We start from the raw sequence: 461,373 nt of genomic DNA, 5'->3' as shown, positions 1-461,373 counted from the left end.
ACAAACCGGACACGCGCAAGAATTAGCGGCCCCGCTGAGCCTGCTGGTTGATCATTTTGGTTTACCGGCCGAAAGTTTCCTGACCCAGGTGGCATTGACCGGCAATAATGAGGCGCAAAGCGATGTGGTGGTTCATCCCATTGACAATCATCAGTTGCTCAATGCGGTCAGCCTTTCTTTGTCGTCACTGGCGCTGCTCACGCGCGAGCTGGTCCTGACGGTTGAAGACGCGGTGCTGGAGAATGTCGATCTGCTCGATATCCCCCTCGCCCCGGATGCTCATCCTCATCCACTGTGGCAGGCAAAATTAGGCTGGATGCTGGAACATTATCGCCAGCACCTGCAACCGGATGTGCTCTTAATCTGCAACGCGGTCTCTGCCCGCGCCCAGACGCCCGCCATCACCCGCAAGCTGTTGGGCTGGGTCAACGATACCCAACCTGTTCATGATGCCGCATTACCGGGCGTGGTTTGGGCCATTACCCCGCAGGATGCGCGTTTTAGTACCCAGCAAAACCTTGATGAATCCGTGCAGCAATTAATGGGCAAGCCCGGGCTGCATTGGGGTACGTTGCAGGCGCTGGATAAACATAGCTTACAACGTCTTGTCGAATGGCTGACTCAGGCAACCTCACCACAGCAGCGCCAGGCCAGGTTGACTTCTCTACGCGAGCAGCATCAACAGCGCATCCGCGAAACTCTGAAAAGCTGGATTAATCCCGCTCAAGCTGAATCGGATAGCCACGAGTCGGTGATCCGCCAGTTACAGGCGCAAGCGGCAAAACATGGCGAACTGCTGGATGGTTTGCTCCCGCCGATGCGCATTTTTGAGTCGCTGCTGCGTATTCAGCAACCTCGCGAGGAGCAGGTAAGCGGTTTATTTAATGAAGAGATTGACCTGTTTGCCGAGGTGCGTGACACACTACACTCGCCGGAAAGTCAGGAGACCGGATATCAGGCACACAAAATGTGGATTAACCACGTGCGCCAGTGGTGTCGCGATGAAAATAATGCCCGCCGTTTACGACTCGATCCCCGTACGTTAAGGCAGGTTGCCGACATTCTCGTCACCACCAGCTATCGCCTGGAGATGCCACAACGCTTACAGCGCATTATGCAGCGCGAAAATGTCTGTGCCGCGCAGTTACACGCCGATATTGGTGATTTTATTACCTGGCTTGGATTTGCCGACGTTGCTGAGGAACAGCGCCCTGCCAGCAGGATCCAAAAAGGATCGGCTATTTTTAGCGCGCCGAAGCAATCGCCGATGTTACGCCTGACGAAGCTGGATGAACAACCCTCGCATGGTGCAAGCCGTTACGTTTACGACTGGCTGGTTGCCTTGTACACCCGTGCGAATGAGAATGCGGGATATCAGCACCCACAGGATGTCTCTGAAACCGACAAAAAACGATTAGATGCCCTGCTTTTCTCCTGAAACGGCGAATACGCCGTCATCAGAAAAGAGAAAACATCAGCGCAACGGGAAAACTCATCGGCCAGGTCGCCCCGACTAATACCGCGCTAAGAAAGCGGATCCGCTTTTTATCGCGGGAAAGAAACCAGGTGATGATTGCCGTGATGACGGCCATCACCGCATAAAAAACCAACATTTTTTGGTATAGGGACATTTAAGGCATCCTGGCCAGAAGAGAAAATCGCGCGCAATATGCTCTTTTTCATGACTCACATCAAGTTTTATTAATTAATTTAAGAAAAACGGCTGTAAAACAACCCATTTTCATTATGTTCAGAATTCGTACTATTGCGGATAGTTATAAGCCGTACTATACCCATAAGGGTTAAAACGAAAGGTGGCAAAAATGAATGTTTCCAGTAAAACTGTGGTGCTGATAAATATATTTGCTGCTGTAGGACTTTTCAGTCTGATATCCGCAAGGTTCGGCTGGTTTGCTTGATGTAACTCTTCTTGATTAATTGCAGCGTCCGCTGGCAGAGAGGATCTTCTCTCTGCCATCAGTAAACAATCTTCCCACTCTGCTATCACTGGGTAAATTATCCTTAATATGTAATACCCCTAATCCTTCTGCGGCATTATATTGCCCGAATAACGGCCAGGTGTTGTGCCGGTATGTTGATGGAAGAAAGCAATAAAAGCACTGTCGCTGACAAACTCCAGATATTGCGCGACCTGGCTGATATGGCATCCATCAGCCAACATTTCCATGGCTTTTAACAACCTAAATTGCTGCCGCCAGTCCTGATAATTCATCCCGGTATCCCTGATAAATATTCGGCTGATCGTCCTCTCGCATGCCCCAACCTGTCGGGACAATTGATTCAGTCGTGGTGGCAATTCACCCATGCGTAATCCCTTGAGCCACTCGTTAAGCCGTGGATCTGAGGGGTACTGCAATGTCCAGTTTTCACTGCGGGCGGCACGCATTTCCTCACAAAAAACGGCAATGAGGCTGGACTGCTGTGCGGCAGGCATTTCCCATGACCAGAAGGCCATACGTTCTATCACTTCAAAAAACAGCTGATTAACTTCGACTATCTGCAGCGGTAACTCAGATAACGGCAATGTGGTTGAAAAGTACAAAGAGCGATAAGCCATCACACCACGCATTATGGCGCGATGTACCGTGCCTGCCGGGATCCAAACCGCACGGCGTGGCGGTAGCAGACACAGGGCCTGCTCCAGTTCAATCGTAATACTTCCCGCCGCCGAAAAAAGTAGCTGATGACGAAGATGACTATGCCGCCCGGAATCATGTACGCCCATATCGGCAGCAATACCGATTACCGGTTTATCAAAACTATCCGCATCAAAAGCATCATCAGGGGCAATTTTCATTATCTGTCTGATATTTGATATTTAAAGTCCTGATAATGGTAATACGACATATTCCTTTCAGCAATAATGCCCGCCTATTTTCTGTCTCTTTGGATATTGCTATGAACACACTTCGTCGCCCACCGCTGTGGCTTCTTACGCTACTGATTATGTTTCCACAACTGGTGGAAACCATTTACAGCCCGGCATTGCCGGGTATCGCTACCTCTTTTCACGTAAGCAGTGAGCGCGCGGCTCAAACACTCTCCGTTTATTTTGTTGCCTTTGCCGTCGGCGTAGCGATGTGGGGTTGGCTAAGTGACTGCATCGGACGACGTTGGGCTATGCTGGCAGGGCTTATCTGCTATGGAACAGGTTGCGCATTGGCCGTTGTTGCCACCGACTTCAGCGTTTTGCTGCTGGCGCGGATGATCTCCGCCGTCGGTGCGGCTGCGGGGTCGGTCGTGGTACAGACCATGCTAAGGGACAGTTATGAATCAACTGCGCTATCCCGCGTCTTTTCCGTGATGGGGGCCGCGCTGGCATTGAGTCCAGTTTTTGGCCTGCTAAGCGGAGGTTGGTTAGTGAGTCTGTATGGCCATACCGGTGTCTTTGTTGCCCTAGTGCTGTTGGCGTTGCTACTGCTAATACTGACAGCGACCATGCTGCCAGAAACCCGGCCCGAACATACGCTCAGCCCGAAGCTTGCCGCGCTGTTTTCCCGCATGATGCGGGACAGTGAGTTGCGGAAAAACGCCTTGCTGGTTGCCCTACTGAACACCATGCTGTTTAGCTATTACAGCCTGGCACCGTTTCTTTTTGGGCAATTAGGATGGAGCTCCAGAGCCTTTGGCTGGACGGGGTTGCTACTTGCGTTTGCTTCTCTGTCAGGTAGCCTGCTGAACCGAGGACTGTTAACGACAGGTCTGACGCCGGAGCGACTTGTACGTTATGCCTGTGTGCTGGCAGCGTTGTCAGGTCTCGTCGCGTGGTGTTTACAGCACTCCGCGTGGATCCTGATTCCGGTGTTCGGCGTGGTGATTGCCTATGGTATCGCCATTCCCAATGTGCTGAGTCAGGCGCTGCGTCACTACCGTGAACAGGCCGGTGCCGCAGGTGCTTTGTTCGGATTAAGCTATTACCTGTTACTTGGGATGATGCTGGGTTTAGCAGGCATGGTGCAGCAACTGGGGCTGGTTCTGAGCGTCTGTGCCCTACTCGCCTGGCTTTGCAGCCTGGGCCGCAGATAAACCCGATGGCGATCCTGAAAGCACAAAGCCCCGGCTATATGCTGGGGCTTTGTTGTATCAATTAGCCTGACCTCGCGGATATTTCCAACTTACCGCCGTCCGATGGCGACGAGGCCAGTGGCGCGAATAGTATAGACACACGTATGCCAATATTTAGCTATCCGTGCCCCATTCGCCGATCGCGCTTAAGATACTACTCATGCTTGATCATAACATGGCGAATAACCGTGTAATCCTCCAGCCCATAAACCGACATATCCTTTCCATAGCCGGACTGTTTTTGCCCACCGTGCGGCATCTCGCTAACCAGCGTGAAATGGGTATTGACCCAGGTGCAACCATATTGCAGGCGAGCGCTAAAGCGATGCGCTCGCCCAACATCCCGGGTCCAGACGGAGGATGCCAGGCCGTATTTCGAATCGTTGGCCCATGCCAGCACCTGATCTTCATCATCAAATACGGTCACGCTGACCACCGGACCGAAAACTTCCCGCTGTACGATGGAATCGTCCTGCTTCGCCCCAGCAAGCAGCGTCGGGGCAAAATAGTAGCCTGAACCATCCACTTTTTTACCGCCGGTGATGACCTTAATATGGCCCAACGCTTTAGCCTCATCGACCGCTTTAGTCACGCGATCGAGATGTGCCTGCGAGCTCACTGGTCCCAGCTCGGTCGATTCATCATTCGGCGGACCGATTTTCAGGCTGGCAACGGCGGCGCCAAGTTTCTCGACCAGTGCATCATAAATGCCTTTCTGGGCATAAATTCGGCAAGCGGCGGTACAGTCTTGCCCGGCGTTGTAATAACCAAAGGTCCGCACGCCACTCACCACTGCATCCAGATCGGCATCATCAAAAATGATCACCGGAGCTTTTCCGCCCAGTTCCATATGCGTACGCTTAATTGACGGCGCGGTGTGCTGAATAATGTGTTCGCCGGTTGCAATGGAGCCGGTCAGCGAAACCATACGCACTTTTTCATGACCGGTCAGCGGATCGCCCACCGTTTTACCGCGACCAAACAGCACGTTAATCACGCCAGCCGGATAAATGTCTTTGGCGAATTCGGCTAATTTAAGCGCCGTCAGCGGGGTAATCTCTGACGGTTTAATCACCACGCAGTTTCCCGCCGCTAACGCTGGAGCCAGCTTCCACGCCGCCATCATCAGCGGATAGTTCCACGGCGCAATAGAAGCCACTACGCCCAGCGGATCACGGCGAATCATCGAGGTATGCCCTTCCAGATATTCACCGGCCGCCTGTCCTTGCAGGGTACGCGCCGCACCGGCGAAGAAGCGGAAAACATCGACAATAGCGGGAATTTCATCGTTGAGAACACAGTGCAGCGGTTTACCACAGTTAAGTGATTCCAGCTCAGCGAAGGTTTGCGCGTTATCAGCAATAGCATCCGCCAGTTTCAGCAGCAGTTCAGAGCGGACTTTCGGCGTGGTTTGCCCCCAGGTGGCAAACGCGGCGTCTGCCGCACGTACAGCGGCATCAACCTGCATGGCTGACGCCTCAGCAATCTCCAGAATGAGTTCACCAGTGGCAGGGTTATAGACTGGCTGCTTTTCACCTTCACCGTTGACCAGCTCGCCATTAATCAGTAATTGATGTTGCATAGCAATTTCCCATATCGTCGTTTATTTACCGTTTCCGGCGAGAGTGTCGCCTTCACGCGTTAGCCACCAGGCCCCTAAAATTGGCAGTGTTGTCACCAGCATTACCAGCAATGCCACAACGTTGGTGACAGGCACATCCCGTGGACGGCCCAATTGATTGAGCAACCACAGAGGAAGTGTTCTTTCATGTCCGGCGGTGAACGTTGTCACGATGATTTCATCAAACGACAAGGCAAACGCCAGCATCCCCCCCGCCAGAAGTGCCGATGCCAGATTTGGCAGCACGACATAACGAAAGGTTTGCCAGCCATTGGCGCCAAGATCCATAGACGCTTCGACCAGACTCCATGAGGTACGGCGAAAACGCGCCACAACGTTGTTAAACACCACCACCACGCAAAACGTCGCATGGCCCACTACGATCGTGAGAAAACCCGGTTCCAGGTTGATGGTTTTAAACGCCGTCAACAGCGCAAGGCCGGTAATAATGCCCGGCAGCGCGATCGGCAACAGTAGCAACAGCGATATTGCACTTTTGCCAAAAAAGTCCCTACGCCACAGCGCGGCCGCGGCCAGCGTCCCCAGAACAAGGGCAATAGCTGTCGCCAACGCTGCGATCTTAAGTGACAACGTCACAGATTCCAGGATATCGCTACGCTGCGCAGCAACGCTAAACCACTTCAGCGTTAATCCCTGGGGTGGAAAACTAAAAGCAGCCTCCTCAGTATTAAAAGCATAGGTGGCGATGATGAGGATGGGAAAGTGCAGGAAAATAACCCCGCCCCATGCCGCCAGTTTGAGTAGCCAGGGTGCGCGTTCAGAGTGCATCGAAAGCTCCCAGACGCTTCACGAACGCCAGATACAGTGCGATTAACACAATCGGCACCAGAGTAAATGCCGCCGCCATCGGCATATTGCCGATCGCCCCTTGTTGCGAATACACCATGTTGCCGATGAAATAACCCGGCGGTCCCACCAGTTGCGGCACAATAAAGTCACCCAACGTCAGAGAGAAGGTAAAGATCGAACCCGCTGCAATACCCGGTATCGCCAATGGAAGCACCACATAGCGGAAGGTTTGACGCGGACGCGCGCCCAAATCAGCAGAAGCCTGTAACAGCGACGGCGGAAGTCTCTCCAGCGCGGCCTGTACCGGCAGGATCATAAACGGCAGCCAGATATAGACGAACACCAGGAAACGCCCTAACCCTGAAGTCGACAGCGTATTGCCGCCTACCGCAGGCAATGTCAGGAACGAAAGCAGCAACGGCTCCAGCCCAAGGTGGGTTAAAAACCACTGCGCCACGCCGTCTTTAGCCAACAGCAGCGTCCACGCATAGGCTTTAACGATGTAGCTGGCCCACATTGGCAACATTACGGCAATGTAAAAAAAAGCCTTCATTTTGCCGCTGGTATAGCGAGCCATATACCACGCCATCGGAAACGCCAGAATCGCGCTGGCGATGGTGACCGCTACCGCCATCGTCAGAGTGCGCAAAATGATGTCGTAGTTAGCGGGATTAAACAGCGCCTGCAAATTCGCCAGCGTCAGGTCTGGTGTGACCGACATGGTGAAATCGTCGAAGGTATAAAAACCTTGCCACAACAGCGTCAGTAATGAGCCAAAGTAGACGATGCCAAACCACATCAGCGGTCCGAGGAGCAGCAAAAACAACCCCAGCCCCGGATTACGCCAGAAGTAACCTGAGATCCGGTTCAGGTTGGTCGACTGTGGAGGCGCATGTAAGACGTTCATAGCCATTCACCTCTCCTCAACCAGCGGTACCATCACGTCGCGTGACCAGGATGCCATCACCTGCTGACCTGGCGACAACGTTGACGGTAGCATTTCTCCCGTCAGGTTCGCCTGGCTAACCAGCAATTTTTCCCCTCCGGCGAGTTTTAGCTCAAACCGCGTCGCCGCCCCCTGATACTGCACCGCCTGAATAACCCCCCGGGCCTGAACTTCTCCTCCGGTATCATTCAAGCGAATGTGTTCCGGACGCAGGGAGAACATCCCCTGTAGCCCACAAACGTTCGCCGACATCGTCGCATCGAAGACATTGGACGTCCCGACGAAACTTGCCACAAACGGCGTACGTGGACGCATATACAGTTCACGCGGAGAATCTACCTGTTCAATGCGACCGTTATTAAACACCGCCACACGATCGGACATCGACAGGGCTTCCCCCTGATCGTGGGTAACAAAAATGAACGTGATGCCAAGAGATTGCTGTAATTTTTTCAGTTCCAGCTGCATCTGTTCACGCAATTTAAGATCCAATGCCCCGAGCGGCTCATCCAACAGCAGGACGCGCGGCTCATTGACCAGCGCCCGGGCAATCGCCACGCGCTGACGTTGCCCACCGGAAAGCTGCGACGGTTTACGCTCATGCACAAAACCGAGTGCGACCTTATCCAGCGCTTCACGTGCTTTCGCGTGGCGCTGTTTTTTATCGATGCCTTTGACCATCAGCCCGTAGGCGACGTTGTCGAGAATCGACATGTGCGGGAACAACGCGTAATCCTGAAATACCGTATTGACGTCCCGTTCCCAGGGCGGCAATTCGCTGGCCTGCTTACCAAAAATGGTAATTGCGCCGCCTGACAGCTGCTCAAACCCGGCAATCAGGCGCAGACAAGTGGTCTTGCCGGAGCCGGATGGCCCCAGCATAGAGAAAAACTCACCGTCGTTAATCGCAATACTTACCCCATCAACTGCACGAACATCCCCATACAAACGCGAGACGTTATGAAACTCCACTGCGTACGTCATAAAACCCCCAGTGGAATTAACGACCGCCCATAATGGCGATGTAATCCTGCGTCCAGCGACTGTAAGGAACGAATTTTCCACCTTCGGCAATCGGCGTTTTCCAGAAGGCAATTTTGTCAAAGTAGCTATAGCCGTTGGTTTCACAACCCTTTTCACCCAACAGAGGGCTGGCTTTACAACCTTCAGGTACCACTGGCAGAGAACCAAACCAGGCCGCTACGTCGCCCTGTACTTTCGGGGTTAATGACCAGTTCATCCATTTGTAAGCACAAACCGGGTGTTTCGCTTCACTGTGCAGCATGGTGGTATCAGCCCATCCGGTAACCCCTTCTTTTGGGAAAACCGTGGCAATTGGCTGACCTTCGCCTTTCAAGGCGTTAGCCTGATAAGGCCAGGCACTTGACGCCACCACGCCTTCGTTTTTGAAATCGCTCATTTGCACGGTGGTATCGTGCCAATAGCGATGGATCAACGCGTGCTGATCGCTCAGGACTTTGATCACCGCCTGATACTGTTTTTCAGTGAGCTGATAGGGATCGGTAATACCCAACTGCGGCTGAGTGGCTTTAACGAATAACGCGGCATCGGCAATATAGATCGGGCCATCGTAGGCCTGAACGCGACCTTTATTGCTTTTCCCATCCTCAAGTTTTTGCTCAACAAACACCACACTCCAGCTATCCGGCGGCGTTGGGAAAATTTTGGTGTTATACATCAGCAGGTTTGGTCCCCACTGGTACGGTGTGCCGTAAACTTTTCCGCCAACGTTAAACCATTCGCCTTTTACCACCCGTGGATCGATGCTTTTCCAGTTAGGGATCAGCGCGGTATTAATCGGCTGAACGCGTTTTCCCATAATCAGGCGCAGTGAGGCATCACCAGAAGCGGTAACCAGATCGTAACCGCCTTTTGCCATCAGGCTGACCATCTCATCGGATGTGGCTGCCGTTTTGACATTAACCGCGCAGCCGGTATCTTTCTCAAACTGCGAGACCCAGTCATATTGTTTATCGGTTTGTCCACGTTCGATATAACCCGGCCAGGCAATAATATCCAGGCGGCCTTCCGGTTTATCTAATGATGTGGGGGGTTCGGCTGCCTGCGCAGTCATCAGCGTCATACTGAGTGCGCACAGGCTACTGAGGGCAAACTGCTTGCTCATAACGTCTTACTCCTGTCTAAAAAATATTGAGCGGCAGCCTTGCCGTAAATATATGTCCTTTTCTAAAAATAGTCGGGGTGTTGTAAGCGTTCCTGCTGGCGCAAGGAAATTTAATCAGGTTGTGAGCTAACGCTCATTACGCTACAGACTCTGACCTGGGGGTAATCTTCTGGAGTATAGACAAGGAGTTAGATGCAGAGGTGGCAATAGTATTAACTATTGATATTTTGTATGGACGCACCCGATATAAATAATACCGTGGTTCAGCATTCACTATTTCGAAAATAAGAACGCGCTATTCATTTATATTGAATAGCACGTTATGGTTTATTTCATCATTTCACGAATTAATTTACCAAGCTGTTTTACGGCCTGCTCTTCGCGATCTCCCCAGTGCCATGCAGTATTAAAACGAAAAAAACGAGTCCAGCTTCCCGAGGTCGAGAACATTTTCCCCGGCGCAATACTGATGTGGTGTGCCAGCGCATGGGTACTGAGCACACCGGCATCAAGCGGTTCCGGCAGCTCCAGCCACAGAAAATAACCGCTGTCGTTGTGGTGAATTTTGACCTCCGCCGGAAGATGACGCAGCAGCGTTTGCCAGGCCTGTTGTTTACGTTCCGCCAGTTGCCGACGCAAGCGCCGCAGATGCGCGTCATAGCGCCGGGTTGAAAGATAATCAACAAGGGCAAGCTGCATGGGCGAACTGGTAGATAAGGTGCTCATTAGCTGGAGTCGCTGAATACGCCGGGCATGTTTCCCTGCTGCTACCCAGCCAATACGAAATCCTGGCACCAGGCACTTGGAGAAAGACGAACAATGCAGAACGCTGTCGGCGCGATCCCAGGCTTTGGCGGGCAACGGTTTTTCGCGGCCAAAGTACAGTTCGCTGTAAACATCATCTTCAATCAGTATTACGTGGTATTTTTCCAGCAAGGCAACCAGACGCGCCTTTTTCTCTGCGCTGAGCGTAAAACCCAGTGGATTTTGGCTGTTTGTCATTAGCCAGCAAGCTTTTACCGGGTACTCCTGCAACGCCTGCTCCAGCGCGGTGAGATCGATCCCCTCTTTTACGTCGGTGGCAATCGAAAGCGCCTTCAGACGTAATCGCTCCAGGGCCTGCAACGCCCCGTAAAAACAGGGGTTTTCGACAATTACCCAATCACCCGGTTCGGTGACTGCTTGCAGGCTCAGGTTGAGGGCTTCCATCGCGCCGGTGGTGATGACGATTTCGTCCGGTGAAATGGTCATCCCCTGTTGAGCATAGCGACGGGCAATGGCATGACGCAGGTCAGCATTCCCCGGCGGCAGGTTTTCAATCACGCTCATGGCGGTGGCGGTTTTACTCACCTGCGCCAACGAGCGGTTCAACTGCTGAAGTGGAAACAGACGCGGGTCGGGGAATGCGGAGGCAAAGGGCATCACTGACGCATCCCGGCTGGCCTGCAACATATCAAAAATGTAGGTATTGATATCCACCGCTTCATCGCGCATGACCTGCACCTGCGGCGCAGCAAATTCACGTTCGGGGCGCGCGGCGACATAATAGCCAGACTGCGGTCGGGCAATAATCCGCCCCTGGCTTTCCAGCAACTGGTATGCGTGTCCGACGGTCATAAAACTCAGTCCGCTGCTGACCACCTGCTCACGTAAGGATGGCAAGCGATCGCCTGGCTGCCATACGCCAGACGCAATTTGATCGCGAATTTGCTCTGCCAGTCGCTGGTACTTTTTCATTCTGAAAATCCGTTCAGGTAACCACCATCATGTATATCAGTTTACATAATCTCTACATTTTTACTAACTGTTATGAATAGTTTTGTTTCAATGCCGAAGTTGCAGCCTGCCAAGTGAAACCTAAACTGTTATTGTCTTAAATCTCATATCCTGACTTTTCACTAAACACATTTTCAAATGCTGTGCGCAATTTGTCGGTCACCGCATCAAAATCTTTGAGTATCTCGGTGTCATTAAAACAGGTTTGAGCAGTTCCATCGGTTAGTGTTTTGATAGCATCGTTTATGCTTTTAGAGGATAAATTGAAATACTTACCTCTCTTTATAGGGTTTTTAGGGTTAAATTTCCCATTCGCCAACTGCCAATATCGGAATAAGTATTGCGTTAAGCACAAAGGCTCGCGGAATTTCTTACTGACTGTTTCCCTCAGCAACTGTTCTTCCACCTGCCATATCTCATTGAACGTACTTTTCAAAAATGGTTGCGGAATGTGTCGACTATAAAACCCTTCGAAAAACTTTTCTTTTCGGTTAGCGAAATTTTTCAGTAGCCGTCTTTTATAACACATGCTGTAATATTTATTCTTATTTTCCTGCATCATCGCACGCTTGCTAAAGTGGCTATTTAATATGCTGATGTTGAGAAAATCTGATGAGGCCATGATGAGATTATCTTTGTTGGTTGGAGGGTTTTTCTTTAAAATCAAAAAGTCATTTGGATTTCCATTATCGAAGTAGAAATCTTCAGCCAGCGGTGCCGTAATGAACATATCATCATTAAACAAGACAAATTTGTCGCTCAAATCATTTATCTTATGAAGATTAAGCTCTATCGCATTAGAGTTAAATGTAGGCAAGTACTTGTTTTCGATAAACTGTTCATGAAAAACAATGTTTAACTTTTTATGATTCACATTAAGCCATGCGGGAATCTGTCCGCATGTAACTAAATGTATCTTTCTTACCCATGGCGCATATTTTTCCACACACCTGAACCAATAATTAAAAATACCCATATCTCTGAAACGCGCCGGATGCATAGCCCCCTCAGCATGGCAACCCGCCGCTTTATGCTTGGCAAAACTCGCCTGCCAGGCTAAATCACTTGAGTCAACCCACAAAACGACAAAGTCGATTCCGCTCATTTTATTGTTCCAATGAATAATTTTCGGCGAATATAACAAAGTGCCAATTCAATGTTTGAACTAATCAAGGCATCAATATTGAAGACTCCATCTTTTGTGAAAGCTATAGCAATTGTGCAACTGTTATGGTTAAAAAGAACTGTTCTGTTTCTGCCTTCCATTGCTCCTCAGACTTAGAATTGCGCTAAATCAATTTTGCCTGCGGAGTTAAGCATGTTCGGTCTTGACGCGTTTCACCTGGCAAGGATCCAGTTCGCGTTTACGGTATCCTTTCACATCATCTTTCCGGCTATTACTATCGGGCTCGCCAGTTATCTGGCTGTGCTGGAAGGGCTATGGCTAAAAACGAAAAATCCCACCTGGCGATCGCTTTACCATTTCTGGTCGAAAATATTCGCCGTAAATTTTGGTATGGGTGTAGTTTCCGGGCTGGTGATGGCTTATCAGTTCGGCACCAACTGGAGTGGTTTTTCCGAGTTCGCCGGGAGTATCACTGGGCCGTTGCTGACCTATGAAGTATTAACCGCCTTCTTCCTCGAAGCTGGTTTCCTTGGGGTGATGTTGTTTGGCTGGAATCGGGTTGGTCCAGGACTTCATTTCTTTGCCACCTGCATGGTCGCACTGGGTACCATTATTTCAACCTTCTGGATCCTCGCCTCCAACAGCTGGATGCAGACACCGCAAGGCTATGAAATAGTTAACGGCCAGGTCGTTCCCGTCGACTGGTTCGCCGTTATTTTCAATCCCTCATTCCCCTATCGTCTGCTGCATATGTCGGTTGCCGCCTTCCTGAGCAGCGCGTTGTTTGTTGCTGCCTCGGGGGCATGGCATTTGCTGCGCGGGAATAACACACCAGCAATTCGAGCGATGTTTTCGATGGCGCTGTGGATGACATTAATCGTCGCTCCACTGCAGGCCTTGATTGGCGATATGCACGGTTTGAATACGCTGAAGCATCAGCCGGTAAAAATTGCTGCGATTGAAGGACACTGGGAAAATCGCCCCGGTGAACCGACTCCGCTGCTGCTGTTCGGCTGGCCGGATATGGAGCAGGAACGCACCCGCTATGGGCTGGAAATCCCGGCGCTGGGCAGTCTGATCCTGACCCATAGTCTGGACAAACAGGTCCCGGCCCTAAAAGAGTTTCCTAAAGAAGACAGGCCCAACTCCACTATGGTGTTCTGGTCGTTTCGCATAATGGCCGGGCTAGGCATGCTGATGATCCTGTTGGGCGCGTTTGCCCTGTGGCTGCGCTATAAGCAGCGTTTATACACCTCGCGCCCTTTTCTGCGCTTTGCCTTATGGATGGGTCCTTCCGGTCTGATTGCCATCCTTGCCGGTTGGGTGACCACTGAAGTTGGCCGTCAGCCGTGGGTGGTTTACGGTCTGCAACGTACGGCGGATGCGGTTTCTGCACATGGCGATTTACATATGAGCATCAGCCTGCTGTCCTTCTTTGTGGTGTACAGCTCAGTGTTTGGCGTGGGTTACAGCTACATGATCCGCCTGATCCGTAAAGGGCCACAGGAAGATGACCCGACTATTCCGCCAACAGGCACGCCTGCCCGGCCGCTTTCAGCCGCCGTCCTCGATTCTCAACCGGAGGCACATCGCTAATGGGTATCGATTTATCAGTTGTCTGGTTTGTAATTATCGTCTTCGCCACGCTGATGTATATCGTGATGGACGGTTTTGATCTCGGGATTGGCATTTTATTCCCAGCGATTCAGGACGCTGACGACCGCGATGTTATGGTCAACAGCGTAGCCCCGGTATGGGACGGCAATGAAACCTGGCTGGTGTTGGGCGGCGCAGGATTATTCGGCGCTTTCCCCCTGGCCTATGCGGTGATTGTCGATGCGCTGACGATTCCGTTGACCCTGATGCTAATCGGTCTGATTTTTCGCGGCGTCGCGTTCGAGTTTCGCTTCAAAGCCACACCGGCTCACCGACCATTCTGGGATAAAGCCTTTCTCGGCGGTTCAATCCTCGCGACATTCACGCAAGGTGTCGTGGTGGGTGCCGTACTCAACGGATTTTCCGTTACCGGACGCAGCTACAGCGGCGGTCCTTTCGACTGGTTGACCCCGTTCACGTTGTTCTGCGGCGTTGGTCTGGTCGTGGCTTACGCCCTGCTGGGGGCGACATGGCTGGTGATGAAAAGCGAAAATCCGTTGCAGGATAAAATGCGCAGTGTGGCCAAAAAACTGCTGCTGGCAATGTTGGTTGTGATTGCCATTATCAGCCTGTGGACACCACTGGCACATAGCGCGATTGCCGAGCGTTGGTTTAGCCTGCCCAACCTTTGGTTCCTGATGCCGGTTCCGCTGCTGGTTGCGCTTATCAGTCTCTGGCTGTGGCGTTCGCTGGGGCAACATAATTGCCATACGCTGCCTTTTGTATTAACGCTGGGGCTGATTTTTCTCGGGTTTAGCGGGCTGGGGATCAGTATCTGGCCACATATCATTCCACCGTCTATTACGCTCTGGCAGGCGGCGGCTCCGGCACAAAGTCAGGGCTTTATGTTGGTTGGCGCACTGCTGATTATCCCGATAATCCTGGTGTACACCTTCTGGAGCTACTACGTTTTCCGCGGCAAAGTTCAACATGGTGAGGGGTATCATTGATGCAACAAACAATCTGGAAACGCCTGATGTGGCTGGTGATCCTCTGGGGCGGCAGCGTGCTGGCCCTGGCCGCCGTTGGCATGTTCTTTCGTCTCCTGATGACGGCCGCCGGATTTAAGTCCTGAATCTCGCCCTGATAACACCCGGTCAGCGCGCTGCACTGCCCGGGTGTTACAAATCCCAACATCGACTAAACAAAAATGTAAAAAACATCGAAATGGCAAAACAGAGATTGTCATTAACCCGATTAAAATATTGAATAGTCACCGGGCGAAATTATCGCCAATTCCGCAGCTAACGTACCAGAGGGTGCATGATGTTTAAGAAAGGGTTAACGGTGTTATTGCTGGCCAGCGCGCTTTTTTCCGGTCAACTTTTCGCTACTAATCAGGGACATGAATATCTTCAGGTGCAGGATGCCGATCATTTACTACGACACACGGCCGACAGCGATGAACTTCGAGTGACGGCGGAAGAATCCGCCGCCGATCTTCGTGAGCACCATCACTGGCAAAAATCACGCAAACCCGATACACATCTGAGCTAACGATTAACCTTTGCGCTTCGGCAGTGTCTTCATCAGTTCTTCTGGACTGACCGAAGCCACGACGCTGCCCGGCAACGGCATCTTCAGAATGTGATGCTTCATCTTGCCGATTACGTGCATTTCGCACGGTCGGCAATCAAATTTCAGCGTCAGGACTTCATCGCCGTTAACCAGTTGCATCGGTGTTGCTTTCCAGCTTTTGATGTTACCTTTCGCCTGTTTCGGACACAGGTTAAAGGCGAAACGCAGGCAATGTTTGGTGATCATCACCGGCACTTCGCCCTTTTCTTCATGTGCTTCATAGGCTGCATCAATCAACTGAACGCCATAACGGTGATAAAACTCACGCGCTTTTTGGTTGTAGACGTTAGCCAGGAAACTCAAGTGCGTTTGTGGATAAACCGGCGCTGGCTGAGATACCGGTTTGCGGCTACCGCGCTGATAGCTTTGCAAGCGCGCTGCATCCAGCATATCAACGGCTTCACGCCGGAACTGATTTAGTTGACCGTTTGGCACGAACAGCGCGCCCGGCAGATTCACCTGAATATTGCGGGCGTAGTACATCGTCTGACCAAGTTTTGCCAGTCCGTCCTGTAGGTTACTCAACGCTTTTTCCGCATTGTTCGCTTCCTCAAACTGGCCGTCCAACGTATGGGTGATACTCACGCCCTCTTCACTGGTGAGCGTCAGAATCAACTGCTCCTGCCAGCCGCCGAGCTCAATATCGATCGCAACACGGCGTTCGCTGGAAGTTTTTGTTAACGCTTGCTGCCAGTTATGATCGAGGTTGCGATTCAGCGGATGATGCGGACGCACTTTGTGCAGGTCGGCGGGCATTTCATTCGGCCATACCCGATAACGATTGTTCCCCGTTTTTTCCACGGTGTTGGCGCGAAATCCAACAACCTCACGTTTGATTAACACGTTCAGGCCATCCCCGTTTGCCAGCGGTTCAGTCACCTCAACATCGAGATGATCTTTCGCCACCTTCAGGACTTCGCCGACCGGCAAACCGATAAACTTTGGTGAGTCGAATGCGCCGATATCCCCTTTACGGGCATTCACAAAATAATCGGTACTGCCGCGATGGAAGGTTTTCTCTGTGGATGGGGTAAAGAAATGTTCGGTACGTCCCGCTGATGAACGGGCCAGATCGCCGCGTTCTTCAATGATGGCGTCGAGCATCTGGCGATAATGCGCGGTAATATTCTTCACATAACTCATGTCCTTATAGCGCCCTTCAATTTTGAAGGAACGCACACCTGCGTCAATCAACGCACCCAGGTTGGCGGTCTGATCGTTATCTTTCATCGACAGCAGATGTTTTTCATAGGATACCACGCGCCCCTGATCGTCTTTCAGGGTATACGGCAGACGGCAAGCCTGGGAACAGTCGCCGCGGTTAGCGCTGCGTCCGGTTTGTGCATGTGAAATATAACACTGCCCTGAATAGGCAACGCACAGCGCACCGTGAATGAAAAACTCAATGGTCGCATCGGTAGCCTGATGGATAGCGTTAATCTGCTCAAGGCTCAGTTCGCGCGCCAGCACAATCTGGGTGAATCCCACATCGGATAGAAATTTCGCCTTCTCAACGCTGCGAATATCGCACTGGGTGCTGGCGTGCAGTTCAATCGGGGGAATATCCAGTTCCAGAATCCCCATATCCTGCACGATCAGGGCATCAACGCCGGTCTGATACAGATCGGTAATTAACCGTTGTGCGGGCTCCAGCTCATCATCATGCAAGATCGTGTTTAGCGTCACAAAGATTTTTGCCCCGTAACGATGGGCAAAAGGCACTAATTCGGCTATATCTTTCAGGCTATTACTGGCGTTATGACGCGCGCCAAAACCTGGTCCACCAATGTAAACGGCGTCTGCGCCGTGCAAAATGGCTTCGCGCGCAATGGCGGTATCCCGAGCCGGGCTTAACAATTCAAGGTGATGAGGCTGCTGGCGCATACAGTTGTTACCATCCACAAGCGGTAAAAATGGCGGTTATTGTAGTCACAAGCGCGGCGTTTCGGAATAGTTTTCCCGATTAACCGCGTGGGTAATGGATCAGCGAATGAAAATGAACCGTTTGCTCGCTACTGTTACGGTAACTATGTGCCGTATCTCCGGCGAAACGGACACCTTCACCGGATTTAAGGGTGCGCCACTGCCCCTCAATACACATATCCAGCAGACCACTAATCACCACCACGTGCTCAATTACGCCGGTTTCATGCGGAGTAGATTCACTGAGCGCGCCGGGTGCCAGCAGTATCGAAAAATGATCGAAGCACAGTTGCGGATCCCACGGGAACAACGGCGTGACGACCATCGCCTGCTGCTGGGGATCGAATGTTAGCGAGCCTTCTGACTCTGGTGGTGAAATAAACGTTGAAAACGGGACGTTCAGTCCAGTGGCAATTTTCCACAATGTCGCCACCGTTGGACTGGATTCGTTGCGCTCAATCTGCCCCAGCATCGCTTTTGACACGCCAGTTTCCTCCGCCAGACGCGAAAGGCTCCATTCACGCTGGTGACGTAGCGTCTTGAGCGTTGTGGCCAAATAGTGGGTTAAGTTGTCCATTTTTCTCCTTCGTCGCTCTCCTTTCTCAGGGCTACAGCTTAGCACTTGTACGCTATAACGCACAGTGCTACAGTGACTGACCGTTATAACGCACGCGGAGTTGCTATGCGCACATTTTCCATCCCCCTGCCTACAGTTTTGTCGGGTTTTGTGGCGGTCCTGGTCGGCTACGCCAGTTCAGCGGCCATTATCTGGCAAGCGGCGCTCGCCGCAGGTGCGACGACCGGACAAATCGCAGGCTGGATGACCGCACTGGGGCTAGCAATGGGGGTCAGTACGCTGGCGCTGACATTGTGGTATCGCGCCCCTGTACTCACCGCATGGTCAACGCCCGGTGCCGCGCTGCTGGTGACGGGCCTGCAAGGGGTATCGATTCAGGATGCTATCGGTGTTTTTATCGTAGCTAATGCATTGATTGTGCTGTGCGGTATAACCGGGCTGTTTGCCCGCCTGATGAAAATTATTCCCCACTCGCTGGCGTCGGCCATGCTGGCCGGGATCTTGCTGCGTTTTGGTTTGCAGGCGTTCAATAGCCTGAACAGTGAGCTTATCTTGTGCGGCAGCATGCTGCTGGCGTGGTTGGTACTAAAAGTAATCGCCCCACGGTATGCCGTTATCGCCGCAATGTTGGTAGGTATAGCCATCGCCCTGGTTAAAGGTGACATTGTCACCGATGGTGTTAATCTGTCACCGGTGTTGCCAGCGTTTATTGCACCACACTTTTCATTAGCCCACAGTATCAGTATTGCGCTACCGCTGTTTCTGGTCACTATGGCTTCGCAAAATGCCCCCGGTATTGCGACCATGAAAGCATCTGGATATTCGTTACCCGTTTCACCCCTGATTGTTTTTACGGGTCTGTTGGCACTGCTATTTTCGCCGTTTGGCGTCTATTCCATCTGCATCGCCGCCATAACCGCAGCAATTTGCCAAAGCCCCGAAGCCCATCCAGATGTAAATCGACGCTGGCTCGCCGCAGCCGCAGCGGGTGTCTTTTACATTCTGGCTGGGGTGTTTGGCGGTTCGGTCACAGGACTGATGGCAGCCCTGCCCGTAAGCTGGATCCAGATGCTTGCTGGTCTGGCATTACTCGGCACGATTAGCGGTAGTTTATTTCAAGCCTTACATAATGAAGCAGAACGCGACGCGGCCATTGTGACTTTTCTGGTTACGGCCAGTGGCCTGACGGTATTTGGCATTGGGTCTGCATTCTGGGGGCTGGTCGTCGGCGGTATCTGCTACTCAGTGTTGACATTATTTCGCCGCGCGTAGCTGCGTTGGCGTCTTACCCGTCACTTGTTTAAACCGGTTACTGAAATGGCTCGCCGAACTGAACCCGCAGGCCATTGCAATATCCGACAGGCTGCGTGATGAACAACAGACCAGTTGCTGCGCCAGCGCCATACGGCGTTGCATGACGTACTGATGAGGCGCCATATTCATCGACTGGCGAAACATTCTGGCAAAATGGAATTCACTTAGCGCTGCCTCGCTTGCCAGATCGCTCAACGTTATGGGATACGCCAGATGTGCTTCAATATAGGCCAGCACGTTGCGCAATGTGGCAGGCGCAAGCCCTCCGGTGACGACGGGAAGTCGCCATTGCACATTGCTGTAATGCTGGATCAGATGCGTTAACAGTAGTGAAGATGCCGCGCTAAGCGTGAGGTGATTGGCCGGTTGCTGCCAGTCATTACCAAGCAAAAACTGACGGTAAACCGCCGTGATCCCCGGGTCACTGCCAAACGTATGCTCGTCCAGCGTGAAGCTATAGGGGCTTTTGTCCCAGACTTTTTCACCCACTTCGCGCAAATGCGCGTCCGTACAATAGAGATGAACAAAGGAAAGATCGTCACGAATATCCCAACTGGACTCACTCTCTTTCGGCATCAGGCAAAAACGGTCTGGTCCCCCGCCATTCTTCCAGCCTCCCGCCGTCTTGTGGTAACTCTCGTAACCATCTGCGATGTATAAACTGAGCGTATGGTGATCGCAATATTGGGTGATGGTATCGCGTTTGTTCGACCAGGCCGCCAGTTGGATCCCTGAATGTAACGCAACCGATTCATGCAGCACGGCATTATGTTTGCGCAAGTTTTCAAAGGCACCGTAGGGCTGAGACATACCATCACATTCAAAATAAGTTAGCAGGCTTTCAGTCTATATCAGCTACATATCGTTAACAGCTGCCTTTTCACTATTACGCTAAAAAAAGCGCAAGATTTTGCAAGTCCACCGCAAGCCGATGAAAGCCTCCTGCATTCCGTCGTGACACAGTGTAAGTCTGAATGAATAAAGAGAGAGTCGTATGAACGCACTGTTGTACTGCCTGGTAGTGGTTATTTGGGGAACGACATGGATTGCGATTTATTTGCAGCAAGGTCCGGTTTCTGCACCGGTTTCTATCTTTTGGCGCTTCGCCGTTGCCAGCTCGGTGATGATAGTGATCCTGTTGCTAAGCGGTAAATTACGCAAACTGTCTGGCCGCGATCATCTGTTTTGTCTGTTACAGGGCGGATGCGTTTTTTGCTTTAACTTCTGGTGTTTTTATACGGCTGCGGCGTGGATTAATACCGGCCTGGAGTCGGTGATTTTCTCGATGGCCGTCCTGTTCAATGCAGTCAATAGCTTCATCTTTTTTGGGCAAAAACCACCGCTGCGCTTCTATATTGCAGCGGGTTTGGGACTGACGGGCATCGTGACTCTGTTCTGGCAGGATTTGCTCAACAGCGGGTTTAATCATTCACTGCTGCTGGGCATCGGCTTAAGCGCCCTCGGGACCTTCGGCTTCTCACTGGGCAATATGATCAGTCTGCGTCACCAGAAAAAAGGGTTAGAAGTGTTAACGACCAACAGCTGGGCCATGCTGTACGGCACATTGCTGATCGCGGCCATTGCGCTGGTGCGCGGCGACAACTTCACGCCACAGTGGACATTCAGCTATCTTAGCGCGCTGTTATATCTGGCTATTTTCGGCTCAGTGATTGCCTTTGGCGCTTATTTCACGCTGGTAGGTCGCATTGGTCCCAGTAAGGCGGCATACAGCACGCTGCTGTTCCCGCTGGTGGCGCTGACGCTGTCAACATTGTATGAAGGATACATCTGGCAAGTTAATGCAATTGCCGGATTGGTGTTGATCTTACTGGGAAATCTGGTGATGTTTGCCCGACCGGAAGCGCTGATGGGTAAACTACTCTATCGTCGTCGTGTGGCATAAAAAAACGCACCATCCTGAGATGGTGCGTTCATCATTTTTATTGTGGTTTTTGGTTCACATCAAACATGGAGGCATCGGTCGCCATGTCATCAACAACTTTCTTCAACGTTTCGAACGCCATCGGCGTGCTTTCGTTGTTCAGGTCTTTACCTTCACCCTTACGTACAACTTTAATCACCGGTTTATTGGTCGCTGCATCAATCAACTCACCCTCGAAATAGAGGTTGGTATCCATGGTACGGTGACCCGTCGCCATTTGCGTTCCCGCAACGAGCAGTGCAACCGGGACCACTTCATAGAACTGCAGTCCTTCTTTGCTGGTCGCTACACCGGTAATCGCCCCGCGGAAAATCAGGCTACGCGGTCCAGGGGTCGTAACCAGAGGCTTACGCTTGCTGATGGCGGATTTCAACTGTGTATTGGTATAGGTCAGTAATTGATCAAGAACCTGCTGCCCTACCTGCGTAGTAGGTTTCGGAACCGGATAATACGTTACCGGGTTATACACGATGTTGTCATATTTGGATTCGTTGTAGCTCGGGTCAACCCAACGGAGTACCGTTTGTCCCGAGGCTGATTTTGTTTCCTTCAGATCAGAGTAATTTTTTAAAAACCCAGAATATTTATCCGGCTCGGTCACTTTTGACGCACAGCCGGATAATGCCAACAAGCCAGTAAGCGCTGCAACTTTAAATAAAGTTTGAGTACGCATGAAACGATCCCTTTAGTTTTCGCAATGATGCCTAAAAAGGATAGCAAAACAGTTTCATTTTGGATGTACTAAAAATGGTAAGCACCGCACAATTTTATCTCTGCGCTCAGCACAAAAAATGCTGAACGCAGAAAGAGTTAACCCAGACGCGAGGTTCAGGCAGTTTTGCGTGCCAGCATGGTGGCAAAGCGCAGTTTAATTCGATTACCGTTTTCATCTGTACGATGAAGTTCACCTACGTCTTCGTTATATTTCAGCAGATCCCACCCACTGTAATAGTTGCGTAATTCTCCGGTTTTAAACGCAAACGGAAAACCAACGGTGCACGGAAAATCATCAGTATCCATCGCTGCGACGATTAAGTTATATCCACCCGGTTTAGTACAACGTTGCATATTCTCAATAAGGCCAGGGATCGTTTTGGCTTCAAGAAACATCAGTACAACGGTAGAAAGAATAAAATCGTATTCACCCTCAAAACGCAACGCATTAAGGTCAGCGACCTTCGCGTTCAGGTTGGTCAGCCCCTCAGCCGCTTTGATGCGCTCAAGGTTAGCGATGCTCATGGGGTTTTTATCCCATGCGGTAACGTCATAGCCATTTGCCGCCAGGTACAGGCTGTTTCGGCCGTTACCGCAGCCCAGATCTAACGTTTTACCTGGTGCAACCACTTTTGCCGCTTCAACGACATCGGAATGCGTACGGGTTAAATCATATTTTTCAGTAAAGTAGTTTTCGTCGCAAAGGGTCATTATTTATCCTCAGATTTCAGTAATGCAGCACGCTCCGTGCGGATGAGCAGTTTCCCCTGCATCAGCAATGCAAACGTACGTATCAGTAATAATGCAATGATAAAATTGGTAAAAATAAACAGTGGGATAGACAGCGTATGAAAAAATCCTGATTCGCTGCCGTGTCCAAGATGCAATCCCGTTGTCGCCAGGGCCGACACGCCAAACGAGAAGCTCCAGAAAGACGCATTAAATGGCTGTGACAAATACCACGGCATAAGGCGTAGCATGAACAGAAGTTGCAGCAAACCATAGCCGAACAACATTTTGGCTAACGTATCCCCCTCGCCACCGTTGACGCTAAGCCAGGCGCTACAGGCGACCAGCGCGGGTGCCAACTGAATACCAAGTGAAGTCCGTAAAACCGTCGGCAGCTCGCCGCAGCTTCGTAAACGTTGCAGAATCACTGGCTCCAGGCTGAGCCATGAAAATACCCCGGCGCCCAAAAATACCAATCCGGCATCGTTGAACCCAAGTGCACCACAGGCCATGGCGCTGATAAAGTTATTGGCAACGGTTGGCAGATACAGACCCGGCGTGGTGGCCTCTTCCGGATGCTCCCCACGCCACAGCCCTGCCGTTTGCCAGGCTGCGTATGCCAGCTGTATGACCACGCCAATACTGAATAACCCAATCGCCAGAGGTCGATACCACGGAACAAATCCAATCGCGACCAGCATCGTGGTGGCCGGAAACAGACTGACAAAGCTACTCATCACCGGATGACGAATTTCCGCCAGTACGCTATGCGGAAAACGCAGTAAACGGCTCAGAAAGGCCAGCGTCAGCAATCCCCAGATGACCATTGCAAGGATGACTAAGCCATCACCAATCCAGTGGCTCACCGGCCACACCTGGCTGGCGTAACGCCACGCAAATCCCATCCCAATTGTACCCAGTACCATGCCAAAATAACCGGCCGGAAGATTGAGGACCCGTTCACTCTGTTTGTTCTTACTCATTTTGTTTATTTTTTAAAGTATATTTGAAATGCATTTTATGGAATATCTGCCGGTTTAGCCAGTACAGAAAACTTTGCTACGTTTAACTAAGGTGCGCAACATGGAAATGAGCTATGACCAAATACCGTCTAAGCGATGAATCTCGCTCCTTTAGTTACCTGGATAATGGCAATAAAAAAAGTGTATTACTACGCCAAATCATCGCACTCATTGATTTTAATGATGTTAGATCCGGTACGCTCGGTGGCTGGATTGATGATGAAAGCGTTCTGTCGCAAAGCGGTAATTGCTGGATATACGATGAGAATGCGCTCGCGTTTTCCGGCGCGACGATAACCGGAGACGCCCGTATTACACAGGCAAGCGTGGTCAGAGATGGCGCGCAAATTGGTGATGCCGTCTGGATTGACCGAGCAGAAATCAGCCATAACGCGCAAATACGTGACAACGTCACCATTCAGGATTCTGTCGTTCGCGGTGAGTGCCTCATCTGCGGTGATGCACGCATTGTGTGTGACTCTGAAATCATTGCGGCCAGAGGGTTAACCCGTGAAAGCGACCAGCTCCTGCAAATTTACGAGCGGGCGGCAGTCAGCAATTCACGCGTGGTGCATCAGGCGCAAATCTATGGCGATGCGATGATCAATTATGCCTTTATAGAACATCGGGCTGAAGTTTTTGATTTTGCACGGATAGAAGGCAACGAAGAGAATAATGTCTGGATCTGCGATTGCGCCAAAGTCTATGGGCATGCACGCGTCATCGCCGGAACGGATGAAGACGCCATTCCTACCCTGCGCTACAGCTCGCAGGTGGCGGAACACGCGGTGGTTGAAGGTAACTGCGTGCTGAAACACCACGTGCTGGTTGGGGGGCATGCGCAATTACGTGGCGGACCGCTCCAGCTTGACGGTCACATCCTGATTGAAGGCTATGCCTGTATTCTGGGTGAAGTGCTGATCGAGCATCATATTGAGATAACCGATCAGGCCCAAGTTGAAGCCTTTGATGGCGATGCGATCCATCTGCGCGGGCCAAAAGTGATCAACGGCGAACAACGTATCACGCGCACCCCTATCGCCGGTTTATTCTGAAGAGCCATCAATGATGCGGGCGTAGAGATTCACGTCATGGTAATCGCCATTAAGGAACTCCGCCTGTTGCATACATCCTTCCAGTCGGAAGCCATTGCGCAGTGCAACCTGGTTGCTTCTGACGTTATCTACACGACATTTAATCACGAAGCGGCGAATCTCCTGGCGCTGCGCATAATGACGAATCATTGCCTGTAGCGCCTGAGACAGAATGCCTTTGCCCTGGTGCTCTTCATCCAGCCAATAACCAATATAAGCGGCTTTGTTCAGCGGCTCTATCTGGTTAAACGAGATAACGCCAGCCACCTCCCCATGTTCGAAAATAAGGAACATTTTGGCGTAGCCGCGCTGGTGCAACATCATATTCCCCTGCACGTTCTTACGCGTGTCGTCCTCAGATTCGACAAACTGCGGCCAGTTCAGTGACTGTTGGAGCCAGGTTTTATTTTTAAGCACCAACTGATGCAGAGGGGTGACGTGGTGTTCTTCTACCGCCCGCAGTTCCAGCGCGTCACTAACGATAATTATTTCTGACATGTTTATCTCCTTTGCGATCGTAAACGGGGCATTTCTGACTGGCAGTAGCCGATATTACTCTGTTTAGCACCGAGGATGTCTTATTTTTATGCTGTAACAGCAATCACTTAGAAAGAATCTCTGGCGTGGAACCCGTTACTCTGGTGATCCGGGTATCCCCTCATGGATAGACCGTAATGATGACAATAACACTTTCATTCTATTGCTAAGGAGCAAGCATGGCAGCACCTTTGGGTCGTTTAGCACTTATTCCGCTTTTACTGATTACCGCCTGTCACCAACCTGTTTCTACCACGCAAGCGGGCCCCGTTCCCTTTGCCGTCAATAAGCAACAGGTCGTGGATAATACCACGCTGGAAATTTCCCGTAGCGCGCTGGAATATAACATTCATAAAGTTCAGCAACTGCTGGGAGATAAAACCCGGATGTGCGCCATTCTTAAAGGCGACGCGTATGGCCACGATCTCTCACTGGTAACACCGGTGATGATGCAAAACGGCGTACAATGTATTGGCATCGCCAGCAACGAGGAGATTAGTACCGTTCGCCAGTCAGGCTATACATCGCAGCTCATGCGCGTGCGTAACGCGACGGAAAAAGAGATGCGCCAGGCGGCGGATTTCGATACCGAAGAGCTTATCGGTAATCTGGATATGGCTAAGCGTTTAAGTGCAATCGCTCAGGAGAAAGGTAAAACTATTCGTATCCATCTGGCGCTGAACTCTGGCGGTATGTCGCGTAACGGTCTGGAAGTCAGTACCGCTGCAGGTCTGGAAGAAGCACGCGCTATTTCCGCATTACCCGGCCTGAAAATTGTCGGCATCATGTCGCATTTCCCGGAAGAAGATGCGGCAGTGGTAAAACGCGATCTGGCCCGTTTCAATACGCAATCAGCCCAGGTACTGAAAATTACCGGTCTTAAGCGCGAAGATGTCACCCTGCATGTCGCGAATACGTTCGCTACCCTGACCGTTCCAGAATCCTGGCTCGACATGGTGCGTGTTGGCGGTATTTTCTATGGCGATACCATCGCCAGCACCGAATACAAACGCGTCATGACGTTTAAATCTGCCATCGCGTCGGTAAACCATTACCCCAAAGAAAACACCGTCGGGTATGACAGAACCTATACCCTTAAACGTGATTCCGTTCAGGCCAATATCCCGACAGGTTATGCCGATGGTTATCGCCGTGTGTTCAGTAATGCGGGGCACGTGCTGATCCGCGGCCAGCGGGTTCCGGTACTGGGTAAAACATCCATGAATACCGTGATCGTCGATGTAACCGATTTGCCGCAGGTTGCATCCGGTGATGAAGTGGTGCTGTTCGGTAAACAGGGAAATGCGCAGGTTAGTGCAGAAGAAGTCGAAGAAATTAGCGGCGCGTTGTTCACTGAAATGTCGATCCTCTGGGGGGCGACGAACAAACGCGTGATGGTCGATTAACACCTAAAAACAGGAAGGGCTTCCGTTTCTCGCAGGAAGCCCTTTTACACAGCAAGCGCCGTTCTACTTAGCTCTCACTGACACTCTCTTTTTGCAATATTTTGAGCAGATCTTCCTTCAGGTGGAGTTTCTGTTTCTTAAGACGAACAATGTCCAAACTATACCCCCGACCATCCGAACCTTCCAGTCTGGAGATCTCATGATCAAGGCTGTTGTGTTTTTCGAATAAGGACAGAAAGCGAGGGTTCTCGGATTTCAGTCGGGAAATAAGGTCTCTGTATTCTGGAAACATACTTTCTCCCTGTTAGTGGACAAGAACGTGTATAAGAAATACACACCCACAGAGTACCCATTTGCCATACAGAAAAATGCGAACAGGATCGAGTAAATAGTGTACAGAGTCGTTATGAGGATGAATGCAGATACGGCTCCCCATCAGGAGAGCCGTAAAGGGCGTGATTAACGCATCTCGCGGTCGTCAACGTACTGACGTTTATCCGGCGCTGGCGGGAAGTACTGATACAGCCAGGTTTCGCTGATGGCGTCACCCTGACAACGCAGGAACATACGCATATCTACCGGATCGGTTGAGTCAGAAGTCGGATACCAGTCAAACTGAATGCGATAACCGTCGATAGGCTCCACGTAGAGGATCTCAATCTGTTTCGCTTCACCGCTGGAGAGCGTAATCACCGGTTCAATGCCTTTCGGCGCAGCCGCTTTTAGATCACCACCAACGAAGTCAACGGCAAAACGACGCGCCCATTTTTCCGGGTAATGCTCGCCCGGTGCCCATCCTTCCGGGAAACCGCCCATGCCTGTCCGGGTCGCCATCACGCGAGCCAGCGGCGAACGCACCGGCGGCTGAGCGCTCCAGTACAGGCGATATTTGAATTCCAGCTCATCGCCGGCTTTGATCTTCTTGTCCGGCTGCCAGAAGCAGACAACGTTATCCAGCGTTTCGCCGGTCGTCGGGATCTCCATCAGACCGATGGTCCCCTTGCCCCACTGGTTGCGCGGTTCGACCCACAGGCTTGGGCGCTTGTTATACCAGCCCATGATGTCCTGATAATGGGAGAAGTCGCGATCGAGTTGCAGCAAGCCAAACCCTTTCGGGTTGTTATCGGTATAGGCGTTGAACTGCAGCTTTTGCGGGTTATTCAGCGGACGGCAGATCCACTCGCCATTGCCCCGCCACATCGCCAGACGATCGGAGTCATGGATTTGCGGGTGAATAGTGTCGCACATACGACGCTCGTTGTTGCCGCAGCTGAACATGCTGGTCATCGGCGCAATGCCGAGCTGCTTGATGTCTTTGCGCGCATAGATGTGGTTTTGTACATCCATAATCACCTGCGTTTTCTCGCAGTGGATCACGAACTTGAATGCGCCGGTTACGCTTGGGCTGTCGAGAAGCGCATACACGGTAAAGGAGGTTGCGCCCGGTTTAACCGTTTCAAACCAGAAAGAGGTGAAATCAGGAAACTCTTCTTTGCTGTCGGTATAGGTATCTACCGCCAGACCACGGGCCGATAAACCGTACTGATAGGTGTCATCCACGGCGCGGAAATAGCTGGCGCCCAGGAAAGAAACGACGTCGCGGCGGGCCAGTTCTGGCGCTTTAAACACGCGGAACCCAGCGAATCCGAGGTCAGTCTGCCCTTCCAATTGTTTGGTATCCACACCCGCGTCGTTGTATTTAAACAGTTCCGGACGGAAGTGAATTTCACGCGCCATATGCGTACTACCATCAACCGAGAACATGCGTACACGGCGACGGAAGCCCATTCCCACGTGGAAGAACTGCGCATCAAGCTGACGATTTTCAACATTGTTCCACAGAGACTGCTCTGCGTCATATTGAATGCTGTTGTAGGCCTGCGGCGTCAGTTTCGCCAGCGTGTCCGGTAACGCGCGTGGTGCACCGCCCCAGGGTTTCTGTGCTAAGTCATGGGCCATCGATTGCAGAACGGAAAAATCAAAACGTACGGTTTTTCCGTCTGCAATGTCAGACTCTGCCGCAAAGGCGGCGCGGGAAAAGAGTGATGCAATACCACTGGTTCCGCACACGGCGGCCATTGCCATTGAACCTTTAATAAATCGTCTGCGATTCATGCCTGAAAGTGAGTCCTTCTGGTCGTGTAAATGGTCCCGCGCCGGTCAAAATCTGCGGCATGAGAGTGCACATTTCTGACCGCTCACTCTAGACAAAATTCATTAATAATCCAATTGTTGGTCGCCGATTATCTGTACAAAATCGAAAATATTTTATGTCGATGGGAACAGACCGAATCCCATGTAAATTCCATTAAAGTAAACCACACCGACGTTTACTTCGCTCTTGAGCCTCCTGATACAGCGCAAACTCATCATAAACCGCGCAACCCAGCGCCTGTTCAAACGCGTCGCGGCTGGAATTTCCGTGGCTGCGAGCCTGTGTTTCATTGCCCAAATTGGACTGGAAAATTCCTGCGGCGCTCACCGGTAAAAAATCTTCGTAGGTGATGGGTTGCGCAACCAGCCAGCCCCGTTCAATAAGCGGCTGCGGATCGTCATCAGGGCGAATCGCCTGCCGATGCGCTTCACCCGATGGCGTCAGACGATAGCGGAACCAGGCTAGCCCCTGCTGGCGCAGCAGGAATTCGCTGTCCGGGAAGGCTTTAAACACCTCCTGAAGATGTAGCTGGTGCGTCAGATTGTCTTTCCCCGTTCCCGCTTTATTCAGCAATTCGTCGTACAACGCCCTACCTTTCGGCGTCAGGGCCACGCCGCGCTGTTCGATCTCACCAAAACGTGCCGTGTGAGTGCCGCGCATTTCACCGGCAAACAACACCGGTTCTTCCAGCGCTTTGAAACTGGTCTGACGCAATAAAATGGGCACCTCGCGGCGCGGCGGCCCTTCAATCAGTATTTTCGGTTCAATGCCGCATTCCGGCATCATCGACTGCACCCGGTCAATATCCAGCGTTCGCGGTGTCAGATGGTTGATATGACAACCGGGGAAGCACACCACATCGGCAATCAGCCGGTGTTCGTTGTGTAATGCGTGATAGGTCGCTTCATCGACCGTGGCATGCTGATGCCAGCGGAATGTTTCCAGCGCTTCATGCACAAATTCTTGCGCCTGTTCAGATGTAAAACTGCCCTGCGCATCAAATTCATCCAGCAGTTCGTGGCAACGGCGAGTGAAAATATCGCGTTTCGCGAGGATCTCAGCGGCTTTTTGCCGCAGCGCGGCGTTTTCGATTAGTTCGAGCCGTAATAACGAGGTGAATACCCGAAACGGGTTGCGCGATAGCGAGGCATCGTCGATGGGACGAAAGGCTGTGGAATGTACAGGGACGCCCGCCTGGGAGAGATCGTAATAACTCACCGGATACATGCCCATAACGGCAAACATCCGGCGCAGCGTAGAAAGCTCCTGCGCGGTACCCACTCGAATGGCACCATGACGCTCAACGTTTAGCCGGGCCAGTTCATCCGCATTCGCCAGTTTTTCATGCAGCGTCGGATTATTTTCCAGTACCGCCAGATTCACATCAGCGACAAGTTCCAGCAACGTGCCGTACTGCGGGACTTCCTGCTGGTACATTGCTGACATTGCCTGCGAAAATTGTTCCCGAATCTCATCTGCCGTGATGGTGTTCGCCATAATGTCATGCCTCCAGTGAATATTACCTGGAGTGTAGAAAACGCCGCTGACTCCGGTGGGAAGAATTTACAAAGTGTGACCCCGCGTAAACTTCCCACCCATACAAAAGATGAACAGTACCTACTGGCGTGGTTTCAAATGACTTTCCAGCCAGGGCAGCATCTGTTTTTTACGGCTAAGCATACCTTCGACCTTGCAAGGCTGCGGGATGTCTGAAAGTTCTGATCCAGCAAACCATAGGCTGGTGTCACCCAGATTGATGTCAGTGAGCATCAGCACGACTAACGCAGCGTTCTTTTCTTCTGCATAGCGCGCCATTTCCTGACGGAGATCGTCCAGCACCGCATCCACCTGTTGCAGCGCATAGAGTTCGAGCTGCGCGACACAGACTGAATGTCCATGGATGGTGAAGGTTTTAATGTCTTTCTGCAAAAGTTCCCGGGCGCTCATCCCTTCCACACTTGTTTTAGCTGACAGCAGGTCGCGACTGAAAGCGTCAAGATCCACTCCGGTTTTTTGGGCCAGCGCATCAACCGCCAGGCGATCGTCAGTGGTCGTCGTTGGTGAACGAAGCGTGACAGTGTCACTCAATACGGCGCCGAGCAGTAAAACAGCCTCAGCTGAAGATAATTGGTTGCGTTCATCCTCCGTCATCAGTTGCCACAGCAGGGTTGCGCTACTGCCGACAGGCTTCACCCACACTTCCGGTGGCAGACGGGTGACTAACCCACCAAGTCGGTGATGATCGATAATTCCCACCACGTTACTTTCTGTTAACGATTCCGGTCCCTGGGCCGGCTCGGTGAAGTCGACCAGCCAGACATCATGATCGGTCAGTTCAAACGTCAACCGTTCAGGCATTGTCAGCCCCGCATGCTCAAAGATAAACTGCGTTTCGCGGTTAGGCTCGCCCAAACGCCATGCCGTCGCCTGCTGGCCACGTAAACTAAGCCAACGCGCCGTCATTGCGGCGGTGCAGATGGCATCGCTATCGGGATTAAGGTGCCCTATTACATGTATCATTCATCAGTGCCTTGTGAAGAGAAATCGTTCAAAAGTAAACAATCACCAAAGTATAACGACTGGCCACACTCCCTTCCATGATCCCACCACCCAGCAATGCTGTACAAAACATAAGCAAAATAAATCAGTTGTAAGTAAAACATGATAAATGTTAATAATATTTTGCTATCAGGTTATCAAAAACAAACAACTTTACTTGTCACCGATACGGCTCTGTTTTTAACATCGCTTATGGAAAAAAATGTTCTGTTCAATCAGCGCATTCGCTTGCGCCACCTTCATACTTTTGTCGCCGTTGCACAGCAGGGAACGTTGGGGCGCGCGGCTGAGACCCTTAACCTGAGCCAACCGGCTCTCTCCAAAACGCTAAATGAACTGGAGCAACTGACCGGTACCCGTCTCTTTGAGCGTGGCCGCCTTGGCGCGCAGTTAACGCTGCCCGGAGAACAGTTTCTTACCCATGCGGTAAGAGTGCTGGATGCGCTCAACACCGCCGGACAAGCGTTAAATCAGCGCGAAGAGTCGCAGACTGATGTCGTACGGATCGGGGCCTTACCCACCGCGGCACTGGGCATTCTGCCTGCGGTAATTGGTCCTTTCCACAAGCAGCAAATGGAGACCACGCTACAGGTCGCCACCATGAGCAATCCGATGATTCTGGCAGGTTTAAAATCCGGGGAAATCGATCTTGGCATTGGTCGCATGGCCGATCCGGAATTAATGGTCGGTCTGAACTATGAATTGTTGTTTCTGGAATCACTTAAACTGGTCGTGCGCCCTAATCATCCGCTGTTGCAGGAAACTATCACGTTAAGTCGGGTAATGGAGTGGCCGGTGGTGGTTTCGCCAAAAGGAACCGCGCCTCGCCAGCACGCAGAAGCATTGTTGCAAAGTCAGGGTTGTAAAATGCCGCCAGGCTGCATTGAAACGCTGTCAGCATCGCTTTCCCGCCAGCTGACGGTTGATTACGACTATGTGTGGTTTGTACCTTCAGGCGCGGTTAGAGAGGATTTACGCCAGGCGACGCTGGTGTCGTTGCCGATACCTACCCACGGTGCGGGTGAGCCCATCGGTATTCTTACCCGTGTCGATGTGCAACTCTCTCAGGCCGCGCAGATCCTTATCGCCGCAATACGCAAAACCGTACCGTTTTGATGCCAAATATTAAGGGACCATCAGGTCCCTTAATTTATTGTTAAAACGTTTCCCAGTTATCGCCACTGGCCGTTGCCGTCTGCGGACGCGATTGGTCAGGCGTAGTGGTTACGGGAGGGCGTTTAATTGCACTCGTTCCCGTTAAGCGAAATGTACCTACGGCTTCCGTTAAGCGCGCCGCCTGCTCTTCGAGAGATGCCGCCGCAGCCGATGCTTCTTCAACCAGCGAGGCATTTTGCTGCGTAACCTTATCCATTTCTGATATCGCCTGGCTCACCTGTACGATACCCCGGCTCTGCTCATCAGAAGCCGCCGCAATTTCCAGCATGATATCGGTCACGCGTTTTACCGCGTCGACAATATCCGTCATCGTATTGCCCGCCGCGACGACTTCTCCGGAGCCCTGGTCAATCAGTCGGACCGATTCGCTGATCAATCCTTCAATCTCTTTTGCCGCCTGAGCGCTGCGGCTTGCCAGCGTACGGACCTCACTAGCGACCACGGCAAATCCACGCCCCTGCTCTCCTGCCCGCGCCGCCTCAACCGCAGCGTTCAGTGCCAGGATATTGGTCTGGAAAGCAATGCTATTAATCACGGCTGTGATTTCGGAGATTTTCTTCGAACTCGTTGAGATATTACCCATGGTTTTCACCACGCCAGAAACCATCTGACCGCCCCGACTGGCCTTACCGGACGCATCTTCCGCCAGTTTGCTTGCGTGATGCGCATTGTCGGCGTTTTGCTTCACCGTGGCGGTCAGCTCTTCCATGCTGGCTGCCGTTTGTTCAATCGCTGCGGCCTGTTGTTCAGTACGTGAAGACAGATCGGTATTACCCGCCGAAATCTCGCTGGTACCGCGGTAGATTTCTTCCGCGCCCTGACGTACCGTGCCCACCGTTTTCCCCAACGATCGTTGCATTGTCTGTAGGTGACGGCTCAGACGGCCAATTTCGCTACGCCCGGTCGGTTCATCGTGCATCGTCAGATCGCCTGATGAAATTCGCTCAATACGCTGGGCCGCGCGTAGCAGAGGGTGAATGACGGTACGACGCAGAACAATGAACGTCATCACGGTTAGCACCAGCGCAAGAACGAATGCACCCAGCATAAAAGCCATGCCGAGTTGTGTACGCTGATGCGCCTGTTCGCTTAACTGGTTCGCCCTTGCGGTACGAATGTCGATCGCTTTTAACAATACCTTATTGTAAGCAGAGTCCAGCGGTCGGGCCTGTTCATTTTCATGGTTGATGATCGCTTCAAACATGCCGTTTTTAGCGTACTTCAACATAGGCTGTAAGCCGTCGATATAGGCTTTGAAGCTGGCGCTCAGTTCAGCATCTAACGCTTCATCGGCAGACGTTTTTACCGCGCGTGACATATAAGCATTGAAACCGTCCTGCGACTGCTTGATCCGTTTTTCGGCCTCGGCAATATTGGCCTTCATGTCATCCATTTCGGCAATACGGCTCGCCGCGCCGGCGTGGATCATGTTGATACGTGCGGTACGTAAATGGTTAGAGCTGTTAGATAACCCCATCCTGACCTGAATCTCATCGGTCACGTCGCGCTGATCGCGATCGGCCTGCATAAGAAAATAGCTTGCCAGTCCGGAACTTAAGGCGAACAGCAGAAGGATGCCACCGAGAATGGAGGAAAACAGCGGAACCAGCCGGATTTGATGCAGAAAGCCCAGTTTATGCTGGGCTTGCATCGATGTAGTGTTGTCCATGACCGTCGACTCTCTTGTAGGGTTTATGCGTGAAAACACGCCCGTTAGATAGTCATCGGCAATCCGGGAAGTTTACTTACCGTGAAAAGCGCCGGATTCGTCACACTTTCACAACATAATTCTAAAAAATTCAGGAAAGTGCCAGCGGTTAAATCCGCTGGCCAATGAATCAGTTATCGCCAAAGTGGATAACGGTACGGATGGACTTACCCTGATGCATTAAATCGAACGCTTCGTTAATCTGCTCCAGCGGTAAACGGTGGGTAATAAAGGGATCCAACTGAATTTTCCCACTCATTGCTTCTTCAACCATGCCAGGAAGTTGAGTACGCCCTTTCACACCGCCAAACGCGGAACCGCGCCAGACACGCCCGGTAACCAACTGGAACGGACGCGTTTTGATCTCTTGCCCTGCTCCCGCCACGCCAATGATGATGCTTTCGCCCCATCCTTTATGGCAACATTCCAGTGCCGCGCGCATCACGTTAACGTTGCCGATACATTCAAAGCTAAAATCCACGCCGCCGTCGGTCAGCTCAACGATCACATCCTGAATCGGTTTGTCGTAATCCTTCGGGTTGATGAAATCGGTCGCGCCCATTTCACCTGCCAGCTTAAATTTTTCCGGATTGGTATCAACGGCCAGAATACGCCCGGCTTTCGCCTGCACCGCGCCCTGAATTACCGCCAGACCAATACCGCCCAGACCAAATACGGCGACGGTGTCGCCTTCTTTCACTTTTGCGGTGTTATGGACTGCTCCGATACCGGTGGTCACGCCACAACCCAGCAGACACACTTTGTCCAGCGGGGCCTGCGGGTTAACCTTCGCCAGAGAGATCTCCGCGCAAACGGTGTATTCGCTGAAGGTGCTGGTGCCCATATAGTGATAAATCGGCTCACCGTTATACGAGAAGCGCGTTGTGCCATCCGGCATCAGACCTTTGCCCTGGGTCGCACGTACGGCCTGGCACAAGTTGGTTTTACCCGATTTACAGAACTTACACTCGCCGCACTCTGCGGTGTACAGCGGGATCACATGATCGCCCGGCTTCAGACTGGTGACGCCTTCGCCTACTTCAACCACAATGCCGCCACCTTCATGGCCAAGTACCGCCGGGAATACGCCTTCCGGATCGTCGCCAGAGAGCGTAAAGGCGTCGGTGTGGCACACGCCGGTATGGGTAATTTTAACCAGCACTTCACCTTTCTTTGGCGGTGCGACGTCGATTTCGACAATTTTTAACGGTTGGCCGGGGCCGAATGCAACTGCTGCACGTGATTTCATTTGTCTCTTCCCATTATTGCGAGGTGATGATGTTATTTTAGATAAGCACGCAGAAGATGGCCGATTTCAGCCATGCGCACGGCACGCTGGTCTGGCGTTGTTTCTCCGCTGACCAGCTCGTCTTTCAGATGGATCTCAACCATTTCGCCCATCAGGCCATTGGATGCACCGCGCACGGCGGCAATTTGCTGCAGGATTGCCAGACACGGTTCGCCTGATTCCAGTGCACGCTCAAGCGCATCAACTTGACCGCGAATACGGCGTACACGGGTGAGAATGCGTTTCTTGTCTTCAGGTGAATGCGGCATACGCCCTCCAGATACTATAGGGGGGTATACTATCAGATTTGTTATTTCATTGTAAAATATAAGACTTATTTAATATCAGTAGATTAGGTTAAGTCACTTTCAGCCATGTGTGAACATATGCAGCCTTTCGGTGCCCCATACGTGCACTCAAGGGTGCTGCTCGATGCATACAATGCCCTTTTTATTCCAGCATTTTCAAAGTCGATACCAACTTATATGCAAGACGAGGCAGGATTTAAGAATGGCATTGCTTTATTTTCTCTGCAATGAAAGTATCACCATCAGATTCTTAACACGTTTAACTAGCCAATTTAATTTTTTATACAATAAACAATTAAATAACAACATTCATTAATAATCATCTGCATGAATAGTATTTGGCTTTATATTTCCTTCCGTGTACATTCCAGAAATATCAACTCAACCCTATACCCTTAACCGTCCAAAGAGCCAGCATGATAATTTTATTTGTTTTCGCACTATTAACTATTACCGTTATAATTCATACGTTTTGGATGTTATGGGTAATGGAAAAACTACGTATAAACAAAAAATCAACATTTCACTTCATATTCAGAATATGTAATTGTTGTTGCAACTGCTCTTATGGCACACCTCGCAGAAGCTGGCGTTTTTGCAATTTTTTACATAATTTCTGGTGCGCTAGAAAACTGGGAGTCAGCCAGTTACTTCTCTCTCGTAAGCTATGCAACTCTTGGCTATGGTGATGTGACATTACCGGCAGAATGGCGATTGATTGGCGCAGCTGAAGGGCTTGTCGGTGCCCTCATGGTAGGCTGGTCCGTAGCCGTACTGGTGGTGTTTCTTCAGCAATTAAAATTCATGTTTAAAAAATAATAAAGTGACAATTTGAATGTGCGGTTCGGCGATCTGACAGAAACACGGTGGCGTAGCATCTCGTGAAGCCCCTGTCGGATCGCCAGAAACAAAACGACTATTGATGATTATTATCATATTAGTTTGAACAACACACGGATGGGTTTTAATTGTGTTAGATGCTCCCAAAGATTAAGTAAATTAATAAGACCTGCCTGAGCTAATATTGCTATCGTGATCATCAATGTGGATGCAGTAATTACAAGCATTAAGCGGTTAATGTTTCGTTGGATCCTGAAATGTTGCTTGTCCCTTCTCTCTTCAGATTCCCATGAAACAATTGTTGAAATAGCCTTGCCTTGTATATAATATTTTTCATCACTAAATCTGACATCTTCTGTAATTACAAGTGACTGGAGAAGCAGAAAGACCTTCCTCCTGAAATCTTCATTCTTGATATGTTTATACCAAAGCGTCCCGTACAATAGATCAATAACCTCATCACATGTTACTCCAGTGTGAGTTTTCTCTGGCGATTGATGTACATATTCGTTCACCAGCATCTGTAGCAACATTATACGATCAAGTCCACTCAACGCCTTGTTACTGGCGAATGAAGAAAAGAGATTGCTTTTTGCTCTCGTCAGAGCATTTTTTGCATAAGCAATACGTGTAAAATAATTTACTGCAAAAAGAAAAATCGAATCAAACCTTAACGGACCTTGCTTTCTCCAATGAATAATCTCAACATTCATTTTTTCAATATCATTGAGTGGAAGGTTTATTTTCTCCATATAGGCGTGCTGCTCAGCATGCCATTTTTCAAGCACAACATTTTTGCCTCTTAGGCTCACAAGCTGATATTTTTCTTGTTTTACATCCGAAAAATAAACACCATAGTAATTATATACTTGATCATCCACATGATTTTTCAGAGTAAACCGTGGCAGAAAATAACGCCATAATCTACCTTTAGCTCTCGAAACTAAGGATTCTATGAACATAATTACGCTCTAACATCTTTAATTTGTCACAGTTAATGATAGTCCACTGTGCGAATAAAAAAGCCCTCCCCATTCGATAATGTGGAGGGCTTTTGTACACCGATTTAGTACTTATCAGTGATCTCAACAACGACATGGCGATCTGGAGCAAGGCAATTAATCAGCTGCTGTCCGGTCTGCCCATCACAACTGGATCCCGTGACAGAATCACTCGAACCATGTCCTTGTGCAGTAATATTTGCAGCTGGCATGCCTAACGCGACTAATTCATCGGCAACAGCCTGCGCGCGCTGGGCTGACAGTTGCTGGTTATAATCTGCGGCTCCGGTGCGATCGCTATAGCCAATAACAACGGTCGCTTTGTCTTTGGCCGGTTGCAGACCGGGATTTCGGTATAACTGCGCAATCGCCGCTTTCCCTTCTGGGGTTAATGCTGCTGAATCATAACCAAACATCACATCAGATTTTAAGTTAAAACGCTGAGGTTCAGGCGCAGGAGTTGCGGCAACTGCCGGTGCAGGCGTAACCTCCGCGTCGTCATGCTGGCCAAAGCGATATGACAACCCAGCGGTAACGGAACTAACATCGCTTGATACGCCAATCTGGTTTTCATTACCCACATTGCTCACCCATTGATATTCCACGCGGCCAGCCCAGTTCTTGTTAAAGGCATATTCCGTACCAACAGCCACAACCGGACGCACACCGGTATCAAAGCGGTTATTGCCTTTAATATCTGACTCCGCGCGATATCCCATTGCCCCTGCACGGCCGTAGAGATCCCAATTATCTGTCAGACCATAACTTGCCTTCAGAGATAATTGCAGGCCCTGACTTTTCATTTGAGAACCAGATGCGCCATTTTTACCGTTGAATTGCATGTTGCCTAAATAGTCATAACCGCCTTCAACTGCCAGCCATGGAGTAATCTGATAGCCTGTAAATACACCACCACCGACGTTATCGCTATCAAAACCAACATCACCATATTTATTACCATTAGCCCCCGTTTGCTGGCTTGCGCTGGTATCAAAGTAATGCGACCAACCAAATTTCCCACCAGCATACCAGGTTCCCGCATCCGCTGCGGCAAATGCCGTAGTCGCGGTCAGCGCATTTGCAATAATGAGTGTAATAAGCGTCTTTTTCATAAATTTCCTATTATAGACTTGCCGTTTGTCAGTTAGTTATCTGTTAGTCGGCGCTACAATAAGATTTTTAATGAAGGCTGATAATCGTTTTTTTATTTATTTCTGGACAGTTTTATAATCGCTCTGGACGCTTATTTACGATAACAATGGCTATCCCACCCGCAGTAAATCGCTATATCTCGTTGTATAACGCGGTGAAAGCATATCTCGCTTCATTGCCCACGGTTGTTGTATACCTTGTCCGGCAAAATAGAGTGTTCCTTTACCCTTTTCAGCATTGAGTGTATCCAGAACGGCCATCAGCTTATCGCTGTTATGCCGTGGGGCGTTGTCATCAAACAGATTCAACTGCGCAACGCCAGAACTAAAAAAATCGCCCAGCATAACCCCTGCTTTTTGATAACGCAGCCCCTCCCGCCATATTGCGTCCAGGCTACGTGTGGCCGCCCTTATAATTTCCCGACTATCCTGGGTTGGTGTCAGCAGTTTTATCGATGCGCTGTTACCGTAATACGGTTCATTCAGGGAAAATGGGCTGGTTTTGATAAACGTAGAGATAAACCGGCAGAACTGGTGCTCTCTGCGTAATTTTTCCGCAGCACGTGCAGCATAGGTACAAATAGCCTCTCTCATCGCATTGTAATCCGTGAGTTTTTCACCAAACGATCTTGAACAAATGATCTCCTGCTTAACTGGCGCAAACTCTTCCAACGCCAGGCACGGTTCACCGCGCAATTCCCGCACAGTGCGCTCAAGCACAACGTTGAAATGTTTGCGGATAAAGCGAATATCGGTATCCGCCAGGTCGCAGACCGTTTTAATGCCCATAGCGTCCAGTTTTTTACTGATACGGCGTCCGACACCCCAGACTTCATCAACCGGGAGCGCAGCCATCAGCTTACGCTGACGCTCAATATTCGAGAGATCCACCACCCCGTCAGTCTGTTCCTGCCACTTTTTGGCAGCATGGTTCGCCAGCTTGGCCAGGGTTTTGGTCTGGGCGATACCGACCCCAACCGTGAGGCGCGTTTTCTGTAAAATGGTTTCTCTGATTTCACGACCAAAATCTGTAAGATCCCTGCAGTTTCGCACGCCAGTTAAATCACAAAAGGCTTCATCGATACTGTACATTTCCACGCGCGGAGACAGCTCCTCCAGAATCGACATTACCCTGCTGCTCATATCCGCATACAGCTCGTAGTTCGAACTAAAGCAGAACACGCCGCAGCGCCTGAACAGATCTTTTTGTTTGAAGTATGGTGCTCCCATATTGACGCCAAGCGCCTTCGCTTCCGCGCTGCTGGCAATGACACAACCATCATTATTTGAAAGAACAACAACGGGTTTACCTTTCAGGTCCGGTCGGAATGCCGATTCACAACTGGCATAAAACGAATTAACATCCACCAGCGCAAACATAATCAGCCCGCGGATTTAATGATAAATGTCACCACGCCAAATATATCCAGCGTGTCCTCGCTGCCGATCATGATCGGTGCGTAGGCGCTGTTCTCTGGCTTCAGCATCACCACCGGATGCAATTGCAGGCGCTTAACGGTGAATTCGCCTTCAATAGCAGCAATCACAATGTCTCCGTGGGCCGCTTTTCTGGCACTGTCGACTACCAGCAAGTCGCCAGCACCGATCCCTGCCCCCATCATGGAGTCGCCAGACGATTTAACAAAATAGGTTGCGCTGGGATGCTGCACCAACAGGTCGTTAAGATCGATACGTTTCTCAACGTAATCCTGCGCCGGAGAAGGAAAACCGCAGGGCACGAGATCGCTAAATAGCGGGAATTGTTTGATTTCGCGATGTTCTACTGGCTGGAAAAACAACATAATAATCTGCCTCTCATATAACTGTATTTATATACAGTAGTTTTAATGAGGACAGTGATCAAGTGACAGACGTGGCGAACTGAGCGTTGTTTAATCATCTTGCCGGTAAGCGTTTATGCTATCTGGAAAAATAATTTTCGGTTTTATTCCACAGAAGAAAGTACAAATTTTCGCGACATGTACTCAGCCGGAATGATAACGACTACGGCGCCCTGAAAGCGCGTATAGTGGCGTACTAAAATCATTAAAACGGACACATTATGACCACCGCAGGGAAAAGTCATCCGCTGGCCATTGGCGGCCTCATCACCTTAACGCTCATCTGGAGCTACAGCTGGATCGCGATGAAACAGGTCACGTACTACATCGGCGCGTTCGACTTCACTGCACTACGCTGTTCTTTTGGAGCATTATTGTTATTCATCGTTCTGTTACTGCGTGGCCGAGGAATGCGCCCGACACCTTTCGGCTATACGTTAGCGATCGCCTTACTACAAACATGCGGCATGGTTGGATTATCACAATGGGCGCTAGTCAGCGGCGGTGCAGGTAAAGTAGCCATACTGAGTTATACCATGCCATTCTGGGTGGTGATTATGGCCGCCATTTTCCTCGGTGAACGCATGCGGCGTTTACAGTATTTCGCCATTGCCGTGGCAGCTGCGGGATTATTGCTGGTTTTACAGCCATGGCAACTGAACTTTGCCTCAATGCAGAGCGCGCTACTGGCGATCCTTTCTGGGATCAGTTGGGGGGGCAGCGCGATTGTCGCCAAGCGAATGTATACCCGCCATCCGAATATCGATCTGTTAGCGCTGACCGCATGGCAGATGCTGTATGCCGCGCTGGTGATGAGCCTAGTGGCCTGGCTGGTTCCACAGCGAGATCCAGACTGGCAACCTGTCGTTTTCTGGGCATTAGCTTATAGCGCCGTGCTGGCGACGGCGCTGGCATGGAGTTTATGGCTGTTTGTGTTGCGTAACTTACCAGCCAGTATTGCCAGCTTAAGTACGCTGGCGGTACCTGTCTGTGGCGTTCTGTTTTCCTGGTGGTTGCTGGGTGAAGAGCCTGGCGTTGTTGAAGGCTGCGGTATTGTGCTGATTGTTGTTGCGCTGGCTATCGTCAGCCTGAAAAAACGCGTCTCCCAGGTTCAAAGCGTACGAAAAGCACCACCCTGCGAAAATTAATCGGCTAAAAAAATGCCCCGCATTTGCGGGGCGTTACCTCAGGAGCGTTTACGCGGCATCATGCGCAACAGCGTATTATCCTTCCAGAAATAGTGATGCATCAGGGCGGCAACGGCATGCAAACCAATAACAAAATAACCCAGGTTTGCCAGCGTCACGTGCCAGGACTTCAGCATATCCACTAAATCAAAGTTAGCCTCTGCCGCATGCGGCATAACGATGCCGAATGCAATCCACGGATTACCCCGGTTGTACATCATCACCAGCCCAATAATAGGCAGCACAATAAACAACAGATAGATAACCAGATGCCCCAGATGCGCCATGCCAGTCATCATTGGCTTTGGTTTTGGCACAATCGGCGGTGCCGGATATTTCAGCCTGACCAGCAGACGCGCCACCATCAGCGTTAATATCGTGATACCACAGGATACGTGCACCATGTTGAATAAGGGACGATAGCTGCGCGGGAAAAATCCGCGAAACTCCATGGCGCTATAGGCCACAATAACTAACAAAAAGACCAGCCAGTGAATACCGATTTGCAGGCCAGAATACTTATTCCCCATAACACTTCCTGAATAAAAACAATAATGCGTCAACATAACGGGCTTTTGTTAAAAATTCATTAACTTTTGTTCACCCATTTTCAGTCGCTTACGCTTAACAGCAAGAACCGCTATTGCCGAGGATGCCTGTCTGGACTAAGCCTGGTAAGGAAAATATGTCGTACCGCCTCATCCTGACAGGAGAAAACCATGAGTAAAATTGGCATTAACGGTTTTGGTCGTATCGGTCGTCTGGTATTGCGTCGGCTACTGGAAGTCAAAAGCAACGTGGAGGTTGTGGCCATTAATGACCTCACCTCGCCCAAAATTCTCGCCTATCTGTTAAAGCACGATTCAAACTACGGCCCGTTTCCCTGGAGCATCGACTTTACCGAAGACGCGCTGATTGTCGACGGTAAAAAAATCGCAGTCTACGCAGAAAAAGAGGCCAAAAATATCCCGTGGAAAACCACTGGCACTGAGATAATCATCGAATGCACCGGTTTTTATACCTCGACAGAAAAAGCCAACGCACACCTGAATGCAGGGGCCAAAAAAGTGCTGATATCCGCCCCGGCTGGCGACATGAAGACCATTGTCTTTAACGTCAACGACGACACAATGGATGCGAACGATCGGATTATCTCGGTCGCATCGTGCACCACCAACTGCCTGGCACCGATGGCGAAAGCGCTGCACGATAGCTTCGGTATTCAGCTTGGCACTATGACCACCATCCACGCCTACACGGGAACGCAGTCGCTGGTTGATGGTCCACGCGGGAAAGATCTGCGCGCCTCACGGGCAGCAGCAGAGAACATCATTCCCCATACCACTGGTGCCGCCAAGGCCATTGGTCTGGTTATTCCGGCGTTGAGCGGAAAATTAAAAGGCCATGCCCAGCGTGTTCCGGTGAAAACAGGATCTGTCACGGAACTGGTATCGATATTGGGGAAAAAAGTCACTGCTGAAGAGGTCAACAACGCGCTGAAAAAAGCCACGCAAAATAATGAGTCGTTTGGTTATACCGACGAGGAAATCGTCTCGTCAGATGTCATTGGCTCGCATTTCGGTTCGGTATTTGATGCAACACAAACCGAGATTACCGAAGTGGGCGATCTGCAACTGGTAAAAACCGTCGCCTGGTACGATAACGAATACGGTTTTGTCACCCAGCTTATTCGTACGCTGGATAAATTTATCAAGCTCTAATGTTCTGGCGGAGGCCTGCCTCCGCCCTCTTTCATTTCCCGCGAATTCAATACGTTGTGAGTCTCTCCCCGTTTTCAATTCACTGACTGTGCTATAGCTAACCTTTGCCACTGAGGGAGCATAGTAATGGAAGCACTGAGTCGTGAAACGTTAGAAAACATGATGGAGCAAGCCGTTGCCCACGCAACCACCGTCTCATTCTGGCCGCAGAGTGAAGCCCCCGGAGCAAAAAACAGCGATGCGGTCTTTACGCCAGAACACCGACATACAGGAACATCTCAGTATGATCGTGCGGTCACCGGTATTCGTGCCCCGGAAATTACCGTTTATGCCCCCGAAAAACCTAACGGCGTAGGGATCCTTGTTACACCGGGAGGTTCTTACCGTCGCGTGGTGATGGATAAAGAAGGCAGCGTACTGGCACCATTCTTTAACGCCCGCGGTTATACCCTGTTTGTGATGACCTACCGCATGCCGGGTGATGGCCATGAGGAAGGTGCAAACGCGCCGCTGGCCGATGCCCAGCGCGCCATGCGCTACATTCGCGCCAACGCCCATGAATGGAAAATTAACCCTGATCGTATCGGTGTGTTGGGCTTCTCTTCCGGTGGTCACGTAGCCGCCAGTCTGGGAACCCGGTTTGCCGAACCGGTTTATACACCGATTGATAGCATAGACGAGCAACCAACGCGTCCTGCGTTCATGGCGTTGGTCTACCCGGTGATTACTCTGCGTGAAGACATCGGCCACCCGGGCTCTCGTCTTGAGCTGGTTGGCGCTACGCCCGAAAAGGAAGATCTGCGCCACTATTCTCTGGAAGAGCGAGTGGATAACACGACACCGCCGACATTCCTGCTACACGCCATCGACGATCCGGCGGTGAAAGTAGAAAACAGCCTGGTTTTCTTTAATTCGCTACGTGGGCTGGGCGTTCCGGTCGAAATGCATCTGTTTGAACGCGGTAAGCACGGATTTGGTATTCGCGATGCGCAAGGGTTACCGCTGGCCATCTGGCCGGAAATGATGATGAACTGGATCGCCACCAAAGTGTGAGAATTGCGCCGGGTGGCGTACAGGCTCACCCGGCGAAAAACTTAAGACTGCAAATACACTACCTGTGTTTGCAGGTATTCATTCAGACCGTGTTTACCATCTGCCCCGCCAATCCCGGACTTGCGCCAGCCAGCGTGGAAGCCCTGCATCGCCTCGAAGTTTTCGCGATTAATATAGGTTTCGCCAAACTTCAGCCCCTTAATCGCCTTCATTGCCGTATTCAGATTCTGCGTATAGATCGATGAGGTCAGTCCGTAGTCACTGTCATTGGCCATCGTCAACGCCTGTTCCAGCGTATCAAATGACACCACCGGCAGCACCGGACCAAACGTCTCCTCGTGCATAATCGCCATATCCTGGCGCACGTCTAACAGTAATGTCGGCGGATAGTAATAACCTTTACCGGCAACGGCTTTACCACCCAGCACCACACGGGCGCCTTCCTGAACCGCTCGCTCGACTTTTTGCTCTACACGCGCCAGCGCAGCGGCATTAATCAGCGGCCCCATCGCAATGTCATTGCGTTCGGCCGGATTGCCAAACTGCACGGCTTTCATCGCCTCACCCAGACGATTAACGAACTGGTCATAGATACCTTTCTGAACGTATACACGCTCGGCACAGTTGCATACCTGTCCGGTATTGATCACCCGCGAGTCAACAATAGCCTTCACCGCCAGCTCAAGGTCAGCATCGTCCATCACGATAGCCGGGGCCTTGCCACCCAACTCCAGACAAACTTTGGTGATGTTTTTGGCCGCTGCGGCCATAATTTTCTCACCCGCACCGACGCTACCGGTCATGCTCACCATGGCGACCTTCGGGTTTCCGGCCAGCTCCTGCCCGACCGTTTCACCGCGTCCCAGCACCAGGTTAAAGACCCCGCGCGGTAAACCAATGTCATCAACAATTTTGGCAAAGGCGATGGCGTTATTCGGTGTGAATTCACTCGGCTTAACGACGATGGTATTTCCCGTCAGCAAGGCGGGAGCCAGTTTGCGGGCAATCAGGAAAAACGGGAAGTTCCACGGCAGAATGCCCGTCGTCACGCCCAGTGCACGCTTAAACAGCAGGATATTCTCACCCGGACGATCGCTTTGCAGGATCTCGCCTTCATAGCGACGCGCCCACTCCGCCATGTAATCGATATAGTCGGCGGTAAACGCGACTTCAACGTCAGCCAGTTGTTGAATTTTTCCACCTTCCGCCACAATCAACGCGCTGATTTCATCGGCTCGCTGGCGGATACCTGCAGAAATTTTGCGTAACCAGTTTGCCCGTTCAATGGCAGGCAACGCTTCCCATTGCGGCTGAGCGCGATCCGCGGCATCGATCGCTTTACGCGCATCTTCGGCACGCCCATCGGGAATACGCGAGATAACCTCTTCCGTGGCCGGATTGACGACATCAATCCAGGCGTCATCGTGCCAGGTCACAAACTGCCCATCGATATACATAGGATGTTGTACGGGTACTGACATGCGGCTCTCCTGTGACTGATTTGTTTTTAACAAGTAAAACTATTGTTAATTAATATCAATCATGCATGACGCATTATCGCTGGAGTGGCGGTTCTGTGAACTGCTTCATAAAAGCGTCTGGAAAAGTAAGAATAAAGAGAAAAACCAAGTAGGATTTCTGCCCGTTTACCGTAAAACGCCGACAAACGGGCAGCAAGAATTACAGAGAACGGCTCTCCAGTAAGTCGGTCAGCGCGGTATCATTTTTTAGCTGCAGCCAGGCTTGCTCGACGTCCTGGGGTATATCAACATGTACGATAAAATCGTGTCCACAGGGCCCGTAGCCGGTTGCATCATCACGCAGACGCGGAAGTTCACCGGTAATGAGAGAAAGATAGCGTTCTACCGGCCACAGACCTTCTGCGGCGGGCACAAAATCCACGCCGTTGTGCTGTTGGGCCAGTTCAGGGATGAAACCAGGGAAACTCAACCAGCGCGGCGCATGCGGTTCATCGCGGGTGACGCGCTGAAACGTGGCCATTGTGCGGCGTTGCATCGTGGGATCCTGCACCACAATGACGGTATGAATACTTTCTGCCGCCTGATTCAGTAATGCACAGCTAAACCGGGCATTCTCACCGCAGTTTGTCGACTGATCTTCCACCCAAATTTTCTCACCCGGAATTTGCCAGAACTGGTGAGCAATATCGGCAAGGATCGCCGCTTCCGCGCGTCCGGTAGTACGAATGATGCTATAACGCGGATGCTGGGCAATCGCATCATACAGAAAGCGCGTGGAATGACCGATACCACCGCTAATCAGCAAGGGAACCTGTTGCTCTTTCGCGATCCGACAGGCGGCGTCGATGGTAGGAATAACCGCGTTTCCTGCCAGAATCACGCAATCTGACTGAACGGTGATATTCCCCGTAAAATCATTCTGCGCCAGCCATCGCCCTACGGTATTGATAGCCGCAAGGGTGGTTGCGGAAAGTGTCGGAAACTGACTCATATTGATGACTCCTGGTGTTTATTCGTCGCAGAATACGGCACTCTATCACAATGGCCAGGTGAGAGCGCTGAAAGACGAAAAGGGAGCCAAGTAGGGCAAGATTACGAAACCCCGCGCCCCGCAAGGACTGACGCGAGGTACTCTCTGTCCATCGTCGCTCTTCTCAGCCCTGCTTTGAATTCCTTATTTTCTGTCAAAATATTTACCGCAATATGTCTTATACCAGAAAATATGACCACATATTACTCACAGCATCCCAGCCTGCACCTCAAGGGCGACTGGCTGAAAGAGGCAGGATTTGAGACCGGACGCGGCGTGACGGTGAAAATTTCAGACGGATGTATTGTGCTGATGGCGGATAATAACGAGGTGCAGGAGTTGCGCGAGCAGCTTTATCAGGCTAAACAGGTGGTTAGGGGAATTAAGAACGGGATGTTTAGTGTGCTGAACGAGGGCTAAATAATAAAAAAGCCGGGAAGATTTAATATCTCCCGGCTCTGATGAAATCACCCATTTTTTCTTGCGTAAAAGAAATTTTCCTCATAAGAGTAAATAATTTTATCTCTATTTGGAATTAAAATAATACACGTTTCATCGCTAGGATAGAAAAAATCATCCCATGCTTTTATAAGGACATCTGATGGAATAATAGCACAATCGTTTCTCCCCCAGAAGAAGAATAATATTGATACATCATTTAATTTATCAGAGAAAAATATTGCTGACTCCTTCACTTCATCGAAGTCCAATTCTCTTTTTTCTAAGAGGGACATAAATGAGTAATCAATATCCATTAACTTTTTAAACGGAAAAAATAAATCCCAGAGATTTTCAGATTCAACCTCACCAAGAAAAACTACCTTCCTTTTATCTTCTGAAGTGAGCCTACAATCCTCAGAGTTCAGACGCCAGGCCATCGGATAGAGAGCCTCATCAAAAATGATATCATTAATCATAAAAGATATGTCCTTTTCCGCTGCCTGGAGCCTTTTTACCCGCACTATAATCAGACCATTTCACATGTGGTAAATTATTTTCTGGTGCATTTGCTGTATGCGATTCATTAGGATGATGCTCATATCCGGCCTTGTTTCGATAATTCTTTGACCCTGTATATTGACCATACTCTGGTATTTTTGGATTAGCATCTTTCAATAATTTTTCTGCGGCATTTCTATCAGCAACCCTAAAATTAGGTTTGCCACTGCCATTATTCCTCATCGTATCAACAGCCAGTTTCCATTCTTTAGTGCCGGGTTTTATTACAGGCAGATTTGAAGCATCACCGACTTCATTACCAGTAAGTCCACATTTTAATAATCCAAGCGGATCGATCCAGCTCAGCGGATTAGGCGCGTAACTATAGAGATTTATCCCCCCCGCCAGCCCTATCGGGTCCGGCGTAATAAACCGTCCCATATCCGGCGCATAATACCTGAATGTATTATAATGAAGTCCCGTTTCCCTGTCCAGATACTGACCCGCGAACCGCAGGTTTTCTTCCGGCGCACCACCCCATATCTTCCGCCACCTGCCTCCCTCTTCATCCGCGTATTCCGACCGCGTCTCTCCCCACGTCTCCACATCCTGACGCCAGTGCAGTTTCCCGTCCTCATCCGTCAGCGCCTGCGGCATACCGTTATGGCTGCAGCGGTAGTAGTCCACACGCTGTTTGTCTCCGGTGCCGTAAACCCTCGCCAGCGGCGTGTAACTCCCCGCCCCTTCATACACGTACACCAGCGACTGTCCGTTGCGGGTCTCCGCCAGTAGCCGGAACCCTTCCCACACAAAGGTTGTCACCTCCTGCGCCCCGGTGACACGCCCGTCATCCGGCGCAGATACCGTCACCTCGCTGCGCTTTTCTGTTCGCCTTCCAAACGGGTCGTAGGTAAAAATCACCCGGTGTCGCGTATTTCCGGCCCCGGTTGCGTCCGGTGTGTCCAGTACCGCTTCCGTCATCCGGTGTTCACTGTCATAACCGTAGCGCCACATCCCTCCCGGGCCCGGTTTCTGCACCATCCGGCCGTAAACATCATACCTGCACGCACCATTACCGCACTGCGTCTGCCGGTTATGTGTCAGCGACTGCCCTGCCTGCGGGGCAGTCAGCAGGTTACCTGCCGCATCGTACGTATGATGCGTCACCCCACGAAAACTGGTGTCGTGGCGACAGACGCGGTCACCGTCATCATAATGGTAGCCCTGATAGCGGTAGTCGCTGATTTGCGTTTCACTCAGCAGGTTGTGACGGCTGTCGTACTGCCAGTGCCACGCCTCCACCGGCCGCATCCCGTTCTCTTTGCGGTAGATATCCCGGCGCGCCTGCCGCCCCAGGCGGTCATAACGCGTGCGTGTCGTCAGGCCGCCCTGCGTTCGACTGATTTCCCGGTGCAGGTTGTCACGGGTAAATTCCGTAATCAGCCGCTCATCCAGACTGATACTCAGCGCATGACCGCTGCCGTAATACAGCGTCTTCAGGCTGCGGCCATCCGGTAGCTGAACGGATGTCCGGTTACCCAGTTCATCCAGGCTGTAGCTCACCCGGCCAGAGTCGTTCTCCTCCGCCGTCAGCCGGCCGAGCCGGTCATGCTCCAGCAGCACGCGCTGTGCAGGACTCTCTGCTCCCGGCGGATAAAACAGCGCCGCCTGCAGAGTCCCTCCCGTCGTGTACCGGTAGACCGTGTGCCCGTCCGGCGTTTGCTTATCGGTCACTTCCCCGGCTGCGTTATACTGCCAGCGGTGCGTCAGCGCATCCGGCGTGCCGGCCGCCCAGGTTTTACTGACCACCCGGTCACAGACATCGTATTCGTAGCGGGTGATAATACCATCCAGACCCCGCTCTTCCGTCAGATGCCCATTTATGCCGTGGATAAACCGGTACAGCTCACCACTTTCGTTATACAAACGCGTCAGCCGGTTGCGCGCGTCATATTCACGCCGCACGGTATGGCCCAGCGGGTCAGTCACCACGCTCACCCGACCACAGGCATCATACTGCCAGCGCACCGGATTATTGTGTCCCACCCGGTAGCTTTCCGGCAGCCCCTGTGCCGTCCAGGACAGGCTGGCCGTCCAGTCCTCGGCACCGGAAACCGTTTTTAGCCTGCCTGCCGGGCTGTAAACATAGCGGGTACTCTCCCCGGCCGCATCCACCTCTTCGGCCAGCCGGTAAGCCGCATCGTACCGGTACTGCGTTGTTTTCCCGGAACAGTCCTGAACGCTGATAAGCTGCCCACGCTCATTACAGCTAAAGCGTTGTACGCCGCCCTTTTCATCTGTGAATTCGACGACCTGGCCCCATTCATCACGACGGTAATAGCAGCACAGCCCGAGTGCATTGATTTCTGCACGCAGACCAAAGTTCGCATCATAAAAATACTGGTGTACGCTTCCCTCCGGCCCGCTGACCTGAACAGGCAGCGCCCGGTCTTCAAGCCAGCGTGTACAGACGGCCCGGCCCAGCGGGTCGGTCTCCAGAATCATGTTTCCCGCATTATCATAGTGATATGCTCTGCTGGCACCCAACGGGTCGACGGTACGCGAAAGCTGCCCGTCCTCGTTCCAATCATAGCCCCATACCTGCCCGGATTCATCGGTGTACTTCTCCACCAGATAGCGATGATCCCATTCATGCCGGTGCGTTTCGCCACCGCCATGGGTGACGGTGGTCACGCCCTGTGTCAGGTCATAACCAATCGTGGCGCTGTCGCCTCCACTGGACTCATAGGCCACCACCCGCCAGCCGTCGCTGAACTTTTTCCACTGATAGCGGTGACGGGCCCCGCCGGGCATCCGGTGCCCTGCCATCAGGGCGTCCGGGGTGTAATCAAATTCACGCAGGCAGACATCATCCGCATCGGTCACACGGCACAGTTCCCCCTGCGGGGTGTAGTCGTAGGACATCAGTAGCCGATGAACCGGCTCGCCACCGGGGGGGGCCGGGGTGAGCATGTGCTCAGTGATCCGGGTCGGACGCTGCGGGGAGTGTAAGTCCTGATAATGCAGCACCACCCGCAGGCTTTCCTGGGTATCGGTAATCGCCTGCAGGCGATCCTGTTCGTCATAATGGAGCCGCAAGCCATTGCCATAATTATCCGACAGCAGGTGCAGGCGCAGCTGCGAGGGCGCTAGCGGGTGCGGAAGATAGAGCCGCCAGGTGGCGCCGTCCAGATCACCAATCACCACCATGCCCTGTTCGCTCTGCGCAAATAACAGTCCTTCATCGGGACTGAACCCTGCCTCACCCGGCGGGGGACAGACAAAACGGAGTTCACGCCCCCCTTCATCATGGAAGCAGGTGTATTCCTCCTCCCTGACCACGCGGGTTTCAAATGCGGTGCGCCAGCCGCGACCAAAGAGCCCTTCATGCGGGTTACAGCTGTTGTAGATGCGCTGCCAGATGAGAGGGAAACGGGCCGGGAGCTCAAAATCACAGTCCTCTTCCCCGCTCAGAACCTTCGCGCCCGTCGCGGCATGTACCGGATTCCACAGTGCCCGCACAGATTCGCCAATCTTACTGGCAAGCATTGCCGCCGCCATCCCCATTATCATGCAGGGAAGCTGTTTCAGTAGCTTAGTGGGGCGGCACGTCAGGACGGAAAGCGCGAGCAGCGCGGTTTCCACGCCGGGTGATTTGCCGCTATGAATAGGGCGAACCACAACCGGTTTACCCCCGATGATGACGTTGGGAGAGACCACCGTGGAAACGGTGCCGCCGCAGGTTGTCCGGTCTCCGGTGCGGACGGCAGGCAGACCATTGATACTGACCTGAGAGGAGCCTTCGGCCATAAACTGTATCGGGTTCGGTGGGTGTTTTTCGCATAGCACCACATCATGCTCAGCTTCCACCACCCCGCCTGACGGCCCGGCCACGACAGGGTTAATCAACTCACCCAGCAGTTCGCTGCCATAGCTGAACAGTGCAGACACCCCGTTCAGCACTTTCATCCCTGTGGACATCCGGGCGTCCTCTTCTTCCCGCCGCGTCTTCTCTTCCGCCTCCATTTTTTCCCGCGTGGCATTTTCGGCGGCGGTCATCAGACGCCCCGCAGCTCTGGCGGCAGGCAGACCATTGGTCTGCACATTTAAAGAGCCTGTCGCAATTTTCCCCTGCGGTGACGGGGGGGAGATAAAGTTTGCCGCTCCCTGAGCAATATCGCCGACAACTTCAGCGGCCCCCGATAACGAAACGGTCAGCCCTCCGACAATGCCCGCGGCGGTACAGGTTGTTGCGGCGACTGACGCTGCCGCAACCGTCGCAGCTGACACGCCTGCAGCAGTTGCCGCCGCGGCGGCAAGAGGGGCTGCAGCAGCAACCACGACGACCCCAACAGCAACGCAAATAGCCGCTTCAAAAGCTCCCTCCAGTATATCGGCCAGAATACTGGTATGAATGATGTCGTCGCCCAGACGGGCGGCGTTCGGATTGCTCATGGCAAAACGTCCTCTGTCTGATCTCAGTCCCTGTCCAGCGTATTTTTAACCTGCAGCCAGAACCGTTCGTCCTCTTCGCTAAAGGTATTCAGTGCGGTGCAGGTCAGCATCAGCAGCCGCCGTTCTGGCATCAGTACGGCCAGCTGGCGCTGGCAACAAAAATAAGGTTCACGAAGATATGTAGCCGTCGTTTCCCGGGCGGGACAGTCAGGCAATAAAGGCAACGTTAATGTGACGGGTGGCGTCTGTTGATAGTTATCGATCTGTGCAGCCACCTGTGCCCACTGGAATACCAGTTCGTCATCAAACGACCTGTCCCCGGCAATAACTGCGCGGGTGATCACCAGTGAGGTGTGGGTGCGGGTATTGCGGATAACCTGCATCGTGCAGTCAAGCCAGTCTTCCCCGGTCAGCGCCAGATGTCCTTCATTCATGCGGTAAATGGCGTTCATTTTCCGCCCCCTGCCTCTTCGGGGAATAATCCCTGTATAATGCTGGTTAAGTCTTTTTTATGGCTGTCACCGACAACACCAATAGCCGGGGCAGGCTCTTCCGGATTCAGGCCCAGCATAGCTGTGCCTGTCGTAATGAGACTGTTACCCTCAGCCACGATGTTAAACGCCTTGCCCTTAAGGTTAATCACGCCCCCGGCATGTAACTCCAGTGCACTCTCCCCACATTCCAGCCGGATCATGGAACCTGATCCGATGACTACGTTTCCCGCGCTTTGCATTATCCTGTCGCCGCCGTTAAAACAGGTCACATCGGTTTTGACATTCACTTCCTGAAACTGCCTAATATTGAGCAGCTGGTACCCATCAATTTTGACATCTTCGTTGGCGGTCACGACTTTCAGCCGGTTATTGCCCACTACCAGACTCTGGTTACGAATGATCGCCGTACCCTGATCGTTGAGTACCGTCGTCTTCATGTCCTTCTGCGCATGCATAGACAACAGTTCCTGACCTGTTTTATCCTCGAACATCAGCTCGTTATACCCGCTACCTTTATAGGTTTTCGAGCGGATGGTCATCTGCGTCTTCGTCCCCGGCAGCCCCCCCGGCGGCGGGTTATCCGCATGGTACGTCCGTCCCATGATTATCGGCTGGTCAGGGTCCCCGTTCAGGAAGTCCACTATCACCTCCTGGCCCACCCGCGGTATCGCCAGGTTGCCGAAACCCGGCCCCGCCCATGCCTGTACCACCCGTATCCAGCACGAGCTGTCCTGGTTCGCCGGGTTATACCGGTCCCAGTTAAACTTCACCCGCACCCGGCCATGTTCGTCACAGAAGATTTCCTCCCCCTCCGGGCCGGTAACAGTGGCTGACTGCGGGCCGTCCACTGACGGCTTTTCCATTGGCCGGGGCCGCCACGTCCTGTCCGCCGGTATCACCGTAAAATCATTCTCAAGAGTGGTCCCTGAACCGGAACGCCCCGCCACCGCCTGCGGCTGTTTCCCATGCAAATCGCTGCTCACCACCTGCCATTCCCGGTTCAGGCCCGCCTGCGGATGTTCCGTCAGCTGAATACGCCGCCCCGGCCATATTGCCGGAGAACGACTTTTTCCCTGCGCCTCTTCGGCATTATTGCGCCAGCCCTCCACCTGCCAGCGGGCGAAGTTCTGCCCGTGGCCGTCCTTGAAGCGCCCCGGATAATCAAACACTTCATACTGTGTACGCTGATAATCCTGGTTCTGCCCCTGCTGCTCAAAGCGGCCCGCCCAGCCAGGACGTTTGAAGGTGTAGTCCTTGCCAATGACAGAAGAGGGGCGTATCTGTGCGCTGTGGCGGAACTGGCTGATGCACGGCGTGCTCACTTCGGTCCGGGTATTCGGGTTCCACGGGATGTCAAACGCCTCCGGCAGAAAGCGCACCGTGTCACACAGCACCAGACTCTGGTCGTCGCTGTCAGGCGAGTGCTCTTCGTAGAAGAACAGTCCTTCCTCCGCCGCCATCCGCGCCAGAAAGTCATAATCCGTTTCACCGTACTGCACGCAGAATTCCCGCGCCGGATGCGCCTCACTGAACAGCGGACTCCAGTCCGTCACCCCGTTTTCCTGCAATATCGTCCCCAGAATGCTTTTAATGTCCTCATTCTGAAAAATACGGGAGTTCTGCCGCAGGGCGGCACGCCACACCGGTGGCCGGACAATCATGCTGTACAGCATCTGATGTCCATCGTTTTCCCCCTGCTCAAACCAGGTCACAATACCGTTCACCCGGCGCTGTATCTCCGTGCCCTGCCAGATTTTAAGATGGGCTGTTTTTTCCAGAACCTGAGAGAAATCAATGCTGAGAAGCTGCTGGCTGACCAGCGAAATATTGAGGGTGAACAACGAGGAAAGGGACTGCTCCAGGTGAAAGGACGCCACGGCCAGCGCATCCGGTGGCAGGCCGTCCACCTCCAGTGTGAAACGTAATCCTGTTGACATAAAAAAACTCCTGGGATAAAGCAGTAAACACACTCATATCGAAAGCTATTGTGAGTGATTTTTATTTACTATTTCGAGTATTAACCTTTTTATATGCAATCCGAATAAATTCATCATGAGAATATTTAAAAAACAACTTAATGAATTATTAAAAAACATATAAATTACGTTACATAATGACGTTGAGTATAATTATAAAAAATAATCTTTTCATTCACTAAATAAATGAAATCATTGCAATACAGACTTTTAAAAATCGGATTCACAGAACAAAAGGAAACAATATTAAGTATATGAATAAATGCCATCTATATATACAATGCTACCGCCACACCATGATTATCTATCTGCACCCTGGCAGCATACTCTTATTATATTTTATTCAACATACTTCGTATTATTTTCAGAATTCATAAATAAACCCGGCGCTTATGCTAACCGGGTTTATTAAAGAGCAAGAAAATGTATAACGTAGTCAGCCGCTAATCTGCTCCATCGCCTGCAGAATACGTTTATCGGAGATCGGATACGGCGTACCAAGCTGCTGGGCAAAATAGCTGACGCGCAGCTCTTCTATCATCCAGCGGATCTCTTTGACATCGGCATCTTGACGGCGCGCGGGAGGCAGTTTATTGAACCACTGCTGCCAGGCCTGGTGCACACTGTCCACTTTCAGCATCTGTGCACGGTCACGGTGCGGATCGATAGCCAGTTTTTCCAGACGTTTTTCAATAGCCTGCAAATAACGCAACGTATCGCCCAGACGTTTGAAACCATTGCCGGTAACAAACCCGCGATACACCAGTCCGCCCATTTGCGATTTGATATCCGCAAGACCCAGCGCCATGGTCATATCCACGCGCCCTTTCAGACGTTTGTTGATATTAAACACTGCGGTCAGGATCTGTTCGACCTGCTTCGCAATCTCCACCACCGTATCGTTCAGTTCAGCCCGCACTTTCTCATGCAGCGCGGTAAAGCCTTCTTCAGTCCACACCGGGCCACCGTTGGCGTCAATTAACTGATCCACACCGCAGGAGATACAGTCGTCAATCAAATCCAGAACTTTACCGTATGGGTTAAAGTACAGCCCCAGCTTGGCTTTATTGGGCAGCTTCTCGTGCAAATATTTGATTGGCGAAGGAATATTCAGCAGCAACAGGCGGCGTAAACCGCACCACATCGCCTGCTGTTGTTCCAACGGATTATCAAACAGTTTGATGGCAACGCTGTCACGCTCATCGACCAGCGCCGGCCACGCTTTCACCTTATAGTTACCGCGTTTTTGTTCGTAACTTTCCGGAAGTTGACCGAAGCTCCAGATGTGCAACCCGCTCTGTTCGATGCCGTCATCGGCCACCGCAGACAATGTTTCCTGAACTTTACCCTTCAGCGCATCCTTCAAATCTTGCAGCGAACGCCCTTCCTGTAGCTTCTTATTTTTATCATCCACCACCCGGAAGGTGATTTTTAGGTGATCGGGCACCTGATCCCAGTGCCAGTCTTCACGGTCAACGGTAACGCCGGTCATGCGGCGCAGTTCACGCTCCAGCGAGTCCAGCAGCGGCAGTTCCAGCGGTGTGACGCGGCCTAAAAACGCTTCCGCATAGTTCGGCGCGGGCACAAAGTTGCGTCGTACCGGTTTTGGTAACGACTTAATCAGGGCAATCACCAGTTCGCGGCGCAGCCCCGGGATTTGCCATTCAAAACCGTTCTCTTCGATCTGATTAAGCAGCGGGAGTGGAATATGTACGGTCACACCGTCCGCATCGGCTCCAGGTTCGAACTGGTAGCTCAGGCGCAGCTTAAGGTTACCCTGATGCCAGAAGTTCGGATAATCCAGCTTACTGATTTTCTCCGCACCCTCTTTGATGAGCATGCTCTTTTCAAAGTTGAGCAGATCCGGTGTTTCACGGCTGACCTTTTTCCACCAGCTATCAAAGTGACGCGCAGAAACCACGTCATGGCTGATGCGTTGGTCGTAAAACTCAAACAGCGTCTCATCATCGACCAGAATGTCGCGACGGCGTGATTTGTGCTCTAACTCTTCCACTTCAGCCCGTAACTTCAGATTGTCACGGAAAAACGCATGGCGCGTTTGCCAGTCACCTTCCACCAGCGCATGACGAATGAACAGTTCACGCGACAACGCGGGATCGATCTGGCTGTAATTTACCTTACGGGCCGCAACAATCGGTAAGCCGTAGACAGTGACTTTTTCTGTCGCCATCACAGCACCCTGCGCGCGTTCCCAGTGCGGTTCGCTGTATGAACGTTTGAGCAGATGCTGCGCAACTGGTTCCACCCACTCGGGATCGATACGTGCGGCAATACGTCCCCACAGGCGACTGGTTTCCACCAGCTCTGCCACCATCGTCCACTTCGGCGGTTTTTTGAATAAACCTGACCCCGGGAAGATCGAGAAGCGAGCGTTACGCGCCCCGGTAAACTCCTGTTTATCGGTATCTTTCATCCCGATGTGCGACAGTAAACCGGTCAGCAACGCGACGTGGATCTCCCGATATTCAGCAGGTTCGCTGTTGACCGGAATACCCAACTCTTTCACCACCTGGCGCAGTTGCGTGTAGATATCCTGCCACTCACGCACGCGCAGGTAGTTCAGAAAATCAAGTTTGCACTGGCGACGGAACTGGTTTGACGACAGCGCTTTTTGCTGCTCGCCGAGATAGTTCCACAGGTTCACAAATGCAAGAAAATCAGACTCTTTGTCGTGGAAACGGCGATGCTTCTCATCGGATGCCTGCTGCTTGTCCATTGGACGCTCGCGCGGATCCTGAATGGACAGTGCCGAGGTGATGATCATCGCTTCGCGCACACAACCATGTTTTTGCGCTTCCAGCACCATTCGCGCCAGCCGTGGGTCTACCGGAAGTTGCGACAGCTGACGGCCCAACGGCGTTAACTTGTATGCAGTTGCCTGTTCGTCGGTGGTTATCGCCCCCAGCTCTTCGAGCAGGCGTACACCGTCCTGAATATTGCGCTTATCCGGCGCTTCAACAAACGGGAACGCCGCGATATCGCCCAGCCCCAACGCGGTCATCTGCAAAATAACGGATGCCAGGTTGGTACGCAGGATCTCCGGGTCGGTAAACTCCGGGCGCGACAGGAAATCGTCTTCGGAATACAGACGAATACAGATCCCTTCCGAAACACGACCGCAGCGACCTTTACGCTGGTTAGCAGAGGCCTGCGACACCGGTTCAATCGGCAAGCGCTGAACTTTGGTGCGGTAACTGTAACGGCTGATACGCGCGGTGCCCGGGTCAATTACGTATTTGATTCCCGGAACGGTCAGCGACGTTTCCGCCACGTTGGTCGCCAGCACGATACGGCGACCGCTGTGCGACTGGAACACGCGGTTCTGTTCGCTGTTTGAAAGACGCGCATACAGCGGTAGCACTTCGGTATGGCGCAAATCCAGCTTATTCAGCGCATCGGCGGTATCGCGAATTTCACGTTCGCCGCTCATGAAGATCAGAATGTCGCCAGGCCCTTCACGCCCCAGTTCATCTACGGCATCAAAAATTGCCTGCAGCTGGTCACGCTCAGTGTCATCTGCATCTTCAACAATTGGACGATAGCGCACTTCCACCGGATACGTTCGGCCGGAGACTTCGATAATCGGCGCGTTATTGAAATGCTTTGAAAAACGTTCAGGATCGATGGTCGCCGAAGTGATGATAATTTTTAGATCCGGGCGACGCGGTAGAAGTTCTTTCAGATAGCCGAGTAGAAAATCGATATTCAGACTGCGTTCATGCGCTTCATCGATGATGATGGTGTCGTACTGCATTAGCAGCCGATCCTGTTGGATTTCTGCCAGCAGGATACCGTCCGTCATCAGCTTGACCATGGTGTTATCACTGACATGATCGCTGAAACGTACCTTATAACCGATACAGCCGCCCGGCTCGGTCTGCAGCTCTTCCGCAATACGGTTCGCCACGGTGCGCGCCGCCAGACGACGCGGCTGGGTATGGCCTATCAGCCCTTTTACCCCGCGCCCCAGTTCCATACATATTTTGGGTAACTGGGTGGTTTTCCCCGAACCGGTCTCACCGGCGACAATCACCACCTGATGGTCGCGAATAGCCTCCAGAATATCCTGTTTTTTCTGGCTGACGGGCAGGTTTTCCGGGTAGCTAATTTCCGGACGCGCCGCTTCACGCAGCACAACTTTACCGGCTGCCAGCTCAATCTCTTTCGCCATCTCCTGGTAAATGGCCTGTTGTGCATCAGGATTTTTAACCTTCTTCACACCGTGCAGGCGGCGGGCAAAACGCTGTCTGTCACGCAGCATCAGTGAGTCCAGCTGTTGCTGCAACATGTTGAAGGTTAATTTTTGTTGTTCTGTCATAGCGTTAAAAGGCAGTGCTCTGCCGGGTTAAATCTCTTTTAGATGATGGGTATAGAGTACCACATCGGCGCTTTTCATGTGTTGTTCAATAATTTCGAACATAGGATTCGATATATTGCGCTATCACTGCGACAGGATTGTGAATAAAGTGTCAACAAGCAACGGGGCACTACCCCTTCAAACACATAAAAGGAAACACCCATGAGCAAGGTATTAGTTCTTAAATCCAGTATTCTGGCAGGGTACTCTCAGTCTGGTCAGTTGTCTGATTATTTTGTTGAACAGTGGCGTGAAAAGCACTCTGCTGATGAAATCACTGTCCGTGACCTGGCTGCAAATCCTGTACCGGTACTGGATGGCGAACTGGTGAGTGCGATGCGCCCGAGCGATACACCGCTGACGCCGCGTCAGCAAGAAGCGCTGGCGCTGTCCGATGAGCTGATTGCTGAGCTGAAAGCGCATGATGTGATTGTTATCGCCGCGCCGATGTACAACTTCAACATCCCAACGCAGCTGAAAAACTACTTTGACCTGATTGCCCGTGCAGGTGTGACTTTCCGTTATACCGAGAAAGGCCCGGAAGGTCTGGTGACAGGTAAACGCGCGGTGGTGCTGACCAGCCGTGGTGGTATTCATAAAGACACACCAACCGACCTGATCACGCCGTACCTGAACGTATTCCTGGGCTTTATCGGCATTACCGACGTGAATGTCGTCTTTGCTGAAGGTATTGCTTACGGTCCGGAAGTGGCATCTAAAGCACAGTCCGATGCGAAAGCTGCTATCGACAGCGTGGTTGCTGCCTGATAATTCCCCCTCTCACCAGCCGGTGGGAGGGTTTCTCGGTACTTACTTCTTTGTCTGCACATGTATCTGCTTGCCGTGAATGCGATTAATATCACGCCAGATAGGTGCATAATCCCTGCACTTCGCCAGATTTTCTTCCCAGCAATGAGCTAAAAATTGTTCCGGTTCCGCGACATCCCGGCTTAACAGCTTGAATACCCAACGATTCCAGACATACCACTTGAAAAGCCACATGATTTCACCCTACGACGCGACCGGTGTTGGACTATACCAGCATCCATTTTATGCCGTGTGGCAACTATTGCGATGTCGAGGAATAATCCAGCGTCGTGTCCCTCTGGCAGTGTGAAAAAGCGATTTACTCTTTTCTCAACCACTTACCATTTATACCCTGCACATACTCTCCCGGTTTAGCGCGAGCAACCAGCTTTTGCCCGGCCATTTTCGCCACTTCATCTGGCGGAATATTATTGCTCTCAGCCAGTTGCTGATAGCTGGCGTGGCGCGCTTTATTAATCTCACTCACCAGCGTCTGCGTTTCGGCATCGGTTTTCAATGCAACCAGATAGCCATTGAGCGTTTCCCCTACTCGCCCCTGAGTTCTGGCTTCATTCAGGGTCAATGCCCACGCATTGCTGCAGAGTAAACTCAGGACGACCAGCGCCACTGCAAACTGTTTTCTCATCATGACCTCAGAACAAATCGCTGCGCGATTTCAATAAGCTTTCGACGTCTTTATCAACTTTGATATGGATCTCATGCTCGATTTTGACGTTCATATTAATGGTGATGGGCTCTTTTGGCGCAGCCACTTCGATTCTGGGAGTACATCCTACCAGCAGAGATGAAGTCAGCAGACCCAGCATGGCAGCTATCGTTTTCATTGTTGTTCCTCACATTCCTTGCCTTCCGGGCAATGGGTTTCCGGCAGCGCTGCATTTTGTTCAAGCCATGCCTGTAAATTGTCGCCAAAACGCAAACTGCGCCATAGCGTAAAGACGTTTTCCTCGTGGGTATAATTCAAATTAACCGTACCTACTTTGCCATCTACCCGACTATTGCCAGTCACGGTTGACTGCATGGTTAAGACACCGAGGTTATCCAGATTTATTTTCGTCCACGAATGGCTTATTTCCATATAACGCAGCCAGTTAATGGCCGCCCCCGCCGCCATGTTATCTTTGACGACCGCATCCGCTGTGTCCTTATCAATACGCAACGTCATCGGCCCTGGATTAGTCAACCAGCCGTCTTTAATGATCCATTTTTCGTTATCCAGCCATAATGGCAACGCGCCACTGACCGGGCCAGACATGGCGAACTGTTTGGGGTTAACTGCACTGATAAGCTCGCTGGAAGAGATATTCTGCACCCGCAATAAGGCCGGGTCGTGCTGCGGCATCCGCAGTTGCTGCATGATGATTTTGCCACCCAGCAGGTCGGCACTGACATCGCTCAACAGTAACGGGTTGTTTTCACTCCAGGGGTACGCCCCCTGCAGATCGGCGGCGATATTCTTCACCGTCACCTGATTCACCACTTCCGCAATACGCAGTGAGATAGGTCCACGCGTACCCAGTTGCCATGCGCCTTCACTGAACCGGAAAGGCAATACAAAATCGACACCGTTGATTTGGTTATCGGGCATCCAGGCGCTACCGCCTTTTAACACCCCATGACCGCCTGCTTCAAAGCCCTGCTCCGGGGCTGCCGAAAACGCGACCTGCGCATACAGATCACCTTCACGTAGCTTCATTTTCCAGTCAGGTGGAACCAGAGGTTGGAATACGGTGAGCGATTGTTTTGGCCACCATGCCTGTCCGCGCAGGCGGATACCGTCCCAACGACCATTCAGTTGTACGGGCCCAATCGCCCCTGCGTGAAGCTGGCCTTTGAACTGGAAAATTGTCGGATCGCTACCTTCCACGCTGAACTTCAGCGTCGATGGTGGTAACACGCTTCCCCCGGTGAAGGTGGTGTTCCCTGCGTCCAGCGACAGCGCGCCGCTAAATGTCGGTTTGGTTGCATCCCGTACCCAAACTATCGGTTCGTCCATCACCAGACGCGGATTTTCCACCTTCATCGTGCCGTATTGCAGATGATCAAATCCGGTAGAAAGATCAAATAGCTTCAGGGTGTTATCATGCCATTCTCCCTTACCCGCTACGTCCCAACGGGCATGCATCGGCGTAAAGCTGCCTTCCCCCCAATATCGCCACTGCCAACGACCGGCATCAGGAAGAAAATCATTTGCCAGGCCATCCAGATGCAGTTCAAAGCCCCCCATCTGGTTTTCATGCGCACGTAAAATAGCCTGCAGACGCCCATCCACACCACGTTGCGTGACTTTTACGCCTGCCAGCGGCCAGCGAATCTCGTCAATATCCAGCGAATCAATCACCCGCCCACGTGAGCGCAGCAGCGCTCCTGGCTCAAAAGCCAATTGTGGATCGTTCAGACTTCCGCTAAGTCTGGCGGGCAATTTCGCGTAGAAGATCAGATCGCCCTGTTTCGCTTCACCGATCAACTGTAGCGGCATCTCGCTACTATCCATGCCAAGCTTACCCGGCCCCAGCGTTAATACGGCATTTCCTTTACCGGCGTCGCCATGCGTCAGAACGTTCAGACGCCCGCTCACCACCGCGTTTTCCAGTCCGGCCTGCCAGTTTTCAATTTTTATGCCCAACCGCCCGCTTAAGGGGAATCCCTGATAAGGCCAGTTCCAGCGTCCGTCGCTGATGGTCAGGTGCTGGCGTGTTATTTCCCACGGAAGGTCAAGCAGCGGATCGGCATTATCACGCGCCATGACGATCAGTTGTCCGCTGTTTTCTTGCCACTCCAGTTCGGCGTCCACAAGCGTAGGCTCTTGCGGCAGACTTAACGTCGCAACCGCATGACCGCTTACCGGTAGTCCATCGGGCACCAGTGGCATAGTAAATTCACCGACCAGTTTTACCGGCGGCTGGCCTTCAAATGCCGCAACATCCAGCTCCGTTACCGTGAGGTTTTGCCCGTGCAAACGCCCCTGAAATTTAACTTTTTCACCCTGGTAACGCAGCTGTTGAGTAGAAGGAGTGAGCGAGAGTGACAGTTTTCCCTGCCATTCCTGCCATGGAGAAAGAATAAGTTTGTCGATGTTAATCCAGGTATTGGGCAGCATTGACTGCCATTCAGCCAGCGTTTTAGGCGCTGCTGGCGACGGCTCTGCCTGCGGCAATTTGGCCAGGCAAGCTGAATCCAACTCAATGGTCCCGACATTCAGCGCCCAGCGGCTGGGGTGAGACAGATCCGCCTGAGTGATGCGTGCTAGCGGGCAATCTTCAACCAGATAGCGGAGTTCAGGTATATGCAACCCATGCCGTGTCAGCCGCGGGCTCTCATCCAGCGCGATGCGTGTTCCAACGGGTAACCAGATACCCACCAACGTAGGCACCCACAGGCCAAGCGTCATCACTAGCGTCAGCGGCACGAGAATCAATAATAAGAGGAGTGCCAGAACGGCTTTATATTTACCCTTCATGGGTAGTTAATATCCTGATTTAGCAAAAATTTAAGCCGGTTTAGGCCTGTATTGTGGCATGTTTAACTGGATATGCCCACATTAAGGATAGATAACCGATTTATAGGCACGCTGTTACACGTGCCGTCGGGGATATTAAGATTCAGACTCAATGAGGCCTCAGTTGTCCATCGCTATGTTTAGGTCCGATACGACCTGCTTCTATCAGAATTTCCTCAATGAGTTCTTCGAGGCACTCCCTACCATGATGATCGCAGACCAGATGTACCTGCCGGGAAATCTCATCAGGTTTCATACCATCGCATAATGCCGCCTTGAGCATTAGGGTGGCCCATCGTTTTGCTTCAGAGTGAGTCAGCATAACCCCTCCCGATAATTGCTACCTGTATAAGCGTAGCTGTCCGGATGTGATTCGGCTGGCTTTTTACCTGCCGCGATATTCGGGTGTTGAGTTGGATAGAAAAATATCCAGTTGTTGAAATTGTGTAACCTGCCCACACTAACAACAGATACGCTGAAATTATTCATTACGCCTATGACTATCAATAACTTTTTAGATTTTGTAAAATAATTTGAATTGGATTAATGTGACGTCAAAATCACTGGAGAAAGTCTTATGAAACTCGCCATCTATAGTACAAAACAGTACGACAAGAAGTATCTGCAGCAGGTTAACGAGGCTTTTGGTTTTGAACTTGAATTCTTTGACTTTCTGTTGACGAAAAAAACAGCGAAAACCGCCCATGGCTGTGAAGCTGTGTGCATTTTCGTCAACGACGATGGCAGCCGCCCCGTTCTGGAAGAACTGAAAAAGCATGGCGTGAAATACATTGCGCTGCGTTGTGCCGGGTTCAATAACGTCGATCTCGACGCAGCAAAAGAGCTGGGTCTGCAGGTGGTGCGTGTTCCAGCTTATTCACCAGAGGCCGTCGCTGAGCATGCGATTGGCATGATGATGACGCTGAATCGCCGAATTCACCGCGCCTACCAGCGTACCCGTGATGCCAATTTCTCTCTTGAGGGGCTGACCGGTTTTACTATGTATGGCAAAACCGCTGGGGTGATCGGTACCGGTAAAATCGGTATTGCTGCACTGCGGATCCTGAAAGGTTTTGGTATGCGTCTGCTGGCGTTCGATCCTTACCCGAGCGCTGCTGCGCTGGAGCTAGGCGTTGAATATGTCGATCTTAAAACGCTGTTTGCCGAGTCAGATGTCATCTCTCTGCACTGCCCGTTAACACCGGAGAATTATCATCTGCTCAATCACGAAGCCTTTGAACAGATGAAAAACGGCGTGATGGTCATTAACACCAGTCGTGGTGCATTGATCGACTCACAAGCCGCTATCGATGCGCTGAAAAACCAGAAAATTGGTTCTCTGGGTATGGACGTGTATGAGAACGAACGCGATCTGTTCTTTGAAGATAAATCTAATGACGTCATTCAGGATGATGTATTCCGTCGTCTCTCAGCCTGTCATAACGTGTTGTTCACCGGACATCAGGCATTCCTGACAGCTGAGGCGTTGACCAGTATTTCTGAGACTACGCTACAGAATCTGGCCCAAATCTCCAAAGGCGAGACCTGTCCAAACGCCCTCTTCTAATTCCTGTGCTCCCCTGGCGTCAGGGGAGCATTTTCAGACAATCACCGATGATAAAACAGTCAGTATCATTATTATATTGAATGTATTCCCGTCACAAACGTAGAGAAATTAAATGAAGAACGTTGTCACGTTGATTGCGCTCAGCCTGCTGATGGCGGGTTGTGTGAGCAATGGAAAAGTTTCCGTCAATCGCGAACAGTTGCAGCATCACCGCTTCGTTTTGCAAAGCGTGAATGGTAAAGCCGTCACCGCCACCAACCCACCTGAGTTAAGTTTTGGCGAAAACATGACGGTATCAGGAAAGATGTGTAATCAATTCCACGGTCAGGGCAAGCTGTCCGACGGTGAGTTGAAGGTAAAAGATATGGCGATGACACGTATGATGTGCGCCGATCCACAGCTTAACGCGCTCGACGGGATCGTCAGCGAAATGTTTAAGCAAGGCGCACAGGTCGATCTGACTGCTGACCAGTTAACGCTGGCGACAGCAGAACAAACGCTGACGTATAAACTCGCGGATTTAATGTAGGAAACGTGGTGGCTTAATAGCTCCCACAACTTCCGGCGGCAAGCGACTGCTCACTACAGCGTTTGCCGTTGGGTAGCGCACACATCCCGATAGCAGAACCATCCAGTTGACGAGCAACAGAGAGCGAACCGCCAATCATGGCGCAATTAGCTTCTCCTGAACTGGACATTGCTGCCTTCATGCCCGGTGCGACATGCGCGGCGGTTGCCTGCTGAACAGGTTCGCTGCTACAAGCCGATAATAATAACGCGGCACATCCTACCCAAAACGCTGCGCGCATCTTACTCCCCTCTGAATATTAACCAAACGACACAGCCATAAATAATAGGCAGCGGAAACACCGCCGTCGAGAGGCAAAATACGCATTTATGCGTACTGTTTACATTTTCTGGCAATTTTTTGCCTGCTCCTTTGATCAAACCATTCATTCTGTTTATTCCAGGGACACAAAAGCGAAAATCTGTCTTTAGCGCTTTTGCTAAAATAGAAAGATAACTACAGGATTCGCCGCTGTTACGCGTGTCCCTCTTTTTGCGCAATGTAAGGGTGTCAGTATGATCACAATTGACGGTAATGGTGCGGTTGCTTCAGTCGCATTTCGTACCAGCGAGGTTATCGCCATCTACCCGATTACGCCCAGTTCGACGATGGCTGAGCAGGCAGATGCCTGGGCCGGGAACGGGCTTAAGAACGTGTGGGGGGATACCCCTCGCGTCGTAGAAATGCAGTCAGAAGGCGGTGCGATCGCAACCGTTCATGGCGCGTTGCAGACCGGTGCGCTCTCTACGTCGTTTACCTCATCGCAGGGCCTGTTGCTGATGATCCCAACGCTGTACAAACTGGCCGGTCAGTTGACCCCGTTTGTACTGCACGTTGCGGCTCGTACAATTGCTACTCACGCATTATCGATCTTTGGCGATCATTCCGACGTGATGGCGGTGCGCCAGACAGGATGTGCGATGCTGTGTGCCAGCAGCGTTCAGGAGGCACAGGACTTTGCGCTGATTTCGCAAATTGCCACCCTGAAAAGCCGGGTTCCGTTTATTCATTTCTTTGATGGTTTCCGTACATCCCATGAAATCAATAAAATTGTGCCACTGGCCGACGACACGATCCTCGGACTGATGCCGCAGACGGAAATCGATGCTCATCGCGCTCGGGCGCTTAATCCTGAGCATCCGGTTATTCGCGGTACGTCTGCGAACCCGGACACCTATTTCCAGTCACGCGAGGCAACAAACCCGTGGTACAACGCGGTTTACGATCATGTAGAACAGGCGATGAACGATTTCGCCGCAGCGACAGGTCGCCAGTACCAGCCATTTGAATATTACGGCCATCCTCAGGCTGAGCGCGTCATTATCTTAATGGGCTCGGCGATTGGAACCTGCGAAGAAGTTGTTGAAGATCTGCTGGCGCGTGGCGAGAAAGTCGGCGTTCTGAAAGTGCGTCTGTTCCGTCCATTCTCTGCCGGACATTTACTGCGCGCGCTTCCGGAAACCGTACGCAGCATCGCCGTTCTTGATCGCACCAAAGAACCCGGCGCACAGGCAGAACCGTTGTATCTGGACGTAATGACCGCGTTAGCAGAAGCCTTTAACTGTGGCGAGCGAGAAACGCTACCGCGCGTGATTGGCGGACGTTATGGCCTTTCTTCCAAAGAGTTCGGTCCAGACTGCGTGATGGCGGTCTTTAATGAGCTGAGCAGCGCGAAGCCGAAACCTCGCTTTACGGTCGGTATCTATGATGATGTCACCAACTTGTCGCTACCGTTACCGGAAAACACCCTGCCCGGTACGGCTAAGCTCGAAGCGCTGTTTTACGGGCTGGGCAGCGACGGTAGCGTGTCAGCCACCAAAAACAATATCAAAATTATTGGTAACTCGACGCCATGGTATGCGCAAGGTTATTTCGTCTACGACTCGAAAAAAGCAGGCGGTCTGACAGTTTCCCACCTGCGCGTTAGCGAGCAGCCTATTCGATCAGCGTATCTGGTTTCACAAGCCGATTTTGTTGGCTGTCACCAGCTGCAATTTATCGATAAGTATCAGATGGCCGAGCGCCTGAAACCAGGCGGTATCTTCCTGCTTAATACGCCATACAGTGTGGATGAAGTCTGGGGTCGTCTGCCACAGGAAGTTCAGGCGGTACTGAATCAGAAGAAAGCCCGTTTCTACGTGATTAATGCGGCCAAAATCGCCCGCGAATGCGGTCTGGCAGCGCGTATTAACACCGTTATGCAAATGGCCTTCTTCCATTTGACGCAAATCTTACCCGGCGACAGCGCGTTGGCTGAATTGCAGGGGGCGATTGCGAAAAGTTACAGCAGTAAAGGACAGGACCTTGTTGAACGTAACTGGCAGGCTCTGGCCCTGGCGCGCGAATCCGTCGCCGAAGTAGCACTCCAGCCGGTTGATCCGCACAGCGCAAACCGCCCACCGGTGGTTTCTGATGCCGCACCTGATTTCGTGAAAACCGTCACCGCGGCAATGCTCGCCGGGCTGGGTGATGCCCTCCCCGTATCAGCGTTGCCGCCAGACGGCACCTGGCCAATGGGCACCACGCGTTGGGAAAAACGTAATATCGCCGAAGAGATCCCCATCTGGAAGGAAGAGCTGTGTACCCAGTGTAACCACTGCGTTGCCGCGTGCCCGCACTCGGCAATCCGCGCCAAAGTGGTTTCACCTGAAGCGATGGAAAACGCCCCTGCCAGTCTGCATTCTTTGGATGTGAAATCACGCGATATGCGCGGTCAGAAGTATGTCCTGCAGGTTGCACCAGAGGATTGCACTGGCTGTAATCTGTGTGTCGAAGTTTGCCCGGCAAAAGATCGCCAAAACCCGGAAATCAAGGCCATCAATATGATGTCGCGTCTTGAGCATGTTGAAGAAGAAAAAGTTAACTATGACTTCTTCCTCAATCTGCCGGAGATCGACCTCAGCAAGCTTGAACGCATTGATATCCGTACCTCGCAGTTAATCACTCCGCTGTTTGAATATTCCGGCGCCTGTTCTGGTTGTGGTGAAACGCCGTATATCAAACTGCTTACGCAGCTGTATGGCGACCGCATGCTGATCGCTAACGCGACCGGCTGTTCATCGATTTATGGCGGTAACCTCCCTTCAACGCCATATACGACCGATACCAATGGTCGTGGACCTGCGTGGGCAAACTCTCTGTTCGAAGATAACGCCGAGTTTGGTCTGGGCTTCCGCCTGACGGTGGATCAACACCGTGTGCGCGTCATGCGTTTGCTGGAGCAGTTTGCGGATAATATTCCGTCTGAACTGAATGACGCCCTGCATGCTGAAGCGACGCCAGAAGTACGCCGTGAGCAAGTTGCTGCGCTGCGCCAGCATCTGAAAGATGTCGAAGGTGCACAGCAACTGTTAACCGATGCCGACGCGCTGATCGAGAAGTCCATCTGGCTGATTGGCGGCGACGGCTGGGCTTACGATATTGGTTTTGGCGGACTGGATCACGTCCTGAGTCTGACCGAGAACGTCAATATTCTGGTGCTGGATACCCAGTGTTACTCCAACACGGGTGGACAAGCGTCGAAAGCCACACCGCTTGGGGCGGTTACCAAGTTTGGTGAGCATGGCAAGCGCAAGGCTCGCAAAGATCTTGGCGTCAGCATGATGATGTACGGGCATGTTTATGTCGCACAGATTTCTCTGGGCGCCCAGTTGAATCAGACGGTCAAAGCTATCCAGGAAGCTGAATCCTACCCCGGCCCGTCGCTGATTATCGCGTATAGCCCATGTGAGGAGCATGGCTATGATCTCGCGCTAAGCCACGATCAGATGCGTCAACTCACGGCTACCGGATTCTGGCCGCTGTACCGCTTTGACCCACGTCGAGCAGACGAAGGTAAGCTGCCGCTGGCGCTCGACTCGCGCCCACCGTCAGATGCGCTGGCCGAAACATTGCTTAACGAGCAGCGTTTCCGCCGCCTGAACGCCCAACAGCCAGAAGTTGCAGAACAGCTGTGGAAGGATGCGACGGCTGATTTGCAAAAACGCTACGACTTCCTGGCCCAACTGGCAGGCAAAGCGGAAAAGAGCGGTACCGAATAATACGTTTTTCTCAGTATTAGCCCGGAACCAAAAAAAAAGCCCGAACAGTTGTTCGGGCTTGTCAATTTATTCGCTGGCTAATTAATAAGTGTCATCAATATACCAACAAAAAATAAAACGTGACAATAAAGGCATATAACACGCGCAGAATAGCCCAACAAAATTCAATTGTATAATTTTTATTTTATATATATTTTCATTAACTCATTCATGTCAACTATCACTATTTCCGTAGAATTATTTGTTTAAGGTTTTACTTAAGACGTAACAATTCATATTTATCTCTTTACGGAACTTCTCCTTTAGCATGCTTTTACTCCCTACATGGGTAGTCACAGGTTAATAAAAAAACTAAAGGATTATTTCAATGAACAGAAAAGTACTGGCTCTCGTAATTCCTGCCCTGCTGGCTGCAGGCGCTGCTCACGCTGCAGAAGTTTATAATAAAGACGGCAACAAATTAGATCTCTATGGCAAAGTAGACGCCCTGCGCTATTTCTCTGATGATGCCAACAAAGATGGCGATCAGACTTATTTCCGTGGCGGCTTCAAAGGCGAAACTCAGATTAACGATATGCTCACCGGCTATGGTCAGTGGGAATATCAGGTTAATGCCAACACCACTGAAAGCAACCGCAGCAACAACTTTACTCGTCTGGCCTTTGCCGGTCTGAAATTCGGCGATTACGGCTCATTCGACTACGGTCGTAACTACGGCGTACTGTACGACGTGGAAGGCTGGACCGATATGCTGCCAGAATTCGGTGGCGACTCCTACACCTACTCTGATAACTTCATGACCGGCCGTGCGAACGGTGTAGCAACCTACCGTAACACCGACTTCTTCGGTCTGGTTAATGGTCTGAACTTTGCACTGCAGTATCAGGGTGCGAATGAACAAGCGGGTGATGAGCAGGAAGGCACCGGTAACGGCAGCGACCGTAACATTCAAAACTCTAACGGCGACGGCTTCGGTATCTCCTCTACCTACGATCTGGGTATGGGTGTAAGCTTCGGTGCGGCGTATACCACGTCTGACCGTACTAACGACCAGGTTAACGCGGGTAAAATCGGCGGCAACGTTGCCGGCGGTGATACAGCCGACGCATGGACTACCGGTCTGAAATACGACGCCAACAACATCTACCTGGCAACCATGTACTCCGAAACCCGTAACATGACTCCGTACGGGGACAGCGGCGTAGCCAACAAAACTCAGAACTTCGAAGTAACTGCACAGTACCAGTTCGACTTCGGTCTGCGTCCGGCAGTGTCTTTCCTGATGTCTAAAGGTAAAGATCTGAACGCTACCGACGGCGACAAAGACCTGGTTAAATATGCTGATATCGGCGCTACCTACTACTTCAACAAAAACATGTCCACCTATGTTGATTATAAAATCAACCTGCTGGACGAAGACGACAGCTTCTACACTCGTAACAACATCTCTACTGATGACGTAGTTGCATTAGGTCTGGTTTACCAGTTCTAAGTTCGTCAGCCCGCTGGCAACGGCGGGCTCTCTTTACGCTCTAATAACTCTGTTTTATCCAGATCAAAACATTATATCTGTTGCGTTAAAACACATCTCTGATAGATGATATCTTGCATTAAGTCTGTAGTAGAGGATACCAGCAATGAATCATCATCCTGTAAAATCATCCCGTATTGCATCCGTCGGCTATGACGAATCCTCTTGCACGCTAGAAATTCGCTTTCACCAGTTGGCTACCCTGCAATATCAGCAGGTCCCTGCCCGTATTTTTCGTGATTTCCTGATCGTGGTCTCTAAAGGCCGATTTTACGATGGGGTTATAAAAGGCAAATTTCCTGAAATCAAAATAAAGTGATGCCAAAATGTGATCGTTGTCATTGTACATAAAGTGCCATTACGCGGTAAGCTTTACGTGGATACTTAAACAGGAGGTTTTATGAACAGAACGATTCTTGTACCCATCGATATTTCAGATTCAGAATTAACTCAACGCGTAATTGCCCATGTTGAAGCAGAAGCAAAGATCGACGATGCACAGGTTCATTTTTTGACCGTCATTCCGTCATTGCCCTATTACGCTTCCCTGGGACTGGCCTACTCGGCAGAGTTACCGGCCATGGACGATCTGAAAGCCGAAGCGAAATCTCAACTGGAAGAGATTATCAAGAAGTTCAATATCCCAACGGACAGAGTGCACGTTCATGTCGCAGAAGGTGCGCCGAAAGACAAGATTCTGGAGATCGCTAAAAAATTACCGGCTGATATGGTCATTATTGCCTCACACCGACCTGACATCACCACCTACCTGCTGGGCTCTAACGCCGCGGCGGTAGTGCGTCACGCGGAGTGTTCGGTACTGGTAGTCCGCTAAGCTTTCTGGCCCGCACATCGTTGCGGGCTTTTTGTTTCTACGCCTTATCCCCCACGATTACTGTCTTAAACGTGCTGATATTTTTCCCGCCAGAACATTCAGCACGTTGCCGCAAAAGGCAAACTTACTTGTTCCTTTATTAAGCGCCTGTAGTTTCAGTTTTATGAAATTTGATAATGATCCACTTGTGCAAGCAACCTACGCCCCTAATGCGACAAAATCTACAGTTTTTGCCGCAGGTGGAAAACCAGATAGTGAGATAAATATTCCGGAAATCAATGGGACTTGCATCAACTACACCTTAAGAAAAGATGCAGAGACAATGCCTTTTTATGTGGCATTCGATAAGAATGGGAATAAAAAACATTTTGGCTATATCTCCTGCCAACAGGCGAGAGATAGGGGATATTTAGCCAATAAGGAAGAATCCTGGCAAGGAGCCATTTAAACAACCCGTTAAGCGATGAGAGTATCATTACTATTTTTTAAATGAGGATAATCAAAAAGAATAAATCGGCCCGCAAAAAGATATATTACATAATGGACCCTGTGTTTCTACGCATCTTTCCTACATGACTATCCTAAATGACAGATCGATGCACAGATAATATCGATGGTAAGGTTCCCGCTTTCCTGCGTTGATGTGTCGCTACATCGCGACAACATTACGTCCTCTCTTGAAACCCAGGTAAAAACAGAGTATATACTGTATATATATCCAGCAAAAGAGCGATGAGCAATGTTCGTAGAACTCGTTTATGACAAAAGGAATTTTGATGGTCTGCCCGGCGCAAAAGATATTATTCTCGGCGAATTGACCAAGAGGGTTCATCGGATCTTCCCCGATGCTGAAGTTCGGGTTAAACCGATGATGACACTTCCGGCGATCAACACTGACGCCAGCAAGCATGAAAAAGAACAGATAAGCCGAACGGTTCAAGAAATGTTTGAAGAGGCTGATATGTGGCTGGTTTCAGATTAAGTACCTTGAACCGTCATATTGCTTAAGTACCATCCGCTGTGACTGGCAATCATTCAATACTCGCACTATCGGACGTTTGCCGGTCGGCCGCAGCCATGCTCTTGCATACGGCATGGTTGCGGCAGTTCGCCACACCCTGCGTTTTTCGCTCCCTGACATTGCTCGTTGATAGTTCAGAACTGAATTATCTGGCGGTGAACTGCTCCACAATTTTCTTCAACGCTTCAATATCTGCTTTCAGCTGATTAATTTCTTCCTGTCCGGGACCATGTACCTTTATTCAATCTTTCGGTTCACAGTTTATTTTGGTCTGGTCACGAAGAGCAAAAATCTTACTACTCTATGAGTAGCATAGGTGCCAGATAGAACTCAGCTGTAAAACGTGCTGGTATTCGTCGCCGTAATCCGTACCATACGCGGCATACTTTTGCCTGCTGGCTGTAATCGGCTGGAGCGAACCCATCATTTATAGCTAATCAGATGGGGCATGAAAACGCGCAAATAGTGTACGACGTCTACAGTACATGGATTGAAGAAATGAATGACGATCGGGTTGCAATGTTGAATAGCCAACTAGCCCTGTGATTGAAGTTTGCCCATTATATGCCCCTTTTGGTTTTTGAGAACGGTAAGAATGCAAGATAATCAACAAGTTACAAAGAAAGAACAATACAACCTGAACAAACTGCAAAAACGTCTGCGTCGTAACGTGGGCGAAGCCATTGCCGATTTCAATATGATCGAAGACGGCGATCGCATTATGGTGTGCCTTTCCGGCGGGAAAGACAGCTATACCATGCTGGAGATCCTGCGTAATTTGCAGCAAAGCGCCCCGATCAGTTTTTCCTTAGTTGCGGTTAACCTCGATCAAAAACAACCCGGTTTCCCGGAGCACATTCTGCCAGAGTATCTGGAACAGCTGGGCGTTGAGTACAAGATTGTCGAAGAAAACACCTACGGGATCGTCAAAGACAAAATCCCAGAAGGCAAAACGACCTGCTCGCTCTGCTCTCGCCTGCGTCGCGGCATTCTGTACCGTACGGCAACCGAATTAGGAGCCACCAAGATTGCGCTCGGCCACCATCGCGACGACATCCTGCAAACGCTGTTTTTAAACATGTTCTACGGCGGGAAAATGAAAGGCATGCCGCCGAAGCTGATGAGTGATGACGGTAAGCACATCGTGATCCGCCCGCTGGCTTACTGCCGTGAGAAAGATATCGAGCGTTTCTCCGAAGCGAAAGGTTTCCCGATTATTCCGTGTAATCTGTGCGGCTCACAGCCTAACCTACAGCGTCAGGTCATTGCTGACATGCTGCGTGACTGGGACAAACGCTATCCAGGCCGCATTGAAACCATGTTCAGTGCGATGCAAAACGTTGTACCTTCACATCTGAGCGATATCAATCTGTTCGATTTTAAAGGCATTAAGCACGGTTCAGAGGTTGTGGACGGCGGGGATTTAGCGTTCGATCGTGAAGAGATCCCGCTGCAACCTGCGGGCTGGCAGCCAGAAGAAGATGATGCTCAACTGGATGAGTTACGCCTGAACGTGGTGGAAGTGAAGTAAGCGTCTGTCAGGCCTACAACGTGCATAAGCGCCTGTAGGCCTGATAAGCGGAGCGCCATCAGGCGCCCCAACGGGTAGTTATTTCAATAACCGGACCCGGCAAGTCTTGCCTTTGATCTTACCGTTTTGCAATTGTTTCCACGCCTTGTGCGCTATGTTCTGGCGAACGGCGACATAGACGTGTGCCGGATGAACAGCAATTTTGCCGATATCTGCGCCATCCAGACCAATATCACCGGTCAGAGCCCCCAGAACATCACCAGGACGCATTTTCGCTTTTTTACCACCATCAATGCATAACGTCGCCATCTCTGCTTCCAGCGGCAGGATTGAGCCGTTAGCTGGCGCAGTTAGCCAGTTCAGCTTCAGTTGCAGCATTTCAGAAAGAATGTTGGCACGCTGCGCTTCTTCCGGCGCACAGAAGCTAATCGCCAGACCGCTGTTGCCGGCACGCGCAGTTCGTCCGATACGATGGACGTGGACTTCCGGATCCCACGCCAGTTCGAAGTTAACTACCAGCTCAAGTGATTTGATATCCAGGCCACGTGCAGCCACATCGGTTGCGACCAGGACGCGCGCGCTACCGTTGGCAAAACGAACCAGCGTCTGATCGCGATCGCGTTGTTCCAGGTCGCCATGTAATGACAGTGCGCTTTGCCCTGCCGCATTCAGTGCATCACAAACGGCCTGACAATCTTTTTTGGTGTTACAAAAAACCACGCACGATGCGGGTTGATGCTGGCTAAGTAGCTTTTGCAGCAGCGGAATTTTTCCGTGGCTGGAGGTTTCGAAAAACTGCTGTTCAATCGCCGGTAACGCATCGACCGTATCAATTTCAATCGTTAATGGATTTTGCTGTACCCGGCCACTGATAGCAGCAATGGCTTCCGGCCAGGTTGCGGAAAACAGCAAAGTCTGACGTGACGCAGGCGCAAAGCGAATGACATCATCAATCGCATCGCTAAAGCCCATATCCAGCATGCGGTCGGCTTCATCCATAACCAGCGTATTCAGGGCATCCAGAGAAACGGTGCCTTTTTGCAGGTGGTCAAGTAAACGACCCGGTGTGGCAACAATAATATGTGGTGCATGTTGCAGGGAGTCACGCTGTGCGCCAAAAGGTTGCCCACCGCACAGCGTTAAGATCTTGGTGTTTGGCAGGAAGCGCGCTAAACGACGCAGTTCACCCGCCACCTGGTCGGCAAGCTCGCGCGTTGGGCACAGTACCAGAGACTGCGTCTGAAACAGCGCGGCATCAATATGCTGTAATAGCCCAAGACCAAAAGCAGCCGTTTTGCCACTGCCGGTTTTAGCCTGCACGCGAACATCTTTACCCGCCAGGATTGCCGGTAACGCAGCAGCCTGAACAGGCGTCATTTCAAGATAGCCCAGCTCGTTAAGATTCTCGAGTTGAGCAGCAGGTAAAACATTCAGGGTTGAAAAAGCGGTCACAATTTAATCTCACGGTAAAAACTCACATTCAGCAGGCGCGTATCCTCGCAGATATGTGCCCGTGATGCGACAATTTAATCGGTTCTTCATCCGGCGGTGGATCCGGCATGGGCTGCGGACGAGGTATGGAATCGGGAATGGGAACCGGATCGGTCGGTAGCGAATCAGTGTTCGACGTTGCAATCAGACAGGTCATATACCCCTCCAGTCATTCATGTTGACTCTTTTAGGGTAGACGCTGATTTCCTGCAGGCAAAAAAAAGCCGACTAATCTAAGTCGGCGTCGTACGAATCAATTGTGCTATGCAGTAATTCAAAAAAGGAAGTAAGACAATATGGAGCGCAACGCCCATCGCTTGACGTTGCATTCACCTGCGAGAGAGATATTGCCCCGAATAGGTAGATGGTTTATTGACTTCGCTCAAAAATCAGGACGTTTTCATGCGCAAAAGCCACTAAAAAACGTTGTTGTTACAACCATTTACTACGATGCAACCATAAAGTAACACCACCAATCAGGACCACTAACAGAATACAAAAAAGTGAGAAACCAAACTGCCAACCACCGCCGGGGATACCGCCGAGGTTAACGCCGAAAAGCCCGGTTAAAAATGTGCTGGGAAGAAAAACCATTGCCATCAATGACATTGTATACGTTCGGCGAGCCAGAGACTCCTGCATCACCTGCGCAATTTCATCCGCCATAATACCGGTCCGGGCAATACAGGCGTCTATTTCATCCAGCCCTCTCCCCAGCCTGTCAGCGATATCCTGCATCCGTCTCCGATGGTCGTCGGTCATCCAGGGTAAACGTTCACTCGCCAGACGGGCATAGACATCACGCTGTGGTGCCATATAACGGCGCATCACAATTAGCTGCTTACGCAGTAAAGCCAAAAAACCACGCGGTGGGATCTGCTGATCGAGCAGGTTATCTTCCAGATCAATAATCTTGTCGTGCAGCTGTTCGATAAATTCGCTGGCATGGTCGGTTAGCGCATCACAAACATCCACCAGCCAACTGCCACAATCAGCCGGTCCCGTCCCTTCCTGGAGATCGCTGACCACATCATCCAGCGCCAGCACTTTGCGCTGGCGGGTTGAGACAATCAGACGTTCATCCATATATAAACGCATCGCCACAAGTTGGTCAGGACGCTCGTCGGTGCTGCCGTTAATGCAGCGCAACGTGATCAAGGTACCTTCCCCGACTCTACTGACGCGTGGGCGTGTACTTTCGCCTGCCAGCGCATCACGCACATTGTTGGGAAGAAGAGGTGTTGTCGCCAACCATTGGGCACTTTCAGGATGAGTGTAATTAAGGTGTAACCAGCAGGGATGCTGACTATCAATTACATCATTATCGCTCAGCGGTTTTACTCCACCTCGACCATCCAGCAGCCAGGCAAACACGGCATCTGGCACATTAACATCCGTTCCCTTAATGGCTTCCACAGCGCCTCCACAAACATTCAGCCTTTTTCGTTAGTCTAGCTGTCAGAATATGTTAAGCAATATCTCATTGTCCCATTGTGCTGAAATGATTCATAAAAGTCTCTGATAACAGGAAAAGCTCTGACGAATACGACGCTTGCTTCGAGATACCCGGTTAAGCCCGCTGCCATCTCGCTGACTCAAGAGTGTTACTTAAGCGAAATTTATGTGTCCGCGACTGGAGATCAATCACCTGGTTTTTCAGGATACCCGAGGAATCAGAAAGCTCATCAACCATAATGGCATTACTTTGGGTTACATTCTCCAGTTCGGCCAGTGCATGAGTAATTCTGATAATTCCTTTCTCCTGTTCCTGTGTAGTGGTTAATATCTCGCCCATCAGTTGGTTTAATTGACCGGCACCACCGACAATATCATGCATATTTTTTTCTGCTTCACGCACAATAGCTGCACCTTGCTGAACATTTTGATGGGTTTGCGCAATCAGCTGCTTAATATTCTTAGCAGCATCCGCACTACGGTGTGCAAGCATTCTGACCTCACCGGCCACCACGGAAAAACCTTTGCCATGTTCACCGGCCCTCGCCGCTTCCACGGCAGCATTCAATGCCAGAATATTTGTCTGGAATGCGATACCATCAATTAGCGTAATTATTTCCGTCATCTGCTGTGCACATTCGGTGATTGAACGCATATTTGTCGCAACCTGCACCATTAATTCTCCACCCTGAATGGCGCATTGCGTGGCAACTGTTGCCTGGACGCTGGCGATCTGCGTGTTGTCAGCATTATTTCGCGTATTAACGGCTATTTCATCCATATTAGCAGCCGTCTGCATCAATGCTCCGGATTGTTGTTCCGTTTTCACTGAAAGCTCGGCGCTGCGTTCCGCAAGCTGTTCAGAGAGCGCCATCGCCGTTTGTGAGGATGTTCTGATCTCATTAACGAGTGTTGAAATATTACTCGATAAACTATTGATGCCCGGTATTAGTCTACCCGCACAATTATTACCAAACTCAGGAATACTGATCGCCAGATTCCCAGACGTCACTTCCTCAATGCTCCTTTTTACCGTATTGATCGGCATGACCAGGTATTTCGTCATATACCACCATAAGCATAATATAGAAATAACGCTTACCACATTCGTACCAATTATAATTTCCGACGTGGCCGAGAAAATCATCTCAACAATATTGAGAGCAACCGCCGAAATGAGCAGAAATAAAATAATAAAGGTTCTGACGCTAATATCATTTAACATTTTAGTCCTGTGCACTAAGAAATTATGTAGATATTATTTTTTATAGCACCTGCAATGCAGAATGCCATTGCTCTGCGACGAAAGCTGAACTTTCAATGAGAGCCTGCAATCCTTTTACTTAAGGCAAGAAATTACACCTTTTATTCCCGTTAGTTCAGTGTTTTATTCCATCAAATGGCTGTGATGGCGCCAGTCATCAGGTTATTGTGATGACAAGCACATGGAGAGCATAAAACACACAGAACTATAAATTTGGTGAATGTTTATATAAGTAATGGCTCGTTATTTTCACTATCTTCCTGTTTCCTCTAATACCAGTGTAAAAACATAAGAACATTCCCAGTTTTATCATGTTAACTGGACAAAACCTGCTAGATTTATTACCACGGCTTTTTTTCGATAGGTAGTATGATGTTGAACGTGTCGTGGGACCCTGTATTGATTGGGATTTCCTTTGTTGTCGCGTTTATTGCCTCTTTTATTGCTCTCGATAGTGCGGGCAAGGTGGCAATCTCCAATCGACGTGAATCAACCTTCTGGCGCCTGTCTGGCGGGGCTACGCTAGGGATGGGGATATGGTCAATGCATTTTATCGGTATGCTGGCCATGAAAATGAGTATGCCTATCAATTACCATTTTTCGCTCACGGCATTTTCTTTCTTTATTGCGCTCATTTCTGCAACTCTCGCCATTAATATCGCCATTTCCGGTAATACGCTTTCAACAAAACGATTAGTCGTAGCCACAGGAATATTAAGCGCCGGTGTCGTCACCATGCACTACGTTGGCATGTATGCCATCATTGAGCATGTTGCCATCCTATGGAGTCATTCGCTGATACTGCTCTCAGTGATGATTGCCATCGTTGCATCTGGTGTAGGTTTGTGGCTGGCGTTTCATTTGCGCCAAAATACCCGTCGAGCCCTGATCAATCGGCTTGTCGCCGCCCTTATTATGGCGCTGGCGATTGCCTCTATGCATTACACCGGGATGGGAGCGGCAACATTCACCCATTTTGGACACACGGTACACAATGGACTCAGCACACTGGAACTCTCTGTCTGGGTCTGCGCCGTCACGCTGGTTATTTTGGGTATCATGCTGGTGGTGTCGATGGTGGATTCGCAACTGCGTACCTCCCGACTGGCAGACAACTTACATCAACTTAACTGCCAGCTTGAGCATCAGGTCCACTTCGACGCACTTACTGGACTTGCCAATCGCACACAGATAGATGCCTGCTTACAGGCCTGTCTGCAGCATTCCAAACTGCATCAGCATCAATTTGCTCTGGTATTCATCGATCTCGATCGCTTCAAAGTCGTTAACGATACCTGGGGACATCACATCGGCGATCAGTTGCTGATCGCCAGTACGCAGCGAATCTACAGCTGCCTTGATGACACCATGACGCTGGCGAGGCTGGGGGGAGATGAGTTTATTCTTCTGGTTCCTGACTGTAATAAAAAGGATATCACCGCTCTGCTGACCCGGATTGCCGCTGCGATTGGTGATCCTTTCACGCTGTTTGGGTACACCATTCGGGTTTCGTTAAGTGCGGGAAGCAGTATTTATCCTGAACATGGTTCCACGTTGCATGAGTTAAAAGTAAAGGCTGATATGGCGATGTATCATGTCAAACAGGCTGGCAGAAACGGTTGGGCTATTTATAGCCCGGAAATGGAAGCTATCGCCGATACACCGCCGACATTTTTACAGGAACTGTCACAAGCACTGGAACACGATCAATTTGAGCTTTGGTACCAACCCAAATACACCGCCGGGGATCATTCCCTGACCGGTTTTGAAGCGTTATTACGCTGGCATCACCCGGAACGCGGCATGCTGTTACCCGCAGAGTTTCTGCCTGCGCTGGAAGAGACAGGCCTTATCATTCCGGTCGGGAAATGGGTTATCCAGCAGGCATGCCAGCAGTTACATCAATGGAAGTTACAGGGCCATGCGGAATGGACCCTCGCCGTTAATCTTTCCCCTTCCCAGTTTGAACAACATGACATCGTTGATGTGGTTTGCAGCGCCCTTGCACAATATCAACTATCACCTGCATATCTCACGCTGGAATTGACTGAAAGTACAGCACTTAAAAATTTAAAACGTAGCGCTGAAGTTTTAAATGCATTTTCAGCTTTAGGGATCACCGTTTCTATTGATGATTTCGGTACCGGTTATTCAAATATATTGATGTTGAAGTCTCTTCCGGCACGGAAATTAAAAATTGACAGAGTATTTGTCAAAGACATCAGCGAGAACAGCAAAAATACAAAGATTGTGTCTACTATTATTGACATAGCCCACTCCATGAATATGCAAGTGGTGGCTGAAGGAATAGAGACCCAGGAGCAGGAAATACTCCTGACCCAGATGGGATGTGGCGTGCTGCAAGGTTTCTTGTTTGCAAAACCGTTGCCTGCGCATCAGATCCATGAATTGATTCCAACGGAAAGTAACATTAAGCAGCAGCGAATCGTACAGTCTTTGTCTCCTCAACAATCAATAACATTATGAGACTGTAATATAAAAAACAGATGCCATTAAACGGGCAACACAGCAGATAAAGATAACGGGATTATCGATGAGCACAACCGAGCTGCATTCACTGGATTTATTAACCCTGCCGGTGTGGATTGTTTCGCCGCATACCGAAGAACTGGTGTTCGCTAATACCATTGCACGGGAACTGATGCAGGCCCCCTGCTTTTCTCTACTCCGCAAGGGCATATTTTCAACTCATGCCCAGAATGATTTAACCATGTATCTCAGCGATTTGAGAAATCATCACGACATTGTAGAAATCCTTACGGTTTGCCGCGAAGGTGAAGACGTCGCGATGGCCAGCCGCCTCTCCATCCGCTCTCTGCCGGAATCAGGTGACGTTATTCTTTTCGAAGGCATTGAAACACCGACTTCGCAAGGTCTGAAAGCGAGCCGTTCAGCGAATTATCAGCGAAAAAAACAGGGATTTTACGCGCGTTTTTTCCAGACTAACTCGGCCCCAATGTTGCTTATCGATCCGTCCCGTGATGGGCTTATCGTTGATGCAAATCTCAGTGCGCTAAATTTTTATGGCTATAGCCATGATACGATGTGCCAGAAACATACATGGGAAATCAATACGCTGGGCCGTCATATACTCCCGGTGATGCATGAAATCGCCCATCTTCCCGGTGGCCATAAACCTTTGCATTTTGTGCATAAACTGGCAGACGGCACATCCCGTCACGTACAAACCTACGCCGGGCCAATCGAAATCTACGGTAATAAGCTCATGCTGTGCATTATTCATGATATTACCGAGCAAAAGCGGCTGGAACAGGAGCTTGAGCGTGCGGCCCTGCGTGACGCCTTAACGGGATTGCTTAACCGCCGACATTTTTATCAGGTAACCGAGCCGGAACAGACCCACGCGATGTCATTGACACAGGATTACAGCCTGCTGTTGATCGACACCGATCGCTTTAAAAGCATTAACGATCTTTTTGGTCATTTAAAAGGTGATGAAGTACTTTGCGCTCTGGCACGCACACTTGAATCCTGTGCAAGAAAGGATGATCTGATTTTTCGCTGGGGAGGTGAAGAATTTGTGCTGCTGCTGCCGCGAACCTCGTTAGATATTGCCCTCAATCTCGCAGAAGTGATACGGGCGACGGTGGCCAAAGTGACTCTCCCGGGCCTTCCCCGCTTTACCGTCAGCATTGGCGTAGCTCGGCACGAAACAAACGAAAGCATCGATGAGTTATTCAAACGCGTTGACGACGCGTTGTACAAAGCCAAGAACGAAGGCAGGAACAGAGTGCTGGCCGCCTGATGTTTACGTCGTTCAGCGACTACGTTTAGCGTGACGCTCCCAGTTGTCCTGTTTTGCCTGTGCGGTTTTACGCAATGCCACATAACATGCCCCGCTGCCGCCGTGATGCGGCAGTGCGGCGCAGTATGCTTGCACGTCGTCAAATTCCGTCAACCAGCGCGCCACGTAGCTGCGAACAATATTGGCATGGGAGTTATCGTCACGTCCCTTGCCGTGTATCACCAGCACGTTACGCAACCCTTCCTGCTGCGCCTGCAGAATAAAGCTAAAGAGCATCTGGCGACATGTTTCAACAGGTTGGCGAATAAGATTAAGGCTCGCCTGCTGCGGGTATTTTCCGTTTCGCAGCTTGTCAGTCACGCCGTTCTGTAAACCTTCGCGACGAAACTCGAGCGGCACATTCAACGGGACAATATCGAGAAATCCCGTCGAGAGATAATTATCCAGTTGTAGCGTATCGATACGCGCCGGAGTGCGAAGATTGCGCATGGGCTGCCAGTGCACATCGGCATGGTGTTTCAGCGGTTGAACATCCCCCATTGCGTCAAGAAACAGCGATGCATCATCAAGGTTCATGTTTCATCCTCCAGCGTATTGCGACGGGCATTATCATAACCGCGCACTATTATACCGACAACTGTACCGGTAACGGTTTACGATTATTTCCAATAATTAACCGGATCCTCCGCGCTGAACCGATCTACCCACGACAAGTTGATATCCGTTTTTAGGGGTATAGCTGCGACGGTCACTGGCGTGATAATGTGTAGCCTCGCCTGAATGCTGTAATGAGAGAAACGGATGCTTAACTTACTGGAAGACACCATCGACACGCCGCTGGGCCCGCTGTGGGTTATTTGTGATGAGCAATTTCGCCTGCGCGCAGTGGAATGGGATCAGCACAGCGATCGCATGGAACAATTGCTTGATATTCATTACCGTACAGAAGGTTATCAGCGCATTGCCGCCAAAAATCCTGGTGGATTAAGCGACAAACTCTCTGAATATTTTGCCGGAAACCTCAGCATCATTGACACGCTGGAAACGGCAACCGCTGGGACGCCTTTCCAGCGTGAAGTCTGGCAAGCATTACGCACTATCCCCTGCGGGCAGATCATGCATTATGGTCAGTTGGCCGAACAGTTGGGGCGCCCCGGCGCTGCAAGAGCCGTCGGCGCAGCTAATGGCTCCAATCCAGTAAGCATTGTGGTCCCCTGTCATCGCGTCATTGGACGTAACGGCACCATGACCGGATATGCTGGCGGTGTACAACGAAAAGAGTGGTTATTGCGCCACGAAGGTTATTTGCTACTCTAGATTCCAGGCAATTAATGCCTTATTCATCACACTTCCGCATAATGCGACCCCAAATTAAGCGTGGTTAATCAAGCAGATACAAACATTCGCTCCAGTTATGCCTGAATTATTCTCTATTGGGAGTAGCTCAGGCTTACGTGCTCACCAAAAAGATGTTAAAATTGACAAATATCAATTACGGCTTGAGCAGACCTATGATCCCGGAAAAGCGAATTATACGGCGCATTCAGTCTGGCGGTTGTGCTATCCATTGCCAGGATTGCAGCATCAGCCAGCTTTGCATCCCGTTCACACTTAACGAGCATGAGCTTGACCAGCTCGATAACATCATCGAGCGCAAAAAGCCTATCCAAAAAGGGCAGACGCTCTTTAAAGCAGGTGATGAGCTTAAATCACTCTACGCTATCCGCTCCGGAACGATAAAAAGCTATACCATTACCGAACAAGGCGATGAGCAAATTACCGGTTTCCATCTGGCGGGTGACCTGGTAGGTTTTGACGCCATTGGCAGCGGCCATCACCCGAGCTTTGCTCAGGCGTTGGAAACCTCAATGGTATGCGAAATTCCTTTCGAAACCCTTGATGACCTGTCCGGTAAGATGCCGAACCTGCGTCAGCAGATGATGCGTCTGATGAGTGGCGAAATCAAAGGCGACCAGGATATGATCCTGTTGCTGTCGAAGAAAAACGCTGAAGAGCGCCTGGCGGCCTTTATCTACAATCTGTCTCGTCGCTTCGCCCAGCGTGGGTTCTCGCCTCGTGAATTCCGCCTGACCATGACCCGTGGCGACATCGGTAATTACCTCGGTCTGACGGTTGAAACCATCAGCCGCCTGCTGGGTCGTTTCCAGAAAAGCGGCATGCTGGCGGTTAAAGGCAAATATATCACTATTGAGAACAGCGACGCGCTGGCAGTTCTTGCCGGCCACACGCGTAACGTTGCGTAATCTTTCCGCAAGCCTCTCTGTTATCCTTCTGTCAAATCGCTAAATTTTCCCGATTTATTGATCTGGCAGGAGGTTATTCCCTGTTTCAAACCACATTATTGGGTTACTCTTTTAGTTACAAACTGCGATGACAGTTGTAAGGAGACCCTGTATGGCTATGTATAAAAATATGCTGGTCGTCATCGACCCTAACCAGGACGATCAACCAGCATTACGGCGAGCTGTTTATTTGCATCAACGGATTGGTGGCAAAATTAAAGCCTTTTTGCCGATCTATGACTTTTCCTATGAGATGACTACCCTGCTGTCGCCTGATGAGCGTACGGCAATGCGTCAGGGGGTCATCAGCCAGCGAACTGCATGGATACGTGAACAAGCGAAATACTATATCGAAGCAGGGATCCCTCTGGATATTAAAGTGGTCTGGCATAACCGACCCTTTGAAGCCATCATCCAGGAAGTCATCAGCGCCAGGCATGACCTGGTCCTCAAGATGGCGCACCAACACGACCGCCTCGAAGCCGTAATATTTACGCCAACCGACTGGCATTTATTGCGTAAATGTCCAAGTCCGGTATGGATGGTGAAAGACCAGCCATGGCCTGAAGGGGGTAAAGCACTGGTTGCCGTAAACCTCGCCAGTGAAGAGGCTTATCACAACGCGCTCAATGAAAAACTGGTTAAAGAGACGCTACAGCTTGCAGAACAGGTTAACCATACCGAAGTGCATCTGGTTGGCGCCTACCCTGTCACACCAATCAACATCGCGATTGAACTGCCTGAATTTGATCCCAGCGTTTATAACGACGCAATCCGTGGACAGCATCTGCTGGCCATGAAGGCACTACGCCAGAAATTCAGTATTGATGAGAAAGTGACGCACGTTGAAAAAGGCTTACCTGAAGAGGTCATTCCTGATTTAGCCGAGCACTTGCAGGCGGGTATTGTGGTATTGGGGACCGTCGGACGTACCGGTATTTCTGCTGCGTTTCTTGGTAATACCGCGGAACAGGTTATCGATCATCTACGCTGTGACCTGCTGGTCATCAAGCCGGATGAATATCAGACGCCAGTTGAACTGGACGACGAAGAAGACGATTAACCACACAATGAAATGCCGGATGGCGATATCATCCGGCATTTTAAACGCCTAGTGTTGCTCCTCACCGCCGAGGAAATAGATACCAAGCGGGATAGCCAACAGAATCGTAAACACCATGCTGTAGACACAAATCATTGCAGATTGAATGGCGTACATTGAAGCGGTCCAGTCGGATAGCGGAATGTCATACTGTTCAATAACGCCACCGATCGTCGCTCGCGTCACGACCGACGCTGCGATAATAAACACCCCAAGCAGACACAACAGAAACTTCCGTCCCTTCGCTGTTTTCAGCTTAGCCATGATCATAGTACTGTCCTTTTGCAAATGAAAAACCTTGTTACTTTGCGCTAACAATACCATGACATCAACTGACTGTCTGCTACATAAACCGCATACAGGGTTGACGTCAGCGTTATTTCGCTGAAAATAGCGCTGATTGCATTATTTATCTCTCCTTTTGATTAATGATCTGACCGCCTTAACTGAGTAAAATATCTGGGGATTAGGATGTCAGATGATATTTAGCTAACACGGAGTTGCCAGGAAGAATCATGATCGCTGAACTGTTTATGAATAATGCGTTTAATTTGACGGTAATTCTTAGCTGCTGTGCCGCGCTGGTCCTGATGAGCGTCTGGTATCATCGTGGAGAGCGTCGCTGCAAAGGATTCATATTTCATGCCGCACAATTTTTTGTCTATGCCATTATCATTGGGACGTTTGGCAGCATTGCTAATAACGTTATCGAAAGTTACAGCCTGAAATTTATCTCCCCCAGCGTGGTCGACTTTATCTGCACCTCGTTGATTGCGTTGATCCTGACCATCAAACTTTTTCTGGTGATTAATCAGTTTGAAAAGACGCAGATTAATAAAGGCAGAGATATCACCAGCGCGAGGATCCTGTCGCGTATCATCAAGATTACCATCGTGGTTGCCATCATTTTACTGTATGGCGAACACTTCGGTATGAGCTTATCCGGTCTGTTAACCTTTGGCGGTATTGGCGGTATCGCAGTGGGTATGGCGGGGAAAGATATTCTGAGCAACTTTTTCTCAGGCATTATGCTCTATTTCGACAGACCGTTTAGCATAGGCGATTGGATCCGCTCCCCGGACCGCAATATTGAAGGCACGGTAGCAGAAATTGGCTGGCGAATGACTAAAATAAACACCTTCGACCATCGTCCGTTGTATGTGCCAAACTCGATTTTCTCCTCCATCAGCGTAGAAAACCCAGGGCGCATGACCAACCGGCGAATTAAAACGGTGATCGGGTTACGATATGAGGATGCCGATAAAGTCGGTGCCGTTGTCGAGTCGGTCAGAGAAATGCTGCAAAGCCATCCTGGAATAGACCAGAAACAAACTCTGTTGGTCTATTTTAATGAATTTGCCGATTCATCGTTGAATATCATGGTGTATTGCTTCACGAAAACCACCGTCTGGAAGGAATGGCTCGCGGTACAGCAAGACGTTTATTTAAAGATTATCACGATAGTCCAGGCAAACGGCGCCGACTTTGCATTCCCCAGCCAGACGCTGTATATGGATAATCCTGAAGCATCGCCATCGACACACTAACAAAAGAAAAGACGCGGAAATCCGCGTCTTTTTTGTACTTATTTCAATGAGGAAATATCAATTACAAAGCGGTATTTCACATCGCTTTTCAACATCCGCTGCCAGGCACGATTAATATCCTGAATATCGATCACTTCGACATCGGCGGTAATACCATGCTGACCGCAAAAATCCATCATCTCCTGCGTTTCAGCAATGCCGCCGATAACTGAACCCGCCACAGACCTACGCCCAAGGATCAGGGGAACCGTATTCAGAAACGGATCCAACGCACCAAGATAACCGACCAGCACCAGCGTACCGCTTAGCGCCAGGGTTGGGATATAAGGGTTCAGGTCATGAACGTAGGGCACAGTATCGATAATCAGATCAAACTGATTCGCTGTCGCTTTCATCTGTTCACTGTCAGTGGAAAGCACAACGTGACTGGCACCCAAACGTCTGGCATCAGCTTCTTTGCCCGGTGAACGCGTAAACAGCGTAACTTCCGCGCCCAGCGCATTAGCAAGTTTGATTGCCATATGCCCTAGTCCACCCAGACCGACAACCGCGACTTTACTGCCCTCGCCTACCTGCCAGTGGCGCAGAGGCGACCATGTTGTGATCCCGGCGCAAAGCAGCGGCGCCGCACCGCGTAAATCGATCCCTTCAGGGACCTTCACCACAAACTTTTCGGTAACGACAATTTTGTCAGAATAGCCGCCGAAAGTAGGCAGACCGTCATGACGGTCGATATCGTTATACGTTAGCGTGTTACCTTCTTCGCAATACTGCTCTAGCCCCTGCTCGCAGGCGCTACAGTGTTGACACGAATCAACCATGCAGCCGACCCCTGCGAGATCGCCCACTTTGAATTTTGTTACCGACTTACCAACATGCACCACGCGGCCAATGATCTCATGCCCTGGTACCATCGGATATTTAGCACCGCCCCAATCGTTGTAGGCGTTGTGAATATCCGAGTGGCATACACCGCTGTATAAAATATCGATAACCACATCATCTTCACGCGGATCGCGACGAACAAAATTATGGGGGACTAAATCTTCTTTCACCGCCAGAGCAGCATAACCCTTCACATTCATGACCATTGAGATCTCCTCAGGGATTAGGTGTTACCAGAACCAGCATAGTTCAGGGCAGCAGGTTGTACTCAGCGTCGCTAACCGGTTCCAGCCATTCGTTCGACGCGCCAGGGGCCGGGATTTCCACGGCGATATGGGCAAACCAACTATCACGCGCGGCGCCGTGCCAGTGTTTCATTCCCGCCGGAATGTGCACGACATCGCCGGTTTTCAGCTCACGTGCCGGTTTATTCCACTCCTGATACCAGCCTCTGCCACCGGTCACCAGCAATATTTGTCCACCCTCATGATGAACATGCCAGAAGTTACGACAACCCGGTTCAAATGCGACATTGCCAATTACCACGCCTTCCATGGAGAGCATGGTCAGATAGCTGTCGCCAGTGAAATACTTCGCATACGCTTCATTTTTCTCTCCACGTGGAAAGACGCTGTTACCATCAAATTGTTCGTTCATAGTGACTCCAGTATGGATAATGTCCGCGGTGTTCATACCAGACATTCATCAAGAACCGTACGGGCATTTTCCCCAATCCCGGCTCCACAGTGCTGTTCGAGTATCGTAATAAACTCACTGAGTTGCTCAGGGAGGATCCCGATGTTAAGGCATATCGCAAAATGGCTTTTCAGTTGGCTGTTAACGCCGCCCAGAACGGCCAGCGCCGAAACGGTCGCCCATTCACGGTCCTGCCAGTCAAGTACATCTCGCTGAAAAATATCGCCAAACAGATGTGCTTTAAGCCAGACATCAATAGCGGGTGCAAAGTCAAACAGCGGACCGCTTACAGGCTGTCCAACCAGTTGCGTCTGAGTCAGGCTCCCAGCCTGAACACTGTTCCAGTCTGCAGGTGGCGGCGTGGCCGTTCTACCTTCGTCGTCTGAAAGCCCTTTCTCGCTTCGACTTTTCACCACCGACATAAAGCAGGACAGACCGTTCAGGCTGCGAGGGAAACCGCAGTATGCGTAGAGCTGTAGCAGGATCTCTTTTACTTCATTGAGCGTGAGTCCCGCATCCAGTCCGGCGTTGAGCGCGACGTCCAGCTTTTCCATCTGTCCTGTGGCAGTGAATGCCGCAATGGGAATGATTGCCTGTTGTCTGGCATCCAGTTGGTATTGCATATTCGACTCTCCAAAACGGTGGCAACATTGCACCACCGGGGGCTGAAAACAGTAAAATTATAGAGACTCGACGTGTCGGTGATTAGAGAGGAAAAGAAGGACAAACTTATGAGCTGTGCTCATCAATAATCAGCAGCAGGTACTCTTTATTTGCAGGTAACTGATTGAAGACTTACGCCACAATCTCAATTAAATTGCCGTCAGGATCTTTTATCACCGCTTCGTAATAACCATCGCCAGTAGTGCGCGGACCTGAGACTAATATCCCCTGTCCCTGCGCTTGCATTGCAATGGCATCAACATTTTCATTGCCGCCAACAGAAATGGCGAGGTGTACCCATCCGCAACGATTATTGTCAGGTTGCTGCCCGATAAGACCCGGTTTGGTCATTAACTCAATCGCAATTTCCTCGCCAATTTTGACAAAATAAGATTCAAACCCAGGATTGGTTTTACTGCGGTATTTCTCGTTGATCTTGCCGTCAAAAAACGAGACCCAGAAGCGAGCTTGCTGCTCGAGATCCTGTGTCCATAACGCCATATGCGCAATCTTCATAGCGAACCTCTTCCTGTTGTATCCAGAATAGTACGGCCCCTGTAAGGGATGTTGACATCGTTAATCATAATGCACGATCATGCACTTTATTGCTCGATGTTTATTTCACCTGGAGTATCCATGCTCGATTACGCCGCATTCCCGGAACAGCGCCAGGCGCTTATCTTTCAGATCCTGCAAGAAAACGGCAGGGTCATTTGTTCTGAACTTGCTAACCGATTAGATGTTTCTGAACACACAATTCGTCGTGATTTGCATGAATTGAGCAAAGATGGCGTGTGTAAAAAAGTCTATGGTGGCGCGGTCATTACACTCCCTGAATCCGAAGACATCGACGTGCGCAAGAGTATTAATGTAGCCAAAAAGAGCAACATCGCGCAGAGATGTGCCCGACTGGTCAAATCTGGAAGCTGTATTTTTATCGACACGGGTAGCACCAATCTGGCGATGGCAGAAGCTCTGCCCGCCGAACTGGCGTTAACCGTGGTGACAAATTCACCGGAGATTGCCGCCGTTTTGCTAAAAAAACCGCTGTTTGAAGTCATTATGCTGGGTGGCGTGGTGCAGAGATCTTCAGGTGGGTGCGTGGGAGCTTCCGCCATCGCACAAGTGCAGGACATTTTATTCGATCAGGGATTTATTGGCGGCTGCGCGATGTCGCCTGAATCCGGCTTAACGGGATTTGATTATGCGGATTGTGAGTTCAAAAAAGCGGTGATTAAACAATGTAATGAAACTATCGTCGCGCTAACGGCTGAAAAAATCCCAGCCGTCGCCCGATATGTCGTTACCGAAAGCAGCAATATCGATGTGATTGTTGTAGAGGACAACATCAGCAAAGAGTACGCCACAGCGTTCCAGGCGCACGACATTCGAATTTATACCGTCTAACCGCGGTAGACTCGCTGAAAATTTACTGTGCTAAACGTCGCTCCTGGCGTCAGCGCGGTGATCGCTGACAGATAATCCAGACGGATTTTTTGCTGGTTTTCAGATTGTTCCACTACCAGAAATTCTTCTTTTTCCACGGTGGTACACGTTGTCAGCGCTTTAGCATCAAAACATGTGCCATCCGTTAGTTCAATGCGCAACCAATAGTGGTACATGCAGGCGATTTCCAGATAATCATGAAGATCGCAATCTATCGGGTGATACTCTTCGGTCGTTTTCATCATGCTACCTTCCCCAACGTCTTGTATATTCGGGAAATCGCCAACGCAACTTCCCGAACTATCCAGCTATTTCAACGCTTCAATAGGAGCGCCGAAATTAATATGCAGCACATTGCCGTCAATCACCAGCGCCGGAACAGATTTCACTCCAGCCACTTCAGCCTCAGCAACCCGATCAGGTTGCTCTCCCAGATGAACCACATCGATTTCAACATCCGCAGACAAATGCTGCAGAAGTGTCTGTTCTGCGGAAACACAAACCGGGCAACCTGCATGATAGAAACGAGCTTTAGTCATGATACATCTCCTTTAAATTATAGTATCGATTCGATACTATAATTCATGCTACGCTGCTTTTACCCTTTGTCAATATAGTTTTTAATCGATACTATATGCCGAGGAGGATTTGTTATGCCCGACATGTCACTTTTCGACGTACTTGACCGGCTTTCCAGCCTGACAAGGATGTGGTTTCGCCAGCATCCTTTACTGGCGGATCTACAGCCAGTACAACTCAGCGCGTTAATGTATCTGGCCCGTTGCAACCGTTATTCCAATACGCCGCTTGGCGTAACGGACTACCTTGGCCTCACCAAAGGCACCGTATCGCAATCGCTGAAGCTGCTAGAAAGCAAAGGACTGATTGTTCGTAAGCAGGATGCCCGCGATAAACGCAGCGTACATTTACAGTTAACTGAATCAGCCGGTACGTTACTGGACGCCCTGCTCCCGCCAACGTTTTTGGTGGCGGGTGAAACGGCGATGGGTGAACGCGCGACTGTACTTAAGGAGCTACTGTTTGAACTTTTACGCGGGATCCAGAGGACCAACAATGTGCCTGGCTTTGGACTTTGCCATAGCTGTCGCTTCCACCAAAAAATTGATGGTCAGGGATTTTGTAATCTGACGAAAGAGAGATTGAGTGAAGACGATTCATTGCTGATTTGCCGAGAGCATCAGCCGCCGGAAACATAAAATGGTTGGTGCAAAATCACACCAGCCATTATCTCTGTTAGTGTTTGATTATAAATGAACATGGTATTTCATTGTTCTAAATGGATAAAATTACGAATACAGACAACCAATATCGTCAATTAATGTTGTTGTTTGCCGCGACGACTATTCTTGCTGGCTATGGCTCTCACTACGATGAAGAGAAAGCGCTGGCCCGCAGTGCTCAAACTCAAGCGGCTAAAGAACAACATAACATCATCGCATAAGGCTTCAATTCTGTACTGAATGCCTGGAATTGTACTAACGCCAACGGGAGTGGTGAATCAATACTGGCTGTGCGAGGTATGATGAACGTGGTCAGGATATGCCCCTGATGATCACCCGTGCTGGCGTTAAAAACGCTATACAAGTACGACGCAGGGATGGTGGAAGGTGTCCTATATTTAACCGACCCTAATGGTGAGTCTAAACATTTAGCCCGTTTTAAATGGGGGGCTTACGCTGATAGCTACGACATACTGGTCCTGCGAGATACAGACTTCGAGTCTGAGTGAATCGCCACGGATAATCTAGACACTTCCGAGCCGTTGATAATACTGGTTTTCATATTCTGTCGGTGACATCTGATTGCTCGAACCATGCCGACGCTTACTGTTATAAAACATTTCGATGTAATCAAAAATATCGCTGCGGGCTTCTTCCCGCGTTCCGTAGATCTTTTTCTTTATCCGTTCGCGTTTCAGCAACTGGAAAAAGCTTTCTGCAACCGCATTATCGTGACAGTTACCGCGACGGCTCATGCTCCCCTCCAGGCCGTGTGATTTCAGGAACGACTGCCACTCATGGCTTGTGTACTGACTGCCCTGGTCCGAATGAACCAAGCACCTGTTTTTGGGGATTACGCCGCCATACAGCCATCAGCAGTGCGTTCAGGACAATGTCCTTTGTCATCCGGGATTGCATTGACCAGCCGATAATTTTGCGTGAGAACAGATCAACAACCACAGCAAGATACAGCCAGCCTTCGTAGGTCCTGATGTAGGTTATGTCCGTTACCCAACGCTTATCCGGAGCATCCGGATTGAACTGTCGCAGGAGCCTGTTGGGCGATACGATACTGGCCTCGCCTTTGCGTGCCCGCGGGCTCCGGTACCCGACCTGAGCCTTTATCCCGGCACGATTCATCAGTCGCCAGACTCTGTTCACTCCGCACTGTTGACCGCTATCCCGCAAGTCCAGATGGATCTTGCGATAACCATAAACGCAACCGGACTCCAGCCAGAACTGTTTGATCTGTCCCGTCAGTCTCAGATCTACCTGGTGGCGCTGAGAATACGGTTGCTTAAACCAGGCGTAAAAGCCACTGGGATGAACATCCAGCACCCTGCAGAGCAGACGAACAGGCCAGCAACGGGAGTTGTCACGAATAAAGGCGTACCTCAGTCGGACAGCTTTGCGAAGTACGCCGCGGCTTTTTTTAATATGTCTCGTTCGTCAGTAACCCGCTTCAACTCCTTCTGGAGTCGGCGGATCTCGGCCTGAGCATCTGACTGTTCTTTATTAGTGGATGAGTCCGGACCGTACTTCTTTATCCAGGCGTAAAGGCTGTGGGTGGTGATATCGAGACGTGTTGCAACGCTGGAAACAGAATGACCGCGATCAATAACCTGTTTGACTGCTTCAATTTTAAACTCTTCGGGATAACGTTTACCGCTCATGGGCACCTCTCTTTAAGTCATCTTAAATGACTCCGAGGTGTCTGTTAAACCCGTGGCGATTCAGAGTTACATTGCAATCAGATTAAGGATCAATCCCTTAAATCCAAGAACATAGTGGCGAAAGTGATCCCTACCGTAGCGGAGGTCACCCCACTGGCAATTATGATTGGCTCAGACATAGTTATTCTGTGTGTAGAGGATCAGGCTTCACCGGCTGGATTTATCAACAAAGCACGTAGTGGTTGATTCCCATGAGTCTGAAGTAGAAAAGGCCGACATATGGCGACCGCTAAACTTTGAATAGGATTTTCTCAATGAACTGCTTCGTGATAAATAATCTGTGCGCCCATACCTGAAATCAGCTTATCTACGCGAATATAATCCGTATAGAAAAAAGATGGAGCATCATCCCAGTGACAGAGTGCGATTTCACGCTTCAGATATGTGTCATAGTAGATAACATGAGCCTTACATGACCTGGTTTTTCCTCCAGATTGTGTTGGGTATCTCATCTTGAATCGGTAATTGTCACTCACATGCTTATTAGCTGATGAGATCATTAGTAACTCTGGAACGTTCCAAAAGATAAAAGTCAGGTACATCATAACGGTGAGGCAAACGCCAAAAAGCCTCTTAACCATACCTGCAGCGAACTTATTCTTTAGGTACACACGCCAAGCAATGAACATTCCTATTAGGAAGGAAGTCCCAACAATTACTGACTTATAAAGCCCCTCATCAAAAAGGTACGTGTCGTGAGTGATTTTGTCTGCCCATGCACACCAAATAACCCAAATGACTGCACAGCAGAATGAAATCAGCTCTATCTTTGTTGGCAACCTTATTATCATTAATATTTTTCTCATCTTCCTTGCGAATACGCCCATAGAGTAATCTTCACCTGATTATCCCAGTCCAGCTGCGGTACTGCTGGTAGTGGCATCCAATGACCCTCTTCCCGTCGCTCTGTTTCAAAGAAGCCATCATCCACTACGATTATACGAGAGGTGCTGGCGCTGAAATCCGCGCCAGCTCTGGTTTTAGATGAGGTTAACGAAGGTTATCAGGAGAGTGTATTCAACTAGTGCTTAACGATATACATTGTGCGGCTATAGGCCACATCTTCAGGGTTAGTAATCGGATACCCTTTCAGCCACGGTTTAATTAAACGCCCGTTGGTATACTGATAAATCGGTGCAATAGGTGCCTGTTCCATCAGAATTTTCTCCGCGGCGTTATAATCGGCATTGCGCGCTTTCTCTGTATTCTCCAGAGTTGCCTGGGTCAACACTTTGTCGTACGCCGGATCATTAAAGCGGGAGATATTGCCCGTATGGGTCGATGTTAATAGCGACAAGAACGTAGAAGGCTCATTGTAGTCACCCACCCATGAGGCGCGGATCACATCAAAATTACCGGTATTACGGCTGTCGATATACGTTTTCCATTCCTGATTCTGCAGTTTTACGTCAACACCGAGGTTCTTCTTCCACATAGAAGCCACTGCGATAGCAATCTTCTGATGATTTTCTGAGGTGTTGTACAGCAGCGTCAGTTTAAGCGGTTTCTGTGGGCCATAGCCCGCCGCACGCAGCAGCGTTTTTGCCTGCGCGTTCAGTTCTTCCTGACTCATTTGCTCAAACGGTGAAGGTTCCGGCACAAATCCTGCCGTTACATCCGGCGTAAAATGCCATGCCGGCTTCTCACCTGTACCCAATACCTTCTCCGCCATCAGACGACGATCGATAGTCATGCTGAGTGCCAGCCGCACGCGTGAATCGGCGGTCGGTCCCTTCTGGGTATTGAAAGCATAATAATAAGTACCAAGCTGCGGCGGGGTGTAAACCTGACCCGGGATATCCTTCAACAGTTTCTGGTACATATTTTTCGGGAAGGATTCCGTGATATCAATATCACCAGCAAGATAGCGCTTGGTGGCAGCTGATTCCTGGTTGATCGGCAGGAAGGTGACTTTTTGCAGCACCGTTTTGGCGTTGTCCCAATAATGTGTGTTTGGTACCACTTCCAGTTTTTCGTTCACGACGCGATCTTTGAGCACATAGGCGCCGTTACCAATAAGATTGCCTGGTTTGGTCCACTCTTTGCCGCTCTCAACGTTAGCTTTTTGTACCGGATAGAATGCAAAACTCGCTGTCAGATTGGCAAACCAGGGCAGCGGTTTATCCAGTTGAACTTTCAATGTTCGTGCATCGACAGCACTAACGCCAAGTTTATCAGGCGTGGCTTTGCCATCGATAATAGCCTGAGCATTATTAATACCCGCCAGCGCAGCAAACCAGGCAAACGGCGACAGCGTTTTTGGGTCAACCAGACGCTGCCAGCTATAGACAAAATCCTGCGCCGTTACCGGCGTACCATCCGCCCATTGCGCATTGTCACGCAGCGTAAACGTCCAGATGCGGTTATCGTTACTCTTCCACTGGGTAGCGACGCCAGGCACGATCTCACCCTTCTCATTCTGGTTGACCAGCCCTTCAAATAGATCACGAATAACCTGTATTTCAGGCAGCCCTACGGCTTTTGCCGGATCAAGCGACGCCGGTTCGTCTTTTATATGACGCACCAGTTCTTGTTTCTCTGCCAGTACCGTTCCGCTGGGAACATCAGCAGCCCAGGATAAAGAAATGCTGCTAACCAACAACGCACAACAGGTTACTGAAACAGAATGCTGCATAAGATACCCTCAATTCCGGCTACTAAGTGAATGTGTAATTATTTGTATCGCCAGCAGGAAATGCAATTAACTTCCGACAAGAAAGTGATATTACACCTGAAAAGATAAGTGTGTGAAAACGATTTGATTATCCATACATTTTGCACAACACTGCGAGTAACAATCCAAGCATTCAGAGATGACTATGACCGTTACCCGTCCCCGTGCCGAGCGCGGCGCATTCCCACCTGGAACCGAACATTACGGACGTTCATTGTTAGGCGCACCGCTAATCTGGTTTCCTGCACTGGCAGCCGATCGTGAAAGCGGCCTGATACTGGCGGGAACGCACGGCGACGAAAACTCCTCGATCGTTACCCTTTCTTGCGCATTGCGTACGCTTAACCCTTCCTTGCGTCGCCACCATGTAGTGCTGGCCGTAAACCCTGACGGTTGCCAGCTTGGACTGCGCGCAAATGCGAACGGCGTCGATCTGAACCGTAATTTTCCCGCCGCAAACTGGAAAGCGGGAGAAACGGTGTATCGCTGGAACAGTAGCGCAGAAGAGCGTGATGTGGTGTTGTTGACCGGCGAAAGTCCGGGTTCGGAACCAGAAACCCAGGCGTTGTGTCAGCTTATTCACCGAATTCATCCCGCCTGGGTAGTCTCTTTTCACGATCCACTGGCCTGTATTGAAGATCCCAGAAGCAGCGAGCTGGGTTCGTGGCTGGCACAGTCGTTTGAATTGCCTCTGGTCACCAGCGTAGGTTATGAAACGCCCGGCTCTTTTGGGAGCTGGTGCGCAGACCTGAATTTACACTGCATAACCGCCGAATTTCCGCCCATTTCATCGGATGAAGCGAGCGAAAAATACCTGCTGGCCATGTCCAATCTGCTGCGCTGGCACCCTAGAGATGGAGCTGCCCGGTCGTAAAATGTAGGGCTGGCTCCGCATCGCTGGCCAGCCACGTAGGACCATCAAGATCGGCAAAGTTAACCTGCGGCGTAAGCGGTAACGCCGCACCAATAGCCCGGGAGGTACACAGCATGCAGCCCAGCATCAGCGCAAATCCCTGCTCGCGGGCTTCCGTTGCCAGCGCCAGTGCTTCCGTCAGACCGCCTGTTTTGTCCAGTTTGATATTGACCATTTCATAGCGTCCGTGCAGCGCTTTCAGGCTACTGCGAGTGTGGCAACTTTCATCTGCGCAGATGGGCAGCGGATGCACAAAATTCTCCAGCGCGGCATCATCCTGGGCCGGCAGCGGCTGCTCCAGCATCGCCACCCCTAAATCAGCCAGAAGCTGACAGCGTGCCGCAAGGCCTTCTGCCCGCCAGGATTCGTTGGCGTCGACAATAATCGTGGCGTCAGGAACAGCCGCACGAATGGCAACCATCCGCTCACTAATTAAGCGAGCATCCAGTTTAACTTTCAGCAGTTTTGCGCCATTTCCCCACAGCGCAGCCGCGCTCGCAGCCATTTGTTCCGGCGAGCCAATCACTACGGTTTGCGCCGTCGTCACCACTTCCGCCAGTTCACTTCCCACCAATTCCGCCAGCGACTTCTGCTGTTGACGCGCACTTAGATCCCACAACGCGCAGTCTACGGCATTTCGCGCAGCCCCTGCTGGCAGCAGCTTTTGCAGCTCTTCACGCGTCAGTCCGTTTTCCAGTTGTGGCGCAATGCTCATAATTTGCGCCAGGACAGAGGCATCGCTTTCACCGTAGCGCGGGTACGGTGTGCACTCGCCAATACCTGTGACGCCATTTTCTGTCAATTCGACGACAACCACATGCGCTTCGGTCCTGCTCCCACGGGCGATGACAAAGGGAGTGTGCAGCGGCCAGGCTTCCTCATATACCTTAACTGTTCTCATTTGTTTTCCTTAATGCAGTCCCTGAAGCGGATATCCGCAAATAGCGTTTGCCGTGTTAACTGTTGATGGCATAAACTAGCCTCGACGTTAACTATATGTAAACAGGAAGATAACCATGTCACAAACCGTTCATTTCCAGGGCAACCCGGTTGCAGTTGCCGGCTCCATTCCTCAGGCTGGAAGCAAAGCTCAGGCTTTTACCCTTGTGGCTAAAGACCTGTCTGACGTTACGCTGGGCCAGTTTGCAGGCAAGCGCAAAGTGCTGAATATTTTCCCAAGCATCGATACTGGCGTTTGCGCGGCATCGGTACGTAAGTTTAACCAACTGGCGACAGAAATCGACAATACCGTCGTACTGTGTATTTCGGCCGACCTGCCATTCGCCCACTCTCGTTTTTGCGGCGCGGAAGGTCTGAGCAACGTTATCACGCTGTCCACCCTGCGCAACGCAGAATTCCTGAAAAACTACGGTGTTGAAATCGCTGAAGGCCCGCTGAAAGGTCTGGCCGCACGTGCCGTAGTTGTTATCGATGAAAATGACAATGTTGTTTTCAGCCAACTGGTCAATGAAATCACCAACGAACCAGACTACACAGCGGCGCTGGACGTACTGAAAGCGTAAGCTGCGTTTGCATACAAAAATGCCTCCGGATGGAGGCATTTTCATTTACGGTATTACTCTTCGCTTTTTTTCTGTTGGCTCAGGCCGTACTCGCGCAATTTATTGGCAATCGCGGTATGCGAAACGCCGAGGCGCTTGGCCAGCTTGCGTGTGCTGGGATAATTCATATACAGCTGCGTCAGCACGGAGCGTTCAAAGCGGCTGGTAATTTCATCCAGCGACCCTTCCATCACCTCTTCTCCGACCGCAACCGTTGCCGCATCATAATCCGGCAGCAAAATATCCTGTGGCCGCAGCTCATAGCCTTCAAGCTGGGTCAGCGCCCGGTAGATAGCGTTTTTAAGCTGACGCACGTTGCCCGGCCAACCGTAACGGGTTAACACCGTGCTGAGATCGGCGGACAGCTTCGGACGCGGCACGCCCTGTTCATCGGCAAAACGCGCCACAAACAGTTCGGTAAGCGGCATAATATCTTGTGGGCAATCGCGCAGCGGCGGCAGGTTTAGCGTCAGTACATTCAGACGATAATAGAGGTCCTCACGGAAAAGTCCTTTCTGCACCAGCTCCACAAGGTTCTTTTGCGTCGCGCAAATCACACGGACATCAACATGAACTTCGTGATCTTCTCCCACGCGACGGAACGTGCCGTCATTGAGAAAACGCAGCAATTTGGTCTGCATACGCGGCGACATTTCGCCAATTTCATCTAACAGAACCGAACCGCCATTCGCCTGCTCAAAGAACCCTTTTTTGCCTTCCGGCGCATGGCCAAACAGCTCGCTTTCAACCGCATCTTCAGGGATTGACGCACAGTTCAGCGCCAGATACGGTTTCGACGCACGTGGGCTTGCCAGATGGCAGGCGTGAGCAAAGAGATCTTTGCCGGTGCCGGTATTACCAGTAATCAGCAGCGGCGCGCTCAGCGTCGCCAGCTTGCGCGCCTGTTCTACGACGTGTTTCATTTTGGCGCTGACGGCAATAATCTGGCTAAACGCACTGAGATCCTGCGTTGTCATATTTTGCAGCTGACGTCCCATTCGGATGGTGGAGCGCAACATCACCACCGCGCCGGTCAGCATCTGCTCCTGATTTTCGCCCTGCAAATGGACAGGCGTAATTTCCATCAGGAAATTCTGCCCGTTAATCACGACATGTTCGCTATGGGAATCCTGCGGATTGCTTTCCAGCCAGCGCTGAAAGTTAAACCCATTGATTAACTGGGCTGCGGTATGGTTGCGCATCCGCTCCTGGGTGTGCGCAAAAAGTTGACAGCTCGCAGGGTTCGCCATCTCAACTTTGCTTTTCATATCAAGAGAAAGGACCGGTTCTGGCAACGCTTCAAGCAGAGCACTCAGCGCCAGATGTTCACGTTCGGAAGGCATCCAGGGTACGGTACGCACATCCGTAACCCCTGAAATACGGCGGATTTCAGCCATCAGACTGCTGAAGTTGGTGAACTCCAGCTCCGCAAAATTAAGGTAAATTCGCCCGATGGGATCAATCTCGATACCGCGTAAATCAATGCTTCTCAGCACCAGTAAATCGAGCAATTCGCGGGTCAGACCAAGACGGTCTTCACAAAAGACTTCCAAACGCATAGGAACCTTCACCTGGACAAGGGATTATGTGTTAAATGATAAGACAGTATTTGGTTTGCAGGAAGAACTCTGTCAACAAATATTGACAGCGCGCTGGAAAATTAGGCGCCGGGGCGTAAAGTTATACGATCGGCGCCTGTTTTATAGCTAACTTTCGCGCGGAGATTTGTTCTTTTGTAAGGTCTCTTTCACCTGACCAATCAGTTGACGGCGAAAATCGCCCAGTCGTGGCTTATCATCATCGATCCACGGCAGCGGTCGGCAAAGCTCCATAGCTTTAATGCCCAGACGCGCCGTTAATAACCCCGCGCCAATGCCCTGTGCGGCACGCGTTGATAAGCGGGCGGCTAAATCCTGCGACATCCAGTCCATCCCTACTTCCCGCACCAGCTCACTGGCCCCGGCAAAAGCGATATTCAACAACACCAGGCGGAACAGGCGCAGACGGCTGTAATAACCAAGTTCAATGCCATACAGCGATGCAATGCGATTAATCAGGCGCAGATTGCGCCAGGCGATAAACGCCATATCCACCAGTGCCAGCGGGCTGACGGCAATCATCAGCGTGGACTCTGCCGCTGAACGACTGATCTCACGCCGGGCTTGCGCATCCAGCACCGGCTGCACCAGATGGGCATACAGGCTGACCACTTCGCGATCGTTCTGTGTTTCATGAATTGAGGCATACCAACGCTGCAATGCTGGATGAGACTGATCGATACCCGCCTGCTGCGCCAGTTTTTCACAAAATGCACGACCTTTTCCGGTTCCATGGCTGTGGAGCAAGTCTCGCGCTTCATCACGTTCATGCGCTCGCTGGCGCAAACGCCACAACCTGCGCCACTCGGTCGCCACCGACCCCACGCCCGCGCCGACGATCAGCGCGCCCGCGGCGCACCCTCCCAGCGCGATCCAGTCCTGGGTCTGCCAGGAGTTCATGGTCCACTGCACACCCTGAGCAACAACGCTCACGCCGAACAGCGCCAGTCCGCCCATCACCATTTTGCGCCACAAACTGCGTTTAGGACGCAAGGCAGCATCAATCACCGCTTCTGCCTGACCTTCGTCTTCCAGAGGCTCATCCAGTGTCGCCGGAGCAAAGGTCTGCGCTTCCGTTTCATTGAACATTTGCTGCGCTTTAAACGCCGTGTTTTGTTCCACGTCCAGCGGACCTGAGAAGTCGATACGCGGTTTTAACGGCTCGCTCATCGCAATTTATCTCCTATTAAAAACTCCAGCGCGGCATCGAGGCGGATATGTGGTAAGGGTTTATCGACATCCATAACCTGCGGGCGAAATGCTTCAAACTGAAATCCCTGGCGGTCCCAGAACGCCTGTCCTGGCAGTCGCGCGGGCACTTCACCAGGATAAACGGTCAGCGGTTCGCCATCGCTCAGACGATTACCACGCAGCGCCGGGATCTTTTCACCTTTCACATCGATCAAGCCGCTGGTGGTTGCCTGCACCGATGCCAGCCCCAGACAATCCATGCTGATACCTTCGAACGCCGCGTTTTGCCATGCGTCCTGGATCAGCTGCTGCAATAACGACACCATATTGGCGTGCTGATCGACTGTGACGTGGTCGGCTTTGGTGGCGGCAAACAGCAGCTTGTCGATCACTGGAGAAAATAACCGACGAAACAGCGTACGCTGCCCGTAATGGAAGCTTTGCATCAACTGGGTAAGCGCCAGGCGCATGTCGTTGAACGCCTGTGGCCCGCTGTTGAGCGGCTGCAGGCAATCGACCAGCACAATCTGGCGGTCAAAGCGCAGGAAGTGATTCTTATAAAACCCTTTGACGACCTTTTCGCAGTAATAATTGAATCTTTCGCGCAACATGCCCGCGTTGGTGTGTTTGTCAGCCTGCGCCAGCTTTGATTCACCCCAGGCATCGACATCCGGCCACGGGAAGAATTGCAGCGCAGGCGCGCCCGCCATATCCCCGGGCAGGACAAAACGGCCCGGTTGAATAAAATGTAGGCCCTGCTGTTTACACTGATGCAGATACTCCGTCCAGGCGGCAGCAATTTCCGCCAGACGGTTTTCATCAGCAGGCGCCAACGGATCCAGCCCCTGGCATAACTGCCGCCATTTTGCCGACCATTCGCCCCGCTGCCCCTGCAATAATCCGGTCATTTGCCGCGACCAGCTCAGATAATCCTGGGCAAGCATCGGTAAATCGAGCAGCCACTCCCCCGGATAATCGACGATCTCCAGGTACAGCGTGGAGGTGTCTTTAAAGTGGCGCAGTAATGAGTCATTGGATTTATAGCGCAGCGCCAGACGTATTTCACTCACGCCACGCGTAGGGGTCGGCCAGGTCGGCGGAGAACCGTACAGCTGTGCCAGTCCCTCATCATAGGTAAAGCGCGGAATGCCAAAATCGCGTTGAGGAACCCGTTTCACGCCAAGCAGACGCTCTTCGCGCACGCAACTGAGCAACGGCAAGCGCGCACCGGCATGAATATTAAGTAACTGGTTTACCATCGCGGTGATAAACGCCGTCTTACCGCTGCGGCTAAGTCCGGTAACAGCCAGGCGTAAATGCCGGTCTACCCCGCGATTAACCAGCGAATTGAGTTCATTTTTAAGTCGCTTCATCGCCATCCCGTTTTGCTGAAGGAACCGAAGAAATTATAACAAACAGGAAGTAAAGATAGGGGTCAATTCTTACTTATCAACTACCTGGGCGGTACCTGGCGGCATTATTCTTACCGCCAGGAGCAGAAGAACTGCGTACGGCTTATTTATTCTCTACTTTAGGAAGCGAGATCTGGTTGATGCCACCTTCATTCGTCACCTGCGTATAGCCCATTTCAGTCAACATATCCTTCGCTTGTCCCGATTGACGCCCGGAGTTGCAGTACAGCTTCACAGTGTCGTTCTTATCAGGAACTTCAGCTGCAATACGTGCCTTCATTTCTTTTAACGGAATATTGACGGCCCCCTGAATATGCTGCTGTTGGTACTGTTCAGGAACGCGAACATCGATCCAGTGTTCGGCTGCGTAAACCGGCATGCCGATGACCAGAGCCAATGCTAATACACCTTTTTTCAACATAATATCTTCCTGACTGATAGTTGGATTTACCTCTACACTATACGCCAGTTCTTAAGAAAATATTGCGACTGCATTATCATCGTACACGTCAGCAAATCACATTGCTCTTCAGGTAACACATTGTGCGGTGTGCCTTTTGATTTTTCTGCCAGCATTCCGAGATTGTTGTCATTCGTCAATTAACTCCATAATATGTCCGCCATTGACTCTCGGACGGAGCTTGGGATCTATGTCTCCTACCATTTATGATATTGCACGAGCCGCTGGCGTATCAAAATCCACGGTATCGCGCGTGCTTAATAAGCAAACCAACATCTCGCCGGAGGCGCTTGAAAAGGTGCTGCGCGCAATTGATGAGTTACAGTATCAACCTAATAAACTTGCTCGCGCGCTGACCTCTTCCGGGTTTGATGCAATAATGGTGATATCTACCCGTTCTGCAAAAACAACTGCCGGTAATCCGTTTTTCTCTGAAGTGTTGCATGCAATTACTGCCAAGGCTGAAGAAGTCGGTTTTGATGTCATATTGCAGACGTCGCGAAGCACCGAAGATGATTTACAAAAATGTGAGAGCAAAATTAAGCAGAAGTTGATCAAAGGGATCATTATGCTGAGCTCTCCTGCCGATGAATCATTTTTTGCTAGTCTTGATAAATACAACGTACCGGTTGTGGTTATTGGGAAAGTTGAAGGTGACTACGCCAATGTCTATTCTGTAGACACCGATAATTATCGCGACAGTATTACGCTGACAAATGCGCTGATTAAGAGTGGCCACCGTAATATAGCCTGTTTGCATGCACCGCTTGACGTCCATGTTTCTATCGACCGCGTTAACGGTTATAAAGCCAGCCTTCAGGCACATAACATTAAAATGCGCGATGAGTGGGTTATTGACGGCGGGTATACTCATGAAACCGCCCTGCTTGCTTCTCGAAAATTACTGAGCCAGCAGCCGCTACCCGATGCCGTATTTGCGACAGACAGCTTAAAGTTAATGAGCTTATATCGCGTGGCGGCCGAGAAAAACATTGACATCCCACAACAACTTGCCGTTGTAGGCTATAGTAATGAGCTACTTTCTTTTATGCTCACACCAGTTCCTGGTGGAATTGATGTACCTACTCAGCAGTTGGGTGAACAAAGTTGTAATTTATTATTTAATCTGATTGCAGGTGAGAAAGGATTACAGAATATAACTGTAAGCACGCAAATATCTTTGGCCGACTCACTGGTGTAAAAACAGGGGCATAATAATGCCCCTGTTCTTTTTTAGAATGCGTAGTTCACGCCTATACCAGCATAATGGAACCTGTCGCTTTCGCCTTCGTCATGATCTTCCCATTCATAAGCATACTCCAGAGACATTGATAAACCGTTCTGGAAATCATACGCATACAGTAAACCGAGACGATTGAAATCATGGCCTTCGCGTTCAGGATCATCCTGCCAGTCCCAGTTTGACCAGCGATCAAGCCCCAGGCGGGTATACGGCGTCAGGGTTGTATTGCCGAAGGACAGAGGCAAATAAGCACGAATTTCCTGGGTTGAGAACTCACCATTATTACGCGAATCTGCCAGATTAAAGCCGCGTTCAAGGTAATAGTTCACAGTTAACCCTACTGTTTCGTCAAACGTATAATTCAACCCGCTCTCACTTTCGACGCGGCTATCAGAGTAGCCGGTGGTGCTCAAATCATTAACGAATTGATACATCGCAAACCAGCCGCTAAAGCGCAGGTCATCGGTAAGTTTAACATCCCAATCTGGCTGCACTTTCCAGCGCTGCATATTAGCTGTGTCTTTTCCGGGTTCATTCACATAGTGATAACCGTAATTACGGAAGCCACCTGTCAAGCCGAAATTAACATTCTCGCTTTCGAGGAATTGATAGCGGACTTCCAGTTCAGGTCGGTCAAACCACGTACCGCGCTTACCCTCGCTGTAATCAACCGGCCCTTCCTGGTAATAGGCCAGCGATATTTTCCACGGCCCATTGGACGCATTAAAATAGACGGACGGCTCAGCCAGTCCATCCATATCTTCGCCCTGACCTTCAACGTTTTCTATTTCGTACATAGCACCGATGTTAAAGTGCCAGTCATTCTTTTCAGCAGCCTGCGCGCAGGCCATTCCTGCGCTCATAATCAGCGCAGTAGCGGACAGTAGGGTTTTCATTATTATTCCTTGTTAAAATACTCGCAAAAATGCCCCAAGGCGTGGGGGATTATTATCCCCCCGGAATTTTATTGAATAGCCACTTCAGTTTCAGCATCAAAGAAATGGCATTTCGCCATATCAAAATGAATAGTGATTTTTTCTCCTGCGTGATAATCATTCACTGCCCCAGCACGGACCACTAACTCATGCCCCCCAACAATGGTATAAAGCATAAATTCAGCGCCAGTTAATTCTGCAACGCTAATTTTTGCCGACACACTATTTTTATTATTAACCTGCGGATGTATATCTTCAGGACGAATTCCCAGCGTGACCGCCTGATGTTCATAACCCTGTAGTTTTAATTGTGTTAATTTATTTTCTGGAATCGTTAATTTCAGTGTTTCAGTAACAAACTTATCACCGTCAATTGCGCCACGAATAAAGTTCATGGCCGGTGAGCCAATAAATCCTGCGACAAACATATTTGCTGGGTGGTTATAAACTGTTTTCGGCGCACCAACCTGCTGAACAATGCCATCCTTCATAATCACAATACGCGTCGCCATGGTCATGGCTTCGGTTTGATCATGGGTAACATATATCATGGTGGTATTGAGTTTCTGATGCAGCTTGCTGATTTCTGCCCGCATCTGTACGCGAAGTTTGGCATCGAGGTTCGATAAGGGTTCATCCATCAGGAAGACCCCTGCCTCACGAACAATCGCACGCCCCAGTGCCACACGTTGACGCTGACCACCAGATAACGCACCCGGTTTACGTTGCAGATAATCGCGCAGGCCAAGGATTTGCGCCGCCCAGTTGACACGCTCCTCAATCACGGCAGGGGGAATTTTCTGCATTTTCAGGCCAAACGCCATGTTGTCATAGACTGTCATGTGTGGGTACAACGCGTAGTTCTGAAAAACCATCGCAATGTTGCGCGATTTCGCCGGCACATCGTTCATCCGTTTACCGTCAATCAGCAGATCGCCGCCACTGATCTCCTCCAGACCGGCGATCATGCGCAACGTCGTTGACTTCCCGCAACCGGAAGGTCCAACAAAAACAATAAACTCTTTGTCTTCGATTTCCAGATTGAAGTCTTTAACGACGTGCACCTGGTTGTCGTAAATTTTTTGAATATGCTGCAACGAAAGCTGTGCCATGTTGAATCCTTTACTTGTCGTGTTGCCAGAGAGCCGATAAGCACGGCCACGTCAGAAATTCGGTTGAAGGAAATTGCAGGCTTGCCCCGTTCAGCCCCGTACCGATGCCGACAGAAAGCATGCCGCAGGCGTTGATTGCATCAATTCCTGCTTGTGCATCTTCTATGCCAATGCACTGTTGCGGTTCAACGCCAAGCCCCGCACAGGCCGCCAGAAAAATCTCCGGATCCGGTTTTGAATGGGTAATCAGCGCCGCATCCGCACAAAAGTCAAAACAAGCGCTAAGATCAAGCGACTGTAAAATAGTGGGCGCATTGAGCGACACGGAGGCCAGCCCCACTGGAATCCGCTCTTCCCGCAGCGTCATCAGCAGCTCACGTATTCCCGGCAGTACCGAGTTCACCGTCAACTGGCGCAAAGAATGGACATACAGCCTGTTTTTTCTCTCGGCCAATTGTGCGCAAACTTCAGGTGTAAATTCCCCCGCTTTCCCGCCATATTGCAAAATACGCTGTAGCGATTCGCCGCGACTAATCCCTTTCAGGCTGTCATTAAATGTTTCGTCAATCGCAATCCCTACTTCGTTGGCTACCTGCCGCCATGCCAGAAAATGCAAATGTGCGGTATCGGTAATCACGCCGTCCAAATCAAAAATGATGGCCTGTGGTTTGAGTATCATTCATCATCCCTTTTTGTGGTAGCGGTCCCATAAATAGACGTAATAACACCGTCATAAGTAATCGCTGACTCCCCCTGGACGGCGATCTTTTCGCCATTAACCCACAAGGTAATACGCTCAGCGGTGCTAATGCGGATTTCAGCGTTATTGATAGTGACCTGCATATCAACGCCCTGCCAACGCAGTGGGAAAGACAGAGTTTGCCAATGGTCCGGTAATACAGGGGTAAAATGTAACTCCCCGTGGCGAACATTCACGCCGGCAAATCCCTGGATTGCGCCCAGCCAGATGGCCCCCGTCGCTGCTGCGTGAATACCGTCATCACAGCTATGTGGATCGTCTCCGAGATCGATAAGCGATCCTTCACGCCAGAAGCGATACCCCTGCACTGAATCACCACAACGCGCAGCCACAATCCCATGAATCGCCTTACTCAAAGACGAGTCATGAATGGTGCGCGGCTCGTAAAACCGCAGGTTCGCCAGACAGGTTTGCGGGGTAAATTGCTCCGGCAGCATATAGGTCAGCATCACGACATCGGCCTGTTTGAGAATTTGCATCTCGTTGACTTCTGCACGGGAGTAATCGAGCAAAATCGTCTGCTTGCCCGCTTTCGCTTTGTAACTGGACAGATCGATAACCGGTTTGCTCAGGAAGGTGTCATCCTGAGGTAACACACCATCGGACAACGCTTCCGGACGCCAGAGATGGCGTAAAAAATGCTCAGCACGATGAATAAAGATCTCATCGTTACAGCCCAGGCGACGCGCAAAATCCAGCGCCTGCTCTACGTTGTACCAGGCCATGTAGTTGGTGAACGCATTGTTGTTCACATGCTCAGTGTATTCATCCGGACCAATCACATCGTGGATCTCTAAACGATCGTTGACCATGACAGCCCTGCTTATCCAGAACTTCGCTGTTTCCAGAAGCAGCGTTATACCTTCACGAGACATAAATTTCATATCCCCGGAGGCATGCCAGTAATTGATCACCGCCCAGGCAATATCCGCCACGAGATGATGCTCAGCCTGGGCGGAGGCCACTTTCTGCCGCAGTCCGGTACGGATGTTGATCGCCGCGAATTCAGGCGTCTCCTCCTCACCGCTGCGCGCGCTCTCCCAGGGAAACAGCGCCCCCTGCCAACCGTTGCGGCGGGCTTTCTCACGCGCGCCCGACAAATTATGCCAGCGGTAACGCAATAAACCTCTTGCGGTTTTCGGCTCGGTGAAGAGATGGAACGGAAACAGAAAGACCTCGGTATCCCAGAAAACGTGGCCTTTATACCCTTCTCCCGTCAGACCTTTCGCCGCAATACTGCTGCGCTCATCGTGATCTGGCGTCATTACACGCAAATGATAGAGCGCATAATCCAGCGCTCGCTGATCGCTCATATCATTACTGGTGACCTGAACACGATGGCTTTGCCACCAGGCATGCCAGTTAGCGGTCGATTCCGCCAGCAGCGCGTCATATCCCTGCTGGGCGCACGCTTCCAGATTACGCAGCGACTGACGTCCCCAGGTTTCCAGCGACAGGCTGCTCTCGCTCGCCCAGTCGATCCAGCTAATTTTCGTCAGCGTAACGCGTTGTCCAGTTTTCGCCTGCACGCTATTGTGTTGTAACAACCGACGTTCTTTCGCGGTAAAGCAGCGCTGCGCCGTACCGTCTACGTCGCAAAACGTCGTGATCGCGATATCGTTGCGATTGTCCTGGGTGGTGTAAATGCCTTGCAGCAGATGCTGACCAAATACCCGGACCTGCGTTTCATCCAGATGCTGACGTCCATGATTGGTGATCGTGGCATCAATCCCGGTTGAGATGCCAATACTCGCATCATCATCCAGCGGGGTAACGGCAACTTCCATAGCAAACAGCGGCAGTTTTTGCGCCGAGACAAACCGCCGACTCTCAATAGCGAAACGTGCGCCGCTGGGCGCTCGCCAGACCAGGGTACGGCGTAATTCTCCGCTGGCAAAATCCAGTTCACGATGCCAGCGCTCAATCACGCCGCTGGTTAGCGAGAAAATCTCGCCATTAAGCGTAATCTCCACGCCCACGACATCAGGCAGATTAACCAGTTCATTAATTTCGCCTTTCCCTGCCCGGTGATACAGTCCCGCCAGATACATGCCGCGAGTTTGTAAGGTGTAGGCTTCTTCGTGGCTGGCGCGAATTCCCATATAACCGTTGCCGGTCGTCATGAGTGAAGCGAATTTATTCAGACTGTGTGGGCAAAAAGCCGGTTCGGTTAGCATTACTGGCTCCGTCATAAGTCTACATATGTTCCTGTTTCAGCCGATTCATACAGTGCGGCAACCAGTTGTTGAATAACGACGCCCTGCTCTGCGTCTGCAATAGCGACAGGCTCGCCCTGAACGTGATTCACGAAAGCCTCCATGCTGCGAAAATGACGATTGTCATCGGCTATTTCGCGCTGGAACAGCACATCCAGCGTCCCGTCACGATCGGTATATACCTGCGCCGGAAATAAGGTCGCCCCGGCAAGATCGCCACAGAAATTGACGTTCATAATCGATTGTTCAGGAATATTCAGCGCGAAAGAGGTCTCAAGGCGCAGGATCCCGCCGTTATGAAATTCGATCGTGCCGAACAGAGAATCCTCAACGGTGTACGTCGCGGGATCCCATTCCCCAAACTGGCCGCTGTTCTTACGCGTACCAATACGTTGATAGCTATGCGCGTTAACGCGCTTTACCGCCGGGAATCCCAACACATACATCGCGGCATCAAGCATATGGATACCGATATCAATCAGCGGCCCGCCGCCCTGCAGTTCCTTGTTGGTAAAAACACCCCAGCCGGGTACGCCGCAGCGGCGCAAGGCGCGGACATTAGTGACATAGATTTCACCCAACACGCCGCTCATTACCTGTTCGCGAAGCAGTTGTGTATCCAGTGCGAAACGATGATGAAAATCATAAGCCAGTACCTTCCCCATACGCCGCGCCGTTTGACACATCTCCAGCGCCTCGTCTGGCGTCATTGCCGGAGGCTTCTCGCACATCACATGACAGCCGGCGTTCAGCGCCAACATGGTGTGTTCGTAATGAAAACGATTGGGCGAACAGATGCTGACGATATCTGGCTTAGCCTCGCGTAACATCGTTTGAGGATCGTCCCAAACCTGCGGATTACCGTATTTCTCTGCCAGCACCTGCGCCTGTGACAGGCGGCTGTCACAGACAGCCACCAGTTCCAGATCGTTGCGGGTGCAGTAGTACGAAGCATGAACTTTATCCGCTACCTGCCCGGCGCCGATAATGGCGACACGTAGCGGAGCGCTTGTCAGTGCACTTTTCACGGAAATCCTCTTAGCAGGTACGCAGCCAGGCCAGCGACTGACGGTATGCTTCCGGCAGGTTCTCCGCCCGTACGCGCCCTTCATACACTACATAGCCCTGATAATTATCTTCACGCAGTTGGTCAAAAAGCGCAGAGAAATCCAGCGTACCGCTCCCCGGCTGATAACGATGATTATCCGCAATATGCACGTGTCCCAACAGATCGCGATTGTCATGCAGCGCCTGTGCCATATCATCTTCTTCGATATTCATATGGTAAAAATCACCAATGATTTGCACATGCTTCAGGTTGTTCTCCACGATATAGCGGCGAGCATCCGCCAGGGTGTTGATCATATGATCCTGATAGCGGTTGAGCGGCTCGAGATACACCACCGTCCCCGTACGCTCGGCAACTTTATCGAGATAAATCAATGAATCACTGACGGCTTTGCGATCGCCTTCCAGACTACGCGGAGAGGTCATCGGCGGTAGGCGGAAGGTAAACATGCCCCAGGCGGCAGGGACAATAATGCCTTGCCCGCCTACTTCGGACAGCGCTTCGAGAATGCGGGTAATCTGCTGTAAACCATTCAAACGACGTTCTTCGATAAAATCACCGATCCAGCCGTCATACCCCCCGCAGGCGGTGGTAACAGGCAGACCCGTTTCTTTGATCGCCGCTTTCACTTCCTCAAGATTGTTGACCAGCAATTTGCCGTCAATTTCAAAACCATCAAAACCCATCTCTTTGATGTAACGGAATTTCTCGAGAATATTTTCCGGGAAAAAAGCCTGATTCTGTGTTCCGATTTTCATTTTCTGTATTCCTTAATTAAAACGTCACGCCCATTTTGATGCTCTGTTCCGGATGGCGATCGACATACTGCATATAGCTTTCCGGGCTGCTGGCGAAGGTGACTACCGGGTCGATAAGCTCTTCACAGTTCAGATAACCGTTCATCAGCAGTTCCCAGCAGGTCTCCTCAATGCGCTTGCGGCTCCAGCGCGGATAATCTGGATTTGGTTCACTGCAGGCCCGGGAGAAGACTATTTTGGCGTTGTTGAAGTGCGCTTCACGGCCCAGGTTAAACCCTTCAGCAAAAGGTTTTGCGAAGGCGACATAGGAGATGGTTCCGCCATAAGCCAGACCGCGTAGCGCCGATTGCAGCGCATCCGCATAGCCGCTGGTTTCGATAATCACATCCGCGCCCTGTTTGCCGGTCAGCTTTTTAATTTCCATGCCCACGTCGGTGCCAATCGGATCCAGACAGAAATCAGCCCCATGGCGACGCGCGATATCACAACGATGGGCAATCGGATCCACGCCAATAACCACTGACGCACCCGCTTTCTTAGCCAGTTGTACGGCGATCTGGCCAATTGCCCCTAACCCGACGATGACAACAAAGTCGCCGACGCGCACATTGGCATCGCGCACACCGCTCATGGCGAACTGTGCTGGGTCATAGCACACGGCATTTTTCCACGAACTGCCTTCAGGCATTTTGCGCAGTTTGTAGTTGTTCACCGCATTAAAAATAACCGTCTCTGCCAGAGGACCGTAGCCGCAAACTGAATCGCCAACGGCGTATTCGGTCACATCGCTACCACACTCAATGACATCGCCCACTACCATGTTGCCAAGCTGGAACTTACCGAATTCGATCCCGCGCGGTGCACCTTCCGGACGTGGCATGAACATTTGCCATTCACCGTTAAAATCTTCGTCAATAAACGGGCTGGCAGCGCGAAAATCGACCACTTCCGTGCCATGTTTCGGCGCGCCAAATTTAACGCGAACTTTCACTTCATTGGCGGATACCGCTCTGTCTTCATATTCCACCAGCGCTGCAACACGCGGTTCGGTGGCAACTAACTTCTTCATTTACAACTCCTTAATTAAACTGGCCGCTTAGCCTTTCACGCCGCCTGCGGTCAAACCACTTTTAATAAAACGTTCGGAAAGCGCATACATAATGACAACCGGCAATGCGGTGACTAACGACGCGGCCATCATGCGTCCCCAGATATAGTCAGGCGTACTGAACAGCGCGTTCAGACCGACCGGTAAGGTAAAATTGCTGGCGCTGGAGAGGAAAATCGAGGCGAACAGATAGTCATTCCACGCCACCATAAAGCAGTACACAAAGACTGAAACCAGACCGGACATGGCCAACGGCACGGTGATGCGAAAGATAATTTGCAGACGATTTAAACCATCCATCATCGCGGCCTCTTCTATCTCATCCGGAATGGTGTCGAAGTAGCTTTTCAGCATAAACACGGCTGTCGGCAGCGTTTGGGTCACCATGGTGATAATCAACGCCATTTCGGTGTCATAAATGCCGAGGGCCGTAATGATTTTGAAAAGCGGCACCACCAGCAAAATCCCCGAAAACATGTACACCGTGTAAAAACTGGCATTGATGGTCATCCGTCCTTTAAAACGCAGACGGGAAAGCGCATACGCCCCGAGCACGCCGAGAAACACCGCGACCACCGATGACGTGACCGATACCACCAGGCTATTACGGAAGTAGTCAACAAACGGGAAGATCATCGGGTTAAAAATGTCGATGTAATGTTCCAGCGTCCATTGCTGAGGTAACAGCGTGGGATGCAGCGAGATCGCCTCTTTTGCGCTTTTGAATGAGGTCATCAGCATCACAAAAAACGGAAATAACGTGATGCCCAGGAAGACAATTAATCCACAGTAAAAGCCGATGCGGCCAAGCGTGCGTTTATTTGTTGCCATTGAGGTTCACCCGTTTTCTGGTCAGCAGGATAACAGCGAAAATGATGACGAAGAGGACGACAGAAATAGCGGCCGCTTTGCCTAAGTCATTAAATGCAAACGCTGTTTTATAGAGATAGACCCCGAGAATATCGACTTTAGTGGTCAGCAGATAAACATCAGCGAACATGTAGAACATCCAGATCGTACGCAGCGTGACTACGGTCGCCAGCACCGGCATGATCGCTGGCAGCGTGACGATACGAAACCGTTGCCAGGCGTTCGCGCCATCCATTTCCGCCGCTTCATACAGCGATTTATCAATAGTCTGTAAAATCGCCAGAAACGAGATAAAGGCATACGGGAAGTAGCGCCAGATGGCGAACAGCACGACCAGTGCGAAGCTGCTGCCGGGATTGTCGAACCATAACGGCGCCTGCTCGAACAGATGCAGCAGATCCACGCCGAGATAGTTCACAATGCCGTAGCCGTTGTTGAACATGTATTTCCAGGCAAACACCAGCGAAATAGATGGCGTTACGTAAGAGAGGATCACCAGTGAGCGCGCCGTTTTCCGCAGACGAAACTCACGGTTAAAAAACATCGCCACTCCCAGCCCCAGCACCGTGCTCCCGGCAACAACCAGCGCGGTATACCAGACCGTCATCCACAGCGAATGCCAGAATCCGGGATCGGATAAGATACGGATATAGTTACTCAGGCCGACAAATGTTGACTCAATTTGCGGATTGAGCGGCAGACGCATAAAGCTGATTTCGATGTTAGATATCATCGGCCATGCAACTAACCCCCCCAACAAGAGTAAGCTAGGCGCCAGCAGCAGCATGGCAAATGGCATATCCGATCGACCTGAAAAGAACTTATTCATCACGGCTTTCCATTTCCCCATTAGCGCTGTTCAACAAGGTCATCCAGTTTGGTCTGGCTGGCCTTCATCGTCGTTGAAAGGTCAGCTTTTCCTACCGTGACGTTGTGCACCATGGTACTCACGATACCGGAGCCGGTTACGTCGCCCATGCGGGTAAAGTTCTTATCACCGACGGCGCCAAAGACCTGAATATTTGGCAGTTCGGCAATCAGTTGATTGGGTAATTCACCCAGCGCTTTGATAACGGCGTTATCTTTCCACGTCGAAGTATTCACCACCGCTTTGTTGACCGGCAGCGCCGCTCCTGGCGACATCATGACCCAGTCCGCAATGTTGTCTGCCTGCTCCATAAAGGTGACAAATTTCTCTGCCGCTTCTGTTTCTTCGGTTTTTTGACCTGCGGTAATGGTTAGCGACGTCAGCATGCCGTAAACAGCGGAATCTTTTTCCGTCGGCACCATAAAGCCAACATTTTTAGGATCGCCCTCTTTGATCACCGCCGGGAGGATATAGGTGGAATAAATCGCCATTGGCGCCGTGCCGTTCATGAAAGCATCTTTGACTTCCATGATGTCGTTCGAGCCAGGCATGGTGTTCATGGCAAGTTGGCGGTAATACTGCAACGCCTGCGCCATTTCAGGTGTGTCGAGCGTAATCTTTCCCTGCGCATCAAAAACGTTGGCCTGGTTAGAAAGCGCGAACTGGGAGAATGACTGTTCGGTCAGAACGCTTTCTGCCGTAGGTAGCGCAATGCCGTATTTCTTACTGCCAGGATTGTTGAGCTTCTGCGCCACGTTCAGCAATTGCTGCCAGTCTTTTGGCTCTTCCAATCCCGCTTTTGCCAGCACATCTTTGCGGTACCAGATCCCGCCAATCCAGGCGCTGACCGGAACCCCGGTCCATGCACTACCGTCTTCAGTGCGGACAATACGCAGGATGCCATCATAAAAAGTACCCTCACCTACGCCGTTGATGACCTGCGCTACCGCTTTACGGTCGATGAGGGACTCTTTGTCCATAACTTTCGCGTAGTCATGGCTGGTTTCAATGATTTCAGGCAGTGAACCGCTACGCGCCAAGGTGATGACCTTGGTGTTGTAAGCATCTTCTTCCACAGGGACCTGTTTGACGCTGATGCCCGGGTTTTCTTTTTCAAAACGCTCAATCAGTTTTGCGATAACCGCTTGCCGCTCCTGCTCAACAGAAGAGTGCATAAATTCAATCGCGACAGAGGACTTTTTATCATCCTTACACCCGGAAACCAGAGCGCAGGAAACCAGTGCTGAAATCAGCACAATTTTAGCTTTAAGCATGAAATGTTCCTTTTTATTACTTAACCCACATGACCTGCCAGGCGTACAACGTTAATTCCTTACCTGAAATAGTTTTACCGCTAATCAAATCAACTCCATTTTCAATGTCAATACGAATGGTTTGAGTATGACCGCTGACATTAAATAATCCGATAACTTGCTCACCTGTTTCCGCCATACGTTTAATTTGCATTACGGCCGGTGTAATACTGCTAATTTGAAAATCACTATCAGGATGAAATGCTTTATTATTGCGACGTATTACAATTAGTCGGGATAACTCATGATAAATAGTGTGACGCAAACTGGTTTCATCTTTCAGCTCCGTTTCTATTTGTCTTACCTGATATTTTTTGCGGTTAATCGCACGGTTATAACCGAACGTCTCAACACCTTTATAATCATTGCGTGACCCAAGGATGCTTTGAATGTAAACCGCCGGCACTCCTGGAAAACTCAGCAAAATGGCATGTGCGAGAATAAAGCGAGAAAACCGTTCGGCATCGCTACAATTACCAGGCGTTAGCGCATCCATATATGTCACGTTAATTTCATACGGACTGCGACTGCCATCAGGATTATTTTTCCAGTTAACCAGCGCGCCTTCCTGTTGTAGTTCCGTCACCAGCCGCATGATCTCGTCTTCAGGCAACAAACCGCGTAATGGGTTGAGACCAATGCCGTCATGCGATGCGAGAAAATTAAACCAGGTCGTCTCACCAGACGGCAGCTGCAGTGATTGCGCCCACTGGCACAATATCGACGTATCCTGGCGTTGTACCGCATGCAGCACCAGCGGCGGCAGCGAGAACTGGTACACCATATGCGCTTCATCATGGCCATTACCGTAGTAGGACACGTTATCCTTATGCGGGACGTTGGTTTCGGTAATAATCGCCGTACCAGGCGCCGCGCAGTCAGCAATAGCGCGTAATAGTTTGATAAGCTGATGCGTTTTTTCCAGGTGAATACAGGTTGTCCCTGGCTCTTTCCACATAAAACCAACCGCATCCAGGCGGACATAATCAGCGCCCTGCTCAAGATAACTTAGCAGCACATCGACCATCGCCAGTAATACTAATGGATTGGCATAGTTGAGATCGATCTGGTCGTCGCTGAACGTCGTCCAGAGATGACGTACTGTATTATCTTTCAACGTAAAAGGTGTCAGTAACGGTAATGCGCGTGGACGTGTGACGTTGCTCAGGTCCGTATCAGGATCCATTGCAATAAAGAAATTTTCATAACCGTCAAGCTGTTGCAAATAATTATTAAACCACTCGCTTTTAGCTGACATATGGTTACAAACAAAATCAAACATCAGTCGACTGGATTCACCTAATTCCTTAATATCATTCCAGTCACCGGTTTCTTTGGCAACCTGATGGTAATTAATCACGGAAAAACCATCATCCGATGACCACGGATAAAATGGCAGCAGATGCACATGAGAAAATGTCGACTTAAGCCATTCATTATAAAACTGATTAAACGTCGGTAGCGGTTTTTTACCAGCCCCGTGGAATTGATCGGCGTAGGTAATAAGCACCACATCGCCCTCGTCCCAATGCGCTTTACGGATTTTTTTAATTAATCCCTGTGATTTCTCTAAACGTGCAAACAGCGCTTCATAGTGGCATGAAGTAAATGTATGACCATAAACTTCTGTCAGGCATTTTTGGATTTTTTGGTTCACCTTCGATTCTCGTGGTAGCGGTCCCATGAATCAAGAGACTACTCTGCGGGAAATAAGCTGTCAATCAGCTAAGGTGGTCTTGAGGGGGGTAAAAAAAGAATTTTGGCAGCCAAAAATCGTATTTGTGAGCTGCCGCAAATTAACTGAGGGGATGTTGATTAATTGTTGCTTGCTTTTGCTGATTCAAATATCAGGGTTGATTACCTGAATAACGTTTCGACAATTTTGCCGCAGCCCGACTCAACACCGGTTCCAGAACCAACGCCAGCAGCATTTTTAGCGGGCGTCGGGCGACGGACTTCACCGCCCACCCTGCTACACCCGCCGGGCCGTAGCGCAGCGCGGTCAGGAGCACCAGCTTACCTGCTATTTTAAAGCCCGGCTTAACCCTTTGCCCGGCACGTTGCCAGCGATTGTTCATTTCTGTCCTCACAATTGACGGAAGCGACTACGTAAGGAAAAAGTATCGGACGTCACATAACGCTCCATTTCACGTAAACGCTTTTCACTAGCCGCCAGCTCGCGATCGACGGCATCCAACAGCTCACCGCTTGATGGCTGCTGCTCGCCGGAAACCACATTATCCGGCATCGGATCCAACACAAACGTCAGCACGATGTAGGCGACGAAGGTGAAAAAGGCCAGGCCAAAAAAGACTGACAACACCACCAGGATCCGTACCAGCTTCACAGGCACATCGAGATAATGCGCAATACCTGCGCAAACCCCCTTCACCATGCCCTGCTGCGGAATACGCCACAGTTTTTTGTTCAGGTTAACGCCTCCCATTAGCGGTCCCTCCAGTTTGGATGTTCAGCATCGAGGATGTCTTCCAGCGCCTGAATGCGCTCGCGCATCCGCTGTGCGTCATCGTTGAGTTCAACCAGGCGTTGCTGTTCACTTTGCGACAGTTCGCCACGACTGGAACGGTTGCTGTAGTGCAGCCAGAGCCAAATCGGTAAAACGAACAACACAAAGATGGTTAACGGGATAGCCAGAAATAGCGCGCTCATGAGTACTCCTTACAGGTGATGAGCGGCGGCGCGTTCGGGCGCCGCCAGATGTTATTATTGCTTGTCTTGCTGCATTTTGGCTTTAAGTTGCGCCAGCTGCTCGCTGATTTCATCATCTGCTTTCAGGTCAGCAAATTGCTGATCCAGAGACTTCTGTTTACCGAAGTTATGGCTTTCAGCCTCGGCTTCCATCTGATCGATACGACGCTCGAAAGATTCAAAGCGCGCCATCGCTTCATCGAGTTTACCGCTGTCCAGTTGACGACGAACATCACGCGAAGAACTCGCTGCCTGATGACGCAGCATCAACGCCTGCTGACGAGCACGGGTTTCACTGAGTTTATTTTCCAGCTCACCGATCTCTTTTTTCATACGCGCCAGCGTATCGTCAACCAGCGTCACCTCATGCTCCAGAGAGGCAATTAAATCGGTCAGTTTCTGCTTTTCAATTAACGCAGAACGCGCCAGATCTTCTTTCTCTTTACGCAGCGCAAGTTCTGCTTTTTCCTGCCACTCTGCCTGTTGGGCACTGGCCTGTTCGATACGGCGAGATAATTGTTTTTTTTCTGCCAGCGCACGCGCTGAGTTAGAACGTACCTCAACCAGCGTGTCTTCCATTTCCTGGATCATCAACCGCACCAGTTTCTGCGGATCTTCAGCCTTTTCCAGCAACGCATTAATGTTGGCGTTCACGATGTCGGCAAAACGAGAAAAAATACCCATAATGTAATCCTCACTTACTGTTCTGATATCGGGCTATGCCCTGCTGCTTTCGTAATGCACGTGACGTGCCAACTTTTTATATAATTGATTTTATTGTAATTATATAATTTTACCTGCCAGGCTAATTAGCGTAAATTGGTGAATAACACTAACAAATGGTGAATTTCATCATGGCTGGATACAAAGATAATCTTCTGGGTGAAGCGAACAGCTTTATTGAAGTGCTGGAGCAGGTTTCTCATCTCGCGCCGCTGGATAAACCTGTACTGGTTATAGGTGAGCGCGGGACCGGGAAAGAACTTATTGCCAACCGCCTGCACTACCTCTCCACCCGCTGGCAAGGCCCGTTTATTTCGCTTAACTGCGCGGCGCTAAACGAAAATTTGCTTGATTCCGAACTGTTTGGTCACGAAGCGGGTGCCTTTACCGGCGCGCAAAAACGCCATCCGGGACGTTTCGAACGCGCCGACGGCGGTACGCTGTTTCTCGATGAACTGGCAACCGCCCCGATGTTGGTACAGGAAAAATTACTGCGGGTTATTGAATATGGCGAGCTGGAGCGCGTTGGCGGCAGCCAGCCGTTGCAGGTTAACGTACGACTTGTTTGTGCGACCAATGCCGACTTACCTCGCATGGTCAGCGAAGGCACTTTCCGCGCTGACCTGCTGGATCGCCTGGCCTTTGACGTGGTGCAACTCCCACCGTTACGCGAGCGTCAAAGTGACATTATGTTAATGGCCGAGCATTTTGCCATTCAGATGTGCCGCGAGATCGGATTACCTCTGTTTCCGGGTTTTAGTGCCGAGGCCAGAGAAACGCTCCTCCACTACCGTTGGCCGGGCAATATTCGTGAACTGAAAAACGTCGTGGAGCGATCCGTTTACCGGCATGGAACCAGTGATTACCCGCTGGATGAGATAATCATTGACCCCTTCCTCCGCCACACTACTCAGCCGCAGGCGCCGGAAACTAAACCGATGTCTGTAGGTTTACCGCTGGATCTGCGTGAATTCCAGCAGCAGCAAGAGAAAGACTTTCTACAAACCAGCTTACAGCAGGCAAAATTTAACCAGAAAAAAGCCGCTGAATTACTGGGGCTGACTTACCATCAGCTTCGCGCTTTGCTGAAAAAACACCAGATTTAACGCACATTTGCAGATGTCATATTGGCGGATTTGACGCATAACCTCATCAGGGTTTACCATGACGCTATTACTGTATAAAAAAACAGGTACAAATATGGCACTGGCACTCGTTGGCGAAAAAATTGACAGAAACCGCTTCACCGGTGAGAAAATTGAAAATAGTACATTTTTTAACTGTGATTTTTCAGGTGCCGACCTGAGCGGCACTGAATTTATCGGCTGTCAGTTCTATGATAGTGAAAGCCAGAAAGGGTGCAATTTTAGTCGTGCGATGCTGAAAGATGCCATTTTTAAAAGCTGTGATTTATCCATGGCGGATTTTCGCAATGCCAGTGCGCTTGGCATTGAAATTCGCCACTGTCGTGCGCAAGGCGCAGATTTTCGCGGCGCAAGTTTTATGAATATGATCACTACTCGCACCTGGTTTTGCAGTGCATATATCACTAACACAAATCTAAGCTACGCCAATTTTTCGAAAGTCGTGTTGGAAAAGTGTGAGCTGTGGGAAAACCGTTGGATGGGGGCCCAGGTACTGGGCGCGACGTTCAGTGGTTCAGATCTCTCCGGCGGCGAGTTTTCGACTTTCGACTGGCGAGCAGCAAACTTCACACATTGCGATCTGACCAATTCGGAGTTGGGTGACTTAGATATTCGGCGCGTTGATTTACAAGGCGTTAAGTTGGACAACTACCAGGCATCGTTGCTCATGGAACGTCTTGGCATCGCGATTATTGGCTAGTCTTCAGGGAGCGGTGAATTTTCCGCCCCCTGCACTGTTTTTTACCCCTCAGGCATCGCTGAAGAGTGGTGTGTGGAAATTTTCCACTCTTTACCGTCCCATGCATAAGTGAATGTGTAGCGGGCTGAAACCGTTGATTTGTCCGCGAAGGTAAATGTGTAGGTACCGGTGTCTATCGCCTTATTACACCCCAGGCGAATGGTACGCTTGTCAATTTTCCCGGTCGGCTTTTTCGCAAGAAAATGCTCGAAATAATCAACACGTTCAGCGTCCGTTAAACGCGCTTTATTGGATACAGTAGGCAACAATACCGCATCGCTAAGATAATTTTCAGATACCGTCTGCGCGTTACCTGTTTTCAATGACTCGTTCCACTTATCAAATAGCGCTTCGATTTGCGCTTTATTCACCTTCACACAGTCTGGAGTCGACGCTGCAAAAACGGCTCCAGGCAATAGGGCAAGTGAAACAACAAGGCTCAGTAATTTATTCATACAATTCATTCCATTAGAAGTTAAATGGCAACAGAAAACCGTTCATAACCAGGATCAAAGCCAAAATGCATTTAATAACCAATGGAAATCATCACCATAAATGGGTGAGAAGATTAAGATGCCATGAAGAAAAAATGGAATTAACATATTGAAATAATTATAGATACTTTAGCTATTACAACTCACATAACGTGTACTGCTTCCTGAATGATTATAGTTCAGCATTGATAGTGACACTCTAAATGCTCGCTCCACACTTCGTTATCGATGCCATACTCCATCTTCCGAGCACATACTGATATCAATCAGTAAACAACGACAGGTACGCCCCCACGTTTATAGCAAGTCAGATGGGCCATGAAAATGCTAAGATAGTTAACAGAGTAGATTCAAAGTGGATAGCAGGTATGAATTTTGACCATGTCGCGGTGTTGAACTCGCGCTTATCGAGCCTGTTACTCCCAAAAACAAACGGTAATGGCAAATGTCATTAAGTATTAGTAAGATAGCCTCTTTATATAATCCATTAAAATTATGCGCCTGGTTTTATCATCTCTGATCGTGATGGCTGGATTTCTGAGTGGTCAGGCTGCTGCTGCGCCTGAGCAAGCTCCGCACGCTGATATCCGTGACAGTGGGTTTGTCTATTGCGTCAGCGGGCAAGTCAATACGTTCAACCCACAAAAAACGAGCAGCGGTCTCATCGTCGATACGTTAGCGGCCCAATTGTATGACCGACTGCTTGATGTAGATCCCTACACCTATCGGCTGGTGCCTGAGCTTGCTGAAAGCTGGGAGGTGCTGGATAACGGCGCAACCTACCGCTTCCATCTGCGTCGTGACGTTCAGTTTCAGAAGACGGCCTGGTTCACCCCCACCCGCAAACTGAATGCAGACGATGTGGTGTTTACCTTCGAGCGCATCTTTGATCGCCACCATCCGTGGCACAATGTGAACGGCAGCAGTTTCCCCTACTTCGACAGCCTGCAGTTTGCCGATAACGTCCAAAGCGTGCGCAAACTGGACAACAACACCGTTGAATTCCGCTTAACGCAACCGGATGCCTCCTTTATGTGGCACCTTGCCACGCACTATGCCTCCGTAATGTCGGCGGAATATGCCGCTAATCTGGCAAAACAGGATCGCCAGGAGTTGCTCGACAGACAACCCGTCGGCACAGGCCCGTACCAGCTTTCGGAGAATCGTGCCGGCCAATATATTCGGTTGCAGCGACATGAAAAATTCTGGCGTGGCACTCCTCTGATGCCGCAGGTCGTAGTGGATCTCGGCTCTGGTGGAACCGGACGCTTATCGAAATTACTCACTGGCGAGTGCGACGTCCTGGCCTGGCCTGCCGCCAGCCAGCTCAGCATATTGCGTGATGACCCTCGCCTGCGTCTGACGCTGCGCCCGGGGATGAACATTGCCTATCTGGCGTTCAACACCAATAAACCGCCGTTGAATAACCCTGCCGTGCGGCATGCGCTGGCGCTAGCGATCAACAACCAGCGCTTAATGCAGTCTATCTACTACGGGACGGCAGAAACCGCGGCATCTATTTTGCCTCGCGCCTCGTGGGCTTATGATAACGAAGCTAAAATTACAGAATACAACCCGGCAAAATCGCGCGAGCAGCTAAAAGCGCTGGGGCTGGAGAATCTGACGTTACAACTTTGGGTCCCTACCAGCTCTCAGGCCTGGAACCCCAGTCCGCTGAAAACCGCCGAGCTGATTCAGGCAGATATGGCTCAGGTGGGTGTAAAAGTGAAGATCATCCCGGTAGAAGGTCGTTTTCAGGAGGCGAGATTAATGGATATGAACCATGATCTGACGTTATCTGGCTGGGCGACGGACAGTAACGATCCTGACAGTTTTTTCCGGCCGTTGCTCAGCTGTGCCGCCATCAATTCACAGACCAACTTTGCCCACTGGTGTAATCCGCAGTTTGACAGCATTCTGCGCAAGGCTCTCTCTTCGCAGCAGCTTTCATCGCGAATTGATGCCTATGACGAAGCGCAAAATATTCTTGCCCAAGAGTTACCGATCCTGCCACTTGCCTCTTCACTGCGTCTGCAGGCTTATCGTTACGACATCAAAGGGTTGGTGCTCAGTCCATTCGGTAATGCCTCTTTTGCCGGCGTGTCCAGGGAAAAGAAAGATGAGGTGAAAAAACCATGATTATCTTCACCTTGCGTCGATTTTTATTGCTACTGGTAACCCTGTTCTTCCTGACCTTTATTGGCTTCAGCCTGAGCTACTTCACGCCTCATGCGCCGTTACAGGGTGCATCGCTGTGGAACGCATGGGTATTCTGGTTCAATGGTCTCATTCACTGGGATTTCGGCGTATCCAGTATCAACGGTCAGTTGATCTCAGAGCAGCTGAAAGAGGTGTTCCCGGCCACAATGGAGCTGTGCATTCTTGCCTTTGGTTTTGCACTAATGGTTGGGATCCCCGTTGGTATGCTGGCCGGTATCACGCGGAACAAATGGCAGGACCGCTGCATCAGCGCATTGGCTCTGATGGGGTTTTCTATCCCCGTTTTTTGGCTGGCGCTGCTGCTGACATTGCTCTTCTCGCTGACCCTCGGCTGGTTACCCGTTTCCGGGCGTTTTGATCTTCTCTACGAGGTGAAACCTGTTACCGGTTTTGCCATTATTGATGCGTGGATCTCCGACTCGCCCTGGCGCGATGAAATGCTGGTCAGCGCTATCCGTCATATGGTGCTCCCGGTGCTGACACTCTCCGTTGCGCCCACCACCGAAGTCATCCGCCTGATGCGTATCAGCACCATTGAGGTCTTTGATCAGAACTACGTCAAAGCGGCGGCCACGCGCGGTTTGTCACGATTAACGATTCTGCGTCGTCACGTCCTGCACAATGCCCTTCCGCCGGTGATCCCGCGTCTGGGCTTACAGTTTTCCACCATGCTGACATTGGCGATGATCACCGAGATGGTCTTTAGCTGGCCAGGTCTTGGTCGTTGGCTGATTAACGCGATTCGCCAGCAGGATTACGCGGCGATTTCAGCGGGAGTGATGGTGATTGGTTCACTGGTTATCATCGTTAACGTCATCTCTGATATTCTGGGTGCTATGGCTAACCCTCTGAAACATAAGGAATGGTATGCCTTACGATAGCGTCTATAGCGAAAAACGCCCGCCAGGTACGTTGCGCACCGCATGGCGCAATTTCTATGGCGATGCGACTGCGATGATTGGCCTGTACGGCTGTGCGGGACTGGCTATTCTGTGTATTTTTGGTGGTTGGTTTGCCCCTTACGGCATCGATCAGCAATTTCTCGGCTATCAGCTTTTACCGCCGTCATGGTCGCGCTATGGCGAAGTCTCATTCTTCCTCGGGACAGACGATCTGGGACGTGACGTTTTAAGTCGTCTGCTCAGCGGCGCGGCCCCGACCGTTGGCGGCGCGTTTGTCGTTACTCTTGCCGCCACGCTGTGTGGCCTGGTATTGGGCGTAGTTGCCGGTGCGACGCACGGCTTGCGCTCTGCGGTGCTGAACCACATTCTGGACACCCTGCTGTCGATCCCTTCTCTGCTGCTGGCGATTATTGTGGTGGCCTTTGCCGGGCCGCACCTGACACACGCCATGTTTGCCGTCTGGCTGGCGCTGCTGCCGCGCATGGTGCGCTCCGTTTACAGCATGGTGCATGACGAGCTGGAGAAAGAGTACGTCATTGCCGCTCGCCTGGACGGTGCAACCACACTGAATATTCTGTGGTTCGCCGTTCTGCCCAATATTACCGCTGGCCTTATTACTGAAATCACCCGCGCACTGTCGATGGCGATTCTGGATATCGCCGCGCTGGGTTTTCTCGACCTTGGCGCACAGCTGCCGTCCCCGGAATGGGGAGCCATGCTCGGCGACGCGCTGGAGCTGATTTATGTCGCACCGTGGACGGTGATGCTGCCAGGCGCGGCAATTATGATAAGCGTGTTGCTGGTTAACCTACTGGGTGACGGCGTGCGCCGCGCAATTATTGCGGGGGTGGAGTAATGCCATTACTGGATATCCGCAACCTGACCATTGAATTCAGGACCGGTGACGACTGGGTAAAGGCTGTTGATCGTGTCAGCATGACCTTGAATGAGGGCGAAATCCGCGGGCTGGTCGGCGAATCTGGCTCCGGCAAGAGTCTGATCGCTAAGGCCATTTGCGGGGTTGCTAAAGATAACTGGCGCGTAACCGCAGACCGTATGCGTTTTGATGATATCGATCTGCTACGCCTTTCGGCGCGTGAACGACGCAAACTGGTCGGTCATAACGTCTCCATGATCTTTCAGGAGCCGCAGTCATGTCTCGATCCGTCCGAGCGTATCGGACGTCAACTGATGCAAAATATTCCGGCATGGACCTACAAAGGTCGCTGGTGGCAGCGCATCGGTTGGCGCAAACGCCGTGCGATTGAACTCTTGCACCGCGTCGGGATAAAAGACCATAAAGACGCCATGCGCAGCTTTCCATATGAGCTGACCGATGGCGAATGCCAGAAGGTCATGATCGCTATCGCATTAGCGAATCAGCCGCGTTTGCTGATTGCCGATGAACCAACGAACGCGATGGAGCCAACCACCCAGGCGCAAATTTTCCGTCTGCTAACCCGTCTGAATCAAAACAGCAATACCACCATTTTGTTGATAAGCCATGACCTGCAAATGCTCAGCCAGTGGGCTGACAAAATCAACGTGATGTACTGCGGACAAACGGTCGAAACCGCGCCAAGTAAAGATTTGGTGACCATTCCTCATCATCCTTATACTCAAGCGTTGATTCGCGCTATTCCTGATTTTGGTAGCGCAATGCCGCACAAAAGCCGCCTGAATACCATGCCAGGAGCTATTCCATTGCTGGAACAATTACCCATCGGCTGTCGTCTGGGGCCACGCTGCCCTTATGCACAACGCGAATGTATTGAAACCCCAAGACTGACCGGAGCAAAGAATCATCTCTACGCCTGTCATTTCCCGCTGAACATGGAGAGAGAGTGAGATGGTAGAAACCCTGCTCGAAGTTCGTAATCTGAGCAAAACCTTTCGCTACCGGACAGGTTTATTTCGCCGCCAGACCGTTGAGGCCGTTAAGCCCCTGAGTTTCACCCTGCGTGAACGTCAGACGCTCGCCGTCATTGGTGAAAACGGTTCGGGGAAATCTACGCTGGCAAAAATGTTGGCGGGTATGATTGAACCCACCAGCGGTGAGCTGCTGATTGACGATCATCCGTTAAAATATGGCGATTATTCATTTCGTAGTCAGCGGATCCGTATGATTTTCCAGGATCCGTCAACATCGCTTAATCCGCGGCAACGTATCTCGCAGATCCTTGATTTTCCGCTACGTCTGAATACCGACCTCGAGCCTGAGCAGCGTCGTAAACAGATCGTGGAGACCATGCGCATGGTCGGGCTGCTGCCCGATCACGTAAGCTATTACCCACATATGTTGGCCCCAGGGCAAAAACAGCGTCTGGGTCTTGCCCGTGCGCTCATTTTACGCCCCAAAGTCATTATCGCCGACGAAGCCCTGGCCTCTCTGGACATGTCGATGCGTTCACAGCTCATCAATCTGATGCTGGAATTGCAGGAAAAACAGGGGATTTCGTATATCTATGTGACCCAACATATTGGCATGATGAAGCACATCAGCGATCAGGTATTAGTCATGCATCAGGGCGAAGTGGTAGAACGCGGCAGTACAGCGGATGTTCTGGCGTCCCCGCTTCATGAGCTTACCCGCCGCCTGATTGCAGGTCATTTCGGCGAAGCGCTCACCGCTGATGCCTGGCGAAAAGATCGTTAGCAAACGGCTGCCCTCCTCAACCGGGGGGCAATCTGTCATCAGTGACACAACGTGGGTAAGAGCAGCGTATCAACTTCGGTAAACGCGACTGACGGGTAAAGGGCACCACCTTGCATTGCCCAGACACCTGCGGTACTGGCCTCGTCAATAAGTCGTACTGTTTCTACTCCCTTCACCACAACACGGTCGCAATATTCCCTGATATTTTTGATCAGCACCGGGAACATCGGTTTTTCTACCTGTTCCAGGAAGAAACCGCGATCCAGTTTCACAACGTCAAAATGACCGCAAACCAGCGGACTGGCCCCTACGCTGCCGGAGCCAAGATCGCCCAACCACAATGCGTTTGGGCCGTCGCGAAGTGAATTAACCAGCAGATTATTCAGGCACACGGTATTCGACAGAAAACGTTCTGAAAGTTCCAGTGCAATAAATGGTAGAGCATGTAAGGCCGACTTGATGGCTGGATCACCAATCGCCAGCAGTGCCATTTCGTCAATGAGGTTCAGGGTGCAAATAAGGCTGTTGCGCTCAAACCAGTCACGCTTTTCGGCAATTAGTCGAATTTGCTCGAGCATGAAATTACGCTTTTGTTCGCTATCCCACGCTGAAATGATGAAATCTGGATGCAACGGGTGAACCGTATCTGAAGTAAACCGGGCGTTAATCTCTACACCCAGTAATTTATCTGTTGTGTCTCTCATCGGTTCCGCGATGAAATGATAGTGCATAAGACCACTCCAATTGATCATAACATCCTGATAATGCACTTCCAATCACAATCAATCAATAATATCGATCAATGAATCGATATTGATCGATAAAAACAATATATCATAACAAGCTGAATATTGTCATGTTTTATGTTTTAAGAAAGTTCCTACCTTGCTATGTTTATTAACATCAGCTAGCAATGAAATAATACCATTTCAATGCCTTTGAAACCTCGTATTTTCTCTGATTCACCGACGTTAGATGCCTGAACGAAGCATAAGCGGAGGGGGATGATATACTCCTCACATGTAAAAACGTGACAGGTCACGTGAGGCGGATAACCATTCTCCAGGGAAAAAGCGTGGGATATAATTTCAGGCCAATTTCGAGTGTGTTTGATGCGTCAATCATAACTCATTGATTGATAAAAGATAAGTGTTAACCAAAAGGATTAAAGCCATGGGTTTTTTATCAGGTAAGCGCATTCTGGTGACAGGCCTTGCCAGTAAATTGTCTATCGCATGGGGAATCGCTCAGGCGATGCATCGCGAAGGTGCCGAACTGGCGTTCACCTACCAGAACGACAAGCTGAAAGGTCGTGTGGAAGAATTTGCAGCGCAATTAGGCTCCAACATTGTTTTGCAGTGTGATGTAGCTGAAGATGCCAGCATTGACGCCATGTTTGCTGAACTGAGCAAAGCCTGGCCGAAATTCGACGGTTTCGTACACTCCATCGGCTTCGCACCTGCTGACCAACTGGATGGTGATTATGTGAATGCAGTTACCCGCGAAGGATTTAAAATTGCGCATGACATTAGCGCTTATAGCTTTGTTGCGATGGCAAAAGCATGTCGTTCTATGCTAAACCCTGGCTCTGCGCTATTGACGTTGTCCTATCTGGGCGCAGAGCGTGCAATCCCGAACTATAACGTGATGGGCCTGGCGAAAGCCTCATTGGAAGCAAACGTCCGTTATATGGCTAACGCAATGGGGCCTGAAGGCGTACGCGTAAACGCAATTTCCGCAGGTCCAATCCGCACCCTCGCCGCTTCCGGTATCAAAGATTTCCGTAAAATGCTGGCCCATTGCGAAGCTGTTACGCCGATTCGCCGCACTGTTACCATTGAAGATGTGGGCAACTCTGCGGCATTCCTGTGTTCCGATCTTTCTGCCGGTATCTCAGGTGAAGTTGTACACGTTGACGGTGGTTTCAGCATCGCTGCAATGAATGAACTAGAACTGAAATAATCATCCACTCTTCTCTGGGCGGCCCACCGTCGCCCGTGATGCTCGTTTTTAATTCCCCTCTACCCTGTCCCATATATGCTTTTCTGATATTTATTATCACGTAACAATCTTTCATCCCCTCTTCTGCTTACGTCAGGATATTGCAGCGCAAACGATCCGGCGTAGTGGTATGACGACGTGTCCGGGTCGCCACTTTTTAGACCAAGGACCGCCCATGGAACAACGCCGAATTGAAGGCAAAAGCCACTGGTATCATGAGACGCAATCCAGCATGTATCCACAAGATGTTATGCCGCTGGTGCCGGAAGCCGCTCATGTCGACGACTGCTTTTTACTGGATCTGGCGATATCTGATGACGCCCTTTTACCTTTTCAATCTTGGTTAATCCCTGCCCGTAAACTTGCACAGATCCTCTTCCCGACCCACGTAAATCTGAGTCAGATGCACACATTCAGTGCCTATGAACGGATGAGTACGGCGTTAACCGTCGCTCAGGTATATGGCGTCCAGCGATTATGTAATCACTATGCCGCGCGTCTAACACCGCTTCCTGGGCCGGACTCCTCGCGGGAAAGTAACCATCGACTGGCGCAAATCACCCAATATGCTCGTCAACTTGCCAGCTCTCCAGCCGTGATAGGCGCGCGCGATCGCCAGCATCTGAATGCAGTCGGGCTAACCACCAGCGATAGCATTCTGATGAATCAAATTATCGGATTCGTCGGTTTTCAGGCCCGTATCGTGGCCCTGTTTCAGGCCTGGTGTGGACATCCGGTGCGCCGAATTCCGGGTCTCGATATACAACAATTCGCTCACGCTGCGCCATTTAATGCAACAAACACAACCTGGCACGCTGCGCCATTCCCGATAGAAAAACATCTTAATCATGATGATTCGATAGACAGACGTTATCCCGAGGAACTGCAAGCGTTACTGCCATTACTGATACATTCCCCCGTCATTTTGGATTTACTCGGGTCACTCATTTCCAGCACGCAACATAGCGGAATACCAGTGCAGGCATTTTCATTGGCGACGCTGATGACTTCACGGATTAATGGCAGCGTGGCCTGTTTTAATGAACATGCGTATTCAGCTCATGAATTAACCGAGGCCATTACCGTTCTTCGTCAGGATGAACGTGAATTACAACGTTGGGAACAACGACATCCGGTTGAGCGCGTCACCCTACAGGCGGTACAATGGCTGACCCGGGCGCCCGACCGCTTTAGCACCGCACTGTTAACGCCTTTGTTCGATCAGGGAATCTCTTCAGAGCAGGCCATTAACCTGCTAGCCTGGAGTGGATTGTGCGGATGGTTGAATCGCTTGAAAATCGCGCTGGGCGACACTGATTAACCGATCCACTTACTGAAAGAGCGCTTGCTGCAACTGGCAGAATCGCGTAAAACTGTCAGCCGCTCTTTTAGCCACGAAAATAGACAATTATGCTTCAGGACAACCCGCTGCTAGCGCAGCTTAAACAGCAACTACATTCCCAGACGCCACGTGCTGAAGGGGTGGTAAAAGCCACGGAAAAAGGCTTTGGCTTCCTGGAAGTCGATGCACAAAAAAGCTATTTCATTCCACCGCCGCAGATGAAAAAAGTGATGCATGGCGACCGTATTGTTGCGGTTATCCATACAGAAAAAGACCGTGAGTCTGCTGAGCCGGAAGAACTGATCGAACCCTTCCTGACGCGCTTCGTGGGTAAAGTTCAGGGCAAAAATGACCGTCTGTCCATTGTGCCGGATCATCCGTTACTGAAAGATGCTATTCCTTGTCGTGCAGCCCGCGGCGTTGAACATGAATTTAAAGAAGGCGACTGGGCTGTTGCAGAAATGCGCCGCCATCCGCTGAAAGGCGATCGCACCTTCTACGCCGAGTTAACCCAATTTATCACTTTTGCTGATGACCACTTTGTCCCGTGGTGGGTCACACTGGCACGCCATAATCTGGAAAAAGAAGCACCAGACGGTGTAGCAACCGAAATGCTGGACGAAGGCCTGGTTCGTGAAGATTTAACCGCCCTCAATTTCGTCACCATCGACAGCGCCAGCACCGAAGATATGGACGATGCGCTGTATGCTGAAGAACAAGCTGACGGCACGCTACAATTAACCGTCGCCATTGCCGACCCAACAGCCTGGATTGCAGAAGGCAGCAAGCTGGATAAAACGGCAAAAATTCGCGCGTTCACCAATTATTTACCGGGGTTCAATATCCCGATGTTACCACGTGAATTGTCTGACGATCTCTGCTCTCTGCGCGCGAACGAAGTGCGCCCGGTTTTAGCTTGTCGTATGAGCATTACCGCCGATGGCACGATTGAAGACAACATCACCTTCTTCGCCGCAACCATCGAGTCTAAAGCGAAGCTAGCCTATGATAATGTTTCCGACTGGCTGGAAGGTACTGGCGAGTGGCAACCAGAAAACGACGCGATTGCGGAACAAATCCGTCTGCTGCATCGTATTTGCCTGAGCCGAGGAGAGTGGCGTCATAACCACGCGCTGGTCTTTAAAGATCGCCCGGATTACCGTTTCGTTCTCGGTGAAAAAGGTGAAGTACTGGACATCGTCGCTGAGCCACGCCGCATCGCAAACCGTATCGTGGAAGAATCCATGATTGCGGCAAATATTTGCGCCGCCCGTGTGCTTCGCGACAAGCTGGGCTTCGGTATTTATAACGTCCATATGGGATTCGACCCGGCCAACGCCGACGCTCTGGCCGCGCTGCTGAAAACCCACGGTATGCACGTCGATGCCGAAGAAGTACTGACACTGGAAGGTTTCTGCAAACTGCGCCGCGAACTGGATGCACAGCCATCCGGCTTCCTCGACAGCCGAATTCGCCGCTTCCAGTCTTACGCTGAAATTAGTATTGAGCCAGGTCCACACTTTGGGCTGGGTCTGGAGGCATATGCCACCTGGACTTCCCCAATCCGTAAGTACGGCGATATGATCAACCACCGTCTGCTTAAGGCTGTCATCAAAGGCGAAAACATCGCCCGACCTCAGGATGATACCACCGTGCAAATGGCGGAACGTCGTCGCCTGAACCGGATGGCTGAGCGTGACGTGGGTGACTGGCTATACGCCCGTTTCCTGAGTGATAAAGCCGGAACCGACACCCGCTTTGCGGCCGAGATCATCGACGTCAGCCGCGGCGGCATGCGCGTACGTTTGGTTGATAATGGCGCTGTTGCCTTTATTCCTGCACCCTTCCTGCACGCCGTGCGTGATGAACTGGTCTGCAGCCAGGAAAGTGGTACCGTACAAATCAAAGGTGAAGTGGTTTACAAAGTCACTGATGTGATTGACGTAACTATCGCCGAAGTTCGCATGGAAACCCGTAGCGTTATCGCGCGTCCAGCAGCGTAAACTGACAAATCCAACGACCTTTCTCTTTTTTGAAAGGTCGTTTTCTTTTTTTAGCGGCCAAATTTCAACCACACACTACACTTCTCTTATCCAGTCAAAATTTTTTTTTACTATTTTTCAGTTCCGCTGGCTTTGCTTTTTATGGATTCTGGATTACATATAAATATATAAATAAAACAATACGTTCAGCCATAATCACCCTGAATGAATCATGGCTACCCTTACTTTTGAGGCTTTATGCGCTTTAAACGGGATAGTACACATCATGAAAGACGTCCGGGAGCTGGTTACGTTGTATAGCTATGTGGGCACTCATAACCCCTACTGGCGTTTGTCAGAGGATTGCAACATCCTGCATTTCTCTATTGACGAAACAGCAGACGCTGAGCAGACCATCGAATTATCACCCGAGCAGGCCGACCGCATTCGCGAGATGACGGTAATTACGTCAAGCCTGTTGATGACGTTACCCATTGAAGATGACGATATTCCGGTACATTTGGTCGGGCGGAAAATCAATAAGCGCGAATGGGCCGGCAGCGCATCAGCCTGGGATGACACCCCTTCCGTCGCACGCGACCTGGCTCAAGGTCTCTCTTTTGCCGAACAGGTGGTTTCAGAAGCCAATTCCGTTATTGTCATTCTTGACCGCATGGGCAACATTCAGCGTTTTAACCGTCTGTGCGAAGAGTACACCGGACTCAGAGAACGTGAAGTCATTGGCCAAAGCGTATTCACACTGTTTATGAGTCGACGTGAAGCCGCAGCCTCCAGACGCAACATCGAGGTCTTTTTTCGCGAAGGCAACTCATATGAAGTCGAACGTTGGGTGAAGACCTGCAAAGGTCAGCGCCTGTTTCTTTTTCGCAATAAGTTTGTACATAACGGTAGCGGCAAGAACGAAATATTTCTGATCTGTTCCGGCACCGATATCACTGAAGAACGCCGCGCGCAGGAACGCCTGCGTATGTTGGCTAATACCGACTCCATCACCGGATTACCGAACCGTAACGCCATTCATGAGCTGATAAGCGACGCGATTGAGAACGCAGGTGATACTCAGGTTGGGATTGTATATCTCGATCTGGATAACTTCAAAAAGGTGAACGATGCCTACGGGCATATGTTTGGCGATCAGCTATTACAGAGTGTGTCGCTTGCAATCCTCAGTTGTCTTGACGACAACCAGCTATTGGCTCGGTTTGGCGGTGATGAATTTATCGTCCTTGCCACCGAAACGTCCCAGAGCACTCTGGAAGCTACCGCATCGCGCATTCTGACACGCCTGCGTCAGCCCTTTCGCATTGGCCTGATTGAAGTCTATACAGGCTGCTCTATTGGTATTTCCCTTGCTCCACAGCATGGTCAGGACTGCGAGAGCGTCATTCGTAACGCCGATACGGCCATGTACACCGCGAAAGAAGGCGGCCGCGGACAGTTTTGTGTTTTCTCTCCGGAAATGAATCAGCGGGTATTTGAATACCTGTGGCTGGATACTAACCTGCGCAAGGCGCTGGAAAACGATCAACTGGTTATCCATTATCAGCCAAAGATAACCTGGCGAGGCGAAGTGCGCAGCCTGGAGGCGCTGGTACGCTGGCAGTCTCCGGAACGCGGCCTCATTCCGCCACTGGAATTTATCTCCTACGCCGAAGAATCAGGGCTTATCGTTCCGCTGGGTCGCTGGGTTATTCTGGACGTTGTGCGTCAGGTCGCAAAATGGCGCGCCAAGGGAATCAACCTGCGCGTGGCGGTAAACGTTTCTGCCCGCCAGCTCGCCGATCAGACGCTATTTACCGATCTCAAACAGGTGCTTCATGAACTCGACTTTGAATATTGCCCCATCGATGTCGAGTTAACGGAAAGCAGTTTGATTGAAAATGAGCAGTTGGCACTGTCCGTCATTCAGCAGTTTAGCCAGTTGGGGGCGCAAATCCATTTGGATGATTTTGGTACTGGATATTCGTCACTGTCTCAACTGGCCCGCTTCCCGCTTGATGCAATTAAACTGGATCAGACCTTTGTCAGGGATGTACACAAACAACCTATTTCGCAGTCGCTGGTACGTGCCATTGTTGCGGTCGCACAGGCACTCAATCTGCAGGTCATCGCCGAAGGTGTTGAAAGCGCGAAAGAGGATGCGTTTTTAACCAAAAATGGTGTCAACGAGCGTCAGGGTTTTTTGTTTGCCAAACCAATGCCAGCGGCTGCATTTGAACGTTGGTATCGACGACATCTGAATAAAAAAACGCGCTAATGCTGTGGGATCAAACGTCATTAATAGCCATAAATGGACATTACGTAACGATCCTATCTGCATGTAATCACAGAATATATAATATTCTTCTATCATTGATAGTTAATACTATTTTTCCCTTCTCTTTTGCCATGAAATTCTGCATCATGAAATTCAAACTCTATTGCTATTAGGATGATAACCATGTCTGATATCGACGCTCAGCGTCTGGCCGAACGCATTGATACCGTGCTGGATATCCTCGTTGCAGGTGATTACCACTCAGCCATCCACAATCTCGAAATTCTGAAGGCTGAGCTGCTAGACACGGCCAAAGAAGATGCCGAGTCTTTGCCCAAAAAGCACAAGGCTCCTTGGGAGATCTGATGACATTAACCCTTTAATGTCGCTGCTATAAGCAAACTGCGTATGAAGCAGTTTCCGTTTAATTTCCGATACGATATCGCAATAAAATTAATATTATGAATTCCCGACAACAATCTATTTTGCAGATGGTGACTGATAAAGGTCAGATGAGCGTTGCCGAACTGGCAAAAATCACCGGTGTCTCAGAAGTGACGATTCGACAGGATCTGAACACACTGGAAAAACAGAGTTATTTACGCCGTGCGCACGGTTTTGCCGTTTCATTGAACAGTGATGATGTGGAAACGCGCATGATGACTAATTTTACGCTGAAGCGTGAACTGGCCGAATTTGCCGCATCTTTGGTAAGCCCTGGCGAGTCCGTATTCATTGAAAACGGCAGCAGCAATGCGCTCTTGGCCAGAACGCTGGCGGAGCAAAAAGATGTCACCATCATTACCGTCAGCAGTTATATAGCCCATCTGCTGAAAGAAACCCCCTGCGAAGTGATTCTCCTTGGCGGCATCTATCAGAAAAAAAGCGAAAGCATGGTGGGGCCCTTAACTCGCCAGTTTATCCAGCAGGTACATTTCAGCAAGGCCTTTATCGGCATTGATGGCTGGCAGGCTGACACCGGCTTCACCGGACGCGACATGATGCGTTCTGATGTGGTTAACGCGGTGCTGGAAAAAGGTGCAGAAGTTATTGTACTTACTGACAGCTCAAAATTCGAAGCCATTCACCCTTACACGCTGGGTCCATTAGAGCGATTCAGCCGCGTAGTCACAGATTCCAGACTCAGCGCCAGCGTACAAATGCAGCTCGAGCATTCAGGATTAACCGTCAATATCATTGATGCGCACGCATAAAATCTTCAGCAGATGATTTGTCAGTCGGCAAATCATCCCCTCTCTGAGAGTTATCTGACAGTCCAATTAAGACTTTTTACCTGTCGTTAACAGGATTAAGTCGTAAAATAAATGTTAGCGATATAACAGGAACGAACCTCCAATCTCAGGATAGTGTTTGTCATGCCTTCGCTAAACGGTTTCACGGAAATATCTTCGTTAGCCTAAATTTAGCGCTACTCTTAAAGAACACTGGATTCCGTGAATCAATAATTCAGGAGAAAGTATTATGTTAGTAACGAGCAAAAAAATGACCGCTGCCATTTTGGCAATTACTCTGGCAATGTCGCTGAGTGCCTGCTCTAACTGGTCCAAACGTGACCGTAACACCGCAATTGGTGCTGGTGCTGGTGCAATCGGTGGTGCAGTCCTGACTGACGGCAGCACGCTGGGCACGCTGGGTGGTGCTGCAGTAGGTGGTATTATTGGCCACCAGGTGGGTAAATAATTTACGGTTAAACGGCTCGATATAATAATACGTTTACTTTTTCAGGTCTGTATTATTAAAAAGCCACGGAAAAATTCCGTGGCTTTTTTTATTAACCGCCAGCCAATTTAACTTTCATTCCTTTGGCTTCCAGCAGCGATTTAATCAGGTCGCGTTTATCACCCTGTATCTCAATCACGCCATCCTTCACTGCCCCGCCGCAACCACATTTTTTCTTCAGTTCCGCAGCTAATTTGGTCAGTTCAGCATCGTCCTGATCTATTCCAGTAATCAGGCACACGCCCTTACCTTTGCGGCCACTGGTCTGTCGCTGGATACGGACAATGCCATCGCCTTTGGGACGCTCTGGGACGGCTTTCGGTTCATCAATACGCCCGGTGTCAGTTGAGTAGACCAGACGAGAATTTGAGTCGTTCATTTACGCACCTCGTTTCAGGGAGGCATTGATCATCTTCAGCGTCTGAGCCGGATCTGCCGACTGTGTGACCGGACGACCAATAACCATATAATCCACGCCAGCTGACTGTGCCTGTTCCGGCGTCATAATGCGACGCTGGTCGCCTGCCTCGCTACCTTCAGGGCGAATACCCGGGGTAACCAGTTTAAATGCCTGGCCAAATGCCTGCTTGAATCGCACTGCTTCCTGCGCGGAGCATACGACGCCATCCAAACCACAATGTTGGGTTAAACGTGCCAGCCTTTCCGCATGCTCCGCAGGTGACAACGTCACGCCAAGGTCGGCAAGATCGCTGGCTTCCATACTGGTCAGAACTGTTACTGCAATCAGCAGCGGCGCATCCTTGCCAAAAGGCACCAGGGCTTCACGTGCGGCGGTCATCATACGCGCCCCACCTGAAGCATGAACGTTAACCATCCACACGCCAAGCTCAGCCGCCGCCGCAACGGCATGCGCGGTAGTATTGGGAATATCATGAAATTTCAAATCAAGAAAAACGTCAAAGCCACGCTGTTGTAAATCGCGAACCAACTGAGGTCCAAAAAGCGTGAACATCTCTTTGCCCACTTTCAAACGGCAATCACGAGGATCAATTCTGTCGACAAAAGCTAATGCTTTATCACGATTGGAATAATCGAGAGCGACAACGACAGGAGAATCAGTAACAGCACGAGAAAAAGATGAAGCAGTAAACGTCATGACCAGACCTTCCTGAGGATGGGCGCCATCGGCGGCGCAAAATGGGTAAACGGCGTGCATTCTACCTGCGGCAATAGAAAATTAACAGGCGCGATTACATTTCTGTCAGGCGAATTTGGCAACGGAGGTTGAAGATGGATTGGTTACACATCATTAGTATGTTGTAACTAAAGTGAAGTTTTTTTTATAAATTACAGCCCATCAAGTCCGCGAATAGGCTTAATGGTTGACCATGAGCGACAGGATGGGCAGTGCCAGTACAGTGTATATGCGGTAAATCCGCACTTCTGGCAACGATACCGAGGCTTGCTGCGCACCTGCTCCCCGACCATATCGCGCAGAACCATCAGGCTCTCTTTCGCGCGCCCTTCTTCTGCTTCGTTAAGATGGTAATCCATCAACTTGTGGAACACGCGCATCGTAGGATGGCGTTGTAGCTGGCGGGTAATATAAACCTGAGCGGTATCAGTCCCCTCACGCGCTTCAAGAATATCGGCCAGCATCAGTTCTGCGGCGGCGCCAGTATTCTCCTCAACGGCCCGACGTAAAAACTCGGCCCACTCATCGTTTTTCCCCAGATGCTGGTAGCAGCTTTGCAGCATTTCCAGCGTTTCGCTGACCAGTTCTTTATCCTGAGAAATCACGCGTTGCAGACTTTCAACGGCCTTCGCGTAATCGCCTTTCACCATGTACACACGGCCCATCATGATGGAAACACGTGCACTGTTTTTGTCTGCCGCAGCCCCTTTTTTCAACAGCGTCATGGCGCGATCCATATCGTCGCTGCCCATCTGCTGTAAGGCCAGTTCGCAGTAGAAGTGGGCGATCTCAATACGCTGTTTATCTTTACCGAGCTTCACCAGGCGTTCTGCAACATCAATCGCTTTCTGCCATTCGCTGGTCGCCTGATAAATTTGCAGCAGTTGCTGTAATGCACCGACGCGAAAATCTGTTTCATCGGTAAGCTGATTAAACATGTCTTCCGCGCGGTCGTACAGACCTGCGGCCATGTAGTCGCGCCCCAGCTGTTGTACGGCCAACAAACGCTGCTCGTAGGTCAGCGAAGCACTTTCCATTAACGTTTGATGGATGCGGATTGCGCGGTCGACTTCACCGCGCGAGCGAAACAGGTTTCCGAGGGTGAGATGAGCCTCAACGGTGCCCGTATCCTCTTTTAGCATATCGAGGAACAGATCCACCGCTTTGTCTTGTTGGTTGCTCAGGAGGAAGTTAACCCCGGCGACATAGTCACGGGAAAGACGGTTAGCTTCATCCTGCTTGGTTTGTTGCGCACTTCTGCGACCCATATACCACCCATAGGCAGCGGCTACAGGCAAAAGCAGAAACAACAACTCCAACATAAATAATTATTCCTTCACAACCGACGAATCGGCAGAAACCGCAACGTCGGTCGCAGGCGTAAGCTGGTTTTCCAGTCGTTTGATTTTACGTTCGGCGCGCGCAAGAGACACACGAACCTTCAGCCAGAAAAGGCCGCAAATTAACCAACCAATCGCGAAACCTGCGGCAAACAATACAGCAAGCAGCGTAGAGATACGATACTCACCCTGAGCCAGCAGGTAATTAAACGTAACCTGTTGATCGTTTTGCGCACCTAATGTCACCGAAATAACAAAAATCGCCAACACCAGTAAGAAAATGAGTAAATATTTCACATTACTTCCCGTTATGTGGTTTGAGCGAATAAATCGTGTACAACTTACCGCGTTGAGCCCTTTAAATTACCATTTTCACAACGAGTGCGAAACGGAAAAGCGCTTTCCCCTTTCTGATTTAAGGGCAAAATTCGAAAAATCAATCATGGCTAACTTTCTTGTTCACGCTGAGCGATTTCTTTTTCCTCCTGCACAGGCGGCGTTAATGGTCCGCATACCCGCTGCGCAAGCCACGTCGCCAGTGTTACCAGCAACCATGAAATCAGCGTTGCAACGACCAAATCACGGGGCCAGTGCATGCCTAATAGCAAGCGGCTGCCCATAACGCCCGTAGCCCAGATAAGTAAAAACACAATCGTCAGCGTACGTCGGCGTGGCCATAACAGCCCTACTGCCAGTAAAGCCCAACTGGCGGCAAACATCGTATGCCCTGACGGAAAGGCAAAACCCGTTTCTTTTTGCCAGTGCTTACGTAGAAACGTCGGAATATCCTGTTGTTCTGCCAATTGCTCTTTAACTAAGTGACCACGATCTTTACGTTTTAAAGTGTAGAACTCATCAACCGGAATATGGTGCGTTTTTTCCAGCCACACGACAAAGGGCCGAGGTTCCTGCACCCTGTCTTTAACCCAGGACTTCACGCCCTGACCGACTAAAATTGCCGCAGCCAGGATCGCAAACAGCATTACCGCAGCTTTCAGACGAAAACGCAGACACCACAGAAACCATGCACAGAGAACAACGTGAGTGATAATGCCCCACGGCTGCGTCACCGTTTCCGTTATCCAGTACAGAGATTTTAGCCACCAAACGTTATGTCCCGGCTGCCAGCTCCAGCCCGATACCCATACGGCAACCGGCATAATAAGTAGCAGCCCGGCCCCGACCGCAGTGCGCTTTGCAATTGACAGCATTGCCTCTCCTTTCGTCGATAAGTCTCACAATCATAACTGAAAAAAGCGCATGCCGGGAAAATTGACAATTTTGTGCCATTCCAAAAGCGAATCCGTTGTCGCGATTAGGTGAACATCGTTGCCTTATGGCAAAATAGTGCAATATAGAACAGAAGCCAACAGGCGACGGCACGACAGTGCCAGCATAATCTGGAGAATTACATGCAGCTTAAACGTGTGGCAGAAGCCAAACTGCCAACCCCCTGGGGTGATTTCCTGATGGTGGGATTTGAAGAACTGGCAACCGGACACGATCACGTCGCACTGGTTTTTGGCGATATCACAGGCCAAACGCCTGTCCTGGCGCGTGTCCACTCCGAGTGTCTGACTGGCGATGCATTGTTTAGCCTGCGTTGCGATTGCGGCTTCCAGCTCGAAGCGGCTCTCACCCATATTGCTGAAGAAGGGCGCGGTATCCTGCTTTATCATCGTCAGGAAGGACGCAATATCGGCCTGCTCAATAAAATCCGCGCCTACGCGTTGCAGGACCAGGGTTATGATACCGTTGAAGCTAACCATCAGTTGGGCTTTGCGGCAGATGAGCGTGATTTCACGCTGTGTGCGGATATGTTCAAGCTGCTTGGTGTGGACGAAGTTCGTTTGCTGACCAATAACCCGAAAAAAGTGGAAATTCTGACCGAAGCGGGAATCAACATTGTTGAACGCGTGCCGCTGATTGTGGGTCGTAACCCGAACAATGAACATTACCTGGACACCAAAGCCGCCAAGATGGGACATTTGCTGGGCAAGTAATAATTGTTACCGCCGATAAAAAAGCCTGCTCTCGCAGGCTTTTTACATTCTAGCTCAACATATTACGAATCACGTAGTGCAGAATGCCATCGTTTTGGTAGTACGTTAGCTCCGTCGCGGTATCGATACGGCAGCGGCATAAAACAACTTCTTTACGTCCATCTGAGCAAACCATACTCACCGGCACTGTTGCACCCGGTTTGATGTTTTGCAGATCCGTAATATCGATCGTTTCCTCACCGGTTAGTCCCAGCGTTTTACGCGTGACGCCCTGTGGGAATTCCAGCGGCAAAATCCCCATACCAATCAGGTTAGAACGGTGAATTCGCTCAAAGGATTCAGCGATAACCACGCGAATCCCCAGCAAGCGCGGGCCTTTTGCCGCCCAGTCGCGACTGGAGCCAGAGCCATACTCTTTCCCGGCAATAACCGCCAGGGGAATATTCTCCTGTTGATATTGCATAGCCGCATCATAGATAGCCACTACCTCAGTTCCCGGCAAATGACGCGTCATCCCACCTTCCACGCCAGGTACCATCTCATTGCGAATACGAATATTGGCAAAGGTACCACGCATCATGACTTCATGATTCCCGCGTCGTGAACCGTAGGAGTTAAAATCTTTACGCTCTACGCCGTGGCTTTGCAGATAACGCCCCGCCGGGCTGTCCGGCTTAATACTACCTGCAGGAGAAATATGGTCGGTGGTGACGGAATCTCCAAGCATTGCAAGGATACGCGCACCATGAATGTCCTGAACCGGATCCGGCGTCGCCTGCATACCATCGAAGAACGGCGACAAGCGGATATAGGTTGAGTCAGACTGCCAGCCATAGGTATCAGCCCGATCGACCTGGATTGCTTTCCATTCTGGCGTGCCTTCAAACACTTCAGCATACTCTTTATGGAACATGGCGGTAGAAACCTGCTCCACGGCACGGGCAATTTCCTGAGCCGTCGGCCAGATATCTTTCAGATATACGGGATCGCCCTTTCTGTCATGCCCTAAAGGATCTTTAGTCAGATTGATATTCATATTCCCCGCCAGCGCATAGGCCACCACCAGCGGCGGAGACGCCAACCAGTTGGTCTTCACGAGCGGATGGATACGCCCCTCAAAGTTTCGGTTGCCGGAAAGCACAGCACCAACGGTGAGGTCGCCTTTTTTGATAGCTGTCTCGATAGGATCGGGTAACGGACCCGAGTTACCGATACAGGTGGTACAGCCATAACCTACAAGGTTAAATCCCAGCTCATCAAGGTATGGCGTGAACCCTGCCTGCGCCAGATAATCAGACACCACCTTCGATCCTGGAGCCAGCGAGGCTTTCACCCACGGCTGACGTTTCAGACCAAGCGTCACTGCTTTCTTCGCCAGCAGCCCCGCCGCCATCAATACGCTTGGGTTAGAGGTGTTGGTACAGGAAGTGATCGCCGCAATAACCACAGCACCATCCGGCAGCTGGTACTGGTGACCGTTCATTGTATAGTCCACTGGCTGGCGATCTTTCAGTGAGCTATTCACTTCGAGTTCATTACTCGCCGAAAACGCTTTCGGGACATCAGCCAGTGCCACCCGATCCTGCGGACGCTTCGGTCCGGCAAGGCTAGCTTCTACACTGCCCATATCCAGCTCCAGTGAACTGGTAAATACGGGTTCATCCCCAGGATTACGCCACATGCCCTGCGCTTTGGCATAGGCGCTGACCAGCTCAACCTGCTCCTCACTGCGCCCACTCAGACGCATATATTCAAGAGTGATGCTATCGATCGGGAAGAAACCGCAGGTTGCGCCGTATTCCGGTGACATATTCGCAATGGTTGCCCGGTCGGCCAGCGGTAAGGTGTCCAGGCCATCACCGTAGAATTCAACAAATTTACCGACCACGCCGTGCTTACGCAGCATCTGGGTGACGGTCAGAACCAGGTCAGTCGCGGTGATACCTTCCCGCAGCTTGCCCACCAGTTTAAAGCCCACAACATCCGGGATAAGCATAGAGACGGGTTGGCCCAGCATTGCTGCTTCGGCCTCAATGCCTCCAACGCCCCATCCCAGCACACCGAGACCATTAATCATTGTCGTATGGGAATCGGTTCCGACCAACGTGTCAGGGTAAGCCACCCACTCACCGTCCTGTAACTCGCTCCAGACGGCTTTGCCGAGGTATTCAAGGTTAACCTGGTGGCAAATCCCCGTTCCTGGTGGTACAACGCTGAAGCGACTAAATGCCTGCTGTCCCCATTTCAGGAACACATAACGCTCATGGTTACGTTCCATTTCCAGGCGTACGTTTTCTTCGAAAGCATCATCATCACCAAAACGGTCCACCGTTACCGAGTGGTCAATGACAAGGTCCACCGGCGAAAGCGGATTCACTTTTGCTGTATCTCCGCCCAAACGTTTCACCGCTTCGCGCATGGCGGCCAGATCGACCACCGCCGGCACGCCGGTAAAATCCTGCATCAGAACACGAGCGGGTCGATAGGCAATTTCACGATCGGCATGGGCAGTCTTCAGCCAATGCGCGAGCGCATGAATATCATCTTCGGTTACGGAATTACCATCCTGCCAACGAAGCAGGTTTTCCAGTAACACTTTCAGCGATTTGGGTAGTCGGGTGATATCACCCAGTGATTTAGCGGCCAGAGGTAAACTGTAGTAGCGGTAGGTTTTATCTTTAACCTGCAATGTGTCCTTACTGGCTTCTCGTAGGGTCGACGACATAGCTCCTCCTTAAATGACAGGGTTGGATCCCCTGATTTCCTCAGGGTTAGTATTAAAGATAACACAAACAAAATGTAACGCTTTGATAACAACTCAAATTGATAAAAGTAGCGCGCGATACAAAAGCGCGAAGTGAGGTCAATGGTAGGGAAGAAGGTCTAGCCGTGTAGATTAATAGGATGAATATTCAGCAGGCAATAGCGCAATCGATAATACGTTGATTAGGTGGCTGATGGTGAATACATGGGATAAACAATTCGATATTTAAGGCCACGAGGTAATCGTTATTATTATAAAATACGTACGAATTATTGTTTCTGTTCATCATCACCGGTTAACAGATCAATAAACGCCCGTTGTTCAGGAGAAAGATTCCAGGATTCGGGTATCTTTGGCTCCTTCTCGGCGACGGTTTTGCTCTCTTGCTCATGGTCATGAGACGCTGGCGTCACGGTAGAGTGCTGCTCCGGTGCGGACATACTTACCCCCACACGTTCCAGGCCACGAGTGCGACAATAATCCAGAATATCGCAGAGCCAAGAAACACGGCGAACCAGGCTTTACGTTTCATCGCGGGATCCCGGCGTGCAGGCTGGTTTCCTGAAGGCATCGCTAACCTCATACTATCGAAATCACTTATCATTTAGGCACCAAACAATTGGTACAATTAATCATCAGATAGGAGGAATCCTAATAAAAAAGGCAAAAAAAAGCCAGTTAATTTTCGGACTCGATCTGATAAATAAATCAATTGTTTGATCAATTATGAATATTTGAGCGTGATTTTTGGCAAGCTGACTAATTTGAAACTACTTTAGAGAACTTTTTCCATAAATAATATATGGTTAATATATAGGAGGAGAAATAATGAATTCAGACTCCCCCGTCGGTATCACTTTATGCTTATAGATACCGACGAGGTAACAACCGTTATTATTTCTCAGGCAATTTAATATCTTTAAACATGGCTTCAATATCATCGTTGGAACGCAGCGCCACCGCCGTGTCCACCACATCACGCGTCAGATGCGGCGCGAAACGTTGAATGAAATCATACATGTAACTACGTAAGAAGGTGCTGCGACGAAAACCAATTTTGGTGGTGCTATGGCTGAAGATATCGTGCGCATCCACACGTACCAGGTCAGGATCGGATACAGGATCAACCGCCATACTGGCAATTACACCCACGCCGAGACCCAGACGGACATAGGTTTTAATAACATCGGCATCGGTTGCGGTAAAAACAATACGCGGCTCCAGACCCGCACGGTTAAACGCGGTGTCCAGCTCCGAACGCCCGGTAAATCCAAAGGTGTAGGTCACCAGTGGATACTGTGCCAGTTCCTCAATAGAAACCGAGGATTTTCCCGCCAGCGGATGATCCGGCGTGACGACAATCGAACGGTTCCAGTGGTAGCAAGGTAACATCACCAGATCGTCATACAGATGCAGGGCTTCCGTCGCGATGGCAAAATCCGCATTCCCTTTCGAGACGGCTTCGGCAATTTGCGTCGGCGATCCCTGATGCATATGCAATGAAACACGAGGATATCGCTCAATAAAACCCTTAATCACGTTCGGCAAAGCGTAACGTGCCTGGGTGTGCGTGGTGGCGATATACAGCGAGCCTTTATCCGGCCAGGTATGTTCGCCAGCAACGGACTTAATAGCATCTACCTTAGACAGTACTTCGCGCGCAATACGGATGACTTCCTGCCCCGCTGGCGTAACCTGGGTCAGATGCTTACCACTACGGGCGAAAATCTGGATGCCAAGTTCATCTTCCAGCATACGAACTTGCTTACTGATACCGGGCTGAGAGGTATAAAGCCCTTCCGCCGTTGAGGAGACATTAAGGTTGTGGTTCACCACCTCAACAATGTAGCGAAGCTGCTGTAATTTCATGTTATGCCATCCCGATTCGCGCCATCAAATCATCGTTTCAGTGCAGGCTCGTGGGCGCTGCTAATACGATTTAATAATAAAAAGTCTGTTAACTATAACCACTATATCATTTATATGTACGCTGTATAGGTATGACAAAAAATAATATGCCAGAAACAAAAAGGGCCGCTTACGCGACCCTTTGAGGAGAAATTCAGCCGTAACGCTGTTATTTCTTCCCTTCTACCCATTTACCGTCAACGAAGAACGCGGACCAGCCAGTCGCCTTACCGTCTTTCTCAGCGGCAACGTATTGCTGCTTGGTTTTACGGCTGAAACGAACCATAGACTTGTTACCATCCGGGTCTGTTTGCGGCGCATCTGCCAGATAACGCAGTTTTTCCGGCAGGCGATCGCGGAAGCGGTACAACTCTTCCACCAACGGCGCACGAGTCTCACGTGATTTCGGGAACGTATTGGCCGCCAGGAAGATACCTGCAGCACCATCACGTAACACGAAATACGCGTCAGATTTTTCACACGGCAGTTCCGGCAGCGGAACCGGATCTTCTTTCGGCGGAGCAACTTCACCGTTACGCAGGATCTTACGGGTGTTTTTACACTCGTCGTTAGTACACGCCATGTACTTGCCGAAACGTCCCATTTTCAGGTGCATTTCAGAACCACATTTTTCGCACTCTACGATAGGACCGTCATAACCCTTGATACGGAATTCACCCTCTTCGATCTCGTAGCCGTCGCAGGTTGGGTTATTACCACACACATGCAATTTACGCTTAGGATCGATGAGATAACTGTCCATTGCCGTACCGCACTTCTGGCAGCGGCGTTTGGCGCGCAATGCGTTCGTTTCCGCGTCATCGCCTTCCAGCACGTTCAATACTTCGTTTTCCGGCACCAGGTTAATGGTGGTTTTGCAACGCTCTTTCGGGGAAAGTGCGTAGCCGGAGCAACCAAGGAAAACGCCGGTACTGGCGGTACGAATACCCATCTTGCGTCCGCAGGTCGGGCAATCAATGCTGGTCAGCACCATCTGGTTTGGACGCATACCGCCTTCTTCAGGATCTTTCTCGGCTTTATCTAACTGCTGAGTAAAATCAGTGAAGAAGTTGTCGAGTACGCCCTTCCATTCGGCTTCGTGATTCGCCACCTGGTCGAGGCTGTCTTCCATCTGCGCGGTAAAATCGTAGTTCATCAGCTCGCGGAAGTTTTCTTCCAGACGATCGGTGACGATTTCACCCATTTTTTCAGCGTAGAAGCGACGGTTTTCAACGCGAACATAACCGCGATCCTGAATCGTAGAGATGATCGACGCATAGGTGGATGGACGACCAATGCCACGCTTTTCAAGCTCTTTAACCAGCGAAGCTTCACTGAAGCGTGCAGGCGGCTTGGTGAAGTGCTGCGCAGGTGTCAGCTCGATAAGCGTCAAGGTATCGCCTTTGTCCACCGCCGGTAAGATGCGATCTTCATCGCCCTTACGCAGTGCTGGCATCACTTTGGTCCAACCATCGAAGCGCAGAATACGACCACGCGCTTTCAGACGGAAATCACCCGCACCCACGGTCAGGGTGGTAGAGTCATATTTCGCTGGCGTCATCTGACAAGCAACAAACTGGCGCCAGATCAGCTGATACAGTTTTTGCGCATCGGCTTCCATATCTTTCAGCGACTCCGCCAGTACGGCGACATCGGAAGGACGGATAGCTTCGTGTGCTTCCTGCGAGTTCTCTTTGCTGGCGTACTGGTTCGCGCTCTCCGGCAAATATTTTTTGCCAAAATTATCACTGATGTAATCGCGAACCATGGTGACAGCATCCTGGCTCAGGTTGGTTGAGTCAGTACGCATGTAAGTGATGTAACCCGCTTCATACAAGCGCTGCGCCATCATCATGGTTTTCTTCACACCAAAGCCCAGACGCGTACTCGCAGCCTGCTGTAGCGTGGAGGTAATGAACGGTGCGCTGGGCTTGCTGCTGGTCGGTTTATCTTCACGTTCCAGGACGCTATAGCGCGCTTTTTCCAACAGGCTAACCGCGGCAAGCGTTTGTTCCCGATTTACAGGACGGAACGGTTTATCATTTTGATGCGTCACCTCAAGCGGCAACGCGTCACCGCCCGGCGTGGTCGTGTTAGCATCAATTTCCCAGAACTCTTCTGGAACAAATGCTTTGATTTCGCGTTCACGCTCAACCACCAGACGCACAGCCACAGACTGTACGCGACCGGCAGACAGACCACGCGCAATTTTTTTCCACAGCAGTGGCGACACCATATAGCCCACCACACGGTCCATAAAGCGGCGCGCCTGTTGCGCATTAACACGATCGATGTTCAACTCGCCCGGTTTTTCAAACGCCTGGCGAATAGCATTTTTGGTAATTTCGTTAAACACCACGCGGCTGTAGCGGGTGTCGTCGCCACCGATGACTTCCCGCAGGTGCCATGCAATGGCTTCCCCTTCGCGGTCAAGGTCGGTTGCGAGATAGATGTGGTCGGCTTTTTCAGCCAGTTGCTTCAGTTCAGAAACAACTTTCTCTTTACCAGGCAGCACTTCATAGCGCGCATCCCAGTTGTGCCACGGGTCAACACCCATACGGTTGACGAGAGCGCCACGTTCATCCTTTTTGGGCTTTTTAGCCGTTTTGGTGGAGGTTGAGTCGGCGCTCTTTTTAGTTGCTGAGCCACTGGTCGGCAAATCACGGATATGACCGACGCTGGATTTCACCACGTAGTCATTACCCAGATACTTGTTGATCGTTTTGGCTTTTGCCGGGGACTCAACGATGACAAGAGCTTTACCCATATTCACCTTTACCTAATTTGATTCTTCCAGAATGCGTCGCACGTTGATTCACCTTCCACTGGCGACGAGACATCGATATGGTCTCTGCGTCGGCGGATATCAACCCCTTAAACTGTTTCGCGCTTGTAATGTAACTCTCATGTAACTGAGTTAACAGGCTTTTTTTCTCACAAACGCTCTAGCACGACGAAGTATTGGTCGAATGTCAAGCAAATCTGTTGCCAGATTGACGAAAGCGTCACACTGTACCTGATAAAATGCGTTACGCAACTTTATTAGCATGCAAAAACAAATCTCGCCAGTTGTAACACTGTCGTAAAACCTTCATTTATGTCAGGGAATATTTGCCCATAAGGCGGGCTCAGCGTAGACTAATGTCCTTGTTTAAGGAGTAAATCATGCATAAAGACACTCAACCCATCGATCGCGAAACACTGCTGATTGAAGCCAACAAAATCATTCGTGAGCATGAGGACACGCTGGCGGGGATTGTCGCCACCGGCGTTACGCAGCGAAACGGCGTGCTGGTTTTCAGCGGAGATTACTTTTTAGACGAGCAAGGGCTACCAACGCCCAAAAGTACGGCTGTGTTTAATATGTTTAAACACCTGGCGCACGTACTTTCTGAAAAGTATCACTTGATCGATTAACTCGAGAAATAATTTGCCGGATGGCGGCAACGCCTTATCCAGCCTACATTGATGCCTATTTGTAGGCCGGATAGGATATGTGAGCATCGCTATCCGGCAATGACAATTTTACATCAGTGGCTTCTGCCCCCGCTGCCACCAGCGCATCAGCAAACGATCGGCGCTCTCCGCCGCACTACCGGTAAAACGATCCATCAGCTTTTTACGCTGCAGATAGCGAACGTTCAACACTTCACGACCTTCCATCAGCCCGAGGATCACCTCATCGCTGGTATTGATCTCATCCACCAGCCCATTTGCCAGCGCCTGTTGACCAAACCAGTGTTCACCCGTGGCAACCTGCTCAATGTCCAGAGTCGGGCGCATACGATGGACAAAATCTTTAAACAAATGATGTGTTTCGTTCAGATCTTCACGGAATTTCTGCCGCCCTTCTTCCGTGTTCTCGCCAAGCAGCGTCAACGTACGCTTGTACTGTCCGGCGGTGTGCAGTTCGATATCAATATCTTTCCCTTTCAGGAAGCGGTTAAAGTTCGGGATCTGCGCCACCACGCCAATTGAGCCGACGATAGCAAACGGCGCCGAAACTATTTTATCTGCCACGCAGGCCATCATATATCCGCCGCTCGCAGCGACTTTATCTACCGTGACGGTCAGTGGGATCTGCTTATCGCGCAGGCGTTGTAACTGGGACGCAGCCAGGCCATAACCATGTACCACACCGCCCGGGCTTTCCAGACGAACCACCACCTGATCCTGAGGTTTAACAACCGCCAGCACCGCCGTCACCTCTTCGCGTAATGCGTTGACCTCGTGGGCATCCATACTGCCTTTAAAATCAAGCACCCATACACGGGGTTTATCTGATGGCGTACTGTCACCCAGTTTCGCTTTTGCCTTGGCGGCCTTCGCCTCCAGCTTCTGTTTCTTTTTCTGCGCCTTATGCCAGAATTTTTGCTGATGCCCATCCAATAAGGCCAGCGACAGGTCTTCCTTCATCTCTTTATATTGATCGCTGAGGTTAATAACCCGCAATTCCCCACGCTGACGTTTGCGTTGTGTCGCGTTTACGATCAGCATCACCACCACTGCAATAGCCACCACGACAGTGACAATTTTTGCCAAAAACAGCCCATATTCAGACAACAATTCCACGAGACCCACCTTGGTTAAACAACGCGACTTCCGCTCAGTGTACAACAGGCGTGTCACCTCGTCTTGCTTCATACATCCAGTGCTGAATCAGTAAAAAGCATGACAAAGCGTTCATTTTGCGGTGTTATTGCCTTTGGCTGATTGAAAAAGAACAGGGTTTAAGGCATAAAGCCCAAAAGTTATTGCGAACGAGATGGCCAGGGCGTCGCCGAGGAGTAGCCGTGCATTACCAACCTAAACAAGACCTTTTACAGGGCCGCATTATTCTTGTCACCGGTGCCAGCGATGGTATCGGACGCGAAGCCGCGCAGACCTATGCACGCTATGGCGCGACCGTTATCCTGCTTGGGCGTAACGAAGAAAAACTGCGTCAGGTTGCCCGCACTATCGCCGATGAAAACGGAACACAACCACAGTGGTTTACACTGGATTTACTGACCTGTACCTCTGAAGAATGTCACCAGCTTGCACAGCGCATTGCCGCACATTTCCCACGTCTGGATGGCGTACTGCATAACGCCGGATTACTCGGCGATATTTGCCCAATGAGTGAACAAAACCCGCAGGTCTGGCAGGATGTGATGCAGGTAAATGTGAATGCCACTTTTATGCTGACTCAGGCATTGCTGCCGTTGTTACTCAAATCCGATGCCGGATCGCTGGTCTTTACCTCTTCCAGCGTCGGCCGCCAGGGACGCGCCAATTGGGGGGCGTATGCCACATCAAAATTTGCTACCGAAGGGATGATGCAGGTTCTGGCTGATGAGTATCAAAACCGTCATCTGCGCGTAAACTGTATCAATCCTGGTGGAACACGAACTGGCATGCGAGCCAGCGCATTCCCCACGGAAGATCCACAGAAATTGAAAACTCCCGCCGATATTATGCCGCTCTACCTGTGGCTGATGGGCGATGACAGCCGCCGTAAAACCGGTATGACTTTTGACGCCCAGCCGGGCCGTAAACCAGGAATTGTCCAATGAGTGAAGAACGCTATCAGCAACGTCAACAGCGCGTAAAAGATCGGGTTGACGCACGCGTTGCCGCCGCTACGGACGAGCGCGGGATCATCATCGTATTCACCGGAAATGGTAAGGGTAAAACCACCGCCGCATTCGGTACCGCCACGCGCGCGGTGGGCCACGGTAAAAAAGTCGGCGTCGTACAATTTATTAAAGGTACGTGGCCAAACGGAGAACGTAACTTACTTGAACCCCACGGCGTAGAGTTTCAGGTTATGGCGACAGGATTTACCTGGGAAACGCAAAACCGTGAGTCCGACACCGCGGCCTGTATGGCCGTGTGGGAACACGGTAAGCGGATGCTGGCCGACGATAAACTGGATATGGTGGTGCTGGACGAGCTGACCTATATGGTGGCATACGACTATCTGCCGCTTGAAGAGGTCATCACTGCCCTAAACGCGCGCCCTGCCCATCAAACGGTGATTATCACCGGCCGTGGATGTCATCGCGATATTCTGGAGTTAGCGGATACGGTCAGCGAGTTGCGCCCGGTCAAGCATGCGTTTGAAGCGGGCGTGAAGGCCCAGATAGGGATTGATTACTGACAGTAGGCCGGATAAGGCGCTTGCGCCGCATCCGGCTCCACGCTAAGGCCTGATGGCGCTTTGCTTATCAGGCCCACTCATAATTAACCGTTGTTGCTACGACCACCCGGACGACGGCTGCTACCGACCTGTGAGTGCCGCTTCACCGCACGACGGATCTGATTTGCCTTCATGCGACGACGATCTTTCTCGACGGCAACTTTAGATGTCGTTTCCGGCTTAAGTTCCACCAGTTCACGCAGATAGTTGGTTTGCGCGAGGTCAAGCTCTGTCCAGCCACCACGCGGCAGGCCTTTCGGCAGCGGGATATCACCGTAACGAACACGAATAAGACGGCTTACCTGTACACCTACAGCTTCCCACAGGCGACGGACTTCACGGTTACGCCCTTCGGTCAGCGTGACGTTATACCACTGGTTGATCCCTTCACCACCGCTGAACTTGATCGTTTTAAATGCCGCCGGACCATCTTCCAGCTGTACGCCACGACTCAGATCGCGCAGTTTTGCATCATCAACCTGACCAAACACACGTACCGCATATTCACGTTCGACTTCACGGCTTGGGTGCATCAGACGGTTAGCCAGTTCACCATCGGTGGTAAACAGCAGTAAACCGCAGGTATTCACGTCCAGACGCCCTACGGCAATCCAGCGCGCATCACGCAGTTTTGGCAAACGATCGAACACGGTCGGACGACCTTCCGGGTCGTTGCGGGTACACAGTTCACCTTCTGGCTTGTAATAGGCCAGAACGCGGCAGATTTGCTCTGCAGACTCTTTAACCGAAATCAGATGACCGTCGATACGGATTTTCAGACCCGGAGTGACTTCAACGCGATCGCCGAGCGTGGCAATTTTGCCATCAACGCTCACGCGACCCGCGGCAATAATAGATTCGATTTCACGGCGAGAACCGTGGCCAGCGCGCGCCAGCACTTTTTGTAACTTTTCGCTCATAGAGCTTCCTTTAGATGTCGCCTTCACAGGCGTCGAACAGGAGAATCAACGGCGCCAGTCAGCGCCATTTTAAGGCCGCGTAGTATAGCGGTTCGCGCCCTTATAAGAAAGGTTTAACGTCGCCGACGCCTTCACGCAACACCACCGGGGAATCGTCGGTTAAATCGATGACCGTGGTCGGCTGCTGACCGAGATAGCCACCATGGATAATCAAATCCACCAGTTTTTCCAGACGGTCTTTAATCTCTTCAGGGTCTGACTCAGTAAATTCACTGCCCGGCAGCATCAGCGATGTAGATAGCATCGGCTCGCCCAGTGCTTCCAGCAGCGCCAGCGCAATCGGATTCGATGGCACACGCAGGCCGATGGTCTTACGTTTTTCCTGCAACAAACGGCGCGGAACTTCTTTCGTCCCTTTCAGGATGAAGGTGTAGTTACCCGGCGTGTTGTTTTTAATTAAACGGAATGCCACGTTGTCGACAAACGAATAGGTCGACAGTTCGGACAGGTCACGACACATCAGCGTAAAGTTGTGTCCGTCCGGCAGGTGACGGATGCGGCAAATGCGCTCCATGGCGCCTTTATCTTCAATTTTGCAGCCCAACGCATAACCGGAATCGGTTGGATAGACGATCACCCCACCTTTACGCACGATTTCAACGGCCTGATTGATCAGTCGCTGCTGCGGGTTTTCGGGATGAATATAAAAAAACTGACTCATACTTTCCTCTCTGTGATCTCGGGCTGCTCCCAAAGTTGCCAGACGCCTTCTACGCCTGCGGGCAACCAAAGTTTACGGCCCAACTCAATCCATGGGCAGGGTAGATGAAAATCAGACCCTTGCGATGCCCACAGTTGATGCGAACGCGCAAGCGTCGCCAGATGGGTGCGTTCATTGGGAGACTGCTGGCACTGTGCTACTTCCATCGCGTCGCCGCGATGTTCAGCAAAATGTGCAACCAGTCTTTTCAGCCACTTAGCGCTAAGATCGTACCGCCCAGGATGAGCCAGAACAGCCTTACCGCCAGAATGATGAATGACATCAATAGCTTGTTCTATTGTACACCACTGTGGCGGAACGTAACCGGTTTTCCCACGGGCAAGATATTTTTTAAAGACATCCGCCATGGTTGTGGCTTTTCCACATTCCATCAGGAAACGCGCAAAATGGCCCCGCGTAACCGCCCCGCCATCAGCCAGGCGTAACGCCCCTTCCCACGCGCCGGGGATATGCGCTTTGTCGAGTCGTTCAGCAATCAGGCGTGCACGCTGCTGACGACGTTCCGTTTGTTGCGCCAGAAACTCACACATCATGGGATGGGCGATATCAATGTTCAGACCCACTATATGGATCTCATGGTTTTCCCAGACCGTTGATATCTCGACGCCAGGGATCAAATTTAAGGCTAAACCTGAACGTGAAATTTCTTCTCTTGCCGCCGCAATGCCGGCCGTGGTGTCATGATCGGTGATCGCCAGTGTACCGACTCGCATCTCTACCGCACGGTGTACTAAGGCTTCTGGCGTTAATCGCCCATCGGAGGCTGTAGTATGACTGTGCAGGTCATAAATCACTGCGTAATTCGTGTCGCTCAAGGCGGCTCCCGTTTCAATAAATGTCGTATCACGCCCATCATAGCGGTTTCGACAAATATACTGAAATCAGGTGTTGACTTTATTCCATCGAACTAGTTAACTAGTACGCAAGTTCACATGAAGAAGGTATCTGAGATGAAAGCAACATTTGTTCTGCACGGTTGGTGGCGCACTTCCTGATTTCGGGCAGTGTCTTACGTCTGCAATATGCAACCAGATACCCGGCCCGCCAAATGAGCGGGCTTTTTTTTGAACAAAATTAATGAGAATAACGATGCAAACTCAAAAACCGACACTCGAACTGCTTGCCTGCGATGCCGCCTACCGTGAGAATCCGACCGCGCTGTTTCATCAGGTGTGTGGCGCACGTCCAGCAACACTGCTGCTGGAATCTGCAGACATCGACAGCAAAGACGATCTGAAGAGCCTGCTGCTGGTCGACAGCGCATTACGCATTACCGCTCTAGGTGACACTGTCACTATTCAGGCTTTGTCCGCAAACGGCGCATCGCTGCTGTCCCTGCTGGATGCTGCCCTGCCCGCTGGCGTTGAGAACGAACAACAGCCGAATGGTCGCCATCTGCGATTCCCTGCCGTCAGCCCACTGCTCGATGAAGACGCGCGCTTATGCTCCCTGTCCGTATTTGATGCATTCCGTTTATTGCAGGAGCTGGTGAATGTTCCTGTGCAAGAACGTGAAGCGATGTTCTTCGGCGGTCTGTTTTCTTACGATCTGGTTGCGGGTTTTGAAGAGTTGCCACAGCTTGAAGCGGGCAACCGTTGCCCTGACTACTGCTTCTATCTGGCAGAAACGCTGATGGTTATCGACCACCAGAAAAAAAGCACCCGTATTCAGGCCAGTATTTTTACCCCCAATGATGCGGAAAAACAGCGTCTTAACTCTCGTCTGGCGCAGTTGAGCCAGCAGCTTACCGAGCCTGCGCCGCCGTTGCCGGTCACTGAAGTCCCGCAGATGCGCTGCGAGTGCAATCAGAGCGATGAAGAGTTTGGCGCCGTAGTTCGTGGCATGCAAAAAGCGATTCGCGCGGGCGAAATTTTCCAGGTGGTGCCATCCCGCCGTTTCTCGCTGCCCTGCCCATCTCCGCTGGCGGCCTACTATGTGCTGAAGAAAAGTAACCCCAGCCCATACATGTTTTTCATGCAGGACAACGATTTCACGCTGTTTGGCGCCTCCCCGGAAAGCTCGCTGAAATATGATGCCACCAGCCGCCAGATAGAGATCTACCCGATTGCTGGTACTCGCCCGCGCGGTCGTCGTGCGGACGGTTCGCTTGATCGCGATCTCGACAGCCGTATCGAGCTGGAGATGCGTACCGACCATAAAGAGCTTTCTGAGCACCTGATGCTGGTTGACCTTGCGCGTAACGACCTGGCGCGCATCTGTACGCCTGGCAGCCGCTATGTTGCTGACCTCACAAAAGTCGATCGTTACTCCTTCGTTATGCACCTGGTTTCGCGCGTGGTCGGCGAGCTGCGTAGCGATCTGGATGTGCTGCACGCTTACCGCGCCTGTATGAATATGGGCACGTTAAGCGGAGCGCCAAAAGTTCGCGCCATGCAGCTTATCGCCGAGGCAGAGGGTCGTCGCCGTGGCAGTTACGGCGGTGCGGTAGGTTACTTCACGGCGCATGGCGATCTGGATACCTGTATTGTCATTCGCTCCGCCCTCGTGGAAGACGGTATTGCCACCGTACAAGCCGGTGCCGGGATTGTTCTGGATTCTGTACCGCAGTCTGAAGCCGATGAAACCCGTAATAAAGCGCGCGCGGTTCTGCGTGCTATCGCTACCGCGCACCACGCACAGGAGACCTTCTAATGGCTGACATTCTGCTGCTTGATAACATCGATTCTTTTACCTATAACCTGGCGGATCAGCTGCGTACTAATGGTCACAACGTGGTGATTTACCGCAACCATATTCCGGCCCAGACGTTGATTGACCGCTTAGCAACCATGAAAAATCCGGTGCTGATGCTTTCTCCAGGACCAGGCGCGCCAAGCGAAGCGGGTTGCATGCCGGAGCTGTTAACCCGTTTGCGCGGCAAGCTGCCAATCATCGGTATTTGTCTGGGACACCAGGCCATTGTTGAAGCCTATGGCGGATATGTGGGCCAGGCCGGAGAGATCCTGCACGGCAAAGCGTCCAGCATTGAACACGACGGTCAGGCGATGTTTGCTGGTCTGGCGAATCCGCTGCCGGTGGCACGCTATCATTCACTGGTTGGCAGCAACGTACCTGCTGGGTTGACCATTAACGCCCACTTTAACGGCATGGTGATGGCGGTACGTCACGATACCGATCGCGTCTGCGGCTTCCAGTTCCATCCGGAATCAATTCTGACCACCCAGGGCGCGCGTTTGCTGGAACAAACGCTGGCCTGGGCGCAACAGAAGCTTGAACAAACCAATACGCTGCAACCCATTCTGGAGAAACTGTATCAGGCCCAGACGCTGTCCCAGCAGGAAAGTCACCAGCTGTTTTCCGCAGTCGTTCGCGGTGAACTGAAGCCGGAACAACTGGCTGCGGCGCTGGTGAGCATGAAAATTCGTGGCGAACACCCGAATGAAATTGCCGGTGCGGCAACCGCGCTGCTGGAAAACGCCGCCCCGTTCCCGCGCCCTGATTATCTGTTTGCCGATATTGTCGGTACCGGCGGCGACGGCAGCAACAGCATCAATATTTCTACCGCCAGCGCCTTTGTTGCGGCGGCTTGCGGACTGAAAGTTGCCAAACACGGCAACCGCAGTGTCTCCAGCAAGTCTGGCTCTTCGGATCTGTTAGCGGCATTTGGCATCAATCTGGATATGAACGCTGATAAATCCCGTCAGGCGCTAGACGACCTCGGGGTGTGCTTCCTGTTTGCGCCGAAATATCACACCGGTTTTCGCCATGCCATGCCGGTACGCCAGCAGCTGAAAACCCGCACGCTGTTTAACGTGCTCGGCCCGTTGATTAACCCGGCGCATCCGCCGCTGGCGCTGATCGGCGTTTACAGCCCGGAACTGGTGCTACCGATTGCTGAAACGCTGCGCGTGCTGGGATATCAACGAGCAGCCGTGGTGCACAGTGGCGGCATGGACGAAGTTTCGCTGCATGCGCCGACCATTGTGGCAGAGCTGCACGATGGGGAAATCAAGAGTTATCAACTGACGGCAGAAGACTTTGGTCTGACGCCTTATCACCAGGAACAGCTGGCTGGCGGCACGCCGGAAGAAAACCGTGACATTCTTAGTCGCTTGTTACAAGGTAAAGGTGAAGCCGCTCATGAAGCTGCTGTTGCCGCGAATGTCGCCATGTTAATGCGCCTGCACGGTGAAGAAGATTTAAAAGCCAATGCGCAAACCGTGATTAATGTACTGCGTAGCGGTGCGGCCTATGACCGCGTCACTGCACTGGCAGCAAGAGGGTAAATGATGCAAACCGTTTTAGCGAAAATTGTCGCAGACAAGGCGATTTGGGTAGAAGCCCGCAAACAGCAACAACCGCTGGCCAGCTTTCAAAATGATGTTCAGCCTGGCTCACGTGATTTCTACGATGCGCTGCAAGGTGCACGCACCGCCTTTATTCTGGAGTGCAAAAAAGCATCTCCATCAAAAGGCGTGATCCGTGATGACTTCGATCCGGCACAGATTGCGAGCATCTATAAACATTATGCTTCCGCGATCTCCGTACTGACCGATGAGAAGTATTTCCAGGGGAGCTTTGATTTCCTGCCTATCGTCAGCCGCATCGCACCGCAGCCGATTCTGTGCAAGGACTTTATTATCGATCCTTACCAGATTTACCTGGCGCGTTTCTACCAGGCGGACGCCTGTTTGCTGATGCTGTCGGTGCTCGATGATGAGCAATATCGTCAACTCGCCGCCGTCGCCCACAGCCTGAAAATGGGCGTACTGACCGAAGTCAGTAACGAAGAAGAGCTGGAGCGTGCTATCGCACTGGGCGCCAAAGTCGTTGGTATCAACAACCGTGACTTACGCGATCTGTCGATTGATCTGAATCGCACCCGTCAACTGGCGCCGCGACTAGGGCACGGTGTGACCGTCATCAGCGAGTCCGGCATCAATACTTACGGTCAGGTGCGCGAGCTCAGCCACTTCGCCAACGGTTTTCTGATTGGCTCTGCGCTGATGTCGCATGATGATCTGCACGCCGCCGTGCGTCGTGTACTGCTCGGCGAGAATAAAGTCTGCGGTTTAACCCGGGCTCAGGATGCAAATGCGGCATACGAAGCAGGCGCCATTTACGGCGGCTTGATTTTTGTCCCCACATCCCCGCGCGCGGTCAACGTAGCACAGGCGCGAGAGGTCATGACCGGCGCGCCGCTGCAATACGTCGGGGTGTTTCGCAACTCAGATATTACCGACGTGAGCGCAACAGCGGCGGAGCTGGGACTAACTGCCGTGCAACTGCACGGTAACGAAGACCAGTCCTATGTTGACGCCCTGCGCGACTTACTGCCCGCACAGGTGCAAATCTGGAAGGCACTCAGCGTCAGCGAGACGTTGCCAGCCCGTGATTATCAGCATGTCGATAAATACGTCTTCGACAACGGCCAGGGCGGCAGCGGTCAACGCTTCGACTGGTCACTTTTAGGCGGACAATCGCTGGATAACGTTTTACTGGCTGGCGGACTCGGCGCAGATAACTGCGTTGACGCGGCAAAAACCGGCTGTGCCGGTCTCGATTTCAATTCTGGCGTAGAGTCACAGCCGGGCATCAAAGATGCACGTCTTCTGGCTTCGGTCTTTCAGACGCTGCGCGCATATTAAGGAAAAGGACATGACAACATTACTCAATCCGTACTTTGGTGAATTTGGCGGTATGTATGTGCCACAGATTCTGATGCCTGCCCTGCGCCAGCTGGAAGAAGCTTTTGTCAGCGCACAAAAGGATCCTGAATTTCAGGCGCAGTTTACAGATCTGCTGAAAAACTATGCGGGTCGCCCAACCGCACTGACCAAGTGCCAGAACATTACTCAAGGCACCAACACGACGCTGTATCTCAAGCGCGAAGATTTACTGCACGGCGGCGCGCACAAAACCAACCAGGTGCTGGGTCAGGCGTTGTTGGCGAAGCGCATGGGTAAAACGGAAATCATCGCCGAAACAGGTGCGGGTCAGCACGGTGTTGCATCTGCTCTCGCCAGCGCACTGCTGGGGTTGAAATGCCGTATTTATATGGGCGCGAAAGATGTTGAACGTCAGTCGCCTAACGTTTTCCGTATGCGTTTGATGGGCGCTGAAGTTATCCCCGTTCACAGCGGTTCCGCGACGCTGAAAGATGCCTGTAACGAAGCGCTTCGCGACTGGTCTGGCAGCTACGATACCGCGCACTACATGCTCGGTACGGCGGCTGGTCCGCACCCCTTCCCGACCATTGTGCGTGAGTTCCAGCGCATGATCGGTGAAGAAACCAAGGCGCAGATTCTGGAAAAAGAAGGCCGTCTGCCGGACGCCGTTATCGCCTGCGTGGGCGGAGGTTCTAACGCCATCGGGATGTTCGCCGATTTTATTAATGAAACCAGCGTAGGTCTGATTGGCGTAGAGCCAGGCGGTCACGGGATTGAGTCTGGAGAACACGGCGCGCCGTTGAAGCATGGTCGTGTCGGGATATACTTCGGCATGAAGTCCCCAATGATGCAGACTGAAGAAGGACAGATTGAAGAGTCTTACTCTATTTCTGCAGGGCTGGATTTCCCGTCAGTGGGGCCACAGCATGCATACCTGAACAGCATTGGTCGCGCCGATTATGTTTCAATCACCGATGATGAAGCACTGGAAGCCTTCAAAACGCTGTGTCTGCACGAGGGAATTATCCCGGCACTGGAGTCCTCCCATGCCCTGGCGCACGCGTTGAAAATGATGCGTGAGAATCCAGAAAAAGAGCAGTTGCTGGTGGTTAATCTCTCCGGTCGCGGCGACAAAGACATTTTCACCGTACACGATATTTTGAAAGCGCGAGGGGAAATCTGATGGAACGTTACGAAAACCTGTTTGCACAGCTGAAGGACCGCAAAGAAGGCGCTTTTGTCCCCTTCGTAACCCTGGGCGATCCGTCTGTTGAGCAGTCACTGAAAATCATTGATACGCTGATTGAAGCCGGTGCCGACGCTCTTGAGCTCGGCATTCCGTTCTCCGATCCGCTGGCAGATGGCCCAACTATTCAGGAAGCCACCCTGCGTGCGTTTGCCGCCGGCATTACACCGTCGCAATGCTTTGAAATGCTGGCGCTGATTCGCCAGAAGCATCCGACGATTCCCATTGGGTTGCTGATGTATGCCAACCTGGTCTTCAGTAAGGGCATTGATGAATTTTACGCCCATTGTGAGAAAGTCGGTGTGGATTCTGTGTTGGTAGCCGATGTGCCGGTTGAGGAGTCAGCTCCGTTCAGAACTGCAGCGCTGCGCCACAACATCGCGCCGATTTTCATCTGCCCGCCGAACGCTGATGAAGAACTGCTACGCCAGATTGCCTCTTATGGTCGTGGCTACACTTATCTGCTTTCACGTGCAGGTGTGACCGGTGCCGAAAATCGTGCGGCATTACCGCTGCATCATCTGGTCGAAAAGCTGAAAGAATATGGTGCGCCACCTTCTTTACAGGGCTTTGGTATTTCTGCGCCTGAACAGGTCGCTGGTGCTATTGAAGCCGGTGCCGCCGGTGCAATTTCCGGCTCGGCAATTGTGAAAATCATTGAGAAAAATGTTGCGGCACCGGAACAGATGCTGGCTGAGCTGAAAGCGTTTGTCAGCACGATGAAAGCCGCCACCCACCAGTAAGCTAAATCAACCGCCAGAAATTTCTGGCGGTTTTATCCTTCTTTCGTGTGCTTCATTCTATACATAGCGCTATCCGCATTCTGAATGGCCGCATCAAGTTCACCATTCACCTCTGCAATCCCCCACGATACTGACAATGGCACGGTATGGCCATCCACCACAAACACATGGCTGGTCACCTGCCCACTAATACGTTGCGCGATTGCTATAGCGTCAGTTGCCTGCGATCGAAACAGCAGGATCATAAATTCATCCCCGCCGGTACGAATCACAATATCGTGACTGGTGCGGGTGTTTGACAGCATTCTGTTGGCGATAATTTGCAGCGCACGATCGCCTGCCGCGTGGCCCCAGGTGTCATTGACGGCCTTGAACTTATTACAGTCAAGTAGCACCACCGAGCAGTGTGATAAATCCCGACGCTTGATGATGTCGAGAATTCGGCGGTTAAAACAACCGGTCAGGGTATCAATATAAACCTTGAGGTCACTTTCGTTCAGCCATGTTTTTAACGAGAAGCTGATCATGATGAAGAAAAACGGCGCCAGCAGAATCACGATACCTGCATGCGTGTCGCGCGTCATAAAACGACCTAATGATAACGAATAGTGCAGCGCATATTTCTCTGAAAAATTACGCACCATAAAGCGGGATTGACCGGTACATTTACCGGATAAACAGAGACTCTCATGGTTTGTTAAATTCACCAACTCCACATTCAGCTCCGGTGGAACTTGATAGTCAAATGCCTGCGCCAACGCTTCCTGCAATTCGGATTTTGAATGGTCATAGACCAGATAGGCTACGATTTGGTCTGATATCTCTTTGCCAGACAGATCGTAGATATAACTCACCACGCTGTAAGCTTTTTCACCGGTAATTTTATCGGTATAGAAATTCGTTGAACTGAGGGCTTTGTTTTTGACGTTTTTTTGCAGCAATCGGGTATAGAAATCGACGGGCGGGTAGAAAAATTGAGTGATATCCCGCGCCATTTCAGAATTTGAGAAGCTGAAATTGCGTGAATCGGAAGCCATAAACCAGTAAAAATAATCTGAATTTTTGGCGATGATATAACGATGTGCATCGAAGCTGCCCGGGTTTAGCTCATTGACCATACCGCGAATAAATTCAGCCGCCGTATACATACACAGCGCGTTGTGACTGGTTTGCTGGGCAACCATTGTCCCCGTCGCCGAATGCAGTCGCTTTGGATCGGCGTTAATTCCCCATTCATCCTCATCCCGGAGAACAAATTTTGAAATATCGCCGCATTGTTCCCCCGTTTTGATATGGTGATAACGCTCACCAATCGCATCGGCGATCAGCTCGTTATCGTTAAAAATGTCCATCATGCGCGCTTGCAGGCGGTTGACACCTTCGCTGGCAGCGGCCATTCGCTGTTCATAAATAATAAACAGAAACAACGAAGTAAATATCAACGTAATGAGCCCTGATACCAGCAGTGCCTGCCTGTTTCTGAGCTTATCCTGCACAATCTTCACGAGTCCACCCTGATAGTTAACAGTATTGCCAAATCGGTTACCCGTTTATGTTGTTGCATAACAGCGTTGTACGTTGATAGAGAATGTTTGCCACTCCGAAGCAGGTAAGTTGATGTAGCCCGCAGTCGCGCGCTTAGGTTACAGATTTATACATTAAAAGCACATATTTGTTAACATAAGCGCAAACTAATCATCACCTTCGATAGGATATCCTGCCCGCCGGATGGCCTCGCGGCAGTCGTTTACGCCTGCGGCATAGCCCGCCTCAATCTCACAAACCGGACTTGCGCTGCAATAAGGTAGTGTAACCGGAGTCGCAATAATTTTCTCCAGCGCCTCAATTTTATCCATGTAAAGCAATAACTCACGTGCAGCACTCACGGCAAACGCTGCCGTTTGGTCTTCGGAGAACGGTTCCAGAAGTGTGATTTTTTGCTGTAGCAGATGGCGGGTCAACATCATCAGCAATACCCTCAAAGTTGGTTTGCTTAAAGAGTAGCACTACATCAAAGGGGAGAAAGGCTCGATGTTTTCCCCAGAATGTTTAAATGAAGAACGAGGGGAATGTTTCCTGGTTGCTAACCACTATCAGGCATGCTCGGAATCTATACAGTTCAATCATCCTGGTTGTGCAGCTATTAATTAAGTTGACTTCAAAAAGTCCCTTGCGAGACACTGCTTTAAAGCATGCCAAATATGGGTGAACTTGTTGAGACATCTGTTGATTAAATTAGTTGTGTTAAGCGTTGGATTTTTAAGCGCTGGGGACATACTGGCAAATACTCCGGAACAGGTAGTCACCGCTTTCCAGAGGGATTATAAATATTGGAATGACCAGTCATTTCAGAGAAATCAGAACGATGGAAAGCAAGAAGTTATGCTCCAGGCCCAGAAGGGTTGGAATGAGCTTTTGAAAAAATATACAAAACCTGGTTTTCAGGGCGAGCCTATAGCTTTTGGTTCTGAGTCTAGTCATGACCCTGAGCAAGAGAAGATCATATCGGTTCAGATTACTGAAAAAATAGCGGTCGTAACGACAAAATTATCAAGGCAGTATTATTCACCTATTTATGAATATCAGTTGTCCAAAGAAAATGATACCTGGTATCTATCTCAGATTTTTTTAGTTGATGACGATGGAAAATATCCGAGTTTGTAATAACAGTGTACTTGTACTCATTGTTTCCATACTGCCTGAGACTGTCAATCGCTGGACGACTCTGAGCGTGAAGCGGACCACACTATCTGATGAAAAGCTTCACTCATAATGTCGGGACAGCGATAAGTGAGGAACTCACGTTGTGCTTGCATCAGAATGATCTGGAATGATGGAGTTAACATCTCAATTGTTCATAGCGGCGCTGAGTGGATGCAGGATATCGCGTACTTATAAAGTTAAGGCCAGAGATTTTAATTATTACATTTTCTTTTTTAAGATAGTGGTTTTTATCTATTTTTTAGAATAGACATATCTGGCCAGACATTCTTCTTCATAACAACTCTATGAGTTAAAAAAATCTGCCATAATGACAGATTCCTTTAATCTATCATTAGAGATTTGCAACGTTATGATATACTTTTTGAACATCATCGTCATCTTCAAGGGCATCAACAAGCCCTGCAAAGACTTCTAAATCTTCTGGTGAAAGTTCAATTTCTGATTGAGCAATCATCTCTAATTCTGTGGTAGAGAATTCAGTAATCCCTGCTGCTTTTAGAGCTGCAATGCCTTTGTGAAGATCTGTAGATTCAGTATAAATAACGATGTTTCCTTCTTCTTCGGTTACATCACGAACATCTACTTCAGCATTAAGCAAAATTTCAAAAATATGATCAGGATCTGTTCCTTCGAATACAATCACTCCGGTATTGTCAAACATATAGCTGACAGAACCAGCCGCCCCGATATTCCCACCTTTTTTATTAAAAATTGAGCGGACATTAGCAATCGTACGGTTAACATTTGAAGTCAATGTTTCAGCGATAATCAGTGAGCCACTGGGACCAAAGCCTTCATAACGCCCTTGCACGAACGTTTCATCGCTGCCGCCTTTGGCTTTATCAATGGCTTTATCAATAACGTGTTTTGGAACCTGCGCTTGTTTCGCACGTTCAATAACGAATTTTAAAGATGTATTTAATTCTGGGTCTGGTTCGCCTTGTTTAGCAGCTGCATAAATTTCTACACCGAATTTTGCATATACATTAGACGTTGCACCGTCTTTAGCTGTTTTTTTAGCAACAATATTTGCCCACTTACGTCCCACTGGAATGATCTCCTCGAAAATTCATTTACATAGTCGACAGGTAAATAACCTAGCATTACATTATATCATGATGTATAAATCCTCGTCCATGAAAAATAAAATATCCAAATTTTACGATATGTTACTTTAATTTTATCAATAGTTAACATTTTGGATAAATTATCCCCTGACTATCTTCAGGTTTTTTTGTGCGTAATAAATGAACCGCAACAATAATGCATAAGAGAAGAGAAACAAAAGTAATATTCCAGACAAACACTTCTACTATTAAAGTTGCTGCTGCACTGCTTATAGCGAGGTATCGACACACAAATTTTGTCAGGCCAGAGGCGCAAAATAATGGCCGATCAAGACAACGACACGCGCGGAAAAGAATGAAAAAAAACTGGTCATTTGATGACCAGTTTTGCAGGGGTTTTACAGAAGAACTTAAAAACGATAACCCGCAGAGAACATAAACACCCACGGATCGAGGCGTACACTGTCTCGCTGCTGGACGCCACCCATTTTATAGCTTGCGGTGGTATCGATATCCATGTACCAGACCGACATGTTAATCAGCCAGTCGCGGTTAATCAGATAGTCCATACCGACTTGCCCTGCTGCCCCCCAGGAATCTTTCAGACTCAGGTCCGATAACCCTGTTTCTTTACCGTTATCGTTAAAGCCTTCATCGAAGAAGGTCGTGTAGTTCACCCCAACACCTACGTACGGACGCAGTTTACTGCTGGAGTCACCGAAGTACCACTGCGCCATTAACGTCGGCGGTAAATGATGTACGGTGGCAATATCACCCGTTGCAGCAGTGCCGATTTTATGGCGGAACGGCGTAGCTGCCAGTAATTCAACACCGATATTGTCGGTTGCCATGTAGGTAAATGTCAGACCCAACTGCGTGTTATTGCTGACATCAAAGCCACCTAAGCTGCCCAGCGTACCACCTGCACCTTCCGTCGGCCTGACGGTGGCAGAACCCGCACGAATAAAGAATTCTCCAGCTTCATGCGCAAATGCGTTACCAGAGAGAAGAGTTGTTAAAGCCAATGCTGCAACTGTTAATTTTTTCATGTCCGCTCCATCGTTATGGTTATAAAAGCGGAACGAATATACCCACATTGGAGTAATAAGTGATCTAACATGGATCACATTGACTTTGATAATTTAACATTTATTGATCCAGATTAAGTTAGAACTTGCATTCAAAATCCTGGTTAAATTAATTCAGATCAATTTTGATATATTTTCAATGTGCAAGTACCTCCAGCTCATTGCTGATGGTTGATGGATATCTGCGCGTGATGCGCAGATAACAAACAGCGTTCATGCACGACGCTGAAGTCATAGCCAAAAATTACTGCAGCTTTACAAAGATATGCTTTTCCATACATCGCGCGATGCTGCCACTGTAGAGTTATCCAGGGTACAATTGCCCGCAAATGAACACCTGCAAAACTCAAGGAGAGTGCATGTCTATCACGGCGAAATCCGTTTACCGTGACACGGGAAACTTTTTCCGTAATCAATTCATTACCATCTTGCTGGTATCGTTGTTGTGCGCGTTTATCACAGTGGTGTTAGGGCATGCCTTTTCCCCCACTGACGCACAAATTGCGCAACTCAGTGAAGGCGATCAGTTAACCAGCAGCGTGGGGCTGTTCGATCTGGTGCAAAACATGACCCCGGAGCAACAGCAAATTTTGCTACGCGCATCCGCAGCGTCGACGTTTTCCGGTCTGATTGGTAATGCCATCCTCGCCGGGGGGGTCATCCTGATGATTCAGCTGATTTCAGCAGGTCATCGCGTCAGCGCGTTACGTGCCATCGGCGCCAGTGCGCCAGTGTTACCGAAGCTGTTTATTCTGATTTTTCTGACTACTCTGCTGGTGCAAATCGGTATTATGCTGGTTGTTGTACCCGGTATTCTGCTGGCGATCCTGCTGGCACTCGCACCGGTGATGTTGGTACAGGACAAAATGGGTGTCTTTGCCGCGATGCGCAACAGTATGCGTCTGGCGTGGTCCAATATGCGACTGGTTGCGCCGGCAGTGATCGGTTGGTTGCTGGCAAAAACGCTGCTGTTGCTTTTTGCGCCAAGTTTTGCAGTACTTACGCCGAATGTAGGCGCGGTATTGGCGAATACGCTGAGCAATATGATCTCCGCCGTGTTGCTGATCTATTTGTTCCGCCTGTACATGCTGATTCGCCAATAAACCCTGAACGCATTCCGGGCTTGTACCCGGTGCTTTTGATGACGGAATCGAAGAATGAAGCAGTTTCTTGATTTTTTACCGCTGGTTGTCTTTTTTGCTTTTTATAAGCTTTACGACATCTATGCGGCGACCTCGGCGCTGATTGTCGCGACGGCTGTAGTGTTGATTTACAGCTGGGTTCGCTATCGCAAGGTCGAAAAGATGGCGTTAATCACCTTTGTCCTGGTGGCCGTATTTGGTGGCCTGACTATTTTTTTCCACAACGATGAATTCATTAAGTGGAAAGTAACGGTGATTTACGGGCTGTTTGCTGGTGCTCTGCTGGTTAGCCAGTGGGTGATGAAAAAGCCGCTGATTCAACGCATGTTAGGTAAAGAGCTGACCCTACCGCAGTCAGTGTGGTCGAAACTTAATTTAGCCTGGGCCGTCTTTTTCATCCTGTGTGGCCTGGCGAATATCTATATTGCATTTTGGCTACCGCAGAACATTTGGGTCAACTTCAAGGTGTTCGGCCTGACCGCCCTGACTTTATTCTTTACGCTGCTGAGTGGGGTCTATATTTACCGTCATCTGCCGCAAGAAGATAAATCATAATTCATGCTCGCCAGATCTGCGGATCTGGCGAATTTTTATCCCCTCGCGTTCCATTGTGCTGACAACCTGACTTACATCTGCTCTGCACGCCGCATCACCTCTGTTCTCAACGCACAAATTCTAGTAGCATCGCGCCTGTAATCTTTCTCTATAGTCGGTTCTACAATGACAACAACGAATAACACTCCCCAGGGTGAACTGGTTTTACGTACTCTGGCCATGCCTGCCGATACCAACGCGAACGGTGATATTTTTGGCGGCTGGCTGATGTCACAAATGGATATAGGTGGCGCGATTCAGGCCAAAGAGATCGCACATGGTCGTGTGGTAACGGTGCGAGTGGAAGGGATGAGCTTTTTGCGCCCGGTCGCCGTAGGTGATGTGGTGTGTTGCTATGCGCGCTGTGTGAAACGCGGGACAACCTCGATCAGCATCAATATTGAAGTTTGGGTGAAGAAGGTCGCTTCTGAACCTATTGGGCAGCGCTATAAGGCCACCGAAGCTCTGTTTATCTACGTTGCCGTTGATAAAGACGGGAAACCGCGTCCAATTCCCACGTTGGTCTGATAGCACACGTCAGTACTGCTATCCGGCAATCATCACTCTTGATCATTGCCGGACGGCCTGATGCTTACTCGATCTGCGTTGTGCCGTTTAATTTGAAAACAATATTCACCACAAGCCCGGAACCGGGTTTGCCTGCTTCATAACGCCATCTACGCATCGCATTTTTCACTTCACGCTCAAACATATTGGCAGGCTGTGCAGACAGGATCTCCACATTTTCAACCCGGCCATCCGGCGTTACGTTAAATTTGACCTTTACCCGGCCTTCAATGCGCAGCGCCTGAGCTCGCGCCGGATACTGAGGCTGATTACGGCTTAAAGCGCGTGGACCCGATGGCGCACTGACCACCGGTTTGCTGGTAGTTGCCGGCGCGGTATTGGTCATTGTGCGAGTAGGTGCCGTATTTTCCACTGGGGAGGCCGGGCGCGGTTCTGCTGGTTTAACATCGCGTTTCGGTTGCTCTTCCACCTTTTTCACCGGTTTTGGCTTCGGTTTAGGCTTGGGCTTCGGTTTTTCAATCACCACCGGCGCCTCTTTTGGTGGCTCTGGAATCGGTTCAGGTTCCGGTTCAGGCTCGACAACGGGTTCCGGCGGCGGCTGAACGGCCTGAGGCGGTTCGAGATCGGCAGGCGCGACCATCGTGACAGAGATCGGCTGCGCTGGCGCAGGTAGTTCAATAACCTGATGTACCGAGGTATACAGCAAACCAGCCACTACGGCACCATGAATGCCGACAGACAGTAACGTTGGCCAGGGAAAGCGACGAGGTAAATCAAGGGTCATTGAAGTCATAATCGTTTCAGTAAAAAAACCAGGCCCTGATTTTAAATGCAAATAGCAATCATATTCAATAAGCCCGTGATGCTAACTGACATTTAAAACGCGATTTTATGATAAAAAACCACTTTCAAAGTATGGCCTTAACATATCAGTTATCTTTCCGTTGCAGTTGTTAGGCCTTTCCAATAACGTTATTAACGACTTTTACCGTTCAAGGAGCCCTACCCGTGTTGTATGTTATTTACGCTCAAGATATCGCAGACTCTCTCGAAAAACGTCTTTCCGTGCGCCCTGCTCATCTGGCTCGCCTGCAACTCCTTCATGACGAAGGTCGTTTGCTCACGGCGGGCCCCATGCCAGCAGTCGACAGTAACGATCCCGGTGCGGCGGGTTTTACCGGCTCGACGGTGATTGCCGAATTTGAATCTTTGGAGGCGGCACAGGCGTGGGCTGATGCCGATCCGTATGTTGCGGCGGGCGTTTATGCGCAGGTTTCAGTAAAACCTTACAAGAAAGTATTTTGACAAAACAAAAAGCCATTTTCATTTATAAAAATACTGAACAGTAAGCAAAATACATAGCCATTGAGGGCGCATTTAGGTGCACATTAGTCTAAACGCCCTCACTTCTCGTCTCTATGCATTAATTCAGCATATCAAAGCAATGATAAGTACCCTTATAAAAGGTAGCTACGACCGTTTATTAGCGTGTCATTGATTGTTTCTTACTCAACCTCAGTGTATTTTATTATCTGTCGAGATTAATTTGTCACAATGCAGACAGGCTGCGTTGTCACGATATACGGGATTTTAGTCAATTATGGCTTTTGATTCGTTCCGTCCCGCCTCTCCCTCTCCTAAAGCATTCCGCCATGATATCAATGGCCTGCGAGCATGGGCTGTATTAGCGGTCGTATTTTATCACTTTGGCGTACCTGGATTTAGCGGTGGCTTTATCGGCGTTGATGTTTTTTTTGTTATATCAGGTTTCCTGATGACCGCCATCATCGTGAACGGCCTTGAACGTGGCAATTTTTCATTATGGAGTTTCTATCTGGCACGTGCCAGACGAATTATTCCTGCCTTAATTGCATTATGTAGCACGTTACTTTTCTTGGGTTGGTTTTGGTTGCCCACCGCTGATTATCATGTGCTGGCAACCAATGCGATCACAGCGCTTACTTTTGTTTCCAATCTCAAGTTTTGGCGTGAAGCGGGTTATTTCGATATCACTTCCAGAGAAAACTGGTTGCTGCACACATGGTCTCTTTCGGTGGAGTGGCAATTTTACATTTTGTTGCCTGTTGGCTGCATTTTACTCTGGCGCTGGTTTGGCCGGCAGGGTGTTAAGTTTGCACTTATCGCCGCAGGCGTACTGTCATTAGCTCTATCAATTTACGTGAGCCCTCGACTCCCAGGTAGTGCGTTTTATCTACTCCCCACCCGCATTTGGGAATTATTAGCTGGAGGAGCTGTATGGTGGCTAACTCGTCGGCATTCTATGTCGCAACGCCCAGCCCGGATACTAGAGTTGGTGGGTTTTATTTTAATTGCCCTGTCAGTCACACTCCTGGATGCGACACGACCATGGCCGGGAAGTTATGCCGTGGTCCCTGTGCTGGGGACCATGCTGGTTCTTGCGGCTAATCGCCAGCGATCATTTTTTACATCTACGGCAATTTTTCGCCAGATAGGTGCCAGTTCTTATTCAATTTATCTGTGGCACTGGCCGCTTGCGGTGCTGCTCAGTTATGCCGACAAACATCACAATCCCTGGTGGATTGCTACTGGCATTGTAATGAGTGTGCTATTGGGAAAGATCTCTTTATTGCTCGTAGAGATTCCGACACGCAAACAGCTTGCGCTAACCCCTGCACGCAAACAGAGCTGGATACTATTACTGTTAATTTTGAGCACTGGTGGAATGGCCGCAGGGGCTCGTTATCAGCAAGTCGATGGTAGAATTAACCCGGCAATTGAATTAGCGATGATCCCGAAACTTGATTACGCAGTCCGATTTGAAAAATGTCTGCTCGCGCCGGGTAAAGGAAGCGAGTCTCCTATGTGCAGATATGGCAAAGGAGAGTTAACGGCCATTGTCCTGGGAGACAGTCATGCAAGCATGCTGGTTTCAGCTGTCGCAGAGGCTGCACCCGGTGCGGTTGTTGAGATGACCTATGCGAGCTGTCCGACAGTGTTAGGCATGAAACGAAGAGAGGATATTAATAATGACTGTAAACTATTTAATGATCGAGCTATTAATTTACTAAATAATGAATATAAAAATAAACTCGTCTTTATCGCCAACAGAAGCAGCCTCGCTATCCTGGGACAAAATGAAAAGGACGATTTTTTTAATATTCCTATGGGATTTTTTGATACACCGAATGAACACCCCAATCAGAATTTAACACAGCAGTTTAGCCAGCAACTCGTAAAAACTCTGTGTTCCATAGAGAATAGTCAGAGGGTATTTCTGGTCCGCCCTATTCCTGAAATGGCAGTCGATGTGCCTAATGCAATGGCCAGGGCACTGATGTTTGGTAAGTCAGACAGTACAGTATCTATTTCTCTCGATGAATATTACCAGCGACAAACAGCCATTTGGGCAGCACAAGATGAGGCGGCCCTGCGCTGCGGCGTCAATATTCTCAATCCGTTACCCTATCTTTGCAAGGATGGGCGGTGTTGGGGAGATGCTGGTGGACGTCCACTTTACTCAGACAGTAACCACCTAAGTGCATTTGGCAGTACGCTTTTACTCCCCATGTTTCAACGCGCATTTAAACAAGCAGAACATACCGAGGCAACTAACGCCCTGCAACTTTGACGCTTGACCAGAAACATGGGGATCATATCCATTCGGATACTAATATTCACTCAAGTAAAAAAGCCGCAGATAGCGGCTTTAGTTGTTACTTTTTCTCGTCAGTGTAGCGACGAGCGTTGTCAAAAAGATTTGTACACATAATGACCTCCCTCAAAAGACAATAAACTAACAGAATAGGATAACGGGTAATACCTGACCACACTATTATGAACCACTAGCCCCAGATTGTAGAATCATCGTATTGATAATAAAAAGAAAAGTATAATCAGCGAGAAATTTACGCTGCTGTTTTTTCAACAGTTCTTTCTTGAAACAACGGTGCTTTATTCATTACGTCTGGGATGCACCCGGTTTTAACAATCACACCTGGATTACCAACAACGATAGAAAAAGGCGGGATACTTTCGGTCACAAACGCCCCGGCAGCAATTTTACTCCCTTGCCCAATGATAACCCCGCCGACGATGACAGCATTTGGACCAATCCAAACTTCATCTTCAATAATGGGGTAACCCGTGATGCGGGTTCCTGCTCCCTGAATAGTATCTCGCTGACCGATGGTTACACCATGAAATAAGGTAACGTTCTTTCCAATTCTTGCACTCGGCGATATCACTATCCCCCAGCCATGAGTGATAGCCAACCCGGCACCAACCTGTGTGCTCGATGGAAAATCCATCGAGCACATGTGAGCAGCACACCGATGCAAGATCTTAAATGGATAGAGCATGATACGCAGCGGTGTGCGCGAAACCGCACAGTATTGGCATAAACGCATCATCACAATGATACGGAATGTTCTGCTAATTACTGTACCAATTATTAGTTTACTCCATGAGAAATAACCAAATTCACGGTGGGTATCGGCTTTAATTTTGTCGAATGCCATCATACTGTCTCGTTGTTTAATCGTTAAAATGTATCAGTTCTCACTGAAATAAAAACATATTTTCTTGTCACCAGCATTCTTCTTTTCGAGTAAATACGGCACCTGAAAGATGACAATAATATAAATAATGAAATGGTTATCTCTTACCTGGACCAAAAACAATAATGACGGCAGGAAAGTATTTAAGAATCAATACGGGAAAACAGACATTGGGCACCGCCAGCGGTGCCCTTTTGGGATCAGATGCTGTGGATCGCAAACAACAACGAGTTACGCTGGTGGTTGAGAACGCACTTCCTGATGGTATGGATACGCATATTACGACGCGATTGTCCTTCAAGCCAACGTGCTTTACGGCGGCTAGCCTGACGCAGCATCCGCCAGCGTCCCACTTCCGTTCTACTACGCTTCATGTTAACTACTCTTCCAGTCACTGAGCGGCCATTATAACGCCAGACCGAATGCAGACCAGTGGTTTTCCCGTGTTTTTATTTGCCAGATTAATCCTGATGCGTAAACTCTTAACAATACGCTTTCAAAAGGATTTTTAAATTTATGACAACCTTCTACACCGTGGTGAGTTGGCTGGTCATTCTGGGTTACTGGGTACTCATTGCTGGCGTAACGTTACGCATTCTGATGAAGCGACGCGCAGTGCCCTCCGCAATGGCCTGGCTGTTGATCATCTACATTCTGCCATTGGTAGGAATTATTGCTTATCTGTCCTTTGGTGAACTTCACCTGGGCAAGCGACGTGCCGAACGCGCCCGGGCGATGTGGCCTTCAACCGCCAAATGGCTGAACGACCTCAAGGCCTGCAAGCATATTTTTGCCCAGGAAAACAGCAGCGTCGCCTCTTCGTTATTTAAACTGTGCGAGCGTCGTCAGGGTATAGCTGGCGTAAAGGGAAACCAGCTGCAGTTGCTCACCAGTTCAGATGACGTGATGCAGGCGCTGATCCGTGATATTCAGCTGGCGCGCCACAACATCGAAATGGTGTTCTACATATGGCAGCCAGGCGGTATGGCCGATCAGGTAGCCGAGTCGTTAATGGCTGCCGCGAGGCGTGGCATTCACTGTCGCCTGATGTTGGATTCCGCAGGCAGCGTGGCGTTTTTCCGCAGCCCTTGGGCAGCGATGATGCGTAACGCAGGTATCGAGGTTGTAGAAGCGCTGAAGGTGAACCTGATGCGTGTATTTTTACGCCGTATGGACCTGCGTCAGCACCGCAAAATGATCATGATCGATAACTACATTGCTTATACCGGCAGCATGAACATGGTCGACCCGCGTTTCTTCAAACAAGATGCGGGCGTCGGGCAATGGGTTGATTTAATGGCCAGAATGGAAGGTCCTGTCGCCACTGCTATGGGCATTGTCTATTCCTGCGACTGGGAAATTGAGACCGGAAAGCGCATTTTGCCTCCGCCACCGGACGTCAATATCATGCCGTTTGAGCAGGCCAGCGGCCACACCATTCACACTATCGCCTCGGGTCCTGGTTTCCCTGAAGATTTGATTCATCAGGCGCTGCTAACCGCTGCTTATTCAGCGCGTGAATATTTAATTATGACCACCCCCTACTTCGTCCCCAGCGACGACCTGTTGCACGCGATCTGCACGGCGGCGCAGCGTGGGGTTGACGTCAGTATCATTCTTCCACGTAAAAATGACTCCCTGCTGGTTGGCTGGGCAAGCCGGGCCTTTTTCACCGAACTGCTGGCGGCTGGCGTTAAAATTTATCAGTTCGAAGGTGGCTTGCTGCACACCAAGAGCGTACTGGTCGATGGCGAGCTGAGCCTGGTCGGTACGGTTAACCTGGATATGCGCAGTCTGTGGCTCAATTTTGAAATCACGCTGGTCATTGATGATGCCGGATTCGGTGGCGATCTCGCGGCAGTGCAGGATGATTATATTTCGCGTTCCCGCCTGCTTGATGCCCGTTTGTGGGTAAAACGACCACTCTGGCAGCGGATAGCAGAGCGACTGTTTTACTTCTTTAGTCCGTTGCTGTAAAACGTGCCCATCAGACAGTAAACAGGTAGTCATTATGGATATGGATTTGAACAATCGCCTGACCGAAGACGAAACGCTTGAGCAGGCTTATGACATTTTTCTCGAACTTGCTGCGGACAATCTGGATCCAGCCGACATCATTCTGTTCAATTTGCAGTTTGAAGAGCGTGGCGGTGCCGAGTTGTTCGATCCGGCAGAAGACTGGCAGGAGCATGTTGATTTTGACCTGAACCCTGACTTCTTTGCCGAGGTGGTGATTGGTCTGGCAGATACAGAAGACGGCGAGATTAACGATATTTTCGCGCGCGTTTTATTATGTCGCGAAAAAGATCATAAGCTCTGCCATATTCTCTGGCGCGAATAATCAAACAAAAAAGCTGCTCTCGCAGCTTTTTTCATTTTTAACCCGGCAGTTTACTTCCACAACGGTTACAAAATTGCGCACTATGTTCGTGCTGCGCCTGCTGGCACTGCGGACATTTTCGTTGGTGCCCGCGCTGCTGGAACGCACTGCTCATGTGCGTGGTAATCAATCCCGTCGGTATTGCAATCACCGAGTAACCAATCAGGATAAGCACAGACGCCACCATGCGCCCCAACGGTGTGTGCGGCGTGATATCGCCATAGCCGACGGTGGTTACAGTAACAATCGCCCAATACACCGACGCATTCAGCGTAGTAAACCCATATTTTGGCCCTTCAATCAGATACATCATCGCGCCAAAAACCACCATCAGGATGGCGATAAAGGAATAGAACAGCATCAGCTGATGTCGGGCGCTTTTTAACGCATTCCAGAACACCCGTAGAGAAGGCATAAAGCGCAGCAGCTTGAGAATACGCAGGACGCGCAGGACACGCATCGCTCGCCAGGCGAAAACATAGCTCAGACTGATTTCCGGCCATAGCCACATCACATACAGCGGCAGAATGGTGGCAAGGTCAATTATCCCCCAGAAGCTGAACACATATTTAGCAGGGTTAGCCCAGCAACATAAGCGCAGAAGATATTCGAGGGTGAAGACCAGAGTAATAAAGATCTCCAGCCAGACAAAAACGCGCCATTCCTCAAAGGTTAAATGGTATTGCGTCCCTACTCCGGACTCAATGAAGATAACGATAACGCTGAGCAAGGCAAATAGCGCACACATACCTTCAAAGCGACGCCCTGAACGGGTGTTTAAATCAAATAATTTGCGATAGAGCGCACGGCGGACAGAAGAGACTAAACCTGGCACAGATACCTCACCAAAAAAAGGGCTGACCTTTGTCAGCCCTCAGGATTATAGCGGGTCTACTTTCAGGCAGGAAACTGCATGTCGGAAACTTCCTTCCAGAACCGGGCGCGTTTTTGCGCATTCCGGTCCAGCAATCGGACAGCGCGTACGGAACACGCAACCGGAAGGAGGATTAATCGGGGACGGTAACTCGCCTTCCAGCAACTGGATAACCTTGTTCCTTTCCTGATCCGGATCGGGGATCGGCACCGCAGACATCAGCGCTTTGGTATAAGGATGCAGCGGGTTATGGTACACCTCGTCATAAGTCCCTAATTCCACCGCATGTCCGAGATACATAACCAGCACACGGTCGGAGATGTGTTTAACCACCGCGAGGTCGTGAGCAATGAAGATTAACGATAATCCCATTTCGCGCTGAAGCTGTTGCAGCAGATTAACCACCTGGGCCTGGATTGATACATCCAGCGCCGAAACCGGTTCATCGCAGATAATCAACTTTGGTTCAAGGATCAGCGCGCGGGCAATACCGATACGCTGACACTGGCCACCGGAAAACTCATGTGGGTAGCGGTTAATCAGGTTGGGCAGTAATCCAACCTTCATCATCATCGCCTTCACACGGTCGCGGACTTCCTGACCAGGAAGATTCGGATGATAAGTTCGCAGCGGTTCGGCAATGATTTCACCAATGGTCATGCGCGGGTTTAACGATGCCAGCGGATCCTGGAAAATCATCTGGATATCGCTGCGCACTTCCCGCCACTCATCGGGTTTCATGCCCAGTAAATCTTTACCCAGCCAGGCAACCTTTCCATCGGTGGCCTTCACCAGGCCGATAATCGCACGGGCAAAGGTCGATTTCCCGCAGCCTGATTCACCGACCACGCCCAGGGTTTCGCCCTCATACAGTCGCAGGGTTACGCCATCAACCGCCTTCAGGGTTTTAGACGGTTGCCAGAACCACTGTTTGCCATCTTTAATATCGAAATGGACTTTAAGGTCGGCAATCTCAAGGAGCACTTTACGTTGTTCGGTCACCGTATTCATACCAGTTCCTCCACCGGCTTAAAGCAGGCACGCAGACGGCCTGGGCTAAATTCCTCCAGTGGCGGAGCACTGCTACAGATTTCCATCGCATGCGGGCAACGCGGCTGGAATGGACAACCTTTTGGTAGACGCAGTAAGTTCGGTGGGTTGCCAGGGATAGTGAGCATCTCTTCCCCTTCGGCATCCAGACGAGGTACGGCATTTAGCAAACCAATCGAATACGGATGAACGGGTTTATAAAAGACATCCCGCGCACTGCCGTATTCCATAGTACGTCCGGCATACATCACCAGGACTTTATCGCAAATACCGGCAACAACCCCCAGATCGTGGGTGATCATGATAATCGCGGTGTTGAATTCACTTTTCAGTTCATTCAGCAGCGTCATAATTTGCGCCTGTACCGTCACATCGAGCGCAGTGGTTGGTTCATCGGCAATCAGTAATTTGGGCCTGCACAGCAGCGCCATGGCGATCATTACGCGCTGACGCATACCACCGGAGAATTCATGCGGATACATTTTCATACGCTTACGCGCTTCCGGCATCTTCACCGCATCCAGCATTCTGACCGACTCTTCAAAAGCTTCCGCTTTGCTCATGCCTTTATGCAGCATCAGAACTTCCATCAACTGCTCCCCGACCCGCATGTACGGATTGAGAGACGTCATCGGGTCCTGGAAAATCATCGAGATTTGCTCGGCGCGCAGTTTGTTCAGTTCACGTTCCGGTAAATTCAGAATTTCACGCCCGTTGAACGTTGCGGAGCCCCCGATACGACCATTCGCCGCCAGCAGCCCCATCAGGGCAAAGGCCGTTTGCGATTTACCCGAACCGGATTCACCGACAATACCCAACGTTTCTCCGGCCCGCAGAGAAAAGTTTAAATCGTTGACCGCAGTTACATCGCCGTCGGGGGTAGCAAACGTCACGCGCAGATCTTTTACGTTCAGCAGTGCGTTAGCCTGTTGTTGCGCGAGCGGCGCGGTTGAGGTTTCAATTACGCTCATGGCTGCACTCCTTAACGGTCTTTCGGGTCGAGGGCATCACGCAGGCCATCGCCAATAAAGTTAAAACAGAACAAAGTGACCACCAGGAAACCAGCCGGGAACAGCAGCAGCCATGGTGAGACTTCCATAGAGTTGGCACCATCACTGAGCAGCGCACCCCAGCTACTTAACGGCTCCTGCGTACCTAGTCCCAAAAAGCTCAGGAAGGATTCAAACAGGATCATGCTCGGCACCAGCAATGAAGCGTAAACCACCACCACCCCCAGCACGTTCGGCACAATATGGCGGATAACGATACGCACGGTAGACACCCCACCCACTTGCGCCGCTTCAATAAACTCTTTGCGCTTGAGACTCAGCGTTTGTCCACGCACGATACGCGCCATATCCAGCCAGGAGACCATCCCGATAGCGACAAAAATCAGCAGGATATTTTGCCCAAAGAAGGTGACCAGCAGGATCACGAAGAACATGAACGGGAAGGAGTTGAGGATTTCCAGCAGACGCATCATCACCGAGTCAATTTTTCCGCCGAGGTAGCCCGACAGAGAACCGTACAGCGTACCAACAACCACCGCGACTAACGCCGCCGCAATGCCGACCATCAGCGAAATGCGCCCGCCAATTGCCACGCGCACCAACAGGTCTCGTCCCGAAGAGTCAGTACCGAAATAGTGGCCTGATTCCGTATCCGGCGCGCTGGACATCATGCCCCAGTCAGTATCGAAGTAGGTAAACTGCGACAGCATCGGTGCCAGCGTCACGAACAGCGCAATAATTACCAGCACCACCAGGCTTGCTACCGCCGCGCGGTTATGCATAAAGCGTCGACGCGCGTCCTGCCACAGGCTGCGGCCTTCGACCTCCAGCTTTTCACTGAAATTCTCCAGCGCCTCGCTGTTTTTCTTACTTAACATCATAGCGAGCTCCAGTATCAGTAACGAATTTTCGGGTCGATAACGGCATACAGCACATCGACAATCGCGTTAAACACGATGGTCAGCGTACCCACCAATATGGTCAGACTAAGAACCAGCGAATAGTCGCGGTTTAACGCCCCATTGACGAACAACTGGCCAATACCCGGCAAACCATAAATGGTTTCAATAACCATCGAACCGGTGATAATGCCGACAAATGCCGGTCCCATATAGGACAACACTGGCAACAGCGCAGGTTTCAACGCATGGCGGAAAATAATCCGCCGCATCGGCAGCCCTTTAGCGCGTGCGGTACGAATAAAGTTAGAGTGCAGTACTTCAATCATCGAACCGCGAGTAATACGGGCGATACTGGCGATGTAGGCCAGTGACAAGGCTACCATCGGCAGGATCATAAATTTCAGCGCCCCGCCGTTCCAGCCCCCGCCGGGTAGCCATTTCAAGGTTATGGCAAATATCATGACCAATAAGGGAGCGACCACGAAACTGGGGATAACCACCCCGGTCATTGCCACCCCCATCACCGTATAGTCCCAACGTGTATTTTGCTTCAGCGCGGCTATCACTCCGGCGCTAACACCGACGAGCACCGCCAGAATAAAGGCTGCCGCACCCAGCTTCGCAGAAACCGGGAAGCTCGAGGCAACGAGGTCGTTAACCGTGTAGTCTTTATATTTAAAGGATGGTCCAAAATCGCCGTGCGCCAGCTGTTTCAGATAGCTGAAGTACTGCGTCGAGATGGGATCGTTGAGATGATATTTCGCTTCAATATTCGCCAGCACTTCTGGCGGCAATGCGCGTTCCCCGGTGAATGGGCTACCCGGCGCAAGGCGCATCATAAAGAATGAAATCGTAATAAGAATAAACAGCGTCGGAATCGCTTCCAGACAGCGACGTAATATAAATTTTAACATTGCCCGTACCTTCTGGCGTGTGCCTTTATACCCGTCATACTTCAAGCTGCAAGTGCGTTGGCTTTGCTCGCTCACGCCAGTCACTTACTTAAGTAAGCTCCTGGCGATTCGCTGCGTTGCCGCCTTCCTGCAACGTGAATTATTTAGGGTATACCTCTCTTTGTCTAAAGAGGTATATATAGTTCGAAGAAAAAGACACTGTGGGGCAATATGATTGCCCCACGTCTTGCCATTAATGCTTGATAATATACAAGTCTTTAACGTGGATATTATCCATCGGGTCTTTACCGGAGTATCCGCCAACCCATGGTTTCACCAGGCGGGCGTTAACATAGTAATAAACCGGTACAATCGCAGAATCTTTATCCAGCTGCTGTTCCGCTTTCGAATACAGTTCGCTGCGCTGCGCTTCATCCGTCACTTTCAGCGTATCCGCAATCAGCTTATCAAATGCCGGGCTCTTATAGTGGACGGTATTATTGGAGCTGTCGGACAGCACCATATTCAGGAAGGACGTCGGTTCGTTATAGTCCGCACACCAGCCCGCACGTGAAACATCATAGTTGCCCTGATGGCGCGTATCGAGGAACGTTTTCCATTCCTGGTTTTCCAGCTTCACATTAGCACCCAGATTTTTCTTCCAGATAGATGCCGCGGCAATAGCCAGCTTCTTATGCAGGTCTGAGGTGTTATACAGCAGATCAAAGGTCAGCGGTTTCTCAGCGGTATATCCGGCCTCAGCCAGCAGTTTCTTCGCTTCTTCATTACGTTTTTCCTGAGACCACTTGAACCACTCTGGCTCAACCAGTTTCGCACCATCGGTGTATGGAGGAGTAAAGCTATATGCTGGCAGGTCACCCTGGTTTTTCACTTTATTGACGATAATGTCACGATCCAACGCCAGCTTCAGGGCGGTACGAACACGAACATCGTTGAACGGTGCTTTCTGGTTGTTGATTTCGTAATAATAGGTGCACAGATACGGGTCAACGTGGACTTCGTTCGGGATCTCTTTTTTCAGTTTCTGGAATAACTCAATCGGCATGTTGTTATAGGTCATGTCGATTTCACCGCTGCGATAGCGGTTAACATCAGTCACTTCAGAAGAAATAGGCAGGTAGGTTACCTGGTTAATAACCGTTTTGGCGTTGTCCCAATAGTTGGTATTACGCTCAAGCACAATGCGCTCGTTCACAACCCAGTCTTTCAGTTTATACGCACCGTTAGTAACGATATTAGCGGGCTGGGTCCACTTCTCGCCGAATTTTTCAACAGCCGCTCTGGGAACCGGTGAAACGGAAGAGTGCACAAGCAGTTTGTAGAAATAAGGAACGGGTTCGCTGAGGGTAACTTCAAAAGTATGATCGTCGAGAGCTTTTACGCCCAGATCGGTGACCGGTTTTTTACCGGCGATAATATCATCAATGTTGACAATATGACCGTACTGCAAATAACTGGCATACGGTGATGCAGTATTTGGATTAGCCAAACGTTGCCAGCTATACACGAAATCTTGCGCGGTAACAGGCGTGCCGTCAGACCACTTAGCATCTTTACGCAGATGGAATGTCCAGACTTTAAAATCTTTATTTTCCCATTTTTCAGCCACGCCAGGCGATGGTTTGCCATCGACATCACTGATTAATAAACCTTCAAACAGGTCACGGTTAATGTTGGATTCAGGTACACCTTCGATTTTATGGGGATCGAGTGATTGCACTTCCGAACCGTTATTACGCACCAGAGTCTGCTTTTCAGCAAGCTGCACACCCGCTGGCACTACTGCCGCCGTGGCAACATTTCCTGCGACTAGCGCAGTTAAGATCCCCGCAGCTACTAAACTTTTTTTAGTGATGTTAGTCATTGTGTTGTACTCCCTCATTATTATGGCTGGTTTTTTAACCAGACTGTTAATCCTGTTAGGATCCCTGTACGGCACCGGAGATTTTCTGCCGTCAGGTGGTTTATTGTTTTACTGCTTGCTATCACCGACTTTATTTATTCTGGCGATTCGTATGATCGCCTTGCGTCGATTCTCTACGTGCCTCCCCTGCCGGAAACACGCTATTACCCTGTTGAGAGAAACTAACTGCAAATGATTCTCATCAACGTGAATTCTTCTGCATAATACTTGGCCGGAAAGTATCAAATGCGTTTCTTAACCGCCAATACATTTTACAAATTTGTTAACCAATTCTCTTTTATTGGAAATAAATCTCACTTAAAAAGTCTTACGAATGAAGATTTATTATGGGAAGTTCACAAAAATCAATGCATTATGTCGACCATGGTGTTAACCATCCTTTCCTAAGTCAACGCCATGTCAAAATGCACATAAATTTAACAATTGGTTATTAATTAGCACATTCATCTGAAATAAAGGCTGAAATAACTAATAACATTTCGATAATCCTTCAGCAAGCCCCACAGTATGATGTTAATAAAATAACAGCAGTATCGGTCTTCGCCGGGCGTACTGGGACGTGTTATATCTTTAGAATCAATGGCTAACAGGAGAGTTAATCATCAGCATTTTTTATTATTGCTCTGCTGATTTTCAACTTTAGTGAGAAGTTTTACTGATAATGAAAGGAAACGGAGCCGGACACGACTCCGTTTGCACAGAAGAGAGGTTTCAGGCCAGCAAACCAGGGAAAATGGATTTGATGCCTGTAACGATAAATTCGATACCCAAAGCCATTAACAGCAGCCCCATAATACGCGTAATGACGTTGATACCGGTTTGGCCCAACAGGCGCACTAACCATGGTGCCATGCGGAACAGCCCCCAGCAGCACAGGGCAAACAACGCAATCGCTACAAAAAAGCCAAACAGGTTAATCGCACTATGATATCGCGTCCCCCAAACAATAGTTGAGCTTATCGCCCCCGGCCCCGCCATCAACGGCAATGCCAACGGCACAACGCCGATACTTTCACGGATTGCGGTTTCTGATTTTTCCTGTTTGTTTTGTTTATCTTCCCCTAGTTTTCCGCTAATCATTGACATCGCGATAGTCACAACCAGAATGCCGCCAGCGATCCTGAACGAGTCAATTGAGATGCCGAAGAGTTGCAGAATACCATCACCAAGAAACAGCGAAGTCCACAGGATGATTGCGACCGAAAGGTTTGCCGTGAGGTTGGTTTTGTTTCGTGCTGCGGCAGTTTGATAGCTGGTCATACTGATAAAGACGGGGATGATCCCTACCGGGTTGACCAACGCAAATAACCCAATGAAAAATTTAAAATAGACAGGAAAATCAAATAGCGTTTGGATCACGGTTAGCTCCGAAGCGTTAGCCGGATAAAATGAGTCATAAAATTGATAAAATCCGCGCTGAAGATACGCCTTTTGTCAGCATACTTCACCTTCTATCTTCGTATATCAATGTAAATACGCTACCAATACTCAGTGTTATTAATATGTATTAAATATGCTAATGTTATTAGCATTCATTACGCCAATTTATTAACACTTAACGAGAAACGCTAAAAGGGCCTGCTGAAAGGTGTCAGCTTTGCGAATTTTTGATCCAGATCACGCAATTACTACTCAGAAGTGAGTAATCTTGCTTACGCCACCTGGAGGTAACGCGTTAGAGTTAACAGGCGCTAGCGTATAAGCTCTTTTAGTAAATCAAAGTAAAGTGGACGTTAATTAACCGTTTGATTTTCAAACCATTACACAAATTTTCGTCGGTCTGTCTATACTCTCGTATCGAGCAGATGATTTACTAAAAAAGTTTAACATTATCAGGAGAGCATCATGGCTGTTACTAATGTCGCTGAACTTAACGCACTTGTAGAGCGCGTAAAAAAAGCCCAGCGTGAATATGCCAGTTTCACTCAAGAACAGGTTGACAAAATCTTCCGTGCCGCCGCTCTGGCTGCCGCAGACGCTCGAATTCCTCTCGCGAAAATGGCCGTTGCCGAATCCGGCATGGGTATTGTCGAAGATAAAGTGATTAAAAACCACTTCGCTTCTGAATACATTTACAACGCTTACAAAGATGAAAAAACCTGTGGTGTGCTGTCTGAAGACGACACTTTTGGTACCATTACCATTGCTGAACCGATTGGTATCATCTGCGGTATCGTTCCAACCACTAACCCGACTTCTACTGCAATCTTCAAATCACTGATCAGCCTGAAGACCCGTAACGCCATCATCTTCTCTCCGCATCCGCGCGCAAAAGATGCAACTAACAAAGCAGCTGACATCGTTCTGCAAGCAGCAATCGCTGCTGGCGCACCGAAAGATCTGATCGGCTGGATCGATCAACCTTCCGTTGAACTGTCTAACGCGCTGATGCACCACCCGGACATCAACCTGATCCTTGCGACCGGTGGTCCAGGCATGGTTAAAGCGGCATACAGCTCCGGTAAACCGGCTATCGGCGTAGGCGCAGGTAACACCCCTGTGGTTATCGACGAAACCGCTGATATCAAACGTGCTGTTGCATCTGTTCTGATGTCTAAAACCTTCGATAACGGCGTAATCTGTGCTTCTGAGCAGTCTGTCGTCGTGGTTGACTCTGTATATGATGCAGTACGTGAGCGTTTTGCGACTCACGGCGGCTACATGCTGCAGGGCAAAGAGTTGAAAGCAGTTCAGGACGTTATCCTGAAAAATGGCGCGCTGAACGCAGCTATCGTTGGTCAGCCGGCATACAAGATTGCTGAACTGGCAGGCTTCTCCGTACCAGAAACCACCAAGATCCTGATCGGTGAAGTGAAGGTTGTTGACGAAAGCGAACCGTTTGCTCACGAGAAACTGTCTCCGACGCTGGCAATGTACCGTGCGAAGGACTTCGAAGACGCAGTCATCAAAGCTGAAAAACTGGTTGCGATGGGCGGTATCGGTCATACCTCTTGCCTGTACACTGACCAGGACAACCAGCCAGAGCGTGTTGCTTACTTCGGTCAGATGATGAAAACCGCACGTATCCTGATCAACACCCCTGCTTCTCAGGGTGGTATCGGTGACCTGTACAACTTCAAACTCGCACCTTCCCTGACACTGGGTTGTGGTTCCTGGGGTGGTAACTCCATCTCTGAAAACGTTGGTCCTAAGCACCTGATCAACAAGAAAACCGTTGCTAAGCGAGCTGAAAACATGTTGTGGCACAAACTTCCGAAATCTATCTACTTCCGTCGTGGCTCTCTGCCAATCGCACTGGATGAAGTGATTACCGATGGTCACAAACGTGCGCTGATCGTGACCGACCGCTTCCTGTTCAACAACGGTTATGCAGACCAGATCACCTCCGTTCTGAAAGCTGCTGGCGTTGAAACCGAAGTGTTCTTTGAAGTTGAAGCTGACCCGACTCTGACCGTTGTTCGCAAAGGTGCTGAGCTGGCTAACTCCTTCAAACCAGACGTAATCATCGCACTGGGTGGTGGTTCCCCGATGGACGCCGCGAAAATCATGTGGGTTATGTACGAGCACCCGGAAACTCACTTCGAAGAACTGGCACTGCGCTTTATGGACATCCGTAAACGTATCTACAAGTTCCCGAAAATGGGCGTAAAAGCGAAGATGGTTGCAGTTACCACCACTTCCGGTACCGGTTCTGAAGTGACTCCGTTTGCGGTCGTTACCGACGATGCAACTGGGCAGAAATACCCGCTGGCAGACTACGCGCTGACTCCGGATATGGCGATTGTTGACGCCAACCTGGTTATGGATATGCCGAAGTCACTGTGTGCGTTCGGTGGTCTGGATGCCGTCACTCACGCTCTGGAAGCTTACGTTTCAGTACTGGCTTCTGAGTTCTCTGACGGTCAGGCTCTGCAAGCGCTGAAATTGCTGAAAGAAAACCTGCCAGCGTCTTACCATGAAGGTTCTAAGAACCCGGTAGCGCGTGAGCGTGTACACAGTGCAGCAACTATCGCTGGTATCGCGTTTGCTAACGCCTTCCTGGGTGTATGTCACTCAATGGCGCACAAACTGGGTTCTCAGTTCCACATTCCTCACGGTCTGGCGAACGCCCTGCTGATCAGCAACGTTATTCGTTATAACGCGAACGACAACCCGACTAAACAGACTGCATTCAGCCAGTACGACCGTCCGCAGGCACGCCGTCGCTACGCTGAAATCGCAGACCATCTGGGTCTGAGCGCACCGGGTGACCGTACTGCCGCGAAAATCCAGAAACTGCTGGGCTGGTTGGAAGAAATCAAAGCTGAACTGGGTATTCCTAAGTCTATCCGTGAAGCTGGCGTTCAGGAAGCTGACTTCCTGGCACACGTGGACAAACTGTCTGAAGATGCGTTTGACGACCAGTGTACTGGTGCTAACCCACGTTACCCGCTGATTTCTGAACTGAAACAGATCCTGCTGGATACCTACTACGGTCGTGAGTATAGCGAAGGTCAGACCGCCGCTAAGACTGAAGCAGTAGCTGCACCGAAAGCAGAAAAGAAAGCGAAGAAATCCGCTTAATTTGCTCAGATAAGTTTTAGCTTCATCATAAACGGTCCCAATTGGGGCCGTTTTTTTCGTCTTGTGTTATGAAAATCGGGGAATACACAATTTAACCATGTGAATAGAATGGCAGTGTAAGAGATGTATTCAGGAAGATGTGAGACCAGCCGTCAGAAAAGAGTCTGACAGGGTAGAGAACATTGACGAAGGTTCCGGCCTACCCTGTGTTTATAAGCGCTCAGAAGCGTACAGGGTTAATCGTGGCTGTGTCGTTCTTGTATCGCCGTCAGAGAGCCCTCAGACTGCGCTTGTTTGTAGTGTTTACGACATACCGACACATAGCGTTCATTCCCGCCGATAACCACCTGCTCGCCCTCGTTATAAGGTCTTCCAGCCTGATCAAGGCGTAATACCATGCTGGCCTTACGGCCACAGAAACAAATGGTCTTTAATTCAACCAGTTTATCTGACCACGCAAGCAGGTATTCGCTGCCGCCAAATAACTCACCACGAAAATCAGTGCGTAAGCCGTAACACAAAACAGGAATATCCAGTTGATCGACAACTTCAGATAATTCATAAACCTGTTGTCGGGTCAGAAACTGAGACTCATCGACCAGTACACAGTGAATTCTTTGCTGCGCATTCTCAGCGCGAATCTCTTCGAACAATGATGAATTTTGGTTAAACAATTTTGCAGGTGACGACAGACCTATACGTGAACTTACTTTTCCAGCACCAAAACGGTCATCAATTTCCGCTGTATATACAACGGCACGCATCCCACGTTCCTGATAATTGTACGAAGATTGCAACAAGGCAGTCGACTTACCTGCGTTCATTGCAGAATAGTAAAAATATAGTTGTGCCATTGACCGAAGGCCCTCACGAGGGGAAATAAATATGGGCTGGATTGTATCATATTTCACGAACATGTCGGTGTAGCGTTGGCCGCAAAGGCGTATAAATGAGCGGGCAAGCTCGCACAGTGCCGCCTGAATTTAAGTAACGGATAGTGAAAGAGCATACAACCATCGACCAAACAGCCTGTGCTCGGACGCGTATATACACACTCTTTCACAAATAGTGCTCATGAAATTTATCAATGTCACTTATCATCATACGGCAATAAAGAAACCCTTCCCATATTGTTATTGAATCTACCCACTGTCGCCATGTATTAGCGAATTCACGTAAGCAAAACTAATACAAAAGGTTGAAATCACTGCAAAGAGATACTATTTGTACACCATAAAATGTGACCTGAATCTTGAATTTTTACTCTCAGCCGCTGAGAAGCCCCCTCGCCAATAAGCCTTTTTTATGCCCAACATCATGGGGAATTTAAGACAGGAGAATTAATTCTGATACTAAATAAAGCGCAATTTTGAATTCCTTACATTCCTGGCTATTGCACAACTGAATTTATCGCTCTATTATTAGCTCAACAAACCACCCCAATATAAGTTTGAGATTACTACAATGAGCGAAGCACTTAAAATTCTGAACAACATCCGTACTCTTCGTGCGCAGGCAAGAGAATGCACTCTGGAAACGCTTGAAGAAATGCTGGAAAAATTAGAAGTTGTAGTTAGCGAGCGTCGCGAAGAAGAAAGCGCTGCTGCTGCTGAAGTTGAAGAACGTACTCGTAAACTGCAACAATATCGTGAAATGCTGATCGCTGACGGCATTGATCCGAACGAATTGCTGAATAGCATGGCTGCTGTTAAATCTGGCACCAAAGCTAAACGCGCTGCACGTCCGGCTAAATATAGCTATGTTGACGAAAACGGTGAAACTAAAACCTGGACTGGCCAGGGTCGTACACCGGCAGTGATCAAAAAAGCGATGGAAGAACAAGGTAAACAACTGGACGATTTCCTGATCAAGGAATAATTCAGAAATAGTTTGCTTAAAATCCCGCCACTGGCGGGATTTTTTTTACCGGTACTTCGTTCAACCCTACCCGGATTAGGTATAAAAAAAACGGCGCTGTTAATACAGCGCCGTTCTGACCAGATAATACCAGAAGGTTACTTCTTAATACCCATCTCGTCTTCCAGCCAGGCTTTAAATTCGGCGCCGAGAGTATTATGGCGAATACCATATTCAACGAACGCCTGCATATAGCCCAGTTTATTACCACAGTCATGGCTTTTGCCCTTCATGTGATAAGCTTCAACCGTCTCTTTTTCAATCAGCATATCGATAGCATCTGTCAGCTGAATTTCATCACCCGCTCCCGGAGGGGTTTTAGCCAGCAGAGGCCAGATATCGGCACTAAGAACGTAACGACCCACAACGGCCAGATTAGAAGGCGCAACATCAGCTTTTGGTTTTTCAACCACGCCAACCATCGGAACGCTTTCGCCCGGGGATAATTCAACGCCTTTACAATCAACAACACCATAAGCCGTAACATCTTCTACCGGTTCAACCATAATCTGGCTGCTACCTGTTTCATCAAAACGATGAATCATTTCGGCAAGGTTGTCGCGGGATAAATCAGATTCGTATTCATCAAGAATTACGTCCGGCAGGATTACAGCTACCGGTTCATCGCCAACCACAGGGTGCGCGCACAATACCGCGTGGCCCAGACCTTTAGCCAGCCCCTGACGCACCTGCATAATAGTCACATGTGGCGGACAAATAGATTGCACTTCTTCCAGCAGCTGGCGTTTTACACGTTTTTCCAGCATCGCTTCAAGTTCAAAGCTGGTATCAAAGTGGTTTTCAATGGAATTTTTAGACGAGTGAGTTACAAGTACAATTTCAGTGATGCCCGCAGCAATACATTCGTTTACGACGTACTGAATTAATGGCTTATCAACCAACGGTAGCATCTCTTTCGGGATTGCTTTCGTAGCCGGTAACATCCTGGTTCCTAATCCCGCAACCGGGATAACGGCTTTTTTGACTTTTGAATTAAGGGCAGCCATTTAAAACTCTCCTGGACTGTTCATGTATTGAACGTGTTCATCATTCTGTATCGCATCCGAGTATATCAGTACAGCGACAAGCTTCTGGTCTGAAAAGGACGCGCGTCGGTATAATTAAGATAAATACGAATAAAACTGGCGCTGATAGTAGCACTCACAGCATGAGGAGGGTGAACCAATTTCATTTACACGCCTCTCAATTGTTCATTCTGCAGACAACATCAAGCGCAGGCGACCTCCCGCCCCCCAAATTTGGCATTGCCATGACTCACAATGTTGGCTCAGCTGATTAAGATACGTATTACCTAAGGTACCCAGCGGAACGCCATTGCTGATTTGCACTTGGTGGGAACCTGTATTTAATGTCGCATTCAGCCCTGCCGATACCAGAATCAGATTTTTTAATCCGCTGTGGTAATACCCCACCAGCAAGGGAAACTGCCCTGGTAAATTGGCTTGCCGCAACAGATGATTTACCTGTTTCAATAACGTACCTAGCTCTGGCAACCGTTGATTTTGTTGTGTCAGTTGCTCCTGCAGTAAACCATTAAATAGCGCTCGCAGTAATAATGCAGCCAGCACGCCATTATCCCCTGCCCGCGTCACATCAAGGCAATAGAATGCAAGGTCATGATCCGACAGCGGCGCAATATCCAGCACCAGCCCCGGTTGGTCGGCTGCCACCAATTGCCGATAGTTAATGCGACAGTGCGAAATCACTTGCGACACTGGAGGCTGTAATTCTTTTAGCAGCTTCGCGGCGGCGGCAGGATCGTCCACCATCGCATCCCAGTCGCGAAATAGCCGCTCTTCTTCTTCCACACGTGAATTAAACATATTGGGATAAAGACAGGCAAAGACGGTTTCTCGCAAGCGATTAAGGTCTTTCACCGGCTTCAACAGGACGTCATCCACACCGAGTCGTAGCGCTTTGGCTATGTCGGACATGTTTTCCGTCGCAGAAATCACCAGTATCGGGGTCTGATCGCCACGATTGCGTAAATACTCAACCAGTTTGAGACCGTTCATTCTTGGCATAGCCAGGTCGCAGATCATCAGGTCGGGTTTAAAATGCCCAAGCAAGTCCAGTGCTTCAAGTCCGTCACCAGCTACCGCCGTTGTCGCTCCCAAAGAGGAAAACCATGAGTCCATGAGTGAGCGAAATACCGGCTCATCCTCAACGATAAGAATCTGTTTTCCGACCAATGGCTGCGTCATATTCTCCCCCCTGACTGGCTTTAATAAATAGTGGCATGCTATTGCCACTCACGCCTGTCAGAATTAGCTTAAGTGTTGATAAAAAATGCGTTAGACGTTGGTTTTCACTAGGGGTAGAAGCTCATCCATTTTCTTCTCGACCGCTAACTGCCCGGCAGCAATTGCCGCACTGGCGCGGTGAAAATCCAGCGTGGATATTTGTGGACAAAACGGCTGAATCAGAATGTCTGGAGGGTCACCGGCCATGCGATTACGTTTCAGTCGGTTTTCCAGAACCTGAATAGACGTCGTCATAATCTCCATCGCCGTGGGTGCAGTTACTGCACGCCTGGCCGTAATGTTGCTCAAGCGTTCTTTCAGACGGGCATGCCATGAGAGTTCGTCAGCATCATCACCCGATTCGGCATCGCTATTGACGTTGAAGGAGAGTAAATCTTGTTGCATGAGATGCGCATCGTGTTGCAGGTCGACCGCTATAACAATATCGGCCCCTAACGCGCGAGTCAGGGAGACAGGGACAGGATTCACCACCGCACCATCGACCAGCCAGTAACCATTGTGCGCCACAGGTGACATCAAGCCAGGAATACTGCAGGAGGCCCGGACAGCCAGATGTAAATCACCTTCGGTGAACCAAAGTTCCCGACCCGTACTCAGATTGGTAGCCACTGTTGCGAAACGGCGAGTACATTGCTCAATTGCTTCTACCGGCATCACATTACGGTACTGATTGAATACCCGTTCACCGCGCAGTAAACCTCCCCTGCGCCACGAGAGATCCATCAACCGTAAAACATCCCAATAGCTGAAAGAACAGACCCACTTTTCGAGAGCAGGCAGCTTATTGCAGGCGTAGGCAGCGCCAACCAACGAACCGATGGAGCACCCTGCCACGATATCAACATCAATGCCCATATGCTTAAGGGCTTTAATAACGCCAATATGCGACCAACCTCGCGCCGCGCCGGAACCTAGCGCCAGCCCAATTTTTATTTTTCTCATTATACGTACAAACTTCCCCTGGCTTGCAGACGTAGCAACATAGCTACCGCTCAGTTAACATAGTGCCACTCTGGCGTTTTTACGCCGTTTTTATATTCCAGGGAGTACTTTGTGTCTCAGCTTTGTCCCTGTGGTAGCGCTGTCGAGTATAGCCTATGTTGCTACCGTTATGTGTCCGGCGCGCAAGTAGCACCTACGCCGTCACACCTCATGCGTTCTCGTTACTGTGCTTTTGTGATGAAAGACGCAGATTACCTTATCAGGACCTGGCATCCGGATTGTCATGCGGCCGAGTTTCGCGACGACATTATCGCAGGATTTACTCATACCGAATGGCTTGGACTGACCGTTTTTGAACAAGAGACGGCAGACACAGAAAATATCGGCTACGTCAGTTTTGTCGCACGGTTTTCTGAACAAGGTAAAACAGGTGCAATTATCGAGCGCTCTCGTTTTTTAAAAGAAAACGGTCAGTGGTACTATATAGACGGTACACGCCCTCAAATTGGACGAAACGATACCTGCCCTTGTGGCTCAGGTAAAAAATTTAAAAAGTGCTGCGGCTAATCAACGCCCGACAGTATCAATTTTGCAAACATTCTCAACAGGATCACCGCTGCAAATGCATTCATTACAACGAAAAGTGCTGCGTACTATTTGCCCGGACCAAAAAGGTCTGATCGCGCGCATTACGAATATCTGTTACAAGCATGAACTGAACATCGTGCAGAACAATGAGTTTGTGGACCACCGTACCGGACGCTTTTTTATGCGCACCGAACTGGAGGGCATTTTTAACGACGTCACGCTGCTTGCCGATCTGGACAGCGCCTTACCTGAAGGCTCGATTCGTGAATTAACCCCAGCAGGCCGCCGCCGCATCGTCATTTTGGTCACCAAGGAAGCGCATTGCCTGGGCGATTTATTAATGAAGGCCAATTATGGCGGGCTGGATGTTGAAATCGCCGCGGTGATCGGCAATCACGAGACCTTGTGTCCTCTGGTTGAACGGTTTGATATTCCGTTTGAGCTGGTGAGCCATGAAGGTTTAACACGTGACGAACATGATCAGAAAATGGCTGATGCTATCGACGCCCACCAGCCGGACTATGTCGTGCTGGCTAAATACATGCGCGTTCTGACCCCGACATTTGTTTCACGCTTTCCGAATAAAATTATCAATATTCACCATTCATTCCTGCCAGCATTCATTGGTGCTCGTCCATACCATCAGGCTTATGAACGCGGCGTGAAGATCATCGGCGCGACGGCCCACTACGTGAATGATAACCTCGATGAAGGCCCAATCATTATGCAGGACGTGATCCATGTTGATCACACCTACACCGCCGAAGATATGATGCGCGCGGGTCGCGACGTTGAAAAAAATGTATTAAGCCGTGCGCTGTATCAGGTTCTGGCTCAACGCGTCTTTGTTTACGGTAACCGAACGATTATTCTGTAATCGATTGATAAGTTAATTGGTTACCTTTACATCTTTACGTGTAAAAATCAGGCAACCAGTTCTTTTTTATCAACGGAATGCTTTACAGGGGCGCATCATTTGATATGATGCGCCCCGCTTCCAACGGAAGCAGGCCAGTAATTAGCATTACCCCGTGGTGGGGTTCCCGAGCGATCATAAGGGAGCTGACTGCAAATCTGCCGTCATCGACTTCAAGGTTCGACTCGAGCGATAGTGAGAGAACGTTGCCGCAGGCAACGGCCCGAAGGGTGAGGAGCTTTAGCTCCGAATAATCCTTCCCGCTATAGAATGCAAGCAGCATAATGAATTTACCCTGTGGTGGGGTTCCCGAGCGGCCAAAGGGAGCAGACTGTAAATCTGCCGTCATCGACTTCGAAGGTTCGAATCCTTCCCCCACCACCACTCATTCCTGTAGATTCATAAAATTAGTATACCCCTGGTGGGGTTCCCGAGCGGCCAAAGGGAGCAGACTGTAAATCTGCCGTCATCGACTTCGAAGGTTCGAATCCTTCCCCCACCACCATCACTTCATAAAGCACCAACAGCAAATCAATCTCTAATGCCCCATATTCCACCCATGCGGGAAGGATGAGAAGTTTCGACTAAGGTTCGATTCGAGCGTAGCGAGAAAGCGTTGCCACAGGCAACGACCCGAAGGGCGAAGCGCGTAGCGCTGAGTAATCCTTCCCCCACCACCATCACTTCATAAAGCAACACACTCAATTCCTCTGCAATGCCCTTTATTTGTCTGATGCGCTGCACTTATCAGGCCTACAGCGCTCGCTGATACCTTCGTAGGCCGGATAAGGCGCTTGCGCCGCCATCCGGCAAACAGGCATAAAAAAACCCCGCCGAAGCAGGGTTTTGTCACTCTCAAATATACGATTAGTGACGCGCGCGAACAATCTGGTATTTGCGTGTCAGATATTCGACCGGGACGCTCCAGATGTGTACCAGACGAGAGAATGGGAACAACAGGAATAGCGTCATACCCAGCACCAGGTGCATACGGAAAATGAACGCAACACCATCGAGATATTGAGACGCTCCGCCCTGGAAGGTCACCACTGTCTGCGCCCAGTTCACCAGCTTCATCATCTCGCTACCGTCCATATGCTGGGCGGAAAACGGAATGGTCAGCAGGCCCAGCGCACACTGGATCACCAGCAGTGAGAGGATCAGAATATCCGCCCCGGTGGTGGTGGCCCGCACGCGCGGGCTGAACAGACGACGTTTCAGCAGCAGTACACCACCAATCAGACACATCAGGCCACTGGCACCGCCCGCAAACATTGCCATCTTTTGTTTCACTTCAAGCGGTAGCCAGGCTTCATACATCCAGTGCGGCGTCAACATGCCAAGGAAGTGCCCAGCAAAGATACCCAGGATCCCGATGTGAAACAGGTTTGACGCCAGGTTCATCCCTTTGCGATCCAGCATCTGACTGGAAGCTGCACGCCATGTATATTGCCCATAGTCATAACGCAGCCAGCTGCCGATCAGAAAGACAGAACCCGCGATGTACGGATAGATGTCAAAGAAGAACGTATTCAGGAAGTGCATTATTGCTGTCCTCCGGTGGTGATATTCAGATACTGCGGCGCAACGGCCCCGGCAAAACGACGCTGGTGAGCGGAGATTTCCGACTCGCCACACCCCTGATCGGCGAAGAATTTCACCTGCTCTTCTTCCCAGACCGCATCCAGCGCTTGTGGAGTATCGTCACGGGCTTCATCCGCAATTTTTTCAGCCACTTTATCGCTGTCGATAACGGTATTCGCCAGTTTTAACAGCAGATCGAACAGCACCGCATAACGGCTTTCACGCTGTTGCAAACGAGCGCTAAGCAGCGCCAGAATCGGCGCAATATCCTGTAAGCCACCTAGCGCTTCGCTTTTCGGCAGTTGCGCAAGGTATTCCAGATACAGCGGCAGATGATCGGGAAGTTCGCGGCTGTCGAGCTGTAAACCGTGCTGCTCATACTGTGCCATCAGGTCAACCATAGCCTGACCGCGATCGCGGGATTCACCATGAACATGTTCAAACAGCAGCAGCGATGTCGCACGGCCACGGTCAAACAGTTCGCTGTAGGCAGCCTGCACATCCAGCATGTCCTGCGAGGTTAGATCGCGCAGGAAAACGCCCAGAGTCTGGGCATCCTCTTTATCCAGGTTCTCAGATGACGCGAGTGCATCGAAAAGTTCCTGCTGATGCTGCCACAAGGCAGCATCCGGGTACTCGAGCAGACGCGAAACAATGACGAGTTCTATCATTGGTGCGGCTCCGTTTTGCTGGTCACATCGACAGCGTCGATGCGGCGGCTGTTGAACAGATTGAATTTAGTATCAGAACCGTGGCAACCGTCGCCGAAGGTAAAGCCACAACCGCTTTTCTCCGGGAACGCGTCACGTGCCAGTTCACGATGGCTGCTCGGTACCACGAAACGATCTTCGTAGTTTGCGATCGCCAGGTAACGATACATTTCCTGTGCCTGCGCTTCGCTTAAGCCCACCTCTTCCAGCGCACGGGTATCAACTTTGCCGTCAACAGTTTCCGCACGTTTGTAGTGACGCATCGCCAGCATACGTTTCAGCGCCAACAGTACCGGCTGGGTGTCACCTGCAGTCAGCAGGTTCGCCAGGTACTGAACCGGAATACGCAGGCTGTCAACATCCGGCAGAATACCGTTGCTGCCCAGCTCGCCCGCATCAGCAGCTGACTGAATCGGTGACAATGGCGGCACGTACCAGACCATCGGCAGTGTGCGGTATTCCGGATGCAGCGGCAGCGCCAGCTTCCAGTCCATCGCCATTTTGTAAACCGGAGACTGCTGTGCGGCATCAATGACGCTCAGCGGAATACCATCTTTCAGCGCCTGTTCAATAACAGCCGGATCGTTCGGATCGAGGAACACGTCCAGCTGACGCTGGTACAGATCTTTCTCGTGCTCGGTGCTTGCTGCACTTTCGATCGCATCTGCGTCATACAGCAGTACGCCGAGGTAACGGATACGACCTACACAGGTTTCGGAGCAAACGGTCGGCTGACCAGCTTCGATACGCGGGTAGCAGAAAATGCACTTCTCCGATTTCCCGCTCTTCCAGTTGAAGTAGATCTTCTTGTACGGGCAGCCGGTGATACACATACGCCAGCCGCGGCACTTGTCCTGGTCGATCAGCACGATGCCATCTTCTTCACGCTTGTAGATAGCGCCGCTCGGACAGGTCGCCACACACGCCGGATTAAGGCAGTGCTCACACAGACGCGGCAGGTACATCATGAAGGTGTTTTCGAACTGACCGTACATCGCCTTCTGCATGTTTTCGAAGTTCTGATCTTTGGCGCGTTTTTCGAACTCGCCGCCCAGAATTTCTTCCCAGTTCGGACCGCTGGTGATTTTATCCATTCGCTGACCGGTGATCAGCGAGCGTGGACGAGCAATCGGCTGCGCTTTGCTGTCTGCCGGGGCGTTATGCAACGTCTGGTAGTCAAAATCAAACGGCTCGTAGTAATCATCCATGCCCGGCAGATGCGGGTTAGCAAATATTTTACCCAACAGCAGCGCTTTGTTACCCATGCGCGGCTGCAGTTTGCCGTTGATTTTACGGATCCAACCGCCCTTCCATTTTTCCTGGTTTTCCCAGTCGTTCGGGAAGCCAACGCCAGGCTTACTTTCGACGTTGTTGAACCAGGCGTACTCCATACCTTCACGGCTGGTCCAGACGTTTTTACAGGTCACTGAACAGGTGTGGCAGCCGATGCACTTATCGAGATTCAGCACCATGCCGACTTGTGAACGAATTTTCATTTTACGCTCTCCTGTACCTGGTCATTGCCTTCGCCATCCAACCAGTTAATGTTCTTCATCTTACGTACAACTACGAACTCATCACGGTTTGAACCGACGGTGCCGTAGTAGTTAAAGCCGTAGGCCAACTGCGCATAGCCGCCGATCATATGGGTCGGTTTCGGCGTAATACGGGTCACCGAGTTGTGGATCCCACCGCGCTGCTGGGTGATTTCTGAACCCGGCAGGTTAACGATACGTTCCTGCGCGTGGTACATCATGGTCATCCCGGCCGGTACACGCTGGCTGACAACTGCACGTGCCGTCAGCGCACCGTTGCTGTTGAAGACTTCGATCCAGTCGTTATCTTCGATTCCCAGATCCTTCGCATCGACTTCGCTCATCCACACAATCGGGCCACCGCGTGACAGCGTCAGCATCAGCAAGTTGTCGCTGTAAGTGGAGTGGATACCCCATTTCTGGTGCGGCGTCAGGAAGTTGAGCGCTTTTTCCGGGTTACCGTTAGATTTCTCGCCAATCACCGCTTTCACCGAACGGGTGTCGATTGGCGGACGGTAAACCAGCAGGCTTTCACCAAAGTCACGCATCCATTGATGATCCTGATACAACTGCTGGCGACCAGACAGCGTACGCCATGGGATCAGCTCGTGAACGTTGGTATAGCCGGCGTTATAAGACACGTGTTCATCTTCCAGTCCTGACCAGGTCGGGCTGGAGATAATTTTGCGCGGCTGCGCCTGAATATCGCGGAAGCGAATTTTTTCGTCTTCTTTATTCAGCGCCAGATGCGTATGGTCACGACCGGTAAATTCACTCAGCGCAGCCCAGGCTTTAACGGCTACCTGACCGTTAGTTTCCGGCGCCAGCGTCAGGATCATCTCGGCTGCATCAATTGCGGTATTAAGCCAAGGCTGGCCTTTTGCCGGACCTTCAGCCTTGGTGTAATTGAGCTTACGCAGCAGATCCATTTCGCTCTGGGTATTCCAGGCAATCCCTTTACCGCCGTTACCGATTTTTTCCATCAGCGGGCCGATGGAGGTGAAACGCTCGTAGGTTGCCGGATAATCACGCTCAACGGTCATGATGTGCGGTGCGGTAACACCAGGAATCAGGTCACATTCACCTTTTTTCCAGTCCTTCACGTCCAGCGGTTGTGCCAGTTCTGCTGCAGAGTCGTGCTGAATTGGCAGCGTAACGACGTCGGTTTCTTTACCGAGATGACCCACGCAAACTTCAGAGAATTTCTTGGCGATGGCTTTGTAGATTTCCCAGTCGCTCTTCGATTCCCAGGCCGGGTCAACTGCCGCAGACAGAGGATGAATAAACGGATGCATGTCCGAGGTATTCATATCGTCTTTTTCATACCAGGTTGCGGTCGGCAACACGATGTCGGAATACAGACAGGTGCTCGACAGACGGAAGTCCAGCGTGACAACCAGATCCAGTTTGCCGTCCAGGCCGTTATCCTGCCATTCCACTTCTTCAGGCTTCACGCCGCTCTGCTGGCCGAGATCTTTGCCCTGAATACCATGTTCAGTACCCAGCAGATACTTGAGCATGTACTCGTGGCCTTTACCGGAAGAACCGAGCAGGTTAGAACGCCAGATAAACAGGTTACGCGGATGGTTTTTACCGTTTTCCGGCTGCTCTGCCGCAAAGCGAATAGAACCTTCTTTCAGGGATTTAACGGTGTAATCCACCGGCGTCATACCTGCTTTCTGCGCTTCTTCGGCGATACGCAGTGGGTTAGTCCCTAACTGCGGCGCAGATGGCAACCAGCCCATACGTTCAGCGCGAACGTTAAAATCAATCAAATGACCGCTGTAGCGGGATTTGTCTGCCATCGGGGAAAGCAGTTCCTGCGCAGTAACCGTCTCATAGCGCCATTGGCTGGAGTGGTTATAGAAGTAGGAAGTGCTGTTCATATGACGAGGCGGACGCTGCCAGTCAAGAGCAAACGCCAGCGGCTGCCAGCCGGTTTGCGGACGCAGTTTTTCCTGGCCGACGTAGTGGGCCCAACCGCCGCCGCTCTGACCGATACAACCGCAGAACACCAGCATATTGATCAGGCCACGATAGTTCATATCGAGGTGGTACCAGTGGTTCAGGCCCGCACCGACGATGATCATCGAACGACCGTGTGTTTTATCGGCGTTATCCGCAAATTCACGGGCAATGCGCACGATCTGAGAACGTGATACGCCAGTGATTTTTTCTGCCCATGCCGGCGTGTACGCTTTCACGTCATCGTAGCTGGTCGCGCAGTTTTCGTCGTTCAGACCACGTTCCAGGCCATAGTTAGCCATGGTCAGGTCGTAAACGGTGGTCACCAGCGCGGTAGAGCCATCGGCCAACTGCAGGCGTTTAACCGGCAGTTTGTGCAGCAGAATATTTTCCAGCTCTACTTTACTGAAGTGCTCGGTACCTTCGCCGCCAAAGTACGGGAAGCCCACTTCAGCGATATCGTCCTGGCTACCCAGCAGGCTGAGTTGCAGTTCGGTTTCATCACCGGACGTACCGTCGCGTTGCTCAAGGTTCCATTTGCCCTTTTCGCCCCAACGGAAACCAATTGAACCGTTTGGCGCAACCATTTCGCCGTTGCTGTTGATAGCGACGGTTTTCCATTCTGGGTTATTTTCCTGGCCCAGAGAGTCGACCAGATCCGCCGCACGCAGCATACGACCAGCAGCATAGTAACCGTCACGCTCTTCGAGCATCACCAGCATTGGCATGTCAGTATAACGACGAACGTAGTCGGTGAAGTACTGGCTCGGGTTATCGAGGTGGAACTCGCGCAGCATGACATGGCCCATCGCCATTGCCATCGCAGCATCGGTTCCCTGCTTCGGTGCCAGCCACAGGTCGCAAAGTTTGGCGATTTCTGCGTAGTCCGGAGTAATCGCTACCGTTTTAGTGCCTTTATAGCGAACTTCAGTAAAGAAGTGTGCATCCGGAGTACGGGTCTGCGGTACGTTAGAGCCCCATGCAAGAATGTAGCTGGAGTTATACCAGTCGGCAGATTCCGGTACGTCGGTTTGCTCGCCCCAGGTTTGCGGGGAAGCCGGCGGCAGGTCACAGTACCAGTCGTAGAAACTCAGGCAGGTACCGCCAATCAGCGACATATAGCGTGCGCCGGAAGCATAAGAAACCATCGACATCGCCGGAATCGGAGAGAAGCCTGCAACGCGGTCAGGGCCATAGGTTTTGATGGTGTAAACGTTAGATGCAGCAATCAGTTCATTCACTTCCTGCCAGGAAGAACGAACAAACCCACCACGACCACGCGCTTGTTTGAAGCTTTTTGCTTTGTCGGCGTCTTCGATGATGGATGCCCATGCGTCTACCGGATCGCTGTGCAGTCTTTTTGCTTCACGCCACATCTTCATCAGACGTTTGCGCATCAGCGGGTATTTCAGACGGTTAGCGCTGTAGAGATACCAGGAATAGCTTGCACCACGTGGGCAGCCGCGAGGCTCGTGGTTAGGCATATCTGGACGCGTGCGTGGGTAGTCAGTTTGCTGGGTCTCCCAGGTCACCAGACCATTTTTCACATAGATTTTCCAGCTGCATGAGCCCGTGCAGTTTACCCCGTGGGTTGAACGCACGATTTTATCATGCTGCCAACGCTGGCGGTATCCGTCCTCCCAGTCCCTGTTGGTATTGAGAAGCTGGCCATGCCCATCGGCAAAGGTTTCGCCCTTCTGCTTGAAGTAGCGAAACCGGTCCAGGAATTTACTCATCGGTTTTCTCCTGTAGGAGCCTGACGGCTCTCTGATAAATCGACATTGCTTGATTGAGAGCGAAGGTAACGCTCTGAAAGGGCGTGAGAATTGATAACGATCAAGGCATGCAGGGATGAAAAATGGAGGTTGGTTTTTACATACCCCCAAAGTGGGATATTGTTTTTTAGCGTAATATTCTGAATTTAAAGGATTTTAAATAATTCACTTATCATACAAATGTTAAATTCTTTATAAGTGGGTATTAAGGGGTATCCCCCCTGCTTAGCATATTACCAGAACCGTTTTCGCAGACTTTCGTCATGAGCTCACATATAAGTATGTTGTAACTAATTTAGAACAAAAAAAAGCGCGGTCTAACACCGCGCAATGGATAATCAACTGCTACTACTTTTTTACTTTTTAGAATGACGTCCGTATACCGCCCAGGTGATGACCACACAAGCGACATAGAAGATCAGAAAGACTTTCATCGCATCGACCGGCGAACCAGTTAACGCCAGAGACGTTCCAAATGCTTTCGGGATAAAGAAGCCGCCAATCGCACCAATGGCTGAGATAAAGCCCAACGCTGCCGCGGTGTCGGTTGCTGCTTCGCGCATTGCTTTCTCTTCTGAACCACCTTCAGCTTTCACTCTGTCCATCGTCAGCTTGCGGAAGATAACGGAGATCATCTGGAAGGTTGAACCACTCCCCAGACCAGCCGTCAGGAACAATGCCAGGAACACCGCGAAGAAGGCGATAAAGTTGCCACCGACACCGTTTGATGGCAGCGTCAGGAACAGTAAGGCACTGAAAATAGCCATCAGCACGAAGTTCACCAGCGTTACACGGGTTCCGCCCAGACGGTCAGAGATTGCGCCACCCGCTGAACGAGCCAGCGCGCCAATCAACGGTCCAAAGAAGGCGTAATGCAGGATCTGTACCTCAGGAAACTGCGTTTTTGACAACATGGCAAAACCGGCAGAGAAACCGATGAATGAACCGAAGGTTGCCAGATACAGCAGGCTCATAATCCACAGATGCCCACGTTTCAGCACCGGCAATTGCTCTTTCAGCGACGCTTTTGAGGTTGCCAGTTCATTCATACCAAACCATGCAGCCAGCGTTAACACCGCAAGGAACGGTACCCAAATCCATGCGGCGTTTGCCAGATACAGCTGCGTACCATCAGGTTGTTCAACCCCGTGGCTACCAAATGCGGCAAAGATTGACAGTGAAACCACCAGCGGCGCAACCAACTGCATCACGCTGACGCCCATGTTGCCCAGGCCACCGTTCAGACCCAGCGCACCACCCTGTTTCTGTTTTGGAAAGAAGAAACTGATGTTTGCCATGCTGGACGCAAAGTTCGCACCGGCGAAACCGCACAACAGAGAGATAATAATAAAGGTACTAAACGGCGTGGAGGTATCCTGCACCGCAAAACCTAACCATACGCAAGGAATGATCAGGATACCGGTGCTAAACGCTGTCCAGCGACGTCCACCAAACAGGGGAACCATAAAGGAGTACGGAACACGCAGCAGCGCGCCGGACACCGAAGGTAATGCCGTCAGCATGAATAGCTGTTCAGTGGTGAAATCAAATCCGACTTTCGGTAAGTTCACCGCCACAGCGCTAAATAACATCCACACGCAAAACGCCAGCAGCAAGCAAGGGACGGAAATCCACAGGTTACGGCTGGCGATTCGTTGACCACGCTGCTGCCAGAAGGCGGGATCTTCCGGCCGCCATTCGGTAATTACAGCTCCAGATGCCCTTTCCGGGGCAGATGAGTGACTCATAGACACCTCTGATACTTGTTTCGATGCCTGCAACATTAGGGTTTACAGCTGGAGGTAAGTTGATATAAATCAAAGGAAAAGGTGTCATTATTCATGCCTAAAATTTATCATTACCCTAAATGAGTACATAACTTCGGTAAAAAAGATGTGGTTTTTCACGCTTCTGTCGTCCCCTACTCCCCCTCGCCCGGGATCTCTCCCTCCACTGGCAATTAAGAGGTAGCCCGTTTGAGGTATGGGTATACTCCAGTGTATCGCCGAGAATAACGCCACTGCCTGCAGCAGAATCGTCATTCAATAAGGTTTTCTGTTCGACGAAAACCCGAAGGAACAAGTCACCATGTTTAAACGTTGTCTCTCCCCGCTTACGCTGGTCAACCAGGTGGCGCTGATTGTTTTATTGTCCACAGCCATCGGCGTGGCTGGTATGGCTGTCTCCGGCTGGCTGGTTCAGGGCGTTCAGGGTAGCGCCCATGCAATCAACAAAGCGGGATCGCTGCGCATGCAGAGTTATCGCCTGCTGGCAGCCGTACCGCTGGACGCTAGCGATCAACCGCTTCTGGATGAAATGGAGAAAACGGCGTTTAGCCCGGAGTTGACGCGTGCCGCAAAGCGAGACGGACAACAGGCGCAGTTAAAAGCACTACAGGATTACTGGCACACTGAACTGGCGCCGGGACTTGCGCATGCGCAAACGCCTGATGCGGTAGCGCAGGATGTAACGCGCTTTGTAGGCGGTCTGGATAAGCTGGTTACCGCCTTTGACCATACCACCGAATTACGCATTGAACGCGTCGTCCTGCTGCATCGCCTGATGGCCATATTTATGGCATTGCTGCTGGTTTTCACCATTATCTGGCTGCGCGTGCGCCTGTTAGAGCCGTGGAAGCAGCTGCTGGCGATGGCGCGAGCCGTCAGCCAACGTGATTTTACCCAACGCGCGCGTATCAGCGGGCGTAATGAGATGGCCGCTCTGGGCTCGGCACTGAATAATATGTCGGAAGAACTGGCCGAAAGTTATGCCGTGCTGGAACAGCGGGTGCAGGAAAAAACGGCGGGACTGGAGCACAAAAATCAGATCCTTTCTTTTCTGTGGCAAGCCAACCGCCGCCTGCACTCTCAGGTGCCGTTGTGCGAACGCCTCTCTCCGGTACTGAACGGTCTGCAAAATTTGACCTTGCTACATGATATTGAACTCCGGGTTTACGACCTGGAAGATGAAGACAATCATCAGGAATTTACCTGTCAGTCCAATGCCAGCTGTGATGAGAAAGGTTGCCATCTGTGTCCTCGCGGAACGCTGCCCGCGATTGACGGCGGGATCACATTGAAATGGCGGCTGACCGATGCGCATACCCAATATGGTATTCTGCTCGCCACCTTGCCGAACGGACGCCATCTCAGCCACGATCAGCAGCAGCTGGTTGATACCCTGGTTGAGCAACTGACCGCAACGCTCGCGCTCGACAGACATCAGGAGCGTCAGCAGCAGTTGATCGTGATGGAAGAGCGTGCCACCATTGCACGCGAACTTCATGATTCTATTGCACAATCGCTCTCTTGTATGAAGATGCAGGTTAGCTGTTTGCAGATGCAGGGCGATGCGCTTTCAGATAACTGTCGCGAGTTGCTCAGCCAGATTCGTAACGAGCTGAATGCTTCGTGGGCACAACTGCGTGAGCTGTTAACCACCTTCCGTTTACAGCTCACAGAACCTGGATTACGGCCGGCGCTGGAAGCCAGCTGTCAGGAGTACAGCGCCCGTTTTGGATTTACGGTTAAGCTGGATTATCAGCTACCGCCACGTCTGGTCCCTTCGCATCAGGCGATTCACCTGCTACAAATTGCGCGCGAAGCCCTGAGTAATGCACTTAAACACTCTCAGGCCAATGAAGTGGTCGTGACGGTGGTGCAAAATGGCAAGCAGGTCAAACTAACAGTGCAAGATAACGGCTGCGGCGTACCGGAAAACGCCGAACGCAGTAACCACTACGGCATGATTATAATGCGCGATCGTGCGCAGAGCTTGCGCGGCGATTGCCGCGTACGCCGTCGCGAGACGGGCGGTACTGAAGTTGCTGTCACTTTTATTCCCGAAACAAACTTCACAGAAGTCCAAGGAGATACCCATGAGTAATCTGGAACCGGCAACCATCCTGTTGATCGACGATCATCCGATGCTGCGAACCGGTGTAAAACAGCTTGTCAGCATGGCGCCCGATATTACCGTTGTCGGCGAAGCCAGCAATGGTGAGCAGGGTATCGAGCTGGCTGAATCCCTTGATCCCGATCTGATCCTGCTTGATCTCAACATGCCCGGCATGAATGGCCTGGAAACTCTCGATAAGCTGCGTGAAAAGTCACTGTCGGGCCGTATCGTTGTGTTTAGCGTATCCAATCATGAAGAAGACGTAGTTACCGCACTGAAACGCGGCGCTGATGGTTATCTGCTGAAAGATATGGAGCCTGAAGATTTACTCAAAGCCTTACAGCAATCAGCGGCCGGTGAAATGGTGCTGAGTGAAGCCTTAACGCCGGTTCTGGCCGCCAGCCTGCGTGCTAATCGTGCAACGTCGGACCGTGATGTCACCCAACTGACACCGCGTGAGCGCGACATTCTCAAGCTCATTGCCCAGGGGCTGCCGAACAAGATGATCGCCCGTCGTCTGGACATCACTGAAAGTACGGTAAAAGTCCATGTGAAGCATATGTTGAAGAAAATGAAGCTCAAATCACGCGTCGAAGCCGCGGTATGGGTACATCAGGAACGCATTTTCTGATAACGCGTTGATGCTTCATTGCTAACGAGGATCATTTTCCGAAACGGTAATAAACGGTTCGGTCAGTGATAGCGTGATCTCATTGGAAGAGACACGCTGACCCTGCTCATCTTCTACCACCACAGACAACCGCCAGCGGTTTGTCGCGCCTTCGCTGCTGTCCCACTTCGGCATAATAATCGTCCAGCCTTGCGCGCTTCGGTTATCGCTACCCGCCGTTAAACTCAACGCCTGGGTATCACCCTGCCAGGTCAAATGGCGGATCCCATGCAAACTACGCACCTGCAGCTTCAGCGCCACCGTCTCACCAGACTTGAGATCCCAGGGCGGCGTGGCCAAAAATACCGACAATGTTTTACGCTGGCGATATTCCAGCGTCGGCAGATTGTTACGCTGCGGATCGTCATAACGACTGCCGCGCAGCGATCGGCTGTTTGCCACCTCGCTGACCATCAGTTGTTTTTTTAGCGGCACGCCAAAGCGGTAATTCAGCGTTAAGCCAAGGTTATTCTGGCTGACTCCGCTTTCGCCCTGCTTATGTTGTGCTGTCACGGTGATCAATGGCACCGGCGTATAGCTCAATCCCAGATTCACCGCCACAGGATTGTGGTACCCGGTTCCGGAATGAAACAAATCCACCCGGTCGCCAAAATACTGTTCCACGCTGACGCTGGTATTGAGGTGTTGATAGAACGGCATGCGCATTTGCGCAGTCAGGTCGTAGCCGCGGGCCATCCGTTGTTCCTGGGTTGCGGAACGCTCCTGCCAGGAGGACAACGGTTGGTAATAGTTAGCGGATAAGCGCAAGTATTCGCCCCACGCCTCGGCGCCAAGGCCTCCCCGGGGCAGATTTTCATCCAACAGGTTGTCATAGAAAGTGTTGTAACCCAGAAACCAGCCGTCGCGTACCCAGCGCTGCCCAATCCCCGCATTGCTGACTAAACCTTCGTCCTGTTGCGTCAGCCCCAACTGGCTCCAGGTTAAATATCGTTGATTGTCCTGCCATGGGATAAACCAGCTTCCCCGACTTCCGGTAAAGCTGCCTTCGTTATCCACCTGCAATCCAACGCTGGCGTTTCCCCAGGGAGAGAGCCAGGATTCCAGTTGCTGATTAACCTGTTCGCTGACCGTGTCACGCACCTGACCAAACGCGAACTGCTTCGCCTGTTCACCCGTATCAAGCCCGTTATCGGTCATGCTGGCTTCACCAAACGCTTTGACCATTTCAGCAAAGTGCTTTTCGCCTGCCCGCGACTCCGGCGCCATACCGAGCTCGGGTAAGCCATCACTATTGTTATCGAAAGGGTTTTCAGCCTGGTGAATAAAAGATGTCCGTGCGTTGGCAATACCGCCTGCCAATGGCAAGAGTGAGAATACAGCGAGAGAAAAATAAATATTACGGCTCAAATCGTCAGTTGTTTCTTACATCAATTAATTAGACACACTTAACCTAAACCATAACGTCTTCGGCTGTTAATTGCAGCCTTTATCCCCGTTTTCGGGATTTTCTGACATGGATAATTAGAGGTACCCACTCCTGCAACCATGCTTTCTTTCCCACATCAGGAACAGGGAGTAACATACACGCCAGGAATTATCCCTTCCATCTGACAACAGGAGTAATAATGCAAAAGATAGTGATCGTCGCGAACGGTGCAGCCTATGGAAGCGAATCGTTATTTAACAGCCTGCGTCTGGCCATCGCCCTGCGCGAACAGGATGCGGAACTCGACCTACGTTTATTTTTAATGTCGGACGCGGTAACGGCGGGGCTTAGCGGTCAAAAACCTGCGGAAGGATATAATATTCAGCAAATGCTGGAGATCCTGACGGCGCAAAATGTGCCGGTCAAACTGTGTAAAACCTGCACCGATGGCCGCGGGATCACGACGCTTCCGTTAATTGACGGAGTAGCCGTCGGCACGCTGGTAGAACTGGCTCAATGGACGCTGGCTGCAGATAAAGTGCTGACCTTCTGATACACCGTTTTCAGGCAAGCACACTGAAAGTGTCGATAATTTCCGGATTTAATCGTAGATGGGCGCGGTTTCGTTGAACGTTAGCACGCCCTTTCAACCCTTTTGAGGGATTTTGTCACTTTTGTTTAATCGTTATGCCATTTTTTGATCAAAATCAGCATCCTGTTGCTCCCCCTTTGGTGTTATGCAATGAGTGAAATGTGAACAACATCACGCAGCACTTTCGACAGAAAGTACGTTGTTTTCAAGAACGGGGTGAAAAATGGCATTAGTGAAGGCGAGTTTAAAGTTATTTGGTGGTGATACGGTGGTAGTGCGCTGTTCTGAGCGCTGCCACATCCACCTGATGAGCGAGAAAAATCACGTCAAAGACACGCAGTCCGACATCTTAAGCGTGCAGGATCGTGATAACGCATGGTTAACCGTACCGTATACCGGCGTCTGGAATGTGCTGATCGACAGCCATAGCCAGTCGCTCGAGCATTCGATAAGTTTTATTGCAGCCTAAGCGTTAAACGCCCGATAAGCACCTGGCTTATCGGGCATACAACATCGGGCGATATTAGGCAAATCCTGGACGCATAACACCTTCCGGCAGGTTCTCTCCCAACAATCGTTTGACTGTGATCACCAGATCGTTAAGACAGTCATCCTGCATCCCCAACTTGACCAGCTCTTGTTCCAGTGAGAACAGATACTGGGCATTGGTGCCTAAAGGTCCGCTCGCCGCGGCGATAAGCGGCGCAATCACCTGCGCGCGCGTATCTGACTCAAACAGCGGATGACGCGGATCCATAATAAAGACCAGCGCGTTTACCGCCCGACCGTCATCCAACGTCAACTGGCACCAGGTTGGTAGATAGCATCCGGTGATCATTTCACGCTTCCACAGCAGAGAAAGCTCTTGTTCCAGCGACGCGTCCGGCAAACGGTAGGCCACACCGGTGGTGCGTCCGCCCTCTTTCAGGGCCAGCATACGTCCTGGCTGACACGCCGTTCCTCGCCCCGCCGTCAGACGCAGGCAAAAGGCACGGTGCCAGCCGACTAACGTCCCGGTACAGGACTCTTCAAACTCTAAGGCCGGGTTCCACATCAACGATCCATAACCGAAGATCCACACCGGTCCATCATCTGGTCGGCATGCAAGCGTGGCGGCCAGTGAGGCTGCCCGTTGTTCCGCTGACCAGAGTAGTGATTCTTCAATAGCACCAAATGCCGTCTTACAGTCGGCATTCAATAAAAAATCACGCGTTAACACCTTACACCTCCGCCACTGCTGCTTCCCTGCGACAACTTTTTTGACGCCTTCCGGGCTTTTTTACTGCTCATTTTGAAACCAATAGCTGGACAATAGGCAATTCACCGCTCGCTTGCAAGGGAACAAAGTGTCAACGGCACTTTATATCCTCTCGGGGTGGTACGTCCTGCACTATCATTTGTATCAGTACGCTCATCAATTTTTGTGGACGCTAAAATCTAATGTGCTGTTATTTAAATATTCTCTAAACAAGATATGCAATTTCATTCGCTCGGATGCAAAAAATGGTCCATGCCGTAAAATTACGTAAAATCAGATCGGAAATACCGAAAGTTCTGTTATTTTTTACATTCTTTAATACTTTTATAATTATAAATACCTGCAGAGATGGAGAATTAGTTCAATGACACACGTACAAGAGGCGGTAAAAACCCGCCACAAGGAGACTTCTCTCGTCTTCCCGATTTTGGCACTGGTAGTACTGTTCTTATGGGGGAGCAGTCAGTCACTACCAGTGGTCATCGGCATTAATGCGCTGGCCCTTATTGGTATATTAAGCAGTGCATTCAGTGTTGTCCGTCATGCGGACGTATTAGCACATCGACTTGGTGAACCCTACGGGTCGCTGATCCTCAGCCTGTCCGTTGTTATTCTTGAAGTCAGCTTAATCTCCGCATTAATGGCGACCGGCGATGCTGCGCCTACGCTCATGCGCGATACGCTATATTCAATCATTATGATCGTAACCGGCGGCCTGGTCGGTTTTTCATTACTGTTAGGTGGCCGTAAATTTGCCACTCAGTATATGAATCTGTTTGGCATTAAGCAGTATTTAATTGCACTGTTCCCACTGGCCATTATTGTACTGGTGTTCCCAATGGCTTTACCGGGTGCGAATTTCACTACCGCACAAGCGCTGTTGGTGGCGTTAATTTCTGCGGCAATGTACGGTGTATTTTTGCTGATCCAAACTAAAACGCACCAGAGTCTGTTCATTTACGAGCATGAAGACGAGGGTGACGACGACGACCCGCATCACGGTAAACCGTCAGCACATAGCAATTTGTGGCACGCTGCCTGGCTTATCATTCATCTGATCGCCGTTATTGCCGTGACTAAAATGAACGCCAGCCCGCTGGAGACATTGCTGACTGAACTGAATGCCCCAGTGGCATTTACCGGTTTCCTGGTCGCATTGCTGATCCTCTCTCCTGAAGGCCTCGGCGCGCTGAAAGCGGTTCTGAGTAATCAGGTACAGCGGGCGATGAATTTATTCTTCGGTTCGGTGTTAGCCACCATTTCACTGACCGTTCCGGTAGTGACCCTGATCGCATGGGCAACCGGGAATGATTTGGTCTTTGCGCTGGGCGCGCCAGAGATGATTGTGATGGTTTCATCACTGGTACTGTGCCACATCTCTTTCTCCACCGGGCGCACCAACGTGCTTAACGGTGCGGCGCATCTGGCGCTGTTTATCGCCTATCTGATGACGATATTTGCCTGATTAGTCTTTCTGATAGAACCCACGGCCCTTCTCAGGGCCGTTTTCTTTTACCGCTCACTGCTCCGGATAAACCTGTTGACCATCGACAAACGTTAATAACGACTCCGTTTGGTGCAATTTGTCTGCCGGAATAGCCATAATATCCTGATTAAGCACCGCAAAATCGGCGAGCTTACCTGCCTGCAAACTTCCCCTCTGCTGTTCTGCAAAAGCTATCCAGGCGGCATTGAGGGTATACATTTTTAATGCATCTTCTCGGCTTAACTGGCGCGTATCATGACGTACCGAACCGTCGAGCGCTTTACCTGTTACATGATATTCAATGGCATGCCATACTCCTGCAACGCCAATCCGCGTCGCATCCGTACCACCTACTACGATAACCTCCTGCTCTAACGCGGGTTGAACTGGTGATGATAGCGCCGCCACCGTTTTACCATTCGCGCGCTCAATGGCGGGAGATTCAAAATAGGGTCCCATTTGAACAGAGTAGGCTACGCCTAATTTCTTCATACGGGCAATCGTTTCAGGCGTACCGGTATTGAGATGAGCAATAGACCAGCGCAATGGAGCAATATCATGCGATTTAGCCACCTCGCTGATCACATCTAAAATCGCAGCGGCGCTGTCATCGGTATAGGCATGTATTTCAACGGCAACCCCTTCCTGTGCGGCAAGTTGTAGCACCTTAAGTTGTTCTAGGTGGGATTCGGTTGAAGACTTAAATCCAGATGACATCTGCACGCCATCATTCATTGCCATCACCAGGCTTTCACCGAAGCCCAGGAAAGCCATTCTGCCGTCATCATGCATTGGAGGGCGAAATGCCAGACGTTGTTTAAACCACTCCGATTCATTACCAGGCGGCGCCGATAAACGATATCCGACACGTATCCTGAGAGGTGGCTGTTGCTGTAGTTTAAAAAAATCACGATAAGCTTGCTCATGCCCGGCTGAAGGATCAATAAAACCGACCACGCCGCGTTGATTTAAATAATGAACAAATGCGTTAAGGTTCTTTTCAACATCGCTAGTCTGGCTAATCTGGGCAAAAAGCTGATTAAAACTACCAATTGTCCCGCGCAACGTCCCCGTTGCCAGCCCTTTGTCATCGCGTTCTATCACGATCCCTGCCGGAACATCCGGCTGTGGACTATTAAGTTTTAGGGTCTCGATAGCCTTTTGATTTAACAGGGCATAGTCATAAAGGCTTTGTATATACGCAGGATGCTGAGGCACCGCCTGATTCAGTTCCTGAACCGTCGGATCCCGTTTTTCAGCAAATTGTTCAGGGATCCATGAGCCAGCCACTGCCACCCATTGTGCTGCATTTTTCTTTGTTGCTGATTGCGACAGTTTATTCAGCGCATCAGGTAAATTTTTGGCATCAAACCAGTAGGTTTCGAATAAAAACGTCCTTCCTCCACGAATGCCATGCAAATGTGCATCAATCAATCCAGGAATAACGGTTTTCCCTGACAGATTTATTTCCTTGGTGTTTGTCCCGGCCCATTTTTTCACCGTTTCATCATTCCCAACTGCAACAATATGTCGCCCTTTTATCGCCACGGCCTGCGCCGTTGGCTGTTGTTCGTCCATTGTAACCAGCTTTCCGTTATACAAAATTACATCAGCTTTACTCTGCGAATACGCCAGAAATGATGTTCCCAAAAGGAAAGTGGCCAACATAACAATACGTATCGCAGGTGGTGGTGTATTAAAGCAAAGTCCCATTTTCCCCATCATATTTATCTACCTTATCATGTGATGATCATCTGGAAAGCTGATGCCGCACCGCTACGCTGGCGATTCGCGCGCTGGCTAGCAGACGTTCGAACGAATGCCCGCAACGCGCTTTTCCCGACAGGCCAAGCATTGTGGTACTGACGTAATCAGTCAGGCTGTCAGCCTCTTTAGGATGCCGCTGTGCGATAAAGTCGTGAATTTTATGTTCGGCAGCCGAGTAGAAATTCCGCGCGACCTTCCGCGCCTGCGGATCGTTACTGTGCGTGCCCTCCAGGACCAAACATCCCGGCGTATGCGGATCTGCGGCATAACGTCGCGCCGCCTCTTCAAGCAGATCGGTAAGACATGCAGAAACGGGTTTGTCGGGGCGAAGAATGTCATCAAAAGGGATCGCCTCAGTTTGTACGTAGCGGTCAAGAACACGTTTATAAAGACCGATTTTATTCCCAAAAGCAGCATAGAAACTGGGGGGCTTGATCGACAACGCCGCGGTGACATCCGCCACGCTAACCGCGTCATAGCCATGTGCGTGAAACAAGGGTTGTACTTTGGCAACGGCCATTTCTGGATCAAAATTACGTGGGCGTCCAGGTGCCCGAGTGCATTTTGTAGTGCTCATTACAAATCCATTGACAGAAAACTGTGCACCCATTATATATCGATCACTACATAATTATTCAAGGAGTACCTCATGTCTTCTTTTAACGGCAAGTCAGTTCTGGTTCTTGGCGGCAGTCGTGGGATTGGCGCGGCTATCGTGCGCCGTTTTGCCGCGGATGGCGCATCGGTTACCTTTACCTATTCAGGCTCCCCTGACGCTGCCAAAGCGCTTGCTGATGAGACGGGTACCCAGACAGCGCAAACCGATAGCGCCGATCGTAACGCCGTCATCAACCGGGTACGCGAAAGCGGCCCGCTGGACGTGCTGGTGGTTAATGCAGGCATTATTCTGTTTGGTGATGCGCTGGAGCAGGATCCGGATGACGTGGAGCGCCTGTTCCGGATTAACATTCACTCCCCATACTATGCGGCCGTGGAAGCGGCACGACAGATGCCTGACGGCGGACGCATTATCATTATTGGTTCTGTGAATGGCGACCGTATGCCTCTTGCTGGCCTGGCCTCTTATGCGGTGAGCAAATCAGCGCTGCAAGGGCTGGCCCGGGGGCTGGCACGTGATTTTGGACCGCGGGGCATTACGGTAAACGTGGTTCAACCGGGTCCTATTGATACTGATGCCAACCCGGAAGATGGCCCACTGAAAGAGGTGATGCACAGTTTTATGGCGCTAAAACGACATGGCCGTCCAGAGGAAGTTGCGGGAATGGTTGCCTGGCTTGCAGGCCCTGAGGCTGGGTTTGTGACGGGGGCAATGCATACAATTGACGGTGCGTTTGGCGCCTGACGGCCACCCTTAACACTTATCTCAAACAGCAGTCCGAAGAGATATCTCTCCGGACTGCAATACTTTCTTAGTTCTCGGTATCCAGCTCGTCGAAGCTTTTAACCAGGTCATCAATCGCTTTAATCTGAGTCAGGAACTGTTCCAGTTTCGCCAGCGGCAGCGCGGATGGACCATCGCATTTCGCATTAGCTGGATCCGGATGCGCTTCAATAAACAGACCGGCCAGACCTACCGCCATACCTGCGCGCGCCAGTTCGGTAACCTGCGCACGACGACCGCCGCTTGCTGCGCCAAAAGGGTCACGGCATTGCAGCGCATGGGTAACGTCAAAAATCACCGGCGAGTTGCCAGAAACTTTCTTCATCACGCTGAAGCCCAGCATATCCACAACCAGGTTGTCATAACCAAAGTTCGCGCCACGGTCGCACAGAATTACTTTGTCGTTGCCGCCTTCATGGAATTTGTCCACGATATTGCCCATCTGGCCCGGGCTTACGAACTGCGGTTTTTTCACGTTGATAACGGCACCGGTTTTCGCCATCGCTTCCACCAGATCGGTCTGACGAGCGAGGAAGGCCGGCAGCTGAATCACATCCACCACGTCAGCAACAGGCTGAGCCTGGCTGGCTTCGTGAACGTCGGTGATCACTTTTACGCCAAAAGTCTGCTTCAGTTCCTGGAAGATTTTCATCCCTTCTTCAAGGCCCGGTCCACGGTAAGAGTGGATGGAAGAACGGTTGGCTTTATCAAAGGAGGCTTTGAACACGTAAGGGATACCCAGCTTTTGAGTAACGGTTACGTAGTGCTCACAAATGCGCATCGCCAGATCGCGGGATTCCAGCACGTTCATTCCGCCAAACAGCACGAACGGCAGGTCATTTGCCACGTTGATGTCGCCAATGCTAACCACTTTTTGTTTCATAGGATCGCCTTAAACGGTAGGTAAAGTGTCATTAATCAATGCAATACAATTTGCTTGTGCGAAATAGTATTAATCTGCGCACGAATCATTTCGCTGATCGGGTCTTCCGGACACTGTTCAACGAAATAACTTAAATCGGTCAGCGCAACATGTTCACACTCCAGTTGCGCGTAAATTAATCCACGATCGCGTATTTCATACGGATCTTCAGGATTAAACTGTAATAGTGCTTCGCTGGCACGCAGCGCCAGCTCCATTTGCCGCTCTTCCATCAGCGATGATTTCAGCGTGTCGAGCAGCTTACGAATTACTTCTGCATTATCCGCCTCATCCAGGTCTTCGTTAAACAGCTCCGCGACCGGGCTGATATTCCCCTTCAGCCACACTTCCAGCGTGTGCTCATTTAACGTTTCTCCATTGAACGGATTGATTAGCCACATTTCGCCATCGAGCGATTCAATACGCAGGATGAGTTGTGTCGGGAAAATCACCGGCACCAGCGGCAGCTCCAGTCGGTTGGCAATCCACAATAAGATCGCACCCAGGGATACGGCGCTGCCCTGACGATTTTTCAGTACCTGATCAAGCCATAGTGCATCAGAAAGACGATAGACGCCGTGGGTATCCGTAAACCCCCATTCGCCGTAAAAAAGTGCCAGCAGTTTTTCCAGTTGCTCATCCTGAGACAGGAGCTGGCTAATTTCTTCTTGCGCCAGACTGACCAGACGTTCCAGTTCGTCATAGACAGTTTGTGTCGGAAAATCCAGACGGATAGACTCCGACGCCAGGATCATCCCATCACACAATGGCGCTTTATTAAATTCGAAATCAGCTAACGACCTCATGCTTACCCCAGTAACGGTATTTTTGTGGTGGCGAGTTTAATGATGATGTACAGCACCACCAGCGCCAGCGGAAAAGCGATTAATCGCGCCTGCTGACTGCGCGCTCGACGATAATCGAGCGCAATAAAACCCAAAACGATGTAAATGATAACCCCAAACAGCTTTTCAGTCAGCCATGTCCCGTGCTCAGTGAATGGCAGGATGTGCGCTTTAACCATTAACGCTACGCCGCTGAGTAATAAAACGGTATCGACAACCGGCGGCACGATGCGCGTCCAGCGCGCGCAGGCAAGGCGCGAGTCGGTGTAACGCCACCAAAATCGCAGGGTCAGCAAACCAACCGAAAGCGCAATGCTGATGAGATGGACGTTGAGTAACACACCGAAGATACTCATGATGGGATGCGTCCAAGCGTAATTCGCTCGTTGCCGCCATAGTCACGACAGGTTTCAACCGCCAGGTAACCCGCACGAGTAAAGGCATCACGGACGGCCTCGCCCTGCTGCCAACCATGTTCCAGCAACAGATAGCCGCCGGGCGTTAACATGCGCTGAGACTGGTCGATGATATGCACGATATCCGCCAGCCCCTGATCGCCCGCCACCAGCGCCGACAGCGGTTCAAAGCGAACGTCGCCTTGCGCCAGGTGCGGATCCTGTTCGTCGATATACGGCGGATTGCTGACAATCATGTCAAACTGCTGTCCCTGCAATGCGCTGAACCAGTTACTTTGCAGCACGCAAACATTGTCGATGCTCAGTTGCTGCTTGTTGCGAATGGCCAGTGCCACGGCATCAGGCATGCGGTCTACAGCTGTCACAGCAGAATCCGGACGCTCGGTTGCCAGCGCCAGCGCAATGGCACCCGTGCCGGTTCCCAAATCGAGAATACGACACGCTGAGGCCGGCAGGCGAGCCAGCGCCTGCTCCACCAGACACTCGGTATCCGGACGCGGAATAAGCGTGGCTGGAGACACAAACAGCGGCAACGACCAGAACTCACGCACGCCGGTTAAGTGCGCCACCGGCTCTCCCCGCTGACGCCGCTCCAGTAGCGTATCAAGCTGTTGACGCTGCGCCTCGGTTAACTCCGTTTCGCCGAAAGCCAGAATAAAGGTGCGCCCTTTGCCAGTAACGAACTCGAGTAAAATCTCGGCGTCACGGCGCGGGCTTTCGCTTGCCTGTAATTGGCTTATCGCTTCACGCAGCCAGTGCTGATAATCCATTAATCCTGCTCGGACAATGCCGCCAGTTGATCGGCCTGGTATTCCTGGACAATCGGCTCAATGAGCATATCCAGTTTGCCTTCCATCGCTTCATCCAGACGGTAGAGCGTCAGGTTAATGCGGTGATCGGTCACACGACCCTGCGGGAAGTTATAGGTACGGTTACGATCGCTGCGATCGCCACTGCCCAACAGGTTGCGGCGTTCAGAGGCTTCCGCCTGTTGACGTCTTGCCACTTCTGCGGCACGAATTCGCGCCCCCAGCACCGACATCGCTTTAGCTTTGTTTTTATGCTGTGAACGTTCGTCCTGGCATTCCACTACGATACCGGTCGGTAAGTGGGTAATACGGATTGCGGAGTCGGTGGTGTTAACGTGCTGACCGCCCGCGCCTGATGAACGGAAGGTGTCAATACGCAGATCGGCCGGGTTGATGTCCGGCAGTTCGGCATCCGGCAGTTCCGGCATAACCGCGACCGTACAGGCCGAGGTATGAATACGCCCCTGTGATTCCGTCGCAGGTACGCGCTGCACGCGATGGCCGCCAGACTCAAACTTCAGTCGCCCGTAAACGCCTTCGCCGCTAATCTTGGCAATGACTTCTTTAAACCCGCCATGCTCGCCTTCGCTGGCGCTCATGATCTCAACCCGCCAGCGACGCGATTCAGCGTAACGGCTGTACATGCGGAACAGATCGCCGGCAAACAGCGCCGCTTCATCACCACCGGTTCCCGCGCGCACTTCGAGGAAGGCGTTACGTTCGTCATCGGGATCTTTAGGTAATAGCAGGACCTGCAGATGCTGTTCCAGCTGCTCACATTTCTCTTTTGCTTCGCGCAGTTCATCCTGCGCCATTTCACGCATTTCAGGATCGTCGAGCATCATCTGAGCCGTCTCGATATCTTCCTGAACCTGTTGCCAGTCCGTAAAACAGCGAGATACATCGCTTAATTGCGCATATTCGCGCGACAGCGCACGAAAGCGATCCTGGTCTGCGATAGTACCCGCATCACCGAGCAGCGCCTGAACTTCTTCATGGCGTTCATGCAGGGCTTCCAGTTTGGCAACGATAGAAGGCTTCATAGGCGTAAATGCACCCTGTAAAAAATAAGATTGGTGTGCTGCTACTCCAGCCCGAGGCTGTCGCGCAGAATATTCAGGCGTTCACTATCCCCGTCACGGGCGGCCTGTTGAAGTGATTTGGTTGGTGCATGAATCAGGCGATTGGTCAGTTTCCAGGCCAGATCCTGCATAATGGCTTGCGCATCACCGCCCTGTTGAAGAGCGGCCAACGCTTTGGCGGTCAGTTCATCACGGATCTGTTCTGACTGACTGCGATACTCGCGGATAGTGTCGCTTGCGCCCTGGGCGCGTAGCCAGGCCATAAACTCGCTGGCTTCCTGCTCCACTATCGTTTCGGCTTCCACCGCCGCCGCTTTGCGCTGGGCCAGGTTATGCGAAATGATGCTTTGCAGGTCATCAACGCTATACAGATAGGCGTTAGACAATTTACCCACTTCCGGCTCGACATCGCGCGGTACGGCGATATCCACCAACAACATAGGCTGATTGCGGCGGTTTTTAAGCGCACGTTCCACCATTCCTTTGCCGATAATCGGCAGCGGACTGGCGGTAGAACTGATAATGATATCGGCATCCTGTAAACGCGCGTCTATATCACTCAGTGAAATCACCTCGGCGCCGACTTCATCCGCCAGTACCTGCGCACGCTCGCGAGTGCGGTTGGCGATGATCATCTTCTTCACTTTGTGCTCGCGCAGATGTCGCGCTACCAGCTCAATGGTTTCGCCCGCACCGACTAACAGCACGGTTACCGTGGAGAGCGATTCAAATATCTGCCGCGCCAGGGTACAGGCGGCAAACGCCACCGACACGGCGCTGGCGCCGATGTCAGTTTCTGTACGTACACGTTTTGCGACAGAGAATGATTTCTGGAACATGCGTTCCAACGCACTGGCGTTCAGGTGACCTTTTTGCGAATCCGCAAACGCTTTTTTCACCTGCCCCAGAATTTGCGGTTCACCGAGCACCAGTGAATCCAGACCGCTGGCAACACGCATCAAATGACTGACCGCGTCGTTGTCCTGGTGCCAGTACAAGCTGTTGCGCAGATCTTCTTCATTGAGGTTATGGTATTCACACAGCCAGCGAACCAGCGCTTCTTGCAGGTTATCCTGCTCTTCAACGCTGAGATACAGCTCCGTGCGGTTACACGTCGACAGCACTACCCCGCCCTGCACCATTGGCTGCGCGAGCAGGCTGTCCAGCGCCTGATCGAGCGTATCCGGCGAAAACGTTACGCGTTCTCGCAGCGATACAGGTGCCGTTTTATGGTTAATACCAAGCGCTAAAAGGGTCATGTGTGCGGGAATAGTACCAGCGTTGATAAGGTTAGACTGGGTGCATCATACAGGATGCGTGCGGTCAATAAAAGAGACTGACCCCTTTTGGAGTAATAGCTTAGTGCACAAATTTAAGCGATTTAAGATAACTTGAACGTAGACGATGTCTGATGGCGGCGCTAGCATTAAGAGTTATAACTGCAACGTATCTCAAGGATTTGTCATCATTATGACCCTGCCTGATTTTCGCCTGATTCGCCTGCTGCCGCTGGCGGCCCTGGTTCTTACTGCCTGTACGCTCAACGCGCCTAAAGGTCCCGGTAAAAGCCCCGATTCTCCGCAGTGGCGCCAGCACCAACAGGAAGTTCGCGCCCTGAACCAGTATCAGACGCGTGGTGCGTTTGCCTATATTTCCGATCAACAGAAAGTGTATGCCCGCTTTTTCTGGCAGCAAACCGGTCAGGACCGCTATCGTCTCCTGCTGACCAACCCACTGGGCAGCACTGAACTGGAACTTAATGCGCAGCCTGGCAACGTCGAACTGGTCGATAACAAAGGCAAACATTACACCGCCGACGACGCTGAAGAGATGATCGGCAAACTGACCGGCATGCCTATCCCATTAAACAGCCTGCGCCAGTGGATCCTTGGACTGCCAGGTGACGCCACCGATTATAAGCTCGACGACCAATATCGTCTGAGTGAAGTGAACTACAGCAAAGACGGTAAAAACTGGAAAGTGGTCTATAGCGCCTACGACAGCAAAACCCAGCCAGCGATGCCAGCAAACATGGAGCTGTCCGACGGCTCCCAGCGTATTAAGCTGAAAATGGATAACTGGATTGTGAAATGATGACCCATTGGCCCTCTCCGGCAAAACTGAATTTGTTTTTATACATCACCGGACAGCGTGCGGACGGTTACCACACGCTGCAGACCTTATTTCAGTTTCTTGATTATGGCGACACGATAGATATTGCACCGCGTAGCGACGGCGAAATTCACCTGTTAACCCCAGTGGAAGGCGTTGCGCATGAAGACAATCTGATCGTCCGTGCGGCACGTTTGCTGATGAAAGCGGCATCTGAAAGCAATCGCCTTCCCAAAGGGAGCGGTGCGGACATCAGTATCGACAAACGCCTGCCGATGGGCGGCGGTCTTGGCGGAGGTTCGTCTAATGCGGCAACCGTTCTGGTGGCGCTGAACCATCTCTGGCAGTGCGGACTTTCAGTTGATGAACTGGCGGCACTCGGCTTAACGCTGGGGGCGGATGTTCCCGTATTCGTGCGCGGCCATGCGGCTTTTGCCGAAGGCGTAGGCGAAATTCTGACGCCGGTCGAGCCTGAGGAAAAGTGGTATCTGGTTGCTCATCCGGGAGTCAGTATTCCGACACCGGTGATTTTTAACGATCCCGACCTCCCGCGCAACACGCCAAAAAGGTCAATAAAAACGTTACTAAAATGTGAATTCGGCAATGATTGCGAGGTTATCGCAAGAAAACGTTTTCGCGAGGTTGATGCGGCGCTTTCCTGGCTGTTAGAATACGCGCCGTCGCGCCTGACTGGTACAGGGGCTTGTGTCTTTGCTGAATTTGACACTGAGTCTCGTGCTCGCCAGGTGCTTGAGCAAGCCCCGGAATGGCTCAAAGGCTTTGTGGCGAAAGGCGTCAACCTCTCCCCATTGCACAGAGCGTTACTCTAAATCCTTCGGATTTCAGGAAGATGGCGAAATGACGAATCGCCAGGTGCATACAACTTCAGTATGTAACTGGTGTGAGGAATTGATGCCAGCGCAAATGAAACGCGAAAGATAAAGAGTAAGCCGGGCAAGCTGAGTTGCGGTGACAACGTCACCCTGTTCCAGACGTTGCATCGCGCTCTTTAATACACCGCATGGAGAGGATACTGCCTGGCCCGCACAGTTTTCGGCAGATTCTTTCCACCAATGGACGCATGCCTGAGGTTCTTCTCGTGCCTGATATGAAGCTTTTTGCTGGTAACGCCACCCCGGAACTAGCACAACGTATTGCCAACCGCCTGTACACTTCACTCGGCGACGCCGCTGTAGGTCGCTTTAGCGACGGCGAAGTCAGCGTACAAATTAATGAAAATGTACGCGGTGGTGATATTTTCATCATCCAGTCCACTTGTGCCCCTACTAACGACAACCTGATGGAATTGGTCGTTATGGTTGATGCGCTGCGCCGTGCTTCCGCAGGCCGTATCACCGCCGTTATTCCTTACTTCGGCTATGCACGTCAGGATCGTCGCGTACGTTCCGCTCGTGTACCGATTACCGCTAAAGTCGTCGCTGATTTCCTGTCCAGCGTTGGCGTTGACCGCGTCCTCACCGTTGACCTGCATGCTGAACAGATCCAGGGCTTCTTTGACGTACCGGTTGATAACGTATTCGGTAGCCCGATCCTGTTAGAAGACATGCTGCAGCTGAACCTGGACAACCCGATTGTGGTTTCTCCGGATATCGGTGGCGTCGTGCGTGCCCGCGCTATCGCTAAACTGCTGAACGATACCGACATGGCTATCATCGACAAACGTCGCCCGCGTGCGAACGTTTCTCAGGTGATGCACATTATTGGTGACGTTGCAGGTCGTGACTGTGTTCTGGTTGATGACATGATCGATACCGGCGGTACGCTGTGCAAAGCAGCAGAAGCACTGAAAGAACGTGGTGCTAAACGTGTATTTGCTTACGCCACTCACCCGATCTTCTCAGGTAATGCGGCAAACAACCTGCGCAACTCAGTGATTGATGAAGTCGTTGTCTGTGACACTATCCCACTGACTGACGAAATCAAAGCGCTGCCAAACGTGCGTACATTGACCCTGTCGGGTATGCTGGCCGAAGCGATTCGTCGTATCAGCAACGAAGAATCCATCTCTGCTATGTTCGAGCATTAATCGAGCCCGGCTCAAAAACCCGCTGCGGCGGGTTTTTTTATCTGCAATACTTATTTGTATGACTTATGCCTCCTTCACCTGCCATTTAGTTGACAGATGATGCGCTCATGGATGAAACATTATTGTGAACAGATTATTTTCCTCACATGTGATGCCTTTCCGCGCCCTCATCGACGCTTGTTGGAAAGAAAAATATACTGCCTCTCGCTTTACCCGTGACCTGATCGCCGGGATAACCGTTGGGATCATCGCCATTCCGCTGGCAATGGCCCTGGCAATAGGCAGTGGCGTTGCGCCGCAGTACGGCCTGTATACCTCAGCCGTCGCTGGGATTGTTATCGCCCTTACCGGGGGATCGCGCTTTAGCGTATCTGGCCCAACCGCCGCCTTCGTGGTGATTCTGTATCCGGTGTCGCAACAGTTTGGGCTGGCAGGCCTGCTGGTTGCCACGCTCATGTCCGGGATATTCCTGATCCTTTTCGGCCTCGCTCGTTTTGGCCGCCTGATCGAATATATCCCCGTGTCGGTAACGTTAGGTTTTACATCGGGTATTGGTATCACCATCGGTACCATGCAGATTAAAGATTTTCTTGGCCTGCAGATGGCCCATGTCCCGGAGCACTATCTGCAGAAGGTTGGCGCGCTGTTTATGGCCTTGCCGACCATCAATTTCGGCGATGCCGCCATTGGCGTAGTGACGCTGGGGATCCTGATTTTCTGGCCGCGCCTGGGGATCCGACTGCCGGGTCACCTTCCCGCACTGCTGGCAGGCTGTGCGGTAATGGGTATCGTGAACCTGACCGGCGGCCATGTCGCCACCATTGGTTCTCAGTTCCACTACATTCTGGCTGACGGCTCACAGGGTAATGGTATCCCGCAGTTGCTGCCGCAGCTGGTCCTGCCGTGGAATATGCCGGAATCAAACTTTACCCTAAGCTGGAGCTCGTTACAGGCGCTGTTACCGGCAGCCTTCTCGATGGCGATGCTGGGGGCAATTGAATCTCTGCTGTGCGCCGTCGTACTCGATGGGATGACCGGCACCAAGCATAAAGCTAACAGCGAGTTGATTGGCCAGGGGCTGGGTAACATCGTGGCACCATTCTTTGGCGGTATCACCGCCACAGCGGCAATTGCCCGCTCTGCGGCAAACGTCCGCGCCGGGGCGACCTCGCCAATCTCTGCGGTTATCCACGCGATTCTGGTGATCCTTGCCCTGCTGGTACTTGCACCGCTGCTTTCCTGGTTACCGCTTTCCGCCATGGCCGCCCTGCTGCTGATGGTGGCATGGAACATGAGTGAAGCGCATAAAGTGGTGGATTTGCTGCGTCATGCGCCGAAAGACGACATCATTGTCATGCTGATGTGTATGTCGCTGACGGTACTGTTCGACATGGTTATTGCCATCAGCGTCGGTATCGTTCTCGCCTCTCTGCTGTTTATGCGTCGTATTGCGCGCATGACTCGCCTGGCGCCGGTCAACGTAGACGTACCGGACGATGTGCTGGTGCTGCGCGTTATTGGTCCGCTGTTCTTTGCCGCGGCGGAAGGATTATTTACCGATCTTGAGTCGCGTATTGAAGGTAAACGCATCGTAGTCTTGAAGTGGGACGCGGTCCCGGTACTGGATGCCGGTGGTCTGGACGCTTTCCAGCGCTTTGTAAAACGTCTGCCGGAAGGTTGTGAATTACGCATCAGTAATCTGGAATTCCAGCCGCTACGTACCATGGCGCGCGCGGGTATTCAGCCGATTGCCGGGCGCCTGACGTTCTTCCCGAATAAAGATGCTGCGCTAGCAGATATCCGCTAACGTGTAGCCCGGCCAGGCTAAACGCCGCCGGATTGCAAATGACAGACAAAAAAATGGCTCCCTTACCTGGGAGCCATTTTTATAACAAGCTTATTGCTTACGCGTTCAACAGTTGCTCAGCCGTTGCCTTCACGCTTGCCAGCAGGACTTTAACATCCTCCAGACATACCGTCGGATTGAGCAGCGTTAGCTTCAGGCAGGTGACACCATCTGCTTCGGTCACGCCGACGTTGGCGCTACCAAAAGCCAGCAGAACGTCGCCAATACGCTGGTTCAGCAGCGCGACAAATGCCACGTCGTCACGTTGCGGGCGGAAGCGGAACAGCACGCTTGCCAGCTGCGGCTCCATCACCAGTTCAAGATGTGGCTGGGTTTTGACAAACTCAGCAACATCACGCGCCAGCGTCACACCGTTATCAATGATCTCGGCATACTGCTTTTTGCCCAGCGCTTCGAGGCCCATCCACAGCTTCAGCGCGTCGAAACGGCGCGTGGTCTGCAGTGACTTCGATACCAGGTTTGGTACGCCAGCCTCTTCATCGAAATCAGAGTTCAGGTACGCCGCCTGGTAACGCATCAGCTCGTAGTGGCGCGCATCTTTTAACAGGAACGCACCGCAACTGATGGTCTGGAAGAACTGCTTGTGGAAATCCAGCGTCACGGAATCTGCCAGTTCAAGGCCGTTCAGGAAGTCACGGTACTTCTCAGAAAGCAGTAACGCCCCGCCCCATGCCGCATCCACGTGCATCCAGATCTGATGTTCTGCAGCCAGCGCTGCAATATCCGCTAACGGATCGATTGCGCCCGCATCGGTAGTACCGGCAGTGGCGACGATTGCCATCACCTGCTCACCGTTGGCTTTCGCCTGGGCCAGCTTGTCTTTCAGGTCAGCCAGATCCATGCGTGAAAACGTATCGGTCTTCACCTGGGTGACGGAACGGTAGCCCAGCCCCATCAGCGCCATGTTCTTCTGCACGGAGAAGTGCGCGCTTTCAGAGCAGAACACTTTGATTTTACTCAGATCACCGGTCAGACCATCCTGCTGAATGGAGTGCCCCTGGCGAGCGAAAAAAGCATCACGCGCCAGCATCAGGCCCATCAGGTTACTCTGCGTACCGCCGCTGGTGAATACGCCCGCATCGCCTGCCGGGTATCCAACCTGCTCACGCAACCACTCGATCAGCTTGATCTCAATGATGGTGGCCGACGGGCTCTGGTCCCAGGAGTCCATACTCTGGTTGGTGGCGTTGATCAGAACTTCCGCCGCCTGGCTAATCACCAGGCTCGGGCAGTGCAGATGCGCCACGCACTGCGCATGGTGAACCAACAAGCTGTCTTTGAGAAAGTATTCAACCGCACGCTCAATAGCGGCCTGGTTGCCCAGGCCCTGAGACGTAAAATTCAGGTTGATACGTTCACGCAGTTGCTCAACGGTTTTACCCTGATACATCTCAGGCTGCTTTAACCATTCAACGACCGCTTGCGTACTCTGCTCGATAGCGTCCTGATAAGCTGCAATGCTTTGCGCCGAGCCGGACAGAATCGGGTTTACGTCTGACATTCGATCCAACTCCGTTTAAACCGGCTTCACGCCAGCGCCCAGCAGGGCGTTTTCGAATTTATCGAGGAAGATTTCCAGCTCAGCGTTGGTGATCAGCAGTGACGGCAACAGGCGCAGCACGCAACCGTTGCGGCCACCACGCTCCAGAATCAGCCCATTTTCGAAGCATTTTTTCTGCAGCAACGCGGACAGCTCGCCATCGGCCGGGTAGCAGCCCATGTGATCCTGCGCTTCGTTCGGCTTCACGATTTCCAGGCCGATCATCAGACCCAGACCGCGCACCTGGCCGATAACCGGGTAGCGTTTCTGCAGGTCAGCCAGTTTGCCTTTCAGCCACTCGCCCTGGGCAGCAACTTTATCGGCAATCTTGTCGTCTTTGAGGATCTTCAGCGTTGTCAGACCGGTCGCCATCGCCAACTGGTTGCCGCGGAAAGTACCAGTGTGGTGGCCCGGAGCCCACGCATCGAACTGCTTTTTAATGCCCAGCACCGCCAGTGGCAGACCGCCGCCAACCGCTTTGGACATCACGATGATATCTGGCTCAATACCGGCGTGTTCGAAGGCGAACAGTTTACCGGTACGTGCAAAGCCCGCCTGAACTTCATCGATGATCAGCAGAATGCCATGTTCCTGCGTCACTTTACGAATGCGTTGCAGCCACTCGACCGGAGCCGGATTCACGCCACCTTCACCCTGCACCGCTTCGAGGATCACGGCAGCCGGTTTACGCACGCCGCTTTCAACGTCGTTGATCAGGTTTTCGAAGTAGTAGGTTAATGCTTTAACGCCAGCGTCGCCGCCGATACCCAGCGGACAACGGTATTGATGCGGATACGGCATAAACTGCACTTCCGCCATCATGTTGCTGACCGCTTCTTTCGGCGACAGGTTGCCGGTCACGGACAGCGCGCCGTGGGTCATCCCGTGGTAGCCACCGGAGAAACTGATAATGCTGGAACGGCCGGTGACTTTCTTCGCCAGCTTCAGTGCCGCTTCAACAGCATCTGCGCCGGACGGACCGGTGAACTGCAGACAATATTCTTTGCCCTGACCCGGTAATAAAGAAAGTAAATATGATGAGAATTCATCTTTTAACGGCGTGGTAAGGTCAAGCGTATGTAACGGTAAGCCGCTTGTGATGACACTTTGAATGCTCTGCAGCACTTCAGGATGGTTATGACCAAGCGCCAGGGTTCCGGCACCTGCCAGGCAATCAAGATATTGATTATTTTCTACATCAGTAATCCAGACGCCCTGCGCTTTAGCGATCGCTAATGGCAGTTTACGTGGATAGCTGCGGACATTAGATTCAAACTCAGCCTGTCTTGCTAAAAAGGTATCATTGCTCTGTGGTAATGAATTAGCACTTAAAGTATCAATACGGACTTTATCCGTCATCATATCACTCCTACAACCAGGTGTAGATTAACGCCTGATTGAATAAATGGTTATAAGGATTACCTGTAAAAAAGCGCGGCTAATATATGTTGTTTTAGCTTAGGACTCAATCATTTATTTTTCGGCATTGAAAATAACAACTTTCCCCTTTAAATTCAAAGCGTAACAACTATTTACCATTACTAAATCCTAAAGAAATATATCTATTTAATTAACAATGTTGTAGCTAATTGCAACGCAGACAATCTAATAAAAACCATGGAATTTTCGTGTTTTTATTATTTTTTTACACGTTTTTACCATTAATGATGCTCGCGATATCTTGTGATGCCATGATTTTTCACTTATTTGTCGATAAATCGAATAAAAAAGTCGATCCCTAAATATAAATCACTTAGTATGGCGCGCTTATTTGCAGGCTATGTAGATAAAATTAATGCGCAGCACCCGATAACGCGTACAGGCGACACGCGTTATCGACAACAGGTATTCCCTGGGTTGTCAGCAGAAATGTTCGCGGGCGGACATTTCGTAAGGCGAACTTCGTTCCCTTATGCCGAGAATGAAAATTTTCTAGCCATACTTTTATGGCGCCCTGATATGAGATTGTTATGACTCGCATTTATCCACCATCCGTCGTTGCCAAATTTGGCGGCACCAGCGTCGCTGATTTTGATGCGATGAACCGCAGCGCCAGCATTGTCCTTGCTGATCAAGATGTCCGTTTAGTCGTTTTGTCTGCTTCAGCAGGCGTGACAAACTTACTGGTTGAGCTTTCTGAAGGTCTGGAAACACATCAACAATTAGATAAGATTGAGACTTTACGCGCCATCCAATACAACATTATTTCCCGCCTGAAGCAGCCGTCCGTTATCAGCACGGAAATCGATAATCTTCTAAACAATATACGTCGACTTGCACAAACGGCGATGGTTTCGCCGTCTGATGCGTTAAGCGATGAGTTAGTCAGCCATGGCGAGCTGATGTCCTCGCTACTGTTTACTGAAGTCTTACGTGAACGGCATGCCGAGGCCGGGTGGTTTGACGCCCGCAGCGTGATGCGTACTAACTCGAACTTCGGCTGCGCCGAACCCGAGCTTGGCACACTGCACCACCAGGTGGAGACTCACCTGCGCCCTCGTCTTGAGCAAGCGATTATGGTGACTCAGGGATTTATCGGGCGTGATGCCGCAGGACACACCACAACGCTTGGACGCGGCGGTAGTGATTACACGGCTACGCTTCTCGGTGAGGCGCTTCACGCCACACGCGTTGACATCTGGACCGACGTTGCAGGGATCTACACCACCGACCCACGCATTGCGCCGCGGGCCAAACGAATCGACCATATCTCATTTTCCGAGGCCAGCGATATGGCCGCCTACGGTGCGAAGGTCCTCCACCCGGCGACACTGCTCCCGGCAATGCGTAAAAGCATTCCGGTCTTTGTTGGCTCAAGTAAGGATACTGCCGCCGGAGGTACGCTGGTGCACAACACCACCGATAATCCACCTCGCTATCGCGCGCTCGCCGTGCGTCGTAAACAGACGCTGTTGCGGTTACACAGTCTGGAGAAGCAACCTTCCTGTTCTTTCCTAGCGCAGTCCTTCGCCATTTTAGCTCGCCATGCGGTCACGGTGGATTTGGTTACAACCTCAGAGAATAGTATTGCGCTGGCGCTGGACGCCACTCATGCAACCTCAGGTGAAGACCATGTGTTGACCACCGCATTGTTTACCGCCTTGTCCTCCCACTGTCGGGTGGAAGTGGAAACCGGGCTGGCGTTGGTCACTTTGGTGGGGAATCAACTCACACAGGCTGCGGGAGTTTGCAAAGACGTTTTTGCCTGGCTTGAAGAGCATACGGTACGAATGATTTGCCATGGGGCGTCAAACGACAACCTGAGCATCCTGTTGCCGGCTGACAATGCAGACAGCGCGATCAAAGCGTTACATTATCGGTTATTCGAATAACGCTTCTTTGTAGTATGCCACCAAGGGTAGAAGTCGTTTAACCCAGTACTGACGAACAAGCAGAGCCCTGGTTTTTAAACCAGGACTTTGTGTTCAAACAACTGCACTCCGAGTTGGGAGAGCTATTTAGTTATGCCGATGATTGGTATCACCGCGACGGCAGCGTTTGTCATAATGGCGCACCCACCAGTAACGATCGCTGATTTGTTCGTGCCCCCCCACTCTGGCACCCGCCAACCAGAGGACACCACCAACAAAAATACTGAGCACGGCACCATGTGCGAAAAACTGTGGCAGATTAAATTGCGGCAGTTGGTTTAAAATAGAGTAACCAACACCACCCACCATCACCACCAACCCTAAAGCCATGAGCACGTTACCGAGTAACGAAGCGTTTTTGCGTTTCATGTGTCACCTCCGGAACTTTGGGTTGTTACAGGGAATACCCCTAATCCTTATGTGTAAAGTATAGACAACACTGCCGTTCGCAAGTGCGGGAGCGATCACAATTACAAACACTCATGCAACAAAACTTTACAAATAAGCCACTGAACACACTCATTTTCTAATAGTCCATTTGTGCAATTATTCAGCTTTTGGCGATAAGCACGCAGTTTTTTGTCAACAGCAGCGTCAGACAGTAAACTACACGTCGTTTATCGAAACACTCAGGACAAAACACGTGGCGATTAAATTGATTGTCGGCCTGGCGAACCCCGGCGCAGAGTATGCGGCAACGCGACACAATGCAGGCGCATGGTATGTCGATCTGCTGGCAGAAAGATTACGCGCTCCCCTGCGCGATGAGCCGAAATTCTTCGGCTACACCTCCAGAGTTACGCTTGAAGGTGAAGACGTCCGTCTGCTGGTGCCAACCACATTTATGAATCTGAGCGGCAAGGCTGTCGGTGCGATGGCCAGTTTTTATCGTATTAACCCCGATGAAATTTTGGTCGCACACGATGAGTTAGACCTGCCCCCTGGCGTGGCCAAATTTAAGCTTGGCGGCGGTCATGGCGGACATAATGGCCTGAAAGACATCATTAGTAAGTTAGGTAATAACCCCAACTTTCATCGTTTACGCGTTGGAATTGGCCATCCGGGCGATAAAAACAAAGTTGTCGGATTTGTTTTAGGCAAACCGCCTGTTTCAGAACAGAAGTTAATTGATGAAGCAATTGACGAAGCGGCACGTTGTACCGAGATTTTGTTCAAAGACGGCCTGACCAAAGCGACGAGCCGGTTACACACCTTTAAAGCGCAATAAGCAGCGATGTGCGGCATTTTTCTCGCGTGCTGTGTATAATAGGCAAAGTTATTTACATTTCTACAATCTGTTTTCCATAACAGGTTGAATATCAAAAGATTAAGGTGATTTAAACATGGGATTCAAATGCGGTATCGTCGGTTTGCCAAACGTAGGCAAATCCACCCTGTTCAACGCGCTCACAAAAGCGGGTATTGAAGCGGCAAACTTCCCGTTCTGTACTATCGAGCCGAACACCGGTGTTGTCCCGATGCCCGATCCGCGTCTGGATCAGCTGGCCGAAATCGTCAAACCGCAGCGTATCCTGCCAACAACGATGGAATTCGTCGACATCGCCGGTCTGGTAAAAGGCGCGTCCAAAGGTGAAGGTCTGGGTAACCAATTCCTGACCAACATCCGTGAAACCGAAGCTATCGGCCACGTGGTGCGTTGCTTTGAAAACGACAACATCATCCACGTTAATAACAAAGTGGATCCGGCTGATGACATTGAAGTTATCAATACCGAGCTGGCGTTGTCCGACCTCGACACCTGTGAGCGCGCTATCCATCGCGTGCAGAAGAAGGCCAAAGGCGGCGACAAAGACGCTAAAGCAGAACTGGCTGCGCTGGAAAAATGCCTGCCACAGCTGGAAAACGCTGGCATGCTGCGCGCGCTGAAAACGCTGACTGACGAAGACAAAGCGGCCATCAAATACCTGAGCTTCCTGACGCTGAAGCCAACAATGTACATCGCCAACGTCAACGAAGACGGTTTTGAAAATAACCCGTACCTCGATAAAGTGCGCGAAATCGCGGCTGCCGAAGGTTCTGTTGTGGTTGCCGTTTGCGCAGCCGTTGAAGCTGACATCGCAGAACTCGATGATGCTGACCGTGAAGAATTCATGGCTGAAATGGGTCTGGAAGAGCCGGGCCTGAACCGCGTTATCCGTGCTGGCTACGAATTGCTGAACCTGCAGACCTACTTCACCGCTGGCGTGAAAGAAGTCCGTGCATGGACCATTCCTGTCGGTGCCACGGCTCCGCAGGCAGCCGGTAAAATCCATACCGACTTCGAGAAAGGCTTTATCCGCGCACAAACCATCGCGTTTGAAGATTTCATCACCTATAAAGGTGAGCAAGGTGCGAAAGAAGCTGGGAAAATGCGTGCCGAAGGTAAGGACTATATCGTCAAAGATGGCGATATCATGAACTTCCTGTTCAACGTCTAAATAAAATCTGCTGTCTCATGAGGTTCCAACGAATCTCATGAGAATCGCAAAACCCTATAAAATCCACGCAATTGCGTGGATTTTTCATTTCATAATGTCTCAACTTATTGAACAGGCCCCGTCGTGAGGAAAGAATTTGTCTACGAGCGTGGGGTCAGTCCAACCAGCAGGATTGCCAGGCAAACCACTGGTTGCCTGGCAAAAAGGTCAGGAGACGATTATCAGAAGTTCCATTTCGCGCCGATCATTGCCGCACTGTCATTATAGCCTTTATCACCCACCTGCACGCCGACATTGCCCCACAGGTTGAAACGTGGGCTGACCTGCCCTTCGACACCCACTTTCACCTCACCCAGGTTTTTCGTTCCGGCCTGGCTGACGTTAACGCCGTCCATCCGGGTGCTGAAATCACGGGTATTGTGCAGCCAATTAACTTCGGCAAACGGCTGGAACTCACGCGCTTTACCGTTATCGAGCTGGCTGTGGCCTTTGATCCAGGTTTTCACACCAAGACGCGTTTGCACATTACCGTCACCGCTGCTGGTGATGCGGGTGCCGTTGCTTTCACGGTGATCGTCGGCTTTCACGCCCATCCACACGGCCTGTGCCTGCGGCTGGATATACCATTCGTTGGTCGAACCTTCACGCGTCTGGTATTCCCCCATTTTCCAGGTGTAGCCGGTTTCCACCGAGGCGTTCACCCCTTTCGATTTATAGGATTCGCCCTGCAGACCTTCACCCTTCACGCTGTTGTTAAACCAGTTGTACTGTGCCCAGGTATCGACATACAGCCCGCTGTGCGTCTCGTCGTTGGCATACCAGGTTGAGTAAACCCCGGCGGAATAGCCGTTCACAGACCCTTTCGAACCATACTGCGTACGTGACGTGTGGGTATTGCTGTGGTCGTTGCCGTAACCGGCCATCAGACCAAGATGCCAGCGGTCAAGACCACTCTGGCTCCACTGCGCCACATCACCGCCCAGTTGAACGGCGTAACGGTTGCTCTGCGTTTTGAGCTGCCCGCTGCCATCACGCCAGTTGTTGTGGCCGCCCACGTGACGCATCCACATGCTGGTGACTTTTTGCTCGCCGGTTAACGCGTCGATGAACTGTGTTTCACCCAGGCGATCGTGCAGACGGGTCACAAACAGGGTGTTAGCCGCCGCCAGGTTTGCGGTGTAGCTGCCGCCTTCCGGACGCAGATCCGGCGTTTCTTTATCACCCGGATCCGTGCCCGGGTCCGTTTTGCTGCTGTTCAGATACCAGTTACTGCTGTTTTCACCGGTACCGCGGTTCAGGGTGTAGTCATACGCCCCGGCAACAATACGGCCTTTCTGGGTGAAATCACCGTCGGACGCCCCCTCAACGGTAATAACTTCAATACCGTTGATGGTCGCCGCCCCTTTGCCCCCGGCGTTTGTCACCGTGACATACGTGTTGCCGGAGGTATCGCCTTCCACCACCAGCTTATCGGTGACGGATTTATCGTCGCCAAGCGCGGTGTTAAGTGACAGCAGCCCATCGTTGCCCGCATAGTTACCCTTAATCACCAGTTGGTTACCGGCTTGTTGACCGGACACACCGGTGGCCATCGTACCGTTGTTGGTGACGTTTCCGCCCACCGTAAATGTGTGCGTACCTATACTCTCAGCGGTGCCAACCTGAAGCAGACCAGCGTTGTTGATATCACCTGCCACGCCGCCAAACCCGGATAACGTTCCCTGTTCTGCGATATTGACCTGCTTGCTGCTCAGCACCACTGAAGCAATCTCGCTGCCCAGCTGCAGGCCCCCCTGCTCAATGTGTGTGGCACCGGTCCACTCGGCATTCTCGCCCACGGTGATGGTGCCACTGCCGAGCTTGGTAACGCTGCCCGCACCGGAAACAATGTTGTTCAGGTCCCAGCTACTGGCGCTGTTGAGCACCAGGGAACCGGCGTTTTTCACCGCCGCATCGCCCAGATGTTCAGCCACGGACGCGGTAAGCTGCGATCCACCATCAATGTCAAAGGTTCCGGTAAACTCGCTGTTGTTACCGGCCAGCACCACATCGCTGTCGGTCAGTTCGACACTGCCGTTATCGCTGATGGCGTTGTACAGTACGCCTGCGGCATTGCTTAACGCCAGCGTACCGGCCGCCACGATGTCGCCGGTGCCGAGGCCCAGCGTAGAGTTCAGCAACGCCGTGGCCCCTTCGGCAATCGTGGTTTTCGCGGTCATAGTGCTGTTTTCACCCGTGACAGTCAGCGTTCCTCCGTTCAGGTTGAGCGCGCCGCTACCTGTTAAGGTGCCGTTCGCCTCACCGCCATCCGCAATCGTCAGGCTGCCACCATGGATATTCAGCAAAGAATCGACAGCGGCCGTCAGTTTACCGACCGTCTGGCTGTAGCCGTTCATATCAAAACCAGTGTCAGATGCCAGACGCAGTTCGCTGGTCTGCCCCAGCACGTCGTTGTTATTCATCAGCAGGTTGCCGCTACGCACATCGGTGATGCCGGTGTAGTCGTTATCCATATTGGAAAGTGACACGGTCTGGCCTCTGGCACTGTCGAAGGCCAGGTCTCCTGAACCGGTGACGCGGGCGCTGAGGTCAGCGGCATTACCTGTTTTACCGTTAGCATCCAGCACCAGTGCGTTACTGCCGGACGCCAGCAGTTCGACCTGCGTCAGCCCGTAGTTGATATACAGCCCGTCGTCGTTTTCGCCACCGCTCAGGCGGTAATCGTAAGTGCCTTTGGCCACCACGTCGCCATTCTGCTCAATGTCAGCCACCACGCCATCGCTGATAACGTTGCCGTCTTTGTCGGTTAACGTCAGGTTGCCCGCACCACCCTGCACAGCGGAGTCAGAGGTAGCCAGTTTGATCAACTCCTGTGCGTCGTCCTGCTCAAGCAGGGAGAGCGTCGTATCCGCCTGTGGATGATCATTGCTGACGCTGCCGGTATCCACCTGAACGGTCCCGCGACCACTCAGATCCATTTTACCCGCATGGATCGTACCATCCGCTTGCGTTTTGCCCGGCGTAACACCGTCGAAACTCACCGTGCCCCCGTTAAACGCCAGCCCGCCGATATTCTGTTCGCCCTTGCCGACATGCGTGAGGCTGCCTTCACCCGCGCTCAGCGTCGCTTTAGCCAGGGCCTGAGTATTTAACCCGGCCAGTTCAAAGGTGCTGTTTTGCAGCGCAAGCGTGCCCTGGAAACCGTCTGCGGCATTGTTGGCGGTAAAATCAAACGCCTTGCCGGACGCATCCACAGACACGGTCCCGGTTCCCGAGAGGTGGCTGTTGAACGCCATATCGCCGGTCGCGTTCAGTTGCAGCGTACTGTTCGTATCAATGCTGTAACCCGTATTCGCTGCATCATCTTTTGCGTCACCCAGGACGAAGTCGACGTTATTGACGGTAAACACGGAGTTGCTGGTCAGATCGATATGCTCCATGCCGGTAATGGCGTCGGCACTGTTCAGAGTGTACTGTGCGTTCTGCAACCGGAGCGTGTCTTCACCTTCTCCACCATTCAGGCTGGTGAAGAGCGAGGTTTCCGTCGCCTTGATGTCTTTCAGCAAGAAGAGATCGCTGCCGTTACCGGTGGTGATATCGGTTGCCGTACTGCCGGACTCCAGCGTGACGGTGTTATCGCCACTCAGTAAATTTACCATCCCGGTGATGCTGGCTTCCGCGGCATTGGTAAAGGCAATGCCCTTCCCTTTAACGATTTCCAGCGCTTTTTGCGAAGCATCCAGCGCGCGGATCACCCCTTTATTAAGGAAGCTTTCCAGAGAGCCGTTATCTGCATCGACCACCGCATGCGAAGTGGAAACTGACGTCAGCTCGCCCGACTGTTCAATATTTTTCGTGGTCCCGCCGACAACCAGCGCCTCTGCGCCATCGCTGTCCAGCACGTTGACGCTGGCACCGGTTTTCAGGTCTGCGGAGGAATTGGTGACGATCCCTTTACCACCCGCCTGCTGGACGTTGATGACCAGATCGCGCGAGTCGGACATATCCAGGGTCTGATCGGTTTGCGAACCGTCCATACTTTCAAACAGGATACCTGTGCCGCTGCCAGTGACGTTGATGGTGCCAGAGTTGATCCGATCCATGGAAGCCCCGGTATGCACACCAACGCCGTTTCCGACGGTAATGTGGGTCTCTTTGAGTTGAATACCGGCAAGGTTGGCCTGGTTTTCAATGGCGTTACCGCTGCCGCCCGCGGCCATCGTGATGGTTGCGCCATCAACGACCAGCCCTTTCGCCCCGCTTGCCAACAGAATGGCGTGCGCCGTGCCGTCAGCGGAAGTTTGCCCTTCACCGGTCAGGTTAAGCGTTGCGTCGCTCTCGACCAGATACGCCGCGGTGCCATCGGTTGCAGAAACGGTCGCGCTATTGTTCACCACGGAATCTGCGCCCTGAATATTGACCGCCACGCCATTCACCTGAATATCGCCGTCGTTGTTCAGCGTACCGCCGGAAATCAGCACTCCGGTACTGTCCGACTGATCAAAATCAATAGTGCCTTTATGGTTCAGCGTACCACCATTACGAGCGATATAGCCGAAAGCGCCGTCAGCGGTGTTGGCCGTTTCAAGGGTGGCATAGCTGGTTAATACCGACTCACCTTTTTTGGCTTCAACGACTTCACCATCCAGGCCATAGTAGTTTCCGTCAACAATGCCCGCCGTTGTGCCCTTACCGGCGACTTTAACAATATCGGCATCCGCCGTGATTGTCCCCGTAGCACCGCCTTCAATACGAACGCCAGTTGAGCCTTCACCCATAATGCTTAACGCCAGCTTGCCGGAGTTAAAACTGCTACCTGCATCCGTCGTAAGGATAATGGTGGAGTTATCACCCGTTGCATTCATTTGTGACTTATTGGTACTAGAACCATCAAACGCAGCGCCGCCATCGACGCGATAAAGTGTCGAATCTGTCGTCGAAACCGTTTGATTACTCGTGGCATTATCGATAATTGACGATCCGGCACCGTAGATGTAATACCCCGTCTGGTGACTCCCTTCATTGAAGGTCACCGTTCCGTCATCCACCAGGGTGATGGTGCCTTTATCACGCGCCTGAACACCGATGGCATAATCGCCATTGAGATTGACGTCGCCTGATACCACGGCGAGGGCATCCTCACCACTCGCCCGGATACCGTAGTTCGCGTAATGCGTCCCCTCATCTACACCGGAGTTGACGTTAATGACACCCGCGTGCGTGATTTTTCCTCCGGCTTCCACATCAATACCGATACTGTTTTGCCCGTTTTGATTGATTACGCCGTTGTTCACGACCCGGTTTTCACCGGTACCTGATTTTACGTTGATCCCCACGTTCGCAATCGAGGATTCGCCGGGCAGATCGCCGTTGATCTCTATCGTGCCATTTTGATTTAACGTCGCGGTATTTTTAACAACGATGGCTGTTGCGTTCGTTGTCTGAGAACCAATTACAATTTTTGAGGCCCTATCGCCGTTATACGTCGCACTGCCTGATAACAGAACACCGATGGAGTCTCCCGAAATACGAAGGTCGTTAGTCGCATCCGTCCCCTCACGTTGAGCCTCCCGGCCGATGTACAACATGCCGTTATGGTTAAATGTTGATTGCTGGCCGGCCTCAACACCTGTTGTGACCGGTGTGCCAGTGGTATTCGTCTGCGCGGTTGATGCGACATTTATCGTGCCGTCATTTGTCAGCACCGCAGACGAAGAGAGTAGGACACCTTTATTACTGTATTGAGAAGAGCTCGTTGCCAGGTTAATCACGCCAGTGGCATTGTTATTAACAGTGGATGTGCCGTTTGCCAGGATAGCCGTGTGCTGGCCTGCTGCGACTAATGCTGCGCTCGAACCCAATTTTTCAGCCATGTCAGGGTTAGTCCCTGCATCAACAACCCCGTTGTTCTCAAATACAGAACCACTGTGAACGGCGACGACATAGGCCCCACGAAGCGTATTGTTATTCGACCCTAGTGTGCCCTCATTGATTAAGGTTGCACCATTTTCCAGGTTAACCAGCGATGCATCAGACCAAAAAAGTTGCAGATTAGCGTCTTTATCAATGTTAATAACGGCATCTTTGCCGGTTCCGTGGATGTAGGAGACGGTATCACGATTAACCGTTCCTCTAACTGCATCATCAGACGCAATCCCATCCTCATTCGCATAAATAGGGATAGACCCGGTAGTTCGCGCCAAATTCAGTTCAGCGTTGTACTCTGCACTGGTCATTGAGAGCTCACCTTTTTCAATCGCTGCGATTAACGCAGCGTTGTAAGCTTTAAACTCCTCCACATTTGTCACATTTTGTGGCCCAAGTTTGCTGGTGAACTCACCTGTAAATTCGTCAATCACTGGGTACGCAATAGCCGTGCCACCACTGTGATTGTTGTAATCATTACCTAACTGGGCTATTGTTTTAGAATGGTAATTAAGCTCTGCTTTGTCACCAGACTCACTGGAAACATTAAAAACTGATGCTTTATTTATGCTACTCGTATTTGAACTTTTGAAAACAGCGCTAAATAAGTTTTCCCTATCATTAATCCAGTTGGCATCCTGACTTCCAACATTGACATCAAGAGTGGCTCCACTATTAACGTTGTATAGATTACGATCTATATACTGGCCGTTAGCACCCACGGCATTTGAAATCGTAACATTAAAGTCGGCGAGAGAGTTAATGACCATCGCATCATTATCGTAGACCGCTATTGATGTCGTATTCCCGGTAACTGGATCTATAAAGTCAATTACTTTGCTTTGCGAGCCGATGTTAAATATGTTGTTATTCTTAACATACTCACTATTAGTACCTAGAAGACCTTTATCATAAGCCTCACCCAGAGTCATATTGGTGTAACCACTATTACCATACGAAACATTCGAAAAGCTACCTGACAATGTATTATCCCGTCCACTCACTGTTATCTCTATGGCATCTTGTGGGGTCATGGAGTCTACTACATAATCTGTTGCCTGTGATTTCGCTGGAAAAAGTGCAAGCATTAATAAAGCGACAGGTGCCATTCGAAAAACATATGCATTCTGGAATTCTGCGCTGTATTGTTCTTCCGTAATAAGCGAAGAACTGCTTGATTGTACGTTTCCACGTGCCAGTTCGGAAACAACAACGGCACACGAGCGGGCTACGCTCCAGATAACCTTAAATACTTTGTTCATCATCTCACTCGCTTTTAACAGCCCATTTTCTTTCGCGATTACTTCACAGGTGAATTTGGGCCAAAATTATCAGTGCCTGATTTTTAGCTCAGGCGTTTCGTGAGTGATTTTACTTGCCGCCCCTCTTCTAGGGTATATATAATGAATAATGCGTTATTTATAGATACATCATCTATAAAAATAAATATTTAAAGATTATCGTGCTGAATTTTAAATGGTGTTACACGACATTTTATTGGTTAGCGGAAGTATACATTCTGGTGAGTACATATTATCGATATATATTTTCAGCATGTCGTTAACTAATAGCTTCATGATTAAAAAGCTCCAGGGGGGATTACCACCCTGGAAAAACTTTTTTGAGAGTAATCCTATTTATTAAACCTGTAAACAAAGAAGTGCAGGTTGGCGGTGTTTTTAAGATTATACCTCTTTGCTATAGCGAGTGTACTTCTCAAAAAGTTTTTATAACTTACGCCTGATTTTTTTGCAGCCAAGAAAATACTCTCTGAAAGTTTTAATGATTGAATTGTTTTAACTTCACATTGGCTCATTCCTTTGAAGTCCTTGAAGAATTCAATTTTTTCAATTACATTACTCACCGATTTTAGTTTAGCTATCGTTATAAGGTGTCGCCATTTGTTTAAATCATCATACACAGATAAATCAATTTGAGATGAGATAACCTTAGAGATCCATAACCCGCGAGAGATCAAAATCGTTCGAATTTCATCCTCTTTGGAAAAGTGATATAGGGTGTCATTCAGTTCTCCAAGCGAGTTAAATGAATCGACATCAATGAAACATATTCTATTTTCACAACAAATTTGTTTCATTAAAGCGAAAATAGACTGACGAAGAAAAGTATCATGCGTGATGACCATGAATGTTTGCCTATCCATCATGAGTAAATCCTGATAATGCCCTTCATGATGTTCTCAAAATTAATTGACAGAACCTTCACGAAGAGCCTCGTTACTGGGAGGGTTTGAGACGAAAATAATAATACAACAACACCTTGCCCAAGAATCTATAGAAGTAATGTCATGTCATATAGGTAGATATTCTGATAAAGCAATAGAAGAAATGGTTTTATAAAATATCTAACTGCAAAATGCGTATGCGTGATAGAGCACAATGTCAAAACGTGAAATATCAGCTAAAATAGAGAGGAACAATCATATGCAGATGAATACACATATGCTTTACCAAATTTACAACGAAGTAACATTCAGAACTGATGATGGTGTCCTTGCCAGTCTTTCATCACCCGAAAATTCGGTTGTACTTTCCATCACGGCGAATCGTATTTTTTCGTTCCTGCTTGAGCAACGAGGTAAGGTCGTTTCCCGTGAGGATCTTTTAGTTAATGTTTGGGATAAGAATGGGTTTCAGGCCTCGAATAACTCTCTGAGCCAGTACATTTCATTTATACGAAGAGGACTCCACGATCTCGGCTGTAATCAGGAAGTCATTCAGACTATACCCCGGGTGGGCTTCTTGGTTCCTGATGACTCTATATCTATCAGAGAGACTGATAACTACCGTGAAATCAATTCATTAAATGTTAAGGCATCGGTGCAAATAAAAAAAACGCAAGTATCGGCAAAAATCTGGATTTTGGTAATGACTTTGTTGCTGAGTTCACTGGTTATAGCCTTTTACCCATTACAAAATGGTGCTTCTGATATGATTTCAGCTATAAAGACTTGGAAACTCGGTAAGATTGATCAGTGCCCTGTGTATACTTTTTATAACAACTCCCCAGAAATGATGTCCGTCAAACTCGAAAAAGCCAGATTGTTAACAAACACTTACCTTCCGTGCATTCAGGGTGCGACCTACTTCTTCCAGCCTGACGATCTATACACCTACGGTGAAAAAGGACGCGTATTTTTGTCCCGCTGCACCTGGAATAACAAAGAACAAACTAAATTTGCAGGTTGCAAGGATATCTATATCCATGAAAATTAATAAGAAAAAAACACTGATAAGCGTCTCAGCAATTGCGTTTATTTCAGCAATTGCTGTTCGCGCGACAGGAATCGCTGACTGGGCACCCAATAATGGGATAAGCATCAACTGTGTATCGACGATCTCGATGCCAGAATTACCTCATGGGGTGAAATTCAATGGCAGTGTATACGTTCAGATTTATAAAGACGGATCCGGTGAGGTTGATTTTTCTGGTGTCGTTACGGAAACAGGAGAGCATGGCGTTGGGAAAAGTAGCGTCCAGCGTACCATTGCGTTTGAATACGTGATGCTAGATTCTGGCACCGTAAGGCTTTCTGAAGCACGACTGAGAAAGAAATCAGCTGACACAATGCCTGATGATTTTTTTACTAAAGCCATCTACGATAGCTCTGAACCAGAGAAACGAATGCATGTATCAAAACTTCAAAATGCATATTTGATAGGCAACATTTTTTCACCATCACTTTTATGTGTCAGTAAATCCTAATACCTTCAACGCCGCCACGCATATGCCCCAATATAGCCTCAGCTACCTCGTTTGGACATTGCAAACGAGATAGCCCTGTCCGTACAGTACGGCACAGATCATGGGACGTCCAATGAGGTATATCAAGCATTTGACCACTTTCATGTAAACGCAATGAGTTTTCAGTTAGATACTTCTGTTGGATTGGCTTTTTAGTAGCCTATGAAGGGAATAGTTTGTAGGGTCTGAATTTATTTGAGAACGGGAACATGACACTCAGCTATGCCATGCTAAATAAGTACGCCAGTAAGTACGCGGGAGAGAAAACAGTAAGATTATATGCAAATAAAAAACTGTAACCCATTGATTTAAATGGCCGATAATAGGAGTCAAACCTACGACCTTCGCATTACGAAAGCGAGCCAACTCCATAATGAGTACATATTGACGCTGACCCCTCCGTGAAGCATACCGCCCTACATTTTCTCCAGAATTAAACACGCTTCACGATTAAGCGTAATAAACTCCTGCCAGCTATATTGCTGTTGGTAGTTAAGCTGATACTGCTTTTCTACCTGGCAAATAAGCGGACGTGTTTCATAAATCGCGCACAGCTTTGTCTCCATCTGATAGTGACGACAAATGCCGTCACCGCGATCAAGAAACTGCGTTTCACTGGCGCGATCGACGTGGCGACAACAAGCGCCACACTGGTTACAGGGAAACGCGGGCGTGAGCGTCATAGCTTACTTAACCAGCTACGTACAGAGCGGGTATTCCCTGCTTCAAACGGTAGCGCAATATTTCGGCGCTCAACCTCTGCACGCAGCAACAAACCACGCTCAATTTCACTGTTCACCGCGTTAAGATGCAGCGAGAAACGCGATAACGCTGACGTATCAATAGCAAACTCTAACGCCGAAAGCTCCAGTAGATAACGATCGAGTTCAGCATTCACCTGTTGATAATACTCTAGTGCTTTCTGATACTTATCTTTAAACGTATCCAGAAACGCCCAGACCTTTTTCATCAATGCGCTGTGTTCCAGGAAGTAGTTCATTACCAGCGTCAGAATACCTGTCGCCAGCGCACCGCAGAAAGCGGCCAGTTCCGGACCAAAAGGAAAGACGAGCATCTTGGCTAAAGCTTCGTTAACCACCACACCAGCAGCCACGGCCACACCCGCAGCCACCAGCTTGCTTACCGCTTTAGCGAGCTGCCCCGGCGCTAAGCCTTCAGGGTTAAAGACCATAACTTTAAAGGCCTGTACCAAATTGTTCCACATCTCACGAATCAGGCGCACCATCATCTTCTTAGTCGTAAAGAAGATATTGAAGAGCGTCGTCGTAATGCTGGAGAGCACGCCACCGATGGCTCCGTCTTTAAAGGACGTCAGGAAAGTGCTGAATTTACCCTGCACTCGCTGCCAGACTGCGCGTAATGCCTCCGCCGCATCTTGCAGGAAGTCTCCGGCATCGAATGAATGACGATGCTTCTCAAACATCACGGGAATACGCGCGCGGAACTCAAACCAGGTCTCTGCCAGAATCAGTCCCAACATCTGCCGCGTTCCCATGCGAAACGCATTGTTCATTGTGGCGGTGGCGACATTCTTCGCAAACTTACTGCTGGTATAATATTCCTGATTGATCGTACTGTTGTATTTTGCCCGCGCCTTTTTGTCGGCCTCTTTCATCCGTTCAAAATCGGCGGCGGCTTTATTTTCCAGCTTATTCAGCTGTTTTTGCTCTTGCTCGGAAAGCATTGGCTGGCTGCGTAAACGGGCAATTTCCTGCGTGGTCACAGCATGCTGTTCTTGTAGCGTTTGCACGAAGGCATCCATCGTTTTCGCCTTCTTCGCCTTATTCAGCGACTCATTCGTGAAGGTCAGATTTGATGAATCATTAGCCAGATCGGCACCATCGCATTCGGCAAGGATACGCCCTGGATCGTTGTGAATTTCATGGGCGGCAATAATATGGTCGAGGTTCTTTTTATCATTAGCCGCAAATTTCTCACCGGTGTAGGTATCGGTCAACGTACCGGCCTCGTGCGCCTTTTTTCCCGCCCGGTTGGTGGCAATGTAGTTTTCGTGGCTATGGTAATGATGAGAATCATACCCTTCACGTTGCTCGTACCGTTGACGCTCGGCGTCGGTGGCATACACTCCCTCGCGAGCGTTATGAATGGTATTCACATCGCCGCCGTGTTTATCCTCCAGCAAGAGAAAATCCAACCCAAAAGAGGTGGTCAGACTCTTAACCACCGTCTGATGTAACTCTTCACCCCAGTCAAACCTGGCTGTGTTCATTGTGCTCGCCCATAGCAATGCCGGGCAGATTCGCCCGGCGCGTCGATTAAATACGAGAAGAAAATGCGTCAAACTCAGAAGCAGAAACCGCCAGTTTTTCGTCCAGAATCTCTTTGTTCAGCAGGTTCATACCGTTGCTGTCGGTCTGCAGTTGGATCACGCCATCTTCGATAACAGCTTCACCGTTTTCCTGCGTCACCGGCTTGAACAGCGGCGTGGTGATCACGTCGGTCATGATGGCGGCTAATTCATAACCATGGTCGATAATAGCCATGATCTCTTCCGACTCACTAATCTCAGTGGTTATATTCTTCTCATGACGCTCAACAATGATGGCATGCATCGCTTTCAGCGGTTCAAAGTAGTGTTGAACAAAGACGCCATGCATACGGGTTATTGATTCATAAATGCTATTTACATACTGCTGCACCTTCGTCAGCTGCGCTTCAGCCGCATTCATTTTTTCCACCGCAGCTGTCACTTCACGGGAGCTTTGATAAGCATTGTTAAGCGCCTTTTCGGCATGGCTATCGTAAGCCCAGCCTGCGATAGCAATCAACGGAGCCACTACCGCGCCGCCAAGTACCATCGCACCGCCCGCCATTCCCCAGCCGCCTGCGGCCAGAGAACCGCCGCCAATAGCCGCCATTGTGGCGTTATACGCCGCCGCACCAGACAGGGCGGCAATCGGCGTACCGGTAGACGCTGCGGCAAACGCCATCACGCCGCTGTACACGGCAAAACCAGCGGCAGCACCGGACACCCCGGCACCGACGACCGTCGTCAGGTATTCCGTGGCGGAAATCGCCAGACTCTGAATTTTATTGATGTTGTGCTGCGGTACCTTCAGACGAAGATCTTTATGCCCATCCTTAGCCATACGCGCCAACAGATCGTCGGCAATCGTTTTAAATTCATTGAAATCTTTACCGATCTTCAGTTCTTTTTCACCCAGCTCGGCCAGTTTTTTCGACGTTGTTTCATTCGCCAGATCAAAGCTCTCTTTATGCTTATCAAAGCGACGCTGCGCGCGATCTAAAACATCGTCGGCTTCTGATTTTTTCTGGTAGCCATCATAAGCTTTTTTGCCACCAAACGCCGTTGCCGCTGCCGCGACGCCCAGAATAATGAAAGGTAATGCCATAAATAAAAATCTCCTGTGCAATAAGTCGTTGTTACCCGCTACGCATCACATTCCAGAACAGGAACTGAGTCGCGATCGCCAGTGATGTAGTTATGCAGTATGTTGATGACCGTTTTTTTCAACCATTCAGGTTCCAGAATTTCTATATTCGGTAACCAGAATAGAATTAATGGAATAATTTGATTCTGATGTGCTGCCTTGCAAAGCAAAGTCACGCCATCATTCTCTTCACGCACTAATTCTTGCTGAGGCAGTAAATCTCGTCTTGCGAAGTAGCCAGCAATGCTGTGTTTAATACGCACCCGCACCTCAAACGTCTCTTCACTTACCCAAGGATCGCGATGCTCATCAATTAATGACAGTGTGGATGTATCGACCGCAAAATGCTCTTTCCGGATATCCAACCACCGAATTTTACTTAACGAAAAAGACTTTAGCTTTCCGTCCTCGGTCGCCTGCAGATACCAAATATTTTTCTGGTTAACTAATTTATAAGGGTGAATGGTGCGCGTTTTGTCTTTATATAAAATATGACAGACACTGTTTTTCTGAATCGCTTTTTCTAATAAGTTAAAATACTTTCGCAAATCATTTCTGACTGAATGTTCAGGGCGACCAAACTGAACTCTAACATGCTGTTCTACCGCTCGTTTTTCTAAGCTAAGCCAAAAACCCTCATCTCTATCAGGAAAAACCGCGTCGGCGTCCAGCAGCTTTGCCAGAGGGTCATGAAGGGCATAGGCGCTATTATTCTGCGCGCGAATCGGTATCAATCGATACTCTCCACCACCACACCCCTCAATAAAGGAGGAAAGCATATTAAGATCACGATAGACCGTTCGTTCAGTGATATTAAATTTCTTCATCAACTGATAGCGATTCACTACGCCACAAGTTTGCAGCTCTATTAGGATATCGACTAAACGTTCTGCTGAGCAACTCCTTGCTGAATCAGCCATAAGCACCTACTTTTCTGTTTTCCTGACATGAATTATATATAAAATGCTGACATATCCTGTCAGTGTATCGGCACGCTGATCATTTTTTTTAGAGAAATCGACAATTTATTTGACCATTAGTCGCATTGGACAATTTTTAGGGACAAAAAGCGCTCCTCATCAGGAGTAAATGCCAGAGACATGGCGGCCAAAAGACCACCTACATACATCCTCATCAAACTGGCTAACGGCTATCTCTTCCACTAAGCCAAATTCAACGTTGAGTTTGCAAAGGTGGATTGTCAGGAGAGTTTCTTAATGATGGCCAGTATCGTGGTATGAACGCCGGTATTTGGTTTCTTCACGCTGAGTAAAAAAACATCATCTGCAGAAGGATGTGGACGCGCTGGCAGCTGTTAGTGCTGCTGACTGAGTCGTTGAAACACGAGCTAATTCGTTGTACAACCGGGCTTACCCATTGATTTCATAGTGACAAGGGGCTAATTTGTATCTCATTAAACATGATTATGACCCTCATTAAAGCCAGACTATGAACATCAGCGAAAAAACATATCATCAATTGAAGGCCAAAATCATCGCCAATGAGTTGATGGGGGCTATCTCAGAAAATGAGCTATGTCAGGAACTTAATGTCAGCCGTACGCCGCTGCGCGAAGCTTTGTTTCGCCTGATGACTGAAGGCTGGATTGAGCCTTCCAAAAATAAAACGAAAACCATTAAACCCATTACGCTCAGTGAAATACGTGATATTTTCCAGATCAGAAAAGATATTGAAATTATGGTATTGAATTTGTCATGGGAGAACCAGGACCCGCAACGGTATCAGACGATTAAAGATAAAATTGAAGTCGGTTTTCATGATTCGAATGTGTCTTTATTACTCGAAGCTGATAACGAGCTACATGAACAAATGCTATCCGATTGCCACAACGCTATTGTGACTAAAACGCTGACCTTCATGTATGACCGGTTACGCATGCTGCGTTCAGACAAAATGAAAAATGATTCAATTATTGATTCATCCAAAGAACATTTGAAAATTTGCGCCGGTATTATTGCCCGCGATATAGAACAAACCCGTGAAGCCATTGCCCATCACGTCAACAACTCCTACAACCGCCTGTTCTCCAGCTTTAAATAGGCTATGCATATAACATGACCGGTATTTCTACCGGTCATGTGGAAAGTTAAAAATTAGTAGAGCTGTCGGTACAACGCTTTAATCTCTTCAATACAGGTATCTCGAGGGTTTCCACCTGTACAGACGTCCGTCATTGCCGCGGCTGCCAGAGCATCGATATCTTCATATTTCATGCCGATATCGCGCAGTCGGGCGGGAATATTTACGTCGCGGTTAAGTTGCACCACTGCTTCTACAGCCGCCTGACGCGCCTCTTCGATCGGCATCACCATGGCCTGAGTATTGCCCAAAGCCTGTGCAATTTGGCGATATTTGTCTCCAGTAAACTCGGCGTTGTATGCCATGATATGCGGCAATAGCACTGCATTGGCGACGCCGTGTGGCGTACCATAGAATGCTCCCAGAGGATGGGCCATTCCATGCACCAGGCCCAATCCGACATTAGAGAAGCCCATCCCGGCAATATACTGCCCCACCGCCATGCCTTCAGCGTCCTGGGCGATTCCCTGTATCGAACCGCGTAGCGAACGCCCTATCATCTCAATCGCCTTTAAATGAAGCGTATCGGTTAATTCCCATGCCCCTTTCGTAATATATCCTTCGATTGCATGAGTCAGCGCGTCAACACCGGTTGCCGCTTTTAAACTGGGCGGCATGCTGGCCATCATGTCAGCATCAATAATGGCAACGACCGGAATAGCATGAGGATCATAGCAAACGAACTTACGTCGGTTCTCTACATCGGTAATCACATAGTTAATAGTCACCTCAGCTGCCGTACCCGCGGTCGTTGGAATGGCAATCATCGGTACAGCGGCATTTTTAGTGTCAGCCCCACCTTCGAGGCTGCGGACATCGGCAAACTCAGGGTTGTTAATGATTATCCCAACCGCTTTGCACGTATCCTGCGGTGAACCGCCACCAATAGCGACCAGGTAATCCGCCCCCGCCTGACGAAATGCCTCAACACCTTGCTGCACGACGTCAATCGTCGGGTTAGGTATGACCTTATCAAAAATTTGGTAAGGCAACCCTGCGCTATCAAGAATATCAAGTACCTTGGTCGCTACATTAAACTGGATAAGATCGTGGTCAGTAACTACCAGCGCTTTTTTAAAACCTCGCTTTTTAACTTCATCAACGATAGCGTTAATTGAACCCACGCCAAAATATGAGGTTTCATTTAATATCATTCTATAAGACATATTCTATACCTTATAACAGAGAGGTATAACAGCAATACAGCATTGCCGTAGCATAATGTATGCTGTTATTGATTTTTGATTATTTGATACTGAACATTATGTCAATCTGTTGCGATTCCTGACGAGTTAGTTCCCCCGCAAAGCTTCTTGATTTCCCCCCAGAATACTGAAACTTATGAGCCACTGCGGTTTTAATTGTAGTAACAAAATCATTACCAATATTATAAATAGCAGAAAGCCGGCTTATCTCACGCTGTACGCCAGTAAGCTGGGTAAGATCATTTTCATCCCAGGCTTTAATTGCCTGCACAAAAAGTTCGGGACAAATATTATTTAATCCTGAAATAACTCCCGCGCCACCCGCCAGAAGATTTGGGATAAGATATTCATCATAACCGGACAGAACAACAAAATCGTCTCTAACGGACGCGACTGACTGAATAATTGCGCGAGTATGAGAGAGGCAATCAACAGTATCTTTAACACCCACAAAATTGGGAAATTCTGCCGCTAATTGCGCTACCAGTACCGCGTACAGGTCGCATCCAGTTCGGGCAGGAAAGTTGTATGCGAACCATTTTCCATTCAGGCGCTGCCCCAGACCGCGGTAGTATGCCAATAGTTGGGCCGGCGTTTGTTGAAAATAGTAGTGAGGTAGAATCATCACTGCCTGATACCCGCAATGCCAGGCCTCTTCTGCCAGACGTATCATATCCGCCATACAGGTAGCTGAGATATTTGCCACCAGCGGCAGCGATGACATTTTCCGTGCCTCACGGATAAGCATCAGTCGTTCATCCAGCGTTAATGCGGTGAACTCCCCAATACTTCCCATTAGCAATACGACATGAGTCCCAGCCTCTTCCAAACGTCGCAAATGCTGCTGCAGTGCCGATAAATCAATATTTCCTTGTTGATCAAAAGGCGTAATTGATGGGCACCATGCACCGTGAAATTGAGCATGATTTTCAGACATAATATATTCCTGAGAAAATAAAAATTGTTTTATTCAATGACATGGTAAACAACAGTATCAGCCTGTATTTTCTGCCAGTCCCACTGAATACCCAAACCAGGTTCTTCTGGTGGGAAAGCATATCCTTCGCGAATATTCACTTTATTCAGAGTAACACTATCGAGCTGTGGAATATATTCCAACCAACGGCTATTAGTAATGGCGCAACATAATGATATATGCAATTCCATCAAGAAATGCGGACAGACAATTTTATTAAAGCATTCCGCCATATGTGCAACTTTAAGCCATGGTGTAATACCACCAATACGAGCCACATCAACCTGAATAATATCTGCGGCATTATTCTGTAAATACTCTTTGAAGTGCTGGATAGAATAAATGGACTCACCCACCGCGACAGGAATGGTGGTTGACTCACACAATTTTTGATGAGAATCAACATCATGCGCCAGAAACGGCTCTTCAATCCATGAAAGATTAATATGCTCCAACAACGCTGCGCGCTGTTTGGCTTCCGAGAATTTAAACGCCTGGTTGCAATCAGTCATGATCACGTACTCATCACCCACCGCTTCACGTACAGCAGTCAAACGCTCGATATCACGCACCGGACTTTCAGAACCAATTTTGATTTTAGAACCGCAGAATCCCTGCGCCTTAACAGCCAGCGCATCATCAACTAATTCCTGAGTGCTTAAATGCAGCCAGCCCCCTTCGGTGGTGTATAACTTCATGCGCGACTTCGCACCACCTGCGACTTTATACAGCGGCAAATTCATGCGCTTACACTTCAAATCCCATAATGCGGTATCAATGGCTGCCAGTGCCAGAGACGTAATGGCGCCAACCGAGGTCGCATGAGTTGAGAACAGCAATGATTCCCAGATGCCCTCAATCATCGTCGCATCCTGACCAATCAATTTCGGTAACAGGTGATCTCGTAACAGCGCAACCACAGATGAGCCGCCGGTGCCAATTGTGTAGGTATAGCCCTCACCAATTTCTCCACTCGATGTTGTTAAACGAATAATCGGCGTCTCTTGTGAGACAAAAGACTGAATCGCATCGACACGTTTTACTTTAGGTTTCAAATCAACCATAAAGATTTCGGCTTTAACTATTTTCATTACATCCTCAATATCTGTTAATTTTTTCGCAAAGTTACAAATGATGCTTACTGAATACCAATGCTGGCCAGTTCATCCCACAATTCCTGCGGAATATCCCAGTTAGCCCAGGCAAAATTAGTCAACGCTTGTTCTACGGATTGAACGCCGCAGGTTACGGTGACCACATTTTGGTTTCTTAATGGGAATTGCAGCGCCGCAGCACCAATCGGCACGGCATGTTTTGCACATAGCGCTTCTATCGCATTTACTTTTTCAATAACCTGCGCTGGCGCGGAACCGTATTCATACAACGCCTTCGATTTATCTTTCGCGACTAAAACTCCGGTAGCGAAAGGTGCAGCAACAGCCACCGAAACATTGTTGCTTTCACATTTGGCAAAGAACGCCTGGCGGTCTGTTTCCAGCAGGTTGTAGCGGTTGGCGAGCATTAAGATATCCGGGGCAGCGTTATCCATCACCTCCATCAGGATTGCCTCTTCATTCGCGCCTGCGCCCCAGGCTTTGATATCACCATTGCGCTTTAGCTCTTCTAAAGCCTTCTGCCCTGACTCGCAGAAGGTTTTAAAATGTTGGCGTTCCAGTTCCGTATTGCCGTAGGTATAAGTGCCGAGATCGTGTACATAGAGAATGTCGATATAACGGGTTCCCAGCCGCTGGATAGAGTTTTCGTATGAGCGCATGATGCCCTCATAGGAGTAATCAGCCTGTCGGTTAAAAGGGTTCTCATCATAAAAAAATTCCCCTGCTTCAAGGCCTGGCTCTTGTTTCCGGGATTGCAGCAGGCGACCAACCTTGGTGGACAAAACATATTCGCTACGCTCCAGTCCACGTAATCCCAGACCTAAACGCAGTTCAGAAAGTCCGCTGCCATAATGTGGTGCAGTATCAAAGTAGCGCCAGCCAACCTGAATTGCCTTATCAACAATGTCCATGGCTTCGTTATTGCTCAGCGTTCTGAATAAATTAGCCAGGCTGGCTGCGCCGAAGGTTAAAGAAGGTACGCTAAGCTCTACACTTTTAATTGTATTCTGAGTAATCATAATATTCCCCTGATGTTTATCAGTATTCTTAGTCAACTTTGTTAGCAGTTAATGAGGCCGCAGTCGTTGATTTATTATTAATATTGAAAATCAACTTCAGCACATAAATAATAATCCCAGTCACTACGATAGAAAAAAGACACAAGAGTGCAGGATTCATTCCTTTTAACAGTTCGAACATTTTGTAGAAGATATAAGATATAGCGTGTGAGCCACCATCTATTGATGAGGCCATCATCTCTTTTGGCACATTCAATTGAGCCTTTTCGGCCAAAGCCTGCGACACAACAGCGAGATCCGAACCAAACCACAGGATCCCACACACGATGACAATGCCATTAATTAATCCACGAAACATGTTTCCGTTGCATGCAACCGTGCCAAAGACAACAAATATCGGCAGATAAGGAATATCGGCGAATGGCATCATGGTATTAAAAGGCAAAATAGTACTAATCAGGATCGTGAGTGGCACCATCAAAATACCTACAGACAATACCGCAGGGTTTTTAAAAGCAATTTCACCGCTGATACCAAAATAAAGTGACTTTGTTGGAAAACGTTTCTTTACCCATTCAGAAGCAATTTCAGTAATCGGTACCAGACCACTGACCAGCACTCCCGCCATCGTCGGTAATAACACCATGACCGCAGCAAAATTCATTCCACTCTTAATAATATCGCTGAACGGTAGCGCGCCAAGCATACCGATGATCACCCCCAGAATGGCCCCCATCGCTAACGGACTACCAAAAAACCCTAGTTTGGCTTCAATTTTGCTGAGATTAAGGTCAATTTTGTTAATCAACGGAATGCGATCAATTACACGGTCCATTAAAAATGCCAGCGGGGCCCATGCGACGATCTCCGCCTGAGTAATGGTCACGTTTGGCGTGTCACAGAATTTCTGCACATGTGGGGCAATGTAATCGGCGATTTTTAGCGTAATAATAAATGTGATCCAACTTGCAAAAATCCCCATCCAAAATGAACCCGTCACCTGTTCAACGATGATTCCGGCAAATACAAAGTGCCAGTAATTCCAAAAATCAACGTTAAGGGTTTTGGTGGTATTGGTTGAAATCATCAACAAATTAGTGGCAAAACATAACGCATAAACAATCGGCAGAGAAAGCGCAGCCAGACTGAAGGCGCTAATTAACGGCCAGCCCAGATCCAATACTTCATAATGAAGATTGAGGTTTTTTACCATCGCTTCTGTCGAGCTGCTAAGTGATGTCACCATAAAACCGATCAGCAACGAAAGACCGAGAAACCCAATACCTACCGTCATTGCATTTTTTGCCGCATCGGCAAGTTTCGCGCCAAATAGCACGGCAAATAAAAACATAATCATTGGAATGACCACTGCCGGGCCAAATCCGAGGATATATTGAACGACTTCCATAAGTGCCCCCCTGTTACTTTAATGAGTAAACCTTCTCTGCCACGCGATAAAAAAAGTTATCGCTGGAAAGAGCCTGGTGAGATTGCAGGTAGTTCTGGTAAAGCCCTAAAGTGTCGGCGTACGGTAATGCCAGTAGAGAAACAGGCCAGTCGGAGCCATACATCACTCGCTCATCACCAAATGCGGCAAAAACCGAGCTAAAATAAGGTTCCAGCTCCTGGCTCGCCTGCTCAGGTCCCGTCCAGCGGGCATAATCTGCTTCTGTGACCAGGCCTGATAGTTTGCAAAAAACATTGCTGTAAGCCTCACCAATCAACATTAACTGTTCACGCCAGCGGGTAATTTCCCCATCGCGAACTGCGGGTTTTGCCGCATGCTCGATAACAAAGGTCACTTCCGGACAAGCAGAGATAAGCTGGCTTGCCGCCTCCAGCTGTTGGTGCGTAACCAGCAGTTCATACACCAGCCCCTGCTCTCCAACGCAACGTACCCCCTGGATAAATTGCGGGGTCACTAAATGGCTCTCAGGCAAGCCCTGAGACATATAGCGGATCCCTTTCAGATAGCGGGATTTTCTCTGCAGTCTCTGCAAATCCTCTGCGATCCCAGCCCCGCGGTTTATATCCACCCATCCCACAACACCTTTTACTTCATCGTGATGCTCAGCTATTTCCAGCAGCCATTCGGTCTCCTCAATTGAAGGGATGGCTTGTACTAAAATGGCGCCTTCGATGTGGTTTTCAGCCAATACGGCCTGCAAATCGTCAATAAGAAAATCACGGCGAATTGCCGCCAGATCGTCTGTGATCCAGGCAAAATGCTCTCCCTGGCAATGCCAAACATGGTTATGGGTATCAATCACTTTCATACTCACCATCCTGTATTTTAATTGTATACAATAAGAATACAATAAAAGTCTGTGGTTAAAAGGCAACCACGGAATGCACTATCTGAGTACGGGATCACAATTTTTACGGTTTATCTGCAGGCTAAAAAAGGGACGTAAAAGCCTATAACCGCCGTAGAATCCGATGTCACTGAGCTGAACTATTGCATGTGGTTAATGTGGTGGACGCTTGTACGTCCCGCTGAAATTACAGAAGCAGAATGAGCAGAGAAGAGCTATGGATGGGTAAGTACGAACTAAAATCTAAACGTTTCGTAAGTTACGATGTATTGATACGTTAACATTAATAAATAACGGTTATTTTATTGAAACCCTAAATTACGACGAGAGTTTAATACACGCCCCAACTTTGAGCCTTGCGCGCTAAACAGTGACTTAGCAGTACCCCCACGTTTCAGTTTTGTAACATCCACCAGAAAATTAGCGATACCCCCACATAATTCACACATCCCTCCGGTTGATGAAACGAAGCAGTTAGGTTAATCATATTGAGGCGCGCGGAAGCCAGGGGCTGTCTACCCGCACGGTATCCCGGTGATCGAGCCCCTGGATAAGATGCAGCGCGCTAAGACGACCGATTTCATAGTGCGGCAGCTGTACCGTTGAGAGCGGCGGCAAAAATAGCTCGCCGGTGCCCACCATATTGTCATAGCCCAGCACAGCGACGTCCTGCGGAATGCGCAGCCCTCGCCCCAGCAAGAGCTGGTAGATAACAAAAGCCACGCGGTCGTTACCGCACACCACCGCATCGAACATCGGGCGCGCGCCGCTCAGGTAATGCCCGGCAATCTCCGCCGCATCAATATGGTGGCGCTCGCCCGGCGGAAGATAGTGGTGGAACATTGCATCAGGGTCGACACCCGCTTCACGACAAGCCCTCTCCATTCCCGCCCGACGGCGATCGGTCGCCACAATTCCTTTCGGCAGGTGGATGCACAGCAGTCGACGATAGCCTGCGGCCAACAGAGCTTTCACGCCAAGATATTGCCCTTGTTCATCATCGGGAATATAGGTGGGGAAAGGGCCGCTTGTGCTTTCACAGTTCGCCAGCACGCAGCGATACTTATGCAGCTTTTCCGGTACCGGTACCTGGCGCAGTCCCATCGCGGTGTAGATAATACCGTCCGGGCGATGCGCCAACAGCAGATCAACCATTTTCTCTGGCTTGTCATTGCTGAACATATTCACCACAAAGCTATTCCAACCGTGCGCCCGCGCGGTCTCTTCGATAGAGAGCGTTATCTCGACGGAAAATGGCGTAGTCATGGTGTCAAGCGCCAGCACCCCAATCGTGTTAGCCGTGGTTTTTGCACCACGAATTTTTTTAGCGGAGAGATCGGAGACATACCCCAGCGCATCTACCGCTTCCATCACCTTTTTATAGGTTTCAGGCCGTAGCCGTTCGGGCTCGTTAATCGCCCGCGATACGGTCATTAACGAGACGTTAGCCCGCTGCGCCACATCCTTTAAAGATGCCATACCCTCTCCTTCGCCGGTGTTCACTTTGCCGGGGTCTGAAAATGCGATCTCGATAACACCTGCAAAATGTTAACGTTAACTTTTGTGATTAACATCGATATTACCATCAAATCTGCGAGAAAACCGAGAATGTTAACGTTATCTTTTGGACAATTCACTTACAGGGACAAGCAAATGACGTCACTACTTTCCAAAGCCAACGAAGCCTTAAGCCAGCAGAAAGACCTTATAAACCCGCGCTGGTATCCACGCTATCACCTGGCGCCACCCGCGGGTTGGATGAACGATCCCAACGGTCTGTCCTGGTTCGATGGTTACTACCATGCGTTCTATCAGCACTATCCGTGGCAGCCGGTCTGGGGACCAATGCACTGGGGCCATGCGCGCAGCCGCGATATGGTGAACTGGGAGCACTTACCCATCGCACTGGCACCAGAAGGGCCGGAAGATAAAGACGGCTGTTTTTCCGGTTCAGCGGTGGTTGAAGGCAATAAGCTGGCTCTGATCTACACCGGACATAAGTTTGACGGCGAGGCGAAAGAGGAAAACCTGTATCAGGTACAGTGCCTGGCCACCAGCACCGACGGGATTCACTTTGAACGCCAGGGCATGATTCTGGATACCCCGCGAGGTGTACACCATTTTCGCGATCCGAAAGTCTGGCAAGAGGGAGACAACTGGTACATGGTGGTGGGCGCCCGGGTCGATGACGTGGGCGAAGTGCAGCTCTATCGCTCGCAAGATCTACAGCACTGGCAGTTTGCCAGCACGCTCGGCAGGGCCGATGACGGCATGGGCTACATGTGGGAGTGCCCAGACCTCTTCCCACTCAACGATAAGCTCGTCTTCATGTTCTCGCCGCAGGGCATCGCCGCAGACGGATACGATTACCGTAACCTGTTCCAGAGCGGCTATATGGTCGGCGAATGGCAGGATAATCTCCATTTTCACGTCACCCACGCCTTCCAGGAGATGGATCACGGGCATGATTTTTACGCCCCCCAGTCATTTACCACCCCGGATGGGCGCTGCATCGTGATTGGCTGGCTGTCGATGTGGGAATCGCCAATGCCAGAACAAGCCGACGGCTGGGCGGGCATGCTTACCCTCCCCCGCGAGGTGACGCTCGATACCGATCAGCGGCTGCGTATGAACCCGGTGAAAGAGCTGGAATTATTACGCGGTGAGCTTCATGTCTGGCCGGTCAGCGAACTACACAATCGCACCCTGATGGTAGAGGAGCAGGCGCACGCTATTGAAGTCGAACTGAGTCTCGATATCGCCCGCAGCAGTGCTGAAGAATATGGTATCGCGCTGGGTGATGGACTACGGGTCTACGTCGATGCTCAGGCACAGCGACTGGTGCTGGATCGCCGCTACCCGCAGCATAGTCTCTCTGGTTATCGCAGCGTGCCGCTGCCAGTTGGTGACCGGCTGGATCTGCGCTTATTTATCGACAGCTCCTCGGTAGAGGTATTTGTCAATCACGGTGAATTTACCCTTAGCAGTCGTATTTATCCTGAACCGGACGATCGCCAACTGACCTTATTCAGCCTGAACGGACACGCCATTTTTAATCAAGGGCATGCCTGGCCGCTCAGCGCCAAATAAACATCCGTCTTACTGCTTTGGGGAAAAATAATGACTATCTGGACGCTCGGAGACGCTGTGGTGGATTTATTGCCGCGCGACAATATGCAGTTTGAAGCCTGCGCGGGAGGCGCTCCCTTCAATGTGGCAATCGGCGTGGCTCGCCTTGGCCGCGCCAGCGGTTTTATTGGCCGTGTGGGCAATGACACTTTTGGTCGATTTCTGCATCAGACGCTGGAAACAGCGCAGGTGGATACAGGAAGTCTGGAGTTTGATGCACATCAGCACACCAGTACCGTACTGGTTTCACTGGCTACCAACGGCGAGCGGCAGTTTGAGTTTTTGGTCAATCCGTCTGCCGATCAATTTCTCAGCCCGGCGAGCCTGCCCGACTTTGGTGCCGATATTCTGCACTTCTGCTCGCTGGCGCTGGTTGCCCCTGACTGCCGCGCCACCCTCGCCCAGGCTATGGCCGCATTGCGACAGACCGGCGGCACTCTGAGCTTTGACATCAATCTGCGTCCGCAGATGTGGAGCAACGAGATGCAGATGTTTGACCTTGTCAACGAGTTTGCCCGGCAGAGCGACATTCTGAAGATGTCGGAAGAAGAACTGCTGTGGCTAACGCAGACCAACTGTCTCAGTAGCGCCTGCGAACGTCTGGTTGATTTTCCTGCACGCCTGAAAATCGTCACCCGCGGTGCCGACGGCGCTATCGCTTTCTGGCAAAACAGCAGGCTAACTTTAAGCGGCTATAACGTCGAAAGTATCGATACCACTGGCGCCGGTGATGCCTTTATGGCCGGGTTGCTGGCGGCACTCGCCGAGGAAGGCTGGCCCAAATCGACGTCAACGTTACTTCCACTTATCGAGCAGGCCAGCGCTTGTGGTGCTCTGGCGACCACCCGGCGTGGCGCGCTAAGCGCGTTTCCCGACAACCAACACCTGAGCAGCTTTATTCAGTCACAACCGTCGCTACGGAGGACGATTACCCCGTAATAAAGCGCACTCGTTACGTCGTATCAGAAAGACCTTACAATGACCTGACCTGGATTGGAAAAATCATGAAGATAAATATGCCGTTCAGTAATGACAAATATCGGTACTCGTCCGGGTATCTGCTTTTTTTCTTTGCCGCCTGGTCGTTGTGGTGGTCTTTTTATGCGATATGGCTAAAAAATAAACTTGGCCTGTCCGGAACGGAGCTGGGAATGCTGTATGCCGTAAACCAGTTCTTTAGCATGCTGTTTATGCTGGTCTACGGTTTTCTGCAGGATAAGCTCGGCACCCGTAAACACCTTATCTGGCTGATGGGGATAGTCATCACGCTCAGCGGCCCGTTCCTGATTTATGTTTACGAACCGCTGCTGACCTCCAACTTCAAACTTGGTATGGCGCTGGGAGCCATTTTCTTTGGCCTTGGCTACCTCGCGGGTTGTGGTCTGGTAGAAAGCTTCGTCGAAAAAGTGAGCCGCAAATTCAACTTTGAATTCGGCACCGCCCGCTTGTGGGGATCGCTTGGCTACGCCGCAGGGACATTTGTTGGCGGTATTTTCTTCAGCATCAACCCACACATTAACTTCTGGTGCGTATCGGTAATGGGGGTGTTATTCCTGTTGATTAACGTGTTGTTCAAAACCAACTCACCCGCCCCATCTTCTGTAAAAACGCGTTCTCCTGAACCTGACGCGCTGACCCGAAATGATTTTCTCACTATCTTTAAAGATACGCAGTTCTGGTTTTTCGTTATCTTTGTCGTCGGCACCTGGTCGTTCTATAGCATCTACGATCAGCAGATGTTCCCGGTGTTTTACGCCAGCTTATTTGACGATCCCGAACTGGCACCACGCGTATACGGCTACCTCAACTCGGTACAGGTCTTTATGGAAGCCGTCGGTATGGCGCTGGTTCCATTCCTGATTAACCGCATCGGGCCTAAATCCGCATTGCTGCTGGGTGGCACAATCATGACCTGTCGAATCCTGGGTTCAGCACTGTTCACCGATATCTATATTATCTCCTTGATTAAAATGCTTCATGCGCTGGAAGTCCCACTGTTTGTTATTTCAGTGTTTAAATTCAGCGTAGCAAATTTTGATAAACGCCTGTCATCAACGATATATCTTATTGGCTTCAATATCGCCAGTTCCATTGGCATTATCGTGCTGTCACTGCCTGTCGGTAAGTTGTTTGATAAAGTGGGCTATCAGGAAATCTTCCTGATTATGGCCAGCATTGTGGTAATAACGCTAATATTTGGCTACTTCTCGTTGAGCAAAAAACATCATCAGCAGAAGATGGGAAATGAACTGGTGACAGAGTAGCGAAGTTTAAAATATATCGGACAGGGCCATTGGCCCTGTCGTATCCCCCAAAAGTAAGTACGAACTGTCGATTTATTCAGGCATGTTCCAGCCAGTTGCGGAATATTTTCGCTCGCAGTATTCCCTGAAAATCAATCAGCCCAGAACAACCAAGCTTCTTGATCAGATTCTGCCTGGCCTGGTAAATCGTTTTCAAATGTAGATTTAACAAGGCGGATATCTCAAAAATAGTTCGACCTTCTCCTAACTGCGTTAGAATATATTTATCTCGCGCAGTCAGCGAAATATTTAGTTCTGACTGATTGTCGTGTATACCGCCAGAACGAGTAATATCAATAATAAATTTTTTGAATGTGGCAACGCTAACATCTATTGGCAGTCTGTAAAGTGATAAATCATTGAGATATCTGTACAGATGACCATCAATCAGCAGTACCAGACGATGCGTTTTCAGATCGTAATTTTGCCTTTTTACCGCCTCAAAGTGATTGGCGGTGAAAAAAACCAGATGCGTCTTATCATCTTCGAAAACAATATCTGCAAGAATATTCTTTAACCCTTGCCTGATAAAAATATCATCAATCCATAAATCTGCGTTTCCAGTGTGTTCCTGAACGATGTTCATCATTATGGCCTCAATGAAAAATCACAATTGTTCTAGAGAGGGTGCTATGTATAGTCTTAATCAAAAAAATGCTCAGCATGAGTGCTTTCAGCATATAACAAAGGTACTGTACATATTATATTAACATGAAGACTTTTAGACGTCGTCAGCTGTGTAGCGCAGCACTATTTCCAGGGTTTTTCTGATAACATCTGCCTGGACAACGTCAACTGTTGATTCCAGAGAACTAATCAGGCTTAAAATGATGTTTTTATTATTAACATTATCACCTGCCAGAATTACATTTGTTACCGCCTGTCCCAATACCACAGACTCATCTGCTAATAGCTCACCTGCATTATGGAAGTAACTTGATAAAGCTTTATCCGTCATTACACTGTGGACATTAATTTCATGAAGCATGGTAACCTCGCTTGTATAGTCTGGAAGATTATCTTTAATGTAATTTAGGGTTTTTGCTGGCACTGAAAGCACTCTCATCTCTGGTTTTATCCGGTTTTCTACTTATCTTCCCCGGATTAATGTTTGTAAAATCATTGATAACGCTGTCAATTAATTGCTTGCGTGTGCCATCTATTTCACTGGCCTGCATAAGTCGCAATTGCTTAATCACTGCGGCTAACGAAACGTCTGTATGCATTCGCAAAATTTCTAGCACAGCCAAACCTGTAATTTCATGTTTCAGGCGTTCACTATCAGTTTTCTTCATAACTCCTTCACTACTTACCCCTATAAGTAAGGGGTTTATTTTATTCAAAAAGCAGACCAATTAACGCATTGTAATGTTTCTGTTCTTTCTCCCCAGATGCTTTTTCAAGACGACACAGAAGCTTGGTGCAAAGTGATTTGCGGTTCAGATTTCGTCCATCCTTGAGTATCTCAGTGACGATTTCTCCCAATGTTTCCTGTTGAGTTGGCAGATGCGCCTTCGCAAAGTAACGAGAAATCGCGCTTGCAGTATCAGTGCGAACGGTATGCTGCTGCATGTCATGCTCCTGTAACAAAATGCTGGTGAATATTAAGTTTTATAACAGTAGCAAAGTTGTACCAAAAATGTGTACAACACGAACCATCAATTTTTATCAAAAAGTGCTAAATCAATACAATCAGTAAGTTAGATAAATATCAATTTACATAAAATCAAATTCAGTTGTACAATTCACTTCGTTTAACGAATGAATTCGATCTGTTTGAGGGTCTTTGTTTGTAAAAATAAAGTTAGAATAATGTATTAAAATCAGGACATAAGCTGGTTTGTTTGATACTGTCCATATCTCTTCCCTTCCCTTGATCCCGGACTGTCCATGCTCACGACCATTATTTACCGTAGCCATCTACGTGATGACGCCCCCCTCAGAGCGCTTGAGGATATGGTGACAGCCGCAAATCTAAAAAACCGGCGATCCGATGTTACGGGGATTTTACTCTTTAATGGCCGCCACTTTTTCCAACTGCTTGAAGGACCTGAGGAGCAGGTAAAAGAGATTTATCGTTGTATATGTAACGATCCACGGCACCACAATATCGTTGAGCTGATGTGTGATTACGCGCCTGCGAGAAGATTCGGAAAGGTGGGAATGGAGTTATTTGATTTACAAAAACATGAACGCAATGACGTCCTGCAAGCGGTACTTAACAAGGGAACATCAAAATTTCAGCTCACCTATGATGACCGGGCATTACAGTTTTTCCGCACATTTGTCCTTGCGACGGAAAAATCGAGTTATTTTGAAATACCAGCGCCTGATTACTGGAGTTTTATTGCCGACAACTCTTGTACTCTCCTGGATGAAAGCACACTCCAGTCCAATATCGATTTCAGCTTTGCTTTTCAACCCATTATCGATCCTATGTCGCAGCGCGTCATTGCTCTGGAAGCACTTATTCGTGGTAGAGACGGTGAAACGCCCGCAACTTATTTTGGCAACTTAAATCCTGAAGAACTGTATACCGCGGATCTGCAGAGCAAAAAGACTGCTTTTGCAATGGCAAGCGCGCTGGGACTTAACGACAAAATGCTGTCAGTCAACCTGCTCCCCATGACCCTGGTAAACAAACCCGATGCAGTCAGCTTTCTGATAAACGAAATCGCGGCGCACGGACTGGTGCCTGAACAAATCATTGTAGAGTTTACCGAAAGCGAAGTTATATCGCGCTTTGATACGTTCGCGCAGGCCGTAAAGTCACTCAAGGCTGCGGGGATCTGTGTGGCGATAGATCATTTTGGGGCAGGTTTTGCCGGGCTTCAGCTTCTGTCTCGTTTTCAACCCGACCGAATTAAGATAAGCCGCGAGCTGATCACGGATGTGCATAAAAGTGGACCAAGACAGGCCATCATTCAGGCAATTATAAAATGCTGCACTTCACTGGAAATCATGATTTCCGCAGTCGGCGTTGAAAAACCTGAAGAGTGGATGTGGCTTGAGTCCGCAGGTATTGAAATCTTCCAGGGTAACCTTTTTGCACAAGCTTGCCTGAATGGTATTCCGTCTGTTGCATGGCCAGAGAAAAATGATTTCTCAGCGTCAAAATAACTAACGCATTGTTATAAATAAACAATCACCACAACCGCCCTCATGCTGAACATAAAAATTCAGCATTTACTCCCTGCGTGATAGTAAAGTAAATCTTAATTTTGCTAGAATCCTCTGTATGTTTTGTACAATTTGATGCATGTTGTACAAAGTAACAGGAACCGCATATCGGTGACGGAGAATCAGGAGTGTCCGGGGGAACTATGGCTTATTACAGCATTGGGGATGTCGCAGAACGTTGCGGGATAAATCCTGTCACCCTTCGGGCATGGCAACGACGTTACGGTTTACTCAAACCTCAACGCAGTGAAGGTGGCCACCGACTCTTTGATGAAGAAGATATTCAGCGTATTGAAGAAATAAAACGTTGGATTAGCAATGGCATACCTGTTGGGAAAGTTAAGGCATTGCTGGAAACCAGTACCCGTCAAGCTGACGACGACTGGAATCAATTACAAGAAGAGATGATGAGCATTCTTCGCATGGCGCATCCACCGAAGCTGCGAGCCAAAATTACTGCACTCGGTCGCGTTCACCCCGTAGATGCGCTGATCGATCACGTTTATCTTCCCGTACGTCAACGGCTGATACTTGACCATAATACATCCCGCATAATGAACAGCATGCTTGATGGCGCATTGATTGAATATGTTGCCACACTGCTGTCTGAAACGCGGCGCAAGTCAGGAAAGGATGCCCTCCTGATGGCCTGGGATGTTGAAGACAGAACCCGTCTGTGGCTCGAAGCCTGGCGCTTATCGCAATCTGGTTGGCATATTGCCGTTCTGGCTGAACCCATTGAATCGCCAAGACCTGAACTTTTCCCTGGGCAAACCCTTTTTGTCTGGACCGGTATTACGCCAACCCGCAGACAAAATGAACTGCTCCAACACTGGAATGAACAAGGTTATAAGGTCATTTTCCACAGCCCGTAACCTACACGTAATACGTGTAAGATAAATCATACAACTCTCATTTTTTGGCTGGTTATTTTGAGTACCACCCAAGGAATATGTTGCCCTCTATCCTCCTGACTTAACCCCGGCCATAGCATAAAAATAAAACAATATACTAACCCATTGGTATTATTTTTTTGCAGACGACATCACCTTTTTCCTAAGTAAAATTCATTAGATCAACTGGCGTACGTCTAATACTTATTCTAGGGTTAAATTATGTCTTCTTGTGCCACATTATTGTTTTTCTAAAGTAATAAATGTGGTTATTTGAAAAAGGTAAAGGATATGGCTCTAGTCTTAGACAAACGCTTAATTCTTTGTTGCTGCGCCTTTTCCATTATTTCTGTGGCAAATGCAGCAACCGTTAACGGAACATTTCAGGTGCTGATGACGATTCAAAAGGCCTGTACCGTGACTGCCGGTTCAGCTTCAAATATTACGCTTGGGCCCGTCAATACTACGGCAACTAACACGAGTGGAAACAACACGATTTCTGTCAACTGTTCAAAGACGACGCCCTATTTTATTGGCCTCGCGCCTTCAACGGCTAACGGCGGTAATGCCCTCGGCGCCGGGGCGATGTCCTCAGTGGCTAATTCGGCGACGAATACCGACAAAGTGCCCTATCAACTCAATCAAACATCAGCAACAGGCCCGGTTTGGGGGAATACTGCCACCACTACCGAACCAGGAAACGGCGTTGCGGCAACCGGAACTGGGCTGGCGCAGACTTTTACCGTTTATGCCACCGCACCGAACGCCAACTTCACGCCTGACAACTATGCCGACACGGTAACGGTTAACGTTAACTACTAACTTCAGGAAGCCATATGAGAGTAAAACTGCCTGTAAAGCAGTGTGCCTGCGCATGCCTGCTAGGGATGGTTGCGAGCATCAATCTTGCCACCGCCAGCGGACTGCAAATAGCCCCGGTCACGTTAACGTTGCAAGCGACGCAAAATGCCGATGGTATCTGGCTGAGTAACGCGGGTGAAAATGTGCTCAATGCCCAGGTTCGGGTTTTTCGCTGGAGTCAAAGCGCTTATGACGACAAACTCTCCCCCTCTCAGGGGCTGGTGATTAGCCCGCCGATGTTGGCATTGGCCCCTGGAGAACGACAGCTGATACGCGTTATTCGTACAAGCCCTCCCTCGGCACATGCCGAAGACGCTTATCGTTTGTCGATAGATGAGTTACCGCCTGCAAAAGTAGAAAAAAACAAGCTTCAGTTTGTGCTGCATTATTCTGTTCCCGTTTTCATTCAACCAACATCAGCGGCACAAACGCAGGCAAAACTGCAATGGAAATTACAGCAGCTGGATGGCAAAAAATTTATTGAAGTCAGTAATCAGGGAAATGGGCATGCACAGTTATCTGCTGCAACATTTATAAGCCCTGACGGTACTAAAAAAGTCATTACACCCGGACTATTAGGCTACGTTTTACCCGGATCAACAATGCGCTGGATAGTTTCCCCGTCAGCCAGGAATAATCATTACGGCGGGAAAGTTGAAGTCACAATCAATGGCCAAAAAACAGTACAAGATCTGTAACAGATCCTGGCTTCTGGTGAAATATTGCTTTCTCAATGGAGTATTAATATCGGGAATGGTTTGCGCACAAACGCTGAATAATAACCAGAACGAAAATAATGTTATTAATAGCGCCTCGCAGATTACGGGAGTCGATTTGTATCTCGACGTCACCTTAAATGGGAATCCCGTTGGGCTGGTACATTTTGGCTACGATAATGGAAAGCTTTATGCAGGAGCAGATACTCTGCGTAAAATGGGCTTTCGCTTTGCTCCAGACGCCACTAACGCCGTCTGCCTGAACGATATCCCCCAGCTAACCATTGACTACAACGTTCAGTTGCAAACGCTCTCGCTTACTGCGCCGCTCAGTTCACTCGATCTTGCGACCACGCAGCTTAACTCGCCCACCGAAACCGCGCCAACGGCAACAACATCACGCGGGGCGCTGCTCAATTATGATATCTATACGCAACAGGGGGATGAAAGCGCAATCAATACCTTCAGCGAAATTCGCGCCTTCAATGCGACCGGCGTGCTCAGCACCACTCAGTTGACGCAGTACTCTACCGAGGAATATGCCGATAACAGCGTTGAGCGCCTCGACACCAGCTGGCGTACGTCATTTCCTGATTCGATGTTGGCGTTAACCGTTGGCGATACCCTGACAAGTTCACTCATCTGGTCTCGACCGACGCGAATCGGCGGCATTCAGATAGGCACCGATTTTGGGTTACAGCCCTATATGCCAACCACCCCGCTTCCAGCATATCTGGGATCCGCGACGTTACCGTCAAACGTTGAGCTGTACGTCGACGGCGTCAGGTACTACAACGGAGAAGTCCCCGCAGGTAGCTTTCAGATCAACACAATGCCTAACATCAGCGGCGCGGGAACGGGTCAGGTGATGATGACAGATGCATTGGGCAGAACGAGCGTACAAAATTTCTCGTTCTACAACGATCAGCAACTCCTGCGGGAAGGATTAACCGCCTGGTCGGCAGAATTAGGCACGGTACGCGAAAATTATGGTTACTCCTCTTTTGATTATGCCAGCGCACCGGTATTGAGCGCTACGTGGCGTCGCGGGTTTAGCAATACGTTCACCGCCGGGACTCACGCGGAAACCAGCGATGGACTGATTAACGCGGGCTTCAGTAACGACTGGATCCCAGGAACCCGCAGCGGCACGTTTTCGACCTCACTTGCCGCAAGTACCGACTCAGGAAAGAACGGGTTTTTGTACAGTTTTGGTTACCGTTGGTCCGGCGAACGGTTTAATTTCAGTACCAGTACCACGGCAACTTCCGGCGATTATCGCGATGTCGCCACCCATTACGGTGAGCCGCCCCCCACGCTTAACAGCAACACGGTTATTGGTTATTCGCTGGAAGCAGCTGGAAATGTCAGCCTGAGCTATTTGCAGTTTCGATATCCACACGAAAATGCGGTGCGCTACGCCAATGCCAGCTGGTTTAAATCACTCACCGACAACATCTCACTGAATGCCGGATTCAACCAGAACATTGACGACAACCGCGATCGTAGCCTCTATCTGATGGTAACCATCACGACCGACAACAATCTGAGCGCCAGCAGCACCCTACAACGTACCAACGACGAAACCGGTTACCAGCTCAACGCCAGCCTGACGCCCCCTGCCGACGGCGGCTGGGGCTGGAATCTGGCTGCCAGTCAGCAGGCTTCCCGGCAAAGTGGCCAGGGCGAAGTGGGATATCTGGGACGTTATGGTAAAGCGTACGCGGGATTCAGCCGTTTACCGGATAACCATTACGGTTATGCAGGCGCAACCGGATCGCTGGTGACCATGGGAGGCGGCCTGTTTGCAGCAAGAGAAATCAATAATGGTTTTGCCGTCGTCTCAACTGACGGCGTGCCTGATGTTCCGGTCAAATTGCAAAATAACCTGATTGGCCGCAGCGATGACCAGGGACTACTGTTGGTCACCCCGTTGAACAGTTATCAAAAAAACCTGATCAGTATTGACCCGATGGATCTCCCTGCCAATATGCGGATCGCACGCGTTGAGACGAATGCCACGCCAGCCGATCGTTCCGGTACTTTGGTTAGCTTTGGCATCACACCCGTCCGCGCTGCGCAGATTATCCTCGTCGATAATCAGGGTAAGCCAATTCCTGAAGGCAGCATGGCTTACGCCATCAACGGAAAAGGACAATCGTCTGTCGTTGGCTTTGATGGAATGACATGGTTCGACACCCTGGAGCAGCACAACACGCTGCGCGTTGATACGGACATCGGTAGTTGTCGCGTGCAATTTGACTATCCCGCGTCAGCAAAGGGGATTGTGCAAATAGGTCCACTGGTTTGTCGCCCACACTAACAGGAGTGCGCTCATGAGGTTAAGACATCTGCTACTCATCGCTGCCGTACTTTTTTGTCCGGCAATTAGCCATGCGGTAACCTGTTCGGTGAGCAATGTGCAACCCATAAATTTAGGTTCGGTCAATCCACTGTCTGCGACAGGCGCAACGTCATCAATGACGTTCAGTTACACTTGCACCAAAGAGCTTGGTGACGTGCTGGCAGGGATCAATCTCTGTTTTAATATTGGCGCCTCGGCCGTCAGTGGCCAGGTGACAACCCGAAATATGTCGTTAAGCGGAAACCCCGCCAGAACGCTGGCATACCAGCTTTACCAGGATAGCGGGCGCACCAAAGTCTGGGGCAGCCAGTATCAGTCAGGAACCACTTTTCCCATGGTACAGCTTAACCTGCTGAATCTGACGCCAGTGACGGGTTCACTCACGGTATCGGCGCAGATCGTCACGCCACAAACGGCAGCCGTCCCCGGAAATTATCAGGATAGCTATACGACGGCAACAGCCCTTGTCACCCTCAATCCCGGATTGCTTTTCCCGCCAACCACCTGTGGTGATACCGTTGCCGCCAGGTTTCCTTTCACCGTCACAGCTGCTGTCAGCAAACAGTGTAATATCACCTCCGCGACTAACATCAGCTTTGCCCCCACCAGCGGAACGGGTCGTAATCTCACGGCGTCAAACACCGTTGGCGTAGCATGCTCTAATAACACCCCTTACACCATCGGACTTCAACCCTCCAACGGCAATACGGCAGGCAGCGGCGTGATGGCAGGCACGGGGTCAAATACGGATAAAGTCCCCTACCAGCTTAGTTCGACGCCAGGTCCTTCCGGTACGATCTGGGGCAATACTGCGCTTAATACCGTTGCGGGCAACGGCACGGGGACAACGACTACCTACCCGGTTTACGCCACCGTTCCCAGCGCGAACTACACGCCAGACAACTATGCCGATACTGTCACCATCGCCGTGACCTACTGACGCCCAGCTTAACAGCAATAAAGCAAACACATTTTATTATCATATTATTTACTTTTAGAGGTGCGTCATAAATCTGACAAATTGCGATTTTTACAAGTTATGCATATTAAACTACATAAACCGCAAAACAACCGCGATGACAGCCAAAATAAAGAATAACTATTCACAACCAAGCCAAAACCCACACTACTCATACAGATAATCCGTGTTAGCCAGGCAGGCTGTTCTATGAAAAAAATGTTAAATTTAGGTTTATATGGTGAGATTCACTGTATACCACGGCCAAATTAAGAACATATTACTTTTATAACTAAGGTTTATCATGGATAAGTTATCTTACGCTTCAGATAGCAGCACATCTGCCTGGAATACCTACCTGCAACAAATCGAGCGTGTGGCCCCTTACCTGGGCGAACTTTCCCATTGGGTGGATACCCTGCGCCACCCAAAACGCGCGCTGATTGTCGATATCCCGGTGCAGATGGATGACGGCACTATCCGTCATTTTGAAGGGTATCGCGTGCAACATAACCTCTCCCGCGGTCCGGGCAAAGGCGGTGTGCGTTATCATCCTGATGTTGATCTTAATGAAGTGATGGCCCTGTCTGCATGGATGACCATCAAATGCGCAGCGTTGAACCTGCCGTACGGCGGAGCCAAAGGCGGTGTGCGCGTCGATCCGTTCTCACTTTCTGAAGGTGAACTGGAGCGTTTAACCCGCCGTTATACCAGCGAAATCGGCATTATCATTGGGCCGCAGAAAGACATTCCTGCGCCGGATGTAGGTACTAACGGAAAAGTCATGGCCTGGATGATGGATACCTACTCCATGAACCACGGCACCACCGTGACCAGTGTGGTCACCGGTAAACCTATTCACCTCGGCGGCTCGTTAGGCCGTGATAAAGCCACCGGTCGCGGCGTTTTCGTCAGCGGTCTGGAAGTCGCGCGTCGTGCGAACATTGAAGTTGAAGGCGCTCGCGTGGCGGTACAAGGTTTCGGTAACGTCGGCAGCGAAGCCGCCCGCCTGTTCGCCGCAGCGGGTGCGCGTGTCGTCGCTATTCAGGATCACACCGCAACGCTGTTTAACTCCACGGGTATCGACATGACCGCGCTGTCTGCCTGGCAGTTAGAGCACAAACAGATTGCCGGTTTCCCAGGCGCTGAAACCATCGCCAGCGAGGCCTTCTGGAGCGTGGAGATGGATATCCTTATCCCTGCCGCGCTGGAAGGACAGATTACCCGTCAGCGTGCAGAAATGCTGACCTGCAAACTGGTACTTGAGGGCGCTAACGGCCCAACTTACCCGGATGCCGATGATATGCTGGCAAGCCGCGGTATCATCGTGGTACCTGACGTCGTATGTAACGCAGGCGGCGTAACCGTCAGCTACTTCGAATGGGTCCAGGACATGGCAAGCTTCTTCTGGAGTGAAGAAGAGATCAACAATCGCATGGACAAAATCATGACTGATGCGATGGTGCACGTATGGGAAAAAGCAGCTGAGAAATCCTGCTCCCTGCGTACCGCAGCCTACATTGTTGCCTGCGAACGCATTCTGCTGGCACGTAAAGATCGCGGAATTTATCCGGGCTAATACCGATAATTTTCCCTCGCATAAACCACCTGCCAGGCAGGTGGTTTTTTTTAGCAAAATCCTGCACGTAGTCTTTCCCCATTAAATACTGCCCGATCTCTCATTTTCGCTGTTTTATGCACCACTACGTTTCAATATGGAACGTTATAAAATGATGACGTTCCGTATTGAAACGCCCTTCACAGCAATTTTCTTTTGCGTACCCGTGTGCAAAATTACCTTATCGGCAGCGAGCGGTCGCCGTGACGTTGAACTAACCGATACCCTACATCAGATGCCTGCCCGAATTTGGCAGCCATCCAGGACTGTCTGCGGAGCATAAATAATGAAAAAATTGATCAACCGTGTTGAAGACGTACTGAATGAACAACTCGCCGGACTGGCGAAAGCGTATCCTTCCCTGGCACTGCATCAGGATCCTGTATATGTCACCCGCGCAGATGCGCCGGTGATGGGCAAAGTGGCTCTGCTTTCCGGTGGCGGCAGCGGACACGAACCTATGCACTGCGGCTACATTGGTCAGGGCATGCTCTCTGGCGCCTGTCCAGGTGAGATTTTTACCTCACCCACGCCGGATAAAATGTTCGAATGCGCCATGCAAATTGACGGTGGCGAAGGCGTGCTGCTGATAATCAAAAATTACACCGGCGACATTCTTAATTTCGAAACCGCCACCGAGCTGCTGCATGAAAGCGGTGTCAAAGTCACCACCATGGTGGTGGATGACGACGTGGCGGTGAAAGACAGTTTGTATACCGCCGGTCGACGTGGTGTGGCGAATACCGTATTGATCGAAAAACTGGTCGGCGCGGCCGCCGAACGCGGTGATTCGCTGGAAGCCTGTGCGGCGTTGGGCCGTAAGCTGAATAACCAGGGCCACTCCATTGGCATAGCCATTGGCGCCTGTACCGTTCCAGCCGCTGGACAACCGTCGTTCACGCTGCAGGATAACGAAATGGAGTTTGGCGTAGGTATCCACGGGGAACCCGGCATTGACCGTCGCCCCTTCACCTCTCTAGATCAGACCGTTGATGAAATGTTCGATACCCTGCTGGAAAACGGTAACTACAGCCGTACACTCCGCCACTGGGACAACGTCCAGGGCGCGTGGCAGGAAGGTAAAGAAAGCAAGCGTGCGTTACAAAGTGGCGATCGCGTTATTGCGCTGGTCAATAATCTCGGCGCGACGCCGTTGTCTGAACTCTTCGGCGTGTATAACCGCCTGGAAAGCCGTTGTCAGGATGCAGGCATCGTCATTGAGCGCAACCTGATCGGTTCTTACTGTACCTCTCTGGATATGACCGGTTTCTCGATCACCTTGTTACAGGTAGATGACGAAACGCTGAGCTTATGGGATGCACCGGTTCACACCCCTGCCCTCAACTGGGGTAAATAAGGAGATTCATGATGTCCCTCAACAGAACGCAAATTGTTAACTGGCTCTATCGATGCGGCGAGATCTTCACCACAGAAAGTGATTTTCTCACCGGACTTGACCGGGAGATCGGCGATGCCGACCACGGTCTGAACATGCATCGTGGTTTCAGCAAAGTCGTTGAAAAGCTGCCGTCCATCGCAGACAAAGACATCGGCTTTATTTTGAAAAACACCGGTATGGTGCTGCTCTCAAGCGTCGGCGGGGCCAGTGGACCGCTGTTTGGCACCTTTTTTATTCGCGCCGCTCAGGTGACTCAGGCTCATCAAAGCCTGACGCTTGAAGAGCTGTATCAAATGATGCGTGATGGCGCAGAAGGTGTGATTAGCCGCGGTAAGGCTGAACCTGGCGACAAAACCATGTGCGACGTCTGGCTGCCAGTGGTCGAATCTTTACGTCAGTCCTGCGAGCAAAAGTTAAGCGTACAGGCAGCGCTGGAAGCGGCAAGCCAGCAAGCGGAAGCCGCAGCGCAAAGCACCATCACCATGCAGGCACGCAAAGGCCGTGCCAGCTATCTTGGTGAGCGCAGTATTGGGCATCAGGATCCCGGCGCAACGTCGGTCATGTTTATGATGCAAATGCTAGCTCAGGCGTCCAGAGAGTAAGGATAAAGCGATGGTAAACCTGGTTATTGTTTCTCACAGCGCCCAACTGGGCGAAGGCGTCGGGGCGCTGGCCCGGCAGATGTTAATGGGCGGTGATTGCAAAATCGCCATTGCCGCAGGCATTGATGATCCTGAGAATCCGATTGGCACCGATCCGATCAAGGTGATGGAAGCCATCGAGTCCGTGGCCGATACGGACCACGTGCTGGTGATGATGGATATCGGTAGTGCATTACTGAGTGCGGAAACCGCGCTGGAACTGCTCGACCCTGGCATTGCCGCCAAAGTGCGTTTGTGCGCAGCACCACTGGTTGAAGGCACACTGGCCGCGACGGTTAGCGCCGCCGCGGGTGCTGATATCGATCGGGTCATCCGTGATGCCATGAACGCCCTCGACGCCAAATGTGAGCAACTGGGTTTACCTTCGCCATCCGCAGCGAAACCCGCATCTGCTGCACTGTCTCCCGATGCAGATGCCCGTTCTGTTGCCATTGTGGTGAAAAACCCTAACGGCATCCACGTTCGCCCGGCTTCGCGGCTGGTTTCCGCGTTGTCTGGTTTTAACGCCGACATGTGGCTGGAGAAAAACGGCAAGTGTGTGGTTCCTGATAGCCTGAATCAGATAGCTCTGCTGCAGGTACGCTGTAATGACACGCTGCGCCTGATTGCCAAAGGCGAACAGGCAGAGGATGCGCTGGCCGCATTTAAACAGCTGGCAGCGGAGAATTTTGGTGAATCGCTCGAGTCCGCTAATGCTGATAACAAGGCAACTCAGGCTCCCTCAAAAGTCACGGGGACAGCATTCTGTCACACGCCGTTCTCGCCCGAGGTAAACCCGCAGCCAGCCGCATCACTCCAGGCTGAGCAACAGCGATTACAGACCGCCATCCAAAGTACGCTGAACGATCTGAGCGAACTCACTGCACTTGCTGAAGAACGATATTCCGCAGATATCGCCGCCATCTTCTCCGGTCACCATACGCTGTTGGACGATCCTGAACTGTTTGAAATGGCCTGCGATGTAATGCGCGAAAAGCAGTGCAGCGCCGCCTGGGCCTGGCATCAGGTGCTGAGCGATCTCAGCCAGCAGTATTTACAGCTCGATGATCCTTATCTGCAGGCGCGATACATTGATATTGAAGATTTGCTGTCCCGTTCACTGCAACATTTGACGGGAGAGAGCGCACAAATTCCCGCGTTCTTGCGCCCCACTATCCTGGTCGCTGATGTCATTTATCCGTCTACGGTACTGCAACTCGATCCGAAGACCATCAAAGGTATCTGCCTGCGGGACGGCAGCGAAGCCTCGCATCCGGCGATTATCGCTCGTGAAATGGGGCTGTGCTGGATGTGTCAGCAAGGCGCGGCTCTCGATAGCATCAAGATGGGCGATACTCTGACCATTGACTGTGTTACACAGCGGATAACCCGCGCAAACTGATACCGAAGCACACCCTTTCCAACAAAGGGTGTGCATCTTCTCTATTCGCGTCGGGAAATGTCTGTTTATTCGCAAAATGGGGAGCCGATCACGCGCAACGGTCATTCCTGAACTAAGGTTTTCTCATGGTAAATGCCGCTACTTCGGCACGCCGCTAAGGAGATTAACCGATGATAACGCCAGCAACTCGCCATCCTGGCCTGCTCTCTGTTGCAATAAAACTGACGCTCGCAAGCACCTTTTTTGCCCTTTCCTCTTTTACTGTCAACGCCGAGGATGCACCAGCCGCTACGCCTGCGCCGCCTGATATTCTGCTTGGCCCCCTGTTTAACGATGTACAAACAGCCAAACTGTTTCCTGACCAGAAAACCTTTGCGGACGCGGTGCCAAACAGCGATCCATTAATGATCCTTGCCGATTATCGGATGCAGAAAAACCAGTCCGGATTCGACTTACGCCATTTTGTGCAAGTGAATTTCACCTTGCCGAAAGACGGCGAGAAATACGTGCCCCCGGCCGGGCAATCATTACGCGAACATATCGATGGCCTGTGGCCGGTACTCACTCGTTCGACCACCGACGCTGAAAAATGGGATTCGCTGCTGCCGCTCCCGGACCCGTATGTGGTACCTGGCGGGCGTTTTCGCGAAATATATTATTGGGACAGCTATTTCACCATGCTGGGGCTTGCCGAGAGCAATCACTGGGATAAAGTCTCGGACATGGTGGCAAACTTCGCTTACGAGATTGATTCCTGGGGACACATTCCTAACGGCAACCGGACCTACTACCTGAGCCGTTCGCAACCGCCGTTCTTTGCCTTTATGGTTGAACTGCTGGCGCAGCACGACGGAAATGACGCGCTGAAAAAATACCTCCCGCAGATGCTCAAAGAGTACAGCTACTGGATGGAGGGCGTCGAAACACTCCAGCCCGGTCAGCAAAATAAGCGCGTAGTTAAACTGAATGACGGCACCATTTTGAACCGCTACTGGGATGAGCGCGATTCGCCTCGGCCAGAGTCGTGGGTAGAGGATATCGCCACCGCTAAAAGCAACCCGAACCGCCCGGCCACAGAAATCTACCGCGACCTGCGTTCAGCTGCCGCGTCCGGCTGGGATTTTAGTTCCCGCTGGATGGACAATCCTAATCAGCTGGGCACTCTGCGCACCACCAGCATCGTTCCGGTCGATCTCAATGCGCTGATGTACAAAATGGAAAAAATGATCGCCCTCGCCAGCAAGGCTGCTGGTGATGATGCCAAAGCGGCGCAGTACGATGGCTTCGCTAATGCCCGACAAAAAGGGATCGAGAAGTACCTGTGGAACGACAAGGAAGGCTGGTATGCCGACTACGATCTGAAAAGCCACAAAGTACGCAACCAGCTCACGGCTGCCGCCCTGTTCCCGCTGTATGTCAATGCAGCGGCAAAAGATCGCGCCAGTAAAGTCGCCACGGCCACCCAGGCACATCTGCTGCAACCGGGCGGCCTTGCTACCACGTCGGTGAAAAGCGGCCAGCAGTGGGATGCCCCCAATGGCTGGGCCCCGCTCCAGTGGGTCGCAGCATCCGGGTTACAGAATTACGGTCAGGATACTGTCGCCATGGACGTGACCTGGCGATTCCTCACCAATGTTCAACACACCTACGATCGCGAGAAAAAGCTGGTTGAGAAGTATGACGTGAGCACCACTGGAACCGGTGGTGGCGGCGGTGAGTATCCGTTGCAGGATGGTTTCGGCTGGACCAACGGCGTAACGCTGAAAATGCTCGACCTGATTTGCGCCAAAGAAAAGCCCTGTGACAACGTACCCGCATCACGACCTACCCCGGCAAGTACTGCGCCAGTCGAGTCTAAAAAACAGACTCAACCGACGCCATAACATCATAGCCCGAGCCGTTTTACTTCCTGAATCCGCGCTTCGTCGCGGATTTTTCTTTCTTATATTTCCCCCTTCCAGCTGTCTCTATGGCCTCTAGCCCTTATGGGGTATCCGGGGTTTTCATCCGTGAGAAATTGATTCTGAACATGTTTTTATTCGCTGTATATGTAAATATATAGCGATTTTGTAACCTTCAGGATAACAATAATGCCACTGACAAGACGGATGTTTGCCCAACTCGTGGCATCTGCACTGTTGCTACGCCATCTTCCCGCGTTTGCTCAAACCTCGCTGACTGTGGCCATTGGAGACTCTCCGAAGCCAGAAACGACCCAACGCGTGGTCAGCGCGGGCGCGCCTGCTGACATGCTGCTGCTGGCCGTCGCACCGGAAAAACTGGTGGGGCTTTCCTCCTTTGATTTCTCTCGCCAGACCGCCATCCCGTTTAACGATAACATTCGGACTTTGCCGAAACTCGGCAGGCTGGCGGGGCGCGCCAGCACGCTCTCGCTTGAAGCACTCCTGGCGCTTAAACCTGACCTGGTTATTGACTGCGGTAATGCCGATGAAACCTGGCTTTCTCAGGCCAGACAAGTGAGCACACAAACACAGATTCCCTGGCTGCTGATTAACGGCGAATTGCGCCATACCCCAGAACAGCTGCGCGCAGTCGGTGAAGTATTGGGCGTCGTCTCGCGAACCGCAATGCAGGCCGCGCTGGCCCGTCGATTTATCGATGATGCAATGGCTTTCTCGCATTCACCCGCGGCGAATCTGCGTTTTTATGCCGCGCGCGGTGCCAGAGGACTGGAGACTGGTTTACAAGATTCTCTGCATACCGAAGCTGCAGAACTATTGGGGTTGCACAATGTGGCGCACATCCCCGGACGACAGGGGCTCACACAGGTCTCAATGGAGAATCTGCTCAGCTGGCAGCCGGATATTATCCTGGTGCAGGATGCTGTGACAGCGCAGTTCCTACGAGAAGATCCGGTCTGGCAAGGGGTCAAAGCGGTTGCTGACCGGCGCATTCTGTTTCTCAGCGGTCTGCCGTTTGGCTGGCTGGATGCACCTCCTGGCATCAACCGTTTACTGGGGTTACGCCGCCTGCACGCCTGGCTTGATCCACTGGTTGAAGCGAGCTTTAAAACCGATATGCAGCGCTACAGTGAATTGTTCTGGCACACCACGCTAAGCGACGCACAGTATCAAAGGTTGGTGGCAGTCTGATGAAAACATCAACCCTCGGTTTTCTGATGATTGCTGCGGTGGTGCTTTGCGCGAGCGTCGCCGCGGTATCAGGCGCGTATCGCCTGGATGCACAACAGGTTTTGAATCTCGTGGCCGGTACAGATGGCGTTCCAATGCAGGACAAAATCGTCTTCTGGCAAATCCGCCTGCCACGCATACTGGCTGCATTGCTGCTCGGCACGGCGCTGGCGGGCGCAGGAACCACCTATCAGGGCATGTTCCGCAACCCGCTGGTCTCGCCGGATATTCTCGGCGTGGCGGCGGGTGCGGGTTTAGGTGCCTGTTTAGCAATCCTGTTAGGTTTACCGATCCTGTTCATTCAGCTGTATGCGTTCATGGGCGGTTTATTCGTGGTCGCCGGTGTCTGGTTGATTACCCGGCGAGTCAAGCGACACGACCCGGTGTTAACACTGGTGCTGGTCGGGATTGCGCTGGGTACGGTATGCGGTGCGGGAATTTCACTCATCAAAACGCTGGCCGACCCGTATACCCAACTCCCCTCTATCACTTTCTGGCTGCTTGGCGGTTTATCGACGATCACGCTGCACGACCTGTGGTTCTCGGCACCGCTGATCTTCGCAGGACTGGTCCCGCTATTGCTGCTGCGCTGGCGCATGAACCTGCTCACCCTGTCGGATGATGAAGCACGATCGCTTGGGATCAACGTCTCCCGATTGCGACTGGGACTGATCGTCTGCGCAACGTTAATCACCGCCTGTACCGTTGCCATCGCGGGCATTATCGGCTGGATTGGGCTGGTTGTACCGCACATCGGCAGACTCCTCAGTGGCAATAACCACCAGCAGTTGCTGCCGGTTTCCATGGGGATCGGCGCCATTTTGCTGCTGCTCACCGATACTCTTGCCCGCACGCTGAGCAGCACAGAAATCCCGCTGGGGATCCTGACGGCATTTATTGGCGCACCGTTCTTTTTGCTGCTTTTGCTACGGGGAAATCGCCCATGACGCTTCTGACCGTTCGCCATGCGTCGTTGGGATACCACAGTCACCAGCCCGTGTTACGCGATGTCTCATTTCAGGTTTCGCCCGGCTCCATCTGTTGTCTGATTGGGGCCAACGGCAGTGGAAAAACCACCCTGATGCGCACCATTCTCGGCGTTCTTTCGCCGCTTCACGGTGACATTCTGCTTGATGGCGTCGCCATAAATCATCTCAGCGATCGGCAACGCGCCGCCGCTATTGCCTGGGTTCCTCAGGCACATGACGGCGCGTTTGCCTTCACTGCGCTGGACATGGTGATGATGGGGCTGGCCCCGCAATTGGCGGCATTTGCGGTTCCCGGCGCTAAAGAGCGTGAAAATGCGCACCAGCAGATGACGATGCTGGGAATCTCTCACCTGGCGCCCCGACGCTGGAACACGCTGAGCGGCGGAGAGCGGCAACTGGTGTTAATTGCCCGCGCGCTGGCGCAGCGTCCGCGTCTTTTGTTGCTGGATGAACCCGCTTCCAGCCTGGATTTTGGGCATCAAATCCGTCTGCTCGACACGCTAGTGACGCTGAAAAACTCGGGTATGGCCCTGCTGATGTCGACCCATCATCCGTTGCACGCCCGGGCAATCGCCGACAGCGTGGTACGCGTTGAACCGGATGGCGAAGTGTCACAAGGACTTCCTGAACAGCAGCTCGCCACCGATCGTCTGGCAGCGCTGTATCGCGTTACACCGTCACAAATCGCCCATCACCTCTTTGGCTCACACAACTAAGGAATAAGAATGCTCATTGACGACATTGATTTTGCCGATCTTTACCGTAAACAGTTACAGCTGGCGAACAGAACCGAGAAAAAACCGGAGCACTGGGATAAGCGTGCGGAAAAAATGGCAGAGAATTGCGCCTCATTAACCGACAGCTATCTGCTACAGCTGTTGGGAAAAATCGACCTGAAAGGGGCGGAGTCGCTGTTTGATATGGGCTGCGGTCCCGGTACGGTTTCGCTGGCGTTGGCTAAAAAGATGCCAATAATTTACGGCGTAGATTACAGCCAGGGCATGCTTAGCGTAGCTGCCCGCCGCGCTGCGCAAATGAACGCCCGTCACGTGCAGTGGGTGCAGCGGGCCTGGGAGGAACACTGGGATGATTTACCCCAGTGCGATATCGCCGTCGCTTCGCGCTCTACGCTGGTTGCCGATATGCGCCAGGCGATGACCAAACTGAATAATCAGGCCCGACTGCGGGTTTACACCACTCATCTCGTCAGTTCATCTTTCGTTTCCCCCACCATTCAGCGTGCACTGGGCCGCGAAGTGATTGAGCTTCCCAACTATATCTATGCGCTTAATGTCCTGTATCAGATGGGGATCCACGCGCATGTTGATTTTATCCGCGGACCCAACTGCCAGCAGGACAACAGCACCTGGACGCGTTTTCTGGAAAACGTGCGCTGGAGTATGGGTGAACTGAGCGCCGACGAGGTCGAGCGTCTGGAAACCTGGTATCAACAGCAGGATCCACGCACGATTGCCCCCGCCAGCCGTGACTGGGCGCTTATCTGGTGGGACAGCGTGCCGCGGGAGGCGCTGCGATGATCTACTTTTCGCAGACGCAAACCGACGCGCTGCTGCTGGAAGATATTCAGGGCGGCGATCTGACTACCCGCGCGTTGGGGATCGGCGCACAGCCGGGCGTTATGGCGTTTTACCATCGCCAGGGCGGATGCGTTAGTGGCACCGCCGTTGCCAGACAAATGCTCACCTCATTAGGGCTGACCGTCAGCGACATGGTGGCCGATGGTGAACAGGTAAGTGCAGGACAGCGATTGATTTTCGCACATGGGAATGCGGCGGCGCTGCACCAGGGCTGGAAAGCGGTACAAAATGTCCTGGAATGGAGCTGCGGGGTTTCGGGCTATCTTGAGAGCATGTTGAGCCAACTGCGCCAACGCTATCCTGATGGGCAGATTGCCTGTACCCGCAAAGCCATTCCCGGCACGCGTTTGTTGGCGACTCAGGCAATACTCGCCGCGGGAGGCATTATCCATCGCGGAGGATGCGCCGAAACGGTACTGCTGTTTGCTAATCACCGCCATTTTCTTACCAACCCAAACGACTGGTCAGGTGCGATTGCGCGCTTACGCCGCCATGCGCCAGAAAAAAAGATTGTGGTTGAGGCAGATACGCCAGATGAGGCATTAGCCGCGCTACGCGCCGCGCCCGATGTCCTGCAACTCGACAAATTTACCCCTGAGCAAGCAACAGAAATTGTTCGCCAGGCCCCTTCTCTGGCCCCCCATTGCACGCTGGCGCTGACTGGCGGCATTACCCTCGCCTCGCTGGCGAGTTATCTCGACTGTGGCATCAGACTTTTCATCACTTCCGCGCCTTACTACGCTCCGCCCGCGGATATCAAAGTTAGCCTGAGCCCGGACGCACGTGGCATATAACATTAATAAATGGACTAAAAATAATGAATTTCAACAAAAGTTGTCTTTACACAGCCCTGTCGTTTGCTTTCGCGCACAGTGCTTTTGCTGGGCAGGAAAGCGAAACCATGACCGTCTGGTCAAGTCCGGCCTCCGCCGCAACCACTACGGTTCTCGGCCAGGAAACGATGCAGCAACTGGATAAGCAAAACGTGGCGCAGGCACTGAGCGTTGTCCCCGGCGTCGTGCTGCAAAAGTCAGGCAACCGCAATGAACAGCAGGTGAAAGTCCGCGGTTTTGACAGCCGTCAGGTTCCCGTCTATTTTGACGGCGTGCCGGTATACATCCCCTATGATGGCAACCTCGATTTAGGCCGTTTTCTGACCTCCGATATCGCTTCGGTTGAAGTCTCCAAAGGCTACTCGTCGCTGTTACAAGGGCCGAACCAGATGGGCGGTGCCATCAATATCACCACCCAAAAGCCCACCAAACCGATTGAAGGCAGCATTGGCTATCGCCAGGGCTGGAGTCGTAGCAAAGACAATGCCCACGATATGCACGCTTCATTTGGCGCCAGCAATGATCTCGGCTACATCCAGCTCAGCGGCAGTCAGTTGAAGCAGGATTTCCTTGGCTTACCGCACGGTGTGGACAACCCTATTGCGGGCAGCAACGGCAAGATGATTAACTCCTCCGCCGATGACAAACGCGGCATCGTGAAGCTGGGCTTTACCCCACGTGGTAATGACGAATATGTGCTGACCTATATTAATCAGGACGGTGAAAAAGATAACCCGCCGTACGCTGGAGCAAGCAGTCAGAAATCACGCTACTGGCAATGGCCACAGTACGATAAAGAGAGCTATTACTATCAGGGCACCACCCATCTGGGCGATCGTTTCACCCTGAAAAGCCGTCTGTATCGCGATACCTTTGAAAATACGCTGATGATGTACAACTCACTTGCCGATCTGAAAAACAAGAAAGGCAACTACAGTCATTATTCAGACTATAGCGATGGCGCTGGTCTGCAGCTCGCTGCGGATATGCGTGAAAACGACCTGCTCTCTTTCGCCGTAAACTGGAAGGATGATGTTCACCGCGAGAAAGGCGCTCCGAATGCGGCTTACGATCGCTACGAAGACCGTACCTGGTCCGTTGCCAGCGAATACCAGTGGGCAGCGGCGGATAACGTCGATGTCGTGGCGGGAATAAGCTATGACTGGCGCGACAGTCTGGAAGGCATGAAGCACGAAAAAAATGGTAGCGTCACCCACTATGATGACAACAATCAGTCGGCCTTCAACTGGCAGATGATGACCAAATATCACTTTGAAAATTCAGACACATTAGCGCTGTCCTACTCTGACAGAACACGTTTCCCGACTTTGAAAGAGCGCTACACCACCTCGAAACCGGCCTATAACCAGGTGGCGCTAGTCAATCCGCAGCTTAAACCGGAACGCGCCCGCAGCGTGGATCTGACCTGGAATGGTTCACTTGGCAAAGACTGGGGATTCGAAGCCAGCGTCTATTACAACCGCATCAGCGATGCCATTCTTTCACACAATATTGATGCCGATACCATCCAGAATCAGAACAGCGGCCGGGTGGATTACACCGGTCTGGATGCAGGCGTTAAAGGTAAAGTCTTTGATATGCTGGATGTTGGGCTGAGCTATGGCCTGATTCATGCGGACGTCAAACGCAGCGACATCGGCAAAATAACCGATTTGCCGACGCAAACCCTCACCGCATGGATGACGCTGAAACCGTGGGATCCGCTGAGCATTACGCTGTCTGAAGAGGCCCGCTCATCGAGCTATAGCAATAGCGACGGCTCGCAGAAAGCCGCAGGTTTCGCCATTACCCATTTACGCGCCGACTACGCCATCGGTCACGGGTTCAGCGTCAACGCTTCAGTCAATAACCTGTTCGATACACAATACGTGTACAGCGAAGGATTTATCGAAGAAGGCCGTAATTACTGGGCGGGAATTGAGTATCAGTTCTGACTTAGCGACATAGAGAAACGGCCCCCACAGGGGCCGTTCGATTAATCTCGTCGTACAAGCCGGAAGACACCCAGCACAACAATCGCGCCGACCACGGCCACCAGGAAGCTATGGAGATTAAATCCGCTGACATCGCCGCCAATACCAAACATCGTTGCCAACCATCCACCGACCACAGCACCGACAATACCGAGAATACAGGTCAGGATAAACCCACCGCCATCACGCCCCGGCATAATCAGTTTGGCGATAACCCCCGCAATCAGACCAAAAATAATCCAGGCAATAATTCCCATTTTCAGGCCCTCTTTCCAGTGAACGCACGCGCAAGACATTCCTGCGCCAGCACTTAAAGTATAGGCAAGCCATCGCGACATGCTTTTATCACTCAGACTTAATTCATTGGGTTTGGTAAAAAATTTCATCCATTTGTATTAAGTTCCGTAGATTAATGCCGATAACCCAACGACAAACCAGGCATCCAGGAGTCATTAGGTGTGAGTAACTACAATGAGCAGTTCCTGAAGCAAAATCCGTTAGCGGTGTTAGGTGTACTTCGGGACTTGAAGTCGCAGCAGGTTCCACTGCGTATCTCCTGGTCAGGCGGCCAGTTCATCAGCAAAATTCTGACCGTCAGTCCCGATGAACTGATCATGGATTTTGGCAGCCAGGAATATGAAAACCAGGCCGTACAGCGGGCCAGCCAGATCTCAATTATCGCCGAAACGCAGGGAGCCAAAGTAGAATTCACCCTGCCACAGCTGAAAAAAGGTGAGTATCAGCAACTGCCGGCCTTTATTTCATCCTTGCCGCCTTCTCTGTGGTTTGTGCAGCGTCGGGAATATTTCCGCATCGGCGCTCCGCTGCATCCTCCCTATCGCTGCACGGCAAAAATGCCGGACAACAGCATTCTGCATTTTCGCTTATTCGATCTGTCTCTCGGCGGCATGGGCGGGCTGTTAGAAGTGGCAAAACCAGAGGGGTTGGCAGAAGGTATGCGCTTCTCGCAGGTTGAACTAAATATGGAGCAATGGGGGGTGTATCACGTTGACGCCCAACTTATTTCCATTAGCGAACGCAAGGTTATCGATGGGAAAAACGAAACCATTACCACTCCCCGCCTGAGCTTTCGTTTTCTCAACGTCGGCCCGGCGGTGGAGCGGAACTTACAGCGGATTATTTTTTCCCTTGAACGCGAGGCCCGGGAAAAGTCGAACAAGGTGCGCGATTAGCATCACCTGAATTACATCACATCCAGCGCTTGTTGAAGCTTCCAGATATAGCGCGGGGCCTGCGGCGCCGGATGATTGTCCGCAACATGTTCAATAAATTCATCCGGGCTGAGGTCGTTGATTTTATTGATCGCTTTTTTCCTGTCGGATGAGAACGTGCGTAACAGTGCGCCCGCACCGTTGGCGTACGAGACTACCAGCGCGTACTGCATCACCTGCGGATCTTCAATCCCGGCCAGCGGCCCGGTTTCGAGAATACTCAGGTATGCGGCCCCCATCGAGATATTGCGCTCGGGGTTTTTCAACTCACTGGTCGACGGCTCTCCACTCCAGCCCATGCGGCGATAAACATCGCGTCCTGAAGTTGAGGCTTTCAACTGCATCAGACCAATCGCATTGGACTTACTGACCGCATTCGGATTTCCGCCTGATTCAATGGCGATAATAGCGGTAATCAATTGTGGACTGACACCCCAGGCCGCACCGGCTTTTTCACTGATCGGCATCCATTGCATTGCGCGTTTAACCGGAACTTCAGCATTCCACGGCGGGTTTTTGTAATCCTGTTTTGAACTACAGCCCGCAAGTAATACAACCAAAAAAGCAAACCATCTCAATTTCACGTCATCTATCCTTATAGCCGGAACCTGTCGCTGAGGTGACAACGACATACCTACGCGGCATGATATACATTTGGTTTTAGTTGTAGCAAGGAAATGCCATGTCCCGGTTTCACTTAATTGCCCCATCGGGCTACTGTATCAATCAGCAGGCTGCCTTACGTGGGCTTGCGCGTCTTATTGAGGCCGGTCATCAGGTCGACAATTCAGCGGTCATTGCGCGCCGCTGCCAGCGTTTTGCGGGGACAGAGGCAGAAAGGCTTGCTGATGTGAACTCGCTCGTTAATCTGAAAACCCCCGATACCGTTGTGATGGCGGTACGCGGCGGCTATGGCGCGAGCCGTTTACTGGAAGATATTGACTGGCAGGGGCTGGCAGCCCGCCAGCAACAAGATCCGCTACTGCTGTGCGGACACAGCGATTTTACGGCGATCCAGTGTGGTCTGCTGACACAGGGGAATGTGATTAGCTTCAGCGGCCCGATGCTGGCGGCGAACTTCGGCGCCGAAGAAATGAACGCATTCACCGAGCACCATTTCTGGCAGGCTTTGCGTAATGCCCAATTTACCCTCGAATGGCAGGGTGACGGTCCGCAGTGCGCAACTGAAGGTACACTGTGGGGCGGAAATCTGGCGATGATCATTTCGCTGATGGGTACACCGTGGATGCCGGCCATCAAAAACGGCATTTTGGTGCTGGAAGACATTAACGAGCATCCATTCCGTGTCGAGCGCATGCTGCTGCAGCTGTACCACGCCGGAATACTGGCCCAGCAAAACGCCATTATTCTCGGCAGTTTTAGCGGTAGCGCACCCAATGATTACGATGCCGGTTACAATCTTGATTCAGTTTGTGATTTTCTGCGCGCCAGATTGTCAGTACCGTTGATCTGCGGCCTCGATTTTGGCCATGAACAACGCACTGTCACCCTGCCTTTGGGAGCCAATGCGGTGCTGAAAAATGATAAAAACGGCACTCAGCTCACCTTAAGTGGGCATCCGGTACTAAAATCGTAAAAAAAGCGGCTAATGGGGCTAAGCAAAACGCTGTTTCTGTCGTTATTATGGTAGGGTTTATTAATACGAAACAGCGTAATTCAGGAGTAACCGAACGTTGGATGCCGCAGCAATTATTAGCCTTTTTATTTTGGGTTCCGTTCTCGTCACCTGCAGTATCTTACTCAGTTCATTCTCATCACGCCTCGGTATCCCTATCCTGGTGATATTTCTCGCTATCGGTATGTTAGCGGGCGTAGATGGTATAGGCGGCATACCTTTCGATAACTATCCATTCGCCTACATGGTGAGTAACCTGGCACTGGCAGTTATCCTGCTCGACGGCGGGATGCGCACCCAGGCCAGCTCTTTTCGCGTTGCGTTAGGCCCGGCGCTATCGTTGGCGACGGTCGGTGTGCTGATTACTTCCGGACTCACCGGCATGATGGCCGCGTGGCTGTTTCATCTGGATCTTATTGAAGGACTCCTGATTGGCGCGATTGTTGGTTCAACCGACGCCGCGGCGGTCTTTTCCCTGCTTGGCGGTAAGGGGCTTAACGAACGCGTTGGCTCTACGCTGGAAATTGAATCCGGCAGTAATGACCCGATGGCCGTGTTTTTGACCATCACGCTCATCGCCATGATCCAAAACCACGAAACCGGTTTAAGCTGGATGTTCGCGGTGCACATTATCCAGCAGTTTGGCTTAGGCATCGTTATCGGTCTGGGCGGTGGATATATGCTTCAGCAGATGATTAACCGCATTTCTCTGCCTGCCGGACTGTATCCGCTATTGGCGTTAAGCGGTGGGATCCTGATTTTTGCCCTGACCACTGCGCTGGAAGGCAGCGGTATTCTGGCAGTTTATCTGTGTGGTTTCTTGCTGGGTAATCGCCCTATTCGCAACCGGTTTGGCATTCTGCAAAACTTCGACGGTCTGGCCTGGCTGGCGCAAATCGCCATGTTCCTGGTGCTCGGACTGCTGGTTACGCCGTCCGACCTGCTACCTATCGTGGTTCCTGCGCTGATTTTGTCTGCGTGGATGATTTTCATTGCCCGCCCACTTTCGGTTTTCGCCGGACTGCTGCCGTTTCGCGGCTTCAATCTGCGCGAACGCATTTTCATCAGTTGGGTGGGTCTGCGCGGTGCGGTACCCATCATCCTCGCCGTCTTCCCAATGATGGCGGGTCTGGAGAATGCACGCCTGTTCTTTAACGTCGCCTTCTTCGTGGTACTGATCTCGTTGCTGTTCCAGGGAACCTCTCTTTCATGGGCCGCTAAAAAAGCCAAAGTGGTGGTCCCTCCTGTTGGCTGGCCCGTGTCGCGCATTGGCCTGGATATTCATCCGGATAACCCGTGGGAGCAGTTTGTTTATCAGCTCAGCGCCGATAAGTGGTGCGTAGGAGCCGCATTGCGCGACCTGCATATGCCGGAAGAAACGCGAATAGCCGCCCTGTTTCGTGACAACGTGCTGTTTCACCCCTCCGGCAGCACACGTCTGCGCGAAGGCGATGTATTGTGTGTTATTGGCCGCGAGCGCGATCTCCCGGCTCTTGGCAAGCTGTTCAGCCAGTCGCCACCTGTGTCGTTAGACCAGCGCTTCTTCGGTGATTTTATTCTTGAAGCCAGCGCAAAATATGCCGATGTGGCGCTGATTTATGGCCTGGAAGATGGCACCGAGTATCGTGATAAGCAGCAAACGTTGGGTGAAATTGTCCAGCATCTGCTTGGTGCCGCGCCGGTCGTCGGTGACCAGGTGGAATTCGCTGGCATGATCTGGACCGTAGCCGAGAAGGAAGATAATGCGGTGCTGAAGGTCGGTGTTCGCGTTGCTGAAGATGAGGATGAGTAAAGCGGATGTTTTGCCGGGTGGCGGCTGCGCCTTACCCGGCCTACAAAATGCACTGACTCTGGAGGCCTGATAAACGCAGCAGCATCAGGCAATGCTATATAAAGTTACACCGTCACAACTGGCACGCGCAGCGCCAGAGAACACATTAACTCGTAGCCTACCGTACCTGCGGCGGTGGCCACATCGTCAATTTTAATCTCTTTGCCCCACAGCTCTACCGGCGTCCCGATCCCTGCCTGCGGGCATGGTGTCAGATCTACCGCCAACATATCCATTGAGACTGTCCCCACCGTCCCGGTACGTACACCGTCCACCAGCACCGGAGTACCACTTGGCGCATGGCGTGGATAACCGTCTGCATAGCCGGTCGCTACAATGCCAATGCGCTGCTCGCCGCTGGCAGTGTAGCGTCCACCGTAGCCCACCCGATCGCCAGCTTTCAGCGTCTGTATGCCGATGATCTCACTGCTCAGCGTCATCACTGGCTTCAGGCCGGTGTTAGCGATGTCCCGCCATTGTCCTGAAGGCGACGCACCATACAAAATAATGCCCGGACGAACCCAGTCATAATGCGCTTCAGGGTGCCACAGCGTGGCTGCCGAATTCGACAGCGATCGTCTGCACTCCAGCCCTTCAGTTGCCTGCGCAATACGTGTCATAGCCTCCTGTATACCTTCCGGGTGCTCTGCATCGGCAAAATGGGACATCAGCGTCATTTCACCGACATTGGGCATCGCCCGCAGCTGTTGCCAGACCGTGGGAACTCTTTCCGGTAAAAAACCAAGGCGGTTCATACCACTGTTCACCTTCAGGTAAACATCGAGCGGCGCCTTCAGGCGTGCATTCTGCAATGCTTTTAGCTGCCAGTTACTGTGTACACAGGTGGTGAGTCGATAATTGTCATATACCGTCAGGTCTTCGGCGTGGAAAAAACCCTCCAGCATGAGTATCGGGCCTTTCCATCCGCGCTCGCGTAGGGTTATCGCCTCTTCAAGATTGAGCATGGCAAAACCATCGGTTGTGCCCAGCGCATTCCAGACGCGTTCAATACCGTGTCCATACGCATTGGCTTTCACCACCGACCAGACGCGGGCGTCCGGCGCGGCCTGGCGGGTAATGGTCAGATTTTGTTTCAACGCCTGCAGGTCAATGCTGGCCAGTATCGGGCGGGTCATCTCACGTCCTTATCAGTTATGTGCGCCATGTAAATGCCGTGGACGAGAGGGGGTAAACCCCGGACTGTAACGCGCCACGCTCAGATCGTCATAAGGTATGGCTGGCGTGCGGCCAGAAAGGATATCGCTCAGTAGCTGACCGGAGCCGCAGGCCATGGTCCAACCCAGCGTGCCGTGGCCGGTATTGAGCAGCAGATTCTTAAAGCGGGTGCGCCCCACCACAGGCGTTCCGTCCGGCGTCATCGGACGCAGTCCGGTCCAGAAGGTTGCCTGCTCCACATGACCGCCGCGCGGGAAGAGATCGCGTACGACCATTTCCAGCGTTTCACGACGAGGTTGTAGCAATTCTGTATTAAAGCCGACAATCTCCGCCATGCCGCCAACGCGAATACGATTGTCAAAGCGGGTAATAGCGATTTTGTAGGTTTCATCAAGGATAGTAGAAACCGGCGCACCGTCGTCTTGCGCCACCGGAATGGTCAACGAATAGCCTTTGAGCGGATAGACCGGGATATCAACGATCCCTTTCAGCATTGCCGTGGAGTACGAACCAAACGCCATCACATAGGCATCGGCTTTAACTATCTCTTCGCCGCACTGGACGCCATAAATCTGCTCACCATCGCTCAGCAGCTTATCGACCGGGGTATTAAAGCGAAACTTAACGCCTGCCTGCTCCGCCATCTGCGCCAGACGCTGGGTAAACAGCTGGCAGTCGCCGGTTTCATCATTCGGTAAACGCAAACCACCGGTCAGTTTATGGGCCACTTCTGCCAGTGCGGGTTCGACTTCCGCCAGACGGTTTGCTTCCAGCAGTTGATATGGTACGCCCGCATCTTCTAGCACGGCGATGTCGCGGGTAGCGTTCTCATACTGTTGAGCGGTACGGAAAAGTTGCAGGGTTCCGCCCTGGCGCCCTTCGTACTCGATACCGGTAGAGGCGCGCAGCGCTTTCAGGCAATCACGGCTGTATTCCGCCAGTCGCACCATGCGTCCTTTATTTTCCATGTAGTGGCTGGTGTCGCAGTTGCGCAGCATCTGCCACATCCATTTCAACTGGAACTGGGTTCCGTCAAGACGGACGGCCAGCGGAGCGTGGCGCTGAAACATCCACTTAATTGCTTTTAGCGGTACGCCTGGTGCCGCCCATGGTGCTGCATAACCTGGAGAGATTTGCCCCGCGTTCGCCGCACTGGTTTCCAGTGCCGGACCGGGCTCACGATCAATGACGGTGACATCGTGTCCAGCCTGACTTAAGTACCAGGCGCTGGTCACGCCAACGACACCACTTCCCAGTATGACAACTCGCATAGCCACTCCGTTAACAGTAAAAGAACAATCATCTAATTACATCTTGATAACTCAGTTGAAAATATTATTCAACATATGGCTTTTTTATGGTGACTTACCTCACATATAGCGGTGATAGCTGGGGACTCTCCGCTTTGGCATCTCCTGCTGTGCGTTATTTTTATCCAGCATAAAATTTTGCGGCCATGCCATTTTTCGACGCCTCGCTAACGTGAAATCGCAAAGAAAAAATTTCTGCCGCAGCACGTTTTTTAACACCATGATCTATGCTTGACATGAGGTACTCCAGACAGAGAGTGCCGCCAACAATGAGGGTGCGCGAATGGCTACGATTGATTCCATGAACAAGGACAGCACACGGTTAAGCGATGGACCCGACTGGACGTTTGATCTGCTGGATGTCTATCTGACAGAGATAGACCGCGTGGCGAAACTCTACAGACTGGATACCTACCCGCACCAAATCGAGGTGATCACCTCCGAACAGATGATGGATGCTTATTCCAGCGTCGGGATGCCGATCAACTATCCTCACTGGTCGTTTGGTAAAAAGTTTATTGAAACCGAGCGCTTGTATAAACATGGTCAGCAGGGGCTGGCCTATGAGATTGTTATCAACTCCAATCCGTGTATCGCGTATCTGATGGAGGAGAACACCATCACTATGCAGGCGCTGGTGATGGCGCATGCCTGCTACGGACACAACTCCTTTTTCAAAAACAACTACCTGTTCCGAAGCTGGACGGATGCCAGTTCCATTGTCGATTACCTGATCTTCGCGCGAAACTATATTACCCAGTGTGAAGAGCGTTACGGCGTGGATGAAGTCGAAAAGCTGCTCGACTCCTGCCATGCGCTGATGAACTACGGCGTTGACCGTTACAAACGCCCGCAAAAAATCTCCCTACAGGAAGAGAAAGCCCGTCAGAAAAGCCGTGAAGAGTATCTGCAAAGCCAGGTGAATATGTTGTGGCGCACGCTGCCGAAGAAAGAGGAAGAGAAAACCGTGGCGGAAGCCCGGCGTTATCCCTCTGAGCCACAGGAGAACCTGCTGTACTTCATGGAGAAGAACGCCCCGCTGCTGGAGTCCTGGCAACGCGAAGTGTTGCGCATTGTACGCAAGGTCAGCCAGTATTTTTATCCGCAGAAACAGACGCAGGTGATGAACGAGGGCTGGGCCACTTTCTGGCATTACACCATCCTGAACCACCTTTATGATGAAGGTAAAGTCACCGAACGGTTTATGCTGGAGTTTCTGCATAGCCATACCAATGTGGTATTTCAGCCGCCCTACAACAGCCCGTGGTATAGCGGGATAAACCCTTATGCCCTGGGATTTGCCATGTTCCAGGATATCAAACGTATTTGTCAGTCGCCGACCGAGGAGGACAAATACTGGTTCCCGGACATAGCGGGTTCCGACTGGCTGGAAACCCTGCATTTCGCGATGCGCGATTTCAAAGATGAGAGCTTTATCAGCCAGTTCCTGTCACCGAAGGTGATGCGTGATTTCCGTCTGTTCACCGTGCTGGATGACGATCGTCACAACTATCTGGAGATTTCTGCGATTCATAACGAGGAAGGATATCGTGAGATCCGCAACAGGTTGTCGTCGCAATACAACCTCAGCAACCTGGAGCCGAATATTCAAATCTGGAATGTCGATCTGCGTGGCGACCGTTCGCTCACCTTACGCTATATTCCGCATAATCGCGCACCGCTGGATAAAGGACGCAAAGAAGTGCTCAAGCACGTACACCGGCTTTGGGGTTTTGACGTGATGCTGGAGCAACAGAATGAAGATGGCAGCGTGGAGCTGTTGGAGCGTTGCCCGCCAAGGATGAACGGTCTGTAAATCTTATTACCGGAGGCGGTGTAAACACCTAAACCGGCCTACGAAGTGCACACATTGTAGGCCGGATAAGACGCTTTGGCGTCGCCATCCGGCTTTGAGCAATTAACGGCCCTGAATCGCCAAATCGCCCGGCAGGCTCTTTTGCATGCGATGCCAAATTTCGCCACTGTCGTGACCATATCGACGCACCGTTTCATACACCTGCTCATGAGCGCCCTGCTCGCAGAGTTCTGACAGTTTACGGTAGAAGCTCAGCGCCAGCGCGCGCGCTTCCGGATTGGCAAAATAATGACGACCAATGCGGGTATATAATCCTTTCATACCGTTGAGGATCAAACCGTAAATCGGATTGCCGGAGGCAAATGCCAGGCCGCGGAAAATGTTATAGTCCAGATCGGCAAATGCGTCAGCGTGGTCGGCCACCTGATTTGCCGTCGCAAGAACCTCCTGTGCTTTATCAGGATGCTGGCGAAACGCAGTGCGAACAAAGATCGTCGAAATATTGGTACGCACGGACAGCAGATTATCAATCAACTGCGGGACACTCTCGTGATCGAGACGCGCCAGCGTTTCAAGAATATTCAGCCCGGAAGTTTCCCAGAAGTTATTCACCTTCGTCGGTTTGCCGTGTTGAATGGTCAACCAGCCATCTCGCGCCAACCGCTGCAATACTTCGCGTAGCGTGGTACGTGTCACCCCAATAAGTTCGGAGAGTTCACGTTCAGCGGGCAAAATAGTGCCAGGTGGGAAGCGGTTATTCCAGATACTTTCAATGATGTACTCTTCCGCGAACCCAGCCGGGCTTTGCGCCTTAATGACCATAGTAAAAATTCCATTACACAGCAAAACATAGTTACACACATCATACCAGATGGGTATCTTAGCTGATAGCTGACGCAATGAAGAAAAAGTGGATCAAGGCTTCATTTTCCAAATAACGCTACAGCACAGCCAACATTGCCAGTCTCGTGAATAGCTTGCCTGTACTCCCTCCTCCCGCTAAGCTTTGCGGTCAAACATAAAAACATGATTTCATTTTTAAAGGTAGGGAAATCACCATGGAGCTATCATGGGGCCGCGCTATGTGGCGCAATTTTTTAGGTCAATCACCAGACTGGTACAAACTTGCACTGCTTGTCTTCTTAGTCGTTAACCCGATTATTTTTTTCATCAACCCTTTTATCGCCGGCTGGTTGCTGGTGGCCGAGTTCATTTTCACGCTGGCGATGGCGTTAAAATGCTACCCACTGCTGCCAGGCGGGCTGTTGGCTATCGAAGCTGTCATTATTGGCATGACCAGCGCCACGCATGTGCGTGAAGAGGTTGCCGCAAATCTTGAGGTGTTATTGCTGCTGATGTTTATGGTGGCAGGCATCTACTTTATGAAGCAGTTATTACTGTTTATTTTCACGCGTCTGCTGCTCACTATTCGCTCCAAGACGCTGCTGTCACTGTCTTTTTGTGTTGCAGCCGCTTTCCTCTCTGCGTTCCTCGATGCGTTGACCGTCGTTGCCGTGGTAATCAGCGTTGCGGTCGGGTTTTATGGTATCTACCATCGCGTTGCTTCTTCTCGCGCGGAAGACAACAACATGCTTGATGACAGCCATATCGATCAGCACAATAAAGTCGTACTTGAGCAGTTCCGCGGTTTTCTGCGTAGCCTGATGATGCACGCGGGTGTCGGTACGGCGTTAGGCGGCGTGATGACCATGGTGGGCGAGCCACAAAACCTGATTATTGCCAAAGCGGCTGGCTGGCATTTTGGCGACTTCTTCCTGCGCATGTCGCCAGTTACCGTCCCGGTACTGATTTGCGGCCTGTTAACCTGTGTACTGGTCGAGAAATTGCGCTGGTTTGGCTATGGCGAAACGCTGCCGGAGACCGTCCGTGATGTCCTGCAACAGTTTGACGATCAGAGCCGCCAACAACGTACCCGCCAGGACAAAATCAAACTGATTGTCCAGGCGATTATTGGCGTCTGGCTGGTCGTTGCTTTGGCCCTGCATCTGGCAGAAGTCGGATTAATCGGTTTGTCGGTCATCATTCTGGCAACCTCGTTGACCGGTGTCACCGACGAACATGCGATAGGTAAAGCCTTTACCGAGTCGCTACCCTTCACCGCGCTGCTGACCGTGTTCTTCTCTATTGTCGCGGTGATTATCGATCAACAGCTCTTTTCACCGATTATTCAGTTTGTGTTGCAGTCGTCTGAACATGCACAACTGACGCTGTTTTATCTCTTCAACGGCCTGCTGTCTTCGATCTCTGATAACGTTTTTGTTGGTACGATTTATATCAATGAAGCCAAAGCCGCGATGGAACATGGGACCATCAGCCTTAACCAATTTGAGCTGTTGGCGGTGGCGATCAATACCGGGACCAACCTGCCTTCGGTGGCCACGCCAAACGGCCAGGCTGCATTCCTGTTCCTGCTGACCTCTGCACTGGCACCGTTGATTCGCCTCTCTTATGGTCGCATGGTGTGGATGGCTCTGCCTTATACTCTCGTCCTGACGCTCGTCGGCCTGCTTTGCGTCGAGTTCACGCTAGTTCCGGTGACCGAGTGGATGACCCAAACGGGCTGGTTAGCTACACTTTCATAACAATTAACCGGGCAAATCACTGCCCGGTTTGACTTTTTGCATGATAAATATCCGATTACGCAAATTTTCAATTCCCGCTAGTGGCGCATAAAGTGAATTGGTTTAAACTGCGGTCTCTACGCATGTTGCAGGGAAATGATTATGTTGCGATTTTTAAACCAGTGCTCCCGAGGTCGTGGAGCATGGTTATTGTTGGCGTTAACCGCCTTTGCGCTGGAGCTCGTCGCGCTGTGGTTCCAGCACGTCATGCTGCTAAAACCTTGCGTGTTGTGTATTTACGAACGTAGCGCATTATTTGGCGTGATGGGTGCAGGGCTGGTGGGTGCTATCGCACCAAAAACACCGCTGCGCTATGTGGCGATGATAATCTGGATTTACAGTGCCTGGCGCGGACTTCAGTTAGCGTATGAGCACACCATGATTCAGCTGCACCCATCCCCGTTTATGACCTGTGATTTTGCCGCACGCTTCCCAAGCTGGCTGCCGCTGGACAAATGGCTGCCGCAGGTGTTTTTAGCGTCCGGTGACTGTGCTGAGCGCCAGTGGTCTTTTTTAACCCTGGAAATGCCGCAGTGGCTGTTGGGGATCTTCGCCGCCTACCTGGTGGTCGCCGTGCTGGTAGTGATAGCACAGCCGTTCAAACCGAAAAAACGTGACCTCTTCGGTCGCTAACAGAGACGCTCCTTCGGGAGCGTTTTTTTTGCCTTAAATTCATTGCCTGCTGGCATCTATAAGATGTATATTAAATGCATCTTATAGATGCCACACCAAGGAGATGTCTTATGTCCCATTTACGCATCCCGGCAAACTGGAAAGTTAAACGCTCTACTCCCTTCTTCACGAAAGACAACGTCCCGGCAGCACTTCTTTCTCACCATAACACTGCAGCAGGCGTTTTTGGCCAGCTTTGCGTGATGGAAGGTACGGTAACGTATTACGGCTTTGCCAATGAAGACGCAAAAGAGCCTGAAGTAAAAGTTGTGATTAATGCCGGTCAGTTTGCGACCAGTCCGCCGCAGTACTGGCATCGCGTTGAATTAAGCGACGACGCCCAATTCAACATCAATTTCTGGGTTGAAGATGACAACCATGGCGATGAGATGTATCAGGCGAAAAAGTCTTAAGCCTTAACGCCTGCTAATCGATGGGCGGCTTAGTCCGCCCATGAAGGTTTGTTCAAAATATGATCCTGCCAGTCACGCACTTCCGATTCTTTCACTGCAATATGACGTACTGAAATACGTTCACCGTGCATCGCCGCTTTTGATCCCGTCAGCAGTGGATGCCACTCCGGCAGCCCTTTACCTTCCGCTAGCAGACGATACGCGCAGGTCATCGGCAGCCATTCAAAGGTAGGCAGATTATCGCGCGTCAGTTTGATACAGTCAGGCTCGTACTCGAATCGGCGTTCGTAATTACGGCACTGACAGGTTTTGATATTGAGCTGCTTACACGCGACGTTAGTAAAATAGATTTCGTCGGTGTCTTCATCCATCAGCTTATGCAGGCAGCATTGACCACACCCGTCACATAATGACTCCCACTCGGCATCGGTCATTTCATCCAGGGTTTTACTTTGCCAGAAAGGTATGTCGCTCATCAGGGTATCCGCTATTGCAATAAAGCTGCACCTTATAACCAGTCTGGCACGCTGATGCAAGTTTTGCCGCCCGAAAAGGCGGCAAGAAGAGATTACAGCACGCGTGTCGTCAGCGTTTGACCATGAAAACTGATAGCCAGCTCATCACCGCTGTTTAACGGCCCAACGCCCGCTGGCGTCCCCGTCAACACAACATCGCCCGCTTTGAGGGTAAAGAAACGACTCATGTAGGCAATCAAAGGAACGATGTGATGGATCATATCCGCCGTGGTGCCGTGCTGGCGCTGCTCACCGTTAACCGTTAACCCGAGCATCGTATCCTGAGGATCACCATTAAATTCCGCTACCGGAATAAACCCTGACAGCGGGCAAGAGTTATCAAAGCCCTTCGCTTTTTCCCACGGCTGCCCCGCCTTCTTCATTTTGCCCTGAATATCACGCAGGGTCAGATCCAACGCGACGCCATAGCCCGCGATGGCTTTGCGCACATGTTCTTCCGTCGCCTGACGTAGGGTCGCGCCAATTAGTACAGCCAGCTCAACTTCATGGTGAACCGAACCCATATCAGATGGGATCACCAGCGGCTGGCGTAAATCGCACAGCGCGGTTTCCGGTTTAATAAACAGCACCGGCTCTTCCGGGGTACTTCCGCCCATCTCTTTAATATGATTAGCATAGTTACTCCCTACGCAAACCACCTTACTCACCGGATAATCCAGCAGAGCACCATGCCAGTTATGATGTTGATACATTACTTTCCCCTAACGTAGTTATCAATTTCAGGTACTGCATCGATGGGGCGTGCTGCTGCCGGATGCAGTTTAACGTTTATCGTCTGGTGTATTTTGTTTCGTCGCGGCCAGATGCTGTTTAAGTAAATCTTCTGGCGGCGGTGGTATTTGTAAATAATAGCCCTGCTCGGTGAGTGCCTGTTTTACTTTTTCCAGATCGGCATTAACCAGCTTTTTACGGCCATCAAGCGGCAACATCATTGCCAGCGTCGGCTGACCAAATCCTTTCATCAGTTCTTCAGGAACTCGCGAGAAATCGTCTTTTTTTTCGACATATAAATAGGTCTGGTCACGTTTACTGCTTCGGTAGATCACACAAAACATATCTTTTACTCTGAATTCACGGAATGGTGGCTTGCCTCAATATAATACTGACTATAACATGCCTTATAGTCTTCGGAATATCACCCCGCGCTGGGGATGATAAATAGCAAATTGAGTAAGGCCAGGATGTCAAACACGCCAATCGAGCTTAAAGGCAGTAGCTTCACCTTATCAGTGGTTCATTTACATGAAGCAGAACCCGAGGTTATTCGTCAGGCGTTGGAAGACAAAATCGCGCAGGCACCTGCTTTTTTAAAACATGCTCCCGTAGTGGTTAACGTGAGTGGTCTTGAAAGCCCGGTAAACTGGTCAGCGCTGCAGAAGGTTGTCGCGTCTACCGGATTGCGCATTATCGGCGTTAGCGGATGCAAAGATGCCAGACTCAAGGCAGAAATCGACGAAATGGGTCTTCCTTTACTGACTGAAGGTAAAGAAAAAGCTATTCGTCCTGCGCCCGTTGAGGCCCCGGCTCCCGTCGCTCCGCCACAAAACGTTACTCCCATCACAAAAACACGATTAATAAATGTGCCGGTTCGTTCCGGTCAGCGCATTTATGCACCACAATGTGATCTGATTGTTACAAGCCACGTCAGTGCAGGTGCAGAGCTTATCGCTGATGGCAATATTCATGTTTATGGAATGATGAGAGGCCGTGCGTTGGCAGGCGCAAGCGGTGACCGGGAAGCGCAAATTTTTTGTACCCATCTGACGGCAGAACTGGTGTCTATCGCAGGTGTTTATTGGCTGAGTGATAAAATCCCAGCAGAATTTTATGGCAAAGCGGCACGTCTGCAATTAGCAGAGAACGCTTTGACAGTTCAACCGTTGAATTGATCCCTTTTTAACAAGGAATTTCTATGGCACGCATTATTGTTGTTACTTCGGGTAAAGGGGGCGTTGGCAAAACCACCTCCAGCGCGGCCATCGCTACAGGTTTGGCCCAGAAGGGAAAGAAAACTGTCGTTATTGATTTTGATATCGGCCTGCGTAATCTCGATCTGATTATGGGTTGTGAACGCCGCGTCGTTTACGACTTCGTCAACGTTATTCAGGGCGATGCGTCGTTAAATCAGGCGCTAATCAAAGATAAGCGTACCGAAAATCTCTTTATTCTTCCGGCCTCACAAACTCGCGATAAAGACGCGCTGACGCGTGAAGGCGTCGCGAAAGTTCTGGACGACCTGAAAACGATGGAATTCGACTTCATCGTCTGCGACTCTCCGGCGGGTATTGAAACTGGTGCGCTGATGGCCCTGTATTTTGCCGATGAAGCGATTATTACCACCAACCCGGAAGTCTCCTCTGTACGTGACTCTGACCGTATTCTGGGTATTCTGGCGTCGAAATCTCGTCGCGCGGAAAACGGTGAAGATCCAATTAAAGAGCATTTGTTGCTGACGCGCTACAACCCTGGCCGCGTAAATAAAGGTGACATGCTGAGCATGGAAGACGTACTGGAAATTCTGCGAATCAAGCTGGTTGGCGTGATTCCTGAAGATCAGTCAGTCCTGCGCGCGTCTAACCAGGGTGAGCCGGTTATTCTCGACATCAATGCTGATGCCGGTAAAGCCTATGCTGATACCGTAGACCGTCTGTTGGGAGAAGAACGTCCTTTCCGCTTCATTGAAGAAGAGAAGAAAGGTTTCCTCAAACGCCTGTTCGGAGGATAAGTTATGGCATTACTGGATTTTTTTCTCTCGCGGAAAAAGAGCACAGCGAACATCGCTAAAGAGCGACTGCAGATTATTGTTGCGGAACGTCGTCGTAGTGACGCCGAGCCACATTATTTACCGCAGCTGCGCAAGGATATTCTCGACGTTATCTGCAAGTATGTACAAATTGATCCCGAAATGGTCACAGTACAACTTGAACAAAAAGACGGCGATATTTCGATCCTCGAACTTAACGTGACATTACCTGAAGCGGAAGAGTCTAAATAAGCTCTTTTGTCGCTAAATCATGGTTACGAAAAAGGCAGATTATTCTGCCTTTTTTATTTTCTGTCTCTGACTAACCTATCGAGCATTTATTCCAAAGTAAACTTTGGGTAGTTTTCGGTAAAATAGCGGCGTAAATACTCAACCGTAATACGGATTTTTGCCGACGTCGCCAGCCGGGAGACATAAACCGCCCATATATTGGCGGGTTGATAATACTCAGGCAATATATGCACCAGATGTCCGCTGGCAATGTTGTCGCAAACGTCCCACCACGAACGCAAAGCAATTCCCTGCCCATCCAGACACCATTGATGTACCACTTCGCCATGGTTAGACGACAGCGGCCCCGTAACCTTTATTGAGTGTGCGCCCTCTTTATTACGCATTTGCCAGATACCAAACGGATGGTCGCGTTCTTTAATAACCAGGCAGGGGAAAGTAGAAAGATCGTTCAGTTGTTTCGGCACTCCATGCCGCGCCACAAATTCCGGCGAGGCGCACAGAATACGATAGTTAGTCGCCAGCTTGCGGGCAATCAGGTTCGGCGCGATATCATCCCCGATACGAATATCGAGATCGACGCCCTCATTGACCATATCTACCAGACGGTCTTCAACATCGAACCTCAGTTCTAACTGCGGGTACTCTTTTGCCAACGCAGACAGCGCCGGAGCGACCACCCGGCGGCCAAAACCAAAGCTACTGATAATTCGTAGCATCCCCTGCGGGATCTGCCTGGCATCGGACAGCTCGTCCATCATCTGATCGACATCCTGCAGGATCCGCTGTGCCCATTCGTAGATCCGCTCCCCCTCTTCCGTGATGGTTACGCGCCGCGTTGTTCGGTGCAACAGCACCACGTTCAGCGTTTGCTCCAACAGGGCAACGCGCTTACTGATAAAAGCCGGAGATACGCCCAGCTCTTCGGCAACGGCGGCAAATCCCGCACGACGTGCAACCAGCATAAAGACGCGTAAATCATTTAGCAGCGGCAGATTATTCATGATCTGTGTTTTATGTTTCACCAGTTAGGGGGATTAACTATTAATCAGTCAATTATAGGATACGGGGAAAGTCAATTTTGATGGCGTACAAGTGAGAGCTGCTATGAAGAAAACCTGTCGTATTGCCGCTATCCCCGGAGATGGCATTGGTAAAGAAGTCCTGCCTGAAGGCATTCAGGTGTTGCAGGCAGCCGCCGAGCGTTGGGGGTTGTCACTCAGCTTTGAGCAAATGGAATGGGCCAGCTGCGAGTACTACGCCCATCACGGAAAGATGATGCCGGATGACTGGCACGAGCAGTTACAATCCTTCGATGCTATCTATTTTGGTGCCGTTGGCTGGCCGGAAACCGTACCGGACCACATCTCATTATGGGGCTCGCTGCTTAAGTTTCGCCGCGAATTCGACCAGTATGTCAACCTGCGCCCGGTACGCCTGTTTCCAGGCGTACCTTGCCCACTGGCAGGTAAGCAGCCTGGCGACATCGATTTCTATGTGGTGCGCGAGAACACCGAGGGAGAATACTCTTCACTCGGCGGACGCGTAAGCGAAGGTACAGAACACGAAGTGGTTATCCAGGAGTCGGTCTTCACCCGTCGCGGTGTGGATCGAATTTTGCGTTACGCTTTCGAGCTGGCGCAAAACCGCCCGCGCAAAACCCTGACCTCGGCGACCAAATCCAACGGCCTGGCCATCAGCATGCCGTACTGGGACGAGCGTGTAGAAGCAATGGCGGCTCACTATCCCGAGATCCGTTGGGATAAACAGCATATTGATATACTCTGCGCCCGCTTTGTGATGCAGCCGGAGCGTTTTGACGTGGTGGTTGCCTCCAACCTGTTTGGCGACATCCTCTCCGATCTCGGTCCAGCCTGTACCGGAACGATTGGCATTGCGCCTTCAGCCAACTTAAACCCGGAACGCACCTTCCCGTCTCTGTTCGAGCCAGTACACGGTTCGGCCCCCGATATCTACGGCAAGAACCTCGCCAACCCTATAGCGACTATCTGGGCTGGCGCCATGATGCTCGACTTCCTTGGCAACGGTGATGCTAACTATAAAGCCGCCCACGACGGTATTCTGGCGGCAATTGAGCAGGTTATTGCCAGCGGCCCGAAAACACCCGATATGAAAGGCAATGCCACCACCCAACAGGTTAGCGAGGCCATCTCTCGGGCATTGCGTTAGAGGTCAAACCACGGAATATGAGCCGCGTCACTGACGCGGCTTTTTTATGCTTTTTATGGCACCAATAACCTGCGCCAATTCACCTTTTATTATTTCCGTTCCGTGTTTTATTGCTTCACGCATCGAGCAATTGTTTAATTCATGTAAAGAACAAATAATAAAATTGTTAAATACAAAATCACTGATTCCCTACAGCATGATAACAACGACAGGCTAATGCCATACGCGGGCAACTGTGCCCAGGAGATCCCATGTTGAGCAACGTTAAGAAAAAAGACATGCCGCTGATAGCCATCAGTCTGGTGGCTATTCTTTTCATCGCCGCCACACTTAGTCTCTTCCCTCAGCAGTCTGCACAAGTCGCAAATACCCTTTTTAACGGCGTTACCCGGATGCTGGGTTCCGCCGTGCAGATCCTCGTTCTGATGGCGATGGGTCTGGTCGTCTGGCTGGCCACCAGCAAATACGGCAACATTCGTCTGGGAGAAGGAAAAGCGGAATACAGCACGCTGTCCTGGCTGTTTATGTTTATTTGTGCCGGACTAGGTTCCTCCACGCTCTACTGGGGCGTTGCTGAGTGGGCCTATTATTACCAGACCCCGGGTCTGAATATCGCTCCGCACTCGCAAAAAGCGCTGGAATACAGCTTACCCTACTCTTTTTTCCATTGGGGAATCAGCGCCTGGGCGACCTATACGCTGGCTTCATTAACCATGGCCTACCACTTTCATGTGCGGAAAAACAAAGGGCTGAGCCTGTCCGGAATAATCGCCGCTATCACCGGCGTGCATCCGCAGGGCGTCTGGGGCCGGCTGGTTGATTTGATGTTCCTGATCGCCACAGTTGGCGCGTTAACCATCTCTCTGGTTGTCACCGCCGCCACCTTTACCCGTGGTTTATCGGCTCTCACAGGTTTACCGGATAACTTCACCGTACAGGCGTTTGTTATCCTGTTCTCTGGCGGCATTTTCTGTCTGAGCTCCTGGATTGGCATCAACAACGGCTTGCAACGTCTGAGCAAAATGGTCGGCTGGGGGGCGTTTTTACTGCCGCTGCTGGTGCTGATTGTCGGCCCGACCGAGTTCATCACCAACAACATCATTAACGCCATCGGTCTGACGACACAAAACTTTTTGCAGATGAGTCTGTTCACCGACCCGCTCGGCAACGGTGAGTTCACCCGCAACTGGACGGTGTTCTATTGGCTGTGGTGGATCTCCTACACCCCTGGCGTGGCAATGTTTGTCACTCGCGTATCCCGTGGTCGCAAAATCAAAGAGGTTATCTGGGCGTTAATCCTGGGTAGTACCGTTGGCTGCTGGTTCTTCTTTGGCGTGATGGAAAGCTACTCCATTCACCAATTTGTGAACGGTGTGATCGACGTACCGCAGGTTATGGCCACGTTAGGCGGCGAAACAGCCGTACAGCAAGTGTTGATGTCGTTGCCTGCCGGGAAACTGTTCCTGGTGGCGTATCTGGCGATCATGATTATTTTTCTCGCCTCGCATATGGATGCCGTCGCCTACACCATGGCGGCCACCAGCACGCGTAACCTGCAGGAAGGGGAAGATCCGCAACGTAGCTTACGTCTGTTCTGGTGCGTGGTCATCACCCTGATCCCATTATCGATTTTGTTCACCGGCGCGTCCCTGGAAACCATGAAGACCACGGTGGTTCTGACCGCACTTCCCTTCCTCGCCATTCTGTTGGTGAAGGTTGGCGGTTTTCTTCGTTGGGTACGGCAGGACTATGCCCACGTTCCTGCACATCAAATTGAAGGTCATCTCCCCGAAACGCCAGTGGACGTCCCCGTCGCACCACCGGCCGCGACATTACTCAAAGGCGACAATTAAGCGCCAGTAAAAAATCCTCTTACTCACAAATTAAAGGTATTCCAATGAGCAATCTGAGCCCTGAGTTTATTCTGCCGCAAAATTTCTGTGCCAACCCACAGGACGCCTGGACTATCCCTGCCCGGTTCTATACCGACCATCAGGCCTTCGAGCACGAGCAGGAGAAAGTGTTCGCTAAGAGCTGGATTTGCGTCGCCCACAGTAGCGAACTGGCGAAACCCAATGACTATGTAACCCGGGAAGTGATTGGCGAGAACATCGTGCTGGTACGTGGTCGCGATAACGTGCTGCGCGCGTTCTACAACGTTTGCCCGCATCGTGGTCATCAGCTGTTGAGCGGCGAAGGGAAAGCGAAAAATGTGATTACCTGCCCTTACCACGCCTGGGCATTCAAGCTTGACGGTAACCTGGCGCATGCACGTAACTGCGAAAACGTTGCCAACTTCGACAGTGAGAAAGCACATCTCACCCCGGTACGGCTGGAAGAATATGCCGGATTCGTGTTTATCAACATGGATCCGAACGCGGGCAGCGTGGAAGAGCAACTCCCAGGTCTTGCAGACAAAGTTATCGAAGCCTGCCCTGATGTGCATGACCTGAAGCTGGCGGCGCGCTTTACGACCCGAACTCCAGCCAACTGGAAGAATATTGTCGATAACTATCTGGAGTGCTACCACTGCGGCCCGGCTCACCCTGGTTTTTCCGACTCGGTTCAGGTTGATCGTTACTGGCATACTATGCACGGCAACTGGACGCTACAATACGGTTTCGCCAAACCGTCAGAGCAGTCATTTAAGTTCGAAGAAGGTGTTGATGCCGCCTTCCACGGTTTCTGGCTGTGGCCGTGCACCATGCTCAACGTTACGCCAATCAAAGGCATGATGACCGTTATCTACGAATTTCCAGTGGATGCAGAAACTACGCTGCAAAACTATGACATCTACTTCACCAACGAAGAGCTGACCGAAGAGCAGAAACAACTGATCGAATGGTATCGCAACGTCTTCCGCCCTGAAGATTTACGTCTGGTTGAAAGCGTCCAAAAAGGGTTGAAATCGCGCGGGTATCGCGGTCAGGGCCGCATTATGGCCGACACCAGCGGCAGCGGTATCTCCGAACATGGCATTGCCCATTTCCATAATCTGGTCGCGCAGGTGTTTCAGGAATAACCAGAGGCTGTAACGACAGGTTCCGGCGCATCGTTAAGCCGCGCCGGACAGATTTTTTAGGGAGTGCCGCAATGTCTGATTATCAAATGCAAGAAGTCCGGGTCAGCCGGATTGAGACGATTACCGCGCAGGTAAAACGCTTTACTTTAACGGCGACATCAGGCGAGCCGTTGCCCGCGTTTCAGGGTGGCAGCCATATTATCGTGCAGATGCGCGATGGCGAGAATCTGTACAGCAATGCATACTCGCTGATGAGTTCACCCTTTGATACGAGCGCCTGGCAAATCGCCGTACGACTGGAGGAAGCATCCAAAGGCGGCTCACGATATCTGCATCAAAACGTGAAACCCGGCGACACGCTCACGATCTCCACACCAAACAATCTGTTCGCCCTCGCTCCTCAGGCACAACAACATCTGTTGATTGCTGGAGGTATCGGCATCACACCGTTTTTATCGCATATCCCGGAGCTGGAACATTCTAAGGCGCAATGGCAACTGCATTATTGCTCTCCCAGTCAGGACAACTGCGCGTTTTATGACGAACTCCTGCAGCACCCCAGCGTCGATCGTATTCATCTGCATCTGTCAAGCGCAGGGACCCGCCTTGATTTATCTCGCCTGCTGGCCGATGTCGAACCCGGCACACATATTTACACCTGCGGGCCAGCAGTGCTCAACGATGCCGTCAGAGAAGCGGCTTCCCTCCATAGACTGGACAGCAATACGCTACATTTCGAACAATTTGCGCTGGAAGATAAAAGCGGTGATGCCTTTACCCTGATTCTGGCGCGTTCCGGACGCGAGTTTGTGGTCCCGGAAGAGATGACCATTTTGCAGGTTATCGAAAATAACAAAGCCGCGCGCGTTGAGTGCCTGTGCCGGGAAGGTGTTTGCGGCACCTGTGAAACGACGATTCTTGAAGGGGAAGCGGATCACCGCGATCAGTATTTCAGCGACGACGAAAAAGCCAGCCAGCAAAGCATGCTTATTTGCTGCTCACGCGCCAAAGGTAAGCGCCTGGTGCTTGATTTGTAGCGTTGCGCAGGCCGGGTTAGCAATGGCGCAACCCGGCGAGCCTGGTGACTTACTGCGGATATTCCTGCAGCAGCGCGTTGAGACGATCGGACATCAGTTCGCCACGCCAACCGGAAACCAACTCCGGCAGGGTCTGCTGCGGCTTTAATTTCCAGTGCCAGTTGAGTAGCTGGTTGATTTGACGGCGTGAAGCCAGCAGTTCGACGCTAAGATTATGCTCAGTACTCACCTCGGCAACCAGCGCCTTAATAGCTTTAAACGCTTTGCGGTATCCAGGCATATCCATCAAATTCAGCAGCGGCTGTGGCAGTGATTCTTCCGGTAAAGCCTGCGATTTTTCTACCAGAGAAATCAGCGTTTTGCCGTGGAAGCGAATTTCACTACCGGAAAGGCCGAGGCTGTCCAGTTCACCCAGACTCCCTGGCATATAACGAGCGACCGCCCACAGGTGTTCTTCACGCACCACAAAGTTCACCGCCAGATCGCGCTCACGCGCTTTACGCAGTCGCCAGTCGGCAAGCAGTTGCAGGCAGGCCAACTGACGAGTACGCAACTGCCAGGCGTTAGTGATATCGCGCCATGCGTCTTCAGGCGCCAGAACCTCCTGGCGACGCTGCTGCATTAAGCGACATTCGTCCAGTGCGGCTGGCAGCCAGCCGCTGGCTTCAGTTTCAACCATCAGTTTTGTGGTGATCGGTAATAGATACCAGACATCAGCCGCCGCGTACTCACACTGACGCTCGGTCAGCGGTCTGGCCAGCCAGTCGGTGCGGGATTCGCTTTTGTCCAGCGCCACCCCCGTAAACTCTTCCACCATCGCGGCAAACCCCCACGACAGCGGACGACCACAAAAAGCAGCCAGAATTTGTGTATCAATCAACGGCTGCGGCAGTTCGCCAAAAGCGTTGAGAAACACTTCCAGATCTTCGCTACCTGCATGCAGGAATTTGGTGATGGCAGTATCACGCAGAATATCGCGCAGCGGCGACCAGTCGGTGATCCCCTGCGGATCAATCAGAGCAACGTGTTTGCCATCAAACAGCTGGATCAGCCCCAACTGCGGATAATAGGTACGCGTGCGAACAAATTCTGTATCCAGGGCTATCGCCGGAAATTCACGGACGGCTTCGCACAGCGTGGCCAACGCGTCGTCCGTGGTGATCATTTGATAATTCAAATCGTGCTCTCTTAGGTTTGCGCCAAAAAAAACGCCGGGTTTCCCGGCGTTTTCTACTGGCTGACTTAACGCTCAGCCTTTATTGTCCACTTTGGCACGCGCTTCGTCACGTAATTCTCGTCGCAAAATTTTACCAACGTTAGATTTCGGCAACTCATCGCGAAACTCCACCAGCTTTGGTACTTTATAGCCCGTCAGGTGACGACGACAGAAAGTGACCAGCGCGTCATCGGTTAACGAGGCATCTTTCTTCACCACGAAAATTTTCACCGCTTCACCGCTGCTGCCGGACGGAACCCCAACAGCAGCCACTTCCTGCACGCCAGGGTGTTGCATAACCACGTCTTCAATTTCATTAGGGTAGACGTTAAAGCCGGACACCAGGATCATATCTTTCTTACGATCGACAATACGCAGGAAGCCTTCATCATCCATCACCGCAATATCGCCGGTGTGCAGCCAGCCGTCTTTGATGATTTCGTCAGTGGCGTCTGGTCGCTGCCAGTAGCCCAGCATCACCTGTGGACCTTTCACACACAGCTCACCCGGTTCTCCCGGCGGCACTTCGTTGTCGTCGTCATCCACCAGCTTGACCTCAGTGGAGGGAACCGGTAAACCGATACTTCCGCTGTGGTAGTCAATATCGTGAGGGTTGACACTCACCAGCGGGGCGCACTCCGTCAGACCATAGCCTTCCAGCAGATACTGCCCCGTCAGCTTCACCCAACGTTCAGCTACCGCCTGTTGAACCGGCATTCCGCCACCTGCTGAAAGGTGCAGTGACGAGAAGTCCAGTTGCTGAAACTCTTTGTTATTTAGCAGCGCGTTAAACAGCGTATTGACGCCGGTCATCGCGGTAAACGGATACTTCGCCAGCTCTTTGACCAGTCCTGGGATATCACGCGGGTTAGTAATCAGCAGGTTTTGACCACCCAACTCAATAAACAGCAGGCAGTTCATCGTCAGCGCAAAAATGTGATACAGCGGTAGAGCCGTTACCACCAGTTCTTTGCCCGGATGCAGCAATGGGCCGTAGGTGGCGTTAACCTGCTCCAGGTTAGCCAGCATGTTGCGGTGCGTGAGCATCGCGCCTTTCGCCACGCCGGTTGTCCCGCCGGTATATTGCAGAAACGCCAAATCTTCCGATACCACTTCGGGCTTCACATACTGCATGCGATAGCCGTTTTGCAGCGCACTGCGAAATGAGATGGCATCCGGCAGGTGATACTTCGGCACCAGGCGCTTGATGTACTTCACGACAAAGTTAACCAGCGTTCCTTTGGCGGTCGACAGCTGATCGCCCATACGCGTCAGGATCACGTGTTGCACCGACGTTTTGTCGACCACTTTTTCCAGCGTATGGGCAAAGTTGGACACGATGACAATCGCCGACGCGCCGCTGTCGTTGAGCTGATGTTCCAGCTCGCGAGGCGTATACAACGGGTTCACGTTCACGACGATCATGCCGGCACGTAAAATCCCAAACAGTGCGACCGGATATTGCAGCAGATTCGGCATCATCAGCGCGACGCGATCGCCCTTTTTCAGCCCGAGCCCCTGTTGCAAATAAGCGGCAAACGCACGGCTACGCTCTTCAAGCTTGCGGAAGGTCATCACCTCCCCCATGTTTACAAACGCGGGCTGATCGGCATACCGTCTTACTGAGTGTTCAAAGAGTTCCACCAGGGATTGATAACGGTCAGGATTGATCTCCGCAGGAACACCAGCGGGATAACGGTTAAGCCAAACCTTTTTCAATACATCACCTCTAAAATGCGTATTCGTCGTCATCACAACCCCAGGCAATAAACAAACTGTTAACATAATATTAACTCAGCGTACCAGTTTGTTTATTACACAACGACAAGGTTGCGAAGCACGTCACTATTTATTTTTCTTATATCCACGTTAATGCAGAAACAGCGGACGAGCCGCTGTTTCTTTTACCATTAAAACAAAGAGTTACTCTGTTACTATGGTCTGAACCTGTGCCGGGCCGGGATTGTACCAGCCCCATCCGCCGTAGCCACCGTAAGGCCAGCCACGCGCACCGTAGAACCAGGGGTCGATAGGCTGAGGCGGCATGACAATCTGCTGAGTAATATGCCAGCGTTTATAACCAGTTACCTGCATCAGCATGAATTTATACGGCGTATTACCGATTTTTCCGTCCACCGTACCGCTTATCGGGCCGACGACGGTGACCAGTTGCCCGCGAAAGTCCACCGGGTCAAGGAAGCCATTTACATCAGCATATATCCGCCCACGAGAGGCTTCACCCAGCACGGGGCGTGCACCGCTATCGAGCGGAACGGTGGCAATTTCCAGACGGGATTTTCCCTGCTGGTTCTGAATATCCACCACTTTGCCGCCGAAACGCGCTTCCTGTCCGACATACAGCTGCGGCGCATTCATCACCCGCACCAGATCCTGCTGCGGCATCGGGCTCGAACCTTTAATCGCATCCGGGATGGTGACGCAGCCGCTAAGCATTAACGCTAAGGCCCCCGCCAACACACCTTTCAATAACTGCTTTTGCACCGCCATATTGTGACTCCCTTTTCTTAGCTTCTGCCCCAGCCTGTTCACAATGCTGTGCACTGACGACTGTACGTCTTAGCCGGGGTTCTACTACTAAGATTCATTCTTTACCGGGAAGTTTCTTCCACGCCACGGTGTTACGTAAATAAACCGGTTCAGCGTGTTCGACCGCTACGGTCTCACCCGCAGCCAGCATTTGCGTGGCGACGGGCAGCATGTCTTCAGCCGCTGGAAGCAGCACGTCACCATCGCTGAGCGTCAGCCCGCTGTCTTTACCAAGCTCTGGCCATGCCGGCCAGCCCGTCCCGACCGTCACCCACTCGCCAGACAGCTGCAATAAACGCTCATGTACCTGCTCGGGGGTTAACACCGCTTCGGTTTCTTCACCGTGCCAGTTACCGTTGTCATCACGCTGGTATTCGGCCCAGTAGACTTCGCCCATTCGCGCGTCAATCGCCGCCAGCACGCGAGTCGCGCCCGACTTACGCCAGGCGCCCTGCGCCATGGTCGCCAGGGTGGAGACGCCGATCATCGGTAAGTTTGCGCCTAACGCCAGCCCCTGAGCAATGCCAATACCGATACGCACGCCGGTGAAACTGCCGGGACCGCGACCAAACGCCAGGGCGTCGATATCGGTTAACGTGAGATCGCCAGCGGCCAGGATTTCCTGAACCATCGGTAAAATTCGTTGGGTGTGTTCTCGTGGGCAAAGCTCAAAGTGAGCCTTGATAGTACCGTCATTCCACAGGGCAACAGAGCACGCCTCTGTGGCGGTATCGATAGCCAGAATTCGCATGGGTGTTTGTGATCAGATCAATAAATTTGGCGCGCATCTTACCACACTCCGTAACAAATTACTCAGTCGTTGGTATGGCAAGAAAGCGAACCGCGCGAGCGATGTCACGCGTCCGCGGCGCAGGAGGAAGACTCGCCAGGAAGGTGGCGCCGTATGGCCGCATAACCAGACGATTGTCGCAAATCACCAGCACGCCGCGATCGTCAGCATCACGTATCAGACGCCCTACACCCTGCTTCAGGGTGATTACCGCATCCGGCAACTGGACGTCTTCGAACGGATCGCCGCCGCGCAGTCGACAATCCTCCATTCGGGCTTTTAACAGCGGGTCGTCCGGCGAGGTAAACGGCAGTTTATCGATTATCACCAGCGACAGCGTATCGCCGCGCACGTCCACGCCTTCCCAGAAGCTGCTGGTGGCAACCAGTAGCGCATTACCTGCGCTGACAAACTGCTGTAGCAGTTGTCCTTTGCTGGTTTCGCCCTGCAGCAGTACGGGAAGCGTCATAGTAGCGCGGAATTGTTCCGCCAGATCGCGCATCATCGCGTGCGAAGTGCACAGCATAAAACAGCGACCGTTGTTCGCTTCGATAATAGGTCGCAGCATGGATGCCAGCTGACGCGCAGCCCCCGGCTGGTTGGTTTGCGGGAGATTACGCGGCACGCACAGCAGCGCCTGGCGCGTGTAATCAAATGGGCTCGGCAGCAGCATCGACTCGGCATCTTCAATACCCAGTCGTGCAGTGAAATGATGCAGGTCATCGTTTACCGACAGCGTCGCGGAAGTAAAAATCCAGCAGCCCGGCTTTTGTTCCATCACTTCTTTGAATTTATCCGCCACCGTAAGCGGCGTCAGCGCGAGGGTGAAATGGCGGGAGGTGCATTCATACCAGTAGCTGAAGCCTGGCTGGTTGATCTCTTTCAGGCGCTTCAGACGCGCACGATAAAGCGTGGCGCGCTCAAACGCGGCATCCAGCAATGCCGAACGTCCGAGAGACAGCTTCGCCACGTCATAACACAGCTCCAGCGTGTCATCGAGCAGCAAAAACGCGCGCTGTACGCGCTGGTCGGCCAGCAGTTCCCGCAGGTTTCCGCGATAGCCCGGCTCACCAAGCTGCAAGCGGAAGTCCTGAGCGCTTTGTGCAAGGCGATCGGCGCACTTTTGCAGCTGCTGAGTGTCTTTCAGCTCGGTGCGATAGGCAATGGTGATGTCTTTCGCCAGGTCTAACAGCTGGCGACTGGAGAGCGATTGACCAAAGTACTGGCTGGCGATATCCGGTAACTGATGCGCTTCATCGAAGATCATCACATCAGCTTCCGGGATCAGTTCGCCAAACCCGCTCTCTTTTACCACCATATCGGCGAGAAACAGATGATGGTTAACCACGACGACATCCGCATCCATCGCTTTTTTACGCGCTTTAACGACAAAACACTCTTTATACAGCGGGCAGTCGCTGCCCAGACAGTTGTCATTAGTGCTGGTCACCAGCGGCCAGGCCTGAGAGTCTTCCGCCACGCTGACGCAGGTGCTGATGTCCCCATCAAGGGTTTGATTTGACCAGGAGCGCAGCAGAATGACGTCGCTTAACGTTTGTACCGGCAAGTCGCCACCCGCCAGCGCCTGCTGTTCGAGACGCTCAAGGCACAGATAGTTTGAACGCCCTTTCAGCAGCGCCAGTTTACCGGTGAACTTCAGTGCTTTCGCGACGGTCGGGAGGTCGCGGCTGTATAGCTGATCCTGCAACGCCTTCGAGCCCGTGGAGACAATGACCTTCTTTCCGGCACGCAGCGCTGGGGCAAGATAAGCGTAGGTTTTACCCGTTCCGGTTCCGGCTTCTACCACCAGCGGTTGTGATTTTTCGATGGCATGACTGACGGCGATGGCCATCTGCCGCTGTGGTTCTCGCGGTTTAAAACCCGGTATCGCTTTAGCCAACTGACCGTCTGCTGCAAAATCGTCCGTCACACTGCCCCCTGTTCATTTGAACAGGGATTATGTCAGGCCAGCGGGTCTTTCGCCAGTTGAAGAGGTGACGTGGGCACAACATTATGGCAGTCTTGGCGCAACCCAAAGCTATTATGAAAAAACGTAAACGAGGAATGATTTATGACGATTGTGCGCATTGATGCCGAAGCGCGTTGGTCCGACGTGGTAATCCACAACAACACGCTGTATTACACCGGCGTGCCGGAAAATCTGGATGCAGACGCCTTTGAGCAGACGGCAAATACGCTGGCGCAAATTGATGCGGTGCTGGAAAAACAAGGCAGTAACAAGTCACGTATTCTTGATGCCACCCTGTTTTTGGCAGACAAAAACGATTTTGCCGCCATGAACAAAGCCTGGGACGCGTGGGTCGTTGCTGGCCACGCGCCGGTACGTTGTACCGTTCAGGCCGGATTGATGAACCCGAAATACAAAGTTGAGATTAAGATAATCGCTGCAGTTTAAGCGGCGTTATTCGTCTTCATCTTCAAAACGCGCCACGATCCGCTCGCCGGTATGACTGGCGCGTAACTCTTCAGCAACCAGAGCAATGGCTTGTCCGCTGCTCATCCCCTGCGACATCAGCTCCTGAATACGCTCTACCGCTTTTTGCTGCTGCTCATGACTGAGTGAAGGTAAACCTGCAAACATTGTTAACTCCTGCTAAATTGTCTGCGCTAATTATTTCATGCTACCGGGCAGTTAGCCAGTAGAGTAGCAACGAGTCAGGACTGATGAAGACGTTATCTCCCGCAGTAATCACATTACCCTGGCGTCAGGACGCCGCTGAACGCTATTTTTCGACATTAAGCCATCTGCCCTGGGCGATGCTGCTGCATTCAGGTCAAGCCGACCATCCGCATAACCGCTTTGATATTCTGGTGGCGGATCCCGTCACCACGTTGGTTACACGTGCTGAAGAGACCGTAGTGCAGGACGGGCACGCAATCACGCGCTCGCTTGATGATCCAATGACGGTATTACATTCCGCGCTAGCTGCACACAAGATTCACCCCGAGTATCACCCGGATCTGCCGTTTCAGGGCGGCGCGTTAGGTCTGTTTGGCTACGACCTTGGCCGACGCTTTGAATCTCTGCCCACTATTGCTGAGCGCGATATTACGCTACCGGATATGGCCGTTGGCATTTACGACTGGGCGCTGATTGTTGACCACAAGTTGCAGACCGTATCGCTGCTCAGCCATACCGATGTCGAGGCTCGCCTGAAATGGCTCGACGCGCAACAACCGCCAACGCGTGAGCCGTTTACATTGACCTCGGCGTGGCAGTCCAATATGAGCCGCGCCCGGTATGGCGAAAAATTCCGCCAGGTACAGGGCTATCTGCACAGCGGCGATTGTTACCAGGTCAACCTCGCGCAGCGTTTTCAAGCGCATTACGAGGGGGATGAGTGGCAGGCATTTGTCAAACTCAATCACGCTAACCGCGCCCCGTTCAGCGCGTTTATTCGTCTTGAGGAAGGCGTTATCCTCAGCCTTTCGCCAGAACGTTTTATTCTGCTGGAGAACCAGCATATCCAGACCCGTCCTATTAAAGGTACGTTGCCCAGGCTTGAAGATGCCGATGCCGATCGTGAGCAGGCCCGGCGGCTGGCGAATTCGCCGAAGGATCGTGCGGAGAACCTGATGATCGTCGATTTGATGCGTAATGATATTGGCCGCGTTGCCGTACCGGGTTCGGTACAGGTTCCGGAGCTGTTTGTGGTCGAACCGTTCCCTGCTGTTCATCATTTGGTCAGCACCATTATCGCGCGTCTGCCAGAGTCATTACACGCCACCGACCTGCTGCGCGCCGCCTTCCCTGGCGGCTCTATTACCGGTGCGCCGAAAGTGCGGGCGATGGAAATTATTGACGAACTGGAGCCACAAAGACGTAATGCCTGGTGCGGCAGCATCGGTTATCTGAGTTTCTGCGGCAATATGGATACCAGCATCACCATTCGCACGCTGACAGCCACAAACGGACAAATTTATTGTTCCGCAGGTGGCGGCATAGTGGCGGACAGTCAGGAAGACGCTGAATATCAGGAAACGTTTGATAAAGTGAATCGTATTTTGCACCAACTGGAGAACTGAGACGTGGAATACAGCAGCCTGACGCTTGATGATTTTTTATCGCGCTTCCAACTCCTGCGCCCGCAGGTCAACCATGCCGCGTTAAACCAGCGCCAGGCCGCCGTACTGATCCCCGTCGTGCGTCGTCCACAGCCTGGGTTGCTGTTAACCCAGCGATCCGTTCATCTGCGCAAGCACGCCGGACAGGTCGCCTTTCCCGGCGGCGCGGTGGATAGCAGCGACGCCTCGTTGATTGCCGCCGCCCTTCGCGAAGCGCAGGAAGAAGTGGCGATCCCCCCTTCTTGCGTTGAGGTGATTGGCGTTCTGCCACCGGTCGACAGCGTGACCGGCTTCCAGGTCACACCGGTGGTAGGGATTATCCCGCCAAATTTGCCGTATCGCGCAAGTGAAGACGAAGTTTCCGCCGTGTTCGAAATGCCGCTGGCGCAGGCCCTGCATTTAGGTCGTTATCACCCGTTGGATATCTACCGCCGCGGCGATTCACATCGTGTATGGCTTTCCTGGTATGAGCAATATTTCGTCTGGGGAATGACCGCCGGAATAATTCGTGAGCTGGCGCTGCAAATTGGCGTCAAGCCCTGACTATACTTATCTTTACGCACTCCATAGACAACTTGAAACTCAGGTCACAACATTAGTAAAACCGCGGTTATCTATTAGTTTAATTCATGTGAATAGTTAAGCCGATCGCCGCGTTCCCTCTTACACTATGCGCAGTTATAACATCGTTACTGGAAAGCCCAGTCGCCCTGTAGGAGTATTATCGTGATTAGTCTATTCGACATGTTTAAGGTGGGGATTGGTCCCTCATCTTCCCATACCGTAGGGCCTATGAAGGCGGGTAAACAGTTCGTCGATGACCTGGTCGAAAAAGGATTACTGGACAGCGTTACTCGTGTCGCCGTCGACGTGTATGGTTCACTGTCGCTCACGGGTAAAGGTCACCACACCGATATCGCCATTATTATGGGTCTGGCGGGCAATGAGCCTGCTACCGTGGATATAGATAGCATCCCCGGATTTATCCGCGACGTAGAAACGCGTGGACGCCTGCTGCTTGCACAGGGTCAGCACGAAGTGGATTTCCCGCAGAATGACGGGATGCGTTTTCACAACGGCAACCTGCCGCTGCATGAAAACGGAATGCAGATCCATGCGTACAATGGCGAAACCGTCATTTATAGCAAAACCTACTACTCAATCGGCGGTGGATTCATCGTTGATGAAGAACATTTTGGTCAGGATGCCGCGGGCGAGGTCAGCGTGCCTTATCCGTTCAAATCCGCGACTGAAATGCTGGAGTACTGCAATAGCACCGGCCTGTCTCTCTCTGGCATGGCGATGCAGAACGAACTTGCTCTGCACAGCAAAAAAGAGATTGAAGAGTACTTTGGCCACGTCTGGCAAACCATGCAGGCCTGTATCGATCGTGGCATGAACACCGAAGGTGTGTTGCCGGGTCCGCTGCGCGTTCCTCGTCGTGCTTCAGCTCTGCGTCGTATGCTGGTTTCCAGCGATAAGCTGTCCAACGATCCGATGAACGTGATCGACTGGGTGAACATGTTCGCGCTGGCCGTTAACGAAGAAAACGCCGCGGGCGGTCGCGTGGTGACAGCGCCAACCAACGGTGCCTGCGGTATCGTGCCTGCGGTATTGGCCTATTACGATCATTTCATCGAGTCCGTCAGCCCGGATATCTATACCCGCTATTTCCTGGCGGCCGGTGCAATTGGCGCGTTGTACAAAATGAACGCCTCAATCTCTGGTGCAGAAGTAGGTTGTCAGGGTGAAGTGGGCGTAGCCTGCTCCATGGCTGCCGCTGGTCTGGCTGAACTGTTGGGCGCGAGCCCTGAGCAGGTGTGTGTTGCTGCCGAAATCGGCATGGAACATAACCTCGGCTTAACCTGCGATCCGGTTGCCGGTCAGGTACAGGTTCCGTGCATTGAGCGTAACGCCATTGCTTCAGTGAAGGCGATCAACGCTGCGCGTATGGCAATGCGCCGTACCAGCGCGCCGCGCGTCTCGCTGGATAAAGTCATTGAGACCATGTACGAAACAGGTAAAGACATGAACGCCAAATACCGCGAAACGTCACGCGGTGGCCTGGCAATCAAAGTTCAATGTGACTAATACTTAATTTTCGCCCATCTGCGACGGATGGGCGAATTTGCCCCCTCTCCCTCGTCTACTGTAATTTTCCCCACTACACTTGCTCTGTTGCTGTTGGCTTCTGTGACCAACGGCTTATCGGGCGGCCCGCATGCAAACAGCACAACGGATCATTAAAAATTATCGCCGGAATCGCTTAATCGTTTGCACAGTATGTGCACTACTGACGCTCATCCTCACATTAACTGTTCGATTTATTTCGGAGCGTAATTTAAATCACCGAAATATCGTCACCTTTGCCAACCATGCTGTAGAAGAACTGGATGACGTACTTTTACCCTTGCAGACCGGACGTGATGTATTGCTGCCGTTAATTGGCCTCCCCTGCTCAGTGGCACGTTTACCGTTAAGCAAACATGCCGCAAGACTGCAAACGGTGCGTTCTATTAATCTGATTCAAAGCGGGATCCTCTATTGCTCCAGCATTTTTGGGTATCGCAATGTCCCCATTCGTCAACTACAGCCCGAATTACCCAGCAGGGAACCGCAACTGCTGCTGTCTACTGACCATTCGCTGATAAAAGGCAGCCCGATTCTGACGCAATGGTATCCATCCTCTGCCGATGGTGAAGATGGCGTGCTGGAAATCGTCAATATTGATTTATTGTCGTCTATGTTGCTTGAACCCCAGCCGCCGCAGATCACCGATGCCAGCTTAACCGTTGGTAATCGGCATCTACTGTATGATCAAGGTGTGGTCGATACTCTGCCTAAGCTAAATGATGAAAAACGCTACCAGCTGTCATCTCAACATTTCCCGTTTACCATTAGCGTCACCGGCCCCGGTCCCAGTGAACTGGCGATTAAACATCTGCCAACACAGCTGCCGCTGGCGGTGATCCTAAGTTTATTAGTGGGTTACCTGGCATGGCTGGCGACCGCCAGCAGAATGAGTTTTTCCTGGGAGATTAATCTGGCCCTTGCTGCTCGGGAATTCGAGCTATTTTGCCAGCCGCTGCTTAATGCGCAAACCCAGCAATGCATGGGCGTGGAGATTCTTCTACGCTGGAATAACCCACGCCAGGGTTGGATCTCTCCGGAAGTGTTTATTCCCATCGCTGAGGAGCACAACCTGATTGTGCCGCTAACCCGTCATGTCATCGCAGAAACCATTCAGCAAAGACACGTTTTCCCGATGAGCAGTCAGTTTCATATTGGGATTAATGTCGCCGCCAGCCATTTTCGTAACGGCACGCTGCTAAAAGATCTTAATCAGTACTGGTTCAGCCAGCACCCAATCCAGCAGTTGGTTATCGAACTGACCGAACGAGATGCGTTACTGGATGTGGATTATCGGGTCGTACGCGAATTAAATCGTCTTGGCGTAAAACTGGCAATTGATGATTTCGGTACCGGTAACAGCTCGCTCTCCTGGCTGGAAAAACTCCGCCCGGATGTGCTGAAGATCGATAAATCATTTACTTCGGCAATAGGAACAGACGCCGTGAACTCAACCGTCACAGACATCATTATCGCTTTGGGGAAAAAATTGAATATAGAACTGGTGGCGGAAGGCGTTGAAACCCAGGCGCAGGCTCAGCATTTGCGCCGACACGGCGTACATTTGTTGCAAGGTTTTTTGTACGCAAAGCCAATGCCGCTGCGTGATTTCCCAAAATGGCTGGCGGGCAGCACGCCGCCGCCCACCCGACATAACGGGCGACACAGTATGCCCGTCATGCCGTTTCGCTAAACCCAGTTACTCATCTTCGTCGTGAGCGGGTTGTTCTTTAACAATGCGAACTAAATCCACACGATAGTCATTCGCTTCGACAATCGTAATGCTCAGCGGTGCAACCTCGATAACATCACCGACACGTGGAATATGGCCGTTAGCCGCAATGACTAAACCTGCCACCGTGGCGATGTCTTCGTCTTCATTCACTAACGTATCCACGTCCAGCGCCTGTTGCAACGCATGCAGATCGGTACCGCCTTTGACCAACCAACCACCTGCATCAGCAATAATTTCAGGTGTTTCATCGGCATCCGGGAATTCACCGGCAATGGCTTCTAATACGTCCAGCGGCGTGACCAGACCCTGTACTACGCCAAACTCGTTAGTGACGATAACGAAGCTACCGCGGGCACGACGCAGTACGCCTAACAGATTGATCGGGTCCAGCGTCTCCGGAACAACAATAGCCGGAGAAGCAGAGGCAATCGCCGCCACATCCACACCGTCTTCCAGCGCCACCAGCAGCTCTTTAGCACGCACGATACCGATGATTTCATCCAGTTCGCCACGACACACCGGGAACAGGCTGTGAGGTGATGAGAGCAACTGCTCGCGAATTTCTGCCACGCTCAGGTCGGCATCAACCCAGCTGATTTCACCACGAGGCGTCATAATGCCGCGTAACGAACGCGACGCCAGGGAGAGGACGCCGTTGATCATGTAGCGTTCTTCTTCCACAAACGCGCCTTCCGGGACAGGAACAGGCACCGGGTTATCGGATTCCATCTGCACGCTGGCCTGACGTTTACCGCCCATCAGACGCAGGATTGCATCGGCAGTACGTGCACGCAGCGGCAGCGTCGACTGGTGGCGAATAAAGTTACGACGGGCAATCTGGTTAAACAACTCGATGATGATCGAGAAACCAATCGCCGCATACAGATAACCTTTCGGAATATGGAAGCCAAACCCTTCGGCAACCAGGCTCAGACCAATCATCAACAGGAAGCTCAGACACAGCACCACCACCGTCGGGTGTTGGTTCACAAATCGTGTCAGCGGCTTAGAGGCCAGCAGCATCACGGCCATGGCAATCACTACTGCCGCCATCATCACTGGCAGATGGTTGACCATACCGACCGCTGTAATCACGGCATCCAGCGAGAACACCGCGTCGAGGATGACAATCTGCGTTACGACAACCCAAAAGCTCGCATACCCTTTCGTCTGCCCGGTATCATGTTCACGGTTTTCCAGCCGCTCATGCAGCTCTGTCGTAGCCTTGAACAAGAGGAAGATACCCCCCAGCAGCATAATCAAATCGCGCCCCGAGAACGCATAGTCCATTACCGTGAACAGCGGCTTTGTCAGCGTCACCATCCACGAAATCACGGACAACAAGCCCAGACGCATAATCAGTGCCAGTGACAAACCGATTAAACGCGCTTTATCACGCTGTTTCGGCGGCAGCTTATCAGCCAGGATCGCAATGAAGACCAGGTTATCAATACCCAGAACAATTTCGAGAACGACAAGCGTGAGCAAACCCACCCAAATCTGCGGGTCCATTAATAATTCCATGACAAGCTCCTGCTTAAGGAATGACCAAACTGCGCGCTGAGGATCTCAGGCGTTAAAGCGATATGCAGAGAAAATTTGTGGCAAAAAGTGCCAATCTGACAGGCTTGATACGGCCTGAAGGTGAAATGACGTCGGTGACGATCCATATGGTGGGCTACTGCCCTATACTCCTGAGTAATTAAACAGATGCTAAACATAACAGAGAGAAGCTGTTTTTAGCAAAGATTTACCTTCCTTTGCAATAAGTTGTTTCGGAGATATTTTACCCTTCGAAATTTCTTTTTATCGGAAGTTAAATTACGGATCTTCATCACATAAAATATTTTTTTCGATATCTAAAATAATTCACGAAAATCATAGGTTTTTCTTTGTAACCCTTATCTGAATCGATTCGATTGCGGACGACGATTCAAATACATCTTCACGTTGATGTGTTAACGATAATAAAGGAGGTAGCAAGTGACCATTGCTATTGTAATAGGCACACATGGTTGGGCTGCAGAGCAGTTACTTAAGACGGCAGAGATGCTGTTAGGCGAGCAGGAAAACGTCGGCTGGATCGATTTCGTTCCAGGCGAAAATGCTGAAACGCTGATCGAAAAGTACAACGCTCAGTTGGCAAAACTCGATACCAGTAAAGGCGTGCTGTTTCTCGTTGACACATGGGGAGGCAGCCCGTTTAACGCTGCGAGCCGCATTGTCGTCGATAAAGAGCATTACGAAGTAATCGCCGGTGTGAACATTCCCATGCTGGTTGAGACCTTCATGGCGCGTGATGACAACCCAAGCTTTGATGAATTAGTGGCACTGGCCGTTGAAACCGGTAGCGAAGGCGTGAAAGCGCTGAAAGCAAAACCGGTGGAAAAAGCCGCTCCTGCCCCTGTCGCGGCACCTAAAGCAGCAACCCCCGCGAAACCAATGGGTCCGAACGATTATATGCAGATCGGCCTGGCGCGTATTGATGACCGCTTAATCCATGGTCAGGTGGCAACTCGCTGGACCAAAGAAACCAACGTAACACGCATTATCGTCGTCAGTGATGAAGTTGCCGCCGATACCGTGCGTAAAACGCTGCTGACTCAGGTAGCACCTCCGGGTGTGACGGCGCATGTGGTTGATGTCGCGAAAATGATCCGCGTCTACAACAACCCGAAATATGCAGGTGAGCGTGTGATGCTGTTGTTCACCAACCCAACCGACGTAGAACGTATCGTTGAAGGTGGTGTGAAAATTACCTCCGTGAACATTGGCGGTATGGCTTTCCGTCAGGGTAAAACGCAGGTAAACAACGCAATTTCTGTCGATGACAAAGACATCGAAGCCTTCAAGAAACTCAACGAACGCGGTATTGAGCTTGAGGCCCGTAAGGTTTCTACCGATCAGAAACTGAAAATGATGGATTTGATTGCCAAGGTGAAATAATTCCCTGGCATTTACTTAGTTTTCACACTTAAGTCTGTATAGCAATAGGAGAAGTACAATGGAGATTACCACTCTTCAGATTGTGCTGGTGTTCATCGTCGCATGTATCGCGGGTATGGAGTCGGTACTCGATGAATTTCAGTTCCACCGTCCGTTGGTGGCCTGTACGCTGATTGGTGCCGTTCTTGGGGATATGAAAACCGGTATTATCATCGGTGGTACCCTGGAAATGATCGCCCTGGGCTGGATGAACATCGGTGCTGCGGTTGCACCAGATGCCGCACTGGCCTCAATTATCTCTACCGTTCTGGTTATCGCGGGTCATCAAAGCATTGGTGCCGGTATCGCGCTGGCTATCCCACTGGCAGCAGCAGGCCAGGTACTGACCATTATCGTTCGTACAATCACCGTAGCATTCCAGCACGCAGCGGATAAGGCAGCCGAAAACGGTAACCTGACTGCGCTCTCCTGGCTGCACGTATCCTCGCTGTTCCTGCAGGCTATGCGTATCGCTATCCCGGCGGTAATCGTAGCGATTTCTGTTGGTACCAGTGAAGTTCAGAGCATGCTTAACGCCATTCCGGAAGTCGTAACCGGTGGTCTGAACATCGCTGGCGGTATGATCGTAGTGGTTGGTTATGCGATGGTCATCAACATGATGCGCGCAGGCTATCTGATGCCATTCTTCTACCTCGGCTTCGTCACCGCGGCATTTACTAACTTCAACCTGGTTGCTCTGGGTGTGATTGGCGCAGTCATGGCCATCCTCTACATTCAGCTGAGCCCGAAATATAACCGCGTAGCCGGTGCACCTGCTGCGGCGGCTGGCAATAACGATCTCGATAACGAACTGGACTAGCAGGTGAGCGAAATGGTTGATATGACTAAAACTACCACCGAGAAAAAACTCACTCCGAGTGACATTCGTGGCGTGTTCATTCGTTCTAACCTGTTTCAGGGTTCATGGAACTTCGAACGTATGCAGGCGCTGGGTTTCTGTTTCTCCATGGTACCGGCTATCCGCCGCTTGTACCCGGAAAACAACGATGCACGTAAGCAAGCGATTAAGCGTCACCTGGAATTCTTTAACACCCATCCATACGTAGCGGCTCCAGTACTGGGCGTTACGCTGGCAATGGAAGAACAGCGTGCAAACGGCGCAGAGATTGACGATGGTGCCATCAACGGTATCAAAGTTGGTCTGATGGGTCCGCTGGCAGGCGTCGGTGACCCGATCTTCTGGGGTACCGTACGTCCGGTCTTCGCCGCACTCGGCGCAGGTATTGCGATGAGCGGCAGCCTGCTGGGGCCACTGCTGTTCTTCATCCTGTTTAACCTGGTTCGTCTGGCAACCCGTTATTACGGTGTGGCATATGGCTACCGTAAAGGTGTCGATATCGTTAAAGATATGGGCGGCGGCTTCCTGCAGAAACTGACCGAGGGGGCGTCAATCCTCGGCCTGTTTGTCATGGGAGCATTGGTTAACAAGTGGACGCACGTAAACATCCCGCTGGTGGTTTCCACTATCACCGGTCAGGATGGTCAGACTCGTGTTACCACCGTGCAGACTATCCTTGACCAGCTGATGCCGGGTCTGGTTCCTCTGCTGCTGACATTCGCCTGTATGTGGCTGCTGCGTAAGAAAGTGAACCCGCTGTGGATCATCGTTGGCTTCTTCGTCATCGGTATCGCGGGCTACGCTGTCGGACTGCTCGGCCTGTAAGACTGTTGTACATCACCGGGGGCTTGCCCCCGGTTTTTCTATTTAGAGGGTTGAGGATTCATGACTATCACGGACCTGGTGCTGGTTCTATTTATCTTTTCGCTGCTGGCGTATGCCATTTACGATCAGTTCATCATGCCCCGCCGTAATGGCCCTACTCTGCTTACTGTCTCCCTGCTTCCCCGCAGCAGAGTTGACAGCGTTATCTTCCTTGGCTTGGTCGCTATTCTTATCTACAACAACATCACCAGCCACGGCGCGCAATTTACCACATGGTTATTATGTGCACTGGTATTGATGGGGTTGTATCTGTTCTGGATCCGTACGCCAAAAATCATCTTCAAGCAGAAAGGTTTTTTCTTCGCCAACGTCTGGATTGAATATAACCGCATTAAAGAGATGAATTTATCTGAAGACGGTGTATTAGTGATGCAATTAGAACATCGAAGATTGTTGATCCGCGTACGAAATATAGACGATCTTGAGAAGATATATAAACTTTTAATTTCAAATCAATAGCTTATAAATATAGCCTGAACTATGTTTTTTATATATCAGTATAAAAACCAACATAGCCAAGGCTATATTTAACTGTCCACAATGTTATTTATTTTAACGTTTTATTTATAAATAAATCTAAATGAAAATCGTTTTCAATTAGAAGTCAAATATTATTTCTGCGTTTCTTGTTTTATATTCTCAAAATATGTTAAGGTTGCGCCCGTCGTTGGGGAGTAGCCGATTTCCAGACTCCGGAAATGTACGTGTCAACATACTCGTTGAAAAACGTGGCGCGTACGGACTGAATTTACAGGTTCAGTCAGGCGAGACCATAGGCACATCAACTGCAATGCATATCTGAATGGCGCTGTATTTACAGTGATTCCGGCCTGTATGCATGGTTACTGGGGGCAGTGATGTGTTTTATGGATACCCCGGTCAGGACGCTGTTATGAATCTCACCGCTACCGTTCTTCTCGCTTTTGGCATGTCGATGGATGCTTTCGCTGCATCAATTGGCAAAGGTGCCACCCTGCATAAACCCAAATTTTCTGAAGCATTGCGCACAGGTCTGATATTCGGCGCAGTTGAAACGCTTACGCCGCTGATTGGTTGGGGCATGGGTATGTTGGCCAGCAAATTCGTGCTGGAGTGGAACCACTGGATCGCCTTCATTCTGCTGATCTTTTTAGGCGGGCGAATGATAATCGAAGGTTTTCGCGATAACGGTGATGAGGATGAAGAACCGCAGCGCCGTCATGGTTTCTGGCTGCTGGTTACCACCGCCATTGCCACCAGTCTCGACGCAATGGCCGTCGGGGTGGGTCTGGCTTTCCTGCAGGTCAATATTATTGCCACTGCGCTGGCCATCGGCTGCGCCACATTGATTATGTCCACGCTCGGCATGATGATTGGTCGTTTCATTGGCCCGATGCTGGGCAAACGAGCAGAAATTTTGGGTGGGGTGGTGCTGATTGGTATCGGTGCCCAGATCCTCTGGGCACACTTCCACGGTTAATTCAGACGCTGCCAGACATGAATACTAAAGTCGGTCTGGCAGTCAAACGTCGTTTTCTCCGCTAACGTTTCCCACACCTCCGGCTTTGCCCGCCAGGCGAACGGCGTCATTTGCAGTAACGCAACGGCCTCGCTGCCCTGAAGCTGCATCTGATACCCCAGCGCAATACTCTGTTGCAGAACAAAACCGTCCAGTTGCTCTGTGTGCGGCGCATGCAAACGCACCTCATCATAAATAAGCCCTTTCAGTTCCATTAAATGACGCGGTCCCGGCGTGGCGGTGATAACCCATCCCCCCGGTTTAACCACGCGTGCCAGCTCTTGCGCTTTACAGGGCGCGTAGATCCTGATGATGGCATCCATTGACTCATCTGCGAACGGCAGACGATGGCTGGAGGCAACGCAAAAGGTCACCTGCGGATAGCGTCTGGCTGCAGCTTTAATTGCCACTTTGGAGACGTCAAGACCAAAGGTTGTACAACCCGTCAGCGCGTCGGCAAACGCATGGGTGTAATACCCTTCCCCACAGCCAATATCCAGGATTGCTGCATCTTCTGAAGTCGACTTCTCTTTCAGCACATTCACAATCGCATCACGCAACGGTTGATAGTGCCCGGCATCAAGAAATGCCCGTCGCGCCTGCATCATCTCAGCGCTGTCACCCGGATCGCGCGATCGTTTATGCTGAACCGGCAGTAAGTTGACATACCCTTCTTTCGCCACGTCAAACTGGTGCCGCCCGGGGCAGACAAAACTGTTATTCGCTTGAGTAAGAGGCTGGTGGCAAAGAGGACAGGAAAACGACATGACAACTCCGGCAGGTGACTTAAGGGCGCAAGTGTAACGCGAATTGCGCCCTGGGAAAATAACTTACAACGACGGCGAGGATACGTTGCTGCCGTGCATCACCAGCAGATGATCGGAGTCAGCAGGCATACCATCCGGTTTAACGTTCTCCAGACGCAGGACATCACCCATTATCTGGCTGAAGACAGGCGCAGAGACAGCCCCACCATAATAAGCACCGTTTTGCGGATTATTGATGACGACCACCAGTGCAAATTTCGGGTCGCTCGCTGGCGCAACGCCTGCCGTGTAGGCCACGTATTTATCGACATACTTACCGTCATCACCAATTTTCTTTGCCGTTCCTGTTTTAACCGCCACGCGATAATCCCTGACCGCGGCTTTAGTTCCCCCACCACCGGGTAACGCAACGCTTTCCATCATATGTTCAACCTGGTGAACCAGCGCCTCCGGCATCACTCGGGTACCGATTACCGGCGGGTCAATACGGGTAATCGAAAGGGGCCGATAGATACCAAAACTACCAATGGTTGCATATACGTGCGCCAACTGCAGCGGCGTTACCATTAACCCATAACCAAATGCAAAGGTCGCGCGATCCAAATCGCTCCAATAGCGGCGCTGAGGCATCAAACCGCTGCTTTCACCGGTTAATCCCAGTCCGGTTGGATCGCCAAAACCAAAGCTTTTATAGGTATCCAGCAATTTTTGGACAGGCATAGCCAATGAAAGGTGCGACACGCCGGTATCGCTCGATTTCTGTAAAATCCCGGTCAGCGACAGTTCCGGGTAAAATCCGACGTCGCGAATACGATGCCCATCAAGGTAAAAAGGATGGGTATCAATCACGCTGTCGGGTTGTACTATCCCCTGCTGGAGTGCAGTCATAATCACCAGCGGTTTAACGGTTGAACCGGGTTCAAACGTATCGCTAATTGCACGGTTACGAAAATCATCCAGTACCGCGCCATCACGATTATTGGGGTTGAAGTCAGGAAAGCTCGCCATGGACAGTATTTCACCGGTAGCAATGTTGACCAGCACTGCGGCTCCTGATTCTGCTTTATTCCACGTAACGGCATTGTCCAACGCATCTTCGGTGACCGTCTGCAGACGCTCATCGATGCTGAGCTGTAATTCGTGTGCAGGTACAGGCGTAACTTCGGTGATATTCTCAATGACATGGCCAAATTTGTCTTTACGTACCAGACGGGAGCCAGGTTTACCCATCAGCTGGTTATTAAAGCTCTTTTCCAGCCCTTCAATGCCTTGTCCATCAATGTTGGTAAAACCAATGAGATTCGCCGCTACGTGGCCTGCGGGATAGAACCGGCGGGATTCCTCGCGCAGGTTGATGCCCGGGAGATTAAGATCATCGACCCACTCAGCCTGCTGAGGGGAAATTTGTCGTGCCAGATAAATAAAACGTCCGCCAGGATTACTGTTAACGCGTTCCGCCAGCGTACTCAGTGACAAATGCAGAGTCCTTGCCAGAGCCTGCCAGCGTTCGTTGTAACCCACGCCTCCCTTGCTGATGATGGTCTTAGGATCGGCCCATACGGCGTTAACCGGAACACTTACCGCCAGCGGTCGCCCTTCTCTGTCGGTAATCATCCCGCGCGGCGAGGCAATAGTTACCTCACGTAACGAACGCATGTCTTCCTGTTTCACCAGACTCGTCGGCGTGACAATTTGCAGCCACGCAACCCGACCCAGCAGCAATCCCAGACTCAATAATATTGCCACACAAAGCAGGGCAAAACGTACGGGAGTAAAATTGCGCGCGTCGCCGTCGTTTTTCTTTTTCACCTGGTCTCCAGCAAGATAGTTTTTCAGGTGTCTGATTTAACGAGAAATGTCGTAAGAAAGCGGGGAAAACTATGCTACGAACATCACGCCTTTGCAACAAAGCGCTAATGGAAGGGCATTTAGAAATATTTAGACGTATTTTGAATTAAAAAGCCCCGCATAGGCGAGGCTTTATATCTGAGATGGTTGCGCATATGCGCTTCAAATCAGTGGTGTCGATCAGATAGCTGTTACGTTAACAGCAGCCGGACCTTTCTGGCCGTCCTGAATTTCGAACTCAACGTTCTGGCCTTCAGCCAGAGTTTTGAAGCCGTTACCCTGGATAGCGGAGAAGTGTACGAACACGTCTTTGCTGCCATCAGCCGGAGTAATGAAACCAAAACCTTTAGACTCGTTGAACCACTTAACTTGACCTTTAATCTTTGCCATTTGCAAAATTCCTTAGAGTATTTTCTTCGCCCGCAGGCATAACATAGATAAAACTGAGACATTACTGCTTGAGGCACTAATATAAGGTTCGGCAGAGAAGCGGTATTCAACGTCAACGTGTTTACTCAGGACTTCTTTACTGAAAATGCCACACATAAACAGAACTGTACCTCGTTTAACCCAAAACGTGTTATCACATACAACGTTAATAATGGCAAGCCATTTTTAAACGTGTCTCGATCGGTCGCACAAATCCCGTCGTTCATCAAACAGCAACTGCACAGTTATGCGCCACACCGAGTAGTGTTATATTCCCGCCTCTCGCCCCATCCCCCGCCTGGCTTGCACCATAGCCGGGACATTTCTACCATAGCTCAATAGCTTCGGTTGTTCCAGATTAGCTGTTACAGGGTGTGCCGGATATCATTTTTTATGCTTAGTAATGCATAAAATGTCACAAGCGTAAAAATGAGATCCGCCTTCTGCTTTTGCACCAAAATAATGAAAGAATGATGACAATGCACAAAAAAAGTAAGAGAAACGTTTCGCTGTTAATAAAACGATCGCTATCACAAAAATGACATAATCATATTTTTATCGTATGGGAAATTATATTTATATCAGACCGGGGATAAGATATTAATTGGTTGGAGCATCTGAAAATACTGAGTTTACACGCGTATCAGAGTGCTAATTACACGACATATACAGAAGAAAATAATCTGGCACGTTGGTGACAGGATGAAACATCTGAGAACAAAAGCAACAGATCCTCACCCTGTCATACCGTTTTTACCGCTCAGCTACCAGGCGGATGATGTCATCATCTTCATCCTTCGCTGTGACCGCAGCAGGCTCTGCTGCTTTTTCAGGTTCGTTAGCTTCGCAAAGGCGACGGAGCAATGCGTTCTGTCTTTTTTGCTGATCTAACAATGCTTCAAGCAGCTCAATCTGCTCATTAGTACGCGAACTTGCCCGATTGACGAAAAACCACAGTACAAGCCCGACAACCAGAATCACCACCGATACAGCCAAAGACGCCAAACTCAACGCGCCAGAATTCAAAACTTCGTTCATTTCACCACCTCAATGTAGACAGCGTAGTTTACCACTGCCGCACAAGAAGGTAATCAACTGTGGCAAAAATGCGCTTACCAGGGAATAAATTTATTGATGGCACAAATACCGCTGAAAAATTGTACATCCTGATCGCACATGATGTTGAACACTTGCGCCCACATCAGTATGCATACCAGCACGACAACTATCAGCACTACCCAGCGAATTTTTTTCACTCCAGCTCCACTCTTCGAATCTACATCTTATGTCTATAAATTATCATGCGTTACCTAAACCCAGCGTTAACTGTATCGGCATTCAATCTTTTTAGGAATGATTCACTTGTTTCATCCCATGTACAGGCTAATCTAATAATAACGAGAAAAGATAAGAGGTTGTAATGCGTCTGATAATCCGCGCTATTGTGTTGTTAGCTCTGGTTTGGATCGGTTTATTACTGAGCGGCTACGGAATTTTGATTGGAAGTAAGGAGAATGCAGCGGGTCTGGGCTTACAATGCCAATATCTGACCGCCCGCGGAACCAGCACCGCACAATACGTCCACACAAACAGCGGTATCATTGGCCTGTCGGATTGCCCTTTGCTAAGAAAAAGTACGGTCATTATTGATAACGGTTAATATAGCAACAATACATACGCTACGTTATTTGCACCAACTAACGTTATGACTGTTCATAAAAAACCCCAGATACAAAAATACCTGGGGTTTTTAAGTTGACGCTATTACGCCAGATTAGAACGGATAGTCGTTATAACCCATTTGTTCTGAAATTTTACGCGCAGCCGTATGCAGCATCGCCACATACTCGTGCAAACGTTCCTCTGAGAAACGCAGCGTCGGGAATGAAATACTCAAGCCTGCAATCACCACACCGAAACGGTCAAACACCGGCACACCGATGCAGCGCAGACCTTCTTCCTGTTCTTCGTTGTCTTCACCGTAGCCCTGCTCACGGACTTTATCCAGCAGTACCAGCAATTCATCAGTATTGGTAATAGTACGGTCGGTACTGCGTTTGTACTCAATACCATCCAGAATTTGCTTCACTTCATCGCGGTCACGCCATGCCAGCAGAACTTTACCGATAGCCGTGCTGTACAGTGGATTACGGCGACCTACGCGAGAATACATGCGCAGATTGTACATGGAGTCGATTTTATGAATGTAGACGATGCTGTCTTCATCCAGTGCGCCAAGGTGTACTGTCTCTTTGGTCAGGCGCGAAAGTTCGCGCATCTGAATATCAGCGCTACGGATAAGATCGACGTTTTGTAACGCGCGAGCACCCAGCTCGAATAGTTTCAGGGTCAGTGAGTATTTCTCAGACTCCCCTTCTTGTGCCACATAGCCCAGCGTTTTCATGGTCTGCAAAAAGCGATAAACGGTGCTTTTCGACATCATGACGCGTTGCGACAACTCGGTAATACCAATTTCGCGCTCTTCACCGAGCGCCTGCAGGATGCCAAAAACCTTCAGCACGGAAGATACAGAATCGGGTTGTTTATCCAGATCTGCGATTGCCATTTATCACCCCTTTCGAGTGTTTTATAAAAATCAGAACCGGTTTTTATTATAATTTCACGTATCAGCCCTCGCAATCGCTCTTTGCTTACTTAGTTACAAATCTGCGACCTAACGCCTGAATATCAATGCTAAAATTATTATTCTCATCATAAATTCCGACAATATTGACTTCCTATGGAAAAAACTCAGACCGATGGTCTGCCATTGCCCCAGCGATATGGCGCAATTTTAACCATTGTTATTGGCATCTCTATGGCAGTACTCGACGGCGCAATAGCGAACGTTGCCCTCCCCACTATCGCCACCGATCTTCAGGCCTCACCCGCCAGCTCAATCTGGATTGTGAACGCCTACCAAATTGCGATCGTTGTTTCGCTGTTATCGCTCTCTTTTTTAGGTGATATGTTTGGCTACCGACGCATTTATAAGTGTGGTCTGGTCGTGTTTCTGTTGGCGTCGCTGTTTTGTGCCTTGTCAGACTCGCTGCATATGCTGACGTTAGCGCGCGTGGCTCAGGGGTTTGGCGGCGCGGCGCTGATGAGCGTTAATACGGCATTGATCCGACTCATTTATCCTCAGCGCCAGCTTGGCCGCGGAATGGGTATTAACTCCTTTATCGTGGCTGTATCCTCGGCAGCGGGTCCGACTATTGCGGCGGCTATTCTTTCTATTGCCTCGTGGAAATGGCTATTCCTGATTAACGTTCCACTGGGGCTCATCGCCCTGCTACTGGCTATGCGTTTTTTGCCACCCAATTCATCACGTAGCAATAAACCGCGCTTCGATCTGCCCAGCGCAGTGATGAACGCCTTAACATTCGGTTTGTTAATCACGGCACTCAGCGGATTTGCGCAGGGACAGTCGCTAAAACTGATTGGTGCTGAACTTGTGGGGCTTCTCGTGGTAGGGTTTTTCTTTATCCGCCGCCAACTCGCATTGCCAGTACCGTTACTACCGGTTGATCTGCTGCGCATTCCGCTGTTTTCACTCTCTATTTGTACTTCAATCTGTTCATTCAGCGCACAGATGCTGGCGATGGTTTCTCTCCCATTTTTCATGCAAACGGTTCTCGGGCGCAGCGAGGTTGAAACGGGCCTGCTGCTGACGCCGTGGCCACTGGCAACCATGGTGATGGCCCCACTGGCAGGATATTTGATTGAACGTGTTCATGCGGGTCTGCTGGGCGCGCTGGGCATGGCAGTAATGGCGTGTGGGCTGTTTTCGCTGGTGTTGCTGCCCGCATCACCTTCTGATTTTAATATCATCTGGCCAATGATTTTGTGCGGTGCGGGTTTTGGCTTGTTCCAGTCACCGAATAATCACACCATCATCACCTCCGCGCCGCGTGATCGTAGCGGAGGCGCGAGCGGTATGCTTGGAACGGCGCGTTTACTGGGCCAGAGTACCGGGGCCGCACTGGTTGCGCTGATGCTAAATCAGTTTGGCGACAGCGGAACACACGTTTCGCTGATAACAGCGGGTATTCTGGCTTCGCTAGCCGCAATCGTGAGTGGCTTACGTATCACACAACCGCGAGTTCAGGCATAAAAAAAGCGCGTCTGTCGACGCGCTTTTTATTTTAAATCTGCTGCCAATTATTTCAGGTATTCACCGCTGCGCAGCGCTTCAATACGTTTGTCCAACGGCGGGTGAGTCATAAACAGCTCACTCAACGATTTGGATTTACCGTTGATGCAGAATGCCATCATGCTGGTCGCTTCCTGCGGCTCATAGCTGGTTTTCAGGCGCTGTAGCGCGGCGATCATTTTTTCACGACCCACCAGTTTCGCTGAGCCTGCATCCGCATGGAATTCACGATGACGTGAGAACCACATCGTAATAATGCTCGCCAGAATACCAAATACCAACTCCAGTACCGTTGCTACCGCAAAGTAGATTAACGGGTTACCGTTGCTACCCTCTCCCTCATCGCGGTTGCCGCCCATAAACCCAGCGGCAATCTGCGCCAGAATACGTGAGATAAAGATAACGAAAGTGTTCACCACACCCTGAATTAACGTCATGGTAACCATATCGCCATTAGCAATGTGGCTGATCTCATGTGCGATAACCGCTTCGGCTTCATCCGGGCTCATGTTTTGCAACAGGCCAGTACTTACAGCCACCAACGAGGCATCCCGGCGCGCACCGGTAGCAAACGCGTTAATATCTGGCGCATGGTAGATTGCAACCTGCGGCATAGCGATCCCGGCCTGGCGGGCCTGGTTCGCGACTGTATTCATCAGCCAGCGTTCTCTTTCATTGCGAGGCTGTTCGATCACTTCCCCGCCAACGGACTTTAACGCCATCCATTTGGACATCAGCAGCGAAATGAAGGAACCACCAAAACCAAACAGCAGTGCCATGATCAACAAGCCTTGAACGCTGCTTGACTGAATCCCTGTCAGGCTCAATACCAGCCCGAAAACGACCATCACAGCCAGGTTCGTCAGCAGGAAGAGCGCGATTCGCATCATAATATTCTTTTAACCTCAATTTAACAAAACGCACTATGCGATTACCCATATCGTATGGGTCTTATGACTATTTTCAAGCATCCATAGGTGCTAAGTCACCAGAAAGACACAACTTTACATTTTATCGTATCAGACTGACGTCTTCATGCACTTGTTAAAAAAACAGGCACAATTTCTTGTGCCTGTTCGAGGTTATTGACTGGTTGCGGGCTGTTCCGCTGGCTTTTCTTTTTCAAGATGCGCCAGGTCGAGCGCGATTTTTACCGTTTCATCCAGGTATGGATCCGGTTCCTGGTAATCCTTCGGTAGATCGTCCAGTTTCTTCAGCAGCGGTTTGCCTTCACGCTTGAACCGATCGTTAATACGCGCCAGACGCATTGCGTCATCTTCGTTATTCTCTTTTTCACGCTGAGCGTAATTCAGAGAAGCGATGTTGCGCTTATCCTTCATCGCATTGAAACGCGCAATGTCCTTCATGATGTACTGGAACTCAGGATCGTTCGCAATACGTGCATTGTGCTCTTTCAGCAATTCAGGTCCGAACGGCGTCAGATTATCTGACTTGGTGTAGGTCGCCGCATCAATGCTGTCCCACGGCAGCGCGTTATCTTCAAACTTCTCGCCGGTTTCAGTTTCTTCATTACCTGTCGGCATGATGATATCTGGCGTAACACCCTTACGCTGCGTGCTGCCACCGTTTACGCGGTAGAATTTCTGGATCGTGTACTGAACAGAACCCAGCGCTGGCCATTCCGGACGCAGCATCTGATCGTAAATACGGTTCAGGGAGCGATACTGCTGAACTGTGCCTTTACCGAAGGTTGGTTCACCAACGATCAGCGCTCGGCCATAATCCTGCATTGCCGCAGCGAAAATCTCTGATGCTGAGGCGCTGAAGCGATCGACCAATACCACCAGCGGGCCTTTGTAGTACACAACGCCGTCGGTATCGCTGTCTTCACGCACTTTACCGTTATTGTCACGAACCTGAACCACCGGGCCGGAAGGAATGAACAGACCGGAAAGCGAAACCGCTTCAGTCAGTGCTCCACCGCCGTTGGTACGCAGATCGATGATGATGCTGCTGACGTTCTGTTTTTCCAGTTTCTGCAGCTGGACTTTGACATCATCAGTCAGGCCAACATAGAAACCAGGAATATCCAGTACGCCGACTTTTTCTTTGCCAACGGTTTTCACGGACATTTTAACGGCACGGTCTTCGAGACGGATACGTTCACGCGTTAGCGTCACGGTGCGCGTCTTGGTACCTTTACCGGCAGGCAGAATTTCGAGGCGCACCTTGCTGCCTTTAGGTCCTTTGATCAGTGCTACGACATCATCCAGACGCCAGCCAATCACATCGACCATGCCCTTGCCCGTCTGCCCGACGCCGACAATACGATCGCCAACGCTGATCGCTTTGCTCTTGGCTGCCGGACCACCTGCCACCATGGAGTTAATGACGGTGTAGTCATCATCCATCTGCAGAACCGCGCCAATACCTTCCAAAGACAAGCTCATTTCAGTATTGAACTGCTCGGTATTGCGCGGAGAGAGATAGTTAGTATGCGGGTCGATTTCACGGGCGAACGCTGTCATCGCCAGTGAGAACACATCTTCGCTGTTGGTCTGCGCCAGACGGCGAATCGCAAATTTGTAGCGGCGCGTCAGCGTTTCGCGGATTTCCGCATCGGTTTTACCGGTCAGCTTCAGGCTGAGTTCGTCAAATTTAACCTTGCCGTCCCACAGCGCATTAAGCTCTGCTTCGCTCTTCGGCCACGGCGCTTTGCTTCGGTCGAGGTTAAAGGTGTCGTTACCGGTGAAATCCATTGGACGTGCCAGTACGCTTAATGCGTACTGATAACGTTCAAATCGGCGTTTTTGCGCCAGATTATAGAGATCGTAAAAGACATCCAGCTTGCCGGTGCGCAGTTCATCGCCGAGGACCGTTTTCTTTTTTGCATACTGTTCGATATCGCTCGCCAGCAGCACGTTGTGGCTGTAGTCGAGCAAATTCAAATAGCGGTCAAAAATTTTTGCCGAAAACGCCTGATCCAGATCGAACTGGCGATAGTGTGATCGCGTAAAACGCGACGTCACACGTTCGCTTACCGTCGCATGCTGGGTTTCTTCCTTTAACACGGGGATTTGATCGGCACGCGTGATGTCTTCTACAGCAAGTGCCTGGCCTGCTAATGCAAGCAGACCAGCTAACGCAGTAAGCCTAAAAAAAGTGTTCATGCCAGGCCTGGCCTCCGTTTCAGAACACCAGGTGTTCTGCGCGTACAATCAAAGACATACCCGAATTCAGCTGTACACGGACGCCATCTTTGGTGATTTCTAATACGGTGGCATCCATCGCATTATTTCCTGCTTTCACCTTCAGAGACTGCCCTACCGTCAGTACTGAAATATCAGATACCGGGGTATGCTGTTCTTCGCGAGGAGCACGCGGTGCTTTTGCTGCTGGTTTTTCAGCGCGAGGTTTACGCTCAGCACCTTCTTTACGACGCGGTGCAGGACGCGGCTTACGCTCGCGACGCGGGGCGTCTTCTTTTTCACCGGCGGCAGCGGCCGCTTCGCGTTTTTTCGCCTGTTGCTCTGCGCGTTGCGCCTGAACACGGGCTTTAGCTTCTTCCAGCTGTTTGCGAGCATGTTCAACATGTTGTTCATCCAGCTCACCACAAGGGTTGCCGTCGAGATCAACACGCGTTGCGCCCAATTTAACGCCATACAGATAGCGCCAGCTTGAAGTATAGAGACGTAAGGCAGAACGGAGCTGAGTCTTGCTGAGGTTCATTTCACCCTCAACACGCTCTACCAGATCCTGAAAAATGCCAATTTTCAGTGGGCGCGCTTCGCCTTCCGCACTAAAACACTGCGGGAAGCGTTCGGCCAGAAACGCGATGACTTCTTTACTGCTATTCAACTTAGGTTGATTTTCCATGAAATTTCCTGATTACAACGGACGTAGCCAACAAGCGCAGGCATGAACAGGCGACATTATAATGACGTCATCAGTAATTGCTACGTTATCCGTTGATTATCCTGCGACGCGCGCAAAGAATTTTTTGTAATCCGTCGTTGCAAGCACGGTTTCAAGCTGTGCCACAAGCGTACGCAGACCTTGTTCATCTTCTTCAGTAAAGCGGCCAAATGCCGTGCTATCAATATCCAGCACGCCGATTATCTGATTGTCGACAGCGATCGGCAGGACGATTTCAGCGTTGCTGGCGGCATCACAGGCGATGTGCCCATCAAAAGCATGTACGTCCTCAATACGCTGAACCTGGTTCTGCGCCACTGCGGTACCGCACACACCGCGCCCTACCGGGATCCGCACGCAGGCAATTTTGCCCTGGAAGGGACCAAGCACCAGCGTATCGTCCTCAAGCAGGTAAAAACCGGCCCAATTCACTTCTGCAAGACGCTCGTACAACAATGCGCTGGTATTCGCCAGCGTTGCCAGAAAACTGGTTTCACCTGCCATCAATGCCTGAAAATCACGGTTCAGGTCCGTGTATAGCTCTATTTTGTTCATTATATAATCACTTAGTTGTCTTACTTAAAACTGCAGCCTACTAAAATAAACATTAAATGCGTTAATGCTCAAGATCATTCCCGTCATGAGTTAAGATAACATTACTTCAACAATTTGATTCGCGATACATGGCCTTAACGACACCACGCATCACGCCAACTAAAAAAATAGCCATCAGGTCCATCGGTGAGGCACTACCTCGTGCACATTATCATCGCTGCCCTGAATGTGACCTGATATTTAGCTTGCCTAAAATGCGTTCGCACCAAAGTGCCTTTTGCCCACGCTGCCAGGCAAAAATTCGTGACGGACGCGACTGGTCGTTAACGCGACTGGCGGCAATGGCTTTCACCATGTTGCTGCTGATGCCCTTTGCCTGGGGAGAGCCACTCTTGCACATCTATTTATTAGGCGTGCGCATTGATGCCAATGTGATGCAAGGCATCTGGCAAATGACCCGACAAGGTGATCCCCTCACCGCCTCCTTCGTGCTTTTTTGCGTCGCCGGCGCGCCACTAATTCTCGTGACCTCAATCGCTTATCTGTGGTTTGGTAATATTCTCGGGATGAACCTGCGCCCGGTGCTGCTGATGCTGGAAAGGCTCAAAGAGTGGGTGATGCTCGATATTTACCTGGTGGGTATCGGCGTCGCATCAATCAAGGTTCAGGACTATGCTTTTTTGCAGCCTGGCGTGGGGCTGTTTGCTTTTATTGCGCTGGTGATCCTCAGTATTTTGACGCTGTCACATCTTAACGTTGAGCAGCTTTGGGACCGTTTCTACCCGCAGAGACCGGCTCGTCGGCCCGATGAAAAGCTCCGCGTCTGCCTCGGCTGCCATTTTACAGGTTATCCGGATGCCCGCGGTCGCTGCCCTCGCTGCCATATCCCGTTGCGCTGGCGTAGAAATCAAAGTATCCAAAAGTGTTGGGCGGCACTGCTGGCCTCGATTGTCCTGCTTTTGCCCGCTAACCTGCTGCCCATCTCGATAATTTATGTCAACGGCGGCCGACAGGAAGACACAATCCTGTCAGGCATAATGTCTTTGGCAAACAGTAATGTCGGCGTAGCGGCGATCGTGTTTATCGCCAGTATATTAGTGCCATTCACCAAAGTGATTGTGATGTTTACGTTGCTATTCAGCATCCACTTTAATTGTGAACAAGGGTTACGCACCCGTATAAAACTACTGCGTATGGTGACCTGGATTGGCCGCTGGTCAATGCTCGATCTCTTTGTTATCGCGTTAACCATGTCGCTGATAAATCGCGATCAGATACTTGCTTTTACTATGGGACCGGCTGCGTTTTATTTCGGCGCAGCGGTAATATTGACTATTCTTGCTGTGGAATGGCTGGACAGCCGCTTACTTTGGGATGCACATGAGTCAGGAAACGCCCGCTTCGCAGACTGAAGCGCAGATTAAAACAAAACGCCGTATCTCCCCGTTCTGGCTGCTGCCGTTCATCGCGCTGATGATCGCAGGATGGCTTATCTGGGGAAGCTATGAAGATCGTGGCAATACCGTGACCATCGACTTTATGTCTGCTGACGGCATTGTGCCAGGCCGTACTCCCGTTCGTTATCAGGGCGTTGAAGTGGGCACGGTGCAGGATATCAACCTCAGCAAAGATCTGCGCAAAATTGAAGTCCGCGTCAGCATCAAATCGAGCATGAAAGATGCTCTGCGCAAAGATACCCAGTTCTGGCTGGTCACGCCGAAGGCGTCGCTGGCTGGGGTTTCTGGTCTGGATGCGTTGGTTGGCGGCAACTATATCGGCATGATGCCCGGTACTGGCGAGGCCGAGGATCATTTCGTCGCCCTCGACACCCAGCCCAAGTATCGTCTGGATAATGGCGATTTAATGCTGCATCTGCGCGCCCCTGATCTCGGATCGCTTAATAGCGGTTCACTGGTTTATTTCCGTAAGATTCCGGTGGGCAGGGTCTATGACTACACCATCAACCCGAACCATCAGGGCGTAACCATCGATGTATTGATTGAACGTCGCTTCACCAATCTGGTGAAAAAAGGCAGCCGCTTCTGGAACGTCTCCGGTGTAAATGCGGATGTCAGCCTTAGCGGTGCGAAGGTAAAACTGGAGAGTCTGGCGGCGCTGGTCAACGGTGCCATTGCTTTTGATTCACCCGAAGACTCAAAACCTGCTGCGGCAGACGACACGTTTGGTCTATATCAGGATCTCGCGCACAGCCAGCGTGGAGTAATCGTCAAGCTTGATTTACCCAGCGGAGATGGACTCAAAGCAGGCTCAACATCGCTGATGTATCAAGGATTAGAAGTCGGTCAGCTCACAAAACTGGATTTAAACCCAGGCGGTAAAGTCACCGGCGAAATGACGGTCGATCCCAGCGTCGTAACGCTGCTGCGTGACAACACACGCATTGAGTTACACAGCCCTAAATTATCGTTAAGCGATGTGAATCTCAGTTCGCTGCTAACAGGTAAAACTTTCGAGCTAGTACCTGGCGAAGGCGAGCCGCGTAACCAGTTTGTCGTTATTCCCGCTGAGAAGTCGTTGTTACACGACCCAGGCGTCATGACGTTTACGCTGACCGCGCCGGAGAGTTACGGTATTGATGCTGGCCAGCCGCTAATTCTTCACGGCGTACAGGTCGGTCAGGTGATTGAGCGTACGCTTTCCAGCAAAGGCGTCACATTTACCGTTGCTGTTGAACCACAGCATCGTGACCTGGTGCAGGGTGACAGTAAGTTCGTGGTGAACAGCCGCGTGGATGTCAAAGTCGGACTTGATGGCGTGGAGTTCCTTGGCGCCAGCGCCAGTGAGTGGCTCAGCGGCGGCATTCGTATTTTGCCCGGTACTAAGGGTGAAATGAAAAAAAGCTACCCGCTTTACGCTAACCTGGAGAAAGCGATTGAAAACAGTCTGAGCGATCTGCCAACCACTACGGTCAGCCTGAGCGCCGAAACGCTGCCTGATGTGCAGGCCGGCTCGGTGGTGCTTTACCGCAAATTCGAGGTCGGTGAAGTGATTAGCGTTCGTCCTCGCGCCGATGCGTTTGATATCGATCTGCATATCAAACCGGAATATCGCAACCTGTTGACCAGCAACAGCGTGTTCTGGGCCGAAGGCGGAGCAAAAGTTCAGCTTAACGGCAGCGGATTAACCGTACAGGCATCTCCCCTTTCACGCGCGCTTAAAGGGGCGATTAGCTTCGATAATTTAAGCGGTGCCAGCGCCAGCCAACGTAAAGGCGACAAGCGTATTCTGTATGCTTCGGAAACCGCCGCGCGTGCGGTCGGCGGCCAGATAACGCTGCATGCGTTCGATGCCGGTAAACTCGCTGCAGGCATGCCGATTCGCTACCTGGGAATCGATATCGGACAGATCCAGACGCTTGAGCTGATCACCGCCCGTAACGAAGTTCAGGCAAAAGCGGTTCTGTACCCGGAATATGTACAAACCTTCGCGCGAAGCGGTACCCGTTTCTCCGTGATCACCCCGCAAATTTCGGCAGCGGGCGTGGAGCATCTGGATACAATCCTGCAGCCATATATCAACGTTGAACCAGGACGCGGTAATCCGCGCCGTGATTTTGAGCTGCAGGAAGCCACCATTACCGACTCTCGTTACCTCGATGGTCTGAGTATTGTGGTTGAAGCACCAGAAGCAGGTTCGCTGAATATCGGAACCCCGGTGTTGTTCAGAGGTATTGAAGTGGGGACCGTCACCGGGCTGACGCTGGGCTCGCTTTCCGATCGTGTGATGGTTGCCATGCGCATTAGCCAACGCTATCAGCATCTGGTACGCAACAACTCCGTGTTCTGGCTGGCATCCGGCTACAATCTCGACTTCGGCCTGACCGGCGGTGTCGTGAAGACCGGTACCTTCAATCAGTTCATCCGCGGCGGCATCGCCTTCGCGACTCCACCGGGTACACCGTTGGCTCCGAAAGCGCAGGCAGGTAAACACTTCCTGTTGCTGGAAAGTGAACCTAAAGAGTGGCGTGAATGGGGAACCGCCCTGCCACGTTAACCTCTCCACTTGCTCCGGCGTACGCGCGCCGGAGCACTTATGCTACACTGCGCACCTGTTTTTTTGCCGGTGGTACCAAGTGGCTTATTTTCCCGACGCCTTTCTGACTCAAATGCGTGAAGCAATGCCTTCCACGCTCTCATTCGATGAATTTCTCGCTGCCTGTCAGCGCCCGTTGCGCCGCAGCATTCGCGTCAATACGCTGAAAATCTCCGTTGCCGATTTCCTCGCGCTGACAGCACCTTACAACTGGTCTCTCACTCCGGTTCCCTGGTGTGCTGAAGGCTTTTGGATCGAGCGCGATGATGAAGAGTCAGTGCCGCTCGGCAGCACCGCAGAACATTTAAGTGGCCTGTTTTATATTCAGGAAGCCAGTTCAATGCTGCCAGTCGCAGCACTGTTCGCCGAAGGCAATACCCCGGAACGCGTAATGGATGTTGCGGCAGCCCCCGGCTCCAAAACCACGCAAATTGCCGCAAAAATGAATAATCGAGGCGCCATTCTGGCGAATGAGTTTTCTGCCAGTCGCGTCAAAGTCCTGCATGCCAATATCAGCCGTTGCGGGATAGCCAACGTCGCCCTGACCCATTTTGACGGACGCGTATTTGGCGCTGCGTTGCCGGAATCATTTGATGCCATATTGCTCGACGCACCGTGTTCCGGTGAAGGCGTGGTGCGTAAAGACCCCGATGCGCTAAAAAACTGGTCTGTAGAAAGTAATCTGGAAATTGCCGCAACCCAGCGCGAACTGCTCGACAGCGCCTTCCACGCCCTGCGTCCCGGTGGCACATTGGTTTACTCGACCTGTACGCTTAATCGTGACGAAAATGAAAATATCATGCAGTGGTTGATTGAGACCTACCCTGATGCCGTCGAGTTTTTACCTCTGGGCGATTTATTTCCGCAGGCCGAACGCGCCCTGACGCCGGAAGGATTCCTGCATGTATTCCCGCAGATTTACGATTGCGAAGGTTTCTTCGTTGCGCGTTTACGCAAAACAGCTGCAATCCCTGCACTACCTGCGCCGAAGTATAAAGTCGGTAACTTCCCGTTTAGCCCGCTTAAAGGACGCGAATCTGCGCTTGTCACGCAAGCCGCGAGCGCTTGTGGACTGCAGTGGGAAGATAATTTGCGCCTGTGGCAGCGCGATAAAGAGATCTGGCTGTTCCCGACTGAAATTGAACCTCTGATTGGCAAGGTTCGCTTTTCTCGACTCGGGATCAAACTGGCCGAAACCCACAATAAAGGGTATCGCTGGCAGCATGAGGCCGTTATCGCCCTCGCCGACCCGAACCACAGCCATGCATTCGAACTGACCCTTGCCGAAGCGGAAGAGTGGTATCGCGGTAGAGATGTTTACCCGCAAACCGCACCGACGAGTGACGACGTACTGGTTACGTTCCAGCATCAGCCGATCGGTCTGGCAAAACGCATTGGATCGCGACTGAAGAATAGTTACCCGCGCGATCTTGTCCGGGATGGCAAACTCTTTACGGGATAACGCACGTTTTTACTGGCGCTTTTGCTAACGTTGACTACGCTGAAAAATGGACGGCCTAACTGGTCGTACCACAACCAGCAAATTAACGGAGAGCACGATGATGAAAACCAGTGTGCGCATTGGCGCTTTTGAAATCGACGACGCCGAGTTACATGGCGAATCGCCGGGGGACCGAACGTTAACCATTCCGTGTAAATCCGATCCGGATTTATGTATGCAACTGGATGCCTGGGATGCCGACACCAGCGTCCCGGCCCTGTTGAACGGAGAACATTCAGTACTATTTCGCGAACACTACGATCGTAAGTCAGATGCCTGGATCATGCGCCTTGCCTGATTCAAAAAGAACCCGTCGCCAGACGGGTTATTTCTTGGTTAATTTCCCTCATCTATCAACATCTTCTACACTACAGGTATGGCTTTACCATTTGAGGATGGAATGTTCACGCTGGTTCTTTTTGTGTGCTATCTGGATGGCGGTTGTGAAGATATCGTGGTTGATGTCTACAAAACTGAGCAGCAGTGCCTGATATCGATGGACGATCAACGTATTCGTAACGGCGGATGTTTACCTGCGGACGACTACATCGACAGTTTCTGGCATCCGGCCCAGGAATACAGCGATTTTTGATTATTGCAGTTGTACCAGCGTTAACTCGCCGCCGAATACAGCACCGGTATCAATATAGTGTAGATTCTCGCGATCCAGCCGATGGCGCAACGGCGTGTGACCAAACCAGAAGTGATCCGCGCCGTGAATCGCACAACCACTGTTCATCAGTCTCGAGCGGTCCCACAGCACGCGCTGTAAATCGATCTCTTTTAGCCACTGATAATCATCATCCGGGTAATCGGCATGAGCAATAACGTGTATACCGTTCTGACAATGCAGCTCCAGAATCCAGGGTAACTGCCAACACGCTTCAAGAGCAAATTTCGCTGCCGGTTGCTCCGCCTGCTCGAACCACGAGCCTCCATTCATAAACCACATGAATTGATCCCCCGTCGCCAGCGCGTCCAGCGCCATCTGTTCATGGTTCCCCCTGACCGCGACAATCCAGCGTTTACGCAGTAGTTTCAGACAACGCAAACTGTCTGGTCCACGGTCGATAACATCCCCCACTGAAACCAGCAAATCCTGCCAGGGATCAAAACGGTACTGGCGAAGTTTAGCCATCAGCATCGAGAAGCATCCGTGGATATCCCCAACCACCCAGACGTGACGCCACTGCGTACCGTCGATTCGTTGATAGATATTGCCAGGTCGTCCCATGTCGCCTCCAGAGTACAAGGGTACCTGATTATAATTTTAGCAATGTTGGTAAAAAAGCCTGGACGATCGTGGGCAGGAGTATGGTATGGTTTATGGAGAATGCAGCATGCAATACGCCGTGTTTTGCCCTGGATGGCATCGCATTCGCCACATAAAAAGAGACCGAATACGATTCCTGTTTACAATGTAAAACGTAATCCTCCATTAAACTCAAACAGTTACAACCAAAACCCACTAAAAAACACCTCCCAATACTTACTATTGCACCTGTTCAAGATCAATTAGTTACCATTGAATTCGTGATGTCGTCGGGAAATTTTCGAGATCGAAACAGCGGCATAGAAAATTATACGGCACACCGTGTGCGCGTACCGTTGGGATCGTGTAAAGTAGAGACTTGGACTAATCAGGCCAATATGATTACATCACGGGGCAGTCATCGAACTCCGCGTTTCTGGCATCATTAATGATGTATGTGATCACCCCAAATATAGCGGGTGCAGAACAGTAACCGTAATCATCTACTGGCAGTGCTTCCCTTCTCCCGTTCTCCAGATTTATCAGGTAGGGTTGAGGGTAAATTTGATATCGCTTGATACTGAACTGCCCGTCTATTGCACATATCAGCAGCGAGCCATCACAGGCTGAAATCGACGCATCCACAACAAGCAGCGCCCCCTGGGGTATTCCCTCCCTGAAATGTGAACGCGATGCCCGCATGAAATAAGTTGCTGATGGCTGGCTGATAAGCTGCTGATCGAGGGCTCTACTTGTTTCAGCATAATAACTAACCAGTGAAGGGAATCCCATGACTATAGACCCCCGTTTGGGTAAAACGCATGAAAGCAATATTGTCCCCTTCGACAGTTGATATGTCTTTAAGAGCGCTAATGCTTGGCTCCATAACAACTACAGAATTGAAAACTATCAGAAAATATCTACAACGCAGATAATAGTACATTATAGAAATATTAGTATGTCTATCTTTTTTCGATGCACATCGGTGTGTTAAAATCAGGCCAATAAAAATCACAGGGGAAACTGATGTTAAAATATAGGCCTGATATTGATGGCTTACGCGCCATTGCTGTAGTTTTAGTGATTACTTATCACGCATTTCCAAACCTTGTTCCTGGTGGTTTTATAGGTGTAGACATATTCTTTGTTATATCAGGATATTTAATAACTTCAATTTTGAATTTCAATATATCAAATAATAAACACTCAATAAAAGATTTTTACCGGCGCAGGATCGATCGCTTATTCCCAGCATTATTGCTTGTAATGTTTTCAGTGTTCATCTTTGGTTGGTTCACGCTCTTTCCAGATGAGTTTATGCAACTGGGGAAACAATTAGCGGGTAGTGCGGGCTTTGTGTCTAACATTGTCTTTTATAGTGAAACTGGATATTTCAACGCTACATCTCCGACAAAACCTCTTTTGCATCTTTGGTCTCTTGGTATAGAAGAACAATTTTATCTTATATTCCCTCTAGTGCTTTATCTGGCATACAAACGAAAAGTAAATATACTTTTCATTGTAGTGCTACTAGCAGCGCTATCTTTTCTATTAAACATACTGAGTATTAATGAAAATATAGAGAGAACTTTTTATCTTCCTCAATATCGTCATTGGGAACTTCTTTTTGGTGCAATACTTTCGCTTACGGTACATGGAGAAAAAGTAAAACGACCTCATACGTTAGTTGCAACACCTGTTGCCGCAGTTTCTCTTTTAGGCATTCTTATTACTGCGCTCACACTACATTCTACAGTTGCGTTTCCTGGATGGTATGCACTTCTCCCCGTTTTTGCCTCTGTATTACTGATATGGTCTGCGCAAGATGCGGGGCCAATTAAATCGGTTATTACATCCAAACCATTTGTATTTATTGGTTTAATTAGCTATCCACTTTATATTTGGCACTGGCCTTTATTTTCTCTTGCATACATTATAAATGGAAGTACACCTCCTGATTGGCTAATGCTGTTATTAACAGTCTTGTCATTTCTGCTGGCCACACTTACATACTACTTAATTGAAAGACCACTAAAAAAAGTAAGATCATGGAAGAAAAAAACCATCCCAATGCTAATACTAATGCTAATAATCGGAGTTACAGGGTATAAGACATATACTATGAACGGAATTGACAATCGTTCTAATATTAAAATAAGCAAAGAGGTAAGCAGACTATTAATCGGCCCCATGTGGCCTTATGCTAAAAACGAAGCATGTCTGCAAAGATTTAAAACTTCATTGTCGAGTTCATTACCTTGGTGGTTTTGCTCTCTGAAGCGTAATGCCGATCCTGACGTGCTTATTTTAGGTAACAGCTATGCTAATCATTTGTATCCTGGGATTGCAAATAATACCCACTTAAAAGATCTTAATGTGCTCTCTATAGGTATAGCAAATGTAGTTGATGGCATTTCAGGAAGTAGAACAGCTCTTCAGACAGAACAAGCTGAATTCATCAACAATATTATATTACATACAAAATCCATCAAATATATACTAATCAGCGGAATAACAATTGACGCTGATGATAGTTATATTAATGACTTAATTGAAAGAATGTCAATCATTACTTCAAACGGTGCGAAAGTAGTAATATTCTATCCCCATGTACAGCTATCAGATGATATTAAAGAATGTTTCAGCAGACCACTTAAAAGGCCAAATAAAGATTGTACATCAGACCTTTCAGAGCTGAAACATATTCAAGAAAAATTTTCACATCTAAAAAACAAAGTGAGCAAAGCATATCCAGAAACATTATTCTTTAACCCAAACTCTGCATTTTGTGATGGAAATAAATGCTCTTCAGTAAAAGAAGGTTTGCCAATGTATCGTGACGAATTTAAGCATCTATCAGAATTTGGAAGTATGTCTGTTGGAAATGAATTTGCTAAGTGGGCTAAAGAAAACCTTCCTGAATTAACAAAATAGTTTGGTGGCGGGCTCATGCCCGCCTTAACATCCATCGATACATATTTATATAACTCTGTAACCACGGAAAAAGACGAAATATAGTAATACTGTTGATGATTATTAAAAATGGTAGGTTGCATAAAACCAACAAAGCTGCTCGAAAGCAGCCATTTTAATTATATAAAATGACAACTACCTTTATCTTAGCATCTACGCCGATGGCAGTAATGGCCACTTAATGTCAGGTGCAGTTCCAGTATCGACGTTATGCAATTGCAGTCTGTATTTTTCCATGCAGTCAATTGTGTTTTTATATCTTCAGTCACCTTGTTCAGATCAACCGAATTCTGACACTACGCAATTTCTAGTGTTGCGTTAGCGTATAAACCAGCCTTTTCCGCGACTGCAATATTGATCAGTCGCTCCCTTGTTCTGGGAGGGTTAGCCGCTAACTTTAATGCTTCTTCTTCGCTTATTGCTGTCAGCCCTGGCTTGATATAGGTTGCATCAACACGATACGTTGCACCATTTGGTACAATGAATAACGCAGTTGCTACGGATGTTTGTGCTGCAATAGACCCGCTGCCACCAAACTCTATTACGTTAACATATGCTACTAAGTTGGCTGATGTAGAACCCGTGATACGGACATAAACAGCAATCGGAAATCCGGTCGAATTTTTGTAGTCCACACCAACACCCCGTGATGTTTTTAAATCCTGTAACGTTTGCCCTCTTCCAGGCGCTGGACCTGTTGCTGCATCATATGTAGTTTTTACAGCTCCAGACGTGGCATCCATTGTGTCATCTGCATTGGTTACTCCGCCGCTTAGTCTTACTATACTCTTTTGAGATGTAATTCCATCAACAGGCGTCCATTTCCCATAAGCAAGGTCATATGCTGACTTTACTGCTGGTGGGGTGGCTGCCTGTGTTGTACTGGTGCTGTCTGTGGCAAAACTTAATTGAACTATTCCTTTCCGTGAAGTTGTCGCATCTACAGCAGAGTACTTGCTAACGGCAACGTCATAAGCAATTTTTACCACTACGGAAGTTGCTACAAGCGTGTTGTCGTCATCAATGCGTGATTGCGATGGGATTTGGTAGAGCTCCCAACAACCAAAGAAAGTAAAAAGCCCACCTGAGTGGGCTTGGTTCTATGAGGGCATAAATATTTTTGTTCGTTACTTAACCCGCCATCCACATTTTCATCTGCATTTACGCAGAATTAATAATTCTACAAATCATTTTCTATTGTTTGTTTTTCATGCTAAAGAAATAATATAATTTTACTGTGCTAAAGTACGCAACAATGAAACAGAATGCAGTAAAAAGAAGCGACTCAAGAGGGTTGTGAGGCTCAGCTTTTATTCCAAACATCCCAAACGCAGCAATTATAGAATATTTCAGAATTTGCTCAGTTCCGCATAAAACCAAGGTATTTTTTCCAAGAATAAGTATTGGCCTCAAATTAAATGATTTTGCCTTACTCTCAATGTATTTTGCCAAATAAATATTTGGTATGAACAACGCGAATGCAGCAAAAAAGAAACAAAAATATTGCAACTCCAGACTTGGCAAGGACTTGTAAAAAGTAAACGTCCCTTTTTGATAACAGGCGGCTGCATATAGAACAAGAACTGATATAGCAATAATGTTTATAGCGTTCTTTGAATTATATTTAAAAGAAAACAAACCATTTTTGAGAGGCTCACTTAGAAGAGCGCCTGCAGAAAAGAAAACAAGAAAATAAGCAGCACTATCTATGTTCCAGAACAGTTTAGGTATACCTTGTCCAAACCAAATAGGAGAAAGAGTGTAAACAATCAGAGAAAAAATAAAAATAACAATCCTGCTTGAAACCATTCTGTGCAAAATATAATAATAAGTGAACACAATAAATAGACATGGGAAAAACCACAATGTAGCTAAAGGTGTATTGTTCCTTACTCCATAAACACTCATTTCAAACATCTGCAGAATATTGGTAAAGTCTCTTCCATCTTTTATTGTTAAAAAAATAATTCCTATGATTGAAAAAACAGCATACGGTAACATTATCCTTTTAAAAGAATTACTCAAACACTTAATTACTTCTATATTTGTCCTTGGGAATTTAACAAGAATACCGGATATAAAGAAGAACAAAGGAACGTGAAATGTAAAAACAAATGGGTACATTTTACCTGCGGCGCCACCAAAATGCCCAAGGTAAATATAAAACATTGTTATGAATCTTAAATAATCAATCCAATCAAGTCTTTCTTTATAAGCTTCCATAGCATACCAAATTTAAAAATTGCACGTAATGCAATTATAACACAATAATAACATTGCGTGTACTGTATAAATAAATAGGTTATATAGTGATGTTTGCTATAGCATCAGTAATCCATCCGTTAATTTTTTTGTTACCCCAATCATTGCAATGGTTGTATAAGAAATTTGTAAGGCATTATTTGACCCTGTACTTGCAAAGTAAAATCTATCCCCAGCAGCCATATCTGATGATTGTCGCTTTAACTTAATATTGTCAATTGTGGATAACGACATGTTGCATATAGTTTTCCCCACATATCCACCAGTTAATCCCCTCAGAGTAAAATTTCCACTGCCAAGAGAAACTATATCAACATCATCTACATTAATGCTATTACCAGTAAATCAGCTATCCAGTACGAATGTTGAGCTATTATTAACTTCAAATTGGAGTATCCTTTCCCCTGAGATATTGTAATTAATACATAGTGACTCATTATTTTTATTTATATATAACTCGTAATTATTTAAAGCTCCTGATGATAGGACACTATCGCTATGGGCGTTATAAACTCCTTTCAATTTATCGCCATTTAATGAATATATTCCCCCACTAATGTAGTTCTGGATAATATAAATAAACCATATACCAAAAAACTCGTCTGATCCAGAGGATCATATTATTCCATTACCGTCATCATCTCCTGTTGATGAAATATAGCCCACTGAATCAGTGTTAATTCCAGTAATTGGTGATTTATCCCATTTTTTTAGATCCCTACTAAGCCACACCCTATAGTCTGTTCTACCTACGCTGCTATCTGAGCGGCCGTTTGCACAAGTAAGCGCCCATAACTGGTTATTATCATAACCATTTGATAATTGAACTAAATCACCCTTTACGTCTGATGTGACAACGCTTGATAAAAATTCCCACTGATCAAATGCGCTGTAACTTATATATATTTTTTGCACTCCCTCTCCATCAGATGTTGCGTATGCTCTTGAATGTGCGACTACATTACCATTATCCAAAAGGTGGACCCCGACCTCTCCTCCTGTTTCACCGATATTTGAAGCACCTGCTGGCGAAGCAAGCGTTGCTCGCAATGTTGAATCATCAACGCTTAACCACGCTCCTGTTCCCACACCTCCAGATGAAGATGGCGTTAATCCTGAAGGAACTACTTTTGGAAAAATTCCGTCCCATCGGTAATACTCGCCATCGGTAGTATCTTTCAGGATCTGGTTTGGTGTTGAGAGGGTTGCTCCTGTTTGGAAAGTGCCCACAGAAATCCAACCAAACTGAGCAATAGCCTGCTGAGCAAACCATCTTAATCCTTCAATGGTGTAATGCTTATTGCCGAATCTGTCTTCATATTCACGCTGTAATGATGTGACAAACTCGTCAATCTTCCCTGCATTAAATTTCAGGTCGCGCGGGGATTCACTTGGTACTGGCAGGTTAGTAGGTTGCGTAGCCATATTATTTCCATAAAAAGCCCGGCGCTATGGCCGGGTTAGTTACTGGCTTCATGCCAACGATGGCCCAGAGGAATTTGACGACGCCACGATAGACAAGGCGTGTACCTGCCATTCATTTGTGACAGATGGACATATTCAATTCCTGAATGACTGCACACATAGCATGGCAGGTATGACGGTGCCGCTACCAGAGCTTTGAGGAGTGAGCGATGTCTAGCGTTGAGAACTGGTCTTACACTGCCACAACCACCATCTGGCGCAAACTGGAAGGCAATGACGAATACGGCGATTCTTTGGGCTATGCCGAACCTGAGCAAATCCTCTGTGATTATGAGGGCGGGCTCAGCAAGAAGTTAGCCAGCCTCAGCGCTGAAATCGTCGTGAAGAACACCATCTAGACGGAGTTTGCGCTGACCGCTGCGGGTGATTTCTTGCTGATTGGTGCGTCGACAGAACCCGACCCGGTTGTGGCGGGTGCTGATGAGGTGCGGCAGGTTATCCGCTACGCCGACACGTTCGAGCGCCAGGCGGATGATTACGCCATCCTGCCGGAATCTGACCTGCCTGTGCAATAATAGGGAAAATCATTAAATGGATTGAAAGGTCATGGGATTTCAATATTGGTTCACGGTGGGCGCAGTCTTTTTGGTTGGCCCAATCATTTGTCTACTGTCGTCGCGGTGTTTATACCAAAACCTTTAAAGGAACGAGCCGAAAGGAGTACATCCACAAGGATGACAAACCTATTGAATTCTGGTTCAGCATCATTTTTCACATGGTAATGGGCATGGCGATGATTGTTTTAGGTTTCTGGCTCCAGGAGGACATCCCTGTGGTTAACCATTGGTACACTGAAATCCGCGCAATGCTCCCTTTTTGATTCACCGTTAAATGACATCAAACCTCGCTCAGGCGGGGGTTTTTATTGCCTGGAGACAACCATGGGCATCAAAGTGAAAGGCATCAGCCAGGCGAAGATGCACTTGAACGATGTCATCAACGACGTTAAGAGGCGAAAGGTAATAGGCGCGCTGCAGTCGGCGATGATTCTTATCGGAGCCCGAGCGGCCTATTACACTCCGATCGACACTTCCACGCTGATTAACAGCCAGTTTCGGGAAATTGACGCTGGCGGTGTGCTAATCACTGGTCACATTGGTTACTCAGCCAACTATGCCGCGTACGTGCACGAAGCGTCAGGCAAGCTGAAAGGGCAGCCACGCGAGCACTTCGGGATCATCAGTAATCGTTTGTCAGTCGGCCCGCAGAAACCAAAAGAGTTCGGAGTCGGTGCTGGGATGGGCAACTACCGGGACCCTCATGGTGAGCCGCAATTCTTGATCACAGGCGCGAATGACGAGCGCTATAACGTTGACGCAGTACGCAGGATAGCGATGTGGTCGAACTGCATGTTGTGAGCGACCCAAGAGTATTTCTTGCCTTTCGACTCGCCAGCCTTTTGCTCTTTGTTAAGCAGCAGCCTTGTAGAGAGATGAATCGGCTCGGAACTTGTCCCTGCGATCATTTCATCGAGCCTGGCGATTAGGCGCTTACCATCGGATGGCCGAGCGGCATTAACTTGCGCTCCATAGTCTGGTAGCAATTGTTAATCTCCTCAGCCGGATACAGACTGCCATTCATCACGATGTCATCGACGATCGGATCCGCACCACGAATATACACTGCTGGCGGATATAGTCCTGCAGGTAGCCGACCTGCTTCGTCACTGTGACGATTAGCTCTCTAGCGCAACGCTGCAGATCATCAAACTGCTTTTTCGCATCAGCCAGTTCCCCGGTGTATTTAGTATCCAGCTCAGCGACATCGCGCTGGCTGGTCTGCATATCTTTGATAGTGGCGTTCGCTAGGCCGAACTTCTCAGTGGCCTTATCACGCTGGTTTTTGTAGGTGATGGCGTTGTCGCGGTAGTAATTAACAGCCCAGCCAAGCGACACTATGATGCAGAAGACAACGGCAATGATGATTGCGGTTAGCCTGCTCATGATTTTGGCTCGTTTACCGCACCGCCAGCCTCTTTGAAATTGGCGTGTCACGGGGCAAAGAAGAGAGGACGTATCGTTGTTCAGATTCAGCGATATCAGGGATGGAAGGTTGTTTGTCACGCAGGAAAAGACAGGTCACAAATTGGCGTTGCCACTTGATTTGCGACTGGACTCTGCTGATTTGCTATTGCAGGATGTTATCGATCGTTGCAGGAAAAACAATCCGTCAGACTTCATGCTGTATTCAGCGGTGAGACGTGGCGGAAGGAAGCCCGGTCCGTTAACTCCAGACGGAATTACCCAGGCATTTTCTGATATCAGAGATTCTACAGAGTTAAAGTTTGGTCCCAACCCTCCTCCTTTCCATGAGATCAGGAGCTTGGCGAGCAGACTGTATGAAAGGGAGCGCGGAGAGGATTTCGCACAGAGACTGCTGGGGCATAAAAATTTAACAATGACCAAAAAATACCTGGACGCACGCGGTGCAGAATATGTTATGGTTTAGACAGGATATGGAAATTTCGAGTAATTTTCGTGGGATTTCGTGATAGCACCGAAAAAACCCAACGAAAACAAGCACATAAAAAGAGACCGAATACGATTCCTGTATTCGGTCCAGGGAAATGGCTCTTGGGAGAGAGCCGTGCGCTAAAAGTTGGCATTAATGCAGGCTAAGTTACCCTGCCATTTAAGAATAGATGACAGCGCCAGGTTTTCCAGTCCGCGACTAAAGTGGCCGGAAAAAAAGGACGTCTGTTACGCATCCAAACGCGAAAACCGCAAGTTCTCCTGCGAGATCCTTGCGGTTTTTTATTGGAAATCAGAGCGCTACATCTGGCAATTAGCAGAGCTTTTCTGCACGCTCTACAAACGGTGCCAGGCTCATTTTTTCGCCCGGTTTCGCAGGATCATCGATCTGGATAATCTCGATCGGCTTTGCCGTGACTTTTCCGCTCTCCACCTGCTGTCTGGCGACATCATTCAACGGGTATTGCACCAGCGTACTGGGATTGATGACATACAGCGCGTTACCTGGACGGCAGGTCAGCATCACCTCTTCCCGATTAAACGCCCACTTATCTTTGCCAACCTCAAAACGGCTGACGGTAATGACCTGCGGCGCAGCCAGCGCGGTTCCGGTACTTGCCAGGAGTAATAAAGAGATAATGATTTTTTTCATGCGTTTCGCCAGTCCATCAATCAGAAAGGTTCAAGGGTTGCAAACAAGCTGACAATCGCCAGCACAACGGCTCCTATACCCCATTCCAGCTTGGTCATCCAAATAAAATAGAGAGTCATGCCGCGGTTATCCTGCCGCATGCGTGGTACCAGAACATACCGATTCACCAGCGCAATCGCCACCATTAACATGACCAGGGCACCTTTTAACAAAAGCAGTCGCCCGTAAGCCATGTGCCAGGGAACAGAAAAACCGACAATAAACAGCGCATTCATAATACCGGTTAGTAAAACACCGATAACGAAAAGATGCCCATAGCGTGAGAAGCGCATCATGGTACTGATGGCCTGTTCCCGCCAGCGACCTTGCGCCATTCGCATACAGTAAAGTACGGGCAGCAAACCGCCGAACCAGGCGGCAGCGCATACCAAATGTAAGGCGTGGTTAACCTGCTGGATTGCGCCAGGGATACCGCTGTGCAGCGTCGCATGTCCGACGCCAGCCAGCAAAATAAACTGCGCAATTGTCAGCATTAACAGCAGTCGCGGCATGCTACGCGGCACCATGATGGTCACCACCAGCGTGACCAACGCGAGGATAATCTGCCATAACCAAACGCCGCCAAATTGCGTTTGCAACACGGCGAGCCAAACATCAGTAGAGACAACATCCCGCCAGCCTGAGCCCATTAACCCACCCTGAATCGCCAGCATCAGCGTCGCGCTGATAAAGCTCCACGTTGCAGCATGCCGTTGCAGACGTAAAAAACGACGCATCATTAAACGACGAACCGAAACGGGGGCCAGCCATACGCCGTAAAGCGCACAGCCAAACACCAGCATCAAAGCGGTAAAATGGATAAACCGTAGCGCAACCCAGGTAAATGACAGCATTGGTTATTTCACGCTAAAGGTATATTGCCCCTTCGTCTTGTGACCATCCACGGAGACAACGTGCCAGTCGACCGTATATTTTCCTGCTTCAAGCGTTTGATCAAGCGGAACAATCAGCTGCGTTTTGTCCTGCTCACTGCGCGATGCCTTGCCCGTTTTGATCTGTTCTTTGTTAGGACCGGTCAGCGTTGCACCGCTGAATCCCGGCTCTACGCCTTCAGAAAAATTCAGCGTCAACGCCTGAGGAGATGCCGCCACTTCAGCGTTAGCCGCCGGACTTTGTTTTGTGAGGTGGGCATGCGCCAATGCCGCAGGTGTTGCCAGAACGCTGGCGAGTACGATGAGCGCGTTGCGAAGCATAGATGCAGATGAAGCCATTTCAACTATTCCTTTTTGTTATGTCTAACCTGTAGAGAATAACCTTCTACAATGGTCGAGTCGAGAATCATCATTTCTGTCTTGCCATTAACGCACACTCTTAGTAACTTTGCGCGCCGAAAGACAGAGAAAAGGAGAAGCCCATGAACATCAATCTGGCCAAACTTGAGCAAGCGGAAATGGATAAGGTCAATGTCGATCTGGCTGCGGCTGGAGTGGCATTTAAGGAGCGATACAATATGCCCGTTGTTGCAGAAGTTGTTGAACGCGAACAACCAGAGCATTTACGCGACTGGTTCCGCGAAAGACTCATCGCGCACCGCCTGGCATCCGTTTCGCTTTCACGTTTACCATACGAGCCTAAAGTTAAATAAAACTTATATTACGTTACGATTCCTTACATGACGCCTGCTACAGTATAAGCATATTCTTAATCCACACATTAAGGATGGTTGTAGACACTATGAAAAGGAAATCATTATGTCATACTGGAAAATCGCAGCAGCACAATACGAACCTCTTCACACCTCAGTTACCGAACATGTCGCGCATCACCTGCAATTCATTCATGCGGCAGCTCAATGCCAATGTGAATTGCTGGTCTTCCCTTCCCTCTCATTGCTGGGTTGTGTTGATGAGAATGACGCGCTTCCTGCCCCACCCGATGAAGCGCTGTTAGAACCTCTCGCACATGCCGCCGCGACTTATCGCATGACGATAATTGCGGGACTACCGGTAGAACATAACAACCGGTTCGTGAAAGGCATTGCGCTTTTCTCTCCCTGGATGACTTCGCCATTAACCTTCCATCAGAGCCACGGGGCTTGTATTGCCAGACAGCGAAATGCCATCAGCGTTGTAGATAGCCAACCGGAAGGCATTGATATCGACCCGGCTTATTCGCTGTTCACCAGCTGCCAGTCAGTCAGTGAACCGGAACTGCTCTCCTCTACATCTCGTCTACAAAGTTTCTCACATAAATTCGCCATCGCGGTATTAATGGCCAATGCGCGGGGTAGCAGTGCGTTATGGGATGAACGAGGTCGATTGATTGTTCGCGCAGACAGCGGTTCGTTGCTGTTAACCGGCCAACGCACGCCACGGGGTTGGCAAGGTGATATCATTCCATTACGCTAGTCGTTTTGGGTCAGGAGCATGGCATGTTGCGCATAATAGATACAGAAACCTGTGGTCTACAGGGAGGCATTGTTGAAATTGCTTCTGTCGACGTGGTTGACGGAAAAATAGTCAACCCCATGAGCCACCTGGTACGCCCTGACCGCCCCATCAGCCCACAGGCGATGGCTATACATCGCATTACTGAAGCAATGGTGGCCGATAAGCCATGGATTGAAGACGTCATCCCACAGTATTACGGCAGCGAATGGTACGTGGCGCACAATGCCAGCTTTGACCGCCGCGTATTGCCCGACATGCCCGGGGAATGGATTTGCACCATGAAGCTCTCCCGTCGGTTGTGGCCGGGGATCAAATACAGCAACATGGCGCTGTATAAATCGCGCAAGCTGAGCGTCCAGACGCCAGCGGGTCTCCACCATCACCGCGCCCTGTACGATTGCTACATTACTGCGGCACTGCTGATCGACATCATGCAGACGTCAGGCTGGACAGCCGATCAAATGGTCGATATTACCGTCCGTCCCGCGTTACTCACTACTTTCACTTTTGGTAAGTACCGCGGAAAACCGGTATCAGAAGTAGCTGAACGCGATCCGGGCTATCTGCGCTGGTTATTTAATAACCTTGACAATATGAGCCCGGAACTGCGATTAACGCTAAAACACTATTTGGATCACGCCTGAGCAGGCAGCGTTCCCTGCGCCAGTCCAATCAAAAAAGCGTACTCAAGGGCCACGCCTTCGTAAGATTTAAAACGCCCGGATTTACCGCCGTGTCCGGAATCCATATCCGTGCAAAGTAGCAGCAAACGATCGTCCGTTTTCAGCTCACGCAGTTTTGCCACCCATTTTGCTGGCTCCCAGTATTGCACCTGGGAATCGTGTAATCCCGTCGTGACCAGCAGATGTGGGTATGCCTGCGCGGTTACATTGTCATACGGGCTGTAGCTTTTCATATAGGTGTAATACTCTTCGTCCTGCGGATTCCCCCACTCTTCAAACTCACCGGTCGTCAGGGGAATTGATTCATCGAGCATTGTGGTTACCACATCGACAAACGGCACCTGAGCAATAACACCATGGAAGCGTTCCGGGCGTTCATTAATGGCGACGCCCATTAACATGCCTCCGGCGCTTCCGCCCATGCCATAACATAACTCAGGCGCGCCATAGCCCATTTTTAGCAACGCATCACAGACGTCGAGGTAATCATTAAAAGTATTTTTCTTGTGCAGAAACTTACCGTCCTCGTACCACTGTTGTCCTAATTCACCACCACCACGCACATGGGCAATAGCATAAACAAAGCCACGATCCAGTAAGCTCAAACGGCTGCTGCTGAAATCGGCATCCATGCTGGCGCCATATGATCCATAGCCATAAACCAGTAACGGATTTTTTCCTTTCAGAAAATACTTTTGATGATAAACCAGCGAAACCGGAACCTCGGTGCCATCACGCGCAGTTATCCATAGGTGTTCGCTACGGTAATTCGCCGCATCAAATCCGGTGACCTCCGTCTGCTTAAGCACACGACGTTCCCCGGTGTCCATATCCAGTTCAAACAACGTGTCCGGGGTGGTCATGGAGGAATAGCCATAGCGCAGGCGCGATGTCTCCGGCTCTGGATTATAGGCAAGCCAGGTCACATAAGCCGGATCGTCAAAGGCGATCCCGACCACTTCGCGCGTTTTACGATTAATCTGTCGTAGGCTGGTTAAGCCGCGCTGACGCTCTTCTACCACCAGCCAGTCAGTGAATAGCGTAAAGCCCTCCAGCATCACATTGTCGCGCGCAGGGATCAGCGTCTCCCAGGCTTGCTCATCACGAACGCGGGTACGATACAGGCCGAAATTTTTCCCCTGACGGTTGGAGCGCAGATAAAAATTGTGTTGATAGTGATCGAGACTGTATTCATGGTCTTTGCGTCGAGCTAAAAAGACCAACGGTTCGGCATCCGCCAGTTCTGCGTCAAGCAGTAAAACCTCACTGGTGGTCGCGCTGGCGATATGAATAACCACATAGTGTAGCGAGGTGGTTTTATGCAGGCTGACATAAAACATATCATCGGCTTCTTCATACACCAGCTCATCCAGTGACGATGGCGAGCCGACCGTATGTCGCCACACCTGATACGGCAATAACGTTGTTTCGTGCTTGCGCACGTAATAGAATGTCTGAGAATCATTCGCCCAGACCAGATCCGCTTCGACGTTTTCCAGCACTTCCGGATACCAGTTGCCGCTTTGCAGGTTGCGAAAACGCACGCCATATTGCCGGCGAGAGAGATAATCTTCCGCCAGCGCCATGATGGTGTTATCCGGAGATATCGCCAGTCCTCCCAGCGTATAAAACTCGCTGTGTGCCGCGCGCTGGTTCCCATCCAACAGAGTATCCCAATCATCCCACTCTTCACTGAGGGCAGACTGACGCTGATAAATAGCATATTCGCACCCCGGTTCATAAATATGCCGGTAGCGATAACCATTCTTCACATAGGGGGCGGAAGCATCCTGAGGCGGGATACGGTCGATAATTTCTTTCAGGACGCGATCCTGCAAAGCCTGCTGCGAGGCCATAACCTGGCGGCCATACGCATTTTCTTGTTGCAGATAATCCAGCACTTCTGGCTGCGAGCGAGTGTCATCTCGCAGCCAGTAATAATTATCAACACGAGTATCGCCATGCTGCGTCATGGCGTGGGGAATACGAGAAGCTTTTGGTAGCATGTCATTGTTCTTTTGCTTAAACATCCTATAAGGGTGGCAAAAGACAGCAATGATGCAAGCGAAACATGCGCCTTAGCGGTAAGTAATTAACCCGGTAAGGCCTGTTTTTGTTCTTTGAGATCCTGTTCAATGCCTTCTCGAACATCCTGCGGGATCTTCAACGCATCGCCCAGCGCATTGAGATAGCTACGCTCCATAAAGTGGTCGATATCAATCGCCGCACAGCTCAGGAAGTAAATTTCTAGCGCTTCTTCTTCGTTGCGGATCCCTTGCGCCAGGCGCTGGGGATCTAACGGTTGTTCAATGGCTCGTTCAATCAGAACGCGGCCCTGCTCTTCCACGCCCGCTTCACGAAGCTGCTGCTCAATGGCCGCTCGTTCTTTAGCATCAATATGACCGTCGCTTTTCGCCGCAAAAACCAGCGCCAGGATCAGACGCTCGGTTCGCTCATCCAGCGGTGAGCTTTGTACGCCGAACTGCGGCTCATCCTGATGCGCAGCGCGAACTTTATCTTTGTACTTGTTCCATAACACGGTACCGGCAACCGCACCGCCGCCCACCAGAAGCGCGCTGGTGCCGTATTTACTCAGTAATTTACGTGAAGATTTGTTGGCAACCAGTAATCCTGCCAGACCGCCTAACGCGCCTGGAACCAGAAGTTTACTCAGCCCTTGCTCGCCAGAAGATGACGTGGAGGATCCTTTTTGCCCAAGAAGAGATTGTAGTTGATTCAGCCAATTAGCCATTTTGCCCCTCAAGTACAGACGAATAATCATCAAAGCGTACCCGAGGGGATGTCAGGAAGTGTTCAGGTCATCAAAAGATGTGCAAATACCTGAGTTACTGCGGCTGATATTCCGCCGTTCCGGCTTTGCAGTCGACTTTTACCTGATAGTGAATATCCGCGCTTTTACCGCGAACCGTCAGGGGAACTGACCATTTCCCGTCTTTGCCCGTAATATCGGGCGTGTTGACCCAGGCGACAGGGTCGGCTTGCCCGACGAGTTTTTGATCGTCAGCCCAGCGCGCGATGCGATTTTGCTGATAGTCACGTTTCACGCTTGCCGCAATACCGTCAGCATCCAGTCCTTCGCACTTGGGGAACTGAACATTCTTGCTTTCCATATTTGCCGCAAATACCGATACGCTGGCAGACAATAACAGCAGGCTCAATAACGCTCTTTTTTTATACATTCTTTTCTCCTTAATCTCCCCTTCGTCCTTCAGGTTACCTGCGGCAACGTGAAATAACGTCAGAGATTGCACAATGATTCAGGGAAAAGCATGGTACAAAACGTCAGGAGCGCAAGTCGTTTCAGGCAGCCTGAGTATCATCCTCAGTGTGTGCATCGTTTTCGACAGCCTGTGGCGAAGGCAGCTTGCCGTTTTTCAGAATGGCGCTCAGCACATCTTTTTGCTCAGCCAGCCACAGGGAAAGAGCTTCACGCTGCTCGTCTTCGAGCGCTACCGGCGATTGCTCCAGCCATGTGTCGAGCAGATCTGCTGTATCCAGCATTTTGTCATACGCATCGGCTTCCTTTTTGCTGGTAAACGACATTTTTTCCTCACCTTCCCGAATGACTACGTATTTAACTTCAACCGCCATTTTTGCAGCCTCTTAAATTACCTGTATTTATGTACAGTATATTCTTTTTAAGCCCTGAAATCAACCTGGTAATAAAGACAGACGCAAACGTTTTCGTATATACTGCGCCCAGATAAAACAGGGGATTAATTTATGACGTTATTAGGCACAGCGCTGCGTCCCGCAGCAACGCGAGTGATGTTATTAGGTTCAGGTGAACTGGGTAAAGAAGTGGCGATTGAATGCCAACGCCTGGGTGTGGAAGTCATTGCCGTGGATCGTTACCCCGACGCGCCAGCCATGCACGTTGCCCATCGCTCCTACGTAATTAACATGCTGGATGGCGAGGCATTACGCCAGCTTGTCGAACGTGAAAAACCACATTACATCGTGCCGGAAATAGAGTCGATTGCCACGGATATGCTGATCAAACTGGAACAGGAAGGTCAACACGTTGTGCCTTGCGCACGAGCGACCCAACTGACCATGAACCGGGAAGGAATCCGTCGCCTCGCAGCCGAAGAATTGTCTTTACCCACATCATCTTTCCGTTTTGCAGACACCGAAACACGATTTCGTGAAGCCGTTGCCGAAATCGGCTATCCCTGCATTGTGAAGCCGGTAATGAGTTCTTCCGGCAAGGGGCAGAGCTTTATCCGTTCAGCCGATCAGCTCACCGAGGCGTGGAACTATGCTCAACAGGGAGGCCGGGCAGGCGCCGGACGCGTTATCGTCGAAGGCGTAGTGAATTTTGATTTTGAAATCACCCTGCTAACCGTCAGCGCCGTTGATGGTGTGCATTTCTGCGCGCCGGTAGGTCATCGCCAGGAAGATGGCGATTATCGCGAGTCCTGGCAGCCGCAGCAGATGAGTGACCTGGCGCTGGCGCGCGCGCAGGAGATTGCCCGCAAGGTGGTACTGGCGCTGGGCGGTCACGGACTGTTTGGCGTGGAGCTGTTTGTCTGCGGTGATGAGGTGATTTTCAGCGAAGTCTCCCCTCGCCCTCACGACACGGGTATGGTGACCTTAATTTCGCAGGATCTGTCTGAGTTTGCCCTGCACGTACGTGCATTTCTCGGTCTGCCCGTTGGCGAAATCCGCCAGTATGGACCTTCTGCTTCCGCCGTTATTTTGCCGCAACTTACCAGCAAGAATATCACATTTGATAACGTACAAGCCGCTGTAGGTGCGGGTATGCAAGTGCGTTTCTTTGGCAAGCCGGAAATCGACGGAAGCCGTCGTCTGGGCGTTGTGCTGGCCACAGCACAGAACATTGAAGATGCGGTGATACGCGCGAAAGACGCAGCCGCACAGGTGAAAGTTGCAGGATAAAAACCAGACCCGTAGGCCGGATAAAGCATTGATGCCGTATCCGACCTACGGTTTACGCATTAACGGCTTACTGCTTCGCGCCTTCTACTGCTTCACGAGCCAGCTTGGTAATACGATCGTAATCACCCGCTTCCAGCGCATCCGCCGGAACCAGCCAGGAACCACCGATGCACAGCACGCTTTTCAGTGCCAGGTAGTCACGGTAGTTCGCCGGAGAGATACCGCCGGTTGGGCAGAAACGCACCTGAGAGAACGGACCCGCAATTGCCTGCAGCGCTTTGGTACCGCCATTTGCTTCAGCAGGGAAGAATTTGAACTCTTTCAAACCGTAGTCCATACCCAGCATCAGTTCAGACACGGTGCTGATACCAGGGATCAGCGGAATAGTGCCTTCCGTTGCGGCTTTCAGCAGCGGCTCGGTCAGGCCCGGGCTGATAGCAAACTGCGCACCGGCTTCGGTCACTTCAGCCAGCTGTTGCGGATTCAGTACAGTACCTGCACCAACGATAGCGTCCGGAACTTCTTTTGCGATCGCGCGAATGGCATCCATCGCACATGCGGTACGTAAGGTCACTTCCAGAACGCGCACGCCGCCTGCAACCAGCGCTTTTGCCATCGGCACTGCGTGTTCCAGTTTATTAACCACGATAACCGGTACAACCGGGCCAGTGGTCAGGATTGCTTCTGCACTTGTCTTCCAGTTTTTCATCAGAGTTTTCTCTCGCCTGATTACAAAATAAGTCTTAAAAAGTGATACAGGTTGCGCCCTGTTCCGCACCGGACAGCTTTTCACGCAACGCGCTGAACATTTCACGGCCTGTGCCCACGCGCGATGCGCTGAGGTCAGGAATGTGAGGCTGACGAGAAGCAAGTTCCTCTTCATCAACCAGCAGCGTCAATTCACCTGTCTGTCCATTCACACGAATGATGTCGCCATCGCGTACTTTTGCCAGTAGCCCGCCATCATAGGCTTCTGGGGTTACATGGATTGCTGAAGGCACTTTACCTGAAGCACCTGAAAGTCGTCCATCGGTAACTAACGCAATTTTGAAACAACGGTCCAATAATACACCAAGTGGCGGCATGAGTTTATGTAATTCTGGCATTCCGTTTGCTTTTGGTCCCTGATGGCGCACAACGACTACGCAATCACGGTCGAGCAGTCCCGCATCGAAGGCCGGCAATACATCATGCTGACTTTCAAAAACAACCGCGGGCGCTTCAATTACCTGATTTTCTACCGGAACCGCCGACGTTTTCATCACAGCACGTCCGAGGTTACCGCTCAGCACTTTGGTACCGCCGTGGTGGGAGAATGGCTGATCGATGGTAGCAATCACATTGCTGTCCAGCGACTTCGCCGCCCCTTCACGCCAGTCCAGCTCACCATCGTTGAGCCAGGGTTCCATGGTGTAACGCGATAAACCAAACCCGGCAACGGTGTTCACATCTTCATGCAGCAGACCCGCGTTCAGCAGTTCGCGCATTAACACCGGCACGCCACCCGCTGCCTGGAAGTGGTTAATATCTGCCGGACCATTCGGATACAGACGCGCCATCAACGGCACGATATCGGACAGATCGGAGAAGTCGTCCCAGTTAATCAGAATCCCGGCTGCGCGCGCCATCGCAACCAGGTGCATTGTATGGTTGGTTGACCCCCCGGTCGCCAGCAGCGCGACAATACCGTTCACCACTACTTTTTCATCGATCATTTTACCGATCGGCATCCATTCATTGCCGTTGCCGGTCAGACGCGTTACCTGACGAGCAGCCGCGGCGGTCAACGCCTCGCGCAGCGGGGCATCCGGGTGTACGAATGAGGACCCAGGCAGTTGCATCCCCATAAACTCCACCACCATCTGGTTGGTGTTTGCCGTGCCATAGAACGTACAGGTCCCCGGTGCGTGATAAGACGCCGCTTCGGATTCAAGCAGCGCCATGCGATCGACTTTGCCTTCAGCATACAGCTGACGGATGCGCACTTTTTCTTTGTTCGCCAGACCACTCGCCATCGGGCCGGAGGGAATAAAGATCGAAGGCAGATGACCAAATGACAGTGCCGCCATCACCAACCCCGGGACAATTTTGTCGCACACCCCAAGGAATAACGCGCCGTCGAACATATTGTGTGAGAGGCCGACAGCAGCCGACATCGCAATCACTTCGCGACTCAGCAACGAAAGCTCCATCCCATCCTGTCCCTGGGTCACACCGTCGCACATCGCAGGAACACCGCCAGCGACCTGGCCTACCGCATTGGCTTCATGCAGCGCTTTACGAATGATGTCGGGATAATGTTCGTACGGCTGATGCGCGGAAAGCATGTCGTTATAGGAGGTAATGATCGCGATATTGTTACGCAGCATGCTTTTCAGCGAGGCCTTGTCATCCGGCTGGCAGGCAGCAAAACCATGCGCCAGGTTACCGCACGCCAGTTGTGAACGATGAACGGTAGTCGATTTCGCTTGTTCAATACGGGCAAGGTAGGCGGAACGCGTGTCGCGAGAACGTTCGACAATACGTTTTGTTACGCGTAACAAATTCGGATTCATAGAGGCTCCTAAAATTTATCTGTCAGAGCGTTGGATCAACAATGTGTTTCAGTTGGGTTAAAAACAGCTGAATCGCTTGTTAGCCGTAGCTCAGGGGCAAAATCGTTTCAGGCAGTGTAATAAAAAAAGCCCCGCGGGTGAATCCACGCGGAGCTTAAAAGTGCAAAAATTATTCTACAATCTGTGTTAGATCATGTTACCGGTAAAATAACACCTATGGGCTAGATGATATTTTACTCGAATTCGTTCCAGGAACGACCATCACGGGTAATCATGGCCACAGAGGCAACCGGTCCCCAGGTGCCGGCCTGATACGGCTTCGGTGCGTCGTTGTCCATTGCCCAGGCTTCGGTAATAGAATCGACCCACTTCCATGCTTCTTCAACTTCATCTCGACGCACAAACAGCGCCTGAATGCCGCGCATAGTTTCAAGCAGCAGGCGCTCGTAGGCGTCGGCCAGATGCGTTTGGTTGAAGGTTTCGGAGTAGCTCAGATCAAGTTTGGTAATTTGCAGGTTATGCTTGTGATCCAGCCCCGGCACTTTGTTCAGTACCTGGATATCGACACCTTCATCAGGCTGCAAACGGATAGTCAGCTTGTTCTGCGGCAGGTCCTGCCAGGATTCTCTGAACAGGTTCAGCTCAGGCGTTTTGAAGTAAACCACCACTTCAGAGCACTTGGTCGGTAAACGTTTACCGGTACGCAGATAGAACGGTACGCCCGCCCAGCGCCAGTTATCGATATCCACACGGATCGCCACAAACGTTTCCGTGTTGCTGCTCTTGTTCGCGCCTTCTTCTTCCAGGTATCCCGGAACTTTTTTACCCTGGGCAAAACCGGCGGTGTACTGACCACGAACTGTCTTTTCACGTACGTTCGAACGATCGATACGACGCAGTGATTTCAGTACTTTCACTTTTTCATCACGGATGCTGTCGGCGCTCAGATCGGACGGCGGAGACATCGCGATCATGCACAGGATCTGCAGCAGGTGGTTCTGGATCATGTCGCGCATTTGACCGGCCTGGTCAAAGTAGCCCCAGCGCCCTTCAATGCCCACTTCTTCCGCCACGGTAATTTCTACGTGGTCGATAGTGCGGTTATCCCAGTTATTCACAAACAGGGAATTGGCAAAACGCAGTGCCAACAGGTTCAGTACCGTCTCTTTGCCGAGATAGTGGTCGATGCGGTAAACCTGGCACTCTTCGAAATACTCGCCAACCTGATCGTTGATTTCACGGGATGTTGCCAGTGATGTACCCAGCGGTTTTTCCATCACCACGCGGGCAGGCTTAGCATTCAGCTTTGCTTCACCCAGACCTTTGCAGATCGCGCCAAAGGTGCTCGGCGGCATTGCGAAATAGTTGATGGTGGTACGCGATTTTTGATCCAGCATTTTGCCCAGACGCTTAAACGCGGCGGTGTCGTTGACGTCCAGGTTACAAAACTCAAGACGACCGCTGAGGGTTTCCCACAAACTTTCATCAATTTTTTCTTTCATGAAGGTTTCGAGCGCTTCGCGCACAACCTTGGTATAGGCTGCTTTGTCCCAGTCGGCACGCCCAACCCCAATGATGCGGGTATCCGGGTTAATCTGGCCGGCCTTTTCCAGTTGATACAGGGAAGGCAGCAATTTCCGTCGCGCCAGGTCGCCCTTCGCGCCGAAAATGACCAGATCACATGCCTGGGCTGTTTGCGTTACCGCCATGTCATTCTCCTCAATTAAGTGCCTGGTGCTTTTGCCAGACACTGGTTGTAATTTTATTACAGTGCACTGTACTGCTTTTACGTGAATCCGGAAACCGTAAACGCTTATCCAGCCGTGCTGTTACCGCGAACAGCCGCTTTATTGGCGTATAACCCATCAAAATGGATAAAAAAGTCGTCTTTTTCGTACCCATGAAGAAGTATGAAAATCCGACTCCGATCATGTAATGAAAAAAAACAACAACTATTTTGTCCATTTTGCCCCGTTGCTGCACTAGCAGGGGTACTATCTACCAGAGTTACCACTCGATTTCCCCTTATCGTTGAAATCGTTTTTGCCCATGACCCATGAGCCTACCTACATCATGAATATGCTGGAAAAAATCCAGTTAAAACTGGAACATTTGAGCAAGTCAGAGCGTAAAGTCGCCGACATTATTCTTGCCTCTCCCGAGCAGGCAATTCACTCAAGCATCGCTGCGCTTGCTGTAGAAGCCAACGTCAGCGAACCGACGGTGAACCGTTTCTGTCGTAGCATGGATACGCGTGGCTTCCCTGATTTTAAACTGCATCTGGCACAAAGTCTGGCAAATGGTACCCCTTATGTTAATCGCAATGTGGATGAGGATGACAGCGTAGAATCTTATACGGGGAAAATCTTCGAATCGGCGATGGCAAGCCTTGACCACGTTCGTCAGTCGCTGGATAACGCGGCGGTAAACCGGGCGGTAGATTTGTTAACCCAGGCAAAGAAAATCGCCTTCTTTGGTTTAGGTTCTTCCGCCGCGGTAGCGCACGACGCGATGAACAAATTTTTCCGCTTTAACGTACCGGTAATCTATTCCGACGACATTGTCCTGCAACGTATGAGTTGTATGAATTGTAGCGACGACGACGTCATTGTGCTTATTTCTCATACTGGAAGAACCAAAAGTCTGGTTGAACTGGCGCAGTTAGCAAGGGAAAACGACGCTATGGTTATCGCCCTCACCTCTCCCGGCACGCCACTGGCGCGTGAAGCCACGCTGGCTATTACCCTCGATGTACCGGAAGATACTGACATTTATATGCCCATGGTCTCTCGACTTGCTCAACTGACCGTGATAGATGTGCTGGCTACAGGATTTACTTTGCGCCGAGGGGCAAAATTTAGAGATAACTTGAAGCGTGTCAAGGAAGCGCTCAAGGAATCGCGTTTTGATAAAGAATTACTCATCAAGAGTGATGACCGCTAAAAGCAATAACAATGTTCTACCCTTTTATCATCCGGGTCGTTCATTTTACCGTTAATGTTTGAGAACGGCCGGATTAATGTTCACGCAACACCTAGTTGTTTCAGTCAACGGAGTATTACATGTCCAGAAGGCTTCGCAGAACCAAAATCGTTACCACGTTAGGCCCGGCAACTGACCGCGATAACAACCTTGAGAAGATTATCGCCGCGGGTGCGAACGTCGTACGTATGAACTTTTCCCACGGCTCTCCAGAAGATCACAAACTGCGGGCGGATAAGGTCCGTGAAATTGCCGCAAAACTGGGACGTCATGTAGCTATTTTGGGTGACCTGCAGGGACCTAAAATCCGCGTATCTACCTTTAAAGAAGGTAAAGTTTTTCTTAATGTTGGCGACAAGTTCCTGTTAGACGCCAACCTCGGTAAAGGCGAAGGCGACAAAGAAAAAGTCGGCATTGATTATAAGGGACTGCCTGCAGACGTCGTGCCTGGCGATATCCTGCTGCTCGACGACGGTCGCGTACAGCTTAAAGTGCTGGAAGTTCAGGGCATGAAAGTCTTCACCGAAGTCACTGTCGGTGGCCCGCTGTCCAATAACAAGGGCATCAACAAACTGGGCGGCGGTCTCTCTGCTGAAGCCCTGACCGAAAAAGACAAAGCCGACATCATTACCGCTGCGCAAATCAGCGTTGACTATTTGGCTGTCTCCTTCCCGCGTTGCGGCGAAGATCTAAACTATGCCCGCCGTCTGGCGCGCGACGCCGGTTGCGATGCGAAAATTGTCGCCAAGGTAGAACGTGCAGAAGCCGTCTGCGACCAGAATGCGATGGATGACATCATCTTGGCTTCTGACGTAGTGATGGTAGCCCGTGGCGACCTGGGTGTTGAAATCGGTGACCCTGAGCTGGTAGGTATTCAGAAAGCGTTGATTCGCCGTGCGCGTCAGCTGAACCGTGCGGTCATCACCGCCACACAGATGATGGAGTCGATGATCACCAACCCAATGCCGACTCGTGCGGAAGTGATGGACGTGGCTAACGCCGTCCTCGACGGCACCGATGCCGTAATGCTCTCTGCCGAAACAGCAGCAGGTCAGTACCCGGCGGAAACCGTCGCGGCAATGGCGCGCGTTTGCCTGGGCGCAGAGAAGATCCCAAGCATCAACGTCTCTAAACACCGCCTTGACGTGCAGTTTGATAACGTTGAAGAAGCGATTGCGATGTCAGCGATGTACGCTGCTAACCACCTGAAAGGGGTCACCGCTATCATCGCTATGACGGAGTCTGGTCGTACTGCGCTGATGACTTCTCGTATCAGTTCCGGTCTGCCAATTTTCGCGATGTCTCGTCATGAACGTACGTTGAATCTGACCTCTCTGTATCGCGGTGTCACCCCGGTTCACTTTGACAGCGAAACAGATGGCGTCGTTGCCGCCAATGAAGCAGTGAACCTGCTGCGCGATAAAGGCTATCTGGTTTCCGGCGATCTGGTGATCGTGACACAGGGCGATGTGATGAGCACCATTGGCTCAACTAACACCACGCGTATCCTGACCGTCGAGTAACACCAGAGTTTGATGTAAAAAGCCTCTCGTTTGAGAGGCTTTTTTTTATTTCTTCGGATAGAGATCTTTGCGCTTATAGGGCTCAATCTCGCCGGGTTTACGCGTCTTAAGCAGTTTCAGTATCCAGGTGTATTGTTCGACATGAGGCGTGACAAAAATCTCCACCTCTTCGTTCATTCGTCTGGCAATGGTGTGGTCATCCGCTGTCAGGATGTCATCCATCGGAGGACGGACCTTAATCGTCAGGCGGTGAGTTTTACCGTCATACACCGGAAACAGCGGCACTACACGCGCGTGGCAGACCTTCATCAAGCGACCAATTGCCGGTAACGTTGCTTTATAGGTAGCAAAAAAATCGACAAACTCGCTGTGCTCAGGCCCGTGGTCCTGATCCGGGAGGTAGTATCCCCAATATCCCTGACGTACAGACTGAATAAACGGTTTGATGCCATCATTACGCGCATGTAATCGACCTCCGAAACGACGGCGTACCGTGTTCCAGACGTAATCAAATACCGGGTTTCCCTGATTGTGGAACATTGCTGCCATTTTCTGTCCCTGGGAAGCCATCAGCATCGCCGGGATATCTACGCCCCAGCCATGAGGAACGAGAAAAATCACTTTTTCATCGTTGCGGCGCATCTCTTCGATGATTTCAAGGCCCTGCCAGTCAACCCGATTCTGAATTTTCTCCGGCCCGCGCAGGGCGAGTTCCGCCATCATGACCATCGCCTGAGGGGCGGTCGCGAACATCTCATCAACAATGGCTTCGCGCTCAGCTTCGCTGCGTTCAGGAAAACAAAGGGATAAATTGATCAGCGCTCTGCGACGTGAGCTTTTTCCCAAGCGTCCAACCATCCGTCCGAGCTTTGCCAGAATAGGATCGCGAAATGACGCTGGCGTTAACGCAATCCCAGCTATCGCCGCTACACCCAGCCAGGCGCCCCAGTAGCGCGGATGGCGAAATGATTTATGAAACTCAGGGATATACTCAATATTCTTTTTTTTCGTTTCCATGCTCTTCCAGTGTCTGGTGCCGCGAAAAGTAAATCTGCTGATAGTGTAGCGGCGCACCGTGCGCCGTACAAAATAAAAAAGCCGGCACGCATCGCGTACCGGCTTTATCAGTGTGCTAATTAATCAAAACGTAGCTGAGGCATAACTTCTTTCACCTGCGCCAGATAATCGGTGCGATCCGAGCCGGTCAGACCTTCTGTACGCGGCAGTTTAGCCGTCAGAGGGTTCACGGCCTGCTGGTTGATCCACACTTCGTAGTGCAGATGCGGACCAGTTGAACGTCCCGTGTTACCTGACAGCGCGATACGATCGCCACGTTTCACTTTTTGACCTGGTTTCACCAACAGCTTACGTAGGTGCATATAACGGGTGGTGTAAGTGCGACCATGACGTACCGCAACATAGTATCCGGCAGCGCCGCTACGCTTCGCTACAACCACTTCACCATCGCCTACCGACAGTACAGGCGTCCCCTGCGGCATCGCAAAGTCGACACCTTTGTGTGGCGCTACGCGTCCAGTCACCGGATTCAGGCGACGCGGGTTAAAGTTCGAGGAGATGCGGAACTGTTTCGCCGTCGGGAAACGCATGAAGCCTTTCGCCAGCCCGGTACCGTTACGGTCATAGAACTTACCGTCTTCAGCACGGATGGCGTAATAGTCTTTGCCTTCAGAACGTAAACGCACGCCCAGCAGCTGGCTTTGCTCGCGCTTACCGTCCAGCATTTCGCGAGACATCAGCACTGAGAACTCATCGCCTTTTTTCAGTTTGCGGAAATCCATCTGCCACTGCATGGCCTTAATCACCGCGCTGATTTCAGAGCTGGTCAGTCCGGCCTCTTTGGCGCTGGCGACGAAGCTTCCGCCCACCGTGCCTTTGATACGGCTGTTAACCCAATCGCCCTGCTGCATTTCGCTGCTCATTTTGAAACCTGTCGCAGTGCGATCGTAAGTGCGGGTTTCACGGCGGGACACTTCCCAGGTCAGACGCTGCAGGTCACCTTCCGCGCTTAAGGTCCAGGATAACTGCTGACCAATTTTCAGATTGCGCAGTTCTTTATCGGAAGCAGCGAGCTGACTGATGTCGCCCATATCGATGCCGTACTGATTCAGAATACTGCTCAGTGTATCGCCTGTGGAGACGACATACTCATGCACGCCGGCTTCACCAGACGTTTTGTCATCCAGTTCATCCTGCGGAATGGCTTCGTCTTCCTGCGCGGCCTGATCGATAGGTTCACTGGCCTCAGGCAACAGTGAACGAATTTCGCTTTTTTCCAGCTCGATAGTTTTAACGATGGGTGCTGAATCGGGATGGTAAACATAAGGCCGCCAGACGGCGACGGCCAATGTCAGTACGGTAAGCGACCCCAGCATAACGCGATGGGGTCGCGGCAGATTATTAAATGCCAGAGCGACAGAGCGGGCTATCTGTTGCACGTATTCACTTCCTCATTAATCTCCTTTCAGGCAGCTCGCATACTGGTTGGCTAATTGGTTCAAAAACGCTGAATAGCTTGTTTTACCCAGTTTGATATTCGTTCCGAGCGGATCCAACGTTCCCATTCGAACGGATGTCCCTCTCGCGACGGCTTCAACGACCGCTGGCCTGAACTGTGGCTCAGCAAAAACGCAGGTTGCTTTTTGCTCAACCAACTGTGTTCTTATTTCATGTAAACGCTGCGCACCAGGTTGAATCTCAGGGTTCACGGTAAAGTGACCAAGCGGTGTTAGTCCGTAGTGTTTTTCGTAGTAGCCATAGGCGTCATGAAAAACGAAATAACCTTTTCCCTTGAGCGGTGCGAGCTCGTTACCTACCTGCTTATCGGTTGCGGCTAATTGTGCCTCAAAATCCTTCAGGTTGGCGTCAAGTTTGGCTCGACTTTGCGGCATAAGTTCCACTAATTTTTCATGGATTGCAACCGCTGAGGCCCGCGCTATCTCTGGGGAAAGCCAAAGATGCATGTTGTAATCGCCATGATGGTGATGCTCGTCACTTTTTTCACCGCCAGCATCATTGTGTCCATGATCGTCATCGTCGTCATCGGCACCTTTCATGAGTAACGGTTTCACGTCATTGAGCTGCGCAATCGTTACCTGTTTCGCGTTAGGAATATTCTTGACTGACTTTTCCATAAACGCTTCCATCTCAGGTCCAATCCAAACAACTAAGTCCGCGCCCTGTAAGCGTTTTACGTCTGATGGACGCAGTGAATAGTCATGTTCGGAAGCCCCGTCAGGCAGGAGAACCTCAGTGTCTGTTACCCCGTCTGCAATGGCTGAAGCAATAAACCCCAGTGGCTTGAGTGAGGCCACCACAGCGGCATTTGCTGCCTGTGTTGCACTACCCCAAAGAGCAGCGGATAATGCTGCGAAAAGAAGCGTATTTTTATGTAACATAATGCGACCAATCATCGTATTGAATGTAAGAAATGTGATATTATAACATTCTATAACTTCTGCAAGACTAAAATTGATATGACGACTTTGGTTTCACTGGAAAATGTCTCGGTCTCTTATGGTCAACGCCGCGTCCTGTCTGACGTATCGCTTGAACTTCGACCCGGTAAAATTTTAACGCTTCTCGGCCCAAATGGTGCCGGGAAGTCTACGCTGGTGCGCGTTGTATTAGGGCTGGTAGCGGCTGATGAGGGAGTAATCAAGCGTAATGGTCAATTGCGGATTGGCTATGTACCGCAAAAACTGTACCTCGATACTACGCTGCCACTGTCGGTAAGTCGGTTTATGCGCTTACGTCCCGGTACCAAAAAAGAGGATATCCTTCCGGCACTGAAGCGCGTTCAAGCCGGGCATCTGATGGATGCACCGATGCAAAAGCTCTCTGGCGGGGAAACACAACGCGTCCTGCTGGCCCGTGCTTTATTGAATAAACCTCAGCTACTGGTGCTCGATGAACCAACTCAGGGCGTGGATGTCAATGGGCAGGTCGCACTGTACGACCTTATCGACCAGTTGCGACGTGAACTGGATTGCGCCGTACTGATGGTTTCCCATGACCTGCATCTGGTGATGGCCAAAACCGATGAGGTACTGTGCCTGAACCATCATATTTGCTGTTCCGGTGCGCCTGAAGTGGTTTCTATGCACCCGGAATTCATCTCAATGTTCGGGCAACGCGGCGCCGAACAACTCGGAATTTACCGTCATAATCACAATCACCGCCACGATTTACAGGGTCGTATCGTCTTACGCCGGGGAAATGGTCACTCATGATTGAATTGTTATTACCCGGCTGGTTAGCTGGGATCATGCTGGCCTGTGCCGCTGGCCCACTCGGCTCGTTCGTCGTCTGGCGTCGAATGTCTTATTTCGGTGATACGCTGGCCCATGCTTCGCTGCTGGGGGTCGCCTTTGGCCTGCTGCTGGATGTAAACCCTTTCTATGCGGTTATCGCCGTCACCCTGTTGCTGGCTGGCGGTCTGGTATGGCTGGAGAAGCGCCCTCACCTCGCGATCGATACTTTACTGGGTATTATGGCGCACAGCGCATTGTCATTGGGGCTGGTTGTTGTCAGCCTGATGTCCAACATCCGTGTGGATCTGATGGCTTACCTGTTTGGTGATTTGCTCGCCGTAACGCCTGAAGATCTTATCTCCATCGCCATCGGCGTGGTTATTGTTCTGGCGATTCTGTTCTGGCAATGGCGTAACCTGCTGTCGATGACCATCAGTCCGGATCTGGCATTTGTCGATGGTGTGAAGCTGCAACGCGTGAAGCTGCTGCTGATGCTGGTTACGGCGTTAACGATTGGCGTGGCGATGAAGTTTGTCGGGGCGCTGATTATCACCTCACTGCTTATCATCCCTGCGGCGACCGCCCGTCGCTTTGCCCGTACGCCGGAGCAGATGGCAGGGGTTGCCGTTGGAGTGGGAATGATAGCGGTTACAGGCGGGCTGACCTTCTCGGCCTTCTATGACACCCCGGCAGGTCCTTCCGTGGTGCTGTGCGCCGCGCTGCTGTTTATTTTCAGCATGATGAAAAAGCAAGCGAGCTAAGCATGCGTTGCCCGGTGGCGCTGCGCTTACCGGGCCCACAAAATCGCCCAGGCCTGATGAGCGTCGCGACATCAGGCATTAAGGCATCTGTGGCGGTGTAATGCCAAAATGGTTCCAGGCGCGCACGGTTGCCATACGTCCACGCGGCGTACGCTGTAGAAAACCTTGCTGAATCAGATACGGCTCCAGCACGTCCTCAATGGTTTCACGCTCTTCCCCAATCGCCGCTGCCAGGTTATCCAGTCCTACCGGCCCGCCAAAGAATTTATCGATAACCGCCAGCAGCAGCTTACGGTCCATATAATCGAATCCTTCCGCATCCACATTGAGCATATCCAGCGCCTGGGCGGCAATATCTGCTGAAATTGTGCCGTCATGCTTCACTTCGGCGAAATCGCGTACCCGGCGTAATAAGCGGTTGGCGATACGCGGTGTACCGCGAGCGCGGCGTGCCACTTCCAGCGCACCTTCATCGCTCATTTCCAGACCCATAAAACGCGCACTGCGCCCAACAATGTGCTGCAGGTCTGCCACCTGATAGAACTCCAGGCGCTGCACAATACCAAAACGGTCACGCAGCGGAGAGGTTAACGACCCGGCGCGCGTCGTCGCCCCAATTAGCGTGAACGGCGGCAGATCGATCTTAATCGAACGGGCAGCCGGTCCTTCACCAATCATGATATCCAGCTGATAATCTTCCATCGCCGGATACAACACCTCTTCCACCACCGGTGACAGACGATGAATTTCATCGATAAACAGCACATCGTGGGGTTCAAGGTTGGTAAGCATTGCCGCCAGATCACCCGCTTTTTCCAGTACCGGACCAGACGTGGTGCGCAGATTAACGCCCATTTCATTGGCGACAATATTGGCAAGCGTAGTTTTACCAAGACCAGGAGGACCGAAAATCAGCAGGTGATCGAGAGCATCACCGCGCAGCTTCGCCGCCTGGATAAAAATCTCCATTTGCGAACGAACCTGAGGCTGGCCAATATACTCTTCCAGCAATTTTGGGCGAATCGCACGATCCACCAGATCTTCAGGGGTAGTGCTGACAGCCGAAATCAGGCGATCTGCTTCAATCATCCGTTACCTCACAATGCCGCGCGAAGCGCTTCACGAATCAGGGTTTCACTGCTGGCATCAGGGCGGGCAATTTTGCTCACCATGCGGCTGGCTTCCTGTGGTTTATAGCCCAACGCCACCAGCGCAGCAACCGCTTCCTGCTCGGCGTCGTCCGTTGTCGGGCTTGCCGGAGACGTCAGGACCAGATCCGCTGCTGGTGTAAAGAGATCACCATGCAAACCTTTAAAGCGGTCTTTCATTTCTACAATCAGGCGTTCTGCGGTTTTCTTACCAATACCCGGTAATTTCACCAGCGCGCCCAGCTCTTCGCGCTCTACGGCATTAACGAACTGCTGAGCAGACATACCGGAGAGGATCGCCAGCGCCAGCTTCGGCCCCACGCCATTGGTTTTGATTAACTCTTTAAACAGCGTGCGCTCTTGCTTGTTGTTAAAGCCATACAATAGCTGAGCATCTTCTCGCACCACAAAATGGGTGAAAATAATCGCTTCTTGCCCGGCTTCCGGCAACTCGTAGAAACAGGTCATCGGCATATGCACTTCATAGCCTACCCCGCCCGTTTCCAGAAGGACCAACGGGGGTTGTTTTTCAATAATGATGCCTCTGAGTCTGCCTATCACGTGACGCTCCTGCGTTAAGGGCTAAAAGGTAATGCGCTATCATAAAAAAAGGCTGGATAGATATCCAGCCTCATTTGTCACTAACGTAACCGACCTCGCGCCAAATTCAGCCTCGACTCGCTCATTTGCATGGCGTTCTGACTGACATGGCAGTGGGTAATGGCAATCGCCAGCGCATCCGCGGCATCTGCTTGCGGATTCGCCGGGAGTTTTAGCAGCGTGCGTACCATATGCTGGACCTGGCTTTTTTCCGCGCTACCGATCCCCACCACGGTCTGTTTTACCTGGCGGGCCGCGTATTCAAAGACCGGTAGATCCTGATTGGTCGCCGCAACGATTGCCACGCCGCGAGCCTGTCCCAGCTTTAGCGCCGAGTCGGCGTTCTTCGCCATAAAAACCTGCTCAATGGCAAAATAGTCCGGCTGAAACTGGGTGATGATTTCCGTCACGCCCGCGTAAATCAACTTCAGACGTGACGGGAGATCGTCGACTTTGGTGCGAATGCAGCCGCTGCCGAGGTAGGTCAGTTGCCTGCCGACCTGACGAATAACGCCATAACCGGTGATGCGAGACCCCGGGTCAATGCCGAGAATAATAGACATCACGCATCTCCTGTTATTTTATGGCTTAACCACATCATTCTAAGGTGGCAGCAACCTCATCGGAGATTTCACCGTTGTGGTAAACTTCCTGCACGTCGTCGCAGTCTTCCAGCATATCGATCAGACGCATCAGCTTCGGCGCTGTTTCTGCATCCATATCCGCTTTGGTGGATGGGATCATAGACACTTCAGCTGCGTCCGCTTTCAGACCAGCCGCTTCCAGCGCGTCACGCACTTTGCCCATCTCTTCCCACGCGGTGTAAACGTCAATTGCGCCGTCGTCGAAGGTCACAACGTCTTCAGCACCTGCTTCCAGCGCCGCTTCCATGATGGCGTCTTCGTCGCCCTGTTCAAAGGAGATCACGCCTTTTTTGCTGAACAGGTAAGCCACGGAACCGTCGGTACCGAGGTTACCACCCGTTTTCGTGAACGCGTGACGCACTTCCGCAACGGTACGGTTACGGTTGTCAGACAGACATTCAATCATAACGGCTGTACCGCCAGGACCGTAACCTTCATAGATGATGGTTTCCATGTTGGAATCTTCATCACCACCCACACCGCGCGCGATTGCACGGTTCAGGGTGTCACGGGTCATGTTGTTAGCCAGCGCTTTATCAACCGCTGCACGCAGACGCGGGTTAGCATCCGGATCGCCGCCGCCCAGTTTAGCCGCCGTCACCAGCTCACGTATTATTTTGGTGAAAATTTTACCGCGTTTAGCATCCTGCGCTGCTTTACGGTGTCTGGTGTTGGCCCATTTACTATGACCTGCCATAAATAATATCTCCAAAAAGCGCGCCTTTTCAGGCGACGTTAATTACAAACTCTTCAATCGCCTGCCGGTTACTCCACGACTTGGTTAATTGGGCGGCTTCAACCGCATTAACCCAACGATAGGTCAGATGTTCGGTGAACACGATCTCTCGTTCTGAGGGAAGTGCCAGGCAAAACCAGGATTCAGTATTACGTTCAATTCCCGGTGCATAGCGATGACGTAAATGGCTAAAAATCTCAAACTCCACCGTGCGCTGACAGTCAATTAAGGTCAGTTGCTCAGATGCAACATCAATGGCGACCTCTTCCTTTACTTCGCGCATAGCGGCTTGCGACGCGGTTTCACCTTCTTCAAGGCTGCCGGTGACCGACTGCCAGAAATCAGGATCGTCGCGTCGCTGTAACATCAGCACTCTCCCGGTGTCCTTTGCATAAATCACGACTAACACCGAGACAGGCTGTTTATATGTCATATCAGTTATTCTCGGCCTTCTTAACAACCTGAATGCTCAGTTCCGCCAGCGCAGCTGCGTTGGCAAAGCTTGGCGCTTCAGTCATCAGACACGCTGCAGCCGTAGTTTTCGGGAAAGCAATAACGTCACGAATGTTGTCAGTACCGGTCAACAGCATAGTCAGACGGTCCAGACCAAACGCCAGGCCAGCATGCGGCGGTGTACCATATTTTAGCGCATCCAGCAGGAAGCCGAATTTCTCACGCTGTTCTTGCTCATTAATGCCCAGAATACCGAATACGGTTTGCTGCATGTCGCCGTTGTGAATACGCACGGAACCGCCGCCTACTTCGTAGCCGTTGATGACCATATCGTACGCGTTGGCAACCGCGTCTTCCGGCGCTGCTTTCAGCTCAGCGGCCGTCATATCTTTCGGCGCGGTGAACGGGTGGTGCATTGCGGTCAGGCCGCCTTCACCATCGTCTTCAAACATTGGGAAGTCGATAACCCACAGCGGCGCCCATTTGGCTTCGTCGGTGATGTTCAGGTCTTTACCCAGTTTCAAACGCAGCGCGCCCATCGCGTCGGCAACTACTTTCTTGTTGTCGGCACCGAAGAAAATCATGTCGCCGTCTTGTGCACCGGTACGTGCCAGAATCGCTTCCACAATTTCTGCGTTCAGGAACTTAGCAACTGGGCTGGTAATACCTTCCAGACCTTTCGCACGTTCGGTGACTTTGATGTAAGCCAGGCCTTTCGCGCCGTAAATCTTGATAAAGTTACCGTAATCGTCGATCTGCTTACGGCTCAGCGCAGCACCGCCCGGTACACGCAGAGCAGCTACGCGGCCTTTCGCATCGTTTGCCGGGCCAGAGAACACTGCGAACTCAACGTCTTTCACCAGATCGGCGACGTCAACCAGCTCCATCGGGTTACGCAGGTCTGGTTTATCGGAACCGTAACGACGCTCAGCTTCGGCAAAGGTCATGATCGGGAAATCACCCAGATCGACACCTTTCACTTCCAGCCACAGATTACGCACCAGCGCTTCCATCACTTCACGCACCTGCGGTGCGGTCATGAAGGAAGTCTCAACGTCGATCTGGGTAAATTCAGGCTGACGGTCAGCACGTAAGTCTTCATCACGGAAGCATTTAACGATCTGATAGTAGCGGTCAAAGCCAGACATCATCAGCAGCTGTTTAAACAACTGAGGTGATTGCGGCAGCGCGTAGAATTTACCTTTATGTACGCGAGAAGGTACCAGGTAATCGCGCGCGCCTTCCGGCGTCGCTTTGGTCAGCATCGGTGTTTCGATGTCGAGGAAGCCGTGGTCGTCCATAAAACGACGCACCAGACTGGTGATTTTGGCACGCGTTTTCAGGCGCTGCGCCATTTCAGGGCGACGCAGATCTAAATAGCGATACTTCAGTCGCGCTTCTTCGGTGTTGACGTGGTTAGAGTCCAACGGCAGCGAGTCTGAACGGTTGATGATGGTCAGATCGGAGGCCAGCACTTCAATTTCGCCCGTCGCCATATCGGCGTTGACGTTTTTCGCGTCACGCGCACGCACGGTGCCCGTAACCTGGATGCAGAACTCATTACGCAGTTCGGAGGCCAGCTTTAACGCGTCCGCACGGTCCGGATCGAAAAATACCTGCACGATACCTTCGCGGTCGCGCATATCGATAAAGATCAGGCTACCAAGATCACGACGACGGTTGACCCAACCACACAGAGTCACCTGCTGCCCCTCGTGGGACAGACGTAGCTGTCCGCAATATTCTGTACGCATGAGATATCCCTTAACTTTGCCGCAGGCGGATTGTCACCTGTCTCGCAGATGACGAAGTCGCAGCTTTAGCTGAATGTCACAACTGAATGAAAAAAGGCGGCTATTATACTGGAAATTCTGCCGCACGATAAGAGCCTACTGGGATAGACTCTCAGTCCGGTACTGACTGTACGCCTGTTTCCTGGACGGGCATTGCGTAATCTCACAAAAAATAACAAAAATTGTCGCCCCTTTCACACTGATTCGCGATTAAGGTGTAACGGAATTCTTTTATTACTGGAGTGACCATGCTGGAATTGAACGCTAAAACAACCGCCCTTGTCGTAATTGATTTACAGGAAGGGATCCTGCCTTTCGCTGGCGGCCCTCATACGGCACATGATGTGGTTACCCGCGCCGCGCAGTTGGCGGAAAAATTCCGTGCCCACGGTTCCCCGGTGGTAATGGTGCGCGTCGGCTGGTCTGACGATTACGCCGAAGCGCTGAAACAACCCGTAGATGCTCAGTCTCCGGCAAAAGCGTTACCTGAAAACTGGTGGCATTACCCGGCTGCTTTGGGGAAATGCGCCAGCGATATCGAAGTGACTAAACGCCAGTGGGGAGCCTTCTATGGCACCGATCTGGAATTGCAGCTGCGTCGCCGGGGTGTTGATACCATCGTCCTGTGCGGCATCTCGACGAACATTGGCGTTGAGTCGACGGCGCGAAATGCGTGGGAGCTGGGTTTCAGTCTTATCATTGCAGAGGATGCCTGTAGCGCCGCCAGTGCTGAGCAACACCAGGCCAGCATGACCCACATTTTCCCGCGCATTGCGCGCGTTCGCAGCGTGGAGGAGATTCTGCAAGCGCTATGATTTATATCGGTTTACCCCAGTGGTCGCATCCAAAATGGGTGCGTCTGGGGATCACCAGCCTTGAAGAGTATGCCCGCCACTTTAACTGCGTGGAGGGCAATACCACGCTGTATGCGCTGCCTAAATCCGATATTGTTGCCCGCTGGCAGGCACAGACCACCGATGCGTTTCGATTTTGTTTTAAATTTCCGGCGACCATTTCGCATCAGGCTGCGCTGCGTAATTGTGATGACCTGGTACAGGAATTTTTTACGCGCATGTCGCCGCTGGAATCGCGCATTGGACAATACTGGCTGCAATTACCTGCGACTTTTGGCCCACGCGATCTGCCTGCCCTGTGGCAGTTTCTCGATGTGCTCCCGAATTCCTTTACCTACGGTGTGGAAGTTCGCCATCCAGACTTCTTTGCCAAAGGCGAAGCCGAGCAGCTATTTAATCGCGGTTTACACGAGCGCGGAGTAAACCGGGTGATTCTGGACAGCCGCCCGGTGCATGCCGCAATCCCGCATACTGAAGCAATACGTGACGCCCAGCGCAAGAAACCGAAGGTTCCGGTGCATGCGGTGGTGACGGCAAACCATCCGATGGTACGCTTTATCGGTAGCGATAATATGGCACAAAACAGCGAGCTTTTTGCCGTCTGGCTGACCAAGCTATCGCTATGGCAACGCACCACGACGCCGTATCTGTTTTTGCATACGCCGGACATCGCGCAGGCCCCGGAGCTTGTTGATACGCTATGGGCAGATTTACGCAGCGCCCTGCCAGAGATCGGATCAGCACCCTCTATTCCACAGCAATCTTCTCTTTTCTGAAAATGCCACCTATCATAGTCAGTGCCATCAACCCAACCGTACTCTAAATAATTCGAGTTGCAGGAAGATGGCAAGGGAGAGAATCCTCAGGAGCTTACATTAGTAAGTGACTGAGGGGAGCGAGTACAGCCACCGCGCATGCAACTTGAAGTATGACGAGTAAAGGGAGTTTGTATGGTAAGCGCGCTTTATGCCGTATTGGGTGCGTTATTGTTAATAAAGTTCTCCTTTGACGTCGTTCGCCTGCGCATGCAATATCGCGTTGCCTATGGCGATGGAGGTTTTAGCGAACTGCAAAGCGCTATCCGCATTCACGGTAATGCGGTGGAATATATTCCCGTCGCGTTAGTGCTGCTGTTATTTATGGAAATGAACGGCGCAGAGACGTGGATGGTGCATATTTGCGGGTTGATGTTGATTGCCGGACGACTGATGCATTATTACGGATTCCACCACCGGCTTTTCCGCTGGCGCCGTTCAGGCATGAGCGCAACCTGGTGTTCGCTGTTGCTAATGGTGCTGGCGAATCTTTGGTATATGCCCTGGGAGTTGGTTTTCTCCCTGCATTAGCGCACAATACGCCACTTTATTTTTCCCGGATTTTTACGTTATGTCTCACCGCGACACGCTTTTTTCTGCGCCTATCGCCAGTCTGGGTGACTGGACCTTTGATGAACGGGTAGCTGAAGTCTTCCCGGATATGATCCAGCGTTCCGTTCCTGGCTATTCCAATATCATTTCTATGATTGGCATGCTGGCCGAACGTTTCGTACAACCCAACACGCAGGTCTACGATCTGGGCTGTTCTCTGGGCGCGGCGACGCTCTCGGTGCGTCGCAATATTCATCACGAGAATTGCAAAATTATTGCCGTCGATAACTCCCCGGCGATGGTTGAGCGCTGCCGTCGTCATATTGACGCCTATAAGGCACCGACCCCGGTTGAGGTTGTCGAAGGCGATATTCGCAACATTACTATCGAAAACGCCTCGATGGTGGTGCTGAATTTTACCCTGCAATTCCTTGAGCCACCTGAGCGCCAGGCATTGTTGGATAAGATTTATCAAGGGTTGAATCCCGGCGGCGCGCTGGTGCTGTCTGAAAAATTCAGTTTCGAAGACGCTAACGTTGGCGAGCTGCTGTTCAACATGCACCACGACTTCAAACGGGCCAATGGCTACAGCGAACTGGAAATTAGTCAGAAACGCAGCATGCTGGAAAACGTGATGCTGACCGACTCGGTAGAAACGCACAAAGCGCGACTGCATCAGGCCGGCTTTGAGCACAGCGAATTGTGGTTCCAGTGCTTCAACTTTGGCTCTCTGGTGGCGTTGAAAGCTGAGGTTAGCGCATGATCGATTTTGGTAACTTTTATCAGTTGATTGCCAAAAATCATCTGTCCCATTGGCTGGAAACGCTTCCGGCGCAAATCGCTGCCTGGCAGCGCGATCAGCATGGTTTATTTAAACAATGGTCAAACGCCGTCGAGTTTCTGCCCGAGCTGACGCCGCATCGTCTGGACTTACTGCACAGCGTTACCGCAGAAAGTAAAGAACCGCTCAGCGAAGGCCAGCTTAAACGTATCGACACCCTGATGCGTAACCTGATGCCATGGCGTAAAGGACCGTACTCGCTGTACGGCGTCAACATCGATACCGAATGGCGTTCCGACTGGAAGTGGGATCGCGTTCTGCCGCACTTGTCTGATCTCACCGGCCGTACCATTCTTGATGTTGGCTGTGGCAGTGGTTATCACATGTGGCGCATGATTGGCGCTGGAGCGCATCTGGCGGTTGGGATCGATCCTACGCAACTGTTTCTGTGCCAGTTTGAGGCGGTACGTAAACTGCTGGGCAATGACCAGCGTGCTCACCTGCTGCCGCTGGGTATTGAGCAACTTCCAGCGCTAAACGCCTTTGACACCGTGTTCTCCATGGGCGTGCTTTATCACCGCCGATCGCCGCTGGAACATCTGTGGCAGTTGAAGGATCAGTTGGTTAAAGATGGCGAGCTGGTGCTGGAAACGCTGGTCGTCGAAGGTGATGAAAATACCGTTCTGGTGCCGGGCGATCGCTACGCGCAAATGCGTAACGTCTACTTTATTCCATCTGCGTTGGCTTTAAAAAACTGGCTGGAAAAATGCGGTTTTGTTGATGTGCGCATCGCCGATGTCTGCGTCACCACCACCGAAGAGCAACGCCGCACCGAGTGGATGGTAACCGAGTCGCTAGCCGACTTCCTCGACCCGAACGACCACAGCAAAACGGTGGAAGGCTACCCCGCCCCATTACGCGCAGTATTGATTGCGCGTAAGCCGTAATAGATTGCCGAATGACCGTTACGTATAGCACCGTTTCTCCAAAATAGTTCAAGTTGCAGCAAGGCGGCAACGTAGCAAATCCCCGGGAGCGTAGATAACTACGTGACCGGGGTGCGCGAGGCGGCCAACGCTGCTGCGGCTTGAAATATGAAGGAGAAAAAAAGGCCCCTGTTGAAATTGCAGGGGCCTGGTACGAGCAAGCATCATATTGGGCGACATGATGCAACGGTAAAATCAGTTGGCCTGATGGTGTGCAATGATTGCTTTCATTTCAGCAACCGCCGTCCCGTCTACCGCATAGCGCGAATACTCATCCGCCTGCGCATCCGAAGACATCGACAACCCCGAATTGCGATAACGCATTGGTGAAGCCAGCCATACTCCGGCAGAACTGTGGACTTCCTGCACTCCAGCATCAAGGAACAGGGACAAATTCGAGGCGCGAACCCCCGCTCCGGCCATAATGATTGGAGCACCGGGCTGCGCAATAAGTTCCATTATTTTTGTTAAACCTTGCGCCGCATCTGATTTTTGCCCTGAAGTGAGTACTCTGGCAATGCCCAAATCAGCTAATTTTTTAAGCGCATTGAGTGGGTTAGCACACATATCAAAGGCCCGATGAAAAGTGACTTGCAGCGAACCGGCGGCAATCATTATTTTCTCCATGCGCGGCATATCGACATTGCCATCCACATCTAAAATGCCGGTCACCAGCCCTGAGAATCCCAGTTCCCTGACCATCGCAATATCATCCAGCATTGCAGCAAATTCACCTTCGGTGTAGCAAAAGTCGCCTCCACGTGGGCGAATAATGGGATTGACGGGAATCGAAATGTGCTGGCGAACGGAACGCAAGACGCCCAGTGACGGCGTTAAGCCCCCTTCTTTGGGTGCCGAGCATAGTTCAATACGATCCGCGCCGTTTTGCTGCGCCGTGCGCGCGCACTCCATGCTGTAACAGCAGATTTCCAGTATAGCCATGCTCACTCCTGACGTTCGCTTGCCACAATGGTTTCAATCGACCACGGATGGAATTTTATCGTCACGCTACCATCGCTAACCGCCAGCGTCGGATTCGGTAAACGCTCACGCTCACCTTTTGGCGAGCTGGTTTTCACAAAAATGCCCGGTTGACTCAGACCGTGATCGGAAAGCAGCGCCAGCGCTCGCGCATTCAGCGTTCCCGCCTCTCCCGGCAGAACAATTTCAATATGTTCCCAGCCTTCATGTGGGTAGCGTTTTTCGCCCGGCCACGGCAGTTCGACGATGGAAAATTGCCAATGTTGCACACAAACCGGCTCATGCAGTTTAAAAAGACAAATAGGTCTGCCGTTAATGATGTTTTCTGACAACAATTCACCGCACTGTTCAAACCCACGACGCCAGCGCTCTGCGGTGGTATTTTGATGGCAACGCAAGGAAATGTGATCGGCTTCCAGGCCTGTGATATCCAGCCCAAGACGGGTAGAAAGTTCCGTTAATGCCTGCGTGAAATGCGGTAAATCAGCAGAAATATCCTGTAGTTCTGCAACGGTTTGCCAGTTCGCCATATTAAAAGCTCATATCCATGTTCAAAGTCGCTAATTTACTCTGTTGCGCTGCGCCATCCAACCGCTGTTTTCTCCGAACACATCATGAATAAATTTACGCCATTGCATTGTTTATATTTCAGGCTACTGGCGGTACACACAATGCTGACGGCAACGGGCATTTGCAGTATACTCCCGCCCTTAATTCTTAAACTGGTGCGGTGAATTTTAGGCCGCTTCATAAATGTAAGGTATTCCGGTGAATATTCAGGCTCTTCTCTCAGAAAAAGTCAGTCAGGCCATGATTGCTGCAGGCGCACCTGCAGATTGCGAACCGCAGGTTCGTCAGTCAGCAAAAGTACAGTTCGGCGACTATCAAGCTAACGGCATGATGGCTGTCGCTAAAAAACTGGGTATGGCGCCGCGACAACTGGCTGAGCAGGTGCTGACTCATCTGGATCTCAACGGGATTGCCAGCAAAGTTGAAATTGCAGGCCCGGGCTTTATCAATATTTTTCTCGATCCAGCATTTCTGGCGCTGCACGTTCAGCAGGCGCTGGCTTCCGATCGTCTGGGCGTCACTCAACCGGCTAAACAAACCGTCGTGGTTGACTACTCCGCGCCTAACGTAGCGAAAGAGATGCACGTTGGTCACCTGCGTTCCACCATCATCGGTGACGCGGCGGTGCGTACGCTGGAGTTCCTCGGTCACAACGTTATTCGCGCTAACCACGTCGGCGACTGGGGTACTCAGTTCGGTATGCTCATCGCATGGCTGGAAAAACAGCAGCAGGAAAATGCCGGAGAGATGGCGCTGGCTGACCTGGAAGGTTTCTACCGTGATGCGAAAAAACATTACGACGAAGATGAAGCCTTCGCTGAACGCGCCCGTAGTTATGTCGTGAAACTGCAAGGCGGTGACGAATACTTCCGCGAGATGTGGCGCAAACTGGTCGACATTACCATGTCGCAGAACCAGTTAACCTACGATCGCCTCAACGTTACCCTGACCCGTGACGACGTCATGGGCGAGAGCCTGTACAACCCGATGCTGCCTGGCATCGTCGCCGATCTGAAGGCGAAAGGCCTGGCTGTTGAAAGCGAAGGCGCTACCGTCGTATTCCTTGATGAGTATAAGAACAAGGAAGGCGAACCGATGGGCGTTATCATTCAGAAGAAAGATGGCGGCTATCTCTACACCACAACCGACATCGCCTGCGCCAAGTATCGTTACGAAACCCTGCATGCCGATCGCGTACTTTATTACATCGACTCTCGCCAGCATCAGCACTTAATGCAGGCCTGGACCATCGTACGTAAAGCTGGTTATGTGCCAGATTCAGTGCCGCTGGAACACCACATGTTCGGTATGATGCTGGGCAAAGACGGTAAACCGTTCAAAACCCGTGCGGGCGGCACGGTTAAACTGGCCGATCTGCTGGATGAAGCGCTGGAGCGCGCACGTCGTCTGGTCGCGGAGAAGAACCCGGACATGCCTGCCGACGAACTGGAAAAACTGGCAAATGCGGTCGGTATCGGCGCAGTGAAATACGCGGATCTGTCCAAAAACCGTACCACCGACTACATCTTCGACTGGGACAACATGCTGGCGTTCGAAGGTAACACCGCGCCATATATGCAGTACGCTTATACCCGCGTACTGTCCGTGTTCCGTAAAGCAGATATCGACGAAAGCGCGCTGGCAAATGCGCAGGTCGTTATCAGCGAAGATCGCGAGGCTCAACTGGCGGCGCGTCTGCTGCAGTTTGAAGAAACGCTGACCGTCGTTGCGCGTGAAGGTACGCCACACGTGATGTGTGCTTACCTGTACGACGTTGCTGGTCTGTTCTCCGGCTTCTATGAGCACTGCCCTATTCTCAGCGCTGAAAACGAAGAGATTCGTAACAGCCGACTGAAGCTGGCACAGCTGACGGCGAAAACCCTGAAGCTGGGTCTGGATACACTGGGTATCGAAACCGTAGAACGTATGTAATCACTTCAAATAATGTGAAAGCCCGCGCTATGTCGCGGGCTTTTTTATTTCCCCGAATGACCGCCCTCGTAGGCAGCACACTCAGGCCGACGAGAAACGGCTACGTTCACTGTAATTTGTAACAACCCACAAGGAATGACACATTTCCCTAGAGATATGGAACATCTTTTGCCTGTCATCCCGTCTAAGCCTCCGTATCATTAGGCGGCGAATTAATCGGGTACGGGTCAATGACATTCAGAGATTTTGAGGCGGAAGAAAAGCTCTTCCAGCGGCGTGTATTGGTGGCCTTTGGCCTGGTAGTCATCTGTTTTGGCATCCTGATTTACAATCTGTATAACTTACAAATCTGCCAGCACCAGTATTACACCACCCGGTCGAATGCAAACGACATCAAAATGCTGCCCGTCGCCCCAACGCGTGGCATGATTTACGATCGCAACGGCATCCCGCTGGTGCGCAACGTTACCTGGTACGATATTTCCGTTACGCCGTATAAAATCAGCGATATGAATGCGTTACTCCAGCAGCTCACGCCGATCGTTGACCTCACACCTGATGACATAGACCAGTTTCGCCATGAGCTGAAAGCCAGCAGCCGCTATCGTCCTGTGGTGCTAAAAAATGCGCTAACCGATGTCGAAATCGCCCGTTTCTCAGTAAACCAGTTTCATTTTAGCGGCGTCAACATCAATAGTTACGAAGACCGCCAGTATCCCTATGGTGCGGCGCTGGCGCATGTCCTGGGTTATGTTTCAAAAATCAATGACAACGACCTGAAAGCACTGGATCAAAAGGGTCTGGCGGAGAACTACGCCGCCGATCACAACATCGGTAAGCAAGGTATTGAGCGCTATTACGAAAACGAACTGCATGGAAAAACCGGTTATCAGGAGGTGGAAGTAGATAACCACGGACGCATCGTACGCCTGATCAAAGATGTGCCGCCCGTTGCCGGAAAAGATATCCATCTGACGCTGGATTTACATTTACAGCAATACATTGAGAGCTTGTTGGCTGGCCAGCGTGCCGCCGTTTTGGTTGAAGATCCACACGACGGTTCCGTCCTAGCGATGGTCTCAAACCCCAGCTATGACCCCAATCCGTTTGTCAAAGGCATCAGCTATCAGGACTATAACAAACTACTCCAGGATAAAGACCTGCCATTAATCAATCGCGTCACGCAAGGATTGTACCCTCCCGCTTCAACGGTCAAACCGTATATGGCGATGTCGGCATTACTGAACGGTGTGATCACGCCGCAGACCAGTTTCTTCGGCGCCCCTACCTGGACGCTACCCGGCACCGAGCGACATTACCGTGACTGGAAAAAAACGGGCCACGGTATGCTGGATGTCACCAAAGCGATAGAAGAGTCTGCCGATACGTTCTTCTATCAGGTGGCGTATATGATGGGGATCGACCGGATTAACAGCATGCTCAGCCAGTTTGGTTACGGTAAACCGACCGGCATCGATCTTGATGAGGAGTATAACGGCCTGCTCCCGAGCCGCGAATGGAAGCAAAAAGTGCACAAAAAAGCCTGGTATCAGGGGGACACTATTTCAGTTGGCATCGGTCAGGGCTACTGGATTGCCACACCTATTCAGATGGTAAAAGCCATGGTCGCACTGATTAACAACGGCAAGGTTATCGTCCCTCACCTGCTGCTCGATGAAGAGAGCGGCAAAACCATCACGCCGTATCAGGCTCCAGAAGCACCGTCACAAATCGCCTCAGCCTCATCGCCCTACTGGGGACTGGTGCGTCAGGCGATGTTCGGCATGGCGAATGAACCAAATGGTACAGGTTATAAGTTCTTTCACACCGCGCCATACGGCATTGCGGCAAAAAGCGGCACCTCGCAGGTCTTTAGCCTGAAAGAAAATCAGACCTACAATGCGAAGATGATCCCTGTCCGCTTGCGCGACCACGTGTTCTATACCGCATTTGCACCCTATAAGAACCCGAAGGTCGCGGTGGCGTTAATTCTGGAAAACGGCGGCAGCGATGGTGTCACCGCCGCGCCGGTTATGCGTCAGATCATGGATCATCTGTTTGCCCCGCAGGACAACACGGTACAAACAGTGACGACTGAACAATCAGGTCCGATAGCGGTATCGCCATCGAATACCGATATCAAAAATACTTTCGCAAGTATTCGGTAAGGCACAGCATCGCCATCGCCTGTCCGTAAGGCATGGAGGTCCGAGGGATGTTGCGGTAGAAATCAAGATTGTGTCCCATCCCGGTACCAAACGAGGTGTGCAGCAGTTCACCTTCCGGTGAAATATGCTGCACAATGCCGCGAATGGCTTTTTCGGCTACCGGCACATACTCTTGCCCAACGTAGCGTTTACGTACTGCTTTGAGGATCCCATAGGCAAATCCGGCAGTTGCCGATGCTTCCAGATACGACTGCGGGTCGTCCAGCAAGGTATGCCACAACCCACTTTCATCCTGGCATTTCGCCAGCGCCGCGATTTGCGCGTTCAGGACCTGTACAAGATAGCGGTGAACAGCATTGTTTTCCGGTAAATCAAGTAATTCGAGGAAGTCCGGGATCACGATAGTTAACCAACTGTTGCCACGCGCCCAGCGGGCATTAGCAAAGTTATGATTTCCTTCATAGCTCCAGCCGTGGAACCACAGCCCCGTTTCTTTATCCATCAGGTTTTGCACGTGCAGCAGGAACTGATACGTTGCCTCTTCGATGTAGTCCGGGCGATTGAGTAGCTTGCCAATCTTCGCCAGCGGTAAAACCGTCATCATCAGCGTGTCATCCCACATCTGTTGATGGTTTTCTTCCGCCAGCGTGATGTGTTGCATACCACCAAATTCGGTACGCGGCATCTCATGCATTGCCCACTCAGCCCAGCTGTCGAGCCACGGCAGATACGCTGGATTACGCGTCTCTTCATAGCGATACGCCAACGTTAAAAATGGCGCCATGGTGTTCACGTTTTTAGTGGTTGCACCTTCAGCAAAGCGATCGGCAAACCAGCTATCGATGATATCGCGCATCGTTTCATCGCCGGTTTGCAGATAGTACTGATACATCCCGTACAGGCCGACGCCGTGTGTCCACTCCCATCCCGCCCAGCCTTTAGTATCAATTACGCGTCCATCGTCCAGACGCAGCAAGAACTCGCCGGTTTCGTCATGAATATTGACCAGGTTATGCGTCACCTTTTTGATCAGCGTTTTTAATTCATCCCTGGCAATAAAATGTTCTGGCTGGCGCAATAACGGGCTATGTTTAACCGGGTAAACAATCATTTACTAAACCTCTGTCAATGTCGGATTCAATGCTGTGACCTGCCCCTGTTACGGCGCAGCAGCTTTTTTGGAGGCCCCGCAATCCTCGCTTTGACAATGGGCATCCTTATAGGGTCACAGTAAAAGCTAACAGGAAGTGAAACCTTTCTATTTCTGCCAGAAGGATTCGTGAAATGGCAAGAATACAAAGAGTCCGGCAACGTACGTCACTTATTTTATAAAACGGCGTTTCTATTTAATTGAATGAGAGACTGGAATGTTGAAACAACCAGCAGTTTCAACTGCTGGTCTGAATGACGGAGGGGGTTAACGGTAGTTCACAATCACCTGATTGCTCTGAATGCGTAACGCAGGGATCAGGCGACCACCGCCGGGGACCTCCCAGACAAAATGCATCGGTTCAATGGCCGGAACGTTATTGAACCCGTTGGTGGTCCCACTTTGCCCGTCCAGTTCGACACAACGGGACTGAGAACATAAACGCACCCGCAAACCTGCGGGCGTTGGGCCATTCAGCTCATAGCGCCAGGCCACCAGCGTCATCAAGCCTGAGACCGGCTGGCTGGGAACCAAAGGATCAGACGAGGCTGACTGGCCACGGTGATTTAAGGTGATCCCCATGCCACTTGCCTGCCAGGCCCCTTCTCCGGCGGCCTGCGCCACCAGAGGAAAAAACAACAACCACAGTAACTTACGCATTATTTACCTCCAATGGTCGCCGTCATGCGGATATGGCGGTTATCGGAAAGCTCCATATTCGATAACACCACCAACTGCGGGATGCTGCGGCGTAAAAACCGCGCCAGTAACGGACGTAACGCGTGATTAACCAGCAAGACCGGCGGCGCGCCCAACATTTCCTGCCGGGACAGCGCTTCCTGAGTCTGGGCCAGCAGTCGGTCTGCAAGCCCAGGCTCCAGACCGCCGCCCCCCTGCAGCGCTTGCAGCAGCAAACGCTCGAGCGGAGTATCAAGACCGATAACCTGAACCTCTTCATTACCCGGGAACCACTGCTGAGTGATGGCACGTCCTAACGCAACACGGACGACCGCGGTAAGCTCATGCGGATCGTTTTGCAACGGCGCATGTTCCGCCAGCGTTTCAAGAATGGTGCGCATATCGCGAATCGGTACTTTCTCATCCAGCAAGTTCTGCAGCACTTTATGCAGCGTGGTGAGCGTCACAACGCCCGGCACCAGATCTTCCGTCAGCTTTGGCATCTCCTGCGACACTCGATCCAGTAACTGCTGCGCTTCCTGACGGCCAAACAGCTCAGCGGCGAACTGTCCAATCAGATGGTTTAGATGTGTAGCAACAACAGTACTGGCTTCAACCACCGTAAAGCCCTGAATCTGCGCCTGTTCCTTCAATGCGCTTTCAATCCAGATAGCGTCCAGTCCGAACGCCGGATCGACCGTTTTCTCACCCGGCAGCGACCCGGCGGCAGTACCCGGGTTAATGGCCAGCCAGCGTCCCGGATAGGCGTCACCGCTGCCAATTTCTACCCCTTTCATCAAAATTCTATAGCGGGCCGGCTGCAGATCCATATTGTCTCGAATGTGTACCACCGGCGGCAGGAAGCCCATATCCTGGGCAAATTTCTTACGAATACTGCGAATTCGCCCCAGTAACTCGCCATCCTGCTGAAAATCCACCATTGGGATCAGGCGGTAACCAACCTCCATGCCCAGCGAATCTTCCAGCTGCACGTCGTTCCATGTGGCTTCCACCACGGAGTTGTTTTCCGGCATTTTCACCGGCTGCGGTTCATCTGGCGCTTTTTGCTCACGACCGCGCATCCACCATGCCAGAGCCAACAATGCGGCAGTAAACATCAGAAACACCAGGTTAGGCATGCCCGGAACCAGACCCAAAAGTCCAAGTACCGCCGCACTGAGCAACATGACGCTGGGGTTACTGAACAGTTGGGTCACCATCTGTTCGCCTACGTCCTGGTCGGTACTCACGCGGGTCACGATAACACCCGCCGCGGTAGAGATAACCAGCGCAGGAATTTGTGCCACCAGCCCGTCACCGATGGTCAGCAGGGTATAACTTTCCGCAGCGCTGCCCATGCTCATACCATGCTGCAACACCCCAACTAACAGACCGCCGACCACGTTGATTACCATGATCAAAATACCAGCGATGGCATCTCCACGGACGAATTTACTCGCACCGTCCATTGAGCCGTAAAAATCCGCTTCCTGGGTCACTTCCGAGCGTCGTTTTTTAGCTTCATCTTCGCCAATCAGACCGGCATTCAAATCCGCATCAATCGCCATCTGCTTGCCGGGCATACCATCCAGCACGAAGCGCGCGCCAACCTCGGCGATACGCCCCGCACCTTTGGTGATGACCATAAAGTTAATGATGACGAGAATCACGAAGACCACGATGCCGATCGCAAAGTTACCGCCCACCAGGAAGTGGCCGAAGGCTTCAACCACCTTCCCCGCCGCCGCCGCGCCAGTGTGTCCTTCCATCAAAATGATACGGGTAGACGCGACGTTCAGCGCCAGACGTAATAATGTGGTAAACAGCAAAATCGTCGGGAATGCGGCAAACTCCAGTGTACGCTGGGTGAACATCGCCACCAGCAGCACCATGATCGACAGCGCAATGTTAAATGTGAACAGCAAATCGAGGACGAAAGCCGGCAGCGGCAGCACCATCATCGACAGGATCAGCAGGATGAGGATCGGTCCGGCAAGGATTTGCCATTGCGTGGATTTCAGGTTGCTGGGCAGACGCAGCATCGCGACCAGATTAGCCATCAGTATTCTTCTCGTTCATGAAATCCAGTGCTTCTGGCACCGGAAGGTTTTCAGGTTGTGGTGGACGTTTGCCGCCAGCCAGACGCCAGCGTTTTAGCTGCCATACCCATGCCAGTACTTCGGCAACGGCGGCGTATAATTGCCCCGGTATTTGCTGACCAATCTCAGCATGGCGATAGAGCGCACGCGCCAGTGGCGGCGCTTCTAATGTCGGGACACGGTGCTCTGCGCCAATTTCACGAATGCGCAGCGCAACCAGCCCGGCCCCTTTCGCAACAACTTTCGGCGCACTCATTTTGTTCTCGTCATACTTCAACGCCACTGAGTAGTGCGTAGGGTTAGTGACAATAACGTCTGCTTTCGGCACATCCGCCATCATGCGACGCTGAGCGGCCGCGCGCTGCATTTGACGTATTTTGCCTTTAACGTGCGGGTCACCTTCGCTTTGCTTAAATTCATCGCGGATATCCTGACGCGACATACGTAGCTTTTTCACATGGCTATAGATCTGGAAAAAGACGTCGAACCCCACCATCGGAATGACGCCAAGTACCACCAGAAGTGCACACATACCGACTAAATCCAGGGCGTTGCCCATCGCCGTAATCGGTGACTCCGCCATCAGACGCATCATCGCTGGCCAGTTATGCCAGAGATAAAATCCGGCCACGCTTCCCACCAACGTGGACTTCAGTATCGCTTTGAGCAGTTCTGCGCCGGTTTGCGCGGAAAACATGCGCTTAATGCCCGGCAACGGATTCAGCTTAGAGAATTTGGGTTGCAGGGATTTACCGCTGAAAATCAAGCCGCCAAGCATCACCGGGGAAATTAAAGCCACCAGAACGACGCCGGTAATCAACGGCAACAGCGCAATCATCGCGTCTTTAATCAGCAGGATGATTTGGCTGAGGATCAGATTAGGGTCGTTAACCATACTGTGGTCAAAACGTAATCCGGCCGACAGCATGCCAGCCAGCCTGCGGGCAAGCGACTCCCCACCAATCCAGATAATGCACACACCCACCAGCAAAATAAGCAGTGAGGTTAGCTCTTTGGATCGGGGGATCTGCCCTTCTTCCCGCGCTTTTTCAAGTCGGTGGGGTGTGGGGGCTTCTGTTTTGTCGTCGTCGCTTTCTTCTGCCACGCATCAGACCCTGGATAGAGATATAGGCGAGAATGATGCCAGAACAGCTATCCAGCAATGGGAAGAGTAAGCGGTAAAAAAGACGGGATTTATGGCTTTAAGCTGAATTGCGTGTAAGCCGGATGAGAGGCCCACGCCTCACATCCGGCAAATACGCATCAGAACCCGAGGCTATCCAGCAGGTCGTCAACCTGATCCTGACTTGCCACTACACCGGCTTTCGAGGCGTCAACCTGCGGGCCGTTAAGCAAGCTTTCGTTTTCACGTTTTGGACGAGCGCCCTGTTCCGGAATGTTTTCCAACAGAACCATCAGCAGCTGACGTTCAATTTCCTGGATAACATCCATCATGCGCTTGATGACCTGACCGGTGAGATCCTGGAAATCCTGCGCCATCATGATGTCCAGCAACTGGGCATTGGTAAAGCTGGTATGTCCAGGCACATCACCAAGGAACTGACGGGTATCGGTGACCAGTTCACGAGCATCGGACAGTTCGATCGGATTTTCGAACCATTCATCCCAGCGTTTAGTCAGGTCTTTGGCCCCTTTTTCCATCGCGTCCTGATGCGGCTGCGAAGCTTCTACGCTGTTTAGCGCGCGCTCTGCCGCCTGCGCGGTCATCTGTACAACATAATCGAGACGATCGCGGGCATCAGGAATCGCTTCTGCCGCTTCGGCAATGGCCTGATCCAGCCCCAGTTCACGCAGGCTGTCGCGCAGCATTCGGGTCAAACTGCCGATGCGCGCGATGATGTCCCCTGCAGAGTGTTCGTCAGCAGGTTTAATTTGTGGTTGCATCATCATCACACCCTCACATGCCCAGTTTCTCAAAGATTTTATTCAGTTTTTCTTCCAGCGTCGCCGCCGTGAACGGTTTCACGACATAGCCACTGGCACCTGCCTGTGCTGCCGCAATGATGTTCTCTTTTTTCGCTTCTGCCGTGACCATCAGCACCGGCAGAGAAGCCATCCCGCCATCGGCACGGATGGTTTTCAGCAGTTCCAGTCCATCCATGTTCGGCATGTTCCAGTCAGAAATAACAAAACCGAATCCCCCAGCCTGCAGCTTGTTCAGCGCATCCACGCCGTCTTCAGCCTCTTCAACATTGTTGAATCCCAGCTCTTTAAGCAGGTTACGCACGATGCGACGCATGGTGGAAAAGTCATCCACAACCAAAAACTTAAGCTCTTTATCCGCCATAAAAATAAACTCCTGATTCAAATACGTATTGCCTGTCCGGCACTAATTTTCACCAGCATTTGCTGGCTCACCTGGCTAAGATCGACCACTTCGCTTACGCCACCCATATTGATGGCCTCGCGCGGCATGCCGAACACCACACAACTTGCTTCGTTTTGCGCAATGGTCCAGGCTCCCGCCTGATTCATCGCTAACATTCCGGCTGCGCCATCGTTGCCCATACCGGTCAGGATCACCCCGACGGCATTGCGCCCCGCATGTTTCGCCACCGAATGGAACAGCACATCCACTGAGGGCCGATGCCGATTAACCGGCGGACCGTCATGAATTTTGATTTGATAGTTCGCGCCGCTGCGTGCCAGTTCCATATGCTTGTCGCCCGGCGCGATATACGCATGCCCCGGGAGTACGCGCTCTCCGTCTTCTGCCTCTTTCACGGTTATCTGGCACAGTTTGTTCAGACGTTCGGCGAACGAACGGGTAAACCCTGGTGGCATATGCTGGGTAATAAGAATACCGGGGCTTGAAAGCGGCAATGGCTGGAGTACATGGCGAATTGCCTCTGTTCCTCCGGTTGACGCCCCAATCACCAGCAGCTTTTCCGAACTGAGTAACGGCCCTGCTTTCAAGGTCGTCGGTGCCGCCATGGGCTTATGGGCCGCCAGTTTTGCGCGCGATGCGGTGCGGATCTTTTCGGCAATCATCTCGCTATACGCCAGCATCCCTTCGCGGATCCCCAGTTGCGGTTTGGTGACAAAATCAATCGCCCCCAGTTCCAAGGCCCGCAGCGTGACCTCTGAACCTTTACCGGTCAGTGAAGAAACCATCACCACAGGCATTGGACGCAGGCGCATCAACTTCTCCAGGAAGTCGAGGCCGTCCATGCGCGGCATTTCCACGTCCAGCGTCAGGACGTCTGGATTGTATTTTTTGATTAAATCCCGGGCGACCAACGGATCCGGCGCCGTCGCCACCATTTCCATATCACTGTGACTGTTAATAATTTCGGTCATGATTTGACGCATCAATGCAGAATCATCTACCGACAACACCCTGATTTTACTCATGCTTTATCCTTACCTGGCGCATGCGCATACACGGTCTGTCCACGCAGGCTAAACTCGCGCACAAGGTTGCTAAAGTTTTCTGAATGACCTGCAAACAGCAGCCCGTCAGGTTTAAGAAGTGGAACAAAACGGTGCAAAATGTCCTGTTGTGTCGTTTTATCGAAATAGATCATCACGTTACGACAAAATATGGCGTCGAACGGTCCGGGCACGTTGTACTGCTTATCCAGTAAGTTCACGCTGGAAAATTCAACATGACCTGCCAGTTCCTGCCTAACGCGTACCAGTCCTTCATGCGGCCCGGTGCCGCGCATGAAATAACGCTGCAACTGCTGAGGTGACAGCGTCTTTAGCTCATCGAGGCGGTAAATGCCGTTTCTGGCCTTTTCCAGTACTTCGGTATCAATGTCGCTGGCAAAAACGCGCCAGCGGCCCGGTGCCATACCTAAGGTATCGGCAAGCGTAATCGCAATGCTGTAGGGTTCTTCTCCGGTTGACGCCGCCGCGCTCCAGACGCGGTATTCACCGCTGCGCCGACGAGCGTGATCTGACAGCACCGGAAAATGATGCCCTTCGCGAAAAAACGCGGTCAGGTTGGTAGTCAGGGAGTTAATAAAAGCCTGCCACTCAGCACTGTTCTGGTTAGCTTCCAGCATGCTGAGATAGCGACCAAAGTCATCCAGCCCCAGGGTACGCAGACGACGAACCAGGCGGTTATAAACCATGTCCCGCTTATGGTCGGCCAGTACGATCCCCGCACGCTGGTAGATTAATTGACATATCCGACGAAAATGCGCGTCAGACAGCGCGAGGCGCTGTGTCATCTGTAACAATAATGACGTTTGCCCGGAGGGCAGAGATGATGTCATAGCGCCTTCTCAATCACATTCAGGATACAACGGGCGCAACCTGAGGCTGCGCCAACTCTTGTTTTGCTACGGTTTGCTCTTCAAGTTTAAAAAATGCGACACAAGCAGAAAGATGATCGGCCTGCGTGGCAAGTTGTCCGGCGGCGGATGCGGCTTCTTCCACCAGACCGGCGTTTTGCTGCGTCACGGAGTCCATCTGGCTGACGGCCTGCGCCACCTGCTCAATGCCTCTGCGCTGTTCATCGGATGCCGAGGCAATCTCGCCCATGATGTCGTTAACCCGGGTCACCGAACTGACTATTTCCGTCATAGTGCGCGACGCCATATCCACCAGCTGCGAGCCCTGATGAACCCGGGTGACAGATTCCTCAATCAGTCCCTTAATTTCTTTCGCCGCCTGTGCGCTACGGCTTGCCAGATTGCGCACTTCTCCGGCGACGACGGCAAAACCACGCCCTTGCTCCCCCGCCCTGGCGGCCTCTACCGCGGCATTCAACGCCAGGATATTGGTCTGGAAGGCAATGCTGTCAATCACGCCGATAATGTCGCCGATTTTCTGCGAGCTGGCAGAAATCTCATGCATGGTGCTGGCGACCCGGGACGTCTGCTCGCCACCTTTATGCGCTGTGTCTGCCGCACTTTTGGCGATTCCTGACGCCTGGCGCGCATTATCAGCGTTCTGGCCGACGGTGGCGGTCAGTTGCTCCATGCTGGCCGCCGTTTGCGCCAGAGCGGCCGCTTGCTGTTCGGTTCGCGAAGATAAATCGTTATTGCCCATCGCAATTTCTGAAATACCGCTATGCATGGCTGAGCTGCCCTGACGAACGTCACTGACCGTTTCGCGTAACGCCTTTTGCATCTTCTGCAGGCTGGCAAAAATGGCCGAGATCTCATTGCGCCCATAAACCGCTACCGGTCGTGCCAGGTTCCCCGCGGCAATACTGTCGAAATGGCTGCCAATAATCGCCAGCGGCTGAACGATCATCTTGCGCGACCAGAACAGCGCACCGCTGGTGAGCAGTGCCGTCAGTACCACCATGGTGGCGAAAATCACCCCCGACATGTGGTAATTGCGCTGACTCTGCTCTCCCGCCGTTTGCAACACGCTGTCGATGTTGCTCTGCCACGCATTCACATTCGCATCAAAAGCATCTTGAGCCGCCTGCACCGGCGCGGTCAGAAAATCTGACAACTGATTATTTTCAAGCCAGGTGGCCTGATGCGCGAGAGCGCTGTGCCACTGGCTGAAACTATTTTCCGTTGCGCCAAACAGCGCCTTGCCTTGCTCCGTCGAATCCGACGTCGCCATAAAGCGTTTAAACATCAACTCAGACTGCGCCAGGCTATCGCGCGCGAGGGTCATCAGCGTTTTGATGTCCTCTGGCGGATAGCTCAGGGCGGTCAGCGTCCCTGCCTTATTAAGGGCCGTACTGGCCTGTAATAACACAGCGCGGGTTTGGGCCAGCGCAGCGCGTTGCTGATTACTCCGTTCGACCTGATTCAGGTTCTGAAAACCGTCCCGAAATGCCCAGAAGGACAAGCCATTACTGCCAATCTGCAAAACACCGCAGAGGATTAAAATCAAAAACAGCGTGGTCGAAATTCGAATACGATTAAACATCAACGCTCCCATCGGGCGGCACTGGCCGCGGTTTAACTATCAGTCAAAATGTTTCCCAATTCGTATCTTGTTCAATGCTCTGGCGCGGATAGGATGCGCTCGGGGCTGCTGGTAATCGTGTATCGCGTGGTTTTGTCGAGGCCGGACGTGACGCAAGACGGAAAGTCGATACCGACTGCGTTAAGCGACTGGCCTGTTCTTCAAGAGCGGCCGCTGCGGCAGCTGACTCCTGTACCAAAGAGGCGTTCTGCTGCGTAACGCGATCCATTTCAGAGACCGCGAGCGCAACCTGATCAATCCCCCGGCTTTGCTCGTCAGATGCCGAGGCAATCTCGCCCATAATGTCGGTCACCCGCGTTACGGCATTGACGATGTCGTTCATTGTTTCGCCGGCGCTTTCTACCAGTACGGAGCCGGTATCAACCCGGGAAACGGAATCTTCAATCAATGCCTTAATCTCTTTCGCCGCCTGCGCACTGCGGCTTGCCAGATTACGCACTTCACCCGCTACCACGGCAAAGCCGCGGCCTTGCTCACCGGCACGCGCTGCTTCAACCGCCGCGTTCAGTGCGAGAATGTTGGTCTGAAAGGCAATGCCATCGATGACGCTGATGATGTCGGCGATTTTCTTCGAGCTATCGGCGATTTCGTGCATGGTGTTCACCACGCTATCAACCACTTTGCCACCATGCTGCGCGGTATCGGACGCGCTTTTCGCCAGTTGCGAGGCCTGACGCGCGTTGTCCGCGTTTTGCTTCACGGTTGCGGTCAGCTGTTCCATGCTGGCTGCGGTCTCTTCCAGTGCAGACGCCTGCTGTTCCGTACGAGATGAAAGGTCAGTGTTTCCGCTGGCAATTTCGCTGGTACCGGAATAAATCGCATCAGAGCCTTCACGCACCAGAGTGACGGTTTCCGTCAGCGAGCGCTGCATATGATCAACCGTACTGGCCAACTCGCCGATTTCGTTACGGCCACTAACGGCGAGAGTTGCGGTCAGGTTACCGCTGGCGATTTCCCGGATATGGGCAATGACACGGGACAGAGGATTAAGCAGGGTATGACGGATGCCATACCAGACCACCACCAGAATCAGCACCAGCACAACGGCCAGCACGCCGAGCTGCCATTGGGCGAAATGGTAATCCCGCGCGCTTTGATCAAATGCCTGGACGTAAAGCTTTTCGCTAACGCTGGCGTACTTGCCCAGCGCCTCGCCGAGCGCGTTTTGCATTCCCTGCGTAGGCTGCGCGAAGTAGGCGTCCATATTGCCGCTTTCCAGAAACTGAACCAGTTCTGCCAGGGCCGCATGGTACTGCTGATATTTTTCCTCAACGTTGCCGCTGGCTTCTGCCATTTCCGGCAACGGTGTGATGTTTTTAAATTTTGCGTAATGCGTTTCAGCCTGCGCCAGCGATGCTTTCGCATTCTTCAGCAGATCGTTTTTGGCGCTGCTTTGCTGGTTAGACGCATCCATCATCATGCGCGCAGAAGAACGGCTTAAATTGATTCGTGTCTGCAGCATCAGATCCCATGTTGAGGTGAGTTCACTTTGCTGCTGTCGAAGATCGTTAGAAATAACAAAACTTTGCTGATTCTGCTGCAATGAAGAAAACAACAGACCACCGGAAACAAGCTGTAGCAGTGCGAAAACCCCCAGCACCATCATCAGCATTGTGACAACGCGGATACGGTTAAACATAAGGCACCTTCCTGAAAACGAGTTATCAACGTTATCGGCATTCGCTGAGATAACTTTACGTTTGCAAAAAGGAAATCCTGAAGGGATGTGAAGCCTGGCGAGGGGAAGATAAAACGGGTGTGCAGCAACCACAAATCATTCACATAAAAACACCATAATTATCATGTAAATAACATTTATTTTCATCGGTGAGCACAGTCAGAATGGCCGAAATACGCATTTTTATGTGATTGAGATCACACATACGCATCGTAAATACCACAACAAAATGGATAAAAAATTAAAAAAAGTTGTATCCGTTTACGCTTTAATCCAATTTATATGATGAATACCTCGTTACCACTTAATAAGTATAAAAAATGAGTAACCAATCAATAAATGTTAAATCCTTACTGAGGGCTTTTTAGTGGCAAATGCAAACAAACTCACGTTGTTTATCGTGATCTTCATGCTGGCAGGGATCCTGTCGGGTGCGGTGATCCACTCTTATGCCTCCCCCGGCGTTGTGACCGCCTGGGCCGATAACATTACGCTTCTTACCGACATCTTTTTACGCCTGATTAAAATGGTGATCGCACCTTTAGTATTCAGCACCCTGACCGTTGGTATTATGCGCCTGGGAGAAACGTCCACCATCGGTCGCGTGGGCGGCAAAGCGATGATCTGGTTTATCAGCTCTTCTATATTGTCTATCCTGGTCGGTCTGTTTGTGGTTTCCCTTGAGCAACCCGGCAGCGGGCTGAACCTGGCGATCCCGCTGGAAGCCACCGACACCGGCCTGGCCGTAGGCGGCATGAGCCTGAAAGGTTTTCTGACGCATACCATTCCAACCAGCATCGCCGAAGCGATGGCTAACAATGAGATCCTGCAAATTGTGGTGTTCTCAATGTTTTTCGGTATTGGTGGCGCATCCCTTGGTGAGAAATTCAACGCCCCACTGGTTGCGGCGCTGGATGTGGTTTCCCATATTATGCTCAAAGTGACCGGCTACGTGATGTACGTTGCACCGCTGGCTATTTTTGCCGCCATCTCTTCCGTCATCTCCACCCAGGGTCTGGGGATCCTGCTTAACTATGCGTCGTTTATCGGCGGCTACTATGTGGCGATTTTGCTGACCTGCCTGGTTCTGCTGGCTGTGGGTTATGTCATGCTGAAAAAAGAGGTATTTCGCCTGGTGAGCATGCTAAAAGACCCGGTTTTGGTCGCATTTACCACCAGCAGCTCTGAGGCCGCTTATCCGAAAACGCTGGAGCAATTAACTAAATTTGGCTGCTCACCCAACATCGTGTCATTCGTGCTGCCTATCGGTTATTCGTTTAACCTGGTCGGTTCTATGGTCTATTGTTCATTTGCCTCCATGTTTATCGCGCAGGCCTATAACATCCACCTCTCCTTCGCAGAAATCACCGTCCTGATGCTGACGCTGATGCTGGCGTCCAAAGGGATTGCCGGTGTGCCGCGTTCAGCACTGGTAGTGCTGGCTGCAACCATCCCGAGCTTTAACATTCCGGTCGCCGGGATCCTGTTACTGATGGGAATTGACCACTTCCTGGATATGGGACGTTCAGCAATCAACGTATTAGGTAACGGGATTGCAACGGCGATGCTGGCGCAGGATGAAGGTTTACTGGAAGAAGAACCGGAGCTGGTTGAGCGGGAAGCGTAAGAGGGAAATCTGCCGGATGCGCTACGCTAATCCGGCCTGCAACAGCAATCATTGTAGGCCGGATGAGTTATGGCGATTATGCGACGTGGGAAGCGGCAATATCCAGCAGCGCCATTTCTTCGCTGTTCAGCAGTTTCTCAATGTTGACCAGAATCAGCATCCGGTCACCCAGCGCACCCAATCCCGTCAAATATTCCGTCGACAGCGTGACCGCAAACTCCGGTGCCGGACGGATTTGATCCGTTGTCAGCGACAGCACATCCGAGACGCCATCTACCACAATTCCAACCACCCGCTGACCCAGATTCAGCACAATCACCACGGTGTTTTCGTTGTAATCCACATCGCTCTGGCTAAATTTCACGCGCAGGTCGACGATAGGCACAATCACACCACGTAGGTTTGTGACGCCTTTGATAAACGCAGGCGTGTTAGCGATGCGCGTCACCTGATCATAACCACGGATTTCCTGCACTTTCAGGATATCGATACCGTACTCTTCATCCCCCAGCGTAAACACGAGGAATTCCTGACCTGACGGTTCGCCGGCCAGTTTAGTTACATTACTCATACCGGTCATATTATTCCCTTCTCACTCAATCAGGCGGCTGTGATCGCCACACGTTGTTCGCGGTTTAACCCCTGCAATGCAGAGACATCGACAATCAGCGCGACGCTGCCGTCGCCGAGGATCGTTGCAGCAGAAATACCTGGCACTTTGCGGTAGTTGCTTTCCAGGTTTTTGACCACCACCTGGTGTTGACCAATTAACTGATCCACCAGCAGCGCATAGCGACGCCCTGCACTTTGTAAAATGACCACTATGCCCTGAGTCGCTTCAGTTTTAGCGCCTTCAACCTCAAAGACTTTCCACAACTCAACCAGTGGTAAATATTCGCCACGCACTTCCAGAACGCGCTCTCCTCCGGCCAGCGGATGGAGATCTTCTTCGCGCGGTTGCAGCGATTCCATAACGGCATTCAGTGGCAGAATGAAGACCTCATCGGCCACACGCACGGACATCCCGTCGAGGATCGCCAGCGTCAGCGGCAGCAGAATGCGAATAGTGGTCCCTTGTCCCTGTTTAGACTGGATCTCAACATGGCCGCCCATCTCCTGGATATTTCGCTTCACCACATCCATACCTACGCCGCGTCCGGAAACATCCGTCACCTGTTCTGCGGTCGAAAAGCCTGGAGCGAAGATCAACATACCCACTTCGTCATCGCTCATGTTTTCGTGGATCGGCATGCCCTGAGAGACAGCTTTAGCCAGGATACGTTCGCGGTTCAGGCCAGCGCCATCATCGGTCACTTCAATACAAATATTCCCGCCCTGATGCTCCGCGGAAAGCGTCAGATTGCCGATTGGGCTTTTGCCGGATTCAAGGCGTTTTTCCGGCAATTCGATACCATGGTCGAGGCTGTTACGCACCAGGTGCGTCAACGGATCGATGATGCGTTCAATCAGGCTCTTATCGAGTTCGGTTGAACTACCTACCTGCGTCAGCTCAACCTGTTTACCCAGCTTACCGGCCAGATCGCGCACCAGACGAGGGAAACGGCTGAACACGTACTCCATTGGCATCATACGAATCGACATCACCGACTCTTGCAAATCTCGGGCGTTACGTTGTAACTGACCCATACTGGTGATGAGATCGCCATGATTGACAGGATCCAGTTCGTTAGAGCGCTGGGCCAGCATCGACTGGGTGATCACCAACTCGCCAACCAGGTTAATAAGCTGATCAACCTTTTCTACCGCTACGCGGATACTGGTCGACTCGCTGGCGCGGGCGGGTTTTTCACGTTCCGCGCGGCTATGTGGTGCTTCACTGGCGGTAGCTTTCACCACAGGTGCCACAGCAACCGGCTGCGGCTCAGTGACAACTGCCACCTCTTCAGCTTCAGCTGCCACAGGCGCTGCGCTGACGGTTTCGAATTCAATTTGGTCCGCTTCAATGACAAAGCAAAGCACCGCGATGATGTCATCTTCTGCGAGGTTGCCATCAAGCGTTGCTGATAGCGTGTCGCTTCCTTTTACCACATCGGTTAAGGTCGCCAGATTCCCCAGTTCCTCTTCCAGTAAATCCACTTCGCTGGCTTTCAGACGCGAGAGAGTAATGCGTTTTTTGCTCTCTTCACTGGCGGGTTCAGGCTTTGCAACCGCCTCTTCCTGCATCGCGGCGCTGTCAACAACGCTAAGTTTTGCTGAGTTGACAACTGCCGGTGCGGTTTCACCTTTCGCTTCGAGCGCTAACTGCCGTAACGCCTGGCAGATGTACTCAAAACTGTCGGCATCAGGCTCCACTGAGCTTTTATAGGCGTCGAGCTGTTCCTGCATAATATCTTTCGTTTCCAAAAACAGGTTGATAATGTCGGCATTGAGCTGCATCTCGCCACGCCGCGCTTCATCCAGCAGGTTTTCCATCAGATGGGTCGTTTCCTGCAAAATGGTAAAGCCGAAGGTGCCCGCCCCGCCTTTAATCGAGTGCGCTGCACGAAAAATGGCATTCAGCTGTTCGGAATCCGGGGCTTCAGGAACCAAATCAAGCAGGTGTTGCTCCATATCAGCCAACAGTTCGTCAGCTTCATCAAAAAATGTCTGATAAAAATCGCTAATATCCATGCTCACGCTATCACCTCGAATTGGCTGGTGGCGATGTGGGAACGCTTACCGGCGGGAGTTCCGCTGGCCGTTGTAAGACACTTACCGGCTCATTCTGGCTTTCAGCGTTTTCATGCAAAATGGCCTCTTCTGCCTGCTTATTGAGAACCAGCAGGCTAATACGGCGGTTGATAGCGTCTTCAGGACCGCGATCGCTCAGACGCATCGTGGCGGCCATACCTACCACACGTAATACTTTTCCATCATCCAGACCGCCGCTAACCAGCTCGCGACGCGATGCATTTGCGCGATCGGCAGACAATTCCCAGTTGCTGTACCCTTTCTCACCATTCGCGTAAGGGTAATCATCCGTGTGACCGGAAAGGCTGATCCGGTTAGGGATCCCGTTGAGCACTGGAGCAATCGCGCGCAGGATATCGCGCATGTACGGCTCAACTTCAGCGCTACCGGTCTTAAACATCGGGCGATTCTGACTGTCGATAATCTGTATCCGCAGCCCTTCCTGAACTAAATCAATCTTTAAATGCGGACGCAGCGCTCGCAGTTTGGGATCGGATTCAATCAGTTGATCGAGATCGCCGCGAAGTTTGCTCAAGCGGCTCTGTTCCATACGTTTTCTCAGGTCATCAATATTCGGCTGCTTGTTCACCTCGCCCTGCTGCTGGGTGTAATCATCCCCGCCGCCTGGGATCGGGCTTTGGCTATTCGAAATACGATTTCCCCCGGTCACTGCGGTGGCCAGCGGTGTACGGAAATATTCGGCAATCTGGATCAATTCTTTAGGGCTGGAAATAGAAATGAGCCACATCACCAGAAAGAAGGCCATCATCGCGGTCATAAAATCGGCGTAGGCGATTTTCCACGAGCCATGCGCCCCACCACCGTGATTCTTATGTTTGCGTCGCTTTACAACGATAATGGGATGGGCCTGATTTTTCATGCGTCCTCGGTCGTCTGTTGCGCAGTTGGATTTCTCACCGCACGAACATGTTCTTCCAGTTCGATAAACGAAGGACGTTCACTGGAGTACAATGTCTTACGACCAAATTCAACGGCAATCGGCGGCGCGTAACCATTCAGATTGGAGAGCAGCGTTATCTTCACGCACTGCATCATTTTGGTTGTTTCAGCGCTTTTCTGGCGCAGAACGCTGGCAAGCGGAGAAATAAATCCATAGGCCAGCAAAATACCGAGGAATGTTCCCACCATCGCATGCGCAATCAACGCACCCAGCTCTGCTGCCGGGCGATCGGCAGAAGCCAGCGCATGCACAACACCCATAACGGCCGCGACGATCCCGAATGCCGGTAGTGAGTCGCCGACCATCGCCAGACTATTCGCCGGGACTTCAGCCTCACTCTCATGAGTCTCAATTTCTTCGTCCATCAGCGCTTCAATTTCAAACGTATTCATGTTGCCGCTGATGATCAGGCGCAGATAATCGACAATAAAATCAAGCATTACCGCATCCGCAAGAATGCGCGGATAGCTGGCGAAGATTTCACTTTCTTTTGGGTTTTCGATGTCGCGCTCAAGCGAGAACATGCCCTGTTGACGTGACTTGGCCATCAGGCGATACAAGAGCGCCAGCAGATCCATATACATCGCTTTGGTGTATTTCGAACGACGGAAAAGCAACGGGATCGCTTTCATCGTCCCTTTGATGGCTTTCCCGTTATTGCCGACGATGAATGCCCCAATACCCGCACCACCGATAATCACCAGCTCAGCCGGTTGATAGAGTGCCCCAAGGTGTCCGCCGGTCATCATGTAACCGCCGAAAACTGTACCAATAACAACCAGGTAACCTAATAAGATAAGCACGACATCATCCTTTCGCAATTGACTATGACAGGATGCGCAGTCGGGCAATTAACGTAAGGTCAGGACAAAAAAAAGCAGCGGTAATCGCTTACCGCTGCTGGAGTGTTCATCCACACCGTATCAGTTAAACAGCCTGTTCGATCTGTTCATCCAGCAGTTGTGGAATAATATCGGCAGCATTCTGGGAAAGTTTACGTCTTTTTACGGCCCGTGATGGCGGTTGGCATAAACTACAGGCAAAGCTGCCTGCGGGTTGGTGTGCGTGGGTGATAAAATTCCCACCGCAGCAATTGCATTGGGACAACTCCAGCAATCCGCTGTCGACAAATCGCACCAGCGTCCACGCGCGGGTTAACGCCAACAATGGCCCTTCTTCAGGCTGCGGACACTGCTCAAGATATAACCGATACGCCTTGATCACGGCATCCACGCCGCTACAGAGACCCGTTTTGAGCAGGAATTGCCATGCATTGCAAAACATCGACGCATGAATATTTTGTTCCCACGTCATAAACCAGTCGGTGGAAAACGGGAGCATCCCTTTTGGCGGAGGACTACCGCGTAATTCTTTGTACAGCTTGATTAATCGACCACGGCTTAATTGCGTTTCGCTTTCCAGCATTTGCAAACGGGCGCCCAATGTGATTAATTCCATTGCTAACTGGATATCACGCGCTTCCTGAACAATGCTTTTTTCGCTCATCATCAAGCCCTTTTCTTACGTGCTGCATCATCGATGTCGCTTAACAGGCGTGTTGAAAGCATGATACCAGTATGAATTTGCTGAAGATCGTCAACGCGGGAGTCTTGCGTCAGGCGAGTAACAGTCTGGTGATCGTCGAAACGGAAATGACATACCAGTTGGTTTGTTTCGGCCAGTTTGACCATTTGAGGAAGTGTTAATGTTGCCAACGTGTCCGCCATTTCCTCGCTGATACCAAGGCGAAACATCGCAGATGCTTTGTCCTGAACGATCAAACGCTGTGCAAGCAATAAATATGACAAATTGATGTCATAGATGTGTTTCAGCAACTCGGATGTATGCATTATTTGCATCCATAATAACCAACATTGTTTTCATGCGGTAAAACCGCACCCCGTGATGTCGCCGGGAAGGCCCGGTAAAAAAAAGCAAAAGGTCAAATACATAGCAGCGTGACGACACTTACGCGTTGTCTAAACATTCCCTTTTAAGAAGGCAGCGTCCCTTACAAGCTCACATCAATTCTTACAAATGTCTAAGATTTTTCCTAATTCGACGCAACTCTACCCGCCGTCAGTTACACATACAACGGAGGTATGCTGCGAATTTAAAGAATATGTGATCAAGATCACATAAACCAGCCAAACACTTAACATAAATCCATCAGCGTAGCTTTTACTTTGCTTATTTTTTAATCCGCCATCATCCATTTCAATTCCTGATGTACGAATATTCTTGCAATAAAAGCGAATAGTATTTTGTTCACATCCGTTAATATCACGCCGTGAAATAGCGAGCTGGATCACATATTTAACTCAAAAAACTTTTTTAATTAAATTCTTTAGAAACAATAAGTTAAATATTTAGAGTGATTAATTAATACCGCGATGTGACGACCTTGCAAATGTTAATATATGTTTAATTTTTATTAACACATTGTTTTCATTAGCGGTGGGTTTCACTTAAGTAACCTGAACATATCTGCAACTAATATGAATCGATTATTCTATTTATAAGAATAATTAATGAATAATCATGATGACATTCACACTATCGAGGCGGGAAACGTTGCAGTATGGGGTAAGCTGAGTAAAGCTGAAAAGCCCTCTCATAATTCTTGAAAAAAAGGAGCGAGTTATGAGCTATTCGCACATTCTTGTTGCTGTTGCCGCCACCCCTGAAAGTCAGCAGTTGTTAGACAAGGCGGTTTCTATCGCTCGCCCTGTCAACGCCCGAATTAGCCTGATTACGCTGGTCTCAGACCCCGAACTGTATAACCAGTTTGCTGCCCCCATGCTGGAAGACCTGCGTGAAGTGATGCAAGAAGAGACTCAGGATTTTATCGACAAACTTAGCAAAGAAGCAGAATACCCCATTGAACATACCTTTATTACCTATGGGGCTCTGAATGAACATATCCTGGATGTATGCCGCAAACACGCCGTTGATCTGGTCATTTACGGCAACCATAACCACAGTTTTTTTTCGCGCGCATCCTGTTCAGCGAAAAGCGTGATTCATACCAGCCAGGTGGACGTTCTTCTGGTTCCGCTAGCTGGAGATTAATCCACAGTGCCACGACTTCATGCGAGTTTAGAACAGGAAGAGATATTGTCTGGCTGTTGGCATTGACTCCGACGCGGCGTGACCGTTTTAAGATCGCAAATGAACGTCGCCTGCCAGTTGTCGATATCGTTTTTAACGATAGTCTCAAGCATTTCAGCGTGGCGCGAGATACGTTCGGTAAGTGGCATCGTCAGCGCCTGGTTTAATGCGCCTGCCACTTCATCCCGGTCATAAGGATTAACAATAAGGGCGGAGGTTAGCTCGTTCGCCGCCCCGGCAAATTGCGATAAAACCAGCACGCCAGGGTTAGCAGGATCCTGTGCGGCCACAAACTCTTTCGCCACCAGGTTCATACCATCGCGCAACGGGGTCACCAACCCTACATCAGAGTAGCGGAAGATCTTCATCAGCAATTTACGATCAAAATACTGGTTCAGATAGTAAAGCGGCGTCCAGCCCAGTTGCCCATATTTGCCGTTGATTCGCCCTGCCTCTGTTTCCAGTTGGTGGCGAATATCCTGATAGGCCTGCACCTCTTCACGCGAGGTCGGTGCTATCTGCGTATAGCGAATTTTACCGTGGTGCTGCGGATAATGTTCCAGTAAGGCCTCATAGGCCTGAAAGCGCTCCGGCAAGCCTTTGGAGTAATCCAGACGCTCCACGGAGAAAATATTCTGCACATTTTTAAGCTCCGCTTTTAGCTGTGCCAGTTTTGGCGGCAGCGGACCGGACGCCTGTCGTGCAATCTCATCCGGTTCAATACCGATGGGATAAACCTGAGTACGAAACGCTTTTCCCCATGCCAGGTGCTGCTTATCTTTATGCGTGGTCACCCGAGTCTGGGCTGCGAGACAGTCCAGAAAAGCCTGGCGATCGTTTTCGGTCTGGAAACCAAGCAAATCAAAATCACACATTTGCTCAAGTAGCGCCAGATGCGGCGGGAGCGCATTAAAAATTTCCGGCGTCGGAAAAGGAATATGCAGGAAAAAACCGATGCGATTACGCACGCCACGCTTACGTAACTCGCAGGCAAACGGCAACAGATGGTAATCATGAACCCAAATAATGTCGTCATCGCCAAGCAACGGCAGAAGTTTATCTACCAGTAAGGCATTAACCCGTTGGTAGCCTTCCCAGGCAGAGCGCTGAAACTGAACTAAATCCAGTCGATAGTGAAACGCGGGCCATAAAACCGCATTTGAAAACTGGCAGTAATACTCTTCGTAATCTTGCTCACTCAAATTAAACGAGGCCCAGGTGATATTGCCACGGGTGACCTTTTTTAACGGTTTATCCTCATTACCTGTATCACCACTCCAGCCAAACCATAAACCACCAGCAGCTTTTAACGCGCCCAGTACACCGACCGCGAGCCCACCCGCGCTCCCTTTGTCATCTGGTGAGGCGATACGATTAGATACTACGACTAAACGACTCATAGCCACCTCTTCTGTTATTCGTTGCTTTCGGTTCTTGCTGCGAAGAGTTATTTTTCTCCAGCCAGTGCCAGACATCCCTGACACCATCCAGACGCCATGTTGCCTGCGTCGGCCCGCTCCCTACCTTTACAGAAATACCGCCAGCGCGGTTAACTACAGCAAACCCTGTTTCATCTGTCAGATCATCACCGAAAAACACAGGGATCCGGCCAGCAAAAGGCGCTTCCTGCATAAATGCAGCTATCGCGTCGCCTTTATTACTGCCCTTAGGCTTTATTTCCACGACACATTTTCCGTGCTGCAGAGCAAGCTGCGGCCATTTGCGCGTGATGCGTTCAGCCAGGGTAACCAGCGCCGCTTCGTGTTCGGGTGCCTGGCGATAATGCAACGCGAAGGCCATGCCTTTGGTTTCAAGTGTTGCCCCCGGTAACATCACCAACGCTGCGTGTAATAACGCCCCGGCTTCACGTTCGATACCTTCAGGCAGGTTTACTATGTGCGTTTGACCATTGATGTCACGGCGTTCTGCCCCATGTACTCCGGCAAGCGGAAAACGAAACGGAGTAGTGAGTGCGTCAAGCTCAACCATTGAGCGCCCTGAAATCAATGCCAGCGCATCCGCATTCTGCGTCGCTAACTGATGTAGACATTGCAGGATTGTCTTAGGGACAACGACCTGGTCGGGAAAAGGTTTAATCTCAGCAAGTGTCCCATCGAGATCAAAAAAGTAAGCACAGTTTGCAGATTGTTCAGGGGGTAAAGTCAGTGATGCTGTCACCCGGTTATCCTCCTCATCATGGTCAGAACGCCACGCGGATCGCGGCGTATAGATGATGTATGACGGATATAAGTATAGACAGTGTGACCATGCTCGCCATTTGAAAAAACAATCGCCAGCCGGGTAGCGGCTGGCGACGGGCAGAAGCTAGACTAAAAAGTTGGGGTTTAAAATCGTCAAACGGTACGCTTCGCTTTTTGCTTATAACGGTCGAAGATCACCGCCGCCAGCAGGATGAGGCCACGAACCACATACTGCGCGAACGGAGAGATATTCAGCAGGTTCATCGCATTCTCAACCGTCCCCAGGATCAACACCCCGGCCACCACATATGAGATTTTTCCGATGCCGCCTTTAAGCGAAACGCCCCCTAACACGCAGGCTGAAATCACGATCAACTCATAACCGATTGAGGTCATTGGCTGGCCGCTGGTCATACGCGATGCTAGGATAATCCCGGCAATGGCGGATACCAGACCGGAAAGAATAAAGATAATAATCTTGGTACGAACAACCGGAACCCCAGCCAGGCGCGCCGCCTCTTCATTGCCCCCAATGGCCAGCGTATTACGCCCAAACGTGGTTTTGTTCAGCAGTAAGCCAAAGACAATGAAACAAACGACCGTGATCCAAATAGGCGCCGGCAGACCAAACCAGTTAGCATAGCCGAGTGTGAAGAAACGCTCGTCTTCAATCCCGACTGCCTTACCGTCGGAGATAATATAGGCCAGACCACGTACAATCTGCATTGTCGCAAGAGTAGTGATCAGGGCGTTAATTTTTAACCGCGCAATCACGAACCCATTCACCAGACCACACAGAATACCGAGCAACAGCCCGGCAGCCACACCAATCCACAGACTTTCGGTCATGTTAATGACTACGGCAGTGGTAACACCAGCACAGGCAATTACAGACGCGACAGACAGGTCGAAATCACCGGATGCCAGGCAAAACAGCATCCCGCAGGCAACCATACCCGACATTGATACCGCCAGCCCTAACCCCTTCATGTTGATGAAAGTAGCAAAGTTTGGCACAAAGAGGGAACAAACCAGGAACAGCACGGCGAACACCACCAGCATGCCGTATTGGTCCCAAATGCGGCCCAGATTTAGCGCCGACTTCGTTGCGCCAGAACCCGATGTAGAAACGGAAGACATCATACTCTCCTTATTCAGGCTACAGCCTGGCTGACTTTAGGCATAGCAAGGCTCAACGCCTGGCGCTCATCCGCCTGTTCATGAAGTAACTCACCGGCAATTTCGCCTTCTCTCATCACCACAATACGGTCGGCGACACCGAGCACTTCTGGCAGGTCACTGGAAGCAAACAACACGGCCACACCGCGCGCTGCGAGGGCATAAATCACGTTGTAAATTTCATGTTTGGCGCCCACATCAATGCCGCGTGTAGGCTCATCCAACAAAATCACTTTCATCTCTTCCGATAACCAACGACCGAGAATAGCCTTCTGTTGATTACCGCCGGAGAGGTTCATGATCAGTTGCTCTGCACCCGGCGTTTTGATGTTGAGTGAACGAATATGGTGATCGGCATTGGTCTCTTCCCAGCCGTTGTTGATCACGCATCCCCCCAGAACATGCTTACGCCGTGCACTAATGTTGATGTTGTTGCGCACTGAATGGACCGGAATGATCCCTTCAGCTTTGCGATCCTCCGGGCACAGCATCATCCCCGCTTCAATGGCATGGCTTGGTTTACGGATATCGATAGGCTGTTCATCAATAAATACCTGGCCCGCCGTGATACGCGTACCGCCGAACAGCCCTTTCATTAATTCGCTACGTCCGGCCCCCACCAGGCCAAACAGCCCGACAATTTCACCGCTTCGCACGGATAAGCTGATTGGCGTACGCACGCCTGGAGCTTTGACTTCATGCAGCCGCAGACGCTCTGTGCCATACGGTCTGGATTTCCAGCCATAGATATCCCCGAGGTCGCGCCCGACCATCGCCTGCACCAGCGCATCGTGATCGACCTGCTGCATGTCCGTGAACGTTTTGACGTAATGACCATCTTTAAACACGGTGATGGCATCGCTGAGAGCAAAAATCTCCTCCATACGGTGCGAAACGTACAGAATGATGCGTCCTTCGTTGCGCAGCTCACGGATGACGCGAAACAGATTCTCAATCTCGCGAGCCGACAGGGAGCTGGTTGGTTCATCAAAGGCGATAATTTTGGCGTTTCGCGCCAGCGCTTTTGCAATCTCCACCATCTGCCACTGACCAATGGAGAGGTATTTCAGTGGGGTATCGGGATCGATATCCATCCCCAGATGCTTCAACTGGATTCCTGCTTCATAGTTCAGCAGCGAGCGGTTCACAATCCCGCCTTTGTGCGGTAACTGCCCTAAGTAAATATTCTCGGCAACGGTCATTTCCGGGACGAGATGCAGTTCCTGATAAATAATGGCGACACCGGCGTTGAGTGCGGCAGTGGTATCCGCGAACGAAACTTCCTGTCCGCGGATCGTCAGAGATCCCGTTGTTGGCGCATAGTTACCGCTGAGAATTTTTAAGAGTGTTGATTTCCCGGCGCCATTTTCGCCCATCAGCGCATGCACCTGTCCGGCATAGCAGTCGAAACTGATATCCGTCAGCGCCTTAACGCCCGGGAACGTTTTGCCAATGCCGCGAAATGAGAGATACGGGGTAGACTGTTGCATAACGTCTCCGTGAGTCAGGATTTTACCGGCCAGGAAAACCGCCGGACGTAGGCCCGGTAAGCACAGCGCCACCGGGCATTGCGCCGGAAGGCGGCTTCGCCTAATCCGGCCTACAACATCGCAGCACTTCTGTTACTTACCGCCTAAGCCTTTCTTCGCCAGCTCTTCTTTGAAGTTATCGCGGGTAATCAGCACCACATCTGTCACTTCAGTGAATGCCGGTGGCTCTGCACCTTTCGTTACCCAGTTGTAGAGCATTTCACTGGATTTGTAGCCGTGCACGTCCGGGCTTGGCAGCAGTGAACCGTAGAACCCGGTCGCTTCGCCTTTGGACAGTTCGCTCACCGCGTCAACGCCGTTGATCCCGATACCAATCACGTTTGGCGCTTTGAAGCCCTGCCCTTCGGTCGCACGTACGCCACCCAGCACGGTGTTGTCGTTCATGCCGACAATCAACCAGTTTTTGACTTCAGGATGCTGAACCAGCATGGAGTTGGCGGCGTCAAATGCGCCGGGGATGTCATTCGATTTTGTTGGGACCTGGTAAATCTGTTTTTCCGGGAAGCCTGCGGCTTTAAGCGCTTCCATTGAACCAGAAGTACGACGACGTGCGGTATCCAGTTCGTTGGCGGTAATGGCCATTACGGCGGTGGATTTCACATCCCAACCGCGTTTTTGCATCTCTTTGTACAGCTCCTGGCCCTGGCGTTCACCAATTTTGGTTGCCGCCATCATCACCAGCGGCACGGTATCCATCGGCTTACCTTTAGCGTTGGCAAACTGGTCGTCGACGGCAATGACTTTCATATCGTAGCCACGTGCCTTAGCCATAATGGCTGGCCCCAGTTTTGGATCTGGCGTGCAAATCACAAACCCTTTTGCTCCACTTGCAGCCAGGCTGTCGATGGCGTTAAGGGTTTTCTCACCATCCGGAACGGCAATTTTAATCACCTCAAAACCAAGGTCTTTACCGGCTTTATCGGCAAATTTCCATTCAGTCTGGAACCACGGTTCTTCCGGCTGTTTGACCAGGAAACCGAGCTTCATGGATTCAGCGATAGCGGATTGTGACATAATGGCAGCCAGACCGATGGCAGCCAGCGCTTTAGTGAATTTGTGCATGGTTAACTCCAGCTTTAACGTTCTTTTATGTAGGGTAAAATCAGACGATTTTTTGTAATTCGGACGTAAAACAAGGCATTACCTTTTATTGATAAGATCAATGCCAGTGCTGAGAGTATTTTTAGCGGGAAATTGATTCTCCATAAGAGAGCGGCATCACACCACAGAATTACAGTAATTGCGTACATAAATTCAGCGGGAAATGACATAAAAAAACGCGGTTTTGTCGACAGGAAAAAAGAGGGGTAGCAGATTAGTCCATAACATCAGCCAACGAATCCTTGTTCCCGAATACCGAAGCATTCGGGAGCACAATGATTACCATCTGTAATAAATGTGGTCAGCGTGATCGCGAACCGGAATGTCATCTTCCAGCAGACGCGCTGAAAGCGTGAAAGCAAAATCGAAAATATGCCCTAACCCTTTGCCGCTAATAAGGTTGCCATCTTCAACAACCGGCGCATCAATATATTCTCCATCCGCGACGTTTTGCCACAGATCTCCCGAACACACATAGCGACGCCCCTTCAGCAGGCCGTTGCCACCCAGCACGCGCGCCGCCGCAGAACACACCGGGCAAATGAGTTTTCCTGCCTCGTCATGGCGAGCGATAAACTGGATGACAGCCTCACTGGCGGCAAGGTTAACGCTGCCCTGCGGCCCGCCGGGTAACACAACGGCATCATAAAGATCCGTCTGACGCGCAGCCAGCGTGCTGTCCGTCACCATCGGCACGTCATGGTAGCTCACCACCGCACGGGACTCGGCGCAGGCCAGTGTTTCAACTTCGATCTGCAGGCGGCGCAGAATATCAATGGTAACAATGGCTTCCGCCTCTTCAAAACCAGGTGCCAGTAGCACGGCAACCTTTTTCATACACACTCCTCGATTTTTCCAAATACACCAAACAATAAATGTCGAATCATTCAGGCGCTTAACTTTATTAATTTCCACAAAACTGATCTGGCGCAAAAAAATTAGCCAGCAGATAGCGTTCACAGACGCGGGTCAATGGTGAAATTTCTTCATCCGAAGACCAGATAATCATCTGGCGACAGACAATACCTGATTGTGAAATTTCATTTCGTGATATGAAACATCATTTCATTATCAACACCTCACTTTAATACTATAAATATCAATCTGTTATATTCACAGCATTTATATGCACAAGTGGAAAAATCACTAATATTGCTATGACAATATGTAAAAAATCATAAATACGCAGATTTAAGGATTTTCTTATGTCGGGACTGGAGTTATGCTGAATCTCGATCGGGAGCGAATATAATTCGTGATCACTAAAGGACCGGCGGAACGGATTTATTCTGCTAACAGTTTTAATTGTACGTAGAGGTGACGTGTAGCGGCAGCCCGTTGCACTGACGTTAGTAACGTACATCCCCCTTTCTGGAAATAAGGATATTGATATGGCTGCAGTTGGAATTGTTCATAAACTCAACACGCAAATGAACCTCGAGTTCTACGCATCGAATCTTTACCTGCATCTCAGTGAATGGTGCTACGAACACAGCCTGACTGGCACCGCAACCTTTCTACGTACCCAGGCGCAAGGTAACGTGACTCAAATGATGCGTATGTTTAATTTTATGAAAAGTGCCGGGGCTAACCCTATCGTCAAGGCTATCGATGTTCCGGGTGATGAACTAACTTCCCTTGAAGAACTGTTTCAGAAAACGCTGGATGAATACCAACAGCGCTACAGCAAGCTATCACGCTTAACCAATGAAGCAGAAGCCTTGAATGATGCAACAACCATTGATTTTCTTCACGATCTGGAAAAAGAGCAGCAGCAGGATGGCGTGCTGTTACAGACGATTCTTGATGAAGTCCGCAGCGCTAAACGTGCGGGACTGTGCATGGCGCAAACCGATAAGCACCTGCTGAACGTCGTGAACTATCAACATCACTAATCTTCAATTTTCATCGTGTTAATGCCGGATAACGATGCGACGCACCTTATCCGGCTGGTGCTTAATTTTCTCTACGCTCACGCCTCTCATTCTGCGAGGCGCAAAAAAACCTTTCTAAAACCTGAAACAACGGTTTATTTTAGTGAGATTCATTCTGCGGCGTGAATTTCAACTCGATCAAGGCAACCGCTTTTTGTATTGCGCGCATAGTGACCGGATCGGCACCTGCAGGATGGCTGGAAAAGTCGATGCTTTTCAGCTGGCTGGACATTTTCTCCCGAACTTCAACTGGGGCAATAACATCAAGAACATCCAGAATCTGCTTGATAACCAGCTGACAGGCAACAACGTCCGAGAGCAGTTCCTGATCGGCATTCAGTGTTTGGGACATAGTGAGCTCCTTATAGAAAGGTCGTCATAGTACCCATTCAACGAACGAAACGATAGCCGCGCATGCCTTCCGAATGCGCTGAAAATAAAAATAGTTCCAGTCAGTTTCTTTTGAGATGGCAAGCACAACATGAGTGAACATTTAGCGGTTGAGAACAAACGCGGTCTATCCCCGGCTGCATTACTTGTTGCCGGGGCTTTCTTTATGGAGTTTATTGACGGCACGGTGATTGCCACCGCACTGCCCGACATGGCGAAAAGTTTTGGCGTGCAGGCAGTTGATCTGAACATAGGTATCAGTGCCTATCTGATCACCCTCGCGGTACTGATCCCCGCCAGCGGGTGGATTGCGGATCGCTTCGGCGCCCGAAAGGTGTTTACCCTTGCACTGGCGATATTTACTCTCGCCTCGGTTTTATGCGGTTTGTCCGAAAGCCTTGAGAGCTTTGTCGCCATGCGAATCTTACAGGGCGTAGGTGGCGCGCTAATGGTTCCGGTTGGTCGACTCGCGGTATTACGAACCACGCCTAAACATCAGTTGATCACCGCTATTGCGACCCTGACCTGGCCCGCGTTAGTCGCGCCCATCATTGGCCCTCCCCTTGGCGGATTCATTACCAGCTATGCCAACTGGCGCTGGATCTTCTTCATTAATGTACCGCTCGGAATACTGGCGATTGCGCTGGCGCTACGTTTTATCCCGGATATTCATGACGACGAGCGCCGCCCATTTGATATAACAGGATTTATCGCAACCTCTGTTGCGATGGTGAGCCTGGTGTATGCCATGGAGTTACTGGGAACCCAACAGCCTCAGGGCTGGCTGACCGCCGGACTTTTGGCGCTAGGAACATTGACCTTTCTGTTTGCCCTGCATCATTTTCGTCGCACCGCCTGGCCAATGATTCGCCTTGATGCCATGAACGTCCCTACTTTTCGCGTCACCATGTATGGCGGATCGCTGTTTCGTGCCTCTATCAGCGCCGTGCCGTTTCTGCTGCCGTTAATGTTTCAGGTAGGTTTTGGCATGAACGCTTTTCACGCGGGTTCGCTGGTGCTGGCGGTATTTGTCGGCAATCTGACGATTAAACCTGCCACCACACCGTTGATACGCTGGCTGGGCTTTAAGAAACTGCTGTTGATTAACGGTGCGCTTAACGTTCTGGCGTTGCTGGCCTGTGCATTAATTACGCCGCAGACCCCCGTGTGGGTTATTTTGCTGGTGTTGTATCTGGGCGGAGTGTTCCGCTCAATTCAGTTTACCGGCGTCAGCACGCTTGCCTTCGCGGACGTCCCCGCTGCACAAATGAGCTACGCTAATACGCTGTTCAGTACGGCGACACAATTAGCAGTGGGATTGGGCATTTCTTTAGCCGCTATTGGCATCCGCATTGGTGATGTGGTCAGCGAAAGGCTGGCATTGGGCAATATTCCGGGGATCAGTTTCCGGCTGGCCTTTGTCGCTATTGCCATTATTTGTCTGGTAGGTATGGTGGATACGCTGCGGCTCACCCGTGATGCAGGAAGCGCAGTATCGAACAGGAACAGGTAGCCCGGAGGGTGAACACCGCCGGGCCAACAGGATTTAGCCAATCACCTCGCGTACAAACGCTTCGATTGCTTTGTCCTGGCAGTTTTCAAAGAAGCACTGCTGGAAGCGCGGGCCTGATACAGCGGTTTTCACCAGTTCAGGATCGATCGCGCGCAGCGTGTCCAGATAATTTTCTTTTACCACAGCCGCTTTCACCTGATTCAGAATACCGGCGTTACGCACCTGCGGCTCTTTACGCTCCGGTGGGTAGCCTTCACCGTTACGCCCGGTGAACGCTTTTTCAAACATATAGCGCACATTCAGCTCAGCACCCCAGCCAAAACCTTTGGCGAATGCCAGAGAAAGCGCGTTGCCGTTGTTGATCTGAGAGAACAAGAACGCATCTGCAGGATCAAGGCAATAACCACACACCACACCCGGATGGATATTCAGTGACATCATTGCCCCCTGGCCCGTACCGCAACCTGTAACAACAAAGTCTACAGCTTTGGAATTAAGCAGGATGCTGGCCATAATGCCTAAATGGATGTAGGTCAGATGATGATCATTTTCGTCGCTCATCCCAACGTTATAGACCGGAAAACCTTTCTCATCCGCAACGGCCTTAAGCTCGTTATGGATGATGGCGTTTTTGCTTGCCTGGCTGTTTTCCATCATCAATGCAATTTTCATTCTGTACTCTCCTGAATGCGCTGCGGTAGCCCGCTGAAAGTCATAACATTCAGCCACATTACTATTTTGCAATCATATTTTCAAATTTAATGAAATTTAGTTTTAAAAAACAAAGTTACGCTCACATTCCTGTCTGAACAGTTCAGAATTACCTCAAACAAATGACCTCGTTGTGATTAATCGCAGGTGATCTTCGGGCTATTCAAGCCATTGATGAGGGTCTCTGTATGCCATGATAGTGTATCTTCGAACTTTCAGAGCGATCTCATGAAGACCATTATCCTAGCGCTTTTGCCGCTCATGCTGACAGGATGCACAATTACAAAACAGGCACAGGTCAGCGAAGCCAGCGCCATCACTGGTGTGGTTCGCCTGACTTATAATCAGGCCATGTTACAAACAGCACGTACCGATGACTACGTTACCCAAGGGACAGCCACCAAAGAGTGTCAGCGCCTGGGCTATGCCAGCGCAGAAGCGTTTGGCCAGCCGGTGTCAACCTGTAGCGTGTATGCAGGCTCTCTGTGCTTAAATACCAAAATTACACTCGCCTGGCAGTGTCATGGTGTCGCGGTGCCCCAATCACCTTCTTTCAATTATTAATATTTCCGACCAGCTCATTTTTGCTGGTCTTTTACCACTTTATTATTTATACCCTCCGTTTAATATCGTTAATGCGTTTTATTCCCATTCGCATTTTTAATAAATAAATTTATTATTTTACCTTTTGCAAATAATTAAATAACAAATTATAGTGGCGCCACGTCAATATATAATAACGTTTGTGGAGCAGAACCATGCTGAAAACAGAAATGATCGACCAACTGAATGAGCAAATGAATCTTGAATTATATTCATCTCTGCTCTACCAACAGATGAGCGCGTGGTGCAGCTATCACAGCTTCGAAGGTGCTGCCGCGTTTTTGCGCCGTCACGCCCAGGAAGAGATGACGCACATGCAGCGTCTGTTCGACTACCTGACCGATACCGGCAGCTTGCCGCGTATTAATACCGTTTCTTCACCCTTTGCTGAATATGCTTCTCTGGATGAACTGTTCCGTGTTACTTACGAACACGAGCAGCTAATTACCCAGAAAATTAATGAGCTGGCACACGCGGCAATGACCCACCAGGATTATCCAACCTTTAATTTCCTGCAATGGTATGTTGCCGAGCAGCATGAAGAAGAGAAATTATTTAAATCTGTTATTGATAAGCTGTCGCTGGCAGGAAAAAGCGGCGAAGGTCTTTATTTCATCGACAAAGAACTGGCTACGCTTGATACACAGAATTAATATTTTAGGGTAATGAAGGCAACCCGCCATCATTACCCCTTGAAATCAGTGACGGCAGATCTTGCTTTCGTGCGTAGAGAAGCCGTCTTCTTTTGCAATAAACTTTCCCTTCGCCGCTAAAAACGCCACCAACTCGCCTGCCGTCATATCCGCCGCAGAACAAGTGTGAAAACGCGCCTGCTCGCCGAAACGTGCCGTAATCGCCGCTTCAAGGCTGGCATTTGAATACTGCTCACCAGATTCAATCATCATGTTAAGCACTTCGTGACCGTGAATAGATTCCATATTACCTCCTTAATAAAGTCCGTAGCCTAATGTGAACCGCACATCGTCGCTTTGCGCTAACGCAGGTTTATCAGCAGATAAATGTCATTTGTTATACATCTTAATGGTCAAAACATCGTAAACATTAATGTACAGTCATTGTAACGGTGATTTGACGAAAATAACGTTTTGCCTTAATCTGCGCCGCAGATATAACCATTGATTATCTCTGGGACAGAGGAAAGCGTGAAAAACAGAACCCTGGGTAGTATTTTTATCGTGGCGGGAACCACGATTGGTGCCGGTATGTTGGCAATGCCGCTGGCTGCGGCAGGCGTGGGGTTTAGCGTCACGCTGGTATTGTTAGTCAGTCTTTGGGCGTTGATGTGCTACACCGCGCTGTTGCTGCTTGAAGTGTATCAACATGTCCCGGCAGACACCGGGCTGGGTACGCTGGCAAAACGTTATCTTGGTCGTTACGGACAATGGGTAACGGGCTTTAGCATGATGTTTTTAATGTATGCTCTGACGGCGGCGTACATCAGTGGTGCAGGTGAACTGCTGGCCTCCAGCATCAGCGACTGGACCGGAACAAATATTTCCCCGACAACAGGCGTACTGCTGTTCACCTTTGTTGCCGGTGGCGTGGTTTGTGTTGGGACCTCGCTGGTCGATCTGTTCAACCGTCTGCTATTCAGTGCCAAGATAATCTTCCTGGTGGCGATGCTGGCTCTGTTAATGCCGCATATTCATAAAGTGAACCTGCTTACGCTGCCGCTGCAACAGGGGTTGGCGCTCTCCGCAATCCCGGTCATCTTCACCTCGTTCGGTTTTCACGGCAGTGTTCCCAGTATCGTCAGCTATATGAACGGTAACATCCGTAAACTGCGTTGGGTGTTTATTACGGGTAGCGCTATTCCTCTGGTCGCCTATATCTTCTGGCAACTGGCGACGCTTGGTAGCATTAACTCGACAACGTTCATGGGGCTATTAGCCAACCACGCAGGCTTAAACGGCTTATTGCAGGCATTGCGTGAAGTCGTGGCTTCGCCGCACGTCGAACTGGCGGTGCATCTGTTCGCCGACCTCGCGCTGGCAACCTCTTTCCTCGGCGTTGCATTGGGATTATTTGACTACCTGGCCGACCTCTTCCAGCGCCGCAATACCGTAGCGGGAAGAATGCAAACCGGCGCGGTGACATTCCTGCCGCCGCTGGCATTCGCGCTGTTCTATCCGCGTGGTTTTGTCATGGCATTAGGGTATGCGGGCGTTGCCCTGGCGGTGCTGGCGCTGCTGATCCCCTCGATGCTGGCCTGGCAGAGCAGAAAACATAATCCGCAGGCCAACTACCGCGTAGCAGGCGGTGCTCCGGCGCTGGCGCTGGTATTTTTGTGCGGCATTGTGGTGATAGCAGTACAGTTTTCTATTGCAGCAGGATTACTACCAGAAGTGGGTTAAAACAAAGGGGCTTTCGCCCCTTTCTGTTAATGCAAACAGCACTGCTTATATTTCTTTCCGCTGCCACATGGGCAAGGGTCATTGCGCCCTACTTTGGCATCCACTTTCACCGGCACTTTGACCGGCGTTTCCTGAGGATGCGCCATCCAGTAAGCATGCAGGTCCAGCGCTGCCAGGCGGATGGCATCGACGCTCTCTTCAAACGCTTCCGGCGTTAGTTTCTCAACCACCGCAAAGTTCTCTTCCGTGCCGTGCAGCGCAATAGCTTCAAGTGCTGGTTTTAACGTGTCCGGTAACGCGGACCAGTCTGACAGTGCGACGCCGCGCATATAACCAAAGCACCACTCTTCAACGATGGTCAGTTCATGCTCGTCAATTTCACGCAAACCAAATAACGGCTCAAACTGCTCAGGATATTCATCCAGACGATCGGCCGTATCCGCCATATGTTGAAACGCCAGGTTCATGAAACGCGTCATTTCTTTTTCGGAGGACCAGCGAGGGACATACTGCGCGCCGCCCCAAATTGCGACCAGCCACTGCTCTGGTTCAATTTCATACGGTGAACTCAACACCGCCGTCAGCAAACCATCCAGTTCTGACACATCCAGAATAGCCTTGTCTGTATTGTACTTAGTCAGTACATCATCCAGCCATTCCAGTTCGCTCTCGTTTAATGGTCCCGTTTTCATAACGCTTTTCCTTAGTCAAAAAATCTTGCCTGTGATCATCCTACATGGCTGGAGGGATAACAGATAAAAATGGGCATATGCGGCATATAGCTGCCGCCTGTTCAGGTTAACAGGAAACGAGGGGAATTCCGGAAGTTAACGCACAAAAGAGAACACTAAGCCGCCGGGCATCATACCGGGAAAACACAATAAAACCACCCGTAGGTGGTTTACTGTTGTTCAATACGGTTGAGCGTTGCGGTATAGCCCGTTTTCGCTACCGCGTTAAGTAACGTATCGGTTGGGAAACCTTCTGGCACAATCGCTTCTGCTTGTCGGGTTTTTAGGGAGGATTTTGCTTTAATCACACCATCGGTTTCACGTAGCGCCTGATTGACCGAAATAACGCACAGCGAGCAGGTCATATTTTGTATATCCAGCACCACTTTTTGATTGGCCGCCTGAGCCCACAGCGGCAGCAACAAGCATGCAACTAATGTGAAGATTTTCATTCAAATACCTCATAAAACCAGGCAACGAGCGTTGGATAAAATAGCACCGGCAAAATCAACGCCAGCGCGCACCAGTAGAGAACGCGCGCTTGCTTCAACGTTAACCATCCGGAGCACCACAGCCGCCTGGAAAAATAGAGCCGCCAGAAGACGCGCAGTAATAAGCCCAATGACACCAGCATCAGGGGAATTCGCAAAAACTCAAACTGGGTGAAAACAGCAAAGCTCGCCGCCGAAATACCAAACAACAGATAGAGCAGCGGTCCAACGCAGCATAAGCCCGCGGTGACAGCAGCCGCAGCGGCCGTCAACAGGGTGAGTCCCGCCCCTTTAGCGTTGTTCTGTGGCGACATAGCTGTACGAGAACGCTTTAGGATCATAGAAATTGATCGGGTCACCATCGACTTCAGCGTAAGGATAGCCAAAGTTGTTCATGGCTCCCTGCTCCGTTGCTGGATACAGCTCGAAATCACGCCCGTAGTTAAATCCAACCCAGTTCATTTCCCAGTTACCAAACAGGTAAGTGTTTACCGCCTGGACATCGGCGTCCTGATGCGACTTTTTCTCTGCCAGACGCATTTTGGTCACATCAGCAGGATCGCACGGTAACCAGCCGTAACCGGCCAGATAGAATTCGGCGCGGCAATGTTGTCCGCCGCTCACATCGGCGACGCCTGCACTGTCTGCTTTGCCAAAAGCGCTTTTCGAGTAACGTTCGAGCTTATTGGCTTTGCCCAGACGGATGCCAAACAGTTCGCGCGCCGGAATGCCGCTGGCCCGCGCCAGAGCCACAAAAACGGAGCTCATGTCGGTGCATTTTCCTTTGAGCTTACCGCTTTTTAAGATCTCCGCCACATCCCCCGTGCCGCAGCCAATGACGTCGTTATCGCGCTCCATATGGCTACTCACCCATTCGTAAATCAGGCGCGCTTTTTTCAGCGGATCCTGCTCATTACCGGTGATTTTACGCGCAGTTTCCAGAACAAGCCCATCAACTGGGGTATGTGTCGTCGGCAGCAGGTACGGTTTTACATCCAGCGGATAAATAATCTGCTCCGGCGCTTGCCAGGTTTTCAGCGCGTCCTGCTTCAGCGGCTCCCAGTCGGCGGTTTCAATGTCGATATCAACGTTAATCAACAGTTCGCCCTGCGAGTCAGGCCAGGTGGCAAACAGCGTTTTCGCGCCATAAGTATTATTAGTGGTAACGTACGCCTGCTTATAGTTTCCGCTAAAGGCAAGCGCCGTCATTTGTTGAAACGCGGTATCTACCGGAAGCGGGATCCACAGTTTTACCACGCCGCTCGATCCCTTAGGAGGGTTAAGTTTATACGTCTGGGATAACACAAAGCGCCGACGCGCGACTGGTGCAACGGATGGTTCAGCGGCGTGAACCGTCTGGCTAATAACCGCAGGACCGACTAAACCGGCGGCGGAAAGGAGAACGCTATTTTTGAGAAATTGTCGACGTTGCATTGCTGTCTGTCCATGTTGTAAGAGTTGGGCTACGGCTAAGAAGGCAAAAACCGTATGCGATCATCACAGCAGACAGACGCTGACATAAAAAGGTGAGCCGATGGAGGTTATTCATCAATAACAGACCTGTTAACTGTGAATGAAATAAGAAACTGCGCGACAGATAGTAAGCCATAGGCAGGCAAAAAGTACAGCCGTGAGAGCGAATTCAGAATATATAAACATTCGTTGCCAGCTTACGGGCTAACCCTCTGGCCCCTTCGCGCATAACCATATCGTGATTCCAGCGAAAAACAGGTGCCGCCAGCGGAGCCAGGTAATTCATCCAGCGAATCGTGGTGCGAACATTCCAGTCATATCTGACGATAGTTTCTGCACCACTTGCAGAAAAAGACCACACGCCTCGCCCTTCAACCGCCCCGCTGGCTTGCCCCTCAAGCAGCGAGCAGGGCAGAATATTCAACACGTTGATGTCAAAGGTTAAGCGATAAGGAAGCGCTCCTTTCCAGGTATAACGATGCAGCGCCCCAATCCCCTGTAGATCGCCTTTCTTTAGCTCAACAATGCGTTCCAGACTTTCCCACCATTCCGGCCACTGATCGGGATGAGAAAAAACATCCCATACCTCCTGAATAGAAGCCTCAACCCGCCAGACGGTGGAAAACTGATAGTCAGCCATAATACAGACTCCTCAAGGCGAGAAGAAATTGGCGGGAAAACGGATGTTAATGACCATAGCATCCAGAAGCACGGTTTCTAATCGCTGCCCATCTGGCGCATAGCTGATCACTTTGGCAGGGAGTCCATGATAATTATCCAGCCAGACGTCATAACGATGTACTCCATCAACCGCTATTGTTCCAGGCCCAACCACAGATACGCGCGTCGTCGCCCGTCCTGCAAGGTTTTCCTTACCAACAGTGGTCGTTGTCCCTTCGCGTTGCAGATGACGAATATTACCCAACAACACGCCGATATCAGAACGATCCACCCGATGACCGCGCTCATCCTGGATCAATGAATTAGTAGGTGACAGGTGCAAAATGGGCAACGTCCCCACACCAAATGGCCATAACGTCACTTTACCGCTGACAGGATTAAAGATAAGCACCGCACCTGAATGCGGTTGGGTAAAATCCATCCGCACATACCCAGGCTTTTGAAAGCTATAGCGAATAATTTTGCTTTCATCGGATGGCGACGAGGAGCGCATCATAACCTGATAAGACGTCAGGTTATTAAATGACTGTTGAGAAAATGCGATGGGATCCGTAGCCCTGGCATTCTGCGAAAAGATATCCTTTTTTTCCACCGAATATGCTGCACCACTAAGGGTGAGCAATGCTGCGAGCATAACTATCGGAAAAGATGAAATGCTCATAGCAGCCCCCTGAACCAGCATTGCCAGCAAAAAGAAGTAATCACCTGTTGGCTGTTTTTATTATAGTTCTTAACTGCGCGGCACTACTCTTCCGGACTTTTAAACACAGTATGGATAGCAGGTTTAAATTATTGGTTTCCTTTTCAGTTAAGATGACAACATAAAGCTATACTTTAATAGCCATGCTTTTTATAGGTATTAATCATGAAACTGCCATCGGTATTTTCATGCGCCGTTCTCATATTACTGCTGCTGGCGTCATCGTCTGCCACAGCCAGCGCGTTACAAAACCAGGCTGTTAGAGAGCAAGAGTTGAGCGAGGCACTTCGAGCTGGTAATGGCGTGATCATCATTGGCGGGACGGATGATTTCGCTTTCACGTTCAGGGCACGAAACCGAATCCACAGACAGCTGGCGATACAGGATGGCTTTGGCGATCCCATACTGATGAATGGTTTCCAGGACCACAACTATAATCCCGCCCGCGATGGGTTTATCAACAACCCTGCCCGAGGGGGCTTTATGTTTAACGCGCCGATTCGGCGATAGATTGATTGGCAATAGTGAGTATATAGAGGGCAGTTTACGTTTCTGGCAGGTTGCTTGACGCAAGGTATCTATGCTTGTAAAAAACAGGCACAAAAAAACCACCCGTAGGTGGTTTCACGACACTGCTTATTGCTTTGATTATTCTGTTCTTTCCCATGGTACCCGGAGTGGGACTTGAACCCACACAGCGCGAACGCCGAGGGATTTTAAATCCCTTGTGTCTACCGATTCCACCATCCGGGCTCGGGAAGAAATTGGAGGCGCGTTCCGGAGTCGAACCGGACTAGACGGATTTGCAATCCGCTACATAACCGCTTTGCTAACGCGCCGAAATCTTCTGACTTTACAGCCGACATCCGCTATTGCCGATGTCTTAAATTTGGAGCGGGAAACGAGACTCGAACTCGCGACCCCGACCTTGGCAAGGTCGTGCTCTACCAACTGAGCTATTCCCGCATCACCAAGTAACTTTGTTAATCACTTGATTTTGTTATCGTCTGGCAATCAGTGCTGCCGTTCGATGCGTTGCATTCTACTTACCTGACGCAATGAGTCAACGATATTTTTCACCACTGACGATCGTTTGCTGAAATTTGCGTCGAAACGATCACTGATCAAGCAAATCTCCACGTGCAGCGCTCAAATACTGGAACATTGACCACAAAGTCAGTATCGCGGCGACGAAGAAAAGTGCGATCCCAGCATACTCTACCCAGATATTTGGACGCCACAGCAGCCAGGCCAGCGCGGCCATTTGCGAAGTGGTTTTCACTTTACCGATCCAGGATACGGCTACGCTGCTGCGTTTACCCAGTTCGGCCATCCATTCACGCAGTGCAGAGATGATAATTTCACGCGCAATCATTGTTGCGGCAGGAAGCGTCACCCACCAGCTGTGGTAATGCTCTGTCACCAGGACCATCGCGATTGCCACCAGCACTTTATCAGCGACCGGATCGAGGAAGGCGCCAAAACGCGTGCTTTGGTTCCAGCGGCGCGCCAGAAAACCGTCAAACCAGTCAGTGACCGCTGCGATACAGAAGATCAGCGCACAAACAAAGGGAGCCCAGGTGAATGGCAGGTAAAAAGCCAATACAAAGAATGGGATCAGGATGACGCGAAACAGCGTGAGCAACGTAGGGATATTAAATTGCATATGACGGATAACTATCTGTTGTCAGTGAAATTACCCCTATGTTGCTACAGAGGGCCTAATGTTTCAACGAGTAGAAGATCTTTTCTGCCAGAGCTTGCGAAATACCCGGCACTTTTGCAATTTCTTCGATACTTGCGTTACGAAGGCCTTGCAAACCTCCCATATATTTCAACAACATCTGGCGACGCTTTGGCCCGACACCTTCGATGGTCTCAAGCGTGCTGGTGCTTTTCACTTTCGCCCGCTTTTTACGATGCCCGCTAATCGCATGATCGTGAGATTCATCGCGGATATGCTGGATAACGTGCAATGCAGGCGAATCCGGCGGCAGACTGAAGCCCTCACCTTCCGGCTCAAAGAACAATGTTTCCAGGCCTGCTTTACGATCGGTGCCTTTTGCCACCCCCAGCAAGAGCGGGTGCTGTTTGTCCCAGGGAACATCCAGCTCAGCAAAAACGGCTTTTGCCTGCCCTAACTGACCTTTACCGCCGTCGATCAATATGACGTCCGGAATCTTACTTTCTTCAATCGCCTTACCATAACGCCGACGCAAAACCTGATTCATCGCCGCATAATCATCACCCGGCGTAATGCCGGTAATATTGTAACGCCGATATTCTGCGCGCAGCGGGCCATTGGCATCAAAGACCACGCAGGAGGCTACCGTCTGCTCACCCATCGTATGGCTGATGTCGAAGCATTCCATACGCTTCACCGCAGGTAACTTCAATACCGATGCCAGCGCCGTCAGACGTTGCGTAATCGTCGACTGCTGAGAAAGTTTTGTGGTGAGCGCCACTGCCGCGTTGGTCCGCGCCAGCTTGAGATAACGTGCGCGATCCCCTCGCGGTTTCGTCTGCACGTTAATCTTCCTGCCGGCCAGTTCAGACAGAGAGTCTGCCAGCAGGGTTTTATCGCTAAGATTAAAATCGAGCAGGATCTCCCCGGGTAAGGTACGCATCTGGCTCCCCTGCAGATAAAACTGCCCGACAAAGGTTTCGACGACCTCGCCGAGTTCCGTGCCACCGGGTACTTTCGGGAAATAGCTGCGGCTGCCCAGCACTTTACCCTGGCGAATAAACAGAACGTGCACACAGGCCATACCGGCGTCAAACGCCACGCCAATGACGTCCAGATCGTCTCCGGTATTAGAGACAAACTGTTTTTCTGTCACGCGGCGTACGGCCTGGATTTGGTCACGAATGCGCGCAGCCTCTTCAAATTCGAGATTTTGGCTGGCCTTTTCCATGCGGGCGATCAGCTGCGTTAATACCTGATCGTCTTTTCCGGACAGGAACAGACGAACATACTCGACCTGCTGAGCATACTCTTCCTCACTCACCAGACCCGCGACACACGGACCGAGACAGCGGCCAATCTGATATTGCAGACAAGGTCGAGAACGGTTGCGATAAACGCTGTTTTCGCACTGGCGGACAGGGAATATTTTCTGCAACAGCGCCAGCGTTTCACGCACCGCATAACCGTTAGGGAACGGTCCAAAGTACTCGCCTTTGGCATGCTTTGCCCCGCGATGCATCGCCAGACGCGGGTGGGTATCACCACTAAGGAATATAAACGGGTAGGATTTATCATCGCGCAGCAATACGTTATAGCGCGGCTGATACAGCTTGATGTAGTTGTGCTCAAGCAATAACGCTTCGGTTTCAGTGTGCGTTACCGTGACATCAATCTGCTGGATTTGCGCGACCAGCGCTTCGGTCTTGCGTGACGCAAGATTACTACGGAAGTAGCTGGAAAGCCTTTTTTTCAGGTCTTTCGCTTTCCCGACATAGATAACCGTCCCGGCGGTATCATACATACGATAAACGCCGGGCTGACTGGTCACGGTTTTCAGGAACGCTTTGGCATCAAACTGATCGGTCACTGGCTTGTTAATGTCTCCGCATTACACAGGCCATGGCGAATTGCCAGGTGAGTCAGCTCTACATCGCCGTGAATGTTTAATTTACTGAACATTCGATAGCGATAGCTGTTCACCGTTTTAGGACTAAGATTCAGCTGTTCTGAGATCTCATTGACCTTCTGACCTTTGGTGATCATCAGCATAATCTGCAACTCGCGTTCAGACAAACTGGCAAACGGGGTTTCCGTTTTCTCAGGCTCAATCTGGCTGAGCGCCATTTGCTGAGCGATATCGGAGGCAATATAACGCTGCCCGGAATAAACCGAACGAATGGCACTCACTACTTCCTGGGGGGCGGCGCCTTTGCTGAGATACCCTGCCGCCCCTGCCTGCATAACTTTTGCAGGTAATGGGTTTTCGGTGTGTACCGTCAGCATGATCACTTTAATGTCTGCCGTGGAACGCGCAATTTTGCGGGTTGCTTCCAGACCGCCAATACCGGGCATATTCATATCCATCAGCACAACGTCAACGGAATTTGAGCGGCACCATTTTACCGCATCTTCACCGCAGCACGCTTCGCCGACAACTTTTATGCCTTTTATATCTTCCAGAATGCGTCGTATCCCTGCGCGCACCAGTTCGTGGTCATCAACAAGAAAAACGTTGATCAAAGGAATATCTCCAGAATAGGGATAACGCTACCGATAGTTAATCGGTCCTATGTTAACGGGTTTTATCTCAACTTTGAAATGTAAAAAACGCCCGACTTTCGATTTTGCTCTCGTTTTTGGAAATTAGATTGTACGACGAGTGGAAACTTTCAGTCCTGACAGCCTTCTGCCACGGTTATATCTGCATAGCTGTTTCAGAATAGTGACAAAAAATTCATATTCCCTCGCTGAATGCAAAATAGGCAGTCAAAGTTGTAACAATAATTAACGAGGAAAATACTCGAAATAAACAACATGTGGAGAAAATATATGCACTGCAACATGTTGTTTATTTTAATGTCCACAACATTGGTCCGCGCAAAAAACAACCACAGATATTTTTAGCCTCGCTTATGGTATACTCCGCCGCCTTAAGATTTGACATCGCACTTTTTCATTGAAACATAACGAGGAAAATAAATGAGTACGCCTGACTTTTCCACTGCTGAGAATAACCAGGAACTGGCCAATGAAGTCACCTGCCTGAAAGCCATGTTAACGCTGATGCTGCAGGCAATGGGTCAAGCCGATGCAGGCCGCGTGATTCTTAAAATGGAAAAACAGCTCGCGCTGATTGAAGATCAATCACAGGCGGCGGTATTTTCCAACACGGTTAAGCAAATTAAACAAGCTTACCGCCAGTAAAAAGAAACCGGCTGATAGCAATGCTCTCAGCCGGTTTTGCGTCTGACACTCAGAACGATAATTTACTCAGATAAGCCCGGTTGCCGCGGCATAACAGGCTATCTGCGTTTTGTTTGGTGCATTGAATTTCTTTTGCATATTCTTCTGATGGAAGTTCACGGTATTTTCAGAAATCGACAGAATGATGGCTATCTCAGAAGAGGTCTTCCCCTCCGCCGTCCATTTCAATATTTCCTTTTCCCGCTTGCTAAAGCGCATTTCTGGCGCCATAACCATGTCATCTTCCAGCCGCGTCAGTACAGACAGGCTTTCCCGCACCAGAAGCTGCATCCTGAGCTCCACTTCATCGCTCGCAAGGCGACTGTTACGGATACTTGCACGCGATACCGATAAAAAACCCAACGCCCGATTAGGCAACATTAAGCATTGCGTCATCCCTTTGCGTAAACCGTGATTGCGTGCGGCGTCCCACAAAGGTTGCGCATCGCGAAACAGAGTATCATTCCAGGGTAAATGCCCCTGACTGAAGTTTTCAGGTTTCAGCACCGGATCAATGGCGAAATAATTTTCGGACTGATAATGCGCCACCCATGCTTTGGGATAGGTCGTATGAAGAGACGTTTTAGGTCGGGTAAAAGGTACCGGATGACGAACACAGAGCGCGTAAAAATCGAACTCTAAGTGCTGCGTCTGTTGTTGTAATTCCGTATAGACATCCTCTGCCGTCGCCATTTCCTGAAAGCGTAACAGCATGCTCCGTCGCCAGGTGAAGAAATCATGATCCTGCATACTAAGTGGTAATGCCCCTGAGATTGATAATCATCCAAACATATGAAACAAGCTAACACATAAATGTATTTTATATATGCAAATTATCGGACAAATGAAGAATTACTTGAGTATTACTCAGCAGTGGAAGGAAGTAACAGATTCAAGCGTTAATAATAAAGCAATAATTATAAATAGTTATGCGAACAGCACTCGCCAGAAACAATTCCGACGAGTGCTATATGCACTATTTATTGCATCAAAAACTTCTCAAGAAACTGGCGGGTACGCGGCTGCTGCGGATGCGTGAATAAGGATTTTGCTGGTCCCTGCTCCACTATCCGTCCTTGATCCATAAATATCGCTCTATCGGCAACATCGCGAGCGAAGCTCATTTCATGCGTCACAATTACCATGGTGCGTTTTTCCTGCGCCAACTGGCGAATGGTATTCAGCACCTCGCCAACCAGTTCAGGGTCAAGCGCTGAGGTAGGTTCATCAAATAAAATAACCTCAGGTCGCATCGCCAGTGCCCGGGCAATCGCTACGCGCTGCTGCTGTCCGCCCGATAAACGCCGCGGATAGCTGGTTTCTTTACCTGCTAGCCCGACTTTCGCCAGCAATTCACGCGCACGAGCTGTCGCTTCAGCTTTTGGTTCACCTTTGACTATCACCGGCCCTTCAATAATGTTTTCCAGCACCGTCCGATGCGGGAACAAATTAAAGTTCTGAAACACAAAACCGACGTGCTGACGTAACTGACGAATCAGCCCTTTCTGCTGAGTCAACGAACGCGCGGTATCAATGGTAATCTCACCCACTTTAATAGTGCCCGCCTCCGGTTGCTCCAACAAATTAATGCTACGCAGCAGCGTGGTTTTGCCCGATCCGCTCGGCCCAATAATCGCTACTACTTCACCAGGTTTGACGTCAAGATCGATCCCATGCAGCACCGTTTGCCCATGAAATTTTTTGACCAGGTTTCTGACTTCGATAGCACTCATTTCGGCTCTCTCTCCTGGCGGTTCAGTTGTTCTTCAAAATAGTTTTGCAGCGCAGAAAGCACCGTCGCCATCACCCAGTAAATCAACGAGGCCGCCAGATACATCGTAAAGACTTCCAGCGTACGCGAGGTAATCAGCTGCGCCTGACGGAACAGTTCCGGTACCTGAATAGTGGCGGCCAAAGAGGTATCTTTCACCAGACTGATAAAGCTGTTGCTCAGCGGCGGCAACGCAACGCGCGCAGCCTGCGGCAGGATTGCCCGGCGCATGGTCTGCCAGCGCGTCATACCAATACTGGCGCCTGCCTCCCACTGCCCTTTATCGATGGAAGATATTGCCGCACGCAGGGTTTCCGCAGCGTAGGCCGCTGTATTCAGCGACAAGCCAATCATCGCCGCCGGGATGGGATCAAGCTCAATACCAAACTGCGGCAGACCGTAATAGATCATGAACAGCTGGGCAATCAGCGGTGTTCCGCGAAAAATAGAGATATAAAAACGCGCCAGCCAGCGCACAGGCAACAGCGGCGACAGACGCATCAGCGCCAGGATAAACCCCAGCACGAGGCCAAAAAACATCCCGCCGATACTCAGTTGCAGCGTAAAAACCGCGCCTTTGAGCAGATACGGCAGAGAATCAATTACCAGTTGGATACTTTCATGCATTAGCGTTTTTCGACCTGGTTGTTACACGTGAGGATGGTAGGCAAACAGTGCAGGTGCCCCACCGGTATGAATAAAGAGGATTGGCCCTTCGTCTTTGAAGCGTTTCTGGCTGATACCGTCAATCAAACCCGCCATCGCCTTACCGGTATACACCGGATCCAACAAAATGCCTTCCAGTCGCGCCAGCAGTTTTACCGCCTCCATGCCCTCTTCGTTTGGCGTACCGTAGCCCGGCGCATAATAATCATCCCATAACAGGATATCCGCTGAGGCCGTCAGTTCCAGTTCACGGGCAATATCCTGCTGCAACGTTACAACTTTGGGCTTTTGATCGGCGACGCTGCGCGAGACGGTCACGCCGATCAGCTCGACGTCTGGCATCAGTTGTTCCAGGCCCACGGCCAGCCCGGCGTGCGTTCCCGCACTGCCCGATGCCACTACTACAGAAGAGAGCGCAACGGCCCCTTCACACTGCTGGGCAATTTCCAGCGCGCTTTCCACATAACCCAATGCGCCCAGGGCGTTAGAACCGCCAACGGGGATCACATACGGGCGGAAGCCCTGTGCTTCAATGCGCGTCGCCAGTTCCTGAAGTTGCGCATTCGGGTCGGTCAGCGCATCGCACATTTCAATTTGCGTATTAAACAGGTCCAGCAGCAGACGGTTGCCGTTGGTGAGATAGTTTTCCGCAGTAGTGCCAATCGGATTTTCCAACAGCGCCACGCAGTGCAGGCCAAGCTTCGCCGCTACCGCCGCCGTCTGTCGAACATGGTTAGACTGGATGGCACCCGCGGTTATCAGCGTATCAGCGCCTTCACGCAGTGCGTCTGCGGCCAGGAATTCCAGCTTACGCAGCTTATTGCCACCCATGGCCATCGGCGTGACGTCATCGCGTTTGATGAAAATATCGCGCCCGAGATAGTCGGAGAAACGTGGAAGATATTCGAGCGGCGTTGGCGCGCCAATAAATTCCAGACGTGGAAAGCGCGTTAAGTTATGCAGCGGCATACAGCCTCCGGTATTCGTTGTTGTGATGTTCTTTTTATTATGCACGCTCAGGCGCAATGAAATAAAAAAAGGCGCTGTTAAAGGCGCCTTTTTTCATCGGATGCCGATTATTTCGTCACATCCGCTCCAAACCATTTTTCAGACAGGGCTTTCAGCGTACCGTCTTTCTGCATTTCAGCAATGGCCGCATCAACCGCTTTCAGCAGATCTTCATTGCCTTTGCGCAGCGCCACGCCGGACTCCTGGCGGGAGAATGCTTCACCGGTCACAGCCAGCGTATCCTTGGTTTTCTTGACCAGATCCAGCGCCGCCAGACGGTCAACCAGAATGGCGTCGATACGGCCTACACGCAGATCCTGGTATTTGGTCGGGTCATCATCATAGGTACGAATATCCACGCCCTGCACGTTCTGGCGCAGCCACTCTTCATAGTTGGTGCCCAGACCAACGCCGACTTTTTTACCTTTCAGATCGGCAGCAGTCTTAATAACGCCTTCATTGCCTTTTTTCACCAGCGCCTGAATACCAGAAACCGTATACGGGGTAGAGAAATCGTATTTTTTCTTACGTTCGTCAGAGATGGTCACCTGGTTGATGACCACGTCAATGCGCTTGGAATCAAGAGAGGCCAGCATACCGTCCCACTTGGTCGGCTTCAGGTTAGCTTTCACCCCAAGGTGCTTGGCCAGTTCCTCAGCAAACTCCACTTCGAAACCGGTCAGCTTGCCGTCGTCACCCTGAAAACTAAACGGGGGATAGGTCCCTTCCAGGCCCACCAGCAGCGTGCCGCGCTCTTTAACTTTATTTAACAGACCTTCATCTGCATAAGTCTTTACGCTCATTCCGGCGACAAGTGCAACAGCCATTACACCCATCAGAGCCTGACGTCCCAGAAGTGCTAATTTCATAGTTACCCCGAATATTGTCATTAGTGACTATCATTTATGACTACAGTGTAAAGCGTTTACTGTGTTCCACAAACACGACTCTGTTACACCTTATTCGTTTTTAATATATATCAGAACTGGCTGTCCAGGAGGATTTCTGCATATGACCCATATGGGTATGGGCTTTGAACTGCTCATACTTACGTAAGGCGATGCGGTAATTGTTGGTGCTGGTTTCCGGCAGCCACGGGGCAAGGTTTTCGTCGAGGAACCCTTCCTGCAGCAGGTCATGAGAGATATTTTGTTCGGTCAGGTGATTCCCGAGGCGACGCAGGCGGACAACGTATTCACGTACCGTGCCGTGACTCATTTCGGTCTGCTCAAATAAAAATTGTTTAAAACCAATGATGTCGAAAAAGTCGCTCTGCTCTTTGCAATGCAAATCACCGCAAAAACGACACAGTGCCACCCACTCTTTTTTCTCCTGCTCCCACTCGGCTTCATCCAACAAAGTGTCCAGGCGGGCGATGGCGATTTTATTCACAATTTGCCCGCGACGAACCAGCGTGATCCGGTCGAGCAACTTAAAGCAATGGGCGCAATGCGTCTGGCTGTGTTTGAAATCTTTGAGGTAGCGGCTTAGAGGCCGTCTTTTTGATTGCTGCACCGTCATGAGAACTCCTGGTAGTCAATTCGTAATGCGGCATTGTTCAGGGGTAATAATGTACCCCTATAGCTTACCCAGCTTGGTGCGTAGACGTTTGATGGCCTGACTGTGCAACTGGCTGACCCGTGACTCCCCGACTTCCAGTACCGCGCCGATCTCTTTCAGATTCAGCTCTTCCTGGTAGTACAGCGTTAACACCAGCTTTTCGCGCTCCGGCAACGCCTCGATCGCGTCCATCACGCGCTGGCGGAGGTTACCCTCAAGAAGCTGTTGTAACGGGTTTTCCTGCTGATGTTCTTCCGTCACCAGCTCAATACTATCGCCATGCTCTTCCCGCCACTCGTCGTATGAGAAGAGTTGGCTGTTATTGGTATCGAGCAACATCTGACGATACTCTTGCACAGGAATAGCCAGACGCTCCGCCACTTCGGTTTCCGTCGCGTTGCGCCCTAATTCCTGCTCCAGTTGTCCCATCGCCTGTGCCACTTCGCGAGCATTGCGCCGAACGCTACGCGGCACCCAATCCCGGCTACGTAGTTCGTCCAGCATTGCTCCACGAATACGCTGCACTGCGTAAGTGGTAAATGCCGTTCCTTGCAAAGCGTCATATCGGTCAACGGCATTCAATAACCCGATGCCGCCCGCTTGTAGCAGGTCATCCAGTTCTACGCTCGCCGGCAAACGCACCTGAAGGCGCAATGCTTCGTGACGCACCAACGGTACATAACGCTGCCACAGCGAGTGTTTATCCATTACACCTTCAGCGGTATACAGTGAATTCACGATAAACAGCCCTGCGTTAAATGAGTTATCGGCATGATTATCCGTTTCTGCAGGGGTTTTAATCGGGTGAATAGTGGGTGAAATGGGGGGTTATTTAGGGGTTACGGGTAAAGCTAAATATAAAAAACCCCGCCGGAGCGGGGTTTGCGCGATAAGCGTAAATTAACGCAGCAGAGACAGAACGTTCTGCGTGGTCTGGTTAGCCTGCGCCAGTACAGAGGTCCCCGCTTGTTGCAGGATCTGCGCACGAGACATGTTAGACACTTCGGTCGCGTAATCAGCATCTTCGATACGGCTACGAGCAGAAGACAGGTTGTTTACGGTGTTACCCAGGTTAGTGATGGTAGAATCGAAACGGTTCTGTACCGCACCCAGGTCAGAACGCAGCGCATCAACCTGTGCCAGCGCTTTATCCAGGGCTTTCAGAGGGTCTTTGGTTTTATCAGTAGCTGTTTGAGCTTCAGCAGTGATTTTACCATTAGCATCTTTGTATGCAGCTTTACCGGAACCATTAGTGATTGCGCCATCCGCCTGAACATAGTAAGTAGCTACGTTGCTATCAACCAAAGCGCCTTTATCATTTTTAAAAATATCAAGACCAGCACCGGCTGCTGTACCGGCTTTTACTACGCCAGCAGCAGAAACGTTGTATCCAGTACCAGCATCAGTAGTAAATGCTTTGCCCTGAAGTGCGTTAGTCATTGACTCAGTGCTCATCTGAGCCTTAGCCACATCAATTTTCCCGGCAGTACCACCCGCTAAAGTCAGCACCGTGTCTGTACCATCGATCTTAATGCTTGAAGCTTTAGCTGCACCGCCACCATTGGTCTGTAAGGCAGTTAAAGTTGCAGCAGCTGGGCCACCCAAGTTGTTCTTCGTCAGGTTACCAGTTGAATCCAGGAACAAAGCAGCATTATCGTCAGCTGCAGTAATAGTGCCATCTTTTGCTATCAGCACATCTTGCGATGTTGTGCCAATAGTTACTGTTGCTTTTGTAACGTCACCAGTTTTTGGATTCAAATGCCCCAATACGTCATCAGCATCTACACCTGTCGCATTGAATTCATAAGATTTACTGGTTGCATTGTAGGTATAATCGGTGCTTGCAGCAGCACCTAAACCATTATCAATATTCGCAGTTACTTTTTTACCTGCAGTCACACCAGAAAGAACATCTGCTGCAGAAGCTGTAGCATAGCCCGCATCACCAGTGTAAGTTTTACCGCCATCTGCTGTCGTAAACCCAGCAGATGTCAAATCGTTAACTTTAGCCAGTGTATTAGCAACGCCACCCTTACCATTGACGTTAAAACCGTCCAGGCCCAGAGTAGAAGAAGTAATTTCTTTCAGGTCGATGGTGATGGTTTCGCCGTCGTTCGCGCCAACCTGAATTTTCATGGAGCTGTCGGACGCCAGTACTTTCACACCGTTAAACTGAGTCTGACCGGAAACACGGTCAATTTCGCTCAGACGCTGGGTGATTTCGTTCTGGATGGAGTCCAGGTCAGACTGGGAGTTGGTGCCGTTGGTTGCCTGAACGGACAGTTCACGCACACGCTGCAGGTTGTTGTTGATTTCGGACAGTGCACCTTCAGTGGTCTGCGCGATGGAGATACCGTCGTTGGCGTTACGGGAAGCCTGAGTCAGGCCTTTAACGTTGGCAGTGAAACGGTTAGCGATCGCCTGACCAGCAGCATCGTCTTTGGCGCTGTTGATACGCAGACCGGAAGACAGACGTTCGATAGCGGAGCTCAGGGAAGACTGAGATTTGTTCAGGTTGTTCTGGGTCAACAGCGACAGGCTGTTTGTATTGATGACTTGTGCCATGATCTTTTCCTTATCAATTACAACTTGATGTTATTGGGCTGTTGCCCACGGTTTCTCACCGTAACCCATGTATCGGCACCTTAAATTCGAACTTTAGAAAATTTTTACTTTCCGCCCTCTTTTTTCTTAGCCCCAGAAATACCCGCAATATGCCCCACTATTCTGCGCATTATTTTTACAAAACTATCATTAAACTTTGCGCGCAGATTGCCGATAACCCGCTTAACTACTGTTTGCAATCAAAAGGAATTAGGCATGGCTTCATTTACTTCTCTTGGCGTCGGTTCAAATCTGCCGCTGGATACGTTGCTGAACAACCTGACTATCGCGGAAAAAAAACGCTTAAACCCAATAACTCAACAACAAAGCGATAATACCGCGCGTCTGACCGCCTACGGCACATTAAAAAGTGCACTGGAAAAATTTCAGACTGCGAACACAGCGTTAAATAAAGCCGATCTATTCAAAAGCACAACCGTTACCAGCAGCAGTGAAGATCTGAAAGTGACCACCGAAGCGGGGGCGGCACCGGGTATCTATACCATTAGCGTCACCCAACTGGCACAAGCGCAATCTTTAAGAACCAATTCAGCGACTAAGATTGCGTCAACAAAAGACGCGCTGGGTGACAGTTCAGCAGAAACACGCTCCATAAAAATTGCGCAGGAAGGCCGTAAAGAGCCACTGGAAATTAAGCTGAATAAAGACCAGACCTCACTGGATGAGATCAGCAAAGCGATAAACGATGCCGATAGCGGAATTTCGGCCAGCATCGTTAAGGTTAAAGATGGCGACTACCAATTGGTACTGACTGCCAGTGAAGGCGAAGCCAATAAAATGACTATCTCCGTTGAGGGAGACAGCAAGCTAAATGACCTACTGGCGTATGACAGCAAAACCGGCACCGGGAATATGAAGGAACAGGTTAACGCTCAAAATGCGAAGTTAACCGTAAACGGTATCGATATTGAACGTTCCAGTAATAAAATTACCGATGCCCCTCAGGGCGTAGTGCTCGATCTGACCAAAAAAGTCACTGATGTTCGGGTCACGGTAACAAAGAATAACGACAAAGCAACCGAAGCCATTAAAGGCTGGGTCGATTCATATAATTCCCTTATCGACACCTTTAATACGCTGACTAAATATAAAGAAGTTGATCCGGGTGCTGAAGCGCAAGACAAAAATAACGGAGCGCTGCTTGGTGACAGTGTTGTTCGTACGATTCAAAGTGGAATTCGTGCACAGTTTGCCAACGGTGCCAGTGATGGCGCTTTTAAAACATTAAATGAAATTGGTATTAAGCAGGACGGCGCAACCGGCAAGCTGAAAATTGACGATGATAAGCTGAAAAAAGTCCTGAACGAAAACACAGCTTCCGTGCGTGAACTGCTGGTTGGCGACGGTAAAGAAACCGGTATCACCACCAAAATTGCCACCGAAGTAAAAAGCTACCTTGCTGATGACGGTATTATCGACAGCGCACAAGACAGTATTAACTCAACGCTGAAAAAACTGACCAAACAGTATCTGTCAGTCAGCGCCAGCATTGATGACACGGTTGCGCGTTACACGGCACAGTTTACGCAGTTAGACACCATGATGAGCAAGCTCAACAACACCAGTAACTATCTGAGCCAACAATTCACGGCGATGAATAAATCCTGATAACACGAGGTAAGCATGTATACCGCGAGCGGTACCAAAGCCTATGCACAGGTCAGCATAGAGAGTGGCGTGATGAGCGCCAATCCGCATCAGCTGATTGAAATGTTGTTTGATGGCGCGAACAGCGCCCTGGTGCGCGCTCGCCTGTTTATGCAACAGGGTGATATCGTCGCCAAAGGTGAGGCCTTAAGCAAAGCCATTAACATTATCGACAATGGTCTGAAAGCAGGCCTGGATCAGGAAACTGGCGGTGAAATCGCCACCAACCTGTCCTCGCTGTATGACTATATGATCCGCCGTTTACTGCAAGCTAACTTGCGTAATGATTGTCAGGCCATTGAAGAAGTCGAAGAGTTACTCGGCAACATTGCAGATGCCTGGAAACAGATCTCACCGAAAGCGTCGTCCCAGGAGTCTCGTTAATGACCTCAGCCGTGGAGTTTATCAACCGTTGGCAGCGCATTGCGCTACTCAGTCACTCACTGCTGGAACTGGCGCAGCGCGGTGAATGGGACCTTTTACTGGAACAGGAAGTTACCTATCTGCAAAGTATTGAAGTGGTCATGGAAGAGCAAACTCCACCGGGCATTACGCGAAGTATTCAGGACTTAGTGGCCGGGTATATTAAGCAAACGCTGGATAACGAACAATTACTCAAAACGTTGTTGCAGCAGCGCCTGGATGAGCTCAGCAACCTCATCGGCCAGTCGACACGCCAAAAGACGCTGAATAACGCTTATGGTCGTCTTTCCGGCATGCTGTTGGTACCCGACGCCCCCACCTCGCCACAATAATTTCCCGTCTCGTCTGAATTATCTTCCATACTCCAGAGGTCGGCCAAACGACTTCTGGAGCACGGAAGATGAAAAATCCCACGTTATTGCAGTACTTCCACTGGTATTACCCTGATGGCGGTCAACTCTGGCCCGAGCTTGCCGAACGCGCAGGCGGACTCAATGATATCGGCATCAATATGGTATGGCTGCCCCCCGCCTATAAAGGCGCGTCCGGCGGCTATTCCGTTGGCTATGATTCCTACGATCTGTTTGACTTGGGCGAATTCGACCAAAAGGGAACCGTCGCCACCAAATACGGCGATAAAAACCAGCTGCTGGCGGCGATAGACGCGCTTAAGCACAATGATATTGCCGTGCTGCTCGATGTGGTGGTTAACCACAAAATGGGCGCAGATGAGAAAGAAAAGATCCGCGTCCAGCGCGTTAACGCCGAGGATCGCACGCAAATAGATGATGAGATTGTCGAGTGCGAGGGCTGGACGCGCTATACCTTCCCTGCCCGCGCTGGCCAGTATTCGCAATTCATTTGGGATTTTAAATGCTTCAGCGGCATTGACCATATCGAGAATCCAACTGAAGACGGGATTTTTAAAATCGTTAACGACTACACCGGCGAAGGCTGGAACGATCAGGTTGATGATGAGTTGGGTAATTTTGATTATCTGATGGGCGAGAACATCGATTTTCGTAATCACGCGGTGACTGAGGAGCTCAAATACTGGGCGCGCTGGGTGATGGAGCAAACCCAATGTGACGGCTTTCGTTTGGATGCCGTGAAACATATTCCGGCATGGTTTTACAAAGAGTGGATTGAGCACGTGCAGGAGGTTGCGCCCAAGCCGCTGTTTATCGTCGCGGAATACTGGTCCCACGAAGTCGACAAGCTGCAAACCTACATTAATCAGGTTGAGGGGAAAACCATGCTGTTCGACGCCCCTTTGCAGATGAAATTCCACGAAGCCTCCCGTCAGGGCCGCGATTACGACATGAGCCAGATTTTCACCGACACTCTGGTGGAGGCCGATCCGTTTCATGCCGTCACGCTGGTGGCCAATCACGACACCCAACCCTTGCAGGCACTCGAAGCCCCCGTCGAGCCGTGGTTTAAGCCGCTGGCCTATGCGCTGATCCTGTTGCGCGAAAACGGCGTACCGTCGGTGTTTTACCCTGACCTCTACGGAGCGCATTACGAAGACACCGGCGGCGATGGCGAAACCTATCCTATCGACATGCCGATCATTGAACAACTTGATGAACTGATCCTCGCACGCCAGCGCTTCGCGCATGGGGTACAGACGCTCTTTTTTGACCACCCTAACTGTATCGCTTTTAGCCGCAGCGGTACGGATGAGGATCCCGGCTGTGTGGTGGTGCTGTCTAACGGCGATGACGGAGAAAAGACCATCAATCTCGGCGCCAATTATGGCAATAAAACCTGGCGGGACTATCTGGGAAATCGTGAAGAAAGCGTGGTCACCGATGAAAACGGCGAAGCGACGTTTTTCTGTAACGGCGGGAGCGTCAGCGTGTGGGTGATTGAAGACGTGTTGTAAAGCTCAACCCCGGTGACCGATGGTTACCGGGGCGTACGGCTTATGGCAGCGGTGTTGCCAGCGGCGTTTTCTTTAACGCGTCAGCACATTCCTGCGTCGGGCGATCCACCCGCTGCAGCGTCATACCGTCATATTCCAGCGTATTGCCTTCGCGCTCGATCTCGTACAGCTCGCGTTTCACCGTCACGTTGGTGAGATCGCCAGAGAGCATCGTCAGTTTCCCCGGCAACGCGATCACCCGCTGCCACTGGCGACAATCCAGCGTATCGCCCTCTTTCGTTATCACCAGGCTGGCAATCGCTTCCGGACTCACCAGACTGCGTTGCGGACCTTTTGACTGCCAGTATCCTTCCAGACCGGCTGGCGCTGGCGTTTTCACCACGTCGTTATAATTTTCTACTTCGGCGCATCCGGTAAGCGCCAGAAATACACCAACGATTGCTAATTTTTTCATCATTCATCCTGCATGCGAAGAAAATGGGATTGTGGCATTAAAGGCCTGATGTCGCCAGCCTTTCGGCAGCGTTGAGAAAGATTGATCCAGACGGTGTTACCTCTTATTACTCATAGTCAAAAATTCTGAACGGTGTAGTATCCACACTTCTTGTTACATACCTTCTGAGTTCAGAGGCACAACGCATGTCATGGCAACACTTCAAACAGGCCTGGTTGATTAAATTTTGGGCCCCCGCCCCTGCGGTCATCGCAGCGGGTATTCTCTCTACTTACTATTTCGGCATTACGGGAACCTTCTGGGCCGTTACCGGTGAATTCACCCGCTGGGGTGGTCAAATCCTGCAACTGTTTGGTGTGCACGCCGAAGAGTGGGGATACTACAAGCTGATCCATCTCGAAGGCTCGCCCCTGACCCGCATCGACGGAATGATGATCCTCGGTATGTTCGGCGGCTGTTTTGCTGCCGCACTGTGGGCCAACAACGTCAAGTTACGCATGCCGCGCAGTCGAGTGCGCATTATGCAGGCGATAGTCGGCGGGGCAATCGCCGGATTCGGCGCACGGCTGGCAATGGGCTGTAACCTGGCCGCATTCTTCACCGGCATTCCGCAGTTCTCGCTACACGCCTGGTTTTTTGCGCTGGCCACGGCTATTGGCTCCTGGTTTGGTGCACGCTTTACCCTGCTGCCAATGTTCCGTATTCCGGTCAAAATGCAGAAAGTCTCCGCCGCTTCGCCGTTAACGCAAAAGCCGGATCAGGCCCGTCGCCGTTTCCGCCTGGGCATGCTGGTGTTTATCGGCATGATCGGCTGGGCGCTACTCACCGCGATGGATAAACCCAAGCTCGGTCTGGCGATGCTGTTCGGCGTCGGGTTCGGACTGCTGATTGAACGGGCGCAAATCTGCTTCACCTCCGCCTTCCGCGACCTGTGGATTTCCGGTCGCACCCACATGGCAAAAGCGATCATCTTCGGGATGGCGGTCAGCGCCATCGGTATTTTTAGCTACGTGCAACTGGGCGTCGAGCCTAAAATCATGTGGGCGGGTCCGAATGCGGTGATTGGTGGCTTGCTGTTCGGCTTTGGCATCGTTTTAGCGGGCGGATGTGAAACCGGCTGGATGTACCGCGCCGTTGAAGGCCAGGTGCATTACTGGTGGGTTGGTCTGGGCAACGTTATTGGCTCGACCATTCTGGCCTACTACTGGGATGATTTTGCTCCCGCGCTTGCCACCAACTGGGACAAAGTGAATCTGCTCAACACCTTCGGTCCGCTCGGCGGTCTGCTGGTGACCTATCTGCTGTTGTTTGCCGCGCTGATGCTGATTATCGGCTGGGAAAAACGTTTCTTCCGTCGCGCAGGGCTGACGCCTGCCAAGGAGTCTGTATGAAAAATATCGTGCCTGATTATCGTCTCGATATGGTCGGCGAACCGTGTCCATACCCGGCTGTAGCCACGCTGGAAGCGATGCCGCAATTGAAGAAAGGTGAAATTCTGGAAGTGGTGAGCGATTGCCCGCAGTCAATCAACAATATTCCACTGGATGCGCGTAATCACGGCTATACGGTGCTGGATATTCAGCAGGATGGTCCAACGATCCGCTATTTGATTCAGAAGTAACTGGTTGCCGGATGACACTGCGCTTATCCGGCAAACATTCTCTCCATGTTGCCCCTACACTTGCATCGACATGACTTCCTGATACGCCGACACCAGTTTGTTACGCACCTGAATACCCATCTGCATCGATACCGACGCTTTTTGCATATCTGTCATCACATCATTTAACGCAATACCCGGCTCACCCAGGGTAAATTTCTCAGCCTGCGTACGGGACGCGGTTTGCACATCGCTGATTCTGTCTAACGCCGCATGCAGTTGTCCGGCAAAACTCACGGTCGGTTGTGGCTGCATATCCTGCATTTTTGCTGACATCGCCGTGGCCTGTAACTGGCTGATGACCCCTTCAATCCCCTGTATTGCCGACATTCTGATCCCCTGGATGATTTTTTACGTAGCTGAGATTACCAGTTAGTCAATAAGATAAAGGCGTTAAATAACGATAAAAAACCACGGTTTTTAACGCATAGAAAAATTCGAAACCGCAAATAATGAGACCGTCAATTTTTCGAGTTTGCTGACCCGGGAGTGAGTCTTGTTCCACTTTGCAAAAAACGCCGTCCACGATAAGCCACGAGGTGCGAGATGAGTGCGACAGCATCGACTGCAACCCAGCTTAAACCTCTCGAGTGGTTAAACCGCCTGCGCGCGAATCCCAGAATTCCTTTGATTGTGGCGGGAGCCGCTGCCGTCGCTATCATCGTGGCGATGGTCCTGTGGGCCAAAGCGCCTGACTATCGCACGCTGTTCAGCAATCTTTCCGATCAGGATGGTGGCGCGATTGTCACCCAACTGACGCAGATGAACGTTCCCTATCGTTTTACTGAGGGAAGCGGTGCTATAGAAGTTCCTGCCGATAAAGTCCACGAACTGCGCTTACGTCTGGCGCAGCAAGGCCTGCCGAAAGGCGGCGCCGTTGGTTTTGAACTGCTGGATCAGGAAAAGTTTGGTATCAGCCAGTTTAGCGAGCAGGTCAACTACCAGCGTGCGCTGGAAGGTGAATTAGCCCGGACCATTGAAACGCTGGGACCGGTAAAACGCGCCCGCGTGCATCTGGCAATGCCGAAACCGTCGCTGTTTGTGCGTGAGCAAAAAGCGCCTTCAGCCTCCGTGACCGTGAATCTTGAACCGGGTCGCGCACTGGATGAAGGTCAAATCAGTGCGGTCACGCATCTGGTTTCCAGCGCTGTCGCCGGGTTACCGCCGGGCAACGTTACGCTGGTCGACCAGGCGGGTCATCTGTTAACTCAGTCGAACACCAGCAGCCGCGATCTTAACGATGCTCAGTTGAAATACGCCAGCGATGTCGAAGGCCGCGTTCAACGTCGTATCGAATCGATCCTGTCGCCGATTGTCGGCAACGGTAACGTACATGCACAGGTCACCGCGCAGCTGGATTTTGCTAATAAAGAGCAAACCGAAGAACAGTACCGTCCAAACGGTGATGATTCCCAGGCCGTGCTGCGTTCACGCCAGTTAAACGTCAGCGAGCAGATCGGAAGCGGAGCGCCAGGCGGCGTACCGGGCGCGTTGTCCAATCAACCAGCACCGGCGAATACCGCGCCAATCGCCAACCCTCCGGCTAATCAGCAAAATGCGCAAACCACGCAGACGGCAAATAACAGTAATAATGCCGGACCACGCAGTACGCAGCGCAATGAAACCAGCAATTATGAAGTCGACCGTACCATTCGCCACACCAAAATGAACGTCGGGGATGTGCAGCGTCTCTCGGTTGCAGTGGTGGTCAACTATAAAACGTTGCCGGACGGCAAACCGCTGCCGCTAACCGCCGATCAGATGAAACAGATTGAGGATCTGACCCGCGAAGCGATGGGCTTCTCCGACAAACGTGGCGATACCCTGAACGTGGTGAACTCTCCGTTCACGGCGACCGACGATTCCATGGGCGAGCTGCCGTTCTGGAAACAGCCGTTCTTTATTGATCAGTTGATGACCGCAGGCCGTTGGTTACTGGTTCTGCTTGTTGCCTGGATCCTGTGGCGTAAGGCTGTTCGTCCGCAGTTGGTTCGCCGCAGCGAAGAAGCAAAAGCGGTACAAGAACAAACGCGTATTCGTCAGGAAACCGAAGAAGCGGTAGAAGTTCGCCTCAGCAAAGACGAACAGACCCAGCAGCGTCGTACGAATCAACGTCTGGGTGCAGAAGTGATGAGCCAGCGTATTCGTGAAATGTCAGATAACGATCCGCGCGTCGTGGCGCTGGTCATTCGCCAGTGGATGAGTAACGATCATGAGTAATGCCCTTACCGGTACCGATAAAAGCGTCATCCTGCTGATGACCATTGGCGAAGATCGCGCGGCAGAGGTGTTTAAACACCTTTCCACGCGCGAAGTTCAGGCGCTGAGTACAGCGATGGCGAACGTACGCCAGATCTCCAACAAACAGTTGACGGAAGTGCTGGCCGAGTTTGAGCAAGAAGCAGAACAGTTTGCCGCGCTGAATATCAACGCCAACGAATATCTGCGCTCCGTGCTGGTGAAAGCGCTGGGCGAGGAACGCGCCTCCAGCCTGCTGGAAGATATTCTGGAAACCCGCGATACCACCAGCGGCATTGAAACGCTCAACTTTATGGAGCCGCAAAGCGCCGCCGACCTTATCCGCGACGAGCATCCGCAGATTATCGCCACCATTCTGGTGCACCTCAAACGGGGCCAGGCCGCCGATATTCTGGCGCTGTTCGACGAGCGTTTACGTCACGACGTGATGCTGCGTATCGCCACCTTCGGCGGCGTGCAGCCTGCCGCGCTGGCAGAACTGACCGAGGTACTGAACGGTCTGCTTGATGGCCAGAACCTCAAGCGCAGCAAAATGGGCGGCGTGAGAACGGCGGCAGAAATTATCAACCTGATGAAAACCCAGCAGGAAGAAGCGGTTATCACCGCCGTTCGCGAGTTCGACGGCGAACTGGCACAGAAAATTATCGACGAGATGTTCCTGTTCGAAAACCTGGTGGACGTCGACGATCGCAGTATCCAGCGCCTGCTGCAGGAAGTGGATTCCGAATCGCTGCTGATTGCGCTGAAAGGTGCCGAACAGCCGCTACGCGAGAAGTTCCTGCGCAACATGTCGCAACGTGCTGCCGATATTCTGCGCGACGACCTTGCCAACCGCGGTCCGGTGCGCTTGTCGCAGGTGGAAAACGAACAGAAAGCGATTCTGCTTATTGTGCGTCGTCTGGCGGAAACCGGCGAGATGGTGATCGGCAGCGGCGAGGATACCTATGTCTAACGAACTGCCGTGGAAAGTCTGGACTCCGGACGATCTCGCCCCGCCGATGGCAGAGTTCGTGCTGGCCGACCACAGCGAAACGCCGCTGTCCGAAGATACGGAAGAACCCGAGCTTTCCGCAGAGCAACAGCTTGAACAACAGCTCGCACAGCTGCAAATGCAGGCCCATGAGCAAGGGTATAACGCGGGGCTGGCGGAAGGTCGACAAAAGGGTCATGAACAAGGCTATCAGGAAGGTCTGAGTCAGGGGCTGGAGCAAGGCCAGAACCAGGCGCGTGCACAGCATGCGCCGATTCATGCCCGTATGCAGCAGCTGGTGAGCGAGTTTCAGAATACGCTGGACGCACTGGACAGCGTAATTGCCTCGCGCCTGATGCAAATGGCGCTGGAAGCTGCGCGTCAGGTGATTGGTCAGACGCCTATCGTGGATAACGCTGCGCTGATTAAGCAGATCCAACAGTTATTGCAACAGGAACCGCTGTTTAGCGGTAAACCGCAGCTGCGCGTACATCCGGACGATCTCCAGCGTGTTGAGGAGATGCTCGGTGCCACTCTCAGCCTGCACGGCTGGCGGCTGCGCGGCGATCCCACGCTGCATCATGGTGGTTGTAAAGTCTCAGCTGACGAAGGCGATCTGGATGCCAGCGTCGCCACGCGCTGGCAAGAACTCTGCCGTCTGGCAGCGCCGGGAGTCGTGTAATGACCACTCGCCTGACTCGCTGGCTCAATACGCTGGACAACTTCGAAGAGAAAATGTCGCTGCTGCCTGCGGTGCGTCGTTACGGTCGTCTGACCCGCGCCACCGGGCTGGTGCTGGAAGCTACGGGGTTACAGCTGCCGCTGGGTGCCACCTGCGTCATTGAACGCCAGGATGGCAACGAAACCCAGGAAGTTGAAAGCGAAGTCGTAGGCTTTAACGGTCAACGTCTGTTTCTGATGCCGCTCGAAGAGGTCGAAGGCGTTCTGCCCGGGGCGCGCGTGTACGCGAAGAACATTGCCGGAGAAGGTCTGCAAAGCGGGAAGCAATTACCGCTTGGCCCTGCTCTGCTGGGGCGTGTGCTGGACGGCAGCGGCAAACCGCTCGACGGACTGCCCGCCCCGGATACCACCGAAACCGGCGCGCTGATTACACCGCCGTTTAACCCGCTGCAACGTACCGCAATTGAACACGTCCTGGATACCGGTGTACGCCCCATCAACGCGTTGTTAACCGTAGGTCGCGGCCAGCGTATGGGGCTTTTCGCAGGTTCCGGCGTCGGTAAAAGCGTCCTGCTCGGCATGATGGCGCGTTATACCCAGGCCGATGTTATCGTCGTGGGCCTGATTGGCGAGCGTGGCCGCGAAGTTAAAGATTTTATTGAAAATATTCTCGGCGCTGACGGTCGCGCACGCTCGGTCGTGATTGCCGCTCCGGCGGACGTCTCGCCGCTGTTACGTATGCAAGGCGCGGCCTACGCCACGCGCATCGCCGAAGATTTCCGCGATCGCGGACAGCACGTATTGCTGATTATGGATTCCCTCACCCGCTATGCGATGGCGCAACGTGAGATAGCCCTGGCGATCGGCGAGCCGCCGGCGACTAAAGGTTATCCGCCGTCAGTATTCGCCAAATTACCGGCGCTGGTTGAACGTGCAGGGAACGGTATTCACGGCGGCGGTTCAGTCACCGCGTTTTATACGGTACTGACCGAGGGTGACGACCAGCAGGACCCGATTGCCGATTCCGCGCGCGCGATTCTGGACGGTCACATTGTGCTGTCTCGTCATCTGGCCGAGGCGGGTCACTATCCGGCCATCGATATTGAAGCCTCGATCAGCCGCGCCATGACCGCGCTCATTAGTGAAAAACACTACGCACGGGTGCGCAACTTTAAACAGTTGCTGTCCAGCTTCCAGCGTAACCGCGATCTGGTTAGCGTGGGGGCGTATGCCAAAGGCAGCGATCCGATGCTGGATAAAGCCATCGCCTTATGGCCACAGCTGGAAGCGTTCTTACAGCAAGGCATCTTTGAACGGGCTGACTGGGAAGATTCTCTACAAGCTTTAGAACTGATTTTCCCTGGTGTGTGATTAAGCAGGAGAGCATAGGTCATGGCACAACATGGTGCGTTAGCAACACTGAAAGACCTGGCTGAAAAAGAGGTAGATGACGCCGCTGTCTTATTAGGAGAGATGCGTCGTGGCTGTCAGCAGGCGGAAGAACAGTTAAAAATGCTGATCGATTATCAGCATGAGTATCGCAACAATCTGAATACCGATATGGGCCAGGGTATTACCAGCAATCGCTGGATTAACTACCAGCAATTTATTCAGACGCTGGAAAAAGCGATTGAGCAACACCGCCAACAGCTCAATCAGTGGACGCAAAAAGTGGACATGGCTTTGAACAGTTGGCGCGACAAAAAACAACGATTACAGGCGTGGCAGACGTTGCAGGACAGACAAACCTCGGCGGCGTTACTGGCCGAAAACCGTCTGGATCAGAAAAAAATGGATGAATTTGCTCAGCGCGCAGCTATGAGGAAACCCGAATGATTACTTTACCCCAACTGATTACCACCGACACCGACGTAGCCGCAGGTCTTCAGTCAGGCAAAGCGGTAGATTCACCCGAGGATTTTTTAGCGCTGCTGGCTGGCGCATTAGGTGCGGGCGACGCGCAGGGTAAAGACGCTCCGCTGTCGCTTGCCGACTTACAGGCGGCCAGCAGTAAGCTGCAAAAAGGGTTACTGCAAAAAAATGGCGATGCCGCACAGTCGGTCAAATTAACCGATCTGTTGGCGCAACAGGAGCAACAAACCGAGGCTTCTCTTGCCGACATGACAGACGCTCAGCAACTGTTGTCCGCTCTCACACCTTCACTGAAAGCTAATGCCCTGACGACGCTGGGCAAAGTTGCTCAGCAGGACGAAAAAAACACTACGCTGAGTGATGACGATCTCGCCAACCTGAGTGCGTTGTTCGCCATGCTGCCAGGACAACCGCTGGCTACGCCTGCCGTCGACAGCGCACCAGCCCCGGTTGATGCCACACTTTCGGTGTTGTCACGTGGCGCGGTACACGGCGCGACGACTGATAACGCAGACGCATTGCTGCCGGGTGATGCCAAAAAAGGCAAAGCGGATGTCACAATTGCTGGCGGTGGTGCTAATCAGGCAAACAATCCAACACTAACCCCGCTGACGGCGGCGGCGAACGCCAGAGCTGAAATCGACAGCACCCCGTCACCGACCAGCATTGGCATGACTGCGGCCCCGCTAAGTGGTCCACAAACACACGCACAACCGTTACCGACGGCCGCGCCGGTGTTAAGCGCTCCGTTAGGTAGCCATGAATGGCAGCAATCGCTGAGCCAGCACGTCACAATGTTTACGCGCCAGGGCCAGCAAAGCGCAGAGCTGCGTCTGCATCCGCAGGACCTGGGTCAGGTACATATTTCTCTCAAGCTGGACGACAACCTCGCACAGTTGCAAATGGTATCACCGCACAGTCACGTGCGCGCCGCACTGGAAGCCGCATTACCGATGCTGCGTACGCAGTTGGCTGAAAGCGGCATTCAACTGGGGCAAAGCAACATCAGCAGTGAAAGCTTCGCCGGACAACAGCAGTCTTCCGGGCAGCAACAGCAGGCTGGTCGCGCTCAAGGACAAGACATTTTTGCCGCTGAAGATGACGCAATACTGGCAACCCCAGCCTCGCTGCAAGCCGCTGCCCGCGGCGATGGCGCAGTAGACATCTTCGCCTAACGCCAGAGGTAGCATGATTATCCGCGTCTTTTCCACGCTTTGTCGTGGACAGGACACGGGATAATCAGCCCATAAGCTGTACCGAAACAGGAAGCCCGTATCTGATGACTGACTCCGCGATTAACAAAAAAAGTAAACGCGCTATTTGGATCCCTCTGCTGGTATTAATTACCCTCGCCGCCTGCGCAACTGCGGGTTATAGCTACTGGCGCATGCAGCAGCAGCCGTCCGCCAGCGTCAAAGCGGAACCGCCTCCACCGCCAGCCCCGGTGTTCTTTGCGCTGGATACCTTTACCGTCAATCTGGGTGATGCAGACCGTGTGCTGTATATCGGTATCACGCTGCGCATGAAAGATGAGGCGACACGTTCACGTCTTAACGAATATCTGCCGGAAGTGCGCAGCCGCTTGCTGCTGCTGTTCTCTCGTCAGAATGCAGCCACACTCGCCACCGAGGAAGGTAAGCAACAGCTGATTACCGCCATCAAAGAGACGCTGGCGACTCCGCTCGTTGTTGGGCAGCCGAAACAGGTTGTCACCGACGTTCTTTATACAGCTTTTATTCTGCGGTAAAGACATGGGCGACAGTATTCTTTCTCAGGCTGAAATCGACGCATTGCTCAACGGCGATAGCGAAACCAAAGACGAACCCATTTCAGGTATCGCAAAAGAAAGCGATATTCGTCCTTATGATCCCAACACTCAGCGTCGCGTGGTACGTGAGCGTTTACAGGCGTTGGAGATCATTAACGAACGCTTTGCGCGCCAGTTCCGAATGGGATTATTTAACCTGTTGCGCCGTAGCCCGGATATTACCGTGGGTGCGATCCGTATCCAGCCATACCATGAATTTGCGCGCAACTTACCGGTTCCGACCAACCTGAACTTAATCCACCTGAAGCCGCTGCGCGGTACGGGTCTGGTGGTGTTCTCACCGAGTCTGGTATTTATCGCCGTAGACAACCTGTTTGGCGGTGACGGTCGTTTCCCGACGAAAGTCGAAGGCCGCGAATTTACGCACACGGAACAGCGCGTTATCAACCGCATGCTGAAGCTGGCGCTGGAAAGCTACAGCGACGCGTGGAAGGCCATCAACCCGCTGGAAGTGGAATACGTCCGTTCGGAGATGCAGGTGAAATTTACCAATATCACCACCTCTCCGAACGACATTGTGGTGAATACCCCGTTCCACGTTGAAATTGGCAACCTGACCGGTGAATTTAACATCTGTCTGCCATTCAGCATGATTGAACCGTTGCGTGAGCTGTTGGTGAATCCGCCGCTGGAAAACTCACGTAATGAAGATCAGAACTGGCGCAATAATCTGGTGCGTCAGGTTCAGCATTCTGAGCTGGAGCTGGTGGCAAACTTTGCCGACATTCCGCTGCGGCTATCCCAGATTTTAAAACTGAAACCCGGCGATGTACTGCCGATTGAAAAACCCGACCGCATTATTGCTCATGTGGACGGCGTGCCTGTGCTGACCAGCCAGTATGGCACCGTAAACGGTCAGTATGCGTTACGCGTAGAACATCTGATAAACCCGATTTTGAATTCGCTGAATGAGGAACAGCCCAAATGAGTGATATGAATAATCCGTCCGATGAGAACACTGGCGCATTGGACGATCTGTGGGCTGACGCGTTAAACGAGCAAAAAACCACGCCCACCAAAAGTGCGGCCGATGCGGTATTCCAGCAGTTAGGTGGCGGCGACGTCAGCGGTGCTTTGCAGGACATCGACCTGATCATGGACATTCCGGTCAAGCTGACCGTCGAACTGGGCCGTACCCGCATGACCATCAAAGAGCTGCTGCGTCTGACGCAGGGTTCGGTTGTCGCACTGGATGGTCTGGCAGGCGAACCGCTGGATATTCTGATCAACGGTTATCTGATTGCCCAGGGCGAAGTCGTCGTAGTTGCGGATAAATACGGTGTGCGTATCACTGACATTATCACCCCGTCTGAACGTATGCGCCGCCTGAGCCGTTAATCATGAATACCCAGGCTACCGTTTCTCAACCCGCCGCCGTTCCCGGCTCACCGCTGGTGCAGGTAAGCGGCGCGCTGCTCGGGATCATCGTCTTGATCCTGGCGGCGGCCTGGGTCATTAAACGTCTGGGGTTTGCCCCCAAAAGTGCCGGTACGCGCGGGCTGAAAGTCACGGCCAGTACCTCACTGGGTCCACGTGAGCGCGTGGTGATTGTCGAGGTCGAAGATGCCCGTTTGGTACTGGGCGTCACAGCCTCGCAGATTAACGTCCTGCACACCCTGCCCCCGGCACTTGCCGATGCAGAAGAAAAAACGGCCTCCCCTGCGGATTTCCAGGCCATGATGAAGAGTTTGCTGAAGCGTCCTGGGAGATCCTGATGCGCCGTTTGTTATCCCTTACGCTTGCAGGCTTGTGGCTTTTCAGCCCCGTTGCCCTCGCCCAACTCCCGGGTCTGGTCAGTCAGCCGTTGCCGGGCGGCGGACAAAACTGGACGTTGCCCGTGCAGACGCTGGTGTTCATCACCTCGCTGACGTTCCTGCCTGCAATTTTGCTGATGATGACCAGCTTCACCCGCATCATCATCGTTTTTGGTCTACTGCGAAATGCGCTGGGTACCCCCTCAGCACCACCTAACCAGGTGCTCCTGGGCCTGGCGCTCTTTTTGACCTTTTTCATCATGTCGCCGGTGATCGATAAAATCTACGTTGACGCATACCAACCGTTCAGCGAAGAGAAGATCTCCATGCAGGAAGCCATGGAGAAAGGCACCCAGCCGCTGCGTGAGTTTATGTTGCGCCAGACCCGTGAAGCCGATCTGGCACTTTTCGCGCGCTTAGCAAACAGCGGTCCGTTACAGGGACCAGAAGCCGTGCCGATGCGAATTTTGCTGCCCGCTTATGTCACCAGTGAGCTGAAAACAGCATTCCAGATAGGCTTTACCATTTTTATTCCGTTTCTGATTATCGACCTGGTGATCGCCAGCGTGTTGATGGCGCTCGGGATGATGATGGTACCGCCCGCCACAATCGCGTTGCCGTTCAAGCTGATGCTGTTTGTGTTGGTAGACGGTTGGCAGCTACTTGTCGGCTCGCTGGCACAAAGCTTTTACAGTTAGAGGCGCGAAATGACTCCTGAATCGGTCATGATGATGGGCACAGAGGCGATGAAAGTCGCTCTGGCCCTTGCCGCGCCTTTGCTGTTGGTTGCTCTCATCACGGGTCTTATCATCAGTATTCTGCAGGCGGCGACCCAGATTAACGAAATGACGCTGTCCTTCATCCCCAAAATTGTCGCGGTGTTTATTGCCATCATTGTTGCTGGCCCGTGGATGCTTAACCTGCTGCTCGACTACGTGCGTACGCTGTTCAGCAATATCCCCTATATCATCGGGTAGACAACGTTATGTTGCAGGTGTCCAGCGTTGAGTGGCTCCACTGGCTGAATTTATACTTCTGGCCTTTGCTGCGCATACTGGCGCTCATCTCAACGGCCCCCATCCTCAGTGAACGAGCCATCCCCAAACGGGTAAAGCTGGGGCTGGGGTTGATGATTACCGTCGTTATCGCCCCATCGATCCCCGCCGTTGACGTCCCCATCTTTTCTGTTGGCGCGCTTTGGCAGGCAATGCAACAAATCCTGATCGGTATCGCATTAGGCTTCACCATGCAGTTTGCGTTTGCCGCAGTACGTACCGCCGGGGAATTAATTGGCCTGCAAATGGGCCTTTCCTTCGCGACGTTCTTCGATCCCGGTAGCCGTCTGAATATGCCGGTTCTGGCACGACTGATCGACATGCTCGCCATGCTGCTGTTCCTGACCTTTAACGGCCATTTATGGCTGATTTCGCTGCTGGTAGATACTTTTCATACTCTGCCCATCGGCGGCAATCCGGTGAACAGCAATGCGTTTCTCGCACTGGCACGGGCGGGTAGCCTGATTTTCCTCAACGGGCTAATGCTGGCCCTGCCGGTAATGACGCTGCTACTCACGCTGAACCTTGCACTTGGTTTGTTAAATCGCATGGCACCACAGCTGTCGGTTTTCGTCATCGGCTTTCCTCTCACTCTGACCGTAGGTATTTCACTAATGGCGGCGCTAATGCCATTAATTGCGCCATTCTGCGAACGATTATTCAGTGAGATTTTTAATTTACTGGCCGATATCGTCAGCGAAATGCCTGGAAAATAATAACCCTTATTTTTTATCCTGTTTTACTAAGGATTGTCCTAAATTTAAAAAGTGACAACATCCACCAGGATATCTCTGTCGCGGCTTATTTATTTTTGCCTCACTCACATAACGCAACATTCACTTTACTTTAAGATGTTTCCTGGCAAATTATACGCAACTTTACGGGATAGTAAATCCGCCTGAAAAACAGCGAAAGCGTCATCTTGGGTCGTTATTATTCCGTTTAGTTGTGATGAAATAATCAGGTAAGGGGAATTATCGTTACGCATTGAGTGAGGGTATGCCATGTCAACGATTATTATGGATTTATGCAGTTACACCCGACTAGGGTTAACCGGATATCTGGTAAGTCGGGGAGTGAAAAAAAGGGAAATCAACAACATTTCCAACGTTGATGAACTCAGTCTCGCCTGTGTCTCTCAACAACCCGCTGTGGTGTTTATTAATGAGGACTGCTTTATCCACGATCCTGCTAATAGCCAGCAAATAAAGCAAATCATTAATCAGCATCCCAGCACATTATTTATTGTGTTTATGGCAATTGCCAACGTGCATTTTGATGAATATCTACTCGTCAGAAAAAATTTATTGATTAGTTCTAAATCGATTAAACCTGATTCACTGGATAAACTACTTGGCGATATTCTGAAAAAGGAAGTAGATATTGCTATTGATGTGAATCTGCCGACATTATCATTAAGTCGAACCGAATCCAGCATGCTGCGTATGTGGATGGAGGGTCAGGGAACAATACAGATATCAGATCAAATGAATATCAAAGCCAAGACGGTGTCATCCCATAAGGGGAATATAAAACGAAAGATTAAAACGCATAATAAGCAAGTTATCTATCACGTTGTAAGGCTTACGGATAACGTCACCAATGGTATCTTTGTGAATATGCGCTAAGACGTTCTGACTGGTGGCGACTCCACCAGTCAGAATCAAACAGCGAAACTCATCTCACTCCACTTTTTCCACAAAGATACCATCCTGATGACCTGATTCATTAAAGAACCAGATACCGAGCGGGTAGTCTTCCAGCGAAACCAGGTACATGGTGCCTTCACTAAACTCTTCGATTGCCAGTACCACGCCCGGTCGACGAGGACCGCCGTCCGTTTTGACTGTGACCCGATCATTCACCTTCATAGTTTTCCTCCTGTGGCTTTGTGCCAGTGTAGAACAAATTCCTTTTTCTGGCAGCGCTGTGCACGCGCGATTGCGGGTTTTATCGACGGTCTATACTTAAGTTGTGCGTATCTGATGTTTGGGTACGTTCCCCCGGTATCCTTAACGGTTGAGAGGTATGAGGATGAAAACCGCGAAAGAGTACAGCGATACGGCCAAACGTGAAGTCAGCGTCGATGTCGACGCGCTGCTAAAGGCAATCAACGAAATCTGCGAGAGTGAAATTCATCGCAGCCAGGATGACCCGGAGCGCGTCAGCGTTGACGGGCGTGATTACCATACATGGCATGAACTGGCCGATGCGTTCGAGCTTGATATCCATGACTTTAGCGTGTCGGAGATCAATCGCTGACTGAGGGCGAAAAAAATCCCGGCCCTTACCGGGTCGGGATCAAGCTTGCTTATGCAAGAAGCACTTGTAAATTCGTTACACCAGAAAATCTGATGTGAACCAAACCTTATCTGCAATTTTTTTGCCTGACAAGTAAATAATTCTCACCGGAATGATAAATATAACTAATGGGTGAGAGATCACCAGGTTACGGTCGAGCCAAATGTTCAGGCATCCTGGGAGAGCTGTCTTCGCTCGCCAGGCACCACCAGTTCATCTTCACGGAATGCTTCCCGTTTAACGCCAAAGCCGTCGTACCAGCGACACTCCACCATTCCGCTGGCATACCCGGTAACGATCATACGTGGGCCACCCTCTTTGGAGGTGACTTCCTCACTGACAGAAAAGACCATACCTGCCTCCTGTATCAAGAGAAACCTTTACACCTTAGATGACAAGGAGGCGTTTTGCGTAATCAGTCCTGTAACAATTAGTGCGAAATTCCGCGCACTCTGGCGACAGCTTTTACCAGCAGAACGACAATCCCACCGATGATAAAGCCGAGCACCAGGTTAAGCAGGGTCGGAAGCATTAGCGAAATCAATGTACTTTGCTGCTGAGCAAAATGTTCAATCGCATGATGCAGCGGCGATATTCCGTGTACCACAATGCCGCCTCCCACTAAAAACATCGCCAGTGTGCCGACCACAGAAAGTGTTTTCATAAGCCAGGGGGCAACCACCAGTAACCCTTTGCCCAACGACTGGGCAAGCAGGCTACGCTTTTCTGCCAACCAGTACCCAATGTCGTCAAGCTTAACGATAATCCCGACCAGGCCATACACGCCCACGGTCACCACTAACGCGATACCTGATAGCACCAACACCTGATTCAGCAAGGGTGCGTCTGCTACAATACCCAGCGTAATTGCGACAATCTCGGCAGACAAAATGAAGTCGGTACGTATTGCCCCTTTGATTTTATCTTTCTCAAAGGTGAGTGGATCCTGTGCGGCCAGAGCAGCCAGACGCTGCTGACGCTCTTCCGGGCTTTCTTTGTGCTTCCGCGCCTCCAGGGTATGCAGAACCTTTTCCACCCCTTCAAAACAGAGAAACGCCCCACCTACCATTAATAAGGGGGTGATCGCCCAGGGAATAAATGCGCTTATCAATAGCGCCAACGGCACCAGAATAACTTTATTAACAAACGATCCTTTCGCTACACTCCAGACCACCGGGAGTTCGCGGTTCGCCCGCACGCCCGACACCTGCTGCGCATTAAGCGACAGATCATCCCCCAGCACGCCCGCGGTTTTTTTCGCGGCCAGTTTTCCCATCACTGAGATATCATCCAGCAGCGTGGCGATATCATCGAGTAAGGTCAGTAAGCTACTTCCTGCCAAAATTTTCACCCTCAATATTATTTTTTTGCAGTCATAAGTATGAAGTAAAACACGCCATGCTGAAACTGACCTTTCTGGTCAACAAGTTTTTAACATCAACACGTAATTATAAATCTCGCTAGTAAGATAGTTTTGACGTTTACTATGTTGCACCTTTTTATTTCCACCGTGAGGGATTATGCGTTTCAGGCAATTGTTACCGCTTTTCAGTGCGCTATTCGCGCTGTACATCATTTGGGGTTCCACGTACTTCGTTATTCGCATTGGTGTTGAAAGCTGGCCGCCGTTAATGATGGCAGCCGTACGTTTTCTCTCCGCGGGCATTTTATTAACAAGTTTCTTACTTATTCGCGGGCACAAGCTGCCCCCCTTACGCCTAATCCTGAACGCCGCGTTAATTGGTATCCTGCTGCTGGCTGTGGGTAATGGGCTGGTCACCGTCGCAGAACACCAAAATGTCCCTTCCGGTATTGCCGCCGTGGTGGTCGCCACCGTCCCGTTATTTACGCTGTGTTTTAGCCACTTTTTTGGCATCAAAACGCGCAAGCTGGAATGGTTGGGGATAGCGATTGGGCTAGCAGGGATCATCATGCTGAACAGCGGGGGCAATTTAAGTGGCAATCCGTGGGGCGCTATTTTGATCCTAATCGGTTCAATAAGCTGGGCGTTTGGCTCGGTGTACGGTTCACGCATTACCCTACCCGTTGGCATGATGGCCGGAGCCATTGAAATGTTAGCCGCCGGTATTGTGCTGATGTGCGCATCGCTACTCTCCGGGGAAAAACTGACCACCATGCCAACATTTTCAGGCTTTATGGCGGTGGCTTACCTGGCCCTGTTTGGCTCCATTATTGCCATTAATGCGTATATGTTCCTGATCCGCAATGTCAGCCCGGCGCTAGCCACCAGCTATGCCTACGTCAATCCGGTTGTTGCCGTGCTGTTAGGTACCGGTCTGGGGGGAGAAAGACTGGCCCCTATCGAATGGCTGGCGCTCGGCGTGATCGTGTTTGCTGTGGTGTTGGTAACGTTGGGGAAATACCTGTTCCCTGTTAAAGCGGATGCCGTTGCTACCCCGTCGGAAAAAACGTTACAGTAAATGAATACCGAGAGTGTCGATCTGCGCGGTGTCACCACCGCAGCAGATCCACTCGATGACACGTTCAGATAACGCTTCATCGTCCAGCTTTTCGCGACCACGCAGGGCGCACTCCCAGACAATCAGTACGCGCCAGCCCAGAACCTGCAACTTTTCACAATCCCGCGCATCGCGCTGGACATTTTTGCCTATTTTTTCCAGCCAGAATTCCGTTCGTGTCACGGGGACTTTAAACAAATAGCAATCGTGGTGGTGCCAGAAACAGCCATGAGTAAAAATCACACAATGATAATCATCCACCACAAAATCAGGGCGACCGGGTAACGTCGCATCCTGCACGCGAAACGTTACCCCCTGCTCTGTCAGCACGCTGGCAAGGCGTTTTTCAATTGCGGTATCGCGGGTAGCTATCGCCCGCATATTTTTACTGCGTGTTGCTTTATCGTGAACGTCTGCCACGCTGGTTCTCTTTCTCGCGAATAGCAACTGCCTGCCTGATTTTCGGCTCCAGCAACCTGGCCACCGCCGCAAATGCCGGAACGACCACCGAATTACCAAACTGGCGATAAGCCTGGGTATCTGACACAGGGATCCTGAACTGATAGCCCTGCGGAGATTCAAACCCCATCAGGCGCGCGCACTCTCTGGGCGTAAGTCTGCGTGGGCGGTGTCGCTGATTCTGCGGATCGTCAAAATCTTTTTCACCCAGCGCCATATCCCAACCACGGTCAATCAGGATCTCCGCTCCATCCTTATAATAACGCGCAGATAACGTGCGCGTTACACAATCAGGGTTACCGGGATACACCATGCCATAGCCAAATCCATTGCCCCGCGCCTGATGCTTTTTCGCATAGCGATAGAGGTATTTCCACAGCACCGGCGTCAGTACATATTTCGCATCGACGGTCGGCTCAAGCAGTTCCGCCAGCGTGGTACGCCGCGGCGGATAACGCGTGACAATATCCCGCAGCGTGAAGTCTGATTTCAAATTCAGATCGCGTCGGAAGCCGACAAGCACGATACGTTCTCGATGCTGAGGCAAAAAATGTTGCCCATCGATAATTTTCGGATCGTCCGGGCCGTTATCCGCCGCATCCGCTACGTCATAACCCAGCTCGTCCAGCGTTTGCATAATGATGCGAAACGTTTTGCCCTGATCGTGACTCTTCAGGTTTTTGACGTTTTCGAGCACAAATATGGCGGGCCGACGCGCATCGATAATGCGCACCACGTCAAAAAATAGCGTGCCTTGCGTATCACAGGCGAAACCATGTGCCCGCCCTAACGCATTTTTCTTTGATACACCAGCCAGAGAAAATGGCTGACAAGGGAATCCGGCTAACAGCACGTCATGTTCAGGAACATGCTGGCGAATATGTTCTGCCGCCTGCTGGTCACTCACCCCATCGTGATGGCTGAGTGTGATATCACGAATATCTTCATTAAAGTTGTGCTGGAGCGGATCGCAGTAGTTGTTCGCTTTATAGGTGCGCACCGCATGCTTGTTCCACTCACTGGTAAACACGCACTGCCCGCCAATAGCTTCAAAGCCGCGACGAATACCGCCAATGCCAGCAAAAAGATCGATAAAGCGAAAGGCATAATGCGGATGATGCGCAGGTGGTTTCGGCAACAAAGTATTCAGATGAATGAGCTCGCGGTCGCTGAGGCGATGCCATGTTTCATTAGCAACCACTCGCTTAAAGATGGCCGGGCTCCAGCGGTTCTCACCAACGCCATTCAGATGAGCAACCAGCGTTTTCACGTCATATATTTCAAGCAACTTGGCCAACATCACCTGCACGTCGGCCTCGTTTTCATCTGTCATCGGGTTCATGGAGCCTGCTACTGAAAAATTATCCTGCATACATTTAACCGGCAGAAATGGATAACCGACAGATTAACATAAATTAGCACGGTTGACGTTTCAGCCGTATTGGCGACTAGCGCGCTTTAAAGGGTTGAATCGCGTCAAGATCCAGCATTTCGTATTCTCCTTTTAACTCCGCGCTCAGCTTCGCCATATACGTCAGTAAAAAATCCGCATTATGTTGTGCCAAATGCCGCCCTCGTTCGGTTTGCATCGTCAACGGCAACGTCAATAACTTGGTCTGGAAGTGATCGAGCGCGTACTGTTTATCGTCAAGGCTACGCTTTCGGGCAAACGGATCTTCCGCATCAAACAGCGCAACCCCCAACGCCCCTGAAACGGCAAATACGCGCGCTAAACCAATTGCACCCAGCGCCTCAAGCCGGTCCGCATCCTGCACAATTTTGGCTTCAAGGGTTTCTGGTGCAATTTTGGCGCTAAAACTGTGCGCCTCAATGGCATGGCACACTGCCGATAACCGCTGTTGTGGAAAATCCGGAAAATCGCGCATCAAAACATGACATGTTTCCTTGGCTGCCAGTACCGACGAACAATGACGCTCAGGATGGTTCTTTGGCAGGCTGACGAGATCGTGGAAGTAGCACGCGGTCAACACCACCAGCCAGTCTACGGTTGCATCTGTACTCAGCTTTTGCGCCGTTATCCACACACGTCGAAAGTGAAAGATGTCATGTGCAGCATCTTGTCCAGAATGGTTATCAGTTAACCAGGCTTCAAATCGCGACTGCCAGTTGTGCAGTTTCATGCTATCTCCCTTTGTAGAAAGAAAATCACCTTAGCAACAATTTTCATTGCAGACCACTGCCCGCCCCATTACATAATCATCTTTTATTATTGCACTAAAAATAAAATCCACATGAATTTATAAAGCCCACCACGCCAATATCGAAAAATAATTTATATGAATATTAAAAACAAACATCTAAAACAAATAAAATACACATAACAAATAAATAGATAAACACATATAACTAACTGATTAAAAACAATTCACATGGCGAATACCAATGTAATTAACACACACGCATAATTATATAAAGATGCAAAAGAAACATTTTGAAATATTTTAAATACATTTGTTACATGTTATATTTTAAATTAAATGAACTTCATAGATAGTATCCAAATGTAGTCACTCGGATAGTACTACATATTCATTTTAATTATCATGCAAAGGGAATACATAATGAAAAGAAAAGTATTGGCACTGCTTCTCCCTGCTTTATTAGCTGCAGGCGCAGCAAATGCGGCTGAAATCTATAATAAGAACGGCAATAAACTGGATCTGTACGGTAAAGTCGACGGTCTGCGTTATTTCTCTGACGATGCGGGCAACGATGGCGATCAGACCTATGCGCGTGTAGGTTTCAAGGGTGAAACACAGATCAACGAGATGCTGACCGGTTACGGTCAGTGGGAATATAACATTCAGGCCAACGGCACCGAAGGTGACAAAGGCGATTCCTGGACTCGTCTGGGCTTTGCCGGCTTAGGTTTTGGCCAGAACGGTACCTTCGACTACGGTCGTAACTATGGCGTGGTCTACGACGTAGAAGCCTGGACCGATATGCTGCCAGAATTTGGCGGTGACTCCTACACCCAGACCGACGTGTATATGACCGGTCGTACTAACGGCGTGGCTACCTACCGTAATAGCGGCTTCTTCGGTCTGGTTGATGGCCTGAACTTTGCACTGCAGTATCAGGGTAATAATGAAGGTGAAGGTACATGGAGTGGCCAGGAAG

General features: G+C 50.9%; 440 protein-coding genes, 6 tRNA genes, 2 other RNA genes, 8 pseudogenes and 1 other annotated feature (2 of these 457 cut by a window edge). Of the genes and pseudogenes, 200 read left to right on the top strand and 256 right to left on the bottom strand.

The annotated features are described in order from the left end of the window. Positions 1-1,438, top strand: the 3' portion of a protein-coding gene (locus tag SK38_RS05565; RefSeq protein WP_048235330.1) for a virulence factor SrfC family protein. 725 nt of this gene lie to the left of the window's left edge; the window shows 1,438 of its 2,163 coding nt (coding positions 726-2,163); the start codon falls outside the window, past its left edge; the stop codon is at positions 1,436-1,438. A 19-nt stretch (positions 1,439-1,457) separates the two neighbouring features. Here SK38_RS05565 and SK38_RS23690 read toward each other — a convergent pair whose 3' ends face one another. Next, positions 1,458-1,631, bottom strand: coding sequence for a GhoT/OrtT family toxin (locus SK38_RS23690; RefSeq protein ID WP_003020198.1), 174 nt, complete (start codon positions 1,629-1,631; stop codon positions 1,458-1,460). A 192-nt stretch (positions 1,632-1,823) separates the two neighbouring features. On the opposite strand from SK38_RS23690, the gene yncL reads away from it, so the two are divergent. After that, the gene (gene yncL / locus SK38_RS23685) at positions 1,824-1,919 is read left to right on the top strand and encodes a stress response membrane protein YncL (RefSeq protein ID WP_071524268.1); all 96 of its coding nucleotides are present in this window, start codon (positions 1,824-1,826) and stop codon (positions 1,917-1,919) included. Positions 1,920-2,038: 119 nt separating this feature from the next. Here yncL and SK38_RS05560 read toward each other — a convergent pair whose 3' ends face one another. Then, positions 2,039-2,818 (bottom strand): AraC family transcriptional regulator, encoded by a 780-nt coding sequence (locus SK38_RS05560; protein WP_048235329.1) that lies wholly within the window; start codon positions 2,816-2,818, stop codon positions 2,039-2,041. Between the two features lie 101 nt (positions 2,819-2,919). Between SK38_RS05560 and SK38_RS05555 the strand changes: the two genes are divergently transcribed. After that, positions 2,920-4,047, top strand: a complete 1,128-nt coding sequence (locus tag SK38_RS05555) for a multidrug effflux MFS transporter (protein ID WP_048235328.1) — start codon at positions 2,920-2,922, stop codon at positions 4,045-4,047. Positions 4,048-4,240: 193 nt separating this feature from the next. Here the strand turns inward: SK38_RS05555 and patD are convergent, their stop codons facing one another. The 7 genes from patD to SK38_RS05520 all read right to left on the bottom strand — a co-directional run bounded on the left by patD (position 4,241) and on the right by SK38_RS05520 (position 12,490). Continuing rightward, entirely contained in the window at positions 4,241-5,668 is a 1,428-nt protein-coding gene (gene patD / locus SK38_RS05550) for an aminobutyraldehyde dehydrogenase (RefSeq protein WP_048235327.1), read from the bottom strand. A gap of 21 nt (positions 5,669-5,689) precedes the next feature. Then, positions 5,690-6,496, bottom strand: a complete 807-nt coding sequence (locus tag SK38_RS05545; RefSeq protein ID WP_048235326.1) for an ABC transporter permease — start codon at positions 6,494-6,496, stop codon at positions 5,690-5,692. Then, positions 6,486-7,430: an ABC transporter permease gene (locus SK38_RS05540; protein ID WP_048235325.1), complete on the bottom strand. Its 945-nt coding sequence runs from the start codon at positions 7,428-7,430 to the stop codon at positions 6,486-6,488. The genes SK38_RS05545 and SK38_RS05540 overlap by 11 nt, the downstream gene beginning before the upstream one ends. Then, on the bottom strand, positions 7,431-8,447 hold the full coding sequence (locus SK38_RS05535; protein ID WP_048235324.1) for an ABC transporter ATP-binding protein: 1,017 nt from the start codon (positions 8,445-8,447) through the stop codon (positions 7,431-7,433). A 16-nt stretch (positions 8,448-8,463) separates the two neighbouring features. After that, positions 8,464-9,609 carry a putative ABC transporter substrate-binding protein YdcS gene (gene ydcS / locus SK38_RS05530; protein ID WP_048235323.1) on the bottom strand — a complete coding sequence of 382 codons (1,146 nt, stop codon included), beginning with the start codon at positions 9,607-9,609 and terminating at the stop codon, positions 8,464-8,466. Positions 9,610-9,936: 327 nt separating this feature from the next. Beyond that, the gene (locus tag SK38_RS05525; RefSeq protein ID WP_048235322.1) at positions 9,937-11,346 is read right to left on the bottom strand and encodes an aminotransferase-like domain-containing protein; all 1,410 of its coding nucleotides are present in this window, start codon (positions 11,344-11,346) and stop codon (positions 9,937-9,939) included. Between the two features lie 136 nt (positions 11,347-11,482). Continuing rightward, a complete protein-coding gene (locus SK38_RS05520; RefSeq protein WP_048235321.1) occupies positions 11,483-12,490 on the bottom strand; it encodes a Stealth CR1 domain-containing protein in 1,008 nt (335 codons plus the stop codon). Between the two features lie 213 nt (positions 12,491-12,703). Between SK38_RS05520 and SK38_RS05515 the strand changes: the two genes are divergently transcribed. From SK38_RS05515 to SK38_RS05505, 4 genes are all read left to right on the top strand, one after another. After that, positions 12,704-14,107: a cytochrome ubiquinol oxidase subunit I gene (locus tag SK38_RS05515; protein ID WP_048235320.1), complete on the top strand. Its 1,404-nt coding sequence runs from the start codon at positions 12,704-12,706 to the stop codon at positions 14,105-14,107. Next, the gene (gene cydB, locus SK38_RS05510) at positions 14,107-15,117 is read left to right on the top strand and encodes a cytochrome d ubiquinol oxidase subunit II (RefSeq protein WP_048235319.1); all 1,011 of its coding nucleotides are present in this window, start codon (positions 14,107-14,109) and stop codon (positions 15,115-15,117) included. Before SK38_RS05515 ends, cydB begins: the two co-directional genes overlap by 1 nt. After that, the gene (locus tag SK38_RS23680; protein WP_003020230.1) at positions 15,117-15,242 is read left to right on the top strand and encodes a DUF2474 domain-containing protein; all 126 of its coding nucleotides are present in this window, start codon (positions 15,117-15,119) and stop codon (positions 15,240-15,242) included. The genes cydB and SK38_RS23680 overlap by 1 nt, the downstream gene beginning before the upstream one ends. A gap of 191 nt (positions 15,243-15,433) precedes the next feature. Next, positions 15,434-15,664, top strand: coding sequence for a DUF2554 family protein (locus SK38_RS05505; protein WP_003020233.1), 231 nt, complete (start codon positions 15,434-15,436; stop codon positions 15,662-15,664). Between the two features lie 3 nt (positions 15,665-15,667). On the opposite strand, the gene rlhA is transcribed toward SK38_RS05505, so the two are convergent. Next, complete coding sequence (gene rlhA / locus SK38_RS05500; protein ID WP_032943529.1) at positions 15,668-17,629, bottom strand: 23S rRNA 5-hydroxycytidine C2501 synthase; 1,962 nt, start codon at positions 17,627-17,629, stop codon at positions 15,668-15,670. A gap of 79 nt (positions 17,630-17,708) precedes the next feature. After that, positions 17,709-18,245: a helix-turn-helix domain-containing protein gene (locus tag SK38_RS05495; RefSeq protein WP_048235318.1), complete on the bottom strand. Its 537-nt coding sequence runs from the start codon at positions 18,243-18,245 to the stop codon at positions 17,709-17,711. A gap of 105 nt (positions 18,246-18,350) precedes the next feature. Here SK38_RS05495 and SK38_RS05490 point away from each other — a divergent pair, with 105 nt between their 5' ends. Next, a complete protein-coding gene (locus tag SK38_RS05490; RefSeq protein WP_048235317.1) occupies positions 18,351-19,517 on the top strand; it encodes a benzoate/H(+) symporter BenE family transporter in 1,167 nt (388 codons plus the stop codon). On the opposite strand, the gene SK38_RS05485 is transcribed toward SK38_RS05490, so the two are convergent. Then, positions 19,500-20,369, bottom strand: a complete 870-nt coding sequence (locus SK38_RS05485) for an AraC family transcriptional regulator (protein ID WP_048235316.1) — start codon at positions 20,367-20,369, stop codon at positions 19,500-19,502. The genes SK38_RS05490 and SK38_RS05485 overlap by 18 nt on opposite strands. Before the next feature lie 184 nt (positions 20,370-20,553). Between SK38_RS05485 and SK38_RS05480 the strand changes: the two genes are divergently transcribed. Next, positions 20,554-21,462: a DMT family transporter gene (locus SK38_RS05480; protein WP_032943534.1), complete on the top strand. Its 909-nt coding sequence runs from the start codon at positions 20,554-20,556 to the stop codon at positions 21,460-21,462. 37 nt (positions 21,463-21,499) lie between these two features. On the opposite strand, the gene SK38_RS05475 is transcribed toward SK38_RS05480, so the two are convergent. From SK38_RS05475 to tehA, 3 genes are all read right to left on the bottom strand, one after another. Continuing rightward, positions 21,500-22,174 carry a DUF3313 domain-containing protein gene (locus SK38_RS05475; protein ID WP_048227575.1) on the bottom strand — a complete coding sequence of 225 codons (675 nt, stop codon included), beginning with the start codon at positions 22,172-22,174 and terminating at the stop codon, positions 21,500-21,502. 155 nt (positions 22,175-22,329) lie between these two features. Beyond that, positions 22,330-22,926, bottom strand: coding sequence for a tellurite resistance methyltransferase TehB (gene tehB, locus SK38_RS05470; RefSeq protein ID WP_048227574.1), 597 nt, complete (start codon positions 22,924-22,926; stop codon positions 22,330-22,332). Beyond that, positions 22,926-23,927 (bottom strand): dicarboxylate transporter/tellurite-resistance protein TehA, encoded by a 1,002-nt coding sequence (gene tehA, locus SK38_RS05465; RefSeq protein ID WP_008784854.1) that lies wholly within the window; start codon positions 23,925-23,927, stop codon positions 22,926-22,928. Before tehA ends, tehB begins: the two co-directional genes overlap by 1 nt. A 113-nt stretch (positions 23,928-24,040) precedes the next feature. Here tehA and ydcK point away from each other — a divergent pair, with 113 nt between their 5' ends. Then, the gene (gene ydcK, locus SK38_RS05460; protein WP_048235315.1) at positions 24,041-25,021 is read left to right on the top strand and encodes a YdcK family protein; all 981 of its coding nucleotides are present in this window, start codon (positions 24,041-24,043) and stop codon (positions 25,019-25,021) included. Here ydcK and rimL read toward each other — a convergent pair. Continuing rightward, positions 25,013-25,558, bottom strand: a complete 546-nt coding sequence (gene rimL, locus SK38_RS05455) for a 50S ribosomal protein L7/L12-serine acetyltransferase (RefSeq protein WP_048235314.1) — start codon at positions 25,556-25,558, stop codon at positions 25,013-25,015. The genes ydcK and rimL overlap by 9 nt on opposite strands. A gap of 218 nt (positions 25,559-25,776) precedes the next feature. Between rimL and alr the strand changes: the two genes are divergently transcribed. Next, entirely contained in the window at positions 25,777-27,003 is a 1,227-nt protein-coding gene (alr, locus tag SK38_RS05450; RefSeq protein WP_048235313.1) for an alanine racemase, read from the top strand. A gap of 67 nt (positions 27,004-27,070) precedes the next feature. On the opposite strand, the gene SK38_RS05445 is transcribed toward alr, so the two are convergent. From SK38_RS05445 to SK38_RS05430, 4 genes are all read right to left on the bottom strand, one after another. Next, a complete protein-coding gene (locus tag SK38_RS05445) occupies positions 27,071-27,295 on the bottom strand; it encodes an HP1242/YdcH family protein (RefSeq protein WP_003833168.1) in 225 nt (74 codons plus the stop codon). 167 nt (positions 27,296-27,462) lie between these two features. Then, positions 27,463-29,118, bottom strand: coding sequence for a glucan biosynthesis protein D (locus SK38_RS05440; RefSeq protein ID WP_047411098.1), 1,656 nt, complete (start codon positions 29,116-29,118; stop codon positions 27,463-27,465). Between the two features lie 193 nt (positions 29,119-29,311). After that, on the bottom strand, positions 29,312-30,655 hold the full coding sequence (gene hglS, locus SK38_RS05435) for a 2-oxoadipate dioxygenase/decarboxylase HglS (protein ID WP_008784859.1): 1,344 nt from the start codon (positions 30,653-30,655) through the stop codon (positions 29,312-29,314). Between the two features lie 120 nt (positions 30,656-30,775). Then, on the bottom strand, positions 30,776-31,678 hold the full coding sequence (locus tag SK38_RS05430; RefSeq protein WP_048235312.1) for a manganese-dependent inorganic pyrophosphatase: 903 nt from the start codon (positions 31,676-31,678) through the stop codon (positions 30,776-30,778). A 231-nt stretch (positions 31,679-31,909) separates the two neighbouring features. Between SK38_RS05430 and pcaQ the strand changes: the two genes are divergently transcribed. Next, complete coding sequence (gene pcaQ, locus SK38_RS05425; protein WP_003020288.1) at positions 31,910-32,833, top strand: pca operon transcription factor PcaQ; 924 nt, start codon at positions 31,910-31,912, stop codon at positions 32,831-32,833. A 40-nt stretch (positions 32,834-32,873) separates the two neighbouring features. Here pcaQ and SK38_RS05420 read toward each other — a convergent pair whose 3' ends face one another. The 3 genes from SK38_RS05420 to SK38_RS05410 form a co-directional block, all read right to left on the bottom strand. Next, positions 32,874-34,562 carry a methyl-accepting chemotaxis protein gene (locus tag SK38_RS05420; RefSeq protein WP_048235311.1) on the bottom strand — a complete coding sequence of 563 codons (1,689 nt, stop codon included), beginning with the start codon at positions 34,560-34,562 and terminating at the stop codon, positions 32,874-32,876. A gap of 169 nt (positions 34,563-34,731) precedes the next feature. Then, on the bottom strand, positions 34,732-35,850 hold the full coding sequence (locus SK38_RS05415) for an S-(hydroxymethyl)glutathione dehydrogenase/class III alcohol dehydrogenase (RefSeq protein WP_008784862.1): 1,119 nt from the start codon (positions 35,848-35,850) through the stop codon (positions 34,732-34,734). Between the two features lie 32 nt (positions 35,851-35,882). After that, on the bottom strand, positions 35,883-36,158 hold the full coding sequence (locus SK38_RS05410; protein WP_003833178.1) for a metal/formaldehyde-sensitive transcriptional repressor: 276 nt from the start codon (positions 36,156-36,158) through the stop codon (positions 35,883-35,885). Positions 36,159-36,764: 606 nt separating this feature from the next. Between SK38_RS05410 and SK38_RS25165 the strand changes: the two genes are divergently transcribed. Next, positions 36,765-37,016, top strand: a complete 252-nt coding sequence (locus tag SK38_RS25165) for an ion channel (RefSeq protein ID WP_231587308.1) — start codon at positions 36,765-36,767, stop codon at positions 37,014-37,016. Positions 37,017-37,129: 113 nt separating this feature from the next. Here SK38_RS25165 and SK38_RS05400 read toward each other — a convergent pair whose 3' ends face one another. The 4 genes from SK38_RS05400 to SK38_RS05385 all read right to left on the bottom strand — a co-directional run bounded on the left by SK38_RS05400 (position 37,130) and on the right by SK38_RS05385 (position 40,991). Continuing rightward, positions 37,130-37,918 carry a hypothetical protein gene (locus SK38_RS05400; protein WP_053069332.1) on the bottom strand — a complete coding sequence of 263 codons (789 nt, stop codon included), beginning with the start codon at positions 37,916-37,918 and terminating at the stop codon, positions 37,130-37,132. Between the two features lie 185 nt (positions 37,919-38,103). Then, on the bottom strand, positions 38,104-39,150 hold the full coding sequence (gene ompA, locus SK38_RS05395) for a porin OmpA (protein ID WP_048235310.1): 1,047 nt from the start codon (positions 39,148-39,150) through the stop codon (positions 38,104-38,106). A gap of 150 nt (positions 39,151-39,300) precedes the next feature. Beyond that, entirely contained in the window at positions 39,301-40,569 is a 1,269-nt protein-coding gene (locus SK38_RS05390; protein WP_048214134.1) for a Y-family DNA polymerase, read from the bottom strand. A gap of 2 nt (positions 40,570-40,571) precedes the next feature. Further along, the gene (locus tag SK38_RS05385) at positions 40,572-40,991 is read right to left on the bottom strand and encodes a translesion error-prone DNA polymerase V autoproteolytic subunit (RefSeq protein WP_032943548.1); all 420 of its coding nucleotides are present in this window, start codon (positions 40,989-40,991) and stop codon (positions 40,572-40,574) included. A gap of 260 nt (positions 40,992-41,251) precedes the next feature. Between SK38_RS05385 and SK38_RS05380 the strand changes: the two genes are divergently transcribed. Next, complete coding sequence (locus SK38_RS05380; protein WP_048235309.1) at positions 41,252-42,178, top strand: DMT family transporter; 927 nt, start codon at positions 41,252-41,254, stop codon at positions 42,176-42,178. Between the two features lie 38 nt (positions 42,179-42,216). Here SK38_RS05380 and cybB read toward each other — a convergent pair whose 3' ends face one another. Beyond that, positions 42,217-42,747, bottom strand: a complete 531-nt coding sequence (gene cybB / locus SK38_RS05375; protein ID WP_008784870.1) for a cytochrome b561 — start codon at positions 42,745-42,747, stop codon at positions 42,217-42,219. 189 nt (positions 42,748-42,936) lie between these two features. Here cybB and gap point away from each other — a divergent pair, with 189 nt between their 5' ends. Together gap and SK38_RS05365 are read left to right on the top strand one after the other, a co-directional pair. After that, positions 42,937-43,938, top strand: a complete 1,002-nt coding sequence (gene gap, locus SK38_RS05370) for a type I glyceraldehyde-3-phosphate dehydrogenase (RefSeq protein ID WP_048235308.1) — start codon at positions 42,937-42,939, stop codon at positions 43,936-43,938. A 126-nt stretch (positions 43,939-44,064) separates the two neighbouring features. Then, on the top strand, positions 44,065-44,991 hold the full coding sequence (locus SK38_RS05365) for an alpha/beta hydrolase (RefSeq protein WP_048235307.1): 927 nt from the start codon (positions 44,065-44,067) through the stop codon (positions 44,989-44,991). A gap of 41 nt (positions 44,992-45,032) precedes the next feature. On the opposite strand, the gene aldA is transcribed toward SK38_RS05365, so the two are convergent. From aldA to SK38_RS24895, 3 genes and pseudogenes are all read right to left on the bottom strand, one after another. Next, positions 45,033-46,472 (bottom strand): aldehyde dehydrogenase, encoded by a 1,440-nt coding sequence (aldA, locus tag SK38_RS05360; protein WP_048235306.1) that lies wholly within the window; start codon positions 46,470-46,472, stop codon positions 45,033-45,035. Positions 46,473-46,671: 199 nt separating this feature from the next. Then, positions 46,672-47,463 carry a YdcF family protein gene (locus SK38_RS05355; protein ID WP_008784874.1) on the bottom strand — a complete coding sequence of 264 codons (792 nt, stop codon included), beginning with the start codon at positions 47,461-47,463 and terminating at the stop codon, positions 46,672-46,674. Between the two features lie 101 nt (positions 47,464-47,564). Then, positions 47,565-47,696 (bottom strand): annotated as a pseudogene (locus tag SK38_RS24895) (ISAs1 family transposase); the annotation flags it as partial. Here SK38_RS24895 and SK38_RS05350 point away from each other — a divergent pair. Continuing rightward, a complete protein-coding gene (locus SK38_RS05350; RefSeq protein WP_020996383.1) occupies positions 47,695-47,922 on the top strand; it encodes a SymE family type I addiction module toxin in 228 nt (75 codons plus the stop codon). The pseudogene SK38_RS24895 and the gene SK38_RS05350 overlap by 2 nt on opposite strands. Positions 47,923-47,969: 47 nt before the next feature. Here SK38_RS05350 and SK38_RS05345 read toward each other — a convergent pair whose 3' ends face one another. The 5 genes from SK38_RS05345 to hrpA form a co-directional block, all read right to left on the bottom strand. Further along, on the bottom strand, positions 47,970-48,419 hold the full coding sequence (locus tag SK38_RS05345; RefSeq protein WP_020996382.1) for a hypothetical protein: 450 nt from the start codon (positions 48,417-48,419) through the stop codon (positions 47,970-47,972). Then, positions 48,412-52,896, bottom strand: coding sequence for an RHS repeat-associated core domain-containing protein (locus tag SK38_RS05340; RefSeq protein ID WP_008784876.1), 4,485 nt, complete (start codon positions 52,894-52,896; stop codon positions 48,412-48,414). Before SK38_RS05340 ends, SK38_RS05345 begins: the two co-directional genes overlap by 8 nt. 23 nt (positions 52,897-52,919) lie before the next feature. Next, positions 52,920-53,348, bottom strand: coding sequence for a DcrB-related protein (locus SK38_RS05335; RefSeq protein ID WP_008784877.1), 429 nt, complete (start codon positions 53,346-53,348; stop codon positions 52,920-52,922). After that, the gene (locus tag SK38_RS05330; protein WP_075553031.1) at positions 53,345-55,327 is read right to left on the bottom strand and encodes a type VI secretion system Vgr family protein; all 1,983 of its coding nucleotides are present in this window, start codon (positions 55,325-55,327) and stop codon (positions 53,345-53,347) included. The genes SK38_RS05335 and SK38_RS05330 overlap by 4 nt, the downstream gene beginning before the upstream one ends. A gap of 475 nt (positions 55,328-55,802) precedes the next feature. Continuing rightward, on the bottom strand, positions 55,803-59,705 hold the full coding sequence (gene hrpA, locus SK38_RS05325; RefSeq protein WP_048235305.1) for an ATP-dependent RNA helicase HrpA: 3,903 nt from the start codon (positions 59,703-59,705) through the stop codon (positions 55,803-55,805). Between the two features lie 201 nt (positions 59,706-59,906). On the opposite strand from hrpA, the gene azoR reads away from it, so the two are divergent. Further along, positions 59,907-60,512, top strand: coding sequence for an FMN-dependent NADH-azoreductase (gene azoR, locus SK38_RS05320; RefSeq protein WP_048235304.1), 606 nt, complete (start codon positions 59,907-59,909; stop codon positions 60,510-60,512). 42 nt (positions 60,513-60,554) lie between these two features. Here the strand turns inward: azoR and SK38_RS25320 are convergent, their stop codons facing one another. The 4 genes from SK38_RS25320 to SK38_RS05300 form a co-directional block, all read right to left on the bottom strand. Continuing rightward, positions 60,555-60,746 (bottom strand): hypothetical protein, encoded by a 192-nt coding sequence (locus SK38_RS25320; protein ID WP_048235303.1) that lies wholly within the window; start codon positions 60,744-60,746, stop codon positions 60,555-60,557. Positions 60,747-60,870: 124 nt separating this feature from the next. Continuing rightward, the gene (locus SK38_RS05310) at positions 60,871-61,197 is read right to left on the bottom strand and encodes a YdbL family probable chaperone protein (RefSeq protein ID WP_048235302.1); all 327 of its coding nucleotides are present in this window, start codon (positions 61,195-61,197) and stop codon (positions 60,871-60,873) included. Positions 61,198-61,204: 7 nt separating this feature from the next. Next, positions 61,205-61,396 carry a YnbE family lipoprotein gene (locus SK38_RS05305; protein WP_008784882.1) on the bottom strand — a complete coding sequence of 64 codons (192 nt, stop codon included), beginning with the start codon at positions 61,394-61,396 and terminating at the stop codon, positions 61,205-61,207. Beyond that, entirely contained in the window at positions 61,393-64,032 is a 2,640-nt protein-coding gene (locus SK38_RS05300; RefSeq protein WP_048235301.1) for a YdbH family protein, read from the bottom strand. Before SK38_RS05300 ends, SK38_RS05305 begins: the two co-directional genes overlap by 4 nt. Before the next feature lie 616 nt (positions 64,033-64,648). Between SK38_RS05300 and SK38_RS05295 the strand changes: the two genes are divergently transcribed. Both SK38_RS05295 and hslJ read left to right on the top strand, forming a co-directional pair. Continuing rightward, positions 64,649-65,638, top strand: coding sequence for a 2-hydroxyacid dehydrogenase (locus SK38_RS05295; RefSeq protein WP_048235300.1), 990 nt, complete (start codon positions 64,649-64,651; stop codon positions 65,636-65,638). A 112-nt stretch (positions 65,639-65,750) separates the two neighbouring features. Beyond that, the gene (gene hslJ, locus SK38_RS05290) at positions 65,751-66,167 is read left to right on the top strand and encodes a heat shock protein HslJ (protein WP_048235299.1); all 417 of its coding nucleotides are present in this window, start codon (positions 65,751-65,753) and stop codon (positions 66,165-66,167) included. Positions 66,168-66,180: 13 nt separating this feature from the next. Here hslJ and SK38_RS23655 read toward each other — a convergent pair whose 3' ends face one another. Continuing rightward, complete coding sequence (locus tag SK38_RS23655) at positions 66,181-66,447, bottom strand: putative hemolysin (protein WP_003833199.1); 267 nt, start codon at positions 66,445-66,447, stop codon at positions 66,181-66,183. A gap of 274 nt (positions 66,448-66,721) precedes the next feature. Here SK38_RS23655 and nifJ point away from each other — a divergent pair, with 274 nt between their 5' ends. From nifJ to ttcA, 8 genes and pseudogenes are all read left to right on the top strand, one after another. Then, the gene (gene nifJ / locus SK38_RS05285; RefSeq protein ID WP_048235298.1) at positions 66,722-70,246 is read left to right on the top strand and encodes a pyruvate:ferredoxin (flavodoxin) oxidoreductase; all 3,525 of its coding nucleotides are present in this window, start codon (positions 66,722-66,724) and stop codon (positions 70,244-70,246) included. Between the two features lie 367 nt (positions 70,247-70,613). Beyond that, positions 70,614-71,738, top strand: a complete 1,125-nt coding sequence (gene ompC / locus SK38_RS05280) for a porin OmpC (protein WP_048235297.1) — start codon at positions 70,614-70,616, stop codon at positions 71,736-71,738. 145 nt (positions 71,739-71,883) lie between these two features. Further along, the gene (locus SK38_RS05275) at positions 71,884-72,096 is read left to right on the top strand and encodes a KTSC domain-containing protein (protein ID WP_003833205.1); all 213 of its coding nucleotides are present in this window, start codon (positions 71,884-71,886) and stop codon (positions 72,094-72,096) included. Positions 72,097-72,177: 81 nt separating this feature from the next. After that, positions 72,178-72,612, top strand: coding sequence for a universal stress protein UspF (gene uspF, locus SK38_RS05270; RefSeq protein ID WP_003833207.1), 435 nt, complete (start codon positions 72,178-72,180; stop codon positions 72,610-72,612). A 163-nt stretch (positions 72,613-72,775) separates the two neighbouring features. After that, a complete protein-coding gene (locus tag SK38_RS05265) occupies positions 72,776-73,060 on the top strand; it encodes a hypothetical protein (protein WP_053069331.1) in 285 nt (94 codons plus the stop codon). Between the two features lie 291 nt (positions 73,061-73,351). Continuing rightward, positions 73,352-73,594, top strand: coding sequence for a DinI family protein (locus tag SK38_RS05260; protein ID WP_032943565.1), 243 nt, complete (start codon positions 73,352-73,354; stop codon positions 73,592-73,594). Between the two features lie 321 nt (positions 73,595-73,915). Continuing rightward, positions 73,916-74,179 (top strand): annotated as a pseudogene (locus SK38_RS25160) (tyrosine-type recombinase/integrase); the annotation flags it as partial. Positions 74,180-74,228: 49 nt separating this feature from the next. Then, positions 74,229-75,164, top strand: coding sequence for a tRNA 2-thiocytidine(32) synthetase TtcA (ttcA, locus tag SK38_RS05250; protein WP_032943567.1), 936 nt, complete (start codon positions 74,229-74,231; stop codon positions 75,162-75,164). 78 nt (positions 75,165-75,242) lie between these two features. Here the strand turns inward: ttcA and dbpA are convergent, their stop codons facing one another. The 4 genes from dbpA to SK38_RS05235 form a co-directional block, all read right to left on the bottom strand. Then, the gene (gene dbpA, locus SK38_RS05245) at positions 75,243-76,616 is read right to left on the bottom strand and encodes an ATP-dependent RNA helicase DbpA (protein ID WP_008784890.1); all 1,374 of its coding nucleotides are present in this window, start codon (positions 76,614-76,616) and stop codon (positions 75,243-75,245) included. A 28-nt stretch (positions 76,617-76,644) separates the two neighbouring features. Further along, positions 76,645-76,812, bottom strand: a complete 168-nt coding sequence (ynaL, locus tag SK38_RS25295; RefSeq protein WP_269430783.1) for a proline-rich small protein YnaL — start codon at positions 76,810-76,812, stop codon at positions 76,645-76,647. A 275-nt stretch (positions 76,813-77,087) separates the two neighbouring features. Beyond that, a complete protein-coding gene (gene zntB, locus SK38_RS05240; protein ID WP_003833215.1) occupies positions 77,088-78,071 on the bottom strand; it encodes a zinc transporter ZntB in 984 nt (327 codons plus the stop codon). 154 nt (positions 78,072-78,225) lie between these two features. After that, positions 78,226-79,335: a methyl-accepting chemotaxis protein gene (locus SK38_RS05235; RefSeq protein WP_048235295.1), complete on the bottom strand. Its 1,110-nt coding sequence runs from the start codon at positions 79,333-79,335 to the stop codon at positions 78,226-78,228. Positions 79,336-79,746: 411 nt separating this feature from the next. On the opposite strand from SK38_RS05235, the gene SK38_RS05230 reads away from it, so the two are divergent. Further along, complete coding sequence (locus SK38_RS05230; protein WP_048235294.1) at positions 79,747-81,861, top strand: putative bifunctional diguanylate cyclase/phosphodiesterase; 2,115 nt, start codon at positions 79,747-79,749, stop codon at positions 81,859-81,861. A 67-nt stretch (positions 81,862-81,928) separates the two neighbouring features. Further along, complete coding sequence (locus SK38_RS05225; protein ID WP_048235293.1) at positions 81,929-83,161, top strand: GGDEF domain-containing protein; 1,233 nt, start codon at positions 81,929-81,931, stop codon at positions 83,159-83,161. A 12-nt stretch (positions 83,162-83,173) separates the two neighbouring features. Here SK38_RS05225 and smrA read toward each other — a convergent pair whose 3' ends face one another. Then, positions 83,174-83,737, bottom strand: coding sequence for a DNA endonuclease SmrA (gene smrA, locus SK38_RS05220; RefSeq protein WP_048235292.1), 564 nt, complete (start codon positions 83,735-83,737; stop codon positions 83,174-83,176). Positions 83,738-83,962: 225 nt separating this feature from the next. Here smrA and ogt point away from each other — a divergent pair, with 225 nt between their 5' ends. The 3 genes from ogt (at position 83,963) to uspE (ending at position 86,527) form a co-directional block, all read left to right on the top strand. Continuing rightward, positions 83,963-84,478, top strand: coding sequence for a methylated-DNA--[protein]-cysteine S-methyltransferase (gene ogt / locus SK38_RS05215; protein ID WP_048235291.1), 516 nt, complete (start codon positions 83,963-83,965; stop codon positions 84,476-84,478). Between the two features lie 194 nt (positions 84,479-84,672). Beyond that, on the top strand, positions 84,673-85,425 hold the full coding sequence (gene fnr / locus SK38_RS05210) for a fumarate/nitrate reduction transcriptional regulator Fnr (RefSeq protein ID WP_003020397.1): 753 nt from the start codon (positions 84,673-84,675) through the stop codon (positions 85,423-85,425). A 151-nt stretch (positions 85,426-85,576) separates the two neighbouring features. After that, positions 85,577-86,527: a universal stress protein UspE gene (gene uspE, locus SK38_RS05205; RefSeq protein ID WP_008784897.1), complete on the top strand. Its 951-nt coding sequence runs from the start codon at positions 85,577-85,579 to the stop codon at positions 86,525-86,527. 48 nt (positions 86,528-86,575) lie between these two features. On the opposite strand, the gene SK38_RS05200 is transcribed toward uspE, so the two are convergent. After that, positions 86,576-86,836 carry a DUF2534 family protein gene (locus tag SK38_RS05200; protein WP_003020403.1) on the bottom strand — a complete coding sequence of 87 codons (261 nt, stop codon included), beginning with the start codon at positions 86,834-86,836 and terminating at the stop codon, positions 86,576-86,578. Between the two features lie 245 nt (positions 86,837-87,081). Between SK38_RS05200 and SK38_RS05195 the strand changes: the two genes are divergently transcribed. After that, a complete protein-coding gene (locus SK38_RS05195) occupies positions 87,082-88,113 on the top strand; it encodes a mechanosensitive ion channel family protein (RefSeq protein ID WP_020996379.1) in 1,032 nt (343 codons plus the stop codon). 38 nt (positions 88,114-88,151) lie between these two features. Here the strand turns inward: SK38_RS05195 and SK38_RS05190 are convergent, their stop codons facing one another. The 4 genes from SK38_RS05190 to SK38_RS05175 all read right to left on the bottom strand — a co-directional run bounded on the left by SK38_RS05190 (position 88,152) and on the right by SK38_RS05175 (position 90,873). Next, positions 88,152-89,204 (bottom strand): NAD(P)-dependent alcohol dehydrogenase, encoded by a 1,053-nt coding sequence (locus tag SK38_RS05190; RefSeq protein WP_032943579.1) that lies wholly within the window; start codon positions 89,202-89,204, stop codon positions 88,152-88,154. 43 nt (positions 89,205-89,247) lie between these two features. Further along, on the bottom strand, positions 89,248-89,655 hold the full coding sequence (locus tag SK38_RS05185) for a cupin domain-containing protein (protein WP_020996378.1): 408 nt from the start codon (positions 89,653-89,655) through the stop codon (positions 89,248-89,250). A gap of 32 nt (positions 89,656-89,687) precedes the next feature. After that, positions 89,688-90,317, bottom strand: a complete 630-nt coding sequence (locus SK38_RS05180; RefSeq protein ID WP_048235290.1) for a carboxymuconolactone decarboxylase family protein — start codon at positions 90,315-90,317, stop codon at positions 89,688-89,690. A 172-nt stretch (positions 90,318-90,489) separates the two neighbouring features. Further along, entirely contained in the window at positions 90,490-90,873 is a 384-nt protein-coding gene (locus SK38_RS05175) for a VOC family protein (protein ID WP_048235289.1), read from the bottom strand. 120 nt (positions 90,874-90,993) lie between these two features. On the opposite strand from SK38_RS05175, the gene SK38_RS05170 reads away from it, so the two are divergent. After that, positions 90,994-91,764 carry a DeoR/GlpR family DNA-binding transcription regulator gene (locus SK38_RS05170; RefSeq protein ID WP_048235288.1) on the top strand — a complete coding sequence of 257 codons (771 nt, stop codon included), beginning with the start codon at positions 90,994-90,996 and terminating at the stop codon, positions 91,762-91,764. Here the strand turns inward: SK38_RS05170 and SK38_RS05165 are convergent. After that, positions 91,761-92,045, bottom strand: a complete 285-nt coding sequence (locus tag SK38_RS05165) for a Rho-binding antiterminator (protein ID WP_048235287.1) — start codon at positions 92,043-92,045, stop codon at positions 91,761-91,763. The genes SK38_RS05170 and SK38_RS05165 overlap by 4 nt on opposite strands. A gap of 66 nt (positions 92,046-92,111) precedes the next feature. Beyond that, positions 92,112-92,342 (bottom strand): glutaredoxin family protein, encoded by a 231-nt coding sequence (locus tag SK38_RS05160; protein WP_008784905.1) that lies wholly within the window; start codon positions 92,340-92,342, stop codon positions 92,112-92,114. Positions 92,343-92,456: 114 nt separating this feature from the next. Between SK38_RS05160 and SK38_RS05155 the strand changes: the two genes are divergently transcribed. Both SK38_RS05155 and SK38_RS24890 read left to right on the top strand, forming a co-directional pair. Beyond that, entirely contained in the window at positions 92,457-93,020 is a 564-nt protein-coding gene (locus SK38_RS05155; protein ID WP_048235286.1) for a MarR family winged helix-turn-helix transcriptional regulator, read from the top strand. An 80-nt stretch (positions 93,021-93,100) separates the two neighbouring features. After that, positions 93,101-93,265 (top strand): hypothetical protein, encoded by a 165-nt coding sequence (locus SK38_RS24890; RefSeq protein WP_156183241.1) that lies wholly within the window; start codon positions 93,101-93,103, stop codon positions 93,263-93,265. A 303-nt stretch (positions 93,266-93,568) separates the two neighbouring features. Here the strand turns inward: SK38_RS24890 and SK38_RS23640 are convergent. From SK38_RS23640 to mppA, 3 genes and pseudogenes are all read right to left on the bottom strand, one after another. Beyond that, positions 93,569-94,717 (bottom strand): annotated as a pseudogene (locus tag SK38_RS23640) (IS3 family transposase). A 311-nt stretch (positions 94,718-95,028) separates the two neighbouring features. Beyond that, complete coding sequence (locus SK38_RS05135) at positions 95,029-95,604, bottom strand: hypothetical protein (protein ID WP_048235285.1); 576 nt, start codon at positions 95,602-95,604, stop codon at positions 95,029-95,031. 194 nt (positions 95,605-95,798) lie between these two features. After that, positions 95,799-97,412: a murein tripeptide ABC transporter substrate-binding protein MppA gene (mppA, locus tag SK38_RS05130; protein ID WP_008784907.1), complete on the bottom strand. Its 1,614-nt coding sequence runs from the start codon at positions 97,410-97,412 to the stop codon at positions 95,799-95,801. Positions 97,413-97,596: 184 nt separating this feature from the next. Between mppA and mpaA the strand changes: the two genes are divergently transcribed. Further along, positions 97,597-98,325: a murein tripeptide amidase MpaA gene (mpaA, locus tag SK38_RS05125; RefSeq protein ID WP_048216283.1), complete on the top strand. Its 729-nt coding sequence runs from the start codon at positions 97,597-97,599 to the stop codon at positions 98,323-98,325. Here mpaA and ycjG read toward each other — a convergent pair. Then, the gene (gene ycjG, locus SK38_RS05120; protein WP_008784909.1) at positions 98,300-99,265 is read right to left on the bottom strand and encodes an L-Ala-D/L-Glu epimerase; all 966 of its coding nucleotides are present in this window, start codon (positions 99,263-99,265) and stop codon (positions 98,300-98,302) included. The genes mpaA and ycjG overlap by 26 nt on opposite strands. Before the next feature lie 115 nt (positions 99,266-99,380). Here ycjG and tpx point away from each other — a divergent pair, with 115 nt between their 5' ends. Continuing rightward, on the top strand, positions 99,381-99,887 hold the full coding sequence (gene tpx / locus SK38_RS05115) for a thiol peroxidase (RefSeq protein WP_003020437.1): 507 nt from the start codon (positions 99,381-99,383) through the stop codon (positions 99,885-99,887). Positions 99,888-99,940: 53 nt separating this feature from the next. Here tpx and tyrR read toward each other — a convergent pair whose 3' ends face one another. The 4 genes from tyrR to pspE form a co-directional block, all read right to left on the bottom strand. Further along, positions 99,941-101,485, bottom strand: a complete 1,545-nt coding sequence (gene tyrR, locus SK38_RS05110; protein WP_008784910.1) for a transcriptional regulator TyrR — start codon at positions 101,483-101,485, stop codon at positions 99,941-99,943. A 147-nt stretch (positions 101,486-101,632) separates the two neighbouring features. Next, the gene (locus SK38_RS05105; protein ID WP_048235284.1) at positions 101,633-102,694 is read right to left on the bottom strand and encodes a YcjF family protein; all 1,062 of its coding nucleotides are present in this window, start codon (positions 102,692-102,694) and stop codon (positions 101,633-101,635) included. Next, a complete protein-coding gene (locus SK38_RS05100; RefSeq protein WP_032944430.1) occupies positions 102,691-104,088 on the bottom strand; it encodes a YcjX family GTP-binding protein in 1,398 nt (465 codons plus the stop codon). The genes SK38_RS05105 and SK38_RS05100 overlap by 4 nt, the downstream gene beginning before the upstream one ends. 142 nt (positions 104,089-104,230) lie before the next feature. Next, positions 104,231-104,548 carry a thiosulfate sulfurtransferase PspE gene (gene pspE / locus SK38_RS05095; RefSeq protein ID WP_008784913.1) on the bottom strand — a complete coding sequence of 106 codons (318 nt, stop codon included), beginning with the start codon at positions 104,546-104,548 and terminating at the stop codon, positions 104,231-104,233. A gap of 229 nt (positions 104,549-104,777) precedes the next feature. Here pspE and SK38_RS05090 point away from each other — a divergent pair, with 229 nt between their 5' ends. Further along, complete coding sequence (locus SK38_RS05090) at positions 104,778-105,788, top strand: LacI family DNA-binding transcriptional regulator (protein ID WP_048235283.1); 1,011 nt, start codon at positions 104,778-104,780, stop codon at positions 105,786-105,788. Positions 105,789-105,820: 32 nt separating this feature from the next. Here the strand turns inward: SK38_RS05090 and SK38_RS05085 are convergent, their stop codons facing one another. From SK38_RS05085 to pspA, 15 genes are all read right to left on the bottom strand, one after another. Further along, positions 105,821-106,726: an OmpG family monomeric porin gene (locus SK38_RS05085; RefSeq protein ID WP_048235282.1), complete on the bottom strand. Its 906-nt coding sequence runs from the start codon at positions 106,724-106,726 to the stop codon at positions 105,821-105,823. A gap of 68 nt (positions 106,727-106,794) precedes the next feature. Continuing rightward, positions 106,795-107,877, bottom strand: a complete 1,083-nt coding sequence (locus tag SK38_RS05080; RefSeq protein ID WP_048235281.1) for an ABC transporter ATP-binding protein — start codon at positions 107,875-107,877, stop codon at positions 106,795-106,797. A 10-nt stretch (positions 107,878-107,887) separates the two neighbouring features. Continuing rightward, complete coding sequence (pgmB, locus tag SK38_RS05075) at positions 107,888-108,556, bottom strand: beta-phosphoglucomutase (protein WP_048235280.1); 669 nt, start codon at positions 108,554-108,556, stop codon at positions 107,888-107,890. Continuing rightward, positions 108,553-110,829, bottom strand: a complete 2,277-nt coding sequence (locus tag SK38_RS05070; RefSeq protein ID WP_156183240.1) for a glycoside hydrolase family 65 protein — start codon at positions 110,827-110,829, stop codon at positions 108,553-108,555. The genes pgmB and SK38_RS05070 overlap by 4 nt, the downstream gene beginning before the upstream one ends. Next, positions 110,826-111,881, bottom strand: a complete 1,056-nt coding sequence (locus SK38_RS05065; protein ID WP_048216276.1) for a D-glucoside 3-dehydrogenase — start codon at positions 111,879-111,881, stop codon at positions 110,826-110,828. The genes SK38_RS05070 and SK38_RS05065 overlap by 4 nt, the downstream gene beginning before the upstream one ends. 10 nt (positions 111,882-111,891) lie before the next feature. Beyond that, the gene (locus SK38_RS05060) at positions 111,892-112,680 is read right to left on the bottom strand and encodes a 3-dehydro-D-guloside 4-epimerase (RefSeq protein ID WP_048216275.1); all 789 of its coding nucleotides are present in this window, start codon (positions 112,678-112,680) and stop codon (positions 111,892-111,894) included. 16 nt (positions 112,681-112,696) lie between these two features. Next, the gene (locus SK38_RS05055) at positions 112,697-113,749 is read right to left on the bottom strand and encodes a D-guloside 3-dehydrogenase (protein ID WP_048235279.1); all 1,053 of its coding nucleotides are present in this window, start codon (positions 113,747-113,749) and stop codon (positions 112,697-112,699) included. A gap of 27 nt (positions 113,750-113,776) precedes the next feature. Next, positions 113,777-114,619, bottom strand: coding sequence for a carbohydrate ABC transporter permease (locus SK38_RS05050; RefSeq protein WP_003020474.1), 843 nt, complete (start codon positions 114,617-114,619; stop codon positions 113,777-113,779). Next, on the bottom strand, positions 114,606-115,487 hold the full coding sequence (locus SK38_RS05045) for a carbohydrate ABC transporter permease (RefSeq protein WP_048236420.1): 882 nt from the start codon (positions 115,485-115,487) through the stop codon (positions 114,606-114,608). The genes SK38_RS05050 and SK38_RS05045 overlap by 14 nt, the downstream gene beginning before the upstream one ends. Positions 115,488-115,507: 20 nt before the next feature. Further along, positions 115,508-116,800 carry an ABC transporter substrate-binding protein gene (locus tag SK38_RS05040; protein ID WP_048235278.1) on the bottom strand — a complete coding sequence of 431 codons (1,293 nt, stop codon included), beginning with the start codon at positions 116,798-116,800 and terminating at the stop codon, positions 115,508-115,510. 16 nt (positions 116,801-116,816) lie between these two features. Continuing rightward, a complete protein-coding gene (locus SK38_RS05035; protein WP_075553030.1) occupies positions 116,817-118,523 on the bottom strand; it encodes a sugar phosphorylase in 1,707 nt (568 codons plus the stop codon). A gap of 163 nt (positions 118,524-118,686) precedes the next feature. After that, positions 118,687-118,917, bottom strand: a complete 231-nt coding sequence (gene pspD / locus SK38_RS05030) for a phage shock protein PspD (RefSeq protein ID WP_003833267.1) — start codon at positions 118,915-118,917, stop codon at positions 118,687-118,689. An 8-nt stretch (positions 118,918-118,925) separates the two neighbouring features. Further along, positions 118,926-119,285 (bottom strand): envelope stress response membrane protein PspC, encoded by a 360-nt coding sequence (gene pspC, locus SK38_RS05025; RefSeq protein WP_003020497.1) that lies wholly within the window; start codon positions 119,283-119,285, stop codon positions 118,926-118,928. Next, a complete protein-coding gene (gene pspB / locus SK38_RS05020; RefSeq protein ID WP_003020509.1) occupies positions 119,285-119,509 on the bottom strand; it encodes an envelope stress response membrane protein PspB in 225 nt (74 codons plus the stop codon). The genes pspC and pspB overlap by 1 nt, the downstream gene beginning before the upstream one ends. A 54-nt stretch (positions 119,510-119,563) precedes the next feature. Next, on the bottom strand, positions 119,564-120,232 hold the full coding sequence (gene pspA / locus SK38_RS05015; RefSeq protein WP_003020532.1) for a phage shock protein PspA: 669 nt from the start codon (positions 120,230-120,232) through the stop codon (positions 119,564-119,566). Between the two features lie 155 nt (positions 120,233-120,387). On the opposite strand from pspA, the gene pspF reads away from it, so the two are divergent. After that, on the top strand, positions 120,388-121,377 hold the full coding sequence (gene pspF, locus SK38_RS05010; protein ID WP_162623429.1) for a phage shock protein operon transcriptional activator: 990 nt from the start codon (positions 120,388-120,390) through the stop codon (positions 121,375-121,377). 94 nt (positions 121,378-121,471) lie between these two features. Next, positions 121,472-122,116, top strand: coding sequence for a quinolone resistance pentapeptide repeat protein QnrB85 (locus SK38_RS05005; protein ID WP_048236419.1), 645 nt, complete (start codon positions 121,472-121,474; stop codon positions 122,114-122,116). Between the two features lie 41 nt (positions 122,117-122,157). Here SK38_RS05005 and SK38_RS05000 read toward each other — a convergent pair whose 3' ends face one another. Then, a complete protein-coding gene (locus SK38_RS05000; protein ID WP_048235276.1) occupies positions 122,158-122,610 on the bottom strand; it encodes an SgcJ/EcaC family oxidoreductase in 453 nt (150 codons plus the stop codon). 534 nt (positions 122,611-123,144) lie between these two features. Between SK38_RS05000 and sapA the strand changes: the two genes are divergently transcribed. The 5 genes from sapA to sapF are packed head-to-tail and all read left to right on the top strand — an operon-like array spanning position 123,145 to position 128,427. Beyond that, positions 123,145-124,788: an ABC transporter substrate-binding protein SapA gene (gene sapA, locus SK38_RS04995; protein ID WP_003833288.1), complete on the top strand. Its 1,644-nt coding sequence runs from the start codon at positions 123,145-123,147 to the stop codon at positions 124,786-124,788. Next, positions 124,785-125,750, top strand: a complete 966-nt coding sequence (sapB, locus tag SK38_RS04990; protein ID WP_003020545.1) for a peptide ABC transporter permease SapB — start codon at positions 124,785-124,787, stop codon at positions 125,748-125,750. Before sapA ends, sapB begins: the two co-directional genes overlap by 4 nt. Then, positions 125,737-126,627 carry a peptide ABC transporter permease SapC gene (gene sapC, locus SK38_RS04985; RefSeq protein WP_003833291.1) on the top strand — a complete coding sequence of 297 codons (891 nt, stop codon included), beginning with the start codon at positions 125,737-125,739 and terminating at the stop codon, positions 126,625-126,627. The genes sapB and sapC overlap by 14 nt, the downstream gene beginning before the upstream one ends. Further along, positions 126,627-127,619, top strand: coding sequence for a peptide ABC transporter ATP-binding protein SapD (gene sapD / locus SK38_RS04980; protein WP_003020556.1), 993 nt, complete (start codon positions 126,627-126,629; stop codon positions 127,617-127,619). Before sapC ends, sapD begins: the two co-directional genes overlap by 1 nt. A gap of 1 nt (position 127,620) precedes the next feature. Next, positions 127,621-128,427 (top strand): peptide ABC transporter ATP-binding protein SapF, encoded by an 807-nt coding sequence (gene sapF / locus SK38_RS04975; RefSeq protein WP_003020558.1) that lies wholly within the window; start codon positions 127,621-127,623, stop codon positions 128,425-128,427. Positions 128,428-128,465: 38 nt separating this feature from the next. Here the strand turns inward: sapF and SK38_RS04970 are convergent, their stop codons facing one another. After that, positions 128,466-129,158: an EAL domain-containing protein gene (locus SK38_RS04970; RefSeq protein WP_048235275.1), complete on the bottom strand. Its 693-nt coding sequence runs from the start codon at positions 129,156-129,158 to the stop codon at positions 128,466-128,468. Positions 129,159-129,600: 442 nt separating this feature from the next. Here SK38_RS04970 and fabI point away from each other — a divergent pair, with 442 nt between their 5' ends. The 7 genes from fabI (at position 129,601) to osmB (ending at position 137,731) form a co-directional block, all read left to right on the top strand. Then, positions 129,601-130,389, top strand: coding sequence for an enoyl-ACP reductase FabI (fabI, locus tag SK38_RS04965; RefSeq protein WP_020996373.1), 789 nt, complete (start codon positions 129,601-129,603; stop codon positions 130,387-130,389). A gap of 214 nt (positions 130,390-130,603) precedes the next feature. Beyond that, a complete protein-coding gene (locus SK38_RS04960) occupies positions 130,604-131,749 on the top strand; it encodes a carboxymuconolactone decarboxylase family protein (RefSeq protein WP_048235274.1) in 1,146 nt (381 codons plus the stop codon). 89 nt (positions 131,750-131,838) lie between these two features. Continuing rightward, a complete protein-coding gene (locus SK38_RS04955; RefSeq protein WP_048235273.1) occupies positions 131,839-133,773 on the top strand; it encodes an exoribonuclease II in 1,935 nt (644 codons plus the stop codon). Between the two features lie 265 nt (positions 133,774-134,038). Further along, a complete protein-coding gene (gene pdeR, locus SK38_RS04950; RefSeq protein WP_008784927.1) occupies positions 134,039-136,030 on the top strand; it encodes a cyclic di-GMP phosphodiesterase in 1,992 nt (663 codons plus the stop codon). Positions 136,031-136,213: 183 nt separating this feature from the next. Continuing rightward, entirely contained in the window at positions 136,214-136,396 is a 183-nt protein-coding gene (locus tag SK38_RS04945) for a YciZ family protein (protein WP_003833313.1), read from the top strand. A 95-nt stretch (positions 136,397-136,491) separates the two neighbouring features. Next, the gene (yciT, locus tag SK38_RS04940) at positions 136,492-137,244 is read left to right on the top strand and encodes a DNA-binding transcriptional regulator YciT (RefSeq protein WP_003020580.1); all 753 of its coding nucleotides are present in this window, start codon (positions 136,492-136,494) and stop codon (positions 137,242-137,244) included. A 268-nt stretch (positions 137,245-137,512) separates the two neighbouring features. Then, the gene (osmB, locus tag SK38_RS04935) at positions 137,513-137,731 is read left to right on the top strand and encodes an osmotically-inducible lipoprotein OsmB (protein ID WP_003020583.1); all 219 of its coding nucleotides are present in this window, start codon (positions 137,513-137,515) and stop codon (positions 137,729-137,731) included. A 91-nt stretch (positions 137,732-137,822) separates the two neighbouring features. Here osmB and yciH read toward each other — a convergent pair whose 3' ends face one another. The 5 genes from yciH to pgpB form a co-directional block, all read right to left on the bottom strand. After that, positions 137,823-138,149 carry a stress response translation initiation inhibitor YciH gene (gene yciH, locus SK38_RS04930; RefSeq protein ID WP_003833315.1) on the bottom strand — a complete coding sequence of 109 codons (327 nt, stop codon included), beginning with the start codon at positions 138,147-138,149 and terminating at the stop codon, positions 137,823-137,825. Then, the gene (gene pyrF, locus SK38_RS04925; protein WP_103285296.1) at positions 138,150-138,887 is read right to left on the bottom strand and encodes an orotidine-5'-phosphate decarboxylase; all 738 of its coding nucleotides are present in this window, start codon (positions 138,885-138,887) and stop codon (positions 138,150-138,152) included. Between the two features lie 191 nt (positions 138,888-139,078). Beyond that, on the bottom strand, positions 139,079-140,248 hold the full coding sequence (gene lapB, locus SK38_RS04920) for a lipopolysaccharide assembly protein LapB (RefSeq protein WP_008784929.1): 1,170 nt from the start codon (positions 140,246-140,248) through the stop codon (positions 139,079-139,081). A gap of 6 nt (positions 140,249-140,254) precedes the next feature. Continuing rightward, entirely contained in the window at positions 140,255-140,563 is a 309-nt protein-coding gene (locus SK38_RS04915) for a LapA family protein (protein ID WP_003020595.1), read from the bottom strand. A 149-nt stretch (positions 140,564-140,712) separates the two neighbouring features. Then, a complete protein-coding gene (pgpB, locus tag SK38_RS04910) occupies positions 140,713-141,477 on the bottom strand; it encodes a phosphatidylglycerophosphatase B (protein ID WP_003833318.1) in 765 nt (254 codons plus the stop codon). Positions 141,478-141,678: 201 nt separating this feature from the next. On the opposite strand from pgpB, the gene ribA reads away from it, so the two are divergent. After that, positions 141,679-142,269: a GTP cyclohydrolase II gene (gene ribA / locus SK38_RS04905; RefSeq protein WP_003020601.1), complete on the top strand. Its 591-nt coding sequence runs from the start codon at positions 141,679-141,681 to the stop codon at positions 142,267-142,269. A gap of 49 nt (positions 142,270-142,318) precedes the next feature. Here the strand turns inward: ribA and acnA are convergent, their stop codons facing one another. From acnA to topA, 5 genes are all read right to left on the bottom strand, one after another. Next, entirely contained in the window at positions 142,319-144,994 is a 2,676-nt protein-coding gene (gene acnA / locus SK38_RS04900) for an aconitate hydratase AcnA (protein WP_048235271.1), read from the bottom strand. Between the two features lie 308 nt (positions 144,995-145,302). Next, positions 145,303-145,473: a hypothetical protein gene (locus SK38_RS25100; protein WP_165755481.1), complete on the bottom strand. Its 171-nt coding sequence runs from the start codon at positions 145,471-145,473 to the stop codon at positions 145,303-145,305. A gap of 2 nt (positions 145,474-145,475) precedes the next feature. Beyond that, the gene (locus tag SK38_RS23630) at positions 145,476-145,616 is read right to left on the bottom strand and encodes a YmiA family putative membrane protein (RefSeq protein ID WP_213732144.1); all 141 of its coding nucleotides are present in this window, start codon (positions 145,614-145,616) and stop codon (positions 145,476-145,478) included. 311 nt (positions 145,617-145,927) lie between these two features. Further along, on the bottom strand, positions 145,928-146,902 hold the full coding sequence (gene cysB, locus SK38_RS04895; RefSeq protein WP_003020610.1) for an HTH-type transcriptional regulator CysB: 975 nt from the start codon (positions 146,900-146,902) through the stop codon (positions 145,928-145,930). A 208-nt stretch (positions 146,903-147,110) separates the two neighbouring features. Then, positions 147,111-149,708, bottom strand: a complete 2,598-nt coding sequence (gene topA, locus SK38_RS04890) for a type I DNA topoisomerase (protein WP_003833325.1) — start codon at positions 149,706-149,708, stop codon at positions 147,111-147,113. A gap of 398 nt (positions 149,709-150,106) precedes the next feature. Between topA and SK38_RS04885 the strand changes: the two genes are divergently transcribed. Beyond that, positions 150,107-150,358 (top strand): YciN family protein, encoded by a 252-nt coding sequence (locus tag SK38_RS04885; protein ID WP_003020616.1) that lies wholly within the window; start codon positions 150,107-150,109, stop codon positions 150,356-150,358. A 108-nt stretch (positions 150,359-150,466) separates the two neighbouring features. Here SK38_RS04885 and sohB read toward each other — a convergent pair whose 3' ends face one another. After that, positions 150,467-151,513 carry a protease SohB gene (gene sohB, locus SK38_RS04880; RefSeq protein WP_048235270.1) on the bottom strand — a complete coding sequence of 349 codons (1,047 nt, stop codon included), beginning with the start codon at positions 151,511-151,513 and terminating at the stop codon, positions 150,467-150,469. Between the two features lie 221 nt (positions 151,514-151,734). Here sohB and SK38_RS04875 point away from each other — a divergent pair, with 221 nt between their 5' ends. Both SK38_RS04875 and cobO read left to right on the top strand, forming a co-directional pair. Further along, positions 151,735-152,496, top strand: a complete 762-nt coding sequence (locus SK38_RS04875; protein WP_048235269.1) for a YciK family oxidoreductase — start codon at positions 151,735-151,737, stop codon at positions 152,494-152,496. Further along, positions 152,493-153,083: a cob(I)yrinic acid a,c-diamide adenosyltransferase gene (cobO, locus tag SK38_RS04870; protein WP_032943609.1), complete on the top strand. Its 591-nt coding sequence runs from the start codon at positions 152,493-152,495 to the stop codon at positions 153,081-153,083. The genes SK38_RS04875 and cobO overlap by 4 nt, the downstream gene beginning before the upstream one ends. Before the next feature lie 83 nt (positions 153,084-153,166). Here the strand turns inward: cobO and rluB are convergent, their stop codons facing one another. The 3 genes from rluB to rnm all read right to left on the bottom strand — a co-directional run bounded on the left by rluB (position 153,167) and on the right by rnm (position 155,638). Beyond that, positions 153,167-154,042 carry a 23S rRNA pseudouridine(2605) synthase RluB gene (rluB, locus tag SK38_RS04865; protein WP_003020625.1) on the bottom strand — a complete coding sequence of 292 codons (876 nt, stop codon included), beginning with the start codon at positions 154,040-154,042 and terminating at the stop codon, positions 153,167-153,169. 100 nt (positions 154,043-154,142) lie between these two features. Next, positions 154,143-154,763, bottom strand: coding sequence for an L-threonylcarbamoyladenylate synthase (locus SK38_RS04860; protein ID WP_003833336.1), 621 nt, complete (start codon positions 154,761-154,763; stop codon positions 154,143-154,145). Beyond that, positions 154,760-155,638 (bottom strand): RNase RNM, encoded by an 879-nt coding sequence (rnm, locus tag SK38_RS04855; RefSeq protein ID WP_008784938.1) that lies wholly within the window; start codon positions 155,636-155,638, stop codon positions 154,760-154,762. The genes SK38_RS04860 and rnm overlap by 4 nt, the downstream gene beginning before the upstream one ends. A 135-nt stretch (positions 155,639-155,773) precedes the next feature. Between rnm and trpL the strand changes: the two genes are divergently transcribed. From trpL to trpA, 6 genes are all read left to right on the top strand, one after another. Then, positions 155,774-155,818: a trp operon leader peptide gene (gene trpL / locus SK38_RS23625; protein ID WP_012905981.1), complete on the top strand. Its 45-nt coding sequence runs from the start codon at positions 155,774-155,776 to the stop codon at positions 155,816-155,818. Next, positions 155,795-155,889 (top strand) — a sequence feature (Trp leader region). (Overlaps the previous gene by 24 nt.) 23 nt (positions 155,890-155,912) lie before the next feature. Further along, positions 155,913-157,475, top strand: coding sequence for an anthranilate synthase component 1 (locus tag SK38_RS04850; protein ID WP_048235268.1), 1,563 nt, complete (start codon positions 155,913-155,915; stop codon positions 157,473-157,475). Then, complete coding sequence (gene trpD, locus SK38_RS04845) at positions 157,475-159,070, top strand: bifunctional anthranilate synthase glutamate amidotransferase component TrpG/anthranilate phosphoribosyltransferase TrpD (protein WP_003020639.1); 1,596 nt, start codon at positions 157,475-157,477, stop codon at positions 159,068-159,070. The genes SK38_RS04850 and trpD overlap by 1 nt, the downstream gene beginning before the upstream one ends. A 3-nt stretch (positions 159,071-159,073) precedes the next feature. Further along, positions 159,074-160,432: a bifunctional indole-3-glycerol-phosphate synthase TrpC/phosphoribosylanthranilate isomerase TrpF gene (gene trpCF / locus SK38_RS04840; RefSeq protein WP_048236417.1), complete on the top strand. Its 1,359-nt coding sequence runs from the start codon at positions 159,074-159,076 to the stop codon at positions 160,430-160,432. Positions 160,433-160,442: 10 nt separating this feature from the next. Continuing rightward, positions 160,443-161,636 carry a tryptophan synthase subunit beta gene (gene trpB / locus SK38_RS04835; protein WP_003020645.1) on the top strand — a complete coding sequence of 398 codons (1,194 nt, stop codon included), beginning with the start codon at positions 160,443-160,445 and terminating at the stop codon, positions 161,634-161,636. Beyond that, positions 161,636-162,442, top strand: a complete 807-nt coding sequence (gene trpA, locus SK38_RS04830) for a tryptophan synthase subunit alpha (protein ID WP_048235267.1) — start codon at positions 161,636-161,638, stop codon at positions 162,440-162,442. Before trpB ends, trpA begins: the two co-directional genes overlap by 1 nt. Positions 162,443-162,474: 32 nt before the next feature. On the opposite strand, the gene SK38_RS04825 is transcribed toward trpA, so the two are convergent. Further along, positions 162,475-163,947, bottom strand: coding sequence for a GGDEF domain-containing protein (locus SK38_RS04825; protein ID WP_048235266.1), 1,473 nt, complete (start codon positions 163,945-163,947; stop codon positions 162,475-162,477). A 186-nt stretch (positions 163,948-164,133) separates the two neighbouring features. Continuing rightward, entirely contained in the window at positions 164,134-164,409 is a 276-nt protein-coding gene (locus SK38_RS04820; protein ID WP_003833349.1) for a hypothetical protein, read from the bottom strand. Positions 164,410-164,668: 259 nt separating this feature from the next. On the opposite strand from SK38_RS04820, the gene SK38_RS04815 reads away from it, so the two are divergent. Continuing rightward, positions 164,669-165,106: a hypothetical protein gene (locus tag SK38_RS04815; protein WP_223240868.1), complete on the top strand. Its 438-nt coding sequence runs from the start codon at positions 164,669-164,671 to the stop codon at positions 165,104-165,106. A 391-nt stretch (positions 165,107-165,497) separates the two neighbouring features. Here SK38_RS04815 and SK38_RS04810 read toward each other — a convergent pair whose 3' ends face one another. Beyond that, a complete protein-coding gene (locus SK38_RS04810; protein ID WP_003020658.1) occupies positions 165,498-166,214 on the bottom strand; it encodes a YebC/PmpR family DNA-binding transcriptional regulator in 717 nt (238 codons plus the stop codon). 429 nt (positions 166,215-166,643) lie between these two features. Next, complete coding sequence (ompW, locus tag SK38_RS04805; RefSeq protein WP_003833354.1) at positions 166,644-167,282, bottom strand: outer membrane protein OmpW; 639 nt, start codon at positions 167,280-167,282, stop codon at positions 166,644-166,646. A 292-nt stretch (positions 167,283-167,574) separates the two neighbouring features. Here ompW and SK38_RS25155 point away from each other — a divergent pair. The 4 genes and pseudogenes from SK38_RS25155 to yciA all read left to right on the top strand — a co-directional run. Next, positions 167,575-167,652, top strand: a pseudogene (locus SK38_RS25155) (YkgJ family cysteine cluster protein); the annotation flags it as partial. A gap of 28 nt (positions 167,653-167,680) precedes the next feature. Beyond that, positions 167,681-168,424: a YciC family protein gene (locus tag SK38_RS04800; protein WP_003020663.1), complete on the top strand. Its 744-nt coding sequence runs from the start codon at positions 167,681-167,683 to the stop codon at positions 168,422-168,424. Between the two features lie 54 nt (positions 168,425-168,478). Beyond that, a complete protein-coding gene (locus SK38_RS04795; RefSeq protein ID WP_048235264.1) occupies positions 168,479-169,018 on the top strand; it encodes a septation protein A in 540 nt (179 codons plus the stop codon). Positions 169,019-169,183: 165 nt separating this feature from the next. Continuing rightward, the gene (gene yciA, locus SK38_RS04790) at positions 169,184-169,585 is read left to right on the top strand and encodes an acyl-CoA thioester hydrolase YciA (RefSeq protein ID WP_008784945.1); all 402 of its coding nucleotides are present in this window, start codon (positions 169,184-169,186) and stop codon (positions 169,583-169,585) included. 64 nt (positions 169,586-169,649) lie between these two features. Here yciA and tonB read toward each other — a convergent pair whose 3' ends face one another. Continuing rightward, positions 169,650-170,378 carry a TonB system transport protein TonB gene (gene tonB / locus SK38_RS04785; protein ID WP_170974248.1) on the bottom strand — a complete coding sequence of 243 codons (729 nt, stop codon included), beginning with the start codon at positions 170,376-170,378 and terminating at the stop codon, positions 169,650-169,652. A 215-nt stretch (positions 170,379-170,593) separates the two neighbouring features. Here tonB and SK38_RS04780 point away from each other — a divergent pair, with 215 nt between their 5' ends. Continuing rightward, positions 170,594-170,890 carry a YciI family protein gene (locus tag SK38_RS04780; RefSeq protein WP_048211485.1) on the top strand — a complete coding sequence of 99 codons (297 nt, stop codon included), beginning with the start codon at positions 170,594-170,596 and terminating at the stop codon, positions 170,888-170,890. 295 nt (positions 170,891-171,185) lie between these two features. Continuing rightward, on the top strand, positions 171,186-173,195 hold the full coding sequence (locus SK38_RS04775; RefSeq protein WP_048235263.1) for an acyltransferase family protein: 2,010 nt from the start codon (positions 171,186-171,188) through the stop codon (positions 173,193-173,195). Between the two features lie 277 nt (positions 173,196-173,472). Here the strand turns inward: SK38_RS04775 and SK38_RS04770 are convergent, their stop codons facing one another. Both SK38_RS04770 and SK38_RS24885 read right to left on the bottom strand, forming a co-directional pair. Continuing rightward, on the bottom strand, positions 173,473-174,087 hold the full coding sequence (locus tag SK38_RS04770) for a serine acetyltransferase (protein ID WP_048235262.1): 615 nt from the start codon (positions 174,085-174,087) through the stop codon (positions 173,473-173,475). A 236-nt stretch (positions 174,088-174,323) separates the two neighbouring features. Beyond that, complete coding sequence (locus tag SK38_RS24885) at positions 174,324-174,497, bottom strand: YciY family protein (protein WP_122984013.1); 174 nt, start codon at positions 174,495-174,497, stop codon at positions 174,324-174,326. A 142-nt stretch (positions 174,498-174,639) separates the two neighbouring features. Between SK38_RS24885 and cls the strand changes: the two genes are divergently transcribed. Together cls and SK38_RS04760 are read left to right on the top strand one after the other, a co-directional pair. Then, positions 174,640-176,100, top strand: a complete 1,461-nt coding sequence (gene cls, locus SK38_RS04765; RefSeq protein WP_003020687.1) for a cardiolipin synthase — start codon at positions 174,640-174,642, stop codon at positions 176,098-176,100. A gap of 34 nt (positions 176,101-176,134) precedes the next feature. Further along, entirely contained in the window at positions 176,135-176,464 is a 330-nt protein-coding gene (locus SK38_RS04760) for an HI1450 family dsDNA-mimic protein (protein WP_003020691.1), read from the top strand. 37 nt (positions 176,465-176,501) lie between these two features. Here the strand turns inward: SK38_RS04760 and SK38_RS04755 are convergent, their stop codons facing one another. The 7 genes from SK38_RS04755 to ychE all read right to left on the bottom strand — a co-directional run bounded on the left by SK38_RS04755 (position 176,502) and on the right by ychE (position 184,536). Beyond that, positions 176,502-177,338 (bottom strand): ion transporter, encoded by an 837-nt coding sequence (locus SK38_RS04755; RefSeq protein ID WP_003833361.1) that lies wholly within the window; start codon positions 177,336-177,338, stop codon positions 176,502-176,504. Between the two features lie 45 nt (positions 177,339-177,383). Next, complete coding sequence (gene oppF, locus SK38_RS04750; protein ID WP_008784949.1) at positions 177,384-178,388, bottom strand: murein tripeptide/oligopeptide ABC transporter ATP-binding protein OppF; 1,005 nt, start codon at positions 178,386-178,388, stop codon at positions 177,384-177,386. Next, complete coding sequence (oppD, locus tag SK38_RS04745; RefSeq protein ID WP_003833364.1) at positions 178,385-179,398, bottom strand: murein tripeptide/oligopeptide ABC transporter ATP-binding protein OppD; 1,014 nt, start codon at positions 179,396-179,398, stop codon at positions 178,385-178,387. The genes oppF and oppD overlap by 4 nt, the downstream gene beginning before the upstream one ends. A gap of 11 nt (positions 179,399-179,409) precedes the next feature. After that, complete coding sequence (gene oppC / locus SK38_RS04740; protein ID WP_003020701.1) at positions 179,410-180,318, bottom strand: oligopeptide ABC transporter permease OppC; 909 nt, start codon at positions 180,316-180,318, stop codon at positions 179,410-179,412. Positions 180,319-180,332: 14 nt separating this feature from the next. Beyond that, positions 180,333-181,253, bottom strand: coding sequence for an oligopeptide ABC transporter permease OppB (gene oppB, locus SK38_RS04735; RefSeq protein ID WP_003020708.1), 921 nt, complete (start codon positions 181,251-181,253; stop codon positions 180,333-180,335). A gap of 232 nt (positions 181,254-181,485) precedes the next feature. Next, positions 181,486-183,117 carry an oligopeptide ABC transporter substrate-binding protein OppA gene (oppA, locus tag SK38_RS04730; protein ID WP_048216252.1) on the bottom strand — a complete coding sequence of 544 codons (1,632 nt, stop codon included), beginning with the start codon at positions 183,115-183,117 and terminating at the stop codon, positions 181,486-181,488. A gap of 771 nt (positions 183,118-183,888) precedes the next feature. Further along, positions 183,889-184,536, bottom strand: a complete 648-nt coding sequence (gene ychE / locus SK38_RS04725; RefSeq protein WP_003020714.1) for an NAAT family transporter YchE — start codon at positions 184,534-184,536, stop codon at positions 183,889-183,891. A gap of 486 nt (positions 184,537-185,022) precedes the next feature. Here ychE and adhE point away from each other — a divergent pair, with 486 nt between their 5' ends. After that, on the top strand, positions 185,023-187,701 hold the full coding sequence (gene adhE, locus SK38_RS04720) for a bifunctional acetaldehyde-CoA/alcohol dehydrogenase (RefSeq protein ID WP_008784953.1): 2,679 nt from the start codon (positions 185,023-185,025) through the stop codon (positions 187,699-187,701). Between the two features lie 236 nt (positions 187,702-187,937). Here adhE and tdk read toward each other — a convergent pair whose 3' ends face one another. Further along, complete coding sequence (gene tdk, locus SK38_RS04715) at positions 187,938-188,555, bottom strand: thymidine kinase (RefSeq protein ID WP_008784954.1); 618 nt, start codon at positions 188,553-188,555, stop codon at positions 187,938-187,940. A 610-nt stretch (positions 188,556-189,165) separates the two neighbouring features. Here tdk and hns point away from each other — a divergent pair. Then, positions 189,166-189,579, top strand: coding sequence for a histone-like nucleoid-structuring protein H-NS (gene hns, locus SK38_RS04710; protein ID WP_003020723.1), 414 nt, complete (start codon positions 189,166-189,168; stop codon positions 189,577-189,579). Between the two features lie 137 nt (positions 189,580-189,716). On the opposite strand, the gene galU is transcribed toward hns, so the two are convergent. From galU to rssA, 3 genes are all read right to left on the bottom strand, one after another. Continuing rightward, positions 189,717-190,625: a UTP--glucose-1-phosphate uridylyltransferase GalU gene (gene galU, locus SK38_RS04705; protein WP_003020727.1), complete on the bottom strand. Its 909-nt coding sequence runs from the start codon at positions 190,623-190,625 to the stop codon at positions 189,717-189,719. A gap of 204 nt (positions 190,626-190,829) precedes the next feature. Then, complete coding sequence (gene rssB / locus SK38_RS04700; RefSeq protein ID WP_032943688.1) at positions 190,830-191,843, bottom strand: two-component system response regulator RssB; 1,014 nt, start codon at positions 191,841-191,843, stop codon at positions 190,830-190,832. A gap of 90 nt (positions 191,844-191,933) precedes the next feature. Further along, positions 191,934-192,845 (bottom strand): patatin-like phospholipase RssA, encoded by a 912-nt coding sequence (gene rssA / locus SK38_RS04695; protein WP_008784956.1) that lies wholly within the window; start codon positions 192,843-192,845, stop codon positions 191,934-191,936. 111 nt (positions 192,846-192,956) lie between these two features. Here rssA and SK38_RS04690 point away from each other — a divergent pair, with 111 nt between their 5' ends. The 6 genes from SK38_RS04690 (at position 192,957) to SK38_RS23605 (ending at position 195,029) form a co-directional block, all read left to right on the top strand. Continuing rightward, on the top strand, positions 192,957-193,412 hold the full coding sequence (locus tag SK38_RS04690) for a YchJ family protein (RefSeq protein WP_008784957.1): 456 nt from the start codon (positions 192,957-192,959) through the stop codon (positions 193,410-193,412). A 55-nt stretch (positions 193,413-193,467) separates the two neighbouring features. Continuing rightward, on the top strand, positions 193,468-194,310 hold the full coding sequence (purU, locus tag SK38_RS04685) for a formyltetrahydrofolate deformylase (RefSeq protein ID WP_048235261.1): 843 nt from the start codon (positions 193,468-193,470) through the stop codon (positions 194,308-194,310). A 168-nt stretch (positions 194,311-194,478) separates the two neighbouring features. Further along, positions 194,479-194,620, top strand: a non-coding RNA gene (locus tag SK38_RS23610) — RtT sRNA. A gap of 28 nt (positions 194,621-194,648) precedes the next feature. Further along, a tRNA-Tyr gene (locus tag SK38_RS04675) sits at positions 194,649-194,733 on the top strand. Between the two features lie 36 nt (positions 194,734-194,769). Then, a tRNA-Tyr gene (locus tag SK38_RS04670) sits at positions 194,770-194,854 on the top strand. A 44-nt stretch (positions 194,855-194,898) separates the two neighbouring features. After that, positions 194,899-195,029, top strand: a non-coding RNA gene (locus tag SK38_RS23605) — RtT sRNA. A gap of 187 nt (positions 195,030-195,216) precedes the next feature. Here the strand turns inward: SK38_RS23605 and narI are convergent. From narI to SK38_RS04645, 5 genes are all read right to left on the bottom strand, one after another. Next, entirely contained in the window at positions 195,217-195,894 is a 678-nt protein-coding gene (gene narI / locus SK38_RS04665) for a respiratory nitrate reductase subunit gamma (protein WP_003833386.1), read from the bottom strand. Next, positions 195,894-196,604, bottom strand: a complete 711-nt coding sequence (gene narJ, locus SK38_RS04660; RefSeq protein ID WP_048235259.1) for a nitrate reductase molybdenum cofactor assembly chaperone — start codon at positions 196,602-196,604, stop codon at positions 195,894-195,896. Before narJ ends, narI begins: the two co-directional genes overlap by 1 nt. Beyond that, the gene (gene narH, locus SK38_RS04655; protein ID WP_003833388.1) at positions 196,601-198,139 is read right to left on the bottom strand and encodes a nitrate reductase subunit beta; all 1,539 of its coding nucleotides are present in this window, start codon (positions 198,137-198,139) and stop codon (positions 196,601-196,603) included. The genes narJ and narH overlap by 4 nt, the downstream gene beginning before the upstream one ends. Next, positions 198,136-201,879: a nitrate reductase subunit alpha gene (locus SK38_RS04650; protein ID WP_008784960.1), complete on the bottom strand. Its 3,744-nt coding sequence runs from the start codon at positions 201,877-201,879 to the stop codon at positions 198,136-198,138. The genes narH and SK38_RS04650 overlap by 4 nt, the downstream gene beginning before the upstream one ends. Before the next feature lie 395 nt (positions 201,880-202,274). Then, positions 202,275-203,666: a NarK family nitrate/nitrite MFS transporter gene (locus SK38_RS04645; protein WP_003833390.1), complete on the bottom strand. Its 1,392-nt coding sequence runs from the start codon at positions 203,664-203,666 to the stop codon at positions 202,275-202,277. A 340-nt stretch (positions 203,667-204,006) separates the two neighbouring features. Here SK38_RS04645 and narX point away from each other — a divergent pair, with 340 nt between their 5' ends. Both narX and narL read left to right on the top strand, forming a co-directional pair. Further along, positions 204,007-205,803: a nitrate/nitrite two-component system sensor histidine kinase NarX gene (gene narX / locus SK38_RS04635; protein WP_003833391.1), complete on the top strand. Its 1,797-nt coding sequence runs from the start codon at positions 204,007-204,009 to the stop codon at positions 205,801-205,803. Further along, positions 205,796-206,446 carry a two-component system response regulator NarL gene (gene narL / locus SK38_RS04630; RefSeq protein WP_003833392.1) on the top strand — a complete coding sequence of 217 codons (651 nt, stop codon included), beginning with the start codon at positions 205,796-205,798 and terminating at the stop codon, positions 206,444-206,446. Before narX ends, narL begins: the two co-directional genes overlap by 8 nt. A 21-nt stretch (positions 206,447-206,467) precedes the next feature. On the opposite strand, the gene SK38_RS04625 is transcribed toward narL, so the two are convergent. Continuing rightward, a complete protein-coding gene (locus SK38_RS04625) occupies positions 206,468-207,853 on the bottom strand; it encodes a YchO/YchP family invasin (RefSeq protein ID WP_075553028.1) in 1,386 nt (461 codons plus the stop codon). A 218-nt stretch (positions 207,854-208,071) separates the two neighbouring features. Between SK38_RS04625 and SK38_RS04620 the strand changes: the two genes are divergently transcribed. Beyond that, the gene (locus SK38_RS04620; RefSeq protein WP_048235258.1) at positions 208,072-208,425 is read left to right on the top strand and encodes a DsrE/DsrF/TusD sulfur relay family protein; all 354 of its coding nucleotides are present in this window, start codon (positions 208,072-208,074) and stop codon (positions 208,423-208,425) included. A 262-nt stretch (positions 208,426-208,687) separates the two neighbouring features. After that, a complete protein-coding gene (locus SK38_RS04615; RefSeq protein WP_038641131.1) occupies positions 208,688-208,933 on the top strand; it encodes a DUF1883 domain-containing protein in 246 nt (81 codons plus the stop codon). 54 nt (positions 208,934-208,987) lie between these two features. On the opposite strand, the gene SK38_RS04610 is transcribed toward SK38_RS04615, so the two are convergent. Then, positions 208,988-209,683 carry a gamma-glutamylcyclotransferase gene (locus SK38_RS04610; protein WP_048235257.1) on the bottom strand — a complete coding sequence of 232 codons (696 nt, stop codon included), beginning with the start codon at positions 209,681-209,683 and terminating at the stop codon, positions 208,988-208,990. Between the two features lie 403 nt (positions 209,684-210,086). On the opposite strand from SK38_RS04610, the gene chaA reads away from it, so the two are divergent. Beyond that, positions 210,087-211,187 (top strand): sodium-potassium/proton antiporter ChaA, encoded by a 1,101-nt coding sequence (chaA, locus tag SK38_RS04605; RefSeq protein WP_048235256.1) that lies wholly within the window; start codon positions 210,087-210,089, stop codon positions 211,185-211,187. Between the two features lie 54 nt (positions 211,188-211,241). Here chaA and SK38_RS04600 read toward each other — a convergent pair whose 3' ends face one another. Both SK38_RS04600 and SK38_RS04595 read right to left on the bottom strand, forming a co-directional pair. After that, entirely contained in the window at positions 211,242-212,933 is a 1,692-nt protein-coding gene (locus tag SK38_RS04600; RefSeq protein ID WP_053069330.1) for an amidohydrolase, read from the bottom strand. Positions 212,934-212,958: 25 nt separating this feature from the next. Then, positions 212,959-213,552 (bottom strand): TetR/AcrR family transcriptional regulator, encoded by a 594-nt coding sequence (locus SK38_RS04595; protein WP_048235255.1) that lies wholly within the window; start codon positions 213,550-213,552, stop codon positions 212,959-212,961. Between the two features lie 72 nt (positions 213,553-213,624). On the opposite strand from SK38_RS04595, the gene bdcA reads away from it, so the two are divergent. Then, a complete protein-coding gene (gene bdcA / locus SK38_RS04590; protein ID WP_048216243.1) occupies positions 213,625-214,338 on the top strand; it encodes an SDR family oxidoreductase in 714 nt (237 codons plus the stop codon). 67 nt (positions 214,339-214,405) lie between these two features. Here bdcA and kdsA read toward each other — a convergent pair whose 3' ends face one another. Genes kdsA through hemA form a run of 6 tightly spaced genes read right to left on the bottom strand, consistent with a single transcriptional unit; the run spans position 214,406 to position 219,710 of the window. Further along, positions 214,406-215,260 carry a 3-deoxy-8-phosphooctulonate synthase gene (gene kdsA / locus SK38_RS04585; protein ID WP_003020772.1) on the bottom strand — a complete coding sequence of 285 codons (855 nt, stop codon included), beginning with the start codon at positions 215,258-215,260 and terminating at the stop codon, positions 214,406-214,408. 35 nt (positions 215,261-215,295) lie between these two features. Beyond that, positions 215,296-216,105, bottom strand: a complete 810-nt coding sequence (gene sirB1, locus SK38_RS04580) for an invasion regulator SirB1 (protein WP_003020775.1) — start codon at positions 216,103-216,105, stop codon at positions 215,296-215,298. Positions 216,106-216,107: 2 nt separating this feature from the next. Then, positions 216,108-216,500, bottom strand: a complete 393-nt coding sequence (sirB2, locus tag SK38_RS04575; protein WP_048235254.1) for an invasion regulator SirB2 — start codon at positions 216,498-216,500, stop codon at positions 216,108-216,110. Then, the gene (gene prmC / locus SK38_RS04570; RefSeq protein WP_048235253.1) at positions 216,497-217,330 is read right to left on the bottom strand and encodes a peptide chain release factor N(5)-glutamine methyltransferase; all 834 of its coding nucleotides are present in this window, start codon (positions 217,328-217,330) and stop codon (positions 216,497-216,499) included. The genes sirB2 and prmC overlap by 4 nt, the downstream gene beginning before the upstream one ends. Continuing rightward, positions 217,330-218,412: a peptide chain release factor 1 gene (gene prfA, locus SK38_RS04565; protein WP_003020786.1), complete on the bottom strand. Its 1,083-nt coding sequence runs from the start codon at positions 218,410-218,412 to the stop codon at positions 217,330-217,332. Before prfA ends, prmC begins: the two co-directional genes overlap by 1 nt. Positions 218,413-218,453: 41 nt before the next feature. Then, the gene (gene hemA / locus SK38_RS04560; RefSeq protein WP_003833420.1) at positions 218,454-219,710 is read right to left on the bottom strand and encodes a glutamyl-tRNA reductase; all 1,257 of its coding nucleotides are present in this window, start codon (positions 219,708-219,710) and stop codon (positions 218,454-218,456) included. 211 nt (positions 219,711-219,921) lie between these two features. Between hemA and lolB the strand changes: the two genes are divergently transcribed. The 4 genes from lolB (at position 219,922) to dauA (ending at position 224,417) form a co-directional block, all read left to right on the top strand. Then, a complete protein-coding gene (lolB, locus tag SK38_RS04555) occupies positions 219,922-220,545 on the top strand; it encodes a lipoprotein insertase outer membrane protein LolB (RefSeq protein ID WP_003833422.1) in 624 nt (207 codons plus the stop codon). Continuing rightward, complete coding sequence (ispE, locus tag SK38_RS04550) at positions 220,542-221,393, top strand: 4-(cytidine 5'-diphospho)-2-C-methyl-D-erythritol kinase (RefSeq protein ID WP_032943712.1); 852 nt, start codon at positions 220,542-220,544, stop codon at positions 221,391-221,393. Before lolB ends, ispE begins: the two co-directional genes overlap by 4 nt. 269 nt (positions 221,394-221,662) lie before the next feature. Further along, positions 221,663-222,610, top strand: a complete 948-nt coding sequence (prs, locus tag SK38_RS04545) for a ribose-phosphate diphosphokinase (protein ID WP_001518537.1) — start codon at positions 221,663-221,665, stop codon at positions 222,608-222,610. Between the two features lie 124 nt (positions 222,611-222,734). Beyond that, positions 222,735-224,417: a C4-dicarboxylic acid transporter DauA gene (gene dauA, locus SK38_RS04540; protein ID WP_071692414.1), complete on the top strand. Its 1,683-nt coding sequence runs from the start codon at positions 222,735-222,737 to the stop codon at positions 224,415-224,417. A 97-nt stretch (positions 224,418-224,514) separates the two neighbouring features. Here the strand turns inward: dauA and SK38_RS04535 are convergent, their stop codons facing one another. Then, positions 224,515-225,978, bottom strand: a complete 1,464-nt coding sequence (locus tag SK38_RS04535) for a pyridoxal phosphate-dependent decarboxylase family protein (protein ID WP_048235252.1) — start codon at positions 225,976-225,978, stop codon at positions 224,515-224,517. A 15-nt stretch (positions 225,979-225,993) separates the two neighbouring features. Beyond that, entirely contained in the window at positions 225,994-227,379 is a 1,386-nt protein-coding gene (locus tag SK38_RS04530) for a diaminobutyrate--2-oxoglutarate transaminase (protein ID WP_008784983.1), read from the bottom strand. 608 nt (positions 227,380-227,987) lie between these two features. Between SK38_RS04530 and lysC the strand changes: the two genes are divergently transcribed. Then, positions 227,988-229,349 carry a lysine-sensitive aspartokinase 3 gene (lysC, locus tag SK38_RS04525; RefSeq protein ID WP_048224056.1) on the top strand — a complete coding sequence of 454 codons (1,362 nt, stop codon included), beginning with the start codon at positions 227,988-227,990 and terminating at the stop codon, positions 229,347-229,349. A 126-nt stretch (positions 229,350-229,475) separates the two neighbouring features. Here the strand turns inward: lysC and ychH are convergent, their stop codons facing one another. Next, positions 229,476-229,757: a stress-induced protein YchH gene (gene ychH, locus SK38_RS04520; RefSeq protein ID WP_003833480.1), complete on the bottom strand. Its 282-nt coding sequence runs from the start codon at positions 229,755-229,757 to the stop codon at positions 229,476-229,478. Positions 229,758-230,031: 274 nt separating this feature from the next. Between ychH and pth the strand changes: the two genes are divergently transcribed. Both pth and ychF read left to right on the top strand, forming a co-directional pair. Continuing rightward, a complete protein-coding gene (pth, locus tag SK38_RS04515; RefSeq protein WP_003020814.1) occupies positions 230,032-230,616 on the top strand; it encodes an aminoacyl-tRNA hydrolase in 585 nt (194 codons plus the stop codon). Between the two features lie 115 nt (positions 230,617-230,731). Continuing rightward, positions 230,732-231,826, top strand: a complete 1,095-nt coding sequence (ychF, locus tag SK38_RS04510) for a redox-regulated ATPase YchF (protein WP_003020818.1) — start codon at positions 230,732-230,734, stop codon at positions 231,824-231,826. 221 nt (positions 231,827-232,047) lie between these two features. On the opposite strand, the gene SK38_RS04505 is transcribed toward ychF, so the two are convergent. Beyond that, positions 232,048-239,013, bottom strand: a complete 6,966-nt coding sequence (locus SK38_RS04505) for an autotransporter outer membrane beta-barrel domain-containing protein (protein WP_048236411.1) — start codon at positions 239,011-239,013, stop codon at positions 232,048-232,050. Positions 239,014-239,384: 371 nt separating this feature from the next. Further along, a complete protein-coding gene (locus tag SK38_RS04500; protein ID WP_048216235.1) occupies positions 239,385-239,918 on the bottom strand; it encodes a hypothetical protein in 534 nt (177 codons plus the stop codon). Positions 239,919-240,195: 277 nt separating this feature from the next. Here SK38_RS04500 and SK38_RS04495 point away from each other — a divergent pair, with 277 nt between their 5' ends. Both SK38_RS04495 and SK38_RS04490 read left to right on the top strand, forming a co-directional pair. Next, positions 240,196-240,987, top strand: a complete 792-nt coding sequence (locus tag SK38_RS04495) for a winged helix-turn-helix domain-containing protein (protein ID WP_231504598.1) — start codon at positions 240,196-240,198, stop codon at positions 240,985-240,987. Beyond that, entirely contained in the window at positions 240,977-241,477 is a 501-nt protein-coding gene (locus SK38_RS04490; RefSeq protein ID WP_048235251.1) for a hypothetical protein, read from the top strand. The genes SK38_RS04495 and SK38_RS04490 overlap by 11 nt, the downstream gene beginning before the upstream one ends. Before the next feature lie 352 nt (positions 241,478-241,829). Here SK38_RS04490 and SK38_RS24880 read toward each other — a convergent pair. The 5 genes from SK38_RS24880 to SK38_RS04470 form a co-directional block, all read right to left on the bottom strand. Further along, positions 241,830-241,932, bottom strand: a tRNA-Thr gene (locus SK38_RS24880). After that, positions 241,933-242,199 (bottom strand): YkgJ family cysteine cluster protein, encoded by a 267-nt coding sequence (locus SK38_RS04485; RefSeq protein ID WP_048235250.1) that lies wholly within the window; start codon positions 242,197-242,199, stop codon positions 241,933-241,935. Next, positions 242,196-243,767, bottom strand: coding sequence for an ATP--cob(I)alamin adenosyltransferase (locus SK38_RS04480; RefSeq protein ID WP_048235249.1), 1,572 nt, complete (start codon positions 243,765-243,767; stop codon positions 242,196-242,198). Before SK38_RS04480 ends, SK38_RS04485 begins: the two co-directional genes overlap by 4 nt. A 46-nt stretch (positions 243,768-243,813) precedes the next feature. Continuing rightward, a complete protein-coding gene (locus SK38_RS04475; RefSeq protein ID WP_048235248.1) occupies positions 243,814-244,911 on the bottom strand; it encodes a hypothetical protein in 1,098 nt (365 codons plus the stop codon). A 38-nt stretch (positions 244,912-244,949) separates the two neighbouring features. Continuing rightward, the gene (locus tag SK38_RS04470) at positions 244,950-245,870 is read right to left on the bottom strand and encodes a helix-turn-helix transcriptional regulator (protein WP_048235247.1); all 921 of its coding nucleotides are present in this window, start codon (positions 245,868-245,870) and stop codon (positions 244,950-244,952) included. Positions 245,871-246,399: 529 nt separating this feature from the next. Here SK38_RS04470 and SK38_RS04465 point away from each other — a divergent pair. Further along, the gene (locus tag SK38_RS04465) at positions 246,400-247,011 is read left to right on the top strand and encodes a GntR family transcriptional regulator (protein WP_048235246.1); all 612 of its coding nucleotides are present in this window, start codon (positions 246,400-246,402) and stop codon (positions 247,009-247,011) included. Positions 247,012-247,064: 53 nt separating this feature from the next. Here SK38_RS04465 and fucO read toward each other — a convergent pair whose 3' ends face one another. The 7 genes from fucO to SK38_RS04430 all read right to left on the bottom strand — a co-directional run bounded on the left by fucO (position 247,065) and on the right by SK38_RS04430 (position 255,159). Further along, positions 247,065-248,216 carry a lactaldehyde reductase gene (gene fucO / locus SK38_RS04460; RefSeq protein ID WP_048235245.1) on the bottom strand — a complete coding sequence of 384 codons (1,152 nt, stop codon included), beginning with the start codon at positions 248,214-248,216 and terminating at the stop codon, positions 247,065-247,067. Between the two features lie 79 nt (positions 248,217-248,295). Further along, entirely contained in the window at positions 248,296-249,192 is an 897-nt protein-coding gene (locus SK38_RS04455) for a dihydrodipicolinate synthase family protein (protein ID WP_048235244.1), read from the bottom strand. A 29-nt stretch (positions 249,193-249,221) separates the two neighbouring features. Beyond that, positions 249,222-250,322, bottom strand: coding sequence for a mandelate racemase/muconate lactonizing enzyme family protein (locus SK38_RS04450; protein WP_048216226.1), 1,101 nt, complete (start codon positions 250,320-250,322; stop codon positions 249,222-249,224). A gap of 47 nt (positions 250,323-250,369) precedes the next feature. Beyond that, positions 250,370-251,365 carry an aldo/keto reductase gene (locus tag SK38_RS04445; protein WP_048216225.1) on the bottom strand — a complete coding sequence of 332 codons (996 nt, stop codon included), beginning with the start codon at positions 251,363-251,365 and terminating at the stop codon, positions 250,370-250,372. Positions 251,366-251,393: 28 nt separating this feature from the next. Continuing rightward, positions 251,394-252,773 (bottom strand): PTS transporter subunit IIC, encoded by a 1,380-nt coding sequence (locus tag SK38_RS04440; RefSeq protein WP_053069329.1) that lies wholly within the window; start codon positions 252,771-252,773, stop codon positions 251,394-251,396. Positions 252,774-252,786: 13 nt separating this feature from the next. Further along, entirely contained in the window at positions 252,787-253,641 is an 855-nt protein-coding gene (locus SK38_RS04435; protein WP_053069328.1) for an amidohydrolase family protein, read from the bottom strand. A gap of 522 nt (positions 253,642-254,163) precedes the next feature. Continuing rightward, a complete protein-coding gene (locus SK38_RS04430) occupies positions 254,164-255,159 on the bottom strand; it encodes a LacI family DNA-binding transcriptional regulator (RefSeq protein WP_048216224.1) in 996 nt (331 codons plus the stop codon). Positions 255,160-255,333: 174 nt separating this feature from the next. Between SK38_RS04430 and SK38_RS04425 the strand changes: the two genes are divergently transcribed. The 3 genes from SK38_RS04425 to SK38_RS04415 all read left to right on the top strand — a co-directional run bounded on the left by SK38_RS04425 (position 255,334) and on the right by SK38_RS04415 (position 259,073). After that, positions 255,334-256,770 (top strand): glycoside hydrolase family 32 protein, encoded by a 1,437-nt coding sequence (locus SK38_RS04425; protein WP_048235243.1) that lies wholly within the window; start codon positions 255,334-255,336, stop codon positions 256,768-256,770. A 30-nt stretch (positions 256,771-256,800) separates the two neighbouring features. Further along, positions 256,801-257,748 (top strand): aminoimidazole riboside kinase, encoded by a 948-nt coding sequence (locus tag SK38_RS04420; protein WP_048235242.1) that lies wholly within the window; start codon positions 256,801-256,803, stop codon positions 257,746-257,748. Positions 257,749-257,813: 65 nt separating this feature from the next. Beyond that, positions 257,814-259,073 (top strand): MFS transporter, encoded by a 1,260-nt coding sequence (locus SK38_RS04415; protein WP_003833490.1) that lies wholly within the window; start codon positions 257,814-257,816, stop codon positions 259,071-259,073. Between the two features lie 76 nt (positions 259,074-259,149). Here SK38_RS04415 and SK38_RS04410 read toward each other — a convergent pair whose 3' ends face one another. From SK38_RS04410 to ycgZ, 4 genes are all read right to left on the bottom strand, one after another. After that, positions 259,150-259,701 (bottom strand): LuxR C-terminal-related transcriptional regulator, encoded by a 552-nt coding sequence (locus tag SK38_RS04410; RefSeq protein WP_048235241.1) that lies wholly within the window; start codon positions 259,699-259,701, stop codon positions 259,150-259,152. Between the two features lie 132 nt (positions 259,702-259,833). Continuing rightward, on the bottom strand, positions 259,834-260,100 hold the full coding sequence (locus SK38_RS04405; protein WP_008784990.1) for a biofilm development regulator YmgB/AriR family protein: 267 nt from the start codon (positions 260,098-260,100) through the stop codon (positions 259,834-259,836). A gap of 34 nt (positions 260,101-260,134) precedes the next feature. Next, positions 260,135-260,407: a hypothetical protein gene (locus SK38_RS04400; protein WP_008784991.1), complete on the bottom strand. Its 273-nt coding sequence runs from the start codon at positions 260,405-260,407 to the stop codon at positions 260,135-260,137. A 40-nt stretch (positions 260,408-260,447) separates the two neighbouring features. Continuing rightward, positions 260,448-260,684, bottom strand: coding sequence for a regulatory protein YcgZ (ycgZ, locus tag SK38_RS04395; RefSeq protein WP_003833500.1), 237 nt, complete (start codon positions 260,682-260,684; stop codon positions 260,448-260,450). A gap of 318 nt (positions 260,685-261,002) precedes the next feature. On the opposite strand from ycgZ, the gene SK38_RS04390 reads away from it, so the two are divergent. The 17 genes from SK38_RS04390 (at position 261,003) to SK38_RS04310 (ending at position 281,672) form a co-directional block, all read left to right on the top strand. Next, entirely contained in the window at positions 261,003-262,232 is a 1,230-nt protein-coding gene (locus tag SK38_RS04390; RefSeq protein ID WP_048235240.1) for a diguanylate phosphodiesterase, read from the top strand. Between the two features lie 203 nt (positions 262,233-262,435). Beyond that, positions 262,436-263,167, top strand: a complete 732-nt coding sequence (locus SK38_RS04385) for a MerR family transcriptional regulator (protein ID WP_008784993.1) — start codon at positions 262,436-262,438, stop codon at positions 263,165-263,167. Positions 263,168-263,476: 309 nt separating this feature from the next. Next, the gene (locus SK38_RS04380; RefSeq protein WP_048235239.1) at positions 263,477-264,007 is read left to right on the top strand and encodes a Csu type fimbrial protein; all 531 of its coding nucleotides are present in this window, start codon (positions 263,477-263,479) and stop codon (positions 264,005-264,007) included. A 14-nt stretch (positions 264,008-264,021) separates the two neighbouring features. Beyond that, positions 264,022-264,744, top strand: a complete 723-nt coding sequence (locus SK38_RS04375; RefSeq protein ID WP_048235238.1) for a fimbrial biogenesis chaperone — start codon at positions 264,022-264,024, stop codon at positions 264,742-264,744. A 55-nt stretch (positions 264,745-264,799) separates the two neighbouring features. Continuing rightward, positions 264,800-267,085, top strand: a complete 2,286-nt coding sequence (locus tag SK38_RS04370; RefSeq protein ID WP_048235237.1) for a fimbria/pilus outer membrane usher protein — start codon at positions 264,800-264,802, stop codon at positions 267,083-267,085. A gap of 13 nt (positions 267,086-267,098) precedes the next feature. Next, complete coding sequence (locus SK38_RS04365) at positions 267,099-268,067, top strand: Csu type fimbrial protein (protein ID WP_048235236.1); 969 nt, start codon at positions 267,099-267,101, stop codon at positions 268,065-268,067. A gap of 322 nt (positions 268,068-268,389) precedes the next feature. After that, entirely contained in the window at positions 268,390-269,664 is a 1,275-nt protein-coding gene (locus tag SK38_RS04360; RefSeq protein WP_020996616.1) for a Glu/Leu/Phe/Val family dehydrogenase, read from the top strand. 325 nt (positions 269,665-269,989) lie between these two features. Further along, positions 269,990-271,060, top strand: coding sequence for a dihydroxyacetone kinase subunit DhaK (gene dhaK / locus SK38_RS04355; protein ID WP_003833521.1), 1,071 nt, complete (start codon positions 269,990-269,992; stop codon positions 271,058-271,060). A gap of 11 nt (positions 271,061-271,071) precedes the next feature. After that, the gene (gene dhaL, locus SK38_RS04350; RefSeq protein ID WP_020996617.1) at positions 271,072-271,704 is read left to right on the top strand and encodes a dihydroxyacetone kinase subunit DhaL; all 633 of its coding nucleotides are present in this window, start codon (positions 271,072-271,074) and stop codon (positions 271,702-271,704) included. Between the two features lie 10 nt (positions 271,705-271,714). Continuing rightward, on the top strand, positions 271,715-273,145 hold the full coding sequence (dhaM, locus tag SK38_RS04345; RefSeq protein WP_048235235.1) for a dihydroxyacetone kinase phosphoryl donor subunit DhaM: 1,431 nt from the start codon (positions 271,715-271,717) through the stop codon (positions 273,143-273,145). A 170-nt stretch (positions 273,146-273,315) separates the two neighbouring features. Continuing rightward, complete coding sequence (locus SK38_RS04340; RefSeq protein ID WP_048235234.1) at positions 273,316-275,028, top strand: alpha,alpha-trehalase; 1,713 nt, start codon at positions 273,316-273,318, stop codon at positions 275,026-275,028. A 207-nt stretch (positions 275,029-275,235) separates the two neighbouring features. Next, positions 275,236-276,258, top strand: coding sequence for an ABC transporter substrate-binding protein (locus tag SK38_RS04335; protein WP_048235233.1), 1,023 nt, complete (start codon positions 275,236-275,238; stop codon positions 276,256-276,258). 26 nt (positions 276,259-276,284) lie between these two features. Beyond that, complete coding sequence (locus SK38_RS04330; RefSeq protein ID WP_442854879.1) at positions 276,285-277,244, top strand: FecCD family ABC transporter permease; 960 nt, start codon at positions 276,285-276,287, stop codon at positions 277,242-277,244. Continuing rightward, positions 277,241-278,002: an ABC transporter ATP-binding protein gene (locus SK38_RS04325; RefSeq protein ID WP_048235231.1), complete on the top strand. Its 762-nt coding sequence runs from the start codon at positions 277,241-277,243 to the stop codon at positions 278,000-278,002. The genes SK38_RS04330 and SK38_RS04325 overlap by 4 nt, the downstream gene beginning before the upstream one ends. 9 nt (positions 278,003-278,011) lie before the next feature. Further along, positions 278,012-278,824, top strand: a complete 813-nt coding sequence (locus SK38_RS04320) for a class I SAM-dependent methyltransferase (protein WP_032943738.1) — start codon at positions 278,012-278,014, stop codon at positions 278,822-278,824. Further along, on the top strand, positions 278,821-279,678 hold the full coding sequence (gene modD / locus SK38_RS04315; protein ID WP_048235230.1) for a ModD protein: 858 nt from the start codon (positions 278,821-278,823) through the stop codon (positions 279,676-279,678). Before SK38_RS04320 ends, modD begins: the two co-directional genes overlap by 4 nt. Positions 279,679-279,701: 23 nt before the next feature. Beyond that, positions 279,702-281,672: a TonB-dependent receptor plug domain-containing protein gene (locus SK38_RS04310; RefSeq protein ID WP_048235229.1), complete on the top strand. Its 1,971-nt coding sequence runs from the start codon at positions 279,702-279,704 to the stop codon at positions 281,670-281,672. Positions 281,673-281,713: 41 nt separating this feature from the next. Here SK38_RS04310 and SK38_RS04305 read toward each other — a convergent pair whose 3' ends face one another. Next, positions 281,714-281,968 (bottom strand): GlsB/YeaQ/YmgE family stress response membrane protein, encoded by a 255-nt coding sequence (locus SK38_RS04305; RefSeq protein WP_048212573.1) that lies wholly within the window; start codon positions 281,966-281,968, stop codon positions 281,714-281,716. 201 nt (positions 281,969-282,169) lie between these two features. Here SK38_RS04305 and ycgR point away from each other — a divergent pair, with 201 nt between their 5' ends. Further along, entirely contained in the window at positions 282,170-282,904 is a 735-nt protein-coding gene (ycgR, locus tag SK38_RS04300) for a flagellar brake protein YcgR (protein WP_048235228.1), read from the top strand. 11 nt (positions 282,905-282,915) lie between these two features. Here the strand turns inward: ycgR and emtA are convergent, their stop codons facing one another. Further along, positions 282,916-283,527 carry a membrane-bound lytic murein transglycosylase EmtA gene (gene emtA / locus SK38_RS04295; protein WP_016153365.1) on the bottom strand — a complete coding sequence of 204 codons (612 nt, stop codon included), beginning with the start codon at positions 283,525-283,527 and terminating at the stop codon, positions 282,916-282,918. A 98-nt stretch (positions 283,528-283,625) separates the two neighbouring features. On the opposite strand from emtA, the gene ldcA reads away from it, so the two are divergent. Together ldcA and SK38_RS04285 are read left to right on the top strand one after the other, a co-directional pair. After that, positions 283,626-284,540, top strand: coding sequence for a muramoyltetrapeptide carboxypeptidase (ldcA, locus tag SK38_RS04290; protein ID WP_048235227.1), 915 nt, complete (start codon positions 283,626-283,628; stop codon positions 284,538-284,540). Positions 284,541-284,637: 97 nt separating this feature from the next. Continuing rightward, positions 284,638-286,371 carry a potassium/proton antiporter gene (locus tag SK38_RS04285; RefSeq protein ID WP_008785011.1) on the top strand — a complete coding sequence of 578 codons (1,734 nt, stop codon included), beginning with the start codon at positions 284,638-284,640 and terminating at the stop codon, positions 286,369-286,371. A gap of 104 nt (positions 286,372-286,475) precedes the next feature. Here SK38_RS04285 and dadX read toward each other — a convergent pair whose 3' ends face one another. Further along, positions 286,476-287,546, bottom strand: a complete 1,071-nt coding sequence (gene dadX, locus SK38_RS04280) for a catabolic alanine racemase DadX (RefSeq protein WP_048235226.1) — start codon at positions 287,544-287,546, stop codon at positions 286,476-286,478. Between the two features lie 12 nt (positions 287,547-287,558). After that, on the bottom strand, positions 287,559-288,857 hold the full coding sequence (locus SK38_RS04275; protein WP_003833553.1) for a D-amino acid dehydrogenase: 1,299 nt from the start codon (positions 288,855-288,857) through the stop codon (positions 287,559-287,561). A 322-nt stretch (positions 288,858-289,179) separates the two neighbouring features. Between SK38_RS04275 and SK38_RS04270 the strand changes: the two genes are divergently transcribed. After that, positions 289,180-290,712, top strand: coding sequence for a SpoVR family protein (locus SK38_RS04270; RefSeq protein WP_048235225.1), 1,533 nt, complete (start codon positions 289,180-289,182; stop codon positions 290,710-290,712). Positions 290,713-290,814: 102 nt separating this feature from the next. Here the strand turns inward: SK38_RS04270 and fadR are convergent, their stop codons facing one another. Continuing rightward, positions 290,815-291,534, bottom strand: a complete 720-nt coding sequence (gene fadR, locus SK38_RS04265) for a fatty acid metabolism transcriptional regulator FadR (RefSeq protein WP_003833559.1) — start codon at positions 291,532-291,534, stop codon at positions 290,815-290,817. Between the two features lie 236 nt (positions 291,535-291,770). Here fadR and nhaB point away from each other — a divergent pair, with 236 nt between their 5' ends. From nhaB to SK38_RS04250, 3 genes are all read left to right on the top strand, one after another. Beyond that, positions 291,771-293,315, top strand: a complete 1,545-nt coding sequence (gene nhaB, locus SK38_RS04260; RefSeq protein ID WP_008785014.1) for a Na(+)/H(+) antiporter NhaB — start codon at positions 291,771-291,773, stop codon at positions 293,313-293,315. A gap of 141 nt (positions 293,316-293,456) precedes the next feature. Continuing rightward, a complete protein-coding gene (gene dsbB, locus SK38_RS04255) occupies positions 293,457-293,987 on the top strand; it encodes a disulfide bond formation protein DsbB (protein ID WP_003844060.1) in 531 nt (176 codons plus the stop codon). Between the two features lie 110 nt (positions 293,988-294,097). Next, positions 294,098-294,439 (top strand): TehB family protein, encoded by a 342-nt coding sequence (locus SK38_RS04250; protein WP_003020940.1) that lies wholly within the window; start codon positions 294,098-294,100, stop codon positions 294,437-294,439. Between the two features lie 29 nt (positions 294,440-294,468). Here SK38_RS04250 and SK38_RS04245 read toward each other — a convergent pair whose 3' ends face one another. From SK38_RS04245 to SK38_RS04235, 3 genes are all read right to left on the bottom strand, one after another. Then, entirely contained in the window at positions 294,469-294,915 is a 447-nt protein-coding gene (locus tag SK38_RS04245; protein ID WP_003020944.1) for a YcgN family cysteine cluster protein, read from the bottom strand. 92 nt (positions 294,916-295,007) lie between these two features. After that, positions 295,008-295,667, bottom strand: a complete 660-nt coding sequence (locus SK38_RS04240; protein WP_048235224.1) for a fumarylacetoacetate hydrolase family protein — start codon at positions 295,665-295,667, stop codon at positions 295,008-295,010. 69 nt (positions 295,668-295,736) lie between these two features. Then, on the bottom strand, positions 295,737-296,030 hold the full coding sequence (locus SK38_RS04235; RefSeq protein ID WP_003833735.1) for a YcgL domain-containing protein: 294 nt from the start codon (positions 296,028-296,030) through the stop codon (positions 295,737-295,739). A gap of 126 nt (positions 296,031-296,156) precedes the next feature. On the opposite strand from SK38_RS04235, the gene minC reads away from it, so the two are divergent. Genes minC through minE form a run of 3 tightly spaced genes read left to right on the top strand, consistent with a single transcriptional unit; the run spans position 296,157 to position 297,970 of the window. After that, a complete protein-coding gene (minC, locus tag SK38_RS04230) occupies positions 296,157-296,864 on the top strand; it encodes a septum site-determining protein MinC (RefSeq protein ID WP_003833736.1) in 708 nt (235 codons plus the stop codon). Between the two features lie 23 nt (positions 296,865-296,887). Beyond that, positions 296,888-297,700 (top strand): septum site-determining protein MinD, encoded by an 813-nt coding sequence (gene minD / locus SK38_RS04225; protein WP_003020956.1) that lies wholly within the window; start codon positions 296,888-296,890, stop codon positions 297,698-297,700. A gap of 3 nt (positions 297,701-297,703) precedes the next feature. Further along, positions 297,704-297,970 (top strand): cell division topological specificity factor MinE, encoded by a 267-nt coding sequence (gene minE / locus SK38_RS04220; RefSeq protein WP_003833739.1) that lies wholly within the window; start codon positions 297,704-297,706, stop codon positions 297,968-297,970. Between the two features lie 86 nt (positions 297,971-298,056). Here minE and SK38_RS04215 read toward each other — a convergent pair whose 3' ends face one another. Next, complete coding sequence (locus tag SK38_RS04215) at positions 298,057-298,974, bottom strand: LysR family transcriptional regulator (protein ID WP_048235223.1); 918 nt, start codon at positions 298,972-298,974, stop codon at positions 298,057-298,059. 103 nt (positions 298,975-299,077) lie between these two features. On the opposite strand from SK38_RS04215, the gene SK38_RS04210 reads away from it, so the two are divergent. The 4 genes from SK38_RS04210 (at position 299,078) to SK38_RS04195 (ending at position 304,219) form a co-directional block, all read left to right on the top strand. Then, positions 299,078-300,160 (top strand): tartrate dehydrogenase, encoded by a 1,083-nt coding sequence (locus tag SK38_RS04210; RefSeq protein WP_048235222.1) that lies wholly within the window; start codon positions 299,078-299,080, stop codon positions 300,158-300,160. A 251-nt stretch (positions 300,161-300,411) separates the two neighbouring features. After that, positions 300,412-302,013, top strand: coding sequence for a BCCT family transporter (locus SK38_RS04205; RefSeq protein ID WP_048216200.1), 1,602 nt, complete (start codon positions 300,412-300,414; stop codon positions 302,011-302,013). A 44-nt stretch (positions 302,014-302,057) separates the two neighbouring features. After that, positions 302,058-303,182 carry a carnitine monooxygenase, oxygenase subunit YeaW gene (gene yeaW / locus SK38_RS04200; RefSeq protein WP_003833746.1) on the top strand — a complete coding sequence of 375 codons (1,125 nt, stop codon included), beginning with the start codon at positions 302,058-302,060 and terminating at the stop codon, positions 303,180-303,182. Positions 303,183-303,253: 71 nt separating this feature from the next. Beyond that, entirely contained in the window at positions 303,254-304,219 is a 966-nt protein-coding gene (locus SK38_RS04195) for a PDR/VanB family oxidoreductase (protein WP_032943752.1), read from the top strand. A 49-nt stretch (positions 304,220-304,268) separates the two neighbouring features. On the opposite strand, the gene rnd is transcribed toward SK38_RS04195, so the two are convergent. From rnd to SK38_RS04170, 5 genes are all read right to left on the bottom strand, one after another. Beyond that, the gene (rnd, locus tag SK38_RS04190; protein WP_048235221.1) at positions 304,269-305,384 is read right to left on the bottom strand and encodes a ribonuclease D; all 1,116 of its coding nucleotides are present in this window, start codon (positions 305,382-305,384) and stop codon (positions 304,269-304,271) included. Between the two features lie 84 nt (positions 305,385-305,468). After that, the gene (gene fadD, locus SK38_RS04185; RefSeq protein ID WP_125362605.1) at positions 305,469-307,154 is read right to left on the bottom strand and encodes a long-chain-fatty-acid--CoA ligase FadD; all 1,686 of its coding nucleotides are present in this window, start codon (positions 307,152-307,154) and stop codon (positions 305,469-305,471) included. A 204-nt stretch (positions 307,155-307,358) separates the two neighbouring features. Beyond that, positions 307,359-307,943 carry a Slp family lipoprotein gene (locus tag SK38_RS04180; protein ID WP_003020975.1) on the bottom strand — a complete coding sequence of 195 codons (585 nt, stop codon included), beginning with the start codon at positions 307,941-307,943 and terminating at the stop codon, positions 307,359-307,361. Between the two features lie 94 nt (positions 307,944-308,037). Continuing rightward, positions 308,038-308,733, bottom strand: coding sequence for a tRNA (adenosine(37)-N6)-threonylcarbamoyltransferase complex dimerization subunit type 1 TsaB (gene tsaB / locus SK38_RS04175; protein WP_048235220.1), 696 nt, complete (start codon positions 308,731-308,733; stop codon positions 308,038-308,040). A 58-nt stretch (positions 308,734-308,791) separates the two neighbouring features. After that, positions 308,792-310,702 (bottom strand): DNA repair helicase YoaA, encoded by a 1,911-nt coding sequence (locus SK38_RS04170; protein ID WP_003020980.1) that lies wholly within the window; start codon positions 310,700-310,702, stop codon positions 308,792-308,794. 141 nt (positions 310,703-310,843) lie between these two features. Here SK38_RS04170 and SK38_RS04165 point away from each other — a divergent pair, with 141 nt between their 5' ends. Further along, the gene (locus SK38_RS04165) at positions 310,844-311,188 is read left to right on the top strand and encodes a RidA family protein (RefSeq protein WP_003020984.1); all 345 of its coding nucleotides are present in this window, start codon (positions 310,844-310,846) and stop codon (positions 311,186-311,188) included. 6 nt (positions 311,189-311,194) lie between these two features. Here SK38_RS04165 and SK38_RS04160 read toward each other — a convergent pair whose 3' ends face one another. After that, positions 311,195-311,374: a YoaH family protein gene (locus SK38_RS04160; protein ID WP_003020986.1), complete on the bottom strand. Its 180-nt coding sequence runs from the start codon at positions 311,372-311,374 to the stop codon at positions 311,195-311,197. Positions 311,375-311,457: 83 nt separating this feature from the next. Here SK38_RS04160 and pabB point away from each other — a divergent pair, with 83 nt between their 5' ends. The 4 genes from pabB to SK38_RS04140 all read left to right on the top strand — a co-directional run bounded on the left by pabB (position 311,458) and on the right by SK38_RS04140 (position 316,681). Continuing rightward, on the top strand, positions 311,458-312,819 hold the full coding sequence (gene pabB, locus SK38_RS04155) for an aminodeoxychorismate synthase component 1 (protein ID WP_048235219.1): 1,362 nt from the start codon (positions 311,458-311,460) through the stop codon (positions 312,817-312,819). A gap of 3 nt (positions 312,820-312,822) precedes the next feature. Next, positions 312,823-313,401, top strand: coding sequence for a CoA pyrophosphatase (locus tag SK38_RS04150; protein WP_003020991.1), 579 nt, complete (start codon positions 312,823-312,825; stop codon positions 313,399-313,401). A 183-nt stretch (positions 313,402-313,584) separates the two neighbouring features. Next, positions 313,585-314,949 carry an L-serine ammonia-lyase gene (gene sdaA, locus SK38_RS04145; protein WP_003833765.1) on the top strand — a complete coding sequence of 455 codons (1,365 nt, stop codon included), beginning with the start codon at positions 313,585-313,587 and terminating at the stop codon, positions 314,947-314,949. Between the two features lie 130 nt (positions 314,950-315,079). Further along, positions 315,080-316,681 (top strand): EAL domain-containing protein, encoded by a 1,602-nt coding sequence (locus tag SK38_RS04140; protein WP_008785025.1) that lies wholly within the window; start codon positions 315,080-315,082, stop codon positions 316,679-316,681. Positions 316,682-316,687: 6 nt separating this feature from the next. Here SK38_RS04140 and yoaE read toward each other — a convergent pair whose 3' ends face one another. Next, complete coding sequence (gene yoaE, locus SK38_RS04135; protein WP_008785026.1) at positions 316,688-318,247, bottom strand: CNNM family cation transport protein YoaE; 1,560 nt, start codon at positions 318,245-318,247, stop codon at positions 316,688-316,690. Then, a complete protein-coding gene (locus tag SK38_RS25395) occupies positions 318,235-318,393 on the bottom strand; it encodes a protein YoaL (protein ID WP_370766360.1) in 159 nt (52 codons plus the stop codon). The genes yoaE and SK38_RS25395 overlap by 13 nt, the downstream gene beginning before the upstream one ends. A 313-nt stretch (positions 318,394-318,706) precedes the next feature. Here SK38_RS25395 and manX point away from each other — a divergent pair, with 313 nt between their 5' ends. The 5 genes from manX to mntP all read left to right on the top strand — a co-directional run bounded on the left by manX (position 318,707) and on the right by mntP (position 322,911). Beyond that, a complete protein-coding gene (gene manX / locus SK38_RS04130; protein WP_003833768.1) occupies positions 318,707-319,669 on the top strand; it encodes a PTS mannose transporter subunit IIAB in 963 nt (320 codons plus the stop codon). A gap of 58 nt (positions 319,670-319,727) precedes the next feature. Beyond that, positions 319,728-320,528, top strand: coding sequence for a PTS mannose/fructose/sorbose transporter subunit IIC (locus SK38_RS04125; RefSeq protein WP_003021004.1), 801 nt, complete (start codon positions 319,728-319,730; stop codon positions 320,526-320,528). 12 nt (positions 320,529-320,540) lie between these two features. Continuing rightward, complete coding sequence (locus tag SK38_RS04120) at positions 320,541-321,392, top strand: PTS mannose transporter subunit IID (RefSeq protein ID WP_003833769.1); 852 nt, start codon at positions 320,541-320,543, stop codon at positions 321,390-321,392. Between the two features lie 60 nt (positions 321,393-321,452). Continuing rightward, a complete protein-coding gene (locus tag SK38_RS04115; RefSeq protein ID WP_032943762.1) occupies positions 321,453-321,911 on the top strand; it encodes a DUF986 family protein in 459 nt (152 codons plus the stop codon). 433 nt (positions 321,912-322,344) lie between these two features. Next, a complete protein-coding gene (mntP, locus tag SK38_RS04110) occupies positions 322,345-322,911 on the top strand; it encodes a manganese efflux pump MntP (RefSeq protein ID WP_020996621.1) in 567 nt (188 codons plus the stop codon). Here the strand turns inward: mntP and rlmA are convergent. The 6 genes from rlmA to mgrB all read right to left on the bottom strand — a co-directional run bounded on the left by rlmA (position 322,908) and on the right by mgrB (position 327,250). Next, on the bottom strand, positions 322,908-323,717 hold the full coding sequence (rlmA, locus tag SK38_RS04105; RefSeq protein WP_048235218.1) for a 23S rRNA (guanine(745)-N(1))-methyltransferase: 810 nt from the start codon (positions 323,715-323,717) through the stop codon (positions 322,908-322,910). The two genes, mntP and rlmA, sit on opposite strands and share 4 nt — an antisense overlap. Before the next feature lie 63 nt (positions 323,718-323,780). Then, the gene (gene ftsI / locus SK38_RS04100; protein WP_003833773.1) at positions 323,781-325,526 is read right to left on the bottom strand and encodes a peptidoglycan glycosyltransferase FtsI; all 1,746 of its coding nucleotides are present in this window, start codon (positions 325,524-325,526) and stop codon (positions 323,781-323,783) included. Between the two features lie 219 nt (positions 325,527-325,745). Continuing rightward, a complete protein-coding gene (gene cspE / locus SK38_RS04095) occupies positions 325,746-325,955 on the bottom strand; it encodes a transcription antiterminator/RNA stability regulator CspE (RefSeq protein ID WP_001062678.1) in 210 nt (69 codons plus the stop codon). A 12-nt stretch (positions 325,956-325,967) separates the two neighbouring features. Beyond that, positions 325,968-326,111, bottom strand: a complete 144-nt coding sequence (locus SK38_RS23585; RefSeq protein WP_003034983.1) for a DUF2627 domain-containing protein — start codon at positions 326,109-326,111, stop codon at positions 325,968-325,970. Between the two features lie 636 nt (positions 326,112-326,747). Beyond that, positions 326,748-327,032: a YebO family protein gene (locus tag SK38_RS04090; protein ID WP_003833774.1), complete on the bottom strand. Its 285-nt coding sequence runs from the start codon at positions 327,030-327,032 to the stop codon at positions 326,748-326,750. Between the two features lie 74 nt (positions 327,033-327,106). Beyond that, positions 327,107-327,250, bottom strand: coding sequence for a PhoP/PhoQ regulatory lipoprotein MgrB (mgrB, locus tag SK38_RS04085; RefSeq protein WP_003034977.1), 144 nt, complete (start codon positions 327,248-327,250; stop codon positions 327,107-327,109). 164 nt (positions 327,251-327,414) lie between these two features. Between mgrB and SK38_RS04080 the strand changes: the two genes are divergently transcribed. Beyond that, a complete protein-coding gene (locus SK38_RS04080) occupies positions 327,415-327,654 on the top strand; it encodes a YobH family protein (protein ID WP_003034975.1) in 240 nt (79 codons plus the stop codon). Positions 327,655-327,768: 114 nt separating this feature from the next. On the opposite strand, the gene kdgR is transcribed toward SK38_RS04080, so the two are convergent. Then, a complete protein-coding gene (gene kdgR, locus SK38_RS04075) occupies positions 327,769-328,560 on the bottom strand; it encodes a DNA-binding transcriptional regulator KdgR (RefSeq protein ID WP_003833778.1) in 792 nt (263 codons plus the stop codon). A 174-nt stretch (positions 328,561-328,734) separates the two neighbouring features. On the opposite strand from kdgR, the gene SK38_RS04070 reads away from it, so the two are divergent. Then, complete coding sequence (locus SK38_RS04070) at positions 328,735-330,108, top strand: MFS transporter (RefSeq protein ID WP_048235217.1); 1,374 nt, start codon at positions 328,735-328,737, stop codon at positions 330,106-330,108. Between the two features lie 47 nt (positions 330,109-330,155). Here the strand turns inward: SK38_RS04070 and htpX are convergent, their stop codons facing one another. From htpX to SK38_RS04050, 4 genes are all read right to left on the bottom strand, one after another. Further along, complete coding sequence (gene htpX, locus SK38_RS04065; RefSeq protein WP_003034964.1) at positions 330,156-331,037, bottom strand: protease HtpX; 882 nt, start codon at positions 331,035-331,037, stop codon at positions 330,156-330,158. A 192-nt stretch (positions 331,038-331,229) separates the two neighbouring features. Beyond that, positions 331,230-333,278 (bottom strand): carboxy terminal-processing peptidase, encoded by a 2,049-nt coding sequence (gene prc, locus SK38_RS04060; protein ID WP_048235216.1) that lies wholly within the window; start codon positions 333,276-333,278, stop codon positions 331,230-331,232. 19 nt (positions 333,279-333,297) lie between these two features. After that, positions 333,298-333,984, bottom strand: a complete 687-nt coding sequence (gene proQ, locus SK38_RS04055) for an RNA chaperone ProQ (protein WP_003833781.1) — start codon at positions 333,982-333,984, stop codon at positions 333,298-333,300. 96 nt (positions 333,985-334,080) lie between these two features. Further along, positions 334,081-334,578 (bottom strand): GAF domain-containing protein, encoded by a 498-nt coding sequence (locus SK38_RS04050; protein ID WP_003833782.1) that lies wholly within the window; start codon positions 334,576-334,578, stop codon positions 334,081-334,083. Positions 334,579-334,706: 128 nt separating this feature from the next. Between SK38_RS04050 and yebS the strand changes: the two genes are divergently transcribed. The 5 genes from yebS (at position 334,707) to SK38_RS04025 (ending at position 340,724) form a co-directional block, all read left to right on the top strand. Continuing rightward, positions 334,707-335,990, top strand: coding sequence for a membrane integrity lipid transport subunit YebS (gene yebS, locus SK38_RS04045; protein WP_048216185.1), 1,284 nt, complete (start codon positions 334,707-334,709; stop codon positions 335,988-335,990). Beyond that, positions 335,959-338,592: a PqiB family protein gene (locus tag SK38_RS04040; protein ID WP_048235215.1), complete on the top strand. Its 2,634-nt coding sequence runs from the start codon at positions 335,959-335,961 to the stop codon at positions 338,590-338,592. Before yebS ends, SK38_RS04040 begins: the two co-directional genes overlap by 32 nt. A gap of 79 nt (positions 338,593-338,671) precedes the next feature. After that, positions 338,672-340,093 carry a 16S rRNA (cytosine(1407)-C(5))-methyltransferase RsmF gene (rsmF, locus tag SK38_RS04035; RefSeq protein WP_071992550.1) on the top strand — a complete coding sequence of 474 codons (1,422 nt, stop codon included), beginning with the start codon at positions 338,672-338,674 and terminating at the stop codon, positions 340,091-340,093. A 100-nt stretch (positions 340,094-340,193) separates the two neighbouring features. Continuing rightward, entirely contained in the window at positions 340,194-340,430 is a 237-nt protein-coding gene (locus SK38_RS04030; protein WP_029139506.1) for a YebV family protein, read from the top strand. 102 nt (positions 340,431-340,532) lie between these two features. Further along, positions 340,533-340,724 carry a YdfD/YebW family protein gene (locus tag SK38_RS04025; RefSeq protein ID WP_003034941.1) on the top strand — a complete coding sequence of 64 codons (192 nt, stop codon included), beginning with the start codon at positions 340,533-340,535 and terminating at the stop codon, positions 340,722-340,724. On the opposite strand, the gene pphA is transcribed toward SK38_RS04025, so the two are convergent. Continuing rightward, the gene (gene pphA, locus SK38_RS04020) at positions 340,725-341,366 is read right to left on the bottom strand and encodes a protein-serine/threonine phosphatase (protein WP_048235214.1); all 642 of its coding nucleotides are present in this window, start codon (positions 341,364-341,366) and stop codon (positions 340,725-340,727) included. A 420-nt stretch (positions 341,367-341,786) separates the two neighbouring features. Next, positions 341,787-342,176: a HumD family translesion DNA polymerase gene (locus tag SK38_RS04015; RefSeq protein ID WP_048235213.1), complete on the bottom strand. Its 390-nt coding sequence runs from the start codon at positions 342,174-342,176 to the stop codon at positions 341,787-341,789. 234 nt (positions 342,177-342,410) lie between these two features. Between SK38_RS04015 and SK38_RS04010 the strand changes: the two genes are divergently transcribed. Then, on the top strand, positions 342,411-344,318 hold the full coding sequence (locus SK38_RS04010) for an acyltransferase family protein (protein ID WP_048235212.1): 1,908 nt from the start codon (positions 342,411-342,413) through the stop codon (positions 344,316-344,318). Positions 344,319-344,510: 192 nt separating this feature from the next. Here the strand turns inward: SK38_RS04010 and SK38_RS25390 are convergent, their stop codons facing one another. The 4 genes from SK38_RS25390 to SK38_RS25385 all read right to left on the bottom strand — a co-directional run bounded on the left by SK38_RS25390 (position 344,511) and on the right by SK38_RS25385 (position 348,044). Next, positions 344,511-344,594, bottom strand: a complete 84-nt coding sequence (locus SK38_RS25390) for a tail fiber assembly protein (RefSeq protein WP_075553027.1) — start codon at positions 344,592-344,594, stop codon at positions 344,511-344,513. A gap of 59 nt (positions 344,595-344,653) precedes the next feature. Continuing rightward, positions 344,654-345,346, bottom strand: a complete 693-nt coding sequence (locus SK38_RS23570; RefSeq protein WP_075553026.1) for a tail fiber protein — start codon at positions 345,344-345,346, stop codon at positions 344,654-344,656. A gap of 205 nt (positions 345,347-345,551) precedes the next feature. Beyond that, on the bottom strand, positions 345,552-346,580 hold the full coding sequence (locus tag SK38_RS04000; protein ID WP_048235210.1) for an acyltransferase family protein: 1,029 nt from the start codon (positions 346,578-346,580) through the stop codon (positions 345,552-345,554). A 654-nt stretch (positions 346,581-347,234) separates the two neighbouring features. Continuing rightward, a complete protein-coding gene (locus SK38_RS25385; protein ID WP_048235209.1) occupies positions 347,235-348,044 on the bottom strand; it encodes a tail fiber/spike domain-containing protein in 810 nt (269 codons plus the stop codon). Between the two features lie 209 nt (positions 348,045-348,253). Here SK38_RS25385 and SK38_RS03990 point away from each other — a divergent pair. After that, positions 348,254-348,619 (top strand): annotated as a pseudogene (locus tag SK38_RS03990) (hypothetical protein). A gap of 366 nt (positions 348,620-348,985) precedes the next feature. Then, the gene (locus tag SK38_RS03980) at positions 348,986-349,462 is read left to right on the top strand and encodes a hypothetical protein (protein ID WP_048235208.1); all 477 of its coding nucleotides are present in this window, start codon (positions 348,986-348,988) and stop codon (positions 349,460-349,462) included. Here SK38_RS03980 and SK38_RS25145 read toward each other — a convergent pair. Then, positions 349,429-349,733, bottom strand: a pseudogene (locus SK38_RS25145) (DUF2213 domain-containing protein); the annotation flags it as partial. The gene SK38_RS03980 and the pseudogene SK38_RS25145 sit on opposite strands and share 34 nt — an antisense overlap. Further along, on the bottom strand, positions 349,685-350,047 hold the full coding sequence (locus tag SK38_RS03975; protein ID WP_048235207.1) for a lysis system i-spanin subunit Rz: 363 nt from the start codon (positions 350,045-350,047) through the stop codon (positions 349,685-349,687). The gene SK38_RS03975 and the pseudogene SK38_RS25145, both read right to left, overlap by 49 nt. Positions 350,048-350,093: 46 nt before the next feature. Here SK38_RS03975 and SK38_RS03970 point away from each other — a divergent pair. Next, positions 350,094-350,552 (top strand): annotated as a pseudogene (locus SK38_RS03970) (tyrosine-type recombinase/integrase); the annotation flags it as partial. 336 nt (positions 350,553-350,888) lie between these two features. Here SK38_RS03970 and SK38_RS03965 read toward each other — a convergent pair. Genes SK38_RS03965 through yobA form a run of 3 tightly spaced genes read right to left on the bottom strand, consistent with a single transcriptional unit; the run spans position 350,889 to position 352,498 of the window. Next, positions 350,889-351,227: a YebY family protein gene (locus SK38_RS03965; RefSeq protein ID WP_048235206.1), complete on the bottom strand. Its 339-nt coding sequence runs from the start codon at positions 351,225-351,227 to the stop codon at positions 350,889-350,891. A 20-nt stretch (positions 351,228-351,247) separates the two neighbouring features. Then, positions 351,248-352,120, bottom strand: a complete 873-nt coding sequence (copD, locus tag SK38_RS03960) for a copper homeostasis membrane protein CopD (RefSeq protein ID WP_048235205.1) — start codon at positions 352,118-352,120, stop codon at positions 351,248-351,250. Positions 352,121-352,123: 3 nt separating this feature from the next. Continuing rightward, the gene (gene yobA / locus SK38_RS03955; protein ID WP_003833799.1) at positions 352,124-352,498 is read right to left on the bottom strand and encodes a CopC domain-containing protein YobA; all 375 of its coding nucleotides are present in this window, start codon (positions 352,496-352,498) and stop codon (positions 352,124-352,126) included. Between the two features lie 143 nt (positions 352,499-352,641). Here yobA and SK38_RS03950 point away from each other — a divergent pair, with 143 nt between their 5' ends. From SK38_RS03950 to exoX, 3 genes are all read left to right on the top strand, one after another. Then, positions 352,642-352,872 carry a DNA polymerase III subunit theta gene (locus SK38_RS03950; protein ID WP_003034925.1) on the top strand — a complete coding sequence of 77 codons (231 nt, stop codon included), beginning with the start codon at positions 352,642-352,644 and terminating at the stop codon, positions 352,870-352,872. Between the two features lie 106 nt (positions 352,873-352,978). Beyond that, entirely contained in the window at positions 352,979-353,635 is a 657-nt protein-coding gene (locus SK38_RS03945) for a carbon-nitrogen hydrolase family protein (protein WP_008785043.1), read from the top strand. Between the two features lie 23 nt (positions 353,636-353,658). Beyond that, positions 353,659-354,321 (top strand): exodeoxyribonuclease X, encoded by a 663-nt coding sequence (gene exoX, locus SK38_RS03940; protein WP_048235204.1) that lies wholly within the window; start codon positions 353,659-353,661, stop codon positions 354,319-354,321. On the opposite strand, the gene ptrB is transcribed toward exoX, so the two are convergent. From ptrB to yebG, 4 genes are all read right to left on the bottom strand, one after another. After that, entirely contained in the window at positions 354,312-356,366 is a 2,055-nt protein-coding gene (gene ptrB / locus SK38_RS03935; RefSeq protein WP_197089500.1) for an oligopeptidase B, read from the bottom strand. The two genes, exoX and ptrB, sit on opposite strands and share 10 nt — an antisense overlap. An 86-nt stretch (positions 356,367-356,452) precedes the next feature. Beyond that, entirely contained in the window at positions 356,453-357,112 is a 660-nt protein-coding gene (locus SK38_RS03930) for a tellurite resistance TerB family protein (RefSeq protein ID WP_048235202.1), read from the bottom strand. Positions 357,113-357,206: 94 nt separating this feature from the next. Further along, the gene (gene yebF / locus SK38_RS03925) at positions 357,207-357,560 is read right to left on the bottom strand and encodes a protein YebF (RefSeq protein WP_020996626.1); all 354 of its coding nucleotides are present in this window, start codon (positions 357,558-357,560) and stop codon (positions 357,207-357,209) included. Between the two features lie 121 nt (positions 357,561-357,681). Beyond that, entirely contained in the window at positions 357,682-357,972 is a 291-nt protein-coding gene (yebG, locus tag SK38_RS03920; RefSeq protein WP_032943780.1) for a DNA damage-inducible protein YebG, read from the bottom strand. A 132-nt stretch (positions 357,973-358,104) separates the two neighbouring features. Here yebG and purT point away from each other — a divergent pair, with 132 nt between their 5' ends. Then, a complete protein-coding gene (gene purT, locus SK38_RS03915) occupies positions 358,105-359,283 on the top strand; it encodes a formate-dependent phosphoribosylglycinamide formyltransferase (RefSeq protein WP_048235201.1) in 1,179 nt (392 codons plus the stop codon). A gap of 67 nt (positions 359,284-359,350) precedes the next feature. Here purT and kdgA read toward each other — a convergent pair whose 3' ends face one another. The 3 genes from kdgA to zwf form a co-directional block, all read right to left on the bottom strand. Beyond that, entirely contained in the window at positions 359,351-359,992 is a 642-nt protein-coding gene (gene kdgA / locus SK38_RS03910) for a bifunctional 4-hydroxy-2-oxoglutarate aldolase/2-dehydro-3-deoxy-phosphogluconate aldolase (RefSeq protein WP_003034901.1), read from the bottom strand. Between the two features lie 34 nt (positions 359,993-360,026). Next, a complete protein-coding gene (gene edd / locus SK38_RS03905) occupies positions 360,027-361,838 on the bottom strand; it encodes a phosphogluconate dehydratase (RefSeq protein WP_008785050.1) in 1,812 nt (603 codons plus the stop codon). 233 nt (positions 361,839-362,071) lie between these two features. After that, on the bottom strand, positions 362,072-363,547 hold the full coding sequence (gene zwf, locus SK38_RS03900; RefSeq protein WP_003833817.1) for a glucose-6-phosphate dehydrogenase: 1,476 nt from the start codon (positions 363,545-363,547) through the stop codon (positions 362,072-362,074). A gap of 364 nt (positions 363,548-363,911) precedes the next feature. Between zwf and SK38_RS03895 the strand changes: the two genes are divergently transcribed. Both SK38_RS03895 and pyk read left to right on the top strand, forming a co-directional pair. Next, positions 363,912-364,781: a MurR/RpiR family transcriptional regulator gene (locus tag SK38_RS03895; RefSeq protein ID WP_008785051.1), complete on the top strand. Its 870-nt coding sequence runs from the start codon at positions 363,912-363,914 to the stop codon at positions 364,779-364,781. 119 nt (positions 364,782-364,900) lie between these two features. Next, the gene (gene pyk, locus SK38_RS03890) at positions 364,901-366,343 is read left to right on the top strand and encodes a pyruvate kinase (protein ID WP_003034890.1); all 1,443 of its coding nucleotides are present in this window, start codon (positions 364,901-364,903) and stop codon (positions 366,341-366,343) included. 45 nt (positions 366,344-366,388) lie between these two features. Here the strand turns inward: pyk and lpxM are convergent, their stop codons facing one another. The 3 genes from lpxM to znuA all read right to left on the bottom strand — a co-directional run bounded on the left by lpxM (position 366,389) and on the right by znuA (position 369,759). Beyond that, positions 366,389-367,360, bottom strand: coding sequence for a lauroyl-Kdo(2)-lipid IV(A) myristoyltransferase (gene lpxM, locus SK38_RS03885; protein ID WP_048216176.1), 972 nt, complete (start codon positions 367,358-367,360; stop codon positions 366,389-366,391). A 119-nt stretch (positions 367,361-367,479) separates the two neighbouring features. After that, entirely contained in the window at positions 367,480-368,799 is a 1,320-nt protein-coding gene (mepM, locus tag SK38_RS03880) for a murein DD-endopeptidase MepM (protein WP_003833825.1), read from the bottom strand. A 15-nt stretch (positions 368,800-368,814) separates the two neighbouring features. Further along, positions 368,815-369,759, bottom strand: a complete 945-nt coding sequence (gene znuA / locus SK38_RS03875; RefSeq protein WP_048225779.1) for a zinc ABC transporter substrate-binding protein ZnuA — start codon at positions 369,757-369,759, stop codon at positions 368,815-368,817. A gap of 78 nt (positions 369,760-369,837) precedes the next feature. Between znuA and znuC the strand changes: the two genes are divergently transcribed. Continuing rightward, positions 369,838-370,593 (top strand): zinc ABC transporter ATP-binding protein ZnuC, encoded by a 756-nt coding sequence (gene znuC, locus SK38_RS03870; protein ID WP_048235200.1) that lies wholly within the window; start codon positions 369,838-369,840, stop codon positions 370,591-370,593. Next, positions 370,590-371,375, top strand: a complete 786-nt coding sequence (znuB, locus tag SK38_RS03865) for a zinc ABC transporter permease subunit ZnuB (protein WP_003034874.1) — start codon at positions 370,590-370,592, stop codon at positions 371,373-371,375. The genes znuC and znuB overlap by 4 nt, the downstream gene beginning before the upstream one ends. Before the next feature lie 78 nt (positions 371,376-371,453). Here the strand turns inward: znuB and ruvB are convergent, their stop codons facing one another. The 6 genes from ruvB to aspS all read right to left on the bottom strand — a co-directional run bounded on the left by ruvB (position 371,454) and on the right by aspS (position 376,710). Then, positions 371,454-372,464, bottom strand: coding sequence for a Holliday junction branch migration DNA helicase RuvB (ruvB, locus tag SK38_RS03860; RefSeq protein WP_003034872.1), 1,011 nt, complete (start codon positions 372,462-372,464; stop codon positions 371,454-371,456). 8 nt (positions 372,465-372,472) lie between these two features. Beyond that, positions 372,473-373,084 carry a Holliday junction branch migration protein RuvA gene (gene ruvA / locus SK38_RS03855; protein ID WP_003034869.1) on the bottom strand — a complete coding sequence of 204 codons (612 nt, stop codon included), beginning with the start codon at positions 373,082-373,084 and terminating at the stop codon, positions 372,473-372,475. 80 nt (positions 373,085-373,164) lie between these two features. Next, on the bottom strand, positions 373,165-373,686 hold the full coding sequence (ruvC, locus tag SK38_RS03850) for a crossover junction endodeoxyribonuclease RuvC (RefSeq protein ID WP_003034867.1): 522 nt from the start codon (positions 373,684-373,686) through the stop codon (positions 373,165-373,167). Positions 373,687-373,720: 34 nt separating this feature from the next. After that, on the bottom strand, positions 373,721-374,464 hold the full coding sequence (locus SK38_RS03845) for a YebC/PmpR family DNA-binding transcriptional regulator (protein ID WP_003833836.1): 744 nt from the start codon (positions 374,462-374,464) through the stop codon (positions 373,721-373,723). Positions 374,465-374,492: 28 nt separating this feature from the next. Then, positions 374,493-374,936 (bottom strand): dihydroneopterin triphosphate diphosphatase, encoded by a 444-nt coding sequence (nudB, locus tag SK38_RS03840; RefSeq protein WP_003034863.1) that lies wholly within the window; start codon positions 374,934-374,936, stop codon positions 374,493-374,495. A 1-nt stretch (position 374,937) separates the two neighbouring features. Continuing rightward, positions 374,938-376,710, bottom strand: a complete 1,773-nt coding sequence (gene aspS, locus SK38_RS03835) for an aspartate--tRNA ligase (protein WP_003833841.1) — start codon at positions 376,708-376,710, stop codon at positions 374,938-374,940. A 287-nt stretch (positions 376,711-376,997) separates the two neighbouring features. Between aspS and SK38_RS03830 the strand changes: the two genes are divergently transcribed. The 5 genes from SK38_RS03830 (at position 376,998) to cmoB (ending at position 380,698) form a co-directional block, all read left to right on the top strand. Continuing rightward, positions 376,998-377,564 (top strand): hydrolase, encoded by a 567-nt coding sequence (locus tag SK38_RS03830; protein ID WP_048216172.1) that lies wholly within the window; start codon positions 376,998-377,000, stop codon positions 377,562-377,564. Beyond that, positions 377,561-378,379 (top strand): DUF72 domain-containing protein, encoded by an 819-nt coding sequence (locus SK38_RS03825; RefSeq protein ID WP_048235199.1) that lies wholly within the window; start codon positions 377,561-377,563, stop codon positions 378,377-378,379. Before SK38_RS03830 ends, SK38_RS03825 begins: the two co-directional genes overlap by 4 nt. 174 nt (positions 378,380-378,553) lie before the next feature. Then, on the top strand, positions 378,554-378,949 hold the full coding sequence (locus SK38_RS03820; protein ID WP_003833847.1) for an MAPEG family protein: 396 nt from the start codon (positions 378,554-378,556) through the stop codon (positions 378,947-378,949). A gap of 40 nt (positions 378,950-378,989) precedes the next feature. Further along, entirely contained in the window at positions 378,990-379,733 is a 744-nt protein-coding gene (cmoA, locus tag SK38_RS03815) for a carboxy-S-adenosyl-L-methionine synthase CmoA (RefSeq protein ID WP_003034686.1), read from the top strand. Beyond that, on the top strand, positions 379,730-380,698 hold the full coding sequence (cmoB, locus tag SK38_RS03810; RefSeq protein WP_003833851.1) for a tRNA 5-methoxyuridine(34)/uridine 5-oxyacetic acid(34) synthase CmoB: 969 nt from the start codon (positions 379,730-379,732) through the stop codon (positions 380,696-380,698). The genes cmoA and cmoB overlap by 4 nt, the downstream gene beginning before the upstream one ends. A gap of 234 nt (positions 380,699-380,932) precedes the next feature. On the opposite strand, the gene cutC is transcribed toward cmoB, so the two are convergent. After that, positions 380,933-381,679, bottom strand: a complete 747-nt coding sequence (cutC, locus tag SK38_RS03805) for a copper homeostasis protein CutC (protein ID WP_048235198.1) — start codon at positions 381,677-381,679, stop codon at positions 380,933-380,935. Positions 381,680-381,681: 2 nt separating this feature from the next. Then, positions 381,682-382,248 carry a VOC family protein gene (locus SK38_RS03800; protein WP_048235197.1) on the bottom strand — a complete coding sequence of 189 codons (567 nt, stop codon included), beginning with the start codon at positions 382,246-382,248 and terminating at the stop codon, positions 381,682-381,684. A gap of 238 nt (positions 382,249-382,486) precedes the next feature. On the opposite strand from SK38_RS03800, the gene argS reads away from it, so the two are divergent. After that, positions 382,487-384,220: an arginine--tRNA ligase gene (gene argS, locus SK38_RS03795; protein ID WP_048235196.1), complete on the top strand. Its 1,734-nt coding sequence runs from the start codon at positions 382,487-382,489 to the stop codon at positions 384,218-384,220. A 230-nt stretch (positions 384,221-384,450) separates the two neighbouring features. Continuing rightward, positions 384,451-386,388, top strand: coding sequence for a penicillin-binding protein 2 (gene mrdA / locus SK38_RS03790; protein ID WP_048216124.1), 1,938 nt, complete (start codon positions 384,451-384,453; stop codon positions 386,386-386,388). Here mrdA and bglB read toward each other — a convergent pair. The 10 genes from bglB to tar form a co-directional block, all read right to left on the bottom strand. Further along, positions 386,360-387,499: a beta-galactosidase BglB gene (gene bglB, locus SK38_RS03785; protein ID WP_048235195.1), complete on the bottom strand. Its 1,140-nt coding sequence runs from the start codon at positions 387,497-387,499 to the stop codon at positions 386,360-386,362. The genes mrdA and bglB overlap by 29 nt on opposite strands. Before the next feature lie 306 nt (positions 387,500-387,805). Next, complete coding sequence (gene flhE / locus SK38_RS03780; RefSeq protein WP_003833862.1) at positions 387,806-388,198, bottom strand: flagellar protein FlhE; 393 nt, start codon at positions 388,196-388,198, stop codon at positions 387,806-387,808. Then, positions 388,198-390,276, bottom strand: coding sequence for a flagellar biosynthesis protein FlhA (gene flhA / locus SK38_RS03775; RefSeq protein WP_003833865.1), 2,079 nt, complete (start codon positions 390,274-390,276; stop codon positions 388,198-388,200). Before flhA ends, flhE begins: the two co-directional genes overlap by 1 nt. Continuing rightward, complete coding sequence (flhB, locus tag SK38_RS03770) at positions 390,269-391,420, bottom strand: flagellar biosynthesis protein FlhB (protein WP_003833866.1); 1,152 nt, start codon at positions 391,418-391,420, stop codon at positions 390,269-390,271. Before flhB ends, flhA begins: the two co-directional genes overlap by 8 nt. Positions 391,421-391,578: 158 nt before the next feature. Beyond that, complete coding sequence (gene cheZ / locus SK38_RS03765; protein ID WP_003034659.1) at positions 391,579-392,223, bottom strand: protein phosphatase CheZ; 645 nt, start codon at positions 392,221-392,223, stop codon at positions 391,579-391,581. A gap of 10 nt (positions 392,224-392,233) precedes the next feature. Further along, positions 392,234-392,623, bottom strand: coding sequence for a chemotaxis response regulator CheY (cheY, locus tag SK38_RS03760; protein ID WP_003034656.1), 390 nt, complete (start codon positions 392,621-392,623; stop codon positions 392,234-392,236). A gap of 17 nt (positions 392,624-392,640) precedes the next feature. Next, on the bottom strand, positions 392,641-393,690 hold the full coding sequence (locus SK38_RS03755; protein WP_003833872.1) for a protein-glutamate methylesterase/protein-glutamine glutaminase: 1,050 nt from the start codon (positions 393,688-393,690) through the stop codon (positions 392,641-392,643). Next, positions 393,687-394,559 carry a protein-glutamate O-methyltransferase CheR gene (gene cheR, locus SK38_RS03750; RefSeq protein WP_032943796.1) on the bottom strand — a complete coding sequence of 291 codons (873 nt, stop codon included), beginning with the start codon at positions 394,557-394,559 and terminating at the stop codon, positions 393,687-393,689. The genes SK38_RS03755 and cheR overlap by 4 nt, the downstream gene beginning before the upstream one ends. 19 nt (positions 394,560-394,578) lie before the next feature. Then, positions 394,579-396,180, bottom strand: a complete 1,602-nt coding sequence (gene tap / locus SK38_RS03745; protein WP_048235194.1) for a methyl-accepting chemotaxis protein IV — start codon at positions 396,178-396,180, stop codon at positions 394,579-394,581. A gap of 43 nt (positions 396,181-396,223) precedes the next feature. Then, a complete protein-coding gene (tar, locus tag SK38_RS03740; protein ID WP_003833879.1) occupies positions 396,224-397,879 on the bottom strand; it encodes a methyl-accepting chemotaxis protein II in 1,656 nt (551 codons plus the stop codon). 406 nt (positions 397,880-398,285) lie between these two features. Between tar and SK38_RS03735 the strand changes: the two genes are divergently transcribed. Beyond that, the gene (locus SK38_RS03735; RefSeq protein WP_003833882.1) at positions 398,286-399,545 is read left to right on the top strand and encodes a dicarboxylate/amino acid:cation symporter; all 1,260 of its coding nucleotides are present in this window, start codon (positions 398,286-398,288) and stop codon (positions 399,543-399,545) included. A 76-nt stretch (positions 399,546-399,621) separates the two neighbouring features. On the opposite strand, the gene cheW is transcribed toward SK38_RS03735, so the two are convergent. The 6 genes from cheW to flhD form a co-directional block, all read right to left on the bottom strand. Further along, a complete protein-coding gene (cheW, locus tag SK38_RS03730) occupies positions 399,622-400,125 on the bottom strand; it encodes a chemotaxis protein CheW (protein ID WP_003034638.1) in 504 nt (167 codons plus the stop codon). Positions 400,126-400,145: 20 nt separating this feature from the next. Further along, positions 400,146-402,182: a chemotaxis protein CheA gene (gene cheA / locus SK38_RS03725; RefSeq protein WP_048235193.1), complete on the bottom strand. Its 2,037-nt coding sequence runs from the start codon at positions 402,180-402,182 to the stop codon at positions 400,146-400,148. A gap of 4 nt (positions 402,183-402,186) precedes the next feature. Then, positions 402,187-403,116: a flagellar motor protein MotB gene (motB, locus tag SK38_RS03720; protein WP_048235192.1), complete on the bottom strand. Its 930-nt coding sequence runs from the start codon at positions 403,114-403,116 to the stop codon at positions 402,187-402,189. Then, on the bottom strand, positions 403,113-404,000 hold the full coding sequence (gene motA / locus SK38_RS03715; RefSeq protein WP_003034628.1) for a flagellar motor stator protein MotA: 888 nt from the start codon (positions 403,998-404,000) through the stop codon (positions 403,113-403,115). Before motA ends, motB begins: the two co-directional genes overlap by 4 nt. A gap of 124 nt (positions 404,001-404,124) precedes the next feature. Further along, positions 404,125-404,709, bottom strand: coding sequence for a flagellar transcriptional regulator FlhC (gene flhC, locus SK38_RS03710; RefSeq protein WP_008785071.1), 585 nt, complete (start codon positions 404,707-404,709; stop codon positions 404,125-404,127). Further along, on the bottom strand, positions 404,706-405,047 hold the full coding sequence (gene flhD / locus SK38_RS03705; protein ID WP_003034622.1) for a flagellar transcriptional regulator FlhD: 342 nt from the start codon (positions 405,045-405,047) through the stop codon (positions 404,706-404,708). Before flhD ends, flhC begins: the two co-directional genes overlap by 4 nt. Before the next feature lie 793 nt (positions 405,048-405,840). Between flhD and uspC the strand changes: the two genes are divergently transcribed. Next, positions 405,841-406,269 carry a universal stress protein UspC gene (gene uspC / locus SK38_RS03700; protein WP_008785072.1) on the top strand — a complete coding sequence of 143 codons (429 nt, stop codon included), beginning with the start codon at positions 405,841-405,843 and terminating at the stop codon, positions 406,267-406,269. Positions 406,270-406,286: 17 nt separating this feature from the next. On the opposite strand, the gene otsA is transcribed toward uspC, so the two are convergent. From otsA to SK38_RS03670, 6 genes are all read right to left on the bottom strand, one after another. Continuing rightward, entirely contained in the window at positions 406,287-407,708 is a 1,422-nt protein-coding gene (gene otsA, locus SK38_RS03695; protein WP_048235191.1) for an alpha,alpha-trehalose-phosphate synthase, read from the bottom strand. Further along, positions 407,683-408,486, bottom strand: coding sequence for a trehalose-phosphatase (gene otsB, locus SK38_RS03690; RefSeq protein WP_008785074.1), 804 nt, complete (start codon positions 408,484-408,486; stop codon positions 407,683-407,685). The genes otsA and otsB overlap by 26 nt, the downstream gene beginning before the upstream one ends. Before the next feature lie 176 nt (positions 408,487-408,662). After that, complete coding sequence (gene araH / locus SK38_RS03685) at positions 408,663-409,649, bottom strand: L-arabinose ABC transporter permease AraH (RefSeq protein ID WP_008785075.1); 987 nt, start codon at positions 409,647-409,649, stop codon at positions 408,663-408,665. 14 nt (positions 409,650-409,663) lie between these two features. Beyond that, positions 409,664-411,178, bottom strand: coding sequence for an arabinose ABC transporter ATP-binding protein AraG (gene araG / locus SK38_RS03680; protein ID WP_003839135.1), 1,515 nt, complete (start codon positions 411,176-411,178; stop codon positions 409,664-409,666). Positions 411,179-411,310: 132 nt separating this feature from the next. Continuing rightward, complete coding sequence (locus tag SK38_RS03675) at positions 411,311-412,300, bottom strand: arabinose ABC transporter substrate-binding protein (RefSeq protein ID WP_003833897.1); 990 nt, start codon at positions 412,298-412,300, stop codon at positions 411,311-411,313. Between the two features lie 318 nt (positions 412,301-412,618). Then, positions 412,619-413,176 carry a DJ-1/PfpI family protein gene (locus tag SK38_RS03670; protein WP_048235190.1) on the bottom strand — a complete coding sequence of 186 codons (558 nt, stop codon included), beginning with the start codon at positions 413,174-413,176 and terminating at the stop codon, positions 412,619-412,621. A gap of 554 nt (positions 413,177-413,730) precedes the next feature. Between SK38_RS03670 and SK38_RS03665 the strand changes: the two genes are divergently transcribed. Further along, positions 413,731-414,234, top strand: a complete 504-nt coding sequence (locus SK38_RS03665; RefSeq protein WP_003034597.1) for a non-heme ferritin-like protein — start codon at positions 413,731-413,733, stop codon at positions 414,232-414,234. Between the two features lie 139 nt (positions 414,235-414,373). Here SK38_RS03665 and SK38_RS03660 read toward each other — a convergent pair whose 3' ends face one another. Then, positions 414,374-414,625, bottom strand: a complete 252-nt coding sequence (locus tag SK38_RS03660) for a DUF2766 family protein (protein WP_003034595.1) — start codon at positions 414,623-414,625, stop codon at positions 414,374-414,376. A gap of 129 nt (positions 414,626-414,754) precedes the next feature. Here SK38_RS03660 and SK38_RS03655 point away from each other — a divergent pair, with 129 nt between their 5' ends. After that, a complete protein-coding gene (locus tag SK38_RS03655; protein WP_048235189.1) occupies positions 414,755-416,176 on the top strand; it encodes an MFS transporter in 1,422 nt (473 codons plus the stop codon). A 33-nt stretch (positions 416,177-416,209) separates the two neighbouring features. Here the strand turns inward: SK38_RS03655 and SK38_RS03650 are convergent, their stop codons facing one another. Then, positions 416,210-416,848 carry an RpiB/LacA/LacB family sugar-phosphate isomerase gene (locus tag SK38_RS03650; RefSeq protein WP_003034591.1) on the bottom strand — a complete coding sequence of 213 codons (639 nt, stop codon included), beginning with the start codon at positions 416,846-416,848 and terminating at the stop codon, positions 416,210-416,212. A 267-nt stretch (positions 416,849-417,115) separates the two neighbouring features. On the opposite strand from SK38_RS03650, the gene yecR reads away from it, so the two are divergent. Both yecR and ftnA read left to right on the top strand, forming a co-directional pair. Continuing rightward, positions 417,116-417,451 carry a YecR family lipoprotein gene (gene yecR, locus SK38_RS03645; protein ID WP_048235188.1) on the top strand — a complete coding sequence of 112 codons (336 nt, stop codon included), beginning with the start codon at positions 417,116-417,118 and terminating at the stop codon, positions 417,449-417,451. Positions 417,452-417,645: 194 nt separating this feature from the next. Then, positions 417,646-418,143: a non-heme ferritin gene (ftnA, locus tag SK38_RS03640; protein ID WP_003034588.1), complete on the top strand. Its 498-nt coding sequence runs from the start codon at positions 417,646-417,648 to the stop codon at positions 418,141-418,143. Between the two features lie 45 nt (positions 418,144-418,188). On the opposite strand, the gene SK38_RS03635 is transcribed toward ftnA, so the two are convergent. Next, the gene (locus tag SK38_RS03635; protein ID WP_003034586.1) at positions 418,189-418,428 is read right to left on the bottom strand and encodes a YecH family metal-binding protein; all 240 of its coding nucleotides are present in this window, start codon (positions 418,426-418,428) and stop codon (positions 418,189-418,191) included. Positions 418,429-418,653: 225 nt separating this feature from the next. Between SK38_RS03635 and tyrP the strand changes: the two genes are divergently transcribed. Beyond that, positions 418,654-419,865, top strand: a complete 1,212-nt coding sequence (gene tyrP / locus SK38_RS03630; protein WP_003833907.1) for a tyrosine transporter TyrP — start codon at positions 418,654-418,656, stop codon at positions 419,863-419,865. 26 nt (positions 419,866-419,891) lie between these two features. On the opposite strand, the gene SK38_RS03625 is transcribed toward tyrP, so the two are convergent. The 6 genes from SK38_RS03625 to SK38_RS03600 all read right to left on the bottom strand — a co-directional run bounded on the left by SK38_RS03625 (position 419,892) and on the right by SK38_RS03600 (position 423,902). After that, positions 419,892-420,557 (bottom strand): YecA/YgfB family protein, encoded by a 666-nt coding sequence (locus tag SK38_RS03625; protein ID WP_003034581.1) that lies wholly within the window; start codon positions 420,555-420,557, stop codon positions 419,892-419,894. A gap of 209 nt (positions 420,558-420,766) precedes the next feature. After that, entirely contained in the window at positions 420,767-421,048 is a 282-nt protein-coding gene (locus SK38_RS03620) for a heavy-metal-associated domain-containing protein (RefSeq protein WP_003833910.1), read from the bottom strand. Beyond that, a complete protein-coding gene (locus tag SK38_RS03615) occupies positions 421,045-421,401 on the bottom strand; it encodes a mercuric transporter MerT family protein (RefSeq protein ID WP_003833912.1) in 357 nt (118 codons plus the stop codon). Before SK38_RS03615 ends, SK38_RS03620 begins: the two co-directional genes overlap by 4 nt. Continuing rightward, positions 421,379-422,521, bottom strand: a complete 1,143-nt coding sequence (locus SK38_RS03610; RefSeq protein WP_008785086.1) for a transglutaminase-like domain-containing protein — start codon at positions 422,519-422,521, stop codon at positions 421,379-421,381. Before SK38_RS03610 ends, SK38_RS03615 begins: the two co-directional genes overlap by 23 nt. A gap of 208 nt (positions 422,522-422,729) precedes the next feature. Then, positions 422,730-423,200, bottom strand: coding sequence for an SRPBCC family protein (locus tag SK38_RS03605; RefSeq protein ID WP_008785087.1), 471 nt, complete (start codon positions 423,198-423,200; stop codon positions 422,730-422,732). Between the two features lie 12 nt (positions 423,201-423,212). After that, complete coding sequence (locus SK38_RS03600; RefSeq protein WP_048235187.1) at positions 423,213-423,902, bottom strand: LolA family protein; 690 nt, start codon at positions 423,900-423,902, stop codon at positions 423,213-423,215. Between the two features lie 204 nt (positions 423,903-424,106). On the opposite strand from SK38_RS03600, the gene SK38_RS25315 reads away from it, so the two are divergent. Continuing rightward, positions 424,107-424,451, top strand: coding sequence for a hypothetical protein (locus tag SK38_RS25315; RefSeq protein WP_048235186.1), 345 nt, complete (start codon positions 424,107-424,109; stop codon positions 424,449-424,451). Between the two features lie 156 nt (positions 424,452-424,607). Here the strand turns inward: SK38_RS25315 and SK38_RS03590 are convergent. The 6 genes from SK38_RS03590 to uvrY form a co-directional block, all read right to left on the bottom strand. Then, positions 424,608-424,694 (bottom strand) — tRNA-Leu (locus tag SK38_RS03590). A 12-nt stretch (positions 424,695-424,706) separates the two neighbouring features. Next, positions 424,707-424,780 (bottom strand) — tRNA-Cys (locus tag SK38_RS03585). A 51-nt stretch (positions 424,781-424,831) separates the two neighbouring features. Continuing rightward, positions 424,832-424,907 (bottom strand) — tRNA-Gly (locus SK38_RS03580). A 151-nt stretch (positions 424,908-425,058) separates the two neighbouring features. After that, on the bottom strand, positions 425,059-425,607 hold the full coding sequence (gene pgsA / locus SK38_RS03575; RefSeq protein WP_003030490.1) for a CDP-diacylglycerol--glycerol-3-phosphate 3-phosphatidyltransferase: 549 nt from the start codon (positions 425,605-425,607) through the stop codon (positions 425,059-425,061). A 55-nt stretch (positions 425,608-425,662) separates the two neighbouring features. Continuing rightward, the gene (gene uvrC, locus SK38_RS03570; RefSeq protein WP_048235185.1) at positions 425,663-427,495 is read right to left on the bottom strand and encodes an excinuclease ABC subunit UvrC; all 1,833 of its coding nucleotides are present in this window, start codon (positions 427,493-427,495) and stop codon (positions 425,663-425,665) included. Next, positions 427,492-428,148: a UvrY/SirA/GacA family response regulator transcription factor gene (uvrY, locus tag SK38_RS03565; protein ID WP_006684079.1), complete on the bottom strand. Its 657-nt coding sequence runs from the start codon at positions 428,146-428,148 to the stop codon at positions 427,492-427,494. Before uvrY ends, uvrC begins: the two co-directional genes overlap by 4 nt. Positions 428,149-428,444: 296 nt before the next feature. On the opposite strand from uvrY, the gene SK38_RS25380 reads away from it, so the two are divergent. Beyond that, the gene (locus SK38_RS25380) at positions 428,445-428,588 is read left to right on the top strand and encodes a hypothetical protein (protein ID WP_418219448.1); all 144 of its coding nucleotides are present in this window, start codon (positions 428,445-428,447) and stop codon (positions 428,586-428,588) included. Between the two features lie 19 nt (positions 428,589-428,607). Beyond that, entirely contained in the window at positions 428,608-428,832 is a 225-nt protein-coding gene (locus tag SK38_RS03560) for a DUF2594 family protein (RefSeq protein ID WP_003030482.1), read from the top strand. Positions 428,833-428,898: 66 nt separating this feature from the next. Here SK38_RS03560 and sdiA read toward each other — a convergent pair whose 3' ends face one another. The 8 genes from sdiA to SK38_RS03520 all read right to left on the bottom strand — a co-directional run bounded on the left by sdiA (position 428,899) and on the right by SK38_RS03520 (position 436,441). After that, complete coding sequence (sdiA, locus tag SK38_RS03555) at positions 428,899-429,621, bottom strand: quorum-sensing transcriptional regulator SdiA (RefSeq protein WP_008785095.1); 723 nt, start codon at positions 429,619-429,621, stop codon at positions 428,899-428,901. Between the two features lie 230 nt (positions 429,622-429,851). Next, positions 429,852-430,604, bottom strand: coding sequence for an L-cystine ABC transporter ATP-binding protein TcyN (tcyN, locus tag SK38_RS03550; RefSeq protein ID WP_003030477.1), 753 nt, complete (start codon positions 430,602-430,604; stop codon positions 429,852-429,854). Then, positions 430,601-431,269: a cystine ABC transporter permease gene (tcyL, locus tag SK38_RS03545; protein ID WP_003030474.1), complete on the bottom strand. Its 669-nt coding sequence runs from the start codon at positions 431,267-431,269 to the stop codon at positions 430,601-430,603. The genes tcyN and tcyL overlap by 4 nt, the downstream gene beginning before the upstream one ends. A gap of 21 nt (positions 431,270-431,290) precedes the next feature. Continuing rightward, positions 431,291-432,277 (bottom strand): D-cysteine desulfhydrase, encoded by a 987-nt coding sequence (gene dcyD, locus SK38_RS03540; RefSeq protein ID WP_048235184.1) that lies wholly within the window; start codon positions 432,275-432,277, stop codon positions 431,291-431,293. A gap of 107 nt (positions 432,278-432,384) precedes the next feature. Beyond that, positions 432,385-433,185, bottom strand: a complete 801-nt coding sequence (gene tcyJ, locus SK38_RS03535; protein WP_003030469.1) for a cystine ABC transporter substrate-binding protein — start codon at positions 433,183-433,185, stop codon at positions 432,385-432,387. A 100-nt stretch (positions 433,186-433,285) separates the two neighbouring features. Then, positions 433,286-433,837, bottom strand: coding sequence for a flagella biosynthesis regulatory protein FliZ (gene fliZ / locus SK38_RS03530; RefSeq protein ID WP_003030467.1), 552 nt, complete (start codon positions 433,835-433,837; stop codon positions 433,286-433,288). Between the two features lie 57 nt (positions 433,838-433,894). Then, complete coding sequence (fliA, locus tag SK38_RS03525) at positions 433,895-434,614, bottom strand: RNA polymerase sigma factor FliA (protein WP_016153479.1); 720 nt, start codon at positions 434,612-434,614, stop codon at positions 433,895-433,897. A 162-nt stretch (positions 434,615-434,776) separates the two neighbouring features. Continuing rightward, on the bottom strand, positions 434,777-436,441 hold the full coding sequence (locus tag SK38_RS03520; protein WP_048235183.1) for a FliC/FljB family flagellin: 1,665 nt from the start codon (positions 436,439-436,441) through the stop codon (positions 434,777-434,779). Between the two features lie 255 nt (positions 436,442-436,696). On the opposite strand from SK38_RS03520, the gene fliD reads away from it, so the two are divergent. The 4 genes from fliD to amyA all read left to right on the top strand — a co-directional run bounded on the left by fliD (position 436,697) and on the right by amyA (position 440,459). Beyond that, positions 436,697-438,109, top strand: a complete 1,413-nt coding sequence (gene fliD / locus SK38_RS03515; protein WP_048235182.1) for a flagellar filament capping protein FliD — start codon at positions 436,697-436,699, stop codon at positions 438,107-438,109. Positions 438,110-438,124: 15 nt separating this feature from the next. After that, positions 438,125-438,532: a flagellar export chaperone FliS gene (gene fliS, locus SK38_RS03510; protein WP_048216065.1), complete on the top strand. Its 408-nt coding sequence runs from the start codon at positions 438,125-438,127 to the stop codon at positions 438,530-438,532. Further along, positions 438,532-438,903, top strand: coding sequence for a flagella biosynthesis regulatory protein FliT (gene fliT / locus SK38_RS03505; protein ID WP_008785101.1), 372 nt, complete (start codon positions 438,532-438,534; stop codon positions 438,901-438,903). The genes fliS and fliT overlap by 1 nt, the downstream gene beginning before the upstream one ends. A 68-nt stretch (positions 438,904-438,971) precedes the next feature. Continuing rightward, a complete protein-coding gene (gene amyA / locus SK38_RS03500) occupies positions 438,972-440,459 on the top strand; it encodes an alpha-amylase (RefSeq protein WP_048216064.1) in 1,488 nt (495 codons plus the stop codon). A gap of 40 nt (positions 440,460-440,499) precedes the next feature. Here the strand turns inward: amyA and yedD are convergent, their stop codons facing one another. Beyond that, a complete protein-coding gene (gene yedD / locus SK38_RS03495) occupies positions 440,500-440,913 on the bottom strand; it encodes a lipoprotein YedD (RefSeq protein ID WP_003030454.1) in 414 nt (137 codons plus the stop codon). A 185-nt stretch (positions 440,914-441,098) separates the two neighbouring features. Between yedD and yedE the strand changes: the two genes are divergently transcribed. Then, positions 441,099-442,304: a selenium metabolism membrane protein YedE/FdhT gene (gene yedE, locus SK38_RS03490; RefSeq protein ID WP_048235181.1), complete on the top strand. Its 1,206-nt coding sequence runs from the start codon at positions 441,099-441,101 to the stop codon at positions 442,302-442,304. Further along, positions 442,301-442,534, top strand: a complete 234-nt coding sequence (gene yedF, locus SK38_RS03485; protein WP_000790504.1) for a sulfurtransferase-like selenium metabolism protein YedF — start codon at positions 442,301-442,303, stop codon at positions 442,532-442,534. Before yedE ends, yedF begins: the two co-directional genes overlap by 4 nt. A gap of 54 nt (positions 442,535-442,588) precedes the next feature. On the opposite strand, the gene fliE is transcribed toward yedF, so the two are convergent. Beyond that, entirely contained in the window at positions 442,589-442,903 is a 315-nt protein-coding gene (gene fliE / locus SK38_RS03480; RefSeq protein WP_003030448.1) for a flagellar hook-basal body complex protein FliE, read from the bottom strand. A 216-nt stretch (positions 442,904-443,119) separates the two neighbouring features. Between fliE and fliF the strand changes: the two genes are divergently transcribed. The 14 genes and pseudogenes from fliF (at position 443,120) to rcsA (ending at position 454,620) form a co-directional block, all read left to right on the top strand. Next, positions 443,120-444,793 carry a flagellar basal-body MS-ring/collar protein FliF gene (fliF, locus tag SK38_RS03475; RefSeq protein ID WP_008785112.1) on the top strand — a complete coding sequence of 558 codons (1,674 nt, stop codon included), beginning with the start codon at positions 443,120-443,122 and terminating at the stop codon, positions 444,791-444,793. Further along, positions 444,786-445,784 carry a flagellar motor switch protein FliG gene (gene fliG / locus SK38_RS03470; RefSeq protein ID WP_003030443.1) on the top strand — a complete coding sequence of 333 codons (999 nt, stop codon included), beginning with the start codon at positions 444,786-444,788 and terminating at the stop codon, positions 445,782-445,784. Before fliF ends, fliG begins: the two co-directional genes overlap by 8 nt. Further along, positions 445,777-446,484, top strand: a complete 708-nt coding sequence (gene fliH, locus SK38_RS03465; RefSeq protein ID WP_048235180.1) for a flagellar assembly protein FliH — start codon at positions 445,777-445,779, stop codon at positions 446,482-446,484. The genes fliG and fliH overlap by 8 nt, the downstream gene beginning before the upstream one ends. After that, entirely contained in the window at positions 446,484-447,854 is a 1,371-nt protein-coding gene (gene fliI, locus SK38_RS03460; protein ID WP_003030440.1) for a flagellar protein export ATPase FliI, read from the top strand. The genes fliH and fliI overlap by 1 nt, the downstream gene beginning before the upstream one ends. A gap of 21 nt (positions 447,855-447,875) precedes the next feature. Next, positions 447,876-448,319 (top strand): flagellar export protein FliJ, encoded by a 444-nt coding sequence (gene fliJ / locus SK38_RS03455; RefSeq protein ID WP_003834052.1) that lies wholly within the window; start codon positions 447,876-447,878, stop codon positions 448,317-448,319. Next, positions 448,316-449,530 carry a flagellar hook length control protein FliK gene (fliK, locus tag SK38_RS03450; RefSeq protein ID WP_048235179.1) on the top strand — a complete coding sequence of 405 codons (1,215 nt, stop codon included), beginning with the start codon at positions 448,316-448,318 and terminating at the stop codon, positions 449,528-449,530. The genes fliJ and fliK overlap by 4 nt, the downstream gene beginning before the upstream one ends. 104 nt (positions 449,531-449,634) lie before the next feature. Beyond that, positions 449,635-450,102 (top strand): flagellar basal body-associated protein FliL, encoded by a 468-nt coding sequence (gene fliL, locus SK38_RS03445; RefSeq protein ID WP_003834054.1) that lies wholly within the window; start codon positions 449,635-449,637, stop codon positions 450,100-450,102. 4 nt (positions 450,103-450,106) lie between these two features. Continuing rightward, a complete protein-coding gene (gene fliM / locus SK38_RS03440; RefSeq protein ID WP_003030434.1) occupies positions 450,107-451,111 on the top strand; it encodes a flagellar motor switch protein FliM in 1,005 nt (334 codons plus the stop codon). Then, positions 451,108-451,521 (top strand): flagellar motor switch protein FliN, encoded by a 414-nt coding sequence (gene fliN, locus SK38_RS03435; RefSeq protein WP_003030433.1) that lies wholly within the window; start codon positions 451,108-451,110, stop codon positions 451,519-451,521. The genes fliM and fliN overlap by 4 nt, the downstream gene beginning before the upstream one ends. Then, positions 451,521-451,898, top strand: coding sequence for a flagellar biosynthetic protein FliO (fliO, locus tag SK38_RS03430; protein WP_100272213.1), 378 nt, complete (start codon positions 451,521-451,523; stop codon positions 451,896-451,898). Before fliN ends, fliO begins: the two co-directional genes overlap by 1 nt. Next, positions 451,898-452,635: a flagellar type III secretion system pore protein FliP gene (gene fliP / locus SK38_RS03425; RefSeq protein ID WP_048235178.1), complete on the top strand. Its 738-nt coding sequence runs from the start codon at positions 451,898-451,900 to the stop codon at positions 452,633-452,635. The genes fliO and fliP overlap by 1 nt, the downstream gene beginning before the upstream one ends. A gap of 9 nt (positions 452,636-452,644) precedes the next feature. Next, entirely contained in the window at positions 452,645-452,914 is a 270-nt protein-coding gene (fliQ, locus tag SK38_RS03420) for a flagellar biosynthesis protein FliQ (protein ID WP_008785117.1), read from the top strand. Between the two features lie 8 nt (positions 452,915-452,922). Next, positions 452,923-453,763, top strand: a pseudogene (gene fliR, locus SK38_RS03415) (flagellar biosynthetic protein FliR). A gap of 233 nt (positions 453,764-453,996) precedes the next feature. Continuing rightward, complete coding sequence (gene rcsA, locus SK38_RS03410) at positions 453,997-454,620, top strand: transcriptional regulator RcsA (RefSeq protein WP_003030421.1); 624 nt, start codon at positions 453,997-453,999, stop codon at positions 454,618-454,620. Positions 454,621-454,674: 54 nt separating this feature from the next. Here rcsA and dsrB read toward each other — a convergent pair whose 3' ends face one another. Next, positions 454,675-454,863: a protein DsrB gene (dsrB, locus tag SK38_RS03405; RefSeq protein WP_003030419.1), complete on the bottom strand. Its 189-nt coding sequence runs from the start codon at positions 454,861-454,863 to the stop codon at positions 454,675-454,677. Between the two features lie 163 nt (positions 454,864-455,026). Between dsrB and yodD the strand changes: the two genes are divergently transcribed. Next, positions 455,027-455,254 (top strand): YodD family peroxide/acid resistance protein, encoded by a 228-nt coding sequence (gene yodD, locus SK38_RS03400; RefSeq protein WP_003030417.1) that lies wholly within the window; start codon positions 455,027-455,029, stop codon positions 455,252-455,254. Positions 455,255-455,460: 206 nt separating this feature from the next. Here the strand turns inward: yodD and SK38_RS03395 are convergent, their stop codons facing one another. After that, positions 455,461-455,646, bottom strand: a complete 186-nt coding sequence (locus tag SK38_RS03395; RefSeq protein ID WP_003834060.1) for a YodC family protein — start codon at positions 455,644-455,646, stop codon at positions 455,461-455,463. A gap of 77 nt (positions 455,647-455,723) precedes the next feature. Next, a complete protein-coding gene (locus SK38_RS03390) occupies positions 455,724-456,635 on the bottom strand; it encodes a DUF808 domain-containing protein (protein ID WP_048235177.1) in 912 nt (303 codons plus the stop codon). Positions 456,636-456,813: 178 nt separating this feature from the next. Here SK38_RS03390 and yedA point away from each other — a divergent pair, with 178 nt between their 5' ends. After that, a complete protein-coding gene (gene yedA, locus SK38_RS03385; protein ID WP_003834062.1) occupies positions 456,814-457,734 on the top strand; it encodes a drug/metabolite exporter YedA in 921 nt (306 codons plus the stop codon). Here the strand turns inward: yedA and SK38_RS03380 are convergent. From SK38_RS03380 to SK38_RS03370, 3 genes are all read right to left on the bottom strand, one after another. Beyond that, a complete protein-coding gene (locus SK38_RS03380) occupies positions 457,726-458,193 on the bottom strand; it encodes a very short patch repair endonuclease (protein WP_048235176.1) in 468 nt (155 codons plus the stop codon). The genes yedA and SK38_RS03380 overlap by 9 nt on opposite strands. After that, complete coding sequence (locus SK38_RS03375) at positions 458,174-459,604, bottom strand: DNA cytosine methyltransferase (RefSeq protein WP_048235175.1); 1,431 nt, start codon at positions 459,602-459,604, stop codon at positions 458,174-458,176. The genes SK38_RS03380 and SK38_RS03375 overlap by 20 nt, the downstream gene beginning before the upstream one ends. A gap of 76 nt (positions 459,605-459,680) precedes the next feature. Then, positions 459,681-460,373 carry a phosphohydrolase gene (locus SK38_RS03370; protein WP_048235174.1) on the bottom strand — a complete coding sequence of 231 codons (693 nt, stop codon included), beginning with the start codon at positions 460,371-460,373 and terminating at the stop codon, positions 459,681-459,683. Positions 460,374-460,814: 441 nt separating this feature from the next. On the opposite strand from SK38_RS03370, the gene ompC (SK38_RS03365) reads away from it, so the two are divergent. Continuing rightward, positions 460,815-461,373, top strand: the beginning of a protein-coding gene (gene ompC / locus SK38_RS03365; RefSeq protein WP_048235173.1) for a porin OmpC. 629 nt of this gene lie beyond the right edge of the window; 559 of the gene's 1,188 nt are visible here — the first part of the coding sequence; it begins with the start codon at positions 460,815-460,817; its stop codon lies beyond the right edge, outside the window.

Origin of the sequence: Citrobacter sp. MGH110, from assembly GCF_001037515.1 — a bacterium.
Lineage (GTDB): Bacteria > Pseudomonadota > Gammaproteobacteria > Enterobacterales > Enterobacteriaceae > Citrobacter > Citrobacter portucalensis.
The sequence above is the reverse complement of the archived record's forward strand: the minus strand, read 5'-3'. Positions and strand labels throughout refer to the sequence as shown.

Excerpts from the sequence above, each read along its gene's own strand:
- SK38_RS23690 (WP_003020198.1), bottom strand. The coding sequence starts at position 1,631 with ATGTCCCTATACCAAAAAATGTTGGTTTTTTATGCGGTGATGGCCGTC.
- yncL (WP_071524268.1), top strand. The coding sequence starts at position 1,824 with ATGAATGTTTCCAGTAAAACTGTGGTGCTGATAAATATATTTGCTGCT.
- SK38_RS05560 (WP_048235329.1), bottom strand. The coding sequence starts at position 2,818 with ATGAAAATTGCCCCTGATGATGCTTTTGATGCGGATAGTTTTGATAAA.
- SK38_RS05555 (WP_048235328.1), top strand. The coding sequence starts at position 2,920 with ATGAACACACTTCGTCGCCCACCGCTGTGGCTTCTTACGCTACTGATT.
- patD (WP_048235327.1), bottom strand. The coding sequence starts at position 5,668 with ATGCAACATCAATTACTGATTAATGGCGAGCTGGTCAACGGTGAAGGT.
- SK38_RS05545 (WP_048235326.1), bottom strand. The coding sequence starts at position 6,496 with ATGCACTCTGAACGCGCACCCTGGCTACTCAAACTGGCGGCATGGGGC.
- SK38_RS05540 (WP_048235325.1), bottom strand. The coding sequence starts at position 7,430 with ATGGCTATGAACGTCTTACATGCGCCTCCACAGTCGACCAACCTGAAC.
- SK38_RS05535 (WP_048235324.1), bottom strand. The coding sequence starts at position 8,447 with ATGACGTACGCAGTGGAGTTTCATAACGTCTCGCGTTTGTATGGGGAT.
- ydcS (WP_048235323.1), bottom strand. The coding sequence starts at position 9,609 with ATGAGCAAGCAGTTTGCCCTCAGTAGCCTGTGCGCACTCAGTATGACG.
- SK38_RS05525 (WP_048235322.1), bottom strand. The coding sequence starts at position 11,346 with ATGAAAAAGTACCAGCGACTGGCAGAGCAAATTCGCGATCAAATTGCG.
- SK38_RS05520 (WP_048235321.1), bottom strand. The coding sequence starts at position 12,490 with ATGAGCGGAATCGACTTTGTCGTTTTGTGGGTTGACTCAAGTGATTTA.
- SK38_RS05515 (WP_048235320.1), top strand. The coding sequence starts at position 12,704 with ATGTTCGGTCTTGACGCGTTTCACCTGGCAAGGATCCAGTTCGCGTTT.
- cydB (WP_048235319.1), top strand. The coding sequence starts at position 14,107 with ATGGGTATCGATTTATCAGTTGTCTGGTTTGTAATTATCGTCTTCGCC.
- SK38_RS23680 (WP_003020230.1), top strand. The coding sequence starts at position 15,117 with ATGCAACAAACAATCTGGAAACGCCTGATGTGGCTGGTGATCCTCTGG.
- SK38_RS05505 (WP_003020233.1), top strand. The coding sequence starts at position 15,434 with ATGTTTAAGAAAGGGTTAACGGTGTTATTGCTGGCCAGCGCGCTTTTT.
- rlhA (WP_032943529.1), bottom strand. The coding sequence starts at position 17,629 with ATGCGCCAGCAGCCTCATCACCTTGAATTGTTAAGCCCGGCTCGGGAT.
- SK38_RS05495 (WP_048235318.1), bottom strand. The coding sequence starts at position 18,245 with ATGGACAACTTAACCCACTATTTGGCCACAACGCTCAAGACGCTACGT.
- SK38_RS05490 (WP_048235317.1), top strand. The coding sequence starts at position 18,351 with ATGCGCACATTTTCCATCCCCCTGCCTACAGTTTTGTCGGGTTTTGTG.
- SK38_RS05485 (WP_048235316.1), bottom strand. The coding sequence starts at position 20,369 with ATGTCTCAGCCCTACGGTGCCTTTGAAAACTTGCGCAAACATAATGCC.
- SK38_RS05480 (WP_032943534.1), top strand. The coding sequence starts at position 20,554 with ATGAACGCACTGTTGTACTGCCTGGTAGTGGTTATTTGGGGAACGACA.
- SK38_RS05475 (WP_048227575.1), bottom strand. The coding sequence starts at position 22,174 with ATGCGTACTCAAACTTTATTTAAAGTTGCAGCGCTTACTGGCTTGTTG.
- tehB (WP_048227574.1), bottom strand. The coding sequence starts at position 22,926 with ATGACCCTTTGCGACGAAAACTACTTTACTGAAAAATATGATTTAACC.
- tehA (WP_008784854.1), bottom strand. The coding sequence starts at position 23,927 with ATGAGTAAGAACAAACAGAGTGAACGGGTCCTCAATCTTCCGGCCGGT.
- ydcK (WP_048235315.1), top strand. The coding sequence starts at position 24,041 with ATGACCAAATACCGTCTAAGCGATGAATCTCGCTCCTTTAGTTACCTG.
- rimL (WP_048235314.1), bottom strand. The coding sequence starts at position 25,558 with ATGTCAGAAATAATTATCGTTAGTGACGCGCTGGAACTGCGGGCGGTA.
- alr (WP_048235313.1), top strand. The coding sequence starts at position 25,777 with ATGGCAGCACCTTTGGGTCGTTTAGCACTTATTCCGCTTTTACTGATT.
- SK38_RS05445 (WP_003833168.1), bottom strand. The coding sequence starts at position 27,295 with ATGTTTCCAGAATACAGAGACCTTATTTCCCGACTGAAATCCGAGAAC.
- SK38_RS05440 (WP_047411098.1), bottom strand. The coding sequence starts at position 29,118 with ATGAATCGCAGACGATTTATTAAAGGTTCAATGGCAATGGCCGCCGTG.
- hglS (WP_008784859.1), bottom strand. The coding sequence starts at position 30,655 with ATGGCGAACACCATCACGGCAGATGAGATTCGGGAACAATTTTCGCAG.
- SK38_RS05430 (WP_048235312.1), bottom strand. The coding sequence starts at position 31,678 with ATGATACATGTAATAGGGCACCTTAATCCCGATAGCGATGCCATCTGC.
- pcaQ (WP_003020288.1), top strand. The coding sequence starts at position 31,910 with ATGGAAAAAAATGTTCTGTTCAATCAGCGCATTCGCTTGCGCCACCTT.
- SK38_RS05420 (WP_048235311.1), bottom strand. The coding sequence starts at position 34,562 with ATGGACAACACTACATCGATGCAAGCCCAGCATAAACTGGGCTTTCTG.
- SK38_RS05415 (WP_008784862.1), bottom strand. The coding sequence starts at position 35,850 with ATGAAATCACGTGCAGCAGTTGCATTCGGCCCCGGCCAACCGTTAAAA.
- SK38_RS05410 (WP_003833178.1), bottom strand. The coding sequence starts at position 36,158 with ATGCCGCATTCACCTGAAGACAAGAAACGCATTCTCACCCGTGTACGC.
- SK38_RS25165 (WP_231587308.1), top strand. The coding sequence starts at position 36,765 with ATGGCACACCTCGCAGAAGCTGGCGTTTTTGCAATTTTTTACATAATT.
- ompA (WP_048235310.1), bottom strand. The coding sequence starts at position 39,150 with ATGAAAAAGACGCTTATTACACTCATTATTGCAAATGCGCTGACCGCG.
- SK38_RS05390 (WP_048214134.1), bottom strand. The coding sequence starts at position 40,569 with ATGTTTGCGCTGGTGGATGTTAATTCGTTTTATGCCAGTTGTGAATCG.
- SK38_RS05385 (WP_032943548.1), bottom strand. The coding sequence starts at position 40,991 with ATGTTGTTTTTCCAGCCAGTAGAACATCGCGAAATCAAACAATTCCCG.
- SK38_RS05380 (WP_048235309.1), top strand. The coding sequence starts at position 41,252 with ATGACCACCGCAGGGAAAAGTCATCCGCTGGCCATTGGCGGCCTCATC.
- cybB (WP_008784870.1), bottom strand. The coding sequence starts at position 42,747 with ATGGGGAATAAGTATTCTGGCCTGCAAATCGGTATTCACTGGCTGGTC.
- gap (WP_048235308.1), top strand. The coding sequence starts at position 42,937 with ATGAGTAAAATTGGCATTAACGGTTTTGGTCGTATCGGTCGTCTGGTA.
- SK38_RS05365 (WP_048235307.1), top strand. The coding sequence starts at position 44,065 with ATGGAAGCACTGAGTCGTGAAACGTTAGAAAACATGATGGAGCAAGCC.
- aldA (WP_048235306.1), bottom strand. The coding sequence starts at position 46,472 with ATGTCAGTACCCGTACAACATCCTATGTATATCGATGGGCAGTTTGTG.
- SK38_RS05355 (WP_008784874.1), bottom strand. The coding sequence starts at position 47,463 with ATGAGTCAGTTTCCGACACTTTCCGCAACCACCCTTGCGGCTATCAAT.
- SK38_RS05350 (WP_020996383.1), top strand. The coding sequence starts at position 47,695 with ATGACCACATATTACTCACAGCATCCCAGCCTGCACCTCAAGGGCGAC.
- SK38_RS05345 (WP_020996382.1), bottom strand. The coding sequence starts at position 48,419 with ATGATTAATGATATCATTTTTGATGAGGCTCTCTATCCGATGGCCTGG.
- SK38_RS05340 (WP_008784876.1), bottom strand. The coding sequence starts at position 52,896 with ATGAGCAATCCGAACGCCGCCCGTCTGGGCGACGACATCATTCATACC.
- SK38_RS05335 (WP_008784877.1), bottom strand. The coding sequence starts at position 53,348 with ATGAACGCCATTTACCGCATGAATGAAGGACATCTGGCGCTGACCGGG.
- SK38_RS05330 (WP_075553031.1), bottom strand. The coding sequence starts at position 55,327 with ATGTCAACAGGATTACGTTTCACACTGGAGGTGGACGGCCTGCCACCG.
- hrpA (WP_048235305.1), bottom strand. The coding sequence starts at position 59,705 with ATGACAGAACAACAAAAATTAACCTTCAACATGTTGCAGCAACAGCTG.
- azoR (WP_048235304.1), top strand. The coding sequence starts at position 59,907 with ATGAGCAAGGTATTAGTTCTTAAATCCAGTATTCTGGCAGGGTACTCT.
- SK38_RS25320 (WP_048235303.1), bottom strand. The coding sequence starts at position 60,746 with ATGTGGCTTTTCAAGTGGTATGTCTGGAATCGTTGGGTATTCAAGCTG.
- SK38_RS05310 (WP_048235302.1), bottom strand. The coding sequence starts at position 61,197 with ATGAGAAAACAGTTTGCAGTGGCGCTGGTCGTCCTGAGTTTACTCTGC.
- SK38_RS05305 (WP_008784882.1), bottom strand. The coding sequence starts at position 61,396 with ATGAAAACGATAGCTGCCATGCTGGGTCTGCTGACTTCATCTCTGCTG.
- SK38_RS05300 (WP_048235301.1), bottom strand. The coding sequence starts at position 64,032 with ATGAAGGGTAAATATAAAGCCGTTCTGGCACTCCTCTTATTATTGATT.
- SK38_RS05295 (WP_048235300.1), top strand. The coding sequence starts at position 64,649 with ATGAAACTCGCCATCTATAGTACAAAACAGTACGACAAGAAGTATCTG.
- hslJ (WP_048235299.1), top strand. The coding sequence starts at position 65,751 with ATGAAGAACGTTGTCACGTTGATTGCGCTCAGCCTGCTGATGGCGGGT.
- SK38_RS23655 (WP_003833199.1), bottom strand. The coding sequence starts at position 66,447 with ATGCGCGCAGCGTTTTGGGTAGGATGTGCCGCGTTATTATTATCGGCT.
- nifJ (WP_048235298.1), top strand. The coding sequence starts at position 66,722 with ATGATCACAATTGACGGTAATGGTGCGGTTGCTTCAGTCGCATTTCGT.
- ompC (WP_048235297.1), top strand. The coding sequence starts at position 70,614 with ATGAACAGAAAAGTACTGGCTCTCGTAATTCCTGCCCTGCTGGCTGCA.
- SK38_RS05275 (WP_003833205.1), top strand. The coding sequence starts at position 71,884 with ATGAATCATCATCCTGTAAAATCATCCCGTATTGCATCCGTCGGCTAT.
- uspF (WP_003833207.1), top strand. The coding sequence starts at position 72,178 with ATGAACAGAACGATTCTTGTACCCATCGATATTTCAGATTCAGAATTA.
- SK38_RS05265 (WP_053069331.1), top strand. The coding sequence starts at position 72,776 with ATGAAATTTGATAATGATCCACTTGTGCAAGCAACCTACGCCCCTAAT.
- SK38_RS05260 (WP_032943565.1), top strand. The coding sequence starts at position 73,352 with ATGTTCGTAGAACTCGTTTATGACAAAAGGAATTTTGATGGTCTGCCC.
- ttcA (WP_032943567.1), top strand. The coding sequence starts at position 74,229 with ATGCAAGATAATCAACAAGTTACAAAGAAAGAACAATACAACCTGAAC.
- ynaL (WP_269430783.1), bottom strand. The coding sequence starts at position 76,812 with ATGACCTGTCTGATTGCAACGTCGAACACTGATTCGCTACCGACCGAT.
- SK38_RS05235 (WP_048235295.1), bottom strand. The coding sequence starts at position 79,335 with ATGTTAAATGATATTAGCGTCAGAACCTTTATTATTTTATTTCTGCTC.
- SK38_RS05230 (WP_048235294.1), top strand. The coding sequence starts at position 79,747 with ATGTTGAACGTGTCGTGGGACCCTGTATTGATTGGGATTTCCTTTGTT.
- SK38_RS05225 (WP_048235293.1), top strand. The coding sequence starts at position 81,929 with ATGAGCACAACCGAGCTGCATTCACTGGATTTATTAACCCTGCCGGTG.
- smrA (WP_048235292.1), bottom strand. The coding sequence starts at position 83,737 with ATGAACCTTGATGATGCATCGCTGTTTCTTGACGCAATGGGGGATGTT.
- ogt (WP_048235291.1), top strand. The coding sequence starts at position 83,963 with ATGCTTAACTTACTGGAAGACACCATCGACACGCCGCTGGGCCCGCTG.
- fnr (WP_003020397.1), top strand. The coding sequence starts at position 84,673 with ATGATCCCGGAAAAGCGAATTATACGGCGCATTCAGTCTGGCGGTTGT.
- uspE (WP_008784897.1), top strand. The coding sequence starts at position 85,577 with ATGGCTATGTATAAAAATATGCTGGTCGTCATCGACCCTAACCAGGAC.
- SK38_RS05200 (WP_003020403.1), bottom strand. The coding sequence starts at position 86,836 with ATGATCATGGCTAAGCTGAAAACAGCGAAGGGACGGAAGTTTCTGTTG.
- SK38_RS05195 (WP_020996379.1), top strand. The coding sequence starts at position 87,082 with ATGATCGCTGAACTGTTTATGAATAATGCGTTTAATTTGACGGTAATT.
- SK38_RS05190 (WP_032943579.1), bottom strand. The coding sequence starts at position 89,204 with ATGGTCATGAATGTGAAGGGTTATGCTGCTCTGGCGGTGAAAGAAGAT.
- SK38_RS05185 (WP_020996378.1), bottom strand. The coding sequence starts at position 89,655 with ATGAACGAACAATTTGATGGTAACAGCGTCTTTCCACGTGGAGAGAAA.
- SK38_RS05180 (WP_048235290.1), bottom strand. The coding sequence starts at position 90,317 with ATGCAATACCAACTGGATGCCAGACAACAGGCAATCATTCCCATTGCG.
- SK38_RS05175 (WP_048235289.1), bottom strand. The coding sequence starts at position 90,873 with ATGAAGATTGCGCATATGGCGTTATGGACACAGGATCTCGAGCAGCAA.
- SK38_RS05170 (WP_048235288.1), top strand. The coding sequence starts at position 90,994 with ATGCTCGATTACGCCGCATTCCCGGAACAGCGCCAGGCGCTTATCTTT.
- SK38_RS05165 (WP_048235287.1), bottom strand. The coding sequence starts at position 92,045 with ATGAAAACGACCGAAGAGTATCACCCGATAGATTGCGATCTTCATGAT.
- SK38_RS05160 (WP_008784905.1), bottom strand. The coding sequence starts at position 92,342 with ATGACTAAAGCTCGTTTCTATCATGCAGGTTGCCCGGTTTGTGTTTCC.
- SK38_RS05155 (WP_048235286.1), top strand. The coding sequence starts at position 92,457 with ATGCCCGACATGTCACTTTTCGACGTACTTGACCGGCTTTCCAGCCTG.
- SK38_RS24890 (WP_156183241.1), top strand. The coding sequence starts at position 93,101 with ATGGATAAAATTACGAATACAGACAACCAATATCGTCAATTAATGTTG.
- SK38_RS05135 (WP_048235285.1), bottom strand. The coding sequence starts at position 95,604 with ATGGGCGTATTCGCAAGGAAGATGAGAAAAATATTAATGATAATAAGG.
- mppA (WP_008784907.1), bottom strand. The coding sequence starts at position 97,412 with ATGCAGCATTCTGTTTCAGTAACCTGTTGTGCGTTGTTGGTTAGCAGC.
- mpaA (WP_048216283.1), top strand. The coding sequence starts at position 97,597 with ATGACCGTTACCCGTCCCCGTGCCGAGCGCGGCGCATTCCCACCTGGA.
- ycjG (WP_008784909.1), bottom strand. The coding sequence starts at position 99,265 with ATGAGAACAGTTAAGGTATATGAGGAAGCCTGGCCGCTGCACACTCCC.
- tpx (WP_003020437.1), top strand. The coding sequence starts at position 99,381 with ATGTCACAAACCGTTCATTTCCAGGGCAACCCGGTTGCAGTTGCCGGC.
- tyrR (WP_008784910.1), bottom strand. The coding sequence starts at position 101,485 with ATGCGTTTGGAAGTCTTTTGTGAAGACCGTCTTGGTCTGACCCGCGAA.
- SK38_RS05105 (WP_048235284.1), bottom strand. The coding sequence starts at position 102,694 with ATGAGCGAGCCGTTAAAACCGCGTATCGACTTCTCAGGTCCGCTGGAC.
- SK38_RS05100 (WP_032944430.1), bottom strand. The coding sequence starts at position 104,088 with ATGAAGCGACTTAAAAATGAACTCAATTCGCTGGTTAATCGCGGGGTA.
- pspE (WP_008784913.1), bottom strand. The coding sequence starts at position 104,548 with ATGTTGAAAAAAGGTGTATTAGCATTGGCTCTGGTCATCGGCATGCCG.
- SK38_RS05090 (WP_048235283.1), top strand. The coding sequence starts at position 104,778 with ATGTCTCCTACCATTTATGATATTGCACGAGCCGCTGGCGTATCAAAA.
- SK38_RS05085 (WP_048235282.1), bottom strand. The coding sequence starts at position 106,726 with ATGAAAACCCTACTGTCCGCTACTGCGCTGATTATGAGCGCAGGAATG.
- SK38_RS05080 (WP_048235281.1), bottom strand. The coding sequence starts at position 107,877 with ATGGCACAGCTTTCGTTGCAGCATATTCAAAAAATTTACGACAACCAG.
- pgmB (WP_048235280.1), bottom strand. The coding sequence starts at position 108,556 with ATGATACTCAAACCACAGGCCATCATTTTTGATTTGGACGGCGTGATT.
- SK38_RS05070 (WP_156183240.1), bottom strand. The coding sequence starts at position 110,829 with ATGACGGAGCCAGTAATGCTAACCGAACCGGCTTTTTGCCCACACAGT.
- SK38_RS05060 (WP_048216275.1), bottom strand. The coding sequence starts at position 112,680 with ATGAAAATCGGAACACAGAATCAGGCTTTTTTCCCGGAAAATATTCTC.
- SK38_RS05055 (WP_048235279.1), bottom strand. The coding sequence starts at position 113,749 with ATGAAGAAGTTAGTTGCCACCGAACCGCGTGTTGCAGCGCTGGTGGAA.
- SK38_RS05050 (WP_003020474.1), bottom strand. The coding sequence starts at position 114,619 with ATGGCAACAAATAAACGCACGCTTGGCCGCATCGGCTTTTACTGTGGA.
- SK38_RS05045 (WP_048236420.1), bottom strand. The coding sequence starts at position 115,487 with ATGAATAAGTTCTTTTCAGGTCGATCGGATATGCCATTTGCCATGCTG.
- SK38_RS05040 (WP_048235278.1), bottom strand. The coding sequence starts at position 116,800 with ATGCTTAAAGCTAAAATTGTGCTGATTTCAGCACTGGTTTCCTGCGCT.
- SK38_RS05035 (WP_075553030.1), bottom strand. The coding sequence starts at position 118,523 with ATGGGACCGCTACCACGAGAATCGAAGGTGAACCAAAAAATCCAAAAA.
- pspD (WP_003833267.1), bottom strand. The coding sequence starts at position 118,917 with ATGAACAATCGCTGGCAACGTGCCGGGCAAAGGGTTAAGCCGGGCTTT.
- pspC (WP_003020497.1), bottom strand. The coding sequence starts at position 119,285 with ATGGGAGGCGTTAACCTGAACAAAAAACTGTGGCGTATTCCGCAGCAG.
- pspB (WP_003020509.1), bottom strand. The coding sequence starts at position 119,509 with ATGAGCGCGCTATTTCTGGCTATCCCGTTAACCATCTTTGTGTTGTTC.
- pspA (WP_003020532.1), bottom strand. The coding sequence starts at position 120,232 with ATGGGTATTTTTTCTCGTTTTGCCGACATCGTGAACGCCAACATTAAT.
- pspF (WP_162623429.1), top strand. The coding sequence starts at position 120,388 with ATGGTGAATTTCATCATGGCTGGATACAAAGATAATCTTCTGGGTGAA.
- SK38_RS05005 (WP_048236419.1), top strand. The coding sequence starts at position 121,472 with ATGGCACTGGCACTCGTTGGCGAAAAAATTGACAGAAACCGCTTCACC.
- SK38_RS05000 (WP_048235276.1), bottom strand. The coding sequence starts at position 122,610 with ATGAATAAATTACTGAGCCTTGTTGTTTCACTTGCCCTATTGCCTGGA.
- sapA (WP_003833288.1), top strand. The coding sequence starts at position 123,145 with ATGCGCCTGGTTTTATCATCTCTGATCGTGATGGCTGGATTTCTGAGT.
- sapB (WP_003020545.1), top strand. The coding sequence starts at position 124,785 with ATGATTATCTTCACCTTGCGTCGATTTTTATTGCTACTGGTAACCCTG.
- sapC (WP_003833291.1), top strand. The coding sequence starts at position 125,737 with ATGCCTTACGATAGCGTCTATAGCGAAAAACGCCCGCCAGGTACGTTG.
- sapD (WP_003020556.1), top strand. The coding sequence starts at position 126,627 with ATGCCATTACTGGATATCCGCAACCTGACCATTGAATTCAGGACCGGT.
- sapF (WP_003020558.1), top strand. The coding sequence starts at position 127,621 with ATGGTAGAAACCCTGCTCGAAGTTCGTAATCTGAGCAAAACCTTTCGC.
- SK38_RS04970 (WP_048235275.1), bottom strand. The coding sequence starts at position 129,158 with ATGCACTATCATTTCATCGCGGAACCGATGAGAGACACAACAGATAAA.
- fabI (WP_020996373.1), top strand. The coding sequence starts at position 129,601 with ATGGGTTTTTTATCAGGTAAGCGCATTCTGGTGACAGGCCTTGCCAGT.
- SK38_RS04960 (WP_048235274.1), top strand. The coding sequence starts at position 130,604 with ATGGAACAACGCCGAATTGAAGGCAAAAGCCACTGGTATCATGAGACG.
- SK38_RS04955 (WP_048235273.1), top strand. The coding sequence starts at position 131,839 with ATGCTTCAGGACAACCCGCTGCTAGCGCAGCTTAAACAGCAACTACAT.
- pdeR (WP_008784927.1), top strand. The coding sequence starts at position 134,039 with ATGAAAGACGTCCGGGAGCTGGTTACGTTGTATAGCTATGTGGGCACT.
- SK38_RS04945 (WP_003833313.1), top strand. The coding sequence starts at position 136,214 with ATGTCTGATATCGACGCTCAGCGTCTGGCCGAACGCATTGATACCGTG.
- yciT (WP_003020580.1), top strand. The coding sequence starts at position 136,492 with ATGAATTCCCGACAACAATCTATTTTGCAGATGGTGACTGATAAAGGT.
- osmB (WP_003020583.1), top strand. The coding sequence starts at position 137,513 with ATGTTAGTAACGAGCAAAAAAATGACCGCTGCCATTTTGGCAATTACT.
- yciH (WP_003833315.1), bottom strand. The coding sequence starts at position 138,149 with ATGAACGACTCAAATTCTCGTCTGGTCTACTCAACTGACACCGGGCGT.
- pyrF (WP_103285296.1), bottom strand. The coding sequence starts at position 138,887 with ATGACGTTTACTGCTTCATCTTTTTCTCGTGCTGTTACTGATTCTCCT.
- lapB (WP_008784929.1), bottom strand. The coding sequence starts at position 140,248 with ATGTTGGAGTTGTTGTTTCTGCTTTTGCCTGTAGCCGCTGCCTATGGG.
- pgpB (WP_003833318.1), bottom strand. The coding sequence starts at position 141,477 with ATGCTGTCAATTGCAAAGCGCACTGCGGTCGGGGCCGGGCTGCTACTT.
- ribA (WP_003020601.1), top strand. The coding sequence starts at position 141,679 with ATGCAGCTTAAACGTGTGGCAGAAGCCAAACTGCCAACCCCCTGGGGT.
- acnA (WP_048235271.1), bottom strand. The coding sequence starts at position 144,994 with ATGTCGTCGACCCTACGAGAAGCCAGTAAGGACACATTGCAGGTTAAA.
- SK38_RS25100 (WP_165755481.1), bottom strand. The coding sequence starts at position 145,473 with ATGTCCGCACCGGAGCAGCACTCTACCGTGACGCCAGCGTCTCATGAC.
- SK38_RS23630 (WP_213732144.1), bottom strand. The coding sequence starts at position 145,616 with ATGAGGTTAGCGATGCCTTCAGGAAACCAGCCTGCACGCCGGGATCCC.
- cysB (WP_003020610.1), bottom strand. The coding sequence starts at position 146,902 with ATGAAATTACAGCAGCTTCGCTACATTGTTGAGGTGGTGAACCACAAC.
- topA (WP_003833325.1), bottom strand. The coding sequence starts at position 149,708 with ATGGGTAAAGCTCTTGTCATCGTTGAGTCCCCGGCAAAAGCCAAAACG.
- SK38_RS04885 (WP_003020616.1), top strand. The coding sequence starts at position 150,107 with ATGCATAAAGACACTCAACCCATCGATCGCGAAACACTGCTGATTGAA.
- cobO (WP_032943609.1), top strand. The coding sequence starts at position 152,493 with ATGAGTGAAGAACGCTATCAGCAACGTCAACAGCGCGTAAAAGATCGG.
- rluB (WP_003020625.1), bottom strand. The coding sequence starts at position 154,042 with ATGAGCGAAAAGTTACAAAAAGTGCTGGCGCGCGCTGGCCACGGTTCT.
- SK38_RS04860 (WP_003833336.1), bottom strand. The coding sequence starts at position 154,763 with ATGAGTCAGTTTTTTTATATTCATCCCGAAAACCCGCAGCAGCGACTG.
- SK38_RS04850 (WP_048235268.1), top strand. The coding sequence starts at position 155,913 with ATGCAAACTCAAAAACCGACACTCGAACTGCTTGCCTGCGATGCCGCC.
- trpD (WP_003020639.1), top strand. The coding sequence starts at position 157,475 with ATGGCTGACATTCTGCTGCTTGATAACATCGATTCTTTTACCTATAAC.
- trpCF (WP_048236417.1), top strand. The coding sequence starts at position 159,074 with ATGCAAACCGTTTTAGCGAAAATTGTCGCAGACAAGGCGATTTGGGTA.
- trpB (WP_003020645.1), top strand. The coding sequence starts at position 160,443 with ATGACAACATTACTCAATCCGTACTTTGGTGAATTTGGCGGTATGTAT.
- trpA (WP_048235267.1), top strand. The coding sequence starts at position 161,636 with ATGGAACGTTACGAAAACCTGTTTGCACAGCTGAAGGACCGCAAAGAA.
- SK38_RS04820 (WP_003833349.1), bottom strand. The coding sequence starts at position 164,409 with ATGATGTTGACCCGCCATCTGCTACAGCAAAAAATCACACTTCTGGAA.
- ompW (WP_003833354.1), bottom strand. The coding sequence starts at position 167,282 with ATGAAAAAATTAACAGTTGCAGCATTGGCTTTAACAACTCTTCTCTCT.
- SK38_RS04800 (WP_003020663.1), top strand. The coding sequence starts at position 167,681 with ATGTCTATCACGGCGAAATCCGTTTACCGTGACACGGGAAACTTTTTC.
- SK38_RS04795 (WP_048235264.1), top strand. The coding sequence starts at position 168,479 with ATGAAGCAGTTTCTTGATTTTTTACCGCTGGTTGTCTTTTTTGCTTTT.
- yciA (WP_008784945.1), top strand. The coding sequence starts at position 169,184 with ATGACAACAACGAATAACACTCCCCAGGGTGAACTGGTTTTACGTACT.
- tonB (WP_170974248.1), bottom strand. The coding sequence starts at position 170,378 with ATGACTTCAATGACCCTTGATTTACCTCGTCGCTTTCCCTGGCCAACG.
- SK38_RS04775 (WP_048235263.1), top strand. The coding sequence starts at position 171,186 with ATGGCTTTTGATTCGTTCCGTCCCGCCTCTCCCTCTCCTAAAGCATTC.
- SK38_RS04770 (WP_048235262.1), bottom strand. The coding sequence starts at position 174,087 with ATGATGGCATTCGACAAAATTAAAGCCGATACCCACCGTGAATTTGGT.
- SK38_RS24885 (WP_122984013.1), bottom strand. The coding sequence starts at position 174,497 with ATGAAGCGTAGTAGAACGGAAGTGGGACGCTGGCGGATGCTGCGTCAG.
- cls (WP_003020687.1), top strand. The coding sequence starts at position 174,640 with ATGACAACCTTCTACACCGTGGTGAGTTGGCTGGTCATTCTGGGTTAC.
- SK38_RS04760 (WP_003020691.1), top strand. The coding sequence starts at position 176,135 with ATGGATATGGATTTGAACAATCGCCTGACCGAAGACGAAACGCTTGAG.
- oppF (WP_008784949.1), bottom strand. The coding sequence starts at position 178,388 with ATGAATACGGTGACCGAACAACGTAAAGTGCTCCTTGAGATTGCCGAC.
- oppD (WP_003833364.1), bottom strand. The coding sequence starts at position 179,398 with ATGAGCGTAATTGAAACCTCAACCGCGCCGCTCGCGCAACAACAGGCT.
- oppC (WP_003020701.1), bottom strand. The coding sequence starts at position 180,318 with ATGATGTTAAGTAAGAAAAACAGCGAGGCGCTGGAGAATTTCAGTGAA.
- oppB (WP_003020708.1), bottom strand. The coding sequence starts at position 181,253 with ATGTTAAAATTTATATTACGTCGCTGTCTGGAAGCGATTCCGACGCTG.
- oppA (WP_048216252.1), bottom strand. The coding sequence starts at position 183,117 with ATGACTAACATCACTAAAAAAAGTTTAGTAGCTGCGGGGATCTTAACT.
- adhE (WP_008784953.1), top strand. The coding sequence starts at position 185,023 with ATGGCTGTTACTAATGTCGCTGAACTTAACGCACTTGTAGAGCGCGTA.
- tdk (WP_008784954.1), bottom strand. The coding sequence starts at position 188,555 with ATGGCACAACTATATTTTTACTATTCTGCAATGAACGCAGGTAAGTCG.
- hns (WP_003020723.1), top strand. The coding sequence starts at position 189,166 with ATGAGCGAAGCACTTAAAATTCTGAACAACATCCGTACTCTTCGTGCG.
- galU (WP_003020727.1), bottom strand. The coding sequence starts at position 190,625 with ATGGCTGCCCTTAATTCAAAAGTCAAAAAAGCCGTTATCCCGGTTGCG.
- rssB (WP_032943688.1), bottom strand. The coding sequence starts at position 191,843 with ATGACGCAGCCATTGGTCGGAAAACAGATTCTTATCGTTGAGGATGAG.
- rssA (WP_008784956.1), bottom strand. The coding sequence starts at position 192,845 with ATGAGAAAAATAAAAATTGGGCTGGCGCTAGGTTCCGGCGCGGCGCGA.
- purU (WP_048235261.1), top strand. The coding sequence starts at position 193,468 with ATGCATTCATTACAACGAAAAGTGCTGCGTACTATTTGCCCGGACCAA.
- narI (WP_003833386.1), bottom strand. The coding sequence starts at position 195,894 with ATGCACTTCCTGAATACGTTCTTCTTTGACATCTATCCGTACATCGCG.
- narJ (WP_048235259.1), bottom strand. The coding sequence starts at position 196,604 with ATGATAGAACTCGTCATTGTTTCGCGTCTGCTCGAGTACCCGGATGCT.
- narH (WP_003833388.1), bottom strand. The coding sequence starts at position 198,139 with ATGAAAATTCGTTCACAAGTCGGCATGGTGCTGAATCTCGATAAGTGC.
- SK38_RS04650 (WP_008784960.1), bottom strand. The coding sequence starts at position 201,879 with ATGAGTAAATTCCTGGACCGGTTTCGCTACTTCAAGCAGAAGGGCGAA.
- SK38_RS04645 (WP_003833390.1), bottom strand. The coding sequence starts at position 203,666 with ATGAGTCACTCATCTGCCCCGGAAAGGGCATCTGGAGCTGTAATTACC.
- narX (WP_003833391.1), top strand. The coding sequence starts at position 204,007 with ATGTTTAAACGTTGTCTCTCCCCGCTTACGCTGGTCAACCAGGTGGCG.
- narL (WP_003833392.1), top strand. The coding sequence starts at position 205,796 with ATGAGTAATCTGGAACCGGCAACCATCCTGTTGATCGACGATCATCCG.
- SK38_RS04620 (WP_048235258.1), top strand. The coding sequence starts at position 208,072 with ATGCAAAAGATAGTGATCGTCGCGAACGGTGCAGCCTATGGAAGCGAA.
- SK38_RS04615 (WP_038641131.1), top strand. The coding sequence starts at position 208,688 with ATGGCATTAGTGAAGGCGAGTTTAAAGTTATTTGGTGGTGATACGGTG.
- chaA (WP_048235256.1), top strand. The coding sequence starts at position 210,087 with ATGACACACGTACAAGAGGCGGTAAAAACCCGCCACAAGGAGACTTCT.
- SK38_RS04600 (WP_053069330.1), bottom strand. The coding sequence starts at position 212,933 with ATGATGGGGAAAATGGGACTTTGCTTTAATACACCACCACCTGCGATA.
- SK38_RS04595 (WP_048235255.1), bottom strand. The coding sequence starts at position 213,552 with ATGAGCACTACAAAATGCACTCGGGCACCTGGACGCCCACGTAATTTT.
- bdcA (WP_048216243.1), top strand. The coding sequence starts at position 213,625 with ATGTCTTCTTTTAACGGCAAGTCAGTTCTGGTTCTTGGCGGCAGTCGT.
- kdsA (WP_003020772.1), bottom strand. The coding sequence starts at position 215,260 with ATGAAACAAAAAGTGGTTAGCATTGGCGACATCAACGTGGCAAATGAC.
- sirB1 (WP_003020775.1), bottom strand. The coding sequence starts at position 216,105 with ATGAGGTCGTTAGCTGATTTCGAATTTAATAAAGCGCCATTGTGTGAT.
- sirB2 (WP_048235254.1), bottom strand. The coding sequence starts at position 216,500 with ATGAGTATCTTCGGTGTGTTACTCAACGTCCATCTCATCAGCATTGCG.
- prmC (WP_048235253.1), bottom strand. The coding sequence starts at position 217,330 with ATGGATTATCAGCACTGGCTGCGTGAAGCGATAAGCCAATTACAGGCA.
- prfA (WP_003020786.1), bottom strand. The coding sequence starts at position 218,412 with ATGAAGCCTTCTATCGTTGCCAAACTGGAAGCCCTGCATGAACGCCAT.
- hemA (WP_003833420.1), bottom strand. The coding sequence starts at position 219,710 with ATGACCCTTTTAGCGCTTGGTATTAACCATAAAACGGCACCTGTATCG.
- lolB (WP_003833422.1), top strand. The coding sequence starts at position 219,922 with ATGACCCTGCCTGATTTTCGCCTGATTCGCCTGCTGCCGCTGGCGGCC.
- ispE (WP_032943712.1), top strand. The coding sequence starts at position 220,542 with ATGATGACCCATTGGCCCTCTCCGGCAAAACTGAATTTGTTTTTATAC.
- SK38_RS04535 (WP_048235252.1), bottom strand. The coding sequence starts at position 225,978 with ATGTCAGACGTAAACCCGATTCTGTCCGGCTCGGCGCAAAGCATTGCA.
- SK38_RS04530 (WP_008784983.1), bottom strand. The coding sequence starts at position 227,379 with ATGATGACGGATAAAGTCCGTATTGATACTTTAAGTGCTAATTCATTA.
- lysC (WP_048224056.1), top strand. The coding sequence starts at position 227,988 with ATGACTCGCATTTATCCACCATCCGTCGTTGCCAAATTTGGCGGCACC.
- ychH (WP_003833480.1), bottom strand. The coding sequence starts at position 229,757 with ATGAAACGCAAAAACGCTTCGTTACTCGGTAACGTGCTCATGGCTTTA.
- ychF (WP_003020818.1), top strand. The coding sequence starts at position 230,732 with ATGGGATTCAAATGCGGTATCGTCGGTTTGCCAAACGTAGGCAAATCC.
- SK38_RS04505 (WP_048236411.1), bottom strand. The coding sequence starts at position 239,013 with ATGAACAAAGTATTTAAGGTTATCTGGAGCGTAGCCCGCTCGTGTGCC.
- SK38_RS04500 (WP_048216235.1), bottom strand. The coding sequence starts at position 239,918 with ATGATGGATAGGCAAACATTCATGGTCATCACGCATGATACTTTTCTT.
- SK38_RS04495 (WP_231504598.1), top strand. The coding sequence starts at position 240,196 with ATGCAGATGAATACACATATGCTTTACCAAATTTACAACGAAGTAACA.
- SK38_RS04490 (WP_048235251.1), top strand. The coding sequence starts at position 240,977 with ATGAAAATTAATAAGAAAAAAACACTGATAAGCGTCTCAGCAATTGCG.
- SK38_RS04485 (WP_048235250.1), bottom strand. The coding sequence starts at position 242,199 with ATGACGCTCACGCCCGCGTTTCCCTGTAACCAGTGTGGCGCTTGTTGT.
- SK38_RS04480 (WP_048235249.1), bottom strand. The coding sequence starts at position 243,767 with ATGAACACAGCCAGGTTTGACTGGGGTGAAGAGTTACATCAGACGGTG.
- SK38_RS04475 (WP_048235248.1), bottom strand. The coding sequence starts at position 244,911 with ATGGCATTACCTTTCATTATTCTGGGCGTCGCGGCAGCGGCAACGGCG.
- SK38_RS04470 (WP_048235247.1), bottom strand. The coding sequence starts at position 245,870 with ATGGCTGATTCAGCAAGGAGTTGCTCAGCAGAACGTTTAGTCGATATC.
- SK38_RS04465 (WP_048235246.1), top strand. The coding sequence starts at position 246,400 with ATGAACATCAGCGAAAAAACATATCATCAATTGAAGGCCAAAATCATC.
- fucO (WP_048235245.1), bottom strand. The coding sequence starts at position 248,216 with ATGTCTTATAGAATGATATTAAATGAAACCTCATATTTTGGCGTGGGT.
- SK38_RS04455 (WP_048235244.1), bottom strand. The coding sequence starts at position 249,192 with ATGTCTGAAAATCATGCTCAATTTCACGGTGCATGGTGCCCATCAATT.
- SK38_RS04450 (WP_048216226.1), bottom strand. The coding sequence starts at position 250,322 with ATGAAAATAGTTAAAGCCGAAATCTTTATGGTTGATTTGAAACCTAAA.
- SK38_RS04445 (WP_048216225.1), bottom strand. The coding sequence starts at position 251,365 with ATGATTACTCAGAATACAATTAAAAGTGTAGAGCTTAGCGTACCTTCT.
- SK38_RS04440 (WP_053069329.1), bottom strand. The coding sequence starts at position 252,773 with ATGGAAGTCGTTCAATATATCCTCGGATTTGGCCCGGCAGTGGTCATT.
- SK38_RS04435 (WP_053069328.1), bottom strand. The coding sequence starts at position 253,641 with ATGAAAGTGATTGATACCCATAACCATGTTTGGCATTGCCAGGGAGAG.
- SK38_RS04430 (WP_048216224.1), bottom strand. The coding sequence starts at position 255,159 with ATGGCATCTTTAAAGGATGTGGCGCAGCGGGCTAACGTCTCGTTAATG.
- SK38_RS04425 (WP_048235243.1), top strand. The coding sequence starts at position 255,334 with ATGACGTCACTACTTTCCAAAGCCAACGAAGCCTTAAGCCAGCAGAAA.
- SK38_RS04420 (WP_048235242.1), top strand. The coding sequence starts at position 256,801 with ATGACTATCTGGACGCTCGGAGACGCTGTGGTGGATTTATTGCCGCGC.
- SK38_RS04415 (WP_003833490.1), top strand. The coding sequence starts at position 257,814 with ATGAAGATAAATATGCCGTTCAGTAATGACAAATATCGGTACTCGTCC.
- SK38_RS04410 (WP_048235241.1), bottom strand. The coding sequence starts at position 259,701 with ATGATGAACATCGTTCAGGAACACACTGGAAACGCAGATTTATGGATT.
- SK38_RS04405 (WP_008784990.1), bottom strand. The coding sequence starts at position 260,100 with ATGCTTCATGAAATTAATGTCCACAGTGTAATGACGGATAAAGCTTTA.
- SK38_RS04400 (WP_008784991.1), bottom strand. The coding sequence starts at position 260,407 with ATGAAGAAAACTGATAGTGAACGCCTGAAACATGAAATTACAGGTTTG.
- ycgZ (WP_003833500.1), bottom strand. The coding sequence starts at position 260,684 with ATGCAGCAGCATACCGTTCGCACTGATACTGCAAGCGCGATTTCTCGT.
- SK38_RS04390 (WP_048235240.1), top strand. The coding sequence starts at position 261,003 with ATGCTCACGACCATTATTTACCGTAGCCATCTACGTGATGACGCCCCC.
- SK38_RS04385 (WP_008784993.1), top strand. The coding sequence starts at position 262,436 with ATGGCTTATTACAGCATTGGGGATGTCGCAGAACGTTGCGGGATAAAT.
- SK38_RS04380 (WP_048235239.1), top strand. The coding sequence starts at position 263,477 with ATGGCTCTAGTCTTAGACAAACGCTTAATTCTTTGTTGCTGCGCCTTT.
- SK38_RS04375 (WP_048235238.1), top strand. The coding sequence starts at position 264,022 with ATGAGAGTAAAACTGCCTGTAAAGCAGTGTGCCTGCGCATGCCTGCTA.
- SK38_RS04370 (WP_048235237.1), top strand. The coding sequence starts at position 264,800 with ATGGTTTGCGCACAAACGCTGAATAATAACCAGAACGAAAATAATGTT.
- SK38_RS04365 (WP_048235236.1), top strand. The coding sequence starts at position 267,099 with ATGAGGTTAAGACATCTGCTACTCATCGCTGCCGTACTTTTTTGTCCG.
- SK38_RS04360 (WP_020996616.1), top strand. The coding sequence starts at position 268,390 with ATGGATAAGTTATCTTACGCTTCAGATAGCAGCACATCTGCCTGGAAT.
- dhaK (WP_003833521.1), top strand. The coding sequence starts at position 269,990 with ATGAAAAAATTGATCAACCGTGTTGAAGACGTACTGAATGAACAACTC.
- dhaL (WP_020996617.1), top strand. The coding sequence starts at position 271,072 with ATGTCCCTCAACAGAACGCAAATTGTTAACTGGCTCTATCGATGCGGC.
- dhaM (WP_048235235.1), top strand. The coding sequence starts at position 271,715 with ATGGTAAACCTGGTTATTGTTTCTCACAGCGCCCAACTGGGCGAAGGC.
- SK38_RS04340 (WP_048235234.1), top strand. The coding sequence starts at position 273,316 with ATGATAACGCCAGCAACTCGCCATCCTGGCCTGCTCTCTGTTGCAATA.
- SK38_RS04335 (WP_048235233.1), top strand. The coding sequence starts at position 275,236 with ATGCCACTGACAAGACGGATGTTTGCCCAACTCGTGGCATCTGCACTG.
- SK38_RS04330 (WP_442854879.1), top strand. The coding sequence starts at position 276,285 with ATGATTGCTGCGGTGGTGCTTTGCGCGAGCGTCGCCGCGGTATCAGGC.
- SK38_RS04325 (WP_048235231.1), top strand. The coding sequence starts at position 277,241 with ATGACGCTTCTGACCGTTCGCCATGCGTCGTTGGGATACCACAGTCAC.
- SK38_RS04320 (WP_032943738.1), top strand. The coding sequence starts at position 278,012 with ATGCTCATTGACGACATTGATTTTGCCGATCTTTACCGTAAACAGTTA.
- modD (WP_048235230.1), top strand. The coding sequence starts at position 278,821 with ATGATCTACTTTTCGCAGACGCAAACCGACGCGCTGCTGCTGGAAGAT.
- SK38_RS04310 (WP_048235229.1), top strand. The coding sequence starts at position 279,702 with ATGAATTTCAACAAAAGTTGTCTTTACACAGCCCTGTCGTTTGCTTTC.
- SK38_RS04305 (WP_048212573.1), bottom strand. The coding sequence starts at position 281,968 with ATGGGAATTATTGCCTGGATTATTTTTGGTCTGATTGCGGGGGTTATC.
- ldcA (WP_048235227.1), top strand. The coding sequence starts at position 283,626 with ATGTCCCGGTTTCACTTAATTGCCCCATCGGGCTACTGTATCAATCAG.
- dadX (WP_048235226.1), bottom strand. The coding sequence starts at position 287,546 with ATGACCCGCCCGATACTGGCCAGCATTGACCTGCAGGCGTTGAAACAA.
- SK38_RS04275 (WP_003833553.1), bottom strand. The coding sequence starts at position 288,857 with ATGCGAGTTGTCATACTGGGAAGTGGTGTCGTTGGCGTGACCAGCGCC.
- SK38_RS04270 (WP_048235225.1), top strand. The coding sequence starts at position 289,180 with ATGGCTACGATTGATTCCATGAACAAGGACAGCACACGGTTAAGCGAT.
- fadR (WP_003833559.1), bottom strand. The coding sequence starts at position 291,534 with ATGGTCATTAAGGCGCAAAGCCCGGCTGGGTTCGCGGAAGAGTACATC.
- nhaB (WP_008785014.1), top strand. The coding sequence starts at position 291,771 with ATGGAGCTATCATGGGGCCGCGCTATGTGGCGCAATTTTTTAGGTCAA.
- dsbB (WP_003844060.1), top strand. The coding sequence starts at position 293,457 with ATGTTGCGATTTTTAAACCAGTGCTCCCGAGGTCGTGGAGCATGGTTA.
- SK38_RS04250 (WP_003020940.1), top strand. The coding sequence starts at position 294,098 with ATGTCCCATTTACGCATCCCGGCAAACTGGAAAGTTAAACGCTCTACT.
- SK38_RS04245 (WP_003020944.1), bottom strand. The coding sequence starts at position 294,915 with ATGAGCGACATACCTTTCTGGCAAAGTAAAACCCTGGATGAAATGACC.
- SK38_RS04240 (WP_048235224.1), bottom strand. The coding sequence starts at position 295,667 with ATGTATCAACATCATAACTGGCATGGTGCTCTGCTGGATTATCCGGTG.
- SK38_RS04235 (WP_003833735.1), bottom strand. The coding sequence starts at position 296,030 with ATGTTTTGTGTGATCTACCGAAGCAGTAAACGTGACCAGACCTATTTA.
- minC (WP_003833736.1), top strand. The coding sequence starts at position 296,157 with ATGTCAAACACGCCAATCGAGCTTAAAGGCAGTAGCTTCACCTTATCA.
- minD (WP_003020956.1), top strand. The coding sequence starts at position 296,888 with ATGGCACGCATTATTGTTGTTACTTCGGGTAAAGGGGGCGTTGGCAAA.
- minE (WP_003833739.1), top strand. The coding sequence starts at position 297,704 with ATGGCATTACTGGATTTTTTTCTCTCGCGGAAAAAGAGCACAGCGAAC.
- SK38_RS04215 (WP_048235223.1), bottom strand. The coding sequence starts at position 298,974 with ATGAATAATCTGCCGCTGCTAAATGATTTACGCGTCTTTATGCTGGTT.
- SK38_RS04210 (WP_048235222.1), top strand. The coding sequence starts at position 299,078 with ATGAAGAAAACCTGTCGTATTGCCGCTATCCCCGGAGATGGCATTGGT.
- SK38_RS04205 (WP_048216200.1), top strand. The coding sequence starts at position 300,412 with ATGTTGAGCAACGTTAAGAAAAAAGACATGCCGCTGATAGCCATCAGT.
- yeaW (WP_003833746.1), top strand. The coding sequence starts at position 302,058 with ATGAGCAATCTGAGCCCTGAGTTTATTCTGCCGCAAAATTTCTGTGCC.
- SK38_RS04195 (WP_032943752.1), top strand. The coding sequence starts at position 303,254 with ATGTCTGATTATCAAATGCAAGAAGTCCGGGTCAGCCGGATTGAGACG.
- rnd (WP_048235221.1), bottom strand. The coding sequence starts at position 305,384 with ATGATCACCACGGACGACGCGTTGGCCACGCTGTGCGAAGCCGTCCGT.
- SK38_RS04180 (WP_003020975.1), bottom strand. The coding sequence starts at position 307,943 with ATGGCGGTGCAAAAGCAGTTATTGAAAGGTGTGTTGGCGGGGGCCTTA.
- tsaB (WP_048235220.1), bottom strand. The coding sequence starts at position 308,733 with ATGCGAATTCTGGCTATCGATACCGCCACAGAGGCGTGCTCTGTTGCC.
- SK38_RS04165 (WP_003020984.1), top strand. The coding sequence starts at position 310,844 with ATGACGATTGTGCGCATTGATGCCGAAGCGCGTTGGTCCGACGTGGTA.
- SK38_RS04160 (WP_003020986.1), bottom strand. The coding sequence starts at position 311,374 with ATGTTTGCAGGTTTACCTTCACTCAGTCATGAGCAGCAGCAAAAAGCG.
- pabB (WP_048235219.1), top strand. The coding sequence starts at position 311,458 with ATGAAGACGTTATCTCCCGCAGTAATCACATTACCCTGGCGTCAGGAC.
- SK38_RS04140 (WP_008785025.1), top strand. The coding sequence starts at position 315,080 with ATGCAAACAGCACAACGGATCATTAAAAATTATCGCCGGAATCGCTTA.
- yoaE (WP_008785026.1), bottom strand. The coding sequence starts at position 318,247 with ATGGAATTATTAATGGACCCGCAGATTTGGGTGGGTTTGCTCACGCTT.
- SK38_RS25395 (WP_370766360.1), bottom strand. The coding sequence starts at position 318,393 with ATGGATCGTCACCGACGTCATTTCACCTTCAGGCCGTATCAAGCCTGT.
- SK38_RS04125 (WP_003021004.1), top strand. The coding sequence starts at position 319,728 with ATGGAGATTACCACTCTTCAGATTGTGCTGGTGTTCATCGTCGCATGT.
- SK38_RS04120 (WP_003833769.1), top strand. The coding sequence starts at position 320,541 with ATGGTTGATATGACTAAAACTACCACCGAGAAAAAACTCACTCCGAGT.
- SK38_RS04115 (WP_032943762.1), top strand. The coding sequence starts at position 321,453 with ATGACTATCACGGACCTGGTGCTGGTTCTATTTATCTTTTCGCTGCTG.
- mntP (WP_020996621.1), top strand. The coding sequence starts at position 322,345 with ATGAATCTCACCGCTACCGTTCTTCTCGCTTTTGGCATGTCGATGGAT.
- rlmA (WP_048235218.1), bottom strand. The coding sequence starts at position 323,717 with ATGTCGTTTTCCTGTCCTCTTTGCCACCAGCCTCTTACTCAAGCGAAT.
- cspE (WP_001062678.1), bottom strand. The coding sequence starts at position 325,955 with ATGGCAAAGATTAAAGGTCAAGTTAAGTGGTTCAACGAGTCTAAAGGT.
- SK38_RS23585 (WP_003034983.1), bottom strand. The coding sequence starts at position 326,111 with ATGTGTGGCATTTTCAGTAAAGAAGTCCTGAGTAAACACGTTGACGTT.
- SK38_RS04090 (WP_003833774.1), bottom strand. The coding sequence starts at position 327,032 with ATGAACGAAGTTTTGAATTCTGGCGCGTTGAGTTTGGCGTCTTTGGCT.
- SK38_RS04080 (WP_003034975.1), top strand. The coding sequence starts at position 327,415 with ATGCGTCTGATAATCCGCGCTATTGTGTTGTTAGCTCTGGTTTGGATC.
- kdgR (WP_003833778.1), bottom strand. The coding sequence starts at position 328,560 with ATGGCAATCGCAGATCTGGATAAACAACCCGATTCTGTATCTTCCGTG.
- SK38_RS04070 (WP_048235217.1), top strand. The coding sequence starts at position 328,735 with ATGGAAAAAACTCAGACCGATGGTCTGCCATTGCCCCAGCGATATGGC.
- htpX (WP_003034964.1), bottom strand. The coding sequence starts at position 331,037 with ATGATGCGAATCGCGCTCTTCCTGCTGACGAACCTGGCTGTGATGGTC.
- prc (WP_048235216.1), bottom strand. The coding sequence starts at position 333,278 with ATGAACACTTTTTTTAGGCTTACTGCGTTAGCTGGTCTGCTTGCATTA.
- proQ (WP_003833781.1), bottom strand. The coding sequence starts at position 333,984 with ATGGAAAATCAACCTAAGTTGAATAGCAGTAAAGAAGTCATCGCGTTT.
- SK38_RS04050 (WP_003833782.1), bottom strand. The coding sequence starts at position 334,578 with ATGAACAAAATAGAGCTATACACGGACCTGAACCGTGATTTTCAGGCA.
- yebS (WP_048216185.1), top strand. The coding sequence starts at position 334,707 with ATGGCCTTAACGACACCACGCATCACGCCAACTAAAAAAATAGCCATC.
- SK38_RS04040 (WP_048235215.1), top strand. The coding sequence starts at position 335,959 with ATGAGTCAGGAAACGCCCGCTTCGCAGACTGAAGCGCAGATTAAAACA.
- SK38_RS04030 (WP_029139506.1), top strand. The coding sequence starts at position 340,194 with ATGAAAACCAGTGTGCGCATTGGCGCTTTTGAAATCGACGACGCCGAG.
- SK38_RS04025 (WP_003034941.1), top strand. The coding sequence starts at position 340,533 with ATGTTCACGCTGGTTCTTTTTGTGTGCTATCTGGATGGCGGTTGTGAA.
- pphA (WP_048235214.1), bottom strand. The coding sequence starts at position 341,366 with ATGGGACGACCTGGCAATATCTATCAACGAATCGACGGTACGCAGTGG.
- SK38_RS04015 (WP_048235213.1), bottom strand. The coding sequence starts at position 342,176 with ATGGGATTCCCTTCACTGGTTAGTTATTATGCTGAAACAAGTAGAGCC.
- SK38_RS04010 (WP_048235212.1), top strand. The coding sequence starts at position 342,411 with ATGTTAAAATATAGGCCTGATATTGATGGCTTACGCGCCATTGCTGTA.
- SK38_RS25390 (WP_075553027.1), bottom strand. The coding sequence starts at position 344,594 with ATGGAAAAATACAGACTGCAATTGCATAACGTCGATACTGGAACTGCA.
- SK38_RS04000 (WP_048235210.1), bottom strand. The coding sequence starts at position 346,580 with ATGGAAGCTTATAAAGAAAGACTTGATTGGATTGATTATTTAAGATTC.
- SK38_RS25385 (WP_048235209.1), bottom strand. The coding sequence starts at position 348,044 with ATGGCTACGCAACCTACTAACCTGCCAGTACCAAGTGAATCCCCGCGC.
- SK38_RS03980 (WP_048235208.1), top strand. The coding sequence starts at position 348,986 with ATGGGCATCAAAGTGAAAGGCATCAGCCAGGCGAAGATGCACTTGAAC.
- SK38_RS03975 (WP_048235207.1), bottom strand. The coding sequence starts at position 350,047 with ATGAGCAGGCTAACCGCAATCATCATTGCCGTTGTCTTCTGCATCATA.
- SK38_RS03965 (WP_048235206.1), bottom strand. The coding sequence starts at position 351,227 with ATGAAAAAAATCATTATCTCTTTATTACTCCTGGCAAGTACCGGAACC.
- copD (WP_048235205.1), bottom strand. The coding sequence starts at position 352,120 with ATGCTGTCATTTACCTGGGTTGCGCTACGGTTTATCCATTTTACCGCT.
- yobA (WP_003833799.1), bottom strand. The coding sequence starts at position 352,498 with ATGGCTTCATCTGCATCTATGCTTCGCAACGCGCTCATCGTACTCGCC.
- SK38_RS03950 (WP_003034925.1), top strand. The coding sequence starts at position 352,642 with ATGAACATCAATCTGGCCAAACTTGAGCAAGCGGAAATGGATAAGGTC.
- SK38_RS03945 (WP_008785043.1), top strand. The coding sequence starts at position 352,979 with ATGTCATACTGGAAAATCGCAGCAGCACAATACGAACCTCTTCACACC.
- exoX (WP_048235204.1), top strand. The coding sequence starts at position 353,659 with ATGTTGCGCATAATAGATACAGAAACCTGTGGTCTACAGGGAGGCATT.
- ptrB (WP_197089500.1), bottom strand. The coding sequence starts at position 356,366 with ATGCTACCAAAAGCTTCTCGTATTCCCCACGCCATGACGCAGCATGGC.
- SK38_RS03930 (WP_048235202.1), bottom strand. The coding sequence starts at position 357,112 with ATGGCTAATTGGCTGAATCAACTACAATCTCTTCTTGGGCAAAAAGGA.
- yebF (WP_020996626.1), bottom strand. The coding sequence starts at position 357,560 with ATGTATAAAAAAAGAGCGTTATTGAGCCTGCTGTTATTGTCTGCCAGC.
- yebG (WP_032943780.1), bottom strand. The coding sequence starts at position 357,972 with ATGGCGGTTGAAGTTAAATACGTAGTCATTCGGGAAGGTGAGGAAAAA.
- purT (WP_048235201.1), top strand. The coding sequence starts at position 358,105 with ATGACGTTATTAGGCACAGCGCTGCGTCCCGCAGCAACGCGAGTGATG.
- kdgA (WP_003034901.1), bottom strand. The coding sequence starts at position 359,992 with ATGAAAAACTGGAAGACAAGTGCAGAAGCAATCCTGACCACTGGCCCG.
- edd (WP_008785050.1), bottom strand. The coding sequence starts at position 361,838 with ATGAATCCGAATTTGTTACGCGTAACAAAACGTATTGTCGAACGTTCT.
- zwf (WP_003833817.1), bottom strand. The coding sequence starts at position 363,547 with ATGGCGGTAACGCAAACAGCCCAGGCATGTGATCTGGTCATTTTCGGC.
- SK38_RS03895 (WP_008785051.1), top strand. The coding sequence starts at position 363,912 with ATGAATATGCTGGAAAAAATCCAGTTAAAACTGGAACATTTGAGCAAG.
- pyk (WP_003034890.1), top strand. The coding sequence starts at position 364,901 with ATGTCCAGAAGGCTTCGCAGAACCAAAATCGTTACCACGTTAGGCCCG.
- lpxM (WP_048216176.1), bottom strand. The coding sequence starts at position 367,360 with ATGGAAACGAAAAAAAAGAATATTGAGTATATCCCTGAGTTTCATAAA.
- znuA (WP_048225779.1), bottom strand. The coding sequence starts at position 369,759 with ATGTTACATAAAAATACGCTTCTTTTCGCAGCATTATCCGCTGCTCTT.
- znuC (WP_048235200.1), top strand. The coding sequence starts at position 369,838 with ATGACGACTTTGGTTTCACTGGAAAATGTCTCGGTCTCTTATGGTCAA.
- znuB (WP_003034874.1), top strand. The coding sequence starts at position 370,590 with ATGATTGAATTGTTATTACCCGGCTGGTTAGCTGGGATCATGCTGGCC.
- ruvB (WP_003034872.1), bottom strand. The coding sequence starts at position 372,464 with ATGATTGAAGCAGATCGCCTGATTTCGGCTGTCAGCACTACCCCTGAA.
- ruvC (WP_003034867.1), bottom strand. The coding sequence starts at position 373,686 with ATGTCTATTATTCTCGGCATTGACCCGGGGTCTCGCATCACCGGTTAT.
- SK38_RS03845 (WP_003833836.1), bottom strand. The coding sequence starts at position 374,464 with ATGGCAGGTCATAGTAAATGGGCCAACACCAGACACCGTAAAGCAGCG.
- nudB (WP_003034863.1), bottom strand. The coding sequence starts at position 374,936 with ATGACATATAAACAGCCTGTCTCGGTGTTAGTCGTGATTTATGCAAAG.
- aspS (WP_003833841.1), bottom strand. The coding sequence starts at position 376,710 with ATGCGTACAGAATATTGCGGACAGCTACGTCTGTCCCACGAGGGGCAG.
- SK38_RS03830 (WP_048216172.1), top strand. The coding sequence starts at position 376,998 with ATGCTGGAATTGAACGCTAAAACAACCGCCCTTGTCGTAATTGATTTA.
- SK38_RS03825 (WP_048235199.1), top strand. The coding sequence starts at position 377,561 with ATGATTTATATCGGTTTACCCCAGTGGTCGCATCCAAAATGGGTGCGT.
- SK38_RS03820 (WP_003833847.1), top strand. The coding sequence starts at position 378,554 with ATGGTAAGCGCGCTTTATGCCGTATTGGGTGCGTTATTGTTAATAAAG.
- cmoA (WP_003034686.1), top strand. The coding sequence starts at position 378,990 with ATGTCTCACCGCGACACGCTTTTTTCTGCGCCTATCGCCAGTCTGGGT.
- cmoB (WP_003833851.1), top strand. The coding sequence starts at position 379,730 with ATGATCGATTTTGGTAACTTTTATCAGTTGATTGCCAAAAATCATCTG.
- cutC (WP_048235198.1), bottom strand. The coding sequence starts at position 381,679 with ATGGCTATACTGGAAATCTGCTGTTACAGCATGGAGTGCGCGCGCACG.
- SK38_RS03800 (WP_048235197.1), bottom strand. The coding sequence starts at position 382,248 with ATGGCGAACTGGCAAACCGTTGCAGAACTACAGGATATTTCTGCTGAT.
- mrdA (WP_048216124.1), top strand. The coding sequence starts at position 384,451 with ATGACATTCAGAGATTTTGAGGCGGAAGAAAAGCTCTTCCAGCGGCGT.
- bglB (WP_048235195.1), bottom strand. The coding sequence starts at position 387,499 with ATGATTGTTTACCCGGTTAAACATAGCCCGTTATTGCGCCAGCCAGAA.
- flhE (WP_003833862.1), bottom strand. The coding sequence starts at position 388,198 with ATGCGTAAGTTACTGTGGTTGTTGTTTTTTCCTCTGGTGGCGCAGGCC.
- flhA (WP_003833865.1), bottom strand. The coding sequence starts at position 390,276 with ATGGCTAATCTGGTCGCGATGCTGCGTCTGCCCAGCAACCTGAAATCC.
- cheZ (WP_003034659.1), bottom strand. The coding sequence starts at position 392,223 with ATGATGCAACCACAAATTAAACCTGCTGACGAACACTCTGCAGGGGAC.
- cheY (WP_003034656.1), bottom strand. The coding sequence starts at position 392,623 with ATGGCGGATAAAGAGCTTAAGTTTTTGGTTGTGGATGACTTTTCCACC.
- SK38_RS03755 (WP_003833872.1), bottom strand. The coding sequence starts at position 393,690 with ATGAGTAAAATCAGGGTGTTGTCGGTAGATGATTCTGCATTGATGCGT.
- cheR (WP_032943796.1), bottom strand. The coding sequence starts at position 394,559 with ATGACATCATCTCTGCCCTCCGGGCAAACGTCATTATTGTTACAGATG.
- tap (WP_048235194.1), bottom strand. The coding sequence starts at position 396,180 with ATGTTTAATCGTATTCGAATTTCGACCACGCTGTTTTTGATTTTAATC.
- tar (WP_003833879.1), bottom strand. The coding sequence starts at position 397,879 with ATGTTTAACCGTATCCGCGTTGTCACAATGCTGATGATGGTGCTGGGG.
- cheW (WP_003034638.1), bottom strand. The coding sequence starts at position 400,125 with ATGACCGGTATGAGTAATGTAACTAAACTGGCCGGCGAACCGTCAGGT.
- motB (WP_048235192.1), bottom strand. The coding sequence starts at position 403,116 with ATGAAAAATCAGGCCCATCCCATTATCGTTGTAAAGCGACGCAAACAT.
- flhD (WP_003034622.1), bottom strand. The coding sequence starts at position 405,047 with ATGCATACATCCGAGTTGCTGAAACACATCTATGACATCAATTTGTCA.
- uspC (WP_008785072.1), top strand. The coding sequence starts at position 405,841 with ATGAGCTATTCGCACATTCTTGTTGCTGTTGCCGCCACCCCTGAAAGT.
- otsA (WP_048235191.1), bottom strand. The coding sequence starts at position 407,708 with ATGAGTCGTTTAGTCGTAGTATCTAATCGTATCGCCTCACCAGATGAC.
- araH (WP_008785075.1), bottom strand. The coding sequence starts at position 409,649 with ATGTCTTCCGTTTCTACATCGGGTTCTGGCGCAACGAAGTCGGCGCTA.
- araG (WP_003839135.1), bottom strand. The coding sequence starts at position 411,178 with ATGCAACAGTCTACCCCGTATCTCTCATTTCGCGGCATTGGCAAAACG.
- SK38_RS03675 (WP_003833897.1), bottom strand. The coding sequence starts at position 412,300 with ATGCACAAATTCACTAAAGCGCTGGCTGCCATCGGTCTGGCTGCCATT.
- SK38_RS03670 (WP_048235190.1), bottom strand. The coding sequence starts at position 413,176 with ATGAAAAAGGTTGCCGTGCTACTGGCACCTGGTTTTGAAGAGGCGGAA.
- SK38_RS03665 (WP_003034597.1), top strand. The coding sequence starts at position 413,731 with ATGGCTGCAGTTGGAATTGTTCATAAACTCAACACGCAAATGAACCTC.
- SK38_RS03660 (WP_003034595.1), bottom strand. The coding sequence starts at position 414,625 with ATGTCCCAAACACTGAATGCCGATCAGGAACTGCTCTCGGACGTTGTT.
- SK38_RS03655 (WP_048235189.1), top strand. The coding sequence starts at position 414,755 with ATGAGTGAACATTTAGCGGTTGAGAACAAACGCGGTCTATCCCCGGCT.
- SK38_RS03650 (WP_003034591.1), bottom strand. The coding sequence starts at position 416,848 with ATGAAAATTGCATTGATGATGGAAAACAGCCAGGCAAGCAAAAACGCC.
- yecR (WP_048235188.1), top strand. The coding sequence starts at position 417,116 with ATGAAGACCATTATCCTAGCGCTTTTGCCGCTCATGCTGACAGGATGC.
- ftnA (WP_003034588.1), top strand. The coding sequence starts at position 417,646 with ATGCTGAAAACAGAAATGATCGACCAACTGAATGAGCAAATGAATCTT.
- SK38_RS03635 (WP_003034586.1), bottom strand. The coding sequence starts at position 418,428 with ATGGAATCTATTCACGGTCACGAAGTGCTTAACATGATGATTGAATCT.
- SK38_RS03625 (WP_003034581.1), bottom strand. The coding sequence starts at position 420,557 with ATGAAAACGGGACCATTAAACGAGAGCGAACTGGAATGGCTGGATGAT.
- SK38_RS03620 (WP_003833910.1), bottom strand. The coding sequence starts at position 421,048 with ATGAAAATCTTCACATTAGTTGCATGCTTGTTGCTGCCGCTGTGGGCT.
- SK38_RS03615 (WP_003833912.1), bottom strand. The coding sequence starts at position 421,401 with ATGTCGCCACAGAACAACGCTAAAGGGGCGGGACTCACCCTGTTGACG.
- SK38_RS03610 (WP_008785086.1), bottom strand. The coding sequence starts at position 422,521 with ATGCAACGTCGACAATTTCTCAAAAATAGCGTTCTCCTTTCCGCCGCC.
- SK38_RS03605 (WP_008785087.1), bottom strand. The coding sequence starts at position 423,200 with ATGGCTGACTATCAGTTTTCCACCGTCTGGCGGGTTGAGGCTTCTATT.
- SK38_RS03600 (WP_048235187.1), bottom strand. The coding sequence starts at position 423,902 with ATGAGCATTTCATCTTTTCCGATAGTTATGCTCGCAGCATTGCTCACC.
- SK38_RS25315 (WP_048235186.1), top strand. The coding sequence starts at position 424,107 with ATGAAACTGCCATCGGTATTTTCATGCGCCGTTCTCATATTACTGCTG.
- pgsA (WP_003030490.1), bottom strand. The coding sequence starts at position 425,607 with ATGCAATTTAATATCCCTACGTTGCTCACGCTGTTTCGCGTCATCCTG.
- SK38_RS03560 (WP_003030482.1), top strand. The coding sequence starts at position 428,608 with ATGAGTACGCCTGACTTTTCCACTGCTGAGAATAACCAGGAACTGGCC.
- sdiA (WP_008785095.1), bottom strand. The coding sequence starts at position 429,621 with ATGCAGGATCATGATTTCTTCACCTGGCGACGGAGCATGCTGTTACGC.
- tcyN (WP_003030477.1), bottom strand. The coding sequence starts at position 430,604 with ATGAGTGCTATCGAAGTCAGAAACCTGGTCAAAAAATTTCATGGGCAA.
- tcyL (WP_003030474.1), bottom strand. The coding sequence starts at position 431,269 with ATGCATGAAAGTATCCAACTGGTAATTGATTCTCTGCCGTATCTGCTC.
- dcyD (WP_048235184.1), bottom strand. The coding sequence starts at position 432,277 with ATGCCGCTGCATAACTTAACGCGCTTTCCACGTCTGGAATTTATTGGC.
- tcyJ (WP_003030469.1), bottom strand. The coding sequence starts at position 433,185 with ATGAAATTAGCACTTCTGGGACGTCAGGCTCTGATGGGTGTAATGGCT.
- fliZ (WP_003030467.1), bottom strand. The coding sequence starts at position 433,837 with ATGACGGTGCAGCAATCAAAAAGACGGCCTCTAAGCCGCTACCTCAAA.
- SK38_RS03520 (WP_048235183.1), bottom strand. The coding sequence starts at position 436,441 with ATGGCACAAGTCATCAATACAAACAGCCTGTCGCTGTTGACCCAGAAC.
- fliD (WP_048235182.1), top strand. The coding sequence starts at position 436,697 with ATGGCTTCATTTACTTCTCTTGGCGTCGGTTCAAATCTGCCGCTGGAT.
- fliS (WP_048216065.1), top strand. The coding sequence starts at position 438,125 with ATGTATACCGCGAGCGGTACCAAAGCCTATGCACAGGTCAGCATAGAG.
- fliT (WP_008785101.1), top strand. The coding sequence starts at position 438,532 with ATGACCTCAGCCGTGGAGTTTATCAACCGTTGGCAGCGCATTGCGCTA.
- amyA (WP_048216064.1), top strand. The coding sequence starts at position 438,972 with ATGAAAAATCCCACGTTATTGCAGTACTTCCACTGGTATTACCCTGAT.
- yedD (WP_003030454.1), bottom strand. The coding sequence starts at position 440,913 with ATGAAAAAATTAGCAATCGTTGGTGTATTTCTGGCGCTTACCGGATGC.
- yedE (WP_048235181.1), top strand. The coding sequence starts at position 441,099 with ATGTCATGGCAACACTTCAAACAGGCCTGGTTGATTAAATTTTGGGCC.
- yedF (WP_000790504.1), top strand. The coding sequence starts at position 442,301 with ATGAAAAATATCGTGCCTGATTATCGTCTCGATATGGTCGGCGAACCG.
- fliE (WP_003030448.1), bottom strand. The coding sequence starts at position 442,903 with ATGTCGGCAATACAGGGGATTGAAGGGGTCATCAGCCAGTTACAGGCC.
- fliF (WP_008785112.1), top strand. The coding sequence starts at position 443,120 with ATGAGTGCGACAGCATCGACTGCAACCCAGCTTAAACCTCTCGAGTGG.
- fliG (WP_003030443.1), top strand. The coding sequence starts at position 444,786 with ATGAGTAATGCCCTTACCGGTACCGATAAAAGCGTCATCCTGCTGATG.
- fliH (WP_048235180.1), top strand. The coding sequence starts at position 445,777 with ATGTCTAACGAACTGCCGTGGAAAGTCTGGACTCCGGACGATCTCGCC.
- fliI (WP_003030440.1), top strand. The coding sequence starts at position 446,484 with ATGACCACTCGCCTGACTCGCTGGCTCAATACGCTGGACAACTTCGAA.
- fliJ (WP_003834052.1), top strand. The coding sequence starts at position 447,876 with ATGGCACAACATGGTGCGTTAGCAACACTGAAAGACCTGGCTGAAAAA.
- fliK (WP_048235179.1), top strand. The coding sequence starts at position 448,316 with ATGATTACTTTACCCCAACTGATTACCACCGACACCGACGTAGCCGCA.
- fliL (WP_003834054.1), top strand. The coding sequence starts at position 449,635 with ATGACTGACTCCGCGATTAACAAAAAAAGTAAACGCGCTATTTGGATC.
- fliM (WP_003030434.1), top strand. The coding sequence starts at position 450,107 with ATGGGCGACAGTATTCTTTCTCAGGCTGAAATCGACGCATTGCTCAAC.
- fliN (WP_003030433.1), top strand. The coding sequence starts at position 451,108 with ATGAGTGATATGAATAATCCGTCCGATGAGAACACTGGCGCATTGGAC.
- fliP (WP_048235178.1), top strand. The coding sequence starts at position 451,898 with ATGCGCCGTTTGTTATCCCTTACGCTTGCAGGCTTGTGGCTTTTCAGC.
- fliQ (WP_008785117.1), top strand. The coding sequence starts at position 452,645 with ATGACTCCTGAATCGGTCATGATGATGGGCACAGAGGCGATGAAAGTC.
- rcsA (WP_003030421.1), top strand. The coding sequence starts at position 453,997 with ATGTCAACGATTATTATGGATTTATGCAGTTACACCCGACTAGGGTTA.
- dsrB (WP_003030419.1), bottom strand. The coding sequence starts at position 454,863 with ATGAAGGTGAATGATCGGGTCACAGTCAAAACGGACGGCGGTCCTCGT.
- yodD (WP_003030417.1), top strand. The coding sequence starts at position 455,027 with ATGAAAACCGCGAAAGAGTACAGCGATACGGCCAAACGTGAAGTCAGC.
- SK38_RS03395 (WP_003834060.1), bottom strand. The coding sequence starts at position 455,646 with ATGGTCTTTTCTGTCAGTGAGGAAGTCACCTCCAAAGAGGGTGGCCCA.
- yedA (WP_003834062.1), top strand. The coding sequence starts at position 456,814 with ATGCGTTTCAGGCAATTGTTACCGCTTTTCAGTGCGCTATTCGCGCTG.
- SK38_RS03375 (WP_048235175.1), bottom strand. The coding sequence starts at position 459,604 with ATGCAGGATAATTTTTCAGTAGCAGGCTCCATGAACCCGATGACAGAT.
- SK38_RS03370 (WP_048235174.1), bottom strand. The coding sequence starts at position 460,373 with ATGAAACTGCACAACTGGCAGTCGCGATTTGAAGCCTGGTTAACTGAT.